411 protein-coding genes, 4 tRNA genes and 7 pseudogenes (2 of these 422 only partly in view) are annotated in these 459,821 nt (G+C 74.5%); 254 read left to right on the forward strand and 168 right to left on the reverse strand.

Annotation, left to right across the window (positions count from 1 at the left end; all coding sequences use genetic code 11):
- The 7 genes in view from AC0GKK_RS19770 to rimI are tightly spaced (at most 51 nt apart) and all read left to right on the forward strand, a layout consistent with a single transcriptional unit that may run on beyond the window.
- A protein-coding gene (locus AC0GKK_RS19770; protein WP_179761831.1) for an NAD(P)H-hydrate dehydratase crosses the window boundary here: on the forward strand, positions 1–1,291 show its 3' portion. Its footprint begins 296 nt before the window's first position; only the last 1,291 of its 1,587 coding nucleotides appear in the window; its start codon lies off the left edge, out of view; the stop codon is at positions 1,289–1,291.
- A 51-nt stretch (positions 1,292–1,342) separates the two neighbouring features.
- Complete coding sequence (gene argG / locus AC0GKK_RS19775) at positions 1,343–2,767, forward strand: argininosuccinate synthase (protein WP_062397765.1); 1,425 nt, start codon at positions 1,343–1,345, stop codon at positions 2,765–2,767.
- Between the two features lie 50 nt (positions 2,768–2,817).
- Positions 2,818–4,014 (forward strand): alanine racemase, encoded by a 1,197-nt coding sequence (gene alr / locus AC0GKK_RS19780; protein ID WP_489882272.1) that lies wholly within the window; start codon positions 2,818–2,820, stop codon positions 4,012–4,014.
- A complete protein-coding gene (locus AC0GKK_RS19785) occupies positions 4,011–5,261 on the forward strand; it encodes an alpha/beta fold hydrolase (RefSeq protein ID WP_346104639.1) in 1,251 nt (416 codons plus the stop codon). The genes alr and AC0GKK_RS19785 overlap by 4 nt, the downstream gene beginning before the upstream one ends.
- Entirely contained in the window at positions 5,258–5,743 is a 486-nt protein-coding gene (gene tsaE, locus AC0GKK_RS19790; RefSeq protein WP_346104637.1) for a tRNA (adenosine(37)-N6)-threonylcarbamoyltransferase complex ATPase subunit type 1 TsaE, read from the forward strand. Before AC0GKK_RS19785 ends, tsaE begins: the two co-directional genes overlap by 4 nt.
- A gap of 10 nt (positions 5,744–5,753) precedes the next feature.
- Positions 5,754–6,443 carry a tRNA (adenosine(37)-N6)-threonylcarbamoyltransferase complex dimerization subunit type 1 TsaB gene (gene tsaB / locus AC0GKK_RS19795; RefSeq protein WP_251784382.1) on the forward strand — a complete coding sequence of 230 codons (690 nt, stop codon included), beginning with the start codon at positions 5,754–5,756 and terminating at the stop codon, positions 6,441–6,443.
- Positions 6,440–6,931: a ribosomal protein S18-alanine N-acetyltransferase gene (gene rimI / locus AC0GKK_RS19800; RefSeq protein WP_251784381.1), complete on the forward strand. Its 492-nt coding sequence runs from the start codon at positions 6,440–6,442 to the stop codon at positions 6,929–6,931. The genes tsaB and rimI overlap by 4 nt, the downstream gene beginning before the upstream one ends.
- On the opposite strand, the gene AC0GKK_RS19805 is transcribed toward rimI, so the two are convergent.
- On the reverse strand, positions 6,910–7,821 hold the full coding sequence (locus AC0GKK_RS19805) for an aldo/keto reductase (protein ID WP_489882273.1): 912 nt from the start codon (positions 7,819–7,821) through the stop codon (positions 6,910–6,912). The two genes, rimI and AC0GKK_RS19805, sit on opposite strands and share 22 nt — an antisense overlap.
- Before the next feature lie 18 nt (positions 7,822–7,839).
- Positions 7,840–9,432, reverse strand: a complete 1,593-nt coding sequence (locus AC0GKK_RS19810; protein WP_489882274.1) for an alkaline phosphatase D family protein — start codon at positions 9,430–9,432, stop codon at positions 7,840–7,842.
- Between the two features lie 279 nt (positions 9,433–9,711).
- Between AC0GKK_RS19810 and groES the strand changes: the two genes are divergently transcribed.
- Positions 9,712–10,002, forward strand: coding sequence for a co-chaperone GroES (gene groES, locus AC0GKK_RS19815; RefSeq protein ID WP_020623960.1), 291 nt, complete (start codon positions 9,712–9,714; stop codon positions 10,000–10,002).
- Between the two features lie 119 nt (positions 10,003–10,121).
- Positions 10,122–11,744: a chaperonin GroEL gene (gene groL / locus AC0GKK_RS19820; RefSeq protein WP_178376004.1), complete on the forward strand. Its 1,623-nt coding sequence runs from the start codon at positions 10,122–10,124 to the stop codon at positions 11,742–11,744.
- A 116-nt stretch (positions 11,745–11,860) separates the two neighbouring features.
- Here the strand turns inward: groL and AC0GKK_RS19825 are convergent, their stop codons facing one another.
- Entirely contained in the window at positions 11,861–12,196 is a 336-nt protein-coding gene (locus AC0GKK_RS19825; protein ID WP_062403765.1) for a WhiB family transcriptional regulator, read from the reverse strand.
- Between the two features lie 84 nt (positions 12,197–12,280).
- Here AC0GKK_RS19825 and AC0GKK_RS19830 point away from each other — a divergent pair, with 84 nt between their 5' ends.
- The 4 genes from AC0GKK_RS19830 (at position 12,281) to AC0GKK_RS19845 (ending at position 16,708) form a co-directional block, all read left to right on the forward strand.
- Positions 12,281–13,336, forward strand: coding sequence for a hypothetical protein (locus tag AC0GKK_RS19830; protein WP_489882275.1), 1,056 nt, complete (start codon positions 12,281–12,283; stop codon positions 13,334–13,336).
- Between the two features lie 202 nt (positions 13,337–13,538).
- Complete coding sequence (locus AC0GKK_RS19835) at positions 13,539–14,135, forward strand: response regulator transcription factor (protein ID WP_010225624.1); 597 nt, start codon at positions 13,539–13,541, stop codon at positions 14,133–14,135.
- 799 nt (positions 14,136–14,934) lie between these two features.
- Positions 14,935–15,510 (forward strand): sigma-70 family RNA polymerase sigma factor, encoded by a 576-nt coding sequence (locus AC0GKK_RS19840; protein WP_062397752.1) that lies wholly within the window; start codon positions 14,935–14,937, stop codon positions 15,508–15,510.
- Entirely contained in the window at positions 15,503–16,708 is a 1,206-nt protein-coding gene (locus AC0GKK_RS19845) for an anti-sigma-D factor RsdA (protein WP_489882276.1), read from the forward strand. The genes AC0GKK_RS19840 and AC0GKK_RS19845 overlap by 8 nt, the downstream gene beginning before the upstream one ends.
- A gap of 79 nt (positions 16,709–16,787) precedes the next feature.
- On the opposite strand, the gene AC0GKK_RS19850 is transcribed toward AC0GKK_RS19845, so the two are convergent.
- Positions 16,788–17,180 (reverse strand): DUF5319 domain-containing protein, encoded by a 393-nt coding sequence (locus AC0GKK_RS19850; RefSeq protein WP_489884039.1) that lies wholly within the window; start codon positions 17,178–17,180, stop codon positions 16,788–16,790.
- A gap of 165 nt (positions 17,181–17,345) precedes the next feature.
- On the opposite strand from AC0GKK_RS19850, the gene guaB reads away from it, so the two are divergent.
- Entirely contained in the window at positions 17,346–18,857 is a 1,512-nt protein-coding gene (guaB, locus tag AC0GKK_RS19855; RefSeq protein ID WP_073576430.1) for an IMP dehydrogenase, read from the forward strand.
- A gap of 50 nt (positions 18,858–18,907) precedes the next feature.
- Positions 18,908–20,032: a GuaB3 family IMP dehydrogenase-related protein gene (locus tag AC0GKK_RS19860; RefSeq protein ID WP_405415057.1), complete on the forward strand. Its 1,125-nt coding sequence runs from the start codon at positions 18,908–18,910 to the stop codon at positions 20,030–20,032.
- A gap of 1 nt (position 20,033) precedes the next feature.
- On the opposite strand, the gene AC0GKK_RS19865 is transcribed toward AC0GKK_RS19860, so the two are convergent.
- Positions 20,034–20,528: an FBP domain-containing protein gene (locus AC0GKK_RS19865; RefSeq protein ID WP_405415060.1), complete on the reverse strand. Its 495-nt coding sequence runs from the start codon at positions 20,526–20,528 to the stop codon at positions 20,034–20,036.
- Positions 20,529–20,625: 97 nt separating this feature from the next.
- On the opposite strand from AC0GKK_RS19865, the gene AC0GKK_RS19870 reads away from it, so the two are divergent.
- Positions 20,626–21,060, forward strand: coding sequence for a TroA family protein (locus AC0GKK_RS19870; protein WP_226353744.1), 435 nt, complete (start codon positions 20,626–20,628; stop codon positions 21,058–21,060).
- Positions 21,061–21,063: 3 nt separating this feature from the next.
- Here the strand turns inward: AC0GKK_RS19870 and AC0GKK_RS19875 are convergent, their stop codons facing one another.
- Together AC0GKK_RS19875 and AC0GKK_RS19880 are read right to left on the reverse strand one after the other, a co-directional pair.
- Entirely contained in the window at positions 21,064–21,633 is a 570-nt protein-coding gene (locus tag AC0GKK_RS19875) for a hypothetical protein (protein ID WP_489882277.1), read from the reverse strand.
- Entirely contained in the window at positions 21,579–22,004 is a 426-nt protein-coding gene (locus tag AC0GKK_RS19880; RefSeq protein WP_489882278.1) for a hypothetical protein, read from the reverse strand. The genes AC0GKK_RS19875 and AC0GKK_RS19880 overlap by 55 nt, the downstream gene beginning before the upstream one ends.
- A gap of 155 nt (positions 22,005–22,159) precedes the next feature.
- On the opposite strand from AC0GKK_RS19880, the gene guaA reads away from it, so the two are divergent.
- The gene (guaA, locus tag AC0GKK_RS19885) at positions 22,160–23,710 is read left to right on the forward strand and encodes a glutamine-hydrolyzing GMP synthase (protein ID WP_405415064.1); all 1,551 of its coding nucleotides are present in this window, start codon (positions 22,160–22,162) and stop codon (positions 23,708–23,710) included.
- A gap of 155 nt (positions 23,711–23,865) precedes the next feature.
- Here guaA and AC0GKK_RS19890 read toward each other — a convergent pair whose 3' ends face one another.
- Both AC0GKK_RS19890 and AC0GKK_RS19895 read right to left on the reverse strand, forming a co-directional pair.
- Positions 23,866–24,072, reverse strand: coding sequence for a hypothetical protein (locus AC0GKK_RS19890; RefSeq protein WP_073576424.1), 207 nt, complete (start codon positions 24,070–24,072; stop codon positions 23,866–23,868).
- A complete protein-coding gene (locus AC0GKK_RS19895; protein ID WP_482638329.1) occupies positions 24,065–25,306 on the reverse strand; it encodes a PspC domain-containing protein in 1,242 nt (413 codons plus the stop codon). The genes AC0GKK_RS19890 and AC0GKK_RS19895 overlap by 8 nt, the downstream gene beginning before the upstream one ends.
- Before the next feature lie 325 nt (positions 25,307–25,631).
- On the opposite strand from AC0GKK_RS19895, the gene AC0GKK_RS19900 reads away from it, so the two are divergent.
- Entirely contained in the window at positions 25,632–26,945 is a 1,314-nt protein-coding gene (locus AC0GKK_RS19900) for an ATP-binding protein (protein WP_489884040.1), read from the forward strand.
- Positions 26,942–27,646, forward strand: coding sequence for a LuxR C-terminal-related transcriptional regulator (locus AC0GKK_RS19905; protein WP_489882279.1), 705 nt, complete (start codon positions 26,942–26,944; stop codon positions 27,644–27,646). The genes AC0GKK_RS19900 and AC0GKK_RS19905 overlap by 4 nt, the downstream gene beginning before the upstream one ends.
- 17 nt (positions 27,647–27,663) lie before the next feature.
- Here AC0GKK_RS19905 and AC0GKK_RS19910 read toward each other — a convergent pair whose 3' ends face one another.
- Both AC0GKK_RS19910 and AC0GKK_RS19915 read right to left on the reverse strand, forming a co-directional pair.
- Positions 27,664–28,722: a hypothetical protein gene (locus AC0GKK_RS19910; protein WP_489882280.1), complete on the reverse strand. Its 1,059-nt coding sequence runs from the start codon at positions 28,720–28,722 to the stop codon at positions 27,664–27,666.
- Between the two features lie 652 nt (positions 28,723–29,374).
- Positions 29,375–29,635: a chorismate mutase gene (locus tag AC0GKK_RS19915; protein WP_149663792.1), complete on the reverse strand. Its 261-nt coding sequence runs from the start codon at positions 29,633–29,635 to the stop codon at positions 29,375–29,377.
- A gap of 315 nt (positions 29,636–29,950) precedes the next feature.
- Here AC0GKK_RS19915 and AC0GKK_RS19920 point away from each other — a divergent pair, with 315 nt between their 5' ends.
- Complete coding sequence (locus AC0GKK_RS19920; protein WP_489882281.1) at positions 29,951–32,401, forward strand: UvrD-helicase domain-containing protein; 2,451 nt, start codon at positions 29,951–29,953, stop codon at positions 32,399–32,401.
- A gap of 3 nt (positions 32,402–32,404) precedes the next feature.
- Here AC0GKK_RS19920 and AC0GKK_RS19925 read toward each other — a convergent pair whose 3' ends face one another.
- The 3 genes from AC0GKK_RS19925 to AC0GKK_RS19935 all read right to left on the reverse strand — a co-directional run bounded on the left by AC0GKK_RS19925 (position 32,405) and on the right by AC0GKK_RS19935 (position 35,251).
- Entirely contained in the window at positions 32,405–33,037 is a 633-nt protein-coding gene (locus AC0GKK_RS19925) for a DUF1707 SHOCT-like domain-containing protein (protein WP_405415075.1), read from the reverse strand.
- A gap of 48 nt (positions 33,038–33,085) precedes the next feature.
- Positions 33,086–33,874: a M23 family metallopeptidase gene (locus AC0GKK_RS19930; protein WP_346108468.1), complete on the reverse strand. Its 789-nt coding sequence runs from the start codon at positions 33,872–33,874 to the stop codon at positions 33,086–33,088.
- Positions 33,875–34,276: 402 nt separating this feature from the next.
- Positions 34,277–35,251 carry an esterase/lipase family protein gene (locus tag AC0GKK_RS19935; RefSeq protein ID WP_208823105.1) on the reverse strand — a complete coding sequence of 325 codons (975 nt, stop codon included), beginning with the start codon at positions 35,249–35,251 and terminating at the stop codon, positions 34,277–34,279.
- A gap of 279 nt (positions 35,252–35,530) precedes the next feature.
- Here AC0GKK_RS19935 and sucC point away from each other — a divergent pair, with 279 nt between their 5' ends.
- The 8 genes and pseudogenes from sucC (at position 35,531) to AC0GKK_RS19975 (ending at position 46,140) form a co-directional block, all read left to right on the forward strand.
- Entirely contained in the window at positions 35,531–36,703 is a 1,173-nt protein-coding gene (gene sucC, locus AC0GKK_RS19940) for an ADP-forming succinate--CoA ligase subunit beta (protein WP_062397722.1), read from the forward strand.
- Between the two features lie 3 nt (positions 36,704–36,706).
- The gene (gene sucD / locus AC0GKK_RS19945) at positions 36,707–37,591 is read left to right on the forward strand and encodes a succinate--CoA ligase subunit alpha (protein WP_346108463.1); all 885 of its coding nucleotides are present in this window, start codon (positions 36,707–36,709) and stop codon (positions 37,589–37,591) included.
- 160 nt (positions 37,592–37,751) lie between these two features.
- Positions 37,752–38,942 carry a DUF5336 domain-containing protein gene (locus tag AC0GKK_RS19950; RefSeq protein ID WP_489882282.1) on the forward strand — a complete coding sequence of 397 codons (1,191 nt, stop codon included), beginning with the start codon at positions 37,752–37,754 and terminating at the stop codon, positions 38,940–38,942.
- Positions 38,943–39,019: 77 nt separating this feature from the next.
- The gene (locus tag AC0GKK_RS19955; protein ID WP_489882283.1) at positions 39,020–40,774 is read left to right on the forward strand and encodes a cell division protein PerM; all 1,755 of its coding nucleotides are present in this window, start codon (positions 39,020–39,022) and stop codon (positions 40,772–40,774) included.
- A gap of 117 nt (positions 40,775–40,891) precedes the next feature.
- Positions 40,892–41,500: a phosphoribosylglycinamide formyltransferase gene (gene purN / locus AC0GKK_RS19960; protein WP_208827067.1), complete on the forward strand. Its 609-nt coding sequence runs from the start codon at positions 40,892–40,894 to the stop codon at positions 41,498–41,500.
- On the forward strand, positions 41,493–43,055 hold the full coding sequence (gene purH / locus AC0GKK_RS19965; RefSeq protein ID WP_489882284.1) for a bifunctional phosphoribosylaminoimidazolecarboxamide formyltransferase/IMP cyclohydrolase: 1,563 nt from the start codon (positions 41,493–41,495) through the stop codon (positions 43,053–43,055). The genes purN and purH overlap by 8 nt, the downstream gene beginning before the upstream one ends.
- A gap of 645 nt (positions 43,056–43,700) precedes the next feature.
- Positions 43,701–44,426 carry a hypothetical protein gene (locus AC0GKK_RS19970; protein ID WP_489882285.1) on the forward strand — a complete coding sequence of 242 codons (726 nt, stop codon included), beginning with the start codon at positions 43,701–43,703 and terminating at the stop codon, positions 44,424–44,426.
- 74 nt (positions 44,427–44,500) lie between these two features.
- Positions 44,501–46,140: pseudogene (locus AC0GKK_RS19975) on the forward strand (DNA polymerase Y family protein).
- A gap of 22 nt (positions 46,141–46,162) precedes the next feature.
- On the opposite strand, the gene AC0GKK_RS19980 reads toward AC0GKK_RS19975, so the two are convergent.
- On the reverse strand, positions 46,163–47,674 hold the full coding sequence (locus AC0GKK_RS19980; RefSeq protein WP_224401455.1) for a M28 family metallopeptidase: 1,512 nt from the start codon (positions 47,672–47,674) through the stop codon (positions 46,163–46,165).
- A 486-nt stretch (positions 47,675–48,160) separates the two neighbouring features.
- Here AC0GKK_RS19980 and AC0GKK_RS19985 point away from each other — a divergent pair, with 486 nt between their 5' ends.
- Entirely contained in the window at positions 48,161–51,502 is a 3,342-nt protein-coding gene (locus AC0GKK_RS19985) for an error-prone DNA polymerase (protein ID WP_405415096.1), read from the forward strand.
- A gap of 188 nt (positions 51,503–51,690) precedes the next feature.
- On the opposite strand, the gene AC0GKK_RS19990 is transcribed toward AC0GKK_RS19985, so the two are convergent.
- Positions 51,691–52,359, reverse strand: a complete 669-nt coding sequence (locus AC0GKK_RS19990) for a GPR1/FUN34/YaaH family transporter (RefSeq protein ID WP_482638319.1) — start codon at positions 52,357–52,359, stop codon at positions 51,691–51,693.
- A gap of 229 nt (positions 52,360–52,588) precedes the next feature.
- Between AC0GKK_RS19990 and AC0GKK_RS19995 the strand changes: the two genes are divergently transcribed.
- From AC0GKK_RS19995 to AC0GKK_RS20005, 3 genes are all read left to right on the forward strand, one after another.
- A complete protein-coding gene (locus tag AC0GKK_RS19995; protein ID WP_489882286.1) occupies positions 52,589–53,443 on the forward strand; it encodes a bifunctional methylenetetrahydrofolate dehydrogenase/methenyltetrahydrofolate cyclohydrolase in 855 nt (284 codons plus the stop codon).
- A gap of 83 nt (positions 53,444–53,526) precedes the next feature.
- Positions 53,527–53,835, forward strand: coding sequence for a DUF3017 domain-containing protein (locus AC0GKK_RS20000; protein WP_062397707.1), 309 nt, complete (start codon positions 53,527–53,529; stop codon positions 53,833–53,835).
- Between the two features lie 391 nt (positions 53,836–54,226).
- Positions 54,227–55,528, forward strand: coding sequence for a DUF2252 domain-containing protein (locus tag AC0GKK_RS20005; RefSeq protein WP_073576409.1), 1,302 nt, complete (start codon positions 54,227–54,229; stop codon positions 55,526–55,528).
- A 53-nt stretch (positions 55,529–55,581) separates the two neighbouring features.
- On the opposite strand, the gene AC0GKK_RS20010 is transcribed toward AC0GKK_RS20005, so the two are convergent.
- The gene (locus AC0GKK_RS20010; protein WP_489882287.1) at positions 55,582–57,810 is read right to left on the reverse strand and encodes an NADP-dependent isocitrate dehydrogenase; all 2,229 of its coding nucleotides are present in this window, start codon (positions 57,808–57,810) and stop codon (positions 55,582–55,584) included.
- A gap of 257 nt (positions 57,811–58,067) precedes the next feature.
- Between AC0GKK_RS20010 and AC0GKK_RS20015 the strand changes: the two genes are divergently transcribed.
- The 9 genes and pseudogenes from AC0GKK_RS20015 to yhjD all read left to right on the forward strand — a co-directional run bounded on the left by AC0GKK_RS20015 (position 58,068) and on the right by yhjD (position 66,874).
- Complete coding sequence (locus AC0GKK_RS20015) at positions 58,068–58,397, forward strand: hypothetical protein (protein WP_161152602.1); 330 nt, start codon at positions 58,068–58,070, stop codon at positions 58,395–58,397.
- A 43-nt stretch (positions 58,398–58,440) separates the two neighbouring features.
- Positions 58,441–59,283 (forward strand): exodeoxyribonuclease III, encoded by an 843-nt coding sequence (locus tag AC0GKK_RS20020; protein ID WP_161152601.1) that lies wholly within the window; start codon positions 58,441–58,443, stop codon positions 59,281–59,283.
- An 11-nt stretch (positions 59,284–59,294) separates the two neighbouring features.
- Positions 59,295–59,705 (forward strand): annotated as a pseudogene (locus AC0GKK_RS20025) (protein kinase family protein); the annotation flags it as partial.
- Positions 59,706–60,143: 438 nt separating this feature from the next.
- Entirely contained in the window at positions 60,144–60,656 is a 513-nt protein-coding gene (locus AC0GKK_RS20030; RefSeq protein ID WP_253067918.1) for a YbaK/EbsC family protein, read from the forward strand.
- A gap of 82 nt (positions 60,657–60,738) precedes the next feature.
- Positions 60,739–63,378, forward strand: a complete 2,640-nt coding sequence (locus AC0GKK_RS20035; protein ID WP_489882288.1) for a bifunctional FO biosynthesis protein CofGH — start codon at positions 60,739–60,741, stop codon at positions 63,376–63,378.
- Positions 63,379–63,450: 72 nt separating this feature from the next.
- Positions 63,451–63,627: a hypothetical protein gene (locus tag AC0GKK_RS20040; RefSeq protein WP_157818337.1), complete on the forward strand. Its 177-nt coding sequence runs from the start codon at positions 63,451–63,453 to the stop codon at positions 63,625–63,627.
- Between the two features lie 197 nt (positions 63,628–63,824).
- Positions 63,825–64,727 carry a winged helix-turn-helix transcriptional regulator gene (locus AC0GKK_RS20045; protein ID WP_178376025.1) on the forward strand — a complete coding sequence of 301 codons (903 nt, stop codon included), beginning with the start codon at positions 63,825–63,827 and terminating at the stop codon, positions 64,725–64,727.
- Between the two features lie 25 nt (positions 64,728–64,752).
- Positions 64,753–65,766: a tryptophan--tRNA ligase gene (gene trpS / locus AC0GKK_RS20050; RefSeq protein WP_062397676.1), complete on the forward strand. Its 1,014-nt coding sequence runs from the start codon at positions 64,753–64,755 to the stop codon at positions 65,764–65,766.
- 43 nt (positions 65,767–65,809) lie between these two features.
- Positions 65,810–66,874, forward strand: coding sequence for an inner membrane protein YhjD (gene yhjD, locus AC0GKK_RS20055; RefSeq protein ID WP_251784343.1), 1,065 nt, complete (start codon positions 65,810–65,812; stop codon positions 66,872–66,874).
- Here the strand turns inward: yhjD and AC0GKK_RS20060 are convergent.
- Together AC0GKK_RS20060 and AC0GKK_RS20065 are read right to left on the reverse strand one after the other, a co-directional pair.
- Positions 66,813–68,273, reverse strand: a complete 1,461-nt coding sequence (locus AC0GKK_RS20060; protein WP_489882289.1) for a D-alanyl-D-alanine carboxypeptidase family protein — start codon at positions 68,271–68,273, stop codon at positions 66,813–66,815. The two genes, yhjD and AC0GKK_RS20060, sit on opposite strands and share 62 nt — an antisense overlap.
- 289 nt (positions 68,274–68,562) lie before the next feature.
- Positions 68,563–69,012 carry an SRPBCC family protein gene (locus tag AC0GKK_RS20065; protein WP_062397671.1) on the reverse strand — a complete coding sequence of 150 codons (450 nt, stop codon included), beginning with the start codon at positions 69,010–69,012 and terminating at the stop codon, positions 68,563–68,565.
- Positions 69,013–69,206: 194 nt separating this feature from the next.
- On the opposite strand from AC0GKK_RS20065, the gene AC0GKK_RS20070 reads away from it, so the two are divergent.
- The 9 genes and pseudogenes from AC0GKK_RS20070 to murJ all read left to right on the forward strand — a co-directional run bounded on the left by AC0GKK_RS20070 (position 69,207) and on the right by murJ (position 80,609).
- Positions 69,207–70,355 carry a BMP family lipoprotein gene (locus tag AC0GKK_RS20070; protein WP_476652613.1) on the forward strand — a complete coding sequence of 383 codons (1,149 nt, stop codon included), beginning with the start codon at positions 69,207–69,209 and terminating at the stop codon, positions 70,353–70,355.
- Positions 70,352–71,863 (forward strand): ABC transporter ATP-binding protein, encoded by a 1,512-nt coding sequence (locus AC0GKK_RS20075; RefSeq protein ID WP_489882290.1) that lies wholly within the window; start codon positions 70,352–70,354, stop codon positions 71,861–71,863. The genes AC0GKK_RS20070 and AC0GKK_RS20075 overlap by 4 nt, the downstream gene beginning before the upstream one ends.
- Positions 71,860–72,939 (forward strand): ABC transporter permease, encoded by a 1,080-nt coding sequence (locus AC0GKK_RS20080; protein ID WP_208826666.1) that lies wholly within the window; start codon positions 71,860–71,862, stop codon positions 72,937–72,939. Before AC0GKK_RS20075 ends, AC0GKK_RS20080 begins: the two co-directional genes overlap by 4 nt.
- Positions 72,936–74,171, forward strand: a complete 1,236-nt coding sequence (locus tag AC0GKK_RS20085; protein ID WP_224401469.1) for an ABC transporter permease — start codon at positions 72,936–72,938, stop codon at positions 74,169–74,171. The genes AC0GKK_RS20080 and AC0GKK_RS20085 overlap by 4 nt, the downstream gene beginning before the upstream one ends.
- A 39-nt stretch (positions 74,172–74,210) precedes the next feature.
- Positions 74,211–74,612 carry a cytidine deaminase gene (locus tag AC0GKK_RS20090; RefSeq protein WP_062403743.1) on the forward strand — a complete coding sequence of 134 codons (402 nt, stop codon included), beginning with the start codon at positions 74,211–74,213 and terminating at the stop codon, positions 74,610–74,612.
- Positions 74,609–75,895: a thymidine phosphorylase gene (locus tag AC0GKK_RS20095; protein ID WP_489882291.1), complete on the forward strand. Its 1,287-nt coding sequence runs from the start codon at positions 74,609–74,611 to the stop codon at positions 75,893–75,895. Before AC0GKK_RS20090 ends, AC0GKK_RS20095 begins: the two co-directional genes overlap by 4 nt.
- A gap of 155 nt (positions 75,896–76,050) precedes the next feature.
- A complete protein-coding gene (locus AC0GKK_RS20100; protein ID WP_256495560.1) occupies positions 76,051–76,416 on the forward strand; it encodes a DUF485 domain-containing protein in 366 nt (121 codons plus the stop codon).
- Positions 76,413–78,017: pseudogene (locus AC0GKK_RS20105) on the forward strand (solute symporter family protein); the annotation flags it as partial. The gene AC0GKK_RS20100 and the pseudogene AC0GKK_RS20105, both read left to right, overlap by 4 nt.
- A 615-nt stretch (positions 78,018–78,632) precedes the next feature.
- Positions 78,633–80,609, forward strand: coding sequence for a murein biosynthesis integral membrane protein MurJ (gene murJ, locus AC0GKK_RS20110; RefSeq protein WP_489882292.1), 1,977 nt, complete (start codon positions 78,633–78,635; stop codon positions 80,607–80,609).
- Positions 80,610–80,901: 292 nt separating this feature from the next.
- Here murJ and AC0GKK_RS20115 read toward each other — a convergent pair whose 3' ends face one another.
- A complete protein-coding gene (locus AC0GKK_RS20115) occupies positions 80,902–82,227 on the reverse strand; it encodes a PA containing protein (RefSeq protein WP_346109315.1) in 1,326 nt (441 codons plus the stop codon).
- Between the two features lie 184 nt (positions 82,228–82,411).
- Between AC0GKK_RS20115 and AC0GKK_RS20120 the strand changes: the two genes are divergently transcribed.
- A complete protein-coding gene (locus AC0GKK_RS20120) occupies positions 82,412–83,512 on the forward strand; it encodes an adenosine deaminase (protein WP_208826248.1) in 1,101 nt (366 codons plus the stop codon).
- A gap of 280 nt (positions 83,513–83,792) precedes the next feature.
- Positions 83,793–84,350: a TetR/AcrR family transcriptional regulator gene (locus tag AC0GKK_RS20125; protein ID WP_208826251.1), complete on the forward strand. Its 558-nt coding sequence runs from the start codon at positions 83,793–83,795 to the stop codon at positions 84,348–84,350.
- A gap of 28 nt (positions 84,351–84,378) precedes the next feature.
- Here AC0GKK_RS20125 and AC0GKK_RS20130 read toward each other — a convergent pair whose 3' ends face one another.
- The 3 genes from AC0GKK_RS20130 to AC0GKK_RS20140 all read right to left on the reverse strand — a co-directional run bounded on the left by AC0GKK_RS20130 (position 84,379) and on the right by AC0GKK_RS20140 (position 88,719).
- On the reverse strand, positions 84,379–86,853 hold the full coding sequence (locus tag AC0GKK_RS20130) for a cytochrome P450/oxidoreductase (RefSeq protein ID WP_208826253.1): 2,475 nt from the start codon (positions 86,851–86,853) through the stop codon (positions 84,379–84,381).
- A 281-nt stretch (positions 86,854–87,134) separates the two neighbouring features.
- Positions 87,135–88,397, reverse strand: a complete 1,263-nt coding sequence (locus AC0GKK_RS20135; protein WP_350590562.1) for a primosomal protein — start codon at positions 88,395–88,397, stop codon at positions 87,135–87,137.
- Positions 88,398–88,482: 85 nt separating this feature from the next.
- Positions 88,483–88,719: a hypothetical protein gene (locus tag AC0GKK_RS20140; RefSeq protein WP_073576391.1), complete on the reverse strand. Its 237-nt coding sequence runs from the start codon at positions 88,717–88,719 to the stop codon at positions 88,483–88,485.
- 524 nt (positions 88,720–89,243) lie between these two features.
- Here AC0GKK_RS20140 and upp point away from each other — a divergent pair.
- Entirely contained in the window at positions 89,244–89,867 is a 624-nt protein-coding gene (gene upp, locus AC0GKK_RS20145; protein WP_073576390.1) for a uracil phosphoribosyltransferase, read from the forward strand.
- A gap of 7 nt (positions 89,868–89,874) precedes the next feature.
- Entirely contained in the window at positions 89,875–90,624 is a 750-nt protein-coding gene (locus tag AC0GKK_RS20150; RefSeq protein ID WP_476652608.1) for a GDSL-type esterase/lipase family protein, read from the forward strand.
- 1 nt (position 90,625) lies between these two features.
- Here AC0GKK_RS20150 and AC0GKK_RS20155 read toward each other — a convergent pair whose 3' ends face one another.
- The 4 genes from AC0GKK_RS20155 to AC0GKK_RS20170 are packed head-to-tail and all read right to left on the reverse strand — an operon-like array spanning position 90,626 to position 95,238.
- Positions 90,626–91,087 (reverse strand): flavodoxin family protein, encoded by a 462-nt coding sequence (locus AC0GKK_RS20155; protein WP_208826259.1) that lies wholly within the window; start codon positions 91,085–91,087, stop codon positions 90,626–90,628.
- Positions 91,084–92,703 (reverse strand): phospho-sugar mutase, encoded by a 1,620-nt coding sequence (locus tag AC0GKK_RS20160; protein WP_489882293.1) that lies wholly within the window; start codon positions 92,701–92,703, stop codon positions 91,084–91,086. The genes AC0GKK_RS20155 and AC0GKK_RS20160 overlap by 4 nt, the downstream gene beginning before the upstream one ends.
- Positions 92,703–93,506: a purine-nucleoside phosphorylase gene (locus AC0GKK_RS20165; protein ID WP_208826263.1), complete on the reverse strand. Its 804-nt coding sequence runs from the start codon at positions 93,504–93,506 to the stop codon at positions 92,703–92,705. The genes AC0GKK_RS20160 and AC0GKK_RS20165 overlap by 1 nt, the downstream gene beginning before the upstream one ends.
- A gap of 37 nt (positions 93,507–93,543) precedes the next feature.
- The gene (locus tag AC0GKK_RS20170) at positions 93,544–95,238 is read right to left on the reverse strand and encodes a serine/threonine-protein kinase (protein ID WP_482638308.1); all 1,695 of its coding nucleotides are present in this window, start codon (positions 95,236–95,238) and stop codon (positions 93,544–93,546) included.
- A 440-nt stretch (positions 95,239–95,678) separates the two neighbouring features.
- Here AC0GKK_RS20170 and AC0GKK_RS20175 point away from each other — a divergent pair, with 440 nt between their 5' ends.
- Positions 95,679–96,968, forward strand: a complete 1,290-nt coding sequence (locus AC0GKK_RS20175; RefSeq protein ID WP_251784442.1) for an amidohydrolase — start codon at positions 95,679–95,681, stop codon at positions 96,966–96,968.
- Positions 96,969–97,048: 80 nt separating this feature from the next.
- Here AC0GKK_RS20175 and AC0GKK_RS20180 read toward each other — a convergent pair whose 3' ends face one another.
- Complete coding sequence (locus AC0GKK_RS20180; protein ID WP_208826265.1) at positions 97,049–97,513, reverse strand: gamma-glutamylcyclotransferase family protein; 465 nt, start codon at positions 97,511–97,513, stop codon at positions 97,049–97,051.
- A gap of 143 nt (positions 97,514–97,656) precedes the next feature.
- Between AC0GKK_RS20180 and AC0GKK_RS20185 the strand changes: the two genes are divergently transcribed.
- Positions 97,657–99,060: an NAD(P)H-quinone dehydrogenase gene (locus AC0GKK_RS20185; protein ID WP_476652602.1), complete on the forward strand. Its 1,404-nt coding sequence runs from the start codon at positions 97,657–97,659 to the stop codon at positions 99,058–99,060.
- Here the strand turns inward: AC0GKK_RS20185 and AC0GKK_RS20190 are convergent.
- The 13 genes from AC0GKK_RS20190 to AC0GKK_RS20250 all read right to left on the reverse strand — a co-directional run bounded on the left by AC0GKK_RS20190 (position 99,035) and on the right by AC0GKK_RS20250 (position 111,662).
- The gene (locus AC0GKK_RS20190) at positions 99,035–99,814 is read right to left on the reverse strand and encodes an ESX secretion-associated protein EspG (RefSeq protein WP_489882294.1); all 780 of its coding nucleotides are present in this window, start codon (positions 99,812–99,814) and stop codon (positions 99,035–99,037) included. The two genes, AC0GKK_RS20185 and AC0GKK_RS20190, sit on opposite strands and share 26 nt — an antisense overlap.
- On the reverse strand, positions 99,807–101,510 hold the full coding sequence (locus AC0GKK_RS20195; protein WP_489882295.1) for a PPE domain-containing protein: 1,704 nt from the start codon (positions 101,508–101,510) through the stop codon (positions 99,807–99,809). The genes AC0GKK_RS20190 and AC0GKK_RS20195 overlap by 8 nt, the downstream gene beginning before the upstream one ends.
- A complete protein-coding gene (locus AC0GKK_RS20200) occupies positions 101,507–101,872 on the reverse strand; it encodes a hypothetical protein (RefSeq protein WP_253069370.1) in 366 nt (121 codons plus the stop codon). Before AC0GKK_RS20200 ends, AC0GKK_RS20195 begins: the two co-directional genes overlap by 4 nt.
- A gap of 138 nt (positions 101,873–102,010) precedes the next feature.
- Complete coding sequence (locus tag AC0GKK_RS20205) at positions 102,011–102,517, reverse strand: hypothetical protein (RefSeq protein WP_489882296.1); 507 nt, start codon at positions 102,515–102,517, stop codon at positions 102,011–102,013.
- Between the two features lie 301 nt (positions 102,518–102,818).
- On the reverse strand, positions 102,819–103,403 hold the full coding sequence (locus tag AC0GKK_RS20210; RefSeq protein WP_489882297.1) for a GNAT family N-acetyltransferase: 585 nt from the start codon (positions 103,401–103,403) through the stop codon (positions 102,819–102,821).
- Between the two features lie 14 nt (positions 103,404–103,417).
- Complete coding sequence (locus tag AC0GKK_RS20215; RefSeq protein WP_253069367.1) at positions 103,418–105,199, reverse strand: acetyl/propionyl/methylcrotonyl-CoA carboxylase subunit alpha; 1,782 nt, start codon at positions 105,197–105,199, stop codon at positions 103,418–103,420.
- Between the two features lie 114 nt (positions 105,200–105,313).
- The gene (locus AC0GKK_RS20220) at positions 105,314–105,748 is read right to left on the reverse strand and encodes an SCO6045 C-terminal-like domain-containing protein (RefSeq protein ID WP_482638301.1); all 435 of its coding nucleotides are present in this window, start codon (positions 105,746–105,748) and stop codon (positions 105,314–105,316) included.
- Positions 105,745–106,638 carry an MbnB/TglH/ChrH family RiPP precursor modification enzyme gene (locus AC0GKK_RS20225; protein WP_482638300.1) on the reverse strand — a complete coding sequence of 298 codons (894 nt, stop codon included), beginning with the start codon at positions 106,636–106,638 and terminating at the stop codon, positions 105,745–105,747. Before AC0GKK_RS20225 ends, AC0GKK_RS20220 begins: the two co-directional genes overlap by 4 nt.
- 92 nt (positions 106,639–106,730) lie before the next feature.
- Complete coding sequence (locus AC0GKK_RS20230; RefSeq protein ID WP_253069395.1) at positions 106,731–107,675, reverse strand: TIGR04222 domain-containing membrane protein; 945 nt, start codon at positions 107,673–107,675, stop codon at positions 106,731–106,733.
- Positions 107,676–107,841: 166 nt separating this feature from the next.
- A complete protein-coding gene (locus tag AC0GKK_RS20235; RefSeq protein ID WP_208821761.1) occupies positions 107,842–108,294 on the reverse strand; it encodes a SufE family protein in 453 nt (150 codons plus the stop codon).
- Entirely contained in the window at positions 108,291–109,181 is an 891-nt protein-coding gene (locus AC0GKK_RS20240) for a sulfurtransferase (protein ID WP_482638299.1), read from the reverse strand. Before AC0GKK_RS20240 ends, AC0GKK_RS20235 begins: the two co-directional genes overlap by 4 nt.
- Positions 109,182–109,221: 40 nt before the next feature.
- Entirely contained in the window at positions 109,222–109,839 is a 618-nt protein-coding gene (locus AC0GKK_RS20245; protein WP_208821758.1) for a Maf family protein, read from the reverse strand.
- Positions 109,840–109,850: 11 nt separating this feature from the next.
- The gene (locus AC0GKK_RS20250) at positions 109,851–111,662 is read right to left on the reverse strand and encodes a helix-turn-helix domain-containing protein (RefSeq protein WP_482638297.1); all 1,812 of its coding nucleotides are present in this window, start codon (positions 111,660–111,662) and stop codon (positions 109,851–109,853) included.
- A 137-nt stretch (positions 111,663–111,799) separates the two neighbouring features.
- Here AC0GKK_RS20250 and AC0GKK_RS20255 point away from each other — a divergent pair, with 137 nt between their 5' ends.
- From AC0GKK_RS20255 to AC0GKK_RS20265, 3 genes are read left to right on the forward strand one after another with little or no spacing between them, the layout of a single operon-like run.
- Entirely contained in the window at positions 111,800–112,612 is an 813-nt protein-coding gene (locus AC0GKK_RS20255) for an N-acyl homoserine lactonase family protein (protein ID WP_489882298.1), read from the forward strand.
- Positions 112,612–113,907 carry a hydroxyacid-oxoacid transhydrogenase gene (locus tag AC0GKK_RS20260; RefSeq protein WP_208821752.1) on the forward strand — a complete coding sequence of 432 codons (1,296 nt, stop codon included), beginning with the start codon at positions 112,612–112,614 and terminating at the stop codon, positions 113,905–113,907. The genes AC0GKK_RS20255 and AC0GKK_RS20260 overlap by 1 nt, the downstream gene beginning before the upstream one ends.
- Before the next feature lie 56 nt (positions 113,908–113,963).
- Positions 113,964–114,452 carry an FmdB family zinc ribbon protein gene (locus tag AC0GKK_RS20265; protein WP_405415170.1) on the forward strand — a complete coding sequence of 163 codons (489 nt, stop codon included), beginning with the start codon at positions 113,964–113,966 and terminating at the stop codon, positions 114,450–114,452.
- Positions 114,453–114,636: 184 nt separating this feature from the next.
- Here the strand turns inward: AC0GKK_RS20265 and AC0GKK_RS20270 are convergent, their stop codons facing one another.
- The 5 genes from AC0GKK_RS20270 to AC0GKK_RS20290 form a co-directional block, all read right to left on the reverse strand.
- Entirely contained in the window at positions 114,637–115,287 is a 651-nt protein-coding gene (locus AC0GKK_RS20270) for a response regulator (protein WP_251784319.1), read from the reverse strand.
- Positions 115,284–116,465: a sensor histidine kinase gene (locus tag AC0GKK_RS20275; protein WP_489882299.1), complete on the reverse strand. Its 1,182-nt coding sequence runs from the start codon at positions 116,463–116,465 to the stop codon at positions 115,284–115,286. Before AC0GKK_RS20275 ends, AC0GKK_RS20270 begins: the two co-directional genes overlap by 4 nt.
- A gap of 39 nt (positions 116,466–116,504) precedes the next feature.
- Complete coding sequence (locus AC0GKK_RS20280; protein ID WP_253067840.1) at positions 116,505–117,002, reverse strand: hypothetical protein; 498 nt, start codon at positions 117,000–117,002, stop codon at positions 116,505–116,507.
- Between the two features lie 177 nt (positions 117,003–117,179).
- Positions 117,180–117,425 (reverse strand): acyl-CoA carboxylase epsilon subunit, encoded by a 246-nt coding sequence (locus AC0GKK_RS20285; protein WP_489882300.1) that lies wholly within the window; start codon positions 117,423–117,425, stop codon positions 117,180–117,182.
- Entirely contained in the window at positions 117,425–119,065 is a 1,641-nt protein-coding gene (locus AC0GKK_RS20290; RefSeq protein WP_489882301.1) for an acyl-CoA carboxylase subunit beta, read from the reverse strand. The genes AC0GKK_RS20285 and AC0GKK_RS20290 overlap by 1 nt, the downstream gene beginning before the upstream one ends.
- A 146-nt stretch (positions 119,066–119,211) precedes the next feature.
- Between AC0GKK_RS20290 and AC0GKK_RS20295 the strand changes: the two genes are divergently transcribed.
- From AC0GKK_RS20295 to AC0GKK_RS20305, 3 genes are all read left to right on the forward strand, one after another.
- A complete protein-coding gene (locus tag AC0GKK_RS20295) occupies positions 119,212–120,060 on the forward strand; it encodes a biotin--[acetyl-CoA-carboxylase] ligase (protein ID WP_489882302.1) in 849 nt (282 codons plus the stop codon).
- A gap of 80 nt (positions 120,061–120,140) precedes the next feature.
- Positions 120,141–120,764: a PH domain-containing protein gene (locus AC0GKK_RS20300; protein ID WP_476652581.1), complete on the forward strand. Its 624-nt coding sequence runs from the start codon at positions 120,141–120,143 to the stop codon at positions 120,762–120,764.
- Positions 120,761–121,693 (forward strand): hydroxymethylglutaryl-CoA lyase, encoded by a 933-nt coding sequence (locus AC0GKK_RS20305; RefSeq protein ID WP_251784314.1) that lies wholly within the window; start codon positions 120,761–120,763, stop codon positions 121,691–121,693. Before AC0GKK_RS20300 ends, AC0GKK_RS20305 begins: the two co-directional genes overlap by 4 nt.
- Here AC0GKK_RS20305 and AC0GKK_RS20310 read toward each other — a convergent pair.
- A complete protein-coding gene (locus AC0GKK_RS20310; protein WP_251784313.1) occupies positions 121,674–122,129 on the reverse strand; it encodes a MaoC/PaaZ C-terminal domain-containing protein in 456 nt (151 codons plus the stop codon). The genes AC0GKK_RS20305 and AC0GKK_RS20310 overlap by 20 nt on opposite strands.
- Complete coding sequence (locus AC0GKK_RS20315) at positions 122,122–122,940, reverse strand: inositol monophosphatase family protein (RefSeq protein ID WP_489882303.1); 819 nt, start codon at positions 122,938–122,940, stop codon at positions 122,122–122,124. The genes AC0GKK_RS20310 and AC0GKK_RS20315 overlap by 8 nt, the downstream gene beginning before the upstream one ends.
- A 65-nt stretch (positions 122,941–123,005) precedes the next feature.
- Between AC0GKK_RS20315 and AC0GKK_RS20320 the strand changes: the two genes are divergently transcribed.
- Entirely contained in the window at positions 123,006–123,662 is a 657-nt protein-coding gene (locus tag AC0GKK_RS20320) for a response regulator transcription factor (RefSeq protein ID WP_062397592.1), read from the forward strand.
- Between the two features lie 7 nt (positions 123,663–123,669).
- Positions 123,670–124,944: a sensor histidine kinase gene (locus AC0GKK_RS20325; RefSeq protein WP_253067845.1), complete on the forward strand. Its 1,275-nt coding sequence runs from the start codon at positions 123,670–123,672 to the stop codon at positions 124,942–124,944.
- A gap of 16 nt (positions 124,945–124,960) precedes the next feature.
- Here the strand turns inward: AC0GKK_RS20325 and AC0GKK_RS20330 are convergent, their stop codons facing one another.
- The gene (locus AC0GKK_RS20330) at positions 124,961–125,488 is read right to left on the reverse strand and encodes a GtrA family protein (protein ID WP_179761869.1); all 528 of its coding nucleotides are present in this window, start codon (positions 125,486–125,488) and stop codon (positions 124,961–124,963) included.
- Positions 125,489–125,567: 79 nt separating this feature from the next.
- Between AC0GKK_RS20330 and AC0GKK_RS20335 the strand changes: the two genes are divergently transcribed.
- Positions 125,568–126,767, forward strand: coding sequence for a 5-(carboxyamino)imidazole ribonucleotide synthase (locus AC0GKK_RS20335; protein ID WP_489884041.1), 1,200 nt, complete (start codon positions 125,568–125,570; stop codon positions 126,765–126,767).
- Positions 126,764–127,276, forward strand: coding sequence for a 5-(carboxyamino)imidazole ribonucleotide mutase (gene purE / locus AC0GKK_RS20340; RefSeq protein ID WP_178376051.1), 513 nt, complete (start codon positions 126,764–126,766; stop codon positions 127,274–127,276). Before AC0GKK_RS20335 ends, purE begins: the two co-directional genes overlap by 4 nt.
- A gap of 306 nt (positions 127,277–127,582) precedes the next feature.
- On the opposite strand, the gene AC0GKK_RS20345 is transcribed toward purE, so the two are convergent.
- Positions 127,583–128,290 (reverse strand): TetR family transcriptional regulator, encoded by a 708-nt coding sequence (locus AC0GKK_RS20345; RefSeq protein WP_062397586.1) that lies wholly within the window; start codon positions 128,288–128,290, stop codon positions 127,583–127,585.
- Positions 128,291–128,350: 60 nt separating this feature from the next.
- Here AC0GKK_RS20345 and AC0GKK_RS20350 point away from each other — a divergent pair, with 60 nt between their 5' ends.
- Positions 128,351–129,505, forward strand: a complete 1,155-nt coding sequence (locus tag AC0GKK_RS20350; protein WP_489882304.1) for an acyl-CoA dehydrogenase — start codon at positions 128,351–128,353, stop codon at positions 129,503–129,505.
- Between the two features lie 207 nt (positions 129,506–129,712).
- Here the strand turns inward: AC0GKK_RS20350 and AC0GKK_RS20355 are convergent, their stop codons facing one another.
- The 3 genes from AC0GKK_RS20355 to AC0GKK_RS20365 are packed head-to-tail and all read right to left on the reverse strand — an operon-like array spanning position 129,713 to position 131,086.
- Positions 129,713–130,246, reverse strand: a complete 534-nt coding sequence (locus AC0GKK_RS20355) for a helix-turn-helix domain-containing protein (protein WP_179761871.1) — start codon at positions 130,244–130,246, stop codon at positions 129,713–129,715.
- A 59-nt stretch (positions 130,247–130,305) separates the two neighbouring features.
- Entirely contained in the window at positions 130,306–130,542 is a 237-nt protein-coding gene (locus AC0GKK_RS20360; RefSeq protein ID WP_062397580.1) for a helix-turn-helix domain-containing protein, read from the reverse strand.
- A 25-nt stretch (positions 130,543–130,567) separates the two neighbouring features.
- Positions 130,568–131,086, reverse strand: a complete 519-nt coding sequence (locus AC0GKK_RS20365; protein WP_251784309.1) for a DUF1097 domain-containing protein — start codon at positions 131,084–131,086, stop codon at positions 130,568–130,570.
- 234 nt (positions 131,087–131,320) lie between these two features.
- On the opposite strand from AC0GKK_RS20365, the gene AC0GKK_RS20370 reads away from it, so the two are divergent.
- A complete protein-coding gene (locus AC0GKK_RS20370; RefSeq protein WP_489882305.1) occupies positions 131,321–132,499 on the forward strand; it encodes a benzoate/H(+) symporter BenE family transporter in 1,179 nt (392 codons plus the stop codon).
- Between the two features lie 42 nt (positions 132,500–132,541).
- Here the strand turns inward: AC0GKK_RS20370 and AC0GKK_RS20375 are convergent, their stop codons facing one another.
- From AC0GKK_RS20375 to AC0GKK_RS20390, 4 genes are read right to left on the reverse strand one after another with little or no spacing between them, the layout of a single operon-like run.
- A complete protein-coding gene (locus AC0GKK_RS20375; protein WP_202416400.1) occupies positions 132,542–132,814 on the reverse strand; it encodes an MSMEG_0570 family nitrogen starvation response protein in 273 nt (90 codons plus the stop codon).
- Between the two features lie 58 nt (positions 132,815–132,872).
- A complete protein-coding gene (gene ilvA / locus AC0GKK_RS20380) occupies positions 132,873–134,138 on the reverse strand; it encodes a threonine ammonia-lyase IlvA (RefSeq protein WP_100878674.1) in 1,266 nt (421 codons plus the stop codon).
- Between the two features lie 22 nt (positions 134,139–134,160).
- Positions 134,161–134,907 carry a TIGR03089 family protein gene (locus AC0GKK_RS20385; RefSeq protein WP_179763028.1) on the reverse strand — a complete coding sequence of 249 codons (747 nt, stop codon included), beginning with the start codon at positions 134,905–134,907 and terminating at the stop codon, positions 134,161–134,163.
- A 17-nt stretch (positions 134,908–134,924) separates the two neighbouring features.
- On the reverse strand, positions 134,925–136,634 hold the full coding sequence (locus AC0GKK_RS20390; protein ID WP_489882306.1) for an LCP family protein: 1,710 nt from the start codon (positions 136,632–136,634) through the stop codon (positions 134,925–134,927).
- Positions 136,635–137,002: 368 nt separating this feature from the next.
- On the opposite strand from AC0GKK_RS20390, the gene AC0GKK_RS20395 reads away from it, so the two are divergent.
- From AC0GKK_RS20395 to AC0GKK_RS20420, 6 genes are read left to right on the forward strand one after another with little or no spacing between them, the layout of a single operon-like run.
- Entirely contained in the window at positions 137,003–137,881 is an 879-nt protein-coding gene (locus AC0GKK_RS20395; protein ID WP_489882307.1) for a glycosyltransferase family 2 protein, read from the forward strand.
- A 38-nt stretch (positions 137,882–137,919) separates the two neighbouring features.
- The gene (gene manB / locus AC0GKK_RS20400) at positions 137,920–138,990 is read left to right on the forward strand and encodes a mannose-1-phosphate guanylyltransferase (RefSeq protein ID WP_179761876.1); all 1,071 of its coding nucleotides are present in this window, start codon (positions 137,920–137,922) and stop codon (positions 138,988–138,990) included.
- 11 nt (positions 138,991–139,001) lie between these two features.
- On the forward strand, positions 139,002–139,949 hold the full coding sequence (locus AC0GKK_RS20405; RefSeq protein WP_489882308.1) for a DNA-3-methyladenine glycosylase family protein: 948 nt from the start codon (positions 139,002–139,004) through the stop codon (positions 139,947–139,949).
- A gap of 18 nt (positions 139,950–139,967) precedes the next feature.
- Positions 139,968–140,966, forward strand: a complete 999-nt coding sequence (gene cofD / locus AC0GKK_RS20410; protein WP_489882309.1) for a 2-phospho-L-lactate transferase — start codon at positions 139,968–139,970, stop codon at positions 140,964–140,966.
- Positions 140,959–142,308: a coenzyme F420-0:L-glutamate ligase gene (locus AC0GKK_RS20415; RefSeq protein WP_489882310.1), complete on the forward strand. Its 1,350-nt coding sequence runs from the start codon at positions 140,959–140,961 to the stop codon at positions 142,306–142,308. The genes cofD and AC0GKK_RS20415 overlap by 8 nt, the downstream gene beginning before the upstream one ends.
- A gap of 3 nt (positions 142,309–142,311) precedes the next feature.
- The gene (locus AC0GKK_RS20420) at positions 142,312–142,842 is read left to right on the forward strand and encodes an NUDIX hydrolase (RefSeq protein WP_489882311.1); all 531 of its coding nucleotides are present in this window, start codon (positions 142,312–142,314) and stop codon (positions 142,840–142,842) included.
- A 7-nt stretch (positions 142,843–142,849) separates the two neighbouring features.
- On the opposite strand, the gene AC0GKK_RS20425 is transcribed toward AC0GKK_RS20420, so the two are convergent.
- Entirely contained in the window at positions 142,850–143,620 is a 771-nt protein-coding gene (locus AC0GKK_RS20425; RefSeq protein ID WP_312888781.1) for a site-2 protease family protein, read from the reverse strand.
- Between the two features lie 221 nt (positions 143,621–143,841).
- Between AC0GKK_RS20425 and AC0GKK_RS20430 the strand changes: the two genes are divergently transcribed.
- A complete protein-coding gene (locus AC0GKK_RS20430; protein WP_083658828.1) occupies positions 143,842–144,132 on the forward strand; it encodes a WhiB family transcriptional regulator in 291 nt (96 codons plus the stop codon).
- A gap of 92 nt (positions 144,133–144,224) precedes the next feature.
- Here AC0GKK_RS20430 and AC0GKK_RS20435 read toward each other — a convergent pair whose 3' ends face one another.
- Positions 144,225–144,710 carry a metallopeptidase family protein gene (locus tag AC0GKK_RS20435; protein WP_489882312.1) on the reverse strand — a complete coding sequence of 162 codons (486 nt, stop codon included), beginning with the start codon at positions 144,708–144,710 and terminating at the stop codon, positions 144,225–144,227.
- A 135-nt stretch (positions 144,711–144,845) separates the two neighbouring features.
- On the opposite strand from AC0GKK_RS20435, the gene AC0GKK_RS20440 reads away from it, so the two are divergent.
- The 5 genes from AC0GKK_RS20440 to manA all read left to right on the forward strand — a co-directional run bounded on the left by AC0GKK_RS20440 (position 144,846) and on the right by manA (position 149,341).
- Positions 144,846–145,196, forward strand: a complete 351-nt coding sequence (locus tag AC0GKK_RS20440; RefSeq protein ID WP_020627719.1) for a DUF3499 domain-containing protein — start codon at positions 144,846–144,848, stop codon at positions 145,194–145,196.
- A gap of 64 nt (positions 145,197–145,260) precedes the next feature.
- Positions 145,261–146,673: a phosphomannomutase/phosphoglucomutase gene (locus tag AC0GKK_RS20445; protein ID WP_405415207.1), complete on the forward strand. Its 1,413-nt coding sequence runs from the start codon at positions 145,261–145,263 to the stop codon at positions 146,671–146,673.
- Positions 146,674–146,783: 110 nt separating this feature from the next.
- Positions 146,784–146,987, forward strand: coding sequence for a Trm112 family protein (locus tag AC0GKK_RS20450; RefSeq protein ID WP_073576344.1), 204 nt, complete (start codon positions 146,784–146,786; stop codon positions 146,985–146,987).
- On the forward strand, positions 146,984–148,102 hold the full coding sequence (locus tag AC0GKK_RS20455) for an SIS domain-containing protein (RefSeq protein ID WP_139282868.1): 1,119 nt from the start codon (positions 146,984–146,986) through the stop codon (positions 148,100–148,102). Before AC0GKK_RS20450 ends, AC0GKK_RS20455 begins: the two co-directional genes overlap by 4 nt.
- 27 nt (positions 148,103–148,129) lie before the next feature.
- Entirely contained in the window at positions 148,130–149,341 is a 1,212-nt protein-coding gene (gene manA, locus AC0GKK_RS20460; RefSeq protein WP_062397559.1) for a mannose-6-phosphate isomerase, class I, read from the forward strand.
- 410 nt (positions 149,342–149,751) lie between these two features.
- On the opposite strand, the gene AC0GKK_RS20465 is transcribed toward manA, so the two are convergent.
- Positions 149,752–150,255, reverse strand: a complete 504-nt coding sequence (locus AC0GKK_RS20465) for an Lrp/AsnC family transcriptional regulator (RefSeq protein ID WP_489882313.1) — start codon at positions 150,253–150,255, stop codon at positions 149,752–149,754.
- 95 nt (positions 150,256–150,350) lie between these two features.
- On the opposite strand from AC0GKK_RS20465, the gene ald reads away from it, so the two are divergent.
- Both ald and AC0GKK_RS20475 read left to right on the forward strand, forming a co-directional pair.
- Positions 150,351–151,451, forward strand: a complete 1,101-nt coding sequence (gene ald, locus AC0GKK_RS20470; RefSeq protein ID WP_062397552.1) for an alanine dehydrogenase — start codon at positions 150,351–150,353, stop codon at positions 151,449–151,451.
- Positions 151,452–151,544: 93 nt separating this feature from the next.
- Positions 151,545–153,080 carry an amino acid permease gene (locus tag AC0GKK_RS20475; protein ID WP_405415219.1) on the forward strand — a complete coding sequence of 512 codons (1,536 nt, stop codon included), beginning with the start codon at positions 151,545–151,547 and terminating at the stop codon, positions 153,078–153,080.
- Between the two features lie 79 nt (positions 153,081–153,159).
- Here AC0GKK_RS20475 and AC0GKK_RS20480 read toward each other — a convergent pair whose 3' ends face one another.
- Positions 153,160–154,791, reverse strand: coding sequence for a long-chain fatty acid--CoA ligase (locus AC0GKK_RS20480; RefSeq protein ID WP_489882314.1), 1,632 nt, complete (start codon positions 154,789–154,791; stop codon positions 153,160–153,162).
- Positions 154,792–154,910: 119 nt separating this feature from the next.
- Here AC0GKK_RS20480 and AC0GKK_RS20485 point away from each other — a divergent pair, with 119 nt between their 5' ends.
- The 11 genes from AC0GKK_RS20485 (at position 154,911) to secA (ending at position 168,347) form a co-directional block, all read left to right on the forward strand.
- On the forward strand, positions 154,911–155,780 hold the full coding sequence (locus AC0GKK_RS20485) for a glutamate mutase L (protein WP_489882315.1): 870 nt from the start codon (positions 154,911–154,913) through the stop codon (positions 155,778–155,780).
- Complete coding sequence (locus AC0GKK_RS20490) at positions 155,753–156,247, forward strand: glutamate mutase L (RefSeq protein WP_489882316.1); 495 nt, start codon at positions 155,753–155,755, stop codon at positions 156,245–156,247. The genes AC0GKK_RS20485 and AC0GKK_RS20490 overlap by 28 nt, the downstream gene beginning before the upstream one ends.
- Before the next feature lie 253 nt (positions 156,248–156,500).
- A complete protein-coding gene (ahcY, locus tag AC0GKK_RS20495) occupies positions 156,501–157,988 on the forward strand; it encodes an adenosylhomocysteinase (protein ID WP_489882317.1) in 1,488 nt (495 codons plus the stop codon).
- 108 nt (positions 157,989–158,096) lie between these two features.
- Positions 158,097–158,576 (forward strand): NUDIX hydrolase, encoded by a 480-nt coding sequence (locus AC0GKK_RS20500; RefSeq protein WP_482638271.1) that lies wholly within the window; start codon positions 158,097–158,099, stop codon positions 158,574–158,576.
- A 16-nt stretch (positions 158,577–158,592) separates the two neighbouring features.
- Complete coding sequence (locus AC0GKK_RS20505) at positions 158,593–159,237, forward strand: dTMP kinase (RefSeq protein ID WP_489882318.1); 645 nt, start codon at positions 158,593–158,595, stop codon at positions 159,235–159,237.
- Positions 159,238–159,262: 25 nt separating this feature from the next.
- Positions 159,263–159,940 (forward strand): MtrAB system response regulator MtrA, encoded by a 678-nt coding sequence (mtrA, locus tag AC0GKK_RS20510; protein WP_020622190.1) that lies wholly within the window; start codon positions 159,263–159,265, stop codon positions 159,938–159,940.
- A gap of 133 nt (positions 159,941–160,073) precedes the next feature.
- Positions 160,074–161,750, forward strand: a complete 1,677-nt coding sequence (gene mtrB, locus AC0GKK_RS20515; RefSeq protein ID WP_345646785.1) for an MtrAB system histidine kinase MtrB — start codon at positions 160,074–160,076, stop codon at positions 161,748–161,750.
- Entirely contained in the window at positions 161,747–163,471 is a 1,725-nt protein-coding gene (locus AC0GKK_RS20520) for an LpqB family beta-propeller domain-containing protein (protein WP_489882319.1), read from the forward strand. The genes mtrB and AC0GKK_RS20520 overlap by 4 nt, the downstream gene beginning before the upstream one ends.
- A gap of 117 nt (positions 163,472–163,588) precedes the next feature.
- The gene (locus AC0GKK_RS20525; RefSeq protein ID WP_489882320.1) at positions 163,589–164,323 is read left to right on the forward strand and encodes a ComF family protein; all 735 of its coding nucleotides are present in this window, start codon (positions 163,589–163,591) and stop codon (positions 164,321–164,323) included.
- Between the two features lie 320 nt (positions 164,324–164,643).
- Positions 164,644–165,303, forward strand: a complete 660-nt coding sequence (gene hpf, locus AC0GKK_RS20530; RefSeq protein WP_073576336.1) for a ribosome hibernation-promoting factor, HPF/YfiA family — start codon at positions 164,644–164,646, stop codon at positions 165,301–165,303.
- A 218-nt stretch (positions 165,304–165,521) separates the two neighbouring features.
- Entirely contained in the window at positions 165,522–168,347 is a 2,826-nt protein-coding gene (gene secA / locus AC0GKK_RS20535) for a preprotein translocase subunit SecA (RefSeq protein WP_489882321.1), read from the forward strand.
- 39 nt (positions 168,348–168,386) lie between these two features.
- Here the strand turns inward: secA and AC0GKK_RS20540 are convergent, their stop codons facing one another.
- Positions 168,387–169,232 carry an Rv3235 family protein gene (locus AC0GKK_RS20540; RefSeq protein WP_489882322.1) on the reverse strand — a complete coding sequence of 282 codons (846 nt, stop codon included), beginning with the start codon at positions 169,230–169,232 and terminating at the stop codon, positions 168,387–168,389.
- Positions 169,233–169,497: 265 nt separating this feature from the next.
- On the opposite strand from AC0GKK_RS20540, the gene AC0GKK_RS20545 reads away from it, so the two are divergent.
- The 4 genes from AC0GKK_RS20545 to AC0GKK_RS20560 all read left to right on the forward strand — a co-directional run bounded on the left by AC0GKK_RS20545 (position 169,498) and on the right by AC0GKK_RS20560 (position 172,322).
- Entirely contained in the window at positions 169,498–170,001 is a 504-nt protein-coding gene (locus tag AC0GKK_RS20545; protein ID WP_489882323.1) for a MarR family winged helix-turn-helix transcriptional regulator, read from the forward strand.
- Positions 170,002–170,017: 16 nt separating this feature from the next.
- Positions 170,018–171,004, forward strand: a complete 987-nt coding sequence (locus AC0GKK_RS20550) for an ABC transporter ATP-binding protein (protein ID WP_251784272.1) — start codon at positions 170,018–170,020, stop codon at positions 171,002–171,004.
- Complete coding sequence (locus AC0GKK_RS20555; protein WP_062397528.1) at positions 171,001–171,765, forward strand: ABC transporter permease; 765 nt, start codon at positions 171,001–171,003, stop codon at positions 171,763–171,765. Before AC0GKK_RS20550 ends, AC0GKK_RS20555 begins: the two co-directional genes overlap by 4 nt.
- 152 nt (positions 171,766–171,917) lie before the next feature.
- Entirely contained in the window at positions 171,918–172,322 is a 405-nt protein-coding gene (locus AC0GKK_RS20560; RefSeq protein ID WP_489882324.1) for an HAD-IA family hydrolase, read from the forward strand.
- A 115-nt stretch (positions 172,323–172,437) separates the two neighbouring features.
- Here the strand turns inward: AC0GKK_RS20560 and AC0GKK_RS20565 are convergent, their stop codons facing one another.
- The 3 genes from AC0GKK_RS20565 to AC0GKK_RS20575 are packed head-to-tail and all read right to left on the reverse strand — an operon-like array spanning position 172,438 to position 174,806.
- Positions 172,438–172,698, reverse strand: a complete 261-nt coding sequence (locus tag AC0GKK_RS20565; RefSeq protein ID WP_489882325.1) for an antitoxin — start codon at positions 172,696–172,698, stop codon at positions 172,438–172,440.
- Between the two features lie 19 nt (positions 172,699–172,717).
- Positions 172,718–173,989 (reverse strand): alpha-hydroxy acid oxidase, encoded by a 1,272-nt coding sequence (locus AC0GKK_RS20570; protein WP_489882326.1) that lies wholly within the window; start codon positions 173,987–173,989, stop codon positions 172,718–172,720.
- A gap of 22 nt (positions 173,990–174,011) precedes the next feature.
- Positions 174,012–174,806: a TrmH family RNA methyltransferase gene (locus tag AC0GKK_RS20575; RefSeq protein WP_489882327.1), complete on the reverse strand. Its 795-nt coding sequence runs from the start codon at positions 174,804–174,806 to the stop codon at positions 174,012–174,014.
- Here AC0GKK_RS20575 and AC0GKK_RS20580 point away from each other — a divergent pair.
- Positions 174,805–176,274 carry a WS/DGAT/MGAT family O-acyltransferase gene (locus AC0GKK_RS20580; protein ID WP_489882328.1) on the forward strand — a complete coding sequence of 490 codons (1,470 nt, stop codon included), beginning with the start codon at positions 174,805–174,807 and terminating at the stop codon, positions 176,272–176,274. The two genes, AC0GKK_RS20575 and AC0GKK_RS20580, sit on opposite strands and share 2 nt — an antisense overlap.
- Positions 176,271–176,777 (forward strand): DUF6912 family protein, encoded by a 507-nt coding sequence (locus AC0GKK_RS20585; RefSeq protein WP_073576326.1) that lies wholly within the window; start codon positions 176,271–176,273, stop codon positions 176,775–176,777. The genes AC0GKK_RS20580 and AC0GKK_RS20585 overlap by 4 nt, the downstream gene beginning before the upstream one ends.
- 14 nt (positions 176,778–176,791) lie before the next feature.
- On the opposite strand, the gene AC0GKK_RS20590 is transcribed toward AC0GKK_RS20585, so the two are convergent.
- Positions 176,792–177,619 carry a crotonase/enoyl-CoA hydratase family protein gene (locus AC0GKK_RS20590; RefSeq protein ID WP_489882329.1) on the reverse strand — a complete coding sequence of 276 codons (828 nt, stop codon included), beginning with the start codon at positions 177,617–177,619 and terminating at the stop codon, positions 176,792–176,794.
- A gap of 32 nt (positions 177,620–177,651) precedes the next feature.
- Between AC0GKK_RS20590 and AC0GKK_RS20595 the strand changes: the two genes are divergently transcribed.
- Positions 177,652–178,590 carry an SMP-30/gluconolactonase/LRE family protein gene (locus AC0GKK_RS20595; protein WP_489882330.1) on the forward strand — a complete coding sequence of 313 codons (939 nt, stop codon included), beginning with the start codon at positions 177,652–177,654 and terminating at the stop codon, positions 178,588–178,590.
- Positions 178,591–178,599: 9 nt separating this feature from the next.
- Here the strand turns inward: AC0GKK_RS20595 and AC0GKK_RS20600 are convergent, their stop codons facing one another.
- Genes AC0GKK_RS20600 through aroA form a run of 3 tightly spaced genes read right to left on the reverse strand, consistent with a single transcriptional unit; the run spans position 178,600 to position 181,761 of the window.
- Positions 178,600–179,400: a hypothetical protein gene (locus tag AC0GKK_RS20600; RefSeq protein ID WP_405415254.1), complete on the reverse strand. Its 801-nt coding sequence runs from the start codon at positions 179,398–179,400 to the stop codon at positions 178,600–178,602.
- Positions 179,401–179,447: 47 nt separating this feature from the next.
- Positions 179,448–180,467 carry a ribosome small subunit-dependent GTPase A gene (gene rsgA, locus AC0GKK_RS20605; RefSeq protein WP_062397505.1) on the reverse strand — a complete coding sequence of 340 codons (1,020 nt, stop codon included), beginning with the start codon at positions 180,465–180,467 and terminating at the stop codon, positions 179,448–179,450.
- A gap of 1 nt (position 180,468) precedes the next feature.
- Positions 180,469–181,761: a 3-phosphoshikimate 1-carboxyvinyltransferase gene (aroA, locus tag AC0GKK_RS20610; protein ID WP_489882331.1), complete on the reverse strand. Its 1,293-nt coding sequence runs from the start codon at positions 181,759–181,761 to the stop codon at positions 180,469–180,471.
- Positions 181,762–181,796: 35 nt separating this feature from the next.
- On the opposite strand from aroA, the gene AC0GKK_RS20615 reads away from it, so the two are divergent.
- Genes AC0GKK_RS20615 through AC0GKK_RS20625 form a run of 3 tightly spaced genes read left to right on the forward strand, consistent with a single transcriptional unit; the run spans position 181,797 to position 184,184 of the window.
- On the forward strand, positions 181,797–182,615 hold the full coding sequence (locus tag AC0GKK_RS20615) for an SOS response-associated peptidase (RefSeq protein WP_357546826.1): 819 nt from the start codon (positions 181,797–181,799) through the stop codon (positions 182,613–182,615).
- A complete protein-coding gene (locus tag AC0GKK_RS20620) occupies positions 182,612–183,220 on the forward strand; it encodes an alpha/beta hydrolase family protein (protein ID WP_489882332.1) in 609 nt (202 codons plus the stop codon). Before AC0GKK_RS20615 ends, AC0GKK_RS20620 begins: the two co-directional genes overlap by 4 nt.
- Positions 183,221–183,260: 40 nt before the next feature.
- On the forward strand, positions 183,261–184,184 hold the full coding sequence (locus AC0GKK_RS20625; protein ID WP_489884042.1) for an ABC transporter substrate-binding protein: 924 nt from the start codon (positions 183,261–183,263) through the stop codon (positions 184,182–184,184).
- Here the strand turns inward: AC0GKK_RS20625 and AC0GKK_RS20630 are convergent.
- The 3 genes from AC0GKK_RS20630 to ybaK all read right to left on the reverse strand — a co-directional run bounded on the left by AC0GKK_RS20630 (position 184,147) and on the right by ybaK (position 187,798).
- Positions 184,147–186,366: a putative bifunctional diguanylate cyclase/phosphodiesterase gene (locus AC0GKK_RS20630; RefSeq protein ID WP_489882333.1), complete on the reverse strand. Its 2,220-nt coding sequence runs from the start codon at positions 186,364–186,366 to the stop codon at positions 184,147–184,149. The two genes, AC0GKK_RS20625 and AC0GKK_RS20630, sit on opposite strands and share 38 nt — an antisense overlap.
- Positions 186,367–186,386: 20 nt before the next feature.
- A complete protein-coding gene (locus AC0GKK_RS20635; protein ID WP_489882334.1) occupies positions 186,387–187,172 on the reverse strand; it encodes an SAM-dependent methyltransferase in 786 nt (261 codons plus the stop codon).
- A gap of 149 nt (positions 187,173–187,321) precedes the next feature.
- On the reverse strand, positions 187,322–187,798 hold the full coding sequence (gene ybaK / locus AC0GKK_RS20640) for a Cys-tRNA(Pro) deacylase (RefSeq protein WP_489882335.1): 477 nt from the start codon (positions 187,796–187,798) through the stop codon (positions 187,322–187,324).
- 315 nt (positions 187,799–188,113) lie between these two features.
- On the opposite strand from ybaK, the gene AC0GKK_RS20645 reads away from it, so the two are divergent.
- Both AC0GKK_RS20645 and rsrA read left to right on the forward strand, forming a co-directional pair.
- The gene (locus tag AC0GKK_RS20645) at positions 188,114–188,758 is read left to right on the forward strand and encodes a sigma-70 family RNA polymerase sigma factor (protein WP_062403710.1); all 645 of its coding nucleotides are present in this window, start codon (positions 188,114–188,116) and stop codon (positions 188,756–188,758) included.
- A 41-nt stretch (positions 188,759–188,799) separates the two neighbouring features.
- Positions 188,800–189,144 carry a mycothiol system anti-sigma-R factor gene (gene rsrA / locus AC0GKK_RS20650; RefSeq protein ID WP_062403708.1) on the forward strand — a complete coding sequence of 115 codons (345 nt, stop codon included), beginning with the start codon at positions 188,800–188,802 and terminating at the stop codon, positions 189,142–189,144.
- An 83-nt stretch (positions 189,145–189,227) separates the two neighbouring features.
- Here the strand turns inward: rsrA and AC0GKK_RS20655 are convergent, their stop codons facing one another.
- The gene (locus AC0GKK_RS20655) at positions 189,228–189,302 is read right to left on the reverse strand and encodes a 50S ribosomal protein bL37 (protein ID WP_369804880.1); all 75 of its coding nucleotides are present in this window, start codon (positions 189,300–189,302) and stop codon (positions 189,228–189,230) included.
- 92 nt (positions 189,303–189,394) lie between these two features.
- On the opposite strand from AC0GKK_RS20655, the gene AC0GKK_RS20660 reads away from it, so the two are divergent.
- Entirely contained in the window at positions 189,395–190,909 is a 1,515-nt protein-coding gene (locus tag AC0GKK_RS20660) for a sensor histidine kinase (RefSeq protein WP_073576822.1), read from the forward strand.
- Positions 190,910–191,388: 479 nt separating this feature from the next.
- Here AC0GKK_RS20660 and AC0GKK_RS20665 read toward each other — a convergent pair whose 3' ends face one another.
- Complete coding sequence (locus tag AC0GKK_RS20665) at positions 191,389–191,640, reverse strand: WhiB family transcriptional regulator (protein ID WP_043277332.1); 252 nt, start codon at positions 191,638–191,640, stop codon at positions 191,389–191,391.
- Between the two features lie 477 nt (positions 191,641–192,117).
- The gene (locus tag AC0GKK_RS20670) at positions 192,118–193,068 is read right to left on the reverse strand and encodes a diacylglycerol/lipid kinase family protein (RefSeq protein WP_062397493.1); all 951 of its coding nucleotides are present in this window, start codon (positions 193,066–193,068) and stop codon (positions 192,118–192,120) included.
- Between the two features lie 83 nt (positions 193,069–193,151).
- Here AC0GKK_RS20670 and AC0GKK_RS20675 point away from each other — a divergent pair, with 83 nt between their 5' ends.
- The gene (locus tag AC0GKK_RS20675) at positions 193,152–193,580 is read left to right on the forward strand and encodes a hypothetical protein (protein WP_489882336.1); all 429 of its coding nucleotides are present in this window, start codon (positions 193,152–193,154) and stop codon (positions 193,578–193,580) included.
- Here AC0GKK_RS20675 and AC0GKK_RS20680 read toward each other — a convergent pair.
- Together AC0GKK_RS20680 and AC0GKK_RS20685 are read right to left on the reverse strand one after the other, a co-directional pair.
- Positions 193,577–194,035, reverse strand: coding sequence for a GNAT family N-acetyltransferase (locus tag AC0GKK_RS20680; RefSeq protein ID WP_308819473.1), 459 nt, complete (start codon positions 194,033–194,035; stop codon positions 193,577–193,579). The genes AC0GKK_RS20675 and AC0GKK_RS20680 overlap by 4 nt on opposite strands.
- A 35-nt stretch (positions 194,036–194,070) precedes the next feature.
- On the reverse strand, positions 194,071–194,691 hold the full coding sequence (locus AC0GKK_RS20685) for a histidine phosphatase family protein (protein ID WP_208824116.1): 621 nt from the start codon (positions 194,689–194,691) through the stop codon (positions 194,071–194,073).
- 161 nt (positions 194,692–194,852) lie between these two features.
- Between AC0GKK_RS20685 and AC0GKK_RS20690 the strand changes: the two genes are divergently transcribed.
- The 3 genes from AC0GKK_RS20690 (at position 194,853) to AC0GKK_RS20700 (ending at position 200,424) form a co-directional block, all read left to right on the forward strand.
- Complete coding sequence (locus tag AC0GKK_RS20690) at positions 194,853–195,863, forward strand: serine protease (protein WP_308816887.1); 1,011 nt, start codon at positions 194,853–194,855, stop codon at positions 195,861–195,863.
- Between the two features lie 282 nt (positions 195,864–196,145).
- Positions 196,146–197,327, forward strand: a complete 1,182-nt coding sequence (locus tag AC0GKK_RS20695; RefSeq protein ID WP_489882337.1) for an NAD(P)-dependent malic enzyme — start codon at positions 196,146–196,148, stop codon at positions 197,325–197,327.
- 304 nt (positions 197,328–197,631) lie between these two features.
- Entirely contained in the window at positions 197,632–200,424 is a 2,793-nt protein-coding gene (locus AC0GKK_RS20700) for a putative bifunctional diguanylate cyclase/phosphodiesterase (protein ID WP_476652515.1), read from the forward strand.
- Between the two features lie 39 nt (positions 200,425–200,463).
- Here the strand turns inward: AC0GKK_RS20700 and AC0GKK_RS20705 are convergent, their stop codons facing one another.
- Together AC0GKK_RS20705 and AC0GKK_RS20710 are read right to left on the reverse strand one after the other, a co-directional pair.
- Positions 200,464–201,693 (reverse strand): acyl-CoA dehydrogenase family protein, encoded by a 1,230-nt coding sequence (locus AC0GKK_RS20705; protein WP_489882338.1) that lies wholly within the window; start codon positions 201,691–201,693, stop codon positions 200,464–200,466.
- 45 nt (positions 201,694–201,738) lie between these two features.
- Entirely contained in the window at positions 201,739–202,518 is a 780-nt protein-coding gene (locus AC0GKK_RS20710) for an LLM class oxidoreductase (RefSeq protein ID WP_489882339.1), read from the reverse strand.
- A 154-nt stretch (positions 202,519–202,672) separates the two neighbouring features.
- Here AC0GKK_RS20710 and AC0GKK_RS20715 point away from each other — a divergent pair, with 154 nt between their 5' ends.
- The 4 genes from AC0GKK_RS20715 to AC0GKK_RS20730 are packed head-to-tail and all read left to right on the forward strand — an operon-like array spanning position 202,673 to position 206,098.
- Positions 202,673–203,755, forward strand: coding sequence for an ABC transporter ATP-binding protein (locus AC0GKK_RS20715; protein WP_308816882.1), 1,083 nt, complete (start codon positions 202,673–202,675; stop codon positions 203,753–203,755).
- A 7-nt stretch (positions 203,756–203,762) separates the two neighbouring features.
- Positions 203,763–204,422, forward strand: a complete 660-nt coding sequence (locus AC0GKK_RS20720) for an ABC transporter permease (RefSeq protein WP_489882340.1) — start codon at positions 203,763–203,765, stop codon at positions 204,420–204,422.
- Entirely contained in the window at positions 204,419–205,141 is a 723-nt protein-coding gene (locus AC0GKK_RS20725; protein WP_345646491.1) for an ABC transporter permease, read from the forward strand. The genes AC0GKK_RS20720 and AC0GKK_RS20725 overlap by 4 nt, the downstream gene beginning before the upstream one ends.
- Before the next feature lie 21 nt (positions 205,142–205,162).
- Positions 205,163–206,098: an ABC transporter substrate-binding protein gene (locus AC0GKK_RS20730; RefSeq protein ID WP_489882341.1), complete on the forward strand. Its 936-nt coding sequence runs from the start codon at positions 205,163–205,165 to the stop codon at positions 206,096–206,098.
- A 1,600-nt stretch (positions 206,099–207,698) separates the two neighbouring features.
- Here AC0GKK_RS20730 and AC0GKK_RS20735 read toward each other — a convergent pair.
- Positions 207,699–208,496 (reverse strand): transposase family protein, encoded by a 798-nt coding sequence (locus tag AC0GKK_RS20735; RefSeq protein WP_161152599.1) that lies wholly within the window; start codon positions 208,494–208,496, stop codon positions 207,699–207,701.
- A gap of 141 nt (positions 208,497–208,637) precedes the next feature.
- Between AC0GKK_RS20735 and AC0GKK_RS20740 the strand changes: the two genes are divergently transcribed.
- Positions 208,638–209,432 (forward strand): MOSC domain-containing protein, encoded by a 795-nt coding sequence (locus AC0GKK_RS20740; protein ID WP_489882342.1) that lies wholly within the window; start codon positions 208,638–208,640, stop codon positions 209,430–209,432.
- A 56-nt stretch (positions 209,433–209,488) separates the two neighbouring features.
- On the opposite strand, the gene AC0GKK_RS20745 is transcribed toward AC0GKK_RS20740, so the two are convergent.
- A complete protein-coding gene (locus AC0GKK_RS20745) occupies positions 209,489–210,883 on the reverse strand; it encodes an Nramp family divalent metal transporter (RefSeq protein WP_345649933.1) in 1,395 nt (464 codons plus the stop codon).
- A gap of 271 nt (positions 210,884–211,154) precedes the next feature.
- Here AC0GKK_RS20745 and AC0GKK_RS20750 point away from each other — a divergent pair, with 271 nt between their 5' ends.
- From AC0GKK_RS20750 to AC0GKK_RS20760, 3 genes are read left to right on the forward strand one after another with little or no spacing between them, the layout of a single operon-like run.
- Positions 211,155–211,415, forward strand: a complete 261-nt coding sequence (locus tag AC0GKK_RS20750; protein ID WP_020623160.1) for a hypothetical protein — start codon at positions 211,155–211,157, stop codon at positions 211,413–211,415.
- A gap of 19 nt (positions 211,416–211,434) precedes the next feature.
- Positions 211,435–214,227 (forward strand): FtsK/SpoIIIE domain-containing protein, encoded by a 2,793-nt coding sequence (locus tag AC0GKK_RS20755; protein ID WP_489882343.1) that lies wholly within the window; start codon positions 211,435–211,437, stop codon positions 214,225–214,227.
- The gene (locus AC0GKK_RS20760) at positions 214,224–214,586 is read left to right on the forward strand and encodes a hypothetical protein (protein WP_139283056.1); all 363 of its coding nucleotides are present in this window, start codon (positions 214,224–214,226) and stop codon (positions 214,584–214,586) included. The genes AC0GKK_RS20755 and AC0GKK_RS20760 overlap by 4 nt, the downstream gene beginning before the upstream one ends.
- A gap of 201 nt (positions 214,587–214,787) precedes the next feature.
- On the opposite strand, the gene AC0GKK_RS20765 is transcribed toward AC0GKK_RS20760, so the two are convergent.
- Positions 214,788–216,218 carry a CitMHS family transporter gene (locus AC0GKK_RS20765; protein WP_489882344.1) on the reverse strand — a complete coding sequence of 477 codons (1,431 nt, stop codon included), beginning with the start codon at positions 216,216–216,218 and terminating at the stop codon, positions 214,788–214,790.
- A 125-nt stretch (positions 216,219–216,343) separates the two neighbouring features.
- Positions 216,344–216,520 carry a DUF6104 family protein gene (locus AC0GKK_RS20770; RefSeq protein WP_020623156.1) on the reverse strand — a complete coding sequence of 59 codons (177 nt, stop codon included), beginning with the start codon at positions 216,518–216,520 and terminating at the stop codon, positions 216,344–216,346.
- A gap of 87 nt (positions 216,521–216,607) precedes the next feature.
- Between AC0GKK_RS20770 and AC0GKK_RS20775 the strand changes: the two genes are divergently transcribed.
- Together AC0GKK_RS20775 and AC0GKK_RS20780 are read left to right on the forward strand one after the other, a co-directional pair.
- Positions 216,608–217,849, forward strand: a complete 1,242-nt coding sequence (locus AC0GKK_RS20775) for a DUF418 domain-containing protein (RefSeq protein WP_489882345.1) — start codon at positions 216,608–216,610, stop codon at positions 217,847–217,849.
- Between the two features lie 52 nt (positions 217,850–217,901).
- On the forward strand, positions 217,902–218,354 hold the full coding sequence (locus AC0GKK_RS20780; RefSeq protein ID WP_482638251.1) for a hypothetical protein: 453 nt from the start codon (positions 217,902–217,904) through the stop codon (positions 218,352–218,354).
- Between the two features lie 62 nt (positions 218,355–218,416).
- Here AC0GKK_RS20780 and AC0GKK_RS20785 read toward each other — a convergent pair whose 3' ends face one another.
- From AC0GKK_RS20785 to AC0GKK_RS20800, 4 genes are all read right to left on the reverse strand, one after another.
- The gene (locus tag AC0GKK_RS20785; RefSeq protein WP_489882346.1) at positions 218,417–222,337 is read right to left on the reverse strand and encodes a multifunctional oxoglutarate decarboxylase/oxoglutarate dehydrogenase thiamine pyrophosphate-binding subunit/dihydrolipoyllysine-residue succinyltransferase subunit; all 3,921 of its coding nucleotides are present in this window, start codon (positions 222,335–222,337) and stop codon (positions 218,417–218,419) included.
- A 144-nt stretch (positions 222,338–222,481) separates the two neighbouring features.
- Entirely contained in the window at positions 222,482–223,261 is a 780-nt protein-coding gene (locus tag AC0GKK_RS20790; protein WP_062397463.1) for a hypothetical protein, read from the reverse strand.
- Between the two features lie 186 nt (positions 223,262–223,447).
- Positions 223,448–225,094 carry a flavin-containing monooxygenase gene (locus tag AC0GKK_RS20795; protein ID WP_405415298.1) on the reverse strand — a complete coding sequence of 549 codons (1,647 nt, stop codon included), beginning with the start codon at positions 225,092–225,094 and terminating at the stop codon, positions 223,448–223,450.
- Positions 225,095–225,138: 44 nt separating this feature from the next.
- Positions 225,139–226,167 carry an LLM class F420-dependent oxidoreductase gene (locus AC0GKK_RS20800; protein ID WP_179761914.1) on the reverse strand — a complete coding sequence of 343 codons (1,029 nt, stop codon included), beginning with the start codon at positions 226,165–226,167 and terminating at the stop codon, positions 225,139–225,141.
- A 120-nt stretch (positions 226,168–226,287) separates the two neighbouring features.
- Between AC0GKK_RS20800 and AC0GKK_RS20805 the strand changes: the two genes are divergently transcribed.
- Positions 226,288–227,256 (forward strand): acyl-CoA desaturase, encoded by a 969-nt coding sequence (locus AC0GKK_RS20805; protein ID WP_073578549.1) that lies wholly within the window; start codon positions 226,288–226,290, stop codon positions 227,254–227,256.
- Positions 227,257–227,324: 68 nt separating this feature from the next.
- Here the strand turns inward: AC0GKK_RS20805 and AC0GKK_RS20810 are convergent, their stop codons facing one another.
- Positions 227,325–227,942: a LysR substrate-binding domain-containing protein gene (locus AC0GKK_RS20810; protein ID WP_308819471.1), complete on the reverse strand. Its 618-nt coding sequence runs from the start codon at positions 227,940–227,942 to the stop codon at positions 227,325–227,327.
- Positions 227,943–228,035: 93 nt separating this feature from the next.
- On the opposite strand from AC0GKK_RS20810, the gene AC0GKK_RS20815 reads away from it, so the two are divergent.
- Together AC0GKK_RS20815 and AC0GKK_RS20820 are read left to right on the forward strand one after the other, a co-directional pair.
- Positions 228,036–228,413: a DUF5997 family protein gene (locus AC0GKK_RS20815; RefSeq protein ID WP_179761915.1), complete on the forward strand. Its 378-nt coding sequence runs from the start codon at positions 228,036–228,038 to the stop codon at positions 228,411–228,413.
- 43 nt (positions 228,414–228,456) lie between these two features.
- Complete coding sequence (locus AC0GKK_RS20820; RefSeq protein ID WP_489882347.1) at positions 228,457–229,164, forward strand: esterase/lipase family protein; 708 nt, start codon at positions 228,457–228,459, stop codon at positions 229,162–229,164.
- 274 nt (positions 229,165–229,438) lie between these two features.
- Here AC0GKK_RS20820 and katG read toward each other — a convergent pair whose 3' ends face one another.
- The 3 genes from katG to AC0GKK_RS20835 form a co-directional block, all read right to left on the reverse strand.
- Entirely contained in the window at positions 229,439–231,652 is a 2,214-nt protein-coding gene (gene katG / locus AC0GKK_RS20825; protein ID WP_489884043.1) for a catalase/peroxidase HPI, read from the reverse strand.
- Between the two features lie 25 nt (positions 231,653–231,677).
- The gene (locus AC0GKK_RS20830; RefSeq protein ID WP_073578604.1) at positions 231,678–232,097 is read right to left on the reverse strand and encodes a Fur family transcriptional regulator; all 420 of its coding nucleotides are present in this window, start codon (positions 232,095–232,097) and stop codon (positions 231,678–231,680) included.
- 98 nt (positions 232,098–232,195) lie between these two features.
- A complete protein-coding gene (locus AC0GKK_RS20835) occupies positions 232,196–233,755 on the reverse strand; it encodes a long-chain-fatty-acid--CoA ligase (protein ID WP_489882348.1) in 1,560 nt (519 codons plus the stop codon).
- Between the two features lie 281 nt (positions 233,756–234,036).
- Between AC0GKK_RS20835 and AC0GKK_RS20840 the strand changes: the two genes are divergently transcribed.
- The 4 genes from AC0GKK_RS20840 (at position 234,037) to AC0GKK_RS20855 (ending at position 240,714) form a co-directional block, all read left to right on the forward strand.
- On the forward strand, positions 234,037–234,636 hold the full coding sequence (locus AC0GKK_RS20840) for a TetR/AcrR family transcriptional regulator (protein WP_405415307.1): 600 nt from the start codon (positions 234,037–234,039) through the stop codon (positions 234,634–234,636).
- A gap of 142 nt (positions 234,637–234,778) precedes the next feature.
- Entirely contained in the window at positions 234,779–235,720 is a 942-nt protein-coding gene (locus AC0GKK_RS20845) for an ATP-binding cassette domain-containing protein (protein ID WP_226369656.1), read from the forward strand.
- Positions 235,720–236,580 (forward strand): hypothetical protein, encoded by an 861-nt coding sequence (locus tag AC0GKK_RS20850; protein ID WP_251784200.1) that lies wholly within the window; start codon positions 235,720–235,722, stop codon positions 236,578–236,580. The genes AC0GKK_RS20845 and AC0GKK_RS20850 overlap by 1 nt, the downstream gene beginning before the upstream one ends.
- 372 nt (positions 236,581–236,952) lie before the next feature.
- Positions 236,953–240,714, forward strand: coding sequence for an ABC transporter ATP-binding protein (locus tag AC0GKK_RS20855; RefSeq protein ID WP_489884044.1), 3,762 nt, complete (start codon positions 236,953–236,955; stop codon positions 240,712–240,714).
- 14 nt (positions 240,715–240,728) lie between these two features.
- On the opposite strand, the gene AC0GKK_RS20860 is transcribed toward AC0GKK_RS20855, so the two are convergent.
- Positions 240,729–242,234 (reverse strand): GAF domain-containing protein, encoded by a 1,506-nt coding sequence (locus AC0GKK_RS20860; RefSeq protein WP_312888792.1) that lies wholly within the window; start codon positions 242,232–242,234, stop codon positions 240,729–240,731.
- Between the two features lie 269 nt (positions 242,235–242,503).
- Here AC0GKK_RS20860 and AC0GKK_RS20865 point away from each other — a divergent pair, with 269 nt between their 5' ends.
- Entirely contained in the window at positions 242,504–243,241 is a 738-nt protein-coding gene (locus AC0GKK_RS20865) for a LuxR C-terminal-related transcriptional regulator (protein WP_062397435.1), read from the forward strand.
- 264 nt (positions 243,242–243,505) lie between these two features.
- Positions 243,506–245,632: a PhoX family protein gene (locus AC0GKK_RS20870; RefSeq protein WP_489882349.1), complete on the forward strand. Its 2,127-nt coding sequence runs from the start codon at positions 243,506–243,508 to the stop codon at positions 245,630–245,632.
- A gap of 46 nt (positions 245,633–245,678) precedes the next feature.
- On the opposite strand, the gene AC0GKK_RS20875 is transcribed toward AC0GKK_RS20870, so the two are convergent.
- The gene (locus AC0GKK_RS20875) at positions 245,679–246,449 is read right to left on the reverse strand and encodes a VldE C-terminal domain-containing protein (protein WP_312888796.1); all 771 of its coding nucleotides are present in this window, start codon (positions 246,447–246,449) and stop codon (positions 245,679–245,681) included.
- Positions 246,450–246,730: 281 nt separating this feature from the next.
- Between AC0GKK_RS20875 and AC0GKK_RS20880 the strand changes: the two genes are divergently transcribed.
- Positions 246,731–248,074 (forward strand): MFS transporter, encoded by a 1,344-nt coding sequence (locus tag AC0GKK_RS20880; protein WP_476652493.1) that lies wholly within the window; start codon positions 246,731–246,733, stop codon positions 248,072–248,074.
- A 44-nt stretch (positions 248,075–248,118) separates the two neighbouring features.
- Here AC0GKK_RS20880 and AC0GKK_RS20885 read toward each other — a convergent pair whose 3' ends face one another.
- The 6 genes from AC0GKK_RS20885 to AC0GKK_RS20910 form a co-directional block, all read right to left on the reverse strand.
- Positions 248,119–248,403 (reverse strand): hypothetical protein, encoded by a 285-nt coding sequence (locus AC0GKK_RS20885; protein WP_253068830.1) that lies wholly within the window; start codon positions 248,401–248,403, stop codon positions 248,119–248,121.
- Positions 248,404–248,792: 389 nt separating this feature from the next.
- Complete coding sequence (locus tag AC0GKK_RS20890) at positions 248,793–250,838, reverse strand: NAD(+) synthase (protein ID WP_179761924.1); 2,046 nt, start codon at positions 250,836–250,838, stop codon at positions 248,793–248,795.
- A gap of 24 nt (positions 250,839–250,862) precedes the next feature.
- On the reverse strand, positions 250,863–251,135 hold the full coding sequence (locus AC0GKK_RS20895; RefSeq protein WP_073578537.1) for a hypothetical protein: 273 nt from the start codon (positions 251,133–251,135) through the stop codon (positions 250,863–250,865).
- Between the two features lie 13 nt (positions 251,136–251,148).
- Complete coding sequence (locus tag AC0GKK_RS20900) at positions 251,149–252,336, reverse strand: alpha/beta hydrolase (RefSeq protein WP_179761925.1); 1,188 nt, start codon at positions 252,334–252,336, stop codon at positions 251,149–251,151.
- 25 nt (positions 252,337–252,361) lie between these two features.
- On the reverse strand, positions 252,362–254,059 hold the full coding sequence (locus tag AC0GKK_RS20905) for a phosphatidylglycerol lysyltransferase domain-containing protein (RefSeq protein WP_285898583.1): 1,698 nt from the start codon (positions 254,057–254,059) through the stop codon (positions 252,362–252,364).
- A 109-nt stretch (positions 254,060–254,168) separates the two neighbouring features.
- Positions 254,169–255,101, reverse strand: coding sequence for a hypothetical protein (locus AC0GKK_RS20910; protein ID WP_179761926.1), 933 nt, complete (start codon positions 255,099–255,101; stop codon positions 254,169–254,171).
- 295 nt (positions 255,102–255,396) lie between these two features.
- Here AC0GKK_RS20910 and AC0GKK_RS20915 point away from each other — a divergent pair, with 295 nt between their 5' ends.
- Together AC0GKK_RS20915 and AC0GKK_RS20920 are read left to right on the forward strand one after the other, a co-directional pair.
- On the forward strand, positions 255,397–255,663 hold the full coding sequence (locus tag AC0GKK_RS20915) for a PRC-barrel domain-containing protein (protein WP_312888799.1): 267 nt from the start codon (positions 255,397–255,399) through the stop codon (positions 255,661–255,663).
- Positions 255,639–256,184, forward strand: a complete 546-nt coding sequence (locus AC0GKK_RS20920; RefSeq protein WP_312888800.1) for a YsnF/AvaK domain-containing protein — start codon at positions 255,639–255,641, stop codon at positions 256,182–256,184. The genes AC0GKK_RS20915 and AC0GKK_RS20920 overlap by 25 nt, the downstream gene beginning before the upstream one ends.
- An 80-nt stretch (positions 256,185–256,264) precedes the next feature.
- On the opposite strand, the gene AC0GKK_RS20925 is transcribed toward AC0GKK_RS20920, so the two are convergent.
- Positions 256,265–257,281, reverse strand: a complete 1,017-nt coding sequence (locus tag AC0GKK_RS20925) for an alpha/beta hydrolase (RefSeq protein WP_312888801.1) — start codon at positions 257,279–257,281, stop codon at positions 256,265–256,267.
- A 323-nt stretch (positions 257,282–257,604) separates the two neighbouring features.
- Between AC0GKK_RS20925 and AC0GKK_RS20930 the strand changes: the two genes are divergently transcribed.
- From AC0GKK_RS20930 to AC0GKK_RS20940, 3 genes are all read left to right on the forward strand, one after another.
- The gene (locus tag AC0GKK_RS20930; RefSeq protein ID WP_179761928.1) at positions 257,605–258,774 is read left to right on the forward strand and encodes a lipase family protein; all 1,170 of its coding nucleotides are present in this window, start codon (positions 257,605–257,607) and stop codon (positions 258,772–258,774) included.
- A gap of 128 nt (positions 258,775–258,902) precedes the next feature.
- Complete coding sequence (rph, locus tag AC0GKK_RS20935; protein ID WP_489882350.1) at positions 258,903–261,491, forward strand: rifamycin-inactivating phosphotransferase; 2,589 nt, start codon at positions 258,903–258,905, stop codon at positions 261,489–261,491.
- 77 nt (positions 261,492–261,568) lie between these two features.
- The gene (locus AC0GKK_RS20940; RefSeq protein ID WP_179761929.1) at positions 261,569–262,003 is read left to right on the forward strand and encodes a VOC family protein; all 435 of its coding nucleotides are present in this window, start codon (positions 261,569–261,571) and stop codon (positions 262,001–262,003) included.
- Between the two features lie 151 nt (positions 262,004–262,154).
- Here AC0GKK_RS20940 and AC0GKK_RS20945 read toward each other — a convergent pair whose 3' ends face one another.
- The gene (locus AC0GKK_RS20945) at positions 262,155–262,751 is read right to left on the reverse strand and encodes a helix-turn-helix domain-containing protein (RefSeq protein ID WP_405415337.1); all 597 of its coding nucleotides are present in this window, start codon (positions 262,749–262,751) and stop codon (positions 262,155–262,157) included.
- A 122-nt stretch (positions 262,752–262,873) separates the two neighbouring features.
- On the opposite strand from AC0GKK_RS20945, the gene AC0GKK_RS20950 reads away from it, so the two are divergent.
- From AC0GKK_RS20950 to AC0GKK_RS20960, 3 genes are all read left to right on the forward strand, one after another.
- On the forward strand, positions 262,874–263,524 hold the full coding sequence (locus tag AC0GKK_RS20950; RefSeq protein WP_376772638.1) for an SAM-dependent methyltransferase: 651 nt from the start codon (positions 262,874–262,876) through the stop codon (positions 263,522–263,524).
- A gap of 3 nt (positions 263,525–263,527) precedes the next feature.
- On the forward strand, positions 263,528–264,007 hold the full coding sequence (locus AC0GKK_RS20955) for a DinB family protein (RefSeq protein ID WP_208820577.1): 480 nt from the start codon (positions 263,528–263,530) through the stop codon (positions 264,005–264,007).
- A gap of 331 nt (positions 264,008–264,338) precedes the next feature.
- Positions 264,339–265,004: a dimethylsulfonioproprionate lyase family protein gene (locus AC0GKK_RS20960; RefSeq protein WP_489882351.1), complete on the forward strand. Its 666-nt coding sequence runs from the start codon at positions 264,339–264,341 to the stop codon at positions 265,002–265,004.
- Between the two features lie 343 nt (positions 265,005–265,347).
- On the opposite strand, the gene AC0GKK_RS20965 is transcribed toward AC0GKK_RS20960, so the two are convergent.
- The 6 genes and pseudogenes from AC0GKK_RS20965 to AC0GKK_RS20990 form a co-directional block, all read right to left on the reverse strand.
- Positions 265,348–265,419 (reverse strand) — tRNA-Arg (locus AC0GKK_RS20965).
- Between the two features lie 62 nt (positions 265,420–265,481).
- Positions 265,482–266,138 (reverse strand): DUF305 domain-containing protein, encoded by a 657-nt coding sequence (locus AC0GKK_RS20970; protein ID WP_489882352.1) that lies wholly within the window; start codon positions 266,136–266,138, stop codon positions 265,482–265,484.
- 7 nt (positions 266,139–266,145) lie between these two features.
- A complete protein-coding gene (locus AC0GKK_RS20975; RefSeq protein WP_208820538.1) occupies positions 266,146–266,976 on the reverse strand; it encodes a thioredoxin-like domain-containing protein in 831 nt (276 codons plus the stop codon).
- Positions 266,977–267,032: 56 nt separating this feature from the next.
- Positions 267,033–268,448, reverse strand: coding sequence for a DUF8728 domain-containing protein (locus AC0GKK_RS20980; protein ID WP_489882353.1), 1,416 nt, complete (start codon positions 268,446–268,448; stop codon positions 267,033–267,035).
- Positions 268,449–268,512: 64 nt separating this feature from the next.
- A pseudogene (locus AC0GKK_RS20985) lies at positions 268,513–269,405 on the reverse strand (IS5 family transposase).
- A gap of 10 nt (positions 269,406–269,415) precedes the next feature.
- On the reverse strand, positions 269,416–270,111 hold the full coding sequence (locus AC0GKK_RS20990) for a hypothetical protein (RefSeq protein ID WP_489882354.1): 696 nt from the start codon (positions 270,109–270,111) through the stop codon (positions 269,416–269,418).
- 74 nt (positions 270,112–270,185) lie between these two features.
- On the opposite strand from AC0GKK_RS20990, the gene argS reads away from it, so the two are divergent.
- The 24 genes and pseudogenes from argS (at position 270,186) to AC0GKK_RS21110 (ending at position 295,632) form a co-directional block, all read left to right on the forward strand.
- Positions 270,186–271,835, forward strand: coding sequence for an arginine--tRNA ligase (argS, locus tag AC0GKK_RS20995; RefSeq protein WP_224401550.1), 1,650 nt, complete (start codon positions 270,186–270,188; stop codon positions 271,833–271,835).
- A gap of 1 nt (position 271,836) precedes the next feature.
- Positions 271,837–273,285: a diaminopimelate decarboxylase gene (gene lysA / locus AC0GKK_RS21000; protein WP_251784139.1), complete on the forward strand. Its 1,449-nt coding sequence runs from the start codon at positions 271,837–271,839 to the stop codon at positions 273,283–273,285.
- Between the two features lie 99 nt (positions 273,286–273,384).
- A complete protein-coding gene (locus tag AC0GKK_RS21005; RefSeq protein WP_489882355.1) occupies positions 273,385–274,764 on the forward strand; it encodes a homoserine dehydrogenase in 1,380 nt (459 codons plus the stop codon).
- Between the two features lie 164 nt (positions 274,765–274,928).
- Entirely contained in the window at positions 274,929–275,945 is a 1,017-nt protein-coding gene (gene thrC / locus AC0GKK_RS21010) for a threonine synthase (RefSeq protein ID WP_244326353.1), read from the forward strand.
- Positions 275,945–276,847: a homoserine kinase gene (gene thrB / locus AC0GKK_RS21015; RefSeq protein WP_346108982.1), complete on the forward strand. Its 903-nt coding sequence runs from the start codon at positions 275,945–275,947 to the stop codon at positions 276,845–276,847. Before thrC ends, thrB begins: the two co-directional genes overlap by 1 nt.
- 402 nt (positions 276,848–277,249) lie before the next feature.
- A pseudogene (locus tag AC0GKK_RS21020) lies at positions 277,250–277,300 on the forward strand (hypothetical protein); the annotation flags it as partial.
- Positions 277,301–278,415: 1,115 nt separating this feature from the next.
- The gene (gene rho / locus AC0GKK_RS21025; RefSeq protein WP_489882356.1) at positions 278,416–279,579 is read left to right on the forward strand and encodes a transcription termination factor Rho; all 1,164 of its coding nucleotides are present in this window, start codon (positions 278,416–278,418) and stop codon (positions 279,577–279,579) included.
- A gap of 132 nt (positions 279,580–279,711) precedes the next feature.
- Positions 279,712–279,933: a 50S ribosomal protein L31 gene (rpmE, locus tag AC0GKK_RS21030; protein WP_062397374.1), complete on the forward strand. Its 222-nt coding sequence runs from the start codon at positions 279,712–279,714 to the stop codon at positions 279,931–279,933.
- Positions 279,934–280,021: 88 nt separating this feature from the next.
- The gene (prfA, locus tag AC0GKK_RS21035; RefSeq protein ID WP_251784133.1) at positions 280,022–281,098 is read left to right on the forward strand and encodes a peptide chain release factor 1; all 1,077 of its coding nucleotides are present in this window, start codon (positions 280,022–280,024) and stop codon (positions 281,096–281,098) included.
- Positions 281,099–281,166: 68 nt separating this feature from the next.
- Positions 281,167–282,069, forward strand: coding sequence for a peptide chain release factor N(5)-glutamine methyltransferase (gene prmC / locus AC0GKK_RS21040; protein ID WP_062397371.1), 903 nt, complete (start codon positions 281,167–281,169; stop codon positions 282,067–282,069).
- Positions 282,070–282,173: 104 nt separating this feature from the next.
- Entirely contained in the window at positions 282,174–282,836 is a 663-nt protein-coding gene (locus tag AC0GKK_RS21045; protein WP_476652472.1) for an L-threonylcarbamoyladenylate synthase, read from the forward strand.
- 75 nt (positions 282,837–282,911) lie between these two features.
- Entirely contained in the window at positions 282,912–284,195 is a 1,284-nt protein-coding gene (gene glyA / locus AC0GKK_RS21050; RefSeq protein ID WP_405415363.1) for a serine hydroxymethyltransferase, read from the forward strand.
- Positions 284,196–284,233: 38 nt separating this feature from the next.
- Positions 284,234–285,838: a glycosyltransferase family 4 protein gene (locus AC0GKK_RS21055; RefSeq protein WP_489882357.1), complete on the forward strand. Its 1,605-nt coding sequence runs from the start codon at positions 284,234–284,236 to the stop codon at positions 285,836–285,838.
- A 529-nt stretch (positions 285,839–286,367) separates the two neighbouring features.
- Positions 286,368–286,844, forward strand: coding sequence for a Cg1360 family ATP-synthase-associated protein (locus AC0GKK_RS21060; RefSeq protein ID WP_405415367.1), 477 nt, complete (start codon positions 286,368–286,370; stop codon positions 286,842–286,844).
- A 360-nt stretch (positions 286,845–287,204) separates the two neighbouring features.
- On the forward strand, positions 287,205–287,978 hold the full coding sequence (gene atpB / locus AC0GKK_RS21065; RefSeq protein WP_062397367.1) for a F0F1 ATP synthase subunit A: 774 nt from the start codon (positions 287,205–287,207) through the stop codon (positions 287,976–287,978).
- Between the two features lie 124 nt (positions 287,979–288,102).
- Positions 288,103–288,348, forward strand: coding sequence for an ATP synthase subunit c family protein (locus tag AC0GKK_RS21070; protein ID WP_020621511.1), 246 nt, complete (start codon positions 288,103–288,105; stop codon positions 288,346–288,348).
- Positions 288,349–288,411: 63 nt separating this feature from the next.
- Complete coding sequence (locus tag AC0GKK_RS21075; RefSeq protein WP_489882358.1) at positions 288,412–288,960, forward strand: F0F1 ATP synthase subunit B; 549 nt, start codon at positions 288,412–288,414, stop codon at positions 288,958–288,960.
- Positions 288,960–289,790: a F0F1 ATP synthase subunit delta gene (locus tag AC0GKK_RS21080; RefSeq protein ID WP_178376185.1), complete on the forward strand. Its 831-nt coding sequence runs from the start codon at positions 288,960–288,962 to the stop codon at positions 289,788–289,790. The genes AC0GKK_RS21075 and AC0GKK_RS21080 overlap by 1 nt, the downstream gene beginning before the upstream one ends.
- 75 nt (positions 289,791–289,865) lie before the next feature.
- Positions 289,866–291,503, forward strand: a complete 1,638-nt coding sequence (atpA, locus tag AC0GKK_RS21085) for a F0F1 ATP synthase subunit alpha (protein ID WP_346105449.1) — start codon at positions 289,866–289,868, stop codon at positions 291,501–291,503.
- Between the two features lie 12 nt (positions 291,504–291,515).
- Entirely contained in the window at positions 291,516–292,538 is a 1,023-nt protein-coding gene (locus AC0GKK_RS21090) for a F0F1 ATP synthase subunit gamma (protein ID WP_482638230.1), read from the forward strand.
- The gene (gene atpD / locus AC0GKK_RS21095; RefSeq protein ID WP_073578511.1) at positions 292,538–293,971 is read left to right on the forward strand and encodes a F0F1 ATP synthase subunit beta; all 1,434 of its coding nucleotides are present in this window, start codon (positions 292,538–292,540) and stop codon (positions 293,969–293,971) included. The genes AC0GKK_RS21090 and atpD overlap by 1 nt, the downstream gene beginning before the upstream one ends.
- A gap of 18 nt (positions 293,972–293,989) precedes the next feature.
- A complete protein-coding gene (locus AC0GKK_RS21100; protein ID WP_100878596.1) occupies positions 293,990–294,361 on the forward strand; it encodes a F0F1 ATP synthase subunit epsilon in 372 nt (123 codons plus the stop codon).
- A gap of 19 nt (positions 294,362–294,380) precedes the next feature.
- Positions 294,381–294,830 (forward strand): DUF2550 domain-containing protein, encoded by a 450-nt coding sequence (locus AC0GKK_RS21105; RefSeq protein ID WP_062397354.1) that lies wholly within the window; start codon positions 294,381–294,383, stop codon positions 294,828–294,830.
- Between the two features lie 61 nt (positions 294,831–294,891).
- Complete coding sequence (locus tag AC0GKK_RS21110; protein ID WP_337825587.1) at positions 294,892–295,632, forward strand: GIDE domain-containing protein; 741 nt, start codon at positions 294,892–294,894, stop codon at positions 295,630–295,632.
- A gap of 24 nt (positions 295,633–295,656) precedes the next feature.
- Here the strand turns inward: AC0GKK_RS21110 and AC0GKK_RS21115 are convergent, their stop codons facing one another.
- Positions 295,657–296,250: a cob(I)yrinic acid a,c-diamide adenosyltransferase gene (locus AC0GKK_RS21115; RefSeq protein WP_100878593.1), complete on the reverse strand. Its 594-nt coding sequence runs from the start codon at positions 296,248–296,250 to the stop codon at positions 295,657–295,659.
- Positions 296,251–296,373: 123 nt separating this feature from the next.
- Here AC0GKK_RS21115 and murA point away from each other — a divergent pair, with 123 nt between their 5' ends.
- Together murA and AC0GKK_RS21125 are read left to right on the forward strand one after the other, a co-directional pair.
- Positions 296,374–297,642, forward strand: coding sequence for a UDP-N-acetylglucosamine 1-carboxyvinyltransferase (murA, locus tag AC0GKK_RS21120; RefSeq protein WP_062397349.1), 1,269 nt, complete (start codon positions 296,374–296,376; stop codon positions 297,640–297,642).
- A 200-nt stretch (positions 297,643–297,842) separates the two neighbouring features.
- Complete coding sequence (locus tag AC0GKK_RS21125; RefSeq protein WP_346105459.1) at positions 297,843–298,694, forward strand: DUF1206 domain-containing protein; 852 nt, start codon at positions 297,843–297,845, stop codon at positions 298,692–298,694.
- A 4-nt stretch (positions 298,695–298,698) separates the two neighbouring features.
- On the opposite strand, the gene AC0GKK_RS21130 is transcribed toward AC0GKK_RS21125, so the two are convergent.
- Positions 298,699–299,031, reverse strand: coding sequence for a hypothetical protein (locus AC0GKK_RS21130; RefSeq protein ID WP_062397345.1), 333 nt, complete (start codon positions 299,029–299,031; stop codon positions 298,699–298,701).
- Between the two features lie 217 nt (positions 299,032–299,248).
- On the opposite strand from AC0GKK_RS21130, the gene AC0GKK_RS21135 reads away from it, so the two are divergent.
- Positions 299,249–301,267, forward strand: coding sequence for a protein meaA (locus AC0GKK_RS21135; RefSeq protein ID WP_062397343.1), 2,019 nt, complete (start codon positions 299,249–299,251; stop codon positions 301,265–301,267).
- 1 nt (position 301,268) lies between these two features.
- Here AC0GKK_RS21135 and AC0GKK_RS21140 read toward each other — a convergent pair whose 3' ends face one another.
- Genes AC0GKK_RS21140 through AC0GKK_RS21160 form a run of 5 tightly spaced genes read right to left on the reverse strand, consistent with a single transcriptional unit; the run spans position 301,269 to position 306,863 of the window.
- A complete protein-coding gene (locus tag AC0GKK_RS21140) occupies positions 301,269–303,176 on the reverse strand; it encodes a serine/threonine-protein kinase (protein ID WP_489882359.1) in 1,908 nt (635 codons plus the stop codon).
- Positions 303,173–303,910, reverse strand: coding sequence for an FHA domain-containing protein (locus tag AC0GKK_RS21145; protein ID WP_285898499.1), 738 nt, complete (start codon positions 303,908–303,910; stop codon positions 303,173–303,175). Before AC0GKK_RS21145 ends, AC0GKK_RS21140 begins: the two co-directional genes overlap by 4 nt.
- Positions 303,911–303,929: 19 nt before the next feature.
- Positions 303,930–305,126, reverse strand: coding sequence for a hypothetical protein (locus AC0GKK_RS21150; protein ID WP_489882360.1), 1,197 nt, complete (start codon positions 305,124–305,126; stop codon positions 303,930–303,932).
- Between the two features lie 34 nt (positions 305,127–305,160).
- Positions 305,161–306,066, reverse strand: a complete 906-nt coding sequence (locus AC0GKK_RS21155) for a transporter substrate-binding domain-containing protein (protein WP_208824832.1) — start codon at positions 306,064–306,066, stop codon at positions 305,161–305,163.
- A gap of 23 nt (positions 306,067–306,089) precedes the next feature.
- Positions 306,090–306,863 carry an enoyl-CoA hydratase-related protein gene (locus tag AC0GKK_RS21160; protein ID WP_482638224.1) on the reverse strand — a complete coding sequence of 258 codons (774 nt, stop codon included), beginning with the start codon at positions 306,861–306,863 and terminating at the stop codon, positions 306,090–306,092.
- Between the two features lie 102 nt (positions 306,864–306,965).
- On the opposite strand from AC0GKK_RS21160, the gene AC0GKK_RS21165 reads away from it, so the two are divergent.
- Together AC0GKK_RS21165 and AC0GKK_RS21170 are read left to right on the forward strand one after the other, a co-directional pair.
- Positions 306,966–307,685 carry a TetR/AcrR family transcriptional regulator gene (locus AC0GKK_RS21165; protein ID WP_346105469.1) on the forward strand — a complete coding sequence of 240 codons (720 nt, stop codon included), beginning with the start codon at positions 306,966–306,968 and terminating at the stop codon, positions 307,683–307,685.
- 29 nt (positions 307,686–307,714) lie between these two features.
- Complete coding sequence (locus AC0GKK_RS21170) at positions 307,715–308,953, forward strand: cytochrome P450 family protein (protein ID WP_489882361.1); 1,239 nt, start codon at positions 307,715–307,717, stop codon at positions 308,951–308,953.
- Between the two features lie 58 nt (positions 308,954–309,011).
- Here the strand turns inward: AC0GKK_RS21170 and AC0GKK_RS21175 are convergent, their stop codons facing one another.
- Positions 309,012–309,548, reverse strand: a complete 537-nt coding sequence (locus AC0GKK_RS21175; RefSeq protein WP_455752482.1) for an NUDIX domain-containing protein — start codon at positions 309,546–309,548, stop codon at positions 309,012–309,014.
- A gap of 45 nt (positions 309,549–309,593) precedes the next feature.
- Between AC0GKK_RS21175 and nucS the strand changes: the two genes are divergently transcribed.
- The 5 genes from nucS (at position 309,594) to AC0GKK_RS21200 (ending at position 315,620) form a co-directional block, all read left to right on the forward strand.
- Complete coding sequence (gene nucS / locus AC0GKK_RS21180; RefSeq protein WP_251784096.1) at positions 309,594–310,253, forward strand: endonuclease NucS; 660 nt, start codon at positions 309,594–309,596, stop codon at positions 310,251–310,253.
- Positions 310,254–310,315: 62 nt separating this feature from the next.
- Entirely contained in the window at positions 310,316–311,848 is a 1,533-nt protein-coding gene (locus AC0GKK_RS21185; protein ID WP_374231396.1) for an aldehyde dehydrogenase family protein, read from the forward strand.
- Positions 311,849–311,988: 140 nt separating this feature from the next.
- A complete protein-coding gene (locus tag AC0GKK_RS21190) occupies positions 311,989–313,773 on the forward strand; it encodes a 3-hydroxyacyl-CoA dehydrogenase family protein (protein ID WP_489882362.1) in 1,785 nt (594 codons plus the stop codon).
- Positions 313,774–313,886: 113 nt separating this feature from the next.
- Positions 313,887–314,123: an Rv1322 family protein gene (locus AC0GKK_RS21195; RefSeq protein WP_083474308.1), complete on the forward strand. Its 237-nt coding sequence runs from the start codon at positions 313,887–313,889 to the stop codon at positions 314,121–314,123.
- 738 nt (positions 314,124–314,861) lie between these two features.
- Complete coding sequence (locus tag AC0GKK_RS21200; RefSeq protein WP_489882363.1) at positions 314,862–315,620, forward strand: hypothetical protein; 759 nt, start codon at positions 314,862–314,864, stop codon at positions 315,618–315,620.
- Positions 315,621–315,711: 91 nt separating this feature from the next.
- Here the strand turns inward: AC0GKK_RS21200 and ccrA are convergent, their stop codons facing one another.
- Positions 315,712–317,043, reverse strand: a complete 1,332-nt coding sequence (gene ccrA / locus AC0GKK_RS21205; RefSeq protein WP_489882364.1) for a crotonyl-CoA carboxylase/reductase — start codon at positions 317,041–317,043, stop codon at positions 315,712–315,714.
- Between the two features lie 189 nt (positions 317,044–317,232).
- Complete coding sequence (mce, locus tag AC0GKK_RS21210; RefSeq protein ID WP_062397320.1) at positions 317,233–317,691, reverse strand: methylmalonyl-CoA epimerase; 459 nt, start codon at positions 317,689–317,691, stop codon at positions 317,233–317,235.
- 138 nt (positions 317,692–317,829) lie between these two features.
- Here mce and AC0GKK_RS21215 point away from each other — a divergent pair, with 138 nt between their 5' ends.
- Positions 317,830–319,017 carry an acetyl-CoA C-acetyltransferase gene (locus tag AC0GKK_RS21215; protein ID WP_489882365.1) on the forward strand — a complete coding sequence of 396 codons (1,188 nt, stop codon included), beginning with the start codon at positions 317,830–317,832 and terminating at the stop codon, positions 319,015–319,017.
- A gap of 75 nt (positions 319,018–319,092) precedes the next feature.
- Positions 319,093–320,085, forward strand: a complete 993-nt coding sequence (gene meaB / locus AC0GKK_RS21220) for a methylmalonyl Co-A mutase-associated GTPase MeaB (protein ID WP_405415408.1) — start codon at positions 319,093–319,095, stop codon at positions 320,083–320,085.
- Positions 320,086–320,098: 13 nt separating this feature from the next.
- Here meaB and AC0GKK_RS21225 read toward each other — a convergent pair whose 3' ends face one another.
- Positions 320,099–321,214 (reverse strand): hypothetical protein, encoded by a 1,116-nt coding sequence (locus AC0GKK_RS21225; protein ID WP_489882366.1) that lies wholly within the window; start codon positions 321,212–321,214, stop codon positions 320,099–320,101.
- Positions 321,215–321,298: 84 nt separating this feature from the next.
- Here AC0GKK_RS21225 and AC0GKK_RS21230 point away from each other — a divergent pair, with 84 nt between their 5' ends.
- Positions 321,299–321,493: a hypothetical protein gene (locus AC0GKK_RS21230; RefSeq protein WP_357436724.1), complete on the forward strand. Its 195-nt coding sequence runs from the start codon at positions 321,299–321,301 to the stop codon at positions 321,491–321,493.
- Positions 321,494–321,503: 10 nt separating this feature from the next.
- Here AC0GKK_RS21230 and AC0GKK_RS21235 read toward each other — a convergent pair whose 3' ends face one another.
- On the reverse strand, positions 321,504–322,007 hold the full coding sequence (locus tag AC0GKK_RS21235) for a MarR family winged helix-turn-helix transcriptional regulator (RefSeq protein ID WP_357436720.1): 504 nt from the start codon (positions 322,005–322,007) through the stop codon (positions 321,504–321,506).
- A 65-nt stretch (positions 322,008–322,072) separates the two neighbouring features.
- On the opposite strand from AC0GKK_RS21235, the gene AC0GKK_RS21240 reads away from it, so the two are divergent.
- Positions 322,073–322,387: a thiamine-binding protein gene (locus AC0GKK_RS21240; RefSeq protein WP_357436714.1), complete on the forward strand. Its 315-nt coding sequence runs from the start codon at positions 322,073–322,075 to the stop codon at positions 322,385–322,387.
- Entirely contained in the window at positions 322,384–323,187 is an 804-nt protein-coding gene (locus AC0GKK_RS21245) for an alpha/beta fold hydrolase (RefSeq protein WP_489882367.1), read from the forward strand. Before AC0GKK_RS21240 ends, AC0GKK_RS21245 begins: the two co-directional genes overlap by 4 nt.
- A 163-nt stretch (positions 323,188–323,350) precedes the next feature.
- Here AC0GKK_RS21245 and AC0GKK_RS21250 read toward each other — a convergent pair whose 3' ends face one another.
- A complete protein-coding gene (locus tag AC0GKK_RS21250) occupies positions 323,351–323,596 on the reverse strand; it encodes a hypothetical protein (protein WP_062397308.1) in 246 nt (81 codons plus the stop codon).
- Positions 323,597–324,070: 474 nt separating this feature from the next.
- On the opposite strand from AC0GKK_RS21250, the gene AC0GKK_RS21255 reads away from it, so the two are divergent.
- From AC0GKK_RS21255 to AC0GKK_RS21265, 3 genes are all read left to right on the forward strand, one after another.
- Positions 324,071–325,018 carry a tetratricopeptide repeat protein gene (locus AC0GKK_RS21255; protein WP_489882368.1) on the forward strand — a complete coding sequence of 316 codons (948 nt, stop codon included), beginning with the start codon at positions 324,071–324,073 and terminating at the stop codon, positions 325,016–325,018.
- 117 nt (positions 325,019–325,135) lie between these two features.
- Positions 325,136–326,455, forward strand: coding sequence for a glycosyltransferase family 87 protein (locus AC0GKK_RS21260; protein ID WP_489882369.1), 1,320 nt, complete (start codon positions 325,136–325,138; stop codon positions 326,453–326,455).
- Between the two features lie 43 nt (positions 326,456–326,498).
- On the forward strand, positions 326,499–327,755 hold the full coding sequence (locus AC0GKK_RS21265) for an MFS transporter (protein ID WP_251784078.1): 1,257 nt from the start codon (positions 326,499–326,501) through the stop codon (positions 327,753–327,755).
- Positions 327,756–328,005: 250 nt separating this feature from the next.
- On the opposite strand, the gene glgB is transcribed toward AC0GKK_RS21265, so the two are convergent.
- The 6 genes from glgB to AC0GKK_RS21295 all read right to left on the reverse strand — a co-directional run bounded on the left by glgB (position 328,006) and on the right by AC0GKK_RS21295 (position 336,045).
- Positions 328,006–330,516, reverse strand: coding sequence for a 1,4-alpha-glucan branching protein GlgB (glgB, locus tag AC0GKK_RS21270; RefSeq protein ID WP_489884045.1), 2,511 nt, complete (start codon positions 330,514–330,516; stop codon positions 328,006–328,008).
- 165 nt (positions 330,517–330,681) lie between these two features.
- Positions 330,682–331,782 (reverse strand): glycosyltransferase family 4 protein, encoded by a 1,101-nt coding sequence (locus AC0GKK_RS21275; protein ID WP_357436697.1) that lies wholly within the window; start codon positions 331,780–331,782, stop codon positions 330,682–330,684.
- Complete coding sequence (locus AC0GKK_RS21280) at positions 331,779–332,642, reverse strand: alpha/beta fold hydrolase (RefSeq protein WP_346105497.1); 864 nt, start codon at positions 332,640–332,642, stop codon at positions 331,779–331,781. Before AC0GKK_RS21280 ends, AC0GKK_RS21275 begins: the two co-directional genes overlap by 4 nt.
- Entirely contained in the window at positions 332,639–333,886 is a 1,248-nt protein-coding gene (locus AC0GKK_RS21285; RefSeq protein ID WP_357436694.1) for a glycosyltransferase, read from the reverse strand. Before AC0GKK_RS21285 ends, AC0GKK_RS21280 begins: the two co-directional genes overlap by 4 nt.
- Positions 333,874–334,521, reverse strand: a complete 648-nt coding sequence (locus tag AC0GKK_RS21290) for a DedA family protein (RefSeq protein ID WP_073578481.1) — start codon at positions 334,519–334,521, stop codon at positions 333,874–333,876. Before AC0GKK_RS21290 ends, AC0GKK_RS21285 begins: the two co-directional genes overlap by 13 nt.
- Before the next feature lie 168 nt (positions 334,522–334,689).
- Entirely contained in the window at positions 334,690–336,045 is a 1,356-nt protein-coding gene (locus AC0GKK_RS21295) for a maltokinase N-terminal cap-like domain-containing protein (RefSeq protein WP_489882370.1), read from the reverse strand.
- Between the two features lie 394 nt (positions 336,046–336,439).
- Between AC0GKK_RS21295 and treS the strand changes: the two genes are divergently transcribed.
- Positions 336,440–338,758 carry a maltose alpha-D-glucosyltransferase gene (gene treS / locus AC0GKK_RS21300; protein ID WP_346105505.1) on the forward strand — a complete coding sequence of 773 codons (2,319 nt, stop codon included), beginning with the start codon at positions 336,440–336,442 and terminating at the stop codon, positions 338,756–338,758.
- Between the two features lie 61 nt (positions 338,759–338,819).
- On the opposite strand, the gene AC0GKK_RS21305 is transcribed toward treS, so the two are convergent.
- Entirely contained in the window at positions 338,820–340,811 is a 1,992-nt protein-coding gene (locus AC0GKK_RS21305; RefSeq protein WP_489882371.1) for an alpha-1,4-glucan--maltose-1-phosphate maltosyltransferase, read from the reverse strand.
- 257 nt (positions 340,812–341,068) lie between these two features.
- Here AC0GKK_RS21305 and glgP point away from each other — a divergent pair, with 257 nt between their 5' ends.
- Positions 341,069–343,642: an alpha-glucan family phosphorylase gene (gene glgP / locus AC0GKK_RS21310; protein ID WP_489882372.1), complete on the forward strand. Its 2,574-nt coding sequence runs from the start codon at positions 341,069–341,071 to the stop codon at positions 343,640–343,642.
- Here the strand turns inward: glgP and AC0GKK_RS21315 are convergent, their stop codons facing one another.
- The 4 genes from AC0GKK_RS21315 to glgX all read right to left on the reverse strand — a co-directional run bounded on the left by AC0GKK_RS21315 (position 343,643) and on the right by glgX (position 347,371).
- Positions 343,643–344,302 (reverse strand): fibronectin type III domain-containing protein, encoded by a 660-nt coding sequence (locus tag AC0GKK_RS21315; protein WP_489882373.1) that lies wholly within the window; start codon positions 344,300–344,302, stop codon positions 343,643–343,645. It abuts the gene before it with no gap.
- A 161-nt stretch (positions 344,303–344,463) separates the two neighbouring features.
- Positions 344,464–344,964 (reverse strand): hypothetical protein, encoded by a 501-nt coding sequence (locus AC0GKK_RS21320; protein ID WP_489882374.1) that lies wholly within the window; start codon positions 344,962–344,964, stop codon positions 344,464–344,466.
- Positions 344,965–345,057: 93 nt separating this feature from the next.
- Positions 345,058–345,285: a zinc ribbon domain-containing protein gene (locus tag AC0GKK_RS21325; RefSeq protein WP_489882375.1), complete on the reverse strand. Its 228-nt coding sequence runs from the start codon at positions 345,283–345,285 to the stop codon at positions 345,058–345,060.
- Between the two features lie 64 nt (positions 345,286–345,349).
- Positions 345,350–347,371 carry a glycogen debranching protein GlgX gene (glgX, locus tag AC0GKK_RS21330; protein ID WP_489882376.1) on the reverse strand — a complete coding sequence of 674 codons (2,022 nt, stop codon included), beginning with the start codon at positions 347,369–347,371 and terminating at the stop codon, positions 345,350–345,352.
- A 100-nt stretch (positions 347,372–347,471) separates the two neighbouring features.
- Between glgX and AC0GKK_RS21335 the strand changes: the two genes are divergently transcribed.
- The 9 genes from AC0GKK_RS21335 to AC0GKK_RS21375 all read left to right on the forward strand — a co-directional run bounded on the left by AC0GKK_RS21335 (position 347,472) and on the right by AC0GKK_RS21375 (position 355,521).
- Complete coding sequence (locus AC0GKK_RS21335; protein ID WP_482638739.1) at positions 347,472–348,242, forward strand: ABC transporter ATP-binding protein; 771 nt, start codon at positions 347,472–347,474, stop codon at positions 348,240–348,242.
- A 148-nt stretch (positions 348,243–348,390) separates the two neighbouring features.
- Positions 348,391–349,170: an enoyl-CoA hydratase/isomerase family protein gene (locus tag AC0GKK_RS21340; RefSeq protein ID WP_062397269.1), complete on the forward strand. Its 780-nt coding sequence runs from the start codon at positions 348,391–348,393 to the stop codon at positions 349,168–349,170.
- An 80-nt stretch (positions 349,171–349,250) separates the two neighbouring features.
- Positions 349,251–350,207: a class I SAM-dependent methyltransferase gene (locus tag AC0GKK_RS21345; RefSeq protein ID WP_405415445.1), complete on the forward strand. Its 957-nt coding sequence runs from the start codon at positions 349,251–349,253 to the stop codon at positions 350,205–350,207.
- A complete protein-coding gene (gene macS / locus AC0GKK_RS21350; protein ID WP_489882377.1) occupies positions 350,204–351,379 on the forward strand; it encodes a MacS family sensor histidine kinase in 1,176 nt (391 codons plus the stop codon). Before AC0GKK_RS21345 ends, macS begins: the two co-directional genes overlap by 4 nt.
- Positions 351,376–352,029 carry a response regulator gene (locus AC0GKK_RS21355; RefSeq protein ID WP_179761971.1) on the forward strand — a complete coding sequence of 218 codons (654 nt, stop codon included), beginning with the start codon at positions 351,376–351,378 and terminating at the stop codon, positions 352,027–352,029. The genes macS and AC0GKK_RS21355 overlap by 4 nt, the downstream gene beginning before the upstream one ends.
- Positions 352,030–352,157: 128 nt before the next feature.
- Complete coding sequence (locus AC0GKK_RS21360; RefSeq protein ID WP_405415449.1) at positions 352,158–352,763, forward strand: DedA family protein; 606 nt, start codon at positions 352,158–352,160, stop codon at positions 352,761–352,763.
- Between the two features lie 71 nt (positions 352,764–352,834).
- Complete coding sequence (locus tag AC0GKK_RS21365) at positions 352,835–353,497, forward strand: response regulator transcription factor (protein WP_489882378.1); 663 nt, start codon at positions 352,835–352,837, stop codon at positions 353,495–353,497.
- A 42-nt stretch (positions 353,498–353,539) separates the two neighbouring features.
- Entirely contained in the window at positions 353,540–354,061 is a 522-nt protein-coding gene (locus tag AC0GKK_RS21370; RefSeq protein WP_346105527.1) for an ArsR/SmtB family transcription factor, read from the forward strand.
- On the forward strand, positions 354,058–355,521 hold the full coding sequence (locus tag AC0GKK_RS21375) for a serine hydrolase domain-containing protein (RefSeq protein ID WP_489882379.1): 1,464 nt from the start codon (positions 354,058–354,060) through the stop codon (positions 355,519–355,521). The genes AC0GKK_RS21370 and AC0GKK_RS21375 overlap by 4 nt, the downstream gene beginning before the upstream one ends.
- Before the next feature lie 49 nt (positions 355,522–355,570).
- Here AC0GKK_RS21375 and AC0GKK_RS21380 read toward each other — a convergent pair whose 3' ends face one another.
- Positions 355,571–356,509 carry a nucleoside hydrolase gene (locus tag AC0GKK_RS21380; protein WP_489882380.1) on the reverse strand — a complete coding sequence of 313 codons (939 nt, stop codon included), beginning with the start codon at positions 356,507–356,509 and terminating at the stop codon, positions 355,571–355,573.
- A 33-nt stretch (positions 356,510–356,542) separates the two neighbouring features.
- Positions 356,543–356,746: a hypothetical protein gene (locus AC0GKK_RS21385; RefSeq protein WP_062397246.1), complete on the reverse strand. Its 204-nt coding sequence runs from the start codon at positions 356,744–356,746 to the stop codon at positions 356,543–356,545.
- A gap of 80 nt (positions 356,747–356,826) precedes the next feature.
- On the opposite strand from AC0GKK_RS21385, the gene AC0GKK_RS21390 reads away from it, so the two are divergent.
- Positions 356,827–357,546: an acyltransferase gene (locus AC0GKK_RS21390; protein ID WP_405415459.1), complete on the forward strand. Its 720-nt coding sequence runs from the start codon at positions 356,827–356,829 to the stop codon at positions 357,544–357,546.
- A gap of 9 nt (positions 357,547–357,555) precedes the next feature.
- Here the strand turns inward: AC0GKK_RS21390 and AC0GKK_RS21395 are convergent, their stop codons facing one another.
- From AC0GKK_RS21395 to AC0GKK_RS21405, 3 genes are all read right to left on the reverse strand, one after another.
- Positions 357,556–358,794, reverse strand: coding sequence for a glycosyltransferase family 4 protein (locus AC0GKK_RS21395; RefSeq protein ID WP_489882381.1), 1,239 nt, complete (start codon positions 358,792–358,794; stop codon positions 357,556–357,558).
- Between the two features lie 462 nt (positions 358,795–359,256).
- Positions 359,257–360,750 carry a 1,4-alpha-glucan branching protein domain-containing protein gene (locus AC0GKK_RS21400; protein WP_405415464.1) on the reverse strand — a complete coding sequence of 498 codons (1,494 nt, stop codon included), beginning with the start codon at positions 360,748–360,750 and terminating at the stop codon, positions 359,257–359,259.
- Positions 360,747–361,496 carry a class I SAM-dependent methyltransferase gene (locus AC0GKK_RS21405; RefSeq protein ID WP_062397239.1) on the reverse strand — a complete coding sequence of 250 codons (750 nt, stop codon included), beginning with the start codon at positions 361,494–361,496 and terminating at the stop codon, positions 360,747–360,749. Before AC0GKK_RS21405 ends, AC0GKK_RS21400 begins: the two co-directional genes overlap by 4 nt.
- Positions 361,497–361,648: 152 nt before the next feature.
- On the opposite strand from AC0GKK_RS21405, the gene AC0GKK_RS21410 reads away from it, so the two are divergent.
- Both AC0GKK_RS21410 and AC0GKK_RS21415 read left to right on the forward strand, forming a co-directional pair.
- Entirely contained in the window at positions 361,649–361,873 is a 225-nt protein-coding gene (locus AC0GKK_RS21410) for a hypothetical protein (RefSeq protein ID WP_062397238.1), read from the forward strand.
- A gap of 172 nt (positions 361,874–362,045) precedes the next feature.
- Complete coding sequence (locus AC0GKK_RS21415) at positions 362,046–362,252, forward strand: hypothetical protein (RefSeq protein ID WP_062397236.1); 207 nt, start codon at positions 362,046–362,048, stop codon at positions 362,250–362,252.
- Between the two features lie 12 nt (positions 362,253–362,264).
- Here AC0GKK_RS21415 and AC0GKK_RS21420 read toward each other — a convergent pair whose 3' ends face one another.
- The gene (locus AC0GKK_RS21420) at positions 362,265–363,488 is read right to left on the reverse strand and encodes a PucR family transcriptional regulator (RefSeq protein WP_062397234.1); all 1,224 of its coding nucleotides are present in this window, start codon (positions 363,486–363,488) and stop codon (positions 362,265–362,267) included.
- A 166-nt stretch (positions 363,489–363,654) separates the two neighbouring features.
- Here AC0GKK_RS21420 and AC0GKK_RS21425 point away from each other — a divergent pair, with 166 nt between their 5' ends.
- The 4 genes from AC0GKK_RS21425 (at position 363,655) to AC0GKK_RS21440 (ending at position 369,294) form a co-directional block, all read left to right on the forward strand.
- Positions 363,655–365,097: a class I adenylate-forming enzyme family protein gene (locus AC0GKK_RS21425; protein ID WP_489882382.1), complete on the forward strand. Its 1,443-nt coding sequence runs from the start codon at positions 363,655–363,657 to the stop codon at positions 365,095–365,097.
- Positions 365,098–365,208: 111 nt separating this feature from the next.
- Positions 365,209–367,011, forward strand: a complete 1,803-nt coding sequence (locus tag AC0GKK_RS21430) for a DUF3556 domain-containing protein (RefSeq protein WP_489882383.1) — start codon at positions 365,209–365,211, stop codon at positions 367,009–367,011.
- Between the two features lie 77 nt (positions 367,012–367,088).
- On the forward strand, positions 367,089–367,859 hold the full coding sequence (locus AC0GKK_RS21435; RefSeq protein WP_073578461.1) for an SDR family NAD(P)-dependent oxidoreductase: 771 nt from the start codon (positions 367,089–367,091) through the stop codon (positions 367,857–367,859).
- A gap of 22 nt (positions 367,860–367,881) precedes the next feature.
- Positions 367,882–369,294, forward strand: a complete 1,413-nt coding sequence (locus AC0GKK_RS21440; RefSeq protein ID WP_489882384.1) for a phytoene desaturase family protein — start codon at positions 367,882–367,884, stop codon at positions 369,292–369,294.
- A gap of 7 nt (positions 369,295–369,301) precedes the next feature.
- On the opposite strand, the gene AC0GKK_RS21445 is transcribed toward AC0GKK_RS21440, so the two are convergent.
- The gene (locus AC0GKK_RS21445; protein ID WP_161152870.1) at positions 369,302–369,598 is read right to left on the reverse strand and encodes a hypothetical protein; all 297 of its coding nucleotides are present in this window, start codon (positions 369,596–369,598) and stop codon (positions 369,302–369,304) included.
- Positions 369,599–369,998: 400 nt separating this feature from the next.
- Between AC0GKK_RS21445 and AC0GKK_RS21450 the strand changes: the two genes are divergently transcribed.
- From AC0GKK_RS21450 to AC0GKK_RS21490, 9 genes are all read left to right on the forward strand, one after another.
- Positions 369,999–370,784 (forward strand): electron transfer flavoprotein subunit beta/FixA family protein, encoded by a 786-nt coding sequence (locus AC0GKK_RS21450; RefSeq protein ID WP_405415473.1) that lies wholly within the window; start codon positions 369,999–370,001, stop codon positions 370,782–370,784.
- A gap of 45 nt (positions 370,785–370,829) precedes the next feature.
- Positions 370,830–371,777: an electron transfer flavoprotein subunit alpha/FixB family protein gene (locus tag AC0GKK_RS21455; RefSeq protein WP_224401611.1), complete on the forward strand. Its 948-nt coding sequence runs from the start codon at positions 370,830–370,832 to the stop codon at positions 371,775–371,777.
- A gap of 186 nt (positions 371,778–371,963) precedes the next feature.
- Positions 371,964–372,740, forward strand: coding sequence for a GNAT family N-acetyltransferase (locus AC0GKK_RS21460; RefSeq protein ID WP_489882385.1), 777 nt, complete (start codon positions 371,964–371,966; stop codon positions 372,738–372,740).
- Complete coding sequence (locus AC0GKK_RS21465; protein ID WP_489882386.1) at positions 372,737–373,846, forward strand: lysophospholipid acyltransferase family protein; 1,110 nt, start codon at positions 372,737–372,739, stop codon at positions 373,844–373,846. Before AC0GKK_RS21460 ends, AC0GKK_RS21465 begins: the two co-directional genes overlap by 4 nt.
- Positions 373,847–373,913: 67 nt before the next feature.
- Entirely contained in the window at positions 373,914–375,122 is a 1,209-nt protein-coding gene (locus AC0GKK_RS21470; RefSeq protein ID WP_251784014.1) for a cysteine desulfurase family protein, read from the forward strand.
- A gap of 3 nt (positions 375,123–375,125) precedes the next feature.
- Positions 375,126–376,208, forward strand: a complete 1,083-nt coding sequence (mnmA, locus tag AC0GKK_RS21475; RefSeq protein WP_489882387.1) for a tRNA 2-thiouridine(34) synthase MnmA — start codon at positions 375,126–375,128, stop codon at positions 376,206–376,208.
- Positions 376,209–376,540: 332 nt separating this feature from the next.
- Positions 376,541–377,002, forward strand: coding sequence for a nitroreductase family deazaflavin-dependent oxidoreductase (locus AC0GKK_RS21480; protein WP_489882388.1), 462 nt, complete (start codon positions 376,541–376,543; stop codon positions 377,000–377,002).
- 101 nt (positions 377,003–377,103) lie between these two features.
- Positions 377,104–377,565 (forward strand): nitroreductase/quinone reductase family protein, encoded by a 462-nt coding sequence (locus AC0GKK_RS21485; protein ID WP_489882389.1) that lies wholly within the window; start codon positions 377,104–377,106, stop codon positions 377,563–377,565.
- Between the two features lie 402 nt (positions 377,566–377,967).
- Positions 377,968–379,002 carry a uroporphyrinogen decarboxylase/cobalamine-independent methonine synthase family protein gene (locus AC0GKK_RS21490; RefSeq protein WP_489884046.1) on the forward strand — a complete coding sequence of 345 codons (1,035 nt, stop codon included), beginning with the start codon at positions 377,968–377,970 and terminating at the stop codon, positions 379,000–379,002.
- A gap of 182 nt (positions 379,003–379,184) precedes the next feature.
- Here the strand turns inward: AC0GKK_RS21490 and AC0GKK_RS21495 are convergent, their stop codons facing one another.
- A complete protein-coding gene (locus AC0GKK_RS21495; protein WP_489882390.1) occupies positions 379,185–379,964 on the reverse strand; it encodes an isocitrate lyase/PEP mutase family protein in 780 nt (259 codons plus the stop codon).
- A 104-nt stretch (positions 379,965–380,068) separates the two neighbouring features.
- Between AC0GKK_RS21495 and AC0GKK_RS21500 the strand changes: the two genes are divergently transcribed.
- The 5 genes from AC0GKK_RS21500 (at position 380,069) to AC0GKK_RS21520 (ending at position 382,713) form a co-directional block, all read left to right on the forward strand.
- Positions 380,069–380,470, forward strand: coding sequence for a hypothetical protein (locus AC0GKK_RS21500; RefSeq protein ID WP_308816766.1), 402 nt, complete (start codon positions 380,069–380,071; stop codon positions 380,468–380,470).
- A gap of 207 nt (positions 380,471–380,677) precedes the next feature.
- Positions 380,678–380,998 (forward strand): hypothetical protein, encoded by a 321-nt coding sequence (locus AC0GKK_RS21505; protein WP_489882391.1) that lies wholly within the window; start codon positions 380,678–380,680, stop codon positions 380,996–380,998.
- Positions 380,998–381,657 carry an SDR family oxidoreductase gene (locus AC0GKK_RS21510; protein WP_489882392.1) on the forward strand — a complete coding sequence of 220 codons (660 nt, stop codon included), beginning with the start codon at positions 380,998–381,000 and terminating at the stop codon, positions 381,655–381,657. The genes AC0GKK_RS21505 and AC0GKK_RS21510 overlap by 1 nt, the downstream gene beginning before the upstream one ends.
- A 189-nt stretch (positions 381,658–381,846) precedes the next feature.
- A complete protein-coding gene (locus AC0GKK_RS21515; RefSeq protein ID WP_489882393.1) occupies positions 381,847–382,242 on the forward strand; it encodes a VOC family protein in 396 nt (131 codons plus the stop codon).
- Positions 382,243–382,356: 114 nt separating this feature from the next.
- Positions 382,357–382,713 (forward strand): DUF6506 family protein, encoded by a 357-nt coding sequence (locus tag AC0GKK_RS21520; RefSeq protein WP_489882394.1) that lies wholly within the window; start codon positions 382,357–382,359, stop codon positions 382,711–382,713.
- A gap of 147 nt (positions 382,714–382,860) precedes the next feature.
- On the opposite strand, the gene AC0GKK_RS21525 is transcribed toward AC0GKK_RS21520, so the two are convergent.
- From AC0GKK_RS21525 to AC0GKK_RS21540, 4 genes are read right to left on the reverse strand one after another with little or no spacing between them, the layout of a single operon-like run.
- Positions 382,861–383,745 carry a DMT family transporter gene (locus AC0GKK_RS21525; protein WP_405421710.1) on the reverse strand — a complete coding sequence of 295 codons (885 nt, stop codon included), beginning with the start codon at positions 383,743–383,745 and terminating at the stop codon, positions 382,861–382,863.
- Between the two features lie 4 nt (positions 383,746–383,749).
- Entirely contained in the window at positions 383,750–385,381 is a 1,632-nt protein-coding gene (locus AC0GKK_RS21530) for a peptide chain release factor 3 (protein ID WP_062397186.1), read from the reverse strand.
- 9 nt (positions 385,382–385,390) lie between these two features.
- Positions 385,391–385,789 carry a VOC family protein gene (locus AC0GKK_RS21535; protein ID WP_489882395.1) on the reverse strand — a complete coding sequence of 133 codons (399 nt, stop codon included), beginning with the start codon at positions 385,787–385,789 and terminating at the stop codon, positions 385,391–385,393.
- Between the two features lie 3 nt (positions 385,790–385,792).
- The gene (locus AC0GKK_RS21540) at positions 385,793–386,176 is read right to left on the reverse strand and encodes an ankyrin repeat domain-containing protein (protein WP_226369678.1); all 384 of its coding nucleotides are present in this window, start codon (positions 386,174–386,176) and stop codon (positions 385,793–385,795) included.
- 154 nt (positions 386,177–386,330) lie between these two features.
- Here AC0GKK_RS21540 and ligA point away from each other — a divergent pair.
- Positions 386,331–388,616, forward strand: a pseudogene (gene ligA, locus AC0GKK_RS21545) (NAD-dependent DNA ligase LigA); the annotation flags it as partial.
- Between the two features lie 347 nt (positions 388,617–388,963).
- On the forward strand, positions 388,964–389,683 hold the full coding sequence (locus AC0GKK_RS21550; protein WP_062397181.1) for a 3-keto-5-aminohexanoate cleavage protein: 720 nt from the start codon (positions 388,964–388,966) through the stop codon (positions 389,681–389,683).
- A 135-nt stretch (positions 389,684–389,818) separates the two neighbouring features.
- Here the strand turns inward: AC0GKK_RS21550 and AC0GKK_RS21555 are convergent, their stop codons facing one another.
- Positions 389,819–390,475 carry an ACT domain-containing protein gene (locus AC0GKK_RS21555; protein WP_251783996.1) on the reverse strand — a complete coding sequence of 219 codons (657 nt, stop codon included), beginning with the start codon at positions 390,473–390,475 and terminating at the stop codon, positions 389,819–389,821.
- 338 nt (positions 390,476–390,813) lie between these two features.
- On the opposite strand from AC0GKK_RS21555, the gene gatC reads away from it, so the two are divergent.
- Genes gatC through gatB form a run of 3 tightly spaced genes read left to right on the forward strand, consistent with a single transcriptional unit; the run spans position 390,814 to position 394,144 of the window.
- Positions 390,814–391,140: an Asp-tRNA(Asn)/Glu-tRNA(Gln) amidotransferase subunit GatC gene (gatC, locus tag AC0GKK_RS21560; RefSeq protein ID WP_020622204.1), complete on the forward strand. Its 327-nt coding sequence runs from the start codon at positions 390,814–390,816 to the stop codon at positions 391,138–391,140.
- On the forward strand, positions 391,137–392,645 hold the full coding sequence (gatA, locus tag AC0GKK_RS21565) for an Asp-tRNA(Asn)/Glu-tRNA(Gln) amidotransferase subunit GatA (RefSeq protein ID WP_489882396.1): 1,509 nt from the start codon (positions 391,137–391,139) through the stop codon (positions 392,643–392,645). Before gatC ends, gatA begins: the two co-directional genes overlap by 4 nt.
- A complete protein-coding gene (gene gatB / locus AC0GKK_RS21570; RefSeq protein WP_224401627.1) occupies positions 392,642–394,144 on the forward strand; it encodes an Asp-tRNA(Asn)/Glu-tRNA(Gln) amidotransferase subunit GatB in 1,503 nt (500 codons plus the stop codon). Before gatA ends, gatB begins: the two co-directional genes overlap by 4 nt.
- Positions 394,145–394,391: 247 nt before the next feature.
- Here gatB and AC0GKK_RS21575 read toward each other — a convergent pair whose 3' ends face one another.
- Complete coding sequence (locus AC0GKK_RS21575) at positions 394,392–395,840, reverse strand: MFS transporter (protein ID WP_489882397.1); 1,449 nt, start codon at positions 395,838–395,840, stop codon at positions 394,392–394,394.
- A gap of 129 nt (positions 395,841–395,969) precedes the next feature.
- Entirely contained in the window at positions 395,970–397,067 is a 1,098-nt protein-coding gene (locus AC0GKK_RS21580) for a PQQ-dependent sugar dehydrogenase family protein (RefSeq protein WP_304580229.1), read from the reverse strand.
- Positions 397,068–397,122: 55 nt separating this feature from the next.
- Here AC0GKK_RS21580 and AC0GKK_RS21585 point away from each other — a divergent pair, with 55 nt between their 5' ends.
- Genes AC0GKK_RS21585 through AC0GKK_RS21595 form a run of 3 tightly spaced genes read left to right on the forward strand, consistent with a single transcriptional unit; the run spans position 397,123 to position 399,570 of the window.
- A complete protein-coding gene (locus AC0GKK_RS21585) occupies positions 397,123–398,043 on the forward strand; it encodes a 2-hydroxyacid dehydrogenase (protein ID WP_489882398.1) in 921 nt (306 codons plus the stop codon).
- 25 nt (positions 398,044–398,068) lie between these two features.
- Complete coding sequence (locus tag AC0GKK_RS21590) at positions 398,069–398,671, forward strand: DoxX family membrane protein (protein ID WP_251783973.1); 603 nt, start codon at positions 398,069–398,071, stop codon at positions 398,669–398,671.
- Positions 398,668–399,570 carry a phosphotransferase gene (locus tag AC0GKK_RS21595; protein ID WP_489882399.1) on the forward strand — a complete coding sequence of 301 codons (903 nt, stop codon included), beginning with the start codon at positions 398,668–398,670 and terminating at the stop codon, positions 399,568–399,570. Before AC0GKK_RS21590 ends, AC0GKK_RS21595 begins: the two co-directional genes overlap by 4 nt.
- Positions 399,571–399,601: 31 nt before the next feature.
- On the opposite strand, the gene AC0GKK_RS21600 is transcribed toward AC0GKK_RS21595, so the two are convergent.
- The 4 genes from AC0GKK_RS21600 to AC0GKK_RS21615 all read right to left on the reverse strand — a co-directional run bounded on the left by AC0GKK_RS21600 (position 399,602) and on the right by AC0GKK_RS21615 (position 404,775).
- A complete protein-coding gene (locus AC0GKK_RS21600; protein WP_489882400.1) occupies positions 399,602–400,984 on the reverse strand; it encodes an NAD-dependent succinate-semialdehyde dehydrogenase in 1,383 nt (460 codons plus the stop codon).
- Between the two features lie 166 nt (positions 400,985–401,150).
- Positions 401,151–402,149 carry an aldo/keto reductase gene (locus tag AC0GKK_RS21605; protein WP_476652393.1) on the reverse strand — a complete coding sequence of 333 codons (999 nt, stop codon included), beginning with the start codon at positions 402,147–402,149 and terminating at the stop codon, positions 401,151–401,153.
- A gap of 69 nt (positions 402,150–402,218) precedes the next feature.
- Complete coding sequence (gene ilvD, locus AC0GKK_RS21610) at positions 402,219–404,060, reverse strand: dihydroxy-acid dehydratase (RefSeq protein WP_251783964.1); 1,842 nt, start codon at positions 404,058–404,060, stop codon at positions 402,219–402,221.
- 169 nt (positions 404,061–404,229) lie between these two features.
- Positions 404,230–404,775: a PH domain-containing protein gene (locus tag AC0GKK_RS21615; RefSeq protein ID WP_489882401.1), complete on the reverse strand. Its 546-nt coding sequence runs from the start codon at positions 404,773–404,775 to the stop codon at positions 404,230–404,232.
- Between the two features lie 427 nt (positions 404,776–405,202).
- Between AC0GKK_RS21615 and AC0GKK_RS21620 the strand changes: the two genes are divergently transcribed.
- From AC0GKK_RS21620 to AC0GKK_RS21640, 5 genes are all read left to right on the forward strand, one after another.
- Positions 405,203–406,999, forward strand: coding sequence for an acetolactate synthase large subunit (locus AC0GKK_RS21620; RefSeq protein WP_489884047.1), 1,797 nt, complete (start codon positions 405,203–405,205; stop codon positions 406,997–406,999).
- Positions 406,996–407,505, forward strand: coding sequence for an acetolactate synthase small subunit (gene ilvN / locus AC0GKK_RS21625; RefSeq protein ID WP_062397155.1), 510 nt, complete (start codon positions 406,996–406,998; stop codon positions 407,503–407,505). Before AC0GKK_RS21620 ends, ilvN begins: the two co-directional genes overlap by 4 nt.
- A gap of 44 nt (positions 407,506–407,549) precedes the next feature.
- Complete coding sequence (gene ilvC / locus AC0GKK_RS21630; RefSeq protein ID WP_208819684.1) at positions 407,550–408,554, forward strand: ketol-acid reductoisomerase; 1,005 nt, start codon at positions 407,550–407,552, stop codon at positions 408,552–408,554.
- A 249-nt stretch (positions 408,555–408,803) separates the two neighbouring features.
- On the forward strand, positions 408,804–410,414 hold the full coding sequence (gene serA / locus AC0GKK_RS21635; protein WP_489882402.1) for a phosphoglycerate dehydrogenase: 1,611 nt from the start codon (positions 408,804–408,806) through the stop codon (positions 410,412–410,414).
- A 93-nt stretch (positions 410,415–410,507) separates the two neighbouring features.
- Positions 410,508–410,768 carry a hypothetical protein gene (locus AC0GKK_RS21640; protein ID WP_251783961.1) on the forward strand — a complete coding sequence of 87 codons (261 nt, stop codon included), beginning with the start codon at positions 410,508–410,510 and terminating at the stop codon, positions 410,766–410,768.
- 30 nt (positions 410,769–410,798) lie between these two features.
- Here the strand turns inward: AC0GKK_RS21640 and AC0GKK_RS21645 are convergent, their stop codons facing one another.
- The gene (locus AC0GKK_RS21645; RefSeq protein WP_346105650.1) at positions 410,799–411,809 is read right to left on the reverse strand and encodes an LLM class flavin-dependent oxidoreductase; all 1,011 of its coding nucleotides are present in this window, start codon (positions 411,807–411,809) and stop codon (positions 410,799–410,801) included.
- Positions 411,810–412,054: 245 nt separating this feature from the next.
- On the opposite strand from AC0GKK_RS21645, the gene AC0GKK_RS21650 reads away from it, so the two are divergent.
- Positions 412,055–413,095, forward strand: a complete 1,041-nt coding sequence (locus AC0GKK_RS21650; protein ID WP_062397147.1) for a 3-isopropylmalate dehydrogenase — start codon at positions 412,055–412,057, stop codon at positions 413,093–413,095.
- A 66-nt stretch (positions 413,096–413,161) separates the two neighbouring features.
- Here AC0GKK_RS21650 and AC0GKK_RS21655 read toward each other — a convergent pair whose 3' ends face one another.
- The gene (locus AC0GKK_RS21655; protein ID WP_062397145.1) at positions 413,162–413,470 is read right to left on the reverse strand and encodes an EthD family reductase; all 309 of its coding nucleotides are present in this window, start codon (positions 413,468–413,470) and stop codon (positions 413,162–413,164) included.
- 119 nt (positions 413,471–413,589) lie between these two features.
- On the opposite strand from AC0GKK_RS21655, the gene gltX reads away from it, so the two are divergent.
- The 4 genes from gltX (at position 413,590) to AC0GKK_RS21675 (ending at position 415,450) form a co-directional block, all read left to right on the forward strand.
- Complete coding sequence (gltX, locus tag AC0GKK_RS21660; RefSeq protein WP_253067893.1) at positions 413,590–415,068, forward strand: glutamate--tRNA ligase; 1,479 nt, start codon at positions 413,590–413,592, stop codon at positions 415,066–415,068.
- A gap of 55 nt (positions 415,069–415,123) precedes the next feature.
- Positions 415,124–415,195: transfer RNA gene (locus AC0GKK_RS21665), tRNA-Gln, on the forward strand.
- Positions 415,196–415,253: 58 nt separating this feature from the next.
- Positions 415,254–415,329: transfer RNA gene (locus AC0GKK_RS21670), tRNA-Glu, on the forward strand.
- 48 nt (positions 415,330–415,377) lie between these two features.
- Positions 415,378–415,450 (forward strand) — tRNA-Glu (locus tag AC0GKK_RS21675).
- A gap of 271 nt (positions 415,451–415,721) precedes the next feature.
- Here AC0GKK_RS21675 and AC0GKK_RS21680 read toward each other — a convergent pair.
- Positions 415,722–417,491: an Hsp70 family protein gene (locus AC0GKK_RS21680; protein WP_489882403.1), complete on the reverse strand. Its 1,770-nt coding sequence runs from the start codon at positions 417,489–417,491 to the stop codon at positions 415,722–415,724.
- 116 nt (positions 417,492–417,607) lie between these two features.
- Complete coding sequence (locus tag AC0GKK_RS21685) at positions 417,608–418,312, reverse strand: IclR family transcriptional regulator (RefSeq protein WP_062397135.1); 705 nt, start codon at positions 418,310–418,312, stop codon at positions 417,608–417,610.
- 64 nt (positions 418,313–418,376) lie between these two features.
- Here AC0GKK_RS21685 and leuC point away from each other — a divergent pair, with 64 nt between their 5' ends.
- From leuC to AC0GKK_RS21700, 3 genes are all read left to right on the forward strand, one after another.
- Entirely contained in the window at positions 418,377–419,804 is a 1,428-nt protein-coding gene (gene leuC / locus AC0GKK_RS21690) for a 3-isopropylmalate dehydratase large subunit (protein ID WP_346105600.1), read from the forward strand.
- Entirely contained in the window at positions 419,804–420,394 is a 591-nt protein-coding gene (gene leuD / locus AC0GKK_RS21695) for a 3-isopropylmalate dehydratase small subunit (RefSeq protein ID WP_178376291.1), read from the forward strand. Before leuC ends, leuD begins: the two co-directional genes overlap by 1 nt.
- Positions 420,395–420,533: 139 nt before the next feature.
- Positions 420,534–421,022 (forward strand): HU family DNA-binding protein, encoded by a 489-nt coding sequence (locus tag AC0GKK_RS21700; RefSeq protein WP_405415536.1) that lies wholly within the window; start codon positions 420,534–420,536, stop codon positions 421,020–421,022.
- A gap of 430 nt (positions 421,023–421,452) precedes the next feature.
- Here the strand turns inward: AC0GKK_RS21700 and AC0GKK_RS21705 are convergent, their stop codons facing one another.
- The 4 genes from AC0GKK_RS21705 to cofC form a co-directional block, all read right to left on the reverse strand.
- Entirely contained in the window at positions 421,453–422,265 is an 813-nt protein-coding gene (locus AC0GKK_RS21705) for an endonuclease domain-containing protein (RefSeq protein WP_489882404.1), read from the reverse strand.
- Positions 422,266–422,590: 325 nt separating this feature from the next.
- Entirely contained in the window at positions 422,591–423,538 is a 948-nt protein-coding gene (locus tag AC0GKK_RS21710; protein WP_178376294.1) for an NUDIX hydrolase, read from the reverse strand.
- Entirely contained in the window at positions 423,538–425,919 is a 2,382-nt protein-coding gene (locus AC0GKK_RS21715) for an RNA degradosome polyphosphate kinase (protein ID WP_489882405.1), read from the reverse strand. Before AC0GKK_RS21715 ends, AC0GKK_RS21710 begins: the two co-directional genes overlap by 1 nt.
- A 61-nt stretch (positions 425,920–425,980) precedes the next feature.
- A complete protein-coding gene (gene cofC / locus AC0GKK_RS21720; RefSeq protein WP_489884048.1) occupies positions 425,981–426,712 on the reverse strand; it encodes a 2-phospho-L-lactate guanylyltransferase in 732 nt (243 codons plus the stop codon).
- 135 nt (positions 426,713–426,847) lie between these two features.
- On the opposite strand from cofC, the gene AC0GKK_RS21725 reads away from it, so the two are divergent.
- The 12 genes from AC0GKK_RS21725 (at position 426,848) to AC0GKK_RS21780 (ending at position 440,476) form a co-directional block, all read left to right on the forward strand.
- Entirely contained in the window at positions 426,848–427,567 is a 720-nt protein-coding gene (locus AC0GKK_RS21725; RefSeq protein ID WP_062397126.1) for a lysophospholipid acyltransferase family protein, read from the forward strand.
- The gene (locus AC0GKK_RS21730; protein WP_178376295.1) at positions 427,564–428,622 is read left to right on the forward strand and encodes an NAD(P)H-dependent glycerol-3-phosphate dehydrogenase; all 1,059 of its coding nucleotides are present in this window, start codon (positions 427,564–427,566) and stop codon (positions 428,620–428,622) included. Before AC0GKK_RS21725 ends, AC0GKK_RS21730 begins: the two co-directional genes overlap by 4 nt.
- A gap of 5 nt (positions 428,623–428,627) precedes the next feature.
- Complete coding sequence (locus AC0GKK_RS21735) at positions 428,628–429,740, forward strand: cystathionine gamma-lyase (RefSeq protein ID WP_489882406.1); 1,113 nt, start codon at positions 428,628–428,630, stop codon at positions 429,738–429,740.
- Positions 429,741–429,915: 175 nt separating this feature from the next.
- On the forward strand, positions 429,916–430,497 hold the full coding sequence (locus AC0GKK_RS21740) for an HNH endonuclease (RefSeq protein WP_357436653.1): 582 nt from the start codon (positions 429,916–429,918) through the stop codon (positions 430,495–430,497).
- Positions 430,498–430,548: 51 nt separating this feature from the next.
- Positions 430,549–431,643, forward strand: coding sequence for a glycosyltransferase (locus AC0GKK_RS21745; RefSeq protein ID WP_345644433.1), 1,095 nt, complete (start codon positions 430,549–430,551; stop codon positions 431,641–431,643).
- A 90-nt stretch (positions 431,644–431,733) separates the two neighbouring features.
- Positions 431,734–432,879: a DegT/DnrJ/EryC1/StrS family aminotransferase gene (locus AC0GKK_RS21750; protein ID WP_345644430.1), complete on the forward strand. Its 1,146-nt coding sequence runs from the start codon at positions 431,734–431,736 to the stop codon at positions 432,877–432,879.
- Between the two features lie 31 nt (positions 432,880–432,910).
- A complete protein-coding gene (locus AC0GKK_RS21755) occupies positions 432,911–434,533 on the forward strand; it encodes a GMC oxidoreductase (protein WP_345644427.1) in 1,623 nt (540 codons plus the stop codon).
- A complete protein-coding gene (locus AC0GKK_RS21760; RefSeq protein ID WP_489882407.1) occupies positions 434,530–435,954 on the forward strand; it encodes a lipopolysaccharide biosynthesis protein in 1,425 nt (474 codons plus the stop codon). Before AC0GKK_RS21755 ends, AC0GKK_RS21760 begins: the two co-directional genes overlap by 4 nt.
- Positions 435,955–436,163: 209 nt before the next feature.
- On the forward strand, positions 436,164–437,558 hold the full coding sequence (locus tag AC0GKK_RS21765; protein ID WP_349302409.1) for a hypothetical protein: 1,395 nt from the start codon (positions 436,164–436,166) through the stop codon (positions 437,556–437,558).
- A 62-nt stretch (positions 437,559–437,620) separates the two neighbouring features.
- Complete coding sequence (locus AC0GKK_RS21770; RefSeq protein WP_357436641.1) at positions 437,621–438,895, forward strand: O-antigen polymerase; 1,275 nt, start codon at positions 437,621–437,623, stop codon at positions 438,893–438,895.
- The gene (locus tag AC0GKK_RS21775) at positions 438,892–439,998 is read left to right on the forward strand and encodes a glycosyltransferase (protein WP_345644415.1); all 1,107 of its coding nucleotides are present in this window, start codon (positions 438,892–438,894) and stop codon (positions 439,996–439,998) included. The genes AC0GKK_RS21770 and AC0GKK_RS21775 overlap by 4 nt, the downstream gene beginning before the upstream one ends.
- Positions 439,982–440,476: a hypothetical protein gene (locus AC0GKK_RS21780; protein WP_349302410.1), complete on the forward strand. Its 495-nt coding sequence runs from the start codon at positions 439,982–439,984 to the stop codon at positions 440,474–440,476. The genes AC0GKK_RS21775 and AC0GKK_RS21780 overlap by 17 nt, the downstream gene beginning before the upstream one ends.
- A 19-nt stretch (positions 440,477–440,495) precedes the next feature.
- Here the strand turns inward: AC0GKK_RS21780 and AC0GKK_RS21785 are convergent, their stop codons facing one another.
- The 4 genes from AC0GKK_RS21785 to AC0GKK_RS21800 form a co-directional block, all read right to left on the reverse strand.
- Positions 440,496–441,626 carry a glycosyl hydrolase family 28-related protein gene (locus tag AC0GKK_RS21785; protein WP_489882408.1) on the reverse strand — a complete coding sequence of 377 codons (1,131 nt, stop codon included), beginning with the start codon at positions 441,624–441,626 and terminating at the stop codon, positions 440,496–440,498.
- Between the two features lie 33 nt (positions 441,627–441,659).
- A complete protein-coding gene (locus tag AC0GKK_RS21790; protein WP_345644406.1) occupies positions 441,660–442,562 on the reverse strand; it encodes a glycosyltransferase family 2 protein in 903 nt (300 codons plus the stop codon).
- Positions 442,563–442,564: 2 nt separating this feature from the next.
- On the reverse strand, positions 442,565–444,214 hold the full coding sequence (locus tag AC0GKK_RS21795; protein ID WP_357436639.1) for a sugar transferase: 1,650 nt from the start codon (positions 444,212–444,214) through the stop codon (positions 442,565–442,567).
- A gap of 498 nt (positions 444,215–444,712) precedes the next feature.
- Entirely contained in the window at positions 444,713–445,006 is a 294-nt protein-coding gene (locus AC0GKK_RS21800; RefSeq protein ID WP_489882409.1) for a hypothetical protein, read from the reverse strand.
- Between the two features lie 274 nt (positions 445,007–445,280).
- On the opposite strand from AC0GKK_RS21800, the gene AC0GKK_RS21805 reads away from it, so the two are divergent.
- A complete protein-coding gene (locus tag AC0GKK_RS21805; protein ID WP_357436633.1) occupies positions 445,281–446,348 on the forward strand; it encodes an LCP family protein in 1,068 nt (355 codons plus the stop codon).
- Between the two features lie 149 nt (positions 446,349–446,497).
- On the forward strand, positions 446,498–447,304 hold the full coding sequence (locus AC0GKK_RS21810; RefSeq protein WP_345644394.1) for a hypothetical protein: 807 nt from the start codon (positions 446,498–446,500) through the stop codon (positions 447,302–447,304).
- Positions 447,305–447,311: 7 nt separating this feature from the next.
- On the opposite strand, the gene AC0GKK_RS21815 is transcribed toward AC0GKK_RS21810, so the two are convergent.
- The 6 genes from AC0GKK_RS21815 to AC0GKK_RS21840 form a co-directional block, all read right to left on the reverse strand.
- A complete protein-coding gene (locus AC0GKK_RS21815; RefSeq protein ID WP_489882410.1) occupies positions 447,312–448,109 on the reverse strand; it encodes a glucose-1-phosphate cytidylyltransferase in 798 nt (265 codons plus the stop codon).
- Positions 448,110–448,346: 237 nt separating this feature from the next.
- On the reverse strand, positions 448,347–449,237 hold the full coding sequence (locus AC0GKK_RS21820) for a ferredoxin family protein (protein WP_489882411.1): 891 nt from the start codon (positions 449,235–449,237) through the stop codon (positions 448,347–448,349).
- A complete protein-coding gene (locus AC0GKK_RS21825; protein ID WP_489882412.1) occupies positions 449,234–450,532 on the reverse strand; it encodes a cupin domain-containing protein in 1,299 nt (432 codons plus the stop codon). The genes AC0GKK_RS21820 and AC0GKK_RS21825 overlap by 4 nt, the downstream gene beginning before the upstream one ends.
- Entirely contained in the window at positions 450,522–450,827 is a 306-nt protein-coding gene (locus AC0GKK_RS21830; protein ID WP_489882413.1) for a hypothetical protein, read from the reverse strand. The genes AC0GKK_RS21825 and AC0GKK_RS21830 overlap by 11 nt, the downstream gene beginning before the upstream one ends.
- A gap of 153 nt (positions 450,828–450,980) precedes the next feature.
- Positions 450,981–451,730, reverse strand: a complete 750-nt coding sequence (locus tag AC0GKK_RS21835; RefSeq protein WP_489882414.1) for a sugar transferase — start codon at positions 451,728–451,730, stop codon at positions 450,981–450,983.
- A gap of 237 nt (positions 451,731–451,967) precedes the next feature.
- Entirely contained in the window at positions 451,968–452,444 is a 477-nt protein-coding gene (locus tag AC0GKK_RS21840) for an FkbM family methyltransferase (RefSeq protein ID WP_489882415.1), read from the reverse strand.
- Positions 452,445–453,037: 593 nt separating this feature from the next.
- Here AC0GKK_RS21840 and AC0GKK_RS21845 point away from each other — a divergent pair.
- From AC0GKK_RS21845 to AC0GKK_RS21875, 7 genes and pseudogenes are all read left to right on the forward strand, one after another.
- The gene (locus AC0GKK_RS21845) at positions 453,038–454,525 is read left to right on the forward strand and encodes a tyrosine-protein kinase domain-containing protein (RefSeq protein WP_489882416.1); all 1,488 of its coding nucleotides are present in this window, start codon (positions 453,038–453,040) and stop codon (positions 454,523–454,525) included.
- A gap of 67 nt (positions 454,526–454,592) precedes the next feature.
- The gene (locus AC0GKK_RS21850; RefSeq protein ID WP_489882417.1) at positions 454,593–455,633 is read left to right on the forward strand and encodes a glycosyltransferase family protein; all 1,041 of its coding nucleotides are present in this window, start codon (positions 454,593–454,595) and stop codon (positions 455,631–455,633) included.
- 496 nt (positions 455,634–456,129) lie between these two features.
- Positions 456,130–456,226: pseudogene (locus AC0GKK_RS21855) on the forward strand (antibiotic acetyltransferase); the annotation flags it as partial.
- An 82-nt stretch (positions 456,227–456,308) separates the two neighbouring features.
- On the forward strand, positions 456,309–457,595 hold the full coding sequence (locus AC0GKK_RS21860; protein WP_489882418.1) for an MATE family efflux transporter: 1,287 nt from the start codon (positions 456,309–456,311) through the stop codon (positions 457,593–457,595).
- A complete protein-coding gene (locus AC0GKK_RS21865; RefSeq protein ID WP_489882419.1) occupies positions 457,592–458,362 on the forward strand; it encodes a WecB/TagA/CpsF family glycosyltransferase in 771 nt (256 codons plus the stop codon). The genes AC0GKK_RS21860 and AC0GKK_RS21865 overlap by 4 nt, the downstream gene beginning before the upstream one ends.
- Entirely contained in the window at positions 458,359–459,693 is a 1,335-nt protein-coding gene (locus AC0GKK_RS21870) for an O-antigen ligase family protein (protein ID WP_489882420.1), read from the forward strand. The genes AC0GKK_RS21865 and AC0GKK_RS21870 overlap by 4 nt, the downstream gene beginning before the upstream one ends.
- Before the next feature lie 17 nt (positions 459,694–459,710).
- Positions 459,711–459,821: the 5' end (the start) of a glycosyltransferase family protein gene (locus AC0GKK_RS21875; RefSeq protein WP_489882421.1), read on the forward strand. The gene runs 933 nt beyond the window's last position; the window shows 111 of its 1,044 coding nt (coding positions 1–111); its start codon is at positions 459,711–459,713; its stop codon lies beyond the right edge, outside the window.

Consider the following 459,821-nt stretch of genomic DNA (forward strand, 5'->3'; position numbering starts at 1 on the left):
CGGGCGGGTGCTGGCCCTGCACCCGCCCGGCCCGGCCGCAGGCTCCGGCCCCGCCGCGGGCGGCGACACCGGCACCGGCAGCGACCCCGGGACCGGCCCCGGCGACAGGACCGGCACCGGCACCCCGGCCGCCGGCGCGCTCGACCCGGCGCGGGCGCTGGTGGCGGGGGCGGACGTCGTCGTCGACGGGATCGTCGGCATCTCCGGGCGCGGTGCGCTGCGCGACCCGGCCCCGGAGCTGGTCGCCGCCGCCGACGGGGCGGGTGTGCCGATCGTGGCCTGCGACCTGCCCTCGGGTGTCGACTGCGACACCGGGGCGACCGACGGGCCGCACGTCCGCGCCGCGCTGACGGTCACCTTCGGCTGCCGCAAGCCGGTGCACGCCCTCGCCGCCCCGCTCTGCGGCCCGGTGCGGCTGGTGGACTTCGGGCTCGGGCCGTTCCTCGAGGGGATCGAGCCGCACGCGCGGGTGCTGTCCGACGGCGACGTCGGTGCCCGCTGGCCGGTCCCGGGACCCGACGACGACAAGTACAGCCAGGGCGTCGTCGGGATCGCCGCCGGGTCGGCCACCTACCCCGGCGCCGCCGTCCTCGCCGCGGGGGCCGCGGCCCTGGCCACCTCCGGGATGGTCCGCTTCGCCGGGTCCGCCGCCGACGAGGTCCGCAGGCACTGGCCGGAGATCGTCGCCACCGGCGACATCACCGACGCGGGCCGCACCCAGGCCTGGGCGGTCGGGCCGGGGCTGGGCACCGGCGGGCAGGGCCGGGCGGTGCTGGAGGAGGCGCTGGACCGCGGGGTGCCGCTCTGCCTCGACGCCGACGCGATCACCCTGCTCGCACAGGACGCCCACCTGCGGGTGCGCATCCACGGCGAGCCCGTCGTGCTCACCCCGCACGCGGGGGAGTTCGCCCGGATCGCGGGCGAGGTCGGGCCCGACCGGATCGGCGCCGCCCGCCGCGCCGCCGCCGACCTCGGGGTGACGGTGCTGCTGAAGGGGAACGCGACCGTCGTCGCCGCACCGGACGGACGGGTGCTGGTCGACCCGGCCGCGGACTCCTGGGCCGCCACCGCGGGCTCCGGCGACGTGCTCACCGGCATGATCGGCGCGCTGCTGGCCGCCGGGCTGGACCCGTGGTGGGCGGCGGGCTGCGCGACGCTGGTGCACGCCCGCGCCGCGACGGCGGCCGCCCGGGAGCACGGGCTGCCGCCGGTCCCGGCACCGGCGTCGGCGATGCAGGCGGCGATCCCGGTCGCGCTGCGGTCGGTCCGGTCGGCGGCGTCGGGGCACTGAAGCGGCACACCGGCGGACCTGCGCCGGGAGCGGGTTGTTAGCGTTCCGCGCGTGCCGAAGATCCTGACCAGCCTCCCCGTCGGCGAGCGCGTCGGCATCGCCTTCTCCGGTGGCCTCGACACCTCCGTCGCCGTCGCCTGGATGCGCGAGAACGGCGCGGTCCCCTACGCCTACACCGCCGACCTCGGACAGCCCGACGAGCCCGACCTCGTCGCCGTCCGCGAGCGTGCGCTGGAGTACGGCGCCGAGGCCGCCCGCGTCGTCGACTGCCGTCGTGCACTGGTCGACGAGGGCATCGCCGCGATCGCCTGCGGCGCCTTCCACATCCGCGCCGGCGGGATGCCCTACTTCAACACCACCCCGATCGGCCGCGCCGTCACCGGCACCCTGCTGGTCCGCGCCATGGCCGACGACGGCGTCTCCATCTGGGGCGACGGCTCGACCTTCAAGGGCAACGACATCGAGCGGTTCTACCGCTACGGCCTGCTCGCCAACCCCGCCCTGCGGATCTACAAGCCGTGGCTGGACGAGGCGTTCGTCGACCAGCTCGGCGGCCGCGCGGAGATGAGCGCCTGGCTGGGCGAGCGGGAGCTGCCCTACCGGGACTCCGCGGAGAAGGCGTACTCGACCGACGCCAACATCTGGGGCGCCACCCACGAGGCCAAGAGGCTCGAGCACCTCGACACCTCGATCGAGATCGTCGAGCCGATCATGGGCGTGCGGTTCTGGGACCCGGCGGTCGCGGTCGAGACCGAGGACGTCACCGTCGAGTGGGAGTCCGGTCGCCCCGTCGCGATCAACGGCACCCGCTACGACGACCCGGTCGCGCTGGTCACCGAGGCCAACCGGATCGGTGGCCGGCACGGCCTGGGCATGACCGACCAGATCGAGAACCGGATCATCGAGGCCAAGAGCCGCGGCATCTACGAGGCCCCGGCGATGGCGCTGCTGTTCGTCACCTACGAGCGGCTCGTGTCGGCGATCCACAACCACGACTCGCTGTCGGCCTACGAGGAGCAGGGCCGCCGGCTCGGCAGGCTCCTCTACGAGGGTCGCTGGCTGGAGCCGCAGTCGCTGATGCTGCGCGAGTCCCTGACCCGCTGGGTCGGCAACGCGGTCACCGGGTCGGTCACGCTGCGGCTGCGCCGCGGCAACGACTGGTCGGTGCTCGACACCCGCGGCCCCGCCCTGGCCTACGCCGAGGACCGGCTCTCGATGGAGCGCGTCGAGGACGCCCCGTTCACCCCGGGCGACCGCATCGGCCAGCTCACCCTGCGCAACCTGGACCTGGCCGACTCCCGCGCCAAGCTGGAGCAGTACTCGGCCACCGGGATGCTCGGCGGCGAGTTCGGCACCTTCGTCGGCGAGATCGAGGCCGGGCGTGCGGCGGAGATCACCGCGACGCCGTCGGACCCCGACGCCGAGCAGGCCGAGGAGTCCCTCGACCGCGCCGCGATGGAGGCCGGGACCGACTGAGCCGGGCTCAGGACCGGGCCGCCACGGACCGGGATGCGATGATCGGGGCCGTGCTACCCACGACCGACCCCGCACCCGGTCCGCGGCCCCGGCCCGGACCGGGCGCACCGGCGGCCGAGGCGGTGGTCGACCTCGACGCCGTCCGGCACAACACCCGGTACCTGTCGGGTCTCGCGTCCGTGGCCGAGACCATGGTCGTGGTCAAGGCCGACGGCTACGGCCACGGCGCCGCCGCCGTCGCACGGGCGGCGCTGTCGGCCGGGGCGACCCGGCTCGGCGTCGCCACCCTGGAGGAGGCGCTCGCGCTGCGGGCCGACGGCGTCGACGCGCCGCTGCTGTCCTGGCTGCACCTGCCCGACGCCGACTTCGCCGCCGCCGTCGCCGCGGGGGTGGAGCTGTCGGTGTCCGGCCGCGTGCACCTCGCCGCGGTGCTGGCCGGTGCCCGCGCCGCGGGCCGCCGGGTCCGGCTGCACCTCAAGGCCGACACCGGGCTGTCGCGCAACGGCTGCCCGCCCGGCGAGTGGCCCGCCCTGCTCGACGACGTCTCCCAGGGCGTCGCCGACGGCACCTGCGAGGTCGTGGCCGTGTGGTCGCACCTGGCCGCCGCCGACGAGCCGGGCCAGCCCGCCGTCGACAGCCAGGCCGCGCGGCTGCACGCCGCCGCCGCGCTCGCCCGGGACCGCGGGTTCGCCCCGCAGCTGCACCTGTGCAACTCGGCGGGCCTGATGACCCGCCCCGACCTGCACCTCGACGTCGTCCGGCCGGGGATCGCCGTCTACGGGCTCGACCCGATCGCCCGCCCCGCCGACAGCCCGCTGCGCCCGGCGATGACGCTCCGCGGCCGGGTCGCGCTCACCAAGACCGTCGAGGCGGGCGAGGGCGTGTCCTACGGCCACGAGTGGGTCGCCCGCGAACCGCGCACGCTGGCACTGGTGCCGCTGGGCTACGCCGACGGCGTCCCGCGCCGGCTCAACGACGGTGGCCGGATGCGCGTGCGGATCGGCGGCACCGTCCGGCCGGTCGCCGGACGGGTCTGCATGGACCAGTTCGTCGTCGACTGCGGGCGGCCCGGGGTACTGCCGGTCGCGATCGGCGACCCGGTCGAGCTGTTCGGCACCGGCGCCGACGGCGGACCGACGGCCCGCGAGTGGGCCGACGAGCTGGGCACCATCCACTACGAGATCGTCACGGGCATCCGGGGGCGGGTGCGCCGCACGGTGTCCGACGGGCGCGGGGGAGTCGCATGAGCCGCAGGGGATGGACCGTCGCCGGGATCGCGGGCGGTGTGGTCGGCGCGGCGGGCGCCGCGGCCGGGGTCGGCGTCGCCGCGCAGCGACGCAAGATCGCCGCCACCCGGCGCAGCCTGGCCACCGAGATGTCCGCGCACGCCGGGACGCCGCCGGGCACCGTCGGCGAGGAGATGTCGGTGATGGCCGACGACGGCGTCCGCATCGCCTGCGAGGTGGTCGCCCCGGCCGACGGCTCGGAGCACGCGCTGACGGTGGTGCTGGTGCACGGATTCGCCCTGGACCGGCGCACCTGGTCCGAGCAGCGGCCGCACCTGGCCGGGCTGACCGGCCCGTCGGTGCGGATGGTGCTCTACGACCAGCGCAGCCACGGCCGCTCCGAGCGGGCGCCCGCGGACTCCTGCACGATCGACCAGCTCGGCCGCGACCTCGACGCCGTCATCCGCGCGCTGGCCCCCGAGGAGCCGCTGGTGCTGGTGTCGCACTCGATGGGCGGCATGACCGTGATGGCGCTGGCCGAGCAGCACCCGGAGCTGTTCCACGAGCGCGTCGCCGGCGTGGCGCTCGTGTCGACCTCGGCGGGGGAGATGGCGTCCTCCGGGCTGCCGGGCACGTTCCTGTCTCGGCGCAACCCGGTCATCCGGGCCCTCGGCGGGCTCGCCGCGTGGCAGCCCGGCCTGGTCGAGACGGGCCGGCGCGCACTGGGCGACATCATCTGGGCGTTCACCAAGCGCTTCGCCTACGGCGACCGCCAGGTCGACCCGCGGATGGTCGACCTCGTCGACACGATGATCGACTCGAACGCCGTCGGCGCGCTCACCGACTTCGTCGGCACCCTCGGCACCCACGACCGGCTCGCGGCGCTGCCCGGCCTGTCCGGCTGCGAGGTGCTCGTCCTGGCCGGCGACGGCGACCGCATCATCCCGTGGCGGCACAGCGAGGTCATCGCCGAGGCGATCCCGACCGCCCGGCTGGTGCGCCTGCCCGGGGTCGGGCACATGCCGATGCTGGAGCAGCCCGAGGTCGTCGACGCCGAGCTCGACGCGCTGATCGCCCGCACCACCGAGCGCACCGCGGGCGGCGGGCTGCGGGCCAAGCGCCCGCCGCAGCTCACCGACACGACCGACGACGAGCAGGCCGAGGCGGGCGGCGCGCTGCAGGGCCTGCTGCGCAGCGCGGGCCGGGTCCGCCGGGGCAGCCGCACCCCTGCCCGGGCCGGCCGGTCCCGGAAGAAGGACCGGCCGTGATCCCCGCCCCCGGCGCGGACGCCGTCGTCACCGAGCTGCCGACCGTCGCCGACACCGAGGCCTTCGGTGAGACGGTCGGGCGCGAGCTGGTCGCCGGTGACGTCGTGCTCCTGGCGGGCCCGCTCGGCGCGGGCAAGACCGCCCTGGTCCGCGGCCTGGCCCGCGGGCTCGGGGTGACCGGCACGGTGGCCTCGCCGACCTTCGTGATCGCCCGCGAGCACCCCTCCGCGGGCGACGGCCCGGCCCTGGTGCACGTCGACGCCTACCGGCTGATCGGAGACGGCACGGCGGCCCGACCACCCGATGTCGCGGCCGAGCTGGACGACCTCGACCTCGACACCGAGCTGGACCGGGCGGTCGTCGCCGTCGAGTGGGGGGTCGGGGTCGCGGAGCGGCTCGCCGGGTCCGCGGTGACGATCACGCTGGAGCGCCGCGACGACGACACCCGGGTCGCGACGCTGCGCCGCACCGCGCGTCCGTAGGCTCGCGGGCGTGCTGGTACTGGCCCTCGACACCGCGACGACCGTCGTCACCGCCGGTCTCGTCGACCTCGGCCCCGACGGCGGGCCGCGGACCCTCGCCGCCCGCGCGCACGACGGCCGCCGCCACGGCGAGCTGCTGATGCCCGCGGTCCGTGCGCTGTGCGCCGAGGCGGGCCACGCGCTCGCCGAGGTCGGGGCGGTGGTCGTCGGTGCCGGTCCGGGCCCGTTCACCGGGCTGCGGGTCGGGATCGCCTCGGCCACAGCACTCGGCCACGCCCTCGACGTGCCGGTGCACGGCGTCGTCACCCACGACGCCCTCGCCTGGGGGCTGCACACCGGCGGGAACCTGCTGGTCGTCACCGACGCCCGGCGCACGGAGGTCTACTGGGCCGCCTACGACGCGTCCGACCCCGCCGACGCCCGCTCGGTCCGCAGGCTGACCGGCCCGGCCGTCGAGGCCCCGGAGGCGCTGGCCGCGCGCCTGGACGAGCTGGCGATCGGCACCGTGGTCGGCGATCCGGCGTTCGCCCGGCGGCTCGGCCGCGAGATCGGCGGCCCCGGCGCCCCGACCGTCGACGGGCTGGTCGGCGTCGCCGCGGCGGACCTGCTCGCCGGCCGGGCCCCCGCCCCGGTCGAGCCGCTCTACCTGCGCCGCCCCGACGCCGCCCCGCCGACCGGCCGCAAGCGCGTCACCGCGTGAACGCCACCGTCTCGCTGGGCCCGCTGTACCGGGCCGACGCGGCGCGCTGCGCGGAGCTGGAGGAGATCCTGTTCCCCGGGGACGACCCGTGGAGCGCGCAGGCCTTCCGCGACGCCGTCTCCTCCGGCCAGCTCTACCTCGCCGCCCGCGCCGGTGACGAGCTGGTCGGCTACGCCGGGCTCGCCGTCGTCGCCGGGCCGCCGATGGCCGAGGCGGAGGTGCACACGATCGGCGTCGACCCGGCGTGGCAGGGCCACGGCATCGGCCGCGCGCTGCTGCGGGGTCTGCTCGCCGTCGCCGACGAGCTGGCGGCCACGGTGTTCCTGGAGGTGCGCACCGACAACGTCCCGGCCCGCACGCTGTACGAGAGCCACGGGTTCACCGTGGTCGGGCTGCGCAGGCGCTACTACCGGCCGTCGATGGCCGACGCGCACACGATGCGCCGCGACCGCGTGCGGAAGGCCGCTCAGGACGTCGCGGACAGGTAGGACAGCAGGCGCAACTCGTCGTCGGTCAGTTCCAGGGTGAGCATCGGCAGCAGCTGTTCCAGCTGATCGACGGTGCGTGCGCTCGCGATCGGCGCGGTCACCGCGGGCTGCGCGGCCAGCCAGGTCAGGGCGACCGCCGGGACCGGGACGCCGTAGCCGGCGGAGATCTCGTCGAGCCCGGCCAGCACGGCGCGGCCGCGGGAGTCCAGGTACGCCGCCGCGCCCTCGGCGCGCGGGCCCTCCGGGGCGGGGGAGTCGGGCCGGTACTTGCCGGTCAGGAAGCCCTTGGCCAGCCCGTAGTACGGGTGGACGGCCAGCTTCTCCGACTCGGCGAGCGGGGCCAGACCCGCCTCGAAGGCGTCGCGCTCCATGAGGTTGTAGTGCGGCTGGACGGCGCTGAACGCGGTCAGCCCGTCGCGTGCGGAGATCTCCAGTGCCGACCGCAGCCGCTCCGGGGAGAAGTTCGACGCGCCGACCTCGCGGACCAGCCCCTCGCGGACCAGGGCGTCGAACGCGTCGAGGGTCTCCTCCTGCGCGGTCGCCTCGTCGTCGCGGTGGGCGTAGTAGAGGTCGATCCGGTCGGTGCCCAGGCGGCGCAGCGAGTCCCGCGCCGCGGCCGCCACGTTCTCCGCCGACAGGCCCTCGCGGCCGGGCAGGGCGCCGACCTTCGTCGCGAGGTGCAGCGCGTCGCGGTTGCCGCGGGCGGTCATCCACTCGCCGAGGATCGTCTCGGACTCGCCGCCGGAGTTCCCCGGTGCGCGCCACATGTAGGAGTCCGCGGTGTCGATCATCCGTCCGCCGGCGGCGACGAACGCGTCGAGGACGGCGAACGAGGTCTCCCTGTCCGCCGTCCAGCCGAAGACGTTCGCGCCGAGAACCAGGTCAGCCACGCGTCCGAACCTACTCCGCTACAGCGGTCGCAGGCCCGGCCGACGGTCCTCGGTCACGAACCGTCCGCGGGTCTGCACCGGGGCGCCCGGCCGGCTCACGAACGGCACCACCTTGAACTCGGCCTCCATCCGGTCCGCGGTGAACCGGGTGCTGACGTAGCCGCGGCGGTTGTTGTGGAACCGGATGTGCGGATTGTCGGCGAGGACGGCGTCGGAGCCGTTCTGCTTCTCCGAGCCGTCGCCGCCCGAGGTGATCGAGCTGGACACCAGCTCGGTCCCGACCACCGGCGAGGCGGGGTCGTCGAAGCGGCGCTTCACGTCGGCGCCCCAGTGCGCGTGCACATCGCCGGTGAGCACGACGAGGTTGCGTGCGCCGCCGCGCCGTGTGGCCGCGGTCCAGGAGTCGACGACGCGGTCCCGGGAGCCGGGGTAGCCGTCCCACGCGTCGGGGTTGAAGCCGCGCCCGGCGCCCGGGGTGAAGTCGACCTGGGAGAAGAACACCTGCTGGCCCAGCACGTCCCAGCGGGCGCGGGAGCGGGCGAAGCCGTCGGCGATCCAGCGTTCCTGCGCCGAACCGGGCAGCGAGCGGGCCGGGTCGGTGCGTTCCGCGCAGTCGCTGCGGAAGGTGTCCCCGCAGGGCTGGTCGCCGCGGTACTGGCGGGTGTCGAGCATGTGGAAGCTGACCAGCCCGCCCCAGCCGACGCGGCGGTACAGCCGCATGGCGGCGCCGCGGGGGCGCTGGGCGGCGCGCAGCGGCATGTTCTCCCAGTAGGCGCGGAACGCGGCGGCCTTGCGGGCGGTGAAGTCCCCGGGCGGGTCGAGCGGGAGCTCCCGCACGTCGCCGGCCCAGTTGTTCTCGACCTCGTGGTCGTCGAACACGACGAGCCAGGGCGCGGCCGCGTGCGCGGCCTGCAGGTCGGGGTCGGCGTGGTACTGGGCCAGGCGCTGCCGGTAGCCGGCCGGCGTCGTCGTCTCCGGGCCGGCGTGGTCGCGCACGTTCCCGCCGGGCGCGACGTAGTCCTCCGCCGGGTACTCGTAGATGTAGTCGCCCAGGTGCAGCAGCACGTCCGGGCGCTCCTCGGCCATCCGCCGGTACGCGGTGAACCACCCGTGCTCGAACTGGGAGCAGGAGGTGAAGGCCATGTGCACCGGCGTCATCGACGCCGGCGGGGGCGCGGTCCGGGTGCGGCCGGCGTCGGAGACGGTGCGGCCCACGCGGAAGCGGTAGTGGTAGTCCCGGCCGGGGCGCAGGCCCGGCACCTCGACGTGCACGCTGTGACCCGCGTCCGGCCCGGTGCGGACCCGGCCGCGACGCACGACCCGCGTGAAGCGCTCGTCGTCGGCGACCTCCCACTCGACGTCGGTGGCGCGGTTCCCGAGCCCGCCCAGGCCGTCCTCGGCGACGGGGTCGGTGGCGAGCCGGGTCCACAGCACGACCGAGCTCGGATCGGGTTCCCCGGAGGCGACGCCGAGCCCGAACGGGTCGCCCGGCGGCCGGGCCGGTGCGGGTCCGGGCGCCGCGGCGGCGGCGCCGGGCAGCAGGGGTGCGGCGGCGGTGACGGCGGCGGCGGTGAGTCCGGCGCGCAGCAGCGAACGGCGGGAGGTGACCACGATGTGCAGTGCAACGCTCCCGATCGAGTGACACCGGGCCGCCGGGCGACGAGCACGTGAACAACGGGCGACGACCGGGAACTCCCGACACGCCCGAACGGCGCGGTTGAGCCCCCGCTCGGCTTCTGGCACTCTCATGGATAGAGTGCCAACGCGCGCGGCGGACGACCTCCGCCCCGGCACCCGCGACGGCGGGGCGGGAGTCGCCACGTGCGCGCTGCTGACACCGCTAGAGAACCCGTGACACCGGATTCACCCCAGGAAGGGGAGGTCATCGTCGTGGCGAACATCAAGCCGCTCGAGGACAAGCTCGTCGTCCAGGCCAGCGAGGCGGAGACCACCACCGCCTCCGGCATCGTCATCCCGGACACCGCCAAGGAGAAGCCCCAGGAGGGCAAGGTCCTGGCCGTCGGCCCGGGCCGGGTGGACGACAACGGCAACCGCGTCCCGCTCGACGTGGCCGTCGGCGACGTCGTCATCTACTCGAAGTACGGCGGCACCGAGGTCAAGTACAACGGCGAGGAGTACCTGATCCTCTCCGCGCGCGACGTGCTGGCCGTCGTCAACTGACGCGAGGCACCGCCTGACGTACCGCCCCGGGTGGTCCACCCTCACGGGTGGCCCGCACCGGGGCGGTCGCGTCTCTCCCCCGAGAACCCGAGTATCCCGAGAGGCAGCGAGAACAAGACATGGCGAAGCAGATCAGCTTCGACGAGGAGACCCGTCGCGCGCTCGAGCGCGGCGTGAACCAGCTCGCCGACGCGGTGAAGGTGACGCTCGGCCCGCGCGGCCGGCACGTCGTCATCGACAAGAAGTTCGGCGGCCCGACCGTCACCAACGACGGCGTCACCATCGCCCGTGAGGTCGACCTCGAGGACCCGTACGAGAACCTCGGCGCGCAGCTGGCGAAGACCGTCGCGACCAAGACCAACGACGTCGCGGGTGACGGCACCACCACCGCCACCGTGCTGGCCCAGGCGCTGGTCAAGGAGGGTCTGCGCAACGTGGCCGCCGGTGCGGCGCCGTTCGCGCTGGGCCAGGGCATCGCCGCGGCCTCGGCCAAGGTCTCCGAGGTGCTGCTGGCGAAGGCCACCCCGGTCGACGCCAAGAGCCACATCGCGCAGGTCGGCGCCATCGCCTCGCGCGAGCAGGAGATCGGCGACCTGATCGCCCAGGCGATCAACACCGTCGGCAAGGACGGCGTGATCACCGTCGAGGAGGGCTCCACCCTCTCGACCGAGCTGGAGATCACCGAGGGTCTGCAGTTCGACAAGGGCTACCTGTCGCCGTACTTCGTCACCGACTCCGAGTCCATGGAGGCGGCGCTCGACGACCCGTACATCCTGCTGCACCGCGACAAGATCGGGTCCATCCAGGACCTGCTGCCGCTGCTGGAGAAGGTGCTCGGCGAGGGCAAGCCGCTCCTGATCATCGCCGAGGACGTCGAGGGCGAGGCGCTGTCCACCCTGGTCGTCAACTCGATCCGCAAGACCGTCAAGGTCGCCGCGGTCAAGTCGCCGTTCTTCGGTGACCGCCGCAAGGCGTTCATGGACGATCTCGCGGTCGCCACCGGCGGTCAGGTCATCAACCCCGAGGTCGGCCTGAAGCTGAACGAGGCCGGGCTCGAGCTGCTGGGCCGCGCGCGTCGCGTCGTCGTCACCAAGGACGCCACCACGATCGTCGAGGGCGCCGGCTCCAAGGCCGACGTCGAGGGTCGTGTCGCGCAGCTCAAGCGCGAGATCGAGGAGTCCGACTCCGACTGGGACAAGGAGAAGCTCCAGGAGCGCCTGGCCAAGCTCTCCGGCGGCGTCGCGGTCATCAAGGCCGGTGCCGCCACCGAGACCGCGCTCAAGGAGCGCAAGCACCGCATCGAGGACGCCGTCGCGGCGACCCGTGCGGCGGTCGAGGAGGGCATCGTCCCCGGCGGCGGTTCCGCGCTGGTGCACGCCGCGGCCGAGCTCGAGGGCGGGCTGGGCCTGACCGGTGACGCCGCGACCGGTGTCGCGATCGTCCGCAGGGCACTGTCGGCGCCGCTGTTCTGGATCGCCGAGAACGGTGGCGACGAGGGCGCGATCGTCGTGTCCCGCGTCGCCGAGGGCGGCTGGGGGACCGGGTACAACTCGGCCACCCGCTCCTACGGCGACCTGCTGGCCGACGGCGTCATCGACCCGGTCAAGGTGACCCGGTCGGCGGTGGAGAACGCCGCGTCCATCGCGCGCATGGTGCTGACCACCGAGAGCGCCGTGGTGGACAAGCCGGAGAAGGCCGACCCGGCCCCGGCCGGTGGCCACGGGCACGGTCACGGTCACTGATCCGGTCCGAGCACGACGACGGCGGGCGACCCTCGGGTCGCCCGCCGTTGTGCGTTGCGGGGCAGGAAGTGTGTGCCGTCCGGCGGGAGATGGGAGCCCCCGCCGGTCGGGGCTCTCTAGGCGGTGTGAATCTCCACCGGCTGGACGGTCGCCTCGGCGGCGACCTTGAGCGTGCGGCGCGGACCGCGGATGATCGCGTCCCGCTCGGACTCGGACAGGCCGCCCCAGATGCCGTAGGGCTCGTGCACCTTCAGCGCGTGCTCGCGGCACTGCTGCACCACGGGGCACTCGGAACAGACCTGCTTCGCTCGGGTCTCACGACGGGCCCGGGCGGGACCGCGCTCACCCTCGGGATGGAAGAAGAACGCGCTGTCCATCCCCCGGCAGGCTCCCTCCATCTGCCAGTCGTAGATGTCGGCGACCGGGCCGGGAAGCCTCCGGATGTCCGCCATGTTCGTCACCTGCCTTCGCTATCGAACCTGATGACGCTCAGATTCCCTGGCCATGGCGGCCGCAAACCTGATTCGAGGTGAACGATGGTGCACGTCCGACAGGGTGGTGCACGGCGGGCGCCGTCGGCGGAGGTCCGGGCCCTGCTCGCCGGGGCGGTGACGGACCGGGAGGTGGCCGCGTCGGCGCGCCCGGACGGGCCGGCGGAGCTGCGGTGGGCGGCCGCCGTCGCCCGGGGCGGCTCCGGGCACTACGCGGCCGCGGCCGCGCTCCTCGACGGGGTGCGCCGCGACCCGGCGACCGGGGTCGTGCCGCGGGCGCACGCGACCGTCACCCGGGCCTCGCACCTGCGCCAGCTCGGCGGGCACCGCGCCGCGGCCGCACTCGACGGCGCCGCGCTCCGGCTGGTGCTGCCGGGCGCGGTGACCCCGGGCGACCCCGGGCCGTGGGGCCTCGACCGCGCCGCGGCCGTCGCCGACGCGCTGACCGGGCTCGCCGCCGACGCGCTCGGCCGCCTGGACGCGGCGACCGCCGCCGTGCTGCTGCGCCGGGCCGGGCCGTGGTGCGGCCCGCACGGTCACCGCACCCGGGTCCGCCACGGCTGGGTGAGCGCGGAGACCGCGCTGGTCGCGGGCGACCCGGCCGCGGCGCTCGCTGCCGCCGACGAGGCGCTGGCCGGGGCGCGGGCGCTCGGGTCCGCGCGGCACGTGCTCAAGAGCCGCCTGGTCCGGGCGGTCGTCGCCGGGGTGGCGGGGCAGGTCCGGGCGGACGTCGTCGCCGAGCTGGACGCGGTGGCCGCGGACGCGCTCGTACACGGACTGCTACCGCTGCACCGCCCTGCGCTGCTCGCCCGGGCCGACCTCACCGGGCCGGCACCGGGGCCGGACGGGGCACCGGACCCGGCCGGAGGTGGTCCGGATGTCGTACCCGCTCGGCCGCACCGCGGGCGCCGCGGGGCCGATCGGGCGATGCCGGAGGCCGGTTCCGGACCGGTCGCCGGAGCGCGACACGCCGGAGCGTCACCATTCGATACGCGCAGTCGCCGAGCGGGTGCGGAGGGTCGCCGACATGCGGTGTTGCACACGGTGAGCGTCCTCTATACGCGAAGTGACCGTAGCGGGCGAGAACTGCTGCGGGAGTAGTGCCCGGAGCCGGGCCCGGACGATGTACCGTACGGATTACTCCATTCGGCGACGCTTCACCCACATGACGCTGATGCACGTGGGTCAGAGCGCCGAACGGAGGGCACAAAATCGCCCCGACCGTGTCAAGGTGAGAGTGTCACCCGCCGATTCGGAGGGTGATGAATCACCCGGCTGCAGGAAGCTGCAGGAAGGAATCGTCGTGACGACGGTACTCATCTGCGACGATCGTCGCAGCGTCCGCGAGGGACTGACTCGCGTCATGTCCGCGGTCCCGGGGGTCCAGCGCATCGACTGCGTCGCCCACGGGGACGAGCTCCTCGCCCGCTACGCCCGCCAGTCCGTCGACGTCGTCCTGGTCGGGACGCAGCGTGCTGTGCCCACCGGGGTGGAGGCCACCCGGCGACTGGTGGCCGCCCACCCGCAGGCCAACGTCATCGTCTTCGGAGCCCCGGACGACGCCGGCAGCATCGCCGCCGCCATCGCCGGCGGGGCACGCGGTTACCTGCGCTGGGACGCCTCGCGTCCCGAACTGGTCGCCGCGCTGGCACACACCCTGGCCAGCACCTCGGTGCCGACCCCGCGCGTCCCCACCGACCCGGGGGTCCAGCTCACCGAGCGCGAGCTCCAGGTGCTGCGCGGGATGAGCCAGGGCAAGAGCAACGGCCAGATCGGCCGCGAGCTCTACCTCTCCGAGGACACCGTGAAGACCCACGCCCGCCGGCTGTTCCGCAAGCTCGGCGTCCGTGACCGCGCACAGGCCGTGGCCCACGGCTTCCGGCGCGGCCTGGTGTCCTGACCGGGGCCCCACCCGGAACGGCACGAGAACGCACCACCGAGCGACCGACCCCGAACCGGCCGCTCCACCCACTCGCCCGCGGGTGGGCATCGTGAGCCGGACCGACCCCCGCGGTCCGGCTCCACGCCCGGACATCCCCGTGTCCGGCCCACGCACCCGGGCCGCTGCAGACCCCGCGGCCCGCACCCGGGACACCACGCCCGGGACCCCCGCCCCGACCGGCTCCGGCCGGTCCGGCGCCCCGGTGACGGGACGCCGGTCGTGCTCCCCGCGACCGGACCCTGCCGGGGCGCACGGCCGCCCCGGGCGAGGCCGACGACGGATCCGCCGGACGCCGTAACCGTCCGCCTCCGATCGGTCCTCGTCCGACGAGCGGTCGGGGGGACGCCGGGAATCGTCCTCCGGCGTCCCCCTCGTCCCTGGTGTCACATGCGTCGCCGCAGCCCCGCGGCCCCGGCGGCGACCCGTCCGGACTCCGCGCCGAACCGGACGCGACTCGCGCCGGGCGGTCCACGGCCGGTGATCGGGCGCGGACGATCTTCACTGCGTCCGGTGACCGCAAATCTGCGGTGGGTGACGAACCGCTCGCCGACCGTGGCCGCCCCGTGGCCGTGTTCCGGCGTGGTCCCGCGCAACCCGGAACAGTGCACGATCGTCTGATCTGACATGGAGCGACTCCCGTCGGCGAGCCCCGCTCGGATACGGTGGATCCGAGCCGATCCCACCTGCGCGAACGCGGGTTGCCTCCACGATCGGATGACACTGCTGGAAGCTCGTAACGCCTGGGCGGTTCCCCACGATGAGTGAATCAAGAGACGTTCCCGACGAGTGGATCGAAGCGGCCATGGCCGGCGATCGGTCCGCGGTCGAGCGCGTTCTCGCCATGATTCGGCCCCTCGTCGTGCGCTACTGCCGCGCCCGTCTGGGGACCGACCGAGGGTCCGTCTCGGCGGACGATGTCGCCCAGGAGGTCTGCGTGGCCGTGCTCACGGCGTTGCCGGGGTATCGGGTGCAGGGTCGCCCGTTCCTCGCCTTCGTCTACGGCATCGCGTCCCACAAGGTCATCGACGCGCACCGGGCTGCGTCCCGGAACCGCTCGGAACCGATGGCCGACGTGCCGGACCGCATGGAGTCGTCCGACGGTCCGGAGTCCCGGGCCCTGCAGGTGGAACTGTCGGAGGAGATGTCCAAGCTCCTGGAGATCCTTCCGGACAAGCATCGGGAGATCATCGTGTTGCGCGTGGTCGTGGGTCTGTCCGCGGAGGAGACCGCGGCAGCCGTCGGCTCCACCCCGGGCGCCGTCCGCGTCGCCCAGCACCGGGCGCTGGCCCGGCTGAGGAAGATGATGAGTGAGGAGGTGGTCCGGGATGCGTGACCAGGGTCCGCACGGTCCGGGCTTCCCCCCGCCGCCCGGTGAGGGCTGGGAGCGCCCGCCCGCACCGGTGACGCGTGGCCGCTTCGGCGAGCCCCGCCCTCCCCGTACCAACGGCCACACCAACGGCCACTCGCATCCGCTCGGGCACCGGGGTCACCCGGTGCCGTTCGACGGGCGCACCGTCCCGCAGCCGGCCGTGCCGCGGCACGCCGCCCGCGCCGACGAGTGGGACGACCTCGACGGCGTCGAGGACGACGGCCCGATCGACCTCGTCGAGCTCCAGGCCGACGACGAGCTGATCAACGCCCTGTCCTCCGGGCTCGGCGTGTCCGGCCCCGGCCGTCGCGGCTACGACGTCGACGACCACCTGACCGCGATGCTCTCGTCCTGGAAGGACGAGGTCGAGCGCGACCCGATCCCGCAGCTCCTCGACACCGACGAGGCCGTGCAGATCCTGCAGCCGGCGAAGCCGTCGCGGAAGGTCTCCTTCCTGCGTCCGCTCGTCGCCGCCGCGGCGGTCGCGGCGTGTGCGCTGGCCGTCGTCTCGATCAGCGCGCACGAGGCCGAGCCGGGCGACGCCCTGTGGGGTGTCTCCCGGGTGCTCTACAGCGAGCGCGCCGAACAGGTGCAGGCCGCGACCACGCTGCGCGAGGGCATCGAGCGGGTCAACGCCAAGCTCGCCGCCGGGGACACCGTCGGTGCGCAGCAGGAACTCGCCGCTCTCGGACCGCTGGTGGACCGCACCGCGCCCGACCTGCGCAACGACTTCGAGCAGCAGAACCGCTTCCTGAGCCAGAAGGTCGCCGAGACCCCGCCGGGCACGCCGACCGACCCGCGGTCGCCGCTGCGCGACGGGACCCCGGCCCCGCCGCCCCCGGTCTCCGAGGGCGACGAGGACACCCCGGCGCCGGACCCGCGTCCGACGCAGGGCGAGACCACCCCGGGCGGCCCGACCTCCCCGGAGGGCACCACCGACCCGTCCGTGCTGACCGGGCCGGGTGAGACCTCGCCCACGACGTCGCCGTCGCCGTCGGAGACCTCGCCGACGACGGAGGGCCAGGCGGACCCGACGACCCCGACGACGGCGCCCACGACCCGGCCCACCGCGGCCGGGGAGGGGCAGGCCGACCCGTCGGACGACACCACGGCCCCGCCGTCGTCGACGACGACCGGTGCGGTGAGCAGCACACCGAACTGACGCGGTCCGACACGCAGCACGGCGACGGGCCCCGGAGGATCTCCTCCGGGGCCCGTCGTGTGTCTCCGGGGTGCCGCGCTCAGTCGGCGAGGGTCGCGTCGGCGTACCCGCGGCAGTACTCCCACGTGACGTAGTACGCCGGGTCCGGGTCGTAGGCCGGCTCGTGCGGCCGCATCCGGCCCTCGTCGAGCAGCTGCTGCAGGCTCGCGCGCAGCAGGTTCCACTCGTGGAAGTGCTGTTCGCCGCAGTCCACGCAGTCGACGACGATCCCGCGGACGCCACGGCCCGCCAGCAGCGCCTGGTACACGGCCAGGTCCGCCAGGTCGGCCAGGATCTCGCCGCGATCGGTCTCGTTCAACGGGGGGACATCGGAGTCACCGGAACCCGGCCACGGGCCGTCACCACGGTCGTCATAGGCCTGCATCGAGAGCGCAGGGTCATCCGGGTCTCCGGCGAACGGGTCCGGTGGCAGCGCCTCTGGTGACACGGCGTACACGGTACCGGTGCAGGGGGGTCGGGCCCCGGCCCACCCCGGGGTGGTGGACGTACGATGGCGGCCTGCGGCGGGAGCCCGCCGTCAGCGTCGACCGCACCGCCTCGACAACACTGCTTCGACCGCAAGAGGAGCCCCGGAGAGATGACGAGCGAGATGGGCGGCCTGCCGGACAAGTTCGCGATGCTCGGACTGACCTTCGACGACGTGCTGCTGCTGCCCGCCGAGTCGGACGTGATCCCCAGCTCGGCCGACACGTCGAGCCAGGTGACCCGCCGGGTGCGGGTCCAGGTGCCGCTGGTCTCGTCCCCGATGGACACCGTCACCGAGTCCCGGATGGCCATCGCGATGGCCCGCGCCGGCGGTCTCGGCGTGCTGCACCGCAACCTCTCCCCGGACGCACAGGCGGCCCAGGCCGAGGTCGTGAAGCGGTCCGAGGCCGGCATGGTGACCGACCCGGTGACCTGCAGCCCCGACGCGACGCTGGCCGACGTCGACGCCCTGTGCGCCAAGTTCCGGATCTCCGGTGTGCCGGTGACCGACGAGACCGGCCGGCTGGTGGGGATCATCACCAACCGCGACATGCGCTACGAGGTCGACACCGACCGGCCCGTGTCGGAGGTCATGACCCGCGCGCCCCTGGTGACGGCCAAGGTCGGCGTCACCGCGGAGGCCGCGCTGGGCCTGCTGCGCCGGCACAAGCTGGAGAAGCTGCCCATCGTCGACGGCGACGACATGCTGCGCGGCCTCATCACGATCAAGGACTTCAACAAGACCGAGCAGTACCCGCTGGCGACCAAGGACCCGGACGGGCGGCTCGTCGTCGCCGCCGCGGTCGGGGTCGGCGACGACGCCTACGCCCGCTCGATGCAGCTCGTCGAGGCCGGTGTGGACGTCCTGATGGTCGACACCGCGCACGGCCACTCCCGCCGGGTGCTGGAGACCGTCGCGAAGCTGCGCGCCGAGGTCGGCGACCACGTCGACGTCGTCGGCGGCAACGTCGCCACCTACGAGGGCGCCAGGGCGCTCGTCGAGGCGGGCGCGGACGCGGTGAAGGTCGGCGTCGGGCCGGGCTCGATCTGCACCACCCGCGTCGTCGCCGGGGTCGGCGCCCCGCAGATCACCGCGATCTACGAGGCCACCCGGGCGTGCGCCCCGGCCGGCGTCCCGGTCATCGGCGACGGCGGCATCCAGTACTCCGGTGACGTCGCCAAGGCCATCGCGGCCGGCGCGTCGACGGTCATGCTGGGCTCGCTGCTGGCCGGCACCGCGGAGTCGCCGGGTGAGGTGGTCCTCGTCGGGGGCAAGCAGTTCAAGACCTACCGCGGGATGGGCTCGCTCGGCGCCATGCAGGGCCGTGCCGGTGCCGCGGGCCGGTCCTACTCCAAGGACCGCTACGCCCAGGACGACGTGCTCAGCGAGGACAAGCTCGTCCCCGAGGGCATCGAGGGCCGGATCCCGTTCCGCGGGCCGCTGTCCTCGGTGGTGCACCAGCTCGGCGGCGGGCTGCGCTCGGGCATGGGCTACGTCGGCGCGCAGACCATTCCGGACCTGCAGCAGGCGCGCCTGGTGCGGATCACCGCGGCCGGTCTCAAGGAGAGCCACCCGCACGACATCACGATGACCGTCGAGGCCCCGAACTACGCCGCCCGGTAGTCACGGGGGCCCCAGCACCATCCTGAGCAGCGCCGCTTAGGGTGGTGCCCGTGCGTGACCTCGTGGAGATCGGGATGGGCCGGGAGGCCCGTCGTGCCTACGACCTCGACCAGATCGAGATCGTCCCGTCGCGGCGGACCCGCAGCTCGAAGGCCGTCTCGACGGCCTGGCAGCTCGACGCCTACCGCTTCGACATCCCGCTGATGACCCACCCCACCGACGCGGTGGTGTCGCCGGACTCGGCGGTGCGGATCAGCGAGCTCGGCGGGCTGGGGGTGCTGAACGCCGAAGGCCTGTGGGCCCGGCACGCCGACCCGAAGGGCGCGCTGGAGCGTGTCGTCGCGGCGGCGACCGGCGACGAGCCGGACTCCGCGGTGGCGCTGCTGCAGGAGCTGCACCAGGCCCCCATCCAGCAGGACCTGATCACCGAGGCGCTGCGCCCGCTGCGCGACGGCTCGCACACGGTGGCGGCACGGGTCAGCCCGCAGCGCGCCCGTGAGCTCACCCCGGCGCTGCTCGCCGCGGGCGTCGAGATCCTCATCGTGCAGGGCACGATCATCTCCGCCGAGCACGTCTCGGACGGCGAGCCGCTCAACCTCAAGGACTTCATCGCCGAGCTGGACGTCCCGGTCGTCGCCGGCGGGGTGGGGGACTACCGCACCGCGCTGCACCTGATGCGCACCGGCGCCGCCGGCGTCATCGTCGGGTACGGGCAGTCCACCTCCACCACCACCGACGAGGTGCTGGGGGTCGGGGTGCCGATGGCGACCGCGATCGTCGACGCCGCGGCGGCCCGCCGCGACTACCTCGACGAGACCGGCGGTCGGTACGTGCACGTGATCGCCGACGGCGGCATCGGCACCTCCGGTGACATCGCCCGTGCCGTGGCATGCGGCGCCGACGCGGTCATGCTCGGCGAGCAGCTGGCCGAGGCCGCGGAGGCCCCCGCGGGCGGGCTGTACTGGACCTCGTCGGCGGCGCACCCGTCGCTGCCGCGCTCGGAGGTCACCGGCCTCGCGCGGTCCGGGCGGACCCTGGAGCAGGTGCTGTTCGGGCCGACCGACAGCCCGTACGGCACGACGAACCTGTTCGGCGCGCTGCGGCGGGCGATGGCGAAGACCGGCTACTCCGACCTCAAGGAGTTCCAGCGGGTCGGGCTGAACCTGCGTACCTGAGTCACCCCTCGGCGGTCACGGCCGCCACGAACTCCGCGGCCCGCTCCCGCAGCCCGGCCCGTCGCTCGTCGACGGTCGTGCCGGGGGCGGGCTTGAGCGCGGCCGTCGCCGACTCGACGCGGACGTGCTCGGCGCAGGCCAGGTCGGCGCAGATGTAGGTGCCGACGGTGTCGCCCTGGCGCCCCTTCGCACCGCGGCGCGGGGCGGCGAACAGCGCGACCCCGCCGACGGTGTGGGTGGTCCGGCACAGCGCGCACATCGCCGCCGCGCGGGTGGCGCCGGTGGCGGCGCGCAGCACGACGCCGGCCGGGCCGTCGTCGGTGGGGACCAGCAGCACCCCGCGGTCGGGGGCCTTCGGGTCACGCCAGCCGCGGACGTCGTCGAGCCGGTCGGGGTCCAGGTCGCGGACCCACGCGGGCAGGACCATCCGCGTCGCCTCCCCCTTGGAGCAGTTGGTGAGGGCGCGGCGGATCCGGGTCTCGGTCGGGCTGGTCACGGCGGGCCACGCTAGGCGCCCGTCGCCGCGGGGGTCGAGCGGGTTTCGCGCGGTAGGTTCGACGGCGACGCCGTCGTCAGCCAGGAGGAGCCCGCCGATGAGCCGCCCCACCGCCGGAGCCGCCATGGGCGGTGGACGAGCCTTCGTCGACGCGACCGGGACCCCGGTGCCGCTGCGCGGACCGGTCGTGCGGGTGGTGGCGACCGACCCCCGGGTGGGGGAGCTGCTGCTGGAGCTGGGCGCCCAGCTGGTCGGCTGCGCGGGGACGCTCGACGGCGTCGACCCGGTCGGCGACGACCGCAGCCCGGACCCGCAGGCGGTGCGGGCACTGCGCCCGGACGCGATCGTCACCGGCACCGCCGACGGCCGGTACGACCTGGCCGACCCGGCCCTGCTCGGACGGCTGCGCGACATCGCTCCGACGGTCGCCGTCGACCTGGGGCGCCGCGCCGCGAGCGCCGCGGACCTGCGGGCGCTGCTCGGGTCGGTGCAGCCGCCGCCGCTGCGCTCGCGCGGGCGGCACGAGGACTGAGGCTCAGCCCGCCAGGACGGCGCGGACGCGGTCGGTGACGGCCGCCAGGTCGTCGCGCACCAGGTTCGCCTGCGCGGTGAAGACCGACAGCTGCGACGGGTCCAGCGCGAGCGCCCCGGAGGTCCCCGCGGTCGCGGCGGCGGTGCCGTGGTCGAGCAGCGCGGTCCAGGACGTCTGCGCGACGGCGTCGGGCACGGCGTCGTAGGCCCGTGCGGCGTCGATGGCGGCCTGCAGCCGCCCGCAGGCGACGGCGAGCGCCACCGCGTCCTGACGGCCCGCGGCGTCGGCGACGCGGGTGAAGCCGTCGCCGAGCGCGGTGAGGTGGGTGAGCCCGCCGTTGTCGCGCCAGGCGGTCATCGCGACGACCGGGTCCCCGGCCCACAGCCCGGTCCCGGCGGCGGACCCGACCAGCGACGCCGCGACGGCCTGCGGCAGCGGCGGGCCCTGCGGCACCGTCGCGCCGGAGGCGGTCACGGCCTGCGGGGTGGGCAGCGGCGAGGTCGCCGACGGGGTCATGATCAGGCCCGCGGCGGCGATCGCCGCGGTACCGGTGGCGGCGGCGCACAGGAACACCGGCAGGATCCGGGTCCGGAACGCGCGGGCCCGGGGACGACCGCGGCCACGAAAGCCGGCTCCGCGGACTCCCGGACCGGCTCCGCGACCGCGGGCTCGTCGACGGGGGGCGCGGCGGGTGCCCGCGCCGGGGCGACCGGGGCCGGGCTCCCGCCGAGCAGCCCGGTGGTGCCGAGCGCCCCGAGGCCCAGCGCGTCCACCCCGAGCGCGCCGGTGCCGAGCGTGCCGGCGGCCGGGCGGGTCTCCTGCTCCGGCGCGGAGCGCTGGGCGGGGACGAGCGGCGCGGCGGTCGTGGTGGTGGCGCCGTCGACGGCCGGGTCGGCGGGGGTGTCGCCGGTGCCGGTGGTGCGGCCGGTCGGGGTGGTGGCCATCGGGGTGCCTCCAGGTCGTACGGTGCCGTCCTCCCCCCATCGGAGCAACCGGGCCTCGCCGTTACGCCGTACCGCCCGCGGCCGGCGGGGATCATCAGGATCGAGGAGACGGTACGGACGACGGGTGACCTGGATCGCCCGTTTACCCTGGTCGTGTGCAGACCCCGACCGTCCTCGTCGTGGACTACGGCGCCCAGTACGCGCAGCTCATCGCCCGTCGCGTGCGCGAGGCGGACGTCTACTCCGAGATCGTGCCCGCGTCCCTGCCCGTCGCCGAGATCGTGGCCCGCGAGCCCGCCGCGGTGATCCTCTCCGGCGGCCCCGCGAGCGTGTACGCCGACGGGGCCCCCGCGGTCGATCCGGCGCTGTTCGAGGCCGGTATCCCGGTGTTCGGCATGTGCTACGGCTTCCAGGCGATGGCCCGGGCCCTGGGCGGCGAGGTCGCCCACGACGGCACCCGCGAGTACGGCCGCACCGAGGTCGCGCTGACCGGTACCCCCGGCACGCTGCACCGGGGACTGCCCCGCACGCACCCGGTGTGGATGAGCCACGGCGACTCGGTGACCGCCGCCCCGGCGGGATTCACCGTCACCGCGTCGACCGACCGGGTCGCGGTCGCCGCGTTCGAGGACACCGACCGGCGTCTGGCCGGCGTGCAGTACCACCCCGAGGTCGGGCACTCGCCGCACGGCCAGGAGGTGCTGCGCCGGTTCCTGCACGACATCGCGGGCATCCGCCCGTCCTGGACCACGGCGTCGATCATCGACGAGACCGTCGAGGCGATCCGTGCCCAGGTCGGCGACGGCCGCGCGATCTGCGGGCTGTCCGGCGGGGTCGACTCCGCCGTCGCCGCCGCGCTCGTCCAGCGCGCCATCGGTGACCGGCTGACCTGCGTGTTCGTCGACCACGGGCTGATGCGGTCCGGGGAGCGCGAGCAGGTCGAGAAGGACTTCGTCGCCGCCACCGGCGCGACCCTGCACGTCGCCGAGGCCGCCGACCGGTTCCTCGACGCGCTCGCCGGGGTCACCGAGCCCGAGCAGAAGCGCAAGATCATCGGCCGGGAGTTCATCCGGGTCTTCGAGACGGCCACGGCGGAGGTGGTCGCCGACCACCACGTCGGGTTCCTCGTCCAGGGGACGCTCTACCCCGACGTCGTCGAGTCCGGCGGCGGCGACGGCACCGCGGTGATCAAGAGCCACCACAACGTCGGCGGTCTGCCCGACGACATCGAGTTCGACCTGGTCGAGCCGCTGCGTGCGCTGTTCAAGGACGAGGTCCGGATGGTCGGTGCCGAGCTGGGGCTGCCCGAGGTCATCGTCGCCCGCCAGCCGTTCCCCGGCCCCGGCCTGGGCATCCGGATCATCGGTGAGGTCACCCGGGACCGGCTGGAGACGCTGCGGGCCGCGGACGCGATCGCCCGCGAGGAGCTGACCGCGGCCGGGCTGGACCGGGAGATCTGGCAGTGCCCGGTGGTGCTGCTGGCCGACGTCCGCAGCGTCGGTGTGCAGGGCGACGGCCGCACCTACGGCCACCCGATCGTCCTGCGCCCGGTGTCCAGCGAGGACGCGATGACCGCGGACTGGACCCGGCTGCCCTACGACGTCGTCGAGCGGATCTCCACCCGGATCACCAACGAGGTGTCCGAGGTCAACCGGGTCGTCATCGACGTGACGAGCAAGCCCCCGGGCACCATCGAGTGGGAGTGACCGGGGCCTGACGTAACAGGGGCGGGGCCGATGTCTCGGCCCCGCCCCGGCCAGCCCGGGCCTCGCGGTGTCCGACCCCCGTCGGACACCGCTGCCACGCGGGCGGCGGCGGGTCCGGCGGCGCTCCCCAGCCCGCCGGCTCCCGTGATGCCCCTTCAGTCGTCCGATGTGGCCCGGGAGTTACGCACGCTCGCCATCAGGAATGCAATCCCGGCCACAACGGCGGTCCCGGCGAGCACCCAGCGCAGGTCGACGACCTCCCACGGGGCGATCCCGAGGACCCCGCACACCGCGACCAGCAGCGACAGGACCCCGGCGACGAGGGCGAACGGGTCGGCGCGACGGGCGAGCGAGCTATCCACGGGTGACCTCCACGGTTCCCAGCTCGGCCCGCAGGTCGAGCTCCAGCACCCGGCCACCGGGTCCGTCCGGGCCGGGGTCGTTCACGGTCAGGTCCACGTCCTGCCCGGTGCGGGTCTGCCCGTCGACGGTCAGGTCGCCGGTGCCCACCGAGCTGCGGACGAGCAGGTCGGCGTCGCGCGGGACGCGGATCTCCACCGCGCCCGCGCCGACCTCGGCCCGGGTGCGGACCGGTCCGGTCGCGCCGGGCGTCGCGGTGAGGTCGAGGCGGGTCAGGTCGAGCTGGACCGAACCGGTGCCGCGCCGGTACTCCGGGGCGAGCTGCGCCACGGTCGCGGGGGCCTCGACGGTCTCCCCGACGCCGCCGCGCACGGCCCAGCCGTCGGGTCCGACGGCGTCGTTGAGCGGGATGGTGGCCGCCGTGACGAGTGCGAGCAGCACCGCGAACGGCACCAGCCAGCGTCCGGCGCGCCGCAGCCCGCCGACGACCAGCCCGACCCCGACGACGGCGAGCGCGGCCCCCGGGACGGCCGAGGCCGGCACCGCACCCGGTGCGGCCAGGGCGAGCACCCCCACCATCCCCGCGACGACGAGCGACACGGCCAGCGTGATCGGTGTGAGCATCGAGCGGGGCGCCGGGGGCGGACCCGGCTCCGGGCCCGGTTCGGGCAGGTCCCAGGCGAACGGTGCGGCGCCGAGCGGGTCCCAAGCCGGTGGCGTCACCTGCGCCACGGTGGGGGCGTGCGGGTCCGCGACCCACGGCACCACGGGTGTCGGCGACGCGGCGGCCTCCCGGGCCCCGGGCCGGTTCCCCCGGGTCACGTGCAGCGCGACGAGCAGCGCGACGGTGACGACGGCGGGGATGACGCGGTCGGCGGACAGCACCAGCGGGACGGCCAGCAGCGCGGCCAGGACCAGCAGCGTCACCGACAGCGCGGAGGACGGTCCGCTGCGCGGCGGGACGGGGCTGCCGGGCGGGCCGGCGTCCGGCAGGACCGCGCAGCCCGCCAGGTAGAGCGGGATGCCGGGGCCCACGATCGCGGCGACGACGAACCCGACCCGGACCAGCGTCGGGTCGATCTCGTAGCGGCGCGCGATCGCGGCGGAGACCCCGGCGAGCTTGCGGTCGTCGCGCGGACGCAGGGGCCGGGAGTCCCACATGTCGCGCATGGTGTTCCGGGCCGTCGACGACGCCGACGGTGGTCGGCCGCTCCCGGGCAGCTGCGTCTGGTTCATGGCGTCGAGCCTGCCGTCCGGGCGGGCCCCGGCGTCTCGGGGAGAACCCCGAGAGGACCCCGGTCCCGATCCGGAGGGGATCCGGCGCGGGTCGTGTGACGATGGGGTCGTGAACAGCTCGGACCCCTCGACCGGTACCGCACCGGGGTCGGCGGACGCGCCGACGCGGCCCACCGCCGCTCCGTGGGCGGCCCCGTCGCCCGGTGTCGCGCTGCCCGGCACCGCGGCACCCGGCGTCACCGAGCCCGGGGCCGCCGTGTCCGGAGCCGCCGTGTCCGGAGCGGCCGCGCCCGGGGCCGACGGGGGACCGGGGCCGACGCCGCTCGTGCCCGCCGGCCCGGTGCCCCCGCCGCCCGGAGACGCCGTCCCCCCGCGGCCGGGCGGCCCGGTACCGCCGCGCCCCGGTGCACGCGTCCCGCTGACCCGGCGCCGCTCCGGCCGGATGGTCGGCGGCGTCGCGGGCGGGGTGGCCGACCACCTCGGCGTCGACGTCCGCTGGATCCGGGCGGCCTTCGTCGCGCTGACCCTGCTCGGCTGGGCGGGGGTCCTGGCCTACGGCCTGCTGTGGGTGTTCCTGCGGCAGGAGGCCGCCGTCGTCGAGCGGACCGTCACCCGGTCCGAACGCCTACAGGCCGCCGGGCTGCTGACGCTGGGGCTGGGGTTGTCGCTGGTCGCGGCGACCTCGGGTTCGGCCGTGCTCGGCTGGATCGCCGGCCCGCTGGGGCTGGCGACGGTCGGTGCGGCCGTCGTGTGGCGGGAGGCCGACGAGGCGCAGCGACGGCGGTGGGCACGCGACGCCCGCAGCCGCGTCACGGGCGGTCGTGCGGCGCTGGCCCGCACCGTGCTCGGAGCCGCGCTCGTCCTGACCGGGCTGGCGGTGTTCCTGCTCGGCAACCTGGACCTGAGCCAGGTGAGGTTCGGGATCCTCGCGGCGCTGGCGACGCTGCTGGGCGTCGCGGTCCTCACCGTCCCCTGGTGGGTACGGCTGGTGCGCGACCTCGGCGAGGAGCGCCGGGCCCGCGCGGTCGCCGCCGAGCGCGCCGAGATCGCCGCGCACCTGCACGACTCGGTGCTGCAGACCCTCGCGCTGATCCAGCGCCAGTCCGGCGACCCGCGCGAGGTGCAGCGGCTGGCCCGCGGCCAGGAGCGGGAGCTGCGTGCCTGGCTCTACGGGCCGGGCGGACGCGCCCGGGGCGGCGGCGGCAGCCCGGACGCCGTGGAGACGCTGCTGTCGGCGGCGATCACGCGCGTCGCGGGCGAGGTGGAGGACACCTACGCGGTGGCCGTCGGCCCGGTGCTGGTCGGTGACGCCGAGCTCGACGACGACCTGCGCGCCCTGGTGCTGGCGGCACGCGAGGCGATGGTGAACGCGGCGAAGCACTCGGGGACGTCCGAGGTCGACGTCTACGTCGAGGTCGAGCCCGCCTCGGACGAGGGGCCGGGCGCGGCCGAGGTGTTCGTGCGGGACCGCGGCACCGGTTTCGACCCGGATGCGGTGTCCGACGACCGGCACGGCCTCGCGGACTCGGTGCACGCCCGGATGCGCCGCCACGGCGGCACGGTCCGGATCCGCACCGGGGCCGGGGAGGGTACGGAGGTGCGGCTGTCGATGCCGCTGACGGAGAAGGAGACGGCATGACCACCGCCGACGTGCCGGGGACACCGGCCGGTCCGGGCGACACCGGTATCCGGGTCTACCTGGTCGACGACCACGCGTTGTTCCGGTCCGGCGTGCGCGCCGAGCTGGACCGTGGCGACGGGCGCAGCCCCGTGCTGGAGGTCGTCGGTGAGGCGGGCTCCGTCGACGAGGCGGTGGCCGGCGTCGGGCACCTCGCGCCGGACGTGGTGCTGCTCGACGTGCACATGCCCGGCGGCGGGGGCGCGGAGGTCCTGCGCCGGGCGCGCGCGGCGGGCACGGAGTCGGTGTTCCTGGCACTGTCGGTGTCCGACGCCGCGGAGGACGTCATCTCGGTGATCCGGTCCGGCGCCCGCGGCTACGTCACGAAGACGATCTCGGGCCGGGACCTCGCCGACGCCGTGCGACGCGTACGGGCCGGTGACGCGGTCTTCTCACCACGCCTGGCCGGGTTCGTGCTGGACGCGTTCTCCGACCGGCCGGGTGCGGCACCGCCGGTGGACCCGGAGATCGACCAGCTGACCAAGCGGGAGCGGGACGTGCTGCGGCTGCTGGCCCGCGGCTACGCCTACAAGGAGATCGCGAAGGAGCTGTTCATCTCGGTGAAGACGGTGGAGACCCACGTGTCGAGCGTGCTGCGCAAGACGCAGACGTCGAACCGGCACGAGCTGTCCCGCTGGGCTTCCGACAGGAGGCTCGTGTAGGTCGCGCAGCGCCCGTGTCAGCCGCCCAGGAGCCCGCCCGCGCCCTTCGTGACGCCGCCGAGCACCCCGCCGACCGGCTCGGTCACGCCGGACAGGGCGCCCCCGACCGGCTCGGTCACCGTGCCGGCCCCCTGCCCCACGGGCTTCGTGACGGCCTGCAGCGGCTGGGTGGCGTCCGAGGACGAGGAACCGGTGTCCGCGGTGGCCTTCTTCGCGGAGGTGTCGAGGAGCCCGGTGACCGGCTCGGCCGCCTTCAGGACCGGGCCGGTGAGCGGCTCCGTGCTCCTGAGGACGGGCTCGGTGACCGGCGACAGCGCGCCGAGCACCGGCGTCGTCACCGGCTCGAGGGTGTCGGTGAGGGGCCGGGTGACGGGCTTGACCGCGTTCGTCACCGGGCGGACGGCCTCGGTCACGGGGGACACGGCACCGCCGAGGGTCTTCCCGACCGGTGCCGCGGCCTGCGCGACCGGGGCGACGACGCCACCGACGGCGTCCCCGACCGGGCGGACGTTCTCGGTGACGTCCTGGATCGGGCCGGTGCTGGTCCCGCCGCGCGACGGCGGGGTGCCGGTCACGGGCTCGAGGATGTTGCCCGCGGACGGCCGGTCCGGGTTGTTGATCGGGGCGACGATCGGGGCGAGCGGCGAGCCCGTCCCACCGGAGCCGCGCGGAGCCGGGACCGCCGGCGACGACGGGGCCCCGGTGCCCGGGTTCCCGGTCGAGGGCGAGGTGGGCGTGCGGGGCGCGGGGACCGCGACGGCGGGCCCGGCGGCGGTGCCCGGGGCGCGGCCCGCCGCGACGGCCTGCGCCGGCTGCTGCGGACCGAAGGCGACGGCCATCCAGTCGGTGGCGCCGGGGGCGGTCGCGGGCGCGTCCGGCAGCGGCGAGCTCAGTGCCACGTTCGCCGGGAGGTACTGGGCGGGCAGCGTGTCCGGGGTGTCGCCCGCGGTGGGCAGGCCGAAGCCGGGGAACAGGCCGTCGGCGGCGGCGCGCGCGTCGGAGTTCTCGGTGCCGACGCCGTTGTAGAGCGCCGCGCCGAGCACGGAGCCCGCGGCGAGCAGCGCGCCGGCGACCACACCGGCACGACGGCGACCCGACACCTGACGGCCGGTCCAGCCGTCGGCGCCGGCCGCGGCGCGGGGCTGCGGGAGGTCGATGTCCCCCAGCCGCCCGGGGCACCCGCGGCGGCGATGTCACCGGCCGACGCGGCGTCGGCGGCCGCGCCGCCGGCCACCGGGGGACGCCCCTCTCGGCGCAGCAGGTCACCGACGGACAGGACGGGCCCGGTGAGCGGACCCGCGCCGTCGGAGGACGCGTGGGATGCACGCGAGTGACGCGCCAGCAGTTCGGCGACGCTCACCACGTCGCGGGGCCCGGTGGCGCCGGGGGCGCCGGGGAGCGGGGCTCCGGCAGGTGTGTCGGTCACGGCCGCACGTCCTCCTTCGGGTCATTTCGACCTGGGAAGATGTACCGGAAAGAGTCCTCGATCCCCAAGTGATCACACTCCGCTCGTCGCAGATCACCCGATCGGGTGGTCCCCGTTCATCGGCCGTATCCGACCGCTCGACCTGCTCGTTGCCTCGCAAGGCAACCACTGCGCAAGCCTGCCCCGACCTGAACCCCAGGTGGGGCCCGTGTGGGCGTGTCGCCCTGTGTACCGCGCGTGAATCGCCGAGCGGTCGCCGCTCCGGCCCCCGTCGCCGGGCGCGACACGGTGTCACACGGTCGTCAACGGCCGCCGAGACGTCCGCGGCCCAGCCGCAGCAGCATCATCGCCAGCTCGCGGCCCTCGGGGCCGAGGTCGGCGAAGCGGTCCAGCACCGCCATCTCGCGGCTGTAGACGATGCGCGGTCCGCCCGCGGCCATGCGGGCGGCACCGATGCGCTTCGAGACCTCGGTGCGGCGGAGGATCGCGTCGAGGATCTCGGCGTCGAGCCGGTCGATCTCCCGGCGCAGCTGCTCGATCTCGGGGTCGGCTCCGGTGCGCACCTCGGTGCTCGTGCCGGAGCTCGGCTGCGGGGCTGCGGGGTCGGTCACGGTCATGGTCTCCTCGTCTCGGTCACGGGCCGTCGGGACCGAGGACATGCGAACGCCCCGGGTCCGTCGGACTCCGGGGCGTGCGGGTGGCGTCTGGGCTCAGACGGGCGGCGCAGCGGGAACCGGGGTCCGGTACCCGTAGCGAAATCGCCTGTCGTGAGCCACGCGGCGAGTGTAGACCACCCGGCGCACCGGGCCGCCGTGGTTTCCGGGACCGGCGACGCCGGAGCGGGATCGTCGGACCCCCGGCGTACCGTGTTCGACACGATGAGTGCGCTGTTCGAACTCCCCGGGACGGGCCCCGCCGCCGCTGCCGAGCCGACGACGGCCCAGGGCCGCCGCCTGCTGGACGGCCTGAACGACCGCCAGCGGGAGGCCGTGACGCATGCGGGTTCACCGCTGCTGATCGTCGCCGGAGCGGGGTCGGGGAAGACCCGCGTGCTCACCCACCGGATCGGCTGGCTGCTCGCCGAGCGCGGGGTGCACCCCGGCGAGGTCATGGCGATCACCTTCACCAACAAGGCCGCGGCCGAGATGAAGGAGCGCGTCGACGCCCTCGTCGGGCGACGCTCCGGGCCGATGTGGGTGTCCACCTTCCACTCCATGTGCGTGCGGATCCTCCGGCGCGAGGCCAAGCACCTCGGCGTGCGCAGCGCCTTCTCCGTCTACGACGCCGACGACACCCGCCGCCTCGTCGGCATCGTCGGGCGCGACCTGGAGCTGGACCCGAAGAAGTTCGCCCCGCGCGCACTGGCCGCCCAGATCTCCAACCTGAAGAACGAGCTCGTCTCGCCGGACGAGGCCGCCGAGCGCGCCGCCACCGACCACGAGCGGCGCATCGCCGAGGTCTACGGCGTCTACCAGTCGCGGCTGCGCCAGGCGAACGCCTTCGACTTCGACGACCTGATCATGGAGACGGTCTCGCTGCTGGACCGGCTGCCGGCCGTCGCCGAGTACTACCGGCGCCGCTTCCGGCACGTCATGGTCGACGAGTACCAGGACACCAACCACGCCCAGTACGAGCTGGTCCGCCAGCTCGTCGCGCCGGCCACGGCGAACGGGCGTCCCGGCGAGCTGTGCGTCGTCGGCGACTCGGACCAGTCGATCTACGCCTTCCGCGGCGCGAACATCCGCAACATCATCGAGTTCGAGCAGGACTTCCCGGACGCGCGGACCATCCTGCTGGAGCAGAACTACCGCTCGACCCAGACGATCCTGTCCGCGGCGAACGCGGTGATCGCCCGCAACCCGGAGCGGCGGGACAAGCGGCTGTGGTCCGACTCGGGCGACGGCGAGCGCGTCGTCGGCTACGTCGCGGACAACGAGCACGACGAGGCGTCGTTCGTCGCCCGTGAGATCGACCGGCTCGTCGACACCGGCGAGTACCGCAACTCCGACATCGCGGTGTTCTACCGGACCAACAACCAGTCCCGCGTCTTCGAGGACGTGTTCCTGCGGGTCGGGCTGCCCTACAAGGTCGTCGGCGGGGTGCGGTTCTACGAGCGCCGCGAGATCCGCGACGCGCTGGCCTACCTGCGGGTGCTGTCCAACCCGGAGGACACGGTCAGCCTGCGCCGGATCCTCAACGTGCCCAAGCGCGGCATCGGGGACCGGGCCGAGGCCGTCGTCGCCGAGTACGCCGAGCGCGAGCGCACCTCGTTCGCCCGCGCGCTGCGCGCCGCCGCCGAGGAGCCGCAGCGGCTCCCCGCCCTGGCGACCCGCTCGCAGAAGAACATCGCCGGGTTCGTGCGGATGCTCGACGAGCTGCGCGAGCTCGTCGAGCGCGGCGACGACACCGCCGAGGTCCTCGAGGCCGTCTACGCGCGCACCGGCTACCTGGAGGAGCTGCAGGCGTCGGAGGACCCGCAGGACGGCACCCGGATGGACAACCTCGCCGAGCTCGTCACGGTGGCGCGGGAGTTCGCGGGGGACGCCGCCGTCGCGGACCTGGCGCCGGACGGCGGGGCCGCGATCGGGTCCGGTGCCAGGTCCGCCGACGGGGCATCCGACGGCGCGGCCCCCGAGGGCGAGGCCGACGCCTACGACGACACCCCCGACGGTGTCCCGGAGCCCGGCTCGCTGGCCGCGTTCCTGGAGCGCGTCGCGCTCGTCGCGGACGCGGACTCCATCCCCGACGACGACTCCGGCGTGGTCACGATGATGACCCTGCACACGGCGAAGGGCCTGGAGTTCCCGGTGGTCTTCCTGACGGGCTGGGAGGACGGGATCTTCCCCCACCTGCGCACCCTCGGGGACCCGAAGGAGCTCGCCGAGGAGCGCCGCCTGGCCTACGTCGGGATCACCCGCGCGGAGAAGCGGCTCTACCTGTCCCGGGCGATCGTCCGGTCCGCGTTCGGGCAGCCCAGCACCAACCCGGCGTCGCGCTTCCTCGACGAGGTGCCCCCGTCACTGCTCGACTGGCGGCGCACCGAGGAGCAGCTCGCCGCACAGCGGCCGTCGGCGCCGGTGGGGCGGTTCGGGTTCGGGAAGCGGCCGCAGGCGACCGACCGCGGGAGCTGGAAGGTCCCGGAGAGGTCGCTGAACAACCAGTCGCTGCACCTCGACGTCGGGGACCGGGTCAACCACGACAAGTACGGCCTGGGCACCGTCGTCGCGGCCGACGGCATCGGCCCGCGCGCGACGGTGACGATCGACTTCGGCTCGGGCGGGACGGTCCGGCTGATGCTGATCGGCGGCGTCCCGATGCAGAAGCTGTAGACCTCAGTCGTCGTCGCGGTCCTGCGTCGCGGCCTCGGCCGGGGTCAGCACCTTCACCGACCCGAACGCCCCGACGACGTGCACGTCCACCGTCCGGTCGCCCGGCGCGGCGCACGCCGTCGGGCAGTCGGTCGAGCCGAACACGGTGAACCCGGAGACGTCCGCCCGGGTGCCCTCGGGCACCACGACCTCGACCGAGCCGAACAGCAGCACCCCGCCCACCCGCGGGGCCTCGGCCTGGACCCCGATCGTGCGGGACCCGAACACCGTCACGCCGTCGGTCAGCGGCAGCACCTGCGACCCGCCCCAGACGGCGGCGACGACCAGCGCGGCCGTGGCGAGGATCCCGCCGGCGCGCCGCCCGGCGGCCGCGGCGAACTCGCCGGTCGGTGCCCGAGCCGGGAGTGCCGTGGTCGGCGCCTGCTCGACGGCGGCGGTGGGCGCCCCGGCGGTGTCGGCCGGGAGGTCGCGGGTCAACGGCTCCAGGTCGGCGCGGGTGCGGGCCGCCCAGGCCTTCGCCGAGCGTTCCTCGTACTCGGGCAGGGACAGTCGTCCCTCGCCGTGCGCGCGCTGCAGCCGGGCGTCGACCGCCCGTCGCTCGCCGTCCCCCACCCGGTACGCCGACTCGTCCGCCACCCGGCCATTCTGGACCGTCCGGGCGCGCCGGGGAGCGGCGACCGCCGGTCAGGCGTCGCGCGAGCCCGTCGCGGCGGTGACGTCGAGGCCACGCGCGGCCAGCCACGGCAGCGGGTCGATCTTGGTGCCGTCCGGCTCCCACACCTCGAGGTGCAGGTGCGGGCCGGTGGACTGGCCGCGGTTGCCGACCTCGGCGATCTCGTCGCCGGCCTTGACCTGCTGGCCCTCCTGCACGAACGACCGGTTGATGTGGCCGTAGACGGTGCTGGTGCCGTCGGGGTGCTTGAGCACCACCCACATCCCGAAGCCGCTGGCCGGGCCGGACTTCTCCACGACGCCGTCGGTCAGGGCGAAGATCGGGGTGCCGATCGGGGCGGCGAGGTCGATGCCCTTGTGCTGCACGCCCCAGCGGGCGCCGAAGCCGGAGGTGAACCGGCCGGCCGTCGGCATGACCAGGGCCTCGCCGTTGTACATGACCGCCTTCGGGGCGCCGTGCGACATCGCGGTCGTCACGGCCCGCTCCAGCTTGGCGGCCTCGCGGCCCATCCGGGCGGCCTTCGTCAGGTTGGCGACGTCGACCTTCGAGGTGGAGTCCAGGTCGGGCAGCGACGCGGCCTGCGCGGAGAGCTGCTCGCCGCCGATCGCGGAGGTGTCCATCGGGGCGGTCGTGTCGGCCGGGCGGGTGTCGCTGGACACCGGCAGCATCGCCGAGGCGGCGAGCCGGGCGTAGGCCTCCTCGACCGCGGCCTCACCGCCCCAGCCGGGCACCCCGAGGGCACCGGCGACCGTCTGACCGGCCGCGACCAGGGCGCCACCGGCCGCCGCGGCGACGGTCACACGGGTACGCGAGACCACCGGCGGGGGAGCCGGGAGCGCCGGGAGCCGGTGGCCGGCCGGCGGCACAGGGGGGAGCGTGCCGGGCCGGGCCTCCGGTCGCGTGGCGCCGCTGGGGAAGCGGTGGCGCGACAAGACTGCCCTTCTGGTGTTCAGGGCGCCGCGGGCCGTTCGGCGGTGATCGTCGGAGTGGGGGCTCCGTCGGGGGATGGCGTCGTTCGGGGCGACACCGATCACCGTGATCGGTCCGTGACGTGGACAACGCGACGGTAACCCGGGCCTCGCCGAGCGGCAACGGCGGCCCGCCGCGCGGTTGCGGACGGTCGTGGATCATCGACGACCGGTCGGGCGGTCGGCGACGCGACGGCGAACGGAGGATCCCGTTCCCCCGCCCGGACCGGGCGCTCAGGCGCCTTCGGCGGCGTGCCGGCCGACCAGCCGCAGCGACCCGCGCAGCCGCCGGTCGCGCACCCGGTCGTGCTCGCGCCGCTCCGCCTCCCCGCGGGCCAGCGTGCTCGCCACGAAGTGCACGGTGCGCCGGTCCACCGGCAGCGCGAGATGGCCCACGTCGTCGAGCTCCAGCTCGGTGACGTCGAGGTCCGGGTGACGCAGCCGGGAGTTCCGCTGCGGGACGATGATCTCGTCCATCCGCGACCAGACCACCAGGAACCGGGTCCGGCAGCCGGGGGCCGGTTCGTCCAGCTCGCGCAGGATCGCCGAGCCGGGGCGGAGCTGGCGGCACAGCGGCAGCGGTGCGATCCGGGCCAGGTTGCTGCCCGAGTGCGGGCTGCCGAGCGTCGCCAGGGTGTCGACGACGGCGTCGCCCCCCATCCGCTGCACGTAGTAGCGGGCGATCACCCCGCCGAGGGAGTGCCCGACGATGTGCACCCGGTCCGACCCGGTGGCCTCGCGCAGCCGTTCGACGTGGCCGCGCAGCTCGTGCGCCGCGGTGCGGACGTCGTCGGTGAACAGGCTGTAGTTGATGGCGTGCACCACCCCGAAGCCGCGCCGGCGCAGCTCGTGGGCGAACACGGTGAACACCGAGCGGTTGTCCATGATGCCGTGGACCAGCAGGATCGGCGTCCCGGCGGCGGTGGGGTCGGCGACGACCAGGCTGCGCTTGACCGGCGGCAGGCTGTCGGTGCGCCAGTGGCCGTGCGGCCGGACGGTCTCCTCGGCCAGCCCGATCGGGTACAGCGCGAGGTGCGCGGCCAGCCAGGCGCCCTCCAGCGCCAGTCCGCGCAGTCCCGCACGCGAGGTGAAGGTCCGCGCGGCGTATCCCGCCGCCTGCCCGAGATCGGACGTCGCGGCCGTCACTGTCGACAGCGCCCCGTCGGCGATCGCGCGCAGGCGAGCGCCTCCGGGTAGCGACGTCGCCATGTCCGAAAGGTAAGGCAGGTCACAGGATTCCGCTGTGTCGCGGGACGATCGGTGGCCCCGATCACTCGGTCGGCCGATCTGAATCGAGCACTGCGCCGACGGGGTGACAGCGGTCACCGGCCCAGGTCAGGACCGGTGCGCGCGGCGTGGCTAGGCTCCCCGACGCAGCATCACCGACGTCCGCGACCGCTGCCGCCCGCCACCTGTGCGGGGCGCGCCCGGAGAACGAGCCGGGGTCGCGCCGGTCGCGGCGAGAGCGAAGTGGAGCGGGAGAGCCGAGTGGACCTCTACGAGTACCAGGCGAAGGATCTCTTCGCCGCGCACGGAGTCCCGGTGCTGCCGGGCCGGACCGTGGACAACGCCGCCGACGCGGCGGCCGCGGCGGCCGAGCTGGGCACCGCCGTCGTGGTCAAGGCACAGGTCAAGACCGGTGGTCGGGGCAAGGCCGGCGGCGTGAAGCTGGCCGAGAACGCCGACGAGGCCAAGGAGAAGGCCGAGGCCATCCTGGGCCTCGACATCAAGGGCCACACCGTGCACCAGGTCCTGGTCACCGAGGCCAGCGACATCGCCGAGGAGTACTACTTCTCCTTCCTGCTGGACCGGTCCAACCGCACCTTCCTGGCCATGTGCTCGGCCGAGGGCGGCATGGAGATCGAGCAGCTGGCCGTCGAGCGCCCGGACGCGCTGGCCCGGATCGCCATCGACCCGATCGCCGGTGTCGACAAGGCCAAGGCCGACGAGATCGTCGCCGCGGGCAAGATCCCGGCCGCCGTCGCCGACGAGGCCGCGAACGTGATCGTGAAGCTCTGGGAGACCTTCGTCTCCGAGGACGCGACGCTGGTCGAGGTCAACCCGCTGGTCCGTGACCCGCAGGACAAGGTGATCGCCCTCGACGGCAAGGTCACCCTGGACACCAACGCCGACTTCCGGCACCCGCAGCACGCGGACCTGGTCGACGAGCGCACCGAGAACCCGCTCGAGGCGAAGGCCAAGGCCAAGGGCCTCAACTACGTCAAGCTCGACGGCGGCCAGGTCGGCATCATCGGCAACGGCGCGGGGCTCGTCATGAGCACCCTCGACGTCGTCGCCTACGCCGGCGAGGCGCACGGCGGGGTCAAGCCCGCCAACTTCCTCGACATCGGCGGCGGCGCCTCGGCGCAGGTCATGGCCGACGGCCTGGACGTCATCCTGGGTGACGACGAGGTCAAGAGCGTCTTCGTCAACGTCTTCGGCGGCATCACCGCCTGCGACGCGGTCGCCAACGGCATCGTCGAGGCCCTCAAGATCCTGGGCGACGACGCGACCAAGCCGCTGGTCGTCCGCCTGGACGGCAACAACGTCGAGGAGGGTCGTCAGATCCTCGCCGACGCGAACCACCCGCTCGTCACCGTGGTGGGCACGATGGACGACGCGGCCGCCAAGGCCGCCGAGCTCGCGAACGCTGGAGCCTGAGACATGTCGATCTTCCTCAACGAGAACAGCAAGGTCATCGTCCAGGGCATCACGGGCGGCGAGGGCACCAAGCACGCCACCAAGATGCTCGCCGCCGGGACGAACATCGTGGGTGGTGTGAACGCCCGCAAGGCCGGGACCACGCACACCATCGGCGAGAAGGACGTCACCGTCTACGGCACGGTCGAGGAGGCGATCAAGGAGACCGGCGCCGACGTGTCGGTCATCTTCGTCCCGCCGAAGTTCGCCAAGGACGCCGTGATCGAGGCCATCGACGCCGAGATCCCGCTGGCCGTGGTCATCACCGAGGGCATCCCGGTGCACGACTCGGCGTACTTCTGGGCGCACGCGGTCGCCACCGGCAACAAGACCCGGATCATCGGCCCGAACTGCCCCGGCATCATCTCGCCCGGCAAGTCCAACGCGGGCATCATCCCGGCGAACATCGCCGGCGCGGGCAGGATCGGCCTGGTGTCGAAGTCCGGCACGCTGACCTACCAGATGATGTACGAGCTGCGTGAGTTCGGCTTCTCCACCGCCATCGGCATCGGCGGCGACCCGGTCATCGGCACCACCCACATCGACGCCCTCGAGGCGTTCGAGGCGGACCCCGAGACCGAGGCCATCGTGATGATCGGTGAGATCGGTGGCGACGCCGAGGAGCGCGCCGCGGACTTCATCAAGGCCAACGTCACCAAGCCGGTCGTCGGCTACGTCGCGGGCTTCACCGCCCCCGAGGGCAAGACGATGGGCCACGCCGGCGCGATCGTGTCCGGCTCGGCCGGCACCGCGCAGGCCAAGAAGGAGGCCCTCGAGGCCGCCGGTGTCAAGGTCGGCAAGACGCCGTCCGAGACCGCCGCGCTGATGAAGGAGATTCTCTCCGCCTGATCGGAGTTCGGGTCGCACGTCCGACGCGCGGGCCCCGGGAACTTCTCCCGGGTGCCCGCGCGTCGTGCTGTGTGCACCCCGAGCGCCTCACCCGGCCGGGTCGGGGGCATCGGCTAGCGTGCGGTGCAGCGAGTCCGTCCGTCACACGGGAGTGGTCGTCATGTCGAGCAACGAGCCCGGGGCCGTCCCGGCTCCGGAGCAGGCCGCGCCCGCTCCGACGGTGCGGGTCGCCGTCCTGGCGGGGGCCGTGCTGGCCCTGCTGGCGCTGGTCCTGACCTTCTTCGACGTCACGACCGGGCTGTTCCCGGTCGCGATGGTCGTCGCCGGTGGCGTCGCGGGAGGCCTCACCCTGCTGCCCGGCACCGGGCGCACCCTGGTCGCGGGCGTGGTCCTGTCGACGACGGGGGCGCTGACGATGCTGCTGCTCCTGGCCGGCAGCGGCACCGGGGCGGTCGGCGGCACGCTCGGGTGGGTCGTGTTCGTGGTCGCGCTGCTCGCCGCCGCCGCACTGCTCTACGCCCAGCTCCTCCTGTCCGGTGTCGTCTCCGCCCCCGCGCCGCGGGCGCAGCGCCCGTCGCACGTCGGGCAGCCCGGCTGGGGCCCCGGCCCCGGCCAGGTCCCGCCGGGCCGGCAGCCGCCCTGGATGCCGCCGCAGCCCTACGGCGCGGGCCAGCCGGGTGCCGCGGCCCCGTACGGTGCGGCCTCCGGTGCGACGCCCTACGGAGCGGACCCCTACGCCTCGGGCCAGTACGGCGCGAGCCCCTACGCCGCCCAGCCCGGCGCGGCCCCGTACGCCCCCGGCCAGCCCGGTGCGGGCCAGTACGGCGCCGCCCACGGTGCGGCGCAGTCCGGTGCGGTGCAGCCCGGCGCGGATCACGCCGGTGCCGCCGCGTACGGCGCCCCCGGTGCGGTGCCCGCCGCGTCGCAGCCCGCCGCCGGGCAGTACCCCGGGCAGTCCGGGGCCCACGGCGCGCCCGAGGTGCCCGGGGCGCAGGACCGGACCGGCGACGACGCGGGCCGTCACGCGGTCGGCGGCCGCACCCCGCAGGCGGACGCGGCACCGCACACGCCGTCCGGCGCGGGCGGCGCCTTCTCCGGGGTGTCCTACGGCGACCGCGCCGCCGCGGTGACCGGCGCGCCGGGAGGCGAGCAGGCCCCGCCCCCGACCACCCCCCACCCGGCGGGCGCGGGCGGTACCGGGGACGACGTGGGTGTCACCCGCCCCTCCGCGATCCCCGGCTCCGGCTCCGCCCCGGCGCCCGGCGAGCAGACCGAGCGCCCCGCGGCCCCGGCGTCCGGTGACGACGAGGCCACCCGCACCTTCCGGCCCGGCGGTGACGGCTCCGCCTGAGCGGAGGGAACCGTGGGCCCCGGCACGTCGCGGCGTGCCTTCCCCTCCCGGGCCGCGTTCGCTGCGACGCTGACCGGGTGAGCACCACCCCGCCCCGTCCCGCCCGCGGCCGCCCGGCCTCCCGGGCCCGGTCCACCGGGTCCGCACCGGAGCGGTCCCGCGGTGGGCGCGCGACCGCCGTCGCGGACCGGGAGCGGGGGCGCCGCCGCCCCGCCCGGACCCCGACGCGCGGGACCGGGACCGGCACCGGGCTGGACCGGCTGCGGATCCTGCTCGTGGCCACGATGGGCGCCGTCCTCGCCGGGTACACGATGCTCGTCCCGGTGGCGGCGCTGCTGACCGGTACCGGCGGCGTCGCGGTCACCGCGGACGGGGCACTCGCCACAGCCGTCCCGCTGTGGCTGGCCGCGCACCTCATCCCGGTCGCGGTGGACGGGCGCCCGTTCGGGGTGCTGCCGCTGCTGCCGACGCTGGTGGTCGTCGCGCTGGTCGCCTTCTGCTCGCGCTGGGCGGTGCTCCGCCTGGGCGGGCGGGTCCGGCACGACGCGGGCGCCGTCGTCGCGTCCCAGGCCGGGGCCGCCGCCGCGCTCGCCGTGCTCGCCGGTGCACTGCTGCCGCGGGACATGGCCGTCACCGCCCCCTGGGCGTCGATGATCGGGGCCGGGCTGGTGGCCGGGGCGGCCGCCGGGATCGGCGTCGTCCACGCCTGCGGGGCGCCGGCGGCCTGGAAGCGGGTGCTGGCGGGTTGGCCCGGCGCGGCGCTCGCCGGGGCCCGGGTCGCGGCCGCCGCGCTGCTGCTGGTCGCCGCCCTCGTCCTGACCGTGGCGCTGGTCGCGAGCGCCTCGGACGTCGCCGACACCGCCGAGCGCATCGCCCCCGGCGCCTGGGCGGGCGTCGGGGTGCTGGTGCTGAGCATCGGGTACCTGCCGAACGCCCTGGTCGGGGCGCTGTCCTGGGCGCTGGGCGCGGGGGTGTCGGTCGGTATCGCCCGCTCCGGTCCGTTCGGCGTCGAGCCGGGTCCGCTGCCGCCGTTCCCGCCCGCGGTGGTCCTGCCCGTCACCACCGTCCCGACGGCCGCGGTGCTGGTCGTGCTGCTGCCCGTCGTCGCGGGGGTGCTCGGCGGGATCGCCTGCCGGCGGGCGCTGGCCGACGACGCGCCGGTCGTGGACCGGGTCGCGGCACCGGCGCTGGCGGCCGTGGTCGTCGCGGTCGGGGCGGCCGTCCCGGCGGCGCTCGCCGGGGGTGCGCTCGCGGGCGGGCCCTACGACCCGGTGTCGTTCCACCCGTGGGCGGTCCTCGGCTGCGCGCTGCTGCTGGTCGGGACCCCGGCCGTGCTGACCTGCGCCGGGACCGAGCTCGCCCGGCACGTCCCGATGGGCGGCACCGACCGGTCGCGGACCGCGGTCGACCGGGCCCGGGCGGCCCGGGACCGCCGTCGCGCGTCGACGGTGGGGGAGCTGGTCGAACGCCGTCGCACCGCCGGGGCGCCCGCCCGCCGTGCCGACGCCGCGTGGGACGACGACGGGGGCCACGACGACCTCCACCCCTACTCCGACGCCGCCCCCGACGAGGAGTCCGACGGAGCCGGTCGCACGGCCACCCGTCGCGTCGACGGTTCCGCCGGCCGTGACCCCGCCGGCGACGACGAGGACCCCGGCCACGACCCCGACCACGGCGACGGCGACGACGCGGGGGACCACGGCCCCGACGGTCGCCGCGCAGCCGGGCGCCGCCCCGACCGGGACACCGACGACGGGGACCCGTCCGACCGGCGCACCGACGGCCGGACCGACCGGATCACCCGCCCCCGCGACCGCTCCCGGGACGACTGACCCGCCCGGCCGGGCCGGGTGACCCGGGCCACCACACCGGGCGCCCTCGTCGTCAGAGGGCGCGTCTACCCTGGCCAGGGGCCGTGGAGCGGCCCGGACCGGCGAGGAAGGGACACGGTGGGCGCGCAGGAGCGGCACGGGGCGCTGCGGGTCGTCGTCCTCGTCTCCGGGAGCGGCACCCTGCTGCAGGCACTGCTCGACACCGCGGGCGCCGGGTTCGCCGTCGTCGCCGTCGGGGCCGACCGCGCGGGTGCCACCGGGCTCGACCGGGCGCGCACCGCGGGTGTCCCCACCTTCGTCGAGCGGGTCGCCGACCACCCCGACCGCGACGCCTGGAACACCGCGCTCGCCGCGGCCGTCCTCGCGCACCGGCCGGGCCTCGTCGTCGGGGCGGGGTTCATGAAGCTCGTCTCCCCGGCCTTCCTGGACGCGCTCGGATGCCCGATGCTGAACACGCACCCGGCGCTGCTGCCGGCGTTCCCCGGCGCGCACGCCGTCCGGGACGCGCTGGCCGCCCGGGTGCCCGTCACCGGCGCGACCGTGCACGAGGTCGACGCCGGGCTCGACACCGGACCGGTGCTCGCGCAGGCGGAGGTCCCCGTGCTCCCGGGCGACGACGAGACCTCCCTGCACGAGCGCATCAAGACCGAGGAACGACGGCTGCTGGTCGCGACCGTGCGACGGTTCGCCGCCGCCGCCCAACCCCATGAGGTGAACAGTGAGTGAGCGCAGGCCGGTACGCCGGGCCCTGATCAGCGTCTACGACAAGGCCGGTCTCCTCGACCTGGCCACCGGGCTGCACGCCGCCGGGGTGGAGATCGTCTCGACCGGCTCCACCGCACAGCGGATCGCCGACGCCGGCGTCCCGGTCACCCCCGTCGAGGAGGTCACCGGGTTCCCCGAGTGCTTCGACGGCCGGGTCAAGACCCTGCACCCGCGGGTGCACGCCGGGCTGCTCGCCGACACCCGCAAGCCCGAGCACCTCGCGCAGCTCGAGCAGCTGAACATCGCGCCGTTCGACCTGCTGGTGTCCAACCTCTACCCGTTCCGCGAGACCGTCGCGTCCGGCGCGGGCCGCGACGAGGCCGTCGAGCAGATCGACATCGGCGGCCCGGCGATGGTGCGGGCCTCGGCGAAGAACCACGAGAGCGTCGCGGTCGTCGTCGACCCGTCGCGCTACGCCTGGGTGCTCGAGCAGGTCGGCGCGGGCGGGTTCGTCGTGGAGGACCGCCGCAGGCTGGCCGCCGACGCCTACCGGCACACCGCCGCCTACGACGTCTCGGTCGCGACCTGGATGGGCGAGCAGTTCCCCGCGGGCGACGACGACGACGCCTCCGCCGAGTGGGTGGGCGCCACCTGGACCCGCGAGCGCCCGCTGCGCTACGGCGAGAACCCGCACCAGTCCGCCGCGCTCTACACCGACGGCACCGGTTCGGGCCTGGCCGGCGCCGAGCAGCTGCACGGCAAGGAGATGTCCTACAACAACTACGTCGACGCCGACGCCGCCTGGCGCGCCGCGCACGACCACGGCGACCGCCCCACGGTCGCGGTGATCAAGCACGCCAACCCGTGCGGGATCGCGGTCGGCGCCGACGTCGCCGAGGCCCACCGCAAGGCGCACGCCACCGACCCGGTGTCGGCGTTCGGCGGGGTCATCGCGGTCAACGGCGAGGTCTCGGTCGCGATGGCCGAGCAGGTCGCCGAGATCTTCACCGAGGTCGTCGTGGCCCCCGGCTACGCCGACGGCGCCCTCGAGGTGCTCCAGCGCAAGAAGAACGTCCGTGTCCTCCGCATCCCCGACGGCGCCGCCCGCACCGGCACCGAGCTCCGCCCGATCTCCGGCGGGCTGCTGGTGCAGCAGCGCGACCTCGTCGACGCCGACGGCGACGACCCGGCCGCCTGGAAGCTCGTCACCGGCGACGCCGTCGCCCCCGAGGTGCTCGACGACCTCGCGTTCGCCTGGCGTGCCTGCCGCGCGGTGAAGTCCAACGCGATCCTGCTCGCCCACGACGGCGCCGCGGTCGGCGTCGGCATGGGGCAGGTCAACCGGGTCGACGCGGCGAAGCTCGCCGTGACCCGGGCCGGGGACCGGGCCCGCGGCTCGGTCGCCGCCTCCGACGCGTTCTTCCCCTTCCCCGACGGGCTGGAGGTGCTGCTCGACGCCGGGGTCGCCGCCGTCGTGCAGCCCGGCGGCTCGGTCCGCGACGACGAGGTCGTCGCGGCCTGCGCGAAGGCGGGCGTGCCGATGTACCTGACCGGGACGCGGCACTTCGCCCACTGACCCACCGCCCACCCCGACGGCCCGGGACCGCCTCGCGCGGCCCGGGCCGTCGGCGTTCGGAGCAGTTCGGAGGGTGTCCCGGCCGGGAATGTCGGGGGTGCGTGCGACGGTCCTCCCGCCGTCGTCGCCACCCCCACCCGGGGGATGCGAAGAGACGGCACAGGCCCTATGCTTCGAACGTCAGTTCGAGCACGCGTCGCCTTCCCCGCGGCGCGCCGGGCGAGGTCGCGACCGTTCGGTCGTGGCGCGGTGTGTGGCGGGGAGGTACTGCGGTGCGCGTCGGTGCGGGCGAGGGGCCGGTCGTCGTCGGAGGAGCGGCGGCGGTCGGCCGGGTGGTCGGCGGTGCCGGTGGGGGAGCCGGCGTCGACGCCGGGGACGACACCGGTCCGGAGGGGTCCGGGCCGGTGGTCGGGGCCGGGTCACGTGTCCCCGGGGCGGGCGGGAGCCGCTGCCCGGGGCACGGGGCCCGGCCGGGGGCCGGGGGCCGCGGCCGGCTCGGCCGCCGAGCGGCTCGCCCGGGCCCGGCACGTCCTGCGCCGCACGGAGACCCGGGCGGGCCTGGAGCGGTCCCGGCCGGGGCCCGTGGGGCCCTGCCCGGAGCCGGAGCCCCCGGCCCGCAGCGCCGGGACGGTCGAGGCGCGTCCGGTGACCGAGGCCGACCTGCTGCCGGTGCCGGGGTCGCTGGCCGGTCTGCTGCCCGGCGGGGGCCTGCGGCGGGGGTCCACCGTGGCGGTGGGTGTGGGGTCCGGCGCGGGGTCGCTGCTGTTCGCGCTGCTGGCCGCCGCGTCCGCGGAGGGCGCGTGGGCGGGCGTGGTCGGCCGTCCCGGCCTCGGCGCGACGGCCGCGGCCGAGGCGGGCGTGCGGCTGGACCGGCTGGCGCTGGTCCCCGACCCCGGCGCGGACCTGGTCGGGGTGACCGCGGCACTGCTGGACGGGCTGGACCTCGTGGTGGTGGCCGGGCCGGAGCGGGCCGGGCTGCGGGCCGGGGACCGGCAGCGGCTCGCCGCACGGGCCCGGCAGCGGGGTGCGGTGCTGCTCGCGCTCGGCGGGTGGCCGGGCGCGGACCTGCGGCTGCACTGCACCCGTCCGCGCTGGGAGGGCGTCGGCCGCGGGACGGGGCGGCTGCGGTCCCGGCGGGTCGAGGTCCGGGCGGAGGGGCGCGGGATCGGCCCGGCCGGGTGGGGGGTGGAGGTGCTCCTCCCGGGCCCCGGCGGGACGGCCGTCCCCGCCCCGGCGACACCCCCGGTCCCCGCGGTGCCGTCGGTGCCGTCGGTGCCCGCGATCACCTCGGTGCCGTCGGTGCCCGCGGTCTCCGCGGCCGGGGTGGGCGAGGTCGCGGTCGCGCGGCCCGTGGCCCGGGCGGCGGGATGAGCACGCCCGGTACGGCGGAGGCGGGCGGCGCGACGGGCACGGGCGGCGGTGGACGGGCGGAGCCCGACCCGCGGGTGCTGGCGGTCTGGTCCCCGGACTGGCCGGTCACCGCGGCCGCCCGCGCCGCGCACGTCCCGGCGGACCGGCCGGCCGCGGTCCTGCACGCCAACCGGGTCCTGGCCTGCTCGGCGACGGCCCGCCGGCACGGGGTCCGCCGGGGGCTGCGGCGCCGGGAGGCGCAGGCCCGGTGCCCGGAGCTCGTGGTGCTCGCCCCCGACCCGGGGCGCGACGCCCGGCTGTTCGAGCCGGTCGCCGCCGCGGTGGAGGCGCTCGCCCCCGGCGTCGAGGTGGTGCGGCCGGGGCTGCTGGTGCTGCCCGCGCGCGGTCCGGTCGGCTGGTTCGGTGGGGAGCGCGCCGCGGTGGAGCGGCTGATCGACCAGGTCGCCCTGCACGCGGGGACCGAGTGCCAGATCGGCGTCGCGGACGGGATGTTCGCCGCCGCGCTCGCCGCCCGCCGGGGGCGCGGGGTGCCGCCGGGACGGTCGGCGGAGTTCCTCGCACCGCTGGAGGTCGCCGAGCTGGACCGGGACCCCGACGTCGACCGGGCCGCGCTGGTGGACCTGCTGCGCCGGCTGGGGCTGCGGTCGCTGGGGGCGTTCGCGTCGCTGTCGGAGTCCGACGTGGCCTCGCGCTTCGGCGCCGACGCGGTGGCCGCGCACCGGCTCGCCCGTGGGCTCGACCCCGCCCGCCCGCGCGCCGGCTCCCGCCGGAGGAGCTGTCCGCGGCGGTCGAGCTGGACCCGCCGGTGGACCGGGTCGACGCGGCCGCCTTCGCCGCGCGGGCACTCGCGACCCGGCTGCACACCGCGCTCGCCGGGCACGGCCTGGCCTGCACCCGGCTGGGGGTGCACGCACGCACGGAGAGCGGGGAGGAGCTGCTGCGGGTCTGGCGGTGCGCCGAGCCGCTGACGCCGTCCGGGACGGTGGACCGGGTGCGCTGGCAGCTCGACTCGTGGCTCGGGCGCGGCGGCTCCGGGACGCTGGTCGCGCTGCGGCTCACCCCGGAGGACACCGTGGTCGCCGGGGCGCTGCAGCGCGGGCTGTGGGGCGACGTCGGCGAGGGCGACGAGCGGGCCGGGCGGGCCCTGGTCCGGGTGCAGGCGCTGCTCGGGCCGGAGGCGGTGCTCACCGCGGTCCCGGCGGGCGGCCGGGACCCGGGCGAGCGGGTGCGGCTGGTGCCGTGGGGTGACGAGCGGGTCGTCGAGGACACGGCGATCCCCGCCCGGCCGGGGCCCGTGGCTCCCGCGCGGGACGGCGCCACCGGTGCCCCCGGGCATGCGGAGCAGGTGACCCCGGAGCCTCCCGGTCGTCGTCCACCCGCCGACCCCCCGGCGACCTGGCCCGGCCGGCTCCCGGCACCGTCCCCGGCGACGGTGCCCCCGGACCCGGTCCCGGTCCGGTTGCTCGCCGCGGACGGCGCCGAGGTGTGCCCGGCCGCGCCGGACCTGCTCGACGGCGTCCCGCGCCGGGTCGCGGGCGGCGGCCCGGACCGGGAGGTCACCGGCTGGGCCGGACCCTGGCCGGTGCACACCCGCTGGTGGGCCCCCGACGGCCCCGGGCCCGCGGTCCGGCTGCAGGTCGTGCTCGCCGACGGCACGGCCCTGCTGCTCGTGCACCGCGGCGGCCGCTGGGAGGTGACGGGTGTCTACGACTGAGCCACCGGCCGCCGCGGGCGGGTCAGCGCTGCGGGACCCCGGTGAGGTCGACGGCGAACCGGCCGATCGCCGAGGCCATCGCCGTCACGTTCCGGTCCAGTGCGGTCCGGTCGATGTTGGTCAGCCGGTCGCAGGCCGTGTGGTAGCAGGGGTCGTAGGACTGTCCCGCCGTGCCGCCCCACTTCTGCGCCTGCTCCGGGGTCTTCTGCTCCTCGGCGCCGGTGAACAGGCCACCGGCCGGGATGCCGGCCTCGATGAACGGGCCGTAGTCCGAGCGCCCGTCGAACGCGGTGCCCTCGGGGCCGTTCACGCCGGCCCCGACCAGCGCCTCGGTCAGGACGCGCTCCGCGGTGTCGGAGCCGGGCGGGCCCGCCTCGCCGCCGAGGCCGTCGGAGTTGTCGCCGTCGTAGACGAGGTAACCGGGGTTCGGCGAGCCGACCATGTCGAAGTTGAGGTACAGCGCGATCCGCGCGCGGTCGGCCTCGGACAGGCCCTCGACGTACTTCGTCGAGCCGACCAGGCCGATCTCCTCGGCGCCCCACCACGCGAAGCGCACCTTCTGGCCGACCGGCGGGGAGCCGCCGAGCTTCTGCGCGATCTCGAGCAGGGCGGCGCTGCCGCTGCCGTTGTCGTTGATGCCGGCGCCCTCGGGCACGCTGTCGAGGTGGGCCCCGGCGACCACGACCCGGCCCGGGTCGCCGGTGGTGGTCTCGGCGATCACGTTCCGCGAGGTCTGCTGCCGGATCGTGGTGTCGAGCACCAGCGACGCCTGCTGGCCGTCGCGCAGGGCGGCTCCGGCGGTCTTCGTCACGACCGCCGTCGGGACGACCCCCGGGGTGTCGCCGAGGGTGGCGGGCAGGGCCGCGTCCTCGGTGTTGACCACGATCACCGCCGCCGCGCCCGCCGCCCCCGCGAGCCGGGACTTCTGGCCGAACTCGCAGGTCCCGCGCTCGACGACGGCGATGGCCCCGGCCGGCATCCCGGTGTAGTCGGCGGCGTCGCAGCCCGGTGTCGGGTCCTGCGGGGTGCGCGGGCGCAGCGACAGCGGAGCGGTCAGCCCGCCGGGCGGGGTGGCGGGGGAGAAGCCGAGCACCTCGGTCGTCACCGGTGCGCCGGCCACGGTCAGCCGTGCGTCGCCCGCGGAGAAGGTGCGCACCTCGAACGACGGGGTCGACACCTCGAACCCGCTCGCACGCAGCGTCCCGACGACGTGGTCGACGGCCGCGTCGTACCCGGGGGTGCCCACCGCGCGGTTGCCGTCGTTCGCGTCGGCGAGCTTCTCGAACTGCTGCAGGTGGGCGTAGGCGCCGTCGCCGCCCACCGCGGCCGCGAGCCGCTGCGGCAGGCCGGGGTCGCCCTGCGCGGCCCCCTGACTCCCGCCGCCGGTGGTGCCGATCGTCGCGGCGCCCGGCGCCGCGGGGACGTCCGCGCAGGCCGCGAGCGCGACGACGGCCACCCCGGCCGCCGCGACCCTGACCAGCCGGTTCCCGAGACGTGGCCGGTGCCGGCCACCCGTCGTGCTCGCCCGTCCCATGGAGCCACCTCTGCCGTCCGGCCCGGTACCGGGCCTCGTCCGCGCCGGGTGTCCGGCGCTCCTCGTGCGTGCGCGGTACCGGTCGGGCGCCGCGGCGTCGGACCAGCATCCGCCATCGGGCGTGGCCGTGCGGTGAACCGACGATCACGACACGGCGTCACGAACACGACGCTACGACCCGGCGCGACCCGGGGCCGCGGTGATCCTCGGTCGATCCACACCGGGGTCTCAGTCGTTCCACAGGTTCGGCTGGTGAACTCGGAGATGTCGGCGGGGAGGTCCACGAACCACCTGCCGGCACCGGATGGGTACGTCCGGGTGGCCCGCGGGCCGGCGCTGGGGAGCGGCCGGTGTGCCGCGCCGGAGCCCGGACCCGCCGTGCGGGGCCGACCGGCGCTGGGGAGCAGCCGGCCGGCCCGCACGGCGACGCCCGTCCGCGGAACCCGGCACTCGACGTTCGAACTTGTGTTCGAGTACGCTGCACGGGTGGGCTGGCAGAATCCGGACGTCCCCTGGGCGGAGCTGGAGAGTGCGCTGTCGGGTCGTTCCGTGCGCGACGGCGCGAGCCTGCGCGGCGGCCCGGAGGCCGACGGCGGGGACGCACCGGCCTGGTCCGTCCATCGCGGCCCCTACGAGCCGCCCGAGGGCCTGCACCCGGCGGGGCCCGGCGTCGTGCCGTACGCGGAGCTGCACTGCCACTCGCACTTCAGCTTCCTCGACGGCGCGAGCGCCCCGGAGGAGCTGGTCGAGCGCGCTGCCGAGCTGGGGCTGGAGGCCGTCGCGCTCACCGACCACGACGGCATGTACGGGGTCGTGCGGTTCGCCGAGGCGGCCCACGCGCTCGGGGTGCGCACGGTGTTCGGCGCCGAGCTGAGCACCGGGCTGACCGCCCCGCAGAACGGCGTCGCCGACCCCGAGGGCGAGCACCTGCTGCTGCTGGCCCGCGGCCCCGACGGGTACCGCGCGCTGTGCCGCACCATCTCCACCGCGCAGATGCGGGGCGGGGAGAAGGGGCGGCCGGTCTACGACCCGGACGAGGTCGTCGCCGACACGGCGGGGAAGGTCGTCGTGCTCACCGGCTGCCGCAAGGGCGCGGTGCGCCGCGCCCTGGACCGCTCGGGCCCGGCGGCCGCCGCGGCGGAGCTGGACCGGCTGGTCGCGCGCTTCGGCGCGGAGAACGTGCGGGTCGAGCTGACCGTGTACGGCGAGCCCGGCGACACCGAGCGCAACGACGCACTGGCCGCGCTGGCCGAGCGGGCCGGCGTCGCGACGGTGGCGACGACCGGAGCGCACTACGCCACCCCCGACCGGGCCCCGCTGGCCGCGACCGTCGCCGCGGTCCGGGCCCGGCGCAGCCTCGACGAGATCGACCCCTGGCTGCCCGCGGCGGGCACCGCGCACCTGCGGTCCGGGCGGGAGATGGCCCTGCGGTTCGACGAGCGCCACCCCGGTGCGGTGGAGCGCGCGGCGGAGCTGGGCCGGGAGCTGGCGTTCGAGCTGCACCTGGTGGCGCCGGACCTGCCACCGTTCGACGTCCCGCCCGGGCACACCGAGACGACCTGGCTGCGGGTGCTGACCGAACGCGGCCGGATGGAGCGGTACGGCAGCTGTGACGAGAACCCGTTCGCGGCGCACACCGTGCAGCGCGAGCTGGAGATCATCGAGGCGAAGAACTTCCCCGGCTACTTCCTGATCGTCCAGGACATCGTCGACTTCTGCCGCCGGTCGAACATCTTCTGTCAGGGCCGGGGATCGGCTGCGAACTCGGCGGTCTGCTACGCGCTGGGCATCACCAACGTCGACGCCGTCCGGCACGGGCTGCTGTTCGAACGGTTCCTGTCCCCGGACCGCGACGGCTACCCCGACATCGACCTCGACATCGAGTCCGGCCGCCGCGAGGAGGCGATCCAGTACGTCTACCGCCGCTACGGCAGGCTGTTCGCCGCGCAGGTCGCGAACGTCATCACCTACCGGCCGCGGTCGGCGATCCGCGACACCGCCCGCGCGCTCGGGTTCTCACCCGGCCAGCAGGACGCCTGGAGCAGGCGCGTCGAACGCTGGCACGCCCTGGAGGCGAGCGAGCTCCCGCAGGAGATGCCGCCGCTGCTGCTGGACCTCGCGGGGCAGCTGATGGGTGCGCCCCGGCATCTGGGCATCCACTCCGGCGGCATGGTCATCTGCGATCGGCCGGTGTCCGAGGTCGTGCCGGTCGAGTGGGCGCGGATGGCCGACCGGACCGTCGTGCAGTGGGACAAGGAGGACTGCGCCGCGGCCGGACTGGTGAAGTTCGACCTGCTCGGGCTGGGCATGCTCACCGCGCTGCACCTGATGGTGGACCTGGTCACGGCCGCCACCGGTGAGCGGATCGAGCTGCACGCGATCGGCGAGTCCGACCCGGAGGTCTACGCGATGCTGTCGCGCGCGGACTCGGTCGGGGTGTTCCAGGTGGAGTCCCGCGCCCAGATGGCCACCCTGCCGCGGCTGCGCCCGCGCGAGTTCTACGACCTCGTCGTCGAGGTCGCGCTGATCCGGCCCGGCCCGATCCAGGGCGGCTCGGTGCACCCCTACATCCGGCGGCGCAACGAGCTCGAGACCTGGGACCACGACCATCCGCTGCTCAAGCCCGCGTTGCACAAGACGCTGGGCATCCCGCTGTTCCAGGAACAGATGATGCAGATCGCCGTCGACGTCGCGGGGTTCACCGCGGCCGAGGCCGACGAGCTGCGCCGGGCGATGGGCTCCAAGCGGTCCACCGAGCGGATGGAACGGCTGCGCGGGCGGTTCTACGACGGGATGGCCGCGAACGGGATCACCGGCGAGCTCGCCGAACGGATCTTCGCCAAGATGCTGGCCTTCGCGAACTTCGGGTTCCCGGAGAGCCACTCGATCAGCTTCGCCGCGCTCGTCTACTACTCGGCGTGGTTCAAGCTCTACCACCCGGCGGCGTTCTGCGCGGGCCTGCTCAACGCCCAGCCGATGGGCTTCTACTCGCCGCAGTCGCTGGTGGCCGACGCCCGCAGGCACGGTGTGCGGGTGCACCGGCCGGACGTCAACGCCGGGCGGGCCGACGCCGTCCTCGAACCCGACGACGACAGCACCGGCGGCCGGGCGGTCCGGCTCGGCCTGGCGGGTGTCCGCACCGTCGGCGCGGATCTCGCCGGGGCCATCGACGCCGAGCGCGACGCGGGCGGGCCGTTCGCGGACCTGCCCGACCTGGCACGCCGGGTCCGGCTGACCGGCCCGCAGGCCGAGGCGCTGGCGACGGCCGGGGCGTTCGGCTGCTTCGGGGTGGAGCGGCGGGAGGCGCTGTGGGCGGCGGGCGTCGTCGCGGGGGTGCGCCCCGAGCACCTGCCGGGCACCGCCGTCGGGTTCGACGCGCCGGCCCTGCCGGGGATGACCGAGGCGGAGCTGACCGTCTCCGACGTCTGGGCCACCGGTGTCTCCCCGGACGGCCACCCGGTGCAGCACCTGCGCGCGGACCTCGACGCGCTCGGCGCGGTCCGGATCGACCGGCTCGACGAGGTGGGCCGCCGCGCCGGCCCGGACACCCCGGCCCGGGTGCTGGTCGGAGGACTGGTCACCCACCGCCAGCGTCCGGCGACCGCGCGCGGGGTGACGTTCGTGAACCTCGAGGACGAGTCCGGGATGCTGAACGTGACCTGCTCGGAGGGGTTGTGGGCGCGCTACCGGTCGGTGGCGCTGGGGAGCGCGGGGCTGCTGGTCCGGGGCCGGCTCGAACGCAGCCCGGAGGGTGTGCTGAACCTGCTGGCCGACCGGCTGCAGCGGATGCCGCTGGCGGTGACGGTGGCGTCCCGGGACTTCCGCTGACCGTCTCGCCCGCGCCCGGCGCCGGGCCCTCGCGACCTCCGGGCCCCGCGGTCCCCGACCACGGGGACCACCGGGACACGCGGACCACCGGGACACGCGGACCACCGGGACACGCGGACCACCGGGGCCGGGCAGACCACAGGCCCCGCCGGAGGAACCGGCGGGGCCCGTGGGCGGTCGGAACGGGGTCAGGACTTGACGAGCGGCCCGCCCATCGACATCGCGCGTCCGCCCAGCGTCTGGCCGAACGCGTCGAACAGGATGTAGGCGAACACGATGCAGAACGCGAACGTCGTGATCCCGGCGATCGGGAACAGGCCCGCGTTGCCCGCGGTCACCCCGATGTAGGCCAGCACGAAGGTGATGTCGACGAGCACGAAGCCGATCGTGAACATCAGCGGCAGGCGCAGCGTCGCCAGCGTCAGCAGGACGAACACCAGGGTGAACGAGAGCAGATAGGTCGACTGGATCGACCCGACCTGCTCGGTGGACAGGGCCTCTCCGGTGCCGGCGTCGATGATCCAGCCGTTGTTCAGCGCCATGAGCAGCACGCCGAAGCTGGTCCAGAATGCGGAGAAGACCGCGAAGATCGCGGCGGTGACGCTGTCCCCGACGCGCAGCGCGACCATGGCCGACAGCAGCAGGAACAGACCCGCCGAGAAGGTCACGATCGGGATCATGCCGCCGGGCAGTGCGGTGGTGTCCAGGTAGCCCACGAACCACAGACCCAGCGTGATGCCGGACGGCAGGAAGCAGATGAGGCCCATCAGGGCCGGGTTGGCAGCCGGGGCGGCTGCTGCCGGGGCGGGCGGGGCGGCAGCGGCGTGCGCCCCCGCGGTGTCGCTCTCCACGCTCATGGAAAACTCCTCGTCGAGTTCGTGACCGGTCGAGCACCGGCGGTGTGATTCTGCTCTCGCGGAGATCGTTTTTCGCCCCTCCGTACGACCAGACCCCGACCTGTACCCCGGTCGCACGGAACCGGGCCGTCGTCGCAGCTCGCGGGGGCGGCGCCCCCTACCTGCGCGGCACGTACGCGTCCTTCGGTCAGGTTCGACCGGCCCGGGCGTCACCTGAGAGGATGCCCGGGTGAGCGCACGCGTGATGGACGGCAAGGCGACGTTGGCGGAGCTGCTCGACGACCTGCGGGGCCGTGTCGAGAAGCTGACCGCCGCCGGGGTGACCCCCGGGCTGGGCACGGTGCTGGTCGGTGACGACCCCGGATCGCACGCCTACGTGCGCGGCAAGCACCGCGACTGCGCCGAGGTCGGCATGACCTCGCTGCAGCGCGAGCTCCCCGCCGACGCGAGCCAGGCCCAGGTCGAGGACACGATCGACGAGCTGAACGCCGACCCGACCTGCACGGGCTTCATCGTGCAGCTCCCGCTGCCGGACGGTCTCGACGCCGGCGCCGCGCTGGAGCGGGTCGACCCGGGCAAGGACGCCGACGGTCTGCACCCGACCAACCTGGGTCGCCTGGTCCTCGGCGAGCCGGGGCCGCTGCCGTGCACCCCGCGCGGCATCGTCGAGCTGTGCGGCCGGTTCGGTGTCGAGCTGAACGGGGCGCGGGTCGTCGTCGTGGGTCGTGGCGTGACGGTCGGCCGCCCGCTGGGGCTGCTGCTGACCCGCCGTTCGGAGAACGCCACCGTCACCCTGTGCCACACCGGCACCCGGGACCTGACGGCGCACCTGCGGGAGGCCGACGTCGTCGTCGCCGCGGCGGGCCGGGCGGGGCTCATCACCGCCGACCAGATCAAGCCGGGCGCCGCGGTGCTCGATGTCGGCGTCACCCGTACCGACCTGGGCCTGGTCGGCGACGTGGCGCCCGAGGTCGCCGAGGTCGCCGGGCTGCTGGCGCCGATGCCGGGCGGTGTGGGGCCGATGACCCGCGGGATGCTGCTGACGAACGTCGTCGAGGCAGCCGAACGCAGCCTGGCGGAGTGAGAATCGATACCGAACGCAGCCTGTCGGAGTGAGAATCGATACCGAACGCAGCCTGTCGTCGTGACGGGCGGCGGGGGGCGGTGATGGTGGCGACCCGGTCCGGTCACGGCCTGCGGGCCCGGCTGCGGGCGCACTGGCCGCTGCTCGTCGTCCTCGGTGTGTCGCTGGTCGGGCTGCAGCGGGTGGTCACCGAGCACTGGCGCGAGGGGTCCGCGGCGCTGGCGGTGGCGATGCTGGTCGCCGCGGGCCTGCGCGTCGCGCTGCCGCCGGACCGGGTCGGGCTGCTCGCGATCCGCGGCCGCTACGCCGACGCGCTGGTGTACGGCGGGTTCGGCGTCGTCGTCCTGCTGCTGGCTCTGACGATCACCCAGGGCTCGCTGACCATCAGCTGAGTGCTCGGCTGCGGGAGCCGCCGGTCGTCTCCGGGCCCGCCGGGCGCCGGGTCGGGGGTCTGCGGGGGCCCGCGGGACGCTTGCTCCCGGGACGCCCGGGGCCGGTGCTGGTCGCGCGCACGACCCGGCCCGGCCGGGCGGGGAGATCCCCGGTCGGTGCGCTGCGGGACGGCCTGATAATGATCATCGCTAACGAGATTCTACCGGTGGGTACACCCGCTCCGGGACGGGGGTTGCTCCGGACGGGTTGCGTGACGTCGCCCACGGTGGCCCGCTGATCACCCGTTGATCGCAACGAAGATCCATCCGCCACCCGGTCGGCGGCGCTCGGTCCGGCGGGACCCCACGGACGGAGGTGGTCCCTGCCACCGTCCGCGAGCATGATCGCGCCATGACCGACCGCAGCGGCCACATCGTCGACACGCTCGTGACCGCCTTCGACGACCTGATGGCCGCCGACCCCGCGGCGTTCCGGACCAAGTTCCGGAAGATGGCCGCCGACCCGTTCGCGTTCTACCGGGGCAGCGCCTGCCTGTTCTACGACGACGTCGCCCGCCGCGAGGACCCCTGGGTCGACGAGCGGACCGCCCGGGTCTGGATCCAGGGCGACCTGCACGCGGAGAACTTCGGCACCTACATGGACGGCGACGGCGTGCTCGTCTTCGACGTCAACGACTTCGACGAGGCCTACCTCGGCCACTGGACCTGGGACGTCACCCGGTTCGCGGCCAGCCTGTGCCTGCTCGGCTGGCGCAAGGCGCTGTCGGACCGGTCGCTGTCCGAGCTCGTCGAGCGCTACTGCCGCAGCTATCTGGCCCAGGTGCGGCACTTCGCCGACCGCGACGACGACGCGTTCTCGCTGCGCCTGGACACCACCGAGGGACCGGTGCACCAGGTCCTGCAGACCGCGCGCACCCGGACCCGGGTCGGACTGCTCGACGCGGTCACCGAGACCGAGGGCTTCGACCGGATCCTGCGCGCCGGCCCCGGCGTCCGCACCCTCGACGACGACGAGAAGGCCGCGGTCACCGCGGCGTTCGAGGCGTACGTGGCCACGATCCCGGAGTCCCGGCGCCACCGCGGCGTCGCCTACACCGTCAAGGACGTCGCCGGGCGCTCCGGCGTGGGCATCGGCAGCGCCGGGCTGCCGACCTACACGGTGCTGGTCGAGGGGCTGAACCAGGCGCTGGACAACGACATCGTCGTGTCGATGAAGCAGGGCAACGTGGCCGCGCCCTCGCGGGTGGTCACCGACGAGCGGGTGGCGTCGGCGTTCCGCCACCACGGGCACCGGACGGCGGTCTCGCAGCGCGCGCTGCAGGCGCACGCCGACCCGATGCTGGGCTGGACCGAGCTCGACGGCGTCGGGTTCGTCGTCGCCGAGGTCTCGCCCTACGAGGCGGACCTGGACTGGTCGGAGCTCACCGAGCCCGATGAGATCGCGCCGGTCGTCGCGGACCTGGGCCGGGCCACCGCGAAGATCCACTGCGTGGCCGACGCCGACGCCGACCACGCGCTCGTCGACTTCCGGGTCGAGGAGGCGGTCGCGGCGCGCACCGCCGGTGCGGAGGACGCGTTCGTGGAGTGGGTCGTGGAGTTCGCCCACGACTACGCCCGGACCGTGCGCGCCGACCACGCGCTGTTCGTGGAGGCGTTCCGCTCCGGGCGCATCCCCGGCGTCAGCTCGGCCTGACACGCCGACGGCCCGCCCTCCCGGCAGCGGGGGGACGGGCCGTCGCGGTGGGGCTACTTGCCGGCGAAGGCGTCGATCGCCGCGTTGAACGTGGCGCTCGGCCGCATGACCGCGTCGGTCTTCGCGCGGTCGACGTAGTAGTAGCCGCCCAGGTCGACCGGGTCGCCCTGGACCGCGTTCAGCTCACCGACGACCGTGTCCTCGGCGGCGGCGAGCTTCTCGGCGAGCGGGGCGAAGATCGCGGCCAGCTCGGTGTCCTCGGTCTGCGCGGCGAGGGCCTGCGCCCAGTACAGCGCGATGTAGAAGTGGCTGCCGCGGTTGTCGAGCTCCCCGACCTTGCGCGACGGCGACTTCCCGTTCTCCAGCAGCGTGCCGGTGGCCTCGTCGAGGGTCTGGCCGAGCAGCTTGGCCCGCAGCGGCTCCTCGGTCTTCGACGCCAGCATCTCCAGCGAGACGGCCAGCGCGAGGAACTCGCCGAGGGAGTCCCACCGCAGGTGGTTCTCCTTCTGCAGCTGCTGCACGTGCTTCGGCGCGGACCCGCCGGCGCCGGTCTCGAACAGGCCGCCGCCGTTCATCAGCGGGACGATCGACAGCATCTTCGCCGACGTGCCCAGCTCCATGATCGGGAACAGGTCGGTGAGGTAGTCGCGCAGCACGTTGCCGGTCACCGAGATGGTGTCCTCGCCCTTGCGGGCCCGCTCCAGGGTGTAGCGGGTGGCCTCGGCGACCGGGAGGATCTCGATGGTCAGTCCGTCGGTGTCGTGCTCGCCCAGGTACGTCTCGACCTTCGCGATCAGCTGCGCGTCGTGGGCGCGCGCCGAGTCCAGCCAGAAGACGGCGGGGGAGCCGGTGGCCCGGGCCCGCTCGACGGCCAGACCGACCCAGTTGCGGATCGGGGCGTCCTTGGTCTGGCAGCCGCGCCAGATGTCGCCCTCGCCGACCTCGTGCGAGAGCTTCTCCTCGCCCGACGCCGCGTCGACGACGCGCACGGTGCCCGCGGAGGCGATCTCGAAGGTCTTGTCGTGGCTGCCGTACTCCTCGGCCTTCTGCGCCATCAGCCCGACGTTCGGGACGGTGCCCATCGTCGTCGGGTCGAAGGCGCCGTTGGCCTGGCAGTGCTTGACGGTCTCGTCGTAGAGCGGGGCGTAGGACGAGTCCGGGATGACGAACTTGGTGTCCTGCAGCGCGTCGTCGGCGTTCCACATCCGGCCGGAGGTGCGGATCGCGGCCGGCATCGAGGCGTCGATGATGACGTCGCTCGGGACGTGCAGGTTGGTGATCCCGCGCGCGGAGTCGACCTGGGCCAGCGCCGGGCCGGTCTCGTAGGCGGCGGTGATGGCCTTCTCGACGGCGTCGCGCTTGTCGGCGGGCAGCTTCTCCAGCGCGGTCAGGATCGAGGCGAGACCGTCGTCGGGGTCGGCGCCCACGGAGGCGAGGTCGTCGGCGAAGGAGGCGAACACGTCGGCGAAGTAGGCGCGGACGGCGTGGCCGAAGATGATCGGGTCGGAGACCTTCATCATCGTGGCCTTGAGGTGCACCGAGAACAGCACGCCCTTGGCCTTGGCGTCGGCGACCTGCTCGGCGAGGAAGGCCTGCAGCGGCTCGCGACGCATGACGGCGCCGTCGAACACCTCGCCGTCCAGCAGCGCGACCTTCTCCTTCAGCACCGTGACGGTGCCGTCGGCGGCGACGTGCTCGATGCGGACCGCGCCGTCACCGGCGGTGGTGAACGAGGTCTCGGAGTGGCGGAAGTCGCCGTCGTCCATGGTGGCGACGTGGCTGGCGGAGTCGGAGCTCCAGGCGCCCATCGAGTGCGGGTGCTTGCGGGCGAAGTTCTTCACCGACAGCGGGGCGCGGCGGTCGGAGTTGCCCTCGCGCAGCACCGGGTTGACCGCGGAGCCCTTGACCGAGTCGTAGGCGGCGCGGGCGGCCTTCTCCTGCTCGGTCTGCGGGTTGTCCGGGTAGTCCGGTACGTCGTAACCGGCGCCCTGGAGCTCGGTGATCGCCGCCTTGAGCTGCGGGATCGACGCCGAGATGTTCGGCAGCTTGATGATGTTGGCGTCCGGCGTCTTCGCCAGCTCGCCCAGCTCGGACAGCGAGTCCGGGACGCGCTGGGCGTCGGTGAGCCGGTCCGGGAACTTCGCCAGGATGCGGGCGGCCAGGGAGATGTCGCGGGTCTCCACGTCGACCCCGGCCTGGCCGGCGAAGGCCTCGATGACCGGCAGGAAGGAGTGGGTCGCCAGTGCCGGCGCCTCGTCGGTGTACGTGTAGATGAGCTTCATCGCGTCCTCAGGCCTGCCTCGGCTCGTCGTGTGTGCTGCCGTGTCCAGCGAGCGGGCCGCGACGGCGCCGGCGGACGGGCCCGGGACGACCGGGCGGGTCCCCGGCGCGGCGACCCGCTGACTGGGCCACACGCTATCTGTTCACCGGTCCCGCACGCCCGCAGGAGTAACCGGCCCGACACCCCCGTGATGGTCGAGCCCACGGCCGCGGACCGGCTACCGTGGTCGCGGCAGCGCTCGGCGGGAGGGGAACCACGGTGGCGAAGGTCTTCGGGCTCACCCGGAAGTCGCTCCTGAGGGGCTGGCCGCTGGTCGGGCTCATCGGAGTCGGCCTCACGGTCGTCGCACTCGCCTACGGCGGTGTCACCGGGAACCTGGAGACCACCGGGTGCCGTGTCGTCGTGCAGGGCGAGCAGGTGACGGTGCGCGCGGCGCCCGGCAACTCGGCGGCGCCGGTCCGCACGCTCCCGGTCGGGACCGAGGTCGCGGCGGAGACGATCGTCGACGGCGGCTTCCGCAAGCTCACCGAGCAGAACCAGTGGGTCCCGGTGGACTCCGTCGCCGCGACCTCGGGCAGCCGGTGCTGAACCCGTCGCGCAGCGTGATCAGGGGTGCGGCACAGTAGACGGTGTGAACGCGCTCGCCACGGTCAACGTCAACGGGGTCCGTGCCGCCGCCACCAAGGGGCTGCTGGAGTGGCTGGCCGGGACCGACGCGCGGGCGGTCTGCCTGCAGGAGGTCCGGGCACGGCCCGACGAGCTGCCGGCCGCCTTCCTGGCCGCGCTCGACGAGGGCGGCTGGCACCTGCGCCTGGCCCCGTCGCTGACGGCGAAGGGCCGCAACGGCGTCGCGGTGCTGAGCCGGGACGAGCCCGAGGCGGTACGGATCGGCTTCCCGAGCGGAGCCCGCGGAGCGAGCAACGGCACCGACCCCACCACCGACCTGGACGGCCGCTACGTGGAGGTGGACCTGCCCGGCGGGCTCACCGTGGCCTCGTTGTACCTGCCCAAGGGCATGGCGGGCACCGAGCGGCAGGACCACAAGGACGCGTTCTGCGCGGCCTTCGGTGACCACCTGCGCACCGCGTTCGACCGGTGCGCCGCCACCGGGCGGCAGATGGTCGTCGGCGGGGACTGGAACATCGCCCCCACCGAGCTGGACCTGCGCAACTGGCGCGGGAACCGGCGCAACTCCGGGTTCCTGCCGCACGAGCGGGAGTGGTTCGCGAAGCTGCTCGAACACGGCTGGCGCGACGTGGTCCGCGAGCGGCACCCGGGCGTCGACGGGCCGTACTCGTGGTGGAGCTACCGCGGGCGGGCCTTCGACAACGACACCGGGTGGCGGATCGACCACCTGCTCACCACCCCCGGGCTCGCGGACGCCGCGCACGAGGCCGTCGTGGACCGGGCGCCCGCGCACGACCGGCGCTTCTCCGACCACGCCCCCGTCGTCGTCCGGCTGGGGGCCGTGTGATCGCCGGCCGGATGGTCGGCGGCCGCTACCTGCTGCTCGACGAGCTGGGCCGGCGCGGTTTCGGGCCCACCCACCGTGCCGAGGACCGCATCACCGGCCGCACCGTCGCCGTCACCGAGATCGCGCTGCCCGCGGTGGCCGGGGTGCGGGAGCGCCTGCTGACCGAGGTGCGGGCCGCCGGACGGCTGCGCCACCCGTCGGTCGTCGGGGTGCTGGACCTGGTCACCGACCGGTCCCCGGCCGGGGACATGCGCGAGTACCTGGTCACCGAGCACCCGGAGGCGCGACCGCTGGGTGCGGTCGTCGAGACGGCGCCGCCCTCTCCCCGGCAGGTCGCGCTCGTGGGCCGGGACGTGCTGGCCGCCCTGCGTGCGGTGCACGCCGACGGCGGCACCCACGGCGGCCTCGACGCCGACGCGGTGCTCGTCACCGCCGAGGGCCGCGCCCTGCTCACCGACGTCGGCCTCGCCCGCGCGGTCGGTCCGCGCCCCGGCGGGAACGGTGCGCCCGCCGCCCCGAGGGCGCCGACACCCCGGCCGCGGACCTGTGGTGCCTGGGCGCCGTCCTGCGCGAGGCGGCGGGCCCGCGCCCGTCGGCGGGCAGCGCGCTCGCGACGGTCCTGGACGGCCTCACCGCCGACGACCCGGCCGAGCGCCCGACCCACGACCGGGCCGCCGAGCTGTTCGAACGCGGCGCCCGACCCCGGTCCCCGGGCGGGGACCTCGGCCGCAACCGCTGGATCCTGCTGGGCGTGGCCGGGGTGCTGGCCGTGGTCGTCGTCGTGCTGCTCGTCCTCGCCGTCCTCTGAGCACACCCGGGGGCGGAAACCCGGCGGCGCCCGCGACGCGGCGGGGGGCAGGATGGGCCGGGTGAGCCGGAGCGTCGAACACCCCGCCGACCACCCCCGCGTCGCCGCCGTGAAGGAGGCGCTGCGCCGCGCCGGTGCCGACCCCGCGTCGATCGCGGGCCTGGTGCTGCTGCCCGACGCGGTGACCACCGCGGCCGCGGCGGCCGCCGCGCTGGAGGTGGAGGTCGGCCAGATCGCGAACTCACTGGTCTTCGACGCCGACGGCGCCCCGCTGCTCGTGCTCACCTCCGGGGCGCACCGGGTCGACACCGACAGGGTCGCCGCGCTGGTCGGCGCGGCGCGGGTCGGACGGGCGTCGAAGGAGTTCGTGCGCGAGACCACCGGGCAGGTCATCGGCGGGGTCGCACCCGTCGGGCACCCGGCGCCGGTCCGCACCCTGGTCGACGTCGCGCTGCGGGACTTCGACCGGGTCTGGGCGGCCGGCGGGGTGGCCCGCTCGGTGTTCCCGACGACCTTCGACGAGCTCGTCGCGGTCACCGGCGGGACGCCCGCCGAGGTCGCCTGAGCCGTATTCCCGCACCGGCCGTGATCCATCGCCGGGAAACGGACGGTCGCTGCGATGATCCGCGAAACCTAGTGTGGGTGGCATGGCCGATACTCCCGCCGCACCCGTCCCGGCCGAGGCCGAACCGCCGGTCGGACTCCCGACCCCCGCACCCGCCGAACCGGTGCCCTCGGACTCGGCGTTCCGCCGGGCCCTGCGCCGGGTCCGGGACGGGTCCACCCTCGACGTCACCGAGGCCGCCGTCCTGCTCGCCGCCCGCGGCGAGCACCTCGACGAGCTGCTCGGCCACGCCGGCCGGGTCCGCGACGCCGGACTCGTCGAGGAGGGCCGCCCGGGCGTGGTCACCTACTCCCGCAACGTCTTCATCCCGCTGACCCGGCTCTGCCGCGACCGCTGCCACTACTGCACGTTCGCGACCGTCCCGCACAGGCTCGACGACATGTTCCTGGAGCGCGACGAGGTCGTCGAGATCGCCCGCCAGGGCGCCGCGCAGGGCTGCAAGGAGGCCCTGTTCACCCTCGGCGACCGCCCCGAGGATCGCTGGCCGCAGGCCCGCGAGTGGCTCGAGGCGCGCGGCTACGACTCCACCCTCGACTACGTCCGGGCCTGCGCGATCGCCGTGCTGGAGGAGACCGGGCTGCTGCCGCACCTCAACCCGGGCGTCATGAGCTGGGAGGAGCTGACCCGGCTCAAGCCGGTCGCGGCCAGCATGGGGATGATGCTGGAGACGACGTCGCAGCGGCTGTTCGAGAAGGGCGGCCCGCACTTCGGCAGCCCCGACAAGGAGCCCGCGGTCCGGCTGCGCGCCCTCACCGACGCCGGCCGCGTCGGCGTCCCGTTCACCACCGGCATCCTGATCGGCATCGGCGAGAACCGCACCGAGCGGGCCGAGTCGCTGTTCGCGATCCGCTCCGCCGCCCGCGCGCACGGGCACGTGCAGGAGGTGATCGTCCAGAACTTCCGCGCCAAGCCGGACACCGCGATGGCGAACGACCCGGACGCCGACCTGGAGGACCTGGCCGCCACCATCGCGGTCGCCCGGCTGGTGCTGGGCCCGAAGGTCCGGCTGCAGGCGCCGCCGAACCTCGTCGGCGACGAGCAGGCGCTGATGCTGCGTGCCGGCATCGACGACTGGGGTGGTGTCTCCCCGGTGACGGTGGACCACGTGTCCCCGGAGATGCCGTGGCCCGCCGTCGACGAGCTGGCCGCGATCACCGAGGCCGAGGGCTTCACGTTGCAGGAGCGGCTCACCGCCTACCCGAAGTACGTGCGGGCCGGGTCGCCGTGGATCGACGCGCGGCTGCACGGCCACGTCGCCGCGCTGTCCGGGCCGGACGGGCTCGCCCGGCCCGACGCCGTCGTGGAGGGGCGGGCGTGGCAGGAGCCCGACGGCGGGTTCGCCTCGACCGGGCGCACCGACCTGAACGCGACGATCGACACGACCGGGCGCACCGAGGACCGGCGCAGCGACTTCGGCGACGTCTACGGCGACTGGGACGAGGTGGCCGCCGAGCTGGAGCACCAGCGCGCCGGGCACGGGGCGGCCCCCGAGCGGCTCGACTCCGACGTCCGGGCCGGGCTGGACCTGGCCGCGTCCGACCCGGCGGCGCTGCTCGACCCGGCGCACGCCGACGCCGCGATGGCCGTGCTGACCGCCGACGGGCCCGCGCTGCGCACGCTGCTCGACCTCGCCGACGACGTGCGGAGGCAGGTTACCGGGGACGACGTCACCTACGTGGTCAACCGGAACATCAACTTCTCGAACGTCTGCTACGTCGGCTGCCGGTTCTGCGCCTTCGCCCAGCGCGAGCGCGACGCCGACGCCTTCCGGCTCTCGCTCGACGAGGTCGCCCAGCGCGCCGCGGAGGCCGCCCGCGACGGTGCCACCGAGGTCTGTGTGCAGGGCGGCATCGACCCGCAGCTGCCGGTGTCGTTCTACGCCGACCTGGTCCGCGCGGTCACCGCGGCCGTGCCGGGGATGCACGTGCACGCGTTCTCCCCGATGGAGATCGTCTCCGCGGCGGCCAAGGCCGGGGTGTCGATCCGGGAGTGGCTGACCGAGCTGAAGGCCGCCGGGCTCGGCTCGATCCCGGGCACCGCCGCCGAGATCCTCGACGACGAGGTCCGCTGGGTGCTCACCAAGGGCAAGCTGCCGGCGTCCCAGTGGATCGAGGTCGTCTCGACCGCGCACGAGCTGGGGATCCCCAGCAGCTCGACGATGATGTACGGCCACGTCGACGAGCCCCGGCACTGGCTCGGGCACCTGCGCACCCTGGCCTCGATCCAGGACCGGACCGGGGGGTTCACCGAGTTCGTGCCGCTGCCGTTCGTGCACCACAACGCGCCGATCTACCTGGCCGGGATCGCCCGGCCGGGGCCGACGGAGCGCGACAACCGGGCGGTGCACGCGTTCGCCCGGCTCGCGCTGCACGGGCGGATCGACCACGTCCAGTGCTCCTGGGTGAAGCTCGGCGACGACCTCGCCGCGGACATCCTGGCCGGGGGTGCCGACGACATGGGCGGCACCCTGATGGAGGAGACGATCTCCCGGATGGCCGGCTCGGAGAACGGCTCCGAGCGCTCCGTCGCCGAGCTCACCGCGATCGCGGCGGCCGCCGGTCGCCCGGTCCGGCAGCGGACGACGACCTACCGCGGCGCGCCCCGCGTGCTCACCCCGGCGTCGGGTACCGGGCCGCGGATGCTGCCGCTGACCCCGGCCTGATCCCGGCCGGTCCCGCGTCGCCCCCGGGCCGCGCGGGACCGGCTCGGCCGCCGATCGGCCTACGGTGGCGGTATGGGTGTACTCGGAGAGATGTTCCCGCGGAAGCGGATGCACGAGGACTCGGACGCCGCGCAGGGCGGACAGCAGTGGCGGCTGGGCCCGATCGACCTCGACAAGGGCGTGGTGACGGTCGAGCCGGCCCCGCGGCCCGAGGACCCCGAGCAGGGGAAGGGCCGGGAGAACGGATGACGTGCTGACCGGGACGACGCCCCGCGGCTGCCGCAGCCCCCTCACCGCGCTGTCGCAGGACGTCCGCCCCGGCCGGTGGACCGACCCCCCGATCCGGCCCACCCCGCCGCCGGCCGTGCCCGGAGGCGCGGCTTCGATCGGCAGAGTGAGGCCAACGGTACGATCTTGAGCAGTCCGGGGTCAAGGGAGGCGAGCGGGTGCGGCCGCAGGAGCTGGGCGCCGTGGGGCGCGGTCTCGGCCTGCTCGCCGACACCTGGACGCTGTTGATCCTGCAGCGCGCGTTCCTCGGCGTCAGCCGGTACGCGGGGTGGCGGGAGACCCTCAACATCTCCGACGCGACGCTGTCGGCGCGGCTGCGTGGTCTCGTCGACGCGGGTCTGCTCGAGCCCCGCAGCTACGCAGACGGTGGCCGCGAGCGCCGCGGCTACGCCCTCACCGAGCGCGGCGGCGACATCTGGAAGCTGCTGATCTGCACCTGGGACTGGGAGAAGACCTGGGTCCCGCGGGAGGTCCCGCTCCCCGAGATCGTGCACCGCGACTGCGGCCGCCCCACCCGGGTGCGGGTGTGCTGCGCGGCCTGCGGCGGCGCGGTCGGGCCGCGGGACACCGAGGTCGAGCGCGAGCCGTGGGCGCCGGGGCTGGACCTGCTGGCCCGCAGACACCCGCGGCGCACCCGCGGCACGCTGCCCGTCGACCCGCTCTCGTTCCTGCCCGGTGCGATGGAGATCATCGGCGACCGGTGGGGTGCCGCCGTCCTCGGCGCCGCGCTCACCGGGATCCGGGCGTTCAACTGCTTCGCCCACGAGCTGGCGATCTCCCCGGAGGTGCTGTCGGACCGGCTGCGCCGCTTCGTCGCGCTCGGGGTGCTCAGCCGCAGCGGCGACGGCGAGTACCGCCTCACCGACAAGGGCCGGGCCAGCTTCCCGATCCACGCCTGCCTGGTCGAGTGGTCGCACCGCTGGTGCGGCGGGGACGGCGCCCCGATCGACCTCACGATCCGCCACCGGGCCTGCGGGCAGCCGCTCTGCGTGCGGCTGGACTGCGAGCAGTGCGGGCGGGCGTTCGCCCGGGACTCGGTGTCCCCGGTGCGCCCGAGATGACGGACGGTAGGGAACGATGGCGGGCATGAACGACGCCCACCGTCCCCGCGTGCTGTCCGGGATCCAGCCCACGGCCGACTCGTTCCACCTCGGCAACTACCTGGGTGCGCTGCGGCAGTGGGTGGCCCTGCAGGACGACCACGAGGCGTTCTACTGCGTCGTGGACCTGCACGCGATCACGGTGGAGCACGACCCGGCCGAGCTGGCCCGGCGTACCCGGGTCGCGGCCGCGCAGCTGCTCGGGCTGGGGCTCGACCCGGACCGCTGCACGCTGTTCGTGCAGTCGCACGTCCCGGAGCACGCGCGGTTGTCCTGGATCCTGGAGTGCATCACCGGCTTCGGCGAAGCCGGCCGGATGACCCAGTTCAAGGACAAGTCCGCCAAGCAGGGCACCGACCGGGCGACGGTCGGGCTGTTCACGTACCCGATCCTGCAGGCCGCGGACATCCTGCTCTACCAGGCCGACCGCGTCCCGGTCGGCGAGGACCAGCGCCAGCACCTGGAGCTGACCCGCAATCTCGCGCAGCGGTTCAACCACCGCTTCGGCGAGACGTTCCGGGTGCCCGAGCCGCACATCCCGCAGGCCACGGCGAAGATCTACGACCTGCAGGACCCGACGGCGAAGATGAGCAAGTCGGCGTCGTCGCCCAGCGGCATCGTGGAGCTCCTCGACCCGCCGCGGACCTCGGCCAAGAAGATCCGCTCCGCGGTGACCGACAACGAGCGCGAGATCCGCTTCGACCCGGAGAACAAGCCGGGCATCGCGAACCTGCTCACCATCAACGCGGCGATGACCGACCGGAAGGTCGCCGAGGTCGAGGCCGAGTACGTCGGCCGCGGCTACGGCGACCTGAAGAAGGACCTGGGCGAGATCGTCGCCGCGTTCGCGGAGCCGTTCGCGGAGAAGGTGAACGGCTACCTGGCCGATCCGGCCGAGCTCGACCGGGTGCTCGCGCGCGGTGCCACCCGTGCGCGTGAGGTCTCCGGCGCGACACTGGCCGCGGTTCACGAGAGGATCGGGTTCCTCCCGCCCGCCTGAGCGACGCTCCCGGGGCGGGGAGAACCACCGAACCGGGGGAATGATGGCCGAGAACCGCGCTGCCACGATCGCGCACCGGCTGGAGACCGACGAGGAGGAGACCGAGACCTTCCTCGACCGCCAGCGGGAGAAGCATCCGTGGCTCGACCACCTGGTCCGGGCGGGGGAGCGCTACACCGAGAACCACGGCGACCACTACGCCGCGGCGATCACCTACTTCTCCATCCTGGCACTGGTACCGCTGCTGATGGTCGGGTTCGCGGCGGCCGGGTTCGTGCTGCGCGGGAACCCTGAGCTCCTCGACTCCCTGCGCCAGGCGATCCAGTCGGCCGCGCCGGGCCAGATCGGCGAACTGCTCGGCGGGATCGTGCAGACCGCGATCGACCGGGCCGGGGCGATCGGACTGATCGGTCTGGTCGGCGCGCTGTACTCGGGCATCGGCTGGATGAGCAACCTGCGCGAGGCGCTGACCGAGCAGTGGGGCCAGCGGGACGATGCCCCGCCGATGATCAAGCGGCTGGCGTTCGACCTGCTCGCCCTGGTCGGGCTCGGGCTGGCCCTGGTGCTGTCGTTCGCGATCTCCTCGATCGGTGGCGCGGCGGGGAGGTTCCTGCTCGACCTGGTCGGCCTCGGCGAGGCGACGTGGGCACGCGTGCTGCTGAGCATCGCCTCGTTCCTGCTCGTGCTCGCCGGGAACTGGCTGGTGTTCCTCTGGGTGATCGCCCGGCTGCCGCGCGAGCCCGTGTCCCTGCGCAGCGCGGCCAGGGCCGCGCTGATCGGCGCGATCGGGTTCGCGATCCTGCAGCGGGTGATGGTGATCTACCTCGGCTCGGTCACGAACTCCGCGGCCGGTGCGGCTTTCGGATCGATCCTCGGTCTGCTGGTCTTCATCTTCTTCACCTCGCGGTTCCTGCTGTTCGTGACGGCCTGGGCCGCCAGCGCCGAGGAGAACGACCTGGGCTACCGCGACCTGCCCGCCCCGGCGATCATCCGGCCGCAGTACGTCGTCCGGGACGGCCCGGGCGCGCTCGCGTCGGCGGGCCTGGTCACCGCGGGTCTGATCGGCGGGGCACTCGGCCTGCGGGCCCTGGGGCGCCGGCGGCGCTGACCCGGATCGCCGTCCCGCCCCGATCTCGAAGGACGTGATCCCGACGAATTCGCTTACCCGGTAAGCGAGTTCGCAGGAGGGTGTGGCCCGGCCCTCGGGCGCAGGGGTGAGCCTGTGCCGTCTCGGCCGGTTCTCCCGGTACAGGCCCCGACGAACTCCTTCGCCCCGTGAACGGTCCCGCGGACCCGAGATCCGGGGACGTCGTCCGACGAATCCGCTTACCCGGTAAGCGGATTCCCAGAAGGGTGCACCCCTGCCCTCGGGCACCGGGCGAGCCGACGCCGACCCGGTCGGGTTTCCCGGGCGTCTGCCGCAGGTCAACGGCGCCGGCGCAGCCGCGCGGCCACCAGCGCCCCGACGCCGGCGAGCGCGGCGACCCCGCCGACCAGCACCGCGGCGGGGATCGGCGCAGCACCCGCGGGATCCGGGGCGTCGGTCGACGTCGCCCCGTCGGCGCTCCTCGTCGCCCCGTCCGCGCCCCCGGAGCCCGTCGCGCCGTCCGCGCCGTCTGCCCCGCCCGCGGGGCCGCGGCGCCCCGGGGCGTGCCCGAGCCGTCGGCGGAGCCCGTGGTGCCCGGCTCGACCAGCGTCCCGATCCCGGTGGCCGGGGCGCCGAAGCCCCAGTCCAGCAGGGCGCGGGCCTGGTCGACCATCAGCACCGGCCGGGGCTCGCCGCGCACGAGGGCCACGACCAGCCGTCGCCCGTCGCGCTCCATCGCCCCGACGAAGGTGTGCCGGGCGGCGTCGGTGAACCCGTTCTTGCCGCCGAGGAAGCCGGGGGCACCGAGGAGCCGGTCGTCGTTGCCGAGCAGGAAGCCGGGCTTGTCGGCGAACCCGGGGAACGGGATGCTCCGGGTGGTCAGCGCGGCCGCGATCCGCGGGCGCTCCAGTACGGCGCGCAGCAACAGGCCCAGGTCGTAGGCCGAGGCGGACATCCCCGGGCCGTCGAGGCCGGCGGGCGTCGCGGGACGGGTGTCCAGGGCACCGAGGCGGCGGGCCTCGTCGCGCATGGCGGCCAGCGTCGCGGGGACCCCGCCGAGTTCGCGGGCCAGGGCGTTCGCGGCGTCGTTGCCCGAGGACAGCAGCAGCCCGTGCAGCAGCTGGTCGACCGTGTAGCGCCCGCCGGGGCCGATCCCGGCCCGGCTGCCGTCAACGTTCGCGTCATCGGCGGTGCCCACGACCACCCGGTCCATCGGCAGCCGCTCGTCGACGACCAGCGCGAGCAACAGCTTGATCGTCGACGCCGGACGCTGCCGCGCGTGCGGGGCCCGGGCGGCGAGCACCGCACCCGAGTCGAGGTCGGCGACGACGTACGACGCGACCCCGACCGGCGGGGGCGGCACCGGCCCGGCGTGGGTGTCACCGCAGCCGCCGAGCCGGCCGACCGGTGGCGACGGCACCGGCAGCGGGGGACGGGCACCGTCTCCTCCCGCGCGGGCGGGCCGGGCGGGACCTCCTGCCCCGGGCACCCCGCGGTGACCGCGACCGGAGCGGCGGAGGCGACCGGTGCGGTGCCCGCCGCCCCGGCCAGCGCGAGCGCCACGACGACGGGAACGAGCAGCCGGGCGGCGGGTCGGCGCGGGGAACCCGGGCCGGCGGGGGTCGTCACCGTTGCAGCATGACCCACGGCCCGGCGGAACGGGCCGCCCGCTGCGGGCCCGGCACCACGGACCGCGCCCCGCGGCACGGTCAGCGCTCGACGATCTCCTTGACCCGGTCCAGGCTGCGCTCCAGCCCGTCGCGCATCAGGGCCTCGCGGTCCCGGCCCAGGATCCCGCTGCGCTGCAGCAGCCGTACCGGCAGCGCCGCCTCGCCGGTCTTCTCCCGCCAGGCGACGACGGTCGTCGCCCCGTCCCCGGCCGGCTCCAGGACCCAGCCCCAGGCCGTCTTCGACTCGCCGACCACGAAGGTGAACCGGCGGGCCGGCTCGCACTCGGTGACCCGGCAGTGGGTCGACCAGCGGATCCGGCCGCGCCGGTTCCCGCCGGTGAACCTGGCGCCCACGGCGGGCCCCGTCGCGTCGCCGCGCCACCGTCCCCCGGTGGCCTCCGGGCTCCACTCACCGGCCCGGGTGATGTCCGAGACCAGCTCCCACACCCGCTCCGGTGGGGCCTGCACCGTACGTTCCGCGCGATCCATCGATCCTCCTCCGAGACTGCTGTCACCTCCCGGGTACAAGATCGTCCGGGTGTGCGGACGGTACCGTCCGTCAACCGCTCGACGATTCCGCGTCACGGCCGTGTTTCGAGTTCTGCCGAAACCGTTGTCCAGCGGTTACCGTCCCGTCCGGACATGCGCCGCCGAGCGGTGGCGCCGGAGGGGGAGGTCACCTCGTGCGGATCAACCAGCGCATCGGAGGCAGGAGCCGGTACGCGACCGCGATCGCGCTCGTGGCCGCGGCGGCACTCACGCTCACGGGCTGTGCCCGCGACACCGGCGGGGGCGGCGGCGCCCAGGCCGGGGAGTGCGAGCGCGTCGCGCCGCCGTCGGTGCCGGCCGCGTCGGCCCAGCCGGCGCCGGAGGCCCCGAAGGCGGACGCGAGCCGGCTCAAGGTCGGGCTGGCCTACGACATCGGCGGGCGTGGCGACGCCTCGTTCAACGACGCGGCGGCCGCCGGCCTCGACCGCGCCGTCGCCGAGCTGGGGCTCCAGAAGGCCAACACGCGTGAGGCGACCGCCCAGGCGGGGGAGAGCGAGGACGCGGGCACCAACCGCCTCCGCCAGCTCGCCCAGGGCGGGTTCAACCCGATCGTCGCGGTCGGCTTCAACTACGCCACCGGCGTGAAGACCGTCGCGACCGAGTTCCCGAACATCCAGTTCGCCATCGTCGACGACGACACGGTCGACCTGCCCAACGTCAAGCCGCTGGTCTTCGCCGAGGAGCAGGGCTCGTTCCTGGTCGGCGCCGCGGCCGCGCTGAAGACCTCGGCCTGCAAGGTCGGGTTCATCGGCGGCGTCGACAACCCGCTGATCCAGAAGTTCGACGCCGGCTACGAGCAGGGCGCCAAGGCCGTCGCGCCGCAGATCGACGTCGAGTCGGCCTACATCTCCCCGGCCGGCGACTTCACCGGCTTCAACGACGCCACCCGCGCCACCGAGATCGCGTCCGGCCAGTACGACGGCGGCGCCGACATCGCCTTCGCCGCGGCGGGCCAGTCGAACCAGGGTGTCTTCGCGGCCGCGCAGACCGCGCAGAAGAAGGCCATCGGCGTCGACTCGGACCAGTACAACTCGCCGCAGCTGACGCAGGTCCGCGACACGATCATGACGTCCATGATCAAGCGGGTCGACGTGGCGGTCTACGACTACATCAACGCGGTCGCGGGCAACACCGTCGCGCAGCTCCCGGCGCGGTTCGACCTCGCCAACAACGGTGTCGGCTACTCCACCTCCGGTGGCCAGGTCGACGACATCGTCCCGCAGCTCGAGGCGTACAAGGCCGCGATCATCGCCGGACAGATCCAGGTCAAGTCCACCAAGTGACCGACCAGCCCGACGCGGTCGCACTCCGCGGGATCACGAAGCGCTTCCCCGGCGTCGTCGCGAACGACGGCGTGGACCTCACCGTCACCCACGGTGAGGTCCACGCCCTCTGCGGCGAGAACGGCGCCGGCAAGTCGACCCTGATGAAGATCCTCTACGGGATGCAGACGCCCGACGAGGGCACGATCGTCGTCGACGGGGCGGACACGCACTTCCGCAGCCCCGCCGACGCCATCGCCGCGGGGATCGGGATGGTCCACCAGCACTTCATGCTGGCCGACAACCTGACCGTCGCCGAGAACGTGCTGCTCGGCGCCGAGCGCCTGCACGGCATCGGGAAGGCGGCCCGGGCGCGGATCACCGAGCTGTCCGCGACCGTCGGGCTCGCCGCCCGGCAGGACGCGCTCGTCGAGCACCTCGGCGTCGCCGACCGGCAGCGCATCGAGATCCTCAAGGTGCTCTACCGCGGCGCCCGCACGGTGATCCTCGACGAGCCGACCGCGGTGCTGGTCCCGCAGGAGGTCGACGAGCTGTTCGCGACCGTGCGCACGATGCAGGGCGACGGTTACACGTTCCTGTTCATCTCGCACAAGCTCGACGAGGTCCGCGCCGTCGCCGACCGGATCACCGTGATCCGCCGCGGCCGCACGGTCGGCACCGCGGACCCGCGGACCGTCACCAACCGCGAGCTGGCGGAGATGATGGTCGGCTCGGAGCTGCCCTCGCCGGAGACCCGCGAGTCGACCGTGACCGACCGCGAGGTGCTGCGCGTCGAGGGCCTCGGGCTGGCGAGCCCGGACGGCGGCCGCGACCTGCTCGACGGGGTCGACCTCGTCGTGCACGCCGGTGAGGTGCTGGGCATCGCAGGCGTCGAGGGCAACGGCCAGACCGAGCTCGTCGAGACGGTCATGGGGATGCGCAGGCACGCCCGTGGCCGGGTACTGCTGAACGGCACCGACATCTCGGCGACGTCGACGATGGCCCGCCGCGAGGCAGGCATCGGCTACGTCCCCGAGGACCGGTCCCGCCACGCCCTGCTCGGCGAGCAGCCGCTGTGGGCGAACCGGATCCTCGGGTTCCAGTCCCGGCCGCCGATCGCCCGGCGCGGGCTGCTGGACACCGCCGCCGCGCGCACCGACACCGAGCGGATCGTGCGCGACTTCGACGTCCGCACCCCCGGGATCGACGTCATGGCGGCCGCGCTGTCCGGTGGCAACCAGCAGAAGCTCGTCGTCGGACGGGAGCTGTCCGGCGACCCGGTGCTGCTCATCGCGGCCCACCCGACCCGCGGCGTCGACGTCGGCGCACAGGCAGGCATCTGGGCCGAGCTGCGCCGCGCCCGCGCGGCCGGGCTCGCGGTGCTGCTGGTCTCGGCCGACCTCGACGAGCTGATCGGCCTGTCCGACACCCTCGCCGTCATCTCCGGCGGGCGGCTGGTCGGCACCGCCGATCCCGCGACCGTGACCCCCCAGGAGCTGGGTACCAAGATGACCGGAGCCGCCACGTGAGCCGGCTGCGGGGCGCCGTCGTCGCGCCCGTCCTGGCGATCGCGGTCGCCGCCCTGCTCTGCGGGGTCGCCCTGGTGATCAGCGGGGCGTCGCCGTGGACGGCGGTCACCACCATCCTCGCGCAGGTCGGCTCGGGCACGGTCGTCGTGGACACCGTGAACTCCGCCGCCGTCTACTACCTCGCCGCCCTGGCCGTCGCGATCGGCTTCCAGATGCGGTTGTTCAACATCGGCGTCGAGGGCCAGTTCCGGGTCGCCGCCTGCGTCGCCGCGATCGTCGGCGGGACGGTGGCGCTCCCGCCGGTCCTGCACACCGTGCTGATCATGGTGGTGGCGCTGCTGACCGGCGCCGCCTGGGTCGCGATCCCGGCGCTGCTCAAGGCCTACCGCGGCGTCTCCGAGGTCATCTCGACGATCATGCTGAACGCGATCGCCACCGGGCTGATCGCCTACCTGATCCGCGCCGAGACCTTCGGCGAGCTGCGCGGCAACAACATCACCACCCCGCCGATCCCCGAGTCGGGCTGGTTCCCCGGGATCCCGATCGGCAACGGCGCGATCTTCGGGATGGTGTTCGTCGCGGCCGCGCTGGGCATCGGCTACTGGTTCCTGCTCGGACGCACCCGGTTCGGCTTCGAGCTGCGCGCCTCCGGCGAGTCGGCGACGGCCGCCGCGACCGGCGGGGTGAACGCCCGCCGCACGATCGTCGTCGCGCTGCTGCTCTCCGGCGCGGTCGCCGGGCTGGTCGGGTTGCCCGAGCTGCTCGGGCGCGACCACGCCTACACGCTGTCCTCGCCGCAGGGCTACGGCTTCACCGGCATCGCGATCGCGCTGCTGGGCCGCAACCACCCCGTCGGAATCGCGCTGGGCGCGCTGCTGTGGGCGTTCCTGGACAAGTCCGCGGTGGCGCTCGACGTCGTCGGCATCCCGCGGGAGATCGTGCTGATCATGCAGGGCCTGATCGTGCTGTCGGTGGTCGTCGCCTACGAGGTCGTCCGCCGGGTCGAGCGCCGGGCCGAGCAGCGGCGGGTCGCCGCGGCGGCCCCCGCACCGCAACCCGCGGAGGTGTCGTCGTGACCGCGGTGCTGGATCGTGCGCGGTCCCTGCCCGGCTGGGCCCGGTCGGCGCTGATCGCGGCCGCGCTGGTCGCGATCCTGTCGGTCACGGTGACGCTGACCGGCCAGACCCAGCTGACCTCCGGCGGCACCGCGTCCGCCGCGGTGCGGCTGGGGCTGCCGATCCTGCTCGCCGGCCTGGGTGGCCTCTGGGCCGAACGCGCCGGGATCATCAACATCGGCCTCGAGGGCATGATGGTGCTCGGCACCTGGGGCGCGGCCTGGGCCGGCTACCAGTGGGGGCCGTGGGCGGCGATGCTCGGCGGGCTGGTGTTCGGCGCGCTCGGCGGGCTGCTGCACGCCGTCGCGACGGTGACGTTCAACGTCAACCACATCGTCTCCGGCGTCGCGATCACCCTGCTCGGGACGGGACTGACGAAGTACCTGGCGACCCTGGTCTTCACCCCGGTCTCGCAGAACCCGCGCCAGTCCCCGCGGCTGGAGGGCTTCACCGAGTTCTCGATCCCCGGGGTCTCCGAGGGCCTCGCGGCACTGGAGGCCCAGCAACGGGTGTTCGTCTCCGACCTCGCCGGGTTGCTGTCCGGGCTGGTCACCGGCCTGACGCCGATCCTGGTCATCGGGGTCGCGCTGGTCCCGGTGAGCTACCTCGTGCTGTGGCGGACGGCGTTCGGGCTGCGGCTGCGCAGCGCGGGCGAGTCGCCGGTCGCGGCGGAGTCGCTCGGCGTGAACGTGGTGCTGCACAAGTACGTCGCGGTCACGATCTCCGGCGCGCTCGCCGGTCTCGGCGGAGCGGCGCTGGTGCTCAACCCCGGCCAGCTCGGCTACCTGGAGAACCAGGTCGGTGGCCGCGGGTACATCGGCCTCGCCGCGATGATCTTCGGCAACTGGCGGCCCGCCGGGCTGCTCGTCGGCTCGGCGCTGTTCGGTTACGTCGACGGCCTGCAGCTGCGTGCCGGCGGTGAGGCGGTGCACGCGCTGCTCTACGGCGCGACGCTGGTCGCGGTCGTCGTCGCGGTGCTGTGGGCGATCCGCCGGATGTGGACCGCCGCCGCCGTCGCGCTCGTCGCGGGGCTGCTGGTCTACGCGGTCTACTGGTCGGTCGACACCGTGCCCAGCGAGTTCGCCTCCTACGCCCCGCAGCTGGTCACGCTGATCGTGCTCGCGGCGGCCTCGCAACGACTACGACCACCGGCCCGGCTCGGCGAGCCGTACCGGCGCGGGGAGGGACGCTAGATGGCAGGCGGGGGACCGTCCGGAGCGGGCGCGGACATGATGCGGCCCGACGCGCCCGTCCCGGACTGGGACGCCCTGCGGGCCGCCGCGGTGCAGGCCGCGGCCTGGGCGTACGCGCCGTACTCCCGGCTGCACGTCGGCGCGGCCGCACTCGTGGACGACGGGCGGGTGGTCACCGGCTGCAACGTCGAGAACGCCTCCTACGGCCTCGGCGTCTGCGCGGAGGTGACCCTCGCCGGGCAGCTGCGCCTCTCCGGCGGCGGACGGCTGCTCGCGGTCGCCTGCCGCTCCGGCGACGGCGACCTGCTCATGCCGTGCGGACGCTGCCGCCAGGTGCTCCACGAGTTCGGCGGCGCCGCCCTGCTCTGCGACACCCCGCGCGGGGTGTTGCCGTTCACCGAGGTGCTGCCCGACGCGTTCGGCCCGGAGGACCTCCCGTGAGCTTCTCCGCGGTCGAGGTCATCGCGGCCAAGCGCGACTGCCGCACGCTGTCGAAGGCACAGATCGACTGGGTGGTCGACGCCTACACCCGCGGCGATGTCGCCGACGAGCAGATGGCCGCGCTGGCCATGGCGATCCTGCTCAACGGCATGGAGCCCGGCGAGATCGCGCACTGGACCCAGGCGATGATCGACTCCGGCGAGGTCCTCGACTTCGGCGACGTCGGACGCCCGCTGGTCGACAAGCACTCCACCGGCGGCGTCGGGGACAAGATCACGCTGCCGCTGGCGCCGCTCGTCGCCGCCTGCGGGGCGGCGGTGCCGCAGCTGTCCGGACGCGGGCTCGGCCACACCGGCGGCACCCTGGACAAGCTGGAGGCCATCCCAGGCTGGCGCGCCTCGCTGACCACCGACGAGATCGCCGCGCAGCTGCGCGAGGTCGGCGCGGTCGTCTGCGCGACGACACCCACGCTCGCCCCCGCCGACAAGCGCCTCTACGCACTGCGCGACGTCACCGGCACCGTCGAGTCCGTCCCGCTGATCGCCAGCTCGATCATGAGCAAGAAGCTCGCCGAGGGCACCGGCGGGCTGGTCCTCGACGTGAAGGTGGGCTCCGGCGCGTTCATGAAGACCCTGCCGCGCGCCGGGGAGCTCGCCGACGCGATGACCGCGATCGGGGCCGCCCACGGCCTCCCGACCACCGCGCTGCTCACCGACATGTCCCGCCCGTTGGGCCGCTGCGTCGGCAACGCCTTGGAGATCGCCGAGTCGGTCGAGGTGCTGCGTGGTGGGGGACCGGCCGACCTGGTGTCGCTCACCGTCGCGCTGGCCACGGAGATGCTCGCCCTCGCCGGTCTGCCCGACGCCGACCCGGCCGCCGTGCTCGCCTCCGGTGCCGCGTACGACGTGTGGGAGCGGATGATCGCCGCGCAGGGCGGGGACCCGTCCGCGCCGCTGCCGGTGGCCACGCACGTCGAGACGGTCGTCGCCGAGCGGTCCGGGATCTTCGCCGGGGCCGACGCGCTCGCCGTCGGCACCGCGGCCTGGAAGCTCGGCGCCGGGCGCGCCCGCAAGGAGGACCCGGTGCAGGCCGGGGCCGGGGTCCGGCTGCTGGTCGACCCGGGCGACGAGGTCCGTGCCGGCACCCCGCTCGCCGAGCTGCACACCGACGACGACGCCCGGCTCCCCGCCGCCCGCCGGCTGCTCGCCGGCGCGGCGCTGATGATCACCACGGACCCGCCGCCCGAGCGGGACCTCGTCCTCGACGTCCGCCGGGGCGGCTGACCCGGCCCGTTCGGGGTCGCACGCGACCCCGAACGGCGGCAGGCGCCTGACGGGACGTGACAGATCTTCCTGCGTCCGCGCGTAGCATTCGTGGCGAAACGTAACTCTCGGTGCATCCGTCCGTTACGCACAGTGTGAACCGTTCGCCGGCGACGATGCCGTCCCCCAGCCACGTCCCCGTGTCACCGGACCGCGCGGGGGTGACGGCGGGCCCCGACGTCTGGACCGCGGCCGAGGCGAGCGAGGACTTCCGGGAGCTCCGCGCGCGCCTGCTGCGCTTCGTGCTGCCGGCGACCGCGGGCTTCCTGGGCTGGCTGTTCCTGTTCGTGGGGCTCAGCGCCTGGGCGCCCGGGCTGCTCGGCACCCGGGTGCTCGGCGACCTCACGCTGGCGCTGGTGCTGGCCATCGGGCAGTTCGTCACGACGTTCGCGATCACCGCGCTGTACGTCCGGTACGCCGGCCGCCGGCTCGACCCGCTCGCCGACGAGATCCGTGAGCGTCTCGAGCGGGGCCACCGGTGACCGCAGCCGTCGCGGCCGTGTCCCCGGCCCCCGGGGACCCGCTGCTCAACATCCTGGTCTTCTCGTCGTTCATCCTCCTGGCCTTCGTCCTGGTGCTGCGGGTGCGGCGGCGCTCGTCGGCGGCCCGGGACTACTACACCGCGGGCAGCGGCTTCACCGGTCCGGAGAACGGCCTGGCCCTGTCCGGGGACTTCCTGTCGGCCGCGACGTTCCTCGGCATCGTCGGCGCGGTCGCCGTCGCCGGTCCCGACGGGTTCCTCTACGCCGTCGTCGCCTTCGTCGCCTGGCTGGTGGCGCTGTTCTTCGTCGCCGAGATGCTGCGCAACACCGGTCGCTACACGATGGCCGACGTCCTCAGCTACCGGTTGCGGCAGCGCCCGGTGCGCGCGGCCGCCGCGACCTCGGCGGTGGTGATCTCCACGCTGTACCTGCTCGGCCAGCTCGCGGGCGCGGGCGGCCTGCTCGCGCTGCTGCTGAACATCACCGACCGCGCCGGGCAGTCCGCGACGATCGCCGGGGTCGGGGCCGTGGTCATCGGGTACGTGCTGATCGGCGGGATGAGCGGCGCGACCTGGATCCAGATCGTGAAGGCGGTCCTGCTGCTGGCGACCGGGATGATCATGGCCGCGTTCGTGCTCGGCACGACCGGTCTGAGCCTGCCCGCGCTGCTGACCGCGGCGGTCGCGAACCACCCGCGCGGCGAGGCCGTGCTGTCCCCGGGGCTGCTGTACGGCGGTGGCCTGACGGCCAACCTGGACCTGCTGTCACTGGCCGTCGGCGGTGTCCTCGGTGTGGCCGGGCTCCCGCACATCCTCATGCGCTTCTACACCGTCCCCGACGCCCGGCAGGCCCGGAAGTCGGTCGTGTGGGCGATCTGGCTGATCGGCGCGTTCTTCCTGCTGGTACTGGCGCTCGGGTACGGCGCCACGGCGCTGGTCGGGCCGGAGGCGATCCTCGCCGCGCCAGGCGGGGTGAACTCGGCGGCGCCGCTGCTGGCACTGCAGATCGGCGGGCCGGTGATGCTGGCGCTGGTCTCGGCGGTCGCCTTCGCGACGATCCTCGCGGTCGTCGCCGGTCTGATGATCACCGCCGCGGCCGCGTTCGCCCACGACGTGTACGCCCAGCTGCTGCGCCGCGGGCAGGCCACCGCGGCCGAGGAGGTCCGCGTCGCCCGGCTGACCACCGTCGTCATCGGGCTCGTCGGCATCGCCGGGGGCATCCTGGCCAACGGCCAGAACATCGCGTTCCTGGCCGCCCTGACCTTCGCGATGGCCGCCTCGGCGAACCTGCCGACGCTGCTGTACTCGCTGTTCTGGAAGGGGTTCACCACGACCGGTGCCCTGTGGAGCATGTACGGCGGCCTCACCGTCACGCTGACACTCATCGTGTTCTCGCCCGCGGTGTCCGGGGCGCCGACGGCGATGCTGCCCGACCTCGACTTCGCGTGGTTCCCGCTGGCGAACCCGGGCCTGGTGTCGGTCCCGGCGGGCTTCCTGCTCGGCTACCTCGGCTCCGTCCTGGGCCGCGAACGCCCCGACGCCGCCGGGCATGCGCAGATGTCGGTCCGGGCGCTGACCGGGGCCGGACTGCAACGTGCGGTGCCCGAGGGCCTGCCGGCGCCGCTCCCCACCGGCCACGGTGCCCACCCGGCCCCCGCCGGTCACGGCGTCACCCCGGCCCCCGCCGGTCACGGAGTCCACCCGGCCCCCGCCGGTCACGGTGCCCACCCGCGCCCCGACGGTCCTGCGGCCCACCCGGGCCCGGCCGGTCCCGCGGTGCACCGGGGCCCGGCCGGGCCCGCGCCGCACCGGAGTCCGGACGGTGGGGCGGCCCGTACCGCCCGGCCGGACGGTGCCGCCGCACCTCTCCGTACGGGACGCCCCCACGGCGGGCCGTCGCGCGACGCCCGGCCCGGTGGCGGCCAGCCGGCGGGTCCGTACCGGCCGCCGGCCGCCCCGGGGCGGGACCCGCAGTTGCCCCCGGGGCGGGAGCGGCCCGGGCCCGGTACGCCGTCCCGCTGAGCCGCGTCCCCGGCCCCCGGCCGACGCCCGCCGGCCGAAGCCGGGCCGTCGCCGGCGGGCGCCGCCGGGACGGGCGGATCCGTGACACGCCCGCCGCTGCGCCGTGACGCCGGGCCGGTGCGCCCACCGGTGGGTGACGGCGCGGTGCCGGGCGGGCGTCGGCACGACGATTCCGATCCGGCACGATGGACCACGATGCGTGAGGACCGACGAGCGGCGGAGCGGGCGCCCCACCCCGCGGTGGTGCGGCACCAGCCGCTGCCCCGACCGGTGATGGGCACCGACCCCCGGCGGACCCCGCGGACGCCCCCGGAGGGGCCCGCCGAGGTGACCCGTCCGCTCGGGTCCGGCCGGATCCCCGACCCGGGGGAGCCGACCACCCCGCTGGGACCGGTGGCCGGCGCGTCGCCCGGCCGTCCCACACCCCCGGCGCGCCCGGACGGCGCCGCCGCGGGTCCGGGGACGCCCTCGCACGGCACCGCGCCGGCGGGGGAGACGCCCGGGGACGGCGGAGCACCGGCCCCGGGGACGTCCGGGGACGACCCCGCCGGGACCACACCGTCCGGCGGCGCGGAGCACACCGGCTCGCTCGTCCGCTCCTCCGGCATGATCGCGATCGCCAGCCTGGTCAGCAGGCTCACCGGCTTCGTCCGGAACCTCGCGCTGGTCGCGGTGCTGGGGTTCGCGGTCGTCAACGACTCCTACACCGTCTCCAACACGCTGCCGAACATCGTCTACGAGCTGCTGCTCGGCGGCGTGCTGACCAGCGTGATGATCCCGGTGCTGGTCCGGGCCCAGGCCGAGGACGCCGACGGGGGCGAACGCTTCACCCGGCGGCTGCTGACCGTCGTCGGGGCCGGGCTGCTGGTCGCGACGCTGCTCGCGATGGCCGCCGCGCCGTTGCTGACCCGGCTCTACCTCGGTTCCGGCGACACCGGGCAGGCGAACCCCGCGCTGGCGACGGCGTTCGCCTGGCTGCTGCTGCCGCAGATCTTCTTCTACGGCATCGGCGCGCTGCTCGGCGCGGTCCTCAACTCGAAACAGGTGTTCGGGCCGTTCGCCTGGGCGCCGGTGCTGAACAACGTCGTGCTGCTCGGCGTGCTGGTCGTCTACGTGCTGGTGCCGGGGGAGATCTCGGTCGACCCGGTGCGGATGGGCGACCCGAAGCTGCTCGTGCTCGGGGTCGGCACGACGCTGGGCATCGTCGTGCAGGCGCTCGTGCTGATCCCGTTCATGCGCAGCATCGGGTTCCGCTACCGCCCGGTGTGGGGCTGGGACCCGCGGCTGTCGCTGGCCGGTGGCATGGCGCTGTGGATCGTCGCCTACGTGCTGGTCGGGCAGGCCGGGTACATCGTCACCACCCGGGTCGCGGCGTCGGCCGCCGAGGGGTCGGTCGCCACCTACACCTACGCCTGGCTGCTGCTCCAGGTGCCCTACGGCGTGCTCGGGGTGTCGCTGCTGACCGCGCTCATGCCGCGGATGAGCCGGGCCGCGGCGAACGGCGACACCGACCAGGTCGTCACGGACCTCTCGCTCGGGGCGCGCCTGTCGACCGTCGGCCTGATCCCCATCGCCGCCGTCATGACCGCGTTCGGCCCCTCCCTGGGCACCGCGCTGTTCTCCGTCGGCGCCGGCAGCGGTACCGGTGCCGAGCGGCTCGGCCAGGCCGTGGCCTGGTCGGCGTTCGGGCTGCTGCCCTACGCGGTGACGATGCTGCAGATGCGCGTGTTCTACGCGATGACCGACTCCCGCACCCCGACGCTCATCCAGGTCGGCATGGTCGGGGTCAAGATCCCGCTGCTGCTCGCCTGCCCGCTGCTGCTCCCGCCGGAGCAGGTCGTCCTCGGCCTGGCCGCGGCCAACGGGCTCTCGTTCGTCGGGGGCGCGGTGCTCGGGCAGTGGCTGCTGCGCCGCCGCCTCGGGCGGGCCCGCTCCGGCGAGGTCCTGGTGTGCCTGGCCAAGGTCGCGTCCGCCTCCGCGGTCGCCGCCGCCGTCGCCTGGGGTCTCACCCGGCTGCTGGGCCCGGTGCTGGCGGACTGGCCGGACGTGGCCCGCGCCTGGACCCTGCTGGTCGGGGGCGCGCTGATCGCGCTGCCGCTGGCCGTCGCCGGGATGCGGGTGCTGAGGGTGTCCGAGCTCGACGCCGTCTTCCGCCGCCTCGCCCGCCGCTGACCCTCCTGCGTCGCCCCCGCGGGGTGCCCCCAGGGGAACTTTCGTGGCTTAGAGCGCTACGAGAGTTCCCCTGGGGGCACCCCCGCCGGGGTGGGCGGGGCGCGGTGGGGGCGGAGCTGGGGCAGGATCCACGACGGCCTCCGCCCACCGGCGGCGGTGCGGAGATGGTGGGGCCGTCGGGGCCGGTTGTCCCCGCCCGATCGGCCCACCCGGTGTGCCGGGCCCGGACGCACGCACGCCGCGCCCCGGGGTGCGGGACGCGGCGTGCGCGGTGTCGTGCCGGGTCGGCGGCTCAGTCGTCCGGGTCGTCGCCGACCAGGTCGGCGGCGGAGGCACCGTTCTGGCTCTTCACCGCGACCTTGGCCCGGCCGCGGCGCTGGGCCGGGCGGGGCGGGGGCGGCGGGGCCTGCTGGGCGTACTGCCCACCCCGGCCCATGATCAGCTCCGCGAACGTCGCCATGGCCTCGTCGAGCTGGCTGGCGTTGCGGCGCTCGGACTCGGCGTTGGCCTTGGTGACCAGGTCGGTGACCGAACCGGTGTCCGGACGGTCGCGCAGCACGGTGTCGAGGCCGGCGAGCCGGTCGTCGACGCCCGCGGAGAGCGTCGAGACGTCGCCGGACAGCTTCTCCAGGCGGCTGTCGACCTCCCCGGTCAGCTTGTCGAGGCGGCCGTCGACGTCGCCGGTCAGCTTGTCGAGCTTCCCGTCGACGCTCTCGCCGAGCGCGTCGAACCGGCCGTCCACGGCCTCCGACAGCGACGACAGCCGCTCGGTGACCGAGCCGTCGAGCTCGCCCAGGCGGTCCTTCAGGGACCCGCCGAGCTTGCCGACCCGCTCCTTGACCGACCCGTCCAGGTCGGTCAGCTTGCCGTCGAGACCGGACTCGACCGAGTCGAGCCGGTTGCCGACCTCCTCCAGGCGGGCGGAGAGGGCCTCCAGCCGCTCGGTGAGGGCGTCGAACGCCGGGGCCGGGTCGACGGCGGGGCGCTGGGCCAGGTCCTCCAGGCGGCGGTGCAGGCCCACCGAGGTGTCGCCCAGCAGGTTGCGCAGGCCCTCGCCGGTCTCCTCGAAGGAGTGCACGGCCGCGTCGAGCTGTTCGCGCACCTGACGCTCGACGCCGTCGACACGCTCCTTGATCGGGGAGGCGACGGCGTTCGGCATCGCGTCGAGCCGCATCTCGTGCCGGTCGAGGCGGTTGTCGAGGTCGTCGAGGCGCTTGTGCAGGCCGCCCAGGCGGTCGTCCAGGCCGTCCATCCGGCCCGAGACGCCCTCGAGGCGCCCGCCCATGCCGTCGAGCCGCCCGTCGAGCTGGGCGATCGGCTTGGCCAGCTTGTCCGGCAGGGACTCGATGGCCCGGGTGATCGCGCCGAGCACGATCTCGGTGTTGTCCAGCTTGGACACGGTCTCGTCGAGGCGCTCGGCCAGGACGTTCAGCTCGGTCCGGTCGGGGAGTTCGGTGAGCTTCTTGCGCACGGTGCCGATGGCGTCCAGGGCCGCCAGCCGGGCGTGGATCTCGTCGAGGGAGTCGAAGATCTGCTGCTGTTCGCTGTCACGGATCTCGGCCGCTCGCATGAGCATGCCGCGCATCCGGTCGAACGAGAGGTTCGAAGTGTCGCTCATGGCACCTGCTGCGCTTCCTCTGAGCCAAGTGGGGAGTGCCCAGAGGGTAGCGACCGCCGTACGAGGGTCGACGGACGGTGTTGCGTTGGGCCGTCCGGGGCATGTCTCCGCACCCGGATCGGGTCGATCATGGCAGGTCCGGGCGCCGGTCGTCGCGCGCCACGCCGCTCGGTACCGTGCCCGAGTGGCAGATCCCACCGCTCCCGTCCCGGTCACCCGCGAGGCCGTCCGCCGTGCCCCCAAGGTGCTCCTGCACGACCACCTCGACGGCGGCCTGCGGGTCGGGACCGTCGTCGACCTGGCCCGCGAGTACGGCTACGACAAGCTCCCCACCACCGACCCCGGCGAGCTCGCGGCCTGGTTCCTCGGTGCCGCCCACTCCGGCTCGCTGGTCCGCTACCTCGAGACCTTCGGGCACACCGTCGCCGTGCTGCAGACCCGCGAGGCGCTGACCCGGGTCGCGGCCGAGGCCGCCGAGGACCTGGCCGCCGACGGTGTCGTCTACGCCGAGGTGCGTTTCGCCCCCGAGCTTCACGTCGAGGGCGGTCTGGACCTCGACGCCGTCATCGCGGCCGTCCTCGACGGGTTCCGGATCGGCACCGCCCGCGCCGCGGCGGCCGGGAACACCATCCGGGTCGGCACCCTGCTCACCGCGATGCGGCACGCCGCCCGGTCCCGGGAGATCGCCGAGCTGGCCGTGCGCCACCGCGACTCCGGCGTGGTCGGGTTCGACATCGCCGGCGCCGAGAAGGGGTTCCCGCCCACCCGCCACCTCGACGCGTTCGAGTACGTCCGTCAGCAGAACGCCCACGTCACCATCCACGCCGGTGAGGCGTTCGGGCTGCCGTCGATCTGGGAGGCCGTGCAGTGGTGCGGCGCCGACCGGCTCGGACACGGCGTCCGGATCGTCGACGACATCACCGTCACCGACGACGGCCCGCACCTGGGCCGCCTCGCCGCCTGGGTCCGCGACAGCCGCATCCCGCTGGAGATGTGCCCGACCTCGAACGTGCACACCGGCGCCGCGTCGTCGCTGGCCGAGCATCCCATCGGGCTGCTCACCGACCTGCGGTTCCGCGTCACGGTCAACACCGACAACCGGCTGATGTCCGGCTGCACGATGACCAGCGAGATGTACGACCTGGCCGAGACCTTCGGCTACGGCTGGGACACCCTGCGCTGGTTCACCGTCAACGCGATGAAGTCCGCGTTCATCGGGTTCGACGAGCGTCTGGCCCTGATCGAGGACGTCATCAAGCCCGGCTACGAGGTCTTGTCGCGCTAGTCGTGCCGGCCCGGCCGACGCTGCTCGTCCCGATGGACATGATCGTGGTGGCCCGGCGGTCCCTGCATCGAGTGCGGATCTGCAGCCCTCGGGTGCGAGCTGCGACGGACCACCGACGGCCGTGGACCCGTGAGCGGGCACGCCGCCACCGGGTCCCACGGGCTGCACGGCGGCGTCGCAGCTCAGGTGGTGGTCGGGCGCCGCCGGGCGGCCGTCCTCCGGTGTCCGGGCCTGCCCGAGGGTGCGGCGTCGCGCGTCACCGCTGTCCTACGCTCGTCGCATGAGTGCTCCTGCCTTCTACGCCGAACTGCGCGCGTTGCGGCTCGAGAGGGTGCTGGACGCCTCGGTCGAGCTGATCACCGAGGAGGGCTGGGACCGGCTCAGCATCACCAAGGTCGCCCAGCGCTCCGGAGTGCCGCGGCAGAGCCTGCACAAGGAGGTCGGTACCAAGGCCGAACTCGGCCGCGCCGTGGTGGACCGTGAGGTGGAACGGTTCCTGGCGCGGGTGCAGGAGGGACTGGCAGCCCATCCCGACTCGCTGGAGGACGCGATCGCCGCGGCGGCGCGCCACGCGCTCGACCACGGTCGGGAGAACGCGGTCCTCGCCGCGGTCCTGCGTCCCGGCCACGACCACGGTCTTCTGGAGCTGGTCGCCGTGCATCCGGACGCCGTGCTCGGCAACGCCGTGCAGGCCCTCGGCTCCCAGCTCGGTGCGGCCGCCCCCGAGGCCATGGTCGACACCGTGGTCCGGCTCGTCCTCAGCCATCTGCTGCAACCGACCGTGGAGGTCGACCAGGCCGTGGACCGGATCAGGCACGTGGTGCGCGGGTTCGCCTGAATCCCGGCCTTTCCGGGCGGCAGCCGTCTCAGAGGTCCAGGACCAGGCGCTGGGTCAGCGCACGTGACACGCACGTCATCATGACCTCGCCCCGCTCCCGCTCGGCCCGCGAGAGCACCGCGTCGCGGTGATCGGGGGTGCCCTCGACGACGTCGGCCTCGCAGGTGCCGCAGATGCCCTCCATGCAGGAGCCCATCACGGCCACACCGGCCTGCTCCAGCGCGTCGAAGACCGACGTGCCTCGAGCGACGTCCACGGTGACCCCCGAGGCGGCGCATTCGACCTCGAACGTGTCCAGCCCTCCCGTGGTCGGGTCGACCACCGCGGCCACGAACCGTTCCAGATGCAGGCTGTCCCGGGGCCAGGTGCCGCACATGTCCTCCACCGCGTCGAGGAGTGCGCCCGGACCGCAGCAGTAGACGAGGGTGTCGGCCCGCGGGGTGCCCAGGACCGAGTCGAGGTCGAGCAACCCGCGCTCGTCCTGGGGCCACACGGTCACCCGATCGTCGTCCTCGAGCTCGTCGAGGAAGGCCATCGACGCCCGGGACCGGCCGCCGTACAGCAGGTGCCAGTCGGCGCCGTCGGAGCGGGCGGACTCGACCATGGCACGGATGGGGGTGATGCCGATGCCGCCGGCGATGAACTGGTAGCGAGGCGACGGTTCGAGGGCGAAGTGGTTGCGGGGACCCCGGACACGCAGCGTGTGCCCCACATCCAGCGTGTCGTGCACGTACGCCGACCCTCCGCGACTCTGCGGTTCGCGCAGCACCGCCACCCTCCAGGGGGAGCCCGGCGCAGGGTCGCCGCACAAGGAGTACTGCCGTGTCAGCCCGCGGTCCAGGACCACGTCGATGTGGGCACCGGGTGCCCAGGCCGGCAGTGCGGCGCCGGTGGGGTCGGTGAGGGTCAGCTCGACAACCCCTTCGGCCACCTCGCGGCGGGTCGTGACCTGCAGATCCAGGAGGCCGGCGCCGCCCGATGTGGCCCGCCCGACCCGGGACGACGACGTGGGCGTCGAGGTGGGGGTGGGCTCGGAGACGGACGGGCCGGACGACACCGCAGCCGGGGCGGTCGTCCGCTCGGCGGCCAGGGCGGAGCGGTAGGGACCGTCGCCGCGCCGCTCTCCGCCCGTGGGCGTCAGCCGCACCATCATCGAGCTGTAGCCGCGTACGAAGTTCGACTGCACCCGGGTCGGCTCGGCGAGGACCTCGATGTCGTCGAAGCGTGCGAGCAACTCCTCCCAGAGGATGCGCAACTGCAACTCGGCGAGCCGGCTGCCCATGCAGCGGTGCGGACCGATACCGAACGCAAGGTGGTGCCGTGCGTTCCGCCTGTCGATGATGAACGAGTCCGGGTCCTCGAACGTCCGCTCGTCCCGGTTCGCCGAGGCGTACCACATCACGACCTTGTCACCCTTGCGGATGAACTGGCCGTTGAGGACGGTGTCGCGCGTGGCGACCCGGCGCATGTAGGCCAGCGGTGTCTGCCACCGCAGGATCTCGTGGACCAGCTTCGGCACGAGCGTCGGCTCGGCACGCAGCCGGTCGAACTGCTCGGGGAACTGGTTGAGGGCCAGCACGCCACCGGTCATCGAGTTCCGGGTGGTGTCGTTGCCGCCCACGACGAGCAGTACCAGGTTGCCCAGGAACTCCATCGGACGGTGGATCAGGTCCTTGGTGTCCTCGGAGAGCTGCATGAGCGTGATGAGGTCGTAACCCGGCTTGTCGCCGTCGGCGAGACGAGCCGCCTTCTCGTGCCACAACTCGCTGAAGGCGCGTGCCATCTCGGCGGCGCCGCGGTAGATCTCGTCGGTGTCGTTGGCGCCGCCGGTCGCCGACGCGCTCGTCGCCACCAGGTCGGTCCACTGCACCAGCTTGCGGCGCTGGTCGTACGGGAAGTCGAGCAGGGTGGCCAGCATCCGCGCGGTCAGCTCCACGCTGACCCGGTCGACCCAGTCGAACGGCTCTCCCACCGGCAACCCGTCGAGGACCTCCCGCACACGCGAACGGATCAGGCCCTCCATCTCCTCGAGGTTCTGGGGAGCCACGACACCCTGCACGGCTGCGCGCTGCTGGTCGTGGCGCGGCGGGTCCATCGCGATGAACATCTCGATGTCCAGACCCTCCGGCGGCGAACCGAGGACGATCTGCGGTTCCGCGGAGAAGGTCTCGAAGTCCTTGTCGACCCGCACGATGTCGTCGTACCGGGTGACCGACCAGAACGGCCCGAACGCGCTGTCGGCCCGGAAGTGCACGGGCGCCTCGTCGCGCAGCCGACGGAAGTAGGGCAGCCACTGCTGCTGACGCCACAGGAACGGGTTGCTCACGTCGATCTCGGTCAGATCGAGGTCGGACACCTCCGCGATGTCGGACTCGGTGAAACGTGGTTGCCCGTCACCGACCACCAGCCTCCTGGCCCGCTGCATCAGATGCAGCGCCTGGATCTGGCGGCGCATCGGGATCGCCGCCTGGGCTCGGGTGCGGACCTGATCGGGAACGCGCATGCCGTCGACCACCTTGTCGAGATGACTGCTGACGACATAAGCGAATCACAGGTCTCTGGCGCTGACAATACCTGGCCGTATGTCAGACCCTGGGGCGCCCCGGGACGCCCGGGGTCTCCGAGGTCGTCGCGACCCGGGACCGTCCGTGCCGGTAGTCACGGGGTGCTCCCGCGCCCAGCCGCGGGCTCCGAAGCCGTGGGAGCCGGCGACATCGGCGGGCGCCTCGTCGCGCAGGGCGGGTTCTGCCGACCCCTGGGCAGGCCCCTCGCGGACCGACCGGGCTAGTGCTCCCGCAGCCGGGCCTCGAGCCCGGCGACGAGCTCGCCCCAGGACTGCGCCTCCTGGGTGAACGGCGGGCTGGGCGCCATCCGCGTCGGGTCCGGCCGCACGACGAACGACACGAGCCAGCCGAGGCTGTTGGACTCGGCGAGGACCTCGGCGGGCTCGGGGTCCCCGGCCCACTCGCCGACGTCGGTCAGCAGCTCCGAGGCCAGGTCGAGCTGGACCGGGTCCAGGTCGAGCACGCCCTCGGCGAGGTCGGGGCCGATCCCGGTCAGCACGTAGGTGTTCATGTCCTCGACGCCGCCGTCGAGCTCGCCGACGGCGGCCGCGTCGAGCACCTCGGCGAAGGTGACGGCCGCGGTCAGGTCGGTCCCGGCGACGGCGGGGTGCTCCCGGTCGGCCAGCGCCCGGAACAGCGCACGCTCGGAGCCGAACACGTCGATCCGGCCGTCGGAGCCGAGGAAGACCGGCTTGTCGTCGAGGTAGCAGCGCAGGCTGACCACGGAGCGGTCGCCGACCTCGATGCGGATCGGGTCGATGCCGACCTCGGCCCAGAAGCCGTTCGGCTCCTCCGCGGCGGTGTCGGCGTCCTCGGTGCCCGCGGCGAGCGCGGCGGCCTCGAGGGCCTCGTCGTCGTCGAGGGGCTGTTCGGCGAGACGGTCGCGCAGCTCCTGTTCCTCGGCGCGCGCCTTGTCCAGCGCCCCGGCGTCGAGGTCCGGTGTGGCGACGAGGTCGTCGACGGTGTCGACGATCCCGTCCCAGTGCGTCGCGATCGCCTCGGACAGCGCGGTCCAGCGCTTGGCGCCGTCACGTCCGGCGAAGGCCTGCTCGCCCTCGCGCAGCAGCGCGAACGTGGGCTCGCCGTCGAGCGCGGCGATCACGGCGGAGAGGTCGCAGACGTCGGCCAGCGACCGGACGATCGAGACGGTCTCGTGCAGCTCCTGCACGGTCAGCGCGTCCGGGTCGGCGGCGGCCAGCTCCGGCAGACCGACCAGGTCGTACCGGTGGACGGCGTCGGGGGTCAGCTCGGCGACCGCGAGCCCGGGGACCGCGGACCACGCGGGGTGGTCGGCCAGGTCGTGCTCGGGTGCGGTCCGCACGAACGCGGCGAGACCGGCCACCTCGTCGAAGACGAACACGTGCTCGTCGTCGCCGAGGAAGGCTTCCCACTCCTCGCCGTCCTCGCGCCAGGGGGGAGCCCACAGGGTGACCACGTCGCCCCGGGTGAGAGCGAGCCGGATCGGGACGATGTCGCTTGCCACGGGGCGAGCCTATCGTCGCGTCCTGCCGCCGGCCGGTCCCACCACCTCGGGTGTCGCCGGCCCGGCGGATCACGGTCGTGCGGGGTCAGGCCTGGGAGTGCAGTCGGACCACTCCGATGGACACGTCCTCGAGTCCACCCCGGTCGAAGTCGCGTCGCAGCTGGTCGGCCTTGACGGTCGCCGTCATCCCGTCGAACGGGCCGTGCGCGTCCACCTCCCCGGTCTGTGGGTCCACCGCCAGAACAACGTATCCGTCGCACTGCGTGAGCTTTTCCGCAGCAGCGATCAACGTCTGCTCCTCGGAAGTCGTGTTCTCCGGCATCGGATCACCTCCTTGTCGTCTAGTACAGCGTCGGCGGTGCCCTCGATGTGACACCGTTTCGGCCATACCACCCGTTCGGGTCAGGTGAATCGCGAGATCGGCGACCGCGCGTGCTGATCGTGGCACTCCACGCGGTCGATCACGCGATCCGGGGAACCGGCCGTGTCCGACCGGCAACCGTTGGTGATCACGGTTCCGCTCCGGGATCGGCTGTCACGCAAGGTCTGCGAGGGTGTCCGCGGCCTCACCCGGGAGGACGAGGAGGTGCATCCGGCGGGTCCCGGCGTCACCCGTCGGTGAGCGCGTGCTTCTCACGCTTCGTGAACCGTGACACGCATCCGTGTCAACGTCCGGGAGTGACGTCCCGGTGTCCGTCCGGTCACGGGACGGCATCGTCGCAGAACACGGAGCGCGTCCGGCCGTCGGGTCCCACGGCCCGGCGGGGCGACGGCGCCGGATCGGTGGGCCGGGCGCCTCCTCACGGGGGGTCTCCTCGCGGCCCGGCCGCCGTAGGCTGTGCGGCCGTGGACACGATCGTCGTCGACCACCCGCTCGCGCGGGCCCGGCTCAGCACCATGCGGGACGCCCGCACCGACAACGCGACCTTCCGGGCGGCGTTGCGCGAGCTCACCCTGATGCTGGTCTACGAGGCCACCCGCTCGGCGCCGCTGGCCGAGGAGCGGATCCACACCCCGGTCTCGCGGACGGTCGGCCACCGGCTCGCCGTCCCGCCGGTGCTCGTCCCCGTGCTGCGGGCCGGGCTGGGGATGGCCGAGGCCGCGCTGAACCTGATCCCGGACTCGCAGATGGGCTTCGTCGGCATGGCCCGCGACGAGACGACCCACCGGCCGGTGCCCTACATGGAGTCGCTGCCCGACAGCCTCGTCGGGCGGCCGGTGTTCGTGCTCGACCCGATGCTGGCCACCGGCGGCTCGATGGTGCACACCGTGGAGCTGCTGACCCGCCGCGGCGCCGACGACGTGACGGTCCTCTGCGCGCTGTCCGCGCCGGAGGGCGTGGAGCGGCTGCGCGCGTCCGGGCTGCCGGTCCGGATGGTGACCGCCAGCATCGACGAGCGGCTCAACGACTCCGCGTTCATCGTCCCCGGCCTCGGCGACGCCGGGGACCGCCAGTTCGGCGCGGTCTGAGTCCGCCGTGAGGCCCTCCCGCCGCATCCTCACCGGGGTCGTGGCGACGGTGGCCGCGGTCGCGCTGTCGGCGCTGCCCGCGGCGGACCGGCCGGAGGACGCCGAGGTGCCCGCCGCCGTCGACGAGCCCGGGGTGGTGCGGGTGATGCCGCTGGGCGCGTCGTCGACGGTCGGGGTGGGGAGCCCGGCGACGGCCGGCTACCGCCTCCCGCTGTGGCAGCGCCTGGCCGCCGACGGCGTCCGCATCGACTACGTCGGCTCCCGCAGCTCCGGGCCGAACGCGCTGCCCGACACCGACCACGAGGGCCGCTCCGGCTGGACGGCGGCCCGGATGGTGCCGATGACGGGCGGCTGGGTGCTGGCCGCGCAGCCGGACGTCGTGCTGCTGCACGCCGGGACCAACGACCTGCTGCAGGGCGCGAGCGCGCGGGCGACGGCGGCGAGCCTGGACCGGCTGCTGGACCGCGTGTTCGCGGCCGCACCGCACACCCACGTGATCATGGCCGGGGTGTGGGCGCCGCTGCCGAAACAGCGGGCCGAGCGGGCGCGGCTGGCCGAGTACCTGCCCCGGGTCGCCGCCGCGCACCGGGCGGCCGGGCACTCGGTGGAGTTCGTCGACACCGCCACCCTGTTCCCCGCCGGGCGGACCGCGGACGGCCTGCACGCCGGACCGGGCGCCTACCGCACGATCGCGTCGGTGTGGGCCGACCGGATCGAGGCGCACCTCGGGATCGGGCCCGCCACCGGACGCCGGTAGCTCAGCCCTCCGGCATGACGGTCGCGGCCACGACCGCGCCCAGCTCGCGGCACGCGGCCCGGGCGGCGGCGTCCGGGGGACCCGCGACTTCGACCGGCGCGGCCGCCGCGGTCCAGCCCATCGCCCCGGCCACGGTCGTCACCGAGCGGGTCGCGCCGGAGGTGTCCGAGCCGCCGTGCACCCACAGCCCGTAGGGCAGGCCGCGGGTGTCGTCGGCGCAGACGTAGAAGACCTGGTCGAGGAAGTGCTTGAGTGCGCCGGACATGTAGCCGATGTTCGCCGGCGTCCCGAGGACGACGGCGTCCGCGGCGAGCAGGTCGCTCGCCGTCGCGGCCAGGGCGGCGCGGGCGACGACCTCCACCCCGGTGATGTCCGGGTCGGACGCGCCCGCGCGGACCTCGGCGAGCAGCTCCGCGGTGGCGGGGGACGGCGTGTGGTGGACCAGGAGCAGGCGCGCGCTCATCCGGCGAGCATCCCGTCGACCTCCGTGCGCAGCGCGTCGAGGCGCTCCGCGGCGACGGCCCGCGACGCCGGCACCGCGGCCACGTCGCCGGTGGGGTCCTCCACGACCTCCAGGTAGGCCTTGAGCTTCGGCTCGGTCCCCGACGGGCGGATCACCACGCGGGTCCCGGGGCGCCGCAGCCGCAGCACGTCGGGGGCCGGGCGGTCGGCCTCCCAGCCGGCCGGGGGTGCGTTGCGCAGCCGGGCGACGGCGGCGTCGCGCTCGACGGGGGCCATCCGGATCGAGACACCCCGGGTGGCGTGCACGCCGAACTCCGCGGCCAGCTCGTCGAGCCGCCGCGGCACCGACGACCCGGCCGCGGCGAGCCCGCGCACCAGGTCCGCGGCGACGACGGCGGCGGAGACGCCGTCCTTGTCCCGGACGCCGTCGGGGTCGACGCAGAGCCCGATCGCCTCCTCGTAGCCGAAGACGAGCCCGTCACCGGCCCGCACGATCCACTTGAACCCGGTGAGGGTCTCGGCGGAGCGGGCCCCGCGGGCGGCCGCGACCCGGGCGAGCATCGACGACGACACGACGGTCGTCGCGACCAGCGGGTCCGCCGCGGTCCCGATCCGCAGGAGGTGGTCGCCGAGCAGCACACCGGTCTCGTCGCCGGACAGCATCCGCCAGCCGTCACCGAAGGCGACGCCGAGCGCGCACCGGTCGGCGTCCGGGTCCAGCGCGACGGCGAGGTCCGCGCCGCTGTCGGCGGCCAGCGCGAGCAGCGCGTCGGTCGCGCCGGGCTCCTCCGGGTTCGGGAAGGCGACCGTCGGGAAGTCGGGGTCGGGCACGGCCTGGCTCGCGACGACGGCGACGTCGAGCACCCCGGCCCGGGCGAGCGCGGCGACCGCGGTCGCGCCGCCGACGCCGTGCATCGGGGTGAGCGCGATCCGCGGCGCGGGCGCCCCGGTGTTCCCCGACAGCGTCGCGACCCGGTCCAGGTAGGCGCCGGTGACCTCCGCCGGGTCCGGCAGCGGCCCGAGCGGCACCGACACCGCGGGCGGGGCGGCGGTGATCGCGTCCTCGATGGCGGCGTCGTCGGGGCCCACGAGCTGCGCGCCGTCGGCGAGGTAGACCTTGTAACCGTTGTCCGCGGGCGGGTTGTGCGAGGCGGTGACGGCGATCCCGGCGACGGCGCCGAGGTGGCGCACGGCGAAGGCCACCAGCGGGGTGGGGACGGGGCCGTCGAGCAGGGTCACGGTGAACCCGGCGCCGGTCAGCACCCGGGCGGCGGCCTCGGCGAACGCCGCCGACCCGTGCCGGGCGTCCCGGCCGACGACCACCCGGCCGGTGCCCGTGGTCCGGGCCAGGTGGGCGGCCAGCCCGGCGGTCGCCCTGGTCACGACGGCGACGTTCATCCCCGACGGCCCGGCCCGCACCGGCCCGCGCAGCCCGGCGGTGCCGAAGCGCAGCGGCCCGGACAGCCGGTCGGCCAGCTCGTCGCCGGCCGCCGCGGCGTCGTCGCCGCCGGCCATCGCGGTGGCCAGCACGCGCTGCAGCTCGGCCCGGGTGCCCGGGTCGGGGTCGTCGGCGATCCAGCGCAGCGCCGCGTCGCGCAGCGGACCCGGGAGCACCATCAGATGCGGCCGACGAGGTCGCGCAGCAGCGAGCCCATCCGGGTCGCCGCCGCGGCGCCGGCGTCGAGGACCTCCTGGTGGTTCAGCGGCTGCCCGGACAGGCCCGCGGCCAGGTTGGTGACCAGCGAGATGCCGGCGACCTCCAGCCCGGCGGCGCGGGCGGCGATCGTCTCGGCGACGGTGGACATCCCGACCAGGTCCGCGCCCAGCGTGCGCAGCATCCGGATCTCGGCCGGGGTCTCGAAGTGCGGACCGGGCAGCCCGGCGTAGACGCCGTCGACCAGCGACGGGTCCAGCTCGCGGGCGGCGGCGCGCAGCCGCGGGGAGTAGGCGTCGGTGAGGTCGACGAAGTGCGCGCCGTGCAGCGGAGAGCGCGCCAGCAGGTTGAGGTGGTCGGAGATCAGCACCGGCTGCCCGACCGACAGACCCTCGGTGATGCCCCCCGCTGCGTTGGTCAGCACGACCGTGCGGACACCGGCCGCCGCGGCGGTGCGGACGCCGTGCACGACCGGGTCCATCCCGTGGCCCTCGTAGAGGTGGGTGCGCCCGAGCAGGACCAGCACCCGGGTGTCGCCGATGCGCAGCGAGCGGGCGGTGCCGCCGTGGCCGACCGCGGACGGCGCGACGAACCCGGGCAGCTCGGCCATCGGGACCTCGGTGTCCGGGGTGCCGAGGACGTCGGCGGCCGGCCGCCAGCCGGAGCCCAGGACCACCGCCACGTCGTGGGCGTCGGTGCCGGTGCGGCGGGCGAGCTCGGCGGCGGCGGCGTGGGCGCGAGCGGTGGGGTCGGCGGTGTCGGCCATGCGCGCCAGCCTAGGGGGCGCCGGCGCCGTGGCCGGCTCAGCCCGGGGTGGCGCGGAAGCCCGAGGCGACGGCGTCGAACAGGCCCGCGACGGCGTCCTCGGCGCGGCCGGCGGGGGAGGTCAGCTGCAGTACCCAGACCCCGCCGAGCTGGTCGCGGCCGGGAATGATGCGCATCAGCGTGCTGCGCTGCGCGCTGCCGCTGCCGGTGGTGAGCGCGACCTGGCTGGAGCCGTCGGGCAGCTGCTCGACCGGCCCGGCCTCGACCGGGTCGACGCCCAGCGCCTCGGGGGTGAGGGCGTCGGTGACGGCCCCGGCCGAGGTCGCCGCCCGGACCGACAGCTCCTGACGGCCGTCCGGGCTGACGAAGCGGACGACGACCGAGCCGTCGGGGGCGGGCGAGCGGAACTGGGTCCAGCCGTCGGGGACCGGCACGGTGAAGCCGAGCGGGTCCGGGTAGGTGGTGCGCAGCGACCGGTCGGTGGCGACGGTGACCGTCGACAGCGGTTCCTGCCCGGCCAGCGTGCGGACCCCGGTGAACCCGGCGAGCGCGCCGAGCAGCACGATCAGGGCGCCGCCGAGCACCAGCGGGACGGCGCCGAGCACGGTGGTCGGGCCGGCCGCCGCAGTACGGGCGGGCGCCGCCCCCCGCGACGACGGGCGGGCCTGCCGGGGGCGCGGCGGCCCGGCGGGCGGCGCAGCCGGCGCGGGCACGGGGTCGGTGACCGGGACGCGGCCGTAGGCGCCGGTGCCGGTGGGGCCGACCGGGCCGGGCGGGGGCGGTGCGGCGACCCGCGGCGGTGCCGGTGTCGGTGCCGGTGCCGGGCCGGTCGGTGCGGGCACCCGCGCCATCACGGTCGGCACGTCCGGGGAGCCGGGGAAGATCGGGTCGTCCGGGTCGGCGAGCAGCGGGCGCAGCCGGGCCCGGACCTCGTCGAGCGGCATCCGGCCCGACGGCTCCTTGACCATCAGCCCGGCGATGACCTCGGCGAGGGGGCCGGTGACCGTCGGCGCGGGGACGGGACCGTCGACGACCTCGGTGATGGTGCGGACCGGGTCACCGTCGACGTCGTAGGGCGGGCGGCCCTCGACGGCGGCCCAGAGCGTCGCGCCGAGGCCCCACAGGTCCGCGGCCGGCGTGACCGGCTGGCCCGCGGCGACCTCGGGCGCGATGTAGGCGGGCGAGCCGAGCACGAGACCCGCGGAGGTCATCGGCGCGTCGGACTCGTTGCGGGCGATGCCGAAGTCGGTGAGCTTGATCCGGCCGTCGTCGGAGATCAGGACGTTGCCGGGCTTCACGTCGCGGTGGGTGATCCCGGCCCGGTGCGCGGCCCGCAGCGCCGCCGCGGTGCCGTGCCCGACGACGCCGGCCTGCGCGGCGTCGAGCCTGCCCAGCTCGGTGATCGCCGCGGCCAGGTTCTTCGACGGCACCAGCTCCATGACCACCAGCGGCTCGTCGCCGCCGGAGTCGAGCACGTCGAAGACGGTCACGACGTTGGGGTGCGACAGCCCGGCCAGTGCCCGGGCCTCCCGCATGATGCGTTCCCGCAGCTCCAGCTTCTCCCCGGCCGGGATGCCGTCGGGGATCTTCAGCTCCTTGAGCGCGACGCGGCGGTGCAGGACCTCGTCGAAACCCGACCAGACGGTGCCCATCGCGCCGCTCCCGAGCGGACCGTCGACGCGGTACCGCCCGGCGAACTGTCGGCGCTGGACCTCGCCCTCGGGAACGGACACGCCGCCGATTGTTCCATCGTGCCCGCGCGGCCCGTCCCCGCACACCGTTCCCGGCCGGGATCGTCACCGCCGGTGCACAGTGGTGACAATGTGTGACGACACTGGTCGTTCCGGGACGCCGGACGGCCGCCGCGGCGGGCCGGGCGTGCGGACGGTCACGGTCCGGTGGCGTTCCGGCCGCGGGCCGGTGTCGTCGTCCGGGGAGTTCCTCGTGACGGGCGTCCGAACCGCCGGTGAACGGCGAGGACGGCCGTTCGCCGACGGGAGGAACGGTCGCACGCGGCCGTTCACCTGGAGCGGTGAACCCGCTGGCAGCAGCTCGCCGACCCCTTGCCGCCCCGTGGCGTGAACGGACGATTTCGACTGGAACACCGCCGGACGGGTGAGCACCATCATGGGTGGTGGGAGACGACCGAACGCCGTCCGCGTCGACCGCGGGCATGCGGGCCGTTCCCGCCGAGGGCCAGTACGAGGAGGACAAGGTGACTGCGCTGCAGACCCGCACCGAGCTCCCGGAGATCACCGATCCCGCGGTCGACGATCTCGGCTCCGGCACGGGTCCGGCCTGGCTGGAGTCGTGGATGCGGGCGCACAAGGGCGAGATCGTCGGCTGGCGCCGCGCGATCCACGCCCAGCCCGAGCTGGCCCGTCGCGAGCACCTCACGACCGCGCGGGTCGCGGAGACCCTGCTGCGGGCCGGTCTGGAGCCGCGCACGCTGCGCGGCGGCACCGGTGTCGTCTGCGAGGTGGGGCACGGCGAGCCGCTGGTCGCCCTGCGCGCGGACATGGACGCGCTGCCCCTGCAGGAGCAGACCGGTCTGCCGTTCGCCTCCGAGGTGCCCGGCGTCATGCACGCCTGCGGGCACGACGCGCACACCGCGATGCTGCTCGGCGCGGCACTGGCGCTGCAGTCCGCGCCGTCGCTGCCCGGCCGGGTCCGGCTGGTGTTCCAGCCGGCCGAGGAGGTGCAGCCGGGCGGCGCGCTCGACGCCGTCGAGCAGGGCGTGATGGAGGGCGTGCAGCGGATCTTCGCGCTGCACTGCGACCCCCGCCTGGAGGTCGGACGGCTCGGCACCCGGGTCGGGCCGATCACCTCGGCCTGCGACCTCATCGAGGTCCGGCTGACCTCCCCGGGCGGGCACACCTCGCGCCCGCACCTGACCGCCGACCTCGTACAGGCGCTCGGGCTGCTGGCCACGCAGGTGCCGCTGCTGCTGACCCGCCACGTCGACCCGCGCTCGGGCACCGTCCTGACCTGGGGTGCGGTGCACGCCGGGGACGCGGCGAACGCGATCCCGCAGTCCGGCCTGCTGCGCGGCACCCTGCGCACCGCCGACCACGCCACCTGGACCGAGCTCGAGGAGAAGCTGCGGGCGCTCGTCGCGTCCGTGCTGGCCCCGACCGGTGTCGGCTACGTGCTCGACCACGTCCGCGGTGTCCCGCCGGTCGTCAACGACGCGGTGTCCACCGGGATGCTGCGCGACGCCGCGGTGACCGTCGGTGGCGAGGTCGCCGACGCGTCCACGGAGCAGTCCTCCGGCGGCGAGGACTTCGCCTGGTACCTGGAGCACTCCGCGGGCGCCATGGCGCGGCTCGGGGTGTGGTCGGGCACCGGCAAGCAGCGGGACATCCACCAGCCGACCTTCGACCTCGACGAGCGGGCCCTGCCGTTCGGGTCGCGGGTGCTGGTGCAGGCCGCGCTGTCCGCGCTGGCGCAGGCGGCCTCCTGAACCACCGTCTCCCGCGGTGAACGACGACGGCCCGGTCCCCTCGCGGGGGCCGGGCCGTCCTCGTCAGCCGGTGCGGCCGGTCAGGACCGGTTGCCGGGGGAGGACTTGCGGCTGGGCCTGCTGCGCAGCTCGTTGACGTAGTCGTCCGGGGCGCCCGCGGTCTCCGCGGCGTCGGCGATCACGCCCAGGTAGCGGGCCGACGGGTCCCCGCCCTCGTAGGCGTTCAGCACGTAGATGAACGCGAGGACGCTGCCGTCGAGGGTGGCGACGCGCAGCCGCAGCTTCTTGTGCATGCCCAGCTCGCCGCCCTCCCAGCGGTCGAGCTGGCGTTCGTCGTGCTCGGGGACGTCGTAGAGCACGACGAACACCTGCGAGCCCGGCTCCTCCACCACGGTGGAGAGCGCGCCCTCCCAGGTGTAGTCCTCGCCGCCGAACGTCAGCCGCCAGCCCTGGAGCCACCCGGTCCCGGCCATCGGCGAGTGCGGGGCGCGCTCCTTCATCTGCTCGGGGTCCATGTTCGACCCGTACGCGGCATACAGCGGCACGCGTGCAGGGTAATGGGGAGCCCGGCGGGGCCTCGACCCGCCCGGTCGTAATGATGGGACACGCGTACTGTGAGCCCCGTCGACGCCGGCGGGCGGGACCGCCTGCCGGTCCACCACCACCGACTTCTCCAGGGGGATCTCCCGTGACCCGCATCGTCATCATGGGCGGCGGACCGGCCGGGTACGAGGCCGCACTCGTCGCGGCACAGCACGGCAGCGAGGTGACCGTCGTCGAGCGGGACGGGATGGGCGGCGCCTGCGTCGTCTACGACTGCGTCCCCTCGAAGACCTTCATCTCCTCCGCGGCCGTCCGGGTCGACCTGCACCGTGCCGAGGACCTCGGCGTGCTGGTGGACCGCGGCAACTCCGCGGTCGACCTGCCCGCGGTCAACGAGCGGGTCAAGTCCCTCGCTCTCGCCCAGGCCGCCGACGTGCGGGCCCGGCTGGAGAACGAGGGCGTCCGGATCATCGCCGGCACCGCGCAGTTCGCCGGGCCCGCCGCGGCCCGCGCCGCGCACGAGGTGACCGCCACCCATGCTGACGGGACGGTCGAGGAGCTCGTCGCCGACGTCGTCCTCATCGCGACCGGGGCCACCCCGCGGGTGCTGGACTCCGCCCGCCCCGACGGCGACCGGATCCTGGACTGGCGCCAGCTCTACGACCTCGACGAGCTGCCCGAGCACCTGATCGTGATCGGGTCGGGCGTGACCGGCGCGGAGTTCTGCTCCGCCTACGTCGAGCTCGGGTGCCGGGTCAGCCTGGTCTCCAGCCGTGACCGGGTCCTCCCGCACGAGGACGCCGACGCCGCCGCCGTGCTCGAGGAGGTCTTCGCCGAGCGCGGCGTCGAGATCCTCGCCCACGCCCGCGCGGACTCGGTCGAGAACACCGGCGACGGCGTCCGCGTCACGCTGTCCGACGGCCGGGTCGTCGAGGGCTCGCACGCCCTGATGACCGTCGGGTCGATCCCGAACACCGCCGACCTCGGCCTGGAGAAGATCGGCATCGAGACCGACCGCGGCGGGTTCGTCCCCGTCGACAAGGTCTCGCGCACCTCCGAGCCGGGCGTCTACGCGGCCGGCGACTGCACCGGCGTGCTCATGCTCGCCTCGGTCGCGGCCATGCAGGGCCGGATCGCGATGTGGCACGCGCTGGGCGAGGGCGTGTCCCCGATCCGGCTGCGGACCGTCGCGGCGAACGTGTTCACCCGCCCCGAGATCGCGACCGTCGGGATCAGCCAGAACGCGATCGACTCCGGTGAGGTCCCGGCCCGCACGGTGATGCTGCCGCTGTCGACGAACCCGCGCGCCAAGATGCGCGGGCTGCGCCGCGGCTTCGTGAAGCTGTTCTGCCGCCCGGCGTCGGGCGTGGTCATCGGTGGTGTCGTGGTCGCCCCGGTCGCGAGCGAGCTGATCCTGCCGATCGCGATGGCGGTCCAGAACGGGCTCGGTGTGGACGACCTGGCCCACACCTTCTCGGTGTACCCGTCGCTGTCCGGGTCGATCACCGAGGCGGGCCGTCAGCTCATGCAGCACTCCGACCTGGACTGAACAGCTCCGCGAACCGGTCGCGCAGCTCGCCGTCGCCCGCGGGGGCGAGGGTGGACCACTCGGGTCCGCCGTGCGCGCCGGTCCCGCGGGTCAGCCGGTAGCGCCCTCGCGGCGTGTCGACGACGGCGACGTGCCCCGGCAGCCGCGACGGGCTGCCCCAGCGGTCGTGCCGGACGGCACAGATCTGTGCCCGGTGCGCGGGCCCGGCGAGCAGCGGCGCGAGCCGGGCGCGCTGCTCGCCGTCCCCGTCCGTGCCGGGGTCGGTGTGCGCGTCCGCGTCGAGGAGGCGGGCCAGCTCGGCGGTGGGCAGGGCCACGGCGGGCCCGGGCCCCGGCGCGCGCCGGGGCAGGGCCGACACCGCGGCGTGCGCCGGTGAGCCCGCCGCGGTGACGGTGACGGCTCCGCCGGTGTGGACGGCGAGGACGCCGTCGCCGTCGCGCTCGGCGGCGACCGCGCGCAGCGGCCCGTCGTCGAAACGGCCGCGCACCTCCAGGTGACGGTCGGGACGGGCGAGCAGGGCCAGCAGCCGTACCAGCGCGGGGTCGGGTCCGGCCGGACCGGCGAGGCCGCGGGCGCGCAGCCCGCCGACGCCGGCCGCCACGACCCGGCGTCGTTCCTCGCGGGTGCGCCCGGGGGAGGGCAGCCGCAGCGCCACCGGGGTGGGGCCGAGCCCCAGGTGCTCCCAGACGACGTCGAACTCGGCGCCGGTGAGCAGGAACGGCACCGACGGGGTCCAGGGCGCGGGCTCAGCCACGGCCCCTCCAGCGGGCGTCGGGGCGCAGGACGCCGGGGTCCGGTCGGGCATCGGGCTGCTCCGGGGGGTCGTCGGGGGCGGCGTGCTCGTCGGCGACGAGGCGCCAGGCCGGGGTGCGGGGGTCGGCGGGCGCGCCGACGGTCGCCGCGACCGGGGGTGGGGCGGCCGGGACCGCGCCCACCGGTACCCCGGCGGGGGTGACGGCCGGGTCGCCCGGTGCCGGCGTCGGCGGCGGGGCGTGGCGGGCGTGGGTGACGGCGCCGTGGGGCGCCGGGCCGTCGGGGTGGGGAACGGCGAGGTCGCCGGTGGTGACGCCGTGGTGGACCGGGCTCCGGGGACCGTCGGGGACTCCGGGGGCGGCATCGCCGCCGGCTCCGTCCGGGGACGGCCGGTCGCTCGTGGTCGCACCGGGAGCGGGGCCTGCGTGTGGCGCGGGGCCGCCGTCGGTCGCGGTGTTCCCGGTGGCGCCGTCCGGGGCGGGGCCACCGGGCGTCGGCGGCGCCCCGCCGTCGACGGCCGGGGCGCCGCTGGGCGCGCGGGTGCCGCTGGTCGTCGCGTCGCCGGAGGGCGGGCGGTGCTCGGCCCCGCTCGGCGGTCGGTCACCCGGCGGGTCCTGGGCGACACCGCAGGACGGTGCCCCGTGGCCGACCGCGTCGCCGGGGCGCGGGTGTCCGGGCGGCGTGCCGCCCCCGGCGGGCCTGCGTCCGTCCCGGGCCTGCCGCTCCCGGCGGATCGTGGCGCCGATCACGATCCCGGCCCCGCCGAGCGCCCCGCCCGCGAGGACCGCGGCGGTCACCGCGGTGCTGCCGCCGCCGGGGTCCGCGCCGCCGACGCCGTCCGGGACGCCCGCGCCCGCGGGGGACGCCGGACCGGCCGGGAGCTCACCGGTGCCGGGGCCGGTGTCCGTGCCGGGCGTGCCGGCGCGGGGGGCATCGGTCGTGGGGGCCGGCCCGGAGGAGGGCCCGCCGACGTCGATCGGCCGCGCCCCGGGCACCCCGGCCCGTCCGTTCCCGGTCAGCACCGCCGCGGTGATCCCGCCGAAGCCGATCCCCGCGAACACCGTCGTCCCCGTCGCAGCGCCGCCCGCCGGGTCCGGGGCCGGGTCCGCGTCGCCGCCGGGGCCGGGCGGGGGCCCGCCGGGCGACGGGGCCGGGACGGCGGGGGAGGCGGGGGCGGTGCCCTCGTGGGTGACGACCGGGGACGCACCCCACCCGGCCCACGGGGCACCGGTGACACGGGTGTCGTCGTCGTAACGGACCATCAGCTCCGCGGCCCGGCCGGCCGAGTTGCCCGCGGCGAGGTCGGCGGCCGCCCAGTCGTCGAGCAGGGCCGGGCCGGTGGGTGCGGTCTCGGGCGGCGTCGGCGCCGCGGCGGCAGGCATCCGGGCCCGGAGGTCCGCGGCGAGCCCGGCCTGGGCGGCCAGCGCGTCGGCGGTGCGGCCCGCGTCGGCGGCGGCGGAGACGACCCAGCCGTCCAGCGACCCGAACGCCACGGTGACGCCGTCCGCGGTGCCGCCGGACCATCCTCCGGGCAGGTCACGGACCTGCCCGGACAGCTCGCGGTGGACGTCGGTGAGCGCGGCGGCGGCGTCGCGCCACGCCCGCTCCGCCCCGGCCGACGCCGCGGGGCCCGGACCGGCCGCCACCATCGCGACGATCTCGGCGTGGCTCAGTCCCGCCCAGCGCGGCGCGGTCACCGGGCACCCCGGTTCAGCGCGTCCGTCGTCGACTCCTCGGTGCGGGTGTAGGCACGCCCGGTGGCACCGGCGGCGTCGCGGGCCCGCAGCAGCTCCGCGTGCAGGGTGCGCAGCCGGCCGATCGCGGCGTCGGGGCCGTCCGCGGCGTGGACGGCGTAGCGGGCGGCGGCCTCGGCGCTGGCCGGATCCCCCAGCCACGGCTCGACCCGGCGGGCGTCGGCGTCGAGGGTGCGGAGCGCGACGGCCAGCCGGGACGCGGCCCGGTCGAGCGCCTCCGCCGCCCCGGCCGGGGCGGCCGGGTCGACACGCAGGTCCGGGTGGATGTCGGGCACGTCGGCCTCCGGTGCGGACGGGCGGATCACGGACGGGCGCACGCTAGGCCCGCACCGGCCGTCGCCGCGGCGGTTCGCCGCGGAACGGTCGCGATCGCGAAGCCCGCACACGACGACACCCCCGTCCGCACCGGTGGTCACCGGCGCGGACGGGGGTGTGTGTCGCGGTCAGGCCGCCGCCACCTCGGCCGGCTCCGGGACCTCGACCGGGGCGCACCCGCGCAGCGGGCACGGCGGTGGGGCCCAGGACCGGGGCGTCCCGCCGAGGGCGGGAACGGTCCCCGCGAACGGCCACCGGCCTGCGAAACGCTGCAGGTACCAGTAGACGAACAGGTGGTCCGGTTCCTCCGGGTCGGAGACGAACAGCGCACGCTCGCCCAGGTCGGTGACCCAGGCTGCGTAGTCGTTCGCCACCTGCCCCGGTGGGCGCGAGGCCCGCCGGGTCAGGAGCCAGTCCTCCGCCCGGGTGCGCCAGGTCGCCAGCGCGGTCGGGTGCAGGGTGGCCCCCGGGAGCTCCCGGAGGTTGGCGGTGAAGGTGCCGATCAGGACCCCGTCCGCGCCGTACGCGGAGGAGGCCAGGGTGAGCAGGGAGTGCGGGCCCGGGATCGGGCCGTCGGTGTGGACGTGCGTCGTGACATGGAACGTCGTCGGCGCGATGTCGAACTCTGGGGGCATGACGGATCCTGTGACGTCTCGGTCGAACTGGGACGGCTCACGGCGCGGCTGGGCCTGCGTGGCGAGCGGATCCGCGGCGCGGTACTCCGCGTGGCGGTAGTTCCGGGCCCCGTGGATCGGGCACACGGGTCGGCTGTGGAGTTGTGACGTTGCGTGCCGCGGGCGCCGGACGGCGTGCGCGACACGCCGGGAACGCTAGAACGGCGCGACGTGCCGGTCAACGGGCGGTGACCCGGTCGGCACGGCGCGTTCCGCGGAACGCGGTTGTCGACGCGCGGGCGACGGGGCCGCGCGGACCGCCTCAGCCCTCGCCCACCAACCGCCCCAGCACGACGACGTCGACCCGCTCGCCGTCGACGGTCCACGCCTTCCGCAGCCGCCCCTCCGGCACGAACCCCAGCGCCGCGGCGACGGCGGCCGACGCCCGGTTCGGCTCGGCGTGCATCCAGGTGACACGGTGCAACCCGAGCCCGCCGAAGGCGAAGCGCACGACCGCCCCGGCCGCGGTGCGGGCCAGGCCGCGTCCGCGGGCGCCGGGCAACGTCCAGCAGCGCAGCTCGGCGGTGCCGTGGGTGATGTCCAGGTGCTCCAGGGTGATCTCGCCGAGCATCTCCCCGGTCGTCGGCTCGGCGACGGCCCAGGCACAGCGGGTGCCGCGGGCCCAGCCGTCGATCCGGTCCGCGACGTGCGCGGTCACCTGCTCGTCGAAGTCCGGGGCGGCCGGGTCCGGACGGTTGCGCCAGCGCCGGATCTCCGGGTCCCGGCAGGACGCGGCGACGGCCGGGCGGTCGTCCACCCGGCCGTCGTGCCGTGGTCCGCGCAGGTACCACGTCCCGGCGTTGATCTCGACCGGGTCGAGCACCGGGCCGGTAGCGGGGACGGGCACCTGGTCCAGGGGACTCAGTCCTTGATCTCGCAGATGACGGTGCCCTGGGTGACCGAGGCGCCCTGCTCCGCGTCCAGGCCGGTCACGGTGCCGGCCTTGGTCGCGGTGACCGGGTTCTCCATCTTCATCGCCTCGAGGACGACGATCAGGTCACCCACCTCGACGGTGTCGCCCTCGGAGACCGCGACCTTGATGATCGTGCCCTGCATCGGCGCGGTGACGGCGTCGCCGGAGGCCTTCGCCCCGCCGCCGCCCTTGCCGCCGCGCTTGCGCGGGGCCGCCTTGGCCGCGCCGCCGCCGCTGCCGTTGCCGCCGCCGAGGGCGAGGTCACCGGGCAGCGAGACCTCCAGGCGTCGCCCGCCGACCTCGACGACGACGGTCTGCCGCTCGCCGGACTCGTCCTCGGCACCCGCGCCGCCCTCGAACGGCGGGACGGTGTTGTCCCACTCGGTCTCGATCCAGCGGGTGTGCACGGTGAAGTCCTCGAGGGTCTCGGCGGCGTAGGCCGGGTCGGAGACGACGAGACGGTGGAACTCGAGCACGGTCGCCATGCCCTCGACCGTGAACTCGCCCAGTGCGCGACGGGCCCGCTGCAGCGCCTGCTGCCGGTCGCTGCCCCACACGATCAGCTTGGCCAGCAGCGAGTCGAACTGACCCCCGATGACCGAGCCGTCCTCGACGCCCGCGTCCATCCGGACGCCCGGGCCGGCCGGGTACCAGATCCGCTCGACGGTGCCCGGCGCCGGCAGGAAGTTGCGCCCGGCGTCCTCGCCGTTGATGCGGAACTCGATGGCGTGCCCGCGCGGCTGCGGGTCGTCGTCGAAGTCCAGCTCCTGGCCCTCGGCGATCCGGAACATCTGGCGGACCAGGTCGATCCCGGTGGTCTCCTCCGAGACCGGGTGCTCGACCTGCAGACGGGTGTTCACCTCGAGGAAGGTGATCATGCCGTCCTGGCCGATCAGGAACTCGACGGTGCCGGCGCCGTAGTAGCCGGCCTCCTTGCAGATCGCCTTCGAGGCGTCGTACAGGGTCGTGCGCTGCTCGTCGCTCAGGAACGGCGCGGGCGCCTCCTCGACGAGCTTCTGGAAGCGGCGCTGCAGCGAGCAGTCCCGCGTCCCGACGACGACGACGTTCCCGTGCTGGTCGGCCAGCACCTGGGTCTCGACGTGGCGCGGCTTGTCCAGGTAGCGCTCGACGAAGCACTCGCCGCGACCGAACGCCGCGGTGGCCTCACGGACCGCGGACTCGTACAGCTCGGCGATCTCGGAGCGCTCGCGGGCGACCTTCATGCCGCGCCCGCCACCGCCGAAGGCGGCCTTGATCGCGACCGGCAGGCCGTGCTCGTCGGCGAAGGCGATGACCTCGTCCGCGTCCTTGACCGGGTCCTTGGTGCCGGGCACCAACGGTGCGCCGGCCTTCAGGGCGATGTGACGTGCGGTCACCTTGTCGCCGAGGTCGCGGATCGACTGCGGCGACGGGCCGATCCAGGTGAGGTCGGCGTCGATCACGGCCTGGGCGAAGTCGGCGTTCTCCGACAGGAAGCCGTAGCCGGGGTGGATCGCGTCGGCACCGGCCTGCTTCGCGGCACCGATGACCTTCTCGATGTCGAGGTAGGACTCGGCGGCGGTCGAGCCGCCCAGCGCGAAGGCCTCGTCGGCGAGCCGCACGAACATCGCGTCCCGGTCCGGGTCCGCGTAGACGGCGACGCTCTGAAGTCCCGCGTCCTTCGCTGCTCGGATCACGCGGACGGCGATCTCTCCCCGGTTGGCGACGAGCACTTTGCGCAGTGCGGGCACGGTCGAACTCCTCCGGTCACGGCGCCGGCCCGATGCTCCGGCGCAGGGTTAGGCGGAGTGTAAGAGCAGAGCCGCCGGAAGTTACCGGCGGGGAATGTGGCGATGGCAACGTCGTCACCCGTCCGAGGGCCCCGACCTCGACCCCGATCGCTCCGGTCGTGACCGGTACCACCATCGGGACAGGCGGTTCCGGGGGCGCGGGGCGGTGCGTCCGTCGTAGTGCAGCGCCGCCTCGCGTGCGGCCAGCTCGCGCCGTGCGCCCGCACCGAGCCGCCCGGCGGCCGCGAGCTCGCGGGCCAGGTCCCAGCCCTCCCGCTCCGGGCCGTAGGGGGCGACGCCCTCGAAGCGGGCGCCGAACCGGGCCTGCCAGTCCGCCCCGGCGTCGGCGGCGAGCAGCGGCCACGCCGCGGCGGCGAGCCCGGCCCGCTTGCGCAGCAGCGCCGCCCGGGTCGCGGCCAGGCGCGCCGCGTCGAACCCGGCCGGGTCCGTCCCGCCGGCGACGAGCGCCGCCACCAGCTCGGCCTGTCGCCGCGCGAGCCCGTCGCTCACGTCGGGCCCGGCCCGTCCGCGGCGGGCGCCGCCACCGGCCCGGCCCCGTGCCCGGCGCCCGCACCCGCCCGGCACGGCGCCGCGTGCCCGGCGGCGGCCGCGACGGCGTCCAGCTCCGCGCGCAGCACCGCGGCGGGCGGGTAGCGGCCGTCGCGTTCCAGCATCACCGGTGGCGGCACCGGCAGCTGGGCGACGGTGTGGGTCAGCAGCGCCAGCACCGCGTCCGGGACGGGGTCGGTGTGGGTGTCGTGCAGCAGTCCCGCCGCGTCGGCGGCATGCCCGGCGACGTGGCAGTAGGCCACCGCCCCGGACGGCAGCCCGGCGAGCAGCGCGTCGACGTCCGCCCGCGGGTCACGGCCCCGGTTGCGGGCGTTGACGAACACGTTCGCGACGTCCAGGAGCAGCGGCGCCCCGGTCCGGTCGTGCAGCCGGTGCAGGAAGCCCGCCTCGTCGAACTCGTCGTCGGGCCAGTCGAACAGGGCCGCGATCGGCTCCAGCGCCAGCGGGACGTCCAGCTCCGCGCGGGTCGCCGTCACGTTGGCGACGAGCACGTCGAGCGCCTCGCGGGTGCGGGGCAGCGGCAGCAGGTGCCCCGCCTCGATCCCGCCGGCCCGGGTGAACGCGATGTGCTCGCTGACCAGCGCCGCACACGTCGCCGCGGCACAGGCCGCGAGGTGGGCGACCCGCCCCGGGTCGACGCCCTCGGGCGAGCCGGGCGACAGCCGCACCCCGTGCACGACGACCGGCCTGCGCAGCAGCGACGCCGGCACCGCGTCCGGGCGCAGCGGCTCGGCGATGACCTCGTGGAACGCGAGACCGTCGACGTCGTCGAGAACGGCGGCGATTCCGCTGCGCCAGCCGACCCCGGTCCCGCCCGGGACACCCGTCATGTCGCCACCTCCGCCCGTACGAGCCGTCCCCGCAGCTTCACACCCCCCACGGTGCAGCTGCGGGGACGGCAGATCCGGTTCCCCGCGCGGGCTCAGCCGCCGCAGCCGCCTCCGCCACAACCCCCGCCGCCTCCGCCGCAGCTGCTCCCGCCGCTGTCACCGCCGGACCAGCCGACCACGCCACCGCCGTCGGAGGAGCCGCCCCCGGTCGCGGCGGGCGCCCCACCGAGCGTGGCGAGCTTCTGCGCGGCGAGCTCCTCGGCGAAGGCGGGCTCGGCGGCCAGCATCGCGCCGACCCCGAACGCGCCGACCGACAGCGCGGCCGCGGCGGGCCCGACGGCAGTCCAGTCCGGCCGCATCGACGGCGACAGCGCGTCGTTCCGGGACCGGACGACGGCGAGCGCGGCGTCCCCGGCCCGGGTCCGGTCGGGCACCCGCGTCGCGAGCACCGTGGCGAACACCGCGGTGGCGGCGACGAGCGCGAACAGGAACCCGACCGGGCGCCCACCGCCCAGACCGGCGGCGATCCGTACCGCACCGGCGAGGGCGAGCACCCCGACCGGCCAGGCGGTCGCCCGGTAGCGGACCCGGTCGGACGGGGACAGCAGCAGCCCCGCGGTCTCCAGCCGCTGCGCGGCCCGGGCCAGCTCGGTGCGGACCGGCTCGTGGGTGCCCAGCATCCGGCCCGGGGTCAGCCGCTGCGCGGAGCGGTGGATCGCCCGCTGCAGCGCCGACGCGCCGTGCCCGGGGACCCGGCCCGCCCGCACCTGGCCCGTGGTGCGGCCGGAGGTGACCAGGCTGCCGTCGACGTGCATGGCAGACAGGGCCGCGTACACGGCCAGCTCGGGGCCGCCGTTGAGGTACGCGACGTCCTCGGGTCTGCTGTCGAGGGTGCGGACGCCGCGCGGATCCCCCTGCGCGATCGTCCGCCGCCGGCGCAGCACGATCCCGGAGACCAGGACCAGCGCGACGACGTAGGCGACCAGGAAGGTCTGACCCGGGATGCCCCAGGTGTCCCCGGTGAGGTTCGTGCCCATCTCCACCACCCCCTGCGCTGAGCGACACTTCGTCGTTCGAAGCAGTGTGCGCCCGCTCACCCCGACCGGGTGACCGATTTGAGGTGGACTTGAGGAAGGAGCGCGGACGACGACAGCCGGGGTCACCGACGGTGACCCCGGCTGTCGCGGGAGTGAGTGTGCGGGCTCAGGCGGTCGCGGCCCGCACCTGGTTCTTGATGCGCGCCAGCATCGCCGCGATGCCGCGCAGCCGCAGCGGGCTGACGGCCTCGGCGAGGCCGAGGTCGGTGTAGAAGTCGTCCGGCACGGCCAGCACCGCCGCGGCGGGCTGCCCGTCCAGCCCGGTCACCATGATCGAGGCGAACCCGCGGGTGGTCGGCGCCTCCTTCGGTGCGGAGAAGAACAGGTGCACCGGCCGCTCACCGCCGTCCTCCACCTCGACGGCGAGGAACAGCGGCGACTGGCACTCGTGGACCTGCTCCATGGTGTCCGCGCTGTCGGCGTAGCGCTCGGGCAGGTCCGGCAGCTCCTGGGACAGCTCCAGCAGCAGCTGGAGACGGTCCTTCGGGCCGACCGCGGCGAAGTCGTCGACCAGCTCGGCGAGATCGGGGGGCAGGGTGCCCGGGTCGGTGGAGCTCACGCGGACCCGCGCTCCTCGCCCTGCACGATCGGCACGCGCACGGCGTTGCCCCACTCGGTCCAGCTGCCGTCGTAGTTGCGGACCCGGTCGAAGCCCAGCAGGTACGTCAGCACGAACCAGGTGTGGCTGGAACGCTCGCCGATCCGGCAGTAGGCGACGACGTCGTCCGAGGCCGACAGCCCCTGCTCCTGCTCGTAGATCGCGGACAGCTCGGCACGGCTCCGGAAGGACCCGTCCTCGGCGGCGGCGCGGGCCCACGGGACGCTCGCGGCGCCCGGGATGTGCCCGCCGCGGACCGCGCCCTCCTGCGGGTAGTCGGGCATGTGCAGCTTCTCGCCGGTGTACTCCTGCGGGGACCGCACGTCGACCAGCGGCCTGCCCAGGTGGGCGAGGACGTCGTCCTTGAAGGCGCGGATGCCGGAGTCGTCGCGCTCGACGACCGGGTAGTCGGCCCGGGCCGGGGTGGGCGCGTCGGTGACCATCTCGCGGCCCTCGGCGACCCACTTGGACCGGCCGCCGTCGAGCAGCCGCACGTCGGTGTGGCCGAACAGGGAGAACACCCACAGCGCGTAGGCGGCCCACCAGTTGTTCCGGTCCCCGTAGACGACGATCGTGGTGTCCCGGCCGATGCCACGCTCGGACATGATCTCGGCGAAGCGGGTGCCGTCGACGTAGTCACGGGTGACCGGGTCGTTGAGCTCGGTGTGCCAGTCGACCTTCACCGCGCCGGGGATGTGCCCGGTGTCGTAGAGCAGGACGTCCTCGTCCGACTCCACGACCACCAGACCGGGGTCCTTCAGGTGCTCCGCCAGCCAGGCGGTGGTGACCAGGCGCTCGGGGTGCGCGTATTCGGCGAGCTTCGGGTCGGGGTCGTGTCCGACAGTCATGGCCGCAGGGTAACCGCGTGCCCCGACACCCACACGGCGGTCAGGACCGTGGCGTCCACAGATCGACCACCGACACCCCGACCGCGCCCAGCAGGCGGCGCAGCAGCGGCAGGCTGATCCCGATCACGTTGGACGGGTCGCCGTCGATGCCCTCGACGAACCAGCCGCCCAGCCCGTCCAGGGTGAACGCGCCCGCGACCTCCAGCGGCTCGCCGGTGGCGAGGTAGGCGTCCAGCTCGGCGTCGGTCGGCTCGGCGAAGCGCACCCCGGTCCCGGCGTGCCCCTCGGCCTCCTGCGCGACCGCTCCGCCGGCCAGGCGCAGCACGGCGTGCCCGGTCAGCAGCTCGCCGGTACGCCCGGCCATGGCCTTCCAGCGGCGCCGCGCGGTCTCCGCGTCGTGCGGCTTGCCGACCAGCTCACCGTCGACGAGCAGCATGGAGTCGCAGCCCACGACGACGCCGTCACCGGTCAGCCGGCCGGCGACGGCGGCGGCCTTGGCCGCGGCCAGCAGCGTCACCTTGCGCGCGGGGTCGGCGTCGGGGTGCGCGGCGAGCAGGGCGTCCTCGTCGACGTCGGAGACCTCCACGGCGGGGTCGGCCCCGGCGGCGCGCAGGACCGACAGGCGGGCGGGGGAGGCGGAGGCGAGAACCAGGCGCACGACGTCGGACGCTACCGGCCCGCCACGGCGGAGCCGTGGTCCGCCACCGCGTCGGTGGTCCGGTCCGGCCCGGCGACGCGGTGCAGGCGCAGCGCCAGGTGCAGGTGGAAGCGGCCCTCGGGGGTGCGCCAGTCCGGTCCGAGCAGGTCGTCGACGCGTTCGAGGCGTTGGCGCACGGTGTTCGGGTGCACCGACAGCGCGTCGGCGGCCGGGGCGAGCAGCTCGCCCGCGGCGAACCAGTGCCACAGCGTCTCGGCCAGCCGGGTGCGCCGGCGCCGGTCGTAGTCGAGGACCGGGCCGAGGTGGCGCCCGACGATCTCCCGCGACGTGGTGCCGGTCCGGTCCCGGATCACCGCGCCGACCGCGCCGAGCGAGGCGAAGTCCGCGTGCCCGGTGGTGCGGCCCAGGGCACGGGCCGCCGCGGCGACGTCGGCGGCCTCGGTGTGCGCGCGGCGCAGGTCCGACGGCCCGCCCGAGGGGCTGTGCGCGGCGCCGACGAGCGACGGCGTCCCGGCCGCGGCGAGCCCCTCGGCGACGAGCGGTGCCGCCCCGGTCCCCGCGGGGCCGGGGCCGGTCGTCCCGGCGGCGATCACGCACACGTGCCCGTCGTGCACCGACACCAGCCAGCGGCCCGCCCCGTCGAGCCCCCGGACCGCCCGCGCCGCGGTCACCGCACCGGCCGGGTCGACGTCGACGACCAGCACCGTCGCCGGGGCGTCGGGGGAGAGGCCGTACTGCGCGAGCCGGGTCCCCAGCGTCGGCCGTGGCGGGACCCGGCTGTCGACGAGCTCCTCGACCAGGGTCGTCTGGGCGGTCTCGTCGGCCTGGGCCAGTGCCCGCTCGACCAGCAGCGCGACCGTCATGAACGCCGAGGCGTGCGCCAGCCGGGCGACGGCGTCGTCGTCGGCGCCCTCCATGACCAGGGTCGCCAGGTGCTCCCCCGCCGTGGTGATCGCGAGCAGCGCGTAGGTCCCGCCGCCGGGCAGGTGCGCGATCGCGACCCCACCGGCCTGCTGGGAGGTGCGGACCGCCGACCGCAGCCGCCACCCGGCCAGCTCCTCGGGGGTGAGCAGCCGTCGTCCCGTGCGCAGCGCCCCGGACGGGTCGTGCAGCGAGAGCGGGTGCCCGACGGACTCGGCGAGCACGGCGAACACCCCGGCCGCCTCGGCGGTGGAGCCGGCCATCGCCCCCATGAGGCGTTCGTCGAGGTGCAGGAGGTGTTCCAGGCGCAGCCGGGCGCCGGGGTCGGAACCGTCGTCGCGGGTGGTGCGCAGGCGCCGGATCTCCTCGCCGCGCCGGGTCTGCTCCAGCGCGACGGCGGCCTGCACGGCCATGTGCTCCAGCGCGGTCCGGGCGGCCGGGCCGAGGGTGCGGGGTCCGCGGTGGGCCACGAGCAGCGCTCCCACGACCCGCCCGCCCAGGCGCATCGGGGCGCCGGCGATGGCCCGCACCCCCTCACCGCGCACGATCGTGTCGATCCCCGACAGGTGGTTGAGCGCGCGGTCGGCCAGGTAGTCCGCGGTGGCGACCGTGCCCGCGCCGGCCGCCGCCCGCCCCAGCACACCGGTGCCGAACGGCATCCGGATCGCGCGGTACTCCGGCGTGCGGACACCGTCGGTCAGCTCGATGTAGGTCGTACCGGAGTGCAGGTCGTTGAGGCTGAAGTAGGCCATGTCCGCGCCGAGCAGCGCCCGGGTGCGGCGCAGAACGGCGCCGAGCATGACGTCGCGGTCGCCGACGTTCGCGAGGTCCAGCGCGGTCTGCCCGACGGCCTGGAGGATCGCGTCCTGGCTGGGCTCGGGGAACGGCGGAGCCGGCTTCATGCGCCCGACCCTATGTCTGTCCGCGCCATGTCCTGCGATCAAGACAGGCGCATACGACCATGGACGCCCGCCCCGGGCTTCCCGAGACTGGCCCGGCGACGAACTGCCAGAACCCTCCAGCGACGAAGGGAATCCTCATGGCCACGGCGAACAAGCTCAGCGTCATCCCCTGCGGGGCGATGCACGCCAATCTCCCGTTCCTGCTCCTCAAGCCCGGTGTCAGCATCAAGCCACGGTCCGAGAAGGACGCCCCGATCGACTGGGTGGAGGTGCCCACGCACTGCGTCCTCGTCGAGACCGACGAGGGCAAGCTGCTGTGGGACACCAGCTGTCCGTCGGACTGGGAGACGCGCTGGGCGCCGACCAGTCTGCAGGAGTTCTTCCCCTACGACCAGGTCGCCGACGACGAGTACCTGGACAAGCAGCTGCACAAGATGGGCGTCGGGCTCGACGAGATCGACTACGTCGTCCTCTCGCACCTGCACTTCGACCACGCGGGCAACGCCCAGATGTTCAAGAACACCAACGCGAAGATGATCTGCTCGGACAAGGAGAAGGAGTTCGCGCTCGGCTTCGAGGGCCCGTTCAACGGCGCCCACCTCAAGGCCGACTACGAGGGCATCGACTGGGAGATCGTCTCCGGCGACGTCGAGCTGCTCCCCGGCGTCAGCATGATCCAGACCCCGGGACACACCCCCGGCTGCATGTCGATGCGTGTCGACCTCCCCGACACCGGCACGATGATCTTCACCTCGGACGCGGTCTACATGGGAGAGAGCTACGGCCCGCCCGCCGCGCCCGCCGCGATCGTCAACAACCTCGAGGACTGGTTCTCCTCGGTGGAGAAGCTGCGCGGCATCCAGGAGCAGACGAACGCGCAGATGGTGTTCGGCCACGACGCCGAGCAGATCCACCAGCTGCGCAAGGCACCGGAGGGGTCGTACACCTGATGACGTTCGAGGTTCCGGAGTACACCGAGGAGACGATCTTCACCTGGGGTGCGCCGCCGCTGAAGTTCGGCGCGGGCGCGATCGACGAGGTCGGCTTCGAGCTGTCGGCCTACGACGTGTCCCGGGTCCTGATCGTGACCGACCCGGGGGTGAACGCGCTCGGCGCGCCGCAGCGCCTGGCCGACAACCTGTCCCGCTACGGCATCGAGTCCGAGATCTTCGACGGCGTGCACGTCGAGCCGACCGACGACTCGATGAACAAGGCGACCGAGTACGCCCGCGCGCAGGGTCCGTGGGACGGCTTCGTCGCCGTCGGGGGCGGGTCGGCGATCGACACCGCCAAGGCCATCAACCTGCTCACCAGCCACCCCGGCGAGCTGATGGACTACATCAACAAGCCGATCGGCGGCGCGAAGGTGCCGCCCGGGCAGCTCAAGCCGCTGATCGCCGTCCCGACGACGGCGGGCACCGGCTCGGAGTCCACCGCGATGTGCGTGCTGGACATCCTGTCCATGAAGGTCAAGACCGGGATCAGCCACTGGCGGCTGCGCCCGACCCTGGCCGTCATCGACCCGCTGCTGACGATGACGCTGCCGCCGCAGGTCACCGCGGCGGCCGGGATGGACATCACCTGCCACGCGCTGGAGAGCTACACGGCGCGGTACTACACCACCTTCGACCGCAAGAAGCCCGAGGAGCGGGTCACCTACTGCGGCTCCAACCCGGTCTCGGACCTGTGGTGCGAGAAGGCGATGTCACTGCTCGCGAAGTCGTTCCGGGCCGCCGTCGAGCGCGGCGCCGAGGACGTCGAGGCCCGCTCGGACATGATGATGGCCGCGACCTTCGCGGGCATGGGGTTCGGCAACTCCGGCGTGCACATCCCGCACGCCAACGCCTACCCGATCGCGGGCATGGTCAAGGACTACCGGCCGCAGGGCTACCCGCAGGACGAGGCGATGGTGCCGCACGGGGAGTCGGTGTCGCTGACCGCGCCCGAGGCGTTCCGGTTCTCCTTCGACTCCGCGCCGGAGCGGCACCTGCGGGCGGCGGAGCTGATGGACCCGCGGGCGGACAAGGTGAACGACCCGCGCGAGCAGCTGCCCGGGGTCCTGACCCGGCTGATGCGCGACATCGGCATCCCGAACGGCATCGGCGGCGTCGGCTACACCGAGGCCGACGTGCCGGACCTGGTCCCCGGGACGATGAAGCAGCAGCGGCTGCTCGCGACCTGCCCGCGGACCCCGACCGAGGACGACATCGCCGACATCCTCACGAAGTCCGTCGAGAACTGGTGACCGTCGCGGCCGGTGGTCCTCCGGGGCCGCCGGCCGCCCCGATCGAAGGCGGCACGATGCCGATCTACGTCTTCCGCTGCGGGTGCGGAGCCCGCTTCGAGCACCTCGCGTCCATGTCGGACGCGGCCACCCCGCCCTGCCCGCTCTGCGGGGACGGCGCGACGACCAAGGTCCCCGCCGGGTTCGCGCTCGGCGGCCAGGCCAGCCCCGGCCTGTCCAAGGACGAGATGCCCCAGACCTGGCGCGGGGTCTACAACGGGAACTCCGAGTACATCGACTCGATGCGCCGGACCTGGGACCAGCGACGCAGGCTGGAGGAGAAGTACCCGGAGATCGCCGGGGACCAGCGGCCGATCCTGGCGCACGAGGGCAAGTACCACGACGCCCCGCTGCGGGCCGGTGACATCCAGCTGGGCGGCACCGCCCCCCTGCCCGGCGCGGGCGTGGCGGCCAAGCAGGGCCACGGCCACGGCCACGGTCATGGCCACGGGCACGGGCACACCCCCACGCCCGCTCCCAGCCCGAAACCCCCCACCGCCGACTGAGCCGCGGGGTCCCGGCCGGATCGACACCTCGTCACCGCCGACCCGCCCCGCCGTGTCCACGACACCGGCAGCCGGGTGTGCGTGGCGACCGGTGACGGGGTGCGGCGACCCGCGCGGCGGGTGCCGGGCGACGCTACGGGTCGCCGCGGCGCTCGCCGGACGCTGTGGGGCCGCCTGGCCGGCGTCAGCGGCCGGCCAGGCCGTGGCGGTAGGCGTAGCCGACGGCCTGGGCGCGGTCGCGCAGCCCGGTCTTGGCGAACAGGTGGTTGACGTGGGTCTTCACCGTCGCCTCTCCGACAACCAGGCGCCGGGCGATCTCGGTGTTGGACAGGCCCTCGGCGATCAGGCCGAGGACCTCGACCTCGCGCGGGGTCAGCCCGTCCGGCGGGTCGACCGGTGCCGCCGGGACGGTCGACGCGCGGGCGGCGACCAGCCGGGACAGCACGCCGGCGTCCACGGTGGACACACCGTCGGCGGCCGAGCGCAGGGCCCGGCCGATGGCCTCGGCGTCGGCGTCCTTGGACAGCCAGCCCGATGCGCCCGCGGCGATCGCGTCGACCACGGCGTCGTCGTCGACGTAGGTGGTGAGCACGACGACGGCGGTGCCGGGGTGCCCGTCGCGGACCCGGCGGGTCGCCGAGACGCCGTCGCCCGCGGGCATCCGCAGGTCGGTGAGCAGCACGTCCGGCGCCAGCTCGGCGACCCGGGCGACCGCCTCGTCGCCGCCGGACGCGGTGCCGACGACCTCGATGCCGTCGAGCAGGCCCAGGACGGTGGCGAGGCCGTCGCGCACGATCCGCTGGTCGTCGGCCAGTACCACCCGCAGGTCGCTCACGTCGTGATCCTCTCGCGGTCCGGGGAGCGGGCGGGCAGCCGGAGCCGGACCCGCCAGCCGTCGGGGGTGGGGCCGGTCTGCAGCTCGGCGCCGACGAGAGCCGCCCGCTCGGCCATCCCGGCCAGGCCGGAGCCCTCGCCGTCGCCGGGCGGTGGCGGGGCCCCCGCGACGTCGACGACCTCCAGCTCGGCGCCGTCGCCGTCGCGGCGCAGGTGCACCGTCACGGGGGCGCCGGGGGCGTGCTTGCGGGCGTTGGACAGCGCCTCCTGCGCGGTGCGCAGCACGGTCTCGCCCTCCCGCGCGCCGAGGCGCAGCCCGTCGGCGACCTCGACGGTCGCGTCCGGGTGCGCCCGGCCGAGCTCGCGCAGCTCCCCGGCGACGTCGACCGGCGCCGGTCCCTCGCGCAGCGCCCGCACGGCCCGGCGGGCCTCGGTGATCCCGTCGGAGGCGAGCCGCTGGGCCCGCTCGATCTGGGCGATGGTGTCCGGCGCGGCCCCGTCGCGCAGTGCCATCAGCCGGGCACCCTGCAGCTGGACGGCCAGCGCGGACAGCGAGTGGGCCAGCACGTCGTGCACGTCGCGGGCGACCCGGGCGCGGTCGGCGATGGCCTCGGCGCGGGCGTGCTCCTCGCGGGCCCTGGCGTCGGCGACGAGTGTCCGCTCGTGCTCCTCGATCCGGCGGGCGGAGTCGCGGCGGCCGATCCCGAACAGCACCATCGCGGTCAGCGCGGCGACCACCAGCAGCGCGTCCCACAGCGAGGTGTAGGGCCCGACGACGATCGTGGTGGCGGCGATGACCGGCACGTCGACGAACAGCGCGGTCCGGTACGGCAGCCGCAGCGCGGCCACGAACACCGCCATCATCGGGAAGGCCGCCGAGGTGGTCCAGCCGTCGGACCCGGCCAGCAGGGCGATCCCGCCCCCCGCGAGCGCGATGCTGGTCAGGATCGTCGCGACCGGCGGCATGCTCCGGTGGAGGGCGAAGACCACCCACCCGGCGACGGCCGGGACGAGCCCGGCGTAGAGCCAGGTCGGGGAGACCTGCTGGGCCGGCGACCAGAACAGCAGGAACAGCACGATCGGCAGCCACAGCAGCGACACCAGCCGCCGGGGCACCCCGAGCAGCGGCGACCGGTCGTGCTCGACGCGGCGGGCCGTGCGGGCGGCGGGCGTGCTCACCGTTTCACTCTGACACAGCGGCCGGGCCGGGCGGGACGCTCAGGCCGCCGCGCGGGCACGGCGCGCCTCGTCCGGCCGGACCGGCAGCCCGGCCGCGGCCACCCGGCGTCGCAGGACCAGGCTCTGGACCAGCAGGCTGCCGCCGAAGACCAGCGCCGACGACGTCGACAGCAGCAGTCCGGCACCGACGGCCCCGCCGAGCACCCCGGCGCCGACCCGCACACCGATGGTCAGCACCCAGGCGACCAGCAGCGCGGCCGAGCCGCTGCGGTACGCCCACCCGTCGCGGGTGCCGAGGCGGAAGGCGTAGCCGCGCACTACCCCGAGCGCGGCCGCCAGCACCAGCTCGGCGGCGAGCAGTGCCACCCCGGCCGCGGTGACCTCCGGGCGGGCCTGGGCGAGGGTGAGCACCCCGATGCCGATCACGACGAACGGGAGCGTCACGTCCCGTCGCCCGCCGACGAACTGCCCGCGGAACTGCGTGTAGAGGACCAGGCCGACGATCGCGACCGTGATGACGAGTGAGGTGGCGTCCATGGGGAGGACGATCTCGCCGCGGACCCGGTCGGCGCGTCGGCGCCGGGGTCGATCCCGGGTGGACCCGCACCCTCCACCCCCGGGTGGACCGCCGTTCCCGGGCCGGACGCGACGGCGCCCGGCCCCCGGCGACGTGGTGTGCCGGGGACCGGGCGCCGGTCGGTGGTACCTCCGAGGTCAGCGGGGGAGGCCGGAGGCGCGCCAGGCGCCCGGGCCCGCGTGCAGCGGGGCGCGGAGCTGGGCCGCGGGGTGCGACCACAGGTCCGGCGTCCGCAGCGGGGCGGGCGGCCCACCGGCGCTCGCCGCCGCGGCGACGACGGCGGTCAGCGCGGCGAGCTCGTGGTCGTCCGGGGTGCCCCGCACGACGCGGAACAGCGCGCGGCGCTCCTCCGGGGTCTGTTCGGTGGACTCCTCGGCGGCCATCAGAGCGGGATGTTCCCGTGCTTGCGGGTCGGGCCCTGCTCCCGCTTGGTGGACAGCATCCGCAGCGCCCGGCCGACGTAGCCGCGGGTGTGCGACGGCGGCACGACCGCGTCGATGTAGCCCCGGTCGGCGGCGATGTAGGGGTTGCAGAGGGTGTCCTCGTAGTCCTGCTGCAGCTCCGCCCGCCTGGCGGCGAGCTCGTCGCCCTCCAGGCCCTTGAGCTCCTTGCGGTAGAGGATCGACACCGCGCCCTGCGCGCCGGTGACCGCGATCTGCGCGGTCGGCCAGGCGATGTTGACGTCGGCGCCGAGGTGCTTGGAGCCCATGACGTCGTAGGCGCCGCCGTAGGCCTTGCGGGTGATGACGGTGACCTTCGGGACGGTCGCCTCGGCGTAGGCGTAGATCAGCTTCGCGCCGCGGCGGATGATGCCGTTCCACTCCTGCTCGGTGCCGGGCAGGAAGCCCGGGACGTCGACGAAGGTCAGCACCGGGATGTTGAACGCGTCGCAGGTCCGCACGAAGCGGGCGGCCTTCTCCGAGGCGTCGATGTCCAGGCAGCCGGCGAACTGGGTCGGCTGGTTCGCGACGATGCCGACGCTGCGGCCCTCGACGCGGGCGTAGCCGACCACGATGTTCGGCGCCCAGAGCTCCTGGACCTCGAGGAAGTCCTCGTCGTCGACGACCCGGTTGATGACCTCGCGGATGTCGTAGGGCGTGTTCGCCGAGTCCGGGATCAGGGTGTCGAGCTCGCGGTCGGAGTCGATGATCCCGTCCTCGATCGAACCCTCGACGGGCTCGGTGGCCGGGAACGACGGCGCCTCGGACAGGTTGTTCGACGGCAGGAAGCTCAGCAGCTGCTTGACGTAGTCGAGCGCGTCGGCCTCGTCGCCCGCCAGGTAGTGCGCCACACCGGACTTGGTGTTGTGGGCCCGGCCGCCGCCGAGCTCCTCCATGTCGACGTCCTCGCCGGTGACGGTCTTGATGACGTCCGGGCCGGTGATGAACATGTGGCTGGTCTCGTCGACCATGACGGTGAAGTCGGTGATCGCGGGGGAGTAGACCGCGCCGCCCGCGCACGGGCCCATGATCAGCGAGATCTGCGGGATCACACCCGAGCTCTGCACGTTGCGGGTGAAGATCTCGCCGTAGAGGCCGAGGGCGACGACCCCCTCCTGGATGCGGGCGCCGCCGCCGTCGTTGATGCCGACGACCGGGCAGCCGATCTTCGCGGCCACGTCCATGACCTTGACGATCTTCTCGCCGTAGACCTCGCCGAGCGCGCCGCCGAAGACGGTCGCGTCCTGGGAGAACACGGCGACCGGGCGGCCGTCGATCGTGCCGGTGCCGGTCACGACGCCGTCGCCGAAGGGGCGCTTGGCGTCCATCCCGAAGTTCGTCGAGCGGTGCCGGGTCAGCGCGTCCAGCTCGACGAACGAGCCCGGGTCGAGCAGCTGGTCGATCCGCTCACGGGCGGTCTGCCGCCCCTTCGCGTGCTGCTTCTCGACCGCGGACGCCGAACCGGCGTGGACCGCGTCCTCGAAACGCTGGTAGAGATCGGCGAGCTTGCCCGCCGTGGTGTGGATGTCCGGCTCTGCCCCACCACTGTCCGGGGTCGCCATCGGCTCCGTTGCGGCGCTCATGAGGTCGGAGCTTAACCCGCAAGTAGGTTCGGCCCGGGCGTGACGTCCGACGCAGCCGACCGGGTGGCCGTCCCGCCGACACCGTTACCGATCCGTTCACCCTCCGCGGTCCCCGGCGCGTCGCGGGGCCGTTACGGTGCGCGGTGATGACGACCGGGACGAATCACGGCGACGGGACCCCGCTGGACCCGTATGCCCTGCGGACGGCCGTGCTCCGTCCCGCGGGGGGCTGGACGGCGCTCGACGTCGTCGCCTCCACCGGATCCACGAACGCCGACCTGCTGGCCGAGGCCGGGCGCGGTGCGCCGGACCGCTCGGTGCTGATCGCCGAGGACCAGGTGCGCGGCCGGGGCCGCCTCGACCGGACCTGGATCTCGCGGCCCGGGGCGGCGCTGACGATGTCGGTGCTGTGGCGCCCCGAGGGCGTGCCCGCCGACCGGCTGGGCTGGCTGCCGATGCTCGCGGGCGTCGCGCTGGCCGACGCGATCACCGAGCTCGCCCCGGACGTACCGGTGGCCCTGAAGTGGCCCAACGACCTGCTGGTCGGGCCGGCGCGGGGCAAGGCCGCGGGGATCCTCGCCGAGATGACCGCGGTCTCCGGCGGCGGGCCGGGGATCGTCCTGGGCATCGGGCTCAACATCTCCACCCCGGCCACCGACCTGCCGTGGGGTGCGACCTCGCTGGCCGCGCACGGGTTCACCGCGTCCCGCGCCGAGACCGCGACCGTGCTGCTGGGGCACCTGTACCGGCGCGAGGCGCAGTGGCGCGACGCCTGCGGCGACGCCGACGCCTGCGGCCTGCGCCGCGACTACCGCTCGGCCTGCGCCAGCCTCGGCTCGCGGGTGCGGGTGGAGCGCCCGGCCGGGGACCACCTCGTCGGGACGGCCGAGGACGTCGACCTGCAGGGCCGGCTGCTGGTCCACCCGGACGACGGGGCCCGCGTCGCGGTGGCGGCCGGGGACATCGTCCATCTGCGCGCGGCCGACCAGTCCTGAGTCACCCACTGCGCTGACCTGCGACGCAGCCCCCGCGCGTCGCGTGGGCGGTCGGCGCCCGGCGCCCTACCGTGGGAGGTATGGCGTTCCCCGACAGCGCTCTGGACCGGGCTCTGGACCGGGTTCTCGACGAGGGCGAGCACGTCGTGCTGGTCGGGCACCCGCACTGGCGGCTGGCCCTGCGGCCGGCCGCGGTCCTCGTCGGGGTCAGCGCCGTCGCCGGGTTCGGGGCCGCCGTGGTCCGGCTGCAGCCGTGGGCGCCGTGGGCCTGGCTCGTGCTCGGGGTGCTCGCCGCGCTCGTCGCGGTGCGGTTCACGCTGCTGCCGATCGCGCGCTGGCGCGCCACCCTGCTGGTCGTCACCGACCGGCGGTTCCTCGTCCGGGAGGGCCTGCTCGTCCGCGACGGCCTCGACGTGCCGATCGACCGCATCGACTCGGTCCGCGTCCGGACCGGCGCCGGGGGACGGCTGTTCGGCTGCGGCACCCTGCTGCTCGACGTCGCCGGGGAGCGGCTGCGGTTCACCGACGTCGCGGGCGTGGAACGGGTGCAGGCCCGGCTGCACCGGGAGATCGGCCTGCTCGCCGAGCGGCGCCGCAGCAACGAGAAGGAGAGCGAGCACACGGCCCGCCGTGGTCACGCCGACGCGGCCGTGCGGGGCAGGATGGAGGCTCCCGCACCGCAGCGAGAGAGGGCGTCCCTGTGAGCAACGGTCTTCCCACGACGGTGCGCGACCCCGCGCTGCCGGAGCGCGTCGAGATCTACGAGGTCGGCCCCCGCGACGGGCTGCAGAACGAGAAGACCGTCGTCCCGGTCGCGGTGAAGGCCGAGTTCCTCGACCGGCTCGCCGACGCGGGCCTGCGCACGCTGGAGGCGACCAGCTTCGTGCACCCGACGTGGGTGCCCCAGCTCGCCGACGCCGCCGACCTGCTCGCCGTGCTCGACCGCCGCGCCGGGCTCGACTACCCCGTCCTCACCCCGAACGAGCGCGGGCTGCAGCGCGCGATCGACGCCGGCTGCGACCACGTCGCGGTGTTCGCCTCGGCCACCGAGACGTTCGCGAAGCGGAACCTGAACCGCACGCTCGACGAGCAGTTCGCGATGTTCGAGCCGACCGTGACCCGCGCGGTGTCCGAGGGTCTGCGGGTGCGGGCCTACGTGTCGATGGTGTTCGGCGACCCGTGGGAGGGCGGCGTCGACCCGGACCAGGCCGCCGCCGTCGGGGCGCGGCTGATGGAGATGGGCTGCGACCAGCTCTCCCTCGGCGACACGATCGGCGTCGCCACCCCGGCGCACGTCGGCGCGGTGCTCGACGCGTGCGTCGCCCGCGGGGTCGGCGTCGAGCGGCTCGCGGTGCACTTCCACGACACCTACGGCCAGGCGCTGTCCAACACCCTGGCCGCGCTGCGGTACGGCGTGACCACCGTCGACGCCAGCGCGGGCGGCCTGGGCGGCTGCCCCTACGCCGGGTCCGCGACCGGCAACCTCGCCACCGAGGACCTGGTGTGGATGCTCGACGGGCTCGGCATCGACCACGGCGCCGACCTGCGGAAGCTGGTCGACACGAGTGTGTGGATGGCCGGACACCTGGGACGGCCGTCGCCGTCGCGGGTGGTCACGGCGCTGTCGGCCTGACCTCGAACATCCCGGTGAACCGGGACCGGTACACGACCGCGCCGTCGCCGGTGCGGGTCAGCGTCCCGCGCAGCGTGATCAGGCCCATCGACGGGCGGCTGCGCGAGACGCGGGCATCGAGGACCTCCATCTCCGCGTGCAGCTCGTCGCCCGCGAACACCGGTGCCGGCCAGGCGATCTCGTCGCCGCCGGGTGAGCCGAGCGACGCCGCGCGGGACAGCACGGCGTCGACGTAGGCGCGCATCCACAGGCTCGCGGTGAACCAGCCGGACGCGGCCAGGCCGCCGAACACCCGCTCGCCGTCGGCCTCGTGCAGGTGGAACGGCTGCGGGTCGAAGCGGGCCGAGAACGCGACCATCTCGTCGCGGTCGACCGCGGTCGTACCGAGGTCGAGGACGGTCCCCGGGGTCAGGTCGTCGAAGTACAGCTCAGCCACGCAGCACCCCCAGCACGGCGTCGTGCAGCAGACCGTTGCTGGTCAGGCCGTGCCCGCCGGACCAGGTCGGGTTCCCGGCGAGGTCGGTCAGCCGCCCGCCCGCCTCGGCGACGACGGCGGCCGGCGCCGCCAGGTCCCACGGGTTCGCGGCGGGTTCCACCGCGACGTCGACGACCCCCTCGGCGACGAGCACGTGCTGCCAGAAGTCGCCGAACGCGCGGGACTCCCAGCAGGCCTCGGTCAGCGCGATCCAGCCCTCCCGCGACGCCGGGGACGGGTCGGTGCGGAAGGTCTCGGTGTTGGTGGTCGAGACGTAGGCGTCGGCGACGTCGGCCACCCCCGACACCGCGATCCGCTTCGGCGTCCCCGACGGCAGGTCACGTGCCCAGGCCCCGGCCCCCGCCGAGCCCCACCAGCGGCGGTGCAGCGCCGGCGCGCTCACCACACCCACCGTCGGCACGCCGTCGACGACGAGCGCGATCAGCGTCGCCCACGCGGGCACCCCGCGCGAGAAGTTCTTGGTCCCGTCGATCGGGTCGATCACCCAGCCGCGGCCGTGCGCGGTGTCGGTGGACCCGCCGCGCTCCTCCCCGAGGATCGCGTCGGCGGGGCGCTCGTGGCCCAGCGCGGCGCGGATCGCGTCCTCGGCGGCGGTGTCGGCGTCGGTCACCGGGGTGCGGTCCGGCTTGCGCTCCACCCGCAGGTCGGCGGCCCGGAAACGGGGCAGCGTGATCGCGTCGGCGAGATCCGCCAGGCGCAGGGCGAGATCCAGATCACCGGGTTCGGCGGGCACGCATCGCTCGGGGTTCACGTTGGGCGAGCATGCCAGCTCGCACCGCCACCGTGCCCGGGGCCCGGAGCCCTATGCTCGGTGAGATGACCACCGTGGTTCTGGCCGAGGACGACGCGGCCATCGCCGAGCCGCTGTCGCGGGCCCTGCAGCGCGAGGGGTACGACGTCGACGTCGTCGCCGACGGCGTCGGCGCCGTCGACCGGGTCACCCGTGCGCAGGTCGACCTGCTCGTGCTCGACCTGGGGCTGCCCGGCATGGACGGCCTGGAGGTCTGCAGGCGGGTCCGCGCGACCCTGCCGGACCTGCCCGTCCTCATGCTCACCGCCCGCACCGACGAGGTCGACTTCGTCGTGGGGCTCGACGCCGGCGCCGACGACTACGTGTCCAAGCCGTTCCGGCTGGCCGAGCTGCTGGCCCGGGTGCGGGCGCTGCTGCGCCGCCGCACCCAGGACGTCGTCGAGGTGGACGGCCTGCGGATGGAGCTGTCCGGCCGCCGCGTCCTGCTCGACGGCGACGAGATCTCCCTGGCCAACAAGGAGTTCGAGCTGCTGCGCGTGCTGATGATCCACGCCGGCCAGGTCGTGACGCGCGAGGAGATCCTGCACGCGGTCTGGGGTGACGCGGACATGAAGTCGTCGAAGACGCTGGACATGCACATGTCGTGGCTGCGCCGCAAGATCGGCGGCGAGAAGCGGATCGCCACCGTCCGCGGCGTCGGCTTCCGGTACAACTCGGACTGAGGTCGCCGTGCGCCGCCGGATCCTGATCTCCACACTGCTGACGGTGGCGCTGACCGCGCTGTTCCTGGGCGGCCCGCTCGCGCTCGCGACCTGGCAGCTCGTCGAGGACTTCACCCGTGCCGAGCTGACCCAGCGCCTCGAGCAGGTCACCGAGACCGTCGAGGAGTACGGCACCGGGCCGCAGTCGCAACGGCTGGTGGAGGCGGCGATCCCGCCGAACTCCCGGCTGGTGGTCGTGCCGCCGGACTCCGACCCGATCGTCTACGGCGTGGACCGGGTCGACGACCCGGTGACCGAGTCGCTGCCGTTCGGGCCGGGCGGGATCATGGAGCTGTCCCAGCCGACCTCGGTGATGCGGTCCCAGCAGACCCAGGTGGTGGCCGTCGTCGTGCTGCTGGTGGGGTTCTCCGTCACCGTCGGCACGGGGGTCGCGGTGTACACCGCGCGCCGGCTGTCGGACCCGCTGCGCGACCTCGCGGCCCGCGCCGCCCGCCTCGGTGCGGGCGACTTCCGCCGGTCCCCGGCCCGCTACGACATCGCCGAGCTCGACCGCGTCTCGGAGGTCCTGGACTCCTCGGCGACGGCGCTGTCCCAGCTGCTGCACCGCGAGCGGTCGCTGGTCGGGGACGTGTCCCACCAGCTGCGCAGCCGGATCACCGCGCTGCAGCTGCGTCTGGACGAGCTCGCCTGCCACCCCGACCCGGACGCCCGCCGCGAGGCCAACGCGGCGCTGGAGCAGACCGAGCGGCTCACCGCCGTCCTCGACGACCTGCTGGAGTCCGCGCGCGCCGCGCGGGCGGTCGGGGCGGAACCGGTCGACCTGGCCGAGGCCGTCGCCGACGCCGAGCGGGAGTGGCGCGGCCCGCTCACCGCGGCCGGCCGGTCGCTCAAGGTGCGGGTGCCCGAGGGGCTGCTCGCCCGGGTGACCGCGGCACGGCTGCGCGAGGCGATCGGGGTGCTCGTCGACAACGCGCTGCAGCACGGCGACGGACCGGTCACGATCTCCGCGCGGACCGGGGAGAACGCGCTGCTGGTGGAGGTGTCCGACACCGGGCCCGGCGTGCCGGAGGACCTGGTGCCGCACGTGTTCGACCGGGGCATCTCGGCGCAGTCCTCGACCGGGCTGGGGCTGGCGCTGGCCCGGACGCTGGTCGAGGCCGACGGTGGCAGGCTGGAGCTGTCCCGGGCCCGGCCGCCGGTGTTCCGGCTGTACCTGCCCGCGGCCCGCACCGACGACGTCACCGCGGCGGCCCCGGTGCCCGACCGCACCGGCCCGCGGTAGCCGGTGGCCCGGTCGCTCAGTCCCCGGGGGCCGGGGGGACCGGCGGGGGCTGGCGTCGCACGAACTGGTCCGGCCACACGAACCGGCGGAACGCCCACCAGCGGAAGGCCATCCCGACCAGGGTGCCGACGATCTGGCCGGCCACGAAGTCCGCGGACTCCTGGGCGACCAGCGAGACGAACGGCACCTGCAGCTCGAAGACGTAGCGCGAGACCCACAGCGGCGCCGAGTACACCCCGACCCCGACCCCGCTGATCACGAAGAACAGGAGGGCCTCGTGGTGCCGCTCGCGCCCGCCGCGGGTCCGGAAGGACCACTCGCGGTTCAGCACGTAGGACACCATCGTCGCCACCAGCACCGCGACCACCTTGGCGGTCACCGGCTTGTCGGCCAGCACCGTGGCCTTCAGCACCAGGAACACCACCGTGTCGATGACCCAGGTGCTGCCACCGACCATCAGGAACTTGATCAGCTCGCGGTGTTTGATCGCCTTGTCGCGGTACGGCTGGGGGATCCTGGCGAGCGTCGCCTCCACCACCGTCACGGGATCGATCGTGCCAGATTAGGCTCCCGGTCTCGTGGAGAGGGTTGACGCGCAGAAGGCCGCCTTGCCCGTCGTCGGCATGGTCGGCGGTGGCCAGCTGGCCCGGATGACCGCCCAGGCCGCCGTCGCGCTGGGGCAGACCCTGCGGGTGCTGGCCGCGTCGCCGGACGATCCGGCGGCCCGGGCGACGCCGGACGTCGTCATCGGCGACCCCGACGACGCCGCCGCGCTGCGGGAGCTCGCGACGGGCTGCTCGGCCGTCACGTTCGACCACGAGGGTGTCCCGCAGGAGGTGCTGGTCCCGCTCGCCGAGGCCGGGCTGCCGCTGCGGCCGCCGCCCTCGGCGCTCGTGCACGCGCAGGACAAGCTGGTGATGCGACGACGGCTGTCGGAGATGGGGCTGCCGGTGCCCGCGTTCGCCGAGGTGGCGGCGCCCGGCGACGTCGCCGCGTTCGGGGCAGGGCACGGCTGGCCGGTCGTGCTCAAGGCCACCCGCGGCGGCTACGACGGCCGCGGCGTCTGGTTCCTGCGCGCCGGCGGCGACGACACCGACCGGCTGGTCGCCGACCTGCTCGACGCCGGCACCCCGCTGCTCGTCGAGTCCGCGGTCCCGATGACCCGCGAGCTGGCCGCGAGTGTCGCCCGCTCGCCCTTCGGCCAGGCCGCCGCATGGCCGGTCGTCGAGACCCTGCAGGTCGACGGCCAGTGCGCCCGGGTCACCTCGCCCGCCCCCGGGCTCGACCCGGACCACGCCGCCCGGATCCAGGAACTGGCGCTGCGGATCGCGGCCGAGCTCGGCGTCGTCGGGCTGATGACGGTCGAGCTGTTCGAGACCGCGCCCGGCGAGGTCGTCGTGAACGAGCTGGCGATGCGCCCGCACAACTCCGGGCACTGGACGATCGAGGGCTCGGTCACCTCGCAGTTCGAGCAGCACCTGCGCGCGGTGCTGGACTACCCGCTCGGCTCCACCGCCCCGGTCGCCCCGGTCGCGGTGATGGCGAACGTGCTCGGTGCGGCGCAGGAGCCCGCGATGGGCATGGACGAGCGGCTGCACCACTGCTTCGCGCGCTTCCCCGAGGGGAAGGTGCACCTCTACGCCAAGGACGGCCGCCCGGCCCGCAAGATCGGGCACGTGACGGTCCTCGGCCGCGACGAGACCGACGTGCGCACCCGTGCGGAGCTCGCCGCGGGCTGGCTGGCCACCGCGACCTGGGCGGACGGCTGGTCCGCCCACACCGGCGATCCCCGCTCCCCGCACTCCCCGGAAGGACCTCGATGACGCAGACCGGCTCCCCGCGCGTGGGCGTGATCATGGGCAGCGACTCCGACTGGCCGGTGATGGGCGCCGCGGGCGCCGCGCTCGACGAGTTCGGCGTGCCGTGGGAGGTGGGCGTCTACTCCGCCCACCGCACCCCGCAGCGGATGCTCGACTACGCCGCCTCGGCCGCCGACCGCGGCCTGCAGGCGATCGTCGCCGGGGCCGGTGGTGCCGCGCACCTGCCCGGGATGGTCGCCGCCGCGACGCCGCTGCCGGTGATCGGCGTGCCCGTGCCGCTGAAGTACCTCGACGGCCTGGACTCGCTGCTGTCGATCGTGCAGATGCCCGCCGGCGTGCCGGTGGCGACCGTCGCGGTCGGGAACGCCCGCAACGCCGGACTGCTCGCGGTGCGCATCCTCGGCGCCGGCGACGAGCGGCTCCGGCAGGCCATGGTGGAGTACCAGGCCGACCTCGAGCGCAGCGTCCTGGACAAGGACGCGGCGCTGCGCGTGGCCGCCCGCGAGGGCTGAGGACCGGGCCGCGATTTTCCGGTGGCGCGCCGCTCGATCCCGTGCGTACGGTGTCGGTACACGGGAGAGGAGGTGGTCCAGCAGATGAGCTACAGCAGGACACGTGAGGTGGCCGTCAGCTAGCACCACGTTCTGCTCCGGCGGGGAGAACCCGTCGGAGAGGCGGTCGTGGAAGCCGGTGTGGTGCCGGCGAGTTCCCGACGGTCACCCGTGATCCCCGGGTCCGAACTCTGTCCGGTTCGGTGACGCACCCCGGTGCGGCCCGGGGATCACGCATGTCCGGGGCCGGACGCCCCGGGGCCGGGCTCAGCCCGTGCGTCGGGTCGACTCCCGTTCCAGGGTCCGCGCCGCGCGCTCCAGACGCCGGGTCACGTCCTCCAGGTCGGGTGCGGCGGCCGGCTCGCCCGCGTCCTCCAGCGGCAGCATCGGCGCGACCCGGCGGAAGTGGTCGACGGCGCCGGGCAGGTCGGCGTCGCGCGCGCCCTCGACCAGCCACCGGCGCAGCGCCTGGTTGTGCGCGGCGACCAGCGCCGCCGCCGTCACCGCGGCCCGCAGCTCGCCGTCCGGGCGGTCGCCCAGCCGGGCGGTGAGCTCGCGGGTGAACAGCCGTCGGTAGTGGTGCACCGACGCGGCCTCGCGGTCGCGCAGCGCGGGCACCGAGCCGACGAGCGCGAAGCGCAGCCGGGCGACCTCCGGGTCCTCGGTGTAGAGCTCGAACACCGTCTCCGCGGCACGCAGTGCCAGTGACGGCAGCGGTTCGTCGGGGTGCGCGCCGGCGAACACCTCGCCGATCCGGGCCAGCCCGCGCTCGTGGTCGGGGGACAGCGCGTCCTCCTTGCCGCGGAAGTAGCGGAAGAAGGTGCGGCGCCCGACGCCCGCGGCGGCGGCGATGTCGTCGACGGTCGTGTCGTCGTAGCCGCGTTCGGTGAACAGCCGCGCGGCCGCCGCCACCAGCTCCCGCCGCACCTCGGCCCGCCCCTCGGGGGAACGCCCGCGCCGCGTGCTGGTCGTCATGGCACGGAGGGTAGCAAGGTCCCGTGACATGTGGCACGGAGTGCCGTTAGCATGGTCGGCATGAACAGCGAGTTCGACAGCTACCGGCTCAGCGACGAGCACACGGCCCTCCGCGAGGCGGTCCGGGACCTGGCGGAGAAGGAGATCGCCCCGCACGCCGCCGACGTCGACGAGCAGGGCCGGTACCCCGTCGAGGCGCGCGACGCGCTGGTCAAGGCCGGCTTCCAGGCCGTGATCATCCCGGAGGAGTACGGCGGCCAAGGCGCCGACGAGCTCGCCGGCTGCATCGTGATCGAGGAGGTCGCGCGGGTCTGCGCGTCGTCGTCGCTGATCCCCGGGGTGAACGGCCTCGGGCTCACCCCGATCCTGCTGTCCGCCTCGGACGAGCTGAAGAAGCAGGTCCTGCCGTCGGTCGCCGCCGGCGAGGCGATGGTCAGCTACGCGCTCTCCGAGCGGGAGGCGGGCTCCGACGCCGCGTCGATGAAGACCCGCGCCCGCCGCGACGGCGACGAGTGGGTCCTCAACGGCACCAAGTGCTGGATCACCAACGCGGGCGAGTCGACCTGGTACACGGTCATGGCCGTCACCGACCCGGAGAAGAAGGCCAACGGGATCTCGGCGTTCGTGGTCCACTCCGACGACCCGGGCTTCGTCATCGGCACCAAGGAGCGCAAGCTCGGGATCCACGGCTCGCCGACCCGCGAGATCCACTTCGAGGACTGCCGCATCCCGGCCGACCGGATCATCGGCGCCGAGGGCACCGGCTTCAAGACCGCGCTGCGCACGCTGGACCACACGCGTCCGACCATCGGTGCGCAGGCCGTCGGCATCGCGCAGGGTGCGCTCGACGTCGCGACGCAGTACATGAAGGAGCGCAAGCAGTTCGGCAGGCACCTGGCCGAGTTCCAGGGTCTGCAGTTCATGCTCGCCGACATGGCGATGAAGGTCGAGGCCGCCCGCCAGCTCTGCTACGTGGCCGCCTCGCGCGCCGAGCGCAACGAGGCCGACCTGGGCTTCATCTCCTCGGCCGCCAAGTGCTTCGCCTCCGACACCGCGATGCAGGTGACCACCGACGCCGTCCAGCTGCTCGGCGGCGCGGGCTACACCCGCGACTTCCCGGCCGAGCGCATGATGCGCGACGCGAAGATCACCCAGATCTACGAGGGCACCAACCAGATCCAGCGCATGGTGATGGCGCGTTCGCTGCTCAGGTGACACCCTGACGGCCCACGGACGGGGCCGTCGTGGACGGCGACGGTCCGGCCGCTGAACGCGCTGCGCGAGCGGGCCTGGACCCGGCGGCGCTGGCGGGCACCGACCCTGTACGCCAGCCGGGGTGCTCGCCCGGTGGGACGCGGCGGCCTGACGATCAGTACATGGGCGCGGTACGGGGCCGCGCGCAGCGCGCCCAGGTGCTGACGATCACGGACCCGGCGGGGTGCGGATGACGAGCACGGCCGCGGCCGGTTCCCCGGCGAGGGCGGTGTAGGTGTGCTCGCCGTCGGCGGGCCAGCGGGTGGCCTCGCCGGTGCCGAGGTCGGCCTCGCGCCCGCTGCGTCCGGCCCGGACGGCACCGCGGGTGACGAGCAGGTGCTCCATCACGCCCGGACCGTGCCCGGGGGACACGTGCACCGCCTCCGGGACGAGGGCCAGGGCGTACACCTCGACGGTGCCGTGGTCGTCGGTGGCCGTGTCCAGCAGGCGCGCGGTGATGCCGGGGCCGGCGACCTCGGCCCCGGGGTGCTCGGCGAGCAGCCGCGACAGCGGTACGCCGAGGGCGTCCGCGAGCGCGTAGAGGGTGGACAGGGTGGGGTTGCGGCTGCCGTTCTCGATCTCCGACAGCGAGCCCTTGCCGATCCCCGCCCGCTCCGCGAGCGCTCCGAGGGACAGGCCGCGTGCGGCCCGGGCCGTCCGCAGCCGTGCGCCGACGGCCGTGCGCAGCGCCCCGTCGTCCACCGGGCGACTGTAGCCCGGCCCGTCCGGACAGGTGGACGCCCGCGGCGGGGGAGCGCGGGCTACCCCGCCGGCGCGTCCGGGCCGGGCCGCGGCACGGGCGTCCCCGGGTCGCGCACCGCGGTGGCCGCGGAGAAGCGGGCCGGGAGCGCCGTGACCTGGTCCCGCAGATCCTCCACGTCCCACAGGTCACGGCCGTCCGGTTCCCGGAAGGCCGGTGTCACCAGGCCGGCCCTGGCCCAGCGGTGCAGTGCCCGCGGGCTCAGGGCCAGTCTGGTCGCGGCCTCGCCGGTGGTCACCAGTCGCACCGGGCGCCGCCGCTGGTCAGGCCGCGGCGGGTGCCGCGGAGCGGGCGGTCAGGCGGCCGACGACCAGGCTGCAGCCGTAGCCCAGCACGACCGAGCCGACCACGAACGACAGCAGCATCACCGTGAAGGGGCCGGTGGGCAGCGAGAAGTCGGTGCCCGACGCCCCGCTGAGCAGGCCGAACGCCGCGGTCGTGGCGAACCCGACGACCGCGCCGGGGACGAACCCGAGCACCGGTACGAGCGCACCGAGGATGAACACCGCGGTCATCCCACCGATGATCAGACCCAGCAGGGCGGGGTTCGTGGTGAGTCCGGCCAGGACCAGCATGACGGTGCCGGTGACGATGCCCCAGACGTTCGTGGCCAGAGCGGTGACCAGCGCGGGCCGGTCACCGCCCGCCGCGAAGAACGTCGCGGCGCCCAGGAACGTCGCCGGTACGAACAGGCCGAGCCCGGAGAGCGGACCGAGGTAGAGGTACGCGATCACCGCCCCGGCGACGCCGATCACCAGGGCCAGAGCGACGGGCAGCTTCATGAGACGGGCCTTCCGGTAGAGCCGCGCCCGGCGGGTGCGGCGGCCCACGCAGGATGGGCCGCGGCAGGTGGCCGTACCAAGATCGGCGGACCGGACGTCACCGCCTGTTTTCCGGACGACACGGTTCGGTCATCTTTGGTCGGGTCGGCGGCACCCCGTGTATCGGCTGCAGAACATCCTGCTTACCGCCCCCGGTGAGTTCTGTTTACAGAACGACGCGGTTAGGGTGGCGCCGTGGATCGTTCCTGGGCGCAACCGGTGTCGGTCGGTGTCGTCTCCGCGGTGATCGGGGTGACCAGCTCGTTCGCCGTCGTCCTCGCCGGGCTGACGGCGGCCGGTGCCGACCCGGCGCAGGCCGCGTCCGGGCTGGTGGTGCTCACCGCGCTGATGGGGGTGGCGACGATCTGGCTGTCCCGCCGGTTCCGCCGCCCGCTGACGGTCGCCTGGTCCACCCCCGGCGCGGCGTTGCTGGCCTCCACCGGAGCCGTCGCGGGTGGGTGGCCCGCCGTGGTCGGCGCGTTCGTCGTCGGCGGTCTCCTCATCGTCGCGACCGGGCTCGTGCGCCCGCTCGGGCGGCTCGTCGGCGCGATCCCGGCGCCGATCGCGCAGGCGATGCTGGCCGGTGTGCTCCTGCCGCTGTGCCTGGCGCCGGTCCGTGCGCTGGTCGAGCGGCCGCTGCTGGTGGCGCCGATCGTGGTCCTGTGGGTCGTCCTGTCGCGGTTCGCGCCGCGCTGGGCGTCCCCGGCCGCGTTCGGGCTGGCCCTGGTGATCGTCGTCGTCCTCGCCGACGGTCGGTCGTGGCTGCGCCCGCCGGAGATCACCCTCACCGTCCCGGCCTTCTCGGTCGCGGCCCTGGTGGGGGTCGCGCTGCCGCTCTGGGTGGTCACGATGGCCTCGCAGAACGTGCCCGGCGTCGCGGTGCTCGCCGCGGCGGGCTACCCCGTCCCCTGGCGCCACGCGATGGTGCTCACCGGCGCCGGGACGGTCCTCGGGGCCCCGGCCGGTGCGCACGCGATCAACCTGGCCGCGATCACCGCGGCGCTGCCCGCCTCGCCCGAGTCCCACCCGGACCCGGCGCGACGCTGGGTCGCCTGCCAGGCCAACGGCGTCGCCTGCCTGCTGCTGGCCCCGCTCGCGACGACGATGGCCGCCCTGGTCGCGGCCGCGCCGCCCGGGGTCGTGGAGTCCGTCGCGGGGCTCGCCCTGCTCGGGACGTTCGGTCCCGCGCTCGCCGGGGCCCTCGCCGTCGCCGACCCGACGCCGGATCCGGCCGTCGCGCGGGTGCCCGCGGCCGCCGCGTTCCTGGTCTCGGCGGCCGGGGTCACGATCGCCGGGATCGGCGGGGCGTTCTGGGGGCTGCTCGCCGGGGTGGCGCTGCACCTGGTGCTGCGGCGGCGCCCGGCCGCCGCGTGACGCCGCGCCGCGGCCGCCGCATCACCGCAGGACCCGGCGGCGTCAGCGGCGGAAGCCCTCCACCCGCACCTCGTCGGTCGGGGCGAACCGCCCCGCGGCCGCGTCGATGAGCGCGATCGTCCGCGCCGACTGCGCGCAGCCGAACCCGTACTTCGCCCGCACCCGCGCGTCGGCGATCTCCATGCAGGTGCGGCTGCGCGTGACGAACTCGGCCACCGGGTAGGTCGTGCCGGTGTCCAGGTGTTCGGTCACCACCAGCGACGGCGAGTAGTAGCTGACCTCGGTGCCGTCCGGCCAGCGGACGTCGAACATCATCTCGGGCACGGTCGTGCACGGTAGGCGGCCCGGATTGCCGCCGTGTTGCGCGCGGCGTCTACAGGATGAAGCCGAACAGCGGGCTGTCCGGCGGGATCGGCTCGATGTGCGGGGGAGCCTCCTGCATCCGCTTGAGCAGCGCGGGCAGGTCGTCCGGCGAACCCAGCTCGATGCCGACCAGGGCCGGGCCGGTCTCCCGGTTGGAGCGCTTGGTGTACTCGAACAGGGTGATGTCGTCATCCGGGCCGAGGACGTCGTCGAGGAACCGGCGCAGCGCGCCCGGCTCCTGCGGGAACTCGACGAGGAAGTAGTGCTTGCGGCCCTCGAAGACCAGGGCGCGCTCGACGATGTCGGCGTAGCGGGAGACATCGTTGTTGCCGCCCGAGAGCAGGCAGACCGTCGTGGCGTCGCGGGGGATGTCGAGCCGGTCCAGCGCCGCGGGGGACAGCGCGCCCGCCGGCTCGGCGATGATCCCGTCGGACTGGTAGAGCGCGAGCATCTCGACGCAGATCCGGCCCTCGGGCACCGCGAGCAGCTCCACGCCCGCGTCGCGCACCACGTCGAAGGTGGCCGCGCCGACCTTGCGCACGGCGGCGCCGTCGACGAACGGGTCCAGCGATCCCAGGTCGACCGGCTCGCCCGCGGCGACCGCGGCCGCCATGCTCGCCGCCCCGGCGGGCTCGACGCCCACGATCCGGGTCGACGGCGCGTGCTCGCGCAGGTAGGTGATGGCCCCGGCGAGCAGTCCACCGCCACCGACCGGCACGACCAGCACATCCGGCGGGTCGGCCAGCTGGGAGACGATCTCGCGGGCGATCGTGCCCTGGCCCGCGACGGTGCGCGGGTCGTCGAAGGCGGGCACCTGGGTGGCACCGGTGGACTCGGCGTCGGCGCGGGCGGCCGCGGCGGCCTCGTCGTAGGTGTTGCCGACCACCCGCACCTCGACGGCGTCGCGGCCCAGCCGCGCGACCCGGTCCCGCTTCTGGCGCGGAGTCGTGCCGGGCAGGTAGACCCGCCCGGTCACGCCGAGGCGCTGGCAGGCGAACGCGACGCCCTGGGCGTGGTTGCCGGCGCTGGCGCAGACGACGCCGGCGAGACGGTCGGCCTCGGGCAGCTGCGCGATGAGGTTGTAGGCGCCGCGGATCTTGTACGAACGGACCGGCTGCAGGTCCTCGCGCTTGACCCAGACCTCGCCGCCGAGCGCGTCGGACAGGCGGGGGTTGAGCTGCAGCGGGGTCGGGCCGATGACGGCGCGGAGCCGGGCCGCCGCGTCGTCGACGTCCCGGGCGCTCACAGAGGGGGTCACGGTCGACCAGGGTGTCATGACCCCCGGCCGGGGCCGCCGCTCACCCCAGGCGCAGGGTGACCCGCTCGGACTCCGCGCGGCGGTCGAGGACCGCCGGGTCCCCGGCGGCGTTCACGGTCTGGACCAGCGAGGCCCCCGCCGCGAGGACGGCGAGCAGCCCGTCGCGCAGGCCGTCCGCGCTGTCCCAGCCGGTGCTCGACAGCACCCGGGCGCCCGCGGTGATGCCGAGTGCGTCCGCACGCTCCCGGGCCGCGGCCAGGACCTGCTCGCCGCTCGCGCCGTCCCAGGCCGGGGCCGCGCCGTCCACCGGGTCCCACGGGACGAACTCGTCGCCGTGCACCCGCACCTCGGTCGCGAAGTCGACGGTGCCGCCGGGGAGGTCGCCCAGGCCGCGGCCGAAGAAGTCCAGCGAGAACGCGACGACCGTGCCCGCCCCGGCCGCGAGCGCCACGTCGAGCCGCGCCGCGTCGGCGAGCACGACGTCCGCGCCCGCCGGGTCGCCGACGAGCTCCGCGCCGCAGGACCACACGGCCAGCAGCGCGGCGACGGTCTGCCAGTGCGCGGGCAGCAGCGCCGCGACCCGGGCGCCCGGCTCGACGTCGACTTCGTCGCGCAGCAGATTCGCCGCCTTGGCGGTCCAGTTCGCGGTGGTCGTGCCGGACAGCTCGGTCCGCTCGCCGGTCGCGTCGTCGTAGTGGGTGACCAGCGGTCGCGGGGCGGCGGCGCCGAGTGCCGGGCCGAGCAGCGCGTCGGTGAGGAACAGGCCGGAGCCGAAGACGGTGTCCATCACGCCGGAACGCTACGTCAGTCGATGCAGGGGACCCCGCCCGCGGTGATCGGCGGGGTCGAGGGAGCCGGGGCCGCGGCGGGCGCGGCCGCCGCGGAGGTCGACCGGCCGCCGTTCGCGCGGTCGGTGCCGAGCAGCACCTGGACCCGGCCCTGGGCGACGGCGTCGGACTGCTCGACGCCGATGCCGCCCAGCGCCTCGGCGACCCGGCGGGCGGCGGCGTCGCCGTCGGCCTGGCTGTAGCGGACCACCGAGGTGGTGCGGTCCGGGGCGTTGCCGACCTCGCCGGGGGTGAACCCGTTGCGGCCCAGGGTGTCGGCGACCTGTGCGGCCAGCCCGGTCACCCCGGACCCGTTCGCCACGTCGGCCACGACCGGCGCCGCCGCCTCCGTGGAGGTCGCGGCCGCCTCCTCGGGCTCGGGGTCGGTGTGGTGGGCGACGAAGTCGCGGACCTCGGCGGGGTCGACGAGCAGCACGTCCTTGCTCCGGGTGGTCTCCGGACCGCCGGTGGGGATGGTCAGGAAGTCCATCCTCCCGGCCGCGATCGACGACGCCTCGCGGGCGAAGCCGAGCAGGTCCCAGCCGCTGTCGATGACGACCGACTGCTGGACCACCTCGATGAGCGCGCCGAGCTTGGTCGGGTCGGTGAGCGTGCCCGAGGACAGGACCTTGTTGGCGACCGCGGCGAGGAACACCTGCTGACGGTTGATACGCGACAGGTCCCCGCCGGCGAGCCCGTGCCGCTGCCGGACGAACGCGAGCGCGTCGGCACCGGAGATCGTCTGCGGGCCCGCGGGGAAGTCGGCGCCGGAGAACTCGTCCCTGGCCGGGGCCTTGAGACAGACGTCGACGCCGCCGACGGCGTTGGTGAGGTTGTAGAAGCCGAGCAGGTTGACCTCGGCGAAGTGGTCGATGGCCAGCCCGGTGAGGTCCTGCACGGTGTCGATCAGGGCCTGCCGGCCGGCCTGCGACGAGTCCTGGTCGATCTGCCGGGGGTCGCGCACACCCTCGGCGACCAACCGGGACGCGGTCTGCGCCTTCGTCTGCGGGTAGGCGGCGTTGATCTTGTTGCGGCCGATCCCCGGGATCGACACCTCGGAGTCGCGCGGGATGGAGAACGCGGTCGCGCTGCCGCCGTCGGCGGGCAGGTGCACGACGATGATCGTGTCGGAGTTGAGGACGCCGGACTCGGCGCCGCTGCGCAGCTGGGCCAGGACGTCGGCCGGCAGCGGGTTGCCCTGCGCGTCGGTACGGCTGTCCACGCCGACCAGCAGGATGTTCTGCTCGCCGCCCGCGGAGCCGCCGAACAGCAGGTTCGTCGTGGTGATGCCGCCGGTGACGTCGCGGTAGAGCGTCCACACGGCGCCGGTGAGCAGCACCGTCAGCGCCGACAGCACGGCGACGGCGAGCCGCAGCCGGGCCAGCAGCCCGCGGCCCCGGGGCGGTCGTCCGCCGGTGCGCCCGCCCCGCGCCGGGTACGGGGGGTGCTCGTCGGGGCCGGTCGCGGTCCCCGCCCGGCTCCAGCCGGCGGAGCCCGCGGGGCGGCCGCGCGCGGCGCCGGTGTCCGGGCGGACCCGGGGCGAGCGCCACCGGTCGTCGGGGCGGCGGGGCGGCCGGACCGTCGCGCGGCGGCGCGCTCGGCGGCCGACGGGCGGGAGCGGTCCCGGTAGACCTCGCCCATGCTCGCTCCCCTCGGGGTCCGTCTCGTCCGCGCCGCCGCGTCTCACCCGGACGGGGGAGTCCGGTGAACCGGAGCGCGGCCCGTGCGTCTCTGGGACCGGACACCCCGGTCGGGGACCAGGGTGCAGCATCCGGGCCCGCGCCGTGGGTCGTACGGGCCTGCGTGTCGGGTTGCTCGCCCGGTCGTCGTAGGGGGTCCGGACTTGAGGGTGACGCACGGGTACGACGTGTCGTCGCTGCTCGGGGGCGGTCCGAATGTTGGAGTGAGAGTATCGCAATCATGGTCGCGGTGACGGAGTGTGATCTTCACGGGCGCGAACGGGCGGTGCCGGACGGAGCCGCCGGGCGCGGGCGTGCCCGTGCTGACTAGGTTGCGGGACATGCGCGGGGTGGACGAAAAGGACGGGGAGGCCATGTGACCGACGACGCACGGTCCTACGGCGACGGGGTCGCCGTCGTCACGGTGACCTACTCGCCGGGCGCGCTGCTGGACACCTTCCTCGACTCGCTGCAGGGCGCGACGGCCCGCACGGACGTGCCGGTCGTCCTGGCCGACAACGGATCCGTCGACGGCGCCCCCGAGCGCGCGGCCCGCGAGCGCGACCACGTGACGTTCCTGCCGATCGGCGAGAACGTCGGCTACGGCGCCGCCGCCAACCGTGGCGTGGCCTCGCTGCCCGACGGATACGGCTGGGTCGTCGTCGCCAACCCGGACCTGGAGTGGGGCGCCGGGTCGCTGGACACCCTGCTCGACGCCGGCCGTCGCCACCCCCGGGCCGGGTCGCTCGGCCCGCTGATCCGCGAACCGTCCGGCGAGGTCTACCCCTCGGCGCGCGAGGTGCCGTCGCTGACGGCCGGGGCGGCGCACGCCGTGCTGGCCCCGGTCTGGCCGGGCAATCCCTGGACGGCGGCCTACCGGCGCAGCCGGGAGGACCTGACGGAACGCGCGGCCGGCTGGCTGTCCGGGTCGTGCCTGCTCCTGCGGCGCACCGCGTTCGACTCCGTCGACGGTTTCGACCCGCGCTACTTCATGTACTTCGAGGACGTCGACCTGGGGATGCGGCTGGGTCTCGCCGGATGGCGAAACGTGTACGTCCCCGGTGCCGATGTCGTACACGTGGGCGGAGCGTCCACGGGCAAGCCGGAGGTGTCGGCACGGATGCTCGCCGAGCACCACCGCAGCGCCTACCGCTACCTGGCCGACCGCCACCGCGGTCCGGTGCACGCTCCGCTGCGTGCGGCCCTGCGCGCCGGCCTGGCCGTGCGCTCGGGTCTGCTGCGGCGGACCGGCTGAGCGCGAACGAGAAGAAAGAACCTGAGGGGGGACCTGCATTGCAGGACGTCGAGGCGGTCGTGCTGGTCGGGGGCAAGGGCACCCGGCTGCGGCCACTGACCCTGTCGGCGCCCAAGCCGATGCTGCCGACGGCGGGGGTGCCGTTCCTGGCGCACCTGCTGTCGCGGATCCGCGAGGCGGGCATCCGGCGGGCGGTGCTGGGCACGAGCTACCTGGCCGAGACCTTCGAGGAGCACTTCGGCGACGGCTCGTCGCTGGGGCTGGACCTCACCTACGTCACCGAGAACGAGCCGCTGGGCACCGGCGGGGGCATCCGCAACGTGGCCGGCAAGCTCTCCGCCGAGCACGTCATGATCTTCAACGGCGACGTGCTGGCGGGCACCGACCTGACCGCCGTCGCCGACACCCACCGCAGCACCGGTGCCGACGTCACACTGCACCTGGTGCGGGTGCAGAACCCGCGGGCCTTCGGCTGCGTCCCCACCGACCCGACCGGCCGGGTGCTGGAGTTCCTCGAGAAGACCGAGGACCCGCCGACCGACCAGATCAACGCCGGTTGCTACGTCTTCCGCCGCGAGGTCGTCGACACCATCCCCGAGGGCAGGCCGGTGTCGGTGGAGCGCGAGACGTTCCCCGACCTGCTCGCCTCGGGGGCGCACGTGCAGGGCCACGTCGACGTCGCGTACTGGCGCGACATGGGCACCCCCGGCGACCTGGTGCACGGCTCGGCGGACCTGGTCCGCGGGGTCGCGCCCTCGGCGGCACTGCCCGGCCCGACCGGCGAGTCGATGGTGCTGGAGGGGGCCGAGGTGGCCTCCGACGCGTTCGTGTTCGGCGGGACGACCGTCGGCCGCGGCGCCCGGATCGGCTCCGGCGCCCGGGTCGAGGGCTCCATGCTGTTCGACGGCGCGGTGGTGCAGGCGGGCGCGGTCGTCGAGAACTCGGTGATCGGGGCCGGGGCGGTCGTCGAGGAGGGCGCGAGCGTCCGCGACACCGTGGTCGGCGACCGGGCCGTGGTCGGCGCGCACTGCGAGCTGCGGCACAACATGCGGGTGTGGCCGGACGTCACGCTGCCGCCCCACGGGGTCCGGTTCTCGCCCGACGTGTGACCATCGGGGGCGTGGACACGGCCGCCGTGGTGGTGGACCGGGAATGGCGGCCGCCGTTCCCGCTCGACCTGTACGGCGTCCTCGCCCCGCTGCGCCGCGGCCGCGGCGACCCCACCTGGCGCACCGCCGTCGACGGCGCCGTGATCTGGCGGGTCTCGACGACGCCGGCCGGCCCCGCCACCGTCGCGATCCGCCGCCGCGCCGACGGCGGCCCGCACGGCACCGTGCGCGCGACCGGCTGGGGGCCGGGCGCGGCCTGGGAGGTCGACCGGCTGCCGTCGCTGCTGGGGGCCGACGACGACCCGTCGGCGTTCGTGGCGCACCACCCGCTCGTCGCCGACGCGCACCGGCGCCGTCCCGGGCTGCGGCTGGGCTCCACCGGCCGGGTCTGGGACGCGCTGCTGCCCGCCGTGCTGGAGCAGAAGGTCACCGGCACCGAGGCGCACCGCTCGTTCCGCGAGCTCGCGTGGCGCTTCGGGGAGCCGGCGCCGGGGCCGGCCGGGGTGGTGCCCGCCGGGATGCGGGTGCCGCCGACGCCCGGGCAGATCCGCGCGGTGCCGGAGTGGGAGTGGCACCGGGCCGGCGTCGACCACGCCCGGCGGACGGCGATCCTGCACGCCGCCGTCGTCGCCCACCGGCTGGAGCGGGCCGCCGAGCTGGGCGGGGAGCAGGGCCGGGTGCTGCTGCGCCGGGTCCGTGGCATCGGGGTGTGGACGGCCGCGGAGATCGCCCAGCGCGCCTGGGGCGACCCGGACGCGGTCAGCTTCGGCGACTTCCACGTGCCCAACACCGTCGGCTGGGCGCTGCTCGGGCACGACCTCGACGACGCGGGGATGCTCGAGGTGCTCGCCCCCTACGTGCCGCAGCGCCAGCGCGCGGTCCGCTACATCGAGGCGTCCGGGTTCCGCCGCCCCCGGTTCGGGCCCCGGTTCTCCCCGCGCGACTACCGCTCGTTCTGACCGACGTAGGGTCGCCGTGTGAAGGTCACCGTTCTGGTCGGCGGCGTCGGCGGAGCCCGCTTCCTGCAAGGCGTGAAGCGCGCGCTCGGACTGCCCCCCGTGGGGGCGGGCGAGTCCGCGCACGAGGTCACCGCCGTGGTCAACGTCGGCGACGACATCTGGCTGCACGGGCTGCGGGTCTGTCCGGACCTCGACACCGTCATGTACACCCTCGGCGGCGGCATCGACGTCGAGAAGGGCTGGGGCCGCTCGGACGAGACGTGGTCGGTCAAGGCCGAGCTGGAGGCCTACGGCGCCGAGGCGGGCTGGTTCGGGCTGGGCGACCGCGACGTCGCCACCCACCTCGTCCGCACCCGGATGCTGCGTGCCGGCTACCCGCTGTCCCAGGTCACCGAGGCGCTCTGCCACCGCTGGCAGCCCGGGGTGCGGCTGCTGCCCGCCTCCGACGACCGCGTCGAGACCCACGTCGTGATCGACAACCCGGACCCGGCCGCGGTCGAGGAGACCCCGCAGGTCGCGATCCACTTCCAGGAGTGGTGGATCCGGTACCGGGCCGCCCCGAAGGCGTACCGCTTCGCCTCGGTCGGTGCCGACCAGGCCGCGATCCTGCCCGACGCCCGGGCCGCGATCGCCGGGGCCGACGTCGTGCTCGTCGCCCCGTCCAACCCGGTGGTGTCGATCGGCACGATCGTCTCGGTCCCCGGGATGGCCCAGGCCCTCGCGGCGACGCCCGCGAAGGTCGTGGGGCTGTCCCCGATCGTGGGCGGGGCGCCGGTGCGGGGTATGGCCGACGCCTGCCTGACCGCGATCGGCGTCGAGACCAGCGCCGAGGGCGTGGGCCGGCACTACGGCGGCCGCGGCGAGGGCGGACTGCTCGACGGCTACCTGGTGCACACCGGCGACGCCGCGACCGTGCCCGGCGCGACCGTGCGCGAGGTGCCGCTGCTGATGACCGACCACGACGCGACCGCCGCCATGGCCCGCGCCGCGTTCGAGCTGGCGGGCGTCGGTGTCTGAGGGTTTCCCCGACCACGCGTCGCAGCGGCTGGAGATCATCGGAGTCCCGGGGCTTCCGGAGTTCCGCCCCGGCGACGACCTCACCGCCGCGCTGGCCGAGCGGATGACCTGGCTGCGCGACGGCGACGTCGTGGTGGTCACCAGCAAGGTGTTCTCCAAGGTCGAGGGCAGGCTGGTGCCTGCCCCCGCCGACGAGGAGGAGCGCGACGCGCTGCGCCGCAGGCTGGTCGAGCAGGAGACCGAGCGGGTGGTGGCCCGCAAGGGCCGGACGCTGATCGTGGCCGGGAAGCTCGGCATCGTGCAGGCCGCCGCGGGCATCGACGGCTCCAACGTCCGCCGCGACGAGCTCGCCCTGCTGCCCGCCGACCCGGACGCCAGCGCGGCCGGGCTGCGCGCCGGGCTGCGGGAGCGGCTCGGGGTCGAGGTCGGCGTCGTCGTCACCGACACCCTGGGGCGCAGCTGGCGGGTCGGCCAGACCGACATCGCGATCGGCTCGGCCGGGCTGCCGGTGCTGCACGGCTACTCCGGCGCCGTCGACGGCCAGGGCAACGACCTGGTCGTCACCGAGATCGCCGTCGCCGACGAGATCGCCGCGGCCGCGGACCTGGTGAAGGGCAAGCTCGGCGGGCTGCCGGTCGCGGTGCTGCGCGGCGCGGCCCTGCCCGACGACGGCTCGACCGCCCGTGACCTGATCCGGCCGATCTCCGAGGACCTGTTCTGGCTGGGCACCGAGGAGGCGATCGCCCGTGGGCGCGGCGAGGCGGTCCTGCTGCGTCGCAGCACCCGGGACTTCGCCGACGAGCCGGTCGACGCCGACGCCGTGCGCCGCGCCGTGGGCGTCGCGCTGACCGCGCCCGCGCCGCACCACAGCACCCCGTTCCGGTTCGTGTGGCTGCGTGACGCGGCGCGGCGCACCGCGGTGCTCGACGCGCTGCGCGAGCGCTGGCGCGCCGACCTGGTCGCCGACGGGCGCCCGGCCGACGAGGTGGAGCGTCGCCTCGCCCGCGGGGATCTGCTGCGCCGCGCCCCGGAGCTGGTCCTGGCGTTCCGGTCCACCGCGGGGATGCACGGCTACCCGGACACGGCCCGGGCCGCCGCCGAGCGGGACATGTTCACCGTCGCCGGCGGCGCGGCGGTGCAGTCCCTGCTGGTCGCACTGGCCGCGGAGGGGCTGGCGTCCTGCTGGGTCGGCTCGACGATCTTCGCCGCGGACGTCGCCCGCCGGGTCCTGGACCTGCCCGACGACTGGGCGGCGCTCGGTGCGGTCGCCGTCGGCGTGCCGGTCGAGCCGATCGCCCCGCGCGCGCCCCGGCCGGCCGGCGACGGCCTGTTGGAGCTGTGAGCCGTGGTGGCCACGGCGACGGCCGCCCGCGAGCTGGGCGCCTGGACACCGCGCGACCCCGGCCAGCGGGCCCTGCAGCACGCGCTGCTGGCCTTCCTCGACGCGCGCCCCGACGACGCCTGCGACCGCTCCTGCGTGCCCGGGCACCTCACCGCGTCGGCGCTGCTGCTCGACGCGGGCGGGGACCACACGCTGCTGACCCTGCACCCGCGGGTGGGCCGCTGGATCCAGCTGGGCGGGCACTGCGAGCCGGGCGACGACTCGCTGCGCGCCGCGGCGCTGCGCGAGGCCACCGAGGAGTCCGGGATCGACGGCCTGGAGATCGACGAGCACCCGCTGCACGTCGACGTCCACCCCGTCACCTGCTCGCTGGGGGTCCCGACCCGTCACCTGGACGTGCGTTACCTGGTGCGCGCCCCCGCGGGCGCGGCGCCGCGGATCAGCGACGAGTCGCTGGACCTGCGGTGGTGGCCGGTGGACGCGCTGCCCGCCGACGACGACACCGTCGCGACGATGGTCGCCGCCGCCCGCTGAGCCGGGCTCAGAGGTTGCGCCAGAAGAACATCGCGGAGTAGCCGAGCCGGAACAGTTCCTGGTCCCCGCCGGCGGCGCCGAACAGCAGCTGGGTGGCGGCGAAGAACAGCGCGCTCACCCCGGGCACGAACAGCAGCAGGGCGAGCAGCACGAACGGTGCCCAGGGCCGGACCCGCTCGCCGAGGCGCCGCGCCGGCGCGGACAGGTACGGCTCCAGCGCCCCCCAGCCGTCGAGGCCGGGCACGGGCAGCATGTTCAGCACGAACGCGATGATCTGGAAGTACGCGAGCGCGGACAGCCCGGCCGCCACCGGCAGCGGCATCCCCGGGAACGCGGCCACCGTGATGATCAACACGATGCCGAGGGCCAGGTTCGCCGCGGGGCCCGCCAGCGAGACCGCGCTGCGCCGGGCCCGCGACCGCAGCGCCCACTGGTTGATCCACACCGCTCCGCCGGGCAGCGGCAGCCCGCCGATCAGCAGGATGATCAGCGGCAGCACCAGGGACAGGCCGGGGTCGGCGTAGCGCCGCACGTCGAGGGTCAGGTAGCCCTTCGCCGCGACCGAGGTGTCCCCGCCGCGATAGGCGGTGACGGCGTGCCCGTACTCGTGCAGGCACAGCGACACCACCCAGCCGCCGAGCACCATGACGAAGATCCCGGAGGTCGCCAGGACCCCCGATCGGGTGGGGACGGCGGCGGCGGCGAGAACACCACCGAGAAGGGTGATGCCGAGGATCAGCAGGAACCAGGGGCTGATGCGGCGTGTCAGTGACGGCACGTACCCATACTCCATGTCGGAGGAAACGCCCGCGCGCGACCCTTCACTCAATCGGCAGAGCCGGCTTGCACAGAGCGAGTGTCAGCGCTGTACTTACAGCGGTGTCATTCGCCAGTGCGTTGCGGGGAGGTGGGCGAGTGGACGACGTCGAGGGGTTCATGCGGATGCTGCGGCCGGTGGGGGCCGAGCCGATGGGCACGGTCGAACGGCCCGATCACGAGATGGCCGACTACGACCAGGTCGCCCAGATCCTGGACCTGAAGGGCCTGCTGGACGACGGTTCCTCCGAGGAGGTGCCGGACTGGCAGGAGCGTGCGCTCTGCGCGCAGACCGACCCGGAGGCGTTCTTCCCCGAGAAGGGCGGCTCCACCCGTGAGGCCAAGCGCATCTGCTCCGGCTGCGAGGTCCGGGCCGAGTGCCTGGAGTACGCGCTGGCCCAGGACGAGCGTTTCGGCATCTGGGGCGGGCTGAGCGAGCGGGAGCGCCGTCGCCTCCGCCGCGCCGCCGTCTGAGACTCCGCGGGGGAGCAGGAACACGAGGGCCGGTCGCCGCCACGGTGACCGGCCCGTCGTCGTCCCCGGGCCGTGTCGCCCCGCGGGGGCGCTCAGCCGCCGTCGACGGCGTCGGGCTCGATGTTGAGGTACTCCGCGACCTGCTCGACGAGCACCTCGTGCACGAGGTCGGCGAGGTCCTCGCCGTTGCGCGCCCTGGCCTCGAGCGGGCGGCGGTAGAGCACGATCCGCGCCCGGGTCGGCATCCCGGCGGAGTCGACCCCGGCCGGCACGAGGTGGGCCAGCGGGACGCCGACGTCGGCCAGCACCCCGGTGCCCCACACGATCTCGTCGGGCGAGGTGCGGTCGACCGACGGCACGTCGTCGACGGCGAGGTCGAGGTCGATCAGCTCCGGGCCCCAGCGCGCCTCGATCGGTTCGAGCGCCTCCAGCACCTTCGCGTCGAAGCGTTCGGCGCGGGTGCGGAAGGCCGGCGTCGACACCGGGTACATCAGGCCGCGCAGGCCGCGTCCTCGCCGGTCCCGCCGGCGCGGGCTGCGCGGCGACCGGCGGTCGTTCTGGGGACGAGCGGTGGGCACCAGGGCATTCTAGGACCCCCGCGCCCCACCCGGGGGTGACCCGCGACCGCGGCGGGCGGACCGTCCGCCGAGCGGGGTGCGCGTCGCAGTACGGCGGCGGGCCCGTGACGGGCTATCGTCGGCCACGTGTTGAGTGTGCGGAGATGTTCACGGACGGGCTGCACCGAGCTCGCCGTCGCCACGCTCACCTACGTCTACGCCGACTCGACCGCCGTCGTCGGCCCGCTGGCCACGCAGGCCGAGCCGCACTCCTACGACCTCTGCACCGGGCACGCGCACAACCTCACCGCCCCCCGCGGGTGGGAGGTCGTCCGGTTCGAGGGCGAGTTCGCCCAGCCCCAGCACAGCGGCGAGGACCTCACCGCGCTCGCCGATGCCGTGCGCGAGGCGGGCCGGGTGGACCGGCCGGTCGAGGTGGTCGCACGGCCCGGTGGCACGGGGCGGCGCGGCCACCTGCGGGTGCTCCCGAAGCCCGAGGACGGCTGAGCCGTCCCACGGGGTGAGGAGACCTGCGCGGACGGGTGACACGGCTGCGCTAGGGTCGTGCGTCGTGCCCGACCTCTCGGCGATCGTGAAGGCCTACGACATCCGCGGTGTCGTCGGCGACCAACTGGACGAGTCCACCGCGCGCGCACTGGGTGCGGCGACGGCGCGGCTCGTGGCGGGCGACGACCCGGCGCCGTCGGCGGTGGTCGTCGGGCGGGACATGCGGGACAGCTCGCCCGCGCTCGCGGCGGCGTTCGCCGACGGGGTGACCGGGCAGGGGCTCGACGTCGTCGACATCGGGCTCGCGAGCACCGACATGCTCTACTACGCCTCCGGCACGCTGGACCTGCCCGGCGCGATGTTCACCGCGAGCCACAACCCGGCCGCCTACAACGGCATCAAGCTGTGCCGCGCCGGCGCCGTCCCGGTCGGCCAGGACTCCGGCCTCGCGACGATCCGCGACGAGGCCGGCCGATTCCTCGACTCCGGGGTCCCCGAGGTCCCGTCGCCGGGTGCCGTGCGCACCGAGGACATGCTCACCGGCTACGCGCGCTACCTGCGCGGCCTGGTCGACCTGACCTCGCTGGACGCCTCCCCGGAGCTCACCGTCGTCGTCGACGCCGGGAACGGGATGGGCGGGCACACCGTCCCGACCGTGTTCGACGGCCTGAACGTGCGCGTCGTGCCGCTGTACTTCGAGCTCGACGGGAACTTCCCGAACCACGAGGCGAACCCGCTGGACCCGGCGAACCTGGTCGACCTGCAGAAGCGGGTCGTCGCCGAGAGCGCGGACCTCGGCCTGGCCTTCGACGGCGACGCCGACCGCTGTTTCGCCGTCGACGAGCGGGGCGAGGCGGTGAGCCCCAGCGCCATCACCGGGCTGGTCGCGGCCCGTGAGCTCGCCCGGGCGCACGCGGCGGGGGAGTCCGACGTCGCCGTCATCCACAACCTGATCACCTCGCGGGCGGTCCCCGAGCTGGTCGCCGAGCACGGCGGTCGTGCGGTCCGCACCCGGGTGGGCCACTCGTTCATCAAGCAGACGATGGCCGAGACCGGCGCGGTGTTCGGCGGCGAGCACTCCGCGCACTACTACTTCCGCGACTTCTGGAAGGCCGACTCCGGCATGCTCGCGGCGCTGCACCTGCTGGCCGCGCTCGGCGAGCACCGGGCGGCCGCCGCCGGCGCGACGGTGTCCGGGCTGATGGCGGGCTACGACCGCTACGCCGCCTCCGGGGAGATCAACTCGACGGTCGACGACCAGGCCGCGCGGGTCGCCGAGATCGAGGGCGTCTTCGGCCCGCGCGACGGCGTCGAGCTCGACCGGCTCGACGGCCTGACCGTCTCGCTGCCGGACGGATCGTGGTTCAACCTGCGGGCCTCGAACACCGAGCCGCTGCTGCGGCTCAACGTCGAGGCGGCCGACGACGCGGCCGTCCGTGCCCTGGTGGACGAGGTGCTGGCGGTCGTGCGCGCCTGATCGCGCGGCCCCGCACACCTGCGGTGATGGCGTCCGTACCCGGTCGGCTGCCGCGGAGTGTCGGTACCGGGTGGCAGCATCGAGAGCGCGACATGACGACGAGGAGAACCGTGGCCCTACAGCTCGACCCCCAGCTGCTGGAGATCCTGGCCTGCCCGTGCGACGCGCACGCGGTACTGACCCCGGGTGAGGACCGGCTGACCTGCACGACGTGCGGTCGTGCGTTCCCGGTGACCGACGGGATCCCGGTGCTGCTCCTCGACGAGGCGTTGCCCGGGACCGGGCCGGCGGGGGACGGACGGGACGACGGGTGAACGGGGTGCTCGACGACACGCTGCTGGCCGATCCCGAGGGGCTGGCGGCGCGGGACACCACGGGCGTCCTGCGGGCCGCCGCGACCGCGGGCGCCCAGGTCCGCTCCGCGCTGTACACCGCGGGCCAGGCCGGGCTGGACCGGCTGCGCGGGCACCGTCCGCGCGCGCTGGTGCTGCTGCACCGGCCCGGTGTCTCCGGGGTGGTGGCCGACCTCGTCACGGCCCTGCTCACCGACCGCTGTCCGGTGCCGGTCGTGGCCGCCGAGCGGATGCCGGGCTGGATCGGGCCGCTGGACGTCGTCGTCGCGCACTCCGCGGACCCCACCGACCCTGAGCTGGCCGAGTCGGTCGCCGTCGCGGTGCACCGCGGCGCCGAGGTCGTGCTGTCCGCGCCGGACTCCGGGCCGGTCGCCCAGGCCGGCGCCGGGCGCGCCCGGCTGGTCGAGCCGCGCATCCCGCTGCCCGAGGGGCTCGGGTTCGCCCAGGCGCTGACGGTGGCGCTGGTCGCCGTCGCCGAGCTGGACCTGCTGCCCGGGATGCGCAGCGAGGAGGTCCCGGCCCGGCTCGAGGCGCTGGCCGACGCGCTGGACGCCGAGGCCGAGCGCTGCCAGCCCGCGCACGAGCCGTTCGTGAACCCGGCGAAGGCGCTCGCGTTGCGGCTGGCCGAGCGGACGCCGCTGTTGTGGGGCGTGGACCCGGCCGCCGCCGCGGTGGCCCGGCACGGCGCGCTGGCGCTGGCCACCCACGCCGGTGTCGTCGCGCACGCCGACGGGCTCGCACAGGCGGGCACCCTGGCCGGTCTGCGCGTCGCCGTCGACCTGTCCGAGCGGGGCGGGGGCGACATCTTCCACGACCCGTTCGACGACCCGGCCCCCGGTGGCGACGCGCCGCCGCCGCGGCTGGTGCTGCTCGGCACGGGGGAGGAGGACCCGCAGTCGGTGAGCCGCCGGGTGCTCGGCCGGGAGTGGCCGAACGCCGATCTGGCGCACCCGGTCGACGAGATCCCGCGCGGCACCCGCGACGCGGCGCTGCTGCGGGCCGGTGTGCTCGCCCTGCGCGCCGACATCGCCGCCGTGTACCTCGGCCTGGCGACCGGCGCCACCCTGATCACCTGACCCCGCGCACCTGACACCGGGAGACCCGTGGAACTGCTGGAGAACCCGATCCGCACCTACGCCTGGGGTTCGCGGACGGTCATCGCCGAGCTGCTCGGCGAGCCCGTCCCGTCACCGCACCCCCAGGCGGAGCTGTGGCTGGGCGCACACCCGGCCGCCCCGTCGACGGTCGCCGGGGGCACCCGCCCGCTGCACGAGCTCATCGCCGCCGACCCGGTCGCCGCGCTGGGCCCGGGCCGCGACCGCTGGGAGGGGCGGCTGCCGTTCCTGTTGAAGGTGCTGGCCGCCGAGGAGCCGCTGAGCCTGCAGGCCCACCCGAGCCTGGAGCAGGCCCGTGAGGGCTGGGAGCGGGAGAACGCCGCGGGGATCGCGGTGGACGCGCCGGACCGCAACTACCGCGACGCCCACCACAAGCCGGAGCTGATCTGCGCGCTGACCGAGTTCGTCGCGCTGGTCGGGTTCCGCGAGCCTGCCCGCACGGTGGAGCTGCTCCGCGCCCTGGACGTCCCCGAGCTCGCCGCCTACACCGAGCTGCTCGCCGGCCAGCCGTGCCCGGACGGGCTGCGCGCGTTGTTCACCACCTGGATCACGTTGCCCCAGTCGGTGCTCGACGGGCTCGTCCCGGCCCTGCAGGACGGTGCGGTCCGGCTGCTGGAGCGCGGCACCGCCCAGGAGTGGACCGGCGAGGCGAAGACCGCGCTCGACCTGTCCGAGCGCTACCCCGACGACGCAGGCGTCCTCGCCGCGCTGCTGCTCAACCGGATCACCCTGGCCCCCGGCGAGGCGCTGTACCTGCCGGCCGGGAACCTGCACGCGTACCTGTCCGGGGCGGGCATCGAGGTGATGGCCAACTCCGACAACGTGCTGCGCGGCGGGCTGACGCCCAAGCACGTCGACGTGCCGGAGCTGCTGCGCGTCCTCGACTTCACCGCCCCGCCGCCGCCGGTCCGCGCCCCGGTCCCCGACCCCGGCGCCGACGGCTGGCACCGCTACGACGTGCCGGTCGAGGAGTTCCTGCTCCGCCGCGCGGTCACCGACGGCCGGGACAAGCTCGACGTCCCCGGCACCGGCGCCCGCATCCTGCTGTGTGTCGACGGTGACGCCGCGGTCGACGCGGGCGGTGTCACCGTCGAGCTGCCCCGCGGTCGGGCGGTGTTCCTCTCCGCGGCCGACAGCGGCGCCGTGCTGACCACCGGTGAGGACGGGGCCACCGTCTTCCTGTCCGGCGACGCGCTGTAGCCCACCTGCTCTGACCCGCTCCAGCCGCCGCCGTCCAGCGCTCCGGCCCGTCGGGCTGCACGCCGCCGGGTGGTGGCCCGCCGCGCTGCAGGCCACCGCGTTCCGGCTCACCCGGTGCGGCGGGCCGCGGCGGGGCCGGCCCCTCCGGCGTCGCTGTGCGCCCCGGTCGCGCCGGCCTCGGCCATCGCCTCGGCGAACACCGCGACCGGGTCGGCGGCCGCCTCCGCCGAGAAGAAGCGGTGCGCGACCGCGCGCCGGGCACCGATGTCGTCGACGGGCTGTACGCCTGGCTGCTCGCGCGGGTCGACGGCCCGCCCGTCGCCGCGACGGCCGTCGGCGGCCGAGCTGGAGCGGTTCCGCGAGCTGACCGACGCGACGTTCGCCCTACTCCGCCACGGCGACGACGGGGCTCAGTAGGTGTCGGGTGCCCGGTGGTGCTCGAAGATCAGCGATGTCCGGGTGCCCGCGACCTCCGCCCAGGCGTTGAGCGTCCCGACCAGGTCACGCAGTGCCACGGTGTCGGCGGTCGCGACCCGGATCATGTAGTCGTCGTCGCCGGCGAGGAAGTACACGTCGCGCACCTCGGGGCGGCGGGACACCCGGGTCACGAACTCGGCGAGCCGGTCGCGGGCGTCGGACTGCAGGCGGACCGAGATCATGGCCTGCAGGGGGTGGCCGGTCGCCGCCGGGTCGACGTCGGCGTGGTAGCCGCGGATCACCCCGCGCTCGCGCAGCGCCCGGATGCGGCCGAGGCACGTCGACGGCGCGATCCCCGCGCCCGCGGCGAGTGAGTTGTTCGGTGTGCGGGCATCCCGCTCCAGCTGGCGCAGCAGGGCCCGGTCGACCCCGTCGAGCCGAACAGGGTTCGACGGTGACGGCCTGATCCGCCGCGGTTCCGAAGATTCATCGCTCATGAGAACCCTCCGAGAATCTTGTTCAGTTCTGTTGGCAGCCTATCGATGTTTCTTCACCATTGACGCAGTTGGCGGGCCGAGTGGAGGAGAGCGACATGCGCGTCGCAGTGCCGAAGGAGACCAAGGACAACGAGTTCCGGGTGGCGCTCACGCCCGCCGGGGTGCACGAGCTCGTCGGGCGGGGGCACGAGGTCGTCGTCGAGCACGACGCCGGCGCCGGGTCCGCGATCTCCGACGCCGACTTCAAGGAGGCCGGGGCGCAGATCGCGTCCGACGCCGCCGAGGTGTGGGGCTCGGCCGAGCTGCTGCTCAAGGTGAAGGAGCCGATCTCCTCGGAGTACGGCCACCTGCGCCCGGACCTGACGCTGTTCACCTACCTGCACCTGGCCGCGTCCCGCGCGTGCACCGACGCGCTGCTGTCGGCGGGGACGACCTCCATCGCCTACGAGACCGTCACCGACTCCCGCGGCCGGCTGCCGCTGCTCGCCCCGATGAGCGAGGTCGCGGGCCGGCTCGCCCCGCAGGCCGGCGGCTACCACCTCATGCGCTCGGCGGGCGGGCGCGGCATGCTCCTGGGCGGCGTCCCGGGCGCGCCGGGCGCCGACGTCGTCGTGCTCGGTGCCGGGGTCGCGGGGGCGAACGCCATCGCCATCGCCGCCGGCATGCGCGCGAAGCTGACCGTGCTCGACGTCGACGTGGACAAGCTCCGCGTGATCGACGAGCAGTACGCCGGTGCCGTGCGCACCCAGTACTCCACCGCCCTGTCCGTGCGCGAGGCGGTGACCGGTGCCGACCTGGTGATCGGCGCGGTCCTGCTGCCCGGGGCGAAGGCGCCCACCCTGGTGTCGAACGAGCTCGTCTCCCGGATGCGGCCCGGCGCCGTACTCGTCGACATCGCGATCGACCAGGGCGGATGCTTCGAGGACTCGCGGCCCACCACCCACGCCGACCCGACCTACCGGGTGCACGACACCGTCTTCTACTGCGTCGCGAACATGCCCGGTGCGGTGCCGCACACCTCGACCCGCGCCCTCACCAACGCGACGCTGCCCCACGTGCTGCGCCTGGCCGACCAGGGCTGGCGGGCCGCGACCGAGGCCGACCCGCACCTCGCCGCGGGCCTGTCGACCCATCACGGCGTGCTGCTCTCCGAGGAGGTCGCGCAGGCCCACGGACTGGAGCGCGGGACCGTCTGAGGCCGGACGTGTCCTTGCGCAACCGCATCGTGACCTCAAATCCGCGTTGCATGGCGTGACGCAGACCGCATCGCGGACGTAGTTTCACCGCCCATGACGGTCACGAGCCGTGGTGGCGGCATGTTCCGCACCAAGACGGTCGAGCAATCCATCCGGGACACCGACGAACCGGACACCCGGCTGAAGAAGGACCTGGGGACGATCGACCTGATCGTCTTCGGGGTCGCGGTGGTCATCGGCGCCGGCATCTTCACCCTCGCGGCCAGCACGGCCGGCAACATCGCGGGTCCCGCGGTGTCGCTGTCGTTCGTGCTCGCCGCGGTGGCGTGCGGTCTGGCGGCCCTCTGCTACGCGGAGTTCGCCTCCACGGTGCCGGTCGCCGGCAGCGCCTACACCTTCTCCTACGCCACCCTGGGCGAGTTCATCGCCTGGATCATCGGCTGGGACCTGGTCCTGGAGTTCGCGGTCGGCTCGGCCTACGTGTCGAAGGGCTGGTCGGAGTACCTCGCCCAGACCCTCGGCCTGATCGGCATCGAGGTCTCGACCTCGTTCGAGCTGGGGAGCTTCTTCTCCTTCGACTGGGGTGCGCTGCTGCTCGTCGTCGTCCTGGCGTTCCTGCTCTACCGCGGCACGAAGCTGTCCAGCAGGGTCAGCCTGGTGATCACCACGATCAAGGTCGCGATCGTGCTGTTCGTGATCATCCTGGGCGCCTTCTTCATCAACGCGGCGAACTACACCCCGTTCGTCCCGGAGCCCACGCCCGGCACCGTCGAGACCGGCACCGGCATCCAGCAGTCACTGCTGTCGTTCTTCGGTGGCGCCTCGTCGAGCGTGTTCGGGGTCTACGGCGTGTTCGCCGCCGCCGCGATCGTGTTCTTCGCCTTCATCGGCTTCGACGCCGTCGCGACCACCGCGGAGGAGACCAAGAACCCGTCGAAGGCGCTGCCGCGCGGCATCCTCGGCTCGCTCGCCATCGTGACCGTGCTCTACGTCGCGGTCGCGCTGGTGATCACCGGCATGGTGCCCTACACCGACCTGGCCACGAAGCCCGACGGCACCCGCGCCACCCTGGCCACGGCGTTCGCCTCGCTCGGCATCAACTGGGCGGCGACGATCATCGCCGTCGGCGCGCTGCTCGGCCTCACCACGGTCGTCATGGTGCTGATGCTCGGCCAGATCCGCGTCATCTTCGCGATGTCGCGCGACGGGCTGCTGCCGACCGCGCTGGCGAGGACCAACCGCTTCGGCACCCCGGGCCGCGCCACCTGGCTGATCGGCGTCGTCATCGCCCTGGTCGCGACGTTCTTCCCGGCCCAGGACCTCGAGCAGATGGTCAACATCGGCACGCTCTTCGCGTTCGTGCTGGTCTCGATCGGCGTGGTGGTCCTGCGCCGGACCCGGCCGGAGCTGCCCCGCGGCTTCCGCACCCCGCTGGTGCCGCTCGTGCCGATCCTGGCCGTGCTCGCCTGCGTCTGGCTGATGCTGAACCTGTCCGTCGAGACCTGGCTGCGGTTCGTCATCTGGATGGTCATCGGCGTGATCGTGTACTTCGCGTACTCGCGGAGGAACTCGATCCTCGGCCGCCGCGAGCGCGGCGACCTGCCCGCCCAGGCGACGTCCTCCGACTGAGCCCACCCCGCGACGGCGGCGTACCCGATCCCCGGGTGCGCCGCCGTCGCGCGTCAGGCGGGCAGAACGTCTCCCGGCCTCATGCGGTCGGCAGCGTGTAGTCCGCGAACCGCTCGCGCAGGGTCCTCTTGGAGAACTTGCCGACGCTGGTCTTCGGCACCTCGTCGACCAGCTCCAGGGCGTCGGGGAGCCACCACTTCGCGACCCGGTCGGCGAGGAACTCCCGCAGCTCGTCGAGGGTGAGGGACTGCCCGTCCTCGACGACGACGCAGGCCAGCGGCCGCTCCACCCACCGCGGGTGCGCGACGCCGATCACCGCGGCCTCGGCCACCTTCGGGTGCGCCATGATCTCGTTCTCCAGCTCGACGGTGCCGATCCACTCGCCGCCGGACTTGATCAGGTCCTTGGTGCGGTCGACCAGCCGGAACGAGCCGTACGGGTCGACGGTGGCGACGTCGCCGGTGCGCAGCCTGCCGTCGTCGGTGAACTGGGCGCCGCCGCCCTCACCGCGGTAGTACTCCTTCGCGATCCACGGCCCGGACGCCTGCACCTCACCGGTGGCGTGGTCGTCCCAGGGCATCTCCTCGCCGGTCTCGGGGTCGGCGATCCGCATCTCCACCAGCGGCATCGGCCTGCCCTGGCGGACGCGGGCGGCGGCGAGCTCGTCGTCGGAGGCGCCGTCGAGGTGCGAGCCGAGCACGCCCATCGTGCCGATCGGCGAGGTCTCGGTCATGCCCCAGATCTGCAGCAGCGGTACGCCGAGCCGGACGCGGTACTCCTCGCACAGCGCCTTCGGGACCGCCGAGCCGCCGCAGAAGATCGTGCGCAGCGACGACAGGTCGCGGTCGCCGAGCAGCGGCAGCACGTTCATCCAGATCGTCGGGACCCCGCCGGTGACGGTGACCCGGTGCCGTTCGACGAGGTCGACGATCGCGCCGGGGGACAGGTCCGGGCCGGGGAACACCAGGTCGGTGCCGGCGAGCAGACAGCCGTAGGGCAGGCCCCAGGCGTTCGCATGGAACATCGGCACCACTGGCATGACGACGTCGCGCTCGGCCAGCGCGGGACCGTCGGCGATCAGCGTGACGAGCGAGTGCAGCATCGTTGAGCGGTGGCTGTAGACCACGCCCTTCGGGTTCCCGGTGGTCCCGGACGTGTAGCACATCGCGGCGGCGGTGTCCTCGTCGTCGACGACGAACCGGCCCGCGTACGGCTCGGCCGCGGCCAGGAGCTCCTCGTAGGACCGGATCCGCGGGTCGTCGGGGACCGCGACGTCGGCGCCGTCGTCGAGCACCACCACGTGCGCGACGCCGGGCAGCCGGTCGACGTGCGGCCAGAACAGCGGCAGCAGGGACCGGTCGACGAAGACGACCTCGTCGCCGGCGTGCTCGGCGACGTAGACGAGCTGGTCGGGGTGCAGCCGGATGTTGAGCGTGTGCAGCACCCGGCCGGTGCACGGGGCGGCGAGGTAGAGCTCCAGGTGCCGCGAGGTGTTCCAGCAGAACGTGCCGACCCGGCCGTCCGCGGAGACGCCCAGGGTGTCCAGGACGGTCGCGAGCCGCCGCACCCGTTCGGCCCACTGGGCCACCGTGACGACGTCCTCGGTGCCGTCCGGCCGAGCGGTCACCATCCGTTTGCGCGCGAACAGCTGCTCCGCGCGGTGGAAGACGTGCGGCAGGGTCAGCGGGCGGTCCTGCATCAGTCCGAGCACGTCGATCAACCTACCGGCGGAGGTGACCGCGATCACCCACCTCTCGGGCAGGTGCGGGTCGCAACGGATCTGCCGCGGACACTCCCTGTGACCGCCCGACCTCGGTACGCTCGCCGTCCATGACCGACGCGTCGCCGGACGACCCGCACTCGCCCGCGGTCTGCCTCGACGTCGGCTCCTGCTGGACCAAGGCCGTGCTGGTGCTGCCCGACGGGACCCCGGCGGGGTTCGCCGAGCACCCCACCACGCCCGACGTGCTCACCGGGGTCGACGCGGCCGTCGCCGCCGCGGCGGCCGCCGCGGGCCGGGGCAGGCGTGCGCCGCCGCGGGTGCTGGCCTGCTCCTCGGCGGGCGGGGCGCTGCGCCTGGCCGTGGTCGGGGCCGAGACGTTGATCGCCACCGAGGCCGGGCACCGGGTCTGCCGCTCCGCGGGGGCCCGGGTGGTCGGGGTGCACCCCGGACCGCTGGAGACCGACGCGGTGCTGGAGCTGTCGAGCCGCCGCCCCGGGGCGGTGCTGCTGCTCGGCGGTGCCGACGGTGCCGACCCGGCGGTGCTGCTGCACAACGCGGGCAGGCTGGCCCGCACCCGCGGGCACTGGCCGGTGCTGCTCTCGGTCGACGACGACGCCCGCGCCGACGCGCTCGGCCTGCTGCTGGCCGGTGGGCGGGCCGTCACGACCTGCCCCAACGTCACGCCGCAGCCGGGCCGGATCGTCGCCGGGCCCGCGCGGGACGCCGTCGCCGCGCTCTACGCCCGGCACGTCCTCGGTGCGGGCACCGGCCGGTTCGGCGCGCTGGTCCACTCCGCCACGCACGCCGCGGTCGGCGCCGGGGCCGGGGTACTGGCCCGGCTGACCGGGACCGGGGTGCTCGTCGTCGACGTCGGGTCGGCGACCACCGACGTGCACCGCGGCGCCCCGGGCCCGGGCCGGGGGCCGCGACCGTGGAGGGCGACCTCGGGGTGCGTGACGGCGCCGTCGGCGTCCTGACGGAGGCCCAGGCCGAGGGCGTCGTCGACCCGGTGGAGGCCGACCTGCTCGGCCCGGCCGTCGCCGCGCTGCAGGAGTCGCGGGCCACCGTGCCCGCCGACCGGGGCGCGGCCGCCGAGGACCGCAGGCTGGCCGCGATCGCGGCGGTGGTCGCGCTGCGCAGGCACCTGCGCCACACCGGCGTCCTGGCCGACCCCGCGCACCCCGGGACCGGCCCGGACACCCCCGTCGACGCGGGTGAGATCGGTCTCGTCGTGCTCACCGGGGGCGTGTTCCGCCAGCGCGACGCGGCCGGGCTGGCCGCGGCGGCCCGCACGGTGCGCCACGACGCCGTCCTGGCCCCGCTGCTGGCCCGGGCGGAGGTGCGGGTCGACAGCGAGTCCGTGCTGGCCCCGGCCGGGCTGCTGGCCGCGCACGGCCGCGAGGTCGCGGCGGGCGGGCTGCTCGCCGAGCACCTGACGGGCTGATCACCCCTGAGTTGACACCCCCGCGGTGGCTCGGAACCATGGAGGTCGCGACATCGCCGGGCGCCGAGAGGCGCTGCAGCGGCCGTCACCGGCCGCCACGCTCGGGCCCGGCCGGCACGGACGAGAAAGGGCGCCTGTCTCCGACGAGGAGGGAGGACGCCGTGACCCGTGTACGCCGCTCCTCCTCCCGGCCGGACCGCACCCGTCGTGCCGACGAGTACGACTCTTACGCCTGAGGAGGCGCACCCACCCCATGACCGATCACCCGAAGCTGCAGCACGCCGGCGGCCTGGACTTCGCGATCGCCGACATCTCCGAGGCGGAGTACGGCCGCAAGGACATCCGGCTCGCCGAGAACGAGATGCCGGGCCTGATCGACCTGCGCCGTGAGTACGGGGAGTCCAAGCCGCTGACCGGCGCGCGGATCGCCGGCTCGCTGCACATGACCACCCAGACCGCGGTCCTCATCGAGACCCTCGTCGCGCTCGGCGCCGACGTCCGCTGGGTGTCCTGCAACATCTTCTCCACCCAGGACTACGCGGCCGCCGCGACCGTCGTCGGCCCGCACGGCACCGCGGAGAACCCGCAGGGCGTCCCGGTCTTCGCCTGGAAGGGCGAGTCGCTGGAGGACTACTGGTGGTGCACCGAGCAGCTGTTCAAGTTCCGTGACGCCGACGGCAACGTCGTCGGCCCGAACATGATCCTCGACGACGGCGGTGACGCCACCCTGCTCGTGCACAAGGGCGTCGAGTTCGAGAAGACCGGCGTCGTGCCGAGCTTCGACGACGACGATCTCTCGGTCTCCGACGAGGAGCGGGTCGTGTTCGACACCCTGCGCCGCAGCCTCGCCGAGGACCCGCAGCGCTGGACGACGATCAACTCCGACATCCGCGGCGTCACCGAGGAGACCACCACCGGCGTCAACCGGCTGTACCAGCTGGCCGAGCGCGGCGAGCTGCTCTTCCCGGCGATCAACGTCAACGACTCGGTCACCAAGTCGAAGTTCGACAACAAGTACGGCATCCGCCACTCGCTGGTCGACGGCCTCAACCGGGCCACCGACGTGCTGCTCGGCGGCAAGGTGGCCGTCGTGGCCGCCTACGGCGACACCGGCAAGGGCTCGGTCGAGGCCCTCGCGGGCCAGGGCGCGCGCGTCATCGTCGCCGAGGTCGACCCGATCTGCGCGCTGCAGGCGCTGCTGGAGGGCCACCAGGTCGCGACCCTGGACTCGGTCATCGAGCAGGCCGACATCATCGTCACGGCGACCGGCAACAAGGACATCCTCACGGTCGACCTGCTCAAGCGGGCCAAGCACCAGGCGATCGTCGCCAACGTCGGTCACTTCGACAACGAGATCGACATGGCGGGCCTGTCCCGCGTCGAGGGCATCAAGAAGATCAACATCAAGCCCCAGGTCGACGAGTGGATCTTCCCGGACGGCCACTCGGTCATCGTGCTGTCCGAGGGCCGCCTGATGAACCTGGGCAACGCGACCGGCCACCCGTCGTTCGTGATGTCCAACAGCTTCTCGAACCAGGTGATCGCCCAGATCGAGCTGTTCACCAAGCACGAGGAGTACAACAAGGACGTCTACCGGCTGCCGAAGCACCTGGACGAGAAGGTCGCGCGGATCCACGTGCAGGCCCTCGGTGGCGAGCTGACCAAGCTCACCAAGGACCAGGCCGAGTACATCGGCGTGGACGTCGAGGGTCCGTACAAGCCGGAGCACTACCGCTACTGAGCGAGAAGCTCGCGGATCGCGCATCGGTACCGCGTTCTCCGTTCCGACGGCGCGGTGGCCCCTTCCCGGGGCGCCGCGCCGTCGGCGTACCAGGGGGTCACCGTCGGGATGACGATCGAGATCGGGTCGGGTGACGGCTGGGTGCACTGCGCCCGGGGTCACCGGCACTGGGGCCTGTTCGGCGCGGCCGGGCTGCTCGTGCGCCACCGCGACGAAGCCGACCCGGCGGGCGTCGACCGGGTGCTGTTGCAGCACCGGGCGTCCTGGAGCCACCACGGCGGCACCTGGGGGATCCCCGGCGGTGCCCGGGACCGGGGGGAGTCCGCGGTGCGGGCGGCGCTGCGCGAGGCGGCCGAGGAGAGCACCCTCGCCGTCGCCGGGCTGGCGCCGGTGGAGGAGTTCGTCGACGACCACGGCGGCTGGAGCTACACCACGGTCGTCGTGCGGACGCCGGACGCGCCGCCGGTCCGGGTGCGCGGCGCGGAGAGCACCGAGCTGCGCTGGGTGCGCACCGACCGGCTCGGTGAGCTGGACCTGCACCCGGGCTTCGCGACGACCTGGCCCACCGTCTCGGAGCTGGGTGCCTGACCTAGGCTCGACCGCCGTGGGGGAACTGGTGGTCGTCGAGGGACTGGACGGTGCGGGCAAGCACACGTTCACCACGGAGCTCGTCGCCGGGCTGCGCGCACACGGCGCCTCGGTCACCACGACGGCCTTCCCCCGCTACGACGACGACGTGCACGCCGAGCTGGCCCGCGACGCGCTCTACGGCCGGATGGGCGACCTCGCCTCCTCGGTGCACGCGATGGCGGTGCTGTTCGCGCTCGACCGCCGGGCCGCCGCGGCCGGGCTGCGTGCGGCGCTCGCCGCGCACGACGTCGTGCTCGTGGACCGCTACGTCGCCTCCAACGCCGCCTACAGCGCCGCCCGGCTCGGCCAGGACGCCGGCGGCGAGGTCGTCGGCTGGGTCCGGGCGCTGGAGATCGACCGGTTCGGCATCCCGGTGCCCGGCCACCAGCTGCTGCTGGCACCGCCCCGGGAGGTCGCCGCGGAGCGGGCGAGGTCGCGCGCGGCCACCGAGCCCGGCCGCGCCCGCGACGCCTACGAGAGCGACGACGGCCTGCAGGCCCGCACCGACGCCGTCTACCGGGAGCTGGCGGCGCGGTCCTGGCTGAGCCGCTGGACGCTGCTCGACGACCCCGCCGCGGCACCGTCGGCCCTCGTGCCCGCCCTGCTGCACCGGTGCTGATCACGGGGCTGGGATAGTGACGTCCATGAAGTCGCGCGTACTGGTGGTCGACGACGACCCGGCCCTGGCCGAGATGCTCACCATCGTGCTGCGAGGCGAGGGCTTCGAGACAGCGGTCGTGTCCGACGGGACGCGGGCACTGCCCGCCGTCCGGGACACCCAGCCGGACGTGGTGCTGCTCGACCTGATGCTGCCCGGCATGAACGGCATCGACGTGTGCCGGGCCATCCGGGCGGAGTCCGGCGTCCCGATCGTCATGCTGACGGCCAAGAGCGACACCGTCGACGTCGTGCTCGGGCTGGAGTCCGGCGCCGACGACTACGTCGTGAAGCCGTTCAAGCCCAAGGAGCTCGTCGCGCGGATCCGGGCCCGGGTCCGCCGCAACGACGCCGAGCCCGCCGAGCAGCTGTCCATCGGCGAGATCGACATCGACGTGCCCGCGCACCAGGTCACCCGGGAGGGCCGGCCGATCGCGCTGACCCCGCTCGAGTTCGACCTGCTCGTCGCGCTGGCCCGCAAGCCGCGCCAGGTGTTCACCCGCGAGGTCCTGCTCGAGCAGGTGTGGGGCTACCGGCACGCCGCGGACACCCGCCTGGTGAACGTGCACGTGCAGCGTCTCCGGTCGAAGGTCGAGCGCGACCCGGAGCGCCCCGAGGTGGTCCTGACCGTCCGCGGGGTGGGGTACAAGGCCGGTCCTCCGTGACCGGCGCGCCGCGGGTGCACCGGCCGTGGTGACGCGTCGCCGCGGACTCCGCACCCCGCTGGCCCGGCTGCCCGGGGCCCGGCGGGTCGCCCGCGCGCTGGGACCGCTGCGGGTGCAGGCGCACGAGCTGGGCATGCTCATCGCCGCGGCCTGGCGGCGGTCGCTGCAGCTGCGGGTGGTCACCTCGACGCTGGCGCTGTCGTCGGCGGTCGTGCTGGTGCTCGGCCTGGTGCTGCAGAGCGAGATCGCCGAACGGCTGCTGCAGAGCAAGCTCGACGCCGCGATCTCCCAGTCGGACGCGAACCGGCAGGTCCTGGAGGGGCAGCTGGCGAGCGTCGACCCGGACCGCGAGGGCGTGCAGGAGATCCTGGACACCGCCCTGGAACGGCTGACCGACACCACCGGCCCCGGCCGGGCCGGGACGGCCGGGGAGTTCAGCGCCGCGCTGACCACCGGGTCGGCGAACGGGCCCGAGGTGTCCGCCGGCGACGTCGGCCAGATCACCGCGCGCCAGCAGGACATCACCGCCCGCGGGTCGCTGGACAGCCTGAACCGCCAGTACACGACCGTCGACGGCGTCCCGAACCTCGTCATCGGGCAGAAGATCGCCACCGCGGGCCGGGAGCTGCAGTTCTACCTGCTGTTCCCGCTCAACGGTGAGCAGCTGACCCTCGGGCTGGTGCAGAGCACGCTGATCGTCGGCGGGCTGGTGCTGCTGGTGCTGCTTGCCGCGATCGCCAGTCTCGTCACCCGGCAGGTGGTCCGCCCGATCCGGCACGCCGCCGACGTGGCCGAACGCTTCGCCGGGGGACATCTCGACGAGCGGATGGCCGTGCGCGGCGAGGACGAGGTCGCCCGGCTCGCCGAGTCCTACAACGAGATGGCGGGCAGCCTCGCCGCGCAGATCGCCCAGCTCGAGGAGTTCGGGGCGCTGCAGCGGCGGTTCACCTCCGACGTCAGCCACGAGCTGCGTACGCCGCTGACCACCGTGCGGATGGCCGCCGACGTCCTCTACGCCTCCCGCGACGAGCTGCTCCCGGCGCTGCGCCGCAGCTCCGAGCTGCTGGTCACCGAGCTCGACCGCTTCGAGGAGCTGCTCGCCGACCTGCTGGAGATCTCCCGTCTCGACGCCGGCGTGGCCGAGCTGGGTGCCGAACGGGTCGACCTGTCCGCGGTGGTGCGGCGGGCGACCGACGCGGTGCGCGGCATCGCCGCCGACGCCGGTACCGACCTCGTCCTGGACCTGCCGGCGGGCGAGCTGATCGAGGCCGACCCACGCCGGGTGGAGCGCATCGTGCGCAACCTCGTCGCGAACGCGATCGACCACGGCGAGGGCCGCCCGGTGGAGGTGACGGTGGCCGGCGACGACGCCGCGGTCGCCGTCGTCGTGCGCGACCACGGCGTCGGGCTGCGGCCCGGCGAGGCCGACCTGGTGTTCAACCGGTTCTGGCGGGCCGAGGAGTCGCGGGCCCGGCGCAGCGGCGGCACCGGGCTCGGGCTGTCGATCAGCATCGAGGACGCCCGGCTGCACGGCGGCTGGCTGCAGGCCTGGGGCGAGCCGGGCAACGGCTCGGCGTTCCGGCTGACCCTGCCGCGCGAGGTGGGCGGGCACATCAGCGCCTCGCCGCTGCCGCTCGGCCCGCCCGCCGCCGCGGCCGGGGACCGGCGCAACGGCAGCTCGGTGCCGACCCCGCCGCAGGGGATCGGCCGCGACCTGCGCGAGGAGGACCTGTGGCGGCTGCGCCCCGAGGAGCACGCGCCGATGCAGCCCGCCGAGCGCGCCATCATCGACCCGGGCGGCGACCGGTGACCGCCCGCCGTGCGCTGGCGGCGCTGGTCGTGACGGTCGCCGCCGCCGTCGTCGCCGGGTGCGCGACGGTGCCCCAGCAGTCCGACGTGCAGGTGCTGCGCCAGGGCGAGCAGGCCGCCGAGCAGAACCTGAGCGGCCCGATCGAGGACGACGAGCCGCTCGGCCTGGTCCGCGGGTTCGTCTACCGTTCCGGCTCGCCCGACGACCGGCACGCGCAGGCCCGCCGCTACCTGTCGGCGTCGGCGTCGGGCTGGGACGACGCGGCGTCGCTGACCGTCCTGGACGAGCGGTTCGACACCGTCGTGTCCCCGGACAACGGCACCCCGGGCCCGGACCGGATGACGGTGCGGGTGCGGGGCACCCGGCTGGGCACGGTCGGGCCGAACGGGGCGTTCGAGTCCTCCCCGCAGCGGGTCGAGGTCGACGTCGGCGTCGTCCGGGAGGGCGAGCGCTGGCGGATCGACCGGCCACCGCCCGGGGTGATGGTCCGGCTGTCGGACTTCCGCTCGCACTACCGCGAGCTGCAGGCCTGGTTTGTCGACCCGGTCCGCCGGATGCTGCTGCCCGACGGGCACTACATCCGCAGCGGGCGTCCCGGTGAGCTCGCGATGGACGCCGTCGACGTGCTGTTGCGCGGGCCGTCCACCGGCCTGGCCGGGGCGGCGGTGACGATGTTCCCGGCGACCGCGCGGATCCGCTCGGCCACGACCGACCCCGCGGCGGGCACCGCGTCGATCGAGCTGACCGGGGTGTCGGGGCTGTCCCCGCAGGACCGGGAGCTGCTCGCCGCGCAGGTCGCGCAGACCCTCGGCGGGGTGGGCGTGCCGCGGGTGGAGCTGCTGGCCGACGGCGGACCGCTGGTCCCCGCCACGCCGACGGTGTCGGCCGCGGACCAGGCCGACCTCGTCGCCGGCCCCGGCCGAGCCCCCGCGTTCCCCTACGTCGTCGACGGCGGCCGGGTCCGTCAGCTCGGCGCGACCGGCGTGGCGGCACCGGTCGCCGGGCAGGCCGGGAACGGCTCGTTCGACATCACTGAGGCCGCCGCGTCCGCGCGCAGCGGGCGGATCGCCGTCGTGTCCCGGGAGTCGACGGGCACCCAGCGGCTGCTCACCGGCCCGCTGGGCGGGGAGCTCACCGCCACCCCGGTGTCCGGCGCCGACGTCCGCTCGCTGAGCTGGAACGGGGCGGGCGACGAGATCTGGGCGGTCGTGAACGGCAGGCTGCGCCGGGTCCTCGTCCCGCCGTCCGGGCCGCCGGTCGAGGGCGCGGTGGACGCGGGCCGGCTGACGCCGCTCGGCCGGATCGGGGACATCGCGCTGGCGCGTGAGGGCGGCCGGATCGCCGTCGTCGCCGACGGTGCGCTGCTCGTCGCCCCGATCGTCCCGGTCGACGACGGCGAGGTCGCCGTCGGGCCGCTGCGGCGCCTGCGCCCCGGGGACCTCGACGACGTGGTGTCGATCGACTGGCACTCCGCGGACCGGATCGTGGTCGCGTCGGACTCGGACCGCCCCATGTCCGAGGTGAGCGCCGACGGTCTGCGGCTGGACCAGATCCCCGGCACGAACCTGACCGCGCCGCTGGGGGCGCTGGCCGCCGCCGAGGGGCGCCCGCTGTACGTGACCGACCGGACCGGCCTGTGGAGCTACTCCGGCGGCGAGTTCGACGCCTGGCAGCAGGCGGGTGGGACCGGAGCGGCCGCACAGCCGTTCTATCCCGGCTGAACGCGTCCCGGTGGCCGGATCCCCGGCCTGTGGACAACTCCGGTGGGTGTGGACAACTCGGCCCGGGCGGGCTCCGGCGGGGCCGCGGCGACGGTGCCGGGGGCGAGTATCGGAGCCGTGACCCCGACCCGAGCCCCGTCCCCGGCCGCCGCCCTGCTGGACCTCCTCCTGCCCCGGACCTGCGGTGGCTGCGGTGCCGGGCCGCCCGGCAGCGGGGGCTGGTGCCCGGCCTGCGCGCAGGACACCGCGGGCCCGGTGCCGGTCCGCGTGCCCGGCGCCGGCCGGGTCGCGGCGGCCGGGCGCTACCGCGGGCCGCTGCGCCGGGCCGTGCTGACGTACAAGGAGCGCGGCCGGCGGGACCTGGCGCCGGACCTGGCCGGGCTGCTGGTGGGCCCGGTGTCTTCGGTGCTCGCGCCGCGGGCCGACGGGACGCCGGACCCGGCCGCGGTGCGCCTGGTGCCGGCCCCGTCCAGGCCGTCGGCGGCCCGGGTGCGCGGCGGCGACCACGTGCTGCGACTGTGCCGGGCGCTGGCGCCGCTGCTGACCGCTTCCGGGCTGCCGGCCCGCACCGATGCGGTCCTGGCCCTGCACCGCCGCGCCCGGGACTCGGTGGGGCTCGACGGCGCGGGCCGGGCGGCGAACCTGGCCTCGGCGCTGCACCCGGCCCGGGGCCGCGAGCCGGTGCCCGCGGCCCCGGGGGAGGCGGTGCTGCTGGTCGACGACGTCGTGACCTCCGGGGCGACCCTGCGGGCCTGCGGGGCGGCGCTCGCCGCATCCGGACTGCCCGCCGTGGGCGCCGTGGTGCTCGCCGACGCCTCGGCCCGACGGCGCCTACCGGGTGGCCGAATGTGACAGCGGTCACACGGGTCGGCGGGTCCGCCGATCTCCCGGTCAGTCGTCCACAGTGGTCACCGGAAGCGCGATCCGGAGGTGAGCGCGCCGCTCCGCGGGTGACGGGTCACCCGGGTGCCGCAGGGTCGTCGCACACCGCGTCGGATGGCACCAGGGTGTCCACCCGACGGGTCGGCGAACGACCTGTCCCGGAGGCGGATTTCCCGATAACGTCCGCTGAACTCCGACCAATACCACATCAGGAGGAACGACCGCGAGTCCACCCCCCGGGGCCGTCGTCGGGTCCCGGGTTCAGCACGACTGAAGCGAGGGATGTTCGAGTGGAGATCGTCGTCACCGGCCGGAACGTCGAGGTGCCGGAGCACTTCCGTGGCCTGGTCCAGGACAAGCTCAGCCGCCTGGAACGCCACGACCACAAGATCGTCGGAATGGAGGTGGAGCTCTTCCACGAGCCGAACCGCCGTCAGCAGAAGTCCTGCCAGCGCGTCGAGATCACCGGGCGCGGCGGCTGCGGAGCCGTCGCCCGCGCCGAGGCCTCCGCCGCCGACTTCTACGCCGCGCTCGACATGGCCGTCGGCAAGCTCGCCGAACGGCTGCGCCGCTCCCACGACCGCCGCAAGCCCAGCCGCCGCGACCGCGTGGCCGCCTCCCGCGCCGCCGCCGACGCCTCGGCCGTCGCGCTGATGGAAGCGGCCCCTCCCGTCACCGACACCATCCCGGCACCGCGCAGCCACGACGAGTCGCTGACCGACGACGAGCTGCTCCGGCTGGAGGAGCAGTGGGAGGCCGAGTACCGGCCCGGTCGGATCGTGCGCGAGAAGACCCACCCGGCCACCCCGATGACCGTCGACGAGGCGCTCTCGCGCATGGAGCTCGTCGGTCACGACTTCTACCTGTTCTCCTGCAGTGACACCGGTCGCGCCTCGGTCGTCTACCGCCGCCGCGGCTACGACTACGGCGTGATCCGGCTCGACGGCTGACGGCACACGACCGGCGGTGGCCGCGCCGCGACGGGGTGAGCTGTCCCCGCCGCGGCGCGGACCTGCCACGGCGTGCCCGTACCATGGTCGGCGGGGTCCGCCCGCCGCGCCGCGCCGGTGCCGCGCCGGTGCCGTTCACGGCGCCGACCGGGTGCCGGGCGTGCGCGGAGACCGTGGTGGGGCCCCGTGACCTGACCGCGACGTGAATGAGGTCGGCAGTGCCCTTCCTGAGTCGACTCCTCCGGGCCGGCGAGACCAAGCTGGTGAAGCGGCTCGCGAAGATCGCCGCGCACATCGACGGACTGGAGCCCGATTTCGAGGGCCTCACCGATACGCAGCTGCGCGCCAAGACCGACGAGTTCCGCCGTCGCCACGCCGACGGCGAGTCGCTCGACGAGCTGCTGCCCGAGGCCTTCGCCACCGTGCGCGAGGCCGCCCGGCGCACGCTGGGTCAGCGTCCGTTCACCGTGCAGCTGATGGGTGCCGGTGCGCTGCACATGGGCAACGTGTCGGAGATGGGCACCGGTGAGGGCAAGACCCTGACCTCGACGCTGGCCGTCTACCTCAACGCGCTGCCCGGCGACGGCGTGCACGTGGTCACCACGAACGACTACCTCGCCAAGCGCGACTCCGAGACCATGGGCCGCATCCACCGCTGGCTCGGTCTCACCGTCGGCGTGATCCTGTCGGAGATGACCCCGGCGCAACGCCGCGAGCAGTACGCCTGCGACGTCACGTACGGCACGAACAACGAGTTCGGTTTCGACTACCTGCGCGACAACATGGCGTGGAACACCGCCGACATGGTCCAGCGCGGGCACAACTTCGCCATCGTCGACGAGGCGGACTCGATCCTCATCGACGAGGCCCGCACGCCGCTGATCATCTCCGGCCCGGCCGAGCAGAGCGCCCGCTGGTACCAGGAGTTCGCGCGGCTCGCGCCGATACTGTCCAAGGACATCCACTACGAGGTCGACGAGCGCAAGCGCACCGTCGGCATCACCGAGGAGGGTGTCGCGCTGATCGAGGACCAGCTCGGCATCGACAACCTCTACGAGTCCGCGAACACCCCGCTGGTCGGCTACCTGAACAACGCGGTCAAGGCCAAGGAGCTGTTCAAGAAGGACAAGGACTACATCGTCAACGACGGTGAGGTCCTGATCGTCGACGAGTTCACCGGTCGTGTGCTCGCCGGCCGTCGCTACAACGAGGGCATGCACCAGGCGATCGAGGCCAAGGAAGGCGTCGAGATCAAGCCGGAGAACCAGACCCTGGCGACGATCACGCTGCAGAACTTCTTCCGGCTCTACGACAAGCTCGCCGGCATGACCGGTACGGCCCAGACCGAGGCCGCCGAGCTCCACGAGATCTACAAGATGTCGGTCGTCTCGATCCCGCCGAACCGGCCGCGGGTGCGCGCCGACCAGGCCGACCTGATCTACAAGACCGAGCCCGCGAAGTTCGAGGCGGTCGCCGACGACATCGCCGAGAAGCACGAGAAGGGCCAGCCGGTCCTGATCGGTACGACGAGCGTCGAGAAGTCCGAGTACCTGGCGACGCTGCTGTTGCGCCGCGGGGTGCCGCACGAGGTGCTCAACGCGAAGAACCATGCGCGTGAGGCACAGATCATCGCCCAGGCCGGGCACGCGGGCGCCGTCACCGTCGCCACGAACATGGCCGGTCGCGGTACCGACATCATGCTCGGCGGCAACCCCGAGTTCCTCGCCGACCTGGAGCTGCGCAGCCAGGGCCTGGACCCGGTCGAGACCCGTGAGCAGTACGAGGCCGCGTGGGACGCGGTGCTCGACCGCATGCGCAAGCAGGTCAAGGCCGAGGCCGACGAGGTCCGCGCCGCGGGCGGGCTCTACGTGCTCGGCACCGAGCGCCACGAGTCCCGCCGCATCGACAACCAGCTGCGCGGCCGGTCCGGCCGTCAGGGCGACCCGGGCGAGTCCCGCTTCTACCTGTCCCTCGGCGACGAGCTGATGCGCCGGTTCAACGGCCAGGTCGTCGAGTCGATCATGAACCGGTTCAACCTGCCGGACGACGTGCCGATCGAGGCGGGGATGGTCACCCGCGCGATCCGCAGCGCGCAGACCCAGGTCGAGCAGCAGAACTTCGAGATCCGCAAGAACGTCCTCAAGTACGACGAGGTGCTCAACCAGCAGCGCAAGGTCATCTACGACGAGCGCCGCCGGGTCCTCGACGGCGAGGACGTGCAGCGCCAGACCCGCAACATGCTCGAGGACGTCATCCACGCCTACGTCGCCGGCGCCACCGCCGAGGGCTACTCCGAGGACTGGGACCTCGAGAAGCTGTGGACCGCGGTCAAGGGCCTGTACCCCATCCAGCTCGACTGGCGCACCGTCGCCGACGACATCGACGACCTGTCGGCCGAGGAGCTCGAGCGGGTCATCCTCGCCGACGCCGAGGCCGCGTACGCCCGGCGCGAGGCCGAGATCGACGCGTTGATCGGCGCCCAGGGCGGGATGCGCGAGCTCGAGCGCCAGGTCCTGATGCAGGTCATCGACCGCAAGTGGCGCGAGCACCTCTACGAGATGGACTACCTCAAGGAGGGCATCGGGCTCCGGGCCATGGCCCAGCGCGACCCGGTGATCGAGTACCAGCGCGAGGGCTTCGACATGTTCTCCGCGATGCTCGAGGGCATCAAGGAGGAGACGATCGGGCACCTGTTCAACGTCGTCGTCCAGGTGCAGCAGCCGGCCGCCCCCGTCCAGGAGGCCGAGCCGGAGACGACCGAGATCCCGGTCGTACGCCGGGTCCCGGCCGAGGACCCCGCCGAGTCCACCGTGGTCCTGCCGAACCTGTTCCGCACCAGCCCGCCGCAGAACCTGCAGTACAGCGGCCCGGGCGAGGACGGCGGGGTCGCGCGTCGCGGCGAGGGCGGGGCGGCCGCCCCGGGCACCGGTCGTACCGGTCGTCACCAGGTCCCGGCCCGTGGCCACGGGGCGTCCCCGAACGGCGACGACGGCGTCAACCGCGCCGAGCGGCGCCGCGCGGAGAAGGCCCGCCGGCGGCGCTGAGCTCCGGGCGCCGCCGGCCGGGCTCGGCCGCGTCGCGCCTCACACGAGCCGGACGGCGGTGGCGAGCCACCGGCCGTCCGGCGCCCGGTCCAGCCGCAGCGCCAGGGCACGCACCCGCCCGGCGACGCTGACGGTCGCGCAGACCTCGGCGACGTCCGGCCGAGGCAGACCGAGGTGCACCCGCGGCGCCCGGCGTGCGGTCGAGCCGCCCGGGCTCCCGCAACCGGGGGCACCGACCCGTCCCCCGGGGCCCGGGCGGCCACGGGGCGGGCGCGCCGGGTGCACGATCCGGGCCGCGGTCAGGTAGCGGCGCACCGCCGGGGTGGTGACGGCGGTGACCCCGTCCGGCGGGCGGCGCCCGGCGAGCACCTCGGTCAGCAGCCGGACGATCTCGTGGGCCGGGGCCCGGACCCGCTCGGCGTCGGCCGGGGAGGTCTCCTCGGGCACCGTCGGCGCCGGGACGGGGCGGACCGCCCCGCGCGGTGCGGGCGCCGGTCCGGAGGACATCCGGAACCCACCCGGCAGGACGACGACGACCCCCGGTGCGAGCGGTTCCGGCACCTCGGCGGGGGTGCGGACCAGGAGCGCGCCGGGGCCGGGCGGCGGCGGAGCCTGCCCGTCGACGGCCCCGGCCTGCGCGGACGTGACCGGGGACCCGAACACGTCGACGGCACCGGTGTCGGCGCCCGGTGCCGGGGCGACGGCGGGCGCCGCCGTCCCCACCCGCGAGGACGCGTGCCGCGCGTGGCCGGCCGCAACCGGGGCGGGACGGGCCCGGTTCCCGGGAGGCGGTGGCGCGGGCGCGGCCCGTGTGCCGGGAGTGGTGTCGGTCCGCGGGCCGGAGGTGCCCCCCGCCGGGGCGGTGCCGGTCGTCGTCGTGGTCACGGCGCCAGACTGCGACGGTCCCGGTGGCCGCGACGGGGCCCGACCCGGATTCGCCACCGGATCGTCCGGTGCCGCACGGTCCGGTGCCGCACGGTCCGGGGGCGCACGTGCGGCCGGCGTGGTCCGGCGCCCCGACGGAGCCACGGAGGCGAGCGGCGCCTGAGCCGCGGTCGTGAGCCGCCCTCCGGTGGGGCCGGTGTTCACGAACGCGACCGGCCCCGCCCGACCGCCCCCGCCGGGCCCCGCCGCGTCCTACCCTCCCGCGATGCCCGCACCCCGCCCACCGGGACGCATCGACCTCACCCCGCCCCGCCTCGTCGCCGCTCCCGACCCGGTGGACGGCCCCGCGGAGTCGCTGGCCGACCTCGTCGTCCGGGCCGGGGCGGCGGTGCTCGCCGAACGCCGGCGGCGGACCGGGGGCCACGGCCTCGGTGTCACCGGGTTCGCCGTCCTCGACGTGCTGGAGCGGTGCGGCGGACTGGCCCAGCGCGAGCTCGCCGCCCGGGTCCGGGTCGCCCCGACCAGCCTGACCCCGGTCGTCGACGCGCTGGAGGCGGCGGGGCTGGTGGCCCGCCGCGGGGACCCGGCGGACCGGCGGGTACGGCTCGTCGCGCTCACCGACGCCGGGCGGGACCGGTGGCGCGACGCCCGCCCCGACGGGCGCGGACCGTGGCTGCGGGAGCCGGCGGACGGGCTCGACGACGCCGTCCGCGCCTACCTGCTCGCGGTGATCGCCGACCTGGAGCAGGATCGGCCCGACGTGACGTGATCGGCGGGGGAGTGCGATGGGACGGACCGCGGTCGAGGTGGTCGACCTGGTGAAGCGGTACCCGAAGGCGAAGGGCAACGCCGTCGACGGCCTGTCGTTCTCGGTGGCCGAGGGTGAGGTGTTCGGGCTGCTCGGGCCCAACGGCGCCGGGAAGACCACGACCGTCGGCGTGCTGACGACCCGCGTGGTGCCGACCTCGGGCACGGCCCGGGTCGCCGGGCTCGACGTGCGTGCCGACGCCGTCGCCGTCTGCGCGAAGCTGGCCGTCGTCCCGCAGCGCCAGAACCTGGACCGTTCCCTCGGTGTCCGCGACAACCTGGTCTTCCACGCCGCCTACCACGGCGTCGGGCGGGCGGAGCGCAACCGCCGCGCCGACGAGCTGCTGGAACGGATGGGGCTGACGGACAAGGCGAAGGCCGTCGCCGACGACCTGTCCGGCGGCCAGGCCCAGCGCGTCATGATCGCCCGCGGGCTCATGCACTCCCCGGAGGTGCTGTTCCTCGACGAACCCTCGACCGGCCTGGACCCGCAGGCCCGGCTGTTCGTCCACGACCAGATCAGCGGGCTGCGCGACGAGGGCGTGACCGTCGTGCTCACCACCCACGACATGGACGAGGCGCACAAGCTGTCGGACCGGATCGGGATCGTCGACCACGGGCGGCTGCTCGCGCTGGACACCCCGGACGCGCTGGTCCGGTCGCTGCCGGGCAGCGCGACCGTCGAGATCGTCGCCGACCACGGGCCCGGTGCGGCGGAGACGCTGCGCGTGGCGCTGGCCGGGTTGGGCGGTGTCGCGCGTGCCGAGACCCCGCCGGGCCGCGGCCCGGGGGAGAACGGCACCGTGTCGGCGTTCCGGCTGTCGGTCACCGCGGAGCCGGCGGCGCTGCTGGCGCCGGCCGTCGACCTGCTCGGGCGGCACGGCGCCACGGTGCGCGACGTCAGTCTGGGGCAGGCGACGCTGGAGGACGTGTTCATCGACCTGACGGGCAGGGACCTGCGATGACCGGGCGTGCCTTCCTGGCGGTGCTGCGCCGCGACCTGTTCGTCACCGGCCGGGAGCTGCCGTCGTTCCTCGCCCAGACGCTGGTGCAGCCGTTCTTCTTCCTGCTGGTCTTCGTCGTGGTTCTCGGCCGCGGCGGCTTCGTGTCGCCCGAGTACGGGCAGATCATGCTGCCCGGCCTGATCGCGCTGAACGCGATGTTCGGGGCCCTGCAGGCGGTGACGCTGCCGCTGGTGTTCGAGCTGTCCTGGACGCGGGAGATCGACGACCGGCTGCTCGCACCGATGCCCGTGTGGGCCGTCGCCGTCGAGAAGATCGCCTTCGCGGGGCTGCGCGGCCTGCTCGCCAGTCTGCTGATGGTGCCCATCGGTTTCGCGATGATCGACATCCGGTGGCCGGTCGAGGGGTTGGCCCCCGCGCTGCTGATGGTGGTGCTCGGGAGCCTGCTCGGTGCGGCGATGGGGCTCACCATCGGCACCGCGGTGCCGCCGCGGCGGATCAACATCCTGTTCGCGGTGATCTTCACGCCGCTGCTGTTCACCGGCTCGGTGCAGTACCCGTGGCTCACCCTGGCCGACCTGCGCTGGTTCCAGGTGCTGTCGGCGGTGAATCCGCTGACCTACGTCAGCGAGGGGATCCGCGCGTCGCTGGTGCCGCAGGTCCCGCACATCCCGCTGTGGGTGTGCGTGCTCGTCCCGGTGGCGGCGATCGTGCTGTTCACCCTGCTGGGGATCCGCGGCTTCCTGCGCCGGGCCCTCGACTGAGCCGCGGCGGTCGGGCGGCGAAGCGGCAGCACCGAGCCGCGGCGGTCGGGCGGCGAAGCGGCAGCACCGAGCCGCGGCGGTCGGGCGGCGAAGCAGCAGCACCGAGCCGCGGCGCGCCCCGGGAGGCGGCGACACTCGGTACCGTCGGCCGGGTGGCGGACACCCGGACCCTGCGTGGCCTGATCGTCGACTACGGCGGGGTGCTCGACGACCCCGCCGACGGGGCCCTGCTGCTCGCCTACGCCCGTCGCGCCGCGGCCGCGGGGATCCGCACCGCGCTGTTCTCCGGCGCGCACGCGGTGCCCGACGAGGTCGCCGCCGCGTTCGGCACGGTGCTCCTCGGTGCGGTCCGCGGGGCCCGCAAGCCGAGCCCGGACTCCTTCGCCGCCGCCGCGGCGGAGCTGGGCCTGCCCGCGGGGGACTGCGTCGTCGTCGACGACATGGGGGCGTGCGTGCGCGGCGCCGCCGCGGCCGGGGCGGTCGGGGTGCTCCACACCGGAGCCGAGACCACCCTCGGCGAGCTGGAGGTCCTGCTCGGGGTGCCCGCCCGCGACTGAGCCCGGGCGACCCGCGGCGCAGCCGGGGCGCCCCGGACATGCGGAGGCGCCGCCCGCAGCGTGCGGACGGCGCCTCGTGGGCAGCCCGGCGGTGGCCGGACCGGTCGTGCCCTGCTTACTGCTGCGGGGGCGGCGGCGGGGCCTGACCCGGCGCGGGCGGCGGCGGGGCCTGGCCGTCCGGACCCGGCTGACCGGGGGGCGGCGGCGCGGCGGTGTCACCGGTACCGGTCCGCTCGCGGGCGAACTTGGTCGCGGTGTCGATCTGAGCGTCGTGACCGTACTTCTGCTTGGCCGCGTCGCCGACCTTGTTCAGGGCCTGGTCGACCTTGTCGTCGTGCTTGCCGAGCAGTTCCTTGGCCTTGTCCAGGAAACTCATGCGCCCCATGCTGGCCCCGTCAGCGCCGGGGCGCAGTGCCGGGCCGTCGCTCGTTCGGGTGATGGTGGCCGCCGGTCGCCGAGCGGAGCCGGGCGTGCTCCGGGCGGAGGTCGTCCACCCGGGTGACGCCGAGCAGCTGCATCGTCCGCTCCACCTCGGCGCGCAGGATCTCCACCGCGCGGGACACCCCGGCCTCGCCACCGGCCATCAGCCCGTACAGGTAGGCGCGGCCCACCAGCGCCGCGCGGGCGCCGAGCGCGACGGCGGCGACGACGTCGCCGCCGTGGGTGATCCCGGTGTCCACCAGGACCTCCGCGTCGTCGCCGAGCTCCTGCACCACCGGCTCGATCAGCTCGGCGGGCACCGGGGCCCGGTCCAGCTGCCGTCCGCCGTGGTTGGACAGCAGCACGCCGTCGGCGCCCGCGTCGGCGACACGGCGGGCGTCGGTGACCGACTGGACGCCCTTGACCACCAGCTTCCCGGGCCAGGCCCCGCGCAGCCAGGTGACGTCGTCGAGGGTCAGCGCCGGGTCGAACACCCGGTTGATCACCTCGTAGGGGCTGCCGCCGCCCGCGGCGAGCGACTCGAACGTCAGCGGCTCGGTGGTGAGCAGGTCGAACCACCAGCGGGGGTGGCGGGCGCCGTCGACGAAGGTCCGCAGCGACAGCGCGGGCGGGATGGACAGGCCGTTGCGGGCGTCGCGGCGCCGGTTGCCGCCGACCGGGGTGTCCACGGTGAGCAGCAGCGTGTCGTATCCGGCCTCCCGCGCCCGGGAGACGAGCTCGTGGGCGACCGAGCGGTCGCGCCACAGGTAGAGCTGGAACCAGTGCCGCCCGCCGCGCCCGGCCTCGGCGACGCCCTCGATCGTCGTCGAGCCCATCGTCGAGAGCGCGTAGGGGATCCCGGCCCGCGCGGCGACGGCGGCGACCGCGCGCTCGCCCGCGGTGTGCATCATCCGCGTGAAGCCGGTCGGGGCCAGCGCGAACGGCAGCGACGAGCGACCGCCCAGGATGTCCCGGCCGGTGTCCACCCGCGAGACGTCGGTGAGCACGGTCGGCGAGAACTCCACCGAGGCCCACACCTCGCGGGCCCGGCGCAGGCTCACCTCGTCCTCGGCGGCCCCGTCGGTGTAGTCGAACACGGCCCGCGGCGCGCGCCGCCGCGCCAGCTCGCGCAGGTCACCGATGCTCGACGCGCGGGCGAGCCGGGCCGCCGTGCGGTCCAGGGTGAACGGAGCCGGCCGCAGCAGCGGCGCCAGCTCGGACGGGCGGGGAATGCGACGGCGCACCATCGCCCCGACACTAAGTGACCGGTCAGCGTCGGCGCAGCAGCTCGTAGGCGGCGACGGCGCCGGCGGAGGCGACGTTGAGCGACTCCACCCCGCCGTACATCGGCAGCGAGAGGATCCCGTCGAGCCGGGAACGGACGTCCTCGGTCAGGCCGTCGGTCTCGTTGCCCAGCACCAGTGCGACCCGGGGCGGGAGCGACGCCTCCAGCAGCGAGTCGCCGCCGGCGTCGAGCCCGAACACCCCGAACCCGGCGGCGTGCATGAGGTCGACGCCCTCGGTGGCGGTGGCGCAGCGCAGCACCGGCGCGGCGAACGCCACCCCGGCCGACGCCTTGATCACCAGCGGGTCGATGGCGGGCACCCCGCGGCGGGGCAGCAGCACGCCGTCCAGACCGGCGGCCGTCGCGCTGCGCAGGATCATCCCGACGTTCGACGGGTTGGTGACGGCGTCGAGGACCAGCACCGACGCCGGCCGCCGGGTGCCCAGATCGGACAGGAAGTGCTCCAGCGGCGACATCCGCGGGGCGACGACGTCGGCCAGCACACCCTGGTCGTGGCGGCCGTTGCCGGCCAGCACCTTCACCCGCTGCGCGGTCGCGCGCTGCACCGGCACCCCGCGGCCGCGGGCGGCCGCGGTGATCTCGCGCTCGCCGCCACCGCGCACCGTGTCGGCCAGCACGATCTTGTCGACCTCCAGGTCGGGGTCGGCCAGCGCCTCCAGGACGGGCTTGCGGCCGTAGACCGTGATGAACCGGTCCTTCGGGGAGACCGCACCTGCATCGCTCACGGGGAGAAGCGTCGCACGTAGGATCGCGGCCATGCCGTCCCGGCTCTCCGCACTCGACGCGTCCTTCCTGTACCTGGAGGAGGCGACCACACCGATGCACGTCGGCGGGGTCGCCGTGTTCGACCGCCCCGACGACGGCTTCGACTACGACCGGCTGGTCGAGCTCATCGAGCAGCGCATCGCGCTGGTGCCGCGCTACCGGCAGAAGGTCCGCCACGTCCCGGGCAACCTCGCACGCCCGGTGTGGGTCGACGACCCCGAGTTCGACATCGCCTACCACGTGCGCCGGTCCGCGCTGCCCCGTCCGGGCAGCGAGGAGCAGCTGACCGAGCTGGTCGGGCGCCTGATGTCCCGCCCGCTGGACCACACCCGCCCGCTGTGGGAGATGTACCTCATCGAGGGCCTCGCCCCCGCAGCGGACGGCGGCGGCGACGGCGGACGCGTCGCGATCCTCACCAAGACCCACCAGGCGATGGTCGACGGGATCTCCGCCATCGACATCGGACAGGTCATCCTGGACGTGTCCGCCGAGCCGCGGGACACCCCGGACGAGCTGTGGATGCCGCGCCCGGAGCCGACCGACGGCCAGCTCGTGCTCGACGCGATCTCCGAGGCCGTCACCCGCCCCACCGAGATCGTGGACAACGTCCGGGTCGCCGCGGGCGACGCGCTGGCCACCGTCGGCAAGCTCGCCGGGGCCGCGGGCAAGGTCCTGAACATGGCCCGCACCGCGGGCCGCCGCGCGCCCGGGCTCCCGTTGAACGCCGAGATCTCCACCCAGCGCCGGTTCGCGATGGCCCGCACCGACCTGGAGGACTACCGCAAGGTCCGCGCCGCCTACGGCTGCGATGTCAACGACGTGGTGCTCGCCGTCATCGCCGGTGCCCTGCGCACCTGGCTGATGTCGCGCGGCGAGCCGGTCGCCGGGTCGTCGTCGGTGCGGGCGCTGGTGCCGCTGTCGGTGCGCGGGGAGGGCGACGTGCCCAGCTCGGCGACCGGCGGGTCGCTCGGGAACCGGGTGGCGTCGTTCCTGGTGGACCTGCCCGTCGGCGAGCCGAGCCCGCTGGTGCGGCTGCACCAGGTCACCCACCAGATGCGCGAGCACACCGACACCGGCGACGCCGTCGGCGCCGACACGCTGGTGCGGATCGGCGGGTTCGCCCCGCCGACGCTGCACGCCGTCGGCGCCCGCGCCGCGAACGGCATGGCCCGGCACTTCTTCAACCTGGTCGTGACCAACGTGCCCGGCCCGCAGTTCCCGCTCTACGCGGCCGGGGCGCGGATGCTGGAGATGTTCCCGGTGGTGCCGCTGGCGAAGGGCCAGGCCGTCTCCATCGGCCTGACCAGCTACGACGGTGGCGTGTACTACGGGCTGAACGGGGACAGGGACGCCATGGGCGACCTGGAGGTGCTCGCCGGGATGGTGGACGAGTCACTCGAGGAGCTCCTCGAGACACTGCGACAGACACCGATGACACCCGTCAGAGGAGACGACCGTTGAGGATCTACCTCCCCGCGACCTGGCCGATGCTGGCCCGCACGGTGAAGACCGGGAACTTCGAGCCGCTGGGCGGCACCGCGTTCGCACTCACCCCGAAGCTGCGGGAGTCCTACACCGCGGGCGACGACGAGGAGCTCGAGTACGCCGCGATGAACGAGGCGGCGCGGGCGTCGCTGCGGCTGCTCTCGGTCGAGTTCGGGCTGGGCGAGGACGACACCCCCGCCCGCCGGGTCGTGGTGTCGGCCGACACCGACGACGTCACCCTGCGCCCCGACCTCGACGACGGCGCGGTCCGGGTGACCGGCCCGGTCCCGGTGTCGAAGATCGCCGCCGTGCACGTGGACCTGCCGGAGGCCGAGCACGCCGTCCGGGAGGCGGCCGGCGCGGTCGACAAGGCCGACCTGGGCGACATGGACGCCGAGTTCCTCGTCGGCGAGGCCGAGGACCACGAGCTGGCCTGGTACGACGGCACCGAGCTGCCGTTCCTCGTCGAGCTGGGCTGAGCCCCGGCGGGCGGTCAGCCCGTCCCCGGCGGCCCCGGCGCGGGATCGGCGAACACCGGGTCCCGCCCCTCCAGCCGCGCGGTCACGGCCTCGCGCTGGTTCGGGCTCGCGATCAGCGCACCGATCTCGGTCTGCTCGGCGGCGAGCTGCTCGGCGGGTGGGCGCGGCGCCGCGAGCAGCCGCTTCGCCGCACGCACGGCGTGCGGGTTGCGGGCGGCGATCTCGTGCGCGGTCGCCAGCGCGGCCGCCCGCGGGACCTCGGCGGTACGGGTCGCGAGCCCCAGCGCGACGGCCTCGGTGCCGGACACCGTGCGCCCGGTGAAGGTCAGGTCGCGGGCGACGTCGCGCCCGACCAGCTGCGGCAGCAGCAGCGTGCCGCCCATGTCGGGCACCAGGCCCCACACGATCTCCAGCACCGACAGCGTCGCGGTGGGCGCGACGATCCGCAGGTCCGCCCCCAGCGCGATCTGCAGCCCGCCGCCCAGCGCGTGCCCCTGCACGGCGGCGATCACCGGCACGTCCAGCTCGGCCCAGACGTGGGCGGCGCGCTGCCCGGTCGCGTGCGCCGGGGAGCCCTCGCGCGGCGGGGGCAGCTCGGCGGTGGCCGAGAGCCGTTCACCGGAGCGCATCGCGCGGAACATGTCGCGGTCCAGCCCGGCGCAGAAGTCCGGCCCGTCCGCCGAGAGGACCACCGCGCGGACGTCCGTGCGGTCGCGCAGCGCCTCCGCGGCGTGCACGATCGCGGTGAACTGGGCGACGTCGAGGGCGTTGCGGCGCTCCGGGCGGGTGAGCCGCACCTCGGCGACGCCGTCGTCCACGGTGGTCCGGACGCGCTCGCTCATGCCCCGGACCGTAACCCGGATCGGAGGCCGGTATGGCGTTCGTCGCGCCGCAGCTGCACGAGGTGACCCGGGGGCTCGCGTTCCCGGAGGGCCCGGTGGCGCTGTCCGACGGGTCGGTGCTCGTGGTCGAGATCGCGGCCGGGCGGCTGACCCGGGTGCTGCCCGACGGCGGCCACGTCACCGTCGCCGAGACCGGGGGTGGCCCGAACGGCGCCGCGATCGGCCCGGACGGCGCCGTCTACGTCTGCGACAACGGCGGCTTCACCTGGCACACCCGCCCCGACGGCACCGTGTACCCGGGCAACCAGCCCGAGGACTACCGCGGCGGCGCGATCCTGCGCGTCGACCCCGACACCGGCCGCTCCACGGTGCTCCACGACGGCCTGCGCGGCCCCAACGACATCGTCTTCGCCGCCGACGGCACCTTCTGGTTCACCGACCTCGGCAAGCGCCGCCCCCGCGAGGTCGACCTCGGCGGGCTGTACCACGCCCGTCCCGACGGCTCGGCGCTCACCGAGGTCGTGCACCCGCTCATGACCCCGAACGGCGTGGGACTGTCCCCGGACGGGTCACGGCTCTACGTCGCCGAGACCGCCACCGGCCGTGTCTGGTGCTGGGCGGTGACCGGACCCGGCGCGCTCGCCGCGCCGCCGGAGCTGCCCGGCCCGCCCGGCCCCGGCGACGCCCGGCTGCTGCACGGCTTCGCCGGGTTCCGCAACCTCGACTCGCTCGCCGTCGACGGCGACGGGAACGTCTGCGTGGCCACCCTGGTCTCCGGCGAGGTCAGCGTGCTGTCCCCGGCCGGGGAGCTGCTCGGCACCGTCGCGCCGCCCGAGCACGACCCGCACGTCACGAACATCTGCTTCGCCGGCGCCGGGTCGCGCGAGGCGTGGGTCACCTCGTCGGGGTGGGGGCGGCTCTACCGCTGCACCTGGCCGGTCGACGGCCTGGACCTGGCGTTCCGCCGCTGAGGACCCGGGTCAGCCGCGGACCGGCGGCTCGATGGTGATCGGGGCGCCCCAGCCGTCGTAGCGGACGAGGACGTCGAGCGCCGCGCCGTCGGGGAGCTGCTGGCGGACCCGGCTGCGCAGCGGCCTGCGCTCGGCGTCGACCCAGATCTCCGCGCTCAGCCGGGTCAGCCCGGCCCGCTGCTGGGCCTGCAGCGCCGTGCGGCGCGCCGGGTCGGTCTCGGTCGCCGCGGCCCGGACCAGGTCGACGACCAGTGTGTAGTGCACGGCCGGGGTGCCGTCGACGGCGTCGTCGGCGGCCTCGGCGACGAGCACCGCGTCCGGGTAGCGCGCGACCGCCCCCAGCGGGTCCAGTCCGGCGGCGACGTTCGCGGCCAGCGTCGCGTGGGACATCTGCTCCGGGGGCAGCGCCACCCGGCCGGCCTCGCCCCAGCCGCGGTCGCCGGGGCGCAGCCAGGTCCGGCCGTCGATCCGGATGAGCTCCGTGCTCCGGGCGACCGCGCCGGACGGGCCGGAGCGCAGCAGCAGCCGCACCGCGGGGGCGTCCCCGTCCTGGCCGACCCGCAGGGCGCCGTCGCCGGTCACCGGGACGGTCGTGCCGTCGTGGGTCAGGGTGCCCGCCACCGACAGCGTCGAGCCGCCGTCGAGCCGGGTACGGGCCCGGACGTCGGTGATCAGCGGCGCCGGGTCGTAGTACTTCGGCAGCGCGGCGGGCGCGGCGGCGGGCGGTGCGGGGGTGTCACCGAGGGAACCGGGCCAGGCGCAGCCGGTCAGCCCGGGCACCAGCACCGCCCCGCACAGCAGCAGCGTCATCGCGCGCCGTCCCGGCACTACCCGCTCCCCGGCCGTCGTCGTGATGGTCAGAACCTGTCGCTCGCCAGCGCCACCAGCACGCGGCGCAACGCCTCGAGTCTGCCTGCTGCGAGTGCGCCGGAGGCGACCAGGTCGTCCAGTGCGCACTCCGGGTCGGCGGGCGGCCCGAGGTGCCCGCAGCCGCGCGGGCAGTCCTCGATCGCGGTCGCCAGGTCGCCGAACGCGGCGACGACGTCGTCCGCACCGACGTGCGCGAGCCCGAACGAGCGCACCCCGGGGGTGTCGACGACCCAGCCGTCGGCGTGCGGGAACGCGAGCGCGGCGGTGGTCGTGTGCCGTCCCTTCCCGACACCCGACACGACCCCGGTGGCCTGCTCGGCGGCCGGGACGATCGCGTTGACCAGGGTGGACTTGCCGACCCCGGAGTGCCCGACCAGTGCGCACAGCCGCCCGGACAGCTCCTCGCGCAGCGCGTCCAGCCCGGACGGAGGCCCGGACTCCGAGCGCCCGGTCACCAGCACCGGCACGCCGAGCTCGCGGTACTGCGCCGCGAACGGCTCCGGGTCGGCGAGGTCGGACTTGGTCAGGCACAGCACCGGCTGCAGCCCACCGGCGAAGGCCGCGACCAGGCAGCGGTCGACGAACCCGCTGCGCGGCACCGGGTCGGCGACGGCGGTGACCACGATCAGCCGCTGTGCGTTCGCGACGACGATCCGCTCGTAGGGGTCGGTGTCGTCGGCGGTGCGGCGCAGCACGGTGTCACGCTCGGCGACCCGCACGATCCGGGCGAGGGTGTCCGGCTCACCGGACAGGTCCCCGACGAGGTCCACCCGGTCCCCGACGACGACCGGCGTCCGGCCCAGCTCGCGGGCCCGCATGGCGACGACCTGGGGCAGGCCCGGGTCGGCGTCGACCGCGCAGGTCCACCGTCCCCGGTCGACGGCGGTGACCATCGCGCGGGTCGCGTCGGCGTGTGCGGGCCTGCGCTTGCTGCGCGGCCTGCTCCCGCGCCGTCCGGGGCGGACACGGACGTCGGACTCGTCGAGCCTGCTGATGTCGCGGGGCATGTCAGTTCCCGACCAGCGCCGCCCACCGCCCCGGGAAGTCCGGGATGGTCTTGTCGGTGCTCGCGACGTCGTCGACCTCGACGCCCGGCACCACCAGCCCGATGATCGCGCCCGCGGTCGCCATCCGATGGTCGGCGTAGGCGCCCCACGGCCGGTCGGATCGCCCGGTGAGCGGCTTCGGCTCGATGACCAGGCCGTCCTCGGTCTCGGTGACGGCACCGCCGAGCGCGGTGATCTCGGTGGCGAGGGCGGCGAGCCGGTCGGTCTCGTGGCCCCGCAGGTGCCCGATCCCGCGCAGCCGCGAGGTGCCCGAGGCCAGCGCGGCGACCGCGGCGACGGTGGGGGCGAGCTCGCCCGCGTCGTGCAGGTCGACGTCGACACCGGCGAGCCGGTCCGGTCCGGTCACGGTGAGGCCGTCGGCGGTGTGCGTGACCGTGGCGCCGAACTGCTCCAGGACCGGCAGGACGTCGACGCCGGGCTGGGTGGTCTCGGCAGGCCAGCCGCGCACGGTGACCCGCCCGCCGGTCACGACGGCCGCGGCGAGGAACACCGAGGCGTTCGACAGGTCGGGCTCGACCGACCAGTCCCGCGCCGCGACCGGGCCGGGCTCGACCCGCCAGGTGTCGGGCTCGGTGTCGTCGACGGCCACCCCGGCGGCGCGCAGCATGTCCACGGTCATCGCGATGTGCGGCAGCGACGGCAGCGGCGCGCCCTCGTGGACCACGGTCACGCCGCGCTCGAACAGCGACCCGGACAGCAGCAGCCCGGACACGAACTGCGACGACGCCGACGCGTCGATCGTGACCTCGCCGCCCCGGACCGGGCCGCCGTCGAGCACGAACGGCAGTGCGCCGGCGGCGCCGTCGTCGGACACGGTGGCACCGAGTGCGCGCAGCGCGTCCAGCACGGTGCCCATCGGGCGCTCCCGGGCGCGCGGGTCGCCGTCGAAGCGGACCGCACCGGACGCCGTCGCCGCGGCCGGGGGGACGAACCGCATGACCGTGCCGGCGAGCCCGCAGTCGACCTCGGCGGGCGCCTCGGGGGTCCCGCCGCGCAGCCCGGGGTGCGCGCCGATCTGCACCGTGTCCCCGAGCGTGGTGACCGGGACGCCGAGCGCGGAGAGCGCCCCGGTCATCAGCGCGGTGTCGCGGGTGGGCGGGGCGCCGTCGACCCGGACGTCGCCGCCGGACAAGCCGGCGAGCAGCAGCGCACGGTTGGTCACCGACTTCGACCCGGGGACGGTGACGGTGCCGGTCACCGGCGACCCGGGCGTGGGGGCGGTCCAGTTGCTCACGCCTCCATCCTTCCCCACGTGGGAGGATGGGGCGCATGTGCGGCCGTTACGCCTCCACCAAGGCCCCCGCGGACCTGGCCGACGAGTTCCACGCCGTCGACGCGACGCAGGAGACCTCGCAGCGTCCGGACTACAACGTGGCGCCGACCAAGGACATCACCGTGGTGGTCGAGCGCCACCCCCGCGACGAGAGCGGCGAACCCGACCGGGACACCACCGAGCGGTCGCTGCGCACCGTGCGCTGGGGGCTGGTGCCGTTCTGGGCGAAGGACCCGTCGGCGGGTGCGCGGATGGTGAACGCCCGGTCCGAGACGATCACCGAGAAGCCCGCGTTCCGCCGCGCGGCCGCGTCGCGGCGCTGCCTGTTCCCGATGGACGGCTGGTACGAGTGGCAGCGCCACGACGCCGTCCCGAAGTCCCAGGGAGGAACCGGCAAGCCGACCAAGCAGCCGTACTTCACCCACTACGCCGACGGCGCCACGATGGCGATGGCGGGCATCTGGGAGTTCTGGCGCCCCCAGGGCGACGAGCTGACCGAGAAGTACCCCGACGGGCTCGTCACCGCCTGCGTGCTCACCACCGAGGCGGTCGGCCCGCTGGCCCAGGTGCACGACCGGATGCCGCTGCTGCTGCGCCCCGACGACTGGTCGGACTGGCTCGACCCGGACCGCGGCACCGGCGACGAGGGGGTGACCCGGCTGCTGGTCCCGCCGTCGCCGGAGCTGGTCTCCACCCTGGACATCCGGCCGGTCTCGCCGCAGGTCAACAACGTCCGCAACAACGCGCCCGAGCTGCTCGACCGGCTCCCCGACGACCAGGTGACCGAGCCGATCCAGCTCGACCTGCTCTCGTGACCGCGGCGCGCGAGGTCGACACCCCGCGCGGCCCGGCCCGGGTCACCCTGCACCGGGCGGGGTCCCCGCGCGGGCTGCTGCTGCTCGGGCACGGCGCGGGCGGCGGCGTCGACGCCCCCGACCTGGTCACCGCGACCGCGGCGGCCACCGCCGCCGGGTTCGACGTCGGCCTGGTCGAGCAGCCCTACCGGGTGGCGGGCCGGCGGGCCCCCGCCCCGGCCGGGCACCTCGACGAGGCGTGGCTCGCCGTCGTCGCGGCGGTGCGGCCCGGCCACGACGGCCCGCTGGTCGTCGGCGGCCGCAGCTCCGGCGCGCGCGTCGCCTGCCGCACGGCGACGACGGCCGGTGCCGCCGCGGTGCTGTGCCTGGCCTTCCCGTTGCACCCACCGGGCCGCCCGGAGCGGACGCGGGCCCCGGAGCTCGAGGCGGCCGGGGTGCCGGTGCTCGTGGTGCAGGGCCGCAACGACCGCTTCGGCGTCCCCGGGGACGGTCCGGACCGCCGGGTCGTCCTGCTCGACGGCGACCACGGCCTGAAGCGGCAGCACGACCTGCTCGGGTCCGCCGTGGGGGAGTGGCTGGCGACACTCACCCGGGGGAGTTCGTGAGGGTTGCCTACCCTCAATCTTGGCCTATGTTCGGTTCGTGATGATCAGACCGTTCGCCCGGTTCGTGGCGGTGCTGCTGGTACTCGGGACGGCCGTCGGCTGCGGTGCGGGTTCCGGCCCCGGGCCCGAGGCGCCGGATGGCTACACCGTGACCCACGCGATGGGTGAGACCCGCCTGCCCGCCCGGCCTGCCCGGGTCGTCGTCCTCGACTCCCCGCACCTCGACGCGCTGGTCGCGCTCGGGACCGTCCCGGTCGGCGCGAGCGTCTCCGCCGCCGGCGCGGGCTACCCGCCCTACCTCGCGGACCGGCTCACCGGCACCGAGCCCACCGGGCTGATCGCCGAACCGGACCTGGAGGCGGTCGTCCGGCTGCGCCCCGACCTGATCATCGGGTCGGCGGTCCGGCACCGTCCGCTCTACGACCAGCTGTCCCGGATCGCTCCGACGGTGTTCTCCGTCGGCAGCGGCACCGCCTGGGAGGAGCAGGCCCGGGTGACGGCCGACGCCGTCGACGCCCGGCCCCGGATGGAGGAGCTGCTGTCGGGCTGGCGCGAGCGCGCGGTCACGGTCGGACGCGAGGTCGGCGCTCCCGGCCGGACGGCCTCGATCGTGCGGTTCCGCCCGGAGTCGTTCCGGCTCTACGGCCCCCGCAGCTTCTCCGGTTCGGTGCTCACCGCGATGGGCTACGACCTCGGCGACCGTCCGTGGAACGAGTACTCGATGATCGAGAGTGCCCCCGAGCTGGCCGGGAGCATCGACGGCGACGTGGTGTTCTTCACCGACCGGGCGCAGGACCCGTCGTCGGGCTCCCGTGCCGCGGTCGCACGGCTGTGGGGCCCGCTGCCCGCGGTGCGCGCGGGCGCGGTGCACGAGGTCGACGACGAGACGTGGATGGTCGGGATCGGCGTGCTGGGCGCCGAGCGCGTCATCGACGAGGTCCGGGAGCGGGCCGCCGCGGGCTGAGCCCCGGGTCGCCGCCGGCCGCGGTGAGCCGGGCGGCGATCTCCGCGGCCGGGGCCGGGCAGCCCAGGTGCCAGCCCTGACCGACGTCGCAGCCCAGCTGGTGCAGCCGCCGGGCCTGGCCCTCGGTCTCCACCGACTCGGCGACGACGGTCAGCCCCAGGGTGTGGGCCAGCTCGATCATCGCCGAGAGGATCACCGGGCTGTCGACGTCGTGAGGGACGCCGTCGTCGTCCGGGCAGGGGCCGCCCCGCCCGGTGACGAACGACCCGGCCAGCTTGAGCACGTCCACCGGGAGCCGGTGCAGGTAGACCAGGTTGGAGTAGCCGGTGCCGAAGTCGTCGATGGCGATCCGTACTCCGAGCCGCGAGAGCTCCTCCAGCGCCTGCACCGGACGCCCGGCGGCGGACATGAGGTCGCTCTCGGTCAGCTCCAGCTGCAGCGACGACGCGGGCCACCCGGTCCGCTCCAGCACGTCGGCGATGCGGGCGACGGCGTCGGGCCTGCGCAGCTGCTGGCCCGCCACGTTCACGCTGAGCACGAGCCCGGCGTCGGCGCCCGCGTCCACCCAGGACCGGGCGTCGGTGCAGGCCCGCTCCAGCAGGAGCAGCCCGAGCGGCACGATGAGCCCGGTCTGCTCGGCCAGCGGGATGAACACGTCCGGGCCGAGCCGCTCGCCGTCGGCGGTGCGCCACCGGGCCAGCGCCTCCACCCCGACGACCGAGCCGTCGTGCAGCGACACCAGCGGCTGGTACTCCAGGTGGAACTCACCGCGCTCCAGAGCGCCCGGCATCCGCCCGGCCAGCTCGAACAGGTGCACGTCGTTGGCGTGACGGGCCGGGTCGAACACCGCGATCCGGTCCCGGCCGTCGCGCTTGGCCCAGTACATCGTGGTGTCCGCGGCCTGCATCAGCTCGGCCGCCCCCTCGCCACCGACGGCGCCGGAGCCCACCGCGAACGGCCGGTCGACGATCCCGATGCTGGCCGAGACCACGACCTCCCGGCCGCGCACGTGCACCGGCCGTCGGACGACCGCCAGCGCCTGCTCGGCGACCGCGGTCAGCTGCTCGACGCCGGCGCAGCGCTCCACCAGTACGACGAACTCGTCGCCGCCCATCCGGGCGACGGTGTGCCCGGCCGGGCGGAGCTCGGCGTCGAGGCGGTGTGCGACGGTGCGCAGGAGCTGGTCGCCCGCGTCGTGGCCGAGGGTGTCGTTGACGGCCTTGAAACCGTCGAGGTCGAGGTAGCAGACCCCCACCGGGGCGGGCGAGCCGTACGGGCCGGCGAGCGCGGACTCGAGCCGGGTGAAGAACAGCGAGCGGTTCGGCAGCCCGGTGAGCGGGTCGTGCTCGGCCTGGTGGCGCAGCCGTGACTGCAGGCGGCGCCGCTCGGTGACGTCGGAGACCATCGCGACGAGGTAGCGGGGCTCGCCGTCGGGGGAGCGGACCAGCGAGACGGTCAGCTCGGTCCACACCTGGTCACCGTCGGCCCGGAAGTAGGACTTCTCCATCCGGGCGTGGCCGATCCGCCCGGCGAGCATGGCCTCGATCTGCGGCCACATCTCCGGGGTGTCCTCGGGGTGGATGAACTCGAACACCGACCGGCCCACGAGATCGCCCGGCCGGTAGCCGAGCATGGCGGTCAGTGTGCGGTTGGCCTCCAGGATGCGGCCCCCGGTGTCGGCGACGCTGATGCCGAGCACGGAGCTCTCGAAGACGACCCCGTAGCGCGCCTCGGACTGCCATCGGGCGTCCTCGGCGGCGGCGCGCGCCGCGAACGCGGCGGAGCTGATCCGTTCCTGCTCCAACCGGGTGCGGTCGCGCAGCGTCCGGGCGTACCCCGTCGACAGCGCCCCGACCGCCGCGGTCCAGCGGCGGAACCGTTCCGGGTCCGGGGTGGGCCCGGCGAAGTGCCGGGCCAGGACGTCGATCGAGCAGCGCAGCGCGGCCGGGTCGGTGAGGTGCGCGGCGACCAGCTCGGCGCCGACCTCCTCGGCGATCGCCTCCTCCGCCCGTCCCTCGACGACGGCGGTGAACCACCAGGCCGCGCCGGACAGCACCGCGTACAGGTCGGCGCGGGCGGCGGAGACGAAGTTGCGGGCCTCGATGGCGCGCACCCAGGCGTCGGCCAGCGCCGACGGCCCCGGTCCCTGCCCACCGGGCAGGACGGGGACGGGCTTCGCCACGACGGCTCTCCCTCCGACGGTCAGATCCCGGGCTGCCCGGCGTGACGGGCGACGGCGGCGAGGCCGGGGTAACGCTGCGCCTCGGGGCCCACCGGGGACTCCGGACGCCAGAGCGGGATCCGCACGACGCCGGGCTCGACCAGCTCCAGATCACCCAACAGCGCCGCGACCTCCTCGGTGTCGCGCATCCGCATCCGGTTCGGGGACCTGTCCCTGTTGTAGAGGTTCTGGGCCCGGCTCGCACCGGAGAGGCCCCCCTCGTCACTCGCGTGGCTGACGACCACGTGGCTGCCGGGGGCTGCCGCGCCGGCGTAGGCGGCGATGATCCCGGCCGGGTCCGCCTCGTCCGGGACGAAGTGCAGCACCGAGACGAGCAGCACCGCCACCGGCCGGGACAGGTCGAGGTGGGCCCGGGTCACCGGGTCGTCGAGGACGCGGAGCGGGTCGGTCAGGTCGGCGGCGAGGACGGCCGTCGACGGGTCGCCGTCGAGCAGCGCACGGCTGTGCGCGACGGCGATCGGGTCGTGGTCGACGTAGAGGACCCGCGCGTCGTCGCAGGCGGTCGCCGCGACCTCGTGCACGTTGCCGACGGTCGGGATGCCGGACCCGAGGTCGAGGAACTGGCGGATCCCGTGGGCGCACAGGTGGTGCACGGCCCGGCGCAGGAACGCCCGGTTGGCCTGCGCGACGGCCGCCATCTCGGGCAGCGCGTCGAGCACCTTCTCGGCGAAGGCGCGGTCGGCCTCGAAGTTGTGCGACCCGCCCAGGTAGTAGTCGTAGACCCGGGCGACGCTCGGGCTGGCCATGTCCACCTCGTCGGGCGCCCATGCCGGTCGGTCCACGCGTGCTCCCCGTAGCTCGTCTCGATCGGTGGCGACGGCGTCCTGCTGCCGTCGGTGATCGACCCTACTGGCGCGGTGCCCGGATCGGACCCCGTCCGGGTGACCCTCTGCGGTCAGCCGGTTGCGATCGGTGCGACGACGGCGCCGGTGAGCGCCACCAGGTCCGCCGGGGCGAGCTCGATCTCCAGGCCGCGCCTGCCCCCGGAGCAGAACACCGTCGGGTGCTCCTGCGCCGAGGCGTCCAGGACGGTCGGCAGCCGCTTGCGCTGGCCCAGGGGCGAGATGCCGCCCGCGACGTAGCCGGTGGCCCGCTCGGCGTCGGCGACCTCGGCCATGACGGCCTTCTTCCCGCCCGCGGCGGCGGCCAGCGCTTTGAGGTCCAGCTGGGCCGACACCGGCACGATCCCGACCGTCATGGCCCCGTCGACGAGCGCGACGAGGGTCTTGAACACCCGGCGCGGGTCCTGCCCCAGGACGGCGGCGGCCTCCTCGCCGTAGCCGGCGCCGTCGTGGTGGGTGTAGGTGTGCAGCTCGTGCGCCACGCCGCGCCTCGCCAGCAGCGCCGTCGCCGGGGTGCCCCTGCCCGCCATGGTCGTCCTCCCATACCCGTCCCCGGGGCCGTGCCCCGGGCGCCGACGGGAACCTACGGGAATGCCCTCCGGCGGCGCACCGTTGTTCCGTACGTGACGACATCAGTGATGGAGAGGCCCGGGGCCGCGCCGCCGGACGGCCGTGAGCGGCCGGGGCGCGTACCCTCCGACGCGTCCGCCGTGCCGGTGACCCGCACCGGTGCGCGACTCGTGTCACTGGAGAGGGAACCTTTGTCAGTACAGCCGGATCAGCCGGGTCAGCCGGAGACGGGCGCGGCAGGGACCGATCCCGCGGAGCTCGCCGCCCTGGTGGGTGTGGCCGACGCCGACGGCAACCGTGCGCCCGAGGACGAGAGCGTCTCCGACCGCACGGCCCGCTTCGAGCGTGACGCGATGCCGCTGCTCGACCAGCTCTACGGCGCGGCGCTGCGCATGACCCGGAACCCGGCCGACGCCGAGGACCTGGTGCAGGAGACCTTCCTCAAGGCGTACTCGGCGTTCGGGTCGTTCCGCCGCGGCACCAACCTCAAGGCGTGGCTGTACCGGATCCTGACCAACACCTACATCAACGGGTACCGCAAGCGGCAGCGTCAGCCCCTGCAGTCGCCGACCGACGAGATCACCGACTACCAGCTGGCCCAGGCCGGTGAGCACAGCTCGACCGGTCTGCGCTCGGCCGAGGTGGAGGCCCTCGACGCGCTGCCCGACAGCGACGTCAAGGAGGCCCTGCAGGGCCTGCCGGAGGACTTCCGCATGGCGGTCTACCTCGCCGACGTCGAGGGGTTCGCCTACAAGGAGATCGCCGAGATCATGGGCACCCCGATCGGCACCGTCATGTCGCGGCTGCACCGCGGCCGGCGTCAGCTGCGCGACATGCTGACCGACGTGGCCCGCGAGCGCGGATTCGTCCGCGACGGGGCCGCCGGCGCGACCGGGGACCGGGAGGTGACGGCATCGTGAGCGCCGCCGAGGACTCGGGCGCACCGCTCGAGCGCAACCCCATGATCCAGGACCCGCCCGCGAACACCGGGTGCACCGAGGTGCTGGCCGAGGTGTGGCTGTTCCTCGACCACGAGTGCGACCAGGAGCGGCGACGCCTGCTCCAGCAGCACCTCGACGAGTGCGCGCCCTGCCTGGCCGAGTACGGCATCGACGAGAAGCTGAAGGCGCTGCTGGCGCGCAAGTGCGGCGGCGAGGCGGCCCCGGCCGGGCTCAAGGACCGGCTGCGGTCGCAGATCCGCTCCGCGGTGCTCGAGCAGGCCCAGGTGACCGTGGAGAGCGGCCCGGACGGCACGAGCGTCTCGGTGTCGCACCAGCGCACCGAGTACCGCCGCTCCGGCGGCTGACCGGCACCGCCGCTCCGGCGACACACGCGAGAGGGCGGGCACCCCACCGGGGTGCCCGCCCTCTCGCGTCGGTGCCGCCGAACTCAGCAGTTCGGCTTCTTGCCGTGGTTGGCGCCCTTCTTGGCGCGGTCACGGCGCTTGCGTGCACGCTTGGACATCTCGACCCTCCTTCCCGTCCGGGTCACGGTTCCGCGGCGTTGCCGCGGGAGCTTCGTACGCGCGATTCTCGCATGTGGTGGGATGGGCGATCGTGACCACGCTGAGCGAGCTGCTCGCCGAGCACACGACGATGGACGGCGAGACCGCCGATCACCTCCAGCGCGTGGTCGGCGAGTGGCAGTTGTTGGCCGACATGTCCTTCGCCGACTTCCTGCTGTGGGTGCCGCTGGACGACCTCCACGCGGGGACGGGCGGTGCCTCCCGGGCGGCGACCGCGCAGTTCCTGTGCGTCGCCCAGGCCCGGCCGACCACCGCGCCGACCGCCCACCCGGACGACGTCGTCGGCCGCCGGGCGGTGCCGGTGGAGGTCGGTCAGCTGCGCCGGGCGGTGCTGGAGGGCCGGATCTGCCGCGACGACGACCCGCGCTGGCACCTGGAGGTGCCGGTGCGCCGGGAGACCATCCCGGTGCGCTTCAAGGGCCGCACGGTGGCGGTGCTGTCCCGGGACACCAACCTGTCCACCCCGCGCGTCCCGAGCCCGCTGGAGATCGCCTACCTCGGCAGCGCCTCGGACCTGTGCCAGATGATCGTCGACGGGACCTTCCCGCCGCAGTCCGGTCCGCCCGGCTCGGCCGAGGGCAGCCCGCGCGCCGGGGACGGCCTGGTCCGCCTCGACGTGCACGGCAACGTGGCCTACGCCAGCCCGAACGCGCTGTCGGCGTACCACCGCATGGGCCACGCCAGCGACGTCGCCGGCGCCGACCTCGCGACCGTCACCAAGGCGCTCGTGCTGGACCCGTTCGACGCGAAGGACGTCGCCGGCCGGATCAACGAGGCCCTCGACGGCGCCCCGTCCACCCGGATGGAGGTCAAGGGCCGCCGGGCGACGATGCTCGTGCGCGCGCTGCCGCTGCGGCCCCGCGGTGACGCGGCGGGCGCGCTGGTGCTGGTCCGCGACGTGACCGACCTGCGTCGCCGGGACGCGGCGCTGATGAGCAAGGACGCCACCATCCGGGAGATCCACCACCGGGTGAAGAACAACCTGCAGACGGTCGCGGCGCTGCTGCGGATGCAGGCTCGGCGCAGCGAGAACCCGGAGGCGGGCCGGGCGCTGGAGGAGTCGGTCCGCCGGGTCACCTCGATCGCGCTCGTGCACGAGGCGCTGGCCTACTCCGTCGCCGAGGTCGTCGAGCTCGACGAGCTGCTGCCGAAGGTGCTGCCCGCCATCCGCGACGGCGCGACGACCGAGTCCCGCGCCCGGGTGCGCGTCGATTCCGGGTTCGGGGCGCTGCCCGCGGCGAAGGCCACCCCGCTGGTGCTGGTCCTGGCCGAGCTGACCCACAACGCGCTGGCGCACGCCTACGACCCCGGCACGGCGGGGGAGGTGGTCGTCAGCCCGGTGCGCTCGGCGAGCCGGCTGGAGGTGTCGGTGGCCGACGACGGCCACGGCATGCCGGTCGACTTCGACTTCGAGAGGTCCAAGGGGCTGGGTCTGCAGATCGTGCGGACCCTGCTGACCTCCGAGCTGGAGGCGACGATCGAGGTGCGGGCCCGGGAGGGCGGCGGCACGGTGGCGGTGGTCCGGGTACCACTCGGCGGCTCCTGAACGCCCCACCGCCCTTCGGGCGTGCTCCCAGGGGAACTCTCGTGGCGTAGAGCGCCCCGAAAGTTCCCCTGGGAGCAGGCCGGCGGAGCCGCGCAGGACGGCTCGGAGAGGGCCCAGGGACGGCGCGGACGACGGCGGTCAGAGGCAACCGGGGACATGCTCGCCGTCCCCGGGCGGTCGCTGCGGTGCGGCGGGTGACCGATCCCGGTCACTCCCGGTGACCCGGGGCGTGGACGGGGGCCCGGAGGGCACCGGATACGCTCGTCCCGTGACCGTTGATCCCGGTGCCGTGGTCGCGCCGGCACCGTGGTCGACCCTCACGCCGGGGTGGCAGATCACCCCGAACGCACCTCGGGCCCGTGGCCGGTGGCGTCCGGCTACGGGCCCGAGGTCGGGGAGCTACTTCTTCTACTGTTCGGAGCTGCTGTCCGGGACAGCTGTTCCTGCCGCATTCCGGGCGAGTGCCCGGGCGGGGCTGCCTACGCGGTACGAGCGCGCGGACGGGTGCTGCGCCGCTTCAGGGCGCGCCGCTCGTCCTCGCTCATGCCGCCCCAGACACCGGCGTCCTGGCCGGACTCGAGAGCCCACTGCAGGCACGACTCGGTGACCGGGCAACGCCGGCACACGCTCTTGGCCTCCGCGATCTGCATCAGGGCAGGGCCGCTGGTGCCGACCGGGAAGAACAGCTCCGGGTCCTCGTCGCGGCAGATCGCGTCGTGACGCCAGTCCATGATCACTTTCTCCTCTGGTGCGCGATCGGGGTCGCGCCGATCGTCTGTGCGCTTGGTGTTACGTGCGTGTTTCGCAGCTTGTGAATACTTTCACGAGCCACCGCGGTCCTCAATGGGAAACTGCTCGCGGGATGCGTGAGCGCCCTCATAGGGAACGCACGCAGACAGACCAGTGCCCGGGACTTCGAGCCGCCCTGGGCTGGTTCCACGATCCAGTGTCCCTGTCCCACCCGGAATCGGCCACCCGAAAACGATGTCGACCCGGACACCCTCTGAGTGAGGGGTCCGGCCCGGTGGGACGGAACCTCCACGAGCGGCGTTGCTCGTGGCCTCGCTTGCGTAGGGACCACCTTGGATCACGGGTTTGGCCTGGTGTAAGCCCCAACGGGACCGACGGTCCGCTCACATCGGTGAATGGCGCGGTTGCTCACTCCGGCGTGTGAGAGCGCCCGCACGATGCGCGACGAACCGTCCGTCTCACACGACGACGCGTAACGCTCCGGGCACGCTGAGGAATTCCACGTCGGTGCGCATTCCGAGGTGGTCGCCGTCGAGCTGGAGAGCGAGAGGCTGTTCCGACGTGATCCGCACCCGGCCGACGGCGTCGTGCCGGACGATGTGCCGCCCGTGCGGGTCGCCGTCGGCGGCCAGGATCTGGCGCAGGGTCGAGGCGATCGTCCGCGGGCTCAGCCCGGTGAGCGCGAACAGCCCCAGCCCGCTGCCGAACGACGAGCGGGGGTTGGTCCGCACCGCGCGGCCGGACAGGAAGGTCCACGGGTCGGTGTTGGAGACGAACGCCAGCCGCACCCCGGTCAGCGGTGCCGCGTCGGGGAGCTCCACCGTCATCGACGGGGGACGGCGCAGCTGCGCGAGGTACTGGGCGATCGCGGTCAGCGCGTAGCGGCCGGGGCTGGCCTCGTGTCCCTGCGCGCGGGCGCGCTCGACCGCGGCCACCACCTCGGCGTCCCAGCCCATGCCGGCGTTGAAGGTGAACCAGCGGTCGTCGGCCCAGCCCAGGCCGACCAGCCGTCGCCGCCGGTGGGCCAGCGCGGTGAGCACGTGCCCGGTCGCCTCGACCGGGTCGCGCGGCATGTCCAGGGCGCGGGCGAACACGTTCGCCGAGCCGCCGGGGACCACCGCGAGCATCGCGGTGGCGTCCGGGTCCGGCCGGGGGGCACCGCTGCCCGAGCCGGTCTGCGCGGCCAGCAGCCCGTTGACGACCTCGTTGACCGTCCCGTCGCCCCCGAGCGCGACGACGAGCTCGACGCCGTCCGCCACGGCCGCCGCGGTCGCCTCCGCCGCGTGGCCCCGGTAGCGGGTCTGCAGGACGTCGAGCTTCAGCTCGCTGGCCAGGGCCTTGGTCAGCACGTCCCGGCCGGCGGCGGTGGTGGACGTGGCCTGAGGGTTGACCACGAGCAGCGCGCGCACGGGGCGACTGTATCGACCGCGCACCGGCCGGTCCGTCGGCCGCCCGGCGGTGGCGGCCGCGGCGGGCGGCCTATCCTCGGCGGGTGGCCGATGACCGCGACGACCGCCCCGTGACGCGGGAGCGACCGCCGGAGAACGTGCGGGTGGCGGGGGTGCTCGTCGGGGCCGAGGGGCTCGTCGGCGCCGTCCTCGCGGTCGTGCTGGGCGTACGCGCCCTGGAGGCCGGTGGCGCCCGCCTCTACTACGGGCTCGCCGAGGCCGGGATCTTCGTGCTCCTGGCGGCCGCCGTGGCCGGTGTCGGCTACGGGCTGGTCCGCGGGGTGCACGGCTGCCGCACCCCGGCGATCGTCGTGCAGCTGCTGCTGTTCCCGGCCATCTACTACGCGCTGGGCCCCAGCCGTCAGCTGGTGTGGGGCATCGTCTGCGGACTGTTCGTGCTGTTCACGTTCCTGATGCTGATCAGCGAGCAGTCCCGGCGCTGGTCGATGGGCGACGAGTACCCCGAGGACTAGCGGGCCGCCGCCCCGCCGGTCCGCCCGGCCAGCGCGACGAGCGGGTCGCCGGTGAGCCGGTAGGTGGTCCACCCCTCGTTCGGCACCGCGCCGACGGAGCGGTAGAAGCCGATGGCCGGGGTGTTCCAGTCCAGCACGTTCCACTCCAGGCGCTTCCAGCCGCGCCGGGCCACCTCGGCGGCCAGCTCGGCGAGCAGGGCCGCGCCGTGCCCGCCGCCGCGGGCGGCGGGGGTGACGTAGAGGTCCTCCAGGTGGATCCCGGCGACGCCCTCCCAGGTGGAGAAGGTCCGGAACCAGATGGCCGTGCCGACGACCGCGCCGTCGTCGCCGGTGGCCACGAAGGCCCCGGCCGAGGGGTCCGGGCCGAACAGCGCGGCGTGCAGCTGGTCCTCGGTCAGCCCGCACTCGTGCGCGGCCTTCTCGTAGTCGGCCAGCTCGTGCACGAGCCGGACCATGACCGGCACGTCGTCGGGGGTGGCCGTACGGACGCTCACTGGTCCTCCGCGGGGGTGGGGCGCTGGTTGACGTGGTCGAGGCGGGGGACCCCGCGCTCGAACCCCAGCACGCTGACCCCGGCCGGGTCCATGCGGAAGTGCACACCGCCACTCGCGGGCAGCCCGATCCAGCGCGCCGTCAGCACCCGGGAGAAGTGGCCGTGTCCCACGAGCACGACGTCGCCGCCGCCGAGCAGGGCGCGCGCGTCGGCGAGCACGGCGTCGGCGCGGGCGGCGACGTCGCCGGGGGTCTCGCCGCCGGGCCACGGCCCGTCCCAGATCGTCCAGCCCGGCAGGGACTCGCGGATCTGCGGCGTGGTCCAGCCCTCGTTGTCGCCGTAGTCCCATTCGACGAGCCGGTCGTCGACCGCGTCCACGCGCAGCCCGGCCAGCTCGGCGGTGTCCCTCGCGCGCGTGCGCGGGGAACAGAGCACCCGGGCGGGCGGGGCGTCGTGGCGGACCAGAGCCAGTGCGTCGCGCACCCGGCGGGCGGCGGCCCGGCCCTCGTCGGTCAGCGGGACGTCGGTGCGGCCGGTGTGCTTCCCGGTGCGCGACCACTCGGTCTCGCCGTGGCGCAGCAGGAGGATCCGTCCGTCCGGATCGGCGTCGGTGCTCACGGGCGGCGACGCTAGTCGCGGACACTGCGGGACGCTCGCGGTGATCAGGTCACCCGGTCGGGTCGGATCCGGACCCGACCGGGCAGTCCGCCGGGCGCGCCGTACCCGCAGGGTGGCCGGATCGGATGGGATCCGTGGCGGACCACGAGCCGAGGAGCGTCATGTCGTCGCAGTTCTCCCGCCGCCCCGCGCGGCGGCGCATCGCCGGGATCGCCGCCGCGGCCGGCCTGGCGGTCACCGCCGCGCTCACCGCGCCCGCCGCCGCGGGCGTCGCGACGGCCGCCCCGTCCGCCCCGGCGGTGCAGGCCGGGGCGATCGGCCCGGGCGTGCAGATCGCCACCCCGGTCACCGGCGGCGCCGAGCTGTGCACGGCCAACTTCCTCTACACCCCGGCCGCCGGGCAGGACGGGCACCGCGACGAGCCCGGCGGCCGCGGTGCCGAGCACCAGGCCGCCCCGGCCGGGGTGCTCTACCTGGGCGCGGCCGCGCACTGCATGGCGGGCGAGGACGCGATGTCCTCGGTCGACGGCTGCCGTGAGCCGGTCATGCCGGAGGGCATCGAGGTCGGCATCCGCGGCCGCGACGGGAAGAACTACACCGGACGGGTCGCCTACAACTCCTGGGCGGTCATGCAGGACCGCGGCGAGACCGACCCGCAGCTGTGCCTCTACAACGACCTCTCGCTGATCCGGCTGAGCCCGGCGGCCGTCGCCGTCGCCGACCCGACGGTCCCCGGCTTCGGCGGCCCGACCGGGCTCGACACGGACGGCACCGAGCAGGGGGAGAAGGTCTACAGCTTCCAGCCCAACCAGCTCGTGGCGACGCCGTACAAGCAGGGCCTGAGCCTCGGGCAGCCGGAGGGGCCGCGCACGCACGTCGTCTCCACCACGCCGCCGGGGGTGCCGGGCGACTCGGGCTCGGGCTACCTCGACGCGCGCGGCCGGGCGTTCGGGCTGCTGTCGAGCCTGATGCTGCCGACCAACACCAACGGGGTCACCGACATCGCCCGGGCACTGGCCTACGCCCAGCGCTACGGCGAGGTCGGCGCCCTGGAGGTCGTCCCCGGCCGGGTCCCGTTCACACCCGGTGTGCTGCCGCTGACCGAGCTGCCCAGCGGCCCGTCGCTGCCCGCGCTCCCGCTGCCCGACCTCACCCCGGCGCCGCTGCGCTGACCCGCTGACACGGCTCCCGGGACGGGCGTGCGGTGATCCGTACGCCCGTCGGTGTGCGGGTGGCCACTCCGGACGCGCCGGGTGACCGGTTCCCGGCGTCCACCCGGTTAGACTCGTCGCCAGATCCGACAGCTCGTCCCGGCTCGGCGCCCCTATCCCGGCGCTGCGCGCGGGATGGCCGTCCGGCACCGCGAGCAGGTCGACGTCAACCCGCGACGCCCGGTGCAACGGCAGGCGCGTCCGTGCGCCGCTCTCGTACCGCACCACCCGTGGAGTCTTCCCATGACGCTCGCCCAGGACCCGACCACCCGTTCCGCCCCCGACCGGCACGAGGTGTTCGGCGCGCACGAGGGCGGCAAGCTCGCGACCGGCCTGACCGCGCCGCTGGCCGACGAGCGCGACCTGTCGATCGCCTACACCCCCGGTGTCGCCGACGTCTGCCGGGCCATCGCCGCCGACGCCTCGCTCGCCGCCCGTTACACCTGGGCGCACCGGCTGGTCGCCGTCGTCAGCGACGGCACCGCGGTGCTCGGTCTCGGCGACATCGGGCCGCGCGCGTCGCTGCCGGTGATGGAGGGCAAGTCGGCGCTGTTCAAGTCCTTCGCCGGGCTCGACTCGATCCCGCTCGTGCTCGACACCACGGATGTCGACGAGATCGTGGAGACCCTGGTCCGGCTGCGCCCGACCTTCGGCGCGGTCAACCTCGAGGACGTCGCCGCGCCGCGCTGCTTCGAGCTGGAGCGCCGCCTGGTCGAGGCGCTCGACTGCCCGGTCATGCACGACGACCAGCACGGCACCGCCGTCGTGCTGCTCGCCGCCCTCGACGGCGCCTGCCGGGTGCAGGGCCGCTCGCTGTCGGACCTGCGCATCGTGATCTCCGGGGCCGGCGCGGCGGGCATCGCCTGCGCCCGCATCCTGTTGACCGCGGGTGCCTCGGACGTCGTGCTGCTCGACTCGCGCGGGGTCGTCGACGCCGGTCGCGGCGGGGAGAAGGCCGCGCTGGCCGCCGTCACCAACCCGCGGGCGGTCACCGGCGGGATCGCCGAGGCACTGGCCGGTGCGGACGTGTTCGTCGGGCTCTCCAGCGCCACGCTGCCCGAGGAGCTGCTGGCCACGATGGCCCCGGAGTGCATGGTCTTCGCGCTGTCCAACCCCGACCCCGAGGTGCACCCGGACGTCGCGGCCCGGCACGCCGCGATCGTCGCGACCGGCCGCAGCGACTTCCCGAACCAGATCAACAACGTGCTGGCCTTCCCGGGGATCTTCCGCGGCGCACTGGACGCGCACGCCCGCCGCATCACCGACGACATGAAGGTCGCGGCGGCCCGCGCCATCGCCGACGTCGTCGCCGACGAGCTGTCCCCGCAGAAGATCGTGCCCGGCCCGTTCGACCCGCGGGTGGCACCGGCCGTCGCCGCGGCGGTGGCCCGCGCCGCGGGCGACGCCGGCGTGACCGCAGGCTGACGAACGGCCATAACCCCGGTTACGAAACGTGTGCGACCGGGGTCTGCGCCGAACGGCACGGCGCGCTGTGAGCGGTCGAACACACACGGTCGGATCGGTTGCCACCGCTCGCCGAGCACGTCACACCCTTCACCCTCCGGCGACTACCTGTCACCACCCGTGAGTGACGGGCAGAGCAACGGCGTTGGGCCGAACGGTCCCGTCACTCGCTGTATCGGGTGGCTCGATCGGTCTACCCGCCCGGATCGCCCGGCACGGTGGCTCGTTGTTCCCCACGGAGCTGCCGAACGGAACGGAGGCGGGCGTGTCGGAGCAGGAATCGCGGGCGGGACACCGTCCGGGTGCATCGGTCGGGGACCCGGCCGGTGGACGCGCGGAGCAGGCACCGGGTGCCCGCCGTGACAGGGACCGGGACCCCGGTCTCGCCGGTGACCTCGCCCGGGCCTTCGCCGGTCCCGGTGGCACCCCGGCGGGCCGCGCCCGGCCCGCTCCCGAGAACGAGCCGCTCCTCGGCCGGGCGGAGGCCCTGAACCTCGCCGCCGCGCCGGACGCCGAGATCTCCGGCGCGGGCTTCGGGGAGCCGCCGTTCGGCAGCGCCCGCCGCCTCCCCGGTGCGCCACGCCCGGCCGGCCCGGCCCCGTCGGTCGCCGAGGCGGCCCCCGGCCCGGGGACCCCCGGGTCCGGGGCCGCGGGTGCCGACGGTGCCGACCACTCCGCGGTGCAGCTCCCGCCCTCGCCCGCGATGGTCTGCGACGCCGGGGGCGTCGTCGTCCACACCAACGCCGCGCTCCGCCGCCTCGCCGGCTCCGCCGACCCGACCGGCATGCGGCTCCCGCAGCTGCTCGTCGGCCCGGACTCCGACGCCCGTCTGGTCCGTGCCGACCGCCGCCTGGCCCGGGTCAAGGTCGTCCGCTGGAACCAGCCGGGTGACCGCACCGTCGTGCTGCTCACCCCGTTCCCCGACGCCGCGCCCGCGCCGTCGGACGAGGCCCCCGCGCTCGACCTCGAGCGCGCCACCCGCTCCGGCACCTGGACCTTCGACCTGCAGGCCGGGACGCTGACCCGCAGCGAGGGGCTCGTCGAGCTCTACCGCGCGCTCGGCGTGCGCCCCGACGGCCCCGACGGCCCCATCGAGGGCGAGCAGGTCGAGCGGGTCTGCCGGATGCTGCGCCGCGGCCCGGACGCCGCGCCGGAGCCCACCACCGCGCACAGCTCCGAGATCCGCCCCGAGGGCGGCGCGGTGCTGTCGTGCCGCACCCGGATCGACCGCACCCCCGGTGGTGCCCCGCTGCGCCTGATCGGGACCGTGCAGGACGTGTCCGACCGGCGCCGGGCAGAGTCCCGCGCGCAGCGCTCCGGGCAGCGGTTCGCCGACCTCGTCGCCACCATCACCACCGGCGTCGCGATGCTCGACGGCCGCGGCCGGATCGTCGACGCCAACCCGGCGCTCTGCCAGCTGCTCGACGCCGACCTGGAGACCCTGCGCGGCGTCCCGGCACGCAGCCTGTCCGCCGAGCCCCAGTCCGACGGTCGCGGCGGCCTGCCGGACTGGCTGCGCGACCCGTCGCACCCCGAGCCGACCTACCGGATCGAGTCGCTGCCGCTGCTGCGCGCCGACGGGACCCGGGTCGACTGCGAGGTCGTGGTCAACGCCGCGCCCTCCGACGACGGCCGCCCCTTCTGGCTGCTCGTCGTCACCGACGTGGGGGAGCGCCGCCGCGCCGCCGACGTGCTCCGCGAGGCCGACACCGTCGACCCGCTGACCCGGCTGCCCAACCGGGCCGGGCTGCTGGAGCTCGCCGACCGGCTGCTGGCCGGGCCGGACGCCGGCCGGGTCGCCGTGGTCTGCGGCGACGTCGACGACTTCGCCCGCGTCAACACCGGCCTCGGCCACGACGCCGGCGACACCCTGCTCGTCGAGCTGGCCGGGCGGCTGCAGCGTGAGCTGCCGTACCACTGCACGGCCGGGCGGCTGTCGGCCGACGAGTTCGCGGTGGTCTGCGCCGACGTCGACGAGGTCGGCGGACCGCAGGCGCTCGCCGCCGTCGTCGCCGGGCTGCTGCGCGGCGACGTCACCGTGGCCGGCAGCCCGATCACGCTGACCGCCTCGGTCGGCGTCGCCGGTCGGGACGCCGCCGTGGCCGGCCCGCAGGCCGACGCCCGCGGCCCCCGCGGCGACGATCTGCTGCGCTCGGCCGAGGTCGCGGTGCGCGAGGCCAAGCAGCGCGGACGCGGCACGGTCGCCGTCGCCGAGCGGGGCGCCGTCGCCCCGGCGCGCCGCCAGCTGGAACTGGAGGCCGAGCTGCGCGCCGCGATCGAGGGCGACGCGCTGCGCCTGGAGTACCAGCCGGTCGTCGCGCCGGACGGCACCGTGCTGTCCGCCGAGGCGCTGCTGCGCTGGTCGCACCCGGTGCACGGCGAGGTCTCGCCCGGCGAGTTCCTGCCGGTCGCCCAGCGCGGCGGCCTGCAGCGCGAACTGGACCTGTGGGTGCTGCGCACCGCGGCCACCGAGGCCGCGACCTGGCCCCGTGCCGGACAGGCCGTCGCCGTCGCCGTGAACCTGGCCGGGCTGCTGCCGGCCGACCCGTCGTTCCTGGCCGACGTCACCGCCGTCGTCGAGGGCGCCGGGCTGCCGTGGAACCAGCTGGTGCTCGAGCTCGTCGAGACCAGCCTGGTCGCGCTGCCGCGCCCCGCGCTGGACGCGATGAGCGAGCTCGTGCACCGCGGCGTCCGCTTCGCCGTCGACGACTTCGGCACCGGCTACTCGTCGCTGGCCCGGCTCAAGGAGCTCCCGGCGCAGACGGTCAAGGTCGACCGCGCCTTCGTCACCGGCGTCGGCACCGACCCGGCCGACTTCGCGCTGGCCCGCGCCGTCGTCGAGGTCGCGCGCGCGATGGGCCGCAAGACCGTCGCCGAGGGCGTCGAGACCGCCGAGCAGTTCCACGTCCTGCGGGGCCTCGGGGTCGACGCGTTCCAGGGCTGGCTGTTCGCCCGCTCGCTGCGCCCCGACGACCTGCACCGGGTGCTGCGCGGCGGCGGCCTGCCCACCCCGGCGACGAGCGCGACCCCGGCCGACGGGACCCCGGGCGTCTGGTGAGCCGGTCGCGCCCGCCCGCCGCGGGCGCGACCGCCGTCGTCACCGCACGAACGCGCTCTGCCCCGTGATCGCCTTCCCGACGATCAGCGTGTTCATCTCCCGGGTGCCCTCGAAGGAGAACATCGCCTCGGCGTCGGCGAAGTACTTCGCGATCCGGTTCTCCAGCACCACCCCGTTGCCGCCCACGAGCTGACGCCCGAGCGCGACGGTCTCGCGCATCCGGGTCGCGCAGAACTCCTTCACCAGCGACGAGTGCGCGTCCGAGCCCCGGCCCTCGTCGAGCAGCTGGGCGTTGCGGACCGCCATCCCCAGCGAGGCGCTCACGTTGCCGAGCATCCGCACCAGCAGGTCCTGCATCAGCTGGAACCCGCCGATCGGGCGGCCGAACTGCTCCCGCTGGGCGGCGTAGGACAGCGCCAGCTCGTAGGCGGCCATCTGCACCCCGACCGCACCCCAGGCGGCGTTGGCCCGGGTGCGCTGCAGGACCAGGCCGGCGTCGCGGAAGGTGCCCGAGCCGCCGGAGAGCCGGTGCGACTCCGGCACCCGGACCCGGTCGAGCAGGATGTCGGCGTTCTGCACGATCCGCAGCGACTGCTTGCCCTCGATCTTCGTGATCGTCATGCCCTCCGACGGCGACGGCACGACGAACCCGCGGACCGCGCCGCCGGCGTCCGGGTCGGTGTCGCGGGCCCACACGATGATCAGGTCGGCGAAGGTGGCGTTGCCGATCCAGCGCTTCTCGCCGTCGAGGACCCACTCGTCGCCGTCGCGGGTGGCGGTGGTCTCCATGCCACCGGCCACGTCGGACCCGCCGTGCGGCTCGGTCAGCCCGAACGCACCGATCGAGTCCATCCGGGACATCGCGGGCAGCCAGCGCTCGCGCTGCTCGGCCGTGCCGCCGGCGTGGATCGAGCCCATCGCGAGACCCGTGTGGACGCCGTAGAAGCTGTTGACCGACGGGTCCACCCGGGAGATCTCCGCGTGCAGGAACCCCAGGAACAGCCGCGACGCCGGCGGGTCGGCGTAGCCGGCCCCCGCGAGGTCGAGGCCCGCGAAGCCCTTCACGAGCTGCATCGGGAACTCGGCGCGGTCCCAGGCGTCGAGCACGACGGGGGCGACCTCGGCACGCAGGAACTCCCGCACCCGGCGCAGGTCGGCGCGCTCGGCGTCGGTGAGCAGGTCGGCGTAGTGGAACCAGTCCGCGACGTGCGGGTGGTCCGGGTCGAGGTCCAGTTCGGGCTTCGGCAGGCGCGTGGGCTCCTTCGGCATGACCCCACTGTTGCGCCGCGGCGCACCGGCCGCACGGCAGGGCGCCTACCGCAGGGCACGCAGCAGCGCCGCACCGGCCGCCGGGTCCCCGACCGGGCTGAGCACCACGTGGTCGGCGCCCGCGGCCCGGTGCTCGGCGACCCGGGCGGCGATGTCCTCGACGCCGCCGCGGGCGGAGACGGCGTCGAGCAGCCGGTCGGCGCGGGCGTCGACCTCGGCGTCGGTGAACCCCAGCCCGCGGACGGCGGCGCGGTAACCCGGCACGCCGAGCAGGAACCCGGCCAGCTCGCGCAGGGCTGTCCGGTCGGTCCCGAGCACGGTCGGCAGCATCACCGCGAGCAGCCGGTCCGGGCCCAGCGCCGCCCGCGCCCGCGCGGTGTGCTCCGGGGTGACCAGCAGCGTCACCGCCCCGGCGCAGCGGGTGCCGGCGACGTCGAGCTTGCGCGGTCCGAGCGCGGCCAGCAGCCGCTCCGAGGAGGGCAGCCCGAGTGCGTCGAGCTCGTCGAGGTGGCGGTGCAGCGCCTCCAGCGCCCGCGGCTGCTGGGGCGCGCCCAGCCCGGTGAGGTAGCGCCCGGGACGACGGCGGGCCGCGTCGGCGTGCGCTGCGGCGACCGCCGACGCCGGATACCGCCCGGTCGGCACGATCCCCGGGACGACGACGGCGTCCCGGGTGCCGTCGAGCAGCGCGGTCAGCCGGTCGAGCCGGTCGATCGCGCCACCGGCGAGCCACAGGGTGCGGGCACCGGCGTCCTCCAGGGCCGCGGCGTCGGCGGGAGCGGGTCCGGTGGCGACGCCGAGCGGGCCCAGGGCAGTGGTCAGGGTCATGTGCGCAGCGTCGGTGCTGAACCGGACTGCAGGTCAAGCGCGACGGGGTGCCGGTGACCTGCGGTCGACCGCTCGCCCGTCGCGCACGACCGGGTTAGTGTGCTGCGACCAAGCGGGGAGCAGGGGTCCCGCGCGACGGCAGGGGGGACCGCCGATGATCGAGTTCCGGGGCGTCACGAAGCGCTTCCCGGACGGGACGGTCGCGGTCGACGAGCTCGACCTCGTCGCGGAGCAGGGGCGGATCACGGTCTTCGTGGGCCCGTCCGGCTGCGGCAAGACGACCTCCCTCCGCATGATCAACAGGATGATCGAGCCCACCGGCGGTGAGCTGCGCGTCGACGGGCGCGACGTGCTGTCCGCCGACCCGGCCGAGCTGCGCCGGGGCATCGGCTACGTCATCCAGCAGGCCGGGCTGTTCCCGCACCGCACGATCGTCGACAACATCGCGACCGTGCCGATGCTCGTCGGGAGCAGCAAGAAGGCCGCGCGGGACCGGGCGATGGAGCTGATGGAGATCGTCGGCCTCGACACCTCGATGGCCCGGCGCTACCCGGCGCAGCTGTCCGGCGGCCAGCAGCAGCGCGTCGGCGTGGCCCGCGCGCTCGCCGCCGACCCGCCCGTGCTGCTGATGGACGAGCCGTTCTCCGCGGTGGACCCGATCGTCCGGGAGAGCCTGCAGGAGGAGCTGCTGCGGCTGCAGTCCGAGCTCGGCAAGACCATCGTGTTCGTCACCCACGACATCGACGAGGCCATCAAGCTCGGCGACAAGGTCGCGGTGTTCCGGGTCGGCGGAAAGCTCGCCCAGTACGACGAGCCGGGCGTGCTGCTGTCCCGCCCGGTCGACGGTTTCGTCGACAACTTCGTCGGCCGCGACCGCGGCTACCGGGGCCTGGGCTTCCTGTCCTCGGACACCATCCCGATCGGGTCGCTGCCGGTGCTCTCGGTCGGCGACCCCCTCCCCGACGACGGCTGGTCGGTCGTCGTCGACGGCTCCGCCCGGCCGCTGGGCTGGGTCGAGGCCGGTGAGGGCCGGGTGACCGAGGAGGCCATCGTCCCGGGCGGGTCGCTCTACGCCGTCGAGTCGGGCTCGCTGCGCGGCGCGCTGGACGCGGCACTGTCCTCACCGTCCGGTCAGGGCGTCGCCGTCGACGCCGACGGCCGGGTCGCCGGCTCGGTCACCGCCGACTCGGTGCTCGAGGCGCTGCCCGCGGCCCGCGACTCGCACAACGCCGCCTGAGGCCGCCGTGACCTGGGTGTTCGACAACCTCGACTCCGTGCTCGACGCGCTCGCCGAGCACGTCGTGTACGCCCTGATCCCGGTGCTGCTCGGGCTGGTGTTCGCGATCCCGCTGGGCTGGGTCGCCAACCGCAACGCGACGCTGCGCACGATCATGACCAACGCCGCCGGGCTGCTCTACACGGTCCCGTCGCTGGCGCTGTTCGTGTTCATGCCGCCGCTGCTCGGCACCCAGATCCTCGATCCGGTCAACGTGATCGTCGCGCTGACGGTCTACACCGTCGCGTTGCTCGTGCGGACCGTGTCCGACGCGCTGTCCGCGGTGCCGGGCCACGTCGTCGACGCGGCGAACGCGATGGGCTACACCCCGGTCCGGCGCTTCGTCGGCGTCGAGCTGCCGCTCGCCGTCCCGGTGATCGTGGCCGGCCTGCGGGTCGCCGCGGTGTCCACGATCAGCCTGGTCACGGTGGGTGCGGTGATCGGCTTCGGCGGGCTCGGCCTGCTGTTCACCGAGGGCTTCAACCGCAGCAACGACGCCCAGATCGTCACCGGCATCGTGCTCGTCCTGCTGCTGGCGCTGGTCGTCGACTCCGCGCTGCTGCTCGCGGGGCGGCTGCTCACCCCGTGGCAGCGGGCCCGGACCCGGAAGGCGGGCGCGACCACGTGAACCTCTTCGGATGGCTGTTCACGCCCGAGAACTGGACCATGACCGGCGGCATCCTGGCGCGGCTCGCCGAGCACCTCGGCTACACCGCGCTGACCCTGCTGGTCTCGGTCGTCGTCGCGGTCCCGCTCGGCGCCTGGATCGGGCACACCGGCCGCGGCGGGTTCCTCGTCGTCGGGCTCGCGAACGGGCTGCGCGCGCTGCCCACGCTCGGGCTGCTCGTGCTGCTCGCGACGTTCCTGGGGCTGTCGCTGCTCGGCCCGCTCATCACACTGATCGTGCTGGCCGTCCCCGCCGTGCTCGCCGGCACCTACGCCGGGATCCGCAACGTCGACCCGGCCGTCGTCGACGCGGCCAGGGGGATGGGCATGCGCGGCCCCGAGGTGCTGTGGAAGGTCGAGCTGCCCAACGCCCTGCCGCTCATCATCGGCGGGCTGCGCAGCGCGACCCTGCAGGTCATCGCGACGGCGACGATCGCCGCCTACGTCTCCCTCGGCGGCCTCGGCCGGTTCATCATCGACGGCCTCGGCCAGCGCGACTTCTCAGTGATGATCGGCGGCTCGATCCTGGTGGCGCTGCTCGCGATCATCGCCGACCTGCTGCTCGGCGGGCTGCAGAAGCTGATCGTCTCGCCCGGCCTGCAGGCCACCGGCCGGACCGCCGCCCCGCGCCGGTTGCGCGCGGTCCCCACCCGACCCGAACCGGTCCGCGAAGCGGCCTGACCCTCCCCGAGAGGACCCACCATGAGACGCACCCGACTGCTCGCCGCCGTCGCGGCGACCGTCACCGCCGCGTTCGCGCTCTCCGCCTGCGGCGGCGGCTCCGACCCGCTCGCCGGCGGCGGGCAGCCCGCCGACACCGACCAGAACACGGTCGTCGTCGGTGCCGCGAACTTCACCGAGAGCCAGATCCTCGCGTCGGTGTTCGCCCAGGCGCTGCAGGCCAAGGGCGTCACCGTCGAGACCCGCCCGCCGATCGGGTCCCGCGAGGCCTACATCCCGGCGCTCAAGGACGGCTCGATCGACCTCATCCCCGAGTACTCCGGCACCCTGCTGCAGTACCTGGACAAGGCGGCGACCCAGACCGAGCCGGACCAGGTCTACACCGCCCTGCAGTCGACGCTCGGCACCGCCGACCCGAACCTCATCGTGCTCGACAAGGCCGAGGCCGAGAACAAGGACGCCGTCGTCGTCACGAAGGAGACCGCGGCGCAGCTGTCGGCCCCGACCATCGACGCGCTCGCCGCCCGCTGCGGCGAGCTCGTCTTCGGCGGGCCGCCGGAGTTCCAGACCCGCCCGGACGGCATCCCCGGCATCGAGAAGACCTACAACTGCACGTTCAAGAGCTACCGTTCGCTCGATGCCGGCGGCATTCTGACGGTCACGGCGCTCAAGAACGGTGACGTCCAGGCCGCCGACCTGTTCACCACCGACCCGGCGATCCCGGCGAACGAATTCGTGGTCCTTGACGATCCAAAGAGCAATTTTGCTGCGCAGAATGTTGTTCCGTTGATCAATAAGGCGAAGGCGACTCCGCAGGTAGTTGATGCACTTAATGCCGTGACGGCAAAACTGACAACGCAGGAGTTACTTGGGATGGGGGAGGCGGCGGGAGCGTCTGACAAGCCGTCAGTGGAAACTATTGCCCGGGACTGGCTCAAGCGGCAGGGACTCGTCTGACCGAGCCTCTCACTACGGAAGTCCCCGTACGGAGCTGGTGTTCCCTCGTTCGGGAACGTTGTAGTTGTAACCGCATCGACAGCGGCCTGGAAGGCTGCCACACGAGGTAGGTGATGTGATGTCAGCCTGAGATGTTCGTCCGCGAGGCCGACCGGGATGAGGCTCGACGCCTGGTAAGGACTACCACGACGGCGAAGTACCTGATCCCATTACGGCGGGTGGAGATCGTGCTCGCATCGCCGCAGCGCGACCGACGCCGTCGCGATTTCCGTTGCGAAGCCGCAATGCGGGGGGGCCTCCACCCAGCCGAGCACAGCTGATTCCGCTGAGCAGCAACGAGATCCGACGACTCTCGCCACCCTCGCCTCCGCACCGCTGACCTGCACGGACCGGGTCATGCACTGGTCGCGCTGGCGGCGGATACGCCAGCACCAAGCCCGCGCCTGCCAGTACCGGCGCCGCGGCGAACGACCACCAGACTGAACAACTGCCGTTGCAGTACTAGGCCAACCGCAACGCCCCCCCCGAAAGGATGCTTCGGCCCCGGAAGTCAAGTCTGTGGGTGCCGAACGTTGATTGAAAAGGAACTGACCACTCCTTCGGGGATGAATCGTGTTCGACGGTCCATCTCGGGTGCTAGGCTGATCAACATCAACCATGGGGGGCGACGATGAATCGTTGGGTAAGACACTTCACCGCGTTTGCGGTAGTTGCGATGTCACTTGTCGGCGCCTCCTTGATGTTGGCTCCCCCGGCGGAGGCAGCGCCCTGGGGGGCCTGCGGCGCAAGCACTCCAGAGTCCAAGTTGGTGCGGCAGTTCGCCGTGAATGCCCGCAGCAACTACTATCTTCGCTGCGGAAACGCTAATGTGGGCTACCGACACATCGTAGCCAGGCACCGAGTGGACTTCGAAAAGTTGGCGGCCGGGACATATATGAACTGGCGAGATGTCGCTGATCTTGCGATGGAGTCGATCGCGCGAGACCCTGATGTTGCTCGGCCGGCAGGAGATGGAAAGGGGTGCTTGAACCGAGTGATCTACCTCAAGAATCTTCGTACGAACCAAGTTGTCCGCCAGCAGAACTTTCGAATGTTCGTGGTCCTCTCCACTGGAGACGTCATTACTGCGTATCCTGATGTAAGGAACTGTCCTTGATGGTTGACGGGATCAGTGGGGTGGTAATTGCTGGACTGGAGTCCGATGGATTCGAGGTGGAGGCCGAGGGTGACGCTGGAGTCTTCAGCGTTATAGGGCGAGACGATCTCGCGTATCGTCGACCCGTGCAGCTCATTGTCCACGAGTCCGACATCTCGGAGTACTGCAGCTGCATGGTGCGGGATGGCTCGTATCCGTCCTCAGTGGAGGAGGCGGCGGGGTTGGCGGCACTGCACGTCCAGGAGATGTTGGGTGCGGGCCATGACAGAAACCGCAATACAGTGCGTCGCACGGGGTTCCGGCGGACTGGAGGCACCGTTGAATTGTTTGTCGATTCGGAGCCTGTGGAAATTGAATCGAATCAGTCTCTAGGTGTCAATACATGGGTGGCTGAACGCCCTGAGCGTACTTGAGTAGAAGCAGACTGAGCCTTTGCCAACCTGATCAAGTGTTGGCGATCATGAGGGTCTGAACTGCGGCGATGAGCGCTGCGGCCTGGTTCGGGCTGGAGCGGATCTTGCGCAGGACCTTCCAGGTCTTCAGCTCGGCGTTGACCCGCTCGCCCGGCCCGCGACGGCGGGCGTGCGCGGCGTTGACCGCCTTCTGGTTCACCGACAAGGGTCGGTAACGACCGGTGTCGGGGTCGAGGCGCCGACGGCGCTGCGGGACCGCGACCGTAGGCCCGGCACCCTGGTAGGCGGTGTCGCCGGCGGCCGGGATCGCGTACTCGGTGAGCGCGTCGATGATGCCGTGCTCGCGGGCTGCGCCCATGTCGTGACGGGCCCCGGGCAGCGGCGGGGAGATCCACACCAACCGGCCGACCGGGTCGGCGATGACCTGCACGTTCAGCCCGTGGCATTTGTGCTTGCCCGAGTAGAACCCCCGGTCATAGCCGCTCGCCATGCCGACCCGGTCGATGCGCAGCAGGGTCCCGTCGATGATCACGAACGCTTTGCGCGCCGCGACCTGCATCGCTTGCTCCAGGGTCGGGGCCATCGCAGCGAGCAGGTCGATGGCCTCGCGCAGGTAGCGGTACACCGTGGAGGTCCCGACCTTGAATCCGCAGGCCAGCTGGGCGTAGGTGTCACCGGTGCGCAGGTGCGCCACGACCAGCAGGGCTTGACGGCCCGGGGTGAGCCTGCGCCAGCGGGTCGCGCGTTCGCGGCGGTGACGACGCAGCAGCGTGCTGACCATCTTCAGCGTGTGGGTGGACACGGTCATCCCGGACGGGTAGGACAGCACCTTGAAGCTCCTGGTCGGACGGATTGGTCTCAGCAACCGCTCGTCTACCAGGAGCTTCACCCCTTCGAGGTCACGCCACGCCGCACACGCTCTGACCTGCCCGTCCGTCAGGTTGGCAAAGGCTCACTGTGGGAGATCAGGATGAATGTCACGAGCCTGCACCGCTACCCGGTCAAGTCGATGCTGGGGGAGGACCTCACCGCGCTCGACCTGGACACCCACGGCGTCGTCGGCGACCGGGCGCTCGCGCTCACCGACCCCGACTCCGGTCTGGTGGCCACTGCCAAGCAGCCCCGGCACTGGCGGGCCCTGCTGCGCTGCGCCTCGTCCGGCGTCGGCGACGACGTCCGGGTCACCCTCCCCGACGGCCGCACCGTGGCCGCCGGGGCCGCCGCCGGGCCGCTGGCCGAGCTGCTCGGCCGCCCGGTCGTCGTCGCGCAGCAGCGGGCCGACGGCGCCGTCGTCGAACGGCCGGACCCGGAGGACGTGCTCGCGCACGGCCTCGACGCCGAGGTCGACGCGCCGACCCTGGAGATCGCCCAGGGCACACCCGGCGGCCGGTTCGTCGACCACTCACCGGTGCACCTGATCACCACGGCGACGCTCGACGCGCTCGGCGTCGAGGCGCTGCGCTACCGGCCCAACGTCGTGGTCGCGACGCCGCCGGGCACCGAGCCGTTCGTGGAGAACACCTGGCTCGGGCGACGGCTGACCCTCGGCGACGTCGTGCTGGTCGCGACGCTGCCGACCCCGCGCTGCTCGGTGCCGACGCTGGAGCACGGCGACCTGCCGCGCGCCCCGCACGCCCTGCGCGGCCCGGCCGACCGCAACCGCGTCGAGGTCGAGGGCTTCGGTGTCCTGCCCTGCGCGGGGCTCTACGCCCGCGTCGAGCACACCGGCACCCTGCGCACCGGGGACCGGCTCGAGATCTCCTGACCGCCCGGCCCCGTCCCACCCGTTCGTGAGGAGGGACGGGGCCGTGAGCCGGGGGGTCAGGTCAGGCGGCCGTAGACGTCGGTGACCAGCAGGACCGCGAACAGGACCGACGAGATCCCCAGGATCGCGTTCGACAGCCACCGCGAGCGCGCCTCGGGCGCCACCATGCGGGTGTTGAGCAGCAGGAGCAGCGTGACCGCCAGGAACGGCATGAAGAACGAGCCCAGCACGCCGTAGACCAGGGTCAGCGCGAACGGCCGCCCGATGAGCAGCAGCGCCATCGGCGGGAACGTCAGCCACAGCAGGTACCCGCGGAAGGGCAGCGAGCGCTCGGCGCGGGCCGCCTCGTAGGCCCCGGGCCGCCCGGGCCCGTCGCCGCGCTCGGGTCCCTCTCCGTCGCCGCGCCCGGGCGTCGCGACGGCGGCGTCCTCCTCCCCGGTGACGACGGCGTTCGTCACCTCCGGCCCGATCGCGGCCTTCTTCCCGTGCGGCAGCCGGATCGCCCGCACCCAGTCGGTGAACAGCAGTGACACGCCGTTCCACACGCCGAGCAGCGAGGTGAAGGTGACCGAGAGGAAGCCGACCAGGAACAGGATCCGCACCGGCTCGCCGTAGAGGGCGCCGAGCCGGTCGGCGAGGGTGAGCAGCCCGCTGTCGGACTCGGTGAGGTTCTCCCCGAACAGGATCGTGGACCCGACGACGAGCATCGAGACCACGAAGATGCCGGTCATGATGTAGCCGGTCGCGTTGTCCAGGCGCATCATCGACAGCCACTTCGGGCCCTTCCAGCCCTTCGCGAACAGCCAGTAGCCGTAGGCGGCCATGGTGATCGTCCCGCCGACGCCGCCGATCAGGCCGAGCACGTAGACCGTGGACCCCTCGGGCAGCCGCGGGACGAGCCCGTTCGCCAGCGCGGGCAGGTCCGGGCCGACCAGGATCGCGACGAACACGACCGTCGCGAACTTGATCAGCACGAGCACGGTCATGAACTTCTCGAACGCGTGGTAGCGCTGCACCCACACCAGCGCGAGCCCGACGACGCCCGCGATCGCCGCCCACCCGCCGACCGGCAGCCCGCCGAACAGCGCGTTCAGCGGCAGCCCGACCGCCGACATCGCGGTGGCGCCGTAGACGAAGCCCCACACCACGATGTAGACGCCGAAGAAGCCGGTCGCCCAGTAGCCCAGCCGCCGCCAGCCGTCGAGCATGGTCGCGCCGGAGCCGAGGTGCCAGCGGCCGACGGCCTCGCCGAGCGCGAGCTTGACCAGGGTCCCGACGACGGCGGCCCACAGCAGCACCGTCCCGAACGACGCCCCCGCCACCATCGTCGCGACGAGGTCGCCCGCGCCGACGCCGGTGGCCGCCGCGAGCAGGCCCGGCCCGATCGAGCGGATCCGCGCCGCGCCGGTGGGGGGTTCCAGGAAGTCCGTCTGCGGTCCGGGGGAGGCCATCGTCACAGTCTCCGATCACGACGTCGTGGGGGGATCGTGCGGGTTCGCCGAGCACGCTAGGCGAGCGGAGCAGCGCATTCCAGCGCGGAAGGGTCACGAACGGACGTATCGGACCCCCCGATCGCGGTGACGGGCTACGGCGCACGGCGCACCCGCCGTTGCAGGCGGTGCACGCCCGGCGCACCATGAACGGGTACCGGGACCGGCCGATAGATTGGCCGCGGCGTCGGCCGGGTCACGGTCGCCGCACGCGCACGCACGGAGGGTGGGCATGGCGAACATCGACGAGATCCGGGCCGGGATCGGGCGGGCCAACCAGCAGGCCACCGAGAGCCTGGGCGCGCTGCGGCACGCCCGCCAGGCGATCGAGGAGGCCGGCGCCGCGTTCTCCCAGAACATCTACGGCACCGCCCAGAACGACGCCGACGACGCCCGCGCCCGCTTCGCCGCCGCGTCGGAGAAGATCGACGAGGTCGAGCAGGCCCTGCACATCGCCATGCAGTCCGCCGACGACGTAGCCTCGCGGCTCTGACCGCCCCCGCCCGTCGCTGATGGCCCGTCGCCCGAACCGTCGCGAGCGGATCCGGTCCGCCTTCGACGGGTTCCACCGGGCGGCGTCGCGGGCGCTGGGCGCGGCGGAGGGCCGCCGCGACCGCGCCGCGGCCCGGCACGCCGAGGTCATGGCCGAGCTGTGGCTGCGCGAGACCGGGCACGACGCCGCGCGCCGCGACCCGGGGCTGGCCCGGGTGCTGGCCAACCCGCGGCTCGCCGGTGTCCTCGCCCGGGTCGCCGAGGACCGGGCGCACGTGTTCGACCGCTGGCAGGGCGACTCGCCGCAGACGCTGTCGGAGATCGTCGCCGACGCCACCCCCGGAGCCGCCGGGGACGACCCGGCCGACTGGAAGCCGGTCGCGGGCGCGGTCGAGCCGACCGGCCCGGTCCCGGAGATGTGGGTGCTCGGCACCGGCTCGGTGGAGGGCGGCGCCCCGTTCCGGGTCGCGGTCCCGCTGCTCGACGGCGCGCACCTGCAGGTGGTGTCGACGCCGCGGTCGCGCGACCGGGCCGAGGCGATGGTCGAGCAGCTGGTCCTGCGCACCGTGCGGCACTTCCGGCCCGGCGTGGTGAACGTGCACGTCTGGGACGTCGGACAGCTCGCCGGTGCGCTGCCCGGGCTCTACCCGCTGACCCGCACCGGCCTGCTGACCGTGCACGACCCCACCCGGCTCGGGCGGCTGCTGGACCAGCTCGCCGACCGGATCCGCCGGGTGCAGACGCGGGTGCTCGCCGAGGGCGCGTCCTCGCTGCGCGAGCTCGCCGACCGCCACGGCGAACGGCCCGAGGCGTGGCTGGTGGCGGTGCTCGTCGGCAACGGCCGCGAGCTGCCCGAGGCCGAGCTGCGCCAGCTGCAGCGGGTCGCGCGCGGCGGCGTCGCGGCGGGGGTGCAGCTGGTGCTCCTCGACGTCCCGGCAGCGCTGCCGCGCCCGGTGGAGACCGTCGACTTCGGGGACCCGCCGGGCGTCGACCCCGCCGACGACCGGACCCCGGTCCCGGTGCGGACCTCGGTGACCGGACCGCACGTGCTCGTCGAGCCGGACCCGCCCGTCCCGGCCGACGACATCACCGCGGTGTGCGAGGCGGTCGTCGCGGGTCACGAGCAGTGGCGCGGCCGGCTCGGCGCGTTCAAGGACATGCTGCCCCGGCGGCGCGGTGAGGGCCGCTCGCACGACGGGCTGAAGGTCGTCGTCGGGTACGAGGACGGCATCCCCGCGGAGCTGATCCTCGACGACCACTCCCCGCACGCACTCGTCGGCGGGCCCAGCGGGTCGGGCAAGACGAACCTGCTGCTGGCCTGGATCGCCGGTCTCGCCGCGCACTACGGCCCCGACGAGGTCGAGCTGTACCTGCTCGACTTCAAGGAGGGGGTGTCGTTCACCCCGTTCGCCCCGGACCCCGACGGCCACCGCGCCGACCGGCTCCCGCAGGCCCGGCTGATCGGCGTCAACATCAACACCGACCGGGAGTTCGGGCTGGCACTGCTGCGCCACCTGTCCGAGGTCATGCGCAGCCGCGCCGAGGCCGCCCGCCGGCACGGCGCGACCAAGCTGGCCGAGCTCCGGGTGGAACGTCCCGACCTGCGGCTGCCGCGGATCGTCGCGGTCATCGACGAGTTCCAGTTCCTGTTCACCGGTCGCGACGCCGTCAGCGCCGAGGCGACCGCGCTGCTGGAGGACGTCGCCCGGCGCGGCCGCTCGCAGGGCGTGCACCTGGTCCTGGCCAGCCAGGACGTCTCCGGCATCGACGCGCTGTGGGGCCGCTCGGCGATCTTCGAGCAGTTCGTGCTGCGTATCGCGCTGCCCCGCGCGCGGCGGATCCTCGCCCAGGACAACGAGGCCGCGCTGGCGCTCCCGCGCTGGCACGCGATCGTCAACCACGACTCGGGCGTCGCGCACGGCAACCACGTGGTCCGGCTGCCCGAGGCGGGCGGTCCGGTGGTCCGCGACGTCCAGGTCACCGCGTTCACCGACTTCCCCGACACCCCGGAGCCGGTCGTCTTCGACGGCGCCCGCGCCCCCTCCCACGACGCACTGGCCGCCCGGCTGCCCGCCGACGGCGTGCCCCGCGCGCTGGTCGGGCAGTTCGTCGACGTGCACGGCAGCCCCGCGGCCGCCGAGCTGTCCGACGGCCCCGGCCGCAACCTCGGGGTGATCGGGCCCGACGCCCGCGTCGCGGTCCCGCTGCTGTGCTCGGCCGTCCGCTCGGTGGCGGCGTCGCTGCCCGACCCGGCCGGCGCGCAGATCCTGCTCGTGCCGCTGGCCCCGGACGCGGCGGCGGCCGCGGGCGCGCTCGCCCCGGACCTGCCCGGCACGGTGGAGAAGGTGTCCGCCGACGGGTTCGCCGCCCGCGTCGCCGAGCTGGCGGCGACGGTCCGCGCCCGGGCCGCGTCGGGCGGCGGTGGGGGACACGCGTCGCTGCTGGTCGTGGTGTTCGGCGCCGACGCGGCGGAGTCGATGCTGGACCGCACCGGCACCGAGGACCTGCGGGCGCTGCTGCGCCACGGGCCCGGGGTCGGGGTGCACGTCATGGGCTGGTGGCAGGGCGCGCAGCGGCTGAAGACGCTGCTGGCCCCGCCGGGTGCGGCGATCGACGACCTGGGCGCCTGGGTGGCGACCGGCGTGCAGGGCACCGACCTGGTGCCGCTGCTGGGCGGACAGCCGCTGGACTGGACGCCGACGCCGGGGCGCGCGCTGTTCCTCGACCGCTCCCGGCACGGCCGCCCGCAGCTGGTCATCCTGACCGACGCGGGCGGGGGCGGCCCGGACAGCGTCGCCGGAGGTGGGGTGTGAGTGCCGTGGAGCGCTACCGCGCGGTCGTGGCCGAGTTGGCCGGCGCCGTCGTCGACCTGCGGGAACGCGACGCCCGGCGGGCCGAGGAGCTGCGCCGCGAGCTGCGCGGCACCGAGCGGGAGCTGCGCGACGCCGCGGACCGGCTCACGCTGGCCCGCGGCATGTTCGAGCTGCGCTGGGAGGCGGCGTTGCAGCTGATGTGGTCGGCCGAGGAGCCGGGGCGGCCCCGGCCGCGCCCCGACCTGCGGGCCGACCCCGACGAGCACGCCGCGCTGGAGGAGGCCGCCGACGAGGCCCTGCGCGAGCTGCGCTCCTCGGGCGACCGGCGGCTGTTCCGTCTGCGCCGCGACGACGACTGACCCCGTCCCGCACGCCGCACCCGCCCGGCCAGGCCCGGCCGCACGGGCCGGACGCGCCGAGATGCAGTCCGGGGCCTGCCCCGCGGGTGGCGGACCGCCCTGAGCTGCATCTCGACGGTCGTGCCGGGGGTCCGGGCCGGTGGTCGCCGTCCGCCCCTCCCCGGCGTACCGCCTGTGCGGCACCGGATGGTGGGCGGGCGGTCAGCCCAGCGGGACGACGCCCAACAGCAGCGCGACCCCGAGCATCACCAGCGAGCAGAGCGCGGCCCGCCAGATCACCCTGCGGTGGTGGTCGGCCAGGTCGACCTTCGCGAGCGAGACGAGCAGCAGCAGCGCCGGGACCAGCGGGCTGGTCATGTGCACCGGCTGGCCGATGATCGAGGCGCGGGCCATCTCCACCGGGGCGATGCCGTAGTGGCCCGCGGCCTCGGTGAGGATCGGCAGGATGCCGAAGTAGAACGCGTCGTTGGTGAGGAAGAACGTCAGCGGCATGCTCAGCACACCGGTGATCACCGCGAACCAGGAGCCGACCGACGGCGGTACGGCCGAGACGATCCCGTTCGCCATCGCCGTCACCATGCCGGTGCCCGACAGGACCCCGACCAGGACCGCGGCGGCGAACACCATGGACACGACGCCGACGATCGAGGTGGCGTGCGAGGTCACCGCCCGGAGCTGGTCCTCGGGCTTCGGGAAGTTCACGACCAGGGCGATCGCGGCGGCCGCGACGAACACCAGCGACAGCGGCAGGACGTCCATGCCCAGCAGCACCAGCAGCGCGACGGTGAGCCCGAGGTTGAACCAGATCAGCTTCGGCCGCAACGTCGGACGGTTCGGGTCCAGCGTGCCCTCCAGCGCGCCCCCGGCGTCGGCTCCGTCGGCGGGGCCTCCGCCCGAACCGGTGGCCGGGCCGTCGGTGGCGGTGCCCCCGCCGACCAGGGCGGGCTCGCGCACCGCCACCATCTCGTCGGCGACGACCGACAGCGTGCGGCCCGAGGCCAGCAGCCGCTTGCGCTCGGAACGGCCCAGCTGCCAGGCCAGCAGCAGCACGGTGGCGATGCCGGCCACCATGCCCGGGACCATCGGGTTGAACAGCTCCGAGGGCGACACGTTCAGCACCGTCGCGGCGCGGATCGTGGGGCCGCCCCAGGGCAGGATGTTGAGCACGCCGTTCGCGAGGTTGGCGACGACGGTCAGCACCACCGGGCTCAGCCCGAGCCGCAGGTAGATCGGCAGCAGCGCGGACACCGTGATGATGAAGGTGGTCGAGCCGTCGCCGTCGAGGGAGACGACACCGGCGAGCACCGCGGTCAGCACGACCAGGCGCACGGGGTCGTTGTCCACCGTGCGCAGCACGAAGCGGATGAGCGGGTCGAACAGCCCGACGTCGATCATCGTGCCGAAGAAGATGATCGCGAAGAACAGCAGCACGGCCGTCGGCGCGAAGTCGGAGAACGCCGACGAGATCGAGTCGACGACGCCGTCCTCACCCGGCTCGGACAGGCCGGTGCCGGTCGCCACGAGGGCGAAGGTCAGCGGGACGAGTACCAGCGCCAGCGTCGGCGCGAGCCGCTTCGCCAGGATCAGGTACATGAAGACCGCGATCATCGCGGACCCGAGAACGATGAGCATCGGTGCTCCTCCTCGACGGATGTGTCGAGGAGCAACGCTAGGTCCGGGGCCCGGCCCCGGTCCCGCTTGCGGACACAGCCCACGTAGTGGTCGCTGCGTGCCCTGTGGTCGTTGTGGTCACGGGGCTACTCGTCGTCGGCGTCGTCGCGTGCGAGGAAGCTCGACAGCCGCTCGACGGCGGTCTCGAACTGCGGGTTCGCGTCGACGAAGGCGCGGAGCCGGTCGGCCAGCCACTCGACGCTGACCTGCTCGTCGCCGCGCCGGTCGACGAGCTCCTCGATGCCGCGGTCGGTGAAGTACATGCCGGCGAGGATACGGCGGTCGCCGCTTGACCCGGACGCGACGGCATCGTTTCCGATGGGTCTCCCACCGCCTCGTGAGGAGATCCCATGTCCACCGTGCCGCCTGCCGTGCCGCCCGCGGTGCCGACCACCGGACGGACCGTCGCCCCGACCCCGGTGAGCGACCGCGCGCTCGCCCCCGACCTCGCCCGGGGCGCGATGCTGCTGCTGATCGCACTGGCCCACGCGCCCTGGTTCGCCTACACCTCGGAGCTGGGGGCCACGCTGCTCCACGCCGCGGACGGCGGGCCCGCCGACCGCATCGCCCAGGTCGTGACCATCACCGCCGCCGACGGCCGCGCCTGGACGCTGTTCGGGTTCCTGTTCGCCTACGGCATCGGGCAGCTGTACGCCCGCCGGATCGCCGGCGGCGGCACCGACGCGCAGGCGCGGCGGCTGCTGCGCACCCGGCACTGGTGGCTGCTCGCCCTCGGCCTGCTGCACGCGGCCCTGCTGTGGCAGGGCGACATCCTCGGCACCTACGGCGTCCTGGGCCTGGTGCTGGTGCCGCTGTTCCTGCACCGCAGCGACCGCACCCTGCGGATCGGGGCCGGGGCCCTGGTCGGTCTCGCCGTGGCCGTTCCCGCGGTGACGGGTGTGCTGGCGCAGTTCACGGGTGGCGCGACGCCGACGTCCGCCGCGCAGCAGCTCGCCCTCGCCACCCCGGACTGGTTCGCGACGCTGCCGCTGCGGCTCGCGCTGTGGGTGTCGGCGATCCCCGGGGCGTTCGTGACGCTGGTGATGCCCGCCGCGGTGCTGCTCGGGCTGCTCGCCGCGCGGCACCGCGTGCTGGAGGAGCCGGGCGCGCACCTGCCCCTGCTGCGCCGCACCGCCGCCGTCGGCATCGCCGTCGGTCTGTCGGCCGGGCTGGCCCAGGCCCTCGTGCACGTCGGCGTCATCGCGCTGCCGGACCCGGGTGCGTTCGCCGGCCTGCACATCGCCACCGGGATCTTCGCCGCGCTCGGCTACGCGGCGGTGTTCGGCCTCGTCGCGCACCGGCTCGGAACCCGTCCGACGGCACCGCTGCCGGTCCGGGCCCTGGTCGCGCTCGGCCGTCGCTCGCTGAGCGGCTACCTGGCGCAGTCGCTGCTGTTCGTGCCGCTGCTCACCGCCTGGGGCCTCGGGCTGGGCGCGCACCTGTCGGGCTGGTCGGCGTCGCTGGTCGCGGTCGGGGTGTGGCTGCTGACCGTCGTCGTCGCGTACCGGCTCGACCGGGCCGGCGTGCGGGGGCCCGCCGAGACGCTGCTGCGCCGCCTGACCTACGGGCCGTCGCCGCGGAGCGCTCGGTAGCGTCGACGGACCGCCGCGCCCGCGGCCCCGCCGCCCCCGTTCCGGAGTTCTCATGGCACTCACCCCTCCCGTGGCCCGCACCCTGCACGACGTCGGCCTGGCCGCCTGGTTCGGCGGCTCGCTGATGGGCGTCACCGGCCTCAACGGCGCACTGGACGCGGTCGGCGACCCGGCCGAGCGCGAACGGCTCGCCGGCGCGGGCTGGGGCGGGTGGGGCCGGATCGGCACCGCCGCGACGGCGGCGCACCTGCTGGGCGGGGCGGGCCTGCTGGCGCGCGACGCGGTCCGCCGGCGCGAGCCGGGCGTCGCGGCCGCGGCGGCGACCCGGACCGCACTGACCGGTGCCGCGCTCGCCGCGAGCGCCTGGGCCGGGGCGCTGGGCCGCCGCGCCGCGACGCCGGAGGGCCCGGATGCCGCGCTGCGCCGCCGGATCCGGGTGGCGGAGTGGGCCGTGCCGGTCGTGACCGGCGTCGCGGTCGTCGCCGGGGCGCTGCGCCGCTCCTGACCCGTGGGACACGGACGGCCCGGCCGGGGAGATCCCCGACCGGGCCGTCGTCGTGCGTGGTGTTACCGGGCGAACGCCTTGTCGATCAGCTCGGCCTGCTCGACCTCGTGCACCTTCGACGAGCCGGCGGCCGGGGCCGCCATCCGGCGCCGGGACACCCGGGTGAAGCTGCCCTGCAGCTGGGGCAGCTTCTGCGGCAGCTCCAGGCCGTAGTACGGCCACGAGCCCTGGTTGGCCGGCTCCTCCTGGACCCAGCGGACGTCACCGGCGGCCTCGGGGTAGCGCTCGAGGACGGCGGCGATCTCCTCGGCCGGCATCGGGTAGAGCCGCTCGACGCGGACCAGCGCGGCCTCGTCCACCGTGGTGTCGCCGTTCTTGCGGCGCTTGTCGCGGGCCGCGGCCAGCTCCCAGTAGATCTTGCCGGAGCAGAACAGCACCCGCTTCACACCGGAGACGGTGTCGCCCTTGCCGGCGTGCTCCGGGTCGTCGATGACCGGGCGGAACCGGCCCTCGGTGAAGTCGGACAGCGGGCTGACGACCTGCTTGGCTCGCAGCATCCACTTCGGCGTGAAGACCACCAGCGGCCGGCGCACCCCGTCGAGGGTGTGCTGGCGCAGCAGGTGGAAGTAGTTCGCCGGGTCCGACGGCAGCGCGACGGTCATCGAGCCCTCGGCGCACAGCTGCAGGAAGCGCTCGATGCGCCCGGAGCTGTGGTCGGGGCCCTGGCCCTCCAGGCCGTGCGGCAGCAGCAGCGCGACGTCGGAGAGCTGGCCCCACTTGGCCTCGCCGGAGGAGATGAACTCGTCGATGATCGACTGGGCGCCGTTGACGAAGTCGCCGAACTGGCCCTCCCACATGACGAGCGCGTCGGAGTTGGCGACCGAGTAGCCGTACTCGAAGCCGACCGCGGCGAACTCCGAGAGCGCCGAGTCGTAGGGCAGGAACCGGCCCTGCCCCTCGGCCAGGTTGCGCAGCGGGAAGTACTCCGCACCGGTGTGCCGGTCGATCAGGACCGAGTGCCGCTGCACGAAGGTGCCGCGACGCGAGTCCTGACCGGACAGCCGGACCAGCCGGCCGTCCATCGCCAGCGAGCCGATGGCGAGCAGCTCGGCGAAGGCCCAGTCGACGTCGCCCTCGCGGGACATCTTCTCGCGCTTGCGCAGCACGGGCTCGACCCGCTTGTGCACGGCGAACCCCTCGGGGAGGTTGGCGTGCACGTCGCCGATCCGGTGGACGACCTCGAGCGGGACCGAGGTGTCGAGGTCGGACGGGACGAGCTGCTCGGACTCGATCGACGGCGAGATCACCGGCGGGGTCTTCTCGAGCTCGCGCACCTCGTTGAAGACGTGCTCGAGCTGGTTGGAGAAGTCCTTGAGCGCCTGCTCGGCCTCCTCCATGGTGATGTCACCACGGCCGATCAGCGACTCGGTGTAGATCTTCCGGACGCTGCGCTTGGCGTCGATGATGTCGTACATCGACGGCTGGGTCATCGAGGGGTCGTCGCCCTCGTTGTGGCCCCGGCGCCGGTAGCAGATCATGTCGATCACGACGTCGTTGTTCCAGCGCTGGCGGTACTCCACGGCCAGCTTGGCGACCCAGACGCAGGCCTCCGGGTCGTCGCCGTTCACGTGGAAGACCGGCGCGCCGATCATCTTCGCGACGTCGGTGCAGTACTGCGAGGAGCGCGAGTGCTCCGGCGCGGTGGTGAACCCGACCTGGTTGTTGACGACGACGTGCACGGTCCCGCCGGTGCGGTACCCGCGCAGCAGCGCGAGGTTCAGCGTCTCGGCCACGACGCCCTGACCGGCGAAGGCCGCGTCGCCGTGCATCAGCACCGGCAGCACGGTGAAGCCGCCGTCGCCCTTGTCGAGCAGGTCCTGCTTCGCGCGGACGATGCCCTCCAGCACCGGGTCCACGGCCTCCAGGTGCGACGGGTTCGCGGTCAGCGAGACCGCGGTCTCGCCGTCGCCGAACATGCGGAAGTACTTGCCCTCGGCACCGAGGTGGTACTTCACGTCGCCGGAACCGTGCGCCTGGCCCGGGTCAAGGTTGCCCTCGAACTCGCGGAAGATCTGGCTGATCGGCTTGCCGACGATGTTGGCCAGCACGTTGAGCCGGCCACGGTGCGGCATGCCGATGACGACCTCGTCGAGCTCGCGCTCGGCGGCCTTGTCCAGCACGGCGTCGAGCAGCGGGATGACGGTCTCGCCGCCCTCCAGCGAGAACCGCTTCTGCCCGACGTACTTGGTCTGCAGGAAGGTCTCGAAGGCCTCGGCCGCGTTCAGCCGGGACAGGATGTACTTCTGCTCCGAGGGGTCCGGCTTGACGTGCGCGACCTCGATGCGTTCCTCGAGCCACTTGCGCTGCTCGGGGTCGGCGATGTGCATGTACTCCGTGCCGATGGTGCGGCAGTAGGAGTTGCGCAGCAGGCCGAGCACGTCGCGCAGCTTCATGTGGCTCTGCCCGCCGAACCCGCCGACCGCGAAGTCGCGGTCGAGGTCCCACAGGGTCAGGCCGTGGCTGAGGACGTCGAGATCGGGGTGCCGGCGCTGGCGGTAGTTCAGCGGGTCCGTGTCGGCCATCAGGTGGCCACGGGTCCGGTAGGACTCGATCAGCTCCAGCACGCGGGCGGTCTTGTCGACCTCGCCCTCGGGGAAGTCCTGCACCCAGCGGACCGGCTCGTACGGCACCCGCAGCGAGGCGAAGATGTCGTCGTAGAAGCCGTCCTCGCCGAGGAGCAGCTGGTGGATCCGGCGCAGGAAGTCGCCGGACTCGGCGCCCTGGATGATCCGGTGGTCGTAGGTCGAGGTCAGCGTGATGATCTTGGAGATGCCGAGCTCGACGAGCCGCTCCTCCGACGCGCCCTGGAAGGCGGCCGGGTACTCCATCGCGCCGACGCCGACGATCGCGCCCTGGCCCACCGACAGCCGCGGCACCGAGTGGTTGGTGCCAAGCGTGCCGGGGTTGGTCAGGCTGATCGTGGTGCCCGCGAAGTCGTCGGCGGTCAGCTTGCCGTCACGGGCCTTGCGGACCATGCCCTCGTAGGCCTGCCAGAACTGCGCGAACGACATGTTCTCGCAGCCCTTGATCGACACGACGATCAGCGAGCGGCTGCCGTCCTTGCCCGGCATGTCCATCGCCAGGCCCAGGTTCACGTGCTCCGGCGTCGCGACCGAGGGCTTGCCGTCGGTCTCGGCGAAGTGCCGGTTCATGTTCGGGAAGTCGGTCAGCGCCCGGACCAGCGCGTAGCCGATCAGGTGCGTGAACGACAGCTTCCCGCCGCGCGTGCGCTTGAGGTGGTTGTTGATGACGATGCGGTTGTCGGCGAGCAGCTTGGCGGGCACCGCACGCACGCTCGTCGCCGTGGGCAGCTCGAGCGAGGCGGTCATGTTCTTGGCGATGGCGTTCGCGGCACCGCGCAGCGGGGTGGTGGTCGCGCCACCCCCGTCCTGCGCCGGCTTCGCGGCCTTGGAACCGCTGCCCGCGGCGGGCTTGGCCGGTGTCCCGTTCGACGACGACGCCGGGGCCGGTGCGCTCGCGGTGCGCAGGCGCTCCTCGGCGGGCGGCGGCTCGGCCTTCGGGGTGACCGGCGGCGGGACGTCGCGGGAGGTGGCGGTGCCCTTGCCGCCGGCCTTCCCGCCGTTCGTCACGGCCTTCTGGGCCGGGGCGTCGCCGGAGCCGGCCGCGCCGGTCTCCGTGCCGCTCCCGCTGCCCTGGTCGTCCTCGGTGGCCGCACCTCGGGTGACCCCACCCGAGGAGGCCGCCGGGGCGGACCCGTTGCCGGCGGAGGTGTCGGCCGGCACCTCGGTCCCGACGGACGACGAGGAGGCCTTCTCACCGTCCTTGCCGTAGTCGGCGAAGAACTCGTGCCAGGCCGGGTCCACGGCCGACGGGTCCTCCTGGAAGCGCTGGTACATCTCCTCGACGAGCCACTCGTTCGGACCGAAGTCGCTCGCCTGATGGGAGGTACTGCTCGATGACACTCTGCGTCAACCGCCTTGATAGCTGCTCGATTTGTCGCGACCGGCTACCAGGTTAGTCCCCTCGGCGCGAGACCGGGCAGTGTGCCGGGTCCCACTTCGTGATCGTTTCGTGATCGACCGCACGCGGACGGCGAGCGGCACGATTCAGAAGCCGGGCGGGGACCCGAGGACGCCGACCACCGCGGTCTGCGTCGCCGTCTCGGCGACGACCGTCCCGACCGGCGGGCCGACGCGGGCCGGGCGGCGGACGGTGTCGCGCTCGCCGGCGTACTGCCCGTCGACGGGGGAGATCAGCAGCTCGGTGCGGACCGGCCCGTCGTCGTGGACGAGGGTGGGGTGCCGCTCGCCGTCGAGGTTGTCGGTCTCGCCGAGGGAGACGGCCGGCATCCGGCGCAGCGCGGCGTAGAGCACCGCGCGCAGTTCGGCGGGGACCCGGCAGGTCCGCAGCGCGTCGACCGCGCTGGGGAACGGGCCGGTGTAGCCGCGGCCCGGCGGGCTGTCGGCGATCAGCCGGTCCAGCATCGCGGCCGGGTCGCGGGGCAGGCCCGCGAGGAACGCCTCGGTGGGGTTGGCCCACGAGCCGACCTTCGCGGCGGGCCGGTGGCCGTGGAGCGCGGCGTAGAAGTCGCCGTGCGGGGCGCGGAAGCGGCCGGTGGGCCACTGGTCGGCGATGTCGAAGCCGTCCTCGATCGCGGCGGCGCCGTCGCCGGACAGCCAGTGCACGCGGCCGGTCAGCTCGCGGTCGAGCAGCCAGTCCTGGGCCGGGTCGAGCGGGGTCCACTGCTGGAGCAGGTGCTCGCTGTAGTGGACGCAGAGCTCGTCGCGGGCGAAGCAGGTCCCCATCCACCAGGCGTGCGTCGCCGTGTGCCGGTACTGACCGGGGGAGATCGGCTCGTCGGAGGTCCGGATGGCGAGCTCCAGCAAGTCGGGCTCCTCGTCATGTCGCGAGTCCTGTCGCGGGTGCCCCGGCAGGGGTTGCCCGGGGCGCCGTGAACCGTGGATGACGTCACACATTCTCTACGCCCTGCCTACGAGCCGTGACGCGACCCCCCGGTACTGGGCCGAACGGCGCAATGCCGCAGGTCCCCTCGTCGGGGGGTGACGTGGTGCTCACGCGGCCGGGCCGCGGCCGGACAGCCGGAACCCGCGGTAGCCGTCGGCGGCGACGTCGGCGCAGGTCGCGGCGTAGCGGGCGAACCCGCCGGCGTAGGGCATGAACACGCTCGGCTTGCCCGGCACGTTCGCGCCCAGGTACCAGGACGACGCGGCCCGCGGCAGCAGTGTCGCGTCGGCGGCGGCCCGGTTGTGCTCGCCCCAGTCGCGCTCGGCGGCCGGGTCGGCCTCGATCCGGTCCCGGCCGGTCGCGCGCAGGTGTGCCAGGCAGCCGGCGATCCAGTCGACGTGCTGCTCGATCGAGGTCGGCATGTTCGTGAGCACCGACGGGCTGAACGGCCCGGTGACGGTGAACAGGTTCGGGAAGCCGGACACGGCCAGTCCCAGGTAGGTCCGGGGGCCCTCGCGCCAGGCGTCGCTCAGCGCGGTGCCGTCCGGGCCGACCGGGTCCAGCCGCAGCAGCGGACCGGTCAGCGCGTCGAAGCCGGTGGCGAACACCAGGTCGTCCAGCTCGTGCAGCGCGCCCGAACGCAGCCGCAGGCCACCCGGCTCGACGGCCTCGACCGGGTCGGCCCGGACGTCGACGAGCGTCACGTCGTCGCGGTTGTAGGTCTCGAAGTAGTGGGTGTCGATCGGCGGGCGCTTGGTGGCGAAGCCGTGGTCGTGCGGGAGCAGCGCCTCGGCGGTGGCCGGGTCCTCGACGACCTCCCGGATCCGGTCGCGGATGAACTCCGAGGCGGTGGCGTTGGCGGCCTCGTCGGCGAGCAGGTCCCGGTAGGCCGCGCGGAACCGCAGCCCGCCGCGCTCCCAGGCGGCCCGGTAGACGCGCTCGCGCTCGTCGTCGGGGTCGTCGAGGGCGGAGCGGTCGTCGATCGTGAACGGGTGCCCGTTGGTGGATCCGGCCTGGATCTCGCGGATGTGGTCGTAGTCGGCCTTGTAGGCGCGCGACTCGTCCTCGGTCAGCGGGCCGTTGCGGGCCGGGATCGAGTAGTTCGGGGTGCGCTGGAAGACGGTCAGGTGCGCGGCCTGCTCGGCCAGCACCGGGATCGCCTGGATCCCGGTCGAGCCGGTGCCGACGACGCCGACCCGCCGCCCGGCGACGTCGACGCCGCCGTGCGGCCAGCTGCCGGTGTGGAACCAGCGCCCGGCGAAGTCGTCCAGGCCCGGCAGGTCCGGCACGTTCGCCGCGGACAGGCAGCCGACCGCGGTGACGAGGAACCGGCAGCGCAGGTCGGGGCCGTCCTCGACGGACACGGTCCAGCCCCGGCCGTCGGCGTCGGCGCGGGCCCCGGTGACGGTGGTCGAGAGCCGGATGTCACGGCGGAGGTCGAACCGGTCGGCGACGTGGTCGAGGTAGGCCCTGATCTCCGGCTGGCGCGGGTAGCGCTCGGTCCAGGTCCACTCCTGCTCCAGCGCGGAGTCGAAGGAGTAGCAGTAGTAGTAGCTCTCCGAGTCGCACCGCGCGCCCGGGTAGCGGTTCCAGTACCAGGTCCCGCCGACGCCGTCGGCGCGTTCCAGCACGACGGCGGACATCCCGAGCCCGCGCAGACGGTGCAGCATGTAGAGCCCGGCGAACCCGGCTCCGACCACGACCGCGTCGAACTCCTCGGGGGCGACGTCCTGACCAACAGCGCTGTCGACCATGTCACCCAGATGAGCACGCCCGCGCGGGCCCGGCAAGCCCGGACCTAGGACATCCAGGTCTTGAGCTTCTCGAACGTGTGGTTCACGTCGTCGGTCATCGGGTTCACGTGCAGGTGGGTGATCCCGTTCTCCTGCAGCGCCGCGATCCGCTCGCGGACGTGGCCCTCGGAGCCGATCAGGGTGACCTTGTCGATGAAGTCGTCCGGGAGCGCGGCCATGGCCTCCTCCTTCTTCCCGTCCAGGTAGAGGTCCTGCACGGTCTTCGCCGCGTCGGCGTAGCCCTGCTTGGCGAAGACGGTGTTGTAGAAGTTCTTGCCGCGCGCGCCCATGCCGCCGATGTAGAGCGCGTAGAGGCCGCGGGCGGCCTGGCGGGCCGGTTCGAAGAACTCCTCCTCGAGCGCGACGATCCCGCCGCCGGTGATCTGCAGGGGGCCCAGCTCGGGGGCGCGCTTGGCGTAGCCGGCCTCGAGGGCGGGCCCGAAGACCTCCTGGATCTTCTCCGGCAGCACGACGTGCGGCAGCCAGCCGTTCGCGAGTTCGGCGGTCATCTGCAGGTTCTTCTCGCCCAGCGCGGCCACCCAGATCGGGATGTCGGCGCGCTTGGGGTGGTTGATGATCTTCAGCGGTTTGCCGAGGCCGGTTCCTCCGGGCAGCGGGATCGGGTAGAGCCCGTCGTTGGTGAGCTTCTCCTCCCGCTTCCAGACCTTGCGGCAGATCTCGATGATCTCCCGGGTGCGCCCGATCGGCTTGTCGTAGGCGACGCCGTGGAAGCCTTCGATGACCTGCGGGCCGGATGCGCCGAGGCCGAGGCTGAACCGGCCGTCGGACAGGGCGTCGAGGCCGGCCGCGGTCATCGCGGTCAGGGTCGGGGTGCGCGAGTAGATGGGCAGGATCGCCGAGCCGATCTCGAGCCGCTCGGTGCGTGCGGCGAGGTAGCCGAGCACGGAGACGGCGTCGAAGGAGTAGGCCTCGGCGGCCCAGACGACGTCGAGGCCGGCGCGTTCCATGTCGGTGACGGCGTCCGCGTTGCGGATCGGGTCGTCGCCGTAGGGGAGGACGGTGGAGAGCTTCACTCCCCGTTCAGTACTCACAAGTTACTCGTCGGTCAAGCCCGGACCGGGGCGGAACCCGAATCCCAACAGGGGGGTTAACCGCACTGCCCGCGGGGTACGGGTTCCGCGACAGTGGGACGCATGACGCTCGAGGCCGCACCTCCCCGCAGCACGTCCGCGAAGCGGACGCCCGCGCCGATCGTCGACGGGCAGCGCCCGCCCGGCGCGATGTTCCTGGTCGGACTGTTCGTCGTCCTCCCGACGCTCGCGCTGTTCGCCGCCGTCCCGCTCGCGTGGGGCTGGGGCCTCGGGTGGGTCGACGTCGCGCTGTTCGTCGTCTTCTACCTGGTCAGCGGCCTGGGCGTGACGGTCGGTTTCCACCGCTACTTCACCCACGGCTCGTTCAAGGCGAACCGGCCGCTGCGGATCGCGTTGGCGATCGCCGGCAGCATCTCGCTGCAGGGCAGCGTGCTCGACTGGGTCGGCGACCACCGCCGGCACCACGCGTTCTCCGACAAGGAGGGCGACCCGCACTCGCCGTGGCTCTACGGCACCGGCGCGAAGGCGCTGGTCAAGGGCTTCTGGCACTCGCACATGGGCTGGATCTTCAACCGCGACCTCACGAACATGAAGCGGTTCGCCCCGGACCTGCTCACCGACCGCGACATGATGCGCGTGGAGAAGGCGTTCCCGTTGATCGTCGTGTTCAGCCTGGCGGGCCCGGCGCTCGTCGGCGGCCTGGTCACCATGTCCTGGTGGGGCGCGTTCACCGCGTTCTTCTGGGCCGGCCTGGTTCGCGTCGCGGTGCTGCACCACGTCACCTGGTCGATCAACTCGATCTGCCACATCTGGGGCGAGCGCCCCTTCGCCTCCCGTGACAAGTCCGCCAACGTCTGGTGGCTGGCGGTCCTGTCCTTCGGCGAGTCCTGGCACAACCTGCACCACGCCGACCCGACCTGCGCCCGGCATGGTGTGAAGAAGGGCCAGATCGACATCTCGGCCGTCGTCATCCGGGGCTTCGAGAAGCTCGGCTGGGCGACCGCGGTCCGCTGGCCCACCACGCGCCGCCTCGAGAAGCTCTCGAAGAAGCCGGCCGCCACCGCGGCCTGACCCCTCCGCGTCATACGTCCGACGCCCCCGGTGCCCCGTGCACCGGGGGCGTCGTCGTGTCCGGGGCCCTAGCGGCGACGCCGGGCCGGTCGCCGCCTCCCCGCCGTCGACGGGGGGCGCGGTGCCGGCGCGGCCGGGGGCTCGCTGCGGCGGGTCCGGGTGCTGTGCGCCGAGCGGCCGCGCACGATCCCGATGAACTCCTCCATGAGGTCGCTGTTCTCCGCGTCCGGCCAGGTCAGCGCGACGCCGGACCCCGGGGCGTCGACCAGCGGCCGGTAGGTGAGGTCCCGGCGGTGGTGCAGCCGGGCCAGCGACTGCGGGACGACCAGCACCCCGACCCCCGCGGCGACGATCTCGACCGCCTCGGCCGTCGTCGGCGGGGCGTACTCCGCGGCCCGGCCGGGCGGCCCGTCGGGCCAGTCGAGCGTGTCGTCGCCGGTGCGCAGGACGATCTCGTCGGCCAGGTCGGCGACGGTCACCTCGTCGGCCGCGGTCACCACGTGCTCCTTCGGGACGACCACCACGGTGGTCTCGGTGTAGAGCGGGATCGCGTGCAGCCCGGTCCGGTCGATCGGCAGCCGGGCGACGGCGGCGTCCACCGTGCCCGCGCGGACCAGGTCCGCGGCCTCGGCGGCGGTCACCGTGTGCAGCTCCAGGGGGACTCCGGGGCGGCGCTCGGCCCACATCCGGGTCCACTTGCCGGGGGTGACGCCCGGGACGTAGCCGAGGTGGAAGGACGTGGCGGTCACCGGTCGAGGCTAGCCGCATAGCCTGGTGACATGACGCGCCAGAGGTCCGCACAGACGATGAAGCCCGCGACCGCGGCGAAGAAGCTCGGCGTGCTCCTCGACGCCACGCCGGCCGACTTCCGCGAGGGGGTCGTCTCGCGCGACGAGCTCGACGCCCTGCAGGCCGACCCGCCGGAGTGGCTGCGCGAGCTGCGCACCACCGGGCCGCACCCGCGCCCGGTCGTCGCGGACCGGCTCGGGGTGTCGATCTCGGGGCTCGCCCGCGCCGGGATCACCGAGCCGCTGACCACCGAGCAGATCGCCGTGATCAAGTCCGAGGAGCCGGAGTGGCTCGCGCGCGAGCGCGCCACCCGCGCCGAGAGCCAGCGCGAGGCTGCACGGTTGAAGGCGCAGCAGCAGAAGAAGTAGGTCGAGGACCGGAACCGTCCTCGTCCGCCGCCAGGCTCGTGGCATGACGAGCTACCTCCTGGTCCCCGGTTTCTGGATCGACGCGACGGCGTGGAGCGCGGTCGCGGACGACCTGCGCGCCCGCGGGCACGACGTGGCCGCGCTCGACCTCGGCCACGAGCCCGGTGCGACCGCGGAGACCCGCGTCGACGAGGTGCTCACCGCACTCGGGGACGCGGGCGACCCGGTCGTCCTGATCGCCCACAGCGGTGCGGGCCCCGTCTGCGCCGCGGTGGCCGAGCGCGCCCGGGGCCGGCTCGCGCACCTCGTGTTCGTCGACACCGGACCGCTGCCCGACGGCGTCGCACAGATCGACTTCACCCCGCCCGACGCGCAGGCCGCGACCCGGGCGACCCTCGCCGGGCACGGCGCGCTGCCGATGCCGGCCCGTGCCGAGCTCGACGCCGCCGGCAGCAGCACCGCCGGCGTCCCGGACGCCGTGTTCGACGACGTCCGTGCCCGCTCGGTGGCCGAGCCGCCCGGGGTGGTGCTCACCGGCGCGCGTCGCGGGACGCCCGACCCCTCGCTGCCCAAGACCGTCGTGGCCTGCAGCTTCGCTCCCGACGACGTCCGGGAGCTGATCGACGCGGGCGCACCCGGGTTCGCGGAGATGGGCGGTCCGGAGTGGACGATCGTCGCGCTCCCGACGGGGCACTGGCCGATGCTGTCCGAGCCCTCGGGGCTCGCGGGGGTGCTCGACGGGCTGGGGTGACCCGCTGCCTCGGTGCGTGCCGCCGGCACTCTGCCAGGGGTGCCGGGCCGCGGGTCGAACGCCGAGATGCAGCTCAGCGGGAGTTGTGGATCTCCCCAGCCCGCTGAGCTGCATCTCGGCGTCCGGAAAGCGTCGATAGGCGACTCAGGGTCGTGCGGGGGCGCGCCGCAAGCCTTCAGCTGCGTCTCGACGGAGGTGTCGGCGAGGGCCCGGACACGACGACGCCCGGACCGGTGACCCGGCCCGGGCGTCGTGACGCGCTGCTACGCGACGATCAGACGTCGTAGCGGTCGGCCATCATGACCTTGTCCCACGCGGCGACGAAGTCACGGACGAACTTCTCCTTCGCGTCGTCGGAGGCGTAGACCTCGGCGACGGCGCGCAGCTCGGAGTTCGACCCGAAGACCAGGTCGGCACGGGTGCCGGTCCACTTCACGTTCCCGGAGGCGTCGACGGCCTCGAAGGAGTCGTCGTCACCGGCGACCGAACGCCACTGGACGTCGGAGCCCAGCAGGTTGGTGAAGAAGTCGTTGGTCAGCGTGCCGACCTTGTCGGTGAACACGCCGGCCGTCGACCCGCCGGTGTTGGCGCCCAGCACACGCAGGCCGCCGACCAGCACGGTCATCTCCGGGGCGGAGACGCCGAGCAGGTTCGCGCGGTCGACGAGCAGGAACTCGCCGGGCAGGGTGTGGCCCTTGCCGCGGTAGTTGCGGAAGCCGTCGGCGGTGGGCTCCAGGTAGGAGAACGACTCGATGTCGGTCTTCTCCTGGGTGGCGTCGGTGCGGCCCGGGACGAACGGGACGGTGATGTCGTGCCCGGCGTCCTTGGCGGCCTTCTCCACCGCGGCGGCACCGGCCAGCACGACCAGGTCCGCGAAGGAGATCTTCTTGCCGCCGGTGAGCGAGCCGTTGACGTCGGACCGGAGCGACTCCAGCGTCGAGACGACCTGGCGCAGCGTGTCGGGGTCGTTGACCTCCCACTGCAGCTGCGGCTCCAGGCGGATGCGGCCGCCGTTGGCGCCACCGCGCTTGTCGGACTGGCGGAACGACGAGGCCGCGGCCCAGGCGGTCTTGACCAGGTCGGTGACCGACAGGCCGGACTCCAGCACCTTCGCCTTGATCGACGCGACGTCGTCGGCGTCCACCAGCGGGTGGTCGACGGCCGGGACCGGGTCCTGCCACAGGAGCTCCTCCTGCGGCACCCAGGCGCCGATGTAGCGCTCCTTCGGGCCCATGTCGCGGTGGGTCAGCTTGTACCAGGCGCGACGGTAGGTGTCCTCGAACTCGGACGGGTTGTCCAGCCAGCGGCGGGTGATCTCGCCGTAGGACGGGTCGACCCGCATCGCGACGTCGGTGACCAGCATCGTCGGCTTGCGGTTCGGGTAGCCGGGCTCCGGGTCGGGGATGATCTCCGGGGCGTCCTTGGCGATGAACTGCTTGGCACCCGCCGGGGACTCGGTCAGCTCCCACTCGTAGGCGTAGAGGTGCTTGAGGTAGTCGTGGCTCCACCGGTTCGGGGTCCGGGTCCAGATGACCTCGAGCCCGGAGGTGATGGCGTCACGGCCCTTGCCGGACCGGAAGTTCTGCTTCCAGCCCAGGCCCTGCTCGGTGATGTCGGCGGCCTCCGGCTCGGGGCCGACGTTGCCGTTCTCGTCCGGGTTGGCGGCGCCGTGGGTCTTGCCGAGGGTGTGCCCGCCGACGATCAGCGCGGCGGTCTCCTCGTCGTTCATCGCCATCCGGCCGAAGGTCTCGCGGATGTCGCGGGCCGCGGCGATCGGGTCACCGCTGGCGTCGGGGCCCTCCGGGTTGACGTAGATCAGACCCATGTTCGACGCGCCGAGCGGCTTCTCCAGCTCGCGGTGGGCGAAGTCCTTGCTGCCGCCGTAGCGCGCCTCGTTGCCCAGCCAGACGTTCTCCGAGCCCCAGTAGACGTCCTCGTCGGGCTCCCACACGTCGGCGCGGCCGCCGGCGAAGCCGAACATCGGGAAGCCGGAGATCTCGTGGGCGCGGTTGCCCGCGAAGACCATCAGGTCGGCCCAGGAGACCTTGCGGCCCCACTTCTGCTTGACCGGCCACAGCAGCCGGCGGGCCTTGTCGAGGTTGCCGTTGTCGGGCCAGCTGTTCAGCGGGGCGAAGCGCTGCATGCCGGCGCCGGCGCCGCCGCGGCCGTCGTAGGTCCGGTAGGTGCCGGCCGAGTGCCAGGCCATCCGGATGAAGAATCCGGCGTAGCTGCCGTGGTCGGCGGGCCACCAGTCCTGCGAGGTGGTGATGACGGCGTCGACGTCGCGGGCGAGCTCGTCCAGGTCGACGGTCGCGAACTCCTTCGCGTAGTCGAAGTCCGGCTCCATCGGGTCCGAGGCGGGGGCGTGCTTGCGGAGGATCTTCAGGTTGAGCTGGTTCGGCCACCAGCTCTGGTTGCCGCCACCCTCGGTGGGGTGCGCGATGCGGCCGGCGGCGACGGGGCAACCGCCGTCCTGCTCGCGGTTCATCTCGCTCTCGACGGTGGGGTGCTCGTCAGACACGGGACATCCTCTCGGGATCAGTGGATGAGCAGTCGGGGCACCGGCCCCAGTAGACGACCTCGGCCTCGTCGATCACGAAGCCGTTGTCGTCGGAGGCGGTGAGACAGGGTGCGGAGCCGACGGCGCAGTCGACGTCGGCGATGGCGCCACAGGACCGGCACACCACGTGGTGGTGGTTGTCGCCGACCCGCGCCTCGTACCGCGCGACGGAACCGGTGGGCTGGATCCTGCGGACCAGCCCGGAGGAGTGCAGCGCACGCAGGACGTCGTAGACGGCCTGGTGCGACACCTCCCCGAGGTCCTCCCGCACGACACGGATGATCGACTCCGTGTCCGCGTGCTGGTGGGAGTGCACCGCCTGCAGCACGGCCAGGCGAGGACGCGTCACGCGCAGCGACGCCGCGCGCAGCATGCCCTCGTAGTCCGATGCGTTCGACACGGCGGCGAGACTGCCCGTTTTTCTTGAGTCGGTCAAGTTTCGGCGTGTCTCAGTATGAGACCGGCGCCACGTCAGACGGTGCTGCGCTCCCGGCCCGCCCAGAACGGTGCCCGGAGATCCTTCTTGAGGATCTTGCCGGTCGGGTTGCGGGGGAGCTCCGGCAGGACGTCGACGGTCTTCGGACACTTGAACGACGCCAGATGGGCCCGCGCGTGAACGAGCAGCTCCTCGGGGTCGACGGTCGCCCCCGGCGCGGCCACCACGCAGGCCTTCGGGACCTCGCCCCACCGGTCGTCGGGCACTCCGATGACGGCGACGTCGCCGACGGTCGGGTGCTCGGCGAGCACCCGCTCGATCTCGGCCGGGTACACGTTCTCGCCGCCCGAGACGATCATGTCCTTGATCCGGTCGGTGACGTAGACGTAGCCGTCGGCGTCGATGTGGCCGCCGTCGCCGGACCGCAGCCATCCGTCCGGGGTGATCGCCGCCGCCGTCGCCTCCGGCTTGTCCCAGTAGCCGCTCATCAGCTGGTCGGTCCGCACCCAGATCTCCCCGGGCTCGTCCGTGCCGAGCCGCTCGCCCGTCGCCGGGTCGCGCACCTCGATCGTGCAGCCGGTGATCGGCCTGCCCGCCGACACCAGCCGGTGCTCGACGGCCGGGTCCCCGTGGTCCTCCGGGCCCAGTGAGCTGACCACGCCGCAGGCCTCGGCCATCCCGTAGACCTGGTGCAGCTTCGGGCCGAACAGCGCCAGCGACGCCCGCATCACCGGCAGCGGCATCGGCGAGGCGCCGTAGGAGATGGCCCGCAGCGACGTGTAGTCGCGGTCGGCCGCGCCCGGCACCTGCGTCATCGCGCCCATCAGCGCGGGCACCCAGAACGTGTGCGTGATGCCCTCTGCGGCGACCATGTCCAGCAGCGCCGCCGGGTCGGGCATCCGGGCCATCACGATCCGCGCGCCCTGGGCGAGCGCGAGGAAGGCGTAGCTGGTCCCGCCGACGTGGAACAGCGGCATCGCGACCTGCACGACGTCGGTCGGCGTCAGCTCGAAGTCCGCGGCGACGTGCGCGGCGTGCGCCAGCATCGCGCCGTGGGTGAGCATCGCGCCCTTCGGGAACCCGGTGGTGCCCGAGGTGTAGAGCTGTACGAAGCAGTCGCCGGGGCCGGCGTCGTAGGGGTCGGTGTCCGGCTCGTGCGCGGCGAGGAACGCCTCGTACTCGTCGGCGTCCCCGCCCACGTGGAGCACCCGCTCCACCGCGGTGAGCTTCTCCCGCAGCTGCCCGACCGCCCCGGCGAACTCCGGGCCGACCAGCAGCAGCCGCGCCCGGGCGTCGCCGATCACGTAGACGATCTCCGGCGGGGCGAGCCGGAAGTTCACGACCGCGTTCGCCGCCCCGATCCACGCGCACGCCAGCGACAGCTCCAGGCACGACGGGTGGTTGAGGTCCAGCACCGCGACCCGGTCGCCCGGGCCGATGCCCTCCGCGCGCAGGGCCGCCGCGAGCCTGCGCACCCGGACGTCGAGCTCGGACCAGGTGCGGCGGACGTCGCCGAAGCGCAGGGCCTCGTCGTCCGGGCGCCCGGTGGCGTGGGTGCGCAGCAGGGAGGACACGGTGCTGGTCGGGTCGATCACGGGGTGGCTCCTCGGGGCTCGTCGCTGAGCGTGTGACGCACGCCATTCAAGTCCGTTTCGTCGGTCTCGCGCCAGTGCCGACCGGATCGGTCCGATCCCGGGACCCCAGGTGCGCGCGGGAAGGCCGGGCGCAGGTCGAGGGGGCCGATGTCGTCGCGGTGGCGCACGACGAGGTCGCCACCGCGACGGAGGAGATCGCGGCCGGGGTGCCGTCGGCGACGTGGCCGGTCGACGACCAGTCGCCGGAACGCACGCGTTCCGTCGGTCGCTAGGGTGAGGGTGTGACCGTCCGACGAGCCACCACCGGCGGAGCGGTGCTGCGCCCCCGCGTCACCGAGGCGATCGTGTCCGCGACCTTCGCCGAGCTGGCCGCGTGCGGGTACGCCCGCCTGTCGATGGAGGCCGTCGCCCGGCGTGCGGGGGTGGGCAAGGCCGCGCTGTACCGCCGCTGGTCGTCGAAGCAGGAGATGCTGGCCGACCTGGTCCGTCAGGCCGTCGCCGACACGTTGCCCCCCGCTCCGTCGACCGGCGCGTTCCGCAGCGACCTGCGGGAGCTGCTCGGGGAGCTGCGTGACCAGGTGGCCGCCCCGGTGGTGGCGGACGTGGTCCCGACGCTGCTGGCCGAGCTCCGCCACACCCCGGCCCTCGCCGAGGTGGTGCAGGCGGACGTGGCCGGCCCCCGGCGGGAGGTCGGCGTGGAGATGCTGCGGGCGGCGGTCGAGCGGGGGGACCTCCCGCCGTCGGTGGACGTCGATCTCGCGGTCGACCTCCTGATCGCTCCGCTGCTGTTCCGGGTGCTGGTCACCGGGGCGGCGTGCGACGACGCGTACCTGGACACCCTCGCCGCGGCGGTCGAGGCGGCGGTGCGCGCCACCGCGTAGCGGTCGTGGTCCCGGCCGCCGCCGTCGGGCCGACCCCGCGCCGGGGCCGCCTCCCGGCGGGATCCCGGGCTGGGCGAGGATGGCCGCCAGGCGATGCCCCGGTGCGAACCGGGGTGCGACGCGAGAACGGCGGGAGGCCGGAGTGCAGGAGACCGCGTCCACGGACCCGGCGACGGCGGCCGGGAGCGGGCGGATCGTCGTCGAGGGTCTGGGCAAGAGGTTCGGCCCGGTCGAGGCCGTGCACGACCTGTCGTTCACCGTCGAGCCCGGCTCGGTGACCGGGTTCCTCGGACCCAACGGCTCGGGCAAGACGACGACGCTGCGGATGATCCTCGGCCTGGTCGTGCCCAGCACCGGGCGCGCGCTCGTCGACGGCGTCCCGTTCTCCGCGCTGACCTCGCCCGGCCGCGTGGTCGGCGCGGTCCTGGAGGTCCAGGGCGTGCACCCGCGGCGCACCGCGCGTGCGCACCTGCGCGCCGCGGCCGCCGCGATCGGCGTCCCCGACTCGCGGGTCGACGAGGTCCTCACGCTGGTCGGCCTGGCCGCCGCCGCGGACCGCTCGGCGGGCGGGTTCTCGCTCGGCATGAACCAGCGCCTGGCCCTGGCCGTCGCGCTGCTCGGCGACCCGCGCATCCTCGTGCTCGACGAGCCGGGCAACGGCCTCGACCCCGACGGCATCGCCTGGCTGCGCTCGTTCCTGCAGGCCTTCGCCGCGTCCGGGCGCAGTGTGCTCGTCTCCTCCCACCAGCTGGCCGAGATGGAGCTGACCGCGCAGCGCCTGGTCGTCATCGACCGTGGTGCCTGCCGGTTCGACGGCACCGTCGCCGAGCTGCGCGCCGGCCACGGCTCGCGGGTGCTCGTGCGCGCCGCGGACCCGGCCCGGCTGGCCGAGGCGCTCGCCACGGACGGGATCACCGAGATCGACCGCGTCGACGACGGCGTGCTGGCCGTCGGCGGGGCCGACGCGGTCCGCGTCGGGGACCTGGCGCTCGCCGCGGGCGTCGCCGTGTACGGCATGAGCGAGGAGCGGGCCGGGCTGGAACAGATGTTCCTGCGCCTGCTCGCCGGGGAGGAGCAGCGCTGATGGCGACCGTGAGCCTCGACCGCTTCCGCGCGGTCCTGACCGCCGAGGTCCGCAAGACCCTGTCCACCCGGGTGTGGTGGCTGCTGTTCCTGCCGGTGCTGCTGCTCGCGCTGGCCCAGAGCCTGCTCGGCAGCATCCTGCAGCTGCTCGTGCCGCAGGCCACCGACACCTCGTCGATCCTGATGCTCGCCGGGCTGGCGTCGGCGCTGACCATGACCGCGATCGTCGGCGGCGCCTTCGGGACGCTGCTGGGCACCGGCGACTTCCGGCACCGCACCGTCACGCTGGCCTACCTGACCGGGTCCCGTGGCCAGGTGCTCGCGGCCAAGGCGCTGATCGCTGCCGTCGTCGCCGGGCTGTACGCGCTGTTCCTCGTCGTGGTCGGTCCGCTGCTCGGCGGTGCGGCGCTCGGCGGCCAGCAGCTGCCCGACCTCGGGCGGCTCGCCGGGCTGGGCGCGATCGGCATCCTGGTGTGCGCGCTGTGGGGGGTCCTCGGCGTCGCCGTCGGGACCCTGGTGACCAACCAGGCCGGGGCGATCGCGCTCACCGTCGGCTACCTGCTCATCGGGGAGAACCTGATCGCCGGGGCACTGCGCGCGGGCGACGGGTCCTCGCTCGGCGACCCGTCGGTGTTCGCCCGGCTGACGCCGTTCCTGCCCGGCAACGCCGGTGACCTCGCGATCTGGGAGCCGGTCGTGAGCTCGGCCGGGCTGGGGGCGCAGTCGCAGTTCGTCCTGGAGTTCCTGGCCGGGGTCAGCGCCCCGCCGCCCGGCTGGGTCGGGCTGCTGGTCCTGGCGGTCTGGACGGCCGCGGGGATCGCACTGGCCGCCGTCGTCGGGGCGCGGCGGGACATCACCTGAGACGAGCCGGCGGCCCCGGGCCCGGCGCTGCCGTGCGTAGGGGACGCCGCTCCCGAGCCGCCTCGCGCGGTGAGCACCGCCGTAGCCCTGTCGATCAGCGCATGAGCGTCGTCCTCCCGGCTCCCGGTTGCGCTCGTGTACTGATCGACGGCGCGGGTCCGGAGCGACGAGGTGGCGGCGCAGGGGCGGCGGTGGCCGGGAGTCCGGTGGGCGGTGCGGGAGAGCGGCCGTCGTCGACGGCGGGTGTCCGCCGGCCCCGCGCCGGGCGGCGTCGCCGGGCCGGTTGTCGGGGGGCGGGCATAGCCTGGCGACGTGCCCTCTCCCCACCCCTCCGCACGCCCCGGCTGGATCCGCAGACTGGCCACGGCATGCATGCGGCACCGCCGCGTCACCGTCGGTGCGCTCGTCGCGTCGATGCTCGGCGTCGGGCTGGAGGCGATCGGTCCGCTGCTGATCCGCGAGGGCGTGAACGGCGCGATCGGCGGGGACACCGGCGTGCTCGCGCCGGTCGTCGGCGGGCTCCTGGTGCTGGGCGTGCTGAAGTTCGTCGGTGCGTTCGTGCGCCGCTACCTCGGCGGCAAGATGGCGCTGAACGTGCAGCACGACCTGCGGCGCGCGGTGTTCGGCGCGGTGCAGCGCATGGACGGCGTCCGCCAGGACCGGCTGCGCACCGGCCAGGTCGCCTCGCGGGCCATCTCCGACCTGCAGCTGGTGCAGGGCTTCCTGTCGATGGTGCCGCTGTCGGCGGGCACCGTGGTGCTGGTGGTCGTCGCGATCGTCGCGATGCTGTACCTGTCGCCGCTGCTCACCGTGGTCGCGCTGGTCATGCTGCCGCTGGCGTTCCTGGCGACCAACAGCATCCGGCGCAGGCTGTTCCCGGCCACCTGGTCCGCGCAGCAACGGGCCGCCGAGATCGCCCAGCAGGTCGAGGAGACCGTCACCGGCGTGCGCGTGGTGAAGGGATTCGGACAGGAGGCCCGCGAGACCGCCACGCTGGAGGGACGGGCCCGCCGGCTCTACGGCGAGCGGCTGCGGGCCGCCGGGCTGACCGCGCGGCTCAACCCGATGCTGCTCGCGCTGCCCGGGCTGGGACAGGTCGCGGTGATCGGCGTCGGTGGCTGGATGGCCGCCCGCGGCACGATCGACCTCGGCACGTTCCTGGCGTTCACCACCTACGTCGGGATGCTCGTCGGGCCCGCCCGGCTGATCGGCGCGCTCGTGGTCACCGCGCAGCTGACCCGGGCCGGGGCGGAGCGTGTCTTCGAGATCGTCGACGCCGCACCGGGGATCGTCGACCCGGAGCGTCCGGCCGCGCTGCCCGAGGGCCCGCTGACCGTCGAGCTGGACGACGTCCGGTTCGGCTACGAGCCCGCGGGTTCCGGCCCGGACGGCGACGCCGCCCCCGATCCGGTCCTGGACGGGCTCTCCCTGCGCGTCGAACCCGGCGAGACCCTCGCCCTGGTCGGTCCGCCCGGCTCGGGCAAGTCGACGGTGGCCCTGCTGCTGCCCCGCTTCTACGACCCGCAGGCCGGGCGTCTCGCGATCGGCGGGGTGGACCTGCGCGACCTCCGGCTGCACGACCTGCGCGCCGAGCTGGGGGTGGTGTTCGAGGAGGCGTTCCTGTTCTCCGACAGCATCCGCAACAACATCGCCTACGGCCGGCCCGACGCCGGCGAGGACGAGATCCGCGCCGCCGCCGAGGCCGCGCAGGTGGCGTCGTTCGTGGAGGACCTGCCCGACGGCTACGACACCGAGGTCGGCGAGCGCGGCCTGACCCTGTCCGGCGGTCAGCGGCAGCGGATCGCGCTGGCCCGGGCGATGCTGACCCGGCCGCGGGTGCTCGTGCTCGACGACGCGACCTCCGCGGTCGACACCGCGACCGAGGCCGCGATCCACGAGACCCTGCACGAACTGACCGCCGAGCGGACCACGCTGCTGGTCGCGCACCGGCGGTCCACCCTGGCGCTGGCCGACCGGATCGCGGTGCTGGACAAGGGCCGGGTCGTCGACACCGGCACCGAGGACGAGCTGCGCGGCCGGTGCGCGCTGTTCCGGGAGCTGCTCGCCACCGGCCCCGCCGACGAGCTCGGCGGCGGTACCCGCGAGCCCGCCGCCCACGAGGCGGCACCCGGCACCGGCACCGGCGTACTCGCCGATGCAGCGGCGGGCCCGGCCGTCACCCCGGAGCTGTGGCCGCGGGTCAGCATCGAGGAGGACCCGGACCGGGCCCTGACCCGCGACGGCGGCGGCGGCGCGGCCGGCTGGGCCGGTGGGATCAGCGCGACCCCCGAGCTGCTCGAGTCCGTCGCGAAGCTGCCCCCGGCGAAGGAGTCCCCCCGGCTGCGCGGCGACGACGACCCGACCGCCCCCGATCCCGCGTTCCGGCTGTCCTCGCTGCTGCGCCCCGTGCGGTGGCTGCTGATGCTCGGCGTCGCGCTGATGACCGCGGACGCGCTGGCGACCCTGGCCCTGCCCAGCATCGCCCGGATCGCCGTCGACGACGGCATCGCCGACGGCGCCACCCGGGTCCTGCTGCTGGCGGCGCTGGCCGGGCTGCTGATCGTCGTGCTGGACGCGGTCGTCGTCGGGTTCCAGACGCTGGTCACCGCCCGGGCCGGGGAGAGCCTGCTCTACCTGCTGCGGCTGCGCAGCTACGCGCACCTGCAGCGGCTCGGCCTCGACTTCTACGAGCGCGAGCTGTCCGGCCGGATCATGACCCGGATGACCACCGACGTGGACGCGCTGTCCACGTTCCTGCAGACCGGACTGGCGCAGGCGGTCGTCAGCCTCCTGACGATCGGCGGGGTCGCGACCGCGCTGGTGCTCACCGACCCGCAGCTCGCGCTGTACGCGCTGGGCTGGCTGCTGCCGCTGCTCGCGGTCGGCACGGTGGTGTTCCGCCGGTTCTCCTCCCGCGCCTACGCCGAGGCCCGCGAGCGGGTCAGCGTGGTCAACGCCGACCTGCAGGAGAACGTGTCCGGGGTGCGCATCGCGCAGGCCTACGTCCGCGAGGAGCTGAGCTACGACCGCTTCGGTGAGCGCTCCGACGCCTACCGCCGGTCGCGGCTGCGCGCGCAGCGCTACATCGCCACCTACTTCCCGTTCGTGGCGTTCCTGTCCGACATCGCCACGGCGGTCGTGCTGTTCGTCGGCGGGACCCGCATCGTCGGCGGGGACATCACCCCGGGCGTGCTCACCGCGTTCCTGCTGTACCTGACCCTGTTCTTCGGCCCGGTGCAGCAGCTGTCGCAGGTGTTCGACGGCTACCAGCAGGCCCGGGTCGGCCTGAACCGGATCTCGGAGCTGCTGCGCACGCCCACCTCCGTCCCGGACGAGCCCGAGCGGCCGGCCCCCGTGCCGCCGCGACTGCGCGGCGAGGTCGAGCTGGACCACGTGACGTTCCGCTACCCGGGGGTGGACGCCCCCGCCCTCGACGACGTGTCGCTGCGCGTCGGGGCGGGCGAGACCGTCGCGCTGGTGGGCGCGACCGGAGCCGGCAAGTCGACGCTGATCAAGCTGATCGCCCGGTTCTACGACACCGGCGACGGCCAGGTCCGCGTCGACGGCGTCGACGTGCGCCGCTTCCCGCTGGCCGGGTACCGCGCGCGGCTCGGGGTGGTCCCGCAGGAGGCGCACCTGTTCACCGGTGACGTCGCCTCGAACATCGCCTACGGCCGACCGGACGCCCCGCCGGAGCGGATCGAGGCCGCGGCCCGCGCGGTCGGGGCGCTGGGCCTGGTGCGGTCGCTGCCGCAGGGGTTCCGCACCCCGGTGGGGGAGCGGGGGCAGGGCCTGTCGGCGGGGCAGCGGCAGCTCGTCGCGCTGGCGCGGGCCGAGCTGGTCGACCCGGACGTCCTGATCTTCGACGAGGCGACCGCGGCACTGGACCCGGCCACCGAGGCCACCGTGCTGGCGGCGGGGGAACGGGTGGCGTCGCGGCGGACCGCGTTCGTCGTCGCCCACCGGCTGCAGACCGCGCGGCGGGCGGACCGGATCGTGGTGCTGTCCGGCGGTCGGATCGCCGAGGAGGGCACGCACGACGAGCTGGTCCGCGCGGGCGGTCGCTACGCGGCCCTGTGGCGCGCGGGAGAGCTGGAGCCCGAGCCGGACAGCCCGCTGGCCGCACAGACCTGAGCGCGGCCCGGGGGTCAGTCCCGCAGGTGCTCGGCCCGTGCGGCGACGGCGGCGCGGCGCGGGTCGTCCCGGTCCAGCAGGTCCAGCAGCAGCTCGTGCGCCTCCAGGTCGTCGGTCCCCAGCGGGTGCACGACGAAGCGGTGCAGGAGCGCGACGTCGTCCGAGGCGAGCACGGCGTGCCGCAGCCCGACCGCGAGCTCGTCGCGCAGCTCGCGCACGGCGGGCGCGTCGGAGCGGGGCAGCAGCTCGCCGTGGCAGGAGTCGAGCGCGTCGGAGACCCGGCCGTCGCGCAGCGCCGCGCGGACCCGCAGGAAGTCGGCCTGGGGCCCGGCCGCCAGCCGGTAGGGGCGGGTGAGCAGCAGCTCCGCGCCCAGCGACGACCGCAGCCGGTGGATCTCGCCGCGGACGGTGGTCGGGTTGCCGTCCTCGCCGTAGAGCATCAGGGTCAACTGCTCGCCGGAGAGCCCGTCGGGGTGCAGCGCCAGCGCGGTGAGGATCTCCGCCGGGCGCAGGGTGGCGGCGAACTCCTCGCCGTCGAGGGTGACGCGCGGACCGGCCCCGCCGGTGAAGCGCAGCTCCAGCGGGCGGGGCGCACCGGTCGGCGCCGTCGGGACGACGCGCCCGCGCCGCCGCGACGGCGGCACCAGCAGGTAGCCCTCGGCCAGCCTCTCGACGGCCATCTCCCGGCCGTCGCCGAGCTGCACCCGGTCGACGCCGTCGTCGAGCCGGATCCGCTCGGGGAACAGGCCGTAGGGCTCGCTGGCGATGACCCGGCCGCTCGCGGACAGCAGGGCGCCCTCGGAGCCGCGCAGCGCCGCGAGGTGCGGCATGTTCTTGACCCGCAGCCGCTCGTCGGCGATCGCCAGCCGCACCCGCAGCTGGTTCTCCGCGAGGTGCGCGGTCGCCGTCACCAGCTGCACCAGCGCGGGGTGCACGGTGTGCAGCGGCCCGGAGATGTCGATCGCGCCGATGGTGTCGCCGGTGTCGGGGTCGTGCACGGGGGCCGCGACGCAGGTCCAGTCGTGGTAGGTGCGGACGAGATGCTCGGCGGAGTGGATCCGGACCGGCTCGTCGACGGCCAGCGCCGTCCCCATCGCGTTGGTGCCGATCGTCTCCTCGGCCCAGCGGGTGCCCTCGACGAGTCCGACGTCGTCGGCGGAGTGCAGCAGGCCGTGCGCGCCGTCGCGCCACAGGACGGTGCCGTCGGCGTCGGTCACGAGCATCACGTGCATCGCCTCGTCGGCGATGCTCACGAGGGTGGAACGGAGCAGCGGCATCACCGCGTGCAGCGGGTGGCCGGTCCGGACCTCCTTCAGCTCGTCGGCGAGATAGATGAGCGGGGGGAGTCGGCCCTCCGGGTCGACGTGCGCGGCCAGGCTGCGCTGCCACGAGTCCGAGACGACCGGGCGGGGGGTGCCCGCCGAACCGCCGGCGCCGAGACCGTCGTCGTAGATGCGCCGCAGGCGATGTGCGTCGGCGACCATCTCCTCGGGGGACGTCCCGCCCTCGGCTCCGCTCACGTCGCCTCCCGTCACGGCTGGGGGCACGTCGTGCCCTGCTCCCACGTGATGTCCCGCGCCGGCGCGGGACCGTCCCGGAATCGGTGGACCGTCCCGGGGTCGTGAGCATACCCGCTGCTCGGGGGCTCGACCCCTCGTGACCGGGGCGGGATGCGACGTCGCTCGATCGCGCGCAACGTGGGGGCAACGTGGCGCTCCCTACGGTTTGCCGCATCGGGACGCCGGGTGGCGTTCCTGCGATGACGCAACAGATCCACCGGAGGACAGCGATGACGCTCGAAGCCGTTCGTGAGGCCACCGATCTGCGTGCCGGCCGCGGGGCCGACGGCGCGGATGTGATCCGCCGCGCGGCCCGGGTACTCGTCGTCGACTCCGAGCCGGTCGTCCGGCACGGGCTGCGCGCCCTGCTGACCGCCGAGCCCGACCTGGCTCCGGCCGGCGAGGCCGCCTCCCCGCGCGACGCCCTGATGGCCGCCGAGCGCGCCCGCCCCGACGCGATCATCGTCGACATCGAGTTCGCCCGCGACGAGCGGCCCGGCCTCGACCTGGTGCGCGCGCTGCTGGAGCGCTGCCGCGGGGTGAAGATCCTCGTGCTGACCGGCTGCCGTGACCGCGACTCGATGATGCGCACCGTCCGCCTGGGTGTCCACGGCTACCTGCGCAAGGGTGCCGACACCGCCGAGATCGTGCGGGCGCTGCGCACGGTCCTGCGCGGCGAGGGTGTCTTCGACCCGGGCACCGCGAGCGCCGGCCCGCTGCAGGTGCTGCGCGACACCGACCCGGCGCCGTCGCCCACGCCGGACCTCTGCAAGACCTCGCTGCTGACCGACCGCGAGAACCAGGTCCTGCGGCTGCTCGCCGTCGGCCTGTCCAACCGCGAGATCGGGACCCGGCTGCGGATCTCCGAGGCCACCGTGAAGTTCCACGTGCGGAATCTGCGCGACAAGCTCGAGGTCCGTCGTCGCACCGAGATCGTCTACACCGCCGCCCGCCAGGGCATCGTCTGATCCCGCCGGGCCGGGGCGAGGCACGCGCCCGCCCCGGTCCGTGCCCTCGTCCAGCGCACGCGCGACCGGCGCGGTCACCCGACGGGTGACCGCGCCGGTCGCGTTGCGTGGTCGACACCACCCCTTCCGGGGATGCGTTCACCCGGCGGCCACCTTCTCCTCACCCCACGGGAGAACGGGGGTGCTGGGATGCGGAGGAAACGGACGGTTCCGAACGGACCGGACCGGACCGCGTCATCCCACCACGACCCCAGGAGGACGACCGTGGCCCACAGCTGCCCCGGCGACGCCCCCCAGGCCGGCCCCCGCCGTGCCCTCCCGCTCCTCGACCGCGTGCGGCACGGACGTCAGGGCCTCACCTGCCGCTACCGGTGCGGCGACGCCTGCTCCCGGCCCGAGCCCAACCCGTCGTCGAACGCCTACTTCGGTGACGTCATGCAGGCCGTGCTCGACCGGCGCGGGATGCTCCGCGCCGGTGCGGTGATCGGCCTGGGCGCCGGGGCCGGTGTGGCCCTGGCCGGCACCGCCTCGGCGGCCGAGCCCGTCCCGGCCGCGCCGGCCCACCCGCTCGGTGCCGACGTGGCCGCGCCGGCGCAGGCCCGGCCCCCGCGCGGGCTGCAGTACGAGACGGTCGCGCCGAACCTCGACGACGCGATCCGCGTGCCGGTCGACTACGCGAGCAACGTCGTGATCCGCTGGGGCGACCCGATGTTCCCGGACGCGCCGGAGTTCGACTTCGAGAACCAGACCGCCGCCGCGCAGGCCCGCCAGTTCGGCTACAACAACGACTTCTGCGGGATCCTGCCGATCGACGGCCCCGGCCGCCGCTACGTCATGTTCTCCAACCACGAGTACACGCTCGAGCCGCTGATGTTCCGCGGGTACGACGAGGACGCCCCCACCCCCGAGCAGATCCGGATCGGCATGGCCGCGCACGGCGGCGGCGTCGTCGAGGTGACCCGCGACCTGCGCACCGGCGAGCTGCGCTACGACCGCGACGGGAAGCTCAACCGGCGCATCACCGCCGACACCGAGATGGTGCTCGACGGCCCGGCCGCCGGTGCCGAGGTGCTGCGCACGAAGGCCGACCCGACCGGGCGCAGCGTGAAGGGCATGATCGGCAACTGCGCCGGCGGCACCACCCCGTGGGGCACCTTCCTGTCCGGCGAGGAGAACTTCGACGGCTACTTCGCCTCCGGCCCGGTCACCGACGAGCGCGCGAAGCGCTACGGCATCTCCGAGGGGTCCTCGGAGCGCCGGTGGGAGACCGTCGACCCGCGCTGGGACCTCGCGCAGGAGCCGAACGAGGCCAACCGGTTCGGCTACATCGTCGAGATCGACCCGCACGACCCGCGCTCGAAGCCGGTCAAGCACACCGCGCTCGGCCGCTTCAAGCACGAGGGCGCCACCGTCGCGCTCACCCGGGACGGGCGCCCCGTCGTCTACATGGGCGACGACGAGCGCTTCGACTACGTCTACAAGTTCGTGTCGGACAAGCGGATGCGCCGTGGTCACAGCCGGGCCGCCCGCGAGCACAACGCCACCCTGCTGTCGTCGGGCACGCTCTACGTCGCGACGTTCACCGGGGACAGCCCGGCCGCGGAGATCACCGGCACCGGGGCGCTGCCGCGCGACGGCCGCTTCGACGGCTCCGGGCAGTGGAAGCCGCTGGCGTCGACCACGAAGTCCTACGTGGACGGCATGAGCGTCGCCGACGTCTTCGTGTTCACCCGGCTCGCCGCGGACAAGGTCGGCGCGACGAAGATGGACCGCCCGGAGGACGTGGAGCCCAACCCGCGCACCGGGAAGGTCTACATCGCCTGCACCAACAACTCCGACCGCGGCAAGGCGGGCGCCAAGGCCGGTCCGGACGAGGCGAACCCGCGCAACGCCAACCAGCACGGCCACGTCATCGAGCTGACCGAGACGCGCGACGACCCGGCGGCGACGACGTTCGCCTGGAACATCCTGCTGGTCTGCGGGAACCCCGACGACCCGTCGACCTACTTCGGCGGGTTCGACAAGTCCCAGGTCAGCCCGATCACCTCGCCGGACAACGTGGCGTTCGACCCCTACGGCAACCTGTGGGTCTCGACCGACTCCACCCAGGCACTGGAGATCAACGACGGCCTCTACGGCGTCGTGCTGGAGGGGCCGCAGCGCGGCTCGACCCGGCTGTTCGCCAGCGTCCCGGTCGGCTCGGAGTGCTGCGGGCCGGTCGTCACCGAGAACTTCGTGCTGGTCTCGGTGCAGCACCCGGGCGACGTCGACGACGCCTCACCGGAGAAGCCCGCGTCGCACTGGCCCGACGGCGGCGCCGCGCAGCCGCGTCCGGCCGTCGCCGCGATCCGGCACCTGAAGGACGGACGCCCGGCGAAGATCGGCGTCTGAGGCCACCGCCGCCCGGTCCGTGCTCCGCCGCGGACCGGGCTGCGGGTCAGGCGCAGCGGCCGAGGTCCGGCTCGCCGGACCCGGCGCGCTTGTCGAACGAGATGTGCACGTGGTCGTAGTGGTTCGCGGTGTCGCCCCCGCGGTCCTCCATCGTCGACCACCCGGAGCCGTCGTTCATGCGCTGCTCCCAGATCACGTACTTCACGCCGAGCTCGTCGGCGTTGGCCAGGGCGCAGTCGGCGATGCGGTCGCCCTTCTGCCCGCGCACCATGATGTCCAGGGCGTGTCCGGTCGGATGGTCGGAGGCGTTCGCCCGGTTCGCGACGCCGATCAGGTCGGTCTCGCCGTAGGCGCAGCCGAGGAACTCCGCGGCGTCGGACACCCAGTCCTTCACCCGGCCCAGGTCGTCGAGGTCGAGCCCGCACGACGGGTCGTTCAGCCCGCGGGCGGCGAGCTCGGCGGCGGCCCTGGCCTGCTCGGCGGCCTCCTGCGCCAGGCCCTGGGCCTTGCGGGCCGCGGCGAGGCTCGCGTCCGCGGCCGGGTCGAGCAGGCCCGCGTCGCGGACGATCTCGGCGCCGAACACGGGCGCGGAGCGGGGAGCGTCCGCGGCGGCCGCGGCCTCGGCGAACGGGCTACCGAGGTCGCCCTCGGACACGTCCTGTGCGGCCAGGCGCAGGTCGGCCTCGGCCGACCCGAGGCCGAGCCCGGTCACGGGCGTGACGACGGCGAGCGTGCCGCTCGCGACGGCGGCCGCGGTAGCGACGTGACGCAGACCGGGCCCCAGCCCGGCCTGCGCCCGATGTCGGTGTCGGGGCACGACGGTCTCTCCTCCGGCACGCGGACCGGCCGGGCTGCGGGGGAGCGTCGGGATCGGGGGATCCCGGCCCGTCGGGGGGTACCGGACCGCGTGTTCAGTGACAGGACGGTAGCGAATGTCCCGTGATGTCCGATCTTCGCGGACCGTTCGTGGCGGCGACCGCACCCGGCCGTGCGACGAGTGGCGCGGATCGGGCACCCCGGACGTCTTTACCCGACCGGACGTTCGGTGCAAAAGTAGCGCGGTCCGGGACACCGCCGTCCCGGGTCAGGGGAGGACGCATGACCGAGCAGCAGGCCGGGCCCGGCGCGGGCCCGACGAGTGCCGCCGACACGACCGGCTCCGCGCCCGCGCAGGTGCGCCGGGTCGCCGCGACGAGCGCGATCGGCACGACGATCGAGTGGTACGACTTCTTCATCTACGCCACGGCCGCGGCCCTGGTGTTCAACAGCCAGTTCTTCACCACGATGTCCGCGGCCTCGGGCACCCTGGCCGCGTTCGCGACCCTCGGGGTCGGCCTGGTGGCGCGTCCGCTCGGCGGCATCGTGTGGGGGCACTTCGGCGACCGCCTCGGCCGCAAGAAGATGCTGGTCTTCTCGCTGCTGCTGATGGGCGTGGCCACCGTCGGCGTCGGCCTGCTGCCCACCTACGGCCAGATCGGCGTCGCGGCGCCGGTGCTGCTCGTCGTGCTGCGCCTGCTGCAGGGCCTCTCGGCGGGCGGTGAGTGGGGCGGCGCCGCGCTGATGGCGGTCGAGCACGCCCCGCCCGGCAGGCGCGGGCGCTACGGCTCGTTCCCGCAGATCGGGGTGCCCGCCGGGCTGATCCTGGCCCAGCTGGTGTTCCTCGTCGTGTCCAACCTGACCACCCCCGAGCAGTTCGCCGCGTGGGGCTGGCGGATCCCGTTCCTGCTCTCGATCCTGCTGGTCGTCGTCGGGCTCGTGATCCGGCTGCGGGTCGAGGAGAGCCCGGTGTTCGCGATGTTGCGGCAGAACCGCGGCCGCAGCCGCGCCCCGATCCTGGAGGTGTTCCGGCACCGCCCGCGCGAGCTGGTGCTGGCCTCGGTCAGCTTCATCGCGAACAACGCGATCGGCTACATCTTCCTGGCCTACCTGCTCTCCTACGGCACCCAGGTGCTCGAGGTCCCGCGGAACACCATGATCGTCGTCGTGATCATCGGCTCGCTGAGCTGGCTGGTCAGCATCGTCGCCGGCGCGATCTGGTCCGACCGGGTGGGCCGCAAGCGCGCCTACCTGGTGGGCTCGGTGCTGCTCGTGGTGTGGCCGGTGCCGTTCTTCCTGCTGCTCGACACCACCGGGTTCGCCGCGATGGTCGTCGCGGTCGTCGTGCTCACGGTGGGGCTGGGCCTGTCCTACGGCCCGCAGTCCGCGTTGTTCGCGGAGATGTTCGAGGCCCGCTTCCGCTACAGCGGCGCCTCGTTCTCCTACGCCGTCGGCGCCGTGCTGGGCGGCGGGTTCGCACCGCTGATCGCCGCCGCGCTGCAGCAGGGCTACGGGACGTCGATGGCGGTCGCGGCGTACATGGTCGTCGTCGCCGTGATCTCGCTGGTCGCGGTGCTGCTCATCCGGGAGACGCACCGCCCGGACGCGCCGGCCCGGCTGTCCTGACGACGACGGCGCCCCGGACGTGGTGTCCGGGGCGCCGGGGCGGCCTAGATCGAGCGGTGCCGGCCGTTGCCGAGCGGGGCCGAGAGGTCCCGGGCCCGGCGACGCCCGGCCACGGTGCCCTCGGCGGGCCGCTCGTCGACGGTGCCGGGGCCGTCGGAGGACATCGAGCGGGCCTGCTCGGCCAGCTCGCGGGTCACGCAGGGCCAGGTGGCGCTGACTCCCGTCGCGTCCCGGCACTCACGGCAGAAGCCCTGCGCGTCGGGGGTGTGTTCCGCCAGGGTCCGCTCCAGCAGATCCGGCATCTCGGACAGGATGTTCGCGAGCGCCACGACTCACCTCCAGGTCGAATGCAGGCGACAGTAGTGGTCGGGTTCACCCGCCCCCGGCGGGGCGGGGGGCCCGTCGGCCGGTGTCCGCCGGTCCACTCAGGACCCGGCGTTCCCGCTGCTCGCGAGGGGTGTGCGGGATCGAGCCGAGGACCTCCGGCGGTCCAGTCGCCCGGTGTGACGCCGCCCCGTCGGCACAGGACTGCCCCGTCCGCTCGGTGAACCGTGTCACCGATCGGCGACCGGTTCCGGCGACACGACGACACGCACCACCGCTGCGCCGGACGTGTGATCGGGTCACTCCTCGGCACCGCCGGAGGGCCCAGTGGGTCACCCCCGTCCGGACCCGAGGCGCTGCGGCGTCCGCGTCGCGCCCCGCGGCCGGCCCGCCCTCAGCCTGCCGGGACCTCCCGTTCGATCTCGTCGAGCCAGATCGTCGCCGACAGGTCCGAGGGTGCCCGCCAGTCCCCGCGGGGTGACAGCGCGCCGCCCGCGGACACCTTCGGCCCGTTCGGCAGCGCGGAGCGCTTGAACTGCGCGAACTGGAAGAACCGTCGCGCGAAGACCTGCAGCCAGCGCCGGATCTCGGCGGGGGAGTAGGCGGGCCGCTCGTCGTCGGGGAACCCGGGCGGCCACTGGCCCGCGGCGGCGTCGGACCAGGCGTGCCCGGCCAGGAACGCGATCTTCGACGGCCGGAAGCCGTGCCGCAGCGTGTACCAGAGCGTGAAGTCCTGCAGCGCGTACGGACCGACGGTGGCCTGGCTGGACTGCACCTCGGTCGTCCCGTCCGAGGGCACCAGCTCCGGGGTGATCTCGGTGTCGAGCACCGAGCGCAGCACCGCCGACACCCCGGGCGGGAACTGCTCGGAGGAGACCACCCAGCGGATGAGGTGCTGCATCAGCGTCTTCGGGACGCCGCCGTTGACGTTGTAGTGCGACATCTGGTCGCCGACGCCGTAGGTGGACCAGCCGAGCGCGATCTCCGACAGGTCCCCGGTGCCGAGCACGATCCCGCCGCGCTGGTTCGCCAGCCGGAACAGGTAGTCGGTGCGCAGCCCGGCCTGGACGTTCTCGAAGGTGACGTCGTAGACGGGCTCGCCCCGGCCGAAGGGGTGGTCGATCTCCGCCAGCATCGTCCGCGCGGTGCCGGTGATGTCGATCGTGGCGAAGGTGACGCCGAGGGCTTCGGACAGCGCGACGGCGTTGTTGCGGGTGTGGTCGGAGGTGGCGAAGCCGGGCATGGTGAAGGCGAGGATGTCGGTACGCGGGCGGCCGAGCCGGTCCATCGCCCGCGCCGCGACGATCAGGGCGTGGGTGGAGTCGAGCCCGCCGGACACGCCGATCACGACCTTCGGCTGGCCGATCGCCCGCAGTCGCTGCTCCAGCCCGGCGACCTGGATCGAGTAGGCCTCGAAGCAGTCCTGCTCCAGCCGCGCCGGGTCGGCGGGCACGAACGGGAAACGCTCCACGGTGCGGCGCAGGCCGATGTCGTGGCCGGGCGGGTCGAGCCGGAACGCCACCGTGCGGAAGGCGTCGGTGCGGGCGGCGTGGGTGCGGCGGTTGTCGTCGAAGGTGCCCTGGCGGCGGCGCTCGCCGGCGATCAGGTCCAGGTCGACGTCGGCGACCGCGTGCCGCGCGCCCTGCGGGAAGCGCTCGGACTCCGCGAGCAGCACACCGTTCTCGTAGATCATGGTCTGGCCGTCCCACGAGACGTCCGTGGTCGACTCGCCCTCACCCGCGGCGGCGTAGACGTAGGCGGCCAGGCAGCGCGCCGACGCCGAGCGCGACAGCAGGTGCCGGGTGTCGGCCCGGCCGACCGTGATCGGTGAGCCGGACAGGTTCGCCAGCACCGTCGCCCCGGCCAGCGCCGCCTCCGCCGACGGCGGGATCGGCACCCAGTAGTCCTCGCAGACCTCGGCGTGGAGCACGAAGCCGGGCAGGTCCTCGGCGGCGAAGAGCAGGTCCGTACCGAAGGGGACGTCGGTGGCGCCGAGCCGGATCGAGGCGCCGCGGACGTCGTCCCCGGGGGCGGTCTGGCGACGCTCGTAGAACTCGCGGTAGGTCGGCAGGTAGGACTTCGGGGCGACGCCCAGGATCCGGCCCCGGTGGATCACGATCGCGCAGTTGTAGAGGCGGTGGCGGTACCGCAGCGGTGCCCCGACCACGAGGACCGGCAGCAGGTCCGCGGTCGCCTCGACGAGGGAGAGCAGTCCGGTCTCGACGGTCTCCAGCAGCGTGTCCTGCATCAGGACGTCCTCGATGGAGTAGCCCGAGAGCGTCAGCTCGGGGAACACCACCAGCCCGACGCCGTCGTCGGCGCAGGTCCGGGCGGTCTCCAGCACGGCGGCGACGTTCGCGGCCGGGTCGGCCATCATGGTGTGCAGGGTCGCCGCGGCGGTGCGCAGGAAGTGGTGGCGGTAGACGGAGCGGAAGTCCACGCCGTCATTCTGACCGGTGGGTGCTCAGCTCCGCCGACCCGCCAGCATCCGCGCCGCCGCGCAGGCGACCCCGGTGGCGACGAGCAGCCCGAGCAGCACCGCCCAGCCCGCCCCGACCGACCCGCCGGCCAGCACGACCCCGAGCGAGCCCAGCCACGCCAGCGGCACCAGCAGCCACAGCGCCAGGCCGTGCAGCACCTTCGGTATCTCCCCGACGCCGGCCGCGATCACGATCCACACCACCCCGGCGAGCAGCCCGCCGACGAGCAGCAGGGTGCCGACTCCCTCCCAGACCACGTGTGTCTCCTTCCTAGGGGTCGGGCACCGGCAGCACGCGCTGCGGCACACCGGGCCCGTCGTCGATCGTGACACCCGCCGGCGTCGCGGGCGGGACCAGCGGCCCCAGCAGGTGCGCACCCAGCCAGTCCACCAGGTCCGGCAGCTGCGCGCGGACGGCGTTCTGGTTGTGTCCGCCACCCGGGTAGAGCCGGGTGTCGACGGTCACCGGCGGCGCGGCGGCCGCGCGGATCCGGTCCGCGGCGGCCCGCTCCTCGGGCTCGTCGGAGCCCGCGGTGACCAGCATCGCCAGGGGCGCGGGCCGCTCGCCCAGCAGCGCGACGACGTCGTTGGCCGCGGCCAGGTCGGGCCGCCCGGCGAACAGATCCCCGGTGACGACGTCGTCGGGGGTGCGGTCGTAGCCGCTCTGGCTGACCGCGAGCGCGTAGGTGCGCGGGTGGCGCAGCGCCAGGTTCATCGCGCAGTAGCCGCCCGAGGACCAGCCGGCCAGCGCCCAGGCGCCGCGGTCGGGCCGCACCCGCAGGTGCCGGGTCGTCCAGTCGACGAGGTCGGTGGTCAGGTAGGTGTCGTCGGCCGCGCCGTGCTGGGCGTCGACGCACTCCTGGTCGTGGCCGAACCGGGGTTCGCCGTTGATGTCGGGGACCACCAGCACGACCGGCGGGATGCGGTGCGCCGCGATCGCGGCGTCGAGCACGTCGGGCACCGTGAACAGCGCGGCCACCTCGCGGGGCTCTCCGGGGAACCCGGGCAGCCACTCGACGACCGGGAAGCGGGCCCGCGGGTGCTCGGTGTAGCCGGGCGGGAGGTAGACGTCGGCGTCGCGGTCGATGCCGGACACGGCCCCGTGCAGGGTCATGTGCAGCGTGGAGCCCAGCCCCTGCGCCGAGCGGGCGGCGACCAGCGGCATCGCCGCGTCGAGGCCCGCACCGTCCGGGCCGATGTCGGCGACCGAGCCCTCGCCGGGGTCGGGGGAGGACCCGATCAGCGAGCCGACGGTGGGGAAGAAGCCGCCGAGCAGGTTCGCCCCGGCCCCGGCGGCCGCGAGCACGGCCACGGCCGAGACGGCCACGAGCAGCGTCCGGGCCACCCGGCGCAGCCGGTGCCACACCCCACCGGTGAGGGCGAGCAGCAGCACCGCCGCCACCGTCGGCACGACCACCGCGGCGACGACGTCGAGGCGCAGCTCAGAGGCGTGGATCACGGCGCCGCCCCCGCGCGGACCCGGCTCACCGGCGCAGCAGCCGCAGCAGCGCCGGCGGGCGGCCGCCGAAGCCCTCGGCCTCGAGTACGACGAACAGCACCCGCGGCAGGTCGCGGACGGCGGGGAACAGCACGTAGCGCGGGTACCAGCTCGGGCGGAACTTCGCGTTGAACCGGTAGAGCGAGTCGATCTGCCACCAACGCGACGCGATCCGCAGTACCCGGGCCCAGCCGCGGGCGACCGGTCCGGCGCCGATCCGCTCGCCGCGCTCCAGGGCGGAGCGGAACATCGCGAAGTTCAGCGACACCCGCTTCACACCATGGTCCTTCGCGGCCGCCATCAGCTCGGCGATCATCAGCTCGTTGACGCCGTTGTCGGCGTCGGCGTCGCGGACCATGAGGTCCAGCGAGAGACCGTCGCGGCCCCAGGGGACCAGCTGCAGCATCCCGGACGGCTCGCCGTCCCGGAGCGCGGTGACGATCACCGCGTCCGGGTCGGAGGGGTCCGCGACCCGCGAGGACGCCATCGAGAATCCGCGCTCGTCCTCGGCGCCGCGCCAGCGGTGCGCGCGCTCGGCGACCCGCATCCGTGCGGTCTCGTCGAGGTCCCGCAGCCGCGTCACCTCGACGGTGTGCCCGCTGCGCTGCATCCGGTTGACGGTCTGGCGGACCCCGCGCATGGGGCGTCCGTCCAGGCTGAACGACGCCGTCTCCAGTACCGCCTCGTCGCCGAGCTCGAGGGCGTCGAGACCGGCCTTGGACCAGGCGGTCGCGCCGCGCTCGGAGCAGCCCAGCACCGCGGGCGACCAGCCGTAGCGGGTGCAGATGCCGAGGAAGGCCTCGATCGCGCCGGGCCAGGCGCCGACGTCGCCGACGGGGTCGCCCGAGGCCAGTGCGACCCCGGCGAGCACCCGGTAGGACACCGCGGACTTGCCGCCGTGGGCGAACACCGCGGCCTTGTCCCGGCGCAGGGCGAAGTATCCCAGCGAGTCGCCGTCGCGCTGGTCGAGCAGGGCGCGCAGGCGCTGCTCGTCGTCGGGGTCGAGCGACGGGCGCGGCTCCGGCGAGCGCAGGAGGTGGTACCCGGCGACGACGAGCGCGACCACCCCGAAGGTCAGCCCGATCGCCGAGGTCAGGTCGTCGAGCCACACAGCGCGCTGCTGGAACTCGACCGGTCCGGTCACCCCGATCAGCGACAGCGCCGCGTGCGCGGCCTGTGCGGCGATCGACGGGTCGCCGACGAGCCGGCGCGGGTTGAGCGCGAGCAGCACCCAGACGATGAGGAAGCCGGACAGCCCGAACTGCAGCAGCGACCGGACCGACCGGCCGAGCCCTCCCGGGTCCTGCCGGGCGACGAAGTAGCGGCGCGTCGCGATCAGCGCCGCCAGCAGCGCGACGACCAGCACCGCGGGCCCGATGCCGCGCCGCTGGTCCAGCACGTGCAGCAGGTTGACCACGACGAGGAACGTCGTCGTCGCTGTCGCCACCCACCAGGCGCGCTGCTTGCGCCGGCGCAGCCCGGTGGCCAGCAGCAGCAGGCCGACCCCGGCGAGCGCGGTCACGACCAGCGACGCCAGCCCCAGACCCGCGGGCAGGCCCAGGGTGCTGCGCAGCTCGCTGCCGATGACCCGGCGCGGCGCGGGCAGCACCGCCGCGACGACGGTCAGCGCACCGACGATCCGGGCCGCCCAGACCACGGCGCGGACGACGGCGGCCTCGGACAACCGTCGTCTGCGGGCCTCCGGGTCCGGCGCCGGGGCCGCTCCGCGCGTGCGGACGTCCCCGTGCTCGTCCCGGTGCTCGTCCCCGGCGGTCCCGGGCGGGCCGGAGCCCTCAGAGCCCGTCACGCGTTCCTCCTGTCGATCCCGTCGCCGGTGGCGGACCACCGGCGACGCCCGAGCGGGCCACCGGACCCGGCAGCCGGGCGCCGAGCGCGTCCAGCTCCGCGGCGACGACGTCGGCCGCCGGTGTCCCGGGCGCCGCGGTCACCGACCCCGACGCTAGCGCCGGGCCCGGCGGTGGCGCGCCCGGCACCGGGTCATCCTGCGTCGCCGCGGTGCGCACGACGACCAGGTCCAACGGATCGGGCGAACCGGACGCGGGGGCGGGGCAGCCGTCGCCGCCGGGCGGCCCGGCCGCCGTCGCGACGTCGGCGCGCTCGGCGAGCGCCCGGCCCAGCGGGCACCCGGGGCCCTCGGGCGGACCGGCGAGGGCCCACGCGGCCCGGTCGGTCCGCAGCACCGGCGAGCCGGCCGCGACGGCGGCGACGCGCAGCCGGGACACCGGCACCCGGTCGGTCCACAGCACCACCACGGCCGGCATCCGGCCCGCGGTGACCGCGGCGTCGACCGCGGCGTCGACCGCGGCCGATCCGTCCGCGGGCCCGGTCCACACCAGGACGGGGTGGGCGAGGTGCTCGTCGTAGCCGGGCGGCAGGTGCGCGGGCACGTCGACGCCGTCGACGGTCAGCACGGTGTCCCGGCCGGGACCGGTGACCGGCGGGGCGGGTGGCGCGGGCAGCCCGCCGCGGTCCGGTCCGGCGGCCAGCGAGGCGGGCGTCGGGTAGAAGCCGAACCAGGCGTTCGTCCCCACCGCGAGGGCGAGCACGACGAGCGCGACCACGGCCGGCAGCGCGGCCGCCCGCACCGCGGGCCGCCGGCGGGACCAGCCGCGCACGAGCAGTACGAGGGTGAGCGCGGCCGTGCCCGCGACGGCGGTGACGGTGACGGCCGACCCGAGCGGGAGCAGTGCGGTCCCGGCGAGCACGTCACCACGATTCCACGCCGGTTCCGGGGACCCGGCGGCGGGATGATCCGTCCCCGTCGTCGGGAACGTCCGAGGTCAAGTCCAGAACAGACCGTCCCAAACATGCCGTCCGGGGTCGCCCGCGACGGGAACGCGCTACACCCAGCGTTGTCGCACAAGCGATCCCGTGGGGGGGGTGGATGACGACGGTCACACGGACGACGGGGAACGCGGCGTCCGCCGCATGCCGGGGCGGTTCCGGGTCGACCCCACCGGTGTTCGACAGCATTCGCACCGAGCCACGGAGGACAGCAGCATGATCACGAAGGACATGACCCGGGAGCTCATCGGTCGTCAGGTCGTCGACAACCACGGCGAGAAGGTCGGCAAGATCGGCCAGATCTACCTGGACGAGCGCAGCGGTGACCCGACCTGGGCCACGGTCAACACCGGGCTGTTCGGTACCAAGGAGAGCTTCGTGCCGCTGCAGAACGCCGACGTGCACGACCGCGACGTCGCGCTGGGGTGGAGAAGAAGGCAGTCAAGGACTGCCCGCACGTGGGCCGCTCCGACGAGCGCCTGACCGGGTCGGAGGAGGACGAGCTCTACCGCCACTACGGCATCGGGCACGGTAACGGCAACGGCCGCACCGACGCCCGCCACGCCACCGGTGAGCGCACCGACCGCGACCGCACCGACCGCACCGACCGCACCGGCGACGACGCGATGGTCCGCCACGAGGAGAACCTGCGCGTCGGCACCGAGACCGAGGAGACCGGCCGCGTCGCGCTGCGCAAGTACGTCGTGACCGAGGACCAGACCGTCACCGTCCCGGTGTCGCACGAGGAGGTCCGCCTCGAGCGCGAGCCGATCGACGGCACCGAGGCGACGGCCCGCCCGGGCGCCATGGGCGAGGCCGAGCACGAGGTGACCCTGCACCGCGAGCGCCCGGTCGTCGACAAGACCACCGAGGCCGTCGAGAAGGTGCGCCTCGGCACCCGCACCGTCACCGAGGACGAGAAGGTCTCCGACACCGTGCGCAAGGAGCGCATCGAGGTCGACGACCCGCAGCACGCCCTGCCCCGCGACGAGCGCCGCAGCTGAGCGACGCACCGCGCCACCGGCGCGTCACCGGAGCCCGCACCTCGGGCCCGGTGACGCGCCGGGCCCATGTCGGGGGTCGGTCAGGTCGCGCCGAGCAGGGCGAACGCCGTCCGTAGCGCCCCGGCGGCCTCGGCGACGGCCTGGCGGGGCCGCACCCCGATCCCGAGCGAGGTCGCGAAGCCGTGCACGAGGTCGGGGTGGCGGCGCAGCGTCGCCGGGACGCCCGCCTCCCGCATGCGGGTGACCAGGTGCTCGCCCTCGTCGCGCAGCGGGTCGAACCCGGCGGTCGCGACGTAGGCGGGCGGCATCCCGGACAGGTCGCCCTCGGCGATCCGCAGCCGCGGGTCGTCGCGCATCGCCTCGGGCACGTACCAGCCCGCCATCGCCTCGATCGCCTCGCCGGTGAGCAGGAACCCGTCGCCGAACAGCTCGCGTGAGCGGGTGTGCCCGTCGAGCGCGGTGACCGGGAAGAACGCCAGGCAGAACACCGGACGCCCGGCCGGGTCGGCGCCGTCGCGGCTGGTCTCGCGGGCCACCGTCAGCGCCAGGCTGGCCCCGGCGGAGTCCCCGCCGACCGCGATCCGGCCCGGGGCCGCCCCGAACTCCACCGGGTGCGCCGTGACGTGCGCGAACGCGGCCAGACAGTCGTCGACGGCGGCCGGGAACGGGTGCTCGGGCGCCAGCCGGTAGTCCACCGACAGCACCCGGGCGCCGGACTCGGCGGCCAGCGTCGCACACAGCTCGTCATGGGTGTCCAGGTCACCGGCGACGAAACCGCCGCCGTGCACGTAGACGAGCAGCGCGCCGTCGACGACGTCGGGTCCCGGCGGCGGTACGTACAGCCGCGCCCGCAGGTCGGCGACCGCACCGGGGACCGTGCGGTCCTCGCGGCGCACCCCCGGCTCCTCGGGCCCGGCGACGACACGGTCGACGAACGACTGGCCCGCCCGCATCTGCTCCGGCGGCGGGACGGGCTGCGGCCGGCGCGGGGTGAGCAGTCGCAGCAGGAGCTGGATGTCGAGGTCGAGCTGCTGGCCGTCGCGCCGGACGGGCGGGCCGGCGATCGCCCGCTTCACCGGCTTCGGCAGGGCCAGCACACCGCGCAGCGCTCCTCGTGCGACACGTACCCGATGATCCACGGTGGCCTCCCGCGTCTACCCGATCGTCACCGTCGATTGTGGCACCGGGTGCCGTTGCGTGCCGCTCGTCGCGGCACGGATCACCGGCGGAGCGGCGCCGGGGAGCGGGACGAGGCGCCGCACGCCGCGCCGCAGCGTCGGGTCGCAGCGACGAGCCCGTCGACAGTGACGGAACGGCGCCCGCCGCGACCGTGTCGCAACGTCCGGTCGCGGTGCCGCCCGTTCCCCGGCGGACGGGTGCTCGTTCAGTCCAGTGGAGATCATCTGCGGAGGGGGACGGCATGAGGACGAGGCTGCGCGCGACGGTCGTGGCGGGGGTGGTGGCGGTCGTCGCGGCGGTGGTCGCGGTGCCGCAGGCACTGGCATCGCCGGACGGGCCGGGGGGCGAAGGTGCTCCGGGTGACGTCGTGTCCGCGGAGCGGGTCCTCACTCCGACGGTGCCCGCCGCGACGGCGACCCGGATCCTCTACCGCAGCCTCGACACCGACGACCGCCCGGTCACGGTGAGCGGGATCGTCCTCACCCCGCTCGTCCCGGCGCCCGGGCCGACCCGGGTCGTCGGCTTCGCCGCGGGGACCCAGGGGCTCGCCGATCGCTGCGCGCCGTCGCGGCAGCTGCAGGCCGGCACCGAGTACGAGGCCCCGGCGATCGGTGCGCTGCTGACCAGCGGCTACACCGTGGCCGTCACCGACTACGAGGGCCTGGGCACGCCCGGCGAGCACACCTACGTCAACCGCGCGGCGCAGGCGCACGCCCTGCTCGACGTGGCGCGCGCCGCCCAGCGGGCCGGCGTCGGTGTGCCGGAGGACGCCCCGACCGCGCTCTACGGCTACTCCCAGGGCGGTGGCGCGTCGGCGGCCGCGGTCGAGCTGGCCCCGGAGTACGCCCCCGAGCTGGACCTCGTCGGCGCCTACGCGGGCGCGCCTCCCGCCGACCTGCGCGCCACCGGCCGGGCCCTCGACGGCGGCCCGTCCGTCGCGCTGCTCGGCTACGCCGTCTCCGGGTTCGACGCCGCCTACCCCGACCTGGGGGTGCAGGACCTGCTCAACGACCGCGGCCGGCAGGTGGTCGCCGAGCTGCGCGAGCAGTGCACCCAGGACTCCGCGCTGCGCTACCCGGGCCTGCGCTCGGAGACGCTGTCCGCCGACGGACGCCCGATCTCGGCGTTCCTCGACGAGGAGCCCTTCGCGAGCCGGGTCGACGAGCAGCTGATCGGGCGTCGCACGCCCGGGGCGCCGGTGCTGATCGTGCACAGCGTCGCCGACGACATCGTGCCGTTCGGCCAGGGCGAGGAGCTCGCCGAGCGCTGGTGCGCCCGCGGCGCCGACGTCGAGTTCCGGCCGTCGCCCGTCCCCGGTCACCTCGGCGGGTACCCCGACGGCCAGACCCGCGCGCTGGCGTTCCTGCAGGCCCGTTTCGCCGATCTGCCGACCACGCCCACCTGCGGCTGACAACCACGGCGGGAGTCCCTCCCGCCATGGTCAACGTATAACGCACCGGGGGACTTGCGGCAAGACCCGGGGACCGCGCCAGACTCTGCGCCCGGCGCCGTGACCTGCAGCGTCGTGGTGACACGGGGGTGGGAGTGCACGAGGTGCTGCTGCAGTTGGGCGAGGTCGGCCGGGACCGGCTCGGCGTCGTCGGGGGGAAGGCCGCGCACCTGGGGGAGCTGACCCGGACGGCGGGGATCACGGTCCCGGGCGGCTGGTGCGTGACCACCGGCGCCTACCGGGCCGTCGTGGAGGGTGCGCCCGGGTTCGACGCGTTGCTGGACCGCCTGGCCGGACTGCCCGCCGACGACGCCGACGGGCTCGCCGCGGTCGCCGCCGAGCTCCGCGGGCTGGTGGCGTCCCGGCCGGTCCCCGACGACGTCGCGGCGGCGGTCACCGCGGCGGTCGGCCGGGCCCCGGCCGGGACGGCGTGGGCGGTGCGCTCCAGCGCGACCGCCGAGGACCTGCCGACGGCGTCGTTCGCCGGGCAGCAGGACTCGTACCTGAACGTGGTCGGCGCCGACGCGGTGCTCGACCGGATGCGGGACTGCTGGGCGTCGCTGTTCACCGACCGCGCCGTGGCCTACCGCCGGCGCCGCGGCCTGGACCACCGCGCCGTCGCGATGGCGGTGGTGATCCAGGAGATGGTCGTCCCGAATGTGTCCGGGGTGCTGTTCACCGCCGACCCGGTGACCTCCGATCGGACCGTGACCGTCGTCGAGGCGGTGCCCGGGCTGGGGGAGGCGCTGGTGTCCGGCCTGGTCGCCGCGGACGCGTGGACGGTCCGTGCCGACACCGTCGTCGACACGCGGATCGCACCGCGGACGGTCGCGGTGCAGCCTGCGCCGGGCGGCGGCACCCGCACCGAGCGGCTCGACCCGGACGGCCCGCCCCTGCTCACCGAGGACCGGGTACGGGAGCTGGTCCGGCTCGGCCGGACGGTCGAGGCCGGGCTGGGGAGCCCGCAGGACATCGAGTGGTGCCTGTCCGGCGGCCGGTTCCAGGTCGTCCAGAGCCGCCCGATCACCACGCTGTTCCCGGTCCCCGACACCGGCGACGACCACCTCCACGTCTACCTGTCGGTCGGCTACCAGCAGATGATGACCGACGCGATGCGTCCGCTCGGGCTGTCGTTCTGGCAGATGACGACGCCGCGCCCGATGGCCGAGGCCGGCGGGCGGCTGTTCGTCGACGTCACCGCCGCGCTGGGCACCCCCTCCGGACGGGCCGGCCTGCTCGCGGTGATGGGCCGGTCGGACCCGCTGATGACCGACGCGCTGCGCACCGTGCTCGACCGCGGCGCGGTCCCGCTCGGGGAGGATCCGGCGACGCCCGCCCCGGTGCACGGCGCGCCGACCACCGAGCCGCTGGACCCGGACCCGGCACTGGTCGCCGAGCTGGTCGCCGAGGGACGGGCGTCGGTGGCCGACGCGGCGCGACGGATCCACGGCCGCGTCGGACCGGAGCTGTTCGTCGCGATCCGCGAGGACATCCCCGAGCTGCGGGCGCGGCTGAGCAACCCGCGCAGCACCCGGGTGTTCATGACGGCGATGGACGCGGCGTACTGGATCGACGAGCACGTCGGTGAGTGGCTGGGGGAGCGGCCGTCGGACGTGCTGACCCGGTCGGTGCCCGACAACGTGACCTCGCAGATGGGTCTCGCGCTGCTCGACGTCGCCGACGCGGTCCGCCCGTACCCGGCGGCGGTGGCGCTGCTGCGCGAGGCCGGGGACGACGTGCTCGACGCGCTGGGGTCGGTGGAGGGCGGCGCGGTGGCCCGCGACGCGATCGTCGGCTGGCTCGACGCCTACGGGGCCCGCTGCGTCGGCGAGATCGACATCAGCCGGCCGCGGTGGCACGAGCGCCCGGCCGCGCTCGTGCCGCTGATCCTCGGTCACGTCGACGGCGAGGAGCCCGGCGCCGGGCGCCGCCGGTTCGAGGAGGGGCGCCGCGCCGCCGAGGCGACCCGCGACGACCTGCTGGCCCGGCTGCGGGCCGGGGTCGACGGCGAGGCACGGGCCGCGCGGACGGCGCTGATGATCGACCGGCTGCGGACCTTCATCGGCTACCGCGAGTTCCCCAAGTTCGGCATGGTCTCGCGCTACGCGGTCTACCGGGCCGCGCTGCTCGCCGAGGCCGACCGGCTCGTCGCCGCACGCGTGCTCGACGACCGCACCGACGCCTACTACCTGCGGTTCGACGAGCTGGAACAGGTCTCGCGCACCGGGCACGCCGACCTCGCGCTGGTGCGCGCCCGGCGGGCGGAGTTCGCCGCGTACGAGGCGCTGACCCCGCCGCGGGTGCTGACCTCCGACGGCGAGTGCCTGCAGGGCTCCTACCACCGCGACGACGTGCCGCCCGGAGCACTCGCCGGGCTCGCGGTGTCGGCCGGGACGGTCGAGGGCCGCGCCCGCGTCGTCGCCGACCTGTCCGGGGCCGCGCTCGAACCCGGAGACGTGCTGGTCACCGCCTACACCGACCCCAGCTGGACGCCGGCGTTCGTCACGGTCGCGGGGCTGGTCACCGAGGTGGGCGGGCGGATGACCCACGGCGCCGTCGTCGCCCGCGAGTACGGCCTGCCCGCCGTGGTCGGGGTGGAGGGCGCGACCCGGCTGATCCGGGACGGTCAGCGGGTCCGGGTGGACGGCGGGAGCGGGCTGGTCGAGATCCTCGGCTGACACATGTCGAGAACCGGGGACCGGCTCCGTCCCCGGGGCGGACGCGGCCACCGGGGCCGCGCGGTCGGGAGGATGTCATGAGCGTGCTGCGGATGGACAACGTCGGCGTCGTCGTCACCGACCTCGACGAGGCGGTCGCGTTCTTCGGTGCGCTCGGCCTGGAGGAGGAGGGCCGGGCGACGGTGGCGGGCCCGGACGTGGACCGGCTGGTCGGGCTCGACGGCGTGCGGTGCGACATGGCCGTCGTGCGGACGCCCGACGGCTACGGCCGGCTGGAGCTGATGCGGTTCGAGTCGCCGTCGTCGCCGGTGGGTGATCCGGGCGCCGCGGTGAACGTGCTCGGCATCCGGCGGGTCATGTTCGCCGTCACCGACCTGGCGGAGACCGTGGAGCGGCTGCGTGGCCACGGTGCCGAGCCGGTCGGCGACGTCGTGACGTTCGGCGCGCACACCCTGGCCTACCTGCGCGGGCCGGGCGGGATCCTCGTCGCGCTGGCCCAGGAGGGCGGCTGACCGCGGGCCTCCTCAGCCCTGGGGGTCCGGGCCCGGCGCACCGGGGCACCGCTCGACGGGGAGGGCCTCGCCACGGTCCGCGACGCCGCTGACCGGTGCCGATCGGCGCCATCACGGTGGTCGCCGAACCGGTCGCACCGACGGCGACCCCTCAGCCGTGGTGTCCGGCACCGGTCGCACCCCGGCCGAGGTGGGCGTGTTCCCCCTGCAGGCTGAACAGCGCGAGTGTCTCGGCGGGCCGGTCGTCGGCGCTGCCGATCCAGTGCGGTGTGCCGGTGTCGAACTCGACCACCTCGCCGGGGTCGAGGAGGTGCTCGGTGTCGTCGAGGACCAGCCGCACCCGGCCGTCGAGGACGTAGAACCACTCGTAGCCCTCGTGGGTCTGCAGGGCGGTCGTCGGCGACGCGGCGGCCGGCGGGTAGACCACCTTGAAGGCCTGGACCCCGCCGCCGCGACGGGTCAGCGGGACGAACACCAGCCCGCGGTGGCGCACCGGGCGCAGGTGGATGCGGGGGTCACCGGTCGGCGGTGCCTGCACGAGGTCGTCGAGCGGGACCCCGTGCGCCCGGGCCAGCGGCAGCAGCTGCTCCAGTGTCGGCCGCAGCTTCCCGGTCTCCAGCCGGGACAGGGTGCTCGCGGTCAGGGCGGTCTCCGCCGCGAGCTGGTCGAGGGTGGCGCCGCGGCGACGGCGCAGGTCCCGCAACCTCGGGCCCACGCCGGCGAGCACGTCGTGTCCGGTGTCGTCCACCTCGCCAGATTGCCGATCGGCAAGATTCCTTGCAACCCGGGACGGCGGGTGTCGATGCTGCGGAGGAACCGACGTCGGCGACGCCGATGACGCCGCACCCACACCTCCCGGAGGAACCACCGATGGAGCCCATGCCGACCGCGTCCGACCCCGCGACCTTCTGGGACGAGCTCTACCGCCGCCGCGGTGGGGGAGAGGCCCGCGCCAACCCCCTGCTCACCGAGGTCGCCGGCCCGCTGACACCGGGCACGGCCCTGGACCTCGGATGCGGTGCCGGGGGCGACACGATCTGGCTGGCCCGGCACGGCTGGCACGTCACGGCGGTGGACATCTCCGCCGCCGCCGTGGACGGGCTCGCGCGTCGCGGCCGCGCCGAGGGGCTCGCGCCGCGGATCCGCGCCGAGCGCCACGACCTCGCGACGACGTTCCCGGACGGGACGTTCGACCTGGTCTCCGCCCAGTACCTGCAGACCCCGTTCACGCTGGACCGCGACGCGGTGCTGCGGACCGCCGCGGGCGCACTGCGCCCGGGCGGGCTGCTCCTCGTCGTGGACCACGGGTCCGTCGCCCCGTGGTCGTGGAACCAGGACCCGGACGCCCGCCACCCCACCGCCGCCGAGATCGCCGCCGGGCTCGGCCTCGATCCCGACGGATGGGCCGTCGAGCGCGCCGACGAGCCCCGGCGCCTCGCGACCGGCCCCGACGGCCGTACCGCCACGGTCGTCGACACCGTCCTGGTCCTGCGCCGCGCCGGCGCCACCCACCGGAGCTGACCCGTGCCCCGCCGCGACACCGCCCTCCCGCCCGACGCCGCGGACGAGAAGAGCGTCCTGACCGGGTTCCTGGGCCACCTCCGCGGCGCGGTCGCGGCCAAGGCCCTCGGCGTCCCGGACGCCGCCGCCCGCGAGCCCGGGGTCCCCTCGGGGACCAGCCTGCTCGGCCTGGTCGCGCACCTGACGCACGTCGAGCGTCACTACTTCCTCGGTGAGGCCGTCCGGGACTGGCCCGCGACCTTCCGGCCGCGGGCGGAGGACACCGCCGAGGACGTCGTGGCGGCCTACCGGGAGGCCACCGCCCGGGCCGACGCCGTCGTCGACACGTGGTCCGGCCTGGACCGGGCTGCGCCGGTACCCGCGGGACGGAGGTCGGCCCCGTCGAGGCGGTGGCTGCTGGTGCACATGATCGAGGAGACCGGGCGCCACGCCGGGCACGCCGACATCCTCCGCGAGCGCATCGACGGCCGCACCGGGCGCTGAGGAGCGAGCCATCGCCGACCTGTCGGCAGAATGACCCGCCATGGCGGACGCTCTCACGTCGCTCGCCCCGGCACCCGGGCTGTCACCGGTGCTCGTGCAGTTCGGAGGGCTCGCGGTGACGTGGTGACAGGACGTACGTGGGTGACCCGACATCGCTCTTCCCGGCCGAGAAGTGTGCGGCTCCAGCTGAGCATCGTGCCGGCCGCGGGGCGCTCCCCGGCGAGTCCACTGTTGACATCACGTCCGGTGTGAGCCGAGCATGCCCCCACCCCGGGAGCCCGAGAGGGACCAGCCGCCGGAGGAAGGACAGAGCTGACGGGGAATCGAGGACATGGGGACGTCACGCCTGCGAGATCATCCTGACTTCGCCTACACGATCAGCGACTTCGATGCGCTCTACCGGTTCGGCTCCGCCGGGGGGAGCCGGCAGATCCGCACGCACATGCGGCAGGTGCGTGAGGCGATCGCCGACGTGTTCGAGGACAACCCGGAGGTCGTCGGCCGCGAACCCACCCGACTTCCGGTGGTCGACCATCTCGGTCGCGCACTGGATCTGGGCTCGCGTGGCGACCTGGGCGTACTCAGCGACTCGCTGCGAAGGATCTCCGACCGGCTGACGTGGGATCACGGGTACGAGAAGGTTCCGCGGGGGCTGGTGAAGAAGTACGGCTACTGCGAGATCGTCGGCCCGAAGGGGCCGGTGGTGTCCGACCGCGTCATTCTGGGACTGGTTCTCTTCGCCCCGGAGACCGTCTATCCCCAGCATCACCACCGGGGGATCCAGGAATCCTACGTCGCGATCGCCGGAGAATGGTCGGAGAACGACGGTGCAGTGCATGCTCCGGGCTCGCTGATTCTCAACGAGGCCGGGCACGAACACCGCATCACGACCGGACGACAGTCCCCGTGTCTGCTCGCCTACTCCTGGATCGGTTCGCCCGAACGGCTCCTGACGCCGGCAATGCGTTTCTCCGCACCGCGCCGCCGCGTTCGATAGGCGATCCCGAGGAGGGGCCCGGGGCTGATGGCGTAGGTCCGGGCGTGTCGGACCTCCCACGAGGGGCCGGTGTCCGACGCTCGACGGAGGATCGGCCGGTGACCGGGCACTCGGTGGCGGTGCTGCCGAAGGTCCACGTACCGACGATCGACGGCCGGCAGGACGCCACGCGTCGGCGCATCGACGCTGCGTCGGGCGGATCGGCGGGCTGAGCCGACTTCGGGGCGCGGTCGGGAGAACACCCGCAACGGGCCATCCACGGCTGGTGGCGGCCGGACACGACGAACGCGGCCCCTCACCCTGTTCCAGCAGGTGAGGGGCCGCGTTCTGTCGAGCTGTGACGTGCCCCCGGCAGGATTCGAACCTGCGCTCCCGCCTCCGGAGGGCGGTGCTCTATCCCCTGAGCTACGGGGGCCGTGCGATGGGAGAACAGTAGCGCACCGTGCGCGACCCCCCGACACGGGGGCCCGTGCGTGATCAGCTCAGCGGCAGCGGGGCGGCGCCCCGCTCGGCGAGCAGCCCGCGCATCAGGTCCGCCTCGGAGTTCTGCGAGAAGAGCATCTGCCCGGCGAGGTTGCGGACCTCGCCGGTGTCGGCGTGGTCGCGGGCGTACTCGAGCATCGACACGCCTCCCTGGTGGTGGCGCAGCATGAGCTGGAGGAACTCGACGTCCAGGGCGGCGCCGGGCGGGGTGGCCCGCAGCCGCGCGAGGTCGGCGGTGCTCGCCATGCCCGGCATCGTCGCGACGCTGCCGGACATGCCGGCGTGCGCGGAGTCGTCCATCCAGGCCATGTGGCCGCCGCTGGGCAGGCTCGGCGCGTCCCACAGGCCGAGCCAGCCCTGCATCCGGCCGACCTGCTGGTTCTGGGTGGTCTCGATGTCGAACGCCAGTTGCCGCACCCGCGGGTCGGTGGCGCGGTCGCGCTCCCAGGACGCCATCTCGACGGCCTGACGGTGGTGCACGGTCATGTCCTGGGCGAACCCGACGTCGACCGAGCCCGGCTCGGGCACGAACGGGCCGAACGCGCCGCGTACCGCGAACCCGGCGACGAGCACTGCGACCAGCGCGATCACGCCGAGCGTGATCGTGATCGGGTTCCGCCAGAGCGGGGTCTCGTCGGCCGGGGTCGTCATCGCGGCCTCACTGCCCGGGGGCCGGTGCGGGCGCCGGGGCCTGCTGCCCGGGTGCGGGCTGCCCGGGGACGGTGGGGTCGGGCGCCGGGGCGCCGCCGGGGGTCGCGCCCTGGTTCTCGGGCAGGATCGTCTGCCCGTCGACGGCGGACTGCTCCGGGATCGGCTGGAAGGCCGGCGGGTTGTCCTGGTCGAAGCCCTGCGCGCCGAGGGCGTCGCAGGAGGCGCCGACCTCGGGGTGGGTGAAGCGGTTGAGCCGCAGCGCGCGGATGAACTGGTCGATCCGCTCGTCGTCGGCGCTCTGGACCTTCAGCTGGTTGCCCCAGGACTGCAGCGAGATCGGGGCGTCGAGGCCCGGGTAGGGCGACATCACCGTGTACGGCTGTCCCTCGACCCGCTGGGACAGTGCGGCCTTGCCCGCCTCGTCGAGGGTGTCGGGGTTGTAGGCGATCCACACGGCGCCGTGCTCCAGGGAGTGCACGAGGTTCTCTGAGCGGACCGGGTTCGGGTAGACCACGCCGTTGCACGCGGCCCAGAAGCCGTCGTGCGCGCCGCCGAAGGGCGGGCTGTGGGTGTAGGCGACCCGCTGGAAGCCGAGCACGTGCTGCAGGCCCGGGTAGTCCTGGCTGACGATGCCGGGGATCGCGAGCGCCGGGTTGCGGTTGTCGTCGGTGGGCTCCCAGGCCCGGTTCTGGTTGCGCTGCACCAGCGGGTAGACGATGAACGCCCCCGCGAGCAGCACCAGCACGGTGATCGCGGCGACCATGCCCCAGGGGAACTGGCGCCGGCCGACCGAGCTCGGCATCGACGGTCGCTTCTTGCCGGACTTGCCGCTGGCCATGGGGGAGTCCTGTTCGTGGTCGGCGGGCGGGTTCGCCCGAGTCTAGGAAGACGCCGTCAGCGGCTCGCCCACCACCCGTAGGAGCGGTAGTCGGGGTAGGGCGCGAGCAGCGGTGCGACCGGACGGGTGGTCACCGTGACGCGGTCACCGGTCACGAGCTCCCCGGGCACCGTGAACGACGCCTGCGCCCACGGCTGCGCGTCCGGCAGCGTCCACTCCCCGGCGGGGCGGCCGTCGACGTCGACGGCGACCACCCGGGTCCGCTCGCCGGGCAGCGCGGGCCCGGCGCCGATCCGCCCGGTCAGGGTGAGCGGCCGTCCGGGGACGGTGCCGCCGAGGGTGAAGGTCTCGCCCCCGACGACGTGCCGGCCGCTGTCGGCGACGAGCCGCCCCGGCGCGACGACGGCCCGGTCCAGCACCGAGTCCGGCTGTACGCCGAGCACCGGCGGGTCGGTCGTCCAGCCGTGCCCGGCCTCGTCGGCGGTGTCCCCGACGTTCAGGTGGTCCACGATCCGGCCGGGCACGGGTGCGTCCGGTGCCTGCGCGGAGTCCGCGGCGGACCAGTCCGCGCGCCAGATGCTCACCCGGTCGCAGCTGCGGTCGATCTGGCAGGTCTGCGGTGCGGACGCCGAGATCGGCCGGGCCGGCCCGGCGAGCCCGAAGGTGATGACCGGCTCGGTGCCGAGCAGCCCGGCGCGGCCGAGGTCGGCGACGGGCACCCCGCCCCACCGGTCGAACACCGCGAACCACTGCGGCCGCTCGTCCGGCGGCAGCGCGCGCAGCGCCTCGTAGAGCGTCCCCGGCCCGTTCAGCGACGGCGAGGCCATCCCGTTCGTGGTCAGGCCGACCAGGTCGACGGTGCGGTGACCGCCGAACCAGGCCGCGGCGCCGACGTCGTTGACGGCCACGGCGTCGCCCGGCGGGACGTTCCCGGCGATCCACTGCGCGACGCTCACCGGCCCCTCGCGCATCGCCGAGGCCTGCTGGCCCAGCCGCAGCGCCCAGGCGGGCGTCGCGGCGATGGTGAACAGCAGCACCACCGCGAGCAGCCCGCCGCGCGCCGCCCGGTGCGGCACGAGACCGGCGCCGAGCACCACGAGCAGGAGCAGCAGCGGCAGGAACGGCTGCAGGTAGCGCAGGTCCTGCCACATCGCCGTCGTCAGGGTGGCGACGGCCGCCACCACCAGCACCAGCCCGCCGCCGAGCGTGACCGCGAGGGTTCGCTCCCGGCGCGCGGCGAGCGCGGCGACCCCCAGCACCGCGACGACGAGCGCGAGCGGCGCCAGCACGTCCTGCCCCGACAGCCCGGCCAGCGAGGCGAGCAGCGCCGCGGCGTTGCGCTGCACGTGGTCGGCGATCTCCAGCGGTTGGTGCAGGAACCCGGTGTGCAGCCACGACTTCGCGAGCACCCCGTTGGCCTGGGAGGTCCCGGTGAGCACCCGGAACAGCAGCAGCTGTGCCGCGAACACCACCACCGGCGCCGCGACGAGCAGCCCCCGCGCCGCCGCACGCCCCCAGGGGAACCCTCGTTGCCACCTAGGGCGTGTCCTGTAAGTCGGTGCGCAGCCACAACACGGTCGCGGCGATGATGATCTCCGATCGGTAGTAGGCCACGCGCTTCGCGTAGCGGGTGACGAGGGCGCGGAACTGTTTGAGCCGGTTGAAGCAGCGTTCGACCACGTTGCGACTGGCGTAGAGGGCCGGGTCGAACGCCGGTGAGCGACCGCCGCGGGGGCCCTTCGCGCGTCGGCGCTGGATCTGGTCGCTGCGTTCGGGGCTGGTGAACGCGATGCGGCGCCGGCGTAGCGCCGCGCGGGTCGAGGGGAGGGAGTAGGCCTTGTCGGCCAGCACCCGGTCGGGCCGGGTGCGTGGTCGGCCGGGTCCGTCTCGGCCGACCACGATCTGATCGAGCAGCGGGAGCAGTTGTGGGTTGTCCCCGGCCTGGCCCGGGGTGAGGATCACCGACATCGGCAGTCCGCGCCCATCGACCGCGAGATGAATCTTGCTGGTCAGCCCGCCACGGGACCGTCCGAGGGCTTCTCCGTCGACGGCGAGGGCTTCGACCCACCCAGTGGTGCAGCCCCCTTTATCCGGGCACCGGCGGAGTGCTGGTGAACCCGGACGCTGCTGGAATCGATGCTGAAGGTCCACTCCACGTTCCCGACGGCGTCATCCTTGACGATCACGTCGTCGAGGATGCGTTCCCAGGTGCCGTCCGCGGTCCAGATCCGCAGGCGATCATGCGCGGTCTTCCAGGGTCCGTAGCGCTCGGGCAGGTCGCGCCACGGGGCGCCGGTGCGCAGCTTCCACAGGATCGCGTTGATCACCTGACGGTGATCGCGCCACCGCCGGCCTCGCCCTGCGACCGGGGGCAGCAACGGCTCGATTCGCGCCCAGGCCTTGTCCGTCAGCTCACCCCGAACCACCACCCGAGCATGATCACCGACAGCAGGTCAGAACCCTTACAGGACACGCCCTAGGCCACGAGAGTTCCCCTGGGGGCGTCCCGGGGCGGGACCGCAGCAGCGTCCACGCCATCGCGGCGGTGAACGCGGCGGCCAGCAGGAAGCCCTCGGGGCGGGTGAGGGCCATCAGCGCCGCGACCACCGGCGTCCACCGGAAACGGGGACGTTCGCGAAGGTAGGACAGCAGGGTGCCGGTGACCAGGGCCGCGAGCAGGCCCACCTCCATCCCGCTGGCCCCGCCCCACAGCAGCGGCCCGCACAGCGCGGTGAGCAGTCCCGCCCACCATCCCGCGGCACGCCCGCCCAGCCGGGTCGCGGCGGCCGAGGTGAACGCCGCGGCGAGGGCGACGCCGACGACCCCGCCCGCGACGGCGACGGCGAGCAGCCACCGGCCGTCGAACCCGACCGCGTGCGCGGCGCCGAGCAGGACCATCCACAGCAGGCTCGACGCGCCCGTCGTGATCTCCGCACCCGGCTGGTAGCGCAGCGGCTCGCCGTCGCCGAACTGCCGGGCGTACTGCAGGTGGATGTAGACGTCGTCGAGCGGCGGGACCAGGCTCCCGCGGTTGTAGGCCAGCGACACCGCGACGAACCCCGCCCCGAGCAGCAGCGCCACCGCCCCGGAGACGACGGGCGCGCGGGTACTCCGGTCGGTGGAGGGGGGCGTCACGCCCCGCATCGTCGCCGGTCGGGGTGCGGATACCTGCATGAGGGTGCCGGGGGTCCCTCCGTAGAATCCGGGTGGTGAATCCCGACGTGCTCGCCGACCTGGTCCGTGACGTCGCGCGGGACGTGCTGCTCCGACGCGACCTGGACGTCTCCGCACTGCCGGCCGATGCGGGTGTCGAGCGTCCCCGCAACCCCGACCACGGCGACTACGCGACCAACATCGCGCTGCGCACCGCCAAGAAGGCCGGCGTGAACCCGCGCGAGCTCGCGACCTGGCTGGCCGAGGAGCTCGCGACCCGTGACGGCGTCGCCAGCGCCGAGATCGCCGGGCCCGGCTTCATCAACCTGCGCCTGGCCGCCGACGCCCAGGGCGCGATCGTCGGGGAGGTCCTCGCCGCGGGCGCGGGCTACGGCACCGGCGACGAGCTGGCCGGGCGCAACGTGAACCTCGAGTTCGTCTCCGCCAACCCGACCGGCCCGCTGCACCTGGGCGGCACCCGGTGGGCCGCGGTCGGTGACGCGCTGGGCCGGGTGCTGTCCGCGCGTGGCGCGAAGGTCACCCGCGAGTATTACTTCAACGACGCCGGCGCCCAGATCGACCGGTTCGTCGGCTCCCTGGTCGCGGCCGCGCAGGGCGAGCCCGCCCCGGAGAACGGCTACGGCGGGGACTACATCGCCGAGATCGCCCAGCGGGTAGTCGCGGCCGAGCCCGGCGTGCTGGACCTGTCCGACGCCGAGCGGGACGAGGTGTTCCGCCGGGTCGGTGTCGGCTTCATGTTCACCGAGATCAAGCAGAAGCTGGGGGAGTTCCGCGTCGAGTTCGACGTGTGGTTCCACGAGCAGTCGCTGCACGACTCGGGTGCGGTGGAGACCGCCGTCGCCGCGCTCAAGGAGAAGGGCTCGCTCTACGAGTCCGACGGCGCCTGGTGGCTGCGCTCGACCGACCACGGCGACGACAAGGACCGCGTCGTCATCAAGTCCGACGGCCGCCCCGCCTACATCGCCGGCGACATCGCCTACCTGCGCGACAAGCGGGCCCGCGGCTTCGACCTGTGCATCTACATGCTCGGCGCCGACCACCACGGCTACGTCGCCCGGCTCAAGGCCGCGGCGGCCGCGTTCGGCGACGACCCGGCCGTGGTCGAGGTGCTGATCGGCCAGCTGGTCAACCTGGTCAAGGACGGCACCCCGGTCCGGATGAGCAAGCGCGCCGGCACCGTCGTGACGATGGACGACCTGGTCGGGGCCGTCGGCGTCGACGCCGCCCGGTACTCCCTCGTGCGGTCCTCGGTGGACTCGGGCCTGGACATCGACCTGGACCTGCTGGCCAGCCGGACCAGCGAGAACCCGGTGTTCTACGTCCAGTACGCGCACGCCCGGCTGTCCTCGCTGGCCCGCAACGCCGCCGACCTCGGCATCACCCCCGGCGAGGACTACGGCCTGTTGTCCCACCCGCGCGAGGGCGACCTGATCCGCACCCTCGGCGAGTTCGGCGACGTCGTGCGCACCGCCGCCGAGCTGCGCGAGCCGCACCGGGTCGCCCGCTACCTGGAGTCGCTCGCCGGCGCCTACCACAAGTTCTACGACTCCTGCCGCGTCCTGCCCCAGGGCGACGAGGAGGTCTCCGACCTGCACCGCGCGCGCCTCGCGCTCTGCGTCGCCGCCCGCACGGTGCTCGCCAACGGCCTGGCGCTGCTCGGCGTCGACGCCCCGGAACGGATGTGACATGAGGGCACACCCCGCAGGCCCGATGCACGCGGGCCTCACCCCCGCGCCCGAGTCGGCCGGGCCCCGCCCGGAGAGCGCCGCGGCGCTCGACGAGCTGGCACCCGCGGTCTGGCCGCGGCACGCCGCCCGCGGCGCCGACGGCGCGCTGCGCCTGGCCGGGGCCGACGTCCGCGACCTCGCCGCGGCCCACGGCACCCCGCTGTTCGTGCTCGACGAGGACGACTTCCGCGGGCGCTGCAGCGAGTTCGCCGCCGCGTTCGGGGCCGAGGCCGTGCACTACGCGGCGAAGGCGTTCCTGTGCACCGAGATCGCCCGCTGGGTCGCGCAGGAGGGCCTGTCGCTGGACGTGTGCTCCGGGGGCGAGCTGGCCGTGGCGCTGCGCGCGGAGTTCCCGCCCGAGCGGATCGCGCTGCACGGCAACAACAAGTCCCTCGCCGAGCTGGAGGCCGCGGTCGAGGCGGGGGTCGGCGGGATCGTCGTCGACTCCTTCGACGAGATCGCCCGGCTCGCCGACGTCGCCGCCGCGCGGGACACCGTCGCGCCGGTGCTGATCCGGCTCACCGTCGGCGTCGAGGCGCACACCCACGAGTACATCGCCACCGCGCACGAGGACCAGAAGTTCGGGTTCTCCATCGCCGGGTCCGACACGAAGGACTCCGCGGCGCTGGAGGCCGCCCGCCGTGTGCTCGCCGCGAGCCACCTGAGCCTGGTCGGGCTGCACAGCCACATCGGCTCGCAGATCTTCGAGACCGAGGGCTTCGAGGCGGCCGCCCGCCGCGTGGTGAAGGTGCTCGCCGACCTGCACGCCGAGCACGGCGGCGAGAACCTGACCGCGCTGCGCACCCTGGACCTCGGCGGCGGCATCGGCATCGCCTACCGGCCGGGGGACACCCCGCTGTCGATGCCGGCGCTGGCCGAGGAGCTGCGCGCGATCGTCAAGCGCGAGTGCGCCGCCTCCGGGCTGGACGTGCCGGCGATCGCCGTCGAGCCGGGCCGGGCCATCGCCGGGCCGGGCACCGTCACCGTCTACGAGGTCGGCACCGTCAAGGACGTCCCGCTCGGCGGGTACTCCCGGCGCTACGTCAGCGTCGACGGCGGGATGAGCGACAACATCCGCACGTCCCTCTACGACGCCGAGTACGACGTACGGCTGGTGTCCCGCGCCAGCGGGCACGACTCGGTCCCCGGCGGGGACGTCCCCGTGCTGTCCCGGGTGGTCGGCAAGCACTGCGAGTCGGGTGACATCGTGGTGCGCGACTGCTGGCTGCCGGCCGATCTCGCGCCGGGCGACCTGCTGGCCGTCGCGGCGACGGGGGCCTACTGCTATGCCATGGCGTCGGGGTACAACCGGCTGCCGCGCCCTGCTGTCGTCGCGGTCCGTGACGGGGTCGACCGGACCCTGTTGCGTCGCGAGACACTGGAGGACCAGTTCCGTTTCGAGGTGTGAGCGCACCCGGGTGAGAACCGCCACCCGGACCTGTCTGCACCCGCCCGACCAGGAATGATCGGCGCGCGCCCGAGGGGTGCGCGCACGCGAGGAGGACACGTGGCGAGCGAGACCGGCGCCGTCCGGGTGGCACTGCTGGGCTGCGGCACCGTCGGCACCGAGGTGGTCCGGCTCATCACCGAGCAGGCCGACGAGCTGGCCGCACGGGTGGGAGCCCGCATCGAGCTGGCCGGGGTCGCCGTGCGGCGACCGCACCGGCACCCCTGGCTGACCGAGAACTTCCCGGACCTGGTGACCACCGATGCCGGCGAGCTCGTGACCCGCGACGACGTCGACGTCGTCGTCGAGGTCATCGGCGGGATCGAGCCGGTCCGCGGCTGGCTGCTGGAGGCGCTCAAGTCCGGCCGCTCGGTCGTGACGGCGAACAAGGCGCTGCTGGCCGAGGACGGCCCGACGCTGGCCGAGGCCGCCGACGCCTCTGGCGCCGACCTCTACTACGAGGCCGCCGTCGCCGGGGCGATCCCGCTGCTGCGCCCGCTGCGCGAGTCCCTGGCCGGGGACCGCATCACCCGGGTCGCCGGCATCGTCAACGGCACCTCGAACTTCATCCTCTCCGCCATGTCCTCGGGCGGGACGTCCTACGCCGACGCGCTGGAGGAGGCGACCCGGCTGGGCTACGCCGAGGCCGACCCGAGCGCCGACGTCGACGGCTACGACGCCGCCTCGAAGGCCGCGATCCTGGCCTCGCTGGCGTTCCACACCCGCTTCACCGCCTCCGACGTGCACCGCGAGGGCATGCGCGAGGTCAGCTCGGCCGACGTCGCCGCCGCCCGCAGGCTCGGCTGCACGATCAAGCTGCTCGCCATCTGCGAGCGCGTGGTGGCCCCGGACGGGACCGAGTCGGTCTCGGCGCGCGTCTACCCGGCGATGGTCCCCGACTCGCACCCGCTGGCGGGCGTCGACGGCGCGTTCAACGCGGTGTTCGTCGAGGCCGAGGCCGCCGGCCAGCTGATGTTCTACGGCCAGGGTGCAGGCGGCGCGCCGACCGCCTCCGCGGTGCTCGGCGACCTCGTCGCGGTGGCCCGCAACCGGGTCGGCGGCGGCCGCGGGCCGCGCGAGTCGGCCTACGCCAGCCTGCCGGTGCGCCCGATCGGCGAGGTGCCGACGCGCTACCACGTCGACCTCGAGGTGGCCGACCGTGAGGGCGTGCTCGCCGCCATCGCGAGCGAGTTCGCCCGGCACGGCGTCTCGATCGCCGCGGTCCGCCAGACCGGCGGTGTGAACGGCTCGGTGGACCGGGCCGACGGCTCGGACCGCAGCCAGGCCCGGCTGACGGTCGTCACGCACTCGGCGCCGGAGGCCGCGCTGTCGGCCACGGTGTCGGCGCTGCTGGACCTCGACCACGTGCTCGGCGTCGCGGGCGTGTTGCGGGTCGAGGGACTGGGCCGCGCGGTGAGCGCACTGGGTATGGGCGAATGACCACAGGTGGGGGATCAGGGAGTGGACCGGTCGTGACGGACAGCGTGCGAGGAGTCCGGGGGCCGGCCTCCGGTCCCTTCGGCCCCGTGACCCAGGTCGCCGGTGCGGTCGCGCCGCCGCCACCCGGCCAGTGGCCGGGTGTCATCGAGGCCTACCGCGACCGGATGCCCGTGCAGCCGGACTGGACCGTGGTGACGCTCGGGGAGGGCGGCACGCCGCTGCTGCCGGCCCCCCGGCTGTCGGAGCTGACCGGCTGCCAGGTCTACCTGAAGGTCGACGGCGCCAACCCGACCGGCTCGTTCAAGGACCGCGGCATGACGATGGCGGTCACCGCCGCGCTCGCCGACGGCAAGTCCAGCGTGCTGTGCGCCTCCACCGGCAACACCTCGGCGTCGGCGGCCGCCTACGCCACCCGTGCCGGGATGACCTGCGCGGTGCTCGTGCCGACCGGGAAGATCGCGCTGGGCAAGCTCGCCCAGGCCGTCGCACACGGCGCCCGGATCCTGCAGATCGACGGCAACTTCGACGACTGCCTGGAGCTGGCCCGCAAGACGACCGCCGACTACCCGGCGATCGCGCTGGTCAACTCGGTGAACCCGACCCGGATCGCCGGCCAGGCCTCGGCCGCCTACGAGATCTGCGACCAGCTGGGCCGCGCCCCGGACGTGCACTGCCTGCCGGTCGGCAACGCCGGCAACATCACCGCGTACTGGCACGGCTACCGCGGCTACCACGCCGACGGCGTCATCGCCGCGCTGCCGCGGATGTTCGGGTTCCAGGCCGCCGGCGCCGCGCCGCTGGTGCACGGCGCCCCGGTGAGCGACCCCGAGACGATCGCGACCGCCATCCGGATCGGTGCCCCCGCCTCGTGGAAGGGCGCGACCACCGCGCGCGACGAGTCGAACGGGAAGTTCGCGGCCGTCACCGACGACGAGATCCTCGCCGCCTACCGGATGCTGTCCGCGCAGGAGGGCGTGTTCGTCGAGCCCGCATCGGCGTCCAGCGTCGCCGGGCTGCTGCAGAGCCACGCCGACGGATCGCTGCCCACCGGCTCCCTCGTGGTGTGCACGGTGACCGGGCACGGCCTGAAGGACCCCGACACCGCCCTGCTCACCGCGCCGGACCCGGAGATCGTCCCGATCGACCCCGGGGCGGTCGCGGCGGCGCTCGAGCTGGCCTGATGGGTCGCCCGACGCGCGTACTGGTGCGGGTCCCGGGGTCGACGGCCAACCTCGGCCCCGGCTTCGACTCCCTCGGCATGGCCCTGGCGCTGTACGACGAGATCGAGGTCGAGACGTTCGAGACGCCGGGGTTGTTCGTCGACGTCGCGGGGCAGGGCTGCCGGCACGTCCCGCGCGACGAGCGGCACCTGGTCCTGCGGGCGATGCGTCTGGCCTTCGAGACGTTCGGCGGGGCGCCCGCGGGGCTGCGGCTGCGCTGCCTCAACGCGGTGCCGCACTCACGCGGCCTCGGCAGCTCCGCGGCGGCCGCCGTCGCCGGGGTGACGGCCGCCGCCGTGCTGGCCGGGCGGGACCCGGAGCTGGAGCGCGACGCGCTGCTGCAGCTCTCCGCCGGGATGGAGGGCCACGCCGACAACGCCGCGGCCAGTCTGCTCGGCGGGTTCGTGGTGGCCTGGGAGGCGGCGGGCTCGGCCCGGCGCTTCCACGCCGAGAAGCTGGACGTGCACCCCGACGTGCACCCGGTCGCCTGCGTGCCCGACGTCGAGTCCTCGACCAAGACCACCCGGGGGCTGCTGCCCGAGCAGGTCCCGCTGGCCGACGCCGCGTTCACCGGCAGCCGCTGCGCGCTGGCGGTGCTGGCGATGACCCGGCGGCCGGACCTGCTCATGGCGGCCACCGAGGACCGGCTGCACCAGCCCTACCGGCGTCCGGCGTACCCGTCGTCGCTGCGGCTGGTCGAGGCGCTGCGGGAGCACGGCGTACCCGCCGCGATCTCCGGCGCCGGGCCGACGGTGCTGGCCCTGACCGGCGACGGCGCGCTGCCCGACGGCGTCGACACCGACGGTTTCGCGGTGCAGCGGCTGCCGGTCGACACCACCGGTGTGCAGGTCGAGGTCCGCTGAGCACCGGTGCCCGCCGGGAACGTGAGGTACGCGACCCCGTGCGTCGGCGCGTCGCCCGAGGGGGTTGTTGCCGCCCCGGGGTGTACGGACTAGTCTCGCCCGTGCATGGCGATCCACGCGACATCGGCGTAGTCTTGCGGCCGGGCCCGCTCGCCCGATCTCCTTTCTGAACTGGACTCGGAATCCCGAACGGGCGGCCTGACTCCCGCGACGTCGTCGTGGGACTCCATCTGTGAATGCTGCCGATACGGGGTCTCCGTATCGGCCGAGCGTGTGACATCCCCTGACCTGGACAGGTAACCGGGTCGGTCAGGAAGGAACTCTGTGAGCGAGACCGATCTCGCCGGTACCGGGACCGCGTCGGCCGAGGCGGCGCCCCGCCGACGCGGCGGCCTGTCCGGCATGGTGCTGGCCGAGCTGCGCCAGCTGGCCACCGAGCTGAACGTCCCGGACATCTCCGGCATGCGGAAGGGCGACCTGATCGCGGCCATCAAGGAGCGTCAGGGCGGAGCGGCGGCGGCCCCCGCGAAGAAGCCGAAGGCGAAGGCGGACCCCGCCACCACCGGCTCCGACGGTGCGGACGCGCCGCAGCTCGCCCTCGGCGACACCGCCGCGGCCCCCGCCGGCAACGGCTCCGCCGCGACGGCCGCCCCTCAGGCACCCGCCGAGCAGGCCGGTGACCAGGGCGGACAGGCCGGGCAGGTCGAGGCCCCCGCGCCGCGCACCCGTCGTCGCCGTGCTGCGACCCGTCCGGCCGGCGCTCCCGACGCCATCGCGACCGACGCCGCCGCCGACGACCCCGGTACCTCCGCCGGCAACGGTGCGGCCCCGGCCGCCGCCGAGAGCGCCCCGGCCGCCGCGCCCGAGCAGGCCGCCCCCGCCGCGAGCGCGCCGGAGCAGGCCGACAGCACCCCGGCCCCGGCCGAGGAGCGTCGTGAGGACGCCGACGGTGCCGGTCGTCGTGGCCGGACCCGCCGCCGCGGGCAGGGCGACGACAACGGCCAGAAGGACACCGCCCCCAGGGCGCCCCGAAGGACACCGCCACGGACGCGGGCCAGCGGGACGCGGGCCAGAAGGACGCCCGGCGCGACGCCGACGGTGACGACCCCGGCACCGACGGCGACCGCCGTCGCGGCCGTGGGGCCGAGCGCGGTGCCGACCGCAACGGTGCCGACCGCAACGGTGCCGACCGCAACGGTGCCGACCGCAACGGTGGCGACCGCACCGGTGAGGGCCGCGACGACAACGGCCGCGGCAACGGCGACAACGGCCGTGGCGGGCGCAACCGCGACGGCGACGACTCCGGCCGCGGCAACCGCGGGAACCGCAACAACGACCGGACCGGCGACCGCGGCGACAACCGCGGCGAGCGGAACGGTGACCGGAACAACGACCGCAACGGTGACCGGAACAACGACCGGAACAACGACCGCGGTGCCGACCGGAACGACTTCCGCGACGACGACGGCGACGACGGTGACGGCCGCGGCCGCCGCGGCCGCCGCTTCCGCGACCGCCGTCGCGGCCGGGACCGCGAGCGCACCGGTGGCGGCGCCACCGGCGGTGGCGTGGACACCGAGATCCGCGACGACGACGTCCTGCTGCCGGTCGCCGGCATCGTGGACATCCTCGACAACTACGCGTTCGTCCGGACCACCGGCTACCTGTCCGGCCCGACCGACGTCTACGTGTCGATGTCGATGGTCCGCAAGAACGGACTGCGGCGTGGTGACGCCATCACCGGCGCCGTCCGTCAGCCCCGCGAGGGCGAGCAGCAGCGGCAGAAGTTCAACCCGCTGGTGCGCGTCGACTCGATCAACGGGCGGGACCCGGAGGCCGCGCGCAACCGGCCCGAGTTCACCAAGCTGACCCCGCTCTACCCCAACGAGCGGCTCCGCCTGGAGACCGACCCGTCGCAGCTGACCACCCGCGTGATCGACCTGATCATGCCGGTCGGCAAGGGGCAGCGTGCGCTGATCGTCTCCCCGCCCAAGGCGGGCAAGACGACGATCATGCAGAACATCGCGAACGCGATCACCACGAACAACCCCGAGTGCCACCTCATGGTCGTCCTCGTCGACGAGCGGCCCGAGGAGGTCACCGACATGCAGCGGTCGGTGAAGGGCGAGGTCATCGCCTCGACCTTCGACCGCCCGCCTGCAGACCACACCGCCGTCGCCGAGCTGTCCATCGAGCGGGCCAAGCGCCTGGTCGAGATGGGGCACGACGTCGTCGTCCTGCTGGACAACATCACCCGCCTCGGGCGCGCCTACAACCTGGCCGCGCCCGCGTCGGGCCGGATCCTGTCCGGTGGTGTCGACTCCACGGCGCTGTACCCGCCGAAGCGCTTCCTCGGCGCCGCGCGCAACATCGAGGACGGTGGCTCGCTCACCATCTTCGCGACCGCGCTGGTCGAGACCGGGTCCACGATGGACACGGTGATCTTCGAGGAGTTCAAGGGCACCGGCAACGCCGAGCTCAAGCTGGACCGGAAGATCGCCGACAAGCGGATCTTCCCGGCCATCGACGTCGGCGACTCGAGCACCCGCAAGGAGGAGCTCCTGATGTCGCCCGACGAGCACGCGGTGATGGTGAAGCTCCGCCGCGTCCTCGCCGCGCTCGACGACCAGCAGGCGCTCGACCTGGTGCTCAGCCGCCTCAAGAAGACCAAGACCAACATCGAGTTCCTGATGCAGGTCGCCAAGAACACCCCCGGCAAGGACGAGGACTAGTCCGAGCCGTGCCGTCCGGGCCCCGGTGGGAATTCCGCCGGGGCCCGGATGGTTGAATGGACCGTCAGCTTCCCGGCACCGGTTCACCCTGGTCGTACCAGGGACCCGGCGGCCAACGATGAGGAGAGAGCCATGCGCGAGGGAATCCACCCTCAGTACGTCGACACCCAGGTCACCTGCGGTTGCGGCAACCAGTTCACCACCCGCAGCACCAAGAACAGCGGCGCCATCAGCGTCGAGGTCTGCTCCGCCTGCCACCCGTTCTACACCGGCAAGCAGAAGATCCTGGACTCCGGTGGCCGCGTGGCCCGCTTCGAGGCCCGCTACGGGAAGCGCGAGCGCGCCGCCAAGTAGCTCCCGACACGGCGCCCGTCGCCTCGCCGCACGCGAGGAGGCGGGCGCCGTTTCGCGTTCCCGCCCCAGCGCCTCGAAGGAATCCCCGATGAGCACGCAGTCGGTCGACGCCCTGCTCGACGAGCACGCCGAGCTGGAGCAGCGCCTCGCCGACCCCGACGTCCTCTCCGACCAGGCGCAGGCCCGCAAGCTGGGCCGTCGCTACGCCGAGCTCGGCCCGGTCGTGCGCTGCGCCCGCGAGCTCGCCCAGGTCCGCGAGGACCGCGACGCCGCCCGTGAGCTCGCCGCCGAGGACCGCGCCTTCGCCGCCGAGGCCGACGCCCTGGACACCCGCATCGTCGAGCTCGAGACCGAGCTGACCGAGCTGCTGCGCCCGCGTGACCCGCACGACGGCGACGACGTCCTGATGGAGGTCAAGTCCGGCGAGGGCGGCGAGGAGTCCGCGCTGTTCGCCGGCGACCTCGTGCGCATGTACAGCCGCTACGCCGAGAGCCGCGGCTGGAAGGTCGAGGTCCTCGGCGCGACCCCGTCCGATCTGGGCGGGTACAAGGACATCACGCTGTCCCTGCGCAGCAAGGACCCGGTCGACGGGGTGTGGGCCGCCTTGAAGTTCGAGGGCGGCGTGCACCGCGTCCAGCGCGTCCCGGTCACCGAGTCGCAGGGCCGCATCCACACCTCCGCGGCCGGCGTGATGGTCTTCCCCGACACCGACGACGCCGGGGACGTCGAGATCCACGACGCCGACATCCGGGTCGACGTCTACCGGGCCTCGGGGCACGGCGGGCAGAGTGTCAACACCACCGACTCCGCCGTGCGGATCACGCACCTGCCGACCGGCATCGTCGTGACCTGCCAGAACGAGCGCTCCCAGCTGCAGAACAAGGCCCGCGCGATGGACGTGCTGCGGGTCCGGCTGCAGGCGAAGGCCGAGGCCGAGGCGGCCGAGGCGGCGTCGGAACAGCGTCGCTCGCAGGTCCGCACGGTGGACCGCTCGGAGCGGATCCGCACCTACAACTACCCGGAGAACCGGATCTCCGACCACCGCGTCGGGTTCAAGGCCTACAACCTGTCCGCGGTGCTCGACGGCCACCTCGTCGACGTCCTCGCCGCTCTGACCGCGGCCGAGCGCGCCGAGGCCATGGCGGGGGAGCAGGGACAGGAATGATCCCCCGCTCAGGTGATGCTCCGGTCACCTGCGGTGTCCCCGCGCCCCGCAGCCGGGACACTGGAGCCGTGACCGAGACGACGGCGAGCCCCACGACCGGCAGCCGGCTGCCGCTCCGGGTGGCGATCGCGGAGGCCGAGCGCACCCTGGCCGCCGCCGGTGTCGCGTCGCCGCGCGTCGACGCCGAGCTGCTCGCCGCGCACGTGCTCGGCTCGTCGCGGTCCACGCTGCTGATGACCCCGCTGGTGGACCCGCCGGTCGTCGAACGGCTGCAGACCCTCGTGGCCCGCCGCGCCACCCGCGAACCCTTGCAGCACATCCTCGGCACCGCGGTACTCGGCCCGGTCGAGGTCGCCGTCGGACCAGGGGTGTTCACCCCGCGCCCGGAGACCGAGCTGCTGCTGGAGTGGGGCCTCGCCGCGATCCGCGACGTGAGCCGCCCCCGGGTGCTCGACCTCTGCACCGGCTCCGGCGCGCTCGCGCTGGCCTTCGCGGTGTCCCGGCCCGACGCCGAGGTGCACGCTCTCGAGGCCGACCCGTCGGCACTGTCCTGGACCCGGCGCAACCTCGACGCGCACGTCGCCGCGGGCGGGCGCCCGGTGACCCTGCACGTCGCCGACGTCCGGTGGACCGACCTGCTCATCGAGCTGGAGGGTGCGGTCGACCTGGTCGTCTGCAACCCGCCCTACGTCCCGGACGGGACGCCGGTGCCGCCCGAGGTGGAGCGGTGGGACCCGCCCGGCGCCGTGTTCGGCGGGCCCGACGGCACCCAGATCATCCAGGCCGTCGTACGCGGGGCCAGCGGATGGCTGCGGCACGGCGGGCACCTCGCGATCGAGCACGACGACACCCACGGCGAGACGGTCCCGGCACTGCTGCGTCGCCGGCGCACGCTGGGTGAGGTCACCGAGCACGACGACCTCACCGGCCGCCCGCGCTTCGTCACCGCCCGCCGCGTCCCCTGCCCCTGACGCCCGTCCCACCCAGCGGGGAGCGGTCGTCCGGACGTCCCGCCGGCGCCGCGGATGTGAGCCGCCCCGCACCCCCGCGCGGCACGGTCGTATCCTCGCGGATCGTGAGTGCACCGCAGACCCAGCCGCTGTTCGACTGCAGCGTCCCCGCCGAGCGCGCACGCGGTCTGACCGCCGCCGCGCGCGCCGTCCGGGCGGGTGAGCTGGTCGTCCTGCCCACCGACACCGTCTACGGCATCGGCTGCGACGCGTTCAACGGCACCGCCGTGCGCGCGCTGCTCGCCGCCAAGCGGCGCGGCCCGGACATGCCGGTCGGCGTGCTCGTCGGTTCCTGGACCACCATCGACGGCCTCGTCTCAGGAGTACCGCAGTCCGCCCGGGCGCTGATCGAGGCGTTCTGGCCGGGCGAGGTGTCGCTGGTGCTGGAGCACGCGCCGTCGCTGGCCTGGGACCTGGGCAGCACCCGCGGGACGGTGATGCTGCGCATGCCGCTGCACCCGGTCGCGCTGGAGCTGCTGCGCGAGGTCGGGCCGATGGCGGTGTCGAGCGCGAACACCTCGGGCAACCCGCCGGCGTCGAACGTGACCGAGGCGATCACCCAGCTGGCCTCGAGCGCGCAGGTCTACCTCGACGGCGGCCCGTCCGGTGACCCGGTCGCCTCCACGATCGTCGACCTCACCGGCGCCCGGCCGCGCATGCTGCGCGAGGGCGGGGTGACCGCCGAACAGGTCGAGGAGGTCGTCGGCCAGGAGGTCGACCGGGTCTGAGGGGGCCACCCGCGGGTGTGATCACGCCTGCACGGCCGCGGCCTGCGGGGATGGCAGCGGGTAGCGTGTCCCGGCGTGAGCGAGCAGACCTTCTGGGGACCGGACTTCCACGCACTGCAGCAGCAGGACCCCGAGATCGCGGGCGTCGTGCTGGACGAGCTCGAGCGCCTGCGCGGCGGACTGCAGCTCATCGCGAGCGAGAACCTGACCAGCCCCGCGGTGCTGGCGGCGCTCGGGTCGACGCTGTCGAACAAGTACGCCGAGGGCTACCCCGGCCGCCGCTACTACGGGGGCTGCGGCGTCGTCGACGTCGCGGAGAACATCGGCAACGCGCGCACGAAGGAGCTCTTCGGCGCCGAGCACGCCAACCTCCAGCCGCACTCCGGCGCGAGCGCGAACCTCGCCGCCTACGCCGCGTTCGCCAAGCCCGGCGACACCGTGCTGGCCATGGACCTCAAGCAGGGCGGCCACCTCACGCACGGCAGCAAGGTCAACTTCTCCGGCCTGTGGTTCAACGCGGTGTCCTACACGGTCCGCGAGGACACCGAGGTCATCGACTACGACCAGGTCCGGGACCTGGCCAAGCAGCACCAGCCGAAGATCATCATCGCCGGTGCGACCGCGTATCCGCGCCTGATCGACTTCGCGGTGTTCCGCGAGATCGCCGACGAGGTCGGCGCCAAGCTCATGGTCGACGCCGCGCACTTCATCGGCCTGGTCGCCGGCAAGGCGATCCCGTCGCCGGTGCCCTACGCCGACGTCGTCACCGCCACCACGCACAAGGTCCTGCGCGGCCCGCGCGGCGGCATGGTGCTGTGCCGCGAGGAGCACGCCAAGGCCATCGACAAGGCGGTCTTCCCGTTCTCCCAGGGCGGCCCGCTGATGCACGCGGTCGCCGCGAAGGCCGTCGCGATGAAGGAGGCGGCGCAGCCGGAGTACCAGGCCTACGCCCGCCAGGTCATCGCGAACGCCCAGGCGCTGACGACGAGCCTGGAGTCCGAGGGCATGCGCGCCGTCTCCGGCGGCACCGACAACCACCTCGCGCTGCTGGACCTGCGTCCGATCGGCGTCACCGGGTCGGAGGCGGAGACCCGCTGCGACCGCGCCGGCATCACGCTGAACAAGAACGCCATCCCCTACGACCCGGCGCCGCCGATGAAGCCGTCCGGCATCCGGGTCGGCTCGCCCAGCGTCACCACGCAGGGGATGACCGAGGCCGACATGGCCGAGGTCGGCGCGCTGCTGGCCCGCGCGGTCAAGGCCGAGCACGACACCACGGCCGGCGACGCCGAGCTCGCCGACGTCGCGAAGGCGGTCACCGCGCTCGTCTCGAAGGCACCGGCCTACCCTCGGGGGTGACCTGAGACCCACGGCGGAGGCGGAGAGGCGCTCGCGACGTGCCCACTGACCAGTTCACGTACGGACTCCCCATCCGGGAGCTCCTGCTCGTCGGGCTGGTCGCCGCCGTCGTCACGCTGCTGCTGACCGGGCCGGTCCGGATGCTGGCGCTGAAGGTCGGCGCGGTCGCCTGGCCGCGGGGACGGGACGTGCACGTCACCCCGACCCCGCGGTGGGGCGGCCTCGCGATGTTCGGCGGGGTGCTGGCCGGGCTGCTGCTGTCGCTGCAGCTCCCGGCCCTGCGGCTGGCCTACTTCGAGCAGAGCACCGAGGTCGTCGGGGTCGTCGTCGCGACCGGGCTGCTGGTCGGCGTCGGGATGCTCGACGACCGCTACGACCTCGACGCCCTCACCAAGTTCGCCGCGCAGGTCACCGCGGCCGGGCTGCTGGTGCTCTACGGCGTGCAGTGGGTGACGGTATGGATCCCCATCGGAGGGGAGTCGTTCCTCAGCGGCTCGCTGTTGTTGTTGGGGCAGGGGCAATCGGTGCTCATGACGGTGCTGGTCACCGTGGTGCTGGTAAACGCGATGAACTTCGTCGACGGCCTCGACGGGCTCGCCGCCGGCATCGGGCTGATCACCACGCTGGCGACCGCGGTCTTCTGCATCGGCCTCATCAGCAAGAACGGCAACGACCCGGCCGCGTTCGTGCCCTCGCTGATCGCGGTGGTGCTCGCCGGGTCCTGCCTGGGGTTCCTGCCGCACAACTTCCACCCGGCCCGGATCTTCATGGGCGACACCGGCTCGATGATGGTCGGGGTCATGCTCTCCGCGGCGATCACGACCGCCTCGGGCCGGATCCCGCCCGACGACACGGCGGCCGGGAACATCCTGGCCCTGGTCTCCCCGGTCATCGTGCTGGTCGGGATCGTCTTCATCCCGTCGCTGGACCTGCTCATGGCGGTCGTGCGCCGGACCCGCGCCGGGACCAGCCCGTTCAGCCCGGACAAGATGCACCTGCACCACCGCCTGCTCCAGGTCGGGCACAGCCACCGGCGCGCGGTGCTGCTGGTCTACCTGTGGGTCGCGGTGATCGCCTTCGGCGCGGTCGCGCTCGCCCTGGTCCCGCGCACCGGGCTGGTGCTCGCCGCGACCGGGATCGCACTGGTCGTGGCGTTCGTGGCCTCGGCCGTGCCGCACCGGTCGCGGATGCGCACCGCCGCCTCCGCGGCACCGGCCGCCGCGGGGGAGACGGCGATCGCCTCGACCGACGACCTCCCGGACGCCGGGCCCGGGCCCGGGCGCGCGGCGCCCTCCGCCCGGCCGTCCGCCGGCGGTCCGGCCGTCGACGGCCCCGGACCGCCGGGCCACGCCGCGGCGGCACCGACGCCGGGCCGGGTCGTGCCGGGCGGGGACCCGTCCGGTCGGGACCCGTCACGGCGGGACACATCGGGTCGGGACGCACCCGGGGGCCTGCGCCGTGGACGCGGGGCGCGCACCGGCCGAGCGGCGGGCGTGGCCCGTCGCGGACCGGGACGCGACGCGCGCCCGCCGGCACCGGGGGACCGCTGGTCGCCGGTACTGCGGGACCTGCGCCCGCCGGACCCGGACCCGCCCGGCTCGCGGGCACCCCGACCGGGGGGCCGGAACACGTCGGCCCGATGACGTCCGCCGATGCCGGGCCGCCCACACCACCGACCCCGTCCCGGCCCGTCGCCGCCCGTCCGCGGATGCCACGCGGCACGGCCGCCGGACCGCCGACGCCGGCCCCGACCGACCCCGGGCCGGTCCCACCCCGCCCGCAGCACCCGCGCGGCACCGGCCACCGCGCCCACCCCGCCGCGACACCGGGGCCGGACCAGCCGACCGTCCCCACCCCCGCGCACCACCCCGCCCGGGACCGCGACGCCTGACCGGCGCCGGTCCTGGCCCTGGGGAGAGGTGTCCGCGCTCACGGATCAGGCCCGCCCGGCCCCGTACGCCGCCCGGTCCCGGGGCCGTCGAGCGCGTCGAGAAGCACCTGGGTGCCGCCCGACGGCGGTTCGACGACGCTCAGGAGCTTCTCGACGCGGGCCGGGCGGCACGGGACACCGCGGGGGACGGCGCCGGTCGGGGCGCCGGACCCGCCGGTTACCGTGTGCGCGGAGCCGTACCCGCTGGTGGGGCGGCCGGTGAGCCGGGAGGCGGACGCACCGTGTGGCGATGGGACCGCTGGGGGACCGTGGAGTACGACGGTCCCGCGCTCGGCCAGGCGCAGGTCGTGCGGCGGCTGTCGGGGTCGATGGCCCGCGGCGCCGCCCTGGTCGGCGCGGCCACCACGGTGGTCTGCGCCGTCGGCGGGGTCGTCGCGGCCGGGGTCCCGGGCCTGTCCGCCGCGGCCCTCGGTGGCCTGCTGGCCACAGGCTCGGCCCTGCTCACGCCGGTGCTGATGCTGCGTACGACCCATCTCGAGCCGGGCGCTGTGATGCTGGCCGCATTCGGCGGCCTCGCGATGAAGGCCATCATCCTCCTGCTCGCCCTGTTCACCCTCGGGGATGCGCCGGGTCTGCACCGCATGTCACTGGCCGTCACCATGCTCGTCGTCTTCATCACGACGACGGCGGCGGAGGCCTGGGCAGGGCAGAAGCTCCAGATCCTGATCGGCACCGATCCGGGGTCCACGAATGCCTGACCTGGGGTTCGACGACCGTTTCGTCCGTTCCTGCGGCGCCCTCGCGGGCGTCCGCGGGGGCTGTCGAGGGCGTCGGGCGGATGGCCGGGCGGCGACCGCCGGGGGAGTTAACGGTGAATCACCCGACGCGACCCACCGGACCCGATCAAGATCGTTTCGTCGGACGAACGCGCAGGTGAGGTGCGTACGAGCCCCCGACATCGTGTAGAAGTACGGCTGATAGCATCCGCCACGTAGGCGATGTGGGTGACTTCCGGTGTTTCGACCCGGCCGCCCGGAAACACATCGCGCCACGAGGCACCTTGCAGGCGATCCCCCGTTCCGCGTGGATGCGGAACGGGAGCACCGGAAGGACCCCCATTGGGCACGTTGGTACTGGCGGCCGAGGAGTTCACTCCGCCCGGCGCAGGTCTGTTCGAGTACCCGCCGATCTTCGGCGCCGTCACCAAGCCGATGGTGCTGGCGGTCCTGTCGCTGATCATCGTCGCGGCCGTCTTCACGCTGGGCACGCGCAAGCTGTCCATAGTGCCGAGCCGATTCCAGTTCGGACTGGAGTCCTTCTACAACATCCCGCGCAACACGATGGCGCGTGACCAGATCGGCTCCGAGGACTTCAAGCGGTACATCCCGCTGATCCTCGGCCTGTTCAGCTTCATCCTGGTCAACAACATCTTCGCGATCATCCCGGTGATCCAGTTCCCGACGCTGTCGCGGATCGGGTTCCCCATCGCGCTGGCGTTGTTCGTCTACGTCTTCTACCACTACGCCGGGTTCAAGAAGCACGGGTTCTTCGGCTACATCAAGCACGCCGCGCTGCCGCCGGGCGTCCCGGTCTTCATCGCGCCGCTGATCATCGTGATCGAGCTGCTGCAGAAGTTCCTGGTGCAGCCGCTCTCGCTGGCACTGCGTGTGTTCGCCGCGATGTTCGCAGGCCACCTCATCCTCGCCCTGACCGCCGTGGGTGCGGCGTTCCTGGTGTCGGCGGGCTCCGCGCTCGTCATCGCGTCCCCGGTGGTGTTCGCCGCCGGGATCGCGTTCACGTTCCTGGAGGCGCTGGTCCAGGTCATCCAGGCCTACGTCTTCGCCCTGCTGGCCGCCGTGTTCATCGGCGCGGCGATCTCCGAGGACCACTGACAGCACCACCGAGACCCCGGTGCCGCCGGCACCGCGCTCGCACCACCTGCTTCATCCGCCGGCCCGTCCGGGCCGATACACCGAACGACCCGCATCCCGCGGACCCGACGGAAGGAAACCCGAAGTGAACGTCACCCAGGTTCTGGCCCAGGAAGCCGCCAACATCAACCCGGGCCTCGCGGCCATCGGGTTCGGCGCCTCGGCCATCGGCGCCGGTATCGGCGTCGGCCTGATCTGGTCGGCCGTCATCAGCGGCACCGCCCGCCAGCCGGAGGCCCGCGGCCAGCTGATGGGTATCGGCTGGACCACCTTCGTCCTCGCCGAGCTGGTCATGCTGATCGGCCTGGTGCTCTTCTTCATCGCGCAGTAAGAGCCGGCAGATCACTCTCATGCCGGTCCCGGTACCGGCGGCCATGTCAGGGAAGGACACACGGTGGAACTGATTCTCGCCGCCGAACAGCCGCTTCCGATTCTCCCGCAACTCGATGAGCTCGTGCTCGGTGTGGTCGCGTTCGCGATCCTGCTGTTCCTGCTCTGGAAGTTCGCGGTCCCGCGCTTCGAGACGCTCTACGAGGAGCGGACCGACGCGATCGAGGGCGGCCTCAAGCGTGCTCAGGAGACCCAGGAGCAGGCGGACCGGCTGAAGAAGGAGTACGAGGAGCAGCTCGCCGGCCTGCGGGCCGAGGCGGCGCGCATCCGCGACGACGCCCGGGCCGAGGGCCAGCAGATCAAGGCCGAGCTCCGCGAGGAGGCCGAGGCCGAGGCCGCGCGCATCAAGGCCCGTGGCGAGGAGCAGGTGGCCGCGTCGCGCGACGCCGCCCAGCGTGCTCTGCGCAACGAGGTCGGGGGCCTGTCGGTCCAGCTGGCCGAGCGCCTGCTGCGCGAGCAGCTGGCCGACGACTCGCGTCGCTCCGCGACGATCGACTCGTTCCTCGGTGAGCTCGACCAGCAGGGCGTGGCCCAGCGGAGCGGGGCGAACTGATGGCGGCTGTCCTGCAGCCCGCCAGCCGTGAGTCCCTCGCGGCGCTGACCGAGCGGCTGGACTCCTGGACCGACTCCGCGTCGGCCCGGGACCTGACCACGACCGCGGACGAGCTGTTCGCGGTGGCCCGGTTCCTGGACTCCGAGCGCTCCGTCCGGCGCCTGCTGGCCGACGCGTCCTCCCCCGAGGACGCCCGCGCGGACCTGGTCCGCCGGTTGTTCGGGTCCCAGCTCTCGCAGCCGACCGTGGACCTCGTCTCCGAGCTGGCGCGCAAGCGCTGGTCCACCGCCCGCGACATCGTCACCGGTGCGGAGGGCCTGGCCCGCCGCACGGCCATCGCGATCGCGGACCGCAACGGCTCCCTCGACGAGGTCGAGGACCAGCTGTTCCGGTTCGGCCGGATCGTGGCCCGCGAGCCGCAGCTGGCGAGCCTGCTCGGCGACGCCGCCCGGCCCGTCGAGGGTCGCGTCCAGCTCCTGGACTCGGTGCTCGGCGAGAAGGTCTACCCGGTGACGGCGACGCTGCTCCGCGAAGCGGTCCGGCTGCCCCGCAGCCGGCACCTCGACGTCGTCGCCGAGGAGCTCGCCGAGCTCGCGGCGGCCCGCCGGGACCGCTCGGTCGCCAAGGTGCGCACACCCGTCGAGCTCTCCTCCGAGCAGGAGACCAAGCTCGCCGAGACCCTGGGCCGTATGTACGGCCGCACGATCTCCCTGCAGGTCGAGCTCGACCGGAGCCTCCTCGGAGGCCTGGTCGTGCAGGTCGGCGGCGAGGTCATCGACGGCAGCGTGGCGGGTCGACTCGCCGCAGCTCGCCGATCCCTGCCCAGCTGACCTGCTTCGGACGCGATCGCCGGACCCCGGCGGAACGACCCGAAGACCCCGTTCGAGAGAAGGAACGACGCAGCCATGACAGAGCTGACGATCTCCTCCGAGGAGATCCGGAGTGCGATCTCCAGCTACGTCTCGTCGCTGGAGAGCGGCACGTCCCGCCGTGAGGTCGGGATCGTCGCCGACACCGGTGACGGCATCGCCCACGTCGAGGGTCTGCCCTCGGCCATGACCAACGAGCTGCTCGAGTTCGAGGGCGGCGTCCGCGGCGTCGCGCTGAACCTCGAGCAGAACGAGATCGGTGCGGTCGTCCTGGGCGACTACACCGGCCTCGAGGAGGGCCAGCAGGTCACCCGTACCGGCGAGGTCCTGTCCGTGCCGGTCGGCGAGGGCTACCTGGGCCGGGTCGTCGACCCGCTGGGCAACCCGATCGACGGCCTCGGCGACGTCGAGAGCGACGCCCGCCGCGTGCTCGAGCTCCAGGCGGCCGGCGTGATGGACCGCCAGTCCGTCGGCGAGCCGCTGCAGACCGGGATCAAGGCCATCGACGCCATGACCCCGATCGGGCGCGGCCAGCGCCAGCTGGTGATCGGCGACCGCAAGACCGGCAAGACCGCGGTCTGCGTCGACACGATCATCAACCAGAAGGAGAACTGGGAGTCGGGCGACCCGTCGAAGCAGGTCCGCTGCATCTACGTCGCCATCGGCCAGAAGGGCTCCACGATCGCCGGTGTCCGGCAGTCCCTCGAGGACGCCGGTGCGCTGGAGTACACGACGATCGTCGCGGCCCCCGCGTCCGACCCGGCCGGCTTCAAGTGGCTCGCGCCCTACACCGGCTCGGCCATCGGCCAGCACTGGATGTACCAGGGCAAGCACGTCCTCATCGTGTTCGACGACCTGTCGAAGCAGGCCGAGGCCTACCGCGCGATCTCGCTGCTGCTGCGCCGCCCGCCGGGCCGTGAGGCCTACCCGGGCGACGTCTTCTACCTGCACTCGCGTCTGCTGGAGCGCTGCGCGAAGCTCTCCGATGAGCTCGGCGCGGGGTCGATGACCGGTCTGCCGATCATCGAGACCAAGGCGAACGACGTGTCGGCCTACATCCCGACCAACGTCATCTCGATCACCGACGGCCAGGTCTTCCTCGAGTCCGACCTGTTCAACCAGGGTGTCCGGCCGGCGATCAACGTCGGTATCTCGGTCTCCCGGGTCGGTGGCTCGGCGCAGATCAAGGCCATGAAGACGGTCTCGGGCTCGCTGCGTCTGGACCTGTCGCAGTACCGCGAGCTGGAGGCGTTCGCCGCCTTCGGTTCCGACCTCGACGCCGCCTCGGCCGCCGCCCTGGGCCGTGGCGAGCGACTGGTCGAGCTGCTGAAGCAGGCGCAGTACGCGCCGGTCTCGGTGCAGGACCAGGTCGTCTCGATCTGGCTGGGCACCTCCGGCAAGCTCGACTCGGTGCCCGTCGCCGACGTGCAGCGCTTCGAGTCGGAGTTCCGCGAGTACTCGCGTCGCCACGCCTCCGGCGCCCTGAACGAGATCACCGACACCGGGAAGCTCTCCGACGACGCCGTCGAGACGCTGACCAAGGCGGTCGACGAGTTCAAGCGCAACGAGTTCACCGCGTCCGACGGTTCCTCGGTCGTCCCCAAGGAGAAGGCCGAGAAGGCCCTCGACGAGGACGATGTCGAGCAGGAGACCGTCACGGTCAAGAAGAACTGAGGCTGATACCCGATGGCGGCACAGATCCGGGTGCTGCGCCGGCGTATCCGGTCGACGCAGTCCATCAAGAAGATCACCCGTTCCCAGGAGCTGATCGCGACCTCACGGATCGCGAAGGCCCGGGCGCGGGTGGACGAGGCACGTCCGTACGCCGAGCTGATGACGAGCACCCTGTCGGAGCTCGCGTCGAACTCGGCGCTGGACCACCCGCTGCTCGTCGAGCGGGAGCAGCCGAAGCGGGCCGCGGTCCTGGTCGTCACCAGTGACCGCGGTCAGTGCGGCGGCTACAACGCCAACGTCCTCAAGGAGGCCGAGCAGCTCCAGGCCCTGCTCCGCGAGCAGGGCAAGGAGCCGGTCCTCTACGTGATCGGCCGCAAGGGCGTCTCGTACTACCGGTTCCGCAACCGGGAGATCGAGCAGTCGTGGACCGGCTTCTCCGAGCAGCCGGGCTACGAGCACGCGGCCGAGGCGGCGAAAGCCCTGGTCGACGCGTTCATGGCCGGTGAGGACGACCACGACGGCAACACCGACGGTGTGACCGGCGTGGACGAGCTGCACCTCGTCTACACCAGCTTCAAGAACATGATCACCCAGGTGCCGCAGGCCCGGCGGATGGCTCCGCTCGAGGTCGAGTACGCGGCCGACAGCGCCTCCTCGAGGCCGGTCGGTGCCGGGTCGGAGCTGCCCTCGGTCGCCCGCGACGCCGACGCCGACACGGCCGAGAGCCAGCGGGACCACCCGGAGAGCAAGGGGCTCCAGCCGCTCTACGAGTTCGAGCCGGACCCGGACACGCTCTTCGACGCGCTGCTGCCGAAGTACATCGGGGCCCGCCTCTACGCGGCCCTGCTGGAGTCGGCGGCGTCGGAGTCGGCGAACCGGCAGCGGGCCATGAAGGCCGCGACGGACAACGCCAACGAACTGATCCGTAGCCTGACCCTGGAGGCCAACCAGGCTCGCCAGGCACAGATCACCCAGGAGATCAGCGAGATCGTCGGTGGGGTCGACGCTCTCGCCAGCGCAGGAAGTGAGAGCTGATGACCACGACCGCCGAAACTTCGGCCGGCCCGATCACCGGGCGCGTCGTCCAGGTGACCGGCCCGGTCGTCGACGTCGAGTTCCCGCGTGACCAGGTCCCGAACCTGCTCAACGCCCTCACGCTGGAGGTGGATCTCTCCGGCGACAAGCGCAAGCTGACGCTGGAGATCGCCACGCACCTGGGTGACAACCTGGTCCGGGCCATCTCCATGCAGCCGACCGACGGCGTCGTGCGCGGCCAGGAGGTCACCGACCTCGGCCGCCCGATCTCCGTGCCGGTGGGCGACCAGGTCAAGGGCCACGTGTTCAACGCCCTCGGCGACTGCCTGGACGACCCGTCCATCCAGTTCACCGGTGACCTCCGGTCGATCCACCAGAAGGCCCCGCGCTTCGACGAGCTCGAGGGCAAGACGGAGATGCTGGAGACCGGCATCAAGGTCCTGGACCTGATGACGCCCTACGTCGTCGGCGGCAAGATCGGTCTGTTCGGTGGTGCCGGCGTCGGCAAGACCGTGCTGATCCAGGAGATGATCCAGCGTGTCGCGCTGAACTTCGGTGGCACCTCGGTGTTCGCCGGCGTCGGTGAGCGCACCCGTGAGGGCAACGACCTCATCACGGAGATGACCGAGTCGGGCGTCATGAAGAACACCGCCCTGGTGTTCGGTCAGATGGACGAGCCGCCGGGCACCCGTATGCGCGTCGCGCTCTCCGCGCTGACCATGGCGGAGTACTTCCGCGACGTGCAGGAGCAGGACGTCCTGCTGTTCATCGACAACATCTTCCGGTTCACCCAGGCCGGCCAGGAGGTGTCGACCCTCCTCGGCCGCATGCCGTCCGCGGTGGGCTACCAGCCCACCCTGGCCGACGAGATGGGTGAGCTGCAGGAGCGGATCACCTCGACCCGCGGTCGTTCGATCACCTCGATGCAGGCGATCTACGTCCCCGCGGACGACTACACCGACCCGGCTCCGGCGACGACGTTCGCGCACCTCGACGCCACCACCGAGCTCTCCCGGCCGATCTCCCAGAAGGGGATCTACCCGGCGGTGGACCCGCTGACCTCGACCTCGCGGATCCTGGACCCGCAGTACGTCGGTGACGAGCACTTCCGCGTCGCCAACGAGGTCAAGCGGATCCTGCAGAAGTACAACGACCTGCAGGACATCATCGCCATCCTCGGTATCGACGAGCTGTCCGAGGAGGACAAGCAGCTGGTCGGCCGCGCACGGCGGATCGAGCGCTTCCTGTCCCAGAACCTGCTGGTGGCCGAGCAGTTCACCCAGCAGAAGGGGTCGACGGTCCCGCTCAAGGAGACCATCGAGGCGTTCGACAAGATCGCCAAGGGCGAGTTCGACGACGTCCCCGAGCAGGCGTTCTTCCTCTGCGGCGGTCTCGACGACCTGGAGAAGAACCGCAAGAAGCTCGAGGGCTGATCACCGATGCCTGCTGAGATGACCGTGGAGCTGGTCTCCGTGGAGCGCCGGCTGTGGTCGGGCGACGCACGCTTCGTGCTCGCCCGGACCACGGTCGGCGAGGTCGGCATCCTGCCCGGCCACCAGCCGATGCTGGCCCAGATGGAAGAGGCCGGGGTCGTCCGCATCGACTCCACCGACGGCTCGAAGCGCACCATCGCGGTGCACGGCGGGTTCCTGTCGGTGTCGGCGGAGCGGGTGTCCATCCTGGCCGAGTTCGCCGAGCAGGCGGACGAGATCGATGTCGAGCGGGCCCGGCGGGCGCGCGACGGCGCCGACTCGTCCACCGACGAGGGCAGATCGGCGATCGCCCGGGCCGAGGCCCGCCTTCGGGCGGCCGAGGCGAACTAGCACGGGGACCGGGCAGGCAGTGGAGCTCATCGCGGCGTTCGTCGGAGTTCTGCTGCTGTGCCTGGTCGTCCCCTTGGTCTGGCTCGCCGTACGGCGGGTACGACTCATGCGCAACGGCGGTGTGGACCTGTGTCTGCGCCGCCGTTTCGCTGTCACGGACTGGCACTTCGGCGTCGGGCGCTACGAGGGCGAGCGGTTCGCCTGGTACCGCCTGACCAGCTTCCGGATCGGTGCGACCGTCGTGATGGACCGGGCCGACCTGGAGATCGTGGACCGGCGGCCGCCGCACCGGTCGGAGGAGTTCGCGATCCCGATGGCGGTCGAGGTGCTGCGCTGCCGCGGCCGCGACGCCGCGGGCCGGGGCATCGACGTCGAGCTGGCGATGTCGGCGGGCGTCCGCACCGGCTTCATGGCCTGGCTGGAGTCCACCCCGCCGGGGCAGGGGCACGGCTACCGCGAGGCGTCCTGACCTCGCCGGATCGGTAGCTCTACGGACCTGTCGTCCGTTCTGTCCGTTCTATGCTGCCGCCGTGGATCTGGTCCTCCTGGCGTTCGCGGGCATTCTCGGCCGGCTGGCGTGGACGTCGTTCCGCGAGGCCCGCGACGGGCATGCCCGCTGGACGCGCGGCCTGGCCGCGACTCCGGTGACGGTCGCGGAGCTCGTCGCCATGGCCGGGTCCGTCCGCGACGAGCTCGACGCCCCGGCGTTCCGCCAGGTGGTGTCGCTGTCCGGCACCGTCGAGCCGCTCGACGACGAGGCCCGCCCGGCCCCGCTGACCGGGGTCGACTCGGTCTGGTTCCGGTTCGTCGAGGAGGCGCTCTCCCGCGGCCGGGACGACCGGGAGGAACGGCAGGTCGTCGCCGAGCAGCGGCGGGAGCGGCCGTTCCGGCTGACCGACGGTGGCGCGGAGGTCGTGGTCGACCCCCGTGACGCGCGCACCGAGATCCCGGTCGCCGAGCGCCGCCGGGTCACCGACGACGGCGGGGGCCGCGAGTTCGGCCTGTTCCGCCTCGTCGACCCGACGGTGGCCCGAGAGCGCACCGAGTGGCGGATCGAGCCGGGCTCCCGGCTCACCGTGGTGGGGGAGGCCCGGCTGTCCGGGGACCGGGTACGGCTGTCCGCCGCGGCCGGCCACCCGCTCACGCTCACCGTCGCCGAGCGCGGCGACCACCTGGAGCGCAGCCGGAGGCGCAGCGGCACCGCGATGCGGCGTGCCGTGGTGTTCGGCTGCGGCGCCGTCGTCGCGCTGCTGGTGGCGGTGCTGACCTGAGCGGGCCGTCCGGAGCGGGTCCGGTCAGGTGTCCGTGGTCGGTGCTCCGTGCGGGCCGCCCGGCTGCCACAGGACGTCGCCGTCGGGGTTCGCGACCCGGCCGAGGATGAACAGCAGGTCCGAGAGCCGGTTGAGGTACTGCGCGGTCAGCGGGTTGGTGTGCTCCCGGTCGACCTCCAGCAGGCCCCACACCGACCGCTCGGCACGCCGGGTGACGGTCCGGGCGACGTGCAGGTACGCCGCGCCCGGGGTGCCGCCGGGGAGGATGAAGGAGTTGAGCTTGGGCAGCTCGGGGTTGAACTCGTCGCACCAGCCCTCGAGCCGGGTCACATAGCCCTCGGTGACCCGCAGCGGCGGGTACTCGGGGTTCTCGACGATCGGGGTGCACAGGTCGGCACCGACGTCGAACAGGTCGTTCTGGATCTGTCGCAGCGGGTCGACGACCCGTTCCGGGAGTCCCCCGACGGTCACGGCGACCCCGATCGCGGCGTTCGCCTCGTCGGTGTCGGCGTAGGCCGCCAGCCGGGCATCGGTCTTCCGGACCCGGCTGAAGTCGCCCAGGGCCGTCGTACCGTCGTCGCCGGTCTTCGTGTAGATCCGCGTGAGATGCACCGCCACCCCGACAGGCTAGGTGCGCCGGTGCCTCGGCGACCAGATGCGGGGGTGCGCCGGACGGTCCGAAGGCTCAGGCCGTCCGGGGCGGGCATCCGGCGTGGTGACGGTCCCGTTACCGTTCCGGTCGTGGTGGAGCATTTCGCGGTCAACGGCGGGGCCCGGCTGAGCGGGTCCGTCGACGTCGTCGGGGCGAAGAACAGCGTGCTCAAGCTCATGGCGGCGGCGCTGCTGGCCGAGGGACGGACGACGCTCGAGAACTGCCCGGAGATCCTGGACGTGCCGCTGATGGCCGACGTCCTGCGAAGCCTGGGCTGCACGGTCGCGATCGAGGGGTCGACCGTGCACATCGACGTGCCCGCCGACCCCGGGGCTGAGGCCGACTACCGTTCGGTCTCCAAGCTGCGCGCGTCGGTGTGCGTGCTCGGGCCGCTGGTCGCGCGCTGCCGGCGGGCGGTCGTCCCGCTCCCCGGGGGCGACGCGATCGGTTCGCGGCCGCTGGACATGCACCAGAACGGGCTGCGCAAGCTCGGCGCGACCACCGACATCGTGCACGGCAGCGTCACCGCGACGGCGGGCGACCTGCACGGCGCGCAGATCTGGCTGGACTTCCCGAGCGTCGGCGCGACCGAGAACATCCTGATGGCCGCGGTGCTCGCCGAGGGCACGACGGTGATCGACAACGCGGCCCGCGAGCCGGAGATCGTCGACCTCTGCGTGATGCTGCAGCAGATGGGCGCGAAGCTCGAGGGCGTCGGGAGCTCCACGCTGACCGTGCACGGCGTCGCGGGGCTGCAGCCGACCACGCACCGCGTCATCGGGGATCGGATCGTCGGTGCGACCTGGGCGTTCGCGGCCGCCATGACCCGGGGCGAGGTCACCGTGCGCGGCGTCGACCCGCACCACATCGACCTGGTTCTCGACAAGCTCCGCAGCGCGGGCGCCGAGATCACCACCGCCGAGCAGGAGTTCTCGGTCGCGATGCCCGGCCGCCCGGAGGCGGTCGACTTCGTGACGCTGCCCTACCCGGGCTTCGCGACGGACCTGCAGCCGATGGCGATCGCGCTGTCCGCCGTCGCCGAGGGCACGTCGATGATCACCGAGAACGTGTTCGAGGCGCGCTTCCGCTTCGTCGACGAGATGGTGCGCCTGGGTGCGGACGCCCGCACCGACGGGCACCACGCCGTCGTACGGGGGCGGCCGGAGCTGTCCAGCGCGCCGGTGTGGGCCAGCGACATCCGGGCCGGCGCCGGGCTGGTACTGGCCGGGCTGTGCGCACGGGGCACGACCGAGGTCTGGGACGTCGCGCACATCGACCGCGGCTACCCGCGGTTCGTGGAGAACCTGTCCGCGCTCGGCGCCGACATCCGGCGGGTCGCGGGCGAGCCGGAGCGGTAGGCGCTCGGCCCCGCAGGGGCGCCGACGGCGGCTCGCCGTGGCGGCGCCGGTACCCGGCGGCGATCCGGCCGGGGTGGGCGACACCCCTCGGCGCGACACGGCCCGGGGGCCGCCTCGCCGTTGCTCCGAGCGGCCCATCAGCCCGGCGGACCGGTCCGCGCCGTGCCACCCTTCGCGTCGACTCGACGAGGAGGCCCGTCATGGTGAGCACCCCCGACGCCGCGGACGTCTCGCAGGCCGGCCGCAAGGCGGGCCGCGGGGCGCGGGACGCCGCGCACTCGACACCGGTGCGCGTCGCCGCCCGGGTCGGCATCGCCGCGAACGGGGTGCTGCACCTGCTGATCGGGTGGCTCGCCGTCCAGATCGCGCTCGGCTCGGGCGGGCAGGCCGACCAGAACGGCGCCCTCGGGGCGATCGCCGCCGAGCCGGCCGGCCGGGTGTTGCTGTGGGTGCTGGTGGTCGGGTTCGCCGCGGTCGTCCTGTGGCGGACGGTCTCGGCGGTGTGGGGCTTCCACTACGTCGGCGACAGCACGAAGCGGACGGCGAAGCGGGTCGTCGCCGGTGGACAGGCGGTCGTCTACGCCGTGCTGGCCGTCACCGCGGCGACCACCGCGGTCAGCGGGCGCGCCTCGAGCGGCGGCGGCGGGCGGGCGACCGCCGGACTGCTCGGCCTGCCGGGCGGCCAGATCCTCACCGCGCTGATCGGGCTGGGTGTGCTGGTCGGCGGCGGCGTGCTGGCCTGGAACGGCTACCGGAAGAAGTTCACCGAGGACCAGGACCTCGGCGGCGCCGACACCCGGCTGCGGCGGATCAACGCCCGTACCGGGCAGGCCGGGTACATCGCCAAGGGGATCGCGATCGGTGTGCTGGGCATCCTGCTGGGCGTCGCCGCGCTGACCTTCGACCCGCAGCGCGCGAACGGGCTGGACTCGGCGCTCAAGACGCTGCGCGAACAGCCCTACGGGGTGTTCCTGCTGGTCGCGGTGGGCGTCGGGATCGCCTGTTACGGGGTGTTCTGCTTCCTCGACGCCCGCTACCACCGGGTGGACTGAGCGCTCAGTCCAGGGAGCGGCGGCTCAGCACCACGCGGGCGTCCTTCACGTCGCGGGGGAAGACGAGCAGCGCCCAGCCGCCGCCGTCGGCGCGCGAGGTCGTCGCGCGGATGCCCTCGGAGCGGAGCCGGTCGCGCAGCACGCGGGCGGCCTCCTGGCCCGGTACCCGGGAGACCTCGGTGAGCAGCCCGGTGGCCACCGGGTCGTCCGGGTCGTCGGTGGGCAGCGCGTGGTGCTTCTGGTGGCCGTAGGTCCAGCGCAGCAGCAGCCCGAGCACCAGCAGCACCACCGCCAGGCCGATGACGGCGCCGAGCCGCGGGACCAGGTCGAGCTCCATCCGCCGATGGTCGCACCCGGACGGGCGACGCGCCCTGTCCGAGGGGTCGGGTGGTGAACCGATCCAGCGCTCGGTTTCCCGCGCGCGTCGCGTACTTTGCCGAACGCAGGACTGTGACGAGGGACGACTCCGTGCCCGTCGCCGGCTACTGACGAGTAGTCTCTGTCCGCATCACAGGCAGTGCCGACTGTGCTCCCGCGACGACACGGAGGTTCCGGTGCCGTACCCCACCGATCGTGAGCGCGACCGTCCGTGGGTGATCCGCACCTACGCCGGTCACTCCTCGGCGGAGAAGACCAACGAGCTCTACCGCCGCAACCTGGCCAAGGGCCAGACGGGTCTGTCCGTGGCCTTCGACCTCCCCACCCAGACCGGCTACGACCCGGACGACGAGCTCGCCAAGGGCGAGGTCGGCAAGGTCGGCGTGCCGGTCAGCCACATCGGTGACATGCGCACGCTCTTCGAGGGGATCCCGGTCGCCGAGGCCAACACCTCGATGACGATCAACGCCCCGGCGATGTGGCTGCTCGCGCTGTACGTGGCCGTCGCCGAGGAGCAGGCGGAGCAGTCCGGTCTGGACTACGCCGAGGTCCGCGCGAAGCTGGCCGGGACGACCCAGAACGACATAGTCAAGGAGTACCTGTCGCGGGGCACCTACGTGTTCCCGCCCGGGCCCAGCCTGCGGCTGATCACCGACATGGTCGCCTGGTCGGTCGGCGAGATCCCCAAGTGGAACCCGATCAACATCTGCAGCTACCACCTGCAGGAGGCCGGGGCCACGCCGACGCAGGAGCTGGCCTACGCGCTGTCCACGGCGATCGCCGTCCTCGACTCGGTGCGCGACTCCGGGCAGGTGCCGCCGGAGAAGTTCGGCGACGTCGTCGGGCGCATCTCGTTCTTCGTCAACGCCGGCATCCGGTTCGTCGAGGAGATGTGCAAGCTCCGGGCGCTGGGCCGGCTCTGGGACGAGATCACCCTCGAGCGCTACGGCGTGCAGAACCCCAAGCAGCGACGCCTGCGCTACGGCGTGCAGGTCAACTCGCTGGGGCTGACCGAGGCGCAGCCGGAGAACAACGTCCAGCGCATCGTGCTGGAGATGCTCGCCGTCACCCTGTCCAAGGACGCCCGGGCCCGTGCGGTCCAGCTGCCCGCCTGGAACGAGGCGCTCGGCCTGCCGCGGCCCTGGGACCAGCAGTGGGCGCTGCGGATGCAGCAGGTGCTGGCCTACGAGACCGACCTGCTGGAGTACGAGGACATCTTCGACGGCTCCCGCGTCGTCGAGGCCAAGGTGTCCGAGCTCGTCGAGGGCGCCCGCGCCGAGATCGACCGGGTGCAGGAGATGGGCGGCGCGGTCGCGGCCGTCGAGTCCGGCTACATGAAGGGCGAGCTGGTCAACTCCCTCGCCGCCCGCCGTCGACGGCTGGAGTCCGGCGACGAGGTCGTGGTCGGGGTCAACAAGTTCGACACGACCGAGCCGAGCCCGCTGCAGGCCGAGGGCGCCGACGCGATCTTCACCGTCGACCCGGCGACCGAGCGGTCCGCGGTCGAGGCGATCCGCGAGTGGCGCGCCGCGCGGGACCAGGACGCCGTCGACGAGGCGCTGCGGGCGCTGCGCGACGCGGCCAAGACCGAGCAGAACCTCATGCAGGTCTCGATCGACTGCGCGAAGGCGGGCGTCACCACCGGCGAGTGGTCCGGTGCGCTGCGCGAGGTGTTCGGGGAGTTCCGGGCCCCGACCGGAGTGGCGGGGGCGAGCATGTCCGGCGAGGGCGCCACCGAGATCTCCGAGGTCCGCGAGCGGGTCCGCGCCACCGGCGACGAGCTGGGGCAGCGGCTGCGGATGCTGGTCGGCAAGCCCGGCCTCGACGGCCACTCCAACGGCGCCGAGCAGGTCGCCGTGCGCGCCCGCGACGTCGGGTTCGAGGTGGTCTACCAGGGGATCCGGCTGACGCCGTCGCAGATCGTGGCGGCGGCGGTCCAGGAGGGCGTGCACGCCGTCGGGCTGTCGGTGCTGTCCGGGTCGCACCTGGAGGTCGTGCCCGCGGTCGTGCGGGGGCTGCGCGAGGCCGGGGCCGGGGAGGTGCCGGTCGTCGTCGGCGGGATCATCCCGCCCGAGGACGAGAAGCGGCTGCGCGAGGGCGGGGTCGCGGCGGTCTTCACGCCGAAGAACTTCCGGCTGACCGGGATGATGGACGAGATCGTCACCCTGATCCGGCGGTCCCAGGGTCTGGACTGAGTCAGCCCAGCCGCGTGCGCGCGGTACCGGCGAGGCGGGCGGCCAGGTCGCACAGCTCGCCGGTACCGAGGCCGCCCTCGGCGGTCCTGACCCGCAGCACCTCCGACATGGGCCGCCCGTTGGTGCCGACGAAGTCCCGGACGGGCACCTCGGCGTTGCAGGCGGTGTCGCCGTCGGCGCGTGTCCAGGTGTCGGTGCCCGGGCCCCGGCGGGCGTCGGTGCCCCGCGGGTCGTCGTAGCGGTCGAAGGACAGGGTGATCTGCAGGGCGTCGACGGCGTCGCCCGCGTCCCAGTCGCACCGCCAGCCCGCCACGTCGCGGAAGAACTCCGAGCGGTTCGGCCCGGGCAGCACGGTCAGGTCCTCCGGACGCAGCAGGGTGCACGCGTCCGCGGCCCACAGTGCGCTCGACGTGGGCGGGGTGCGGCGGGGCACACCGCGGGCCAGGGTGGCCGCCGCCGACGCCGCGGCCGCCTCGGCGGGGGCGCACGGGTCCGGGGCCGCCTGTGCCGCGGCCGACGGGGCGAACCCGCTCTGCACCTGCACCACGGTGCCGTCGGCCAGCCACAGGTAGCGCTCGCAGTCGGTGCCCTCGGCGGGGCGCCGGATCACGGTGAGCTCGCCGCGGCGTTCCCGTGCGCCGTCGGGCGGGTCGTCGGTGCGCTGCTGGTAGCGGACCGACACCCCCACGATGTCGGTGCCCTCGCGGAAGGCGTCGACGTCGCAGGAGGCGAAGCCGCCGTGGTCGGGGACGGTCTGCGGCGCACCCCACGGCGCGAGCACGGCCGGGTCCACCAGGCAGGGATCGGCGGTGCGCTGGTCGCCGACGGCCAGGGCCGGTACGGCCTCCGGGAACCCGCCGGGTGCGACGGTGGTGTCCGGCCGGTCGCCGGGGAGCACCAGGGTCGTGCCGACGACCGCGGCCGCGGTGAGCACCACGGCCGCGCCGACCAGCAGGGCCCCGCGTCGTCGCGGCCGCGGGTCCCCGACGCCGTGATCGGGCCCGGCGGTGACGTCGTCGGGACGGGTCGGGGACCCGTCGCCCGGCGCGGGTGCGGCCGGTACCGGCTCGGGCCGGTCGGCGAGCGCCCACAGCGCCCGTGCCGCCTCGGCCGCGGTCGGCCGGGCCGCGGGGTCGGTGGCCGTCATCGTGGTCAGCAGCTCCGGTACCGGCCCCCGGCCCGACGGGGCCGGTACCGGCTCCTCGGCGATCCGCCGGATGAGCGCGAGCGGGCTGTCCTCGGCCCAGCCGTAGGGTGGCTCGCCCTCGGTCAGCACCCGGAGCGTGGCCCCGAGGGAGTAGACGTCGGCGGGCGGGGCGGGGTCCGCGCCGCGGGCGGTCTCGGGTGCGAAGTACGCGGGGGTGCCCAGGGCTCCGACCGTGTGCGCGTGCCGGGTGGGGATCAGCGCGATCCCGAAGTCGGTGAGCTTCACCGGGCCGTCGGCGGAGACCAGGACGTTCGCGGGCTTGACGTCGCGGTGCACGATCCCGTTCTCGTGCAGTGCCGCGAGTGCCTCGGCCACCTGCGCCCCAATCCGGGCGGCGACGCCGGACGGCAGCGGTCCGGATCGGAGGAGCAGCGCCGCGAGGCTCTCCGCGGGCACGTACTCCATGACCAGCAGCGGGCCGCCGTCGAGCTCCAGGACGTCGAAGACGGTGACGATCCGGCCGTGGTGCAGCTGCGCGGCGACCGCGGCCTCCCGGCGCAGCCGCCGGGTCGCCGCCGGACCGGCCCCGTCGGACCCGCCCGGGTCGCCGTCGTCGGGCAGCAGGACCTGCTTGAGCGCGACGTCGCGCTGCAGCACGGTGTCCCGGGCCCGGTGCACGACGCCCATCCCGCCGGCGCCGAGCCGCTCGCCGACGGTGTAGCGCCCGGCGACGACGGCGCCCGGGACCAGGACCGTGCTCACGGCGTCTCCCGGTCCAATGCGTCGAGGTCGGCCGCGGTGATCGAGCGGCTGCGGACGAGCTCGGCGACGAGGTTCTCGTTCAGCGCGTTGCCGACCGGCGGCTCCACCTCCTCGGCGAGCAGCCCGGCGACACCCGCGGCGGAGAGCCGCTCGCGGACCGCACGCACGGTGTGCTCGGCCCGTCGGTGGGTCCAGCCCGCCTCCGGGTCCAGCGCCTGCATGCCCTCCCCGACCTGCCGCCAGCTCTGGGGCGTGGGGCGGGAGTCGCCCTGCAGATAGCGCCGGGCCAGCAGTACGACGACCCGGCGCTCGTCGGGGTCCAGCGGCCAGACCGGGGGCTCGTAGGTGTGCGCGTCGGGTGGGAGGGCGCCGGTGCCACCCGGTTCCGGGCCGCTCACCCGGACCTCCAGGGCGTGCTCGCGCCCGGGGGAGCCGAGCACGGTCAGCAGCGTGTAGCCGGCCGCCAGCGGCACGGGGGGATCGCCCGGGCGCAGCTCCGTGCCCGAGGGCAGCCGGATCGCGGTCCGGCCGCCGTTGTGCACCCACCACCGGCCGTCGTCGAAGCGCAGGAGGCCGTGCTCACGGCTGATCCGCAGGTCGTCGACGCCGAGCGCCAGGTGCACCAGCGGCCGGTTGCGGCCGAAGACGACCTCACGGCCCTGGCGCGGACCGAACGTCGCGCTGCTCTCGAGGGTCCGTGCGTACAACGTCTGCTCGCCGCAGGTCCGGTCCACGCCCCGTCCTCCCGGTGGGTCAGCTCTCGTCCTTCTCACTGCCCCGGCGGCTCAGCAGCTTGAAGCCGGGGATCCCGATGATCGCCTGCCGGACCTCCTTGAGCACGTCCAGGAGCTCGTGCACGTCCGGTCCGACACGGTCGAGCGTCGTGAGGATCGGCATGATGTCCTCCTCCATGTGCTCGGTGAACTTCGGCAGCTGGTCCACCAGCCGGATCGCGGCGCGCACCTCCTCCTCGGAGAGCTCGTCGACGAAGCGCTGGGCCAGCGGGGCCGCCCGGCGGGCCAGCGGGCCGTAGAGGTCCAGCAGCTCACCGGCCTGCTCGCTGGCGCCCGCGGCCTGCCCGACGACCTCGCCCGCCCGGTCGGACACCGCCTTCGCCGCGGTGACGACACCGGTCGCGTCGGTGGTGACGGTCTCGACCTGCCCGATGAGGCCGCCGGCGCGCTCGCTGATCTCGCCGACGGTCCGGATGAGCCCGCCCGCCTCGCCGGTGACGGTGTCGACCCGCGCGAGCAGCCCGCTCGCGTTCCCGGTGACCACCGACACCTGCTCGACGATGCCCTCGGCGTTCTGCGAGACCGTGGTGACCCGCCGGACCAGGTCGCCCGCCTCCTCCGACACCGTGGTGACGCGCCGGACGAGCTCGCCCGCCTCGTCGGAGACGGTGGTGACCCGGCGGACCAGGCCGTCGGCCTGCTCGGACACGGTGGTGACCTTGCGGACCAGGGTGTCGGCCTCGTCGGCGACCCCGCCGACCCGCGCGACCAGCTCCTCGGCGTTCCCGGCGACGCCGGTGACCCGTCCGACCAGCTCCTCGGCGTTCCCGGCGACGCCGGTGACCCGCGCGACCAGCTCCTCCGCGTTCCCCGCGACGCCGGTGACCCGGGCGACGAGCGCCTCGGCCTGCTCCGCGACCGGGCGGACCCGGGCCACGAGCCCGGTCGCCTCCCCGGCGACGGTGTCGACGGTCCCGATCAGCCCCTCGGCCCGGTCGACGACGCCGTCCACCCGGTCGAGCAGCTGCTCGGCGCGGGTCGCGATCGTGCCGATCCGGCCGACCAGCGAGCCGACCTCCTCCAGCAGTTCCCCGGCCCGGGCGGGCAGCCCGGCGACGGTCCCGGCGAGGTCGCCGGTCGCCTCGACCACGGAGGCCGCGCCGGAGAGCAGGTCGGACGGGCCGGGAACGTCGATACCCGCGATGCGCAGCGCCATGGCCCGGATCATTCCAGTCCGGCGGCCGCGCGGCTCAGGAGTCGGGGGTGCGGGCGCAGAGCTCGTCGACGGTGAGGTCGCGTGGCGGCAGGTTCGCCGCGGTGAACCCGAACGGCGCGGCGAGCTCCAGCCAGCGCCCGGAGTCCTGCAGCGCGGTGAGCCCGCGGTCGAACTCGTCGCGGAAGGCACCGTCGGCGGGGCGGAACGCGAACGCCCCTGCCCCGACGACCGGTCGTCCCGCCACCTCGGGGGCGAACGCGGCGGTCACCTCCAGACCGATGCCCGCGTTGCGGCGGACCTCGTCGAGCAGCGAGATGCGGGTGAGCGCCCCCACCTGCGCACCGCCGTTCGCGACCTCGCGCACCAGCGCGCCCTGCGAGTCGACGGTGACGATGTGCTCGGCCCGGATGCCGGCCGCGAGCGCGTACTCCTGCTCGGCGCTGCCGTCGAGCACCGCCAGCGTCGCCCCGGACCGGCGGACCCCGGCCAGTGTCGCGACGCCCAGCGGGTTCCCGGCCGGGACCACCAGGCCGGTACCCGCCACGTAGTCGGGGCGGGAGAACGCGACCTGCTGGCAGCGCAGCGCGGTGATCGTCAGCCCGACCGCGATGACGTCGAAGCGGCCGTCGAGCAGGCCGGGGACGAGCTGGTCGAACCTCGTCTGGACCGCGGCCAAGCCGCTGCCGCCGAGGTCGGTGACCACCGCGCGGGCCACCTCCGGGCTCTCCCCGGTGGCCCGGCCGGAGCCGTCGGTGTAGCCGAACGGGCGCTCCCCGGACAGCCCGACGACGACGTCGCCGCCGGCTCGGAGCCGGGACAGCGGGTCCGACGGCCCCCCGCAGCCGCCCAGCAGCGGCCCAGCCAGCGCCGTCCCGCCGAGGGCGGCGGCCGCCCCCAGCAGGCGCCGCCGGCTCAGCCGGGTGGTGGTGCGGATCTGCATGGTCCCGCGAGCCTAGGTGTCGATCAGTCGGTCCACTCCGGGGCCCGCTTCTCCAGGAACGACGCCATGCCCTCGCGGGCGCCCCCGGACTGCGACATCGACGCCATGACCTCGGCCGCGACACCGTAGGCGTCGGCCTCGGGACGGTCGAGCTGGGCGTAGAGGGTCTGCTTGCCGACGGCCTTGGACAGCCTGCTGCCCCGGGTCGCACGGGCGAGCAGCTCGTCCACGCGGGCGTCGAGGTCGCCGTCGGGAACGGCGTAGTTGATCAGGCCCCAGTCGGCGGCGGTGGCCGCGTCGACCGGGTCCCCGGTCAGGGCCAGCTCCATCAGCCGCTTGCGTCCGATGTTCCGCGCGACCGGGACGGCCGGGGTGTGGCAGAACCAGCCGCCCTTGCCGCCGGGCAGCGCGAACGTCGCGGACTCCGCGGCGACGGCGAGGTCGCAGGACGCGACGAGCTGGCAGCCCGCGGCCCAGGCCGTCGCGTGGACCCGGGCGATCACGACCTGCGGCACCTCCTGCACGGTGCGCATGACCGTCGTGCACAGCCGCAGCAGGGAGCGGACCCCCGCCAGGTCGCGGGCGGCGACGTCGCCGAAGTCGTGGCCCGAGGAGAAGGCCTTGCCCTCCCCGGCGAGCACGATCCCGGTCGCGTCGCTGCGTCCGGCGCTCTCGAAGGCGTCCAGCAGCTCGCGCAGGTGGTCCTCGGTGAGGGAGTTGCGTCGCTGCGGGCGGTTCATCGTGATCCGGACCGTGTCGCCGTCCTGCTTGACCAGCAGGTGCTCGTAGTCGGGCATGGGTCGACGGTAGCCCGGAAAACCCTCGACGCCGAGACCCGTCGGGGCTAGCCTGACCGCATGACCGGATTCGTAGATCCGGTCACGAGGTCGGGAGGTGGCGTGACGGCAGTGGTGCCGGCCGGGGACGGGGCGGACCTGGCGCGGATGGAACGGGTGCTCGACGCGGCGGCCGAGCTGCTGGTCCGCCAGGGCTACCGGCGGGTCACGGTGGAGGACGTCGCGCGCCGCGCCGGCGTCGGGAAGGGCACCGTCTACCTGCACGTCCGCAGCAAGGACGCGCTGTTCCTCACCGTGCTGCTGCGGTCGCAGCGGCGGCTGTTCGCCGAGCTGGCCGACCGGATGCTCGCCGAGCACGTCGTCGCCCTGCCCTGGGGGATGTCGCGCGTGCTCTACGAGCGGCTGCGCGCCGACGAGGTCGCCCGGGTGCTCTACCTCGGCGACACCGAGGTGCTCGGCCGGCTCGCGCACGAGGCCGCGGGGACCCTCGGGGAGCTCGGGCGCCGCCGCGACGCCGTGGTGCGCGAGCACTTCCGGCTGCTGCGCGCGGCCCGCCTGGTCGACGACGACATCGCCGCCGACGAGCAGATCCACGCCTGGGGCGCGGTGACCTGGGGGTACTTCCTCGCCGAGGGCACCGGGAGCGCGTTCGCCCCGGCCGGCCCGGCGCGCACCGCCGCACTGATCGAGCACGGCCTGGCCCGGCAGCTCGCCGGGCCCGCCCCCGCGTCCCGCGCCGCGGACCTCGCGGGGGAGGTCGCCGCGCTGTACCGGCCACTGGTCGCCCACATCGACGACGAGTGGAGACGTCGCGTCCGCTGACCCGGGCGCGCGAGGAGAGGATCCCCGAGATGGCCGCACCGAGTGCCGTGGACCTGATGGACCCGGCCGTCACCGCCGACCCGTACACCGCCTACGGGCGGATGCGCGAGCAGGCGCCCACCACCACCGTGACGATGCTGGGCAGCCCGCCCGCCGTGCTCGTCACCCGCTACGACGACGTCCGCACGGTCCTGACCGACCCGCGGTTCGTGACCGATCCGGCGCTCGCGGGCGGGCCGGACATCCGCGAGAAGATCATGGCGACGATGGGGGTGCCCGACGACGTCGCGGGCTACCTGGTGCGCACCATCCTCACCGTCGACGGCGACGAGCACACCCGGCTGCGCAAGCTCGTGTCGCGCGCGTTCACGGTGAAGCGGGTGGCGGCGCTGCGCCCGCGGGTGGAGGAGATCACCGCCGCCCTGCTCGACGACGTGGCCGCCGCCGGGGCCGGTGGCGCGCCGGTGGACCTGGTGGAGGCGCTGGCCTACCCGCTGCCGATCACCGTGATCTGCGAGCTCGTCGGGGTGCCCGGGCCCGAGCGCCCGCAGTGGCACGAATGGGGCGCGGTGCTGACCACGATGGACCGCGAGCGGACCGGGCCCGCGCTGCGGGCGGCGATCGCCCACGTGCACGCCCTCATCGACGCCCGCCGGGCCGAGCCCGCCGACGACCTGGTCAGCGCCCTGATCTCCGCCCAGGACGACGACGGCGACCGCCTCTCGGACCGCGAGATAGTCACGATGATCTTCGCGATCGTCATGGCCGGGCACGAGACGACGGCGCACCTGGTCACCAACGGCGTGCTGGCGCTGCTGGGCGCCCCGGACCAGCTCGCCGCGCTGCGGGCCGACCCGGCGGGCTGGCCGGGCGCGGTGCACGAACTGATGCGCGCCCGCGGCCCGGTGCAGTTCACCCAGTTCCGGTACCCGACCGTCGACGTCGAGCTGGGCGGCACCGTCGTGCCCGCCGGGACCCCGGTCATCGCCGGGCTGCTGCCGGCCAACCACGACCCGCGCGCCTACGACCGGCCCGACGAGCTCGACCTCGCCCGGGAGACCGGGCGGGGCGACGGACACCTCGGGTTCGGGCAGGGCGCGCACTACTGCCTGGGTGCCGCGCTGGCCCGGCAGGAGGGCGAGGTGGCCTTCCGGATGCTGTTCGAACGCTTCCCCGGCCTGCGGCTCGCCGTGCCGGCCGCGGAGGTCACCTGGCTGCCCCGTCCCGGGTTCAGCCGGGTGGCGGCGCTGCCGGTGCTCACCGGGTGATCGCCGGGAGTGGAGCGTCGAGGGCAGTGCACTGCGTCCTGCGCTCCACTCCCGCCGATCATGCCCGCGCGTCGTGCAGGATCAGCAGCGCCCAGGCGGCGAGCGACTGGGCGTCGGTCAGCTCGCCGCGGCGGACCATCGCCTCGAACCCGTCCGGGGTGAACCAGGCGGCGCGCATGTCCTGCTCGGAGTGCTCGCGGCGCGGCGGGCCCGCGGTCAGCCCGGTCGCGAGGTAGACGTGACCGCGCTGGCTGGACATGCCCGGCGCGCAGTCCAGCGTGCCGAGCAGGGTCATCCGCGCCGCGGCCAGCCCGGTCTCCTCGACGAGTTCGCGCACCGCCAGCTCGGCCGGGTCCACGTCGGCCCGGTCGGGCGCGGTGCCCGCCGGGAACTCCCAGCGGCGGCCGCCCACCGGGTAGCGGTACTGCTCGACCAGGTGCAGACGGCCGTCGTCGTCGCGGGGGATCACCAGGGCGTAGGTGGGCTTGTCGACGACGCCGTAGATCCCCCGGGTGCCGTCGGCACGCCGGATGCCGTCCTCCCGGACGGTCATCCAGTCGTTGGCGTACACCCGGCGGCTCGAGGTCTGCTCGATCACCCGCCCAGGATGATCCATCCACCCGGCCTTACAGTGAGCCGGGTGCGTCTCGTCATCGCCCGCTGCCAGGTGGACTACGTCGGACGGCTGACCGCCCACCTGCCCATGGCCCTCCGTCTGCTGCTGGTCAAGCGGGACGGCTCGGTGAGCATCCACGCCGACGACCGCGCCTACAAGCCGCTCAACTGGATGTCGCCACCGTGCTGGCTCACCGAGGAGCCCGGCGTGTGGACGGTGCGGAACAAGGCCGACGAGTCGCTGGTCATCACCATCGACGAGGTGCTGCACGACTCCAGCCACGAGCTCGGTGTCGATCCCGGCCTGGTCAAGGACGGCGTCGAGGCGCACCTGCAGGAGCTGCTCGCCGCGCACCCGGAGACCTTCGGGGAGGGCCACACGCTGGTCCGCCGCGAGTACATGACCGCCGTCGGCCCGGTCGACCTGCTGCTGCGCGACGGGAACGGCGCGCACGTCGCGGTCGAGGTGAAGCGCCGCGGCGAGATCGACGGCGTCGAGCAGCTCACCCGGTACCTGGAGCTGATGAACCGCGACCCGCTGCTCGCGCCGGTGCACGGGGTGTTCGCGGCCCAGCAGATCAAGCCGCAGGCCCGCACGCTGGCCGTCGACCGCGGGATCCGCTGCGTGACCGTCGACTACGACGCGCTGCGCGGGATGGCGCGCGACGACCTGCTCCTGTTCTGAGGCGGCCCCGCCGGGCCAGCGCAGGCCCGGCCGGGCCCTGCCACGGCGTCTAGCCTGACCGCGTGAGTGCCACCGCCGCTGACTCCGCCCGCACGACCGCCGCCGTGCCCGCCTCGGGGGACTTCGCGTCCCTCTCCCCGCGCACCGGGGAGGAGCTCGCCCGCTACCCCGTCCACGACGGCGAGCACGTGCGTGCCGCCGTCCGCGACGCCGGCGAGGCCGGGGTGTGGTGGGACGGGCTCGGGTTCGCCGAGCGCCGTCGCCGGCTCGCGGCCTGGAAGAAGGTGCTGGTCGCGCAGCTCGACCGGGTTGCCGGTGTCGTCGCCGCCGAGACCGGCAAGCCGCTCGACGACGCCCGCCTCGAGGTCGTGCTCGCCATCGACCACCTGGACTGGGCCTCGGCCAACGCCGCGAAGGTGCTCGGGAAGCGTTCGGTGTCCCCGGGCCTGCTGATGGCGAATCAGGCGGCGTCGGTGGCGTACCGACCGCTGGGCGTCGTCGGCGTCATCGGGCCGTGGAACTACCCGATCTTCACCCCGATGGGCTCGATCGCCTACGCGCTGGCCGCCGGCAACACCGTGGTGTTCAAGCCCTCGGAGCTGACCCCGGGCGTCGGGCACGAGATCGCCCGCACGCTCGCCGAGGCCGTTCCCGAGGTGGGCCGCCACCCGCTGCTGACCGTCGTCACCGGGTTCGGGCCGACCGGCGCCGAGCTGTGCCGCGCCCCCGGCGTCGGCAAGATCGCGTTCACCGGGTCCGCCGCGACCGGCCGCCGGGTGATGGCCTCCTGCGCGGAGAACCTGGTTCCGGTGCTCATGGAGTGCGGCGGCAAGGACCCGCTGATCGTCGACGCCGACGCCGACCTCGACGCCGCCGCGGACGCCGCCGTCTGGGGCGGGATGTCCAACGCGGGCCAGACCTGCGTCGGGGTGGAGCGGGTCTACGTCGTCGAGTCCGTCGCGGGCCGGTTCCTGGAGAAGGTGCGGGCCTCGGCGTCGAAGCTGCAGGTCGGCACGGCCACGAACGAGGGTGACCTCGGGCCGATGACGATGCCGTCGCAGACCGAGATCGTGCGCCGGCACGTCACCGACGCCCTGGAGCGCGGTGGCCGCGCGATCGTCGGCGGCGCCGACTCGGTGCCCGCCCAGGGCGGGTCGATCTCGCCGGTCGTCATCGCCGACGTGCCCGAGGACTCCGTCGCGGTCACCGAGGAGACCTTCGGCCCGCTGGTCGTGGTCAACCGGGTGCCCGACGTCGACGAGGCGGTCCGCCGCGCCAACGCCACCGGCTACGGCCTCGGCGCGACCGTGTTCTCCGCGAAGCACGGCGAGCAGATCGCCGAGCGGCTCCGCTGCGGGATGGTCTCGATCAACGGCGTGATCTCCTTCGCCGGGATCCCGTCGCTGCCCTTCGGCGGGGTGGGGGAGTCCGGCTTCGGACGCATCCACGGCGCCGACGGCCTGCGCGAGTTCACCCGCGCCCAGTCGATCGCCCGGCAGCGGTTCGGGATGCCGATCGTCGTCACCAGCTTCCGGCGGACCGCGCGCACGATGCAGACGCTGGTCGGGATCGTCAAGGCCCGCCACGGGCGCTGAGGGACCCCCTCACCCGACGACCAGGACCGTTCCCGCACGTCGGGGTGGTCCTGGTCGCATGTTACCCACTGGTAGCACCGCTGGATGACAGGATGCGCGACGACGCGGAAGACAGGGTTGTCGAACCAGGAGGTTGCAGCGTGACACGTGAGTTCCGGACCGTCGGAGTGGTCGGCCTCGGCACGATGGGGGCGGGCATCGTCGAGGTCTTCGCCCGCAACGGTCTCGACGTGGTCGCCGTCGAGGTGGACGAGGCGTCGGGAGAGCGCGGCCGGGCCCACCTGACGGCCTCGACCGACCGCGCCATCGAGCGCGGCAAGCTCACCCGGGAGCAGGCGGACGAGCTCCTCGGTCGCATCACCGTCACCACCACCCTGGCCGACCTGGCGCCGGCGCAGCTGGTCGTCGAGGCCATCCCGGAGAGCCTGGACGCCAAGACCGCGCTGCTGGCCGAGGTCGACAAGGTCGTCGCCGAGGACACCATCCTCGCCTCGAACACCTCGTCGCTGTCGGTCACCGAGCTGGCCGTGCGCACCACCCGCCCCGGCAAGGTCGTCGGGATGCACTTCTTCAACCCGGCACCGGTGCAGAAGCTGGTCGAGGTCGTGCGGACCGTCGTCACCGAGCCCGACGTCATCTCCGACGTCCAGGCGTTCGCCGACTCCCTCGGCAAGGTCCCGGTCGTCATCGGCGACCGCGCCGGCTTCATCGCCAACGCGCTGCTGTTCGGCTACCTGAACCACGCGGCGAAGATGTACGCCGAGCGCTACGCCAGCCGCGAGGACCTCGACGCCGGCATGCGCTACGGCTGCGGCTACCCGATGGGTCCGCTGGCCCTGCTCGACCTCATCGGCCTGGACACCGCCTACGAGATCCTCGAGACGATGTACGGCGAGTCGCGCAACCTGATGCACGCGCCGAACCCGGTGTTCAAGCAGATGATCACCGCCGGGCTGCTCGGCCGGAAGACCGGGCGCGGCTTCTACACCTACTCCGCCCCGCACAGCTCCACCGTCGTCGCCGACGGCGAGACCCCCGCCTCGGCCGTGCCCGACGACGTGACCCTGCGCGACGTGCAGCGGGTCGGCGTGATCGGCACCGGCACCATGGCCTCGGGCATCGTCGAGGTGTTCGCCAAGGCCGGCTACGACGTCGTCGTCCGCGGGCGCAGCGACTCCAAGGTCGAGGGCTCGGTCGCGCTGGTGCGCAAGTCCCTGGACAAGGCGGTCGCCCGCGGCAAGCTGGACGAGGCGGGTCGCGACGCCGTCCTCGCCCGGATCAGCGGCACCACCGCGCTGAAGGACATGGCCGAGGTCGACCTCGTCGTCGAGGCCGTCGCCGAGGAGCTCGACGTCAAGCGGGCGATGTTCGGCGCGCTCGACGAGATCTGCAAGCCGGGCGCGATCCTGGCGACGACGACGTCCTCGCTGCCCGTCGTCGAGTGCGCCGCGGTCACGAGCCGCCCCGGCGACGTGATCGGCATGCACTTCTTCAACCCCGCACCGGTGATGAAGCTGGTCGAGGTGGTGTCCACGATCGGCACCTCGCGCGATGTGGCCGCCACGATCCTCGACGTGTGCCAGAAGCTGAAGAAGGTCCCGGTCAGCTGCGGTGACCGGGCCGGGTTCATCGTCAACGCGCTGCTGTTCCCGTACCTGAACGACGCGGTCAAGATGCTGGAGGCGCACTACGCGACCGCCGACGACATCGACGCCGCCATGAAGACCGGCTGCGCGCTGCCGATGGGCCCGTTCGAGCTGCTCGACGTCGTCGGGCTCGACGTGTCGCTGGCGATCGAGAAGTCCCTCTACGCCGAGTTCCACCAGGCCGGGTTCGCCCCCGCGCCGCTGCTGGAGCACCTGGTCACCGCGGGCCGGCTCGGGCGCAAGACCGGTCACGGGTTCCGGGACTACACCAAGCGCTGAGGGATCCCGGCACCCCTGGGACACTGGGGGGCATGGCAGGACGGCGTGCACGACGGCCCCGCCCCTCGGAACGGGGTCGGGGCCGTCCCGTCGCGCCACCGCTGGGCAGCGGCATGACGACCGACCTGGAGAGCGGCCGCGACGGCGAGCACTACGTCCGCCGGGTGCCGGGCGGCACCACCGTGAAGCACTACCGGTGCCCCGGCTGCGACCAGCTGCTGCCCTCGGGGATGCCGCACGTGGTGACCTGGCCCGCCGAGGACGGCCGCGGGGTCGAGGAGCGGCGGCACTGGCACCTGCCGTGCTGGAACGCGCGCGACCGTCGGCGGGCGGGCTTCCGGCGGCACTGAGCGGCGCGGTGCCGGTTCCCGGCGGTACCGAGCGGCGCGGTGCGGTTCCCGGCGGCCCCGCGCCGCGCGGGGCCGGTTCCCGGCCGTACCGCGCCGCGCGGACGGGTCCCGCTCAGCGGGTGCGTGCGGTGCGCTTGCTGCCGCCGTAGCTGCTGCGGGCCCGCGGCGAGGGCCGGGGGCGGCCGGACCCGGAGCTCCCGCTGCCCGTCGGCCCGGCCGGGGGCTCCGGCTCGCTCCCCGCGGCGGCGGACCGGCGCTCCGTCGCCGCGACGGCCTCCTCGACCGTGCGGGGCGTGCTCGGGGGGTGTCGGCCGCGCCCGGCGCCGTGGGAGCCACGGTGGTCGGCGGCTCGGCGGTCCCGGCCGCGGGCTGCTCGACGGGGGCCTGCCCCGCGGGCGGCCCGTCGGCGGGCAGGTCGGCCAGGGCCGGGCCCGCATCGAGGTCGTCGACGCCGGACTCGATGAGCGACCGCGCGCCACGCAGCTGCTCGGCGACCCGGGCGCGCAGCCCGATGAGCTGCTCGACGCGGCGCTGGGCGGCGGAGGTGGTCTCCTCGGCGTCCCGGCGGGCGTCGGACCGGATCTTCTCGCCGTCGGTACGGGCCTGGTCCAGGTCGCGGCGGATCCGCTCCGCGGCCTCGCGCTCACGGCGCGAGATGTCGGCCTCGAGCGCGTCGCGCTCGGCGAACAGCGAGGTCAGCGCCTCGGTACGGCGCTGGTCCATCGCGATCCGGAAGTCGTGCTCGACCTGCTCGCGGTTCTCCCGGGCCTCGGTGTCGGCGCGGGTGATCCGGGCGGTGACGGTGCGCTCGGCCTCGGTGAGCTCGCGCTCGGTGGAGCTGCGCTGCTCGGCGAGGTCGCGCTCGGTCGTCGTGCGCTGCTCGGCCAGTTCGGCCTCGGTGACGCGTCGCCGCTCGGCGAGCTCGGCCTCGGTGCGCTCACGCAGCGCGGCCAGCTCCCGCTCGACGCGGGACTGCTTCTCCTCGACGGTGCGCTCCCGCTCGGCGGACCGGTGCGCGGCCTCCGCGGCCGTGGCCTCGGCCTGCGCGAGGGTCTGCTCGGCCCGGACGCGCGCGTCCTCGACGACGGTGCGGGCGTGCTCCTCGGCCCGGCGGCGCTTCTCGGCGATCTCGCGGTCCGCCGCGGCGTGCATCTCGGCGACCTCGTCCTCGGCGAGACGCAGCATCGACCGGAGCCGCTCGCTCATGCCCTGCACGCTCTGCGGCGGGCCGGCGAGCCGGTTGACCTGCTGCTGCATGGCCTCGGCGCGGGTACGGGCGTCGTCGAGCTCGCGGCTCAGCCGGGTGTTCTGGGCGACCGCCGCGTCACGGTCGGCCGCCAGCATGCGCACCTCGGCGTCGAGCCGGCGCAGGTGGCTGTCGACCTGCGCCTGGTCGTAGCCGCGGCGCGCGATCGAGAAACCGGTCCGGGGTACGGGCACATCGTGGTCACCGGCCATGTCATTCACCGTACCGTCGCCGACGTTCCACAGCCGTGAGTTCGCACCGAGGGTCACGGGGTTCACCCCGCTATGGACAGAGGCCCCGTCCGTGTGACACGGACGGGGCCTCCGGACGACCGATCGGGGGTCAGACGCCCCGGAACCGGTTGATGCCGGGCAGGTGCTTCTCGCGCTTCTCCGGGTTCGTGACACCGAGGCCCTCCTCGGGAGCCAGCGCGAGCACGCCGACCTTGCCCTGGTGGAGGTTCTGCTTGACGTCGTTGGCGGCCTGGCCGGTCTCGGTCAGCGGGTACACCCGCGACAGCGTCGGGTGGATCATGCCCTTGGCGACGAGCCGGTTGGCCTCGTAGGCCTCGCGGTAGTTCGCGAAGTGCGAGCCGACGATCCGCTTGAGGTTCATCCACAGGTAGCGGTTGTCGAACTCGTGCATGTAGCCCGAGGTCGAGGCGCAGGTGACGATCTGGCCGCCCTTGCGGGTGACGTAGACCGAGGCGCCGAAGGTCTCGCGGCCCGGGTGCTCGAAGACGATGTCGGGGTCCTCGCCGCCGGTGAGCTCGCGGATCTTCGCGCCGAGCCGCTTCCACTCCTTCGGGTCCTGGGTGGTCTCGTCCTTCCAGAACTTGTAGCCCTCGGCGTTGCGGTCGATGACCAGCTCCGCGCCCATGTCGCGGCAGATCTGGGCCTTCTCCTCCGAGGAGACGACGCAGATCGGGGTGGCGCCGCCGTTGAGGGCGAACTGGGTGGCGTAGGAGCCGAGGCCGCCGGAGGCGCCCCAGATCAGCACGACGTCGCCCTGCTTCATGTCGGCGCCGTTCTTCGACACCAGCTGGCGGTAGGCGGTGGAGTTGACCAGGCCCGGGGACGCGGCCTCCTCCCAGGTGAGGTGGTCCGGCTTCGGCATCAGCTGGTTGGACTTGACCAGGGCCAGCTCGGCGAGGCCGCCGAAGTTGGTCTCGAAGCCCCAGATGCGCTGCTCCGGGTCCATCATCGTGTCGGAGTGCCCGTCCGGGCTCTCCAGCTCGACCGAGAGGCAGTGCGCGACGACCTGGTCGCCCGGCTTCCAGCTGTTCACGCCCGGCCCGGTCCGCACGACGACGCCGGCGAGGTCGGAGCCGACCACGTGGTAGGGCAGGTCGTGCCGCTTGGCCAGCGGCGAGAGCTTGCCGTAGCGCTTGAGGAAGCTGAACGTCGAGACCGGCTCGAAGATCGAGGTCCAGACGGTGTTGTAGTTGATCGCGCTGGCCATGACGGCCACGAGCGCCTCACCGGGGCCGAGCTCGGGGACCGGGACGTCCTCGACGCGCAGGCTCTTGCGCGGGTCCTTCTCCTTGGTGGTCAGACCCTCGAACATGTCCGCGTCCTCGGCGCGGACGGTGACGCCCTGGTAGTGCTCGGGCACCTCCAGGCCTCCGACGTCGGTGAACCGTCCGGCGAGGATGGCGTCGCGGATGTCCTTCACTGCTGGCCTCCGATGGCGACGTTGTCAGGGGAGTCGGGTGGGCTCACCCGATGATGCTTGGGATACCGCAAGTTACTGCGTAGTATCTTAACCGTAGGTCGCCGGTGAGGGTGATACCCGAAGTGCGCTTCGTGATGCACCCCACCGGACGTCCGTACTGTCCTTCGGGACGGGGTCGTGCGTCGTCCGTCAGTGCGCGTCCGCGGCCGGCTCGACGAGCTCGACCAGCACCCCGCCGGCGTCCTTCGGGTGCACGAAGTTGACCTTCGAGTTCGACGTGCCGCGGCGGGGGGCGTCGTAGAGCAGGCGCAGGCCCTTCGCCCGCAGCGCGTCCGCCGCGGCGGCGACGTCGGTGACCCGGTAGGCGACCTGCTGCAGCCCCGGGCCGTTGCGGCCGATGAACTTCGCGATCGTCGAGTCCTCGTTCAGCGGGGCGAGCAGCTGCACCTTCGTGGCGCCGGCCGCCTCGCCGGGCGCCCCGAGCATGGCCTCGCGCACGCCCTGCTCGGTGTTGGTCTCGGTGTGCACCGCGACCAGGCCCAGGTTCTCCGCGTACCAGCGGATGGCCTCGTCCAGGTCGGGCACCGCGATGCCCACGTGGTCCACGGCCACGACCAGCGGCGACAGGGCGTCCTCGGTTGTCGTCATGGGGGCAGAAGCTACCGGTTCTACTCGTCGGTAGGTGCCTGTGCCACTGGTCACCCCCACCGTTCGGTGCGTCCGGACGGGTCGTGGCCGTGGGTATGGTGGCGGCCCACCTGACAACGAAGCCTGATGGAGGACCCCGTGTCCGGAACCGTGATCGTCGCCGGCGCCCGCACCCCGATGGGCCGTCTGCTCGGCTCCCTGAAGGGCTTCTCCGGGGCCCAGCTGGGCGGCGTGGCCATCAAGGCCGCGCTCGAGCCCGCCGGTGTGGCCCCCGACCAGGTCCAGTACACGATCATGGGGCAGGTCCTCACCGCCGGCGCGGGACAGATCCCGGCGCGTCAGGCCGCCGTCGAGGCCGGCATCCCGATGGACGTCCCGGCGCTGACCATCAACAAGGTCTGCCTGTCCGGTGTCGACGCCATCGCGCTGGCCGACCAGCTCATCCGCGCCGGCGAGTTCGACATCGTCGTCGCCGGTGGCCAGGAGTCGATGACCCAGGCCCCGCACCTGCTCACCAAGTCCCGCGAGGGCACCAAGTTCGGTGACGCCACCCTCACCGACCACATGGCCTACGACGGTCTGTTCTGCGCGTTCGACCAGGTCGCGATGGGCGCCTCCACCGAGAAGTACAACGAGCGCTACGGCCTGACCCGCGAGGAGCAGGACGCCTTCTCCGCCCGCTCGCACCAGCGCGCCGCCCGCGCCGCGCAGGACGGCACGTTCGACCAGGAGATCGCCCCGGTCGAGATCCCGCAGCGCAAGGGCGACCCGGTCGTCTTCTCGACCGACGAGGGCGTGCGCGGCGACACCACCGCCGAGGGCCTGGGCAAGCTCCGGCCCGCCTTCGCCGCCGACGGCACCATCACCGCGGGGTCGGCCTCGCAGATCTCCGACGGCGCGGCCGCCGTGGTCGTGATGAGCAAGGCCAAGGCCGAGGAGCTGGGCCTGGACTGGATCGCCGAGATCGGCGCGCACGGCGTCGTCGCCGGTCCGGACGCCTCGCTGCACGAGCAGCCCGCGAACGCGATCGCCAAGGCGTGCGAGAAGGAGGGCATCCAGCCCGCCGACCTCGACCTCATCGAGATCAACGAGGCGTTCGCCGCGGTCGGTATCGTCTCCGCCCGCAAGCTCGGCATCGACGAGGAGAAGGTGAACGTCGACGGCGGCGCCATCGCCCTCGGCCACCCGATCGGCATGTCCGGCGCGCGGATCGCGCTGCACCTGGCGCTCGCGCTCAAGGCGCGCGGCGGCGGCGTCGGTGCGGCCGCGCTGTGCGGCGGCGGTGGCCAGGGCGACGCGCTGATCGTGCGCGTCCCCAAGGCCTGATCTCCGTGTAGTCCACGTCGGCCCCCGCCTCGGCGGGGGCCGACGTGCATCCGCCCCCCGACAAGGAGGCCGACCGTGCCCGGACCGCCGGACCCCCGCGACCTGGTGGAACGCGCCCGCCGCGGCGAACAGCTCGCCGTCGCCCGGCTCATCTCGATGGTGGAGAACGCCGGCCCGCAGCTGCGGGAGGTGTCGGCGGCGCTGTCGCCGCACACCGGGCGCGCGCACGTCGTCGGGCTGACCGGGTCCCCGGGGGTGGGCAAGTCGACGTCGACGTCGGCGCTGGTCACCGAGCTGCGGACGCGCGGACGCCGGGTCGGGGTGCTGGCGGTGGACCCGTCCTCACCGTTCAGCGGCGGGGCGCTGCTGGGCGACCGGGTGCGGATGGGCGACCACGCCGACGACGACGGCGTCTTCATCCGGTCGATGGCCACCCGCGGGCACCTGGGCGGGCTGTCCTGGGCGACGCCGCAGGCCCTGCGGGTACTCGACGCGGCGGGCTGCGACGTCGTGCTGATCGAGACCGTCGGTGTCGGGCAGTCCGAGGTGGAGATCGTCGGGCTCGCCGACAGCACCGTCGTGCTGCTCGCGCCCGGGATGGGCGACGGCATCCAGGCGGCCAAGGCCGGGATCCTGGAGATCGGCGACGTCTTCGTGGTCAACAAGGCCGACCGCGAGGGGGCCCGCCGCACGGTGCGCGAGCTGCGGAACATGCTGCACCTGCGCACGCCGGACGGTGCCGAGAGGAGCGCAGGCGGAACGAGCATCGGCGCCGAGCCGTGGGAGCCGCCGGTGCTCTCGACAGTCGCGTCCCGCTCGGAGGGGATCGGGGCCGTCGCCGACGCCCTCGACGAGCACCTCGCCTGGGCCGAGAAGTCCGGTGAACGGGAACGGCGGCGCCGCGAGCGGGCGCGCCGCGAGATCGAGGGCATCGGGATGGAACAGGTCCGGGCCCGGATGGAACGGGTGCGTGGCGGCGACGCGCTCGACACCCTCACCGAGCGGGTGCTGGGCGGCGAGCTGGACCCGTGGGCCGCCGCCGACGAGCTGCTGGAACAGTCGGGCTGAGCCGGTACCCCGGTCAGGGGGGCGTGGCCCCGGGCAGCGTCGCGAGCCGGTCGAGGACGCGCTGCGACCCGCTGCGCAGGGCGAGTGCCCGGGCCCGGGCGTGGGCGGCCCGCGCGGCGGGGCCGTCGCCGTCGCGCAGGGCGGTGAGCACCTCGTCCAGGGCGAGGTCGGTGCGCTCGCGGACCGGCCTCTGCGGCGGGCCGTCGGCGACGGTGAGCCACCCGGGCGCGGTGTGGACGTCGACGGTCGGGCAGGGCCCGGGGCCGGCCCGTCCGGTCCCGCCGCTGTCCCCGGTCCCGCCGCTGTGCCCGGTCTCGCCGCTGTGCCCGGTCTCGTCCCCGGTCTCGTCCCCGGGCCCGGCGGCGCCCGTCGAGGTGGCCGCGCGCCGTCCGGTGGCGCCGTGCGGTCCGGCCGGATCCGGAGCACCGTCCTGCGCGTCGACGGCCGGCAGCTCGGCCAGCAGCCGCTCCCGCCGGTGCCGGGCCTCGTCCGCGGTCCCCGGGTCACCGGCTCGCAGGGCGGCGGACTCCGCCTCGACGTAGGCCGCCCACGCCCGGTCCGGGGCGGCACGGTCGCGTTCCTGGTCCCCGAGCCGCAGCGCGGCCGCGGCCAGCAGCCCGGTGAGCGCCCGCACCCGGCGCGGGTCCCGCGCGTGCGCGGCCGGCTCGCGCAGCTGGGCGACCACGGCGGCCACCGCGTCGTGGGCGGCGGCCGTGCCCAGCCGGTCGTCCAGCGCGGTGGTGGCGGCCCACTGGGCGCGCAGCAGGTCCAGCTCCTCCTCCCCGACGGCGGCCCGCTCCAGCGCCGCACGCAGCCGCGCCGCCCCGTCGAGGGGGTCCGGTCCGGTCGCGTCGGCGAGGCCGAGCCCGGCGGGGGTGCTGTCGTACAGCTCGGCCAGGAGCGCGCGGTGCGTGGCGTCCGGGACGGCGTGGCCGTTCTCCCAGCGCGACAGCTGGGTCTTCAGGCTCGCGGCCCGCGCGGTGCCGCCGCTCCCGGCGACGAGCGCGGCCAGCGCGCGGGCCGCCTCGGACTGGGACCAGCCCCGCCGGTCGCGCGCCGCCCGCAGCGCCGCGCCGGTACCGGGCCGGGCGGGGGAGGGCCGGTCGGCAGAGGGCAGTGGAGCGTGCACGCGACCGATTCTGTCGGTGCCCCGTCGTAGGGTCAACACCGTTGACGCAACCCGTGTCACCACCACCCCCGAATCCTCCGGAGCGTGCCCGTGGACCTCATCGACTACCTGGCGTGCGTGGGTCTGTCCGGCCTCAGCGGAGCGCTGGCCGGGCGGGCCGCGGTGCGGCGGATGCTGTGGCCCCGGCCGCCCCGCGGATCGGTGATGCGCAGCTGGCGCGGCCCGGGACACGGCGGTCCGCCACCGGGCGGGCCGGGACGGCGGAGACGGGCCGGCTGAGGTGCGCGGATCAGGCGAAGTCGCCGGCGGCGCGGCGCACCGAGCGCAGCAGCGCGGTCAGCTGCTCCTCCTCCGCCGGGTCCAGCCCGGACAGGCCGAAGTCGATGCCGGTCACCGCGGCCGTGGCCTTCTCCAGCCGGGCGCGCCCCTCGGTGGTCAGCTCGACCAGGGTGGCGCGGCGGTCGGTGGGGTGCGGCATCCGCCGGACGAGGTCGTCGCCCTGCAGGCGGTCGACGATGTTGGTCACGCTCGTCGGGTGCAGCTGCAGGCGCTCGCCCATCACCCGCATCGGGAGGCTGCCGCGGCGCGCGAAGTCCAGCAGCACCAGGGCCTCGTAGCGGGCGAAGGTCAGCCCGTGCGGCCGCAGCGCCGTGTCGACGGCGGAGAGCAGGATCTGCTGCACCCGCATCACGCTGGTGACCGTCGCCATCGTGCGCGCGGGGCCGACCCGCTCCTCCCAGAGCTCGGCCGCACGCTGGATCGGGTCGAAGGGGAGCGACCCGCGGGATGCCATGGCCCGACGCTAGCAAGTGCCGTGACCGGATCCGTTCCGTACGCCGGGCGTGGCACGGTGTCGGCATGCTCTTCGCCTTCAGCATCGCCCCGTCCGGATCGGACTCCGGGGACGGCAGCGTCGGTGCGGCCGTCGCCGAGGCCGTCCGGGTGGTCCGCGAGTCCGGCCTGCCGAACGAGACCACCTCGATGTTCACCACGATCGAGTCCGAGACCTGGGACGAGGGGATGGCGGTGGTCAAGCGCGCCGTCGAGGCCGTCACCGCCGTGTCGCCGCGGGTCAGCCTGGTCCTCAAGGCCGACATCCGGCCCGGGTACCAGGGGCAGCTGCGGGCCAAGGTGGAGCGGGTCGAGGAGCACCTGCGCGGGGGCGGCGCGTGAGCGCCCCGGCCGGACCGGGGGCCGGGGGACCCGGTCCGGCACGGGTCGTGCTGGTCCACGGCGCCTGGCACCGCGGGGTGTCGTGGGCGCCGGTGGCCGAGGCACTGGCGGCCCGGGGTGTGGCGGCGGTCGCGCCGGACCTCCCGTCCGACGAGCCGGGGGTCGGCCACGCCGAGCTCGTCGGCGCGGTCCTGTCCGGGGCCGGCGACGGGCCGGGCGGGCCCGGTCACCGGGGCGACGGTCCGCCGCTCGTGCTGGTCGGCCACTCGCTCGGCGGCCTCGTGGCCACCGCGGCCGCCGGCCGGATCGCCGACCGCGTCCGGGCGCTGGTCCTGGTCGCGGCGCTCGTCCCCGAGCCGGGTCGTCCCTACCGGGACCGGATGCGTGCCGAGCGCGACCTGATGGTCGCCGGCTACGACGCCGAGATCCGTCGCGGCCCGGGGGTCAGCACGTACTGGCCGGACGCACGGGCCGTCGCCGACGGGCTCTACCGGGGCGTCGCCGACGAGCTCGACGCGGCGGGACGCGACGGTCGGGCCGTGGTCGCGGACGCGGCGGCGGAGCTGCGCCCGCAGGACTGGTCGCTGCTCGCCGAGCCGTGCCCGGTGTCGTCGTGGCCCGCGGTGCCGACGGTGTCGGTGGTGTGCGCGGAGGACCGGGTCGTCAGCCCCGTCGCGGGACGGCGGGAGGCGGACCGGGTCGGCGCGCGGCTCGTGGAGCTCGCGGGCGGGCACTTCCCGATGCTCACCCGGCCGGAGGAGACGGCGGAGCTGCTGGCCGGGCTCGCCGCGCCGGCCTGACGACGGGCCCTGCCGGCCGACGCGCACCGGGGCGGGGTCACCGGAGCGCCGGTGGCCGGGACGACGACGGCCGGTGACGGGAGACCCGTCACCGGCCGTCGGGCGTCCGGACCGGGTCCGGAGGCCGTGTCGTCGTCGCGGCGTACCGCGAGGAGAGCCGTCGTCAGCCCGCCATGATCGTCGAGAAGTAGTACACGCCGGCGAGGATGCCGACGAAGCTGACGGTCATGCCGATCTGGGCGAGCTTGGCCATGCCCGGCTTGCGGTAGGCGAGGAAGCCGGTGACCAGGCCCGCGGCACCCAGGATCCAGGCGGCGATCGGGACGAGGAACGCGGCGATCGCGATGATGCCCAGCGCCAGCGACGCGTAGGCCAGGGTCGGCTTGTCGGTCGTCTGCATGTTGCTCATCGGGTTGGAGCCCTCCGTTGTGCGCCGGGGTGCCGGCGGTCGTTCTGTCGGGGAAGGGAACCGCGGGGTGGGGCAACCGGGGGAACGCCCCGCCGCGGTCACGCAGAGTCAGCATCGAGTCCCTGCAGGGTGTTCAACGAGTGACGACGCCCGGTGTTGCTCCGCCGGTCCGGTGATCGTGGGAGCGCCGTCGTCCCCGCCGTCGGCCGTGCGGCCCGGTACCGGGGGCCGGGCCGGCGACCGAACGGCGCAGGGGCGGCCGGACGGAGCAGCGTCGCCCGGGGTGGGGAGGGGACGGGCCGGGAGCGGACGAGGGCCCGAGCCGGCGAGGGGATGACGCCGACCGGCCGGTGGCGCACGGGTCGCGCGGGGGCGCGTGTCACCGGGCGGGGCGTGTCACGCCGGACACCCGGACGTGCCAGGATGGACGGCGTGTCTCGCCCAGATCCTCGTCAGGCGGCCCAGCGTGCGGCGATGTCCTCGGCCATGGCCGGGGCGGTCGACCTCTCCGGGCTGAAGGCCCGTGCCGATGCGGCGAACCGTCCCGCCCCGTCCGGCGGCGGCGCGGGTGCTCCGCCCGCGCCCGGAGGGGGCGACGGCTCGTGGGTCGTCGACGCGACCGAGCAGGGCTTCCAGAACGAGGTCCTCGAGCCGTCGCTGCAGGTCCCGGTCGTCGTCGAGCTGTGGGCCAGCCGTTATCCGCGCGAGGAGCAGCTGTCGGCCGAGCTGGAGCGGCTCGCCTCGACCGGCGGCGGCGCCTGGCGCCTGGCCCGGGTCGACATCGACACCCAGCCCCGGGTCGCCCAGGCCTTCGGCGTGCAGCAGGTCCCGATGCTGGTCGTGCTCGTCGGCGGTCAGCCGGTCGACGCGGTCAACGGCGCGATCCCCGGGGACCGGGTCGCCGAGTGGGTGAAGTCCCTGCTCGACGCGCTGCGCGACCGGATGCCCGCCATCGCCGAGGGGGAGCGCCGGGCGGCCGCGGCCGGTTCGGACGAGCCCGTCGAGGAGCCCGAGGACCCGCGCTTCACCGCCGCCGAGGACGCCCTGGAACAGGGTGACTACGCCGCCGCCGAGGCCGCCTACACCGCGATCCTCGACACCGAGCCCGCCAACGAGCAGGCGAAGGCGGCGCTGGCGCAGGTCCGCTTCCTCGCCCGCGCCGAGCAGGCCGACCCGTCGTCGATCGAGCGGGCCGACGCCGCGCCCGACGACGTCGACGCCCAGCTCGCCGCGGCCGACGCCGAGCTGGCCGCCGACCGGGTCGAGGCCGCCTTCACCCGGCTGGTCGGCACCGTCGCCCGGACCGGGGGCGAGGACCGTGACCGGGCCCGCGGGCACCTCGTCGGGCTCTTCGAGCTCTTCCCGGCCGACGACCCGCGGGTCGCCACGGCCCGGCGCGCGCTCGCCCGCGCCCTGTTCTGAGCCGGACCCCGCCCCGATGACCCACCGGCCGCCGGAGGTCCGCCTGCGGACCCCGCGGCCGCCGGAGACGGTGCCCACGAGGACCGGGTCGGCATCGGCCGGTCGGCGGGACACGCAATGACCGCGGACCTCCGGCCGGGCCCCGCCGCGGCGGACCCCGTGCGGACGGGGTGGACCGGGCGGACGGCGCGACGGGCGCGCACGGTGCGCGCCGCCGTGCACCGCCTCGCCCGTCCGGTGGCGCCGGTCGTCGCCGTCGCCGCGCTGGTGACCGCGGCACTGCTGTTCCTGCTGGGCGGCCCGCCGTTGCTGCGTTGGATCCCGGCGACCGACATCGCGCGGATGCACGTCGACTTCGACACCTTCCGGGCCTCGGCGTACGCGCTGGTCCGGCACGGCCCGGGCAGCGCCGCGATCTACGACACCGGCGCCCGCCTGCACAACCTCAACCCGCCGCTGCTGTCGGTGCTGCTCGCGCCGCTGGCCCTGCTCGACCCGGTCAGCGGCTACCGGCTGCTGACGGCGCTGTCGGTGCTGCTCGTCGCCGGGTCGGTGCTGCTGGTCTGCCGGGAGCTGCGGCTGGGCCGCCGCTGGACGACCGGCGCGCTCGTGGTGGTGCTGGCGTCGTCGCCGCTGCACGGGACGCTGCTGCTGGGCCAGATCTATCCGCTGCTGCTGGCCGGGCTGACCGCGGGCTGGGTCGCCGAACGGCGCGGGCACCCGCTGCTGGCCGCCGCCTGCTACGGCGTGACGGTCGCCCTCAAGCCCTCGCTCGCGCCGGTGCTGCTGCTCCCCGCCGTGCAGGCCCGGTGGCGGCCGTTCGCGGCCGGGATCGCCGCCGCGGCGGTCGCGACGCTCGTCGGCGTCGCCGTCGCCGGGTGGCCGACGGCGTTCCAGTGGCTGGCGATGGCGCTGGCCGAGCCGGTCGGCCCCACCCCGGACAACGCGTCGCTCCCGGGCCAGGCGCTGCGCTGGGGGATCCCGACCGTCGTCGGGACCCTCGTGGGCGCGGGGGTCGCGGTCGGCACGCTCGTCCACCTCGGGCGGCGTACCCGCCGGTACGGAGCGGGCCCGGCCGCGGGCACCGACCCGGGCGGGACGGCGCTGTTCGCGGTGCTCGCCACCGGTCTGCTGGCCGCGCCGATCGCCTGGCACAACTACCTGCTGCTGCTCGTGCCCGGGCTGCTGGCGCTCGTCGCGTCCGGGGAGGCGGGGGACACCCGCCGCCGGGTCGTCGTCGCGGTCGGGTGTCTCGCCGTCGTCCCGGTGAGCTGGTCGGACCTGTGGGCCGACGGCGGCTGGGCGACCCCGCTCGGGCGGGCGCTCTACACGGCGGTGCTCCTGGTGACCTGGTGGTCGCTGCTGCGTCCGGCGACCGGACCGGTTCCCGGCGGGTCCTTCCGCTCTGCGGAAGAGTCGGCCCGCGCACCGGCCTGACGGTCCAGACTCCGCGCCACCCGAGACGCAAGGAGGCTCCCGGATGGCGCAGACGTCACGGCCCGACCCCGCCCGCGGACCCACCACCGCCCCCGACGCCGTCCGCCACGGGGGCTGGGTGGCCCCACTGTGCTGGGCGGCGGTGGCGCTCGAGGGCTTCGACCTGGTGGTGCTCGGCGTCGTGCTGCCGTCGCTGCTGGAGGAGCCCGCCTGGGGCCTGACCCCGGCGACGGCGTCGCTGGTGTCCACCGCCGGGCTGCTCGGTGTGATGGCCGGCGCCCTCTCGGCGGGCCCGCTCGCCGACCTCGTCGGACGGCGCCGGGCGATGCTGGCGACCGTCGTCGCGTTCTCCGTGCTGACGCTGCTGTGCGCGGTCGCGACCGGTCCGTGGACGTTCGGCGCGCTGCGCTTCCTGGCCGGGCTCGGCCTGGGCGGGGTGCTGCCGGTGGCGCTGGCGATGGTGAACGAGCACAGCAGGCCCGGGCGCGGCGGCAGCGCGACCACGACCCTGATGACCGGCTACCACGTCGGCGCCGTCGCGACCTCGCTGCTCGGGATCCTGGTCATCCCGGTCTGGGGCTGGCGGCCCATGTTCGTGCTCGGCGCGCTCCCGGCGATCGTGCTGGTCCCGCTGCTGGCCCGGTACCTGCCGGACACGCTGCCCGCCGAGGCCCGCGCGACGGCCGCACCGGCCGGGCCGCGGTCGCGCAACCCGGTCGCCCAGCTCGTCCGCGACGGCTACCTGCGCTCGTCGGTGGCGTTCTGGGTCGCCTCGTTCATGGGGCTGCTGCTGGTCTACGGCCTCAACACCTGGCTGCCGCAGATCATGCGGGTCGCCGGGTACGGGCTCGACGCGGCGCTGGCCCAGCTGCTCGTACTGAACGTCGGCGCGATCGTCGGTCTGCTCGTCGCGGGCCGGGTCGCCGACCGGATCGGGCTGCGCACGGCGACGGTCGGCTGGTTCGCCGCGGGCGCGGTCTTCCTGGCGCTGCTCGCGGTGCCGCTGCCCGGCGGCGGGATCTACGTCAGCGTCCTGCTCGCGGGCGTGTTCGTGTTCAGCTCGCAGGTGCTCGTCTACGCGTTCGTCAGCCGGCACTACCCGGACCACGCCCGGGCCTCGGCGCTCGGGGCGGCCAGCGGGATCGGCCGGCTCGGCGCGATCTGCGGGCCCCTCCTCGGCGGTGTGCTGCTCACCGCGGGCCTCGCCTACCCGTGGGGCTTCTTCGCGTTCGGGGCGGTCGCCGCGCTGGGGGCCCTGGCGGTACTGGCGGTACCCGGCGACCGGCGCGTGACGGGGTGAGCCGATGGCACGCGTGTGGATCGGCCCCGACGACGAACCATCCCCCAGCAGGCCACCGGCCCGGGGCGACCGACCACCGGTGGACGACACCGTGACGGGACGACCGAGCCCGGCCGGCCCCCACCGCGCCGGTGCGGGGGCCCGCCACACCCGTCACTCCGCCGACCGCGACCGGCCCGGCGAGAGACCCTGCACCACCGACCGCTGACCGCGACCGGCCCGGCGAGGGGCCGGTCGCGGGTGGCCGAGGTCAGTCGCCGGCGGTGGTCCCGGTGTCCGACGCGCCCGTCCCGGAGCTCCCGTTGACGAACGTGCCGGTGCGCACCGCCCGGACACCGACGGTGCCGGGCGCGGGCGCGACCGAGGTGGAGACCGGATCGGCGCCCGGGACGTCCTGCGAGTCGTCCGGCCCCGGGTCGACGAGGCCGGCCGGGTCCGCCGGGGCGGCGGAGACCCGCAGGTCGTCGTCCGGGGTCACCGGTGCCTCGACGTCGGTGTCCTCCGGCTCGTCGGGCAGCGCGGCGGCCGGCAGCGCCGGCGGGACCGTCGCGGCCGGGGCCGCCTCCTGCGCCGGGGCGGACAGCACCGGGCCGCCGGTCTCCTCCGGCACGAGCCACAGCACACCCGACGGCGGGAGCCGCAGCACCGCCGACGCGGGCTGGCCGTGCCACATGACCTGCTCGCCCCTGACCCGCCCGAGGTTGCCCACCCCGGACCCGCCGTAGGCCGACGCGTCGGTGTTGACGACCTCGGTCCAGTTCCCGGCGAACGGCAGCCCCACCCGGTAGTCCTCGCGGGGGGAGCCGGAGAAGTTCGCGACGCAGGCCAGCACGGTGGCGCGGCCCTCGGCGTCGACGCCGTGGCGCAGGAACGAGAACACGTTGCCCTGCGCGTCGTTGGCGTCGATCCAGCCGAAGCCGTCCGGGGTGGTGTCGCGCGACCACAGCGCGGACTGCGCGCGGTAGGTCCGGTTCAGGTCCCCGACGAGGGTGGTGATCCCGCCGTGCAGCGGGTCGTCGCTCTGCAGGTGCCAGTCCAGCGACCGCTGCTCGGACCACTCGCGCGGTTGCCCGAACTCGCCGCCCATGAACAGCAGCTGCTTGCCCGGGTGCGCCCACATGTAGGCCAGCAGTGCGCGGACCCCGGCGGCCTTGTTCCAGTCGTCGCCGGGCATCCGGGTCCACAGCGACCCCTTGCCGTGCACGACCTCGTCGTGGCTGATCGGCAGCACGTAGTTCTCGCTGAACGCGTACATCAGCGAGAAGGTCATCTGGTTGTGGTGGTAGCTGCGGTGGATGGGGTCGCGCCCGGTGTAGTCGAGCGTGTCGTGCATCCAGCCCATGTTCCACTTGAGCCCGAACCCGAGACCGCCCATGTAGGTGGGCCGGGTGACGCCCGGCCAGGCGGTGGACTCCTCGGCGATCGTGACGACACCCGGGTGCTCCCGGTAGACGGTCGCGTTCATCTCCTGCAGGAACGCCACCGCGTCGAGGTTCTCCCGGCCACCGTGGACGTTGGGCAGCCACTGGCCGTCGGCGCGGGAGTAGTCCAGGTAGAGCATCGAGGCGACGGCGTCGACGCGCAGGCCGTCGATGTGGAACGACTCGAGCCAGTACAGCGCGTTCGCGACGAGGAAGTTGCGGACCTCGTTGCGGCCGAAGTCGAACACGAGCGTGCCCCAGTCGGGCTGCTCGCCGCGGCGCGGGTCGGCGTGTTCGTAGCAGGCCGTGCCGTCGAAGCGGGCCAGCGCCCACTCGTCGCGCGGGAAGTGCGCGGGCACCCAGTCGACGATCACGCCGTAGCCCGCGCGGTGCAGCCGGTCGACGAAGTACCGGAAGTCGTCGGGCGTGCCGAACCGCGAGGTCGGGGCGAAGTACGAGGTCACCTGGTAGCCCCAGGACCCGCCGAACGGGTGCTCGGCCACCGGTAGCAGCTCGACGTGGGTGAACCCGGTGGTGTCCAGGTAGGCCACCAGCCGCTCGGCGATCTCGCGGTAGTCCAGCCCCGGCACCCAGGAGCCGAGGTGCATCTCGTAGACGCTCATCGGTTCCGCGTGCGGGCGGCGCCGGGCGCGGTCGGCCATCCACGCGTCGTCGGTCCACTCGTGGACGTCACGGGTCACGACCGACGCCGTCTGCGGCGGGATCTCGGTGGCGAAGGCCATCGGGTCGGCCTTGTCCCGCCACCGGCCGTCGGGGCCCAGGATGCGGAACTTGTAGCGGTCGCCGACGCCGACGCCGGGCAGGAACACCTCCCAGACGCCGGAGCTGCCCAGCGAGCGCATCGGCAGCGCCCAACCGGCCCAGCCGTCGAAGTCACCGGTGACCCGCACACCGCGGGCGTTCGGCGCCCAGACGGCGAAGCTGGTCCCGGAGACCGGGCCGGAGGGGGTGTCGTAGTCCCGGACGTGTGCGCCGAGGACGTCCCACAGGCGTTCGTGCCGTCCCTCGCCGATGAGGTGCAGGTCCATGTCGCCGAGCGTCGGCAGCCAGCGGTACGGGTCGTCGACGGTCTGCTCGGTCGTGCCGCCGGCGCCGTCGCCGTAGGTCACGAGCAGCCGGTAGTCGCCGCCGGAGCCGGGGACGAGGCCGGAGAACAGTCCGGCGTCGTGCACCCTGGTCAGCTCGCAGGCCTGCGCGCGGTCACCGTTGGGCAGCACCGTCACCGAGACGGCGTGCGGCCGCAGGACACGGACCACGGTGCCGTCGACGTGCGGATGCGCGCCGAGCACCGAGTGGGGGTCGTGGTGGGCACCGCCCAGGAGCCGGTCGGTCGTCGCCTGGTCCGGTGCGTACGCATCGGTCTCGGAGCGGGTCGCTCGGGTCTCCTCGGAGGTCACTGCGGAACCGTACTGCGGGTGACGAACGCCCGCCGCGTGCGGTCGCACAGTGTTGCCGGATCGCAGTCGAGCGTGAGCGGGGGTGCGTCATCCCCGCCCGCGCCGGCGCCGGTGACGGGCCAGCGCCCGTTCCAGGACCGCCTGCAGCGCGCCGGCGGCGCCGTCCCAGGTCTGCTCGGCGGCCCGGGCGCGCACCGCGTCGGAGCGCTGCGTCCATGTCGTGTCCAGCGCGCGCACGGCGGCGGCGAACCCGGCGTCGTCGCCCGGCGCGACGAACACCCCGGCGTCGCCCGCGACCTCGCGGAAGGCCGGGATGTCGGTGACGACGACGGGGCAGCCCCGCGCCATGGCCTCCAGCACCGGGAGCCCGAACCCCTCGTCGCGGGAGGCGGAGACCAGCGCGGTGGCGCCGTCGAGCAGGGCGCGGTAGTCGTCGTCGTCGACGCCGTCGTGGAACACCGGCCGGGCCGGCGCGGCGAGCCGCGCCAGCTCCGCGCGCACCCCGGTCGGGACGGGGGAGATCAGGTGGAGCTCGTGGCCGGGCAACCGGGCCGCGGCCCGGGCCAGGGTCGCGACGTCCTTGTAGGGCATGAACGACCCGGCGTAGACGATCCGGTTCCCCGGCGGCCGGGACCGCGTCGGCGTGCCGGGCGGCAGGTGGAAGTCGGTGGCGTCCGGGACGACGGCGACCTCGCGGCGGGACAGCCGGTGCGCCGCGACCAGGCCCGCGGTCGCGCCGGACACGCATGCGACGGCGTCGGCGCCGGCCAGCAGCAGTCGCTGCGGCCACCACGACAGGTGGTAGGCCCGCCACACCGCCCGCACCGTCGCGGGCAGCCACGGCGGCGGCGCCGGGTGCCGGTAGTAGATGAGGTCGTGCACCGTGAGCACCACCGCGTAGCGGCGTCCGAGCGTGCCCATCGTCTGCATCGGGCTGAAGACGACCGCATCGGGTGACCCGGCGACGATCCGGTTCACCCGCCGCGCGACCAGCGGCTCCCCGGCCCCGGTCGGGGCGGGCAGGGTGTGCGCGGGCCGGTCGGGCAGCCCGTCGCGCTGGCGCGGGTCGGACACCAGCAGCTCCACCGGGGCGATCCGGTCCAGCGCGCGGACCAGCCCGGTGGTGTAGCGGCCGATGCCGTCCGGGCGTCCGGGACGGATGTAGCGGCAGTCGACGAGCACCCTCACCGCGCCACGAAACCCCGGATCTCGCGGGCCGCCCACGCCGGGGCCTCGTAGTGCACGAGGTGGCCGGTGCGCGGCAGCAGGACCAGCCGGGCGTCGGGGAAGGCGGCGGCGAGCGCGTGCTGCCCGGCCGGTGGGGCGACCCGGTCGCGGGCCCCGGCCAGCAGCAGTGTCGGCACCGTGATCCGGGGCGCCCAGGGCCGCACCGAGCCGGAACCGGCGGCGCGGAGGCACTCCAGCAGCGACGCCGTCGTGGCGAAGGTGCCGAAGTGGGCGCGGTGCTCGTCGGCGATCCAGTGACGCAGCAGCGGGTCGCGGGTGGTGGTCATGGAGACGGTCGCGGCGTCGGCGAGCAGCCGGTGGCGCAGCAGGTCGTCGAGGCCGAGCCGGGCGGCACCGGAGTGCAGCAACGCGGTGGCGGCCGTCCCGAGGCCGGTGACGCCGCCGGCGCCCGAGGCGGGCTCGGCGATCGGGTTGACCAGGACCAGCGCCCGCGGGGTGGTCGCGGCGGCGGCGCAGACGGCCGCGGCCACGATCGACCCGAACGAGTGCCCCAGCAGCACCGTGTCCGGGCCGAGGTCGGCGAGCAGCGCCGAGGCCCAGCGGGCGTAGCCGTCGACGTCGTGGGTGCGGTCGGTGAACGGCGGCGACGCCCCGAACCCGGGCAGGTCCGGCACGACGACGCGGTACCCGGCCAGTCGCGACGCCAGCGGCGCGAGCCCGTGGTGGCTGCCGCGCAGCCCGTGCAGCGCCAGCACCGGCGCCCCGTCCGGGTCCCCGAGGGTGTGCACGACGGTGGGCGCGCCGTCGACGACGTGCACGGGAGAGGCCACCGCGAGGGCGGGCGACGGCGTCGCGGTCACCGCCGGGTGTCCGCGTGCCGGCGGGCGCGGCGTGCCGAGCGGAACGCGCGCACCGGCACGACCGGGCGGGCCTTCGTCCGGTACAGCTCCTCGAAGGTGTCCACCGTCGCCGCCAGCGAGTGCTCGGAGGCGATCTGCAGGCTCGCGGCCCCCAGCTCGGCCGCGCCGTCGGGGTCGTCGAGCACCCGGGCCAGCCGGTCGGCGAGCGCGGCGACGTCGCCGTGCGGGTAGCGCCAGCCGTTCACCCCGGGGCGGGCCAGGTGCGGCAGCGCACCCGCGTCGACGGCGACGACCGGCTTCCCGGTCGCCATCGCCTCCAGCGTCACCAGGCTCTGCAGCTCGGCGGTGCCGGCGTTCACGAACACGTCCAGGGCCGGGTAGACGTCGGGGATCTCGTCGTCGGTGAGCCGGCCGGTGAAGGTGATCGCGTGCTCCAGGTGCTCGGCGCGGACCAGGGCGCCCAGCCGGGCCCGCTCCTCGCCGTCGCCGACGACGACCAGCTGCGCGTCGGGCACGGCACCGGCGCGCAGCAGCGCGGTGGCGCGGACCAGCTCGTCGACGTGCTTCTCCCGGTCCAGCCGCCCGACGAAGCCGACCAGCGGCACGCCCTCGGCGATGCCGTGCCGGGCGCGGAACGCGGGCCCGCGACCGGTGGTGTCGGGCCGGAAGCGGCCCAGGTCCAGGCCGTTGGACACGGGCAGCACCGGGCCGGGGACGCCGCCCTGCTCGGCCATCGACGCGGCCAGCGGGGTGGGCGCGGTGACCAGTCCGGCCCGGCTGAGCACGCGCACCGCGTCCCACCAGAACAGCTTCTTGAGCCCGGACTCCGGCAGGTGCAGGAAGCTGATCGCCGGGATGATGTTCTCCGGGATCATGTGCGTGGTCGCCATCGACGGGACGCCGAGGTCGGCGGCCGCGGTGAGCAGCATCCGGCCCAGCACCATGTGGCTCTGCACGTGCACGACGTCGGGCCGGACCCGGCGCAGGATCGCGCGGCAGGTCCGGCGCAGCCCGGGCGGCGGGCAGAGCCGGAAGTCCGGCGGCTTGGGGACGCGGCAGGAGCGGACCCGGTGCTCGGTCACCGGCCCGACCCGGCGCGGCGGGAGGCTGCGCAGGCCGCGCGACGGTGCGACCACGTGCACCTCGTGCCCGCGGGCGGCGAGCTCGGCCGCCAGCCGCTGTCCGGCGTAGCTGGCCCCGTTGACGTCCGGTGCCCAGGTGTCGGCCCCGATCAGGACGCGCACACGTTCTCCTTCCGCGAGGTCCTGGCACGCACCCACAGCGCGCGCCCGGCCACGAGCACCAGGCCCACGCCCAGCCCCACCGCCACGATGATCCACGGCCGGTCGGCCAGCTCCGCGGCGAACCGGCCCCCGACCACCCAGCCGATCCCGACCAGCAGTGCCGAACGCACCGCCGTCAGCGGGACCACCCAGGCCACGAATCGCCGGTACGACACCCCGGCCAGGCCGATGGCCAGGAACGCGGGGATCGCGCCGACGTCCACCAGTTTCGCGCCCAGCACCAACCGGCCCGGACGGCCCCCCACCTTCGCGCGCAGTGCGTCCCAGCGACGCTCGGTCAGACCCAGCCGGACCAGCAGCGGAGCGATGGCAGGTCGGCGCCCGCCGCGCCCGAGGACGTAGAAGGCGGTGTCGGCGACGACGTCGGCGGCGAACGCCACCAGCCACACCACCCACCAGTCGAGCAGCCCGGCGCCCGCGAGCGAGCCCGCGACGACGCTGACGACCGGCCCCTCCACCAGCACACCGAGGAAGAGCACGGCCAGCGTCACGCCGAGCGTGGGCCCGTCGGGGCGCTGGACGAGGCCCAGGACGCCGTCCAGACCGTCCGCACCGAGCAGACCGGCCGGGGTCACGAGAGGTCCTCGGGCCGGGTGGGGGGTGGTCGTCTCACGGTGGGTGTCCTCCTGGTCGGGGAGGATTCCACGATCCCGCGCCAGGCCGCCCGGGGAGTCGGGCGTCGCCCCGGCGTCGTCGGCGGGAAGGTCCGGTGACCACCGGGTGTCGCCGACGGCCCGGACGTGCTAAGCGGTGCCGCGCGCGATCGCGGTGAGCGGGATCGGCAGCCAGGTCGGACGGCTGCGGGTCTCGTAGAGCACCTGGTAGACGGCCTTGTCCAGCTCGTAGGCGCGCAGCAGCGCGGCGTGCGCGCGCGGGTCCTCACCGGCGCGCGCGGCGTAGCCGGCGCAGAACGCGTCACGGTTCGCGGCCGACCAGTCGTGAGCGAGGCGTGCCTCGGTGGTGTCCGAACCGAGACCTGCCCCGGGCGTGTCGGACCGGGTCAGCAGGTGGTGGAAGGCGGCGTAGTCGAAGGAGAACAGCATCCCGACGACGTCGCGCACCGCGGAGTCCGGCGCGCGGCGCTCCTCGGGCGAGGCGGCCGGCTCGCCCTCGAAGTCGATGACCAGCCAGCGGCCGTCCGGGCGGCGCAGCGTCTGCCCGAGGTGCAGGTCGCCGTGCACCCGCTGCACGACAACGGGCGCGCCCAGCGCGGCCACCTCGTCGTAGACGGCGCGGATCGCGGGCACGTGCGGGGCGAGCACCGGCACCTGGTCGGCGACCTCGGCGCACCGCCGGGTCCAGTACGCCGCCAGCTCGCGCGGGTCGGCCTCGGCGGTGCCGAGCTCGGCGCGCAGCGCGACGTGCACGTCGGCGAGCGCCTCACCGAGCGCGCGGGCGTCGCCGGTGAAGTCGGTCCGGTCGCGGACCGCCGCGGTGGCCCGCTCCCAGCCGTCGTGCGAGCCGGCCGCGAACTCCTGCAGCAGCGCGAAGGTGGCGGGCTCGCCGTCGAGGACACCCTCGATCCCGCCCTGCAGCGCCGCGACCGACGTCGACCCGGCCGCGCGCAGCGCCCGGTGCAGCTCCAGGTCGGGGTTCAGACCGGGGGACAGGCGCCGGTAGACCTTGAGGATGGAGCGCTCGCCCCAGCGGACGGAGGTGTTGGACTGCTCGGCGTCGACGACGCGGCCGGTCTCGGTCAGCGGCAGGTCCGCGCCCGGCTCGGGCACGAACGACAGGTCACCGACGGCCGCGCCCTCGGCGATCAGCCGCAGCAGCAGCGCGGTGACGCGCCCGTCGTGCAGGCCGTCGTAGAGGACCTGCCCGTCGTGGTCGCCGATCGGGGCGGCCCCGGCCGGGGCGTGCGGGGCGCGGGCCAGGAGCAGCTGGTAGTGCCGGTCCGGACCGTCGGCGAAGGACACCGCGAGGACCAGCACCTCGAGCCCGGTGACACCCTCGGCGTCGGGCAGCGGGTGCCGCGACGCGACGGCGACACCGGTCAGCGGGCGCCCCTTCTCCGCGAACCAGCGACGCCCGGGCAGCCAGTCGCGCAACAGGCCCGGGAGCGCCGTCAGGTCCTCGGAAGCTCCGGTCGGCCGCACGCGTCGTCCCCCTCCTGCCGGGCGTCCGCCCGGCCTGTGAACACCACCGCGGACCGGTCGCGGCCACCGCCCGCACCACGTCGGGGTACCGGTCGGTGCCACCCGGGCCCGCAGGCGAAAACCCTAACCGGGACAGGCCGACCCGGCCGGGTCAGGAGGTCGGGTGGGCGGTACTGTCCGTGTCGGATCGACCACCCGTTGGTCACGGGCGGTGATCACGCTTCTGTCCGGCATCCCCGTGCCGGGAAACCCATACTGGACGTGGTGCCCGCGGGTACCCCGCGACGGTGCGCACGCGCCCGCGTGCGGATCGCCGTCACAGGGCGCACCGTGGGCCGGACATGCCCAGAACCTGCCCTGACCTGCCCCCCACAGCGACCGGAGGACCGGCGGCGTGACCGAGCGAGAGCCGAAGGCCGACATCCCCCCGACGATCCCGGAGACCCAGGCCCGGATCGCACCGGCCGATCCGCTCGCCGCCGTCGAACCGGTGCCCGCCGAGGCCGAGCACGTCCCGGAGCCACCGGACGTGAACTTCGCCGAGTACTACCACGAGGCGCGTCCGCGGACGCTGCGTCACCGCGCCCGGGTGCGGTCCACGGTGCGGCGCCGGTCGGTGTCGCAGGACGGTCCGGCGTCGGGGGAGAACCCGGTCTACGTGTCGTGGCTGCTGTCCCAGTCGATGCTCGGCCACGCCGACGAGCTGGCCCGCCAGTTCTCCGGGCAGGGCTCGATGTGGCAGAACCCCTACGCCAGCCCCGGCCCGCGGCACGCGGTCGAGACGGCGTCGGTGTGGTTCACCGCCTACCCGATCTCGCTGATCACCGCCTCCGGCGAGTCGTTCCTGGCGGCGCTGGGCGACGAGGCGCTGTGGCAGGCGTTCGAGACGATCGGCATCGAGGGTGTCCACACCGGGCCGGTGAAGAAGGCGGGCGGACTCTCGGGCTGGCAGCCCACCCCGAGCGTCGACGGCCACTTCGACCGCATCTCCAACGAGCTCGACCCGGCCTTCGGCACCGAGGACGAGTTCCGCGCGATGTGCGCGACCGCCACCTGGCACGGCGGCACGATCATCGACGACATCGTCCCCGGCCACACCGGCAAGGGCCCGGACTTCCGGCTCGCCGAGCTCGCCTACGGCGACTACCCGGGCATCTACCACATGGTCGAGATCGAGCAGTCCGACTGGGGGATGCTGCCGGACGTACCGCCGGGGAAGGACTCGGCCAACCTCGACGCCGCGACCGAGGAGGCACTGGAGAAGGCCGGCTACATCGTCGGCCGGCTGCAGCGGGTCATCTTCTACCGCGAGGGCGTGAAGGAGACCAACTGGTCGGCGACCGGCGAGGTCACCGGCGTCGACGGCGTCGTGCGGCGCTGGGTGTACCTGCACTACTTCAAGGACGGCCAGCCGTCGGTCAACTGGCTGGACCCGACCTTCGCGGGCATGCGGATGGTCATCGGCGACGCCCTGCACTCGCTGGCCGACCTCGGCTCGGGTGCGCTGCGCCTGGACGCGAACGGCTTCCTCGGCGTGGAGAAGGCGGGCTCCGGGAACCCCGGCTGGTCCGAGGGGCACCCGCTGTCGGAGGCCGCGAACCACCTCATCGCGAGCATGGTGCGCAAGGTCGGCGGGTTCACCTTCCAGGAACTGAACCTGACCGTCGACGACATCAAGGTCACCTCCGAGGCGGGCGCGGACCTGTCCTACGACTTCATCAACCGCCCCGCCTACCACCACGCGCTCGCGACCTCCGACACCGAGTTCCTGCGGCTGACCCTGCGCACCGCGCTGGATCTGGGCGTCGACCCGGCGTCGCTGGTGCACGCGCTGCAGAACCACGACGAGCTGACCTACGAGCTCGTGCACTGGACCGCGGGCCACACCGACGAGCTCTTCCACTTCCGCGGCGAGGACATGCGCGGCGGGGATCTGGCCGACACGATCCGCCGCGACCTGTGCGACGTCCTCACCGGACCGGACGCGCCGTACAACCTGATCTTCACGACGAACGGGATCGCCTGCACCACCGCGACCGTCATCGCCGCCTCGCTCGGCATCTCCGCGCTCGACGACATCGGCCCCGACGACGTCGAGCGCATCCGGCGGGTGCACCTGCTGCTGGTCATGTTCAACGCCTTCCAGCCCGGGGTGTTCGCGCTGTCGGGCTGGGACCTGCTGGGCATGCTGACGCTGCCGCCGGACTCGGTCTCGGACCTGCTGAACTCCGGGGACACCCGGTGGATCTCGCGGCCGGCGCACGACCTGATGGGGCACCGGCCGGACGCCGAGCGGTCCTCGTCGGGGATGCCCCGCGGGCGCAGCCTCTACGGGTCGCTGCCCGACCAGCTGACCGAGGAGACCAGCTTCGTCCGCCAGATGCAGGCGATCCTGGCCGTGCGCAAGCGCTCCGGGGTGGCGACGGCCCGCCAGGTCGACGTGCCGGACGTGTCGCACCGCGGCCTGCTGGTGATGGTGCACCTGCTCGACGACGACCGGACCAGCGTGACCGTCCTGAACTTCGCCGACGAGCAGGTGGACGCGTTCGTGCGGTCCGAGCACCTGGCGCCGGGCGCGACGGTCACCGACCTGTTCTCCGGCGAGACCGTCGGCACCGTCGACGACCTCAACGGGTTCCGGATCGGGATGGCCCCGTTCCGGGCGACCGCCGTGGTCCTGGAGCCCCCGGCCGAGGACGCGGGAGCCGCCTGAGCCCTACCGCATGAACGGGCCCCTCGTACGAGGGGCCCGTTCATGCGACGAGGGGTGGGGCTCAGAGCAGCGGGGGCTGCGCCGGCAGCGCGATCACGTGCGCGACGTGGTCGGTCGGAACCAGCCGCACGAAGTTGTACTCGCCCCAGCGGTAGCTCTCGCCCGACACCTCGTCGTGCACCTCGACGACGTCGGTGTACCGCAGCCCCAGCGCCGGCATGTCCAGCTTGAGGGTGCCCTGCTGCGGGGCCGCCGGGTCCAGCGTGCAGACCACGAGCACCTGGTCGCCGGTGGACGGGTCCAGCTTCGAGTACGCGATGATGTTCGTGTTGTCCACCTCGTGGAAGTGGATCTCGCGCAGCTGCTGGAGCGCCGGGTGGGCGCGGCGGATCTCGTTGAGCCGGGTCATGTACGGCTCCAGCGAGCGCCCCTGGTTCAGGGCGGACTCGAAGTCCCGCGGACGCAGCTCGTACTTCTCCGAGTCCAGGTACTCCTCGCTGCCCGGCTTGACCGGGGTGCCCTCGTACAGCTCGAAGCCGGAGTAGACGCCCCAGGTGGGCGACATCGTCGCGGCCAGGGTGGCCCGGATCGCGAACATCGCCGGGCCGCCGGTCTGCAGCGACTCGTGCAGGATGTCCGGGGTGTTGGTGAACAGGTTCGGACGGCACTCGTCGGCGTGCTCGGCGTGCATCGTCGCGAAGTCGGCGAGCTCCTCCTTCTCCGTCCGCCACGTGAAGTACGTGTAGGACTGGGTGAAGCCCAGCCGCGCGAGCCCGAACAGCCGGGCCGGGCGGGTGAACGCCTCGGCCAGGAACAGCACCTCCGGGTGGGTCCGCTTGACCTCCCAGATCAGCCAGTGCCAGAAGTTCGGCGGCTTGGTGTGCGGGTTGTCGACGCGGAAGATCGTCACCCCGTGCTCGACCCACTTCAGCACCACGCGCAGGCACTCGGCGTAGATGCCCGCCGGGTCGCGGTCGAAGTTCAGCGGGTAGATGTCCTGGTAGCGCTTCGGCGGGTTCTCCGCGTAGGCGATGGTGCCGTCCGGGCGGACGGTGAACCACTCCGGGTGCTCGGTGACCCACGGGTGGTCCGGGGCGCACTGCAGCGCCAGGTCGAGTGCGACCTCCATGCCCAGCTCGTTCGCCCGCGCGACGAACGCGTCGAAGTCGTCGAAGTCGCCCAGCTCGGGGTCGATCGCGTCGTGCCCGCCCGCGGCCGAGCCGATCGCCCACGGGGAGCCGACGTCGCCCGGCTCGGCGTGGGTGGAGTTGTTGCGGCCCTTGCGGTGCACCGTGCCGACCGGGTGGATCGGCGGCAGGTAGACGACGTCGAAGCCCATCCGCGCGACGCGGTCGAGCTCCTTCGACGACGTCGCGAACGTGCCGTGCACCGGCCGGCCGGTCTCGTCCCGCCCGCCGGTGGAGCGCGGGAAGAACTCGTACCAGGAGCCGTACAGCGCGCGGGGCCGGTCGACGAAGATCGTCCGCTCCGGGCCGCGGGTGATGAGCTCCCGGACCGGGCGCTCGGTCATGATCGCGACGACGGCGTCGAACAGGGCCGGGGCGACCCGCGCGCGCAGCGGCAGCGCGGTGTCCCGCAGCGTGTTCGCGGCGCCGAGCAGCAGGTCGCGGCTGTCCTTCTCGGCCGGGCGACGCCCCACCCTGGCGAGCAGCCGGGCGCCGACCTCGAGGTCGTTGGCCAGCTCCTCGGCCGTCTGTCCCGCGGCGATCTTCTTCTCCACGCCCGAGCGCCAGGTCGCCCACGGGTCGCTCCACGCGTCGACGCGGAAGGTCCAGCGACCCTCGGCGTCGGGGCGGACCCAGGCCACGAAGCGGTCGGTGCCCACCCCGTCGGGCTGCATCCGCACGTACTGCGCGTCGCCCGGCGTCCCGTCGGCCGACAGCGGGGTGAACACGACGTTCGCCGCGACGGCGTCGTGTCCCTCCCGCCACACGGTCGCCCGGATCGGGACGACCTCGCCGACCACGGCCTTGGCCGGGTCTCCGCTCTCCACGAACGGGGTCACGTCGTCGATTCCGAGCCGACCGGTCATCGGCTGCACCCCCAGGAAATTGTCACCGTCGGTAGAAGTCCCACCAGAGTCGAGACGGTCAGTCTGACGCCGCCACGTCACCTGTCGCCACACCCGCGGGACCATCGGCGTGAACGGATCGGAACGGATGTGGACGGAACCGATTCGACGTGCACGGACCCACCGGTCCCGCGGCAGTGCGACCCTACCGGTGGGACCCCGTCCCGGCCGGGCGGGACACCGCGTGCGTGTCGGTGTTCCCGGCTACCCTCGCGGCCGTGAGAGCCCTCCGTCGTTTCACCGTCCGTGCCCAGCTCCCCGCTCCGCTCGCGCCGCTGCAGACACTGGCGACGAACCTGCGGTGGACCTGGCACGCGCCGACCCGGGACCTGTTCGCCTCCCTCGACCCCGCCGCCTGGGACGCGAGCGGGCAGGACCCGGTCCGCCTGCTCGGCGAGATCCCCACCGGGCGGCTCGCCGAGCTCGCCGCCGACGACGCGGTCGCCGCCGAGGTCGCCGAGCGGGCCGCGGAGCTGGAGACCTACCTGTCCGAGCCGCGCTGGTACGACGAGGCCGACGGCGCCGGCAGGCCGTCGGCCGTCGCGTACTTCTCGATGGAGTTCGGCGTCTCGGAGGTGCTGCCCAACTACTCCGGCGGTCTCGGCGTGCTCGCCGGCGACCACCTGAAGGCCGCCTCGGACCTGGGTGTTCCGCTCGTCGCGGTGGGGCTGCTGTACCGGTCGGGGTACTTCCGTCAGTCCCTGTCGCTCGACGGCTGGCAGCTCGAGCACTATCCGGCGATCGACCCACAGGGGTTGCCGCTGCAGCTGCTCACCGACGCCTCCGGCGCGCCGGAGCTCGTCGAGGTCGCGATGCCGGGGGACCGCACGCTGCACGCGCGGATCTGGCAGGCCGCGGTCGGGCGGGTCCCGCTGCTGCTGCTCGACACCGACATCGAGGAGAACGCCGGCTCCGACGGCGGGGCCGACCTGCGCGGGGTCACCGACCGGCTCTACGGCGGCGACCAGAACCACCGCATCCAGCAGGAGATCCTGATCGGTGTCGGCGGGGTCCGCGCGGTCCGCGCGTTCTGCCGGCTCACCGGGCACCCGACGCCGGAGGTCTTCCACACCAACGAGGGCCACGCCGGGTTCCTCGGCTGCGAGCGGATCCGCGAGCTGTGCACCGGCTCGGCGGTGTCGTCCAACGGCGCGGGACCGGCGACGGCGTCCGCGTCGTCCGGCGGGCTGGACTTCGACGAGGCGCTCGCCGCGGTCCGCGCGGGCACGGTGTTCACCACCCACACCCCGGTGCCCGCCGGGATCGACCGGTTCGGCCTGGACCTCGTGCGGCACTACCTCACCGACCGGCTGCTGCCCGGCCTGCCGACCGACCGGCTCCTCGCGCTCGGCGCCGAGGAGGATCCGGAGACGTTCAACATGGCGCACATGGGTCTGCGCCTGGCCCAGCGCGCCAACGGTGTCTCCCGGCTGCACGGGACGGTGTCGCGGGAGATGTTCGGCGGGCTGTGGGCCGGGTTCGACCGCGAGGAGGTGCCGATCGGCTCGGTCACCAACGGCGTGCACGGCCCCACCTGGGAGGCCCACCAGGTCACCGAGCTGCTCGGGGAGCCCGGCAGCAGCACCGCCGAGGTGTCCGACGCCGACGTGTGGGGCCTGCGCAACACGCTGCGGTCCCGGCTGGTCGACGAGGTCCGCCGCCGGGTGCGCGCCGCGTGGCTGGAGCGGGGCGCGTCCGAGCCAGAGCTGGGCTGGACCGACCACGTCTTCGACCGCGACGTGCTCACCGTCGGCTTCGCCCGCCGGGTCCCGACCTACAAGCGGCTCACGCTGATGCTGCGCGACGCCGACCGGCTCCGCAGCCTGCTGCTCGACCCGCACCGGCCGGTGCAGCTCGTCGTCGCGGGGAAGTCGCACCCCGCCGACGACGGCGGCAAGGCGCTGATCCAGCAGATCGTGCGCTTCGCCGACGACGCCGGCGTGCGCCACCGCATCGTCTTCCTGCCCGACTACGACATGTCGATGGCCCGCTACCTCTACTGGGGCTGCGACGTCTGGCTGAACAACCCGCTGCGCCCGCTGGAGGCCTGCGGCACCTCCGGCATGAAGTCCGCGCTCAACGGCGGGCTGAACCTGTCCATCCGCGACGGCTGGTGGGACGAGTTCTACGACGGCGCCAACGGCTGGGCCATCCCCACCGCCGACGGCGTCGAGGACCCGACCCGGCGTGACGACCTCGAGGCCAACGCCCTCTACGAGCTCATCGCCACCCAGGTCGGCCCGGCGTTCTACGACCGCGTCGACGGTGTCCCGCACCGCTGGGTCGAGATGGTCCGCCACACCCTCACCACCCTGCGGCCGAAGGTGCAGGCCACCCGGATGGTGCGGGAGTACGTGCAGGACTGGTACACCCCGGCGGCCCGCGCCGCCGCGGACGCGGCCGCGTCGGACTACGCCGTCGCCCGCGACATCGCGCAGTTCCGGGCCCGGCTGAACAAGGCGTGGAACCACGTCCGGATCACCGGTGTGGACGCGTCCGGGCTGCCCGACACCCCGGTCGTGGGGTCGCCGATAACGGTCCGGGCGGGGGTGGACCTGGCCGGGCTGGACCCGTCGGACGTGACGGTCGAGGCCGTCGTCGGGCGGGTCGACTCCTCCGACGAGCTGGCGGACCCGGTGACCGTCGCGATGGAGCACCGCGGCGACGGATCCTGGGAGGTCGCCGTGCCGCTGCCGCACGCGGGGCTGACCGGGTACACGGTGCGGGTGCTGCCGCACCACCCGCACCTGGCGTCGTCGGTCGAGCTGGGGCGGATCGTCCTGGCGGGCTAGCTAGCGCAGCGTGGCCCGGCTCGTGGTGCGCGCACCCCGCGGGGCGACGGTGGTCAGCGCGAGCTCCCGCGGTCCCGGGGGCAGCGCGCCGACCACGATGTCCTGGGTGGTGGCGTCGCCGCCGCAGGTGCCCGACCAGAGCACCCGGCCGGCCGTCGCGAGCGTGCACGGGCCGGACACGAAGGGGTCGACCGGCGCCTCGCGGGTGGCGCGCACGTGCACGCGCCCGTCGGCGGCGCGGGCCGCGGTGATCGACATCGTGAGGGCGCACGGGGCCTGCTCGCCGTACGTGGTGAGGACGGCGGGCCCCGGCTCGGACCGGCTCTCGTCGACGTCGCGGCTCACCGCGCGCACCGACACCGTGAACGGCGCGAGGCAGTAGTCGCCGTACACCGGGGCGCTGGTGGTGGTCTCGGTCGAGGCGGAGTGGAGGACGGCGCCCGCGTGGTCGCGGACCTCGACGTCGTAGTGGGTGCGCAGGGCGCCCTCGTTCCGGACGGGCGGGGACCAGGACACCTGCAGGCCGAGGCCTCGGGCGCCGCCGCCGGGTACGGGGGAGACCTGCAGGGCCTGCACCGGGCCGGGCGCCGTGAGCGCCTCGGCCGGCGGCGACGGCGGGGCGGGGATCGCCGCCGTCGTGAGCAGAGCGGTGGTGGCCACGGCGGCGACGGCGGTGGCGGCACGGAGAAGACGGGGGAGCGCTCGGGGCACGTGGACTCCCGTTCCACGGGGACAGATGCTCTCGGCGTATCGGAGCAGTGTTGACGTGCGTCACACGATGGAGCGGAATACGCCCGTTCGGCCCAGCAATGGTGTGGCGGTCAGTCGCCGCAGACGGGCAGCGGGGTGTGGGCACCGGGGATCTCGCCGTGCTGGGGGAAGTACCAGGTCAGCGTGCGGTAGGCCGGACGCCCGGCGCAGGTGCCCGGGTCGGCCGCGACCACCGTCGCCCGTTCCCGGGTCGCGGCGGCGAGCGGCTGCCCGGGGGCGGCGTAGGCGGCCGTCCCGGTGCCGGTGGCGGTCGGGCCGCCCCAGGTCTGCCACGTCAGGTCCTCGACGATGACGGTGGAGCTCGCCCCGCCGAGGTCGACCAGCGGCGGCCGCGCGGTCCCGAGACCGCGGGCCTGCGGCCGGTCCGGGCTGCCGAGCACGATCGTCACCGGCGGTCCGGTGCCGGTCGACGCGGAGTCCGACGGTGCGGCGTCGGCGGACGCGCTCGGGCCCGCCGCGGTCTCCGCGCCGCGGGTCGGGGCGAGCGGGGAGGAACCCGCACAGCCCGCGCCCAGGACACCGACCAGCAGGACGGCCGGGAGCACGAGCACGACGCGCCGGGCCGCCCGCGACGTCCCACCGCCCGCCGGACCACCGCCCGCCGGACCGCGGTCCGAGGGGGCGGGACCCGTCGGCGGCACGGGTCAGCCGCCGCAGCACCCGCCGCCGCAGCAGCCCCCGCCGCCACCGGCCGGGGTCATCGCGGGCCGGGGCGCGGCACCGGACCGGCCGCCGAGCGCGATCGTCGAGAGCAGCTTGACGGTGTCCGCGTGCCCGTGCGGGCAGTCCGCCGGGTCCGACGACGCGGCCATCGGCCGGTCGACCTCGAACGTCGTGGCGCACTCGCGGCAGCGGAACTCGTAGCGCGGCATGCGCGGAGCCTACGCCGCCCGGCCCGCCGGACCCAGCTCCCGGAACCCGGCGGGATGGGGCCGGTCAGCGGCTGCGCAGCAGGTGTACCGAGCGGGGCGGCAGGACGACGGTGGCTCCGGCGTCGACCGGCGCCGGGTCGGCGGGGGCGCCGTCGGGGGTCGTCGAGTCCAGGACCGGGTCGAAGCCGTGCTCGCTGGGCAGCACGCAGTCGGTGGGCTCGTCCCCGGCGTGCAGCGCGAGCAGCCAGTAGTCGGCCAGCAGCACGACCAGGGTGCGGCGGCCGCCGTCGTGCCAGTCGCCGGGCTCCATCGGGCGCCCGGTCGGGTCCCACCAGAGCACCTCGCCGTCGACGTAGAACTGGTCGCGGTGCAGCACCGGCGACTCGCGGCGCAGCGCGGCGACACGTCCGGTGAACGCCTCCATCGCGGTGGTCTCGTCGGTGGTGGTCCAGTCGACCCAGGAGGTCTCGTCGTCGCGGCAGTAGGCGTTGTTGTTGCCGCCCTGGGTGCGCCAGCGCTCGTCGCCGCCGGTGATCATCGGGGTGCCGATCGACAGCAGCAGCGTCGCCATCATCGCCCGGGCCGTGGCCTGCCGGGCGGCGCGGATGCCGGCGTCGTCGGTCGGGCCCTCGGCGCCGTGGTTCTGCGAGCGGTTGTCGTCGGTGCCGTCGCGGTTGTTCTCGCCGTTGCCCTCGTTGTGCTTGCGCTCGTAGGACACGAGGTCGCGCAGGGTGAAGCCGTCGTGGGCGGTGACGAAGTTGACCGAGGCCCACGGGCGACGCCCGGAGAGCTGGTAGATGTCGGAGCTGCCGGTCAGCCGCGACGCCAGCTCGGCGACGCCGCCGTAGCCGCGCCAGAAGTCGCGCACCGCGTCGCGGTAACGGCCGTTCCACTCCGACCACGCCACACCGAACCCGCCGACGCGGTAGCCCTCGCCGGTCGCGTCCCACGGCTCGGCGATCAACTTGGTCGTCGACAGGGTCGGGTCCTGGGCGATCGCGGTGAGCAGCGCGGAGTCCGGGGAGAACGGGCCCGACCGCGGGCGGCCGAGCACCGAGGCGAGGTCGATCCGGAACCCGTCGACGCCGTAGGCGTGCACCCAGTGCCGCATGGCGTCGCAGACCAACCGGATCACCGTGGGGGAGCCGGCGTCGAGGGTGTTGCCGGTGCCGGTGATGTCGGCGTCGTGCCCGGACCCGCCGAGCGAGTAGTACGCCGGCGCGTCGAGGCCGCGGTAGGACAGGGTGGTGCCGCCGACCCCGCCCTCGCAGGTGTGGTTGGGGACGATGTCGAGGATGACCTCGATCCCGGCCGCGTGCAGGGTGTCGACGAGGTAGCGGAACTCCGCGACCTCGTTGCCGGGGTCCGAGGCGTAGCCGGCGTGCGGGGCGAGGAAGCCCAGCGTGGCGTAGCCCCAGTAGTTCGACGCGCCGCGCTCCAGCAGCGGCGGCTCGGGGGCGTTGGCCTGCACCGGGAGCAGCTCGACGGCCGTCACCCCGGTCCGCTGCAGCTGCGCGATCACCGCCGGGTGGGCCAGCCCCAGGTAGGTGCCACGGTGCGCCTCGGGCACCTCGGGGTGGAGCTTCGTCCAGCCGCGCACGTGGATCTCCGAGATCACCGTCTCCGACCACGGCACGTCCGGGCGGGGCGGGCGCGGCGCGGCGTCGGTGGCGGTGACGACCGACAGCGGCACCGAGCCGAGCGAGTCGACGGTGCTGGGCCGCCCGGACATCGGGTCGCCGTCCCACCCGCGGGCGGCGACGACGTCGGTCACCAGGCCGGTGATCCGGGCCGCGTAGGGGTCGACGAGGATCTTGTGCGGGTTCGCGCGGAGTCCCTCGAACGGCCGGTAGGGGCCGTGTACCCGGTAGCCGTAGCGCTGCCCGGGCCGCACCCCGGGCACGTGGCCGTGCCACACGCCGAAGGTGTGCTCGCGCAGCTCGACGCGCCGCTCGGTGAGACCACCGCCCTCACCGTCGGCGGCGCCGTCGATCAGGCACACCTCGACGGTCTCGGCGCTGGTGGTGGCGACCGCGAAGCGGGTCCCGTGGTCGTCGGGGTGGGCACCGAGGGGGAAGACAGGCACGATCGGCCAGGATAGGGGGGTGACTTCGCCCCGAACCCCGTCCGCGCCCGGTGTCACACCCGTTTCCACCCCGATCGACGACGAGGACGTGGTCGTCGGGATGGACGGCGCCACCGTCCGCCGCGGCGACACCACCCTGCTCGATGCCGTCGACTGGCGGGTGGAACTCGACGAGCGCTGGGTCGTCCTCGGCCCGAACGGCGCCGGCAAGACGACCCTGCTCCGCCTCGCCGGTGCCGAGCTGCACCCGACCTCCGGCACCGTCCACGTGCTCGGCGAGCGCATGGGCCGGGTCAACGTCTTCGAGCTCCGCACCCGGATCGGTCTCACCTCGGCGAACCTGGGCGTCCGGATCCCGGGCGACGAGATCGTCTCCGACGTCGTCGTCTCCGCGGGCTACGCGGTCCTCGGGCGCTGGCGCGAGGAGTACGAGCGCGACGACACCGGCCGCGCCGAGCAGCTGCTGGGCCAGCTCGGCATGGCGGGGTTCGCCGGGCGCGCGTACGGCACGCTGTCCGAGGGCGAGCGCAAGCGGACCCTGATCGCCCGCGCGCTGATGACCGACCCGGAACTGCTGCTGCTCGACGAGCCCGCCGCCGGGCTGGACCTCGGCGGCCGCGAGGACCTCGTCACCCGGCTCGCCGACCTCGCCGACGACCCGTACGCCCCGGCGTCGGTGCTGGTCACCCACCACGTCGAGGAGATCCCGCCGAACTACAGCCACGGGCTGCTGCTGCGTGAAGGGCGTGTGGTCGCCGCGGGGCTCCTGGACGAGGTCATGACCTCCGAGCCGCTGTCGGAGACGTTCGGGCTGCCGCTGACCGTCGAGCGCCGCGGCAACGGACGGTTCACCGCCCACCGGCGCGACTGATCCGCCGCCGGGCGCCGGTGCCCGCACCCGCGTGGGGCGACCGTCGCGCGGGTCGCCGCGAACCGGGACGGGACGCCACGCCGGCCGAGGCGGCCGGGTCGGATCACTGCGCGCTCCGGGGCGCCGGAGGCGACTAGGGTCCGCAGACGTGACCGAATTCGTGAGCCTGTCCGTGGACGAGGGCGTCGGGACGATCCGGATCGACCGCCCGCCGATGAACGCCCTGAACCGCCAGATCCAGGGTGAGCTGCTGGAGGTGGCCGACGAGGCCGCCACCCGCGCCGACGTGCGTGCGGTCGTCGTGTACGGCGGGGAGAAGACCTTCGCCGCGGGTGCGGACGTCAAGGAGATGGCGTCGATGTCCTACTCGGACATGGCGCCGCAGGCGCGGCGGCTGTCCGCCGGGCTGGGTGCGATCTCCACCATCCCCAAGCCGACCGTCGCCGCGGTGACCGGGTACGCCCTCGGCGGCGGCCTGGAGGTCGTGCTCGGGGCCGACCGGCGCATCGCCGGCGACAACGTCAAGCTCGGCTTCCCCGAGATTCTGCTCGGCATCTTCCCGGGTGGCGGCGGCACCCAGCGCGCCGCGCGGCTGATCGGGCCGTCGCGCACCAAGGACCTGATCTACACCGGCCGCATGGTGAAGGCCGACGAGGCGCTGGCGATCGGGCTGGTCGACGAGGTCGTCCCGGCCGACGAGGTCTACACCCGCGCCGTCGCCTGGGCGCAGCAGTTCACCGCGGGCCCCGCCCTGGCCTACGCCGCCGCCAAGAAGGCGATCGACAACGGCCTCGACACCGACCTGCGCACCGGCCTGGACATCGAGTCCGAGCTGTTCGCGGGCGTGTTCGCCACCGACGACGCGAAGGCCGGCATGGCCAGCTTCGTCGAGAACGGCCCCGGCAAGGCCACCTTCACCGGCCGCTGAGCCGTCCCGCCCCCGCCCGGCCGCGCGACGCGCCCGGGCGGGGAGCAGGTCGGCGGCCGTGTTCTGCGAAACTCCTACTCATGAGTTCGGACCCGGCGCCCACCCCGCACGCCACCGCCGAGCAGGTCGAGGCGGCCTGGCACGACCCGAAGCTCGCCAACGTGCTCTACCACGACTGGGAGGCGGGCACCTACGACGAGAAGTGGTCGATCAGCTACGACGAGCGCTGCATCGACTACGCCGCGGGCCGCTTCCGCGCCGCGGCCCCGTGGGACGGCCGCCCCTACCTGCGCGCCCTGGAGCTGGGCAGCGGCACCGGGTTCTTCCTGCTGAACCTGATGCAGGCCGGCGTCGCCGAGCGGGGCGTCGTCACCGACCTGTCCCCGGGCATGGTCGCCGCCGCCACCCGCAACGCCGAGCACCTCGGGCTGGAGGTGGAGGGCGCCGTCGTCGACGGCGAGCACATCCCGTTCCCCGACGACAGCTTCGACCTCGTCGTCGGGCACGCGGTGCTGCACCACATCCCCGACGTCGAGGCCGCGTTCCGTGAGGTCCTGCGGGTGCTGGAGCCGGGCGGGCGGTTCGTGTTCGCGGGCGAGCCCACCACCGTCGGCGACGCCTACGCCCGCAAGCTCGGGCAGTGGACGTGGAAGGCCACCACCACCCTGACGCGGCTCGGCCCGCTGCAGGGCTGGCGCCGCCCCCAGCACGAGCTCGACGAGTCCTCCCGCGCCGCCGCGCTGGAGTCGGTCGTCGACATCCACACCTTCGACCCGGCCGACCTGGAGCACACCGCGACCCGGGCCGGGGCCGAGGGGGTGCGGGCCTCCACCGAGGAGTTCGCCGCCGCCATGCTGGGCTGGCCGGTGCGGACCTTCGAGGCCGCCGTCCCGCCCGGCAAGCTCGGCTGGAACTGGGCGATGTTCGCCTACCACGGCTGGCAGCGGCTGTCCTGGCTCGACGAGCACGTCCTGAACCGGGTCGTGCCGCGCAGCTGGTTCTACAACGCCCTGATCACCGGTACCAAGCCGAGATGAGCGATCGGCCCCGGCGCGGCGCGCTGTCGGTCAGCATGGACGACGTGGAGCACCCGCTGGAGCCGTTCTGGCGCGGCGTCATCGCCTACCGCCTGCTCACGCTGCTGACCGTCGTCGGCGTGACGCTCTACCACCTGCGCACCGGCTACGAACGTCCGCCGGCCGCGGTCGGCGTGCTCGTCGTGATGGCGGTGTGGACGGCCGTGACGTCATGGGGCTACCTCGGCGGGCTGCCCGGCGCCCCGGACCGCCGCGGCCTGCTCGCCCTGGCCGACCTCGGCGTCTGCGTCGCGATCATGGCGACCACGCCGCTGGTCGTCCGGGTCGCCCACCTCGACGAGGGCGGCCCCGGCATGGGGTCGATCTGGACCTCCGGCGGGGTGCTGGCCTGCGCGGTCGCGTTCCGGATCACCGGCGGGGTGCTCGCCGCCGCCGTGATCTCGGTGGCGCTGGTGCTGTCCAAGCAGCGGTTCGGGGTGCTGGAGCTGGGCGACATGCAGCTGCTCGGACTGGCCGGGCTGACCGTCGGGTTCGCCGCGCACGTGCTCGACCGCACCGCCGCCCGGCTGCGCCGCCTCGTCGCCGAACAGGCCGCCACCGCCGAACGCGAGCGGCTCACCCGGGCCGTGCACGACGGAGTCCTGCAGGTGCTGGCGCACGTCCAGCGCCGCGGCGCCGAGCTGGGCGGCGGGGCGACCGAGCTCGGCGTGCTCGCCGGAGAGCAGGAGACCGCGCTGCGTGCGCTGCTGTCCGGGCCGGGGACCACCGACGCGTCCGGGTGCCGCGACCTCGCCGCCGCGCTGCGGATCCTCGCCTCGGACCGGGTCACCGTCTCGGCCCCCGGACGTCCGGTCGAGCTGGGCCGGCCGGTCGTCGACGAGGTGGAGGGCGCGGTGCGGGCCGCGCTCGCGAACGTCGCGCTGCACGCCGGCCCGGACGCGCGCGCGTGGGTGCTGGTCGAGGAGCTGCCCGGGGCGGTCGAGGTCAGCGTCCGCGACGACGGCCCCGGCATCCCCGAGGGCCGCCTCGCCGAGGCCGAGGCGCAGGGCCGGATGGGGGTGTCCCGCTCCATCCGTGGCCGCGTCGGCGACGTCGGCGGGACACTGACGCTGGACACCGGACCGGACATCGGGACCGAATGGGTCATCCGGGTCCCCAGGGAGGACACATGAGCATCCGGGTGATGGTCGTCGACGACCACCCGATCTGGCGCGAGGGCGTGGCCCGCGACCTCGCCGAGCGCGGCCTCGACGTCGTCGCGACGGCCCCGGACGCGCCCGCGGCCGTCCGGATCGCGACGGCCGTGCGGCCGGACGTGATCCTCATGGACCTCAACCTGGGCGTGACCTCCGGCGTGGACGCGATCGCCGCGATCGGGCAGCAGAGCCCGGACAGCCGCGTACTGGTGCTGTCGGCCTCCGGTGAGCACGCCGACGTCCTGGAGGCGGTCAAGGCCGGTGCGCTCGGCTACCTGGTGAAGTCCGCCGGGGTCGACGAGCTGCTGGAGGCCATCCGGCGCACCGCCGACGGCGTCGCCGTGTTCACCCCGGGGCTGGCCGGGCTGGTGCTGGGGGAGTACCGGCGGCTCGCCGACGCCCCGCGTCCCGCCGACGGCGCGCCCGCCGTCCCGGCGCTCACCGACCGCGAGACCGAGGTGCTGCGCCTGGTCGCGAAGGGCATGACGGCCAAGCAGATCGCGGCGAAGCTCGTCGTCTCGCACCGGACCGTCGAGAGCCATGTGCAGAACACCCTGCGCAAGCTGCAGCTGCACAACCGCAGCCAGCTCGTCCGGTACGCCATCGAGCAGGGCCTCGCGGACTGAGCGGGCGGGGCGGTGCGTTCCCTGCGGTGAGCGGAGTGAACCCGTAACGGGGGCCACCCCCATCACGAACAGGTCACGGGACCGGGCAGACTCGGCTCCGCCCCCGACGCTCGACCTCCGGAGAGCCCGTGACCGACCCGAGCGCCCTGATCGGGTACCTGCTCCAGAGCCCCTGGCTGGTGCCCCTGCTCGCCGTCGCCGTGATGTGCGACGGGCCGCTCCCGTTCCTGCCGAGCGAGCCGGTGCTGTTCAGCGCCACGGCCGCTGCGCTGGCGGACGGCGACCGGTGGCGGATCGTGGCCCTGTTCGGTGCCGCGGTGGTCGGGTCGCTGCTCGGCGACGCGGTGCTCTACGGCGCCGGACGCAGCTCCCACTCGGTCGTCCGGGGCGCCCGTCGCGGCGACGGGACCGGCGCCTGGGTCCGCCGCCACCTGCACCGCCGACCGGTCGCCGCGCTGGTCGCGACCCGGCTGCTGCCCGGCGGACGGCTGGCGAGCGTGTCCGCGGCCGGCCGGGTCCGGCTGCCGCTGCGCGCGTTCCTGCCCGCGACCGTCGCGAGCGCCCTGGTGTGGAGCACCTGGATGACCGGCATCGGCGTCCTGGTCGGGCCGATCACGCGCGGCGACCCGCTGATGTCGGTGCTCGCCGGGGTCGTCCTCGCGGCGCTCGTCGCCTCCGCGGTGGCCGCGGCCAGGGCGCTGTTGCGGCTGCGCCGTCCCGTCGTCGCGGTCTGACGCCCGCCCGACCCGTTCGCGCCGAACCGGCGGGTTCCGCGCCGTTCGGACGGCCTACTGTGCTGCGGCACATGGCAAGCTGGGCCGTCCGGACGAACGGGGCGGGGAGAACTGAGGACGTGCACGACGACGGCGACCGGGTCTCGGCGGTGGCGGTGGGGCGGCCGGTGGTGCCGCCGGGGGTCGAGGTCGTGGCCCACGTGCCGCCCGTGCCCGCGGAGGGGGCCGCGGCCGCGGTCGACCGCGCCCGGCCCGGTCTGGTCCTGGTCGACCTGACCGGCCCCGAGGGTGCGGCGCCCGCGGTGATCGCCGCCGTGCTCGCCCGCGTGCCGGACGCGGCGGTGCTCGCGGTCGCCGGTGCGGTCGCCGACCACGCCCGGGTCCTCGACGCGGTACGGGCCGGGGCGACCGGCGTCGCGACCGGTGCGGACCCCCGGGAGCTGGCCGCCGTCGCCGCCGCGGCCGCCGCCGGGCGTCCCGCGTTCTCCCCGGGGCTGGCCGACGTCGTCCTGGAGTCGGTCGCGGCCCCCACGCACGCGGTACCGGAGCTCAGCCCGCGCGAGTCCGAGGTGCTGCGGCTGGTGGTCGAGGGGCTCACCGCCAGGCAGATCGCGGCCCGGCTCGTGCTGTCCCCGCGCACGGTCGAGAACCACGTGCAGCGGCTGCTGCGCAAGTTCGAGGTGCCCGGTCGTGCGGCCCTCGTCCGGCACGCCATCGAGTTCGGACTCGCCTGAACGTCGTTTGTGCGTTTCCACGTACTTCCGTACTTTGGGTGCGTGAGCGAGATCGAGGAGCGGCTGCGCGCCGTCGAACAGGCCGTCGTGGAGCTGCAGGAGGCCCGGCGGGCCGCCGCCCGGCCGGACGCCGTCGGGTCCGCGGACACCGCCGTCCCCGACGACGACGCGCTGTGGGCGCTGACCGGGCTGGAGGCCCGCAGCCCCGGCGCGGTGCTGATGGCCGGCAGCGTGGGGCTCCCCGGCGACGAGGGCACCGTCCGCTGGCAGTACGCCCGCCCGGGCGAGGTCCTGCTCGACGCCGACTGGCCCGAGCTGAGCGCGACCCTCGACGCGCTCGCCCATCCCGCGCGGCTCGCGATCCTGCAGCACGTGCTGGGGGGCGTGCACAGCACCGCCGAGCTGCTGGAACAGCCCTCGGTGGGCACGACCGGGCAGCTGCACCACCATCTGCGCCAGCTCGTCGCCGCCGGGTGGCTGGCCTCGACCCGGCGCGGCCACTACGAGGTCCCGGCCGCCCGGGTCGTCCCGCTGCTGGTCACCGTCCTGGCCGCGCACCGATGAGGGGATCCGTCACGACCACCACCGTCACCGGTCACCGGGTCGGGATCGTCGCGGCCGTCGTCGCCGTGCTGGCCGTGCTCGTGGGGGCACTCGCCGGCCCGGAGCGCCAGCGGCTCGGCCCGCAGGACGCCGGGGACCCGGCCCTGGCGGACCGGGTCCGGGCCGCCGCCGGGCCGCTCGGCGGCCTGCGGTCGCTCGCCGTCGCCGAGGTCACGCCGACGACGGTCACCACCGCCGGGCTCGGCCCCGCCGACGCCGCGGCCCCCTTCGAGATCGGGTCGGTCACCAAGACCTTCACCGCCGCGCTGTTCGCCGACGCCGTGACCCGCGGCGAGGTGCGCCCCGACGACCCGCTTGAGCGCGCACTGCCGGAGCTGGCGGGCACCCCGGCGGGCGCGGTCACGCTCGCCTCGCTCGCCCAGCACCGCTCCGGGCTGCCGGCGCTGGGGGCGACCGCCGCCGCCCGGGCCCTGGCCACGGCGGTGAACCTGAACCCCTACTCGACGACGACCACCGCGCAGCTCCTCGACGACGCCCGCACCGCCGCGGTCGACCCGCAGCAGCCGCCGACGTACTCCAACTTCGGTGTCGCGCTGCTCGGGACCGCGGTCGTCCGCGCTGCCGGCGCCGACGGCTACCCGCAGCTGGTCGCGGACCGGATCACCGGCCCCCTCGGCATGGCCTCGACGACCTTCGCCGCCACCGACGCGCAGGTCCCGGACACCGCGGTCCCCGGGCACCGCGACAACGGCCGCCCCGCGCCCCGCTGGGCGGGTGAGGGCTACCTGCCCGCCGGGAGCTCGACGTTCTCGACCGTCGACGACCTCGCGCGCTGGGCACAGGCCCAGCTCACCGGCGTCGCACCGGGGACCGGGGCGCTGACCCCGACCGCGCAGGACGACCCCGGCACGTCGATCGGCTGGATATGGGTCACCAGCGGGGCCACCGGCGCCGACGGCGCCCGGTACCCCTACGTCTGGCACAACGGGGGCACCGCCGGGTTTAGCAGCATGCTGGCCCTCGACCGCGAGGGCGGGCGGGCGGTCGTCGTGCTCGGCGACACCACCGCCGGGGTCGAACCCGTCGCCCGCACCCTGCTGTTCGGCACACCCCCGTCCGACGACGGCGCGGACCTGTTCGCGTGGGCGCCGGCCGCGATCGCGGCACTGTTCTCGCTGCTCGCGCTGCGCCGTGCGCTGCGGGAAGGTGCGCTGCTGCCGATCGCCGACGGCCTGCTGACCGCGGTGTTCGGGCTGGTGCTGCTGTGGAACCGGGGCCCGTGGTCCTCGGTCGGCGGTTGGGTGTGGGGTCTCGTCCTCGCTCCGGCCGCGGCCGCGCTGGCGGTCGCCGTGGTGCGGGGCCGCACGCTGCCGCTGTGCCGGCCCGGGCACGCCGTCACGGCGTGGGCCGGGCTCGGGTTCTCGGTGCTGCTCGTGGCCGTCGCGGTGTGGGCGGGCTGAGACGGGCGGTGGCCGCGGGGCGCGATGGTGCGCCTCGGGGAGTGCGCGGCTACGGACGCGACGTGAGCCGGGCCAGCGCCGCGTCGAGGACGGCCGGCACGTCCGGCGCGGACAGCACGTCCACCGGGCGGGTGCCGGGTTCGGCGGGCACGGTCGCCCCGCGGGCCGGGCCGAACCCGGTGTCCACGGTCAGCGCCGTCGGCGTCGGTGTCAGCGACCCGGGCGCGACGCACTCCAGCAGCGCCGTCGCGTCGTGCAGGGCGACCGCGTCGCGGCCGTAGCGTTCCCGGTAGAACCGCATGTACGGGGCGATCATCGCGGCCAGCTCGGCGCCGACCGGGTCGGCGTCGCCCAGTACGGCGACCCACTCCGGGCCCGCGGCACAGCCCAGCGTGGTCTCCAGGGGCACCAGCGCGACCGGCACGGAGCCCTCGCCGGGGTCCTGGGCCAGGACACGGTGCGCGGCCTCCGGGTCGGCGTGGACGTTGAACTCGGCGGCACCGGTGACGTTCCCGCCACCGATCGCCCCGCCCATGACGACGACCCGCTCGATCCGGCCCACCAGATCCGGGCGCGCGGCCAGCAGGATCGCGGTGTCGGTGAGCGGGCCGATCGAGGCGATCGTGACCGGCTCGGTCGCCTCCTCCAGCACCCGCGCCATGAGGGCGACCCCGGCCCCGGCCACCGGCACGACCGGCTCCGGCAGCGCCGCGGCGCGCCCGCCGAGCCCGTCGGAGCCGTGCACGTGCCCGGCCCGCCGCTCGCGCCGGTGCACCAGCGGCCGGGCGGCGCCGACCCCCAGCGGGACGTCCGGGCGTCCGGCCAGGGCGAGCAACCGTCCGGCGTTGGGCAGGGTGGCGTCCAGGCCGACGTTGCCGAACGTGGCGACGACGGCCCGGACGTCCACCTCGGGACTGCGCAGGGCCAGCACGAGCGCGACGGCGTCGTCGACACCGGGGTCGGTGGAGATGATCAACGGGCGGGGCACACCGGCGAGCCTACGACCGGCCCGCCGGGGAGCTCACTCGCTGCGGGTGGGCTCGTCCTCGTGCTCGGCCTCGACCTCGCGGGCGGCCGCTCCGGTGGCCCCGGAGTCGTCGGTCGTCGCGTCGGGGCGGGGGTTGCCCGCCTTGTCGGTGTCGGCGCGGGAGGTGCCGCCGCCTCCGGAGGTCAGTTCGTCGGTACCGACGTCGGTGCCGTCGTCGGGCTGGCGGTGGTCGCTCACGGGCGGACCTCTCGGGTGGGGGACGTGGTCCCCGGGAGGTACCCGTCGTCCGAGGGGTGCACACGCCTAGGGTCTGACGGGTGCGACGTCCGCCGATCCCCGACGCCGACCCGGAGCAGGCGAAGCTGTTCGGCCTCACCTCGCTGCGCTGGATCCTGCGCCACCGCGCGTACAGCCCGTGGTACCTGCGGCGGTACTGGCGGCTGGCGAAGCTCCGGCTGCGGCACCCGCACGTCGTGCTGCGCGGGATGGTGTTCCTCGGCAAGGACGTGACGATCGAGGCCCGCCCCGGGTTCGGCCGGCTCGAGATCGGCCGCTGGGTGCACATCGGCGACGGCACCGCCCTGCGCTGCCACGAGGGCTCGATGCGGATCGGCGACAAGGTCGTGTTCGGCCGGGACAACACCGTCAACTGCTACCTCGACGTCGAGATCGGCGCGACGACGCTCGTCGCCGACTGGGTCTACGTCACCGACTTCGACCACCGCACGGAGGATGTCCGGCGACCGATCAAGGACCAGGGCATCGTGAAGTCGCCGGTCCGGATCGGCGAGGGCTGCTGGCTCGGGGTGAAGACCTCGGTGCTGCGCGGCACCCGGATCGGCCCGGGCAGCGTGCTCGGGGCGCACGCGGTCGCGCGGGGGGACATCCCCGCGGAGTCGATCGCCGTCGGGACCCCGGCCCGGGTGGTGCGCGACCGGCGGGCCGACTACGAGGCCGCGGCCGCCGAGCGCGCCGCGGTCGCGGACATGGCACGCAAGGCCGACCGGGCCCTGCAGGCCCGGCTCGACCGGGCCTGAGCCGGCGGCTCAGGCGTCGAACAGGTTCCCGGTGGGGATCTTGGGGCGGGGGAGCTCCCGGGGCCCGGCCGCGGTGGCGCCGGCGTAGATGCGGGCGGTGTGCCCGGCGATGACCGGCCAGGCGAACTCGGTGCGCAGCCGGGCCCGGGCCGCGCGGGCCCGGCGGCGGGCGGCGGCCGGGTCGGCCAGCGCGCGGTCGACGGCGTCGGCGATCCCGGGGACGTCGCCGGGGGCGAACCCGAGGCCGGTCTCGCCGTCGCGGACCAGCTCGCCGAGCCCGCCCGCGGTCGAGGCGACGAGGGTCGCTCCCACCGCGGCGGCCTCCAGCGCGACGATCCCGAACGGCTCGTAGCGGCTCGGCAGCACGACGGCGTCCGCGCCGCGCAGCAGGGCGGTCAGCTCGGCGTCGGGCAGGTGGCCGAGGAAGGTCACCGAGCGCGTCACCCGGTGCCGCGCCGCGCGCTCGGCCAGCATCTCCTGCTGCGTCCCGCTCCCGGCGACGAGCAGCCGGGTCCCGCGGTGCCGCCGCCGGATCCGGGGCAGTGCCGCGATCAGGTCCTGGACGCCCTTCTCGTACTCCAGGCGTCCGAAGTAGACGATCCGCGGCCCGTCGCCGGCGTGCGCGGGAGCGGCGGCGCGGGACCGCCAGCGACGCGGGTCGATGCCGTTGTGCACCACGTGGACGGCGGCCGGGTCGAGGTCGTGCAGCGCCGACACCTCGGCGCGCATCGCGCCGGAGCAGGTGATGACCTCGTCCGCGCGCTGCGCGAGCCACCACTCGGTGGAGTGCACCTGCCGGTTCAGCGGCCCCGGCAGCCAGCCGGAGTGCCGGCCCGCCTCGGTGGCGTGCACGGTCGCGACCAGCGGGACCCCGAGGACGTCGGCGAGCGCGATCGACGGGTGCGCGACGAGCCAGTCGTGGGCGTGCACGACGTCCGGCCGCCAGCCCGGCAGCAGCGCGGTCAGCGCGTGGCGCAGCATCGCGTGCCCCATCGCGAGCGTCCACGCGACCAGGTCGGTGCCGAACTCCAGCTCCGGCGGGTCCTCGGCCACCCGCAGCACCCGCACCCCGTCGACGGTCCCGGTGCGGGTCGGGTGGGTCTCGGCGTCGGTGCCGGTGGGGGCCCGGGACAGCACGACGACCTCGTGCCCGGCCGCGACGAGCTCGCGGGACAACGCGTGCACGTGCCGGCCCAGCCCGCCGACGACGACCGGCGGGAACTCCCAGCTGACCATCAGCACCCGCATCGCTAGATCCTGACAAACACCGGACCGGCGGTAACCCCCGGGGCACCGTGCCCACCGTGCCCACCGCGTCGACCTCCGCCCCGCCGTGCCCGATCCCTGTCGCGCGCCGGCGTCCCGCGCCGAACCGGCGACGCGCGGGGGTCGGGAGAACGCGCGTCCGATCGGGAGCGCGTTCTCCGGACGCGGACGCGTCCATCGGCCGGTCGGCGGGACGTGGCACGGGGCGTGGGTGGGGTCCGTCGCGTGGCTACCCGCCACGTCGCACGGCACCCCGCCCCGTTGCGCGGCACCCCGCGCGGCGGTCGCCGCGCCGGGCGACAGGTCGCCACACCGTGCGATCGCTGCGCCGCGCCCGGCGGAACAGGATCGGTGGCCCGGGCGGCCGGGGCCCGAGGCGTCCGGGCCGGTGCCCCACCGACCCCGACCCCGCCGAATCCGCTTACCCGGTAAGCGAGTTCGCGGTCAGACCCGTCCCAGGTCCCGGGCGTCCACGTGCCCGAAGGTCGGCAGCGGCGCGTCCGCCCAGGCCGCGACCCGGCGCTGTGCGGCCCGCCGTCGCCCGGCGCGCAGCAGCCCGGACAGCTCCGCCACCCGTCCGGCGTGCAGGTCGGCGCGGGAGCGGGCGTACCCGGCGGCGGAGTCCTTGCTGACCATGAACGCCCAGTCGCTGGACAGGGCGTGCAGCGCCTGGTCGGCGAGCAGGTCGGCCAGCGGGTCCCGGAGGGGGCCGGGCAGCGGGGCGGCGAGCAGGTCGGACTGGACCTCGGCGTTCCGCGCGACCAGGTCGGCGACCTGCGGCCCGGCCCAGACCCGCCAGTCCTTGCCCGAGCCCCAGGACGACTCCCGCAGGTCGACCGGGTCGCCGACCAGACCGTCGTCGACGGCGTCGCCGAGGGTGCGCACGGCGACCCCGGCCTCGGGCAGCCTGCGCAGCACCGCGGCCAGCCAGGCAGGTCCCTCGTGCCACCAGTGCCCGAACAGCTCGGTGTCGAACGCGGCGACGGTCAGCGCCGGGCGTCCGCGCTCGGCGCGCAGCGCGGTCAGCCGTGCGACCACGGTGTCGACGAAGTCGTCGGCGTCGCGGGAGACGGCGCGGGCGGCGAGCGCGGGGTCGTAGGGCCTCTTCCGCTCGGTCGGTACCCGCCGTCCGGTGACCCGCGCCGGCTTGAGGCCGGACTCGTGGTCCCAGGTGTGGAAGTCGCGGTACTCGGCCGAGCCGGGGTAGCCCTTGCGGGGCGACCACACCCGGTAGGTGACCTCCAGGTCGCGGCCGACGCACACGACGTCGGAGGTCCCGACCGGCCGGGCGAACGCGGTGTCGCCGCGCAGCGCGGGACCGTCGACGAGGAAGCGGCGCACCCCGGCGGCGGCGTAGCCGTGCTCCATCCCGGGGGCGAAGCCGCACTCGGGCGCCCAGATCCCGGCCGGCCGGGCGCCCAGTCGCAGGGCGTGGTCGTCGAGCCCGGCGCGCAGCGAGAACGCCCGCACCCGCGGGTCGAGCAGCGGCTGGAACGGGTGCGCGGCCGGCCCACCCAGCAGCTCGACGGCGCCGGAGTCGCGCAGACCGCGTAGCGCGGGCGACCCGCCGTGGCGCCAGTGCCGCTCGAACTCCGCCGTCGCCGCCGTCGACACCCGGTGCTCGTGCGCGGCCAGGTCCGGCAGCCGGCCCGCCGCCGAGTGCGCGCGCAGCGTCCACCCGCCGAGCCAGTCGTGCACCCCGCGCAGGCAGTGCGGGTCGTCGAGCTGTGCGGCCAGCACCGGCGTCACCCCGAGGGTGGCCAGGCCGGTGCGGCCCTCCTCGGCCAGCTCCCGCAGCGTCGCGACGACGGGCAGGTAGGAGTGCGCCCAGGACTGGTAGAGCCACTCCTCGCCGACCGGCCACCGGCCGTGCCGGGCCAGCAGCGGCAGGTGCGAGTGCAGGACGAGGCAGAACGTCCCGACGGGCGCGCGGCTCACGGCCGGGTCGCCGTGACCAGCAGGTCGAGCGAGGCGTCGAGGTCGGTGTGGTCGCCGGTGCGCAGCACGAAGTCCGAGCACCGCACCCCGGCGACGTCGACGGCCAGCGCCTGCGGCCACGGCTCCCCGGACAGCGCCAGCCGGGTCTGCGCCTCGATCAGGCCACCGTGGCGGGCGTCGAGCTCGCGCAGCCGCGGACCGTGGTGCAGCCCCTGCACGACGACACGGCCGAACCCGGCGTCGTCGACCAGGCCGGCCAGCTCGCGCGGGTCGAGCTCACGGGTGTGGAACGGGTTGAGCGGGGTGTCCCGACCGGGGGAGAAGGTGATCCGGTTCGGCGTCGACACCATGAGCCGCCCGCCGGGACGCAGCACCCGCCTGCACTCGCGCAGGAACCGCTCCTGCTCCCACAGGTGCTCGATGACCTGCAACGACACGACGACGTCGACGCTGCCGTCGGGCACCGGCAGCGCCACCAGGTTGGCCCGGGCCACGTCCACCCGCGGGTAGCGGGCCCGGACGTGGGCCACGGTCGTCGCGTCGTAGTCCAGCGCCAGCACCGAGCGGGCGGCTCCGGCGAGCAGGTCGGCGCCGTAGCCCTCGCCGCAGCCGGCCTCCAGCACGGCGACGCCCGAGCAGTCGGCGGCGATGGCCGCGTAGACAACCTCGTGGCGGCGGAACCAGTAGTTCTCGTGGCTGATGCCCGGGACGGTGCGCTCTCCGGTGAGGGGCAGGCTGCTGGTCACCCACCGACTTCACCACGCCCGTCGGGGGGGGTTCGCACCGGTCCCCTCGCGTGCGCTACCGCTCGTCGACGCGGAGCAACGCAGTGTCACCACGGACGTCTGACGACGTGGAGCCCGACCGACATCCCGCCAGGCACGACGGAGGGGGACACATGACCGACATCGCGACCGACGAGGACACGGTGACGCTGACCATCACCGGCCGTAGCGGATCCTGGCTGGTGTCGGGTGTGCTCGGCCGGGAACCGCTGCCGCTCAAGGGGTTGGACGACGGCGCGCTCGCCGAGATGCTGTGGGCGATGCTGCCGGTGGCACCGTCGGCCGCGCACGGGCCCGCGTACCCGGCCCCCGCGCCCGGTCGCCGTCACCCGGGCTGAGCCGCGGTCCGGTCGCGCACGTCCGGTTCGCGGTCGGCGCACGGTTCGTGCCGGTCGGCGTGCGGTCGGTCCCCGGACGGGTATCAACCGCCCACCGACGGGTATCCGCCGTACCCCGGGCCCGTGCGGGCCAGGGATGACGCCGACGGCGTCGTGCCGAGAGGAGCCCAGGATGAACGATCCGGCGGACGAGAACGAGACGCTGTCGCTCACCATCACCGGGCGGTCCGGGTCCTGGGTGGTGTCGGGCGTGCTCGGCGACGAGCCGGTCGAGCCGCGCGCGATGGACGACGAGGCACTCGGCGAGGTGCTGTCGATGGTCGTGCCCGAGGAGGACCGCGTCCACGCCGAGCCCCCGCCCGGCCGCCGCGTGAGCTGAGCAGAGGCGGGGCTACAGCCGTCCCCGCAGCAGCGACGCCGCCAGCAGCGCCACCTCGACCTGCAGCCGGTCCTCCCCGACCGGGCGCCCGAGCAGCTCCTCGGCCTTGCGCACCCGGTAGTGCACCGTGTTCTTGTGCAGGTGCAGCCGGGCCGCGGCCTGGATGTAGCTGCCCCCGGCGGCCAGGAACACCCGCAGCGTCTCGCGCAGCTGGTCGGTGCCGGGCTCGTCGGCGGTCAGCCCGGACAGGGTGCGGGCTACCCAGCGGCGCAGGTCCTCGGACCGGTCGGTGAGCAGCGCGGCGACGGCGACGTCGTCGAACCGGACGACCGCGGGCCGGTCCTCGGCGGTCTCGGCGACCGCACGGGCCCGCTGCGCCTCGGCGAGCGAGCCGCGGAACCCGTCGATCCCGGCGGCCGACCCGCCGACGGCGATGCGTACCCCGGCCGGGAGCCGGTCGCGGAGCAGGCCGACGTCCAGCCGCACCTCGTCGGGCCCGGACAGCCACGCCCACAGCGTGCGGCTGTCCGCGAGCACCGTCAGCGGGGTCCGCCCGCACGCCTCGTAGAGCAGCCGGGCCCCGGCCTGCAGCGCGTGCCCGTCGGCGGGGCCGTCGCCGGACGCGGGGGTCCACACCAGCGCCGCGGTGTGCCGGCCCGTCACCGGGATCCCCAGCAGCTCCGAGGCGGCCGCGTCGGTCAGCGGGTCGGTGTCGAGCACCATCCGGACCCGGGTCGCCAGCCCCGCTCCGGACCGGGTGCTCCACCGCCGTCGCTCGGCTTCGTAGATGTCGATGAGCCCGGCGATGACCTCGTCGATGTAGCGGTTCGTGCGCCCGCTCAGCACCGACACCGCGTCGAGCACGTCCGGGTCCCCGTGGTGCGGCCCGGCCCGCAGCGCGTCCAGCGCCCACTGCGCGAACATCTGCTCGCCGAGCCGGTAGGCCCGCAGCAGCGCCTCCAGCGACAGGTCGTGCTGGGCGAACCGGCGGGCGTACTCGGCGGCCGCGGGCGGCACCGTGATGCGGTCCATCGGGATCGAGTGGACGAGCATGTCCATGATCGCGACAAGGTTCGCCGAGGTGCTCGCGACCATCAGCCTGCGCAGCGTCTCGTCGTGCCGGAACTCGGGGATGACCTCGACGAACCAGTCGGTCATCGCGGTCGTCAGCTCGGGCAGCCGGGCCTCGACGTCGCGGGCGACGGCCGCCACGACCTCGTCGACGTGGGCGGACACCCGCGCGACGCTAGCGGGTCGGCCGGGCCCCGGACCGGCGGGTACGACGCGTTGTGTCCCCGGCACAACGGGCCCGCCACGATTCGTGATCGACGTACATGGTGTCGGTCACACCGCGGACCTACGTTTCCCCACACCGGTTCCGACGACGCCGAAGGGGAGTCCGATGCACATCGCCGTGCTGCCGCGGGAACGGGCGCGGACCGCGCCGGGGGCACCCTGCCTCGCCGACGAGCACCGCACGCTCGACAACGCCGGGTTCGCTGCCGCCGTCGACGCGGCGGCGGGTGCGCTGCACGCCGCGGGGACCGGGCCGGGCGACGTCGTCGCCGTCGTGCTCCCCAACCGCGTCGAGCTCGTCGTGACGCTGTTCGCGGCCTGGCGCCTCGGCGCCGCCGTCACCCCGGTGAACCCCGCGCTGACCGCCGACGAGGCGGGCCACCAGATCACCGACTCGGGGGCAGTCGTCGTCGTGGGGGAGCGGGCGGCCTCGCCGCTGGCCACCTTGGACGTCGCCGAGCTGGCCGGGGACCCGGCCGTCGCACCCGACCCGGTCACCGACGACGACGCGACCGCCCTGCTGATCTACACCAGCGGCACCACCGGGCGCCCCAAGGGCGTCGTGCTCGACCACGCGAACGTCGCCGCGATGTGCGGGATGGTCGTCGCCGGGATCGGTCTCGGCCCCGACGACCACAGCCTGCTGGTGCTGCCGCTGTTCCACGTCAACGGCATCACCGTCTCGGTGCTGTCGCCGCTGCTCGCCGGGGGCCGCACCACGATCGCCGGCCGGTTCCGCGCCGAGACCTTCCTCGACACCGTCGCGCGGGTCCGGCCCACCTACTTCTCCGCCGTCCCGGCGATCTACGCCATGCTCACCGCGCTGCCCGCCTGCGAGGCCGACACCTCCTCGCTGCGCCGGGTGATCTGCGGAGCCGCGCCGATGCCCGTCGAGCTCGTCGCCCGCTTCGAGGAGCGCTTCCGGGTGCCGCTGGTGGAGGGCTACGGCCTCTCCGAGGGCACCTGCGCCTCGACGATCAACCCGTGGGACGGCCTCCGCAAGCCCGGCACCGTCGGGCTGCCGCTGCCCGGTCAGCGGGTCGCGCTGATGGATCCCGAGGGCCGGTTCGTCGACGGCGGCCCCGGCGAGGTGGTCATCTCCGGGCCCAACGTGATGCGCGGCTACCTGAACCTGCCCGAGGCCACCGCCGAGACGATCCGCGACGGCTGGCTGCACACCGGCGACGTCGGCCGCTTCGACGACGACGGCTACCTCGTCCTGGTCGACCGGATCAAGGACATGATCATCCGGGGCGGGGAGAACCTCTACCCCCAGGAGATCGAGAACGCCCTGTACGCGCACCCCGCCGTGCACGAGGCCGCCGTGGTCGGCGCGCCCGACCCGGTCCTCGGCGAGATCCCGGTCGCCCACGTCGTCCTGCGCCCGGGCGCCGCCGCGACACCGGAGGACCTCACGGCGCACTGCGCGCAGCGGCTCGCCCGCATCAAGATCCCCACCCGGATCACCCTCGTCGACACCCTGCCGCGCAACGCCGTCGGCAAGGTCGACAAGCCCGCGCTCCGCCGCGCGCCCGTCCCGGCCGGCTGACCCCGGCACCCACCGACCTCCCGCGGGCCCGCACGGTCCGGCGGGGGAGCCGTCCTGCCCGGACACGCCCGCGGACGGCCACCGAACGTTTCCACCGGAGAGGACCGAACGATGGGGTTCAAGACGGGGGACTTCCCCCCGGTCGATCTCGACACCTTCCTCGACAGGCCGTTGTTCGAGCGGACCAAGGCGCTCGCCCTGCACTGGACGCAGTACGGCTTCGGGTCGCCGAAGATGATCCCGACGACCTACGTCGTGAAGCTGCTCGTCCTCTACGGCGTCATCGGGACCGCGCTGATCACCTGGACCTCCGGCGTCGGCCCGTTCTGGGACGTGTCGGGCTGGTGGGACCAGCCGGTCGTCTACCAGAAGCTGGTGCTCTGGACGGTGCTGCTGGAGGTCGTCGGCGTCGCCGGGTCCTGGGGGCCGATCGCGGGCAAGTTCAGGCCGATGACCGGCGGCATCCTGTTCTGGGCCCGCCCCGGCACGATCCGGCTCCGCCCGTGGAAGGCCGTCCCCGGTACCGACGGTGACACCCGCACCCTGTTCGACGTCGTGCTCTACCTGGGCCTCGTCGCCTCGCTGCTGACCGCGGTGGTGCTGCCCGGCGTGCCGAGCGCGTCGCTGTCGGCGGTGCTGCCCGACAACACCTCCGGGCTGGTCGCGCCCTGGCTGATGATCGCGCCGATCGTGCTGCTGGTCCTGTGCGGCCTGCGCGACAAGACGATCTTCCTGGCCGCCCGCGGCGAGCAGTACCTGCCCGCGATGGTGTTCTTCGGGACGCTGCCGTTCGTCGACATGATCGTCGCGGCGAAGCTGCTGATCTGCATGGTGTGGATCGGTGCGGGCGTGTCGAAGTTCGGCAGGCACTTCACCAACGTCATCCCGCCGATGGTGTCCAACAGCCCCTGCATCCCCTCGAAGTGGATCAAGCGGGCGCACTACCGGGACGCGTTGTCGGGTGACCTGCGACCGTCGCGGCTCGCGACGTTCATGGCTCACGTCGGCGGCACGACGGTGGAGATCATCACCCCGCTGGTGCTGCTGTTCTCGACCGACCACCGGCTGACCCTGGCCGGCGTGGTGCTCATGGTGGTGTTCCACCTCTTCATCACCTCGACGTTCCCGCTCGCGGTGCCGCTGGAGTGGAACATCCTGTTCGGCTACCTGGCGGTCTTCCTGTTCCTCGGCTTCCCCAACGGCGACGGCTTCGGTGTCGGCGACATGTCCTCCCCGGTGCTGACCGTCGCGATCGTGGCCTGCCTGGCGTTCTTCCCGGTGCTGGGCAACCTGCGACCCGACCTGGTGTCGTTCCTGCCGTCGATGCGCCAGTACGCCGGCAACTGGGCGTCGGCGCTGTGGACCTTCACCCCGGGTGCGGAGGAGAAGCTGAACCGGCTGCCGCACCGGCCCACCACCAACCAGGTCGACCAGCTGCAGGCGCTGGGCTACCCGCCGGCGGTCGCCGAGGTCACCATGCAGCAGACGATCGCCTGGCGGTCGATGCACTCCCAGGGCCGCGGCCTGTTCTCGGTCCTGGCCGCCCGGCTCGACGACCTGGACTCCCGCACGGTCCGCGAGGCCGAGTTCGGCTGCAACTCCGTCATCGGGTTCAACTTCGGCGACGGCCACCTGCACGACGCCCAGCTCATCGCCGCCCTGCAGAAGCGGATCGGGTTCGCGCCCGGCGAGTTCGTCGTCTGCTGGGTGGAGTCCCAGGCCATCCACTCGTCGGTGCAGCACTACCAGCTGATCGACGCCGCCCTCGGCGTGGTCGAGCGCGGGTACTGGAAGGTCGCCGACGCCGTCGCCGAGCAGCCGTGGCTGCCGAACGGGCCGATCCCGCTGACCGTCACCTGGCGCGCCCCGCAGCGGGCGACGGCCGGCGACGGCGTCGAGGCCCCGGCCCCCTGAGACCCGGCGGGACGGGCGGAGACACCGCAGCCCGCCCGTCCCGCCGGACCGACACCGCACGACGAGAGGGACACGACATGGGAGACGCACTGGACGGCCGCGTCGCGCTCGTCACCGGCGCGGGCAAGGGCCTCGGCCGGGCGATCGCCCGGCGTTTCGCCGAGGAGGGGGCGACCGTCGTCGTCTCCGACATCGACGGCGACGCCGCCCGGCGCACGGCGCAGGAGATCCCGGACGCCACGCACCTGTCCTGCGACGTCCGCGACGAGGAGCAGGTCCAGGAGCTCGTCGCGCACACCGTCGAACGGCACGGCGGGCTGCACGTCCTCGTCCCCAACGCCGGGGTCGGGCGCCCGCAGCCGCTGCTGGAGATGAGTCTCGCCGACTGGCGGGAGGTCACCTCGGTCAACCTCGACGGTGTCTTCCTGTCGATCCGCTACGCCGCGCCCGCGATCATCGCCTCCGGTGGCGGCACGATCGTCACGCTCGCCTCGGTCACGGCGACGGCGGGCTCCCCGCTGATCGGGCACTACGCCGCGGCCAAGGCCGGCGTGGTCAACCTGACCAGGACCGCGGCGACCGAGCTGCGGCCGTACGGTGTGCGGGTCAACGCGTTGCTGCCGGGCTTCGTCGACACCGACCTGGTGACGTCGGCCCGGCCCGGCTTCGAGGCCGCCCTCGGCCTGCCCGCCGGGGGCTTCGACGGGCTGATCGAGCAGAAGCAGGGCGGCTACGGCACCCCCGACGACGTCGCGGAGGCCGCGCTCTTCTTCGCGAGCGACCGGTCCCGCTTCTGCACCGGCAGCGGGCTCGTCCTCGACGGCGGCCTCGACGCGTCGCTGCTCTGACCCGGTACCCCAGGAGGACGCCATGACCACCGCGACCGTCGTCGGATCCGGGCCGAACGGGCTCGTGGCCGCGGCCCTGCTGGCCCGCGCCGGGGTGGCGGTCACCGTGCTGGAGGCCGCCGACGAGATCGGTGGCGGCACCCGCACGGTGGAGGCGATCGTCCCGGGGCTGCTGGTCGACCACTGCTCGGCGGTGCACCCGATGGCCGTCGGCTCGCCGGTGCTCGAGGAGCTGGGCCTGGACCGGTACGGGCTGCGGTGGCGGCTGCCGGAGGTCGACTGCGCCCACCCCCTCGACGGCGGCGACGCCGGCGTCCTGGTCCGCTCGGTCGCCGGCACCGCGGCCGGCCTCGGGGCCGACGGCACGCTGTGGCGTGCGCTGTTCACCGGACCGGTGCGCGACTACGACACCTTCTCCCCGGACTTCCTCGGCCCGCTGGTGCGGATCCCGCGCCACCCGCTGCTGCTGGCCCGGTTCGGTGCTCCCACCGTGCTCCCGGCGGAGGTGCTGGCCAGGGCGTTCCGCACCGAGCGCGGACGGGCGCTGTTCCTGGGGTCGGCGTCGCACGCGTTCCGGCCGCTGAACCGGCCGCTGTCCTCGGCGATCGGGCTCGGCCTGTTCACCGCCGGGCACCGACACGGCTGGGGCGTCGCCGAGGGCGGGTCGCGGGCGATCTCCGACGCGCTCGCCGCGGTGCTCGCCGAGCACGGGGCGAAGGTCGAGACCGGGGTGCACGTGCGGACGGCGGACGAGCTGCCGCCGTCGGACGTCGTGGTGTGGGACGTCGGCCCGGACCGGCTGCCCGCCCTGCTGGGGGACCGGCTGCCGGCACGGGTCGCGCGGGCCTACCGGCGCTTCCGTCACGGCCCGGCCGCGTTCAAGGTCGACTACGCGGTGGCGGGCGGCGTGCCCTGGACGCATCCCGACGCGCGACGGGCCGGGACGCTGCACGTCGTCGGGTCGGCGGCGGAGAACGCACTCGTCGAGCGCGAGGTGCACGCGGGCCGGATGCCGGAGCGGCCGTTCGTCCTGGTCGGGCAGCAGTACCTGGCCGACCCGTCCCGGTCGGCGGGCGACGTCCACCCCGTGTGGGCCTACGCGCACGTCCCCCGCGGGTACACCGGCGACGCCACCGAGGCGGTCACCGCGCAGATCGAACGGTTCGCGCCCGGGTTCCGGGAGCGGGTCGTGGGCACGATGGTCACCGACCCGGCCGCGTTCGCGGGCAACCCGAACTTCGTCGGCGGGAACATCCTGACCGGGTCCAAGGACCTGCGGCAGCTGCTGCTCGGGCCGCGCACGACGCTGCAGCCCTACGACACGGGGGCGCCGGGCCACTTCCTCTGCTCGGCCGCGACGCCACCCGGCCCGGGTGCGCACGGGATGTGCGGCGCGCACGCCGCGCGTCGCGCGCTCGCCCACCTGGGCCGCTGAGGGCGGCTCAGACGGGTTCGGGCTCCCCGCTGACGGCCACCACCCCGCCGATGTCCTGGCGCAGCCACGCCAGCAGCGTCGCGTCGTCCAGGGTCAGCGGGACCTCCGGCCCGCCCCACCCCAGACGGGTGGTCGGCCGGTGGACCAGCGCGTCCTCCAGCATCGCGGCCAGACCGTCGGTGGCCCGGACGGTGCGACCGCCGTGCTCGACGGTCCGGCTGCCCGGTACGTCCTCGTCGGCGTGCGGCCCCGTGCTGAGCACGTAGCCGGTCCCCAGACGGTCGTCGAACCCCGTCACCTGCACGACGGCTCCCTCCTGCCGAGTGCGCGAGGTGCCGACGGTAGCGAAACCGGACCCCCGATCAGGGGTTGCGGCGTGTGACCTCGTGCGCGCACCAGGTGAGGAGGGCCGCGCGTGAGTACGGTCACGACCTGCCCCGGTTTGCCGGGACGCTACTCGCTGGTAACAATGAACGTCACAGTGGCACGGCGTGCCGTTACGGCACGAGCAATGGCAGAGTCACCGGCTACGACGGGCGCGACGCCGCGGCCCACCCCCGCTCCGACCGAGAGCGCGCGGCGCAGCACCGTCACGGTGACGCGAGACGATCCGGACCCGGGACGACCGGGACCGGAACGCGACGAAGGACGACGCGGTGTGCGCGTGGGCGCAGGCCGCCGCGGCAGGAGGTCGAAGAGGTCCTATGAAGATCGTGACCCTGGTGAAGCAGGTGGCCGACACCTACTCGGAGCGGAAGCTGTCCGACTCCGACCACACCCTCGACCGTGAGGGTGCCGAGGCGGTGATCGACGAGATCAACGAGCGCGCGGTGGAGCAGGCTCTGCTGCTGAAGGAGGCGCACGACGGCTCCGAGGTCGTCGTCGTGTGCATGGGCCCGGACCGGGCCACCGACGCGATCCGCAAGGCCCTGTCGATGGGCGCGGACTCCGCGGTGCACCTGTCGGACGAGGCCGTCCACGGCTCGTGCGCGGTGCAGACCGCGAAGGCGCTGACGAAGCTGATCGGCACCGTGGACGGCTGGGACATGGTCATCGCGGGCAACTCGGCGTCCGACGGCCAGATCGGCGCGGTCCCGGCGATGATCGCCGAGCTGCTCGGTGTGCCGTCGCTGACCCACGCCAACGAGCTCTCGGTCGAGGGCACCACGGTGACGGCCAAGCGGGAGACCGACGAGGGCGTCACCCACCTGACCGCGGAGCTTCCGGTCGTGGTGTCGATCGGGGAGAAGTCCAACGAGCCGCGCTACCCCTCGTTCAAGGGGATCATGGCGGCGAAGAAGAAGCCGGTGCAGACCCTGGACCTGGCCGGCGCCGGGATCGACGCCTCCGAGGTCGGTCTGGCCAACGCCCTGACCTCGGTCGTCTCCGCGTCGCCGAAGCCGCCGAAGCAGGCCGGCGAGAAGGTCACCGACGAGGGCGACGGCGGCGCGAAGATCGCCGAGTTCCTGGTCGGCCAGAAGCTGATCTGACCCCGGTTCTTCCTGGCTTCCCTCTTCGTTTGGAGATAGAGAATCATGGCTGAGGTTCTGGTCCTCGTCGACCACGTCGACGGCGACATCAAGAAGACCACCTACGAGCTGCTGACCGCCGCCCGCGCGCTGGGCGAGCCGTCGGCGGTCGTCGTCGGTCCCGCGGGCACCGCGGACAAGCTGGCCGACGGCCTGACCGAGCACGGCGCCGAGAAGATCTACGTCGCCGAGACCGACTCCACCGACTTCCTCTCCCCGGAGACGACGGTCCTGGAGTCGCTCATCGGGTCGGCGTCCCCGGCCGCGGTGCTGCTCGCGGCCACCGGCAACGGCAAGGAGGTCGCCGGTCGGCTCGCCGTCCGGACGAACTCCGGGCTGCTGTCCGACGTCGTCGGCGTCTCGGCCGACGGTGTGTCGCACTCGATCTTCGGTGGTGCCTACACCGCCGAGGCGAAGTCGAACACCGAGCACCCGGTCATCACCGTGCGTCCGGGCTCGATCGAGATCGAGGCCGCCGCAGGTGCGGGTGCCCGCGAGACCGTCGAGGTCCCGGCCCCGTCCGGGCGTGCCGCGACCGTGACCGGCCGCGAGCCGATCCAGGGCGGGTCCCGTCCGGAGCTGACCGAGGCGACCGTGATCGTCTCCGGTGGGCGCGGCGTGGGCTCGGCCGACGACTTCACCGTCGTCGAGGGACTGGCGGACTCCCTCGGTGCCGCCGTCGGTGCCTCGCGCGCCGCGGTCGACTCCGGCTACTACCCGCCGCAGTTCCAGGTCGGCCAGACCGGCAAGTCGGTCTCGCCGCAGCTCTACATCGCCCTCGGCATCTCCGGCGCGATCCAGCACCGCGCCGGCATGCAGACGTCGAAGACGATCGTCGCGGTGAACAAGGACGAGGAGGCGCCGATCTTCGAGATCGCCGACTTCGGCATCGTCGGCGACCTGTTCAAGGTCGCGCCGCAGCTGCAGGAGGAAGTGGCCAAGCGCAAGGGCTGACCCCTTCCGGTCCTCCACCGCGTCGACGCCCGGGTGCCGCCTGCACCCGGGCGTCGTCGTGTGTGCGGGGCCTGTTCACCCGCTCCTGCCTGCGACGACACCTGTCCGGGTCCGTTCACCCCGACGCCACCGGCGTGTCGGTCCGCAACCGCCCGGGTGTCGCACCCGGCCGGTACCAAGCCGGGTGTGAACCAGGTGATCGTCTCGACCCCGGAGACCGCGGCCCGGCGGTACTCCCTGCTCCTCACGACCGACGACGGCGACGTCGCCGCGGCGCAGGCGCTGCGGCACCGGGTGTTCGCGGGTGAGCTGGGCGCCCGGCTCGACAGCCCCGTCCCCGGCCGCGACGTCGACCGCTTCGACGCCCACTGCGACCACCTCGTGGTCCGCGAGGACGCCACCGGCGAGATCGTCGGCACCTACCGGATGCTCCCGCCGCAGCGGGCGCGCGCCGCGGGCGGCCTCTACGCCGACGGCGAGTTCGACCTCACCAACCTCGACCCGCTGCGCCCCGGCATCGTCGAGACCGGGCGCTCCTGCGTGCACCCCGACCACCGCGGCGGCGCCGTCGTCGGGCTGGTGTGGGCCGGGCTCGCCCGCTACATGCTGCTCACCGGGCACCGCTGGCTGATCGGCTGCGCCAGCGTCTCCCTCGCCGACGGCGGCACCCGGGCCGCCGCGGTCTGGGACCGGGTCCGCGCGAAGCACCTCGCGCCCGAGGAGTACCGCACCGTCCCGCACCGCCCCTGGGACCCGACCGGCGCCCCCGCGGGCCGGGGCGGCGGCATCCCGCCGCTGCTGCGCGGCTACCTGCGCCTGAACACCTGGGTGTGCGGGCCGCCCGCGCACGACCCGGACTTCGGTGTCGCGGACTTCCCGGTGCTGCTGGGGATGGACCACATCGACCAGCGCTACCTGCGCTTCTTCCTGGGCGAGGACGCCGCCGGGGTGACGGGCGCATGACCGTCGCCGCCGGGCCGGAGGGCGACGCCGGCGCGCCCCTCCGCCCGCGCCGCCGGTTCCGGCCGCGCGGCCGTGCCTCCACCGTCCCCGCCCCGTCCGCCGGGGCCGCGGTGCTGTCGTCCGCTCCGCCAGGAGCCCCGCCGGCCCCGGTCGTCCCGGCTGTCGTGGGGGACCCCCGTGGCGCCGTGCACCACCCGGCCCGCGCCGCCCTGCGGACCCCGGTGCACCCGCTCGTCGACCACCCCACGCACCCGCCGGCACCGCCCGCGTCGCGGCGTCCCGGCGGGCCGTGGGCGGCCTGGTCGCCGTGCACCCCGCAGGAGTGCCTGCCCCCGCGCGCGACGACCGGCACGCTGCGCCTGGCCCGCCGTACCGCGGCGCTGGTCTCGGTGCTGGCGGTGGCCGTGACCGTCGTCCCGGCCGCCGCGCTGCTCGGCGCCCGGGCACTGGACCCGGTCCTGCGGGCGCTGCACCGCGCGGTGCTCCGCGCCGCCGGGGTCCGGCTCGTCGTGCGCGGCGGGCCGCTCGCGCCCGCGGACGGGCGGGGCGCGCTGGTCGTGGCCGACCACACGTCGTGGATCGACATCCCGGCGCTCGGTGCGATCGGCCCGGTCACCATGCTCGCCAAGCGGGAGGTCCGGGACTGGCCGCTGATCGGCGCGCTCGCGGCCCGCATCGGGACCCTGTTCGTGCACCGCGAGGGCCTGTCCCGACTCCCCGGCACCGTCGCGACCTGCGCCGACGCGCTGCGGGACGGCACGCTGGTCGGTGTCTTCCCCGAGGCGACGACGTGGTGCGGCGCGATCTCCGGGGACTATCGACGGGCCCCGTTCCAGGCCGCGATCGACGCGGGTGCCCCGGTCCGGCCGGTCACCGTCGCGATCACCACCCCGGACGGCCGGCCGACGACGGCCGCCGCGTTCGTCGGCGAACAGACCCTCGGCGACACCGTCGGCCGGGTGCTGCGGCTGCCCGGCCTGGTCTGCGAGGTCACCGTGGGCGAGCTCGTCGAGCCGGGCCCGCACACCGACCGGCGCGCGCTGGCCGCCCGCGCCCGCGACCGGGTCCGTCACCCGCCACCGGTCACGACCGCCACGGCCGTGTGAGACGGACGGTCGTCCACGACGGGTTCGGCACGCACCGCTGTCACGACGGGGTCTACCCTGGAGGCCGATGACGTACCTGGACCACGCGGCGACCACACCGATGCTGCCGGCTGCCGTCGCCGCCATGAGCGACGCGCTCGGCCGCACCGGCAACGCGTCGTCGCTGCACTCGTCGGGCCGCCGCGCCCGGCGCGCGGTCGAGGAGGGGCGCGAGCGGATCGCCGAGGCGGTCGGCGCGCGCCCGTCCGAGGTCGTGTTCACGACCGGCGGCACCGAGAGCGACAACCTCGCGGTCAAGGGCCTGTTCTGGGCCCGCCGGGCCGCGGACCCGCGCCGCACCCGGGTGCTGGTCTCGGCCGTCGAGCACCACGCGGTCGTCGACGCGGCGGAGTGGCTGGCCACCCACGAGGGCGCCCGGCTGCGGATGCTCGAGGTCGACGCGACCGGCCGCGTCCACCCGGAGACGCTGCGCGCCGCGCTCGCCGAGGACCCGGACGGGAACGCCCTGGTCTCGGTCATGTGGGCCAACAACGAGGTCGGCACCGTCAACCCGGTGCGCGAGCTCGCCGCCGTCGCCCACGAGTTCGGGGTGCCGTTCCACACCGACGCCGTGCAGGCCGTCGGCGTCCTCGACGTCGACTTCGCCGCGAGCGGCGCCGACGCCCTCACCCTCACCGGGCACAAGCTCGGCGGCCCCTACGGCGCGGGCGCGCTGCTGCTCGGCCGCGAGGTCACCTGCACCCCGCTGCTGCACGGCGGCGGCCAGGAGCGCGACGTCCGCTCCGGCACCCTGGACGTGCCGTCGCTGGCCGGGCTGGCGACGGCCGTCGTCGAGTCGGTGGCCGCCGCGCCGCGCCGCCGCGTGCACCTGGCCGGGCTGCGCGACGAGCTGGTCCGCGTCGTGCGCACCGAGGTGCCCGACGCGGTCCTGAACGGCGACACCACCGACTCCCGGGTCGACGGCGGTCCCGGCAGGCTGCCCGGCAACGCGCACCTGTCGTTCCCCGGCTGCGAGGGCGACAGCCTGCTCATGCTGCTCGACGCCCACGGCATCGACTGCTCGACCGGGTCGGCCTGCACCGCGGGCGTCGCCCAGCCCAGCCACGTGCTGCTGGCGATGGGCGCCGACGAGTGCACCGCCCGCGGGTCGCTGCGCTTCTCCCTGGGGCACACCAGCACCTCCGCCGACGTGGCGGCGGTCGCCGGGGCCATCGGGTCGGTCGTGGAGCGCGCCCGCAACGCGAGCCGTCGCACCCCCGCCTCGGTCACGGGCTGAGCCGTGCGGGTCCTCGCTGCGATGAGCGGCGGCGTCGACTCCGCGGTGGCCGCCGCGCGGGCGGTCGCCGCCGGACACGACGTCGTCGGGGTGCACCTCGCGTTGTCGCGCACCCGGGAGGCCATGCGCTCCGGGTCACGGGGCTGCTGTTCCAAGGAGGACGCGGGCGACGCCGCCCGCGCCGCGGACGTCCTCGGCATCCCGTACTACGTCTGGGACCTGTCCGAGGAGTTCACCCGCGACGTCGTGGACGACTTCGTCGCCGCCTACGCCGCCGGGGAGACCCCGAACCCCTGCCTGCGCTGCAACGAGAAGATCAAGTTCGCGGCCGTGCTGGACCGGGCGCTCGCCCTCGGCTTCGACGCCGTCTGCACCGGCCACTACGCGCGGCTGGACCCGGCCGGGCCGGTACTGCGCCGCTCGGCCGACGCGGGCAAGGACCAGTCCTACGTCCTGGCGGTGCTGCGCGCCGACCAGCTGCGGCACGCGATGTTCCCGGTCGGCGACACCTCCAAGCCGGAGATCCGGGCCGAGGCCGCCCGGCTCGGGCTGCGCGTCGCCGGGAAGCCCGACAGCCACGACATCTGCTTCATCCCCACCGGCGACACCCGCGGCTTCCTGGCCGACCGCCTGGGCACCACTCCCGGCGCGCTGGTCGACGCCGCCTCCGGCGAGACCCTCGGCACCCACGACGGCGTGCACGGCTTCACCGTCGGGCAGCGCAAGGGCCTCGGGATCGACCGGCCGGCCGCCGACGGCCGCCCCCGCTACGTGCTCGGCATCGAGCCGGTCAGCGGCACCGTGCGGGTCGGGCCGGAGGCCGCGCTCGACGTCACCGCGATCACCGCGCGCACCCCCGTGTGGACCTCGGGCGCGGCGCCGGACGCACCGTTCGGCTGCGTCGTGCAGGTCCGCGCGCACGGCGGCACCGCACCCGCCACCGTCACCCCGCTCGACTCCGCCGTGCAGGTGGAGCTGTCCGAACCGCTGCGCGGTGTCGCCCCGGGGCAGGCCGTCGCCTTCTACCGCCCCGACGACGACGGCGACGTCGTCCTGGGGTCGGCGACGATCACCGGGACGGCCTGACCGAGGTCACCCGGCGGCGCCTGACCGGCCCCGGGCCCGTCCGGTCGCGGCCTTCCCGACCCGCCTCCGCCTGATCGCGTCAGCCCGGGCCGGGACCGCGTGCACGGGGACCGGGCCCGGCCGGCCGCGGCCGCCTGCCCCGGAGCACGCCGCGCCCGCCGGCGCCGCGAGTGGCCTGGTCCGGCATCGCCTCTGCGCCGAGATGCACCCCAGCGGGCTGCGCGGAGCCGTTCGAGCCCGCTGACCTGCATCTCGGCGCAACCTGCCCGCCGCGCCGACCCGACGAGAGCACTGCTCTTGCTTTCGTGCGACGGATAGTGAACACTGCTCTCATGACGAATCAGCGCTCTCAGTCCCACTACCTCGCCCCCGGCCGCATCACCCGCCGGGTGATGAACCCCCTGGTCGCCGGGCTGACCCGGCTCGGCCTCCCGCTCGCCGGCTCCGCGGTGCTCGGCGTCCGCGGCCGCCGCTCCGGCGAGGTCCGAACCACGCCGGTCAACCCGCTGCGCCACGACGGCGCCCGCTACCTCGTCGCCGCGCGCGGTGAGACCCAGTGGGTGCGCAACCTGCGCGTCGCGGGGGAGGCGGAGCTGACCGTCGGCCGTCGCACCGAGCGGGTGGCCGCGACCGAGCTGACCGAGCCGGCCGCCGTCGTCCCGGTGCTGCGGGAGTACCTGCGTCGCTGGGCCTGGGAGGTCGGGGCGTTCTTCGACGGTGTCGACGCCGCCTCGTCCGACGCCGAGCTCGCCGCCGTCGCCCACCGCCACCCGATCTTCGTCCTGGCCGCATGATCCTTCTCCGCGGAGCCGGGAGCGCCCCCTCGGTCGCCGTGGGCTCCGGGAGGAGGGATCACCGGAGCGACGGACGACGTGATCGGTGAGAGGCTGTCGCGATGAGCGAGCGTGACTACCGGGCACCCGGCCTGCTGGTGCGCCGCGTCCTCAACCCGCTGGTCGGAGCCCTGGCCCAGCGCGGCATCAACCCGGGTGACACCGCCGTGCTCGCCGTCCGCGGCCGGCGCAGCGGCAGGATCCGCACCGTCCCGCTGACCCCGGTCCTGCTCGACGGGACCCGTCACCTCATCTCGCCGCGCGGTGAGACCGACTGGGTCCTCAACCTGCGCGCGGCCGGCGGGAGCGCCGAACTGCGCGGTCGTGGGGGAGCGGAGCCGGTGTCGGCCGTCGAGCTCGACGCCGCGGCGGCCGTCCCCGTGCTGCGCGCCTACGTGCGCGGACTCGGCCGGGCCGCCGGGATGCTGTTCGACGACGTCGGTCCCGCCTCCACCGACGCCGCGCTCGCCGTCGCGGCTCGGCGGCACCCTGTCTTCGCGCTGCACCGACCGCCTGAGCTCTGACCTCGCGGGCCGACAGCCCTGTGCCGGCCCCTGCGGACCGACCGCCCGCAGCGCCGGCCCCGTGCCGCCCGTGCGGTGTCCATCCTGTGGTCCCCTTCCGGCGCCGCCCCGGTGGTGATCGCCGGAAGTGGAGCGTGGAGCGCAGAGCACTGTGTCCTGCACTCCACTCCCGCCGATCATGTCCGCCCATCCTGCGCCGCCCCGCGGGCCCGGGGTCGGCCGCGGCGGTCCGGAGTGACGGGGGAGACTGGGGGGGTGACCGTCCCGGACCCCACCGACCCGCTGGCCGCCGCGCTCGCCGCCGCCGGACTCGGCGACGTGCGTCCCGGTGAGACCCTCCCGCCCCCGCCGCGCATCGAGGTCGTCGACGACGCCCCCGCCGAGCCCGCCGCGCCCCGCGCCCTGTGGCCCGCGGGCGTCGGCACCGGCGTCGGCTCGCTGCCCGGCACCGACGTCCGCGAGGCGTGTGCGCTGGTCACCGGCGAGAACCCGGAGTTCCCGGCGCTGCCCGAGCTGCCCGCCCGCGGTGTCGGCGCGGACATGGTCGGCCGCACGGCCGGGCTGTTGGTGGACCTGGCCGTCGAGGTCGTGCCGACCGGCTGGCGGGTCACCGCCCGCTCCGGGCGCGACCTGCGCCGCGCCCGCGACCTGATGTCCGGTGACCTGGACGCCTTCGACGACGCCTGCGACCGCATCCGCCCGTCCTGGGTGAAGGTCCAGGTCGCCGGCCCGTGGACGCTCGCCGCCTCGGTCGAGCTCGCCGCCGGGCACCGGGTGCTCACCGACGGCGGCGCCGTCCGGGAGTTCGCCGCCAGCCTGACCGAGGGGCTGCGCGCCCACGTCGCCGAGGTGGCGCAGCGGACCGGGGCGACGGTCGTCGTCCAGCTCGACGAGCCCGGCCTGCCCGCCGTGCTCGCCGGGTCGTTGCCGACCGCGTCCGGCTACGGCACCGTCCGCTCGATCGCCGCGCCGGACGCCCAGGACCTGCTCCGGGACCTGATCGCCGGCATCGACGCCCCGGTCGTCGTGCACTGCTGCGCGGACCGCCCGCCGATCCGGCTGCTCGCCGGGACCGGTGCGGCCGCGGTCGGGATCGACGCGACCCGGCCTGCGTTCGCCGGGGCCACCGCCGAGCCGCGCGCGCTCGACGCGATCGGCGAGACCTGGGACAGCGGCATCCCGCTGTTCCTCGGGCTGCTCCCCGGCACCGCGCCGGCCCGCGAACCGGCGGTCGGCGACCTCGCCCGCATCGGCTACGACCTCGCCGACCGGCTCGGCTTCGACCGGCCGCGGCTGGCCCGGCTCGCCGTCCCGACGCCCGCCTGCGGGCTCGCCGGGGCGACCCCGGCCTGGGCGCACCGTGCGCTCGCCCTGTCCCGGGAGCTGGGGAAGGCCTTCGCCGACCCCGACGAGGTACCGCCCGCCGACGAGCGGTGACCTCCACGCGCTCTGCCCCCCAGGGATGCAGCGACCCCCGGAGCTGATCCGCTCGTCGCGCGGTGATCCGCTCCGCGCGCGTGTCCGGACGCGCGCGCCGGGCGGATCACCGCGCGGCGGAGGGACCACTGCGCGGCGGGGAGTGACCCGTCGGCGCAGCGTGGCGCCGGGCCGGTCGCCGCTCAGTTCAGCTTGCGGGTGCCCTCGGGCAGGCCACCACCGGCGTAGACGTCGGTGGCGAGGTCCTCCAGCGCGGTCAGCGCCACGTTCTGGCTCCACGGGCCGTAGGACACGCGGGCGACGCCCAGCTCCTGCGCGCGCTTCAACGGGATCGACCCGGGGATGCCGATCAGGTTGACCCGGCGCTCACCGAGCGCCTCGACCAGGCGTCCGACCTGGGTCTCGTCGAGCTTGCCCGGCACGAAGAAGTTCGACGCGCCGGCGTCGAGATAGGCCTTCCCGCGCTCGATCGCGTCCGCCAGTACGGCCTCGGGGTCCTTGTCGCCGGCCTTGAGGAACGCGTCGGTGCGGGCGTTCAGCGCGAAGTCCACGCCCGCCGACTCCGCCGCGGCCACGGCCGCCTCGACCGCCTTCACGGCGTCGGCGAGCGGCTTGACCTGGTCCTCCAGGTTCGCCCCGACGATGCCGACGTCGATCGCGCGGGCCACGGTGCCGCCCGGGTCGCCGTAGCCGGCCTCCAGGTCCGCGGTGACCGGCAGGTCGCCCGCGACCTTCGCGATCAGCCCGACCTCGGCGATCATCAGGTCACGCGGGATGTTCTCGCCGTCCTCGTAGCCGCGGGAGGCGGCGATGCCGTGGCTGGCGGTGGCCAGGGCCTTCGTGCCCGGCGTCTCGGCGACGACCTTCGCGGTGATCGCGTCCCAGACGTTGACGACGAGCAGCAGCTCGGACGCGGCGTGCAGTTCCTGCAGCTTCGTGGCCTTCTCGGCGGTGGAGGTCATGCGGTCACCGTAGGGCGGTTCCGGGATCGCCGCCGCGTACCCAGAACTGAGGAACTGTCGTGTCCCTGACAGCGGTAGGGCCGTCCGACCCCGATTCTGGTGCCGTGCTCCGAGACCGGTCCGACACCCGACACCCGACCGCCCCGCGGGGTGGCCTCGGGTCGTCCGCGCTCGTGCTGGGAGCGCTGGGCTCGGTGTTCGTCGCCGTCGCGATCGCGCTGTCCGCGGTGTCGCCGCTGACCGTCGCCGGTCTCGCCCTCGCCTCCGCCGGGGTGGTCCTGACCATCGGCGGTCTGGTGCTCGGCACCCTGGGCGCGGTCCGCGCCTGCCCGGGCCGGTCCCGCACCGCGATCTCCGCCGCGGGACTGTCGATCGCCGGGCTGGCCGGCGGGCTGATCTGGCTGGCCGCCTTCGTGATCCTCGCCGTCACCGGACCGGGACCCGCCCCGCTCGACGGCACCGACACCACGCCGGCCTGTGCGCCGGACGTCTGCCACATCGATTGACATGCGGGCCGACCGCCCGGCCCGATCACCGCGGGGCCAGCGCGGCACGGTCGGCAGGGCGCGTCGCCCGGCGGAGGTGAGGGCCTCGATGCGCGAGCACGGCGCCGAGCTCGCCCTCGCGCCGTCGTCGGCGGCCGGCGACGTCGTGACGGGCAGCTCGTGCCGGTGTCGGGGGATGGGCGACCTGATCACGGGGTAACCGGTGGTGTGCCACCGATTCCCTGCACCGACGCCGTCGCACGGCGGCAGCCCGACGTGCACGAGCCGGGCGCCTCCGGCGGGCTTGCGACCACTGTCACCGTCGCGACGCCGACGTTCCTGCCGCAGCACACCCACGCGCCGTGGCACCGGGTCCCCGCCGACGACCCGATCGCGTTCCGGCCGTGGCACGGGCTCGCCGCACACCGCCCGACGGGACCGGTGAACGGGCTCCGCCGCCGCGCCTGCCAGGAGCTCGGCGCGCAGCGCGGCGACCTGAACGCGGTCGCGGTGACCGGGATGCGGTCCGCCTCGGAACTGCCCGACTGATGGCCGCCGTGTTCGTCGTCGGCGCGGGGCCGGGCATCGGCCGCTCCGTCGCCCGCCGCTTCGCCTCCACCGGGCATCCGGTCGGCGTTCTCGCCCGCTCGTCGTCCACCGTGGACGGCCTGCTCGACGACCTGCCCGACGGCGCGGCCGGTGTCACCGCCGACGTCGCCGTCGAGGCCGCACTGCGCGCCGCGCTCGACGAGCTGGTCGCGCGGCTCGGGGTGCCCGAGGTCGTCGTCTACAACGCCGGGGTGATCCGCTCCGACACCGTCACCGGGCTCGACGCGGCCACGCTGCTCGACACCTGGGCGGTCAACGTCGGCGGCGCGGTCACCACCGCCCCGGCGCTGCTGCCGGCGATGGCCGACGGGGACGGCGGCAGCTACCTGATGACGGCCGGCATGCCGCACCCGCTGCCGCAGCTGACGAGCCTGTCGCTGGGCGCGGCCGGGCTGCGCGCGCTGGCCGAGCTGCTCGACGCCGAGTTCGGGCCGCGGGGGGTGCGGTCGGCGACCGTGACCGTGTGCGGGCCGGTCGCGCCGGGAACCGCCTACGACCCGGACGACATCGCCGAGCACTACGCCCGGCTGCACCGGCTGCCCGCCGGGGCGTGGCCGGTGCACGTACGCCACGGCGACCCCGCCGACGCGGCGGGCTGACCCCAGCCCTGTGGCTCCGGCTCTGTCGTGCCCCGCCCGCCGTACCCCGCCGCGTCGGGTGGCGGGCGCGCCGCGTCGGTTCGGGAGCCGGTGCGGCGCGGCCCGCAGAACGGTCGTGCCCGATTGATCATCGGGTGGAACGGGAACCCGGGACATGCCCGTCCCGCCATGCGATCCGGAGGTCGTCCCGTGCCCGAGTTCCCCGCCATCCACCACCTCGCCCTGTCGGTCACCGACCTGAAGGTCAGCGAGCCCTGGTACTCGAAGCTGATCGGCTCCGAGCCGGCGATGACGTTGTCCGACGGGCCGTTCCACCGCCGCGTGTTCGCGCTGCCCTCGGGCCAGCTGCTGGGCCTGACCCGGCACGACTCCGTCGACGCCGGTGACGCGTTCGCCCCGGAGCGGCCGGGCATGGACCACGTCGGGTTCGGCGTCGCGGACCGGGCGGAGATCGAGCAGTGGCGCGACCACCTGGATTCGGTCGGGATCGCCCATGACGGGATCGTCGAGGCCGACTACGGCCTGGCCCTGTCGTTCAAGGATCCCGACGGCAACGCGCTGGAGTTCTTCCACCTCGCCTCGTGACCCCGCTACGACGCCCGGCCACCGGGCCCGTGGGCGGGCGCGGGGTCCTCGGTGGAGCGGATGTGCCCGAACGGTGCTTGACCTGGAGCGGAGTTCAGCTCCGAGCATGGGCCCATGACCACCGGACCGGCCCGCTGGGCCTACCTGTTCGAGCACCCCGGCGCCGACCCCGCGCGTGACCGCCTCGTGCTCGAGTCCGGTGGGCAGCGCTCGATGGTCGTCGCCGTCGCGTCGACCGCGGACGCGCCCGCCGTCGCCGCCGACCTGGTCCGCGACGAGCGGGTCACCCTGGTCGAGCTGTGCGGCGGCTTCGGCAGCGGCGACGTCGCCGCTGTCGCCGCGGCCGTCGGGGACCGCGCCGCCGTCGGGCACGTCGTGTTCGGCGCCGACCAAATCCCGGCCGCCGCGGCGTACGCGACCGCGGCCGCTGCGGCGGCCGTCGCGTCGACCGGTGCCGCGCCCGCGGGGTGAGGGGCCGGAGCGCGGGCCGAGCGGGTCGGCGCACTTCCAGCAGGGTCGGCGCGCGGCAGCAGCCCCACCGTCGCCGACCACGTCGACAACGAGCGGCGGATCCTCGGCCCGCTCGGCCCGGACGACCGCGCCCTCCTCGACGGACTGCTACGACGCCTGCTCGCCGGTGTCGAGGACCCCTGACCGCTCGCCGGGCTCGGCGCTCGCCCGCGCCAGCGCGACCGTCGCCACCACGAGCACGACCACCAGGACCGCGACGAGCAGCCACCCCGCCCCGCCGGTGGCCAGCCGCTCGTCGAGCACGGTCACCCCGACGACCGCCGCGACCACCGGTTCCCCGACGACCACCGCCGGCAGCGAGGCCCCGAGCGCGCCGGCCTGGAACGCGGTCTGCTGCAGCAGCGTGCCCCCAACGACGGCGACCGCGAGCGCCCAGGTCTCCCACGACGTCAGCAGTGCGACGAGCCCGTCGGACAGCGTGTCGACCACACCGAGGGTGAGCGCGGCGACGACGCCGTAGGCGATCCCGGTCGCCGCGGCGAGCAGCAGCGCCCGGGCGGTGCCGGTCGCGCTCCGGGCCGCGACGAGGCACGCGGCGAACAGCACGAGCAGCACCGATCCGGTCGGCGCCCAGGCCGCGAGGCCCGCCCGGTCGACCCCGGCGGTCGGCTCGCCGACGGTCACGAACAGCACCAGCGCCACCACCAGGACCGCGGCCCAGACCAGCTCGCGGCGCGACGGGCGCCGCCCGGCCCACCACGCGGCCAGCGGCAGCGCGAACACCAGCTGGGTCACGATGAGCGGCTGCACCAGCAGCAGCGACCCGAACCCGAGCGCGACGGCCTGCATCGCGAACGCGGCGGTGTCGCCGAGCGACCCGGCCAGCCAGCGCGGGTCGCGGACCAGCCGGGCGAGCATCGCCGTGCCGCGGTCGTGCGGGTCCGCCGACGCCGAGGTCTGCTGGGCGACGGCGGCGAGCGCGAAGAGCAGCGCCGACAGCAGCGCGGCGCCGACCGCGGCGACGGTGCTCAGCGGATCAGGAGATCGACGATCCGGCGGGCATGGCCTCGAACCGCATGTCCGGGAACTTGCGCTGGATGATGTCCATCCGCCACTTGTTGGTGAACAGCGCGAGGTGCTCGCCGTCGGCGTCGCGGCGCAGGACCTCGCACTCGGACTGCCCGGCCAGCTTCTCGACCGCCTCGGCGTCGACCAGGCGCGCGATCTGGTACGGCAGCCGGTCCAGGGTGACCGGGGCGTTGAACTCGGTCTCCAGTCGCGTGGTGACGACGTCGAACTGCAGCGGCCCGACCGCGGCGAGCACCGGCGCCTGGTCGCCGCGCAGGTCCGAGCGCAGGATCTGGATGACCGCCTCGTTGCCGAGCTGCTCGATACCCTTGCGGAACTGCTTGTACTTGCCCGCGTCCTTCGCGCGGATCACCGCGAAGTGCTCAGGGGCGAACGCCGGGATCGACGGGAACTCGACCGGGTCGGCGGCGTAGAGGGTGTCGCCGGGGCGCAGCGCGGTGGCGTTGACCAGGCCGACGATGTCGCCGGGGAACGCCTCCTCGACGGTCTTGCGCTCGGCGCCGAACACCGACTGGGCGTACTTGGTGGCGAACGGCTTGCCGGTCGCGGCGTGGGTGAGCACCATGCCGCGCTCGAACCGGCCCGAGCAGATCCGCAGGAACGCCATCCGGTCGCGGTGCGCCTTGTCCATGCCGGCCTGCACCTTGAAGATCAGTCCGGAGGTGGGCGCCTCGAGCGGGCGGTCGTCGCCCTTCACGTCCGGGCGGGGGGCGGGCGGCGGGGCCAGGTCGACCAGGGAGTCGAGCAGCCGGGCGACGCCGATGTTCGACAGCGCCGACCCGAACAGCACCGGGGTCGCCTTGCCGGAGCGGAAGCCCTCCTCGTCGAACCCGGCGCCGATCTCGTCGAGCAGGCCCAGCTCGTCCTGCGCGTTCTGCCAGTACTCCGGCTCCTGCGCGGCGATGGTCTCGGCGTCGACGACCTGCGCGGTGGCCTTGGTGGCGCCGCCGGCGGCCCGGGTGAACGCGGTGTACTCGCCGGTGGTGCGCTCGATGAGGCCCTTGAACTGTCCGGCGATGCCCAGCGGCCAGGTCAGCGGCATCGGGCGCAGGCCGATGGTCTGCTCGACCTCGTCGAGCAGCTCCAGGGCCTCGCGGCCGGGCCGGTCCCACTTGTTGACGAAGGTGACGATCGGGACGCCGCGCGAGCGGCAGACGTCGAACAGCTTGAGGGTCTGCGGCTCGAGGCCCTTCGCGGCGTCGAGCAGCATCACCGCGGCGTCGACGGCGGCGAGCACCCGGTAGGTGTCCTCGGAGAAGTCGCCGTGGCCGGGGGTGTCGAGCAGGTTGATCACGCAGTCGCGGTAGGCGAACTGCAGCACCGCCGAGGACACCGAGATGCCGCGGGCGCGCTCCATCTCCATCCAGTCCGAGGTGACGCCCTTGCGGCCGGACTTGCCGTGCACCGCACCGGCGGAGTCGATGACCTCGGCGTGCAGCGCCAGCGCCTCGGTCAGGGTCGACTTGCCCGCGTCGGGATGGGAGATCACCGCGAACGTGCGCCGGCGGGCGGTCTCGCCGACGACGCGTGCGTCGGTGGCGGATCCGGGCTGCCGGGCGTCGCTCTCGGTGGTGCTCACACCCGCATTCTAGGCGCCGCCACCGACAGCCCCCGACGACGGCGCCCGGCTCAGGTCGACCACGCAGAACACGTTGCCGTCGGGGTCGGCCAGGACGACGAAGTCGGGCTCGGCGGGGTAGCCGTCCCGGTCGGGCAGGGTCGCCCCCAGCGATCCGAGCCGCGCGACCTCGGCCTCCTGCTCGTCGGTGGTGTCGACCAGGAGGTCCAGGTGCAGGCGGGGCCTCGGCTCGGGTGGGGAGGCACTGCGCACCAGGCCGAGTACCCGGTCGCCGCCGGGGCCGGTCAGGGTGCGCCAGGACGGGCTGGCCCACTCCTCGGAGACCTGCAGGTGCAGCGCGGCGGCCCAGAACGCGGCGGCCCGGTCGAGGTCGGCGACGCCGACGACCGGGAACCCCGGCCGCAGCACTGCTCAGGCCCCCGCTTCCAGCAGCGCCCGCATGTCGGGCAGGTCGAAGTGCTCGACGGTCGCCCACGCCGACGGGCTGCCGTGGTGCGGGTCGGCCCCCGCGGCGAGCAGCGCGGTCACCGACGGCGCCGACCGGGCGAACAGCGCGGCGGCGAGCGCGGTCTGGCCGCGGTCGTTGGTGTGGTCCGGCGCCGCGCCGCGGGCCAGCAGGTCGGCGACGACGGCGTCGTGGCCGTAGTAGGCGGCGAGGATCAGCAGGGTGTCGCCCTTGGGGTCGGTCAGGCCGACCGGGACGCCCGCGTCGAGGTAGGCGGCCAGCTGCTCCGCCGCACCCTCACGGGCCAGGTCGAACATCCGGTGCGCGAGTTCCACGGCGGCCTGGTCCACCCCGCCACGGTAGGGGTGCCGCGGCCACCCCGCCGGGCGGCGACCGCGGTACCGGACCCGGGCCGCCACCCGTCCGGGAACCCTCGGCGCCGGGTGGCTGTCGGGGGTCGCCGCTAACCTGCGCGTCGTGAGCTCCCAGTCCGACGACCCACAGGCCCGCGAGCGCCACGCGCAGCTGGCGGCCGAGGTGGCCGACCACCAGTTCCGGTACTACGTGCTGGACGCGCCGGTCGTCTCCGACGGCCAGTTCGACGAGCTGTGGCACGAGCTGCTCGCGCTGGAGGAGGCGCACCCCGAGCTGGTCACGCCGGACTCGCCGAGCCAGCGCGTCGGCGGCACGTTCTCCACCGACTTCACCGCGCACGACCATCTCGAGCGGATGCTGTCGCTGGACAACGCCTTCTCGCCCGAGGACCTGCGCACCTGGCAGGAGCGGGTGACGAAGGAGGTCGGCGAGGACCTGCACTACCTGTGCGAGCTCAAGATCGACGGACTGGCGGTGAACCTGCTCTACACCGACGGGCGGCTCACCCGCGCGCTGACCCGCGGTGACGGGCGCACCGGCGAGGACATCACGCTCAACATGCGCACCCTCGCCGAGGTGCCCGAGCAGCTCACCGGCACCGACGAGTTCCCGGTGCCGGGGCTCGTCGAGGTCCGGGGCGAGGTCTACTTCCGGCTGGAGGACTTCGAGCGGCTCAACGCCTCGCTGGTCGAGGCGGGCAAGGAACCGTTCGCGAACCCCCGCAACACCGCGGCCGGATCGCTGCGGCAGAAGGACCCGCGGGTCACCGGCTCGCGCAACCTGCGGCTGATCTGCCACGGCCTGGGCAAGCGGGAGGGGTTCACCCCCGACACCCAGTCCCACGCCTACGACGCGCTGGTCGCCTGGGGCCTGCCGATCTCCCCGCGCACGACCGTGCTGCGGGGCATCGAGAAGGTGATCGAGTACGTCGAGCACTGGGGCGAGCACCGGCACGACGTCGAGCACGAGATCGACGGCGTCGTCGTGAAGGTCGACGAGGTGGCGCTGCAGCGCAGACTCGGTGCGACCTCCCGGTTCCCGCGCTGGGCGATCGCCTACAAGTACCCGCCGGAGCAGGCCACCACGCGGCTGCTCGACATCCGAGTCAACGTCGGGCGCACCGGCCGGGTCACCCCGTTCGCGGTGATGGAGCCGGTGAAGGTCGCCGGGTCCACGGTCGAGATGGCGACCCTGCACAACGCCGACGAGGTGCGCCGCAAGGGTGTGCTGATCGGCGACCGGGTGGTCATCCGCAAGGCGGGCGACGTGATCCCCGAGGTGCTGGGCCCGGTCACCGACGTGCGCGACGGCTCCGAGCGCGAGTTCGTGATGCCGACGCACTGTCCCGAGTGCGGCACCGCGCTCGTGCAGCAGAAGGCGGGCGACGTCGACCGGCGCTGTCCGAACGCCCGCTCCTGCCCGGCTCAGCTGCGGGAGCGGCTGTTCCACGTCGCGGGCCGCGGCGCGTTCGACATCGAGGGGCTCGGCTACGAGGCCGCGGTGGCGCTGCTGACCTCGGGCGTGCTGACCGACGAGGGTGACGTGTTCGCCCTGACCGAGGACGACCTGCTGCGGACCGAGCTGTTCCGCAACCAGAAGGGCGAGCTGACGGTCAACGGCCGCAAGCTGCTCACGAACCTGGAGGCGGCGAAGGACCGGCCGCTGTGGCGGGTGCTGGTGGGACTGTCGATCCGCCACGTCGGGCCGACCGCCGCGCAGGCGCTGGGCCGCGAGTTCGGGTCGATGGAGGCCCTGGAACGCGCCGCGGCGCAGGCGAGGGCGGACACCGAGGCGGCCGGGGTCGCGATCGTCTCCGACGGGACGGCGGGGGAGGACGACGCCGCGGCCGAGGCCGCGGCGCCGACGGCCGAGGGTGCCGCCGCCGAGGCGGCCGGCGACGTCGAGACCGCGGAGGCGGAGGCTGCGACCGCCGCCGGGGCGGCGGACTCCCCGCAGGCAGTGGACGGCGCCACGGGTGTGGACGGCGCCGAGGGCGTGGACGGCGCGGAGAACGCCGACGAGAACGCCGACGAGAACGCCGCGGCCGCCGAGGCCGCGAAGCAGGAGCGGGCGGCCGCGCGCGCCCGGGCGAAGGCGGTGGCCGAGGCACTCGCCCCGATCGCCGGGGTCGACGGCGTGGGCCCGACCATCGCGGCGGCGGTGCGGGACTGGTTCTCCGTCGACTGGCACCGCGAGGTCGTGCAGAAGTGGCGGGCGGCGGGCGTCGCGATGGAGGACGAGGTCGACGACTCGGTGCCCCGCTTCCTGGAGGGCCTCTCGATCGTGATCACCGGCTCGATGGAGAACTGGTCCCGCGACGAGGCCAAGGAGGCGATCATGGCCCGCGGCGGGCGCGCGGCCGGGTCGGTGTCGAAGAAGACGGCGTTCGTCGTCGCGGGGGAGGCGCCCGGCTCGAAGTACGACAAGGCCGTCGAGCTCGGGGTGCCGGTGCTGGACGAGGCCGGGTTCTCGGTCCTGCTCGACCGCGGTCCCGATGCGGCGCGCGAGCAGGCCGCCGACGCCTGACCGCAGGACCGGCGCCGTCCGGTCCACGCCGTCCGGCGACACGACGTGCGCCACGCCGACGGTGAGCGACCGTTCACCGGGCGTGTTCGTCGTCCGGCGCGGCCCGGCGGCCGGACGTCGACGTCCCCCGGGCGCGCCCGCGCCCGGCCGCGGGCCGGGGTCGATCACCGCCTACTCTCGGTTGCACGGCGGGGTCCTCCCGCGGGGGCACGACCACTCGGATCGGGGAACACACGGTGTTGCAGGCGGCGCTCAACGGCTCACGACCGGCGGACGCGCACCCGGCGCTGCCGACCCTGGCCCGCCACCTCGCCCGCGACGCCCGGGCCGTCGCCCGGCTCGGCGTCACCTCGGTGCACGTGCACCCGCGCGACGACAGCGGTGCCGAGTCGATCGAGCCCGCCGTGGTCGGCGACGTCGTCTCGCTGATCCGCCAGGAGGCCCCGGGCATCGAGATCGGGGTCCCGACCGGGCGCTGGATCCAGCCCGACCCGAAGGACCGTGTCGAGACCGTCCTGTCCTGGGGCCGGCTCGGCTCCGGCAAGCCCGACGTGTGCGGCGTCAACGTGCACGAGCTCGGCTGGACCGAGGTCTGCCACGCCGCGTGGTCGGTCGGCATCGCCGTCGAGCTCGGCGTCTGGACCAGCGGCGACGCCGTCACCCTCCGCCAGAACGGGCTGCCCCCGGGGACCCGGCGGGTGATCGCGGAGTCGACGGTGATCGACCCCGAGACCGCCGTCGCCGAGGGCATCCGGATCCTGCGCGCCCTCGGTCAGCCCCCCGTCCCCGTGCTGCTGCACGGCGAGGAGGAGGGCGCCTGGCCGGTGCTGGAGTACGCGACCCGGGTCAACATCGACACCCGGATCGGCTTCGAGGACGTCCTGGTCCGCCCCGACGGCTGGCTCGCGACCGGCAACGACGACCTCGTCCGCACCGCCCTGTCGATCCGGGTCTGACCCGCCGGGCCGTCGCCCCGGCCGCTCGTCCACTCCCGGCGCTGCTCCCAGGGGAACTCTCGTGGCTTAGAGCGCTACGAAAGTTCCCCTGGGAGCAGCCCCGGGCCTGGGGGAGGGGGGCGGTGGCGCGGCGGGTCAGGCCTTCAGGACCGTCGCGACGATCCCGGCCAGGTGCGCCAGCCGCGCCAGCTCCGACGGCCGGAACACCGGCCCACCCGGCCGCCCGACCACCAGGGTCTTCGGTGGCGCCCCGGTCCCGAACGGCGCGGCGGCCAGCTCGGTGTCCATCGCCCGCCAGGGCTCGGGCACCCAGTGGCTCTCGTCGAGGGCGATCGCCCGGTCCAGCGGCAGCCAGGGCAGGTCCCCGGACCGGGTCTCGGGCGCCGCGGAGCTCTCCGCGATCCGGTAGGAGCGGCCGTGCTCGCTGACCGCGACGAGCGCCCACCCTGCGCGGAACAGCCTCGGCACCTCGGCGGCGAGCAGGTCGAGCCCGTGCGCGTGGTCGCCGGCGATCTCGTCGAGCAGCTCCAGCTCGCGGTGGGTGTCCAGCTGCCCGGTGTGCGGGCGCACCGACTCCACCGACACCCCGGGCACCGACTCGGCAGCGGTGATGAGCACGTCCGGCGGCCGGTTGGTCGGCAGCTCGACGGCGATGTCGTCGACCGCCTGGCCGTCGCCACGCTCCACGACGTCCACGCTCAGGATGTCCGCCCCGGCCCCGCCGAGTGCGGACGCGACGGCGCCGAGATTGCCGGGCTTGTCCGGGAGGACGACCCGGAGCAGGAACGACACGGAGTGGATCCTCTCCCTCGACAGCGGGCGCCTCGTCGGCACGCGCATGCACCCCACCGGAGCGGCGGGGAGCGGTTCCGGGCGGGAACGATGATCCTGCCACCCACGGGTCCCTCGGTCACCCGCCACCCGCAGCGGGGTGTGCGCGCCCGGTCACCGGGGGGCGATCGGCCGGTGGACCGGCGGGAATAGACTCGGCGGGTAGACCGGCGCGCGCGGGAGCGACCGGGTCGTGTCGGCAGCCGGACCGGCGGTCGCACCGTCGTCGCCGCTGCCACGGCACCGCCACGACCGTCCACCCGCCGTCGTCATCATCGGACACCATCTCGAGGAGGGGCATGACCGCCGATTCCGCGGAGCGGACGGGCGGGGTCATCACCCGGGACGAGGTCGCACACCTCGCCCGGCTGGCCCGCCTGGCCGTCACCGACTCCGAGCTGGACACCTTCGCGTCCCAGCTCGACGTCATCATCGGGTCGGTGGCCCGGGTCGGGGAGGTCGCCGCCGACGACATCCCGCCGACCTCGCACGCCGTCCCGCTGGAGAACGTCTTCCGCCCGGACGAGCGCCGCCCCGGCCTGAGCCAGGAGCAGGCGCTCGCCGGCGCCCCGGCCGCCGAGGACGGGCGCTTCCGCGTCCCGCGGATCCTGGGGGAGGAGCAGTGAGCGACCTGATCCGGCTGACCGCCGCCGAGCTCGCCGAGAAGATCCACTCCCGTGAGGTCTCCGCCGTGGAGGCCGCGCAGGCCCACCTCGACCGGATCGCCGCCGTCGACGGTGAGGTGCACGCGTTCCTGCACGTCGGAGCCGAGTCCGCGCTGGCCGGCGCCGCGCTGGTCGACGAGCGGATCGCCGCGGGCGAGGCGCCGGAGTCCCCGCTGGCCGGGGTGCCGCTGGCGCTCAAGGACGTGTTCACCACCTCCGACATGCCCACCACCTGCGGCTCGCGGATCCTCGAGGGCTGGCAGCCGCCCTACGACGCGACGGTCACCGCGCGCCTGCGCGCCGCCGGGATCACGATCCTGGGCAAGACCAACATGGACGAGTTCGCGATGGGCTCGTCCACCGAGCACTCCGCGTACGGCGTCACCCGCAACCCGTGGGACACCTCCCGGGTGCCGGGCGGCTCCGGCGGCGGCTCGGCGGCGGCGCTGGCCGCGTTCGAGGCGCCGCTGGCGATCGGCACCGACACCGGTGGCTCGATCCGCCAGCCCGCCGCGTTCACCGGCACCGTCGGCGTCAAGCCCACCTACGGCCAGGTCTCCCGCTACGGGCTGGTCGCCTGCGCGTCGTCGCTGGACCAGGGCGGGCCGTGCGCGCGCACCGTGCTGGACGCGGCGCTGCTGCACGAGGTCATCGGCGGCCACGACCCGCGCGACTCGACCTCGATCGACCGGCCGGTCCCGGCCGTCGTCGAGGCGGCGCGCCAGGGCGCGACCGGGGACCTGTCCGGGCTGAAGGTCGGCGTCGTGCGTGAGCTGGGGGGCGAGGGCTACCAGCCCGGCGTCCGGTCGGCGTTCGACGCGTCGCTGCGCAGCCTGGAGAAGCTGGGCGCCGAGATCGTCGAGGTCGGGTGCCCGCACTTCGAGTACGGCATGGCCGCGTACTACCTGATCCTGCCGAGCGAGGTGTCGTCGAACCTCGCCCGGTTCGACGCCATGCGCTACGGCCTGCGCGCGGCGCAGGGCCGCTCCGCGGAGGAGGTCATGGCCAACACCCGCGAGCAGGGCTTCGGACCCGAGGTCAAGCGGCGGATCATGCTCGGCACCTACGCGCTGTCCAGCGGCTACTACGACGCCTACTACGGGCAGGCGCAGAAGGTCCGCACGCTGATCAGCCGGGACTTCGACGCGGCGTTCGCCCAGGCCGACGTGCTCGTGTCGCCGACCGCGCCGACCGTGCCGTTCCCGATCGGGGACAAGGTCGACGACCCGCTGGCCATGTACCTGAACGACCTGGCCACCATCCCGACCAACCTGGCCGGGGTGGCGGGCATGTCGGTGCCCAACGGGATCTCCGAGGGGCTCCCGACCGGTCTGCAGATCATGGCGCCCGCGCTCGGCGAGGCCGTCATGTACCGCGTCGGGGCGGCGTTCGAGGCCGCCCGCGACGCCGACGAGGGCGGTCCGCTGATCGCGCGTGTCCCGGAGGTTACTGGGGTGAGGGCATGACCACGTCCGTGGAGCTGGTCGACTTCGACGACGTCGTCGCCCGTTACGACCCGGTGCTGGGCATCGAGGTGCACGTCGAGCTGTCGACGAACACCAAGATGTTCTGCGGCTGCCCGACGGAGTTCGGCGCCGAGCCGAACACCCAGGTCTGCCCGGTCTGCCTGGGCCTGCCCGGCGCGCTGCCGGTGGTGAACCGGGCCGCGGTGGAGTCGGCGATCCGGATCGGCCTGGCGCTGAACTGCTCGATCGCGCCGTGGGGCCGGTTCGCCCGGAAGAACTACTTCTACCCGGACATGCCGAAGAACTTCCAGACCTCGCAGTACGACGAGCCGATCGCCGTCGACGGGTTCCTGGACCTGACCCTGGACGACGGCGAGGTCGTCCGGATCGGCATCGAGCGCGCGCACATGGAGGAGGACACCGGCAAGTCGCTGCACGTGGGCGGCTCCGACGGTCGCATCCACGGCGCGGACCACTCGCTGCTGGACTACAACCGGGCGGGCGTCCCGCTGATCGAGATCGTCACGAAGATGATCCCGGACACCGGGGCACGCGCCCCGGAGGTGGCCCGCGCTTACGTCACCGCGCTGCGCGACCTGATCCAGTCCCTGGGCGTCTCCGACGTCCGGATGGACCAGGGCTCGATGCGCGCCGACGTGAACCTGTCGCTCTCGCCGAAGGGCGGCGCGCTGGGTACCCGCACCGAGACGAAGAACGTCAACTCGCTGCGGTCGGTCGAGCGCGCGGTCCGGCACGAGATGGGCCGGCAGGCCGGCGTGCTCGACGCGGGCGGCGAGATCGTGCAGGAGACCCGGCACTTCGACGAGTCCACCGGCCACACCCGCGCCGGGCGGCGCAAGGAGACCTCGGAGGACTACCGGTACTTCCCGGAGCCCGACCTGGTCCCGATCGCGCCCTCGGCCGAGTGGGTCGAGGAGCTGCGCGGCACCCTGCCTGAGCTGCCGTGGGAGCGCCGCCGGCGCATCCAGACCGAGTGGGGCATCTCCGACGAGGAGATCCGCGACCTGGTCAACGGCGGGGCGCTGGAGCTGGTCGAGGCCACCGTGGCGGCGGGCGCGCCGTCGCAGGAGGCCCGCTCGTGGTGGGTGTCCTACCTCGCCCAGCAGGCGAACACCCGCTCGGTCGAGCTCGCCGACCTGGCGATCACGCCGGAGCAGGTCGCCCGGGTGATCGAGCTGGTCGCGTCCGGCGAGCTGACCAACAAGCTCGCCCGCCAGGTCGTCGACGGCGTGCTCGACGGCGAGGGCGGCCCGGACGAGGTCGTCGCGGCCCGCGGACTGAAGGTCGTCTCCGACGAGGGCGCGCTGATCGCCGCCGTCGACGCGGCGCTGGCCGAGCAGCCCGACGTCGCGGAGAAGATCCGCGGCGGCAAGGTGCAGGCCGCCGGGGCGATCGTCGGTGCGGTCATGAAGGCGACGAAGGGCCAGGCCGACGCCAAGCGGGTCCGGGAGCTGATCGTCGAGCGGGTCGGGGCCTGACCCCTCCTGCGCCACACGCACGGCCCCGGGCGGCCGGACACCGTCCGCCCGGGGCCCGTGCGTCGAGAACGCCACCCGCCGTCGGTTCCTCACCGCGGTCGGCACGGCGGGCCTGCTCGCCGCGTGCGGCTGCTCCGCGGCCACCGTCGCGCTGCTCGGCCGAGCGGCCGAGCGGCCGGGCTGCTCGGCCGAGCGGCCGGGCTGCTCGGCCGCGCTGCCGGGCCGCTCAGCCGCGCTGCCGAGCCGCTCAGCCGGAGGCGCGGGTCGCCGTCGCGTCGGGGCCGGCGGCGTCCGGGTCCCCGCCCGGTGCCTCGGGCACGTCCCCGGCGAACTCCAGCGGAGCGGCGCCCGGCAGCGGCCTCCCGGCGGGCTCGACGAGGAACCACACGCTGACCAGCCCGACCAGCCCGGCGCCGATCAGGTAGTAGCCCGGCCAGTCCAGGTTCCCGGTGGCGGTCACCGCGGCCTCGATCACCGCGGGCGCCGTCCCGGCGAACAGCGACACCGCCAGGTTGAACGTCAGCCCGAGGCCGGCGTAGCGGACCAGGGTGGGGAACTGGGCGGGCAGCGTCGACGGGCAGACGCCCGCGAAGCAGACCAGGATCGCGGCCAGCAGTACCAGGCCGGTGGCCTGCCCGGCGAGCCCGAGCTGCAGCAGCCACACGATCGGCAGGCCGAGCACGACCAGCCCGATGCTCCCGGCCGCCAGCAGCGGGCGCCGTCCGATCCGGTCGCTCCAGCGCCCGACGACGACCACCGCGGCCAGCGCGAGCACGGTGACCCCGACCTGCAGCAGGGTCGCGACCTCCCGGCTGGTACCGGCCGCGCCGGAGCGGGGCAGGGTGCCGGTGAGGTAGGTCGGCACGTACGCGGTCAGCACGTAGTTGGTGACGTTCCAGGCGATCACCAGACCGGCGGTGACCAGCGCCGCGGAGCGGTAGCGCTTCACCAGGATCCCGAACGCGCGGCCGTGGGTCATCGTGGCCAGCGCGGGGGAGCGCTCCATGAGCTGGCGGAACGCCGGCGTGTCCTCCAGCCGCAGCCGCAGGTAGACGCCGGCGATGCCGAGCGGGAGCGCCAGCAGGAACGGGATCCGCCAGCCCCAGGCGAGCAGGTCGTCGTCGGGCATCAGGGTCACCAGCGCCGCGGTGACGCCGGCACCGAGGGAGTAGCCGACGATCGTGCCGAACTCCAGCCAGCTGCCGAAGAAGCCGCGCCGCCGGTCGGGGGCGTACTCGGCGACCAGGGTGAGCGCGCCGGTGTACTCGCCGCCCGCGGAGAAGCCCTGCAGCATTCGGATGAGCACGACCAGGACCGGCGCCGCGACGCCGATCGTGCCGTGCGACGGGACGAGCCCGAGCAGCACCGTCGCGACGGTCATCAGCAGCACCGTGGCGGCCAGCACCCGCGGCCTGCCCACCCGGTCGCCGAGGTGGCCGAACACGAACCCGCCGAACGGGCGGGCGACGAACGCCGCCGCGAACGCGGCGAGGGTCAGCACCAGCGACCACCGGCCCGCGTCCGGGAAGAACACCCGGTTCAGCACCACCGCGGCCAGGTAGGAGTAGATCCCGAAGTCGTACCACTCGGCGACGTTGCCCACCGACGCCGCGGTGGCGGCCCGGCGGACGGTGGCCTCGTCCTCGACCGCGGTGTCGCGGATCCGGCGACGGCTCCTGCGCGGCTTCTCGATCATGTGGCCCCTTCGCCGTCCGGGCGCGTGCCGGGACGGCCCGGCACGCGGTGCGGCGCCTGTTCTAACATTGATATATTAGACCGCGCAACAGTGGGCGACAGGTGGATGCAGGATCGGTACCGGGCGGCGTCAGATGGCGCTGGCGCCGCCGCCGGTCGGCGGCTGGATGCGTACGACCCGGTCGTCGGTGGCGCCGGGGGCGCCGCCGTCGCGGTTGACCGTCCCCAGCCACAGCAGGCCGTCCGGGGCGAGGGTGACCGGGCCGATCCGGCCGTAGGTGCCCTCCAGGACCGGCTTCGGGTCGCCGGTGAAGGTGCCCTCGGCGCCCGGGTTGAGCACGAACAGCGCTGTGCCGGTGCTCTGCGCGACGACGACCGCGCCCGGCAGCACCGTGCACCCGGCGACGCCCGGGCGGTCCGGCCAGGTCCAGGCGGGCGCGCCGAGCGTGCCCGGCGTGACGCGGTGCAGGACGTCGCGGCCCGGGGTGCGGTCGGTGACCCAGGTGGTCCGCGCCGCGGGGTCGACGCACACCCCGCCCGGCGCGGTGAGTCCGCGGGCCAGGACCGGCGAGGCACGGTCGGGGTTGCCCGGGGCCGGACGGCCCAGGGTGTCGATTCGCAGCACCGCCCCGGCGAGCGGTCCCGCCCCGGCGGGCGTGGCGACGAGCAGCGAGGAGCCGTCGGCGTCGACGGCCAGCGCCCCGCCCGGCGGCAATCCCTCCAGCACCGGCTTCGGCGCCTCACCGGGTGCGATCCGCCAGACCCGTCCCTCGGAGAGGGCGTAGAGCAGGCGGTCCTCGGCGTAGCCGGGGGACAGGACCAGCCCGGTCAGCCCGCCGGCCGGGTCGACCGGCACGGTCGCGACCGGCTGCGGGGTGGCGTTGCGGCGGACCTCGAGGACCCGCCCGGTCCGCCGCTCGGCGACGAGTGCGCGGTCGCCCTGCGGGAGCACCGCCACCGCCCCGACCGGGCCCAGACATGACGCGACGACCTGCGGGTCCGGGTCGACGCACGGCTGCGGCGCCGGCGCGGACCCCTGCTGCTGCGGCGACGGCGCCCCGCTCGGCGGCGGTGTCCGCTCCTCCGGCGCCATCTGCGGCGGCCCGCCGAGCTCGCCCTCTCCCTCGGCCTGCGGGCGCCAGTCGCGGGAGCCCGCGTCGGGGAAGGTGGCGCAGCCGCCCAGCAGCACGACGAGCGTCGCGACGATCAGCAGCAGCCGGGCGGTCACGAGGAACCAGGCTAGGCCCCGCGAGGTGAGTGCCCGGTGAGTACGGTCGGGCGTCATGAGCAGCCCCGTGACCGTCCTGGTGCCGCACACCGTCGGCGCCGAGATCCTGTCCGGTGTGGACGGACTGGACCCGGTTGTCTACGACCCGGAGAAGCCGCTGCCCGACGAGGCCGCCCACGCCCGCGTGCTGGTCGCGCCGTTCCTGGCGGGCGCCGACGCCGTCGGGATCGTCGAGCAGGTCCCGAACCTGGAGCTGGTGCAACTGCTCACCGCGGGCGCCGAGACGTGGATCGGGCGGCTGCCGGAGGGCGTCGGCCTCTCCGACGGACGCGGCGCGCACGGCGGCGCCACCGCCGAGTGGGTGGTGTCGGTGCTGTTGGCCGTCTACCGGCACCTGGACCGCTTCGTGCGTGCCCAGGACCGCGGCGAGTGGGACTACCACCAGACCGAGGAGCTGGCCGGCAAGAAGATCCTCATCGTCGGCGCGGGCGATGTCGGGCAGAGGACCCGGGCCCGTCTGGAGCCCTTCGAGGTGGAGACCACGCTGGTCGGGCGCACCGCCCGCGACGACGTCCACGGCTGGGACGAGCTGCCCGCGCTGCTGCCGCACCACGACGCGACCGTGCTGATCGTCCCGCTCACCGACGAGACCCGCGGCATGGTCGACGCCGGCTTCCTGGCCGCCATGCCCGACGGATCGCTGCTCGTCAACGGCGCCCGCGGGCCGGTCGTGGACACCGACGCGCTGGTCGCGGAGCTGACCTCGGGACGGATCCGGGCCGCCGTCGACGTCACCGACCCCGAGCCGCTCCCCGCGGGCCACCCCCTGTGGTCGGCGCCCGGGCTGCTGCTCACCCCGCACGTCGGCGGCAGCGTGCCGCTGGCGATGCGTCGCGCCTACGGCGTCGCGGCCGAGCAGCTCGCGACGTTCGCCGCCGGTGACGCGCCGCCGAACCTCGTGACCGGCGCCTACTAGGCGCGCGCCGGTACTGTCGCCGACCATGAGCGGGCCCACGCAGCAGTACGACTGGGGCAACATCTCCGGCGACGAACCGGCGGAGAGGACCCGCCCGGAGCGCATGCCGGTCCCCGCCCACCTCTCCTCCGACATCGGGCTGCTCGTGCTACGGCTGGTCGTCGGGGCGTCCTTCGCCGCGGCGGGCGCCCGCACGCTGTTCGGCGTCGCGGGCGGGATCGGCCTCGACGCCAGCGCGACCGCGCTCGCCGACGCCGGGTTCACGTCCTTCGCCGGCCCGCTGGCCTGGGTGCTCGCGGTCGGCCAGCTGGTCCTCGGCGTGCTGCTCGTGCTGGGGCTGCTGACGCCCTTCGCCGCGGCGGGCCTGCTCGCGACCAAGGGCGTCGCCGTGGTGGTGGCGCTGGTGCCGGCCCTGTCGGTGCCGCTGTTCGCCTCGGACGGCGTGAACTCCCTGGAGCTGGACCTGCTGCTCGGTGCCGGGGCCGCGGCGCTGGTGTTCGCCGGGGCCGGGCGGATCGCCCTCGACGCCGGGCGTACCTACCAGCGACGCCCGCTGCCGTGGTCGGTGCTGTCGCTGCTGGTCGCGGTCGCGGTGGCGCTGCTGGTCCTGTTCGTGCTGCGCCGGTGACCCCTGCCGACGACGCCTGGCTGCGCCCGCTCGCCCGTCGCCGCCGTCGCGACCTCGCGGTGCGGTCACGTACGCCGCTGACCGGCGGGTACGCCTCCGGCGGTGCCGAGCGGATCGACCTCGACGACGGCACCGCGGTCGTCCTGAAGCGGACCGGGGCGGTGGAGACGGCCGCGCTGCGTGCGGTCGCGGTGGTGAACGGACCCGTCCGGCTGCCCCGGATGCTCGGCTCCGGCGACGGCTGGGTGCTGCTCGACCACGAGCCCGGCGCGCTGCTGCGGGTCGGGGCCCCGGTACCCGACGACGTGTGGCGCACCCTCGCGCTGGTCCACGCGCACTGGCGGCGCAACCGGCCGCGCGGCGTCCCCGTCGTCGACGACGCCTGGTGGGCGCGGCTGTGCGGGCACGCCGCGGACCGGCTGAGGGCGGCCGGGAACGACACCGCGGCCGCGTCCGTCGTGGCCTGGGCCGGGGACGACCGCGCCCGCACCGCGCTGCGCGCCCTGCCCCGCACCCTGTGCCACGGCGACGCCCACCGCGGCAACGTCGTCGCCGGTCCGGCCGGTGCGGTGCTGCTGGACTGGGGCAACGCCCGCGTCGCGGTGGGGTCGCTCGACGTCGTGGTGCTGGCCGCGCCCCCGTCCGACGGCCCGGCCGACGCGCCGTCGGCGCCGGTGCCCGCGGTCTACCGGGACACCCTGTCCGGCGCGCTCGGCGCGCCGGACCCGCCCGCCATGGTCGCGGTGGAGACGGCGTGGGCGCGGGCGGCGGCGCACGTGCAGTACCTGCCGTTCGCCGCCGACCACCAGCACCCCGACCGCGTCGCCTCGATGGTCCGGGTCGCCGCCGCGGCCCTCGACGAGCTGGGCGACCTGCTCGTCACCGCCCGCCGCGGCTGATCCCGCCACGGGCGGTGGCCGGGCCCTCGGCTCAGCCCTTCGGCTCGGCCGTGCGACGCAGCCGGGTGTTGACGAACTCGCCCATGCCCCAGCGGCCCAGCTCGCGACCGAAGCCGGAGCGCTTCACCCCGCCGAAGGGCAGCCCGGGCAGCGTCGTGCCGTGCTCGTTGACGTAGGCCATGCCCACCTCGAGCCGGTCGGCGATCTCCTGCGCGCGCTCGATGTCACCGCTCCACACCGACCCGCTGAGCCCGTAGCTCACGTCGTTGGCCAGCGTGACCGCCTCGTCGACCGAGTCGACGCCGTACACCACGGCCACCGGCCCGAAGATCTCCTCGGAGTAGGCGTCCATGTCCTTCGTGACGCCGGTCAGCACGGCCGGTCGGAGGAACGCGCCGTCGCCGTCGGGCACCTCGCCGCCGGTGTGCAGGGTGGCGCCCTGCTCGACGGCGCGACGCACCTGCTCGGCGACGCCGTCGCGCGCCGCGACCGAGGACAGCGGGCCGAGCCGGGTGCCGGAGTCGGTCGGGTCGCCGTGCTCGGTGGCCTCGAACGTCGAGACCAGCACCGACACGAACTCCTCGACCTTGTCGGTCGGCACGATCATCCGCTTCGGGGAGTTGCAGGCCTGGCCGCCGTTCATCAGGCGGGCCCGGGCGGCGACCTTCGCGGTGCGGGCGACGTCGGCGTCGTCGAGGACGATGAACGCGTCCGACCCGCCCAGCTCCAGGACGGCCTTCTTCAGGTTGCGCCCCGCCGTCTCGGCGACCGAGGCACCGGCCCGCTCGCTGCCGGTCAGCGAGATCCCCTGGATCCGCGGGTCGGCGATCATGTCGGCGATCTGCTCGTTGGTCGCGTAGACGTTGACGTAGACGTCGTCGGGCACGCCCGCGGTGTGGAAGATCTCGTCCATCATCTCGGCCGAGGCGGCACAGATCGGGGCGTGCTTGAGGACGATCGTGTTCCCGACGAGCAGGTTCGGCGCGACGAACCGCGCCACCTGGTAGTACGGGAAGTTCCACGGCATGACCCCGACCAGCGGTCCGATCGGCTCGGTCTGCACCACCGACTCCTGCGCGCCCTGCGGGTCCAGGGTCTCCCGGGTCAGCAGGTCCGGGCCGTGCTCGGCGTACCAGCGGTAGATCGACGCGGCCAGTGCGACCTCGCCCGCGGCCTCCTTGACGGGCTTGCCCATCTCGGTCGCGATCAACGCGGCCAGCTCGTCGCTGCGGGCCTCGTAGGCCTCGGCCACCCGGACCAGGATCTGTGCCCGGTCGGCGGCCGGGGTCGCGCGCCACCCGGGGTAGGCGTCGGTGACGCGGCCCAGGACGTCGGAGACCGCCGCGTCGTCGAGCTCGGGGAACGTCCTCTCGGTCTTCCCGGTGGCGGGGTTCGTGGTCACGTAGGCGGTCATGGTGTCCTTCCGTCGCGGGGTGGCGCGGGTCGCGCTCCTGTCCGACGGATATCCGGCGCGGGGGGACCGGCAAACATCGGGTCCGCCTCGTCACTCCACGCCGGCCGCGGGGCACCGCCGCGCCGCGGCCACCGCCTCCGGCTGAGACGGCGGCCGGGAGCGCTGCTCAGCGGCCGACGTTGCGCTGCAGGTGCGCCGGGTAGCGCTCCCCGGCCACCGCGGACGCCGGTGCGGCCGCCTCGATCTCGGCCATCTCGTCCGCTGACAGCTCCAGCGCGGCGGCCTCGACGTTCTGCTCCAGGTAGGTCCGCCGCTTGGTCCCCGGGATCGGTACGACGTGCTCCCCGCGGCTCTGCACCCAGGCCAGCGCGAGCTGCCCGGCGGTGACCCCGCGGCGCTGCGCGATGGCGGTCAGCGCCTCGACGATGGCCAGGTTCGCGGCCATGTTCTCGTCGGAGAAGCGGGGCAGGCCGCGGCGCATGTCGCCCTCGCCGAGCTGCCCGGTCGAGGTGATCGCGCCGGTCAGGAAGCCGCGCCCGAGCGGGGAGAACGGCACGACGCCGACGCCCAGCTCGGCGCACGTCGGAGCGACCGACTCCTCGATGTCGCGTGTCCACAGCGACCACTCCGACTGCACCGCGGCGGGCGGGTGCACGGCGTGGGCGCGGCGGACGGTGTCCGCGCCGCACTCGGAGAGCCCGTAGTGGCGGATCTTCCCCTCCTCGATCAGCCCGGCGAGCGCGCCGACGGTCTCCTCGATCGGCGTGTCCGGGTCGACGCGGTGCTGGTAGTAGAGGTCGATGTGGTCGACGCCCAGGCGCTGCAGCGACTCCTCGGCGCACCGCCGCACGTAGGCCGGGTCGCCCTGCGCGCCCTGGTTGCCCTGCGCGTCGCGCACGATGCCGAACTTCGTCGCCAGGACCACGCGGTCGCGGCGGTCGGCGATCGCGGCGCCCACGAGCTCCTCGTTGGCGCCGTCGCCGTAGACGTTCGCGGTGTCGAGCAGGGTGACGCCCAGGTCGAGGGCGCGGTGGATGGTCGCGATCGACTCGGCACGGTCGGAGGTGTCGCCGTAGGCCTGGCTCATGCCCATGCAGCCCAGGCCCTGGGCGGAGACGGTGAGATCGCCGAGTCGACGGGTTCCGAGGCCGGTTCCGGTAGCCATGACAACCAACCTAGACGCGAACGGCCCCGGTCCGCAGGAGGGCGGACCGGGGCCGTCGTGCGTGCCGGGTCAGGGGATGCGGCGGACCGCTCCGGTGTCGGCGCTGGTCGCCATGTGGGCGTAGGCGCGCAGCGCCTTCGACACGACGCGCTGCCGGTCGACGGGCTGCCACGGCCGCTCCGAGGACTCCATCTTGGCGCGCCGGTCGGCGAGCGTCTCGGCGTCGACGAGCAGCTCCAGCGACCGGGCGCGGACGTCGAGCCGGATCCGGTCGCCGTTCTCCACCAGGCCGATCGTGCCGCCGGCGGCCGCCTCGGGGGAGATGTGGCCGACCGAGATGCCCGACGAGCCGCCGGAGAAGCGGCCGTCGGTGATGAGGGCGCAGACCTTGCCCAGCCCGGCGCCCTTGAGGAACGCGGTCGGGTGCAGCATCTCCTGCATTCCCGGCCCGCCCGAGGGGCCCTCGTAGCGGATGACCAGCACGTCGCCGGGCTTGATCTCCTTCTTCAGGATCGCCGAGACGGCGTCCTCCTGGCTCTCCAGGACGACGGCCGGGCCCTCGAACTCCCAGATGTCCTCCGGGATGCCGGCGGTCTTGATCACGGCGCCGTCGATCGACAGGTTGCCGCGCAGCACGGCGAGGCCGCCGTCGGCGGAGTAGGCGTGCTCCAGGTCGCGGATGCAGCCGCCTGCGGCGTCGGTGTCCAGGCTCGACCAGCGGTTCTCCGTCGAGAACGCCTGCGTGGTCCGGACCCCGCCCGGCGCGGCGTGGTAGAGCTCGACCGCGGTCTCCGACGGGGCCGACGACCGGATGTCCCACTCGGTGAGCCACTGCTCCAGCGACGGCGAGTGCACCGTGTGCACCCCGGTGTTGAGCAGCCCGGCCCGCCACAGCTCGCCCAGCAGCGCGGGGATGCCACCGGCCCGGTGGACGTCCTCCATGTGGTAGTCCGAGTTCGGCGCGACCTTGCTCAGGCACGGCACCCGGCGGGAGACCGCGTCGATCGCGGCGAGGTCGAAGTCGATCTCGCCCTCCTGCGCGGCGGCCAGGATGTGCAGCACCGTGTTCGTGGAGCCGCCCATCGCGACGTCGAGCGCCATCGCGTTCTCGAACGCCTCGCGGGTGGCGATGTTGCGGGGCAGCGCGGACGCGTCGTCGTCGCGGTACCAGCGGGTGGCCAGGTCCATCACGGTGCGCCCGGCGTTCAGGAACAGCTCGCGGCGCGCGGCGTGCGTGGCCAGGGTGGAGCCGTTGCCCGGCAGGGACAGCCCGAGCGCCTCGGTGAGGCAGTTCATCGAGTTCGCGGTGAACATCCCGGAGCAGGACCCGCAGGTCGGGCAGGCCGAACGCTCGACCTCGGCGAGGCCCGCGTCGTCCACCTCGGACGACGCCGACGCCGAGATCGCGGTGATCAGGTCGGTGGGTGCCTGCGCGACCCCGCCGACGACGACCGCCTTGCCGGCCTCCATCGGCCCGCCGGAGACGAACACGGTCGGGATGTTCAGCCGCATCGCGGCGTTCAGCATGCCCGGCGTGATCTTGTCGCAGTTGGAGATGCACACCAGGGCGTCGGCCGCGTGGCCGTTGACCATGTACTCCACCGCGTCCGCGATGATCTCGCGGCTGGGTAGCGAGTAGAGCATCCCGCCGTGGCCCATCGCGATGCCGTCGTCGACGGCGATCGTGTTGAACTCCTTGGCGACCCCGCCCGCCTCCTTGATCGCGCCCGCGACGAGGTCTCCCATGTCCTTGAGGTGCACGTGGCCGGGCACGAACTGGGTGTAGGAGTTGGCGATCGCGACGATCGGCTTGCCGAAGTCGTCGTCGCCCATGCCGGTCGCGCGCCAGAGCGAACGCGCTCCGGCGGCGTTGCGACCGTGGGTGGTGACGCGGGAACGCAGGGCGGGCATCGGTCTTCTCCAGCCGGGTCTTCCGTGGTGGTTCGTGGGGGACCCCGGTGGGCGCGTCGCGGAGCGTGGGCACGAGCCGCCCGGGGGTGCGGCGCGACGGCGGCGGAGCGGGTCGCGTCCCGCCGGCCGGCGGGCCGATCGCCCGCAACCGTACGCCCCGCGACGGGCGTCAGTGACCCTCGGCCGGATCCTCCGCGTCGCCCACCGCGGCCGGGTCGGCGAACCGGCCGCCGCTGGCGACCGAGAGCGCGGGCAGGTCGCGCGCGTGCACCGCGGGCAGGACGAGGTCGTCGTCCTCGCCCAGCACCGCGCTGACCCGCGAGCGCGAGCCGATCCGCAGACCGCGCACGTCGTCCCAGTCCACGGTGCGGGAGGAGAACGTGCCGCGGACGGTCAGCGTGTCCGGGTCCACGGTGGTGCGGACCCGCAGGATCCAGGCGATCGCCGCGACCGGGGCCACCAGCACGACCCAGAACCACGGCAGGCTGAACACCAGCGGCGTCGACCCGACGACCGCGACCAGGATGGCGAAGATGGTCAGCCGGCTCGGCTTGAACACCAGCGCGCGCGAGCCCACGCGGAGCTTGCGGCCCTCGTCGCGGACCGGGGGGGTCCACGCCAGCTCGCCGTCCACCTGCTGGGACGCCCCCGGGGCCGACTGCGGGTCGGCAGAGGTGGGGTCGGCGGGGACGGCGCGGTCGTCGGTGCTGCTCACGACCCCAGTGTGACAAATCCGGACCGTGACCCCACGGCCCGGACGGGTGGGGTCGTTTGACTCCGTCCGTGGGACGCGTGCTAGCGTCGATGCATGTTCGCCGTTCGAATTCTCGTACTTCTTGGGCGCGTCGTCGCCTGAGTTCGACCTTCTCGAACGACGACGCGCTCACCCTCGCAGCGCCCGGAGTACCGGGCGGCGGGGGTTTTTTCATGTCCAGCTCCGAGTTCAGCCCATGTCCGGCATCTGATCGACACGATCTCCAGCGAGGCAGACCCAGATGACCACCGTCCCCGCCAAGCCCGGCTCGTCCGGCCCGAAGCCGGGCCCGCCGCCCGGCCGGTCCGCGGCCCCCGGCACGTCCCGCAGCGCGGCCCCGGCACCCGGTGAGACCACCGTGCCCGGTCCGCGCATCGTGGACGAGCCCATGACCGGCGCCCAGTCCCTGGTGCGTTCGCTCGAGGAGATCGGCTGCGAGGTCGTCTTCGGACTGCCCGGCGGGACGATCCTGCCCGCCTACGACCCGCTCCTGGACTCGACGAGGGTGCGCCACATCCTCGTCCGCCACGAGCAGGGCGCCGGACACGCGGCGACCGGCTACGCGCAGGCCACCGGCAGGGTCGGGGTCTGCATGGCGACGTCCGGGCCGGGGGCCACGAACCTGGTCACCCCGATCGCGGACGCGCACATGGACTCGGTGCCGCTGGTGGCCATCACGGGGCAGCAGACCCGGCCGCTGATCGGTACCGACGCCTTCCAGGAGGCCGACATCACCGGCATCACCATGCCGGTGACCAAGCACAACATGCTGGTGACCGACGCGTCGGAGATCCCGCGCGCGATCGCCGAGGCCTTCCACCTGGCGTCCACCGGCCGGCCCGGCCCGGTCCTGGTGGACATCCCGAAGGACGTGCTGCAGGAGCAGACCACGTTCTCCTGGCCCCCGGAGCTGCAGCTGCCCGGCTACCGGCCGACGACCCGGCCGCACGGCAAGCAGATCCGCGAGGCCGCCCGGCTCATCCGCGAGTCGGCCAAGCCGGTGCTCTACGTCGGCGGCGGTGTCCTCAAGGCCGAGGCCGCCGAGGAGCTCAGGGAGCTGGCCGAGCTGACCGGGGCGCCCGTCGTCACCACCCTGATGGCGCGCGGTGTGTTCCCCGACAGCCACCCCCTGCACCTGGGCATGCCCGGGATGCACGGCACCGTCGCCGCGGTCGCGGCGATGCAGCGGTCCGACCTGCTGGTCGCACTCGGCTCCCGGTTCGACGACCGGGTCACCGGCAAGGTGGAGAGCTTCGCCCCCGGGGCGAAGATCATCCACGCCGACATCGACCCGGCGGAGATCTCCAAGAACCGGCGCGCCGACGTGCCGATCGTCGGGGACTGCAAGGAGGTCCTGGCCGATCTGGTCGAGGCCGTCCGTGCGGACCGGGCCGAGCACGGTGAGCCGGACCTGTCGTCCTGGTGGAAGCAGGTCGGCGGCCTGCGCGACCGCTACCCGCTCGGCTACGACGAGCCGACCGACGGGGCGCTCTCGCCGCAGTACGTGATCGAGCGGATCGGCGCGATCGCCGGGCCGGACGCGATCTACACCGCGGGCGTCGGCCAGCACCAGATGTGGGCCGCGCAGTTCGTCAAGTACGAGAAGCCGCGGACCTGGCTGAACTCCGGCGGGCTCGGGACCATGGGCTACGCGGTCCCGGCCGCGATGGGCGCCAAGGTCGGCGAGCCGGATGCCGTCGTCTGGTGCATCGACGGCGACGGCTGCTTCCAGATGACCAACCAGGAGCTCGCCACCTGCGCGATCGAGGGCATCCCGATCAAGGTCGCCGTCATCAACAACGGCAACCTCGGCATGGTCCGCCAGTGGCAGAACCTGTTCTACGGCGAGCGGTACTCCAACACCGACCTCAACACCCACAAGCTGCGCATCCCGGACTTCCCGATGCTCGCGCAGGCGATGGGCTGCGAGGGACTGCGGGTCGAGTCCAAGGAGGACGTCGACCGGGTCATCCAGCAGGCCATGGAGATCAACGACCGGCCGGTCGTCGTGGAGTTCGTCGTCGGTGCCGACGCCCAGGTGTGGCCGATGGTCGCCGCGGGCACGAGCAACGACGAGATCAACGTCCGGCGCGACATCCGGCCGGAGTTCGAGCACGACGAGCTGGCCGCGTCGGTCGACGCGGTCGCCGACGTCACCGAGCAGGCCCTGGAGGGCGAGAAGTGAGCGAGCTCCACACCCTCTCGGTCCTGGTCGAGGACAAGCCGGGTGTCCTGGCCCGGGTCTCCGGGCTGTTCTCGCGGCGCGGGTTCAACATCAACTCGCTCGCGGTCGGTCCGACCGAGCACCCCGACGTCTCCCGCATGACGATCGTCGTCGAGGTGGACGAGCTCCCGATGGAGCAGGTCACCAAGCAGCTCAACAAGCTTGTGCACGTCATCAAGATCGTCGAGCTGGAGCCGGACGCCTCGGTGCAGCGCGAGCTGCTGCTGGTCAAGGTCCGGGCCGACGCCACGGTGCGCAGCCAGGTCGTCGAGACCGTGCAGCTGTTCCGCGCCAAGGTCGTCGACGTCTCCCCGGAGGCGGTCACGGTCGAGGCCACCGGGTCGGCCGACAAGCTCAACGCGCTCCTGCGCATGCTGGAGCCCTACGGGATCCGCGAGATGGTGAAGTCCGGGATGGTGGCCGTCGGCCGTGGCCCCCGGTCCATCACCGCCGCGGCCGTCCGCTAGACAGTCGTCGCTACACAACCTCCGAGAGGAACCGTCCCAGAGCCATGAGTGTCAACATCTACTACGACGCCGACGCCGACCTGTCGATCATCCAGGGCCGCAAGGTCGCCGTGATCGGCTACGGCTCCCAGGGGCACGCGCACTCGCTGTCCCTGCGTGACTCCGGGGTCGAGGTGAAGATCGGTCTGCCGGAGGGTTCCAAGTCCCGGCAGAAGGCCGCCGACGAGGGCCTCGAGGTCGGCACGCCGGCCGAGGTCTCCGCCTGGGCCGACGTGATCATGGTCCTGGCGCCCGACACCAAGCAGCGCTTCATCTACTCCCAGGACATCGAGCCGAACCTCAAGGACGGCGACGCGCTGTTCTTCGGTCACGGCTTCAACATCCGCTACGAGCTGATCAAGCCCCCGGCGAACGTCGACGTGGCCATGGTCGCGCCGAAGGGCCCGGGCCACCTGGTCCGCCGCCAGTTCGTCGACGGCAAGGGCGTCCCCGCCCTGATCGCCGTCGAGCAGGACGCCTCGGGCAACGCCAAGGCGCTCGCGCTCTCCTACGCGGCCGGGATCGGCGGCGCCCGCGCGGGCGTCATCGAGACCACCTTCAAGGAGGAGACCGAGACCGACCTGTTCGGTGAGCAGGCCGTCCTCTGCGGCGGTGCCGCCGCGCTGGTCCAGACCGGCTTCGAGGTGCTCACCGAGGCGGGCTACGCCCCGGAGATCGCCTACTTCGAGTGCCTGCACGAGCTCAAGCTGATCGTCGACCTCATGTACGAGGGCGGCATCGCCAACGAGCGCTTCTCCATCTCCGACACCGCCGAGTACGGCGACCTGACCCGCGGCCCGCGCGTCATCACGCCCGCGGTCAAGGCCGAGATGCAGAAGATCCTGGGCGAGATCCAGGACGGCACCTTCGCCCGCGAGTGGGTGGCCGAGGACGAGGCCGGCCGCGGCAACTACACCAAGCTGCAGCAGCAGGGCGCCGAGCACCCGATCGAGCAGGTCGGCGAGAAGCTCCGCGGCCTCATGAGCTGGGTCGGCGAGAAGGCCAAGTGATCCACTGCCGGAGCGCTCCGGCAGGATGAGTCACGCGGGCCCCAGACGGCCCGCGGATGCCCGGGCCCGGACGCACCCATCCGGACCAGGCGACGTGGAACCCCCGTACCGGCGACACCGGGCGGGGGTTTCGCGCGTCCGGTGGGGGTGCCGCGCGGCGACCCGTCCGCCCGTCCGGGTCCACGAGGGCCCCCGCGGTCCTAGGATGGTCGACGTTCGCGCACCGACCTCGGGGAGCACTCGCACACCGTGAGCACCGCAGCCACCGACCACCGTCCCGTCGTCCTGCTCGCGGAGACGCTCGCGCCCTCCGCCGTCGAGCTGCTCGGGGACGGCGTCGAGATCCGCCACGTCGACGGCACCGACCGCCCCGCCCTGCTGGCGGCGCTCGCCGACGCCGACGCGCTGCTGGTCCGGTCCGCCACCCGGGTCGACGCCGAGGCGCTGGCCGCGGCAGGCCGCCTCAAGGTCGTCGCCCGCGCCGGGGTCGGCCTGGACAACGTCGACGTCCCCGCCGCCACCGCGCGCGGGGTGATGGTCGTCAACGCCCCGACCTCGAACATCGTCTCCGCCGCCGAGCACGCCATCGCGCTGCTGCTCGCGACCGCGCGCCACATCCCGCCGGCGGACGCCGCGCTGCGCTCCGGGGCGTGGAAGCGCTCGTCCTACGGCGGCGTCGAGCTGAGCGGCAAGACCGTCGGCATCGTCGGGCTCGGCAAGATCGGGCAGCTCGTCGCGCAGCGCCTCGCCGCGTTCGGCATGACGCTGGTCGCCTACGACCCCTACATCGCGCCGTCGCGCGCCGCGCAGCTCGGCATCGAGCTGATGGGCCTCGACGACCTGCTCCGTACCGCGGACATGATCACCGTGCACCTGCCGAAGACCCCGGAGACCCTCGGGCTGATCGGCAAGGACCAGCTCGCGCTCACGAAGCGGGGGGTGCTCGTCGTCAACGCCGCCCGCGGCGGCCTGATCGACGAGGACGCCCTGGCCGAGGCGGTCCGCTCCGGGCACGTCGGCGGCGCCGGGATCGACGTCTACGTCACCGAGCCGACCACGTCGAGCCCGCTGTTCGAGCTGGAGAACGTCGTCGTCACCCCGCACCTGGGCGCGTCCACCGCCGAGGCGCAGGACCGGGCCGGGACCGACGTGGCCCGCTCGGTGCAGCTGGCCCTGGCCGGGGAGTTCGTGCCGGACGCGGTCAACGTGCAGATCCACGGCGCCGTCGGCGAGGAGGTCCGGCCCTGGCTGCCGCTGGTGCAGAAGCTCGGCACCACCCTGCACGCCGTCGCCGGGCGCACCCCGACCTCGGTCACCGTCGACGTCGCGGGCGAGCTGGCCACCGAGGACGTCCAGGTCCTCGGCCTGGCCGCGCTGCGCGGGGTGTTCACCCACGTCGTCGAGGACCAGGTGACGTTCGTGAACGTGCCGCAGCTCGCCGAGGAGCGCGGGGTCACCGTGGAGATCACCACCAGCCCGGAGAGCGCCAACCACCGCAGCGTGGTGCAGCTGCGCGGCGCCATGCCCGACGGGGAGAAGGTCACCGTGTCCGGCACCCTGACCGGCCGTGCCGAGGTCGAGAAGCTCGTCGAGATCAACGGACGGCACTTCGACCTGCGTGCCGAGGGCGAGGTCGTCCTGCTGGAGTACGCCGACCGCCCCGGCGTGATGGGCCGGGTCGGGTCGCTGCTGGGGGAGGCCGCGGTCAACATCGAGGCCGCCCAGATCTCGCAGACCACCGACGGCACCGACGCCGTCATGCTCCTGCGGGTGGACCGCCAGGTCGACCCGGCGGTGCTGGAGCCGATCGGCGCCTCGGTCGGCGCCCGGACGATCCGGCTCATCTCCTTCGACGACTGAGCGACCGGGCCCGTCCCGCACTGCGGGAAACGGCTGCGCGGACCCGGCCGGTCGTGGGATCGTGTCTGCTCGCCACGAGCGGAGGGGGACCCGGTGAGCTGGCTGCGGGCACTGGTACTGGCGGGCACGACGGTCGGTGTGGGGTGCCTGGTGCTGCTCGGCGTCGGCTTCGTCACCGGGCTGTCGCTGACCGTGCCCTACGTCGTGTCGGTGATGGCGATCGTGACCGGGCCGCCGTCGGCGACGATGACGATCGGCCCCGGCATGCTCGTGGTCCTCGCCGCGCTCGTCGCGATGATCGAGGCCCCGGGCCGGGTGCGGGCCCGCCGGGCGCTGCCCCGCACCGGCCACTGAGCCCGGGGCGGCCGCGCCGCGGGGGCCGGGTCAGCCGCGCGGCGCCCAGCCCAGCGCGGGTCCGAGCGCGCCGGCGATGTCGGTGACGATCTGGACGTAGTCGTCGTGCGGGAAGCCGAACGGCAGCGCGAACACCGCCTCGTCGACCTCGCGGAACCCGGCGTCGGCCCACAGCCGTTCGGCGATCTCGGCGGAGGTGCCGACCAGGTCGCGGGCGAACAGCAGACCGGCCGGGCCCTGCGGAACGCCGACCCGGGCGTCGCGCTCGCGGGCGTAGGCGGCGTAGCGCTCGCGCTGGGCGGGCGTCGCCGAGTCGGTCGGGACGACGACCAGGCCCTGCGACACGCGCCCGGCGGGGTTCGCCTCGCGGTACGCCCGGATCTGCCGGGACTGGATCGCGGCGAAGTCGGTCTCCCCGCCGGAGCGCACCACGTTGCTCGTCAGCAGGTTCAGGCCCTGCCCCGCGGCCCAGACGGCGGAGGAGTCGCTGCCCGCGCCGTACCACATGCGCCCGGCCAGACCGGGGGAGTGCGGCTGCACCCGCTCGGAGAACGACTCGATCCCGACCGTCCCGGAGAAGGTGCTCGCCCGCTCCCCGCGCACCAGGCGCAGCAGCCGCGACACCCGCTCACGGCCGAAGTCCTCGACGTCGGCGGTGTCCGGGTAGAGCGCGTCCCGCACGTGCTCCCACTGCATCGGCGGCCCGACCGAGACGCCCGGGTTCAGCCGGCCGCCGGAGAGCACGTCGACCGTCGCGAGGTCCTCGGCGAGGCGCAGCGGGTTCTCCCAGCCCAGCGGGACCACGGCCGTCCCGAGTTCGATCCGCGTGGTCCGCTGGGTCGCCGCGGCGAGCACCGCGACCGGCGAGGAGATGCCGAACTGCAGGTGACGGTGCCGGACGAAGGCCGAGTCGAAGCCCAGACGCTCGCCGAGTGCGATCATCTCCAGGGTCGTCTCGTGTCCGGGGCGGGGGTCGTCGCCGTCGAACGAACCGATGGTGAGGAAGCCGAGGCGACGCAGCGGGCGGTCGGGCGTGGGCACGTCCGGGGCAACGACGCCGTCGTCGCGCTTCTTCCCCACCTCCATCCGGACGGGTGACGGCCGCGGCGGCCGTCCCACCCCTCGGAACGGACCGGAGTCCCCGGAACGGCCGCGTGTCGCGGGTACTCCGACCGCGCGCGGCGCACGCGTCACCCGGACGGGACCACCCCACCGGGTGGCCGAACGATGACCCTGCGTCGGCAGGCGGTAGCGTGCGGCCAGCAGTACGACGAGAGGACGAGGTCATGCGCCTTGCGGTCATCCCCGGTGACGGCATCGGCCCGGAAGTGATCAACGAGGCACTCAAGGTCCTGGGCGAGGTCGCCCGCGACGTGGAGACGACCGAGTACGACCTCGGTGCCGCCCGCTGGCACTCCACGGGCGAGCTGCTCCCGGAGACGGTGCTGACCGAGATCAAGCAGCACGACGCGATTCTGCTGGGCGCGGTCGGCGACCCGTCGGTGCCCAGCGGCATCCTCGAGCGCGGCCTGCTCCTGCGTTTGCGCTTCGAGCTGGACCACCACGTGAACCTGCGCCCCGCGCGGCTCTACCCGGGGGTGCGCGGCCCGCTGGCCGGCAACCCGGAGATCGACCTGGTGGTCGTGCGCGAGGGGACCGAGGGGCCGTACGTCGGCACCGGCGGCCTGCTCCGCAAGGACACCCCGCACGAGATCGCGACCGAGGTCAGCCAGAACACCGCGTTCGGCATCGACCGTGTCGTGCGCGACGCGTTCGCCCGTGCCCAGCGGCGGCCGAAGAAGCACCTGACGCTGGTCCACAAGACCAACGTCCTGACCTTCGCCGGTGCGCTGTGGTCGCGGATCGTCGAGGAGGTGTCGCTGGAGTACCCCGAGGTCTCGGTGGCCTACCAGCACGTCGACTCGACCACGATCCACCTGGTCACCGACCCGGGCCGGTACGACGTGATCGTCACCGACAACCTGTTCGGCGACATCCTCACCGACCTCGCGGCGGCGGTCACCGGCGGCATCGGCCTGGCGGCCAGCGGCAACATCGACGCCAGCCGTACCAACCCGTCGATGTTCGAGCCGGTGCACGGCTCCGCCCCGGACATCGCGGGCCAGGGCATCGCCGACCCGACGGCCGCCGTGCTCTCGGTCGCGCTGCTGCTCGACCACATGGGCCAGCGTGACTCGGCCCGCCGGATCGAGGCCGCGGTCGCGTTCGACCTGGCCACCCGGGACCACGCGGCGACGGGCAACACCTCGTCGATCGGGGACCGGCTCGCCGCGCTCGTGTCGAGCCGTGAGGTCGCCACCAACTGACCCACGCACACACCGACGGGGTGGCACCGGATCTCCGGGGCCACCCCGTCGTCGTGTGCGGGCGGGTCAGACCTGGTTCGACGGACCGGTCAGCAGGGTCACCCCGGCGCCGGCGAAGTTGTCGAGGTCGGCCACGGCGGCCTGTCCCTCGGCGCCGCCCATCCCGGACTGGAACGCCGCCGCGTCGGGGAACTCCAGCACCGCCACGAGGTGGTACGGCGGCTGCGCTCCGTCCGGTCCCGGCGCGGGCCGGGAGACGGTGAACCGCTGCACACCGGGGATCTTCTTCGCCAGCGGGGCATGCACGGTGTCGTAGTGCCGGTCGAACGCGGCGGCGTCCTCGGGGTGGTTGTACAGAGCGGTCAGCTGGAACACGGGGTTCCTCCTCGCCTCGTCCCGCGACGCTCCGGTGCGTCGCGACTGCCGTCCACCATGGTCCATCCGGCGCCCGCGTGCACCACCCCTCCGTACGGGGTCGATACGCTGGACCGACCATGAGTACTCCAGCCCAGGTCCGGGTGCGGTTCTCCCCGTCGCCCACCGGTACCCCGCACGTCGGCCTCATCCGCACCGCCCTGTTCAACTGGGCCCACGCCCGCCACCACGGCGGGGCCCTGGTGTTCCGGATCGAGGACACCGACGCCTCCCGCGACTCCGACGAGTCCTACCGGGCCCTGCTCGACGCGCTGGAGTGGCTCGGCCTCGACTGGGACGAGGGCGTCGAGAAGGGCGGCCCGCACGGGCCGTACCGGCAGAGCGAACGCGGCGAGGTCTACGCCGACGCCCTGCGCCGGCTGATCGACGCCGGCGAGGTCTACGAGTCGTTCTCCAGCGCCGAGGAGATCGAGGCCAGGCACCGCGCCGCGGGCCGCGACCCCAAGCTCGGCTACGACAACGCCGACCGCGACCTCACCGAGGACCAGCGCGCCGCGTTCCGGGCCGAGGGCCGCGCCCCGGTCTACCGGCTGCGCATGCCCGACCACGACATCACCTTCACCGACCTCGTCCGCGGCGAGATCACGTTCCGGGCCGGGCAGGTGCCCGACTTCGTGCTGGCCCGCGGCGACGGCACCCCGCTCTACCCGCTGACCAACCCGGTCGACGACGCGCTGATGGAGATCACGCACGTCCTGCGCGGGGAGGACCTGCTGGCCTCCACCCCGCGGCAGATCGCCCTGCTGGAGGCGCTGGCCCGGGTCGGGATCGGCCACGGCCCCTTCACCTACGCCCACCTCCCGCTGGTCACCGGTGAGGGCAACCGCAAGCTCTCCAAGCGGGACCCGCAGTCGAACCTGTTCCACTACCGCGACCGCGGGTTCGTGCCGGAGGGGCTGCTCAACTACCTCGCGCTGCTCGGCTGGTCGATCGCCGAGGACCGCGACGTGTTCTCCCTCGACGAGATGGTCGCCGCCTTCGACGTGTCCCGGGTGTCGAGCAACGCCGCCCGCTTCGACCTGAAGAAGGCCGAGGCGATCAACGCCGCACACCTGCGTCTGCTCGCCCCCGACGACTTCGCCGAGCGCGTCGTGCCCCACCTCGCCGCCGAGGGGATCACCGACCCCGACCGCTCGGTGCTCGCCGCCGCCGCGCCGCTGGTGCAGGAGCGCAGCCAGGTGCTGTCCGACGCGGCCCGGATGCTGGCCTTCCTCTTCCGCGACGAGGACACCTTCACCCCCGACGACGACGCCGCCGCGAAGAACCTGGGCGCCGACGCGGCCCCGGTGCTGGAGGCCGCCGTCGCCGGGCTCACGGACCTGCCGGAGTGGTCGGCCGCCGCGATCGAGGAGTCGCTCAAGACCTCGCTCGTGGACGGTCTGGAGCTCAAGCCGCGGAAGGCGTTCGCCCCCGTCCGCGTCGCCATCAGCGGCCGCACGGTGTCCCCGCCGCTCTACGAGAGCATGGAGCTGCTGGGCCGCGAGCGGTCGCTCGCCCGCCTGGGGGCCGGTGTCAGACGCTCCCAGGGCATGGGTTAGAGTACCTACATCAACGGAGAGCGGGCCTCGCTCCGGAACGGGGCCCGCTTTTCGATGGGGTATGGTGTAATTGGCAGCACGACTGATTCTGGTTCAGTTAGTCTAGGTTCGAGTCCTGGTACCCCAGCGGAAATCACGAATTCCTCGGAATGATGATTTCTGACAATCGGCACGGTCTCGTCCAAGGTCCCGTCGTCTAGCGGCCTAGGACGCCGCCCTCTCAAGGCGGTAGCGCGGGTTCAAATCCCGTCGGGACTACCACGGACTCCCTCACAGGGTGTCCGCAATCGAGATCGAGCCGAATGTCCTGGTCCCGTCGTCTAGCGGCCTAGGACGCCGCCCTCTCAAGGCGGTAGCGCGGGTTCAAATCCCGTCGGGACTACTCCACGAAGGCCCCGCTCCACGGAGCGGGGCCTTCGTCGTGTCCGAGGATCCTCCGTGCACGGGCCGGATGCGCCCCCCCGGGGGGCCTTCTTCCGGCCTTCTCGGCGCGATCCGGTGATCGCCTCGGGGAGGGCGCCGGTGCCACATCCGGCACCGGAGCCCTCAGCCGTGGTGATCATGCTCGTAGCCCGGGCCAGAGCAGTGGGCCACCGATGCGCCGTCGGGTGTACGACGGCGCGACGATCCGGGTCGACCCGCGGATCTTCGGGTCAGGTGCCTGCCGGCGGTTCCGAGGGCGGCGAGCTCGGCGGTTCCGAGGGCGGGGAGCTCGGCGGACTCGACGGTGGCGAGCTCGGCGGGCTGCTCGGCGGGCTGCTCGGCGGGTCGCTGGGCGTGGTCACGACCGGCGGCGGCACGGGGACCGGGGCGTCGGTCGTCGTCGGGACGGCCTCGGTGGTGCGTTCCCGGGTCCGCTCCGGCTGGCGGACCGGCTGCTCCTCGACGGTCGTCGGGGGCGCGGCCTCGGTGGTCGTCGGCGTCGCGGGAAGGTTGGGGATCGCGTTGCCGATCGAGTGGTCCTGCGGCCAGAGGAACACCGTGCCGAGCACGGCCAGCGCCGCGACGACCCCGCCGGCGCCGATGAGCAGCGCGGGGGAGCGGCGGACGGGTGCGGGCCCGGGGGCGACGGTGGTCTCCCCGTCGTCGTAGCCGCCGTACCCGCCGTAGCCGTGCTCGGCGGTCTGGTCGTAGCCCATCGGCGGCACGACGGGGATGCGGTCGGTGGGCGGGTCGGCGCGGGCGCCCTCGAGGTAGGCGGTGCGGTCGCCGTCGAGCTGGGTCGTGCCGCCGGTCGGCATCCGATCGGTGACCGGGTCCGGGTTCTCCCAGGGCAGCGGGCCGGGGTCGGGGGCGAGCGCGGGACCGCTGCTCGCCGCCACCGCGCCGAACCCGCCCGAGCCGGTGCCGGGGACCGGGTCGGCCGGCCCGAGCGCGACGACGGCGCCCTTCGCGATGGTGTTCTTCGGGTCCGCGTCGACCTGCACGGGACGCCCGAGACCGGTGGAGACGAGCTCTGCGACCAGCGGGACCCGCGAGGACCCGCCCACGAGCAGCACCACCGACGGCCCGGACGCGGCCAGTCCGGCCGAGGCGATCGCCCGCTGCAGCGCCTCGACCGACTCCTCCAGTCGGGGCCGAATGCGCTCCTCGAAGTCGCTGCGGTGCAGGCGCACCGTCGTGCGGACCTCGCCGAGCCACACCGGGATCGAGACCTCGGTGTCGGCCGACAGGCCCTCCTTGGCCTCACGGCAGTCGCGGCGCAGCCGGGCCATCGCGGACAGGACGTTCGGGTCGGTCTCGTCGAGCCCCTCGAAGGCGGCCGGGACGGCGTCGCGCACGTGGTCGACGACGGCCTGGTCGAAGTCGGCGCCACCGAGCTGCTCGACGCCCTCGGGCCTGCCGAGCAGTGTGAACCCGCCGCCCGCGGCCTCCTTGCGCACGACGGCGGCGTCGAAGGTCCCGCCGCCCAGGTCGTAGACGGCGACGGTCGCGCCGGGCTCGACCCGCTCGTTCGTCGCGTAGTGCAGCGCGGCGGCCTGCGGCTCGGTGAGGAAGGTGACGGTCAGGCCGCGCTCGGCGAGGGCCGCGGCGAACAGGTCGCACTTGTGCGTGCCCCAGGACGCCGGGTGGGTCACCGCGATGCGTTCGGGCGCGCCGCCCTCGGTGCGCGCGACGACGTCGACGACGTGCTCGGCCAGCAGCGCGGACAGCTGCTCGGGGGCGAAGGACCGCTCGCCGAGCGGGATCGGCGTGGGGTCGCCGATGCGGCGCTTGAACTCGCGGGCGACGCGGTCCGGCTCGGTCAGCGCGCGGCGCTCGGCGGCCTCGCCGAACAGCAGACCGCCGTCGGGCGCCACGTACACCACGGACGGGATGTCGACCGAGTGGTCACCGAGGGTGACCATCTCGACGGTGCCGGAGCCGATGACCGCAGCCGCGGTGCGGGTGGTGCCGACGTCGATGCCCAGCAGGTAACCCATCGTCTCCCCGGTGTGCCGACCATGTCCGAAGGGTCCGGCCCGGTGCCGGACCTCCACACGGTAGTGGAGCCCGGAACCGTCACCTCAGTCGCGTCGGTACGGCAGGCAGGAGCCGATCAGGTGAGCCGGTGCTGCAACGCGTCCGCCGCGGCGAGCAGGTCGGCGGCCCAGCGGACCCCGGGACGGCGCCCGATCCGGTCCACCGGTCCGGACACCGAGACGGCGGCGACGACCTGGCCCGCCGCGTCGCGCACCGGGGCCGACACCGACGCCACCCCGGCCTCACGTTCGGCGACGCTCTGTGCCCAGCCGCGGCGGCGGACGTCGACGAGCACGCGCTCGGAGAAGCTCGCGTCGGCGAGGACGAGCCGCTGTGTGGCCGGGTCGCACCAGGCGGCGAGCACCTTCGCCCCGGAGCCCGCGGTCATCGGCAGCCGGGACCCGACGGGCACGGTGTCCCGCAGGCCGGACGGCGGCTCGGCGTGCGCGATGCAGATCCGGTGGATCCCGTCGCGCCGGTAGAGCTGGACGCTCTCGCCGGTGATGTCACGCAGCCGGGGCAGGACGGCGGCCGCGGCGTCGAGCAGCGGGTCCGGCCGCCCGCCCGCGAGCTGGCCGAGGGTCGGGCCCGGATGCCAGCGCCCGTCCGGTGTGCGCAGCAGCATCCCGTGCGCCTCGAGCCCGACGGCGAGCCGGTGGGCCGTGGCCCGGGGCAGGCCGGTGCGCTCACAGAGCTCCGCCAGGCCGCACGGCCCCTCCGCCGTCGCCCGGAGAACCCCCACGGCCTTGTCGAGCACGCCGATCCCGCTAGACTGTCCCACGTTCCGATACTAACTTCCCACGATCTGGGAAGTCCACCGCGATCAGATCACAGAGGAGGCGGGCGTGACCACCGCAGAGAAGCCGCGCACGCTGGCCGAGAAGGTCTGGGACCGGCACCTCGTCCGCAAGGGCGAGGGCGACGAGCCCGACCTGCTCTACATCGACCTGCACCTGGTGCACGAGGTCACGAGCCCGCAGGCGTTCGACGGGCTCCGGCTCGCGGGCCGTCCGGTGCGCCGTCCGGACCTCACCATCGCCACCGAGGACCACAACGTCCCGACCCTCGACGTCCTCGCCCCGATCGCGGACGAGGTCTCGCGGACCCAGGTGGAGACCCTACGTCGCAACTGCGAGGAGTTCGGCGTCCGCCTGCACCCGATGAACGACCCCGAACAGGGGATCGTGCACGTGGTCGGACCGCAGCTGGGGCTGACCCAGCCGGGCACCACGGTGGTCTGCGGGGACTCCCACACCTCCACCCACGGCGCGTTCGGCGCGATGGCGTTCGGCATCGGCACCTCCGAGGTCGAGCACGTGCTCGCCACCCAGACGCTGCCGCTCAAGCCGTTCCGGACGATGGCGATCGAGGTGACCAGCGCCGACGGCACGCTGCGCCCGGGCGTCACCTCCAAGGACGTCATCCTCGCCGTGATCGCGCGGATCGGGACCGGCGGCGGGCAGGGCCACGTGCTGGAGTACCGGGGCAACGTCATCGAGAACCTCTCGATGGAGGCCCGGATGACGATCTGCAACATGTCGATCGAGGCCGGTGCCCGTGCGGGCATGATCGCCCCGGACGAGACGACCTTCGCCTACCTCAAGGGCCGCGACCACGCCCCGGCCGGCGACGACTGGGACGCCGCCGTCGCCGACTGGCGGTCCCTGCGCACCGACGACGGCGCCGAGTTCGACCGGGTCGTGCGGATCGACGCCGACGAGCTCACCCCGTTCGTCACCTGGGGCACCAACCCCGGTCAGGGCCTGCCGCTGGGCGAGTCCGTGCCCGACCCGGCCGCCATCTCCGACGACGGCGAGCGCGCCGCCGTGGAGAAGGCGCTGTCCTACATGGGCCTCACCGGTGGGACCCCGCTGCGGGAGGTGCCCGTCGACGCGGTGTTCGTCGGCTCCTGCACCAACGGCCGGATCGAGGACCTGCGCTCGGTCGCGGAGGTGCTCGACGGGCGCTCGGTCGCGAAGGGCGTGCGGATGCTCGTCGTCCCGGGGTCGATGCGGGTGCGCTTCCAGGCCGAGGAGGAGGGCCTGGACAAGGTCTTCACTTCCGCGGGCGCCGAGTGGCGCTCCGCGGGCTGCTCGATGTGCCTGGGGATGAACCCCGACCAGCTCGCGCCCGGTGAGCGCTGCGCGTCCACCTCGAACCGCAACTTCGAGGGGCGGCAGGGCAAGGGCGGCCGTACCCACCTGGTGTCGCCGCTGGTCGCCGCCGCGACCGCCGTGCGCGGCACGCTGAGCAGCCCGGAGGACCTGGACTGATGGAGAAGTTCGACACCCACACCGGGATCGGCGTGCCGCTGCGCTGGTCCAACGTGGACACCGACCAGATCATCCCGGCCGTCTACCTCAAGCGGGTCACCCGCACCGGCTTCGAGGACGGCCTGTTCTCCGCCTGGCGCGACGACCCGTCCTTCGTGCTCAACAACGAGCCCTTCGACCGGGGGTCGGTGCTCGTCGCGGGCCCGGACTTCGGCACCGGCTCCTCGCGCGAGCACGCGGTCTGGGCGCTGATGGACTACGGCTTCCGGGTCGTCATCTCGTCGCGGTTCGCCGACATCTTCCGCGGCAACTCGGCGAAGGCGGGGCTGGTGGCCGCCGAGGTCGCCCAGCCCGACGTCGAGCTGATCTGGAAGAAGCTCGAGACCGAGCCCGGCACCGAGATCACCGTGGACCTGGGTGAGAAGACCGTGCAGGCCGGCGATCTGACCGTGCCGTTCGAGATCGACGACTACGCCCGGTGGCGGCTGCGCGAGGGTCTCGACGACATCGGACTGACCCTGCGGCACGAGGGCGACATCACCGCGTTCGAGGGAACCCGGCCCGCCCGGATGCCACGCACCCTGGCCTGATCCGAACACGGGTGGTCACCATGCTCCGACAGATGTCGTGGTGATCACCCGTTCGGACCTGTACTGACGGACGGTATGCGACCTGGACTCGCGTCGGGATCTGGTGCGCGGCAGGGGCGCAGCCTTACCTTTCGTGACCATGAACAAGGCTCAGCTCGTCGATGCGCTGACCGCCCGGCTCGGAGACCGTCGTGCCGCCACGTCGGCCGTCGACGCGATGGTCGAGGTGATCGTGGACGCCGTCGGCCGTGGTGAGACCGTCACCCTGACCGGGTTCGGGGTGTTCGAGCCGCGACGACGCGCGCCGCGCACCGCCCGCAACCCGCGGACCGGGGAGACGGTGCCCGTCGGGGAGACCGTGGTGCCGTCGTTCCGGCCCGGCGCCGCCTTCAAGGAGCGGGTGGCCGCCAGCGAGGCCGCCGCCGCGAACGCGACCAGCGCCCCCCGCCGTACCGAGCGAGCCGCGACGGGCACCGGTCGCAGCACCGCGACCCGCAAGACGATCCCGCCGGACACCGCGGGCGCTCCGGCCGCCGGGGCCGCTCCGGAGAAGAAGGCGGCTGCCCCGAAGAAGGCGGCCGCCTCGGCGAAGAAGCCGGCCCGACGGAAGGCCGCTGCGGAGAAGTAGCCGCGCCACCGCGCCGCCGTGGCCTGCCCTGCCCCGCGGTGCCGCGCGGCCCCGCGCCCGTGCCGCCCCGCGCCCCCTGCCACGCCGTCCTGTGCTCGCCGTCCACGGCCCCCGTCGATCAGTACATGACTGCTGTTCGAGCGGAGGTGGACAGCGCTCATGTACTGATCGACGGTCCTCCTCCCGGTGTGCACCCTGGCTCGGTGCGGCCCGCCGAGCGCGGCGGGCGTAGGGCCGCGCCTCGCTGGACTGCCCGCTCTGCGCTGCCTCCCCGGGGCGCGCCGCGCCGCCCGAGCCCCTCGCACGTCGATCAGTACGTGACTGCTGTCCGACCGGAACGCAGCGACGCTCACGTACTGATCGACGGGGGGACGTGGACGAGAGCGGGGGGCGGCGTCGAGTGGGGCCCGGGACGCCGCGCCGGTGCGGGTCAGGGCGAGGTGAGGTGGGTCCGTTGGGCGAGCAGGGCGCGGATCGTCCCGACGGTGCGACCGGCGTTGCGGGTGAGGCCGTCGGCGGTGATCCGGAGGGTCTGCCATCCCAGCGCCGCGGTCCGGGTGTCGCGTACGCGGTCGAGCGGGTCGTCGTGGTGGGCGCCGTCGTACTCGATCGCGAGCAGGGCGTCGGGGTAGGCGAGGTCGAAACGCGCCCAGGGGCGGCCGCGGGCGTCGTACAACGGGAACTGGACCTGCGGGACCGGGAGCCCGGAGAGCACGAGCAACAGTCGCAGCCGGGTCTCGGGTGGGGATTCCGCCCGGGGGTCGGCGAGTGCGACGACCCGGTCCAGCCGGGCCGAGCCCCGCACGTGCGGGTACCGCGACCGCAGGACCAGGAGGTCGGCGGGGTCGAAGCCGGGGCACGGCGCCGTCATCCTGGACAGTCTCCGCTGCTCGGGTGCCGGTGTGCCCTGTACCGGTACGAACACCGGCCGATCCCGTCTCCGGGCGGCGAGTGCGTCGAGGGCGACGACGGCGTCGACGAGCTCGAGCCGCCGGCACAGCGCCCACGCCGTGGCGCGGGGTGAGGTGACCCGGACGCCGTCGCAGAGACCGGGTTCGAGCGGGACGCCCTGGTGGGCGAGCAGGTCCGGGCGGGGCCGGATCCGCCGTGGCGCGACGAGCTCGGCGGGCGCCGTCCACGGCCCGCAGGACGCGCCGAGGATCTCGGCCGCCGAGTAGGCCGACGCCGCGCCGAGGGGCCCGGCGTAGACCGATGCGGCCCGGGCCCGGAGCACCGGGGTCATGGGGACCGCTGCTGACACGTACACGTCGGGGAACAGACGCACGAACCGTGGCCCGCGCAGCCGCGCCGGCGTGACGATCCCCCGCGCGACGGCCTCCGACCCCCGGAACGGCTCCTCCACCCGCGCACCCTGCATCCCGGCCCGCGCCCGGCGGGCCGGAACCGGTGGGTCCGTTCGCGATCGCACACGTCGCCGCAGGGAGGGCGCCTCCGAGGACAGGTCGATCAGTGCACCAGTGCTGCCGACCCGGGGCCGAACAGCTCTCAGGTACTGATCGACGATCGGACCGGGACCGGGGACGCCGGGTGCGGGACGGCGAGGCGGGTCAGGAGGGCGGGCGGCGGTAGTAGTCGGCCGACAGCAGGGCGCCGTCGTCGCCGAAGCCCAGGACCCAGGTGCTGGCCTTGTGCGAGGGCAGGTCGGGGTCGGGGGACCGGCCCGCGGCGGCGAGCAGGTGCCCGACGACGTCCGGGATGACCCCGCCCTGGCTGCACAGCAGCGTCACGCCGGGCTGCGCCGCGAGGGTGCGGAAGCGGGCCAGGCCGTCGGCGGGGGAGACCCAGTAGCCGTGCTCGCCGAGCAGCGGTTCCACGTCCGGTTCGCCCGCGCCGGACGCGTGGGCGTACGGCTCGATCGTCTGGCCGCAGCGCAACGGCGGGGCGGTCGCGAGCCGGTCCGGGCCGAAGCGGTCGAGGAAGTCCGCGAGCCGGTCGGCCTGGGTGAACCCGGTACCGGACAGGGGGCGCAGGTCGTCGTCGCCCTCCCAGGCGGTCCGGCTCCCCGCCTTGGCGTGCCGCACGAGCACCACCGTCGACGACGGCGGCCCCACCCGGTCGAGCCGGTCCAGCAGGTCGGCGTCGGTCGGGCGGGTGAGGAGCGCGGCGGCCTCGTCGCGGGGCAGCCAGCGCAGGTCGTCGGTCTCGTCGGTGACGGAGAAGCCGTGGTCGCGGACGGCCTCGGCGGCCCAGTAGTGCACGACCTTCTGGCCCTTGCCGGGCACGGCGTACGCGGTGTGGCCGAGCCGGGCGCCGAGGCGGCACCCCAGGTGCGCCTCCTCGGCGGTCTCGCGCAGCGCGGTCAGGGTCAGCGCCTCGCCCGGGTCCTGGTGCCCCTTGGGCCAGGACCAGTCGTCGTAGCGGGGGCGGTGGACCAGGGCCACCTCGACGGTGCCGTCGTCCGCGCGGCGCCACGGCACCGTCCCGGCCGCGACGACGTCGGCGATCCCCGCCGGGTCGACCTCGGCGCCGTCGGTCCGGAGCTGCGCGGACAGCATCAGTCCTCGCTGCTGCCGCGGCGGGAGTTCATCATCTCGACCTGGTGGTCGCGGACCCGGATGTTCTCCGAGCCCGGCGCGGGCGACGGCGACCAGGTCCCGTCCGGCCCGAGCGTCCAGCAGCGCGTCGCCGGGTCCAGGCAGGAGTCGAACATCGCGCCGAGCTGGTCGGCCAGCTTCGGGTCGGCGACCCGCAGCATGACCTCGACCCGGCGGTCCAGGTTGCGGTGCATCATGTCCGCCGAGCCGATCCAGTACTCGTCGGCCGAGCCGAAGTGCAGCACCCGGGAGTGCTCCAGGAACGGCCCGAGGATCGACCGGACGGTGATGTTCTCGCTCAGCCCGGGGCGGCCGGGGACGATCGCGCAGATGCCGCGCACCACGATGTCGACCGGCACGCCCGCCTGCGACGCCCGGTAGCAGGCGTCGATGATGGCCTCGTCGACCAGCGAGTTCGCCTTGATCTGCACCCGCGCGCCGGACTCGCCGGACAGGTGCGCCTCGATCTCGTCGTCGATGCGGCGGACGATGCCGCGGCGGATCCCGTACGGCGCGACGAGCAGGCTCCGGTAGGAGGTCTGCCGCGAGTAGCCGGTGAGGGAGTTGAACAGGTCGGTGAGGTCCGCGCCGATGGTCGGGTCGGCGGTGAGCACGCCGACGTCCTCGTAGAGCCGCGCGGTCTTCGGGTTGTAGTTGCCGGTGCCGATGTGGCAGTAGCGGCGGATCTCCGACCCCTCCTGGCGCACGACCAGGCAGGTCTTGCAGTGCGTCTTGAGCCCCACCAGGCCGTAGACGACGTGCACGCCGGCCTTCTCCAGCTCGCGTGCCCAGCGGATGTTGGCCTGCTCGTCGAACCGGGCCTTGATCTCGACCAGGGCGACGACCTGCTTGCCCGCCTCGGCGGCGTCGATCAGGGCGTTCACGATCGGGGAGTCGCCGGAGGTGCGGTAGAGGGTCTGCTTGATCGCGAGCACGTTCGGGTCGGCGGCGGCCTGCTCGATGAAGCGCTGCACCGACGTCGAGAACGAGTCGTAGGGATGGTGCACCAGCACGTCGCCCTCGCGCAGGGTCGCGAACACGCTGCGCGGGGTCTCCCGCTCGGCGAAGGCCGGGTGCGTGGCGGGGCGGAACGGCTCGTCCTTCAGGTCGGGACGGTTGACCCCGTGCACCTGCCACAGACCGGTGAGGTCGAGCAGCCCGGGGACGGTGACGACGTCGTTCGGGTCGACGTCGAGCTCGCGCAGCAGCAGCTCCAGCACGTGCTCGGACATCGTGTCGAGCACCTCGAGGCGGACCGGCGGACCGAACCGGCGCCGGGCCAGCTCGCGCTCCAGGGCCTGCAGGAGGTCCTCGTCGCGGTCCTCCTCGACCTCGAGGTCGGCGTTGCGCGTGACGCGGAACGGGTGGACCTCGGTGACCTCCATGCCGTTGAACAGGTCGCCGAGGTGCGCGGAGATGAGGTCCTCGATCGGCAGGAACGTGCACTGCCGGTTCCCGGCGCGGGTGTCGGTGTCCGGCGGGTCGACCGACACCAGACGCGGCACGTTGTTCGGCACCTTGACCCGGGCGAACCGCTCGGTCCGGCCCTCGGGGTCGCGGACGGTCACCGCGAGGTTGAGCGACAGCCCGGAGATGTAGGGGAACGGGTGCGCCGGGTCCACCGCGAGCGGGGTGAGCACCGGGAACACCGTCTCGGTGAAGTAGTCCGACAGCCGCAGGCGCTCGGCGTCGGTCAGGTCCTCCCAGCTGCGCAGGTGGACGCCGGCCGCGTCGAGCTCGGGGAGCAGCTCGTCCATGAACACCTCGGCGTGCGCCCGCGACAGCGCGCGGCTCCGCTCGGTGATCCGGGCCAGCTGCTGGCGCGGGGTCAGCCCGTCGGCGCTGCGCACGGACAGGCCGGTCTCGTCGCGGCGCTTCAGACCCGCGACCCGGACCATGTAGAACTCGTCGAGGTTGGAGGCGAAGATCGCGAGGAACTTCGCGCGCTCCAGCAGCGGCTGGCTGGAGTCCTCGGCCAGGGCCAGCACCCGGGCGTTGAAGTCGAGCCAGGACAGCTCGCGGTTGAGGTAGCGGTCCTCGGGGAGCAGCTCGGCCATCGTCGACGCCGGGGTGGTCGCCCCCGCGGGCGGCGCGATCGGAGCGGCCCCCTGGACCTGCGACGACGCGGCGGCCGGCGGCGCGGGCGGCGCCGCGGGTCCCGGCGGCACGTGCTGCTGGGACGGGATCTCCGCGGCCGGTGCCTGGTCGGCGACGCTGCGGCTCGCGGTGTGCAGCCGCCGCGATGCCGGACGCGGGGCACGGCGCGACGCCGTCCGGGGACGGCCCCCCGGGTGCGCGGAGGTGCCGTTCCGTCCGTCCGGGGTCGCCGAGTCGTCACTCACGTCCCAATTGTTTCGTACCGCTCCGCAACCGTCCACGCGGACACGGCCCCGTCCGGCGATGTCACGTACGTGGTGTGCCACACCGTCGGGCGACGGCGTCACCGGGCGGGGGACATCCGGGTGGGTGAGGTGTGGCGGGCGGCCCGTGCCGGGCGTCGACCACGGCCCGGGTCCACACCCCCACCCCGAGGGCGACGGCGTCGTCGAGGTCGGCGGCGGTGTCGACGTCGCGGCGCAGGCCGGGACGGACACCGGGCAGCGGGCGTGCCCCGGAGGCGCTGTGCCGGGCCGCCGAGCCGCGGCCGAAGTGCGGGTCGAGGTCGTGGCCCGGAGCGACGAGCAGCAGCGTGGTGCCCTCGCCGGGGGCGTCGGGCTGGAAGGCGCGGGTCGCGCCGGCGGCGAACAGCACGGCGGCCGCGGCGACGGCGTCGTCGAGCTCGGCCGGGCGCAGCGCGGGGAGGTCGGCCTGCAGCGCCCCCAGCGCGGCGTGCGGGTCGCGCGAGCGCAGCAGCGCGGCACCGTGGCGCAGCGCGCCGTTGAGCCGGCGGCCGGGGTCGGTGACGACCTCCGCGCCGAGCGCGCCGACCTCCATCGCCACCGCCGGGTCCGAGGAGATCACCAGCACGTGCCGGACCGCGGTCGCGGCGACGGCGGCGGCGACGGTGTCGCGGGCCAGGGCCAGCGCGAGCCGCTGGTGCGCGTCGAGATCGCCCACCCCGTCGTCGGCGGCGCCGCGCAGCCGGGTCTTGGCGCGGGGCAGCGGCTTCACCGGTACGACCAGGTCCACCCGCAGGGTCACGGCCCCAGTCTGGCACCCCGCGTGACACCGTGGGGCCTCTGTGGGGAGACTCCACGGACGAGATCCGGATCATCCCGATCCGCGACGACCCCACGTCCCGCCGCAGAGGCGGGCAGGAGGAGGCCGCCGGTGGCACGCGAGAAGGGCGGATTCTGGGTCGGTTTCGCCGTCCCGTTCTTCTACTCGATCGGCTGGCTCACCGGCCGGCCGCGCTACCAGGGCCGTGAGCACCTCCCGGCCCGGGGCGGCGCGCTGCTGGTCGGCAACCACATCTCGCACCTGGACCCGATCCACACCGGGACCTACGTGCACAGCGCGGGCCGGGTGCCGCGGTTCCTGGCCAAGAGCAGCCTGTGGCAGGTGCCGGTGCTCGGTCAGGTGCTGCGCGGCTCGGGGCAGATCCCGGTCTACCGCGACTCCGCCGACGCCCAGCAGAGCCTGGCCGCCGGGACGCAGGCCCTGGCCGACGGCAAGATCGTCATCATCTACCCGGAGGGCACGATCACCCGTGACCCCGACGGGTGGCCGATGCGCTCGCGCACCGGGGTCGCGCGGATGGCGCTGGCCTCGGACGTGCCGGTCATCCCGATGGTGCACTGGGGGACCCGCGAGGTCCTGAACGGCTACGAGAAGAAGTTCCGCCCGCTGCCGCGCACGGACGTCGTGCTGCGCGCGGGGGACCCGGTGGACCTGAGCGCCTACCGCGGGCGCCCGCTGGACGCCCACGTCCTGCGCGAGGTCACCGACCTGATCATGGGACGGGTGCGGGAGCTGCTCGCCGAGGTCCGCGAGGAGGACGCGCCGGAGGAGTTCTACCGCCGCCGCCCGGAGAGCGAGGCGGGCCGATGAGCGTCCCCCCGGCCCCGTCGTTCGGGGAGCGTCCGGTCAACGAGCCCGTGCACTCGATCCACCGCGTCGCCGTGCTCGGCGCGGGCAGCTGGGGCACCGCGTTCGCGAAGGTCCTCGGCGACGCCGGCCGCGACGTGCGGCTGTGGGCCCGCCGGGTGGAGGTGGCCGAGGCGATCAACGCCGACCGGCGCAACCCCGACTACCTGTCCGACGTCGCGCTGCCGGACACGCTGCGGGCCACCCACGACGCGGCCGAGGCCCTCGACGGGGCCGACGCGGTGATCCTCGCGGTGCCGTCGCAGTCGCTGCGCGACAACCTGGAGCGCTGGCGCGACCTGGTCCCGGCCGGGGTCACCCTCACCAGCCTGGCCAAGGGCGTCGAGCTGGGGACGCTCAAGCGGATGACCGAGGTCATCGACGACGTCACCGGCGTCGGTGTGGACCGGCTCGCCGTCGTGTCCGGGCCGAACCTGGCCGCGGAGATCGCCCACGAGCAGCCGACGGCCACCGTCATCGCGTGTGAGGACCACGACCGCGCGGTGGCGCTGCAGACCGCCTGTGCGACCGGGTACTTCCGCGCCTACACCAACACCGACGTCGTCGGGGCGGAGCTGGGCGGGGCGGGCAAGAACGTGATCGCGCTGGCGGTCGGCGTCGCGTCCGGGATGGGGCTGGGCGACAACTCGCGGGCGTCGCTGATCACCCGCGGGCTGGCCGAGATGTCCCGGCTCGGGATGGCGCTCGGTGCCTCGCCGCTGACCTTCGCCGGCCTGGCCGGCATGGGCGACCTGGTGGCGACGTGCAGCTCCCCGCTGTCGCGCAACCGCACCTTCGGCGAGCAGCTCGGCCGCGGCGCGAGTCTCGCCGAGGCGGAGAAGGCCAACCACGGCCAGGTCGCCGAGGGCGTGAAGTCCTGCCTGTCGATCTGCGAGCTCGGTGAGCGCGCCGGGGTGGAGCTGCCCATCGCCGACGCGGTGCGCCGGGTCTGCCACGAGGGCATGACCGCCCACCAGATGGCCAAGGAGCTGATCTCCCGGGCCCCGAAGCCGGAGTGAACCCCATGCTCGGAGACGGCACCCGCTGCGTGCGCGGCGGGGAGCACGACGCCCACGCCGTCGGCGATCCGGTGCACCGCGGGCCGGTGCTGACCAGCACGTACCACCTCGGGCGCCCGGAGGAGGCCGACCCGGGCGCGGACTTCTACGCCCGCGCGGACAACCCGACGTGGCGGCAGTTCGAGGCCGCCGTCGGCGAACTCGACGGCGGGCCGTGCACGGTGTTCCCGTCCGGGATGGCCGCGGTCGCCGCGGTCCTGCGCGCCTTCACCGGTACCGGGCGCGGCGTGCTGCTGCCCAGCGACGGCTACTACGTCGCGCGCCTGCTCGCCGACGAGGAGCTCGCCCCGCTCGGGGTGCCGGTCGCGTACTGCGCGACCGCGGGCGACTGGGCCTCGGCGATCGCCCGGCACCGGCCCGCACTGGTGATGCTGGAGACGCCGTCGAACCCCGGCCTGGAGGTCTGCGACGTCGCCGCGGTCGCCGCCGCCGCCCACGCGGCCGGGGCGGTCGTCGCCGTCGACAACACCACGTGCACCCCGCTCGGGCAGCAGCCGCTCGCGCTCGGGGCGGACCTCGTCGTCGCCAGCGACACCAAGGCGCTGTCCGGGCACGGGGACCTGCTGCTCGGGCACGTGTCCGCGGCCGACCCGGTGCACCACGAGCGGGTCCGCGCCTTCCGCACCCGCGGTGGCGCGATCGCCGGGCCGATGGAGACCTGGCTGGCGCTGCGCGGGCTCGGCACCCTGGACCTGCGGCTGGCCCGGCAGGCCGAGAACGCCCGCGCGCTCGCCGTCGCGCTGCGGGAGACCCCGGGCGTGCACGACGTGCGCTGGCCAGGGCTGGGCGACGACCCGTCGCACGTGCTCGCCCGGACCCAGATGCGGCGCTGGAACGGGATCCTGCGGTTCACCCTGGCCGACACCCACGCCGTCTCGGACTTCCTGGCCGCCGCGACGCTGGTCGACTCGGCGACGAGCTTCGGCGGTCTGCGCACCGCCGCGGACCGGCGGGCGCGCTGGGGCGACGCGGTGCCGGACGGTCTGGTGCGGCTGTCCTGCGGTGTCGAGGACACCGACGACCTCCTCGCGGACGTGATCGGCGCACTCGGGGGGTGATCCGCGCCGCGGAACCGACGGGACACCCGGCGTCGGTCCGTTTATCACACTCGCGTAACCCGGCTTCCGTATGGTCGACTACATCCGGACCTCGAGCGTTCGCGGAGGTGGTCGCGTGCCGTACCGACAACCCGTCCCCGGTGGTGCCGAGATGATCTCGGGTGGAGATCTGCGGATGGTCGATCCGCTCCCCGACGATCCCGTCCCGGCACCCGGGACCGAGCCGCCGACCACGGCTCACGTCCCGGTGGGGTCCCGGGTCCTGCTCCTCAACGCCAGCTTCGAACCGCTGGCCGTGGTGACGTCCAAACGTGCCATCTGCCTGCTGCTCTCCGGCAAGGCGGAATGCCTCCAGGAAGCTCTGGAGGGTGCCGAGTTCCGCTCGGAGAACCTCGCGCTCCCCGCACCCTCGGTCCTGCGCCTGTCGCGCTACGTCCGGGTGCCCTACCGCCGTTCGGTCCCGATGACCCGGGCCGGGGTGCTGCGGCGCGACTGCCGCCGCTGCGCCTACTGCGGCAAGCGGGCCGACACGATCGACCACGTGGTCCCGCGCAGCCGCGGCGGCGCGCACAGCTGGGAGAACTGCGTCGCCGCCTGCAAGGCCTGCAACTCGCGCAAGGCGGACCGGCTGATCGAGGAGATCGGCTGGACGCTGGGGGCGACGCCGGGGCCGCCTGCGCGCAGCGGGTCGGGTGTGCTCGTGCTGGCGGTCGAGCCGCTGCCGGCGTGGGAGCCGTGGTTGGCCACGGTCGCGTGAATTTCGTGCCGGGCGGCTAACGACATCGCCCGGCACGGCGATCGTGCTGTCGTGGACGGTCGATCCCCCCGAGTCCTGCACGTCAGTCAGCCGGTCGACGCCGGTGTCGCCGAGGTGGTCGCGCAGCTCGCCCTCGACCAGCGCGACCGCGGATGGGACGTGCGCGTCGCCTGCCCACCCGGCCCGCTGGCCGAGCGGCTGGCCCGCGGCGGGGTGCCGGTCGAGCCGTGGGCGGCGAGCCGCGGCCCGGGCCGCTCGACGCCCGCCGAGGCGCGGGCGCTGGCCCGAGTGGTCGGCCGGGTCGGGCCGGACCTGGTGCACCTGCACAGTGCCAAGGCCGGACTGGCCGGGCGGCTCGCCGTGCGGGGCCGGATCCCGACCCTGTTCCAGCCGCACGCCTGGTCCTTCGACGCGGTCACCGGGCCGGTCGCCGCGGCCGCGCGGGCGTGGGAGCGCGGCGCGTCGCGGTGGACCGACCGGCTGATCGCGGTCAGCGACGCCGAACTGGCCGCCGGCCGCGCGGCCGGGGTCACCACCCCCGCCATGGTCGTCCCCAACGGGGTCGACACCGACCGGTTCGCCCCGCACCCGGGGCCGGTCGCCGACGGGGTCCCGACCGTGCTGTGTCTGGGCCGGGTCACCCGGCAGAAGGGCCAGGACCTGCTGTTGAAGGCGTGGCCGTGGGTCCGCACCGCGGTGCCGGCGGCCCGGCTGGTGCTGGTCGGCGACGGCCCGCAGCGGGCCGCGTGGAGCGCCGGGACCGACGGATCGGTGCGCTGGGAGTCCGCCACGTCCGATCCGCGCCGCTGGTACCTCGACGCCGACGTCGTGGTGCTGCCTTCGCGCTGGGAGGGGATGCCGCTGGTGGCGCTGGAGGCCATGGCGTGCGGGCGCCCGGTGGTGGGCTTCGACGTGACCGGGGTGGCCGAGGCGATCGGCGACGGCGGGACGGTCGTCCCGGCCGGGGACGTGCGTGCGCTCGCCGACGCGGTGGTCGCCCGGCTGCGCCCCGACGGCCCGGCCGGTGCGGAGGCGCAGCGCGCGCGAATACGCGCAGTCACATATTTCGATCGCCGACGCTCGGCCGAACGAGTGGCTGATGTGATCACGACTGTGCTGTCTTCGAGTGAATCCCACCGATGGTGACCGGTACTGCAGCGTTTGGCGTAACAGCACGTCGGTACCGGACGAACCGACAACCGACGTGACCGGACGGATTCGACGATCGGAGTGTGCATGCTCTCGCTGGGTGCCCGTGAGATGGCCGCGGCCGTACGCACCCTGGCCCGCGGTGAGCTGAGCCGCTACACCGCCGGCGGACGGTCGGAGGTGGCGCGGCTGGAGGCCGAGACCTGTGAGCGCACCGGGACCGGGCACGCCCTGGCGGTGGCCAGCGGGACCGCCGCACTGACCTGCGCCCTGGTCGGCAGGGGGGTCGGGCCGGGCGACGAGGTACTCGTCCCGGCGTTCACCTGGGTCGCCTCGGCCGCCGCGGTGCTCGCCGTCGGCGCCGTCCCAGTCCTCGTCGACATCGACCACTCGCTCACCATCGACCCGCTCGACGCCAAGCGCAAGATCACCGCACGGACCGCCGCGATCATGCCCGTCCACATGCTGAACCTGGTCGCGGACATGGACGCGCTCACCGATCTGGCCGCGGAGAACGGCCTGTCGGTGATCGAGGACGCGGCCCAGGCGGTCGGGGTGACCCACCGCGGGCGGCGGGTCGGCACGATCGGCGACGCGGGCGCCTTCAGCTTCCAGCAGGCCAAGAACGTCAAGGCCGGTGAGGGCGGGATGATGCTCACCGACGACTCGCGCACCGCGACCAGGGCGCTGTACTACCACGACCTGGGCGCCTACGAGCGCGACGGCTGGACCCGCACCGACGAGCCGCTGTTCGTGGGGCTCAACCTGAAGATGTCCGAACTGACCGCGGCGGTACTGCGGCCCCAGATGCGTCGGCTGGACCGCCAGCTGGAGCTGCGCCGTCGCCGTCGCGCCGTGGTGCTCGACGCCCTGCTGTCGAGCCCGCTGCGCGGTTTCACCGTCGCCCCGCACCACGACGAGGCCTCCGCGGTCGGGCTCGCGCTGCGCTTCGAGGACCCCGCGCAGGCCGCGGACTTCGCCCGCCGACGCACCGCCCGGCTGCTCGCCGACTCCGGACGTCACGTCTTCACCCGGTGGTGGCCGGTGCTCGAACGCCGCACCCACCACCCGCGGATCGACCCGCACGGCTGGGCCGGCGGGCACGCCGACTACTCCCCGGCGTCCTGCCCGAACACGCTGCCGGTCCTGGAACGGACCTGTGTGGTCGACATCGCCCCCGAGCTGCCCTACCCGGCTTTCCGCGCCGCCGTACGTTCCCTCACCTCCGCATGACCAACCCCGACCGGACCAGGAGCGAGCAACGATGATCATCGACGCCGAACGGGACCGGCTCGACGTCCTCCCGCACGACGCCGTGGTGGTCGTGGGTGCCGGTCCGGCCGGCATCGCGGTGAGCCGGCGTCTCGGTGAGGCCGGGGTGCCCGTCGTGCTGCTCGAGTCCGGACCCGACACCGTCGACCCCCGCTTCCCGGTCGAGGACGGTCCGCTGGACCGCGCCGAGACCGCCGGGAGTCGCTACCGGTACCCGACCGAGGGTCGGGCCCGCGGCATCGGCGGAGCTGGTCAGACATGGCGCGGTCAGTGCCTGCCGCTGGACCGCTCGGACCTGGCCGTACGGCCCTGGGTACCGGGCAGCGGCTGGCCGCTGGACCCGGCCGAGCTGGACCGCCACCGGCCCGCCGCCGAGGCCTTCCTCGACGTCGCCGGCGGGTACGACGAGACGCGCTGGGCCGACTTCGCCCCGCTGCGTCCACTGAACTGGGACCCCGAGCGGCTCCGCAACTTCCTCACCGAGTACTGCCGCGAGGTGCCGCTGGGCAGCCGAGACCGGGACCGGCTGGCCGCCTCGCGCGCGGTGCGGGTCGTGGTGAACGCGACGGTGACCCGGGCGACCCTGGTCGACGGCCGCGCCACCGGGGTGCGGATCGCCGCCGGCGGCCGTCGGGTCGAGATCACCGGCCGTGAGGTGGTGCTCGCCGCAGGCGGGATCGAGAACGCCCGGCTGCTGCAGCTCAGCGACCCCAACGGCGTCGGCCTGGGTACTGGGCGCGCGCACACCGGCCGCCACCTGCAGGACCACCCGATCGTCCGGACCGTGCGGATCGACCCGGTCGACCACCGGGTGCTGCGCGACCGCTACGTGGAGCTGCGCCGTCGGGGCCGGCGGGTCTTCCCCAAGATCGCGCTGACCGCGGCCGCGCAGGAGCGGGAGGGACTGCTCAACGCCTGTGCGGTGTTCGAGCACGTCTACTCCGACTCGCCGCTGGACGCGGTGCACCGGTTGCGCGCGGAGCTCACCGGGCCGGGCCCGCGCACGCTCCGCCCGGGTGATCTGGTGCGCGGGGTCGCCGCGGTCCCGGCGCTCGCCCGCGGCCTCTACCGGCAGCGGGTACGTGGCGTGCCGTTCCGCGGGGACGCACCGTCGGGGGTGTTCCTGCAGGTGTGGGTGGAGCAGGCCCCCCGGGCCGACCGTCGGGTCACCCTCGGCGCCCGCCGGGACGCGCTCGGCCTGCCGGTGGCCCGGATCGACTGGTTCTGCGCCGACGAGGAGCTGCACACCTCGCGGTTGCTGACCCGGTGGGTCGCCGAGGACCTGCGTGCGGCCGGGGTTGCGACCACCCGGGACCTGCCCGCCATGACCGACGACGACGCCTGGCGCGGCACGGTCCGCGACGGCTTCCACCCGGCGGGCACCACCCGGATGTCGCGCGACCCGCATGACGGGGTGGTCGACCCCGAGCTGGCGGTGCACGGCGTTTCCGGCCTGTCGGTCGTCGGGGGCAGCGTGTTCCCCACCTCCGGTTTCGCGAACCCCACCCTGACGATCGTGCAGCTCGCGCTGCGCCTGGCCGACCGGCTCCGGGACCGCACCCGTCCTGACCTCGAGGTCCGCGGCCGGACCCGGCTGCCGGACGGTGCCCGGTGAGCCTCGTTCCCGGGACCGGGACCGGGACCGTGTCCCCGGCGCGCGCGCCCTGGCGACGACTGGGACTGTTCGGTCTCCTGCCGATCCTGTCGGTGGCCTCCCCGCTGCTCGTGCTGCCGGTGATCGCGCGCGCGACCGGTCCGGAGGGCTGGGCCGCGGTGGCGATCGGTACCGCGGTCGGTTCGGCGGCGGTCGCGCTGGTCGACGTCGGCTGGGTCGACAAGGGGCCCGGCATGGTCGGCCGGGGCCGGTCGGGCAGCCCGCAGCGCGTCCTCGCCGCGAGCCTGGCGTCGCGGCTGGCGGTGTTCCTGCCGGTGCTCGCGGTGATCGTGCCGGTGAGCGTGCTGCTCGCCCCGGACGGTCACGAGCTGGTCAGCGCGCTGCTCACCGTCGCGACCGCCGCGATCGCGCTGCTGCCCACCTGGTACTTCGTGGCGCGCGGCGCCCCGATGCGGATCGCGCTGTACGACACGCTGCCGCGGGTCGCCGCGGCGGTGCTCGCCGTCGTCCCGGTCCTGGTGTGGCGCTCGGCGCTGCCGTTCGCGGTGCTGCTGCTGGTTGCGACGCTCGGCTCGGTCGCGGTCTCGGCCGCGTGGGAGCTGCGCGGTCACGGCGCGGAGCTGGCGAGCCTCGGCATCGACACGGTGCGGGCGCTGCGGACCGGTTGGCCGCTGGCGGTGTCCGGGCTGGTCGGCGGGGCCTACACGAGCCTGCTGGTGCCGCTGTTCGCGATCGGCACCGACCACGACGTGCTGCTGGTGGCGGTATTCGCCGCCGCGGTGCGGCTGATGTACATGGCCCAGGGCGGGATACGGGCGTGCCTGTCGGCGTTCTCCGGCTGGGTCGCCGAGGACTGGGGCGCGGGCACCGTCCACCGGATGCGCACCGCTCTGCTGGTCAACGGCAGTGCGGGGCTGGTCACCGGGATGGTCCTGGCGGTCGGTATGCCGCTGCTGAGCCGGGTCGTGTTCGGCCCCGAGATCGTGGTGCCCTGGCCCGTGGGCGTGGGCGTCGGGGTGGCGATCGCGTCGTTCGCGGTCAGCCAGTCGATCATGCTGCACGTCCTGGCGCCGGCCGAGCGGATCCGGCCGATCGCGGTCGTCACCGCGGTCGGGTCGGTCGTGGGGGTGCCGCTGCTGCTCGTGGCCTCGATGCTGGACGGGATCGTGGCGGCCGCCGCGGTCGTCGCGGTCGTCGAGCTGCTGATGCTGGCGCTGCTGCTGCCCGCCGCCCGCGCGACCGTCCGGGGACTGTCCGAAGCGATACCGGAGGCCGTGACACCGCCGGCCGGGGCGCCCGTGCCGGCCCCGTCCCGGGGTGCACCGTCCGCCGGCGTGTCGCCGATCCTGCCGCCCGTCCCGCCCGTACCCGACGTCGAGCTGCGCCCGCATCCGTCCGCCGAGGAGGAGACCGTCCGATGAGTACCCGTCAGAGGTCCTCGGGGACCGCCGCGACCGAGCGCCTGCCCGCGCGCCCTCCCGCGGCGGCCCCGCCCCGCCCGACGATGCCCGCCGGGTCTGCGGGTGCGGAGGTCGCGCCCCCGGGGCCCGCCGACCGCACATCCACCGACCGGCCCCGCGATGCCCCGGCCCGCGAGTCGGCGGTTCGGGAGGCCGCGATCGGTGACGGCGTGCCGTCGCCCCGACCGGTGCCCCCGGTCCCGGGCGGGACCGGGCACGAGGACCTGCTGCTCGGCACGGTCGCCCGCCGTCGACTGACCCGTACCGGGCTCGGCGCGGTCGCGCTCGGCATGGTGACCGGCGCGCTGCTCGGACTGCTGCTCGGGTTGCTCCGCCCGGCGACCGTGACCGCGACCGCGGCGCTGGACGTGGCGCCCGCGTCGCTGCCGACGTTGCAGTCGCTGCAGGGCACCCCGCCCGACGAGCAGCTGGTGACCGAGCACGTCGTCCGGCAGCTGGCGGTTCTGCAGGGCTCGGAGCTGCGGACCGTGGTCGAGCAGCGGCTGGGCCGCGACGACGTCGGCCTCACCGTGTCCCGGTCCGGGCAGACCGCGGTGATCGAGCTCGCCGCCACCGCACCGGACCCCGCGACCGCCGTCGCGGTCGCCCGCACCGCGCTGACCGTCTACGGCGAACTGGTCGCCGACCAGGACTCCGAGCTGCTGGCCCGACGGCTTGCGACGATCGACGGCGCGATCGCGGACCTGACCCGCGGCGGCCCGGGCGACCCCTCGGACCAGGCCCGCTTGGACAGCCTGCGCGACCTGCGATTGGAGGCGCAGCTGCAGAGCGACTCCGGCCCGGTGCAGGTCGTGGGCGCCTTGGCGGTCGACCCGACGGCTGGGGGCAGCCCGCTGCTGCTCGCGGCTGCCGGTGGTGCCGTACTCGGCGGGATCGCGCTGGGTGGGGTGGTAATGGGCCGCCAGGCACTGTCCAGCCGGGTCGGGACCGGGCTCGACCTGCGTCCGCACGTGGACCGGGTGAGCGTCACCGAGATACCGGTCGGGCCGGGCGCCCGGCCCGACCCCGAGCGGGCCCGGCTGCTGCTCGCCGAGATCATCCCCCGGCCGAGCGGCACCATCGTGGTCGCCGGTCTCCCGGGCACCGGGGTGGCGGCCGGTGACGCGACGACCGTGGCCACCGAGCTCGCCGCGGCCGCGGCCGAGCGCGGCCCGACGGTCCTGGTGCACCGGGCCGGGACCACCGGGACCATGGAGCCGGCCGGGACCGCACAGCCGGTAGGGACCGCCGAGCCCGACGCCGCGGCCCACCCACGCCCCGCGGTCGTCACGCTGGCCGCCGATGAGGACCTGGACCTGTTCTCGGGGCGACTGGCCGAGCTGGTGGCCGGAACCGGACTGAGCGGCCCGGCCGTCGTTGTCGCCGCCACGCCGCTCGCCCGGTCCCCGCGGCTGCTCGCGAGCCTCGCGGCGGCCGAGAACACGGTCGTCGTCGCGCGGGCCGGGGCCGATCGGCTCGACGCCCGCGCCGCGGCCCTGCTGGCCGCGCTGCGCCGGTCGGGGGCGTGCACCGTTGGCGTGGTGACCCGGGCCCGACGGCGGTGAACGGGCCGCGTCCGGCCGGGCCCGGGGTGTGGTGGCTGAGGCCAGGGGTGGTCGGACCGGCGATGATCGGGGTGGCCGTGCTCGCCGCGGCCACGGTGCCCGACTCCTCCTACCGGACCCAGTGGGGCACCCCGAAGGCGGTCACCGCCGAGCTGGCCGTCCTGTTCGGACTCGGGGCGCTGGCGCTCGCGCTCGGCGCGGTCATCGCCGCGGTCGCCGCGCCGCCCCGGCCCGTCGCCGCGGTGTGGCCCGACCTCGACGACGGCCGGTTCGCCCTGCTGCGCCGCGCGAGCACCGTGTTGACCGCGCTCACCGTGACCGGCTACGTCGCGTTCGCCGGGCTGGCCCTCGCCCGCGGGGTGACCCCGGCGGTGGTCCTCGACGCCGTCACCTCCGGGGTGTACGCGGCCGACCTGCGCACCCGGATCGGCACCCTGCCCGGCCTGACGACGATGACCCAGTTCGGCCCGGCCGCGGCGGTGGTGAGCGGGCTGCTCCTGGCCCGCGACGGCCGCGACCGGGCGGAGTGGGCCAAGCTCGGCGCCGTCGTCGTGCTCGCCCTGCCGCGGGCCTACCTGATGACCGAGCGGCTCGCGGTGCTGGAGATCCTGGTGCCGCTGGTCGTGGTCGCCGCCTGCGCCGGATCGACGCGTCCGCGCACCGCGCGCAGGCTGTCCTTCGCCCCGGCGGTGGCACTACCCGGCCTGGTCGCGGTGTTCGCCGCGTTCGAGTACTCGCGCAGCTGGAACTTCTACCGGGCCCGCACCGACTCCGGGTTCGCGCAGTTCGCGCTGGAGCGCTTCGCCGGCTACTACACGACCGCGGTGAACAACGCCGCCCTGCGGATGCAGTACATGGCGGACCTGACCGGCTGGCCGCGCGCGACGCTGGAGTTCCTGTGGAGTGCGCCGGGGGTGTCCGCGCTGGACCTGCACCGGCGACTGTCCGGCGTGGACACCGCGCAGGTCTACGCCGACGTGCTCGTCGCCCACGGCAACCCCGAGTTCAACAACGACGGCGGCATCGCCGATCCGTTCCTGGACTACGGCACCCTCGGCGGGCTCGCGCTGCTGGTGGCGGTCGGGTTCGTCGCCGCCACGCTGTACCGGGGGATGCGCGAGTCGCGCCCGGCCGGGCTGCTGTTCTACCCGTTCCTGTTCCTGGGCCTGCTGGAACTGCCCCGCTACCTCTACTGGACCCAGGGCCGGACGCTGCCGGCGATCGCCGGGCTCGCCGTCGTCGCGGTGCTGCTGCACCGCTCCCGGCCGCCCGTGCCCGCCGTCCCCGTCCCCCCGCCCGCCGTCGCCGAGCCCACCGTCGCCGAGATCGCGAGATGAGTCCCGTGCTGCGTTACCTGCTGATGGCCGACCACGTCCCCGCCGAGGGCGGCGGCGGGATGGTGCGGGTGGTGGTGGAGCTCGCCCGCGCACTCGCCGACCGCGACGACGTCGAGCTGCACCTGACCGTGGCCGCCGACGGCGCCGGTGGGCGGCTCGACGGCCTGGTGCCCGCCGACCGGATGCACCGCCGCCCGGGCGGGCCGGTGGGGCTGCGGTCGGTGCGCGAGCGCTGGACGCGCTGGCTGCGCGACCTGCCGCCGATGGACGTCGTGCACGGCGCCAAGCACCTGCTGCCCGCCGACGCCGCTGGTGCGCTGCGCGTGCTGACGGTGCACGACATGCTGTTCCTGGACCGCCCCGGGGACTTCCCGGCGGCCAAGCGGCTGCTGCTGCGCCGCCCCTACCTGGCCTCCATCCGCGACGCCGACGTGCTGGCCTGCGTCTCCGCGGCGACCCGGACCCGGCTGCTCGACTACGCTCCCGAGGTCGCCGACCGCGCCGTCGTCGTGCCGCTGGCGACCCCGGACACGCTGCGCGCGGTCTCGCCGACACCGGTCGCGGAGCTGGCCGGGGCCACCTTCGCGCTGGCCGTCGGTGACGCGAACCCGCGCAAGAACCTGCGGCTGGCCGTCGACACCTGGCCCGCGGTCCGCGCGCACCACCCCGACGCCCGGCTGGTACTGGTCGGGCCGCGGGACTGGACCGCACCCGACCGTGGCCGGCACTTCGACCGGCTGGTCGCGCAGGGCGCGGTGCTGCACCTCGGTCCGGTCGACGACGGCACGCTGCGCTGGTGCTACGAGTACGCGGCCGCGGTGCTGTGCCCCAGCGCGTTCGAGGGGTTCGGACTGCCGGTGGTGGAGGCGCTTCGCTTCGGGGCGCCGCTGGTGTGCTCCGACGACCCGGCCCAGGCCGAGGCCGCGGGCGGGGCCGGGCGGGTGGTGCCGGTGCAGGACCCGCACGCCTGGGCCGACGCCGTCGTCGCCGCGCTGGGCACACCCCGCCGGGTGCCCGAGCACGGGCCGGGCCGGTCCTGGGCCGAGGCCGCCGGGGAGATCGTCGACGCCGTCACGAGGAGGAACCGTGTCAGGACCCGCTGACCCGCGCGCCGGGGTGGTCGCGGACCGGGTCGGCACCGACCCGTTCGCGGTGCACCGCACCGTCGTGCACGTCGCCGTGCCCGGTACGGCGGGGGAGCGGCGCGCGCGCCGGCTCGTCGCCGCGCACACGACCCGCGGCTGGACCGGGTGGGTGCTGCCCCGCGCGGCGGTCCCCGCGCTGCCCGCGGGCGCCGTCGTCGTCGTGCACGGGCGGGCGATGGCGGGCCGGGCCGGGCGTGCGCTGCGCCGCCGGGTCCCGGCCGGGACGGCGCTGCTGTGGTGGGCCGACGGCGCCCGGCCCGGCCCGCTGGACCGGCTGCGGGCCCGCGGCTGCAACGCCGTCGTGGTGACGACCGAGGTGGCGTCGCGCTGGGCGACCCGCGTCCCGGTGCCGCTGCTGCGGGTGCGTGAGGACCGGGCGGAGGCCGACGAGGCGGCCGCGTTCGTCGCGCGGGCCGCGGCGTTCGGCCCGGCCTGAACCGCTCCCGGCGGCCCGGTCAGGGGCCGGCGAGGGTGCCGCCGTCGATCCGGTAACGGTCGGCGGGCAGGTTGGTGCCGAGCCCGGTGGGCCCGCCGTCGGTGTCGACGACGATCCCGCCCAGCTCGACGCCGTCGATCTCGCCGCCGTCGTCGCGGTAGAGGCCGACCTGGCGCGACGCGTCCGCCCGGGTGCCGCTGACCCGCAGGTCGCGCAGCACCACGTCGCTGACCGACCGGCCGGGGCGGCCGGAGAAGACGAGCACCGCGCCATGGTCGACGCGGTCGTCGAGGTTGGCGTCGGTGACCGTCCCGCCGCTCACCCGCACCCCGTCGACGTCGTGGGTGAAGTAGGGGTCGCCCTCCACGGCGACGTAGATCCCCGCGCCCGCGGTGCCGCGCACGGTCACGTCGTCGAAGCGGACCGAGCGGCCGCCGACGACCGACAGCCCGCGGCCGTGGGTGGTGCCGTCGACGACGGGGGAGCGGACCTCGACATCGGTCACCGGGGTGGCGGCGTCGTCGTAGGAGACGACGGCGACGGCGTCGTCCCCGGTGCCCGACACGCGCGGCGCGAGCACCCGCACCCGCGCCGAGGTCCCGGTGACGTGCACCCCGTCGGCGCGGGTATCGCGCACGACCGGCCGGTCCACGGTCACCCCGGTCGAGTTCTCGACCATGATCCCGGCGGCCGCGGACCCGGTCACGGTGATCCCGCGCAGCAGCACCCGGTGCGCGTCGAGCACGTGCAGCCGGTGCTGATCGGCGCCGGTGTGGCGGCGGGTGGTGGCGGCGACGCCCAGGGTGAGCCCCTCGACGGCGACGTCGTCGGCGGCGATCCGCAGCGCCGAGCGCTCCTCGTCCAGCGCGGTCAGGGTCGCCCCCTCCCCGCGGACTGTCACCCCCGCGACGGCAACGACCAGCACGTCGCGGTGGCGGTAGTCGCCGGGCGGCAGCACCAGGACGTCGCCGGGGCGCAGCCCGGCCAGCGCGGCGGTCAGGGCGTCGGTGTCGTCGGTGCGCCCGTCGCCGACGGCGCCGAGGTCGCGCGCGTCGAGCGTGCGCGGGGGGCCTCCCCGGCCGGACGACAGCGGGACGGTGGCGAGCAGCCCCAGCACGAGTGCGCAGGTCAGCAGCATTCGCGTGTCCACCGTGTGCTCCCCTCGAGTGATGATCACCCGAATCTACCGGGGTGCTGCCCTGGGGCGCCGGGTCTCGAGCCAGTCCGGCCCGTCACGGCCCACGGTGCGTCCGAGCAGGCCCTCGAGCCGGCCGAGGCCGCGCTGCCAGGTCAGCGCGATCTCGCTCGCGCCGAGCCGTCGCCCCTGCACCAGCCGCACCCACGGCATGACCAGGAACCCGAGCCGGGTGGCGAGGCCGTAGCGGTGCGTGCGGTAGACGTGCCCGGCGCCGCGGTTGTAGCCGCGGACCTTGCTGCGGTAGCGGGCCGCGTCCAGGGCACGGACCTCGCCGGGGGCGCGGACCTCGATCCCGGGGGCGGCGACGACCCGGTGCCCCCGGGCCAGCGCGCGCAGCAGCAGGTCCGTGATCTCCCCGGACTGCCACGGGGTGGGTCCGCCGGTGCCGATCCGTTCGTCGAAGCCGCGGAGCTCGGCGAACACCGAGGCCCGCACGAAGGTGGCCGGCTCGATCGCCCGCCACACGCTGCGCCGGTCCAGTTCGGTGCCGTCGGCGGGCAGCCGCAGCCGCGGTCCGGCCGGGTCGACGAGGGTGACGGCCAGTGCCGCGAGACCCGGGTCGGCCCGGAACCGTTCCAGGACCGCGGTGAGGGTGTCGTGCGGGTAGCGGCAGTCGTCGTTGGGGAATGCCAGCACATCGACCTCACCGACCTCGCCGAGCGCGGCGACGGCGTCGTTGCGGCCCCGCGACGCACCGCCGGAGCTGGGGACCCAGCCGGCGTCGGCGGCCCGGTCGCCGGCGAGCCCGCGGGCGGTCCCCCCGGCGCTCTGGTCGGCGACGACGACCGCCGTGGGTGCGGTGCCGCCCGTCGCGAGTGAGGTGAGCAGCCCGGCGATCGCGGGCCGTCCGACCGTGCTCACCGCGACGCCCAGCCGCGGCGTGTCCACGGTCAGTGCTGCCCACCGCGCAGCACCTCGCGCGCGGTACGCACCAGGATCTGCACGTCGAGCCAGAGCGACCAGTTGGCGATGTAGTAGTTGTCGTGGCGCACCCGGTCGGCGATCGAGGTGTCGCCGCGCAGCCCGGAGATCTGGGCGAGCCCGGTCAGGCCGACGGGGACGCGGTGGCGGGCGGCGTAGCGCTCGTGCTCGGCGGAGAACCGCTCGACGAACGACGGGCGCTCCGGGCGCGGCCCGACCAGGCTCATGTCGCCGCGCAGGATGTTCCACAGCTGGGGCAGCTCGTCGAGCGAGGTGCGGCGGATGAGCCGGCCGACCGGGCCGACCCGCGGGTCCCCGGCGATCGACCAGCGGGTCCGCTGCTCGGCCTCGTCGTCGGGGCGCATGCTGCGGAACTTCAGGACGGTGAACGGCCGGTTGTCCAGCCCGACCCGCTCCTGGCGGAAGATCAGCGGGCGACCGCTCTCGATCAGCACCGCCGCGGCGACGACGGCCAACAGCGGGGCGGTCACGGTGAGCGCGACCGCGGAGATCACGATGTCGCTGAACCGCTTGACCCGCCAGCTCGGCCGTCGCATCGGGTCCTGCGGCACGCGCAGCAGCGGGATGCTGCGGATGCGCTCGACCCCGTCGCGGTCGTGCACCAGCTCGGGCAGCCACGGCAGCAGGTACACCGCCAGCCCGTCGCGCCGGGCCCCGATCGCGGCGTCGAGCACGCCGCCGTCGTCGGCGCCGTGGCAGGCCAGGACGACCGCGCGGGCACCGTGCGCCCGGGCGGCGGTGCGGATGCGCGCCGACAGCGTGGCCCGCTCGGGGACCCGGACCAGGTCGAGGTCCTCGTAGGTGATGTGCCCGATGGGGCGCATGCCGTACTCGGGGTGGGCGCGCATGGTCTCGTCGAGCTCCACGGCACGCACCCCGGTCCCGACGATCAGGGTCGGCTCGCCGACCCCCCAGCGCACGCGCAGAGTGCGGATCACGAGCAGGATCACCGCCCGGGCGGCGACCGATCCGACGGCGGCCGCGAGGACGACCGCGACGGCGTCGGGGGTGTCCTCCGAGGTGCCCAGGGTCGCGTTCGTGAGCATCGCGACGGCCGGGAACAGGCCGAGGGCGACGGCGACGGCGACCAGCTCGCGGGGCAGGTCGTCGAACCAGGACAGCCGCAGCCGTGGTCGGTGCAGCCCGGCGGCCGCCCGGACGACGACGACCAGGGCGGCGGTCGCGACGGTGGCCGGGGTGACCTCGGCCACCAGGGCCGACACCAGGACCAGCACCGCGAGGTCGACGCCGACCAGCGCGCACCGCACCAGGCTCACGCGCTCGCCGAGTCGGCGCAGCGGGGCGGGCAGCGGGCGGCGGCGGGTGGTGACCGGGGCCGGGGCCGGGGGGCCGGGCGTCGCGCCCGGGCGAGCGGTATTCCCGGAGGCGTCGGTGGCCGGGGCGTCGGTGGCCCTGTTGTCGGTGGCGCCGGTGGTCGCTGGTCCCGGTGCAGGGTGGGTGCCCGGGCGACGGTGGCTGAGCAGCGGGCGCAGGTACCGTCGCGGCCGGGTGCGGCCCCGGCCGGGGGCCCCGGTCAGGTGCACAGCGGATCCGGTGCCGGGCTCGGCGGAGGTACGGGTGTCCGCGTCGGTGCTCATCGGCCTACACCGTCGCTGTCACCCGACGTGACATTGCGGATGGCCGCCGGTGTCCAGCCGGATCCTCGTACTCCTGCACGTGGAGTGATCGCAGTCGTCGCATGTGCGGTCACTTCGAGTCACAGCCCTTCGTAACGTCATACCCGGGGTGGCATTCAGTGACCCTTTATGGGTGCATCGATCGCTTACCCGCTGATCGACATCTCATTCGGTAACCATGGGGTCGTCGTTACGGGCGAATGCTTGGAAGTGACGCACGCTGCGGGAAATGTTCTGGCTACAACCACGTGAGCGCAGGGTGATCGATCCGTGGATCTGCGAAGATCGCTTGTGCGGCAGGGAAAGTCACCTACGACGACATCGCGGAGAGGTGGCCGTGGCGGACGTGCCCGACCGGGCCGCGCCGGAAACGACGAACGCCCCGTCCGCTCGATGAGCGGACGGGGCGTTCGTCGTCGTCCCCGGAGCGGACCGTCCGGGGAGGGTGGAACGGTCGGGTCAGCGGGGGCGCAGCAGCTTCGAGGTGAGGCGCGCGGCGCGCCCGGCCGAGCGGCCGGCGGCGGAGCCGGTGCGGGCGTGGAAGGCGCGGCAGGTGGTGCCGCAGACGCCGCAGTCGGTGCCGGCGCGGTAGTGCTCGTGGGCGTCGCGCTCGTGGCCGCAGCGGCACAGGTCGACGGCGGCGGGCGCGGCGGCGACGGGCGGCAGCGCGCCGTTCTCGGCGGCCGCACGCGGCGCCGGGATCGAGGCGGCGGTGTCGGGGGTGACGGCGGGGGTGTCCGGGGTGATGCTCATGTCGGGAGGCTCCTTCGGTCCGCGACGGCCGTGCGGCCGTTCTGCCCCGTCATTCGCCTGCTCCGGGCGGCCCATTAGCGACGGGGCCATCGGTTCCACACAACTGATGACACCGGCGCCACCTGTGTGCACCCTGTGTCGCGGCCGGGCCTCTGACGTGCGACGACGCGTCACCCGGTGCGCCGCCATGCGAAGGTCACCCCGGCGCGCGCTAACACGCCGCGGCGTGCTGCGACAGACATCGAGATCCGCTTCCCCGGCGAGAGGTCCCGTCATGCGCAACGCCGTCCCACCGACCCGGCGCGACGACGTCGTCCCCGGCATGGGCGCCGGACGCCCGCGCCGTCGTGGCCGCCGGGTGCTCGCCGTACTGCTGGCCGTCGTGCTGGTGCTGCTGCTCGCGGTGGCCGGCGCGGTCGCGTACCTGACGTCGAGCATCGGCAACGAGATCAACCGGATCCCGGACGCGTTCCGTGGGATCGACGCCGGCAGCCGCCCCGCGACGTTCGGCGGGACGACGTTCCTGCTCGTCGGCACGGACTCCCGCTCCGACGTGCCGATCACCGGCACCGAGGCCGCCGCGGGCGCCGACGGCGGCTCCGAGCGTTCCGACGTCATCATGCTCGGCACGGTGGCCCCGGACGGCGAGCACGCGAGCGTCGTGTCGATCCCGCGCGACTCCTGGGTCGACATCCCGGGCCGCGGCATGAACAAGATCAACGCCGCGTACGCGTTCGGCGGCGCTCCGTTGCTGATCGAGACGGTCGAGGGGCTGACCGGGGTGCGGGTCGACCACTTCGGCGTCGTCGACTTCGCCGGGTTCACCTCGCTCGTCGACTCCGTCGGCGGGATCGACGTGCAGGTTGCCCGCGCCACGAGCAACGCCGGCGTCGACTTCGCGGCGGGGGAGAACCACCTCGACGGCGCCCAGGCCCTGGCCTACGTCCGCCAGCGCTACGACCTGCCGAACGGCGACATCGACCGCGCCGCCCGCCAGCAGAACGCGATCAAGGCACTGCTGGAGAAGGTGCAGGAGAAGGCGACCACCGACCCGACCGCGCTGTACTCGTTCGCGACGAGCGTCGGCGACGCGGTGAGCGTCGACGACTCGCTCTCCAACACCGGGCTGGTGCAGCTGGCCCTGGCGAACCGGAATCTGCGCGGCTCCGGCGTGGCCTTCGTGACGGCGCCGGTCGCCGGGCTGGGCCGGGAGGGCGCGCAGTCGGTGGTCTACCTCGACGACACCCGCGGGCAGGAGCTGTGGGGCGCGATCCGCAACGGGACCGTCGCGCAGTACGCGGACCGGAACCCGACCGAGACGCTGAGCGGGACGCCGTCCTGACCGGCCCCGCCGGGTCGTGATCGACCGCCCGGTGGGGTCGATGTCGCTACCCTGTGTTCAGGAGAGGCGGGCGCCTCGTCGTTGCGGGAGGCGTGTTGCCGGAACGGCGGGAGTGGGTCGCAGCCCTGGTCGGCGCCGTGACGGGCACGGTGAGCGCTGTCGCCGTGAACGTCGCGACCGACGAGCCCGGCAACGCCGGCGCATGGATCGTGGTCGTCCTGTGCACGGTCGTGAGCTTCGTGTTGGCGCTCTGCGTCCCGACACGTTCGGCGGATGCCTCGCCACCGTCGTCCGGGGCACCCGTCAACAGCGTCTCCGGGTCGACGGTGGGCGTACTGGTCCAGGTCGGTTTCGTCCGCATCGGCGCGCCGCGGTGGTCGACGATCCTGCTCCTGGTGACGGCGGTGCTCCTGGCGTGCGGTGCACTCGCCGTCGTCACAGGGGCGACGGCGAGTGCACCACCCGGTCCTACCGGTCCTCCCGCTCCGACACCGCAGGCGTCCGACCCCTCGGCCGATCAGCGCGTGCTCGAGAACTGGCCGACGTTCCAGGCCAACCGGGCCGTCGATCTGCCCTACGGGGACACGGCGGGCACGACCTTCGTGTCCACCACCCGCTACCTCCGGTCAGCCGAGGTCGCAGCGGCGCCGGCCGGTGCGCGTGTCCTCATCCGGATCACCGGTCCGGACGGCCGTGAGCTCGTGACCGGCGAGACCTCCGTGAGCGCGGACGCCCGGGCGAAGGTCTACTTCGACGTGCCCCGAGACCTCGGGCCCTACCGGGGCGACAAGCTGCAGATGCGTGTGACGAGCCTGTCGGCCGGCGTGCGGATCTTCGTGTCCCGGGAGAACATCGACGACCGGGTCACGGCTCTGCTGCCGTGCGGGGAGGAGCTGTGTTCCGTCCCCGACCGCGACCTCAGCGCCCTGGTGATCGGCAGGGACGCATCCTGGTGACGCCGGATCAGGCCCAGCTCTTCCAGGGCGCCTCGTTCCGCGACCAGAGCTTGTTCAGGTACTCGTAGTCCTTGAACGTGTCCATCGCCTGCCAGAAGTCCTCGTGCCGGTGCACGCCCAGCTGCCCGTCGCGGGCGAGCTTCTGCAGCGGCTCGTGCTCGAGCCAGACGTCGTCGTCGCCGGGGCGGCCGAGGTAGGTGTCGAGGAACTCGCGGCGGAAGGCGAAGAAACCGCCGGAGACGAACCCGGTGACCTGGGTGGGCTTCTCGTTGAACTCGACGACCTGGTCGTCGTCGACGTGCATCTCGCCGAACTTCGAGGTCGGGTGCACGCCGGTGACGGTGCCGATCCGGCCCGACGCCTCGTGCTCCGCGGCGAGCGCGGTGATGTCGACGTTGGAGACGCCGTCGCCGTAGGTCAGGAAGAAGTGCTCGGTGTCGACGTAGGACGCGATCTGGCGGATCCGCGAGCCGGTCGCGGCCTCCAGGCCGGTCTCGGCGAAGGTGATCTCCCAGTCCTCGTCGACGCCGCTGTGGAAGTCGATGCGGTGCCGGTCGGACATGGACAGGGTGAAGTCCGCGGAGCGGGCGCGGTAGTCGAGGAAGTACTCCTTGATCGCCCAGCTCTTGTACCCGAGGCAGAGCACGAACTTCCGGAAGCCGTGCCGGCGGTAGATCTTCATGATGTGCCAGACGATCGGCCGGCCGCCGACCTCGACCATCGCCTTCGGCAGGCTCTCGGACGCCTCGCGGATGCGGGTGCCCTTGCCGCCGCAGAGGATCACGACGGGGGTCTGGGGGTCCATGGTGGGTCTTCCGTTCCTTTGTGGGGAGCGTGGTGGGGCGACGGCGTCGTAGTGGAGGAACCGAACAGCTCTACCGCACTGTTATCGCCATCGGGCTGTTCGCCCCCTCACATCCGGGCGTACCGGACACCGAGCGCCACGGAGCGCCGGAGGTCACGCAGGTCATCCGGGGCGCCCCGGGGTGGGACGGACCCGGACCATCGTTTCCATTCCGGAAGCGATGGACGTGGTGCCCGGTCAGCAGCGGGCGTCGACGAGGTCGAACACCCGGATGCGCCCGGCGGGGCGGGCGGCACAGGTCAGGGGCCGGTCGACGGGGACGAACCGCTCCCGCACCCGGACGACGCAGTCCGGGGAGGCGAACGTGACCCGCCAGCCGGTCCGCCCGGGCGGGGCGTCGTCGGCGACGACGTCGGTGACGCGCAGGTCGTCGAGCCGTGTCGCGCCGGTGGCGGCGCGGGCGTGGTGCTGGGCGGCCTGCACCGCGGGCGGCAGTGCCGAGCGGCCCCGCAGCCTGCCCGGTACGACGAGTCCGCGGCGGTGCTCCCGTACGACGGCGGGGCCCTCGAGCGGGGTGAGTCCGCCGTAGGTGAGGCCGTGCGGGAGCAGCACCATCGCGGGGGCGAAGCGGCAGCCGCCGATGTGGCTGCACTCCCAGGTGCCCTCGGGGTCGTCGGCGACGAGCGCGGCGGCGAGCGGCCGACCGCGGACGGCGCAGCAGGCGTCGTGCCGGCCGTGCGCGCAGACCAGCACCAGCGGGTCGGGGTTCGGGTCGCCGTCGGCGTGGACGGCGGCGGCCAGCTCGGCGGGCGAGGACCAGGTGCCGGTCCGGACGCCCTCGTGCCCGGGCCGGGCGTCGACGCGGAACCAGCGCCGCCCCGGCTCGACGGCGTCGCGGTCCCGGCGCCCGGGCCGGCGCACGAGCACGACCCGCGCGCCCACCTCACCGGCCCACGCCCCGAGTGCCGCCGCGGCCGCGGGGTCGAGCCCGGCCAGTGCCTGACGCGGCCACGGCCCGGGGTGCTCGACGAGGAACCAGTGCCGCGCGGGCGGCGCGGTGCCCTCCGCCGGGTCACCGGCCGTCTCGGCGAGTTCGGCGCAGCGCTGGTACCCCCGGGCCGCGGTCACGCCGTGGCCGGGACGAGCACGCCCTCGCGCAGCAGCCGCCGGACGAGGACGATCTGGTCGTCGGCGTCCAGCCCGGGCAGGTCCCCGACGGTGTGCGTTCCGCCGCCGAGCAGGGCCGCCAGAGCGGGTGCGACGACGGCGGGCAGCGTCAGCGTCTTCTCCGCCAGTTCCAGCACGACCCGATCATCACCCGGGACGAGGCGGTGGTGCACCCCGAGACGCCAGCGCACGGTGTCCCCGGGCGCGAGATCGCGGGCGAACGCGGCGGCGGCGACCGGCCGGACCGGCTCCGGTCGCCCGCCGGACCACACCCGGCCCCGGACCCGGCGCGACACGTCCTCGGCGGGGACGGCGGCGACGGCACCGGTCAGCGCGGCGCGGACCGCGTCGAGGTGCGGGGCGAGCTGTTCCGGGTCGGCCAGGTCGACGCCCAGCGGCAGGCTCGCGCGCAGCCGCTCGTCGGAGGCGACCAGCGCCAGCAGCGACTCGACCAGCGCGTACCGGGTCACGACGTGCACGCCGACGGTCAGGTGCGCCGAGACGTCGCCGAGTGCGGTGGCGGAGTGCAGCCAGCCGCGGGGGAGGTAGAGCACGTCACCGGGTTCGAGGACCCGGTCGATCACGGGCTCGTCGTCGCGGGCGCGGGCGGCGACGGCGTCGCCGTGGTCGCTCCAGGGCTGGCTGCGCAGCGGGTCGGTGTGAACCGGTGCGTGGACGCGCCAGTGCTTCTGCCCGGCCAGCTGCAGCACGAACACGTCGTGCACGTCGTAGTGGGCGGAGAAGCCCTGCGACTGCGGCGGGGTGATGTAGGCGTTCGCCTGCACCGGGTGGCCGAGGTCCTCGGCGAGCGCGGTGCAGAAGTCGATGACGCCGGGCCAGACGCGGTGCAGCGCCTGCAGGACGACGGTGCTGCCGTCGCCGAACAGCGCGGCGACCCTGTCGTCGCGGACCTGGTCGCCGATCTCGGCGCCCACCCCGCCCGGGCCGGTGAAGTCACCCGAGCCGACGACGGACCCGTTGCGGGCCAGCCGCAGGAACGGGGTGCGCAGCCCGCGGCGGGACAGCAGCTCGTCGACGCCGTCGAGGTCGAGCAGGTCGCGGAACGCGCCGGTGTCCGCGCCGGTGCGCAGCAGCGCGGTGGTGCCCCAGTGCCGGGCGCCGAACGTGTCGGTGTCCGAGCCGACCAGCCGTGCGAGGGCGCCGTTCCCGGACGCCGCACGCGCGCCGGCCGGTACCGGGGCGCCCGAGGAAGGCGATCCGGCACCGGCCGTCGGCTCGCTCAGCTCAGTGCGCACCGCTGTCGGCGCCGCCGTCGGCGCCGCCGTCGTGCTGGCCCGGGGTGCCCTCGCCGGCGCCGGAGTCCGCGGGGCCCTCGGCGCCGGAGTCCGCGCCGCCGTCGGCGCCGCCGTCGTGCTGGCCGGGGGTGCCCTGGCCGGCGCCGGAGTCGGCCGGGCCCTCGGCGCCGGAGTCTGCGCCGCCGTCGGCGCCGCCGTCGTGCTGGCCGGGGGTGCCCTGGCCGGCGCCGGAGTCCGCGGGGCCCTCGGGGCCGGAGCCGCTCGAGGTGGTGATGTCGTCGTCGTTCAGAGCCATGGTGGTCTCCTGGGTCGGTCGGGAGGGTCGGGGAGCGGCTACCCCACCGGGAGCCCGGCCATGCACGTGCTCGCCCCGGAGAACGACGACGGCGGGGGCGGTCACCGGTGTGGTGTCCGCCCCCGCCGTCGCGGAGGACCTGGGGTCGGGTGGTCAGTAGGCGCCCCCGCCGCGGGTGACCGCACCGGCGGTGCGGGCGAGGATCGACAGGTCGAGCATCGGGGACCAGCGCTCGACGTACTCGGCGTCGAGGCGGATGGACTCGGCCCAGGACAGGTCGCTGCGGCCGGAGACCTGCCAGAGGCCGGTCAGGCCGGGCTTGACGACCAGGCGGCGCCGGGCGAGCGGGCAGTAGGCCGCGACCTCGCGGCGCAGGGCGGGGCGCGGGCCGACGAGGTGCATGGTCCCGGCGACGACGTTGAACAGCTGGGGCAGCTCGTCGAGGGAGTAGCGGCGGATGATGCAGCCGACGCGGGTGACGCGGGGGTCGTCGCACATCTTGAACAGCGGGCCGGCGCCCTCGTTGCGGGCGGCGAGCTCGGCGAGGCGGGCCTCGGCGTCGACGACCATGGAGCGGAACTTCAGCATCCCGAAGGTCGAGCCGTCCTTGCCGACGCGGGCCTGGCGGAAGAACATCGGGCCGCCGTCGAGCTTCACGGCGACGGCGACGGCGAGCAGCACCGGCAGGAGCAGCACGATCAGGAGCACCGCGACGGCGGCGTTGAGGACCGTATAGCCGTGCCCGGCCCGGCGGATCGGCACGGCGGTGTCCGCGACGGACCGCTCGGCCTCGTCGACGGCCGTGGCCGCCGCCCTGGTCGCCCGGAGGGCGTCGTCGACGGGGTCGGCCCCGGCCGTGCGAGGCGGCGCTACCTCCCAGCGGCCCTCCATCAGTGTGGTCATCTCGTGACCCCCTCTCCCGGTGCGGGTCCCGCCGACCCGATCTCCGGTGAGCCTGTCGACGACGGAGGATGACCCGTTAACGCGGTCGGGTCGGTATCGACAATCCTGAGGACGATCTCCGGTCGTGCTCGCGACCAACGGTCATGTGCGGACGCCGAACGCGCGTCGACGACCCGGGTCCGACCGCCTGGCCGGGCGCCGCGGATCACCGGACGTACACGAGGTTCTCGCCCACGATTAGTAGCCGCATGTCCTGACCGGCGAGCACCCGCTGGAAGGTCGTGGATCGGGGAGCGTCGTCGGCCGCGAACCAGTCGTGGGGCTCGATGTAGATCGCCGCGGCGTCCGCCACCCAACCGGTGTTCCTGGCGAACAGGTCGCTCTCAAACCCTCGATGTCGATCTTCGCGATGAAGAGCGCCGCGGTGTCGCCCACACCTCGTACGGCGTCGTCGATCGTCACGACCGGGACGCCGCCGTCCTCGCTGCGCCTCGTCCGGAACCCCCAGGACGCGAGACCGTCGGTGACGACGTCGACGGAGCCCGGCTCGGAGCCGATGGCGGCGGTGAGGGTCCGCACCCCGTGGCGCGCGGTGTTGACCCGGCAGAGTTCGGCGTTGTCGGGATCCGGCTCCACTGCGGCGACCTCGGCACGTGGGAACTCGGTGGCGAACCACAGGGACGCCGCTCCGATGTTCGCTCCGCAGTCGACCACGACCGGGGTCCGGCCACGGGCGAGCAGATCGTCGTAGTGGCGGTGGACTCGCGCCCGGAAGTCGTCGACCAGGGCGTACTGCCGCTCGACGACACCTGGCGGATCGTCAGCCGGTCCGAGGCGTCGTTGCGGTAGGTAAGGGGCCGGCCCCGCGCAGCGCGAGGGTGCGGAGCCCGTTTCCGCGACGGAGTGGGGCAACGGCCAGACCGAAGCCGGCCCCGTGCGCGTCGTCGAGTCGGCGATGGATACGGCGGCTGACCTCGGCCAGGCGGGAGACAACGGTCATGACGGGATCTCGCCAGACCGCCGGAGGTTCGTTACCGCCCGCCGCCCGCCGTACCGGGCACTGACGATCGTGCGGCGTGGCATCAGTGCTCCGGGGCGGTGCGTTACTGTCTCGCTCCGCCCGTACCGGAGCGCTGCCCTGTGACCGACCACATGGTCCGGGGAGCTGCTGACCGTTAACGGATCCACCGGTGCGACCGAATGGGAGGGCATCGACCGCCCGTGACCGAACCGAGGCAGAAGGGCCGGGTGCACGAGTGACGCTCCAGGAGCATCTCCGGGTACTGCGTGAGAGATCCGTCATCATCGTGACCACCGCCGTGCTGGGGCTCGCAGTCGGTCTCGTGGTGGGGCTCGTCCGGGCGCCGGAGTACACGGCACGGGTGTCCCTGTACGTGTCGGCCCAGGTCGGGAACCTGCCCGACCAGGCGTTCCAGGGGGCGCAGCTGTCCGCGCAGCGTGTCGCGTCCTACGCGGTCCTCGCCGACGGTGACCGAGTGATGGACGAGACCGTCCGGCGGCTCGACCTGCCGATGACGGCCGCGGAGCTGGAGCGGAGAGTGACGGCCAGCAGCGTCGAGGGGTCGGTCCTCCTGCAGATGACGGTCACAGACGACTCGCCACAACGTGCAGCGGCGATCGCCGACGTGGCGGGCGAGGTACTCGGTGAGGTCGTGGCCGACCTCGAACGACCGGCGGATCCGGCACTGGCTCCGCCGGTGGCTGTACGGCTCGTCCAACCCGCACTCGTTCCGGCCGAGCCGTCCTCCGCCGGCTGGCCGGTGCTGACCGCGCTCGGTCTGCTCTCGGGTCTCGCCCTCGGGGTCGGGGCCGCCTTCTCCCGGCACCTGCTCGACGTCTCGGTCCGGTCGGCGGACATGCTCACCGCGGCGACCGGTGCGCCGAATCTGGCGACGATCCACCGCGACGAGCGCAGAAGCGACCGTCCGCTCAGCGTGCACGACGACTCCGGGTCGGCCCGTGCCGAGGCGTTCCGCCAGCTCCGGACCAATCTGCAGTTCGTCGACGTCGACCGTCCTCGTCGGGTGATCCTCGTGACCAGCGCGCTGCCGGGGGAGGGCAAGACGACGACCGTGGCCAACCTGGCCATCGCGTTGTCCTCGGTCAGCAGGGTCCTGGTGATCGAGGCGGATCTGCGACGCCCGATGTTGTCCGAGCTGCTCGGACTGAGCCGCAGCATCGGACTGACCAGCGTGCTGTCCGGTCAGCTGCGGACCGGTCAGGTCCTCCAGCAGTGGCGGGGCGGTGCGTTCGACGTGATCGCGAGCGGTCCCATCCCGCCGAACCCGAGTGAGCTGCTCGGGTCCAAACAGATGCGCGCCCTGCTCGACGACGTCCGGTCGTCCTACGACTACGTCCTGATCGACAGCCCGCCGCTGCTCCCGGTGACCGATGCCGCGGCGATAGCGCCGCGCACCGACGGTGTGGTGCTGGTGTGCCGGTACCGGGACACCAAGCGACCACAGCTCGGCGCCGCGATCGCCGCCTTGCGCTCGGTGTCGGCGGACCTGCTCGGCACGGTGCTGACGATGGCTCCGACGAGCGGTCCGACGGCGCCGGTCACCTATGCGTCCTACTCCGCCACGATGCCGTCGGAGCAGCCTGCCGACCCGGCCGCGTTCGCGTCCCCGCGCCCGTCGCGGTCCGGTCCGCCGGTCCGCCCTCGAGCCGTCCCCGGGCGGCGTGGCACGGCCGCGTCCGACGCGGACCGGCCGGTGGACGCGACCACGCCGGTCCCGCCGCGGCGCGACGGCAGTCAGCACGAACGCGGATGACCCGCCGGAGCGCGGTCGGTCCCGCGGCCCGGCCCGTCGGGCCGATCCCAAGCCCAGTCAGGACACCATGAGCAGCGTTCTCATCGTTTCCAGCATCCGCTGGGAGTACCTGTGGCAGCGGCACCAGGCGTTCGCGCGTGCCGCGGCCGAGTCCGGCTGGGACGTCACGTTCCTGCAGCCGAGACCGCGGAACCTGCGTCAGGTGCTGACGTATCGGGGGCGGCACCGCACCCCGCCCGAGCCCGGTCCGGTCAACGCGGTACCCAACGGGGTCCGGGTCTGCGGGCCTTCGGGCTGGCTCCGTTTGCGTGAACGGTTCGACCTGGCCGTCGTCTACCTCCCGGACGCCGTCACCGAGCTGCTGCTGACCCGGCTGAATCCAGGGGCGGTCGTCTACGACGCGGTCGTCGACTGGGCAGCCGTGCCGCACTCATGGTTCCCGCCGGCCGGATGGGCGGCCACGGAACGGCGGCTGGCCCGTCGCCGGCGCACTGTCGTGACCACCGACGCTCCGGGTATGCGGACGGTACTGGCGCGGCGAGGGATCCACGCCGATCTCATACCGCCCGCCGCAGACCCCGATTTCGAGGGTCTCGCCGGCGGAGTCCCCCATGCCGCACGTCGTGACCGGGTCCTCTACTTCGGGGCCGTGCGCGACGAGGTCGACTCGGACCTGCTGATGGAGCTGGCGACGGCGGGCGTGCCCGTCGACGTGATCGGGACGGTCGAACGCTCCGAGGTCCGCGCCGGGCTCACCGCCGCCGGGGTCGTCGTGCGCGGACCGGTCGGGCTCGATGAGCTCGCACACCGGTGTGCCGAGTACAAGGTGGTCGTCCTGCCGTACCGCGGCGCGCGCGCCGCGACGATCGTGCCGGCGAAGTACTGGAACGCGGTCGCCGCGGGCGGCTGGGTCCTCACCCGTGGGCTGTACCTCGGCGAACTCGGGGGCGCCTCGACCGTCGATCTCGGGTCGGAACCGGCGCCCGGACGGGTCCGCGCGCTGTTCGCCACCCCTCCGCCGGCACCCGTCGTGCCGCCCTCCTGGGTCGCGCGCTGGGCGGACCTCACCGAGGTGGCCGGTCAGGAGCGAGATGTCCCGGCCACCTGACGACGTAGGACCGGGGACCGGGCGGGCCCCGGTCCCACCGCCCCGCACCTGGCCGGACCGCATTCGGGAGCTCGGCCAGCTGGCCCCGCTGTCCACCGCGGTCCTCGCGGTCCGCCGCCGGGAGCCGCGGATGCTCCTCAGCAGACGGACCCGGGTGCGGCTGGCGCGCGGAGCGGTCGTCTCCGCCGCGGCGCGGCTGTGGGTTGGACGCCAGTGGCTTGGCGGCGCGCTGCTGCCGGGCCACGTGGTGCTCGGCCGGGGTGCACGGTTGGTCGTCGAGGGCCGGTTCAGCGTGTTCACCGGTTGCCGGATCTGGGTCGGGCCGGGCGCGGAGCTGCGGCTGGGGCGGGACGGCTACCTCAACGGGGGGGCCCGGGTGGTGTGCTCGGGCTCGATAACGATCGGCGACGGGTGCGCGATCGGGGAGGGCTTCTCCGTCCGGGATTCCGATGGCCACCGGCTGAGCGGCTCTGACGGCGGGGTGCGGCCCGTCCGGATCGGGAACCGGGTCTGGCTGGGCGAGGACGTCACCGTTCTGCCCGGGGCGGTCATCGGCGACGGCGCGGTGGTCGGCGCGCGGTCCGTCGTCAGCGGGGCGATCCCGGCGCGGTCCCTGGCCGTCGGCGTCCCGGCCCGGGTCATCCGCGACGACGTCGACTGGTGGGGGTGAGCGCCGTGACCGAGTCCCCGGGTGTCCCGTCGCGCTCTCACGCACCCGAACGGGTCCGTCCCAGCCGCCGGCGTGCCGTAGGCGCGCTGCTCGACCGGAGCGCGGCCCCGAACCAGGCGGTCGTCAGCTCGACGTCGCTGTGCGCCACCGTCGCCGCGTCCCACCTGCTCGACCTGCACGGGCTCGGTGTGTTCGCCTCTGTGCAGCTCGTCCTGCTGCTGGGCGTCGGCCTCAGCCGCAGCGCCTTCTCGGTACCGGCGATGCTCGAGGGCGCCACCGGTCATCCGGTCGCGGAGGTCCGGGGTCGGGTGCTCGGCGGGGGAGCCGTAGCCGTCGTCGTCGCCGGGATCGTCGCGGCCGTCACGGCGGGTGCGGCACAGGAGGTCTCCCTGGCCGTCGCGGCTGCAGTGCTCCCCGCGGTCTACTGGGACGCGGTCCGGGTGCACTTCCAGAGCGAGCGTCGCTTCGCACGCCTACTGGCCGGCGATCTCGTCGCTGCCGCGGTGACGACGGCCTGGATCGCTGCCGCCGTCGTCGGAGCCGCGGTGCCGTCGGGGACCGTCCTGGCGCTCGGGCTCGGGCTCGGGCCGCTCGTCGCCGCCTGCGTGCTCCTGACCCCGTGGTCGGCGGCGTGGTCGTCCTGGCGGCGTCCCTGGCCCACCTCGATCACCAGGAACTTCGCCGGCGACTTCACCGTCTCGGTCGGTGTCGACTACGCGTTGGTCCTGGCCGGTGGTGTGCTGCTCAGCCTCGCCGCCGTCGGCGGGCTGCGTCTCGCCCAGGCCGTGTTCGGGCCGGTCACAGTCCTGATGCTCGCCGTCGACGCCTCGTTGCTGCCCGTGCTGCGTGACCAGCCCGGAACGGTGCGCGACCGCCTGCGCGTCGCGCTGCGCTGGTTCGGTCGGGTTGCGCTGGCGGCGATCCTGCTCGGCGTGGCGCTGGCCGTGCTCCCGGTCGATGTCGGTGTCCTGCTGCTCGGCGAGGGGTGGGCGGTCGGCGCCGGCGTGGTCGGAGCGATCGCGGCGCGCCAGGCGGCCCTCTGCATGGCGTCGGCGGGCAGCATGGCCCTGGCCACCAGCCGCCGGTCCGGGACGGTGCTGTGGATCAGGCTGAGCTGTACGCCGGTGGTGGTCGCCGTCGCACTGTCCGCTCTCGCGGCCGGGGGCCTCGGCCCGTTCGTGTGGTCGCTCGCCGTCGTCTACTCCGTGATGGCCGGGCTGCTGTGCGCCGCGGCGTGGCGGGCCGGTGCTCAACTCGACCCGGCACCACCCTCGCAGGAAGGACGTTCGTGAACACTGTCGAGATCTCGGGGATCGTGGTCGCCGACGCCGGCCCGGACGAGGTGGTCGCGGCCGCCGTCGCCGCGATCCGCCCCACGCCGTCTCCGGCGCCCCCCCGCGCGCTCTACGCACTGCACATCGGCGGGCTCAACCACGCCCGCGACCGGGCGTTCGTGACGGCGATGAACGGTGCCCACCTCACCTACGCCGACGGTGCTTCGGTCGTTCTACTGGCCCGGCTCGCCGGCGCCCGGCGCGTCGCGCGGTCCAGCACCACCGACGTCGGGGTCGCGATGCTCCGGGCGATGCAGGCGGAACTCGGGCAACCGTTGCGGATCGCGGTCCTCGGCGGACCACCCGGTCTAGCCGAGCGGGCCGGGGCGGTCCTCGTGAACCTCGCCGGGGTCACGCTCTGCCACAGCACCCACGGGTTCCATGAGGACTACGACCCGGTGCTGGCCGAGATCGCGGCCGCCCGCGCGGACGTCCTCGTCGTCGGGATGGGGATGCCGCGCGAGGCTCTGTGGACCGAGCGGCACCAGAGCCGTATCACCGCCCGGGTGGTGGTCACCTGTGGCGGGTGGCTCGGCTTCCTCGCCGGGACCGAGTCGCGTGCTCCGTTGTCGCTGCAGCGGTTGGGCCTGGAGTGGACATGGCGCCTCGCCCAGCAGCCGCGTCGACTGGCGTCCCGCTACGCGCGTGGTGTCGGCACCGTCGTCGTCACCGGTGTCCGCCTGATCGGGGCCCGTGCCCGGCGGCGCGACCGGGGCCGTGGATGACCCGGGTCCCAGGTCCGGAGGTCCCCGACGACCGGGGGACGCACCGGCTCGTCGGCGGGGTCCGGCTCGTGCGGTGGTACCCCGTGATGTGGGCGCTCGGAGCGGGGGCGGCCTTCTGGCCCCTCGCGGCCGTGACCACGGTCCGGCGGGTACGGGGGGTACGGCTGCCCGCGGTCGAGACGTCGGCACTCGCCGTCGTTCTGGCACTCGTCCTGTCGGCGGGGGTCGGTGCCGCGGCCGGCTTCCTGTCTGTGGACCGGATCGTCGGAGCCGCCGCCAACCTCTCGGTCTGGGGCGCGCTGCTCGGGCTGCTCTGCGCCTTCGCGACGCCCCGCAGGGCCGACGTACGGGCCCTGGTGAGCGCCCTGATCGGTCTCGGTGTCGTGCACTCGGCCGTCGCGTTGCTGGCGCTGGCCCGGTACCCCGCGGACTTCCCCGTTCCGGTGACCGGTGGGCTCGCCGACTCGTTCCCGGCCGGTGTCGGCACGTTCATGACCAACCAGCTGGTCGGATCGAGCTGGCTGGACGGCGAGATCCTGCGTACGAACGGCATGATGGGTGAACCGACGTGGTCCGGCGCGGTGTCCGGGCTGACGGCGCTGCTGCTCCTGTCCCGGCTGCGCCGCCCGGCGGGGGCCCGCGAGTTCGTGGTGATCTGCGCGGCGCTGGCGGTGTGCGTGGTGAACGTGTACTTCGCCTTCAGCCGCTCGACGCAGATCGCGCTGGGCGTCGCGCTGCTGTTCGCCGCGCTGGTACTGCTCTGGCGGTCCGCCGTCGTCGGCCGGGTACTCGTGGTGATCATCGTAGCCACGGTCGTGGTGCTGCTGTTCGCCGGATTCCCGACGCTGCTCGCCACGGTGGACCAGCTGAACCAGGCACGGGAGGGCTCGTCCGAGACCAGGGGAGCCATCTACCGGGAGACCTGGAGCCGGATCCGCGAACTCGGCGTTCCGATCCTCGGCTACGGACTCAAACCACCGGGGGACGGACTGGTCGCCAGTGTCGCGACACACAGCGCCTACCTGGGAATGCTGTTCCGGGGCGGGCTGCTGGGCCTGGCTGCGTTCGTCGGCTTCCTGCTGCTGTCGCTGCGGGAGTCCCTACGAGGCCGGTCTGTTGTGCCGCCTGCCTGCGTGGTCACGGTGCTGATGTGGTCGATCTTCGAGGACTTCGACGGGGGGCATCTCGTGCCGCTGTTCGTGGTCGCCGCGGTCTGCCTGGGCCGGCCCGGTGGCGAGGACGACGGGTCGAGTCCGGACGGCGTCGTCGATGCTTCCCCGCCGGTCGCGCCCGCAACGACGAGTACATCGACCTGGAGACGACCGGTATGACCCGACGCGTTCTGATCGTGTCCTCAGTCCGTTGGGCCTTCATGTGGCAGCGCCACCACGCCGTCGCCCGCGCGGCGGCCGAACGGGGGTGGGAGGTCGACTTCCTCGAGCCTCGTCCCCGCTCGCTC

Source organism: Pseudonocardia sp. P-1, assembly GCF_058111925.1.

What these genes read in the sequence shown, in the direction of transcription:
- AC0GKK_RS19785 (WP_346104639.1), top strand. Translation starts at nt 4,011, where the DNA reads ATGAGCCGCAGGGGATGGACCGTCGCCGGGATCGCGGGCGGTGTGGTC.
- groL (WP_178376004.1), top strand. Translation starts at nt 10,122, where the DNA reads ATGGCGAAGCAGATCAGCTTCGACGAGGAGACCCGTCGCGCGCTCGAG.
- AC0GKK_RS19825 (WP_062403765.1), bottom strand. Translation starts at nt 12,196, where the DNA reads ATGGCGGACATCCGGAGGCTTCCCGGCCCGGTCGCCGACATCTACGAC.
- AC0GKK_RS19830 (WP_489882275.1), top strand. Translation starts at nt 12,281, where the DNA reads ATGGTGCACGTCCGACAGGGTGGTGCACGGCGGGCGCCGTCGGCGGAG.
- AC0GKK_RS19840 (WP_062397752.1), top strand. Translation starts at nt 14,935, where the DNA reads ATGAGTGAATCAAGAGACGTTCCCGACGAGTGGATCGAAGCGGCCATG.
- AC0GKK_RS19845 (WP_489882276.1), top strand. Translation starts at nt 15,503, where the DNA reads ATGCGTGACCAGGGTCCGCACGGTCCGGGCTTCCCCCCGCCGCCCGGT.
- guaB (WP_073576430.1), top strand. Translation starts at nt 17,346, where the DNA reads ATGACGAGCGAGATGGGCGGCCTGCCGGACAAGTTCGCGATGCTCGGA.
- AC0GKK_RS19870 (WP_226353744.1), top strand. Translation starts at nt 20,626, where the DNA reads ATGAGCCGCCCCACCGCCGGAGCCGCCATGGGCGGTGGACGAGCCTTC.
- AC0GKK_RS19880 (WP_489882278.1), bottom strand. Translation starts at nt 22,004, where the DNA reads ATGGCCACCACCCCGACCGGCCGCACCACCGGCACCGGCGACACCCCC.
- AC0GKK_RS19895 (WP_482638329.1), bottom strand. Translation starts at nt 25,306, where the DNA reads ATGAACCAGACGCAGCTGCCCGGGAGCGGCCGACCACCGTCGGCGTCG.
- AC0GKK_RS19905 (WP_489882279.1), top strand. Translation starts at nt 26,942, where the DNA reads ATGACCACCGCCGACGTGCCGGGGACACCGGCCGGTCCGGGCGACACC.
- AC0GKK_RS19920 (WP_489882281.1), top strand. Translation starts at nt 29,951, where the DNA reads ATGAGTGCGCTGTTCGAACTCCCCGGGACGGGCCCCGCCGCCGCTGCC.
- AC0GKK_RS19935 (WP_208823105.1), bottom strand. Translation starts at nt 35,251, where the DNA reads ATGGCGACGTCGCTACCCGGAGGCGCTCGCCTGCGCGCGATCGCCGAC.
- sucD (WP_346108463.1), top strand. Translation starts at nt 36,707, where the DNA reads ATGTCGATCTTCCTCAACGAGAACAGCAAGGTCATCGTCCAGGGCATC.
- AC0GKK_RS19950 (WP_489882282.1), top strand. Translation starts at nt 37,752, where the DNA reads ATGTCGAGCAACGAGCCCGGGGCCGTCCCGGCTCCGGAGCAGGCCGCG.
- AC0GKK_RS19980 (WP_224401455.1), bottom strand. Translation starts at nt 47,674, where the DNA reads ATGGGACGGGCGAGCACGACGGGTGGCCGGCACCGGCCACGTCTCGGG.
- AC0GKK_RS19990 (WP_482638319.1), bottom strand. Translation starts at nt 52,359, where the DNA reads ATGAGCGTGGAGAGCGACACCGCGGGGGCGCACGCCGCTGCCGCCCCG.
- AC0GKK_RS20000 (WP_062397707.1), top strand. Translation starts at nt 53,527, where the DNA reads ATGGTGGCGACCCGGTCCGGTCACGGCCTGCGGGCCCGGCTGCGGGCG.
- AC0GKK_RS20005 (WP_073576409.1), top strand. Translation starts at nt 54,227, where the DNA reads ATGACCGACCGCAGCGGCCACATCGTCGACACGCTCGTGACCGCCTTC.
- AC0GKK_RS20010 (WP_489882287.1), bottom strand. Translation starts at nt 57,810, where the DNA reads ATGAAGCTCATCTACACGTACACCGACGAGGCGCCGGCACTGGCGACC.
- AC0GKK_RS20030 (WP_253067918.1), top strand. Translation starts at nt 60,144, where the DNA reads ATGGGCCGGGTGAGCCGGAGCGTCGAACACCCCGCCGACCACCCCCGC.
- AC0GKK_RS20035 (WP_489882288.1), top strand. Translation starts at nt 60,739, where the DNA reads ATGGCCGATACTCCCGCCGCACCCGTCCCGGCCGAGGCCGAACCGCCG.
- AC0GKK_RS20040 (WP_157818337.1), top strand. Translation starts at nt 63,451, where the DNA reads ATGGGTGTACTCGGAGAGATGTTCCCGCGGAAGCGGATGCACGAGGAC.
- trpS (WP_062397676.1), top strand. Translation starts at nt 64,753, where the DNA reads ATGAACGACGCCCACCGTCCCCGCGTGCTGTCCGGGATCCAGCCCACG.
- yhjD (WP_251784343.1), top strand. Translation starts at nt 65,810, where the DNA reads ATGGCCGAGAACCGCGCTGCCACGATCGCGCACCGGCTGGAGACCGAC.
- AC0GKK_RS20065 (WP_062397671.1), bottom strand. Translation starts at nt 69,012, where the DNA reads ATGGATCGCGCGGAACGTACGGTGCAGGCCCCACCGGAGCGGGTGTGG.
- AC0GKK_RS20090 (WP_062403743.1), top strand. Translation starts at nt 74,211, where the DNA reads ATGCGGCCCGACGCGCCCGTCCCGGACTGGGACGCCCTGCGGGCCGCC.
- AC0GKK_RS20100 (WP_256495560.1), top strand. Translation starts at nt 76,051, where the DNA reads ATGCCGTCCCCCAGCCACGTCCCCGTGTCACCGGACCGCGCGGGGGTG.
- murJ (WP_489882292.1), top strand. Translation starts at nt 78,633, where the DNA reads ATGCGTGAGGACCGACGAGCGGCGGAGCGGGCGCCCCACCCCGCGGTG.
- AC0GKK_RS20115 (WP_346109315.1), bottom strand. Translation starts at nt 82,227, where the DNA reads ATGAGCGACACTTCGAACCTCTCGTTCGACCGGATGCGCGGCATGCTC.
- AC0GKK_RS20125 (WP_208826251.1), top strand. Translation starts at nt 83,793, where the DNA reads ATGAGTGCTCCTGCCTTCTACGCCGAACTGCGCGCGTTGCGGCTCGAG.
- AC0GKK_RS20130 (WP_208826253.1), bottom strand. Translation starts at nt 86,853, where the DNA reads ATGCGCGTTCCCGATCAGGTCCGCACCCGAGCCCAGGCGGCGATCCCG.
- AC0GKK_RS20140 (WP_073576391.1), bottom strand. Translation starts at nt 88,719, where the DNA reads ATGCCGGAGAACACGACTTCCGAGGAGCAGACGTTGATCGCTGCTGCG.
- AC0GKK_RS20155 (WP_208826259.1), bottom strand. Translation starts at nt 91,087, where the DNA reads ATGAGCGCGCGCCTGCTCCTGGTCCACCACACGCCGTCCCCCGCCACC.
- AC0GKK_RS20160 (WP_489882293.1), bottom strand. Translation starts at nt 92,703, where the DNA reads ATGGTGCTCCCGGGTCCGCTGCGCGACGCGGCGCTGCGCTGGATCGCC.
- AC0GKK_RS20165 (WP_208826263.1), bottom strand. Translation starts at nt 93,506, where the DNA reads ATGGCCGACACCGCCGACCCCACCGCTCGCGCCCACGCCGCCGCCGCC.
- AC0GKK_RS20175 (WP_251784442.1), top strand. Translation starts at nt 95,679, where the DNA reads ATGCGGGCCGTTCCCGCCGAGGGCCAGTACGAGGAGGACAAGGTGACT.
- AC0GKK_RS20205 (WP_489882296.1), bottom strand. Translation starts at nt 102,517, where the DNA reads ATGCCCCCAGAGTTCGACATCGCGCCGACGACGTTCCATGTCACGACG.
- AC0GKK_RS20225 (WP_482638300.1), bottom strand. Translation starts at nt 106,638, where the DNA reads ATGACGGGTGTCCCGGGCGGGACCGGGGTCGGCTGGCGCAGCGGAATC.
- AC0GKK_RS20230 (WP_253069395.1), bottom strand. Translation starts at nt 107,675, where the DNA reads ATGGGCACGAACCTCACCGGGGACACCTGGGGCATCCCGGGTCAGACC.
- AC0GKK_RS20240 (WP_482638299.1), bottom strand. Translation starts at nt 109,181, where the DNA reads ATGACTGTCGGACACGACCCCGACCCGAAGCTCGCCGAATACGCGCAC.
- AC0GKK_RS20250 (WP_482638297.1), bottom strand. Translation starts at nt 111,662, where the DNA reads ATGAAGCCGGCTCCGCCGTTCCCCGAGCCCAGCCAGGACGCGATCCTC.
- AC0GKK_RS20255 (WP_489882298.1), top strand. Translation starts at nt 111,800, where the DNA reads ATGGCCACGGCGAACAAGCTCAGCGTCATCCCCTGCGGGGCGATGCAC.
- AC0GKK_RS20260 (WP_208821752.1), top strand. Translation starts at nt 112,612, where the DNA reads ATGACGTTCGAGGTTCCGGAGTACACCGAGGAGACGATCTTCACCTGG.
- AC0GKK_RS20265 (WP_405415170.1), top strand. Translation starts at nt 113,964, where the DNA reads ATGCCGATCTACGTCTTCCGCTGCGGGTGCGGAGCCCGCTTCGAGCAC.
- AC0GKK_RS20280 (WP_253067840.1), bottom strand. Translation starts at nt 117,002, where the DNA reads ATGGACGCCACCTCACTCGTCATCACGGTCGCGATCGTCGGCCTGGTC.
- AC0GKK_RS20285 (WP_489882300.1), bottom strand. Translation starts at nt 117,425, where the DNA reads ATGGCCGCCGAGGAGTCCACCGAACAGACCCCGGAGGAGCGCCGCGCG.
- AC0GKK_RS20290 (WP_489882301.1), bottom strand. Translation starts at nt 119,065, where the DNA reads ATGAGCGCCGCAACGGAGCCGATGGCGACCCCGGACAGTGGTGGGGCA.
- AC0GKK_RS20295 (WP_489882302.1), top strand. Translation starts at nt 119,212, where the DNA reads ATGACGACCGGGACGAATCACGGCGACGGGACCCCGCTGGACCCGTAT.
- AC0GKK_RS20300 (WP_476652581.1), top strand. Translation starts at nt 120,141, where the DNA reads ATGGCGTTCCCCGACAGCGCTCTGGACCGGGCTCTGGACCGGGTTCTC.
- AC0GKK_RS20320 (WP_062397592.1), top strand. Translation starts at nt 123,006, where the DNA reads ATGACCACCGTGGTTCTGGCCGAGGACGACGCGGCCATCGCCGAGCCG.
- AC0GKK_RS20335 (WP_489884041.1), top strand. Translation starts at nt 125,568, where the DNA reads ATGGTCGGCGGTGGCCAGCTGGCCCGGATGACCGCCCAGGCCGCCGTC.
- purE (WP_178376051.1), top strand. Translation starts at nt 126,764, where the DNA reads ATGACGCAGACCGGCTCCCCGCGCGTGGGCGTGATCATGGGCAGCGAC.
- AC0GKK_RS20345 (WP_062397586.1), bottom strand. Translation starts at nt 128,290, where the DNA reads ATGACGACCAGCACGCGGCGCGGGCGTTCCCCCGAGGGGCGGGCCGAG.
- AC0GKK_RS20350 (WP_489882304.1), top strand. Translation starts at nt 128,351, where the DNA reads ATGAACAGCGAGTTCGACAGCTACCGGCTCAGCGACGAGCACACGGCC.
- AC0GKK_RS20365 (WP_251784309.1), bottom strand. Translation starts at nt 131,086, where the DNA reads ATGAAGCTGCCCGTCGCTCTGGCCCTGGTGATCGGCGTCGCCGGGGCG.
- AC0GKK_RS20375 (WP_202416400.1), bottom strand. Translation starts at nt 132,814, where the DNA reads ATGATGTTCGACGTCCGCTGGCCGGACGGCACCGAGGTCAGCTACTAC.
- ilvA (WP_100878674.1), bottom strand. Translation starts at nt 134,138, where the DNA reads ATGACACCCTGGTCGACCGTGACCCCCTCTGTGAGCGCCCGGGACGTC.
- AC0GKK_RS20385 (WP_179763028.1), bottom strand. Translation starts at nt 134,907, where the DNA reads ATGGACACCGTCTTCGGCTCCGGCCTGTTCCTCACCGACGCGCTGCTC.
- AC0GKK_RS20430 (WP_083658828.1), top strand. Translation starts at nt 143,842, where the DNA reads ATGGCCGACTACGACCAGGTCGCCCAGATCCTGGACCTGAAGGGCCTG.
- AC0GKK_RS20465 (WP_489882313.1), bottom strand. Translation starts at nt 150,255, where the DNA reads ATGAGCGATGAATCTTCGGAACCGCGGCGGATCAGGCCGTCACCGTCG.
- ald (WP_062397552.1), top strand. Translation starts at nt 150,351, where the DNA reads ATGCGCGTCGCAGTGCCGAAGGAGACCAAGGACAACGAGTTCCGGGTG.
- AC0GKK_RS20475 (WP_405415219.1), top strand. Translation starts at nt 151,545, where the DNA reads ATGACGGTCACGAGCCGTGGTGGCGGCATGTTCCGCACCAAGACGGTC.
- AC0GKK_RS20485 (WP_489882315.1), top strand. Translation starts at nt 154,911, where the DNA reads ATGACCGACGCGTCGCCGGACGACCCGCACTCGCCCGCGGTCTGCCTC.
- ahcY (WP_489882317.1), top strand. Translation starts at nt 156,501, where the DNA reads ATGACCGATCACCCGAAGCTGCAGCACGCCGGCGGCCTGGACTTCGCG.
- AC0GKK_RS20500 (WP_482638271.1), top strand. Translation starts at nt 158,097, where the DNA reads ATGACGATCGAGATCGGGTCGGGTGACGGCTGGGTGCACTGCGCCCGG.
- mtrA (WP_020622190.1), top strand. Translation starts at nt 159,263, where the DNA reads ATGAAGTCGCGCGTACTGGTGGTCGACGACGACCCGGCCCTGGCCGAG.
- mtrB (WP_345646785.1), top strand. Translation starts at nt 160,074, where the DNA reads ATGCTCATCGCCGCGGCCTGGCGGCGGTCGCTGCAGCTGCGGGTGGTC.
- AC0GKK_RS20545 (WP_489882323.1), top strand. Translation starts at nt 169,498, where the DNA reads ATGCCCGCACCCCGCCCACCGGGACGCATCGACCTCACCCCGCCCCGC.
- AC0GKK_RS20550 (WP_251784272.1), top strand. Translation starts at nt 170,018, where the DNA reads ATGGGACGGACCGCGGTCGAGGTGGTCGACCTGGTGAAGCGGTACCCG.
- AC0GKK_RS20555 (WP_062397528.1), top strand. Translation starts at nt 171,001, where the DNA reads ATGACCGGGCGTGCCTTCCTGGCGGTGCTGCGCCGCGACCTGTTCGTC.
- AC0GKK_RS20565 (WP_489882325.1), bottom strand. Translation starts at nt 172,698, where the DNA reads ATGAGTTTCCTGGACAAGGCCAAGGAACTGCTCGGCAAGCACGACGAC.
- AC0GKK_RS20570 (WP_489882326.1), bottom strand. Translation starts at nt 173,989, where the DNA reads ATGGTGCGCCGTCGCATTCCCCGCCCGTCCGAGCTGGCGCCGCTGCTG.
- AC0GKK_RS20580 (WP_489882328.1), top strand. Translation starts at nt 174,805, where the DNA reads ATGCCGTCCCGGCTCTCCGCACTCGACGCGTCCTTCCTGTACCTGGAG.
- AC0GKK_RS20575 (WP_489882327.1), bottom strand. Translation starts at nt 174,806, where the DNA reads ATGGCCGCGATCCTACGTGCGACGCTTCTCCCCGTGAGCGATGCAGGT.
- AC0GKK_RS20590 (WP_489882329.1), bottom strand. Translation starts at nt 177,619, where the DNA reads ATGAGCGAGCGCGTCCGGACCACCGTGGACGACGGCGTCGCCGAGGTG.
- AC0GKK_RS20595 (WP_489882330.1), top strand. Translation starts at nt 177,652, where the DNA reads ATGGCGTTCGTCGCGCCGCAGCTGCACGAGGTGACCCGGGGGCTCGCG.
- AC0GKK_RS20600 (WP_405415254.1), bottom strand. Translation starts at nt 179,400, where the DNA reads ATGACGCTGCTGCTGTGCGGGGCGGTGCTGGTGCCCGGGCTGACCGGC.
- rsgA (WP_062397505.1), bottom strand. Translation starts at nt 180,467, where the DNA reads ATGCCCCGCGACATCAGCAGGCTCGACGAGTCCGACGTCCGTGTCCGC.
- AC0GKK_RS20615 (WP_357546826.1), top strand. Translation starts at nt 181,797, where the DNA reads ATGTGCGGCCGTTACGCCTCCACCAAGGCCCCCGCGGACCTGGCCGAC.
- AC0GKK_RS20625 (WP_489884042.1), top strand. Translation starts at nt 183,261, where the DNA reads ATGATCAGACCGTTCGCCCGGTTCGTGGCGGTGCTGCTGGTACTCGGG.
- AC0GKK_RS20635 (WP_489882334.1), bottom strand. Translation starts at nt 187,172, where the DNA reads ATGGCCAGCCCGAGCGTCGCCCGGGTCTACGACTACTACCTGGGCGGG.
- ybaK (WP_489882335.1), bottom strand. Translation starts at nt 187,798, where the DNA reads ATGGCGGGCAGGGGCACCCCGGCGACGGCGCTGCTGGCGAGGCGCGGC.
- rsrA (WP_062403708.1), top strand. Translation starts at nt 188,800, where the DNA reads ATGATCCAGGACCCGCCCGCGAACACCGGGTGCACCGAGGTGCTGGCC.
- AC0GKK_RS20665 (WP_043277332.1), bottom strand. Translation starts at nt 191,640, where the DNA reads ATGGACTGGCGTCACGACGCGATCTGCCGCGACGAGGACCCGGAGCTG.
- AC0GKK_RS20680 (WP_308819473.1), bottom strand. Translation starts at nt 194,035, where the DNA reads ATGGTCCGGCTCGTGCACGAGCTGGCCGACTACGAGAAGGCCGCGCAC.
- AC0GKK_RS20690 (WP_308816887.1), top strand. Translation starts at nt 194,853, where the DNA reads ATGTCGTCGCAGTTCTCCCGCCGCCCCGCGCGGCGGCGCATCGCCGGG.
- AC0GKK_RS20695 (WP_489882337.1), top strand. Translation starts at nt 196,146, where the DNA reads ATGACGCTCGCCCAGGACCCGACCACCCGTTCCGCCCCCGACCGGCAC.
- AC0GKK_RS20705 (WP_489882338.1), bottom strand. Translation starts at nt 201,693, where the DNA reads ATGCCGAAGGAGCCCACGCGCCTGCCGAAGCCCGAACTGGACCTCGAC.
- AC0GKK_RS20710 (WP_489882339.1), bottom strand. Translation starts at nt 202,518, where the DNA reads ATGACCCTGACCACTGCCCTGGGCCCGCTCGGCGTCGCCACCGGACCC.
- AC0GKK_RS20715 (WP_308816882.1), top strand. Translation starts at nt 202,673, where the DNA reads ATGATCGAGTTCCGGGGCGTCACGAAGCGCTTCCCGGACGGGACGGTC.
- AC0GKK_RS20730 (WP_489882341.1), top strand. Translation starts at nt 205,163, where the DNA reads ATGAGACGCACCCGACTGCTCGCCGCCGTCGCGGCGACCGTCACCGCC.
- AC0GKK_RS20740 (WP_489882342.1), top strand. Translation starts at nt 208,638, where the DNA reads ATGAATGTCACGAGCCTGCACCGCTACCCGGTCAAGTCGATGCTGGGG.
- AC0GKK_RS20745 (WP_345649933.1), bottom strand. Translation starts at nt 210,883, where the DNA reads ATGGCCTCCCCCGGACCGCAGACGGACTTCCTGGAACCCCCCACCGGC.
- AC0GKK_RS20750 (WP_020623160.1), top strand. Translation starts at nt 211,155, where the DNA reads ATGGCGAACATCGACGAGATCCGGGCCGGGATCGGGCGGGCCAACCAG.
- AC0GKK_RS20755 (WP_489882343.1), top strand. Translation starts at nt 211,435, where the DNA reads ATGGCCCGTCGCCCGAACCGTCGCGAGCGGATCCGGTCCGCCTTCGAC.
- AC0GKK_RS20765 (WP_489882344.1), bottom strand. Translation starts at nt 216,218, where the DNA reads ATGCTCATCGTTCTCGGGTCCGCGATGATCGCGGTCTTCATGTACCTG.
- AC0GKK_RS20770 (WP_020623156.1), bottom strand. Translation starts at nt 216,520, where the DNA reads ATGTACTTCACCGACCGCGGCATCGAGGAGCTCGTCGACCGGCGCGGC.
- AC0GKK_RS20775 (WP_489882345.1), top strand. Translation starts at nt 216,608, where the DNA reads ATGTCCACCGTGCCGCCTGCCGTGCCGCCCGCGGTGCCGACCACCGGA.
- AC0GKK_RS20780 (WP_482638251.1), top strand. Translation starts at nt 217,902, where the DNA reads ATGGCACTCACCCCTCCCGTGGCCCGCACCCTGCACGACGTCGGCCTG.
- AC0GKK_RS20795 (WP_405415298.1), bottom strand. Translation starts at nt 225,094, where the DNA reads ATGGTCGACAGCGCTGTTGGTCAGGACGTCGCCCCCGAGGAGTTCGAC.
- AC0GKK_RS20805 (WP_073578549.1), top strand. Translation starts at nt 226,288, where the DNA reads ATGACGCTCGAGGCCGCACCTCCCCGCAGCACGTCCGCGAAGCGGACG.
- AC0GKK_RS20810 (WP_308819471.1), bottom strand. Translation starts at nt 227,942, where the DNA reads ATGTGGGCCGAGCGCCGCCCCGGAGTCCCCCTGGAGCTGCACACGGTG.
- AC0GKK_RS20815 (WP_179761915.1), top strand. Translation starts at nt 228,036, where the DNA reads ATGACGCGCCAGAGGTCCGCACAGACGATGAAGCCCGCGACCGCGGCG.
- AC0GKK_RS20820 (WP_489882347.1), top strand. Translation starts at nt 228,457, where the DNA reads ATGACGAGCTACCTCCTGGTCCCCGGTTTCTGGATCGACGCGACGGCG.
- katG (WP_489884043.1), bottom strand. Translation starts at nt 231,652, where the DNA reads ATGAACCGCGAGCAGGACGGCGGTTGCCCCGTCGCCGCCGGCCGCATC.
- AC0GKK_RS20830 (WP_073578604.1), bottom strand. Translation starts at nt 232,097, where the DNA reads ATGCTGCGCGCGGCGTCGCTGCGCGTGACGCGTCCTCGCCTGGCCGTG.
- AC0GKK_RS20850 (WP_251784200.1), top strand. Translation starts at nt 235,720, where the DNA reads ATGGCGACCGTGAGCCTCGACCGCTTCCGCGCGGTCCTGACCGCCGAG.
- AC0GKK_RS20855 (WP_489884044.1), top strand. Translation starts at nt 236,953, where the DNA reads ATGCGGCACCGCCGCGTCACCGTCGGTGCGCTCGTCGCGTCGATGCTC.
- AC0GKK_RS20865 (WP_062397435.1), top strand. Translation starts at nt 242,504, where the DNA reads ATGACGCTCGAAGCCGTTCGTGAGGCCACCGATCTGCGTGCCGGCCGC.
- AC0GKK_RS20880 (WP_476652493.1), top strand. Translation starts at nt 246,731, where the DNA reads ATGACCGAGCAGCAGGCCGGGCCCGGCGCGGGCCCGACGAGTGCCGCC.
- AC0GKK_RS20915 (WP_312888799.1), top strand. Translation starts at nt 255,397, where the DNA reads ATGATCACGAAGGACATGACCCGGGAGCTCATCGGTCGTCAGGTCGTC.
- AC0GKK_RS20930 (WP_179761928.1), top strand. Translation starts at nt 257,605, where the DNA reads ATGAGGACGAGGCTGCGCGCGACGGTCGTGGCGGGGGTGGTGGCGGTC.
- AC0GKK_RS20940 (WP_179761929.1), top strand. Translation starts at nt 261,569, where the DNA reads ATGAGCGTGCTGCGGATGGACAACGTCGGCGTCGTCGTCACCGACCTC.
- AC0GKK_RS20950 (WP_376772638.1), top strand. Translation starts at nt 262,874, where the DNA reads ATGGAGCCCATGCCGACCGCGTCCGACCCCGCGACCTTCTGGGACGAG.
- AC0GKK_RS20960 (WP_489882351.1), top strand. Translation starts at nt 264,339, where the DNA reads ATGGGGACGTCACGCCTGCGAGATCATCCTGACTTCGCCTACACGATC.
- AC0GKK_RS20970 (WP_489882352.1), bottom strand. Translation starts at nt 266,138, where the DNA reads ATGACGACCCCGGCCGACGAGACCCCGCTCTGGCGGAACCCGATCACG.
- AC0GKK_RS20975 (WP_208820538.1), bottom strand. Translation starts at nt 266,976, where the DNA reads ATGGCCAGCGGCAAGTCCGGCAAGAAGCGACCGTCGATGCCGAGCTCG.
- lysA (WP_251784139.1), top strand. Translation starts at nt 271,837, where the DNA reads ATGAGGGCACACCCCGCAGGCCCGATGCACGCGGGCCTCACCCCCGCG.
- thrC (WP_244326353.1), top strand. Translation starts at nt 274,929, where the DNA reads ATGCCCGTGCAGCCGGACTGGACCGTGGTGACGCTCGGGGAGGGCGGC.
- thrB (WP_346108982.1), top strand. Translation starts at nt 275,945, where the DNA reads ATGGGTCGCCCGACGCGCGTACTGGTGCGGGTCCCGGGGTCGACGGCC.
- rpmE (WP_062397374.1), top strand. Translation starts at nt 279,712, where the DNA reads ATGCGCGAGGGAATCCACCCTCAGTACGTCGACACCCAGGTCACCTGC.
- prfA (WP_251784133.1), top strand. Translation starts at nt 280,022, where the DNA reads ATGAGCACGCAGTCGGTCGACGCCCTGCTCGACGAGCACGCCGAGCTG.
- AC0GKK_RS21080 (WP_178376185.1), top strand. Translation starts at nt 288,960, where the DNA reads ATGGCGGCTGTCCTGCAGCCCGCCAGCCGTGAGTCCCTCGCGGCGCTG.
- atpA (WP_346105449.1), top strand. Translation starts at nt 289,866, where the DNA reads ATGACAGAGCTGACGATCTCCTCCGAGGAGATCCGGAGTGCGATCTCC.
- AC0GKK_RS21090 (WP_482638230.1), top strand. Translation starts at nt 291,516, where the DNA reads ATGGCGGCACAGATCCGGGTGCTGCGCCGGCGTATCCGGTCGACGCAG.
- atpD (WP_073578511.1), top strand. Translation starts at nt 292,538, where the DNA reads ATGACCACGACCGCCGAAACTTCGGCCGGCCCGATCACCGGGCGCGTC.
- AC0GKK_RS21100 (WP_100878596.1), top strand. Translation starts at nt 293,990, where the DNA reads ATGACCGTGGAGCTGGTCTCCGTGGAGCGCCGGCTGTGGTCGGGCGAC.
- AC0GKK_RS21125 (WP_346105459.1), top strand. Translation starts at nt 297,843, where the DNA reads ATGGTGAGCACCCCCGACGCCGCGGACGTCTCGCAGGCCGGCCGCAAG.
- AC0GKK_RS21130 (WP_062397345.1), bottom strand. Translation starts at nt 299,031, where the DNA reads ATGGAGCTCGACCTGGTCCCGCGGCTCGGCGCCGTCATCGGCCTGGCG.
- AC0GKK_RS21150 (WP_489882360.1), bottom strand. Translation starts at nt 305,126, where the DNA reads ATGGCGCTGCGCATCGCGGGTATCGACGTTCCCGGCCCGTCCGACCTG.
- AC0GKK_RS21155 (WP_208824832.1), bottom strand. Translation starts at nt 306,066, where the DNA reads ATGCAGATCCGCACCACCACCCGGCTGAGCCGGCGGCGCCTGCTGGGG.
- AC0GKK_RS21160 (WP_482638224.1), bottom strand. Translation starts at nt 306,863, where the DNA reads ATGCCCGACTACGAGCACCTGCTGGTCAAGCAGGACGGCGACACGGTC.
- AC0GKK_RS21170 (WP_489882361.1), top strand. Translation starts at nt 307,715, where the DNA reads ATGGCCGCACCGAGTGCCGTGGACCTGATGGACCCGGCCGTCACCGCC.
- AC0GKK_RS21195 (WP_083474308.1), top strand. Translation starts at nt 313,887, where the DNA reads ATGACGACCGACCTGGAGAGCGGCCGCGACGGCGAGCACTACGTCCGC.
- mce (WP_062397320.1), bottom strand. Translation starts at nt 317,691, where the DNA reads ATGACGACAACCGAGGACGCCCTGTCGCCGCTGGTCGTGGCCGTGGAC.
- AC0GKK_RS21235 (WP_357436720.1), bottom strand. Translation starts at nt 322,007, where the DNA reads ATGGCATCCCGCGGGTCGCTCCCCTTCGACCCGATCCAGCGTGCGGCC.
- AC0GKK_RS21240 (WP_357436714.1), top strand. Translation starts at nt 322,073, where the DNA reads ATGCTCTTCGCCTTCAGCATCGCCCCGTCCGGATCGGACTCCGGGGAC.
- AC0GKK_RS21250 (WP_062397308.1), bottom strand. Translation starts at nt 323,596, where the DNA reads ATGAGCAACATGCAGACGACCGACAAGCCGACCCTGGCCTACGCGTCG.
- AC0GKK_RS21255 (WP_489882368.1), top strand. Translation starts at nt 324,071, where the DNA reads ATGTCCTCGGCCATGGCCGGGGCGGTCGACCTCTCCGGGCTGAAGGCC.
- AC0GKK_RS21260 (WP_489882369.1), top strand. Translation starts at nt 325,136, where the DNA reads ATGACCGCGGACCTCCGGCCGGGCCCCGCCGCGGCGGACCCCGTGCGG.
- AC0GKK_RS21265 (WP_251784078.1), top strand. Translation starts at nt 326,499, where the DNA reads ATGGCGCAGACGTCACGGCCCGACCCCGCCCGCGGACCCACCACCGCC.
- AC0GKK_RS21305 (WP_489882371.1), bottom strand. Translation starts at nt 340,811, where the DNA reads ATGACCGGTCGGCTCGGAATCGACGACGTGACCCCGTTCGTGGAGAGC.
- AC0GKK_RS21325 (WP_489882375.1), bottom strand. Translation starts at nt 345,285, where the DNA reads ATGCCGCGCTACGAGTTCCGCTGCCGCGAGTGCGCCACGACGTTCGAG.
- AC0GKK_RS21335 (WP_482638739.1), top strand. Translation starts at nt 347,472, where the DNA reads ATGGACGGCGCCACCGTCCGCCGCGGCGACACCACCCTGCTCGATGCC.
- AC0GKK_RS21345 (WP_405415445.1), top strand. Translation starts at nt 349,251, where the DNA reads ATGAGTTCGGACCCGGCGCCCACCCCGCACGCCACCGCCGAGCAGGTC.
- macS (WP_489882377.1), top strand. Translation starts at nt 350,204, where the DNA reads ATGAGCGATCGGCCCCGGCGCGGCGCGCTGTCGGTCAGCATGGACGAC.
- AC0GKK_RS21355 (WP_179761971.1), top strand. Translation starts at nt 351,376, where the DNA reads ATGAGCATCCGGGTGATGGTCGTCGACGACCACCCGATCTGGCGCGAG.
- AC0GKK_RS21365 (WP_489882378.1), top strand. Translation starts at nt 352,835, where the DNA reads ATGGCAAGCTGGGCCGTCCGGACGAACGGGGCGGGGAGAACTGAGGAC.
- AC0GKK_RS21375 (WP_489882379.1), top strand. Translation starts at nt 354,058, where the DNA reads ATGAGGGGATCCGTCACGACCACCACCGTCACCGGTCACCGGGTCGGG.
- AC0GKK_RS21395 (WP_489882381.1), bottom strand. Translation starts at nt 358,794, where the DNA reads ATGCGGGTGCTGATGGTCAGCTGGGAGTTCCCGCCGGTCGTCGTCGGC.
- AC0GKK_RS21410 (WP_062397238.1), top strand. Translation starts at nt 361,649, where the DNA reads ATGACCGACATCGCGACCGACGAGGACACGGTGACGCTGACCATCACC.
- AC0GKK_RS21415 (WP_062397236.1), top strand. Translation starts at nt 362,046, where the DNA reads ATGAACGATCCGGCGGACGAGAACGAGACGCTGTCGCTCACCATCACC.
- AC0GKK_RS21425 (WP_489882382.1), top strand. Translation starts at nt 363,655, where the DNA reads ATGCACATCGCCGTGCTGCCGCGGGAACGGGCGCGGACCGCGCCGGGG.
- AC0GKK_RS21430 (WP_489882383.1), top strand. Translation starts at nt 365,209, where the DNA reads ATGGGGTTCAAGACGGGGGACTTCCCCCCGGTCGATCTCGACACCTTC.
- AC0GKK_RS21435 (WP_073578461.1), top strand. Translation starts at nt 367,089, where the DNA reads ATGGGAGACGCACTGGACGGCCGCGTCGCGCTCGTCACCGGCGCGGGC.
- AC0GKK_RS21440 (WP_489882384.1), top strand. Translation starts at nt 367,882, where the DNA reads ATGACCACCGCGACCGTCGTCGGATCCGGGCCGAACGGGCTCGTGGCC.
- AC0GKK_RS21450 (WP_405415473.1), top strand. Translation starts at nt 369,999, where the DNA reads ATGAAGATCGTGACCCTGGTGAAGCAGGTGGCCGACACCTACTCGGAG.
- AC0GKK_RS21455 (WP_224401611.1), top strand. Translation starts at nt 370,830, where the DNA reads ATGGCTGAGGTTCTGGTCCTCGTCGACCACGTCGACGGCGACATCAAG.
- AC0GKK_RS21465 (WP_489882386.1), top strand. Translation starts at nt 372,737, where the DNA reads ATGACCGTCGCCGCCGGGCCGGAGGGCGACGCCGGCGCGCCCCTCCGC.
- AC0GKK_RS21470 (WP_251784014.1), top strand. Translation starts at nt 373,914, where the DNA reads ATGACGTACCTGGACCACGCGGCGACCACACCGATGCTGCCGGCTGCC.
- AC0GKK_RS21480 (WP_489882388.1), top strand. Translation starts at nt 376,541, where the DNA reads ATGACGAATCAGCGCTCTCAGTCCCACTACCTCGCCCCCGGCCGCATC.
- AC0GKK_RS21485 (WP_489882389.1), top strand. Translation starts at nt 377,104, where the DNA reads ATGAGCGAGCGTGACTACCGGGCACCCGGCCTGCTGGTGCGCCGCGTC.
- AC0GKK_RS21495 (WP_489882390.1), bottom strand. Translation starts at nt 379,964, where the DNA reads ATGACCTCCACCGCCGAGAAGGCCACGAAGCTGCAGGAACTGCACGCC.
- AC0GKK_RS21510 (WP_489882392.1), top strand. Translation starts at nt 380,998, where the DNA reads ATGGCCGCCGTGTTCGTCGTCGGCGCGGGGCCGGGCATCGGCCGCTCC.
- AC0GKK_RS21520 (WP_489882394.1), top strand. Translation starts at nt 382,357, where the DNA reads ATGACCACCGGACCGGCCCGCTGGGCCTACCTGTTCGAGCACCCCGGC.
- gatC (WP_020622204.1), top strand. Translation starts at nt 390,814, where the DNA reads ATGACCGCCGATTCCGCGGAGCGGACGGGCGGGGTCATCACCCGGGAC.
- gatB (WP_224401627.1), top strand. Translation starts at nt 392,642, where the DNA reads ATGACCACGTCCGTGGAGCTGGTCGACTTCGACGACGTCGTCGCCCGT.
- AC0GKK_RS21575 (WP_489882397.1), bottom strand. Translation starts at nt 395,840, where the DNA reads ATGATCGAGAAGCCGCGCAGGAGCCGTCGCCGGATCCGCGACACCGCG.
- AC0GKK_RS21585 (WP_489882398.1), top strand. Translation starts at nt 397,123, where the DNA reads ATGAGCAGCCCCGTGACCGTCCTGGTGCCGCACACCGTCGGCGCCGAG.
- AC0GKK_RS21590 (WP_251783973.1), top strand. Translation starts at nt 398,069, where the DNA reads ATGAGCGGGCCCACGCAGCAGTACGACTGGGGCAACATCTCCGGCGAC.
- AC0GKK_RS21600 (WP_489882400.1), bottom strand. Translation starts at nt 400,984, where the DNA reads ATGACCGCCTACGTGACCACGAACCCCGCCACCGGGAAGACCGAGAGG.
- AC0GKK_RS21605 (WP_476652393.1), bottom strand. Translation starts at nt 402,149, where the DNA reads ATGGCTACCGGAACCGGCCTCGGAACCCGTCGACTCGGCGATCTCACC.
- ilvD (WP_251783964.1), bottom strand. Translation starts at nt 404,060, where the DNA reads ATGCCCGCCCTGCGTTCCCGCGTCACCACCCACGGTCGCAACGCCGCC.
- AC0GKK_RS21620 (WP_489884047.1), top strand. Translation starts at nt 405,203, where the DNA reads ATGACCGGCGCCCAGTCCCTGGTGCGTTCGCTCGAGGAGATCGGCTGC.
- ilvC (WP_208819684.1), top strand. Translation starts at nt 407,550, where the DNA reads ATGAGTGTCAACATCTACTACGACGCCGACGCCGACCTGTCGATCATC.
- AC0GKK_RS21650 (WP_062397147.1), top strand. Translation starts at nt 412,055, where the DNA reads ATGCGCCTTGCGGTCATCCCCGGTGACGGCATCGGCCCGGAAGTGATC.
- gltX (WP_253067893.1), top strand. Translation starts at nt 413,590, where the DNA reads ATGAGTACTCCAGCCCAGGTCCGGGTGCGGTTCTCCCCGTCGCCCACC.
- AC0GKK_RS21680 (WP_489882403.1), bottom strand. Translation starts at nt 417,491, where the DNA reads ATGGGTTACCTGCTGGGCATCGACGTCGGCACCACCCGCACCGCGGCT.
- leuD (WP_178376291.1), top strand. Translation starts at nt 419,804, where the DNA reads ATGGAGAAGTTCGACACCCACACCGGGATCGGCGTGCCGCTGCGCTGG.
- AC0GKK_RS21700 (WP_405415536.1), top strand. Translation starts at nt 420,534, where the DNA reads ATGAACAAGGCTCAGCTCGTCGATGCGCTGACCGCCCGGCTCGGAGAC.
- AC0GKK_RS21705 (WP_489882404.1), bottom strand. Translation starts at nt 422,265, where the DNA reads ATGACCCCGGTGCTCCGGGCCCGGGCCGCATCGGTCTACGCCGGGCCC.
- AC0GKK_RS21710 (WP_178376294.1), bottom strand. Translation starts at nt 423,538, where the DNA reads ATGCTGTCCGCGCAGCTCCGGACCGACGGCGCCGAGGTCGACCCGGCG.
- AC0GKK_RS21730 (WP_178376295.1), top strand. Translation starts at nt 427,564, where the DNA reads ATGAGCGTCCCCCCGGCCCCGTCGTTCGGGGAGCGTCCGGTCAACGAG.
- AC0GKK_RS21735 (WP_489882406.1), top strand. Translation starts at nt 428,628, where the DNA reads ATGCTCGGAGACGGCACCCGCTGCGTGCGCGGCGGGGAGCACGACGCC.
- AC0GKK_RS21740 (WP_357436653.1), top strand. Translation starts at nt 429,916, where the DNA reads ATGGTCGATCCGCTCCCCGACGATCCCGTCCCGGCACCCGGGACCGAG.
- AC0GKK_RS21750 (WP_345644430.1), top strand. Translation starts at nt 431,734, where the DNA reads ATGCTCTCGCTGGGTGCCCGTGAGATGGCCGCGGCCGTACGCACCCTG.
- AC0GKK_RS21755 (WP_345644427.1), top strand. Translation starts at nt 432,911, where the DNA reads ATGATCATCGACGCCGAACGGGACCGGCTCGACGTCCTCCCGCACGAC.
- AC0GKK_RS21770 (WP_357436641.1), top strand. Translation starts at nt 437,621, where the DNA reads ATGATCGGGGTGGCCGTGCTCGCCGCGGCCACGGTGCCCGACTCCTCC.
- AC0GKK_RS21775 (WP_345644415.1), top strand. Translation starts at nt 438,892, where the DNA reads ATGAGTCCCGTGCTGCGTTACCTGCTGATGGCCGACCACGTCCCCGCC.
- AC0GKK_RS21795 (WP_357436639.1), bottom strand. Translation starts at nt 444,214, where the DNA reads ATGAGCACCGACGCGGACACCCGTACCTCCGCCGAGCCCGGCACCGGA.
- AC0GKK_RS21800 (WP_489882409.1), bottom strand. Translation starts at nt 445,006, where the DNA reads ATGAGCATCACCCCGGACACCCCCGCCGTCACCCCCGACACCGCCGCC.
- AC0GKK_RS21805 (WP_357436633.1), top strand. Translation starts at nt 445,281, where the DNA reads ATGCGCAACGCCGTCCCACCGACCCGGCGCGACGACGTCGTCCCCGGC.
- AC0GKK_RS21815 (WP_489882410.1), bottom strand. Translation starts at nt 448,109, where the DNA reads ATGGACCCCCAGACCCCCGTCGTGATCCTCTGCGGCGGCAAGGGCACC.
- AC0GKK_RS21830 (WP_489882413.1), bottom strand. Translation starts at nt 450,827, where the DNA reads ATGGCTCTGAACGACGACGACATCACCACCTCGAGCGGCTCCGGCCCC.
- AC0GKK_RS21835 (WP_489882414.1), bottom strand. Translation starts at nt 451,730, where the DNA reads ATGACCACACTGATGGAGGGCCGCTGGGAGGTAGCGCCGCCTCGCACG.
- AC0GKK_RS21850 (WP_489882417.1), top strand. Translation starts at nt 454,593, where the DNA reads ATGAGCAGCGTTCTCATCGTTTCCAGCATCCGCTGGGAGTACCTGTGG.
- AC0GKK_RS21870 (WP_489882420.1), top strand. Translation starts at nt 458,359, where the DNA reads ATGACCCGGGTCCCAGGTCCGGAGGTCCCCGACGACCGGGGGACGCAC.